Raw genomic sequence first — 450,678 nt, 5'->3', positions numbered from 1 at the left:
GGAGCGACCACGATGGCGTGCGTCACTCAGGTAAGGCTTACCTGACCTGCGGAAACGATCATTCGTGGGATGAATCGAGCCCCCGGGCCGACCTGCCCTCCGCCCCCTCTCCTAGACTTCCCGGCATGCGAAACGAGCCCGACGGCACCGCCGACACCGCCGTCCGCGTCCGCGGCCTGGTCAAGCGGTACGGCACGAAAACCGCCGTCGACGGCCTCGACCTCGACGTGCGCACCGGCACGGTCACCGCGGTCCTCGGCCCCAACGGAGCCGGCAAGACCACCACCATCGAGACCTGCGAGGGCTACCGGAGGCCGGACGCCGGCACCGTCCGCGTCCTCGGCCTCGACCCGGTCGCCGACGCCGCCGCCCTGCGCCCCCGCGTCGGCGTGATGCTCCAGTCGGGCGGCGTCTACTCCGGCGCGCGCGCCGACGAGATGCTCCGCCACATGGCGAAGCTCCACGCCCACCCGCTCGACGTCGACGCGCTCGTCGAACGGCTCGGCCTCGGCTCCTGCGGCCGTACGACCTACCGGCGGCTCTCCGGCGGCCAGCAGCAGCGGCTCGCCCTCGCCATGGCCGTCGTCGGCCGCCCCGAACTCGTCTTCCTCGACGAACCCACCGCCGGCCTCGACCCGCAGGCCCGCCGCGCCACCTGGGACCTCGTCCGCGAGCTGCGCGCCGACGGCGTCACGACCGTCCTCACCACCCACTTCATGCAGGAGGCCGAGGAGCTCGCCGACGACGTCGCCATCGTCGACTCGGGCCGGGTCGCCGCCCAGGGCAGCCCCGAGCAGCTCTGCCGCGGCGGCGCCGAGAACACCCTCCGCTTCACCGGCCGCCCCGGTCTCGACCTGGGCTCCCTGCTCAAGGCACTCCCGGACGGCACCGAGGCCGCGGAGCCGCTGCCCGGCGCGTACCGGATCACCGGCACCGTCGACCCCCAGCTGCTCGCCACGGTCACCACCTGGTGCGCCCAGAACGGCGTCATGCCCGACCGCATCTCGGTCGAGCGCCACACCCTCGAAGACGTATTCCTGGAACTGACGGGCAAGGAGCTCCGGTCGTGAGCGCAGGCATCTACTCCCCGAAGCCGGGGGCCGCCCCCGTCGGACGGATGATCGCGGCCCAGACGGCCCTGGAGACCCGGATGCTGCTCCGCAACGGCGAGCAGCTCCTCCTCACGGTGATCATCCCCTCCCTCCTGCTGGTGCTCTTCTCGACCGTGGACGTCGTCGACACGGGCGCCGGCGAGGCCGTCGACTTCCTCGCCCCGGGCGTCCTCGCCCTCGCCGTGATGTCCACCGCCTTCACCGGCCAGGCCATCGCCACCGGCTTCGAGCGCCGCTACGGAGTCCTCAAGCGGCTCGGCGCCTCCCCGCTGCCCCGCTGGGCCCTGATGACCGCCAAGACGCTCTCCGTGCTGGTCACCGAGGTCCTCCAGATCGTCCTGCTGACCGCCATCGCGCTCGGCCTGGGCTGGTCCCCCCGGGGCAACCCGCTCGCCGTGCTGCTCCTGCTGGTCCTCGGCACCGCCGCCTTCTCCGGGCTCGGCCTGCTGATGGCCGGCACCCTCCGCGCCGAGGCCACCCTCGCCGCCGCCAACCTGGTCTTCCTGCTGCTCCTGGTCGGCGGCGGGGTGATCGTCCCGCTGGAGAAGTTCGGCGCGGCCGGCGACGTGCTGGGGCTGCTGCCGATCGCCGCCCTCTCCGACGGCCTCAGGGACGTCCTCCAGGGCGGCGCGGGCATGCCGTGGGCCGACGCCGGGATCCTCGCCGCGTGGGCCGTCCTGGGGCTCGGCGCGGCGGCGCGGTTCTTCCGCTGGGAGTAGTCGCGGGGGTTCAGAGGGTGACGTTTCCCGACAAGGCACCCCTCGTGAAAGCGTGCACAAGCCCCCGCCTACGATAGGGCCCGTGCAGACCCCCCTCGCCTTCATCGCCCAGCGCTGGACGCCGTCCCCCCGGATCCTCCGGCGCGCCGCGCTCTCCGCCGTCGTGATGAGCGTGCTCATCATCGTCACGGGCGGCGCGGTCCGGCTGACCGGTTCCGGCCTCGGCTGCGACACGTGGCCCAAGTGCACCGACGACAGCCTCATCGTGACGCCCGAGCAGGGCTACCGCGGCCTGATCGAGTTCGGCAACCGGATGCTGACGTACGTCCTGTCGGCGGCCGTCGGCTGGGCGATCATCGCCGCCCGGTCGACCAAGCCGTGGCGGCGGAACCTCACCCGCTGGGGCTGGGCGCAGTTCTGGATCGTGATGAGCAACGCCGTCATCGGCGGCATCACCGTCTGGATGGGCCTCAACCCGTGGACGGTGGCCGGCCACTTCCTGGCGGCGAACGCGCTGCTGACGGTCGCCGTGATCACCTGGCACCGGACCGGCGAGGGCGACACGCCCGCCCGCCCGCGCGTGCCGGGGCCGGTACGGAAGCTGTCCTGGGCGATCACGATCGCCTCGGCGCTGCTCATCGTGCTCGGCACCACGGTGACCGGCGCGGGCAAGCACGCGGGCGACAGCAGCGACGTGCCCCGCATGCCCTGGGACTGGACGGCCGCCGCCCATCTGCACGCCATCGCCGCCTGGGTCGTCTGCGCCCTCGCCGTCGCGATGTGGCTGGTCCTGCGCGTGGTCGACGCCCCGGACGACATCCGCGCCCGCGCCCGCGACCTGCTGATCGTGCTGCTGGCGCAGGGCGCCATCGGGTACGTCCAGTACCTCACCGGCGTCCCGGAGCTCCTGGTGGCCGTCCACATGCTCGGCTCCTCGCTGATGTGGATCGCCGTCGTGCGCCTGGCCCTGAGCCTGCGCGAGCGTCCGCTGCCGACGGCGGACATCCCGGCCCAGGCCGAGCCGGAGCCGGCGAACGCCTGACCCACCCCCGAAGCGGGTCCACCGGCTCACCCGAGCCGGTAGACCCGCTTCGCGTTGTCCGCGGCCAGCATCGAGGCGACCCGCTGCGCGTCCGTACGGGACCAGGCGCCGTCCATGACCCAGGCGCCCAGCACCCGGCCGAGGGCGGCCCTGAAGGCGCTGGCGGCCACCACGTGCAGCTCGGGCAGGCCGCGGGCGCCGCTGGAGTAGAGCAGCTTGCCGAACGGGGCCAGTTCCAGGACCTCGGCGAGGACGTCCGCCGCGCGGGCCCCGGTGTGCGCGAGGGCGGCGCCGAGGTCGGCGTGGACGTGCGGGAAGACCCCCGCCATCCGGGCGGCCGTGCGGTGGTGCGGCGCGCCGTGCAGCAGGACGAGGTCGGCGCCGAGCCCGGCGGTGGCGGCGGCGAATCCGGCCAGGCCGCCCGGGTCGCGGTCCCCGGTGTGCAGCTGGAGCGGCCGGCCCGCGCCGACCGCGATCCACAGCAGGTGGCGCAGCAGCACCGGCGAGTCGAGGGGGCCGCCGGCGGGGCGGTCGGCGAGCCAGCGCCCGGCGGCCCGGCGGGCCTCGCCCCGCCCCGGGGGGTCCGCGACGGCGGCGAGGCCGCAGCGCGCGGCGGACGCGGAGGAGAAGGCCACCGAGTGCACGGCGGCGCTCTGGACGGCCTCGGTGAGGTTGGCGAGGAAGGCGTCGACGGTGCCCGAGGTGTCGGCGACCTGCTCGGCGAGGGGTTCCAGACGGACGATCTCGTGGGCCCGGGCCTCCCCGGCGGCGGCGAGCTCGGCGGGCCCGGTGAGGTCGCCGGGGAGGCCGGTGTCGACGAGGTACGTGGCGATGCCGGCGCCCCCGAGGAGCCTGCGGCCGGTCTCCGCGACGCCGAGCTCGCGGCGGCGGGCCAGGTAGCGGGCGGGCGGGCAGTGCGGCTCCAGGCCGAGGAGCGGCGGGCACCAGCGGCGTACGGCGAAGCCCGTCTGGGTGTCGAAGAAGGTGGTGCCGGAGGCGGGCAGGACGGCTGCCGGGCCGAGGTGGGCCTCGAAGGTGCCGAGGCCCAGCTCCGTCCGGAGCACCCCGTGGCAGTACTGGTCCACCAGGCGCGGCGTGTCGATCATCTCGGGGGGCTCCCTGCGTGGGCGTGTCTCCACACGTCCTAACGGGTGAGCCCCGCGCGAGGTTGTTGCCTCGCGCCGATGACGGCGTCCGGCCCGCGGTGACCGGTCACGCCGACCGGTGCCGTCGCGGGACGAGGTCCGGGCCCAGGTCCGGGCCCGGGTCCCGGTTCGGGTCCGGCCCCGGGGTCAGGCGTTGGCGGGGCCGCCGAGCTGGATACCGGCCATCCGGGTCCACTCGTACGGGCCGGTGACGACCTTGGCGGCGAACTCGCCGTCGAACTCGTCGTGCAGGGTCAGCCCGGCCTTCTCGGCGGCCTGCTGGGCGATCGCGTAGGTGGGGGCCACCAGGTCGCCCCAGCCGCCGTCCTCACCGACGAGGACGATCCGGGTGCCGGCCTGGCCGATGTGGGCGAGCTGGCCCTCGGCGCCGCCGTGCTCCTTGCCGAAGGCGCGGATCTCCTTGGCGAGCTTCGCCGCCTTGCGCTCGGCGCGCGGGGAGACGGCCGTGGTGTCTTCCGTGGTGTCTGCCATGACAGGGATGCTACCGAGCGGTAGATCGACTGACGACGGCCGGGCCGCGTGGGACAGCCCACACGACCCGGCCGCCGGAGCCGGACAGGACCTAGCGCAGGAAGGGGTCCACCGCGACCGCCACGAAGAGCAGCGACACATAGGTGATGGACCAGTGGAAGAGGCGCATCTCCTTGAGCTTCGCGCCGGTGACCTCCGACTTGGCGCGGTTCAGCAGGCCGTGCGCCTCCCAGAGCCACCAGCCGCCGGTGGCCAGCGCGACCGCCGTGTAGAACCAGCCCGTGTAGCCCAGCGGGGTGAGCAGCAGCGAGACCGCGACCATGACCCAGCTGTAGAGGACGATCTGCTTGGCGACGACCTTGTTGGACGCGACCACGGGGAGCATGGGGACGCCCACGCGCGCGTAGTCGTCCTTCACCTTCATCGACAGCGGCCAGTAGTGCGGCGGCGTCCAGAAGAAGATGACCATGAAGAGGATGACGGCGGCCCAGGACATCGAGTTGGTGACCGAGGACCAGCCGATGAGGACGGGCATGCAGCCGGCGATGCCGCCCCAGACGATGTTCTGCGCGGTGCGCCGCTTCAGGATCATCGTGTAGATCACGACGTAGAAGAGGAGCGCGCCGAGGGAGAGCCAGGCGGAGAGCCAGTTGACCAGCAGGCCGAACCAGAGGGTGGAGACGACCGCCAGGGTGATGCCGAAGACCAGGCCCTCGCGCGGCGAGACCATTCCGGTGACCAGCGGGCGCTGCGCGGTGCGGTCCATCAGCGCGTCGATGTCGCGGTCGATGTACATGTTGAGCGCGTTGGCGCCGCCGGCCGAGAGGTAGCCGCCGAAGCAGGTGGCGAGCACCAGCCACAGGTCGGGGACGCCCTGTTCGGCGAGGAACATCACCGGAACGGTGGTGATGAGCAGCAGCTCGATGATCCGCGGCTTGGTCAGCGCCACGAATGCCTTGACGCGGGCCCCGAACGGCCGATGGCCCCCCGGACCGGTAGCCACGACGACCCCTGCGGGTCGGGACTCGACGGCCGTCACGCACACCCCTGACAGAGAAATTCCCAGCAAGTTCCCCGGATAAAGGCGGGGTGAAACTTGCGCGTACCACGCCACTCTAGACGTTGCCCAGACAGCGATCTTCGCGGGGGTGGGGTCGTGTTGGCGGGCCTCACTCTTAGGCGTGCGTCCCTCCCCGTATCAAGGGGCGGACACCCTTCGGCGCGCCGTTCGGGAGGCGAACCGCCACGGGCACCGGCACTGTTGCTCCGTCCGCTCATTTGAGGGGCATGGACACGAAAAGAGGGGCCTTTTTCGGGGGTAGGCTCGACAACGCCGGTACACCCTCAGTCACCGGCTACAGACATGTGGAGAGGAGCCCTGACCCAGGGTGAGCACTAAGCCGACCACCACAGACCTCCAGTGGACCGAATTGGACCAGCGGGCCGTCGACACCGCCCGCATCCTGGCCGCGGACGCCGTACAGAAGGTCGGCAACGGCCATCCGGGTACGGCGATGAGCCTCGCGCCGGCCGCGTACACCCTCTTCCAGAAGGTGATGCGCCACGACCCGTCCGACCCCGAGTGGGTCGGCCGCGACCGGTTCGTGCTCTCCGCGGGCCACTCCTCCCTGACCCTGTACACCCAGCTGTACCTGGGTGGCTTCGGTCTGGAGCTGGACGACCTCAAGGCGTTCCGCACCTGGGGCTCGAAGACCCCGGGCCACCCCGAGTACGGCCACACGGCCGGCGTCGAGACGACCACGGGCCCGCTGGGCCAGGGCGTGGCGAACGCGGTGGGCATGGCGATGGCCGCCCGCTACGAGCGCGGTCTCTTCGACCCGGAGGCGGCCCCCGGCACCTCCCCCTTCGACCACCGCGTCTACGCGATCGCCGGCGACGGCTGCCTCCAGGAGGGCATCTCCGCCGAGGCGTCCTCGCTCGCGGGCCACCAGAAGCTCGGCAACCTGATCCTGCTGTGGGACGACAACCACATCTCGATCGAGGGCGACACCGAGACCGCCGTGTCCGAGGACACGATGAAGCGGTACGAGGCGTACGGCTGGCACGTGCAGCGCGTGGAGCCGCAGGCCAACGGCGACCTGGACCCTGCCGGCCTGTACGCGGCGATCCGCGCGGCCGAGGCCGAGACCGAGCGTCCGTCGTTCATCGCGATGCGCTCGATCATCGCCTGGCCCGCGCCGAACGCGCAGAACACCGAGGCCGCGCACGGCTCGGCGCTCGGCGACGACGAGGTCGCGGCCACCAAGCGCGTCCTGGGCTTCGACCCGGAGCAGAGCTTCGAGGTCTCCGACGAGGTCATCGGCCACACCCGCGGGCTCGGCGACCGGGGCCGCGAGGCCCGCGCCGCCTGGGAGAAGCAGCTCGCCGAGTGGCGTACGGCCAACCCGGAGCGGGCCGCCGAGTTCGACCGGATCCAGGCGAACGAGCTGCCGGCCGGCTGGGAGGGGAAGCTCCCGGTCTTCGAGGCGGGCAAGTCCGTCGCCACCCGCGCCGCCTCGGGCAAGGTGCTCCAGGCGCTGGGCGAGGTCGTCCCCGAGCTGTGGGGCGGCTCGGCCGACCTCGCGGGCTCCAACAACACGACGATCGACAAGTCGTCCTCCTTCCTCCCCGAGGGCAACCCGCTGCCCGAGGCGAACCCGTACGGCCGCACGATCCACTTCGGCATCCGCGAGCACGCCATGGCCGCGGAGATGAACGGCATCGCGCTGCACGGCAACACCCGCATCTACGGCGGCACCTTCCTGGTCTTCTCGGACTACATGCGCAATGCGGTGCGCCTGTCGGCCCTGATGCACCTGCCGGTGACCTACGTGTGGACGCACGACTCGATCGGCCTCGGCGAGGACGGCCCGACCCACCAGCCGGTGGAGCACCTGGCCGCGCTGCGCGCGATCCCGGGCCTGAACGTGGTCCGTCCGGCCGACGCCAACGAGACGGCGATCGCCTGGCGCGAGATCATGAAGCGGCACACCCGTGAGTACCTGAAGGGCGCGCCGCACGGTCTGGCGCTCACCCGTCAGGGCGTGCCGACCTACGCGCCGAACGAGGACGCGGCGAAGGGCGGCTACGTGCTGTTCGACGCCGAGGGCGGCGAGGCGCAGGTCGTGATCATCGCGACCGGCTCCGAGGTGCACCTGGCCGTCGAGGCCCGCGAGCAGCTCCAGGCCGAGGGCGTCCCGACCCGCGTGGTCTCGATGCCGTCCGTGGAGTGGTTCGAGGAGCAGGACCAGGCGTACAAGGACTCCGTCCTGCCGCCGTCGGTGAAGGCGCGTGTCGCGGTGGAGGCCGGTGTCGGCCTGACCTGGCACAAGTACGTCGGTGACGCCGGCCGGATCGTCTCGCTGGAGCACTTCGGCGCCTCGGCCGACGCCAAGGTCCTCTTCCGTGAGTTCGGTTTCACGCCGGAGGCCGTGGCCGCCGCCGCCCGGGAATCGATCGCAGCCGCCGCGCGCTGACGCGGATACGTACGACTTTTTGGAGATGCAACTCTCATGACAGACGCTCTCAAGCGCCTCTCCGACGAAGGCGTCGCGATCTGGCTGGACGACCTGTCGCGCCGGCGGATCACCTCCGGGAACCTGGCCGAGCTGATCGACCAGTCGCACGTGGTCGGTGTGACCACCAACCCGTCGATCTTCCAGAAGGCGATCACCTCGGGCGACGGTTACGAGCAGCAGCTCGCCGACCTGGCCGCCCGCAAGGTGACCGTGGACGAGGCCATCCGCATGATCACGACGGCGGACGTCCGTGACGCCGCCGACATCCTGCGCCCGGTCTTCGACTCGACGGACGGCCAGGACGGCCGGGTCTCCATCGAGGTCGACCCGCGGCTCGCCCACGAGACGGCCGCGACGATCGCCGAGGCGAAGCAGCTGGCGTGGCTGGTGGACCGGCCCAACACGCTCATCAAGATCCCGGCGACCCAGGCGGGTCTGCCGGCGATCACCGAGGTCATCGGCCTCGGCATCAGCGTGAACGTGACGCTGATCTTCTCGCTGGAGCGCTACCGCGCGGTGATGGACGCCTACCTGGCGGGCCTGGAGAAGGCCCGCGAGCGCGGCCTCGACCTGGCGAAGATCCACTCGGTGGCGTCCTTCTTCGTCTCCCGCGTGGACACCGAGATCGACAAGCGCCTGGACGGCATCGGCACCGACGAGGCCAAGGCTCTCAAGGGCAAGTCGGCGCTGGCCAACGCGCGCCTCGCCTACGAGGCGTACGAGGAGGTCTTCTCGGACTCCTCGGAGCGCTGGGCGGCCCTGGACAAGGCGCAGGCCAACAAGCAGCGTCCGCTGTGGGCCTCGACCGGCGTCAAGGACCCGGCGTACAAGGACACGCTGTACGTGGTGGACCTGGTCGCCCCGGGCACCGTCAACACCATGCCGGAGGCGACCCTGGAGGCCACCGCCGACCACGGCGAGGTCTCCGGCGACACCATCCGCGGCACGTACGACTCCTCCCGCGAGGTCCTGGCGGCCGTCGCCAAGCTGGGCATCAGCTACGACGACGTGGTCCAGCTCCTGGAGGACGAGGGCGTCGAGAAGTTCGAGGCGTCCTGGAACGACCTGCTCAGCTCGACCGAGGCGGAGCTCGCGCGCCGCGTCCCTTCGGAGGCCTGACCACTTTGAGCACCGTCGACGGAGCCAACCCGCTCCGTGACGCCGCAGACCGACGGCTCCCGCGCATCGCGGGGCCGTCGGGCCTGGTCATCTTCGGCGTCACGGGCGATTTGTCCCGTAAGAAGCTGATGCCCGCCGTCTACGACCTGGCCAACCGCGGCCTGCTGCCGCCGGGCTTCTCGCTCGTCGGCTTCGCCCGCCGGGAGTGGCAGGACGAGGACTTCGCGCAGGAGGTCCACGACGCCGTCAAGCAGCACGCCCGCACCCCCTTCCGCGAGGAGGTCTGGCAGCAGCTCATCCAGGGCATGCGGTTCGTCCAGGGCGACTTCGACAGCGACGAGGCGTTCGAGCAGCTGAAGGACACCATCCAGGAGCTGGACAAGGCGCAGGGCACCGGGGGCAACTTCGCCTTCTACCTGTCCGTGCCGCCGAAGTTCTTCCCGCTCGTCGTCCAGCAGCTGAAGAAGCACGGCCTGGCCGACCAGAAGAACGGTTCCTGGCGCCGCGCCGTCATCGAGAAGCCCTTCGGCCACGACCTGACCTCCGCCAAGGAGCTCAACGAGGTCGTCCACGAGGTCTTCCCGCCCGAGGCGGTCTTCCGCATCGACCACTACCTCGGCAAGGAGACCGTCCAGAACATCCTGGCGCTCCGCTTCGCCAACACCCTCTTCGAGCCGATCTGGAACCGGTCGTACGTCGACCACGTGCAGATCACCATGGCCGAGGACATCGGCATCGGCGGCCGCGCCGGCTACTACGACGGCATCGGCGCCGCCCGTGACGTCATCCAGAACCACCTGCTCCAGCTGCTCGCGCTGACCGCGATGGAGGAGCCCGCCTCCTTTGACGCCGACGCGCTCGCCGCGGAGAAGACCAAGGTCCTGGGCGCCGTCCGGCTCCCCAAGGACCTGGCGAAGTCCACCGTCCGCGGCCAGTACGGCGCGGGCTGGCAGGGCGGCGCGAAGGCCGTCGGGTACCTCCAGGAAGAGGGCATCGACCCCCAGTCGAAGACCGACACCTACGCGGCGATCAAGCTGGAGATCGACAACCGCCGCTGGGCGGGCGTCCCCTTCTACCTGCGCACCGGCAAGCGGCTCGGCCGCCGGGTCACCGAGATCGCGGTGGTCTTCCAGCGCGCCCCGCACTCCCCCTTCGACCACACGTCGACGGAGGAGCTGGGCCGCAACGCCATCGTCATCCGGGTCCAGCCCGACGAGGGCGTCACCGTCCGCTTCGGCTCCAAGGTGCCCGGCACCCAGATGGAGATCCGGGACGTGTCGATGGACTTCGCCTACGGCGAGTCCTTCACCGAGTCCAGCCCCGAGGCGTACGAGCGGCTCATCCTGGACGTCCTCCTCGGCGACTCCAACCTCTTCCCGCGCGTGGAGGAGGTCGAGCTGTCCTGGAAGATCCTCGACCCGATCGAGCAGTACTGGGACGCCCACGGCAAGCCCGCCCAGTACGAGTCCGGGACCTGGGGCCCGGTCGAGGCGGACGAGATGCTCGCACGAGACGGACGGAGCTGGCGCCGGCCATGAAGACCGACCTGACGGACACCACGTCCTCCAAGATCAACAAGGCGCTGGTGCTCGGGCGGCGGGCGATCGGCACCCCGGCCGTCGGCATGGTGCTCACCCTCGTCATCGTCACCGACGAGGAGAACGCCTACGACGCGCTGAAGGCGGCCAACGAGGCGTCCCGCGAGCACCCCTCGCGGACCCTCGTGGTCATCAAGCGGGTCTCGCGCTCGCCGCGGGACCGGGCCAACACCCGGCTCGACGCCGAGGTCCGCCTCGGCGCCGACGCCGGCTCCGGGGAGACGGTGATCCTCCGGCTCTACGGCGAGGTCGTCGACCACGCCCAGTCGGTGGTGCTGCCGCTGCTCCTCCCGGACGCCCCCGTCGTCGTCTGGTGGCCGGTGAACGCGCCGACCGACCCGGCGAACGACCCGCTGGGCGCCCTCGCCCAGCGGCGGGTGACCGACACGTACGCCGCCGAGCAGCCCATCGAGGAGCTGACCTCGCGCGCGGACACCTACACCCCCGGCGACACGGACCTCTCGTGGACCCGGATCACCCCGTGGCGCTCGATGCTGGCCGCCGCGCTCGACCAGGTCCACTGCAAGGTGACCTCGGCCGACGTGGAGGGCGAGGAGTTCAACCCGAGCGTCGAGCTGCTCGCGATGTGGCTGGCCGAGCGGCTGAAGGTGCCGGTGCGGCGCTCCCTCTCCCAGGGGCCCGGCCTCACCTCCGTACGCCTGGAGACCAGCGCGGGACCGATCGTGCTCGACCGGCCCGACGGCTCGCTCGCGACCCTCTCCATAGAGGGCCAGCCCGACCGCGCGGTGGCGCTCAAGCGCCGCGAGACGGCCGAGCTGATCGCGGAGGAGCTGCGCCGGCTCGACCCGGACGACACCTACGCGGCCTCGCTCAAGTTCGGTCTTGAGCGGCTCGACGAGGAGGCGGCCGTCACCGCCCCCGCGCCGGAGGAGCCCGCCCCGGACGTCACCGCCGCGCCGGAGTCCGCCGCCGAGCCGTCGAAGAAGGCGCCCGCCAAGAAGGCCCCGGCGAAGAAGGCGGCGGCCAAGTGAGCGCCCCTCAGCTGGTGGTCCACCGGGACAAGGAGCTCATGGCCGAGGCCGCGGCGGCCCGGCTGATCACCCGGATCGTGGACGCCCAGTCCTCGCGGGGCGCCGCCTCGGTCGTGCTGACCGGCGGCCGCAACGGCAACGGGCTGCTCGCCGCGCTCGGCAGCGCGCCCGCCCGGGACGCGATCGACTGGTCGCGGCTCGACCTGTGGTGGGGCGACGAGCGGTTCCTGCCCGAGGGCGACCCCGAGCGGAACGTCACCCAGGCCCGCGAGGCGCTGCTCGACCGGGTCCCGCTCGACCCGGCCCGGGTGCACGCCATGCCGGCCTCGGACGGCCCCTGGGGGAACGACGCCGACGCCGCCGCCGCGGGGTACGCCGCGGAGCTGGCCGCCGCGGCCGGCCCGACCGAGCGGGACGGGGTGCCGGCCTTCGACGTGCTGATGCTGGGCGTCGGCCCGGACACCCACGTGGCCTCGCTCTTCCCGGAGCTGCCCGCGGTCCGGGAGACCGAGCGGACGGTGGTCGGCGTGCACGGCGCGCCCAAGCCGCCGCCGACCCGGATCTCCCTGACCCTCCCGGCGATCCGGGCGGCGAAGGAGGTCTGGCTGCTCGCGGCCGGAGCGGACAAGGCGAAGGCCGCGGCGATCGCGCTCTCCGGCGCCGGCGAGGTGCAGGCCCCGGCGGCCGGCGCCCGCGGGCGCTCGCGCACGCTGTGGCTGATGGACGAGGCGGCGGCCTCGGAGCTGCCGCGGAGCCTGTACCCGCCGGCCTCGGCCTGACGGAGGCTCACCCGGCGACGGCGGAGGCCCGGTTCACCCCTCGGTGAACCGGGCCTCCGCCGTCTCCAGGAAGGGCGTGAGCAGCCCCGGTACGGCCTCGGCGGCGAAGGCCAGGCCCTCGCTCGCGTCCGCGTCCAGGACGTCGTAGGCGCGCTCGCCCGCGGCGGTGGTGGCGGTGAGGGTGAGGAGGCCGGCGCGCCGCTGGAAGTACGACTGCTTGACCGTCCAGCCGATGATGCCGGACCGCTGGAGGGCGACCGTGGCCCGGCGTACCGTGCCCGAGCGGGTGACCAGATACCCGCCGCCGAGGGCGTGGCCGAGCGAGCGGTACGCGTCCAGGGCGAGGGCGACCGCGAGCGGCGTGAGCACCGCGGTCCAGCCGGCCGCCACGTACAGCAGCACCGGGGTGAGGAGCGCCCCGAGCAGGACGAGGACGGCGGCGGGTCCGAGGACGGCGGCCAGGGCCCAGCGGAGCCTGCGGCCGCGGGCGGCGCGCGGGTGGGGCGTGAGGGGGAGGGAGAAGGGCGCGGCCGGTTCGCGCAGGACCTCGGCGGCGACCCGGGCGGCGACGGCCCGGGGCGCGGCCGGGAGCAGCGTCTTGAGGTCGGTGTGCTTCTCGTCGTCCTCGGCGAGGCCGCCGGCGACGGCGTCGACGCGCGCGGCGCCGGCGAGGCGGACGCCGAGCGGTTCGACGAGCTCGGCCCCGCGCAGGCGCTCCTCCTCCAGGGTGACCGAGCGGGTGCTGAGCAGGCCGCGGCGGACGCGGAGGGTGCCGCCGGGCTCGCGTTCGAGCCGGTGGTTCCACCACATCTCGACCCAGAGCCCCAGCGAGCCGAGCGCGCCGGCCAGGGTGACGAGGAGGACGAGGTCGACGATCATCCACGGCAGGGAGACGTCCTGGAAGCGGTCCCCCACCCAGTCGATGACCTCGGACTGGACGCCGAACCACTCGCTGACCTGCATGACCGCTCCGGCGGCGGCGCCGCCGAGCAGGCCGGTGACGAAGGAGACGGGGGCGTAGCGGATCCAGCGGGGGTCGAGGACGGCGAGGGTGCCGTCGTGGTCGGGGACGGTCTCGGGGGTGTCCGGGCGGGCGAGGAGTGCGCGGCGGAGCCGTTCGCCCTCGGTCCGGGTGACGAATTCGAGTTCCAGGGTGGACTCGCCGCCGCCGGTGGACTCCCCGGTGCCGATGCGGACCTTGACGAGGCCGAGGACCCGCTGGAGGGGGTTGGCGGTGAGGTCCACGCTGCGGATCCGCTCGCGGGCCAGGGAGCGCCGCTTGAGGAGCATGAGGCCGGAGTGGAGCTCGACCTGGTCGGGCCCGATCCGGTAGCGGGTGTGGCGCAGGCGGACGTGTTCGGCGGCGGTGCCGCCGCCGATGAGCAGGGCGGCGCCGGCGAGGACCCAGGCGAGGGCCTGCCAGAGGGGCCGGGAGCCGGCGAGACCGGCGGTGACCGGGACGCCGGCGCCGACCGCGACGCCGCAGAGGACGGCGGCGGTGACGAGGGAGGTACGCCGGTCGAGGCGCCGCCACTCCCCCTCGTCGCCGGGGGTCACGTGGCGTCCCCGGGGGTCGCCTGGGTGATCCGGGTCAGGCGCTCGGCGAGCTCCGCGGCGAGTTCGTGGTCGAGTCCCTCGACGCGGAGCGCGCCCTTGGAGGAGGCGGTGGTGACGGTGACGGTGGCGAGCCCGAAGAGCTGCTCCAGCGGGCCGCGTACGGTGTCGACGGTCTGGATCCGTGACATGGGGGCGATCCGCCACTCCTGCCACAGGGCGCCCGTGCGCGTGTACACGGCCTCGTCGGTCACCTCCCAGCGGTGCACCCGGTACCACCAGGCGGGGAAGAACGCGGTGCAGGCCAGGCCGATCGCGGCCAGGACGGCGGCCGGGAGGAGCAGCCAGAACCGGGCCGGTTCGATCAGGAGGCCGAGGACGCCGAGGACGACGACCGGGACGGCGGTGCCGATGAGGCACTGGGTCCGCCACCAGCCGACGGCCCTGCGGTCCACGGCGTTCCTGGGCGGCCTGAGCCGTATCACGTTCTCCCCCGCCATCGGTCAGCTCCGGTCGCGCAGGGCGCGGTAGGCGGAGACGAGGGCCGCGGTGGAGCTGTCGAGGCCGTCGGCGGACCCGTCGCCGGTCAGGACGGGTTCGATCCGCTTGGCGAGGACCTTGCCGAGCTCGACGCCCCACTGGTCGAAGGAGTCGATGTTCCAGACGGCGCCCTGGACGAAGACCTTGTGCTCGTAGAGCGCCACCAGCTGGCCGAGGACCGAGGGGGTGAGGGCGTCGGCGAGGAGGGTGGTGGTGGGGTGGTTGCCCTGGAAGGTCTTGTGCGGGACGAGCTCCTCCGGCACGCCCTCGGCGCGTACCTCCTCGGGCGTCTTGCCGAAGGCGAGGGCCTGGGTCTGGGCGAAGAAGTTGGCCATCAGCAGGTCGTGCTGGGCGACCAGGCCGGGCAGCAGGTCGGCGACCGGCTTCGCGAAGCCGATGAAGTCGGCGGGGATCAGCTTGGTGCCCTGGTGGATCAACTGGTAGTAGGCGTGCTGCCCGTTGGTGCCCGGGGTGCCCCAGACGACCGGTCCCGTCTGCCAGTCGACGGGCTCGCCCTGGCGGTCCACGGACTTGCCGTTGGACTCCATGTCGAGCTGCTGGAGGTAGGCGGTGAACTTGGACAGGTAGTGGGAGTACGGCAGGACGGCGTGCGACTGGGCGTCGAAGAAGGCGCCGTACCAGACGCCGAGGAGGCCGAGGAGCAGCGGCGCGTTCTCCTCCGCGGGGGCGGTGCGGAAGTGCTCGTCGACGAGGTGGAAGCCGTCGAGCATCTCGCGGAAGTGGTCCGGCCCGATGGCGATCATCAGGGAGAGGCCGATGGCGGAGTCGTAGGAGTAGCGGCCGCCGACCCAGTCCCAGAACTCGAACATGTTGGCCGTGTCGATGCCGAAGTCCTGGACCTTCTCGGCGTTGGTGGAGAGCGCCACGAAGTGCTTGGCGACGGCCTCCTGGCCGGCCCCGAGACCGGTGAGGAGCCAGTCGCGGGCGGAGGTCGCGTTGGTGACCGTCTCGATGGTGGTGAAGGTCTTCGAGGCGACGACGAAGAGCGTCTCGGCCGGGTCGAGGTCGCGGACGGCCTCGTGGAGGTCGGCGCCGTCGACGTTGGAGACGAAGCGGAGCGTCAGATCCCGCTGGGTGTAGGCGCGCAGGACCTCGTAGGCCATGGCGGGGCCGAGGTCGGAGCCGCCGATGCCGATGTTGACGATGTTCTTGACCGGCTTGCCGGTGTGGCCGGTCCAGGCGCCGGAGCGGACCTTCTCGGCGAAGCCGGCCATCTTGTCGAGGACGGCGTGGACCTTGGGGACGACGTTCTCGCCGTCGACCTCGATCACGGCTCCGCGGGGGGCGCGCAGCGCGGTGTGGAGGACGGCCCGGTCCTCGGTGGTGTTGATCTTCTCGCCGCGGAACATGGCGTCGCGCAGACCGGCGACGTCGGTGGCGGCCGCCAGTTCGCGCAGCAGCTCCAGGGTCTCGTCGGTGACGAGGTGCTTGGAGTAGTCCAGGTGGAGGTCGCCGACCCGCAGGGTGTAGCCGGTGCCGCGCTCCGGGTCGGCCGCGAACAGCTCGCGCAGATGGGTGTCGCCCAGCTGCTCCCGGTGCTTGCCGAGGGCCGCCCACTCGGGCAGCCGGTTGAGCCTGATGCGTCCTTCAGTGGTCATTTCGGACATCGCCCACTTCTTCTCGTACGTGTCTGCCCCGCTGCTCCTCCAACCTAGTTGATCGAACGGGGCGATCGGTGCCACCGGCCCCGGACACGGCGAAGGGCCCCGCCCGCGAACCGAGTTCGCCGGTGGAGCCCTTTCTTCCGGTGTTCAGTTGTCGTTCAGATCTCGCCCCGGAGCTTGGCGAGCGCCTCGGCGAGGATGGCCTCGCCGTCGGCGTCGCTGCGCCGCTCGCGGACGTAGGCGAGGTGGGTCTTGTACGGCTCGGTGCGCGGGGGGTCCGGCGGGTTGTCCCGGTCCTGGCCGGCCGGGAAGCCGCAGCGGGGGCAGTCCCAGGTGTCCGGGACCTGCGCGTCGCTCGCGAAACTCGGCTGGGTCTCGTGCCCGTTCGAGCACCAGAAGGAGATGCGGAGGCGCGGCGCCGACTCGCCCCGCTCGGCCTCACCCATCGGCCCCGCTCCGACCCGGCTTCCCCGGATCGCGTTGCCACTTGCCACGGTCGTAACTCCCTGCGTGATGGTGCTCGCTGATGCCCCAGTCTACGGAAGGCCCAACGCGCGTCCAGTGTGCGGAGTTACCCGTCCAGCTTCATGAGCAGACCAAGTACCACAATGCAGGCGAACCAGAGCAGCCCGACCACGACCGTGATCCGGTCGAGGTTGCGCTCGGCGACCGAGGAGCCGCCGACGGAGGACTGCATGCCGCCACCGAACATGTCGGAGAGGCCGCCGCCCTTCCCCTTGTGCATCAGCACCAGCAGCATCAGCAGGCCGCTGAAGACGATCAGGGCGATCGAGAACCCCATAACCACGGCTGGACCAACTTCCTCGGAGCTTGAAAAGGGACGGGGGCCAGGCGCACCGGCCCGACCCCCGCAAGGGTACGACGGATCGCCTCCGCCGCTCTACATCGTCACTGGTCGCGGAAGCGGACGATCTTGACGAACTCGTCCGCGTCCAGCGAGGCACCGCCGACCAGGGCGCCGTCGATGTCGGGCTGCGCCATGATCTCGGCGACGTTGCCGCTCTTGACGGAGCCGCCGTACTGGATGCGGATCTTGTCGGCGACGTCCTGCGTGTAGAGCTCGGCGAGCTTGCCGCGGATCGCCCCGCAGACCTCCTGGGCGTCGGCGGCGCCGCAGACCTTGCCGGTGCCGATGGCCCAGACCGGCTCGTACGCGATGACGACCGTCTCGGCCTGCTCGGCCGGGACGTCCTTCAGGCCGCCCTCGACCTGGGCGAGGGTGTGCGGGACGGCGTTGCCGGCCTCGCGCACGTCCAGCTCCTCGCCGACGCAGAGGATCGGGGTGATGCCGTGGGCGAAGGCGGCCTTCACCTTGGCGTTGCACAGCTCGTCCGACTCGGCGTGGTACTGGCGGCGCTCGGAGTGGCCGACGGCGACGAAGCCGGTGTTCAGCTTGGCGAGCATGGCGCCGGAGATCTCACCGGTGTAGGCGCCGGACTCGTGGGCCGACAGGTCCTGGGCGCCGTACTTGATCTTCAGCTTGTCGCCGTCGATCAGGGTCTGCACGGAGCGCAGGTCGGTGAAGGGGACGAGGACGGCGACCTCACAGGCGTCGTAGTCCTTGTCGGTGAGCGAGAAGGCGAGCTTCTGGACGTGGGCGATGGCCTCCAGGTGGTTGAGGTTCATCTTCCAGTTGCCCGCCATCAGCGGGGTGCGGGTGGTCTCACTCATGGTGGTGTTCACTTCTCCAGTGCGACGAGGCCGGGGAGCTGCTTGCCCTCAAGGTATTCGAGGGAGGCGCCGCCACCGGTCGAGATGTGTCCGAACGCGTTCTCGTCGAAGCCCAGGATGCGGACCGCGGCGGCGGAGTCGCCGCCGCCGACCACGGTGAAGGCCGGGGACTCGACGAGCGCCTGGGCGACGGCCTTGGTGCCCTCGGCGTAGTCGGGGTGCTCGAAGACGCCCATCGGACCGTTCCAGAAGACGGTGGCCGCGTCGGCGAGCTTCGAGGCGTACAGCTTGCGGGTCTCCGGACCGATGTCCAGGCCCTCCTGGTCGGCCGGGATGGCGTCCGCGGCGACGGTGGTGGGGTGGGCCGGGGCCTTGGTCTTGAGGTCCGGGAACTCGGTGGCGACCAGGACGTCGACGGGGAGGACGAACTCCACCCCGCGGTCCTGGGCGCGCTTCAGGTACTCCTGGACGGCCGGGATCTGGTCCTCCTGGAGGAGGGAGATGCCGACCTCGTGGCCCTGGGCCTTGAGGAAGGTGTAGGCCATGCCGCCGCCGACGAGGATGCGGTCGGCCTTCTCCAGGAGGTGGTCGATCACGCCGAGCTTGTCGGAGACCTTGGCGCCGCCGAGGACGACCACGTACGGCCGCTGGACGTCCTCGGTCAGCTTCTTCAGGACGCCGACCTCGGTGGCGATCAGGTAGCCGGCCGCGTGCGGCAGCTTGCCCGGGAGGTCGTACACCGAGGCGTGCTTGCGGTGGACGGCGCCGAAGCCGTCGCCGACGTAGAGGTCGGCGAGGGCGGCCAGCTCCCCGGCGAAGGCGTCGCGCTCGGCGTCGTCCTTCGAGGTCTCGCCGGCGTTGAAGCGCAGGTTCTCGATGACGGCCACCCGGCCGTCGGCCAGGCCCGCGACGGTGGCCCGCGCGGACTCGCCGACGGTGTCGGTGGCGAAGGCCACCTCGGCGCCGAGCAGCTCGCCGAGCCGCGCGGCGGCCGGGGCGAGGGAGAACGCCGGGTCCGGGGCGCCCTTGGGGCGGCCCAGGTGGGAGGCGACCACGACCCGGGCGCCCGCGTCGGCGAGCGCCTTCACCGTGGGGACGACGGCGCGGATGCGGCCGTCGTCGGTGATGGTCGTGCCGTCGAGCGGCACGTTGAGATCGGCGCGGACGAACACCCGCTTGCCCTCGACGCCCTCGCCGAGAAGCTCGTCGATCGTCTTCATCTGTTCACTGACTCCTTGGTACGCGGTGGAGCACACGAGACAGGGCCCGCGCAGCGCTTCGTCGCGCTGCGCGAGCCCTGCTCACATCGAAAGCCCTGCCCTGCTGAACCCTAGTACGTCAGAGCTGGTCGCCGACGAAGGTGGTCAGGTCGACGAGACGGTTGGAGTAGCCCCACTCGTTGTCGTACCAGCCGAGGATCTTGACGCTGTTGCCGTCCTGGACCATGGTCAGGGAGGAGTCGAAGGTGCACGACGCCGGGTCGCTGACGATGTCGGAGGAGACGATCGGGTCCTCGGTGTAGAAGAGGATGCCCTTGAGCGGGCCGTCCTCGGCCGCCTTCTTGAAGGCGGCGTTGACCTCGTCCTTGGTGACCTCGCGGTCGAGGGTGACCACCAGGTCGGTGGCGGAGCCGGTGGGGACCGGGACGCGCATGGCGATGCCGTCCAGCTTGCCCTTGAGCTGCGGGAGGACCAGGGCGGTGGCCTTCGCGGCACCGGTCGTGGTCGGGATGATGTTCTCCGCGGCGGCGCGGGCGCGGCGCAGGTCCTTGTGCGGGAAGTCCAGGATGCGCTGGTCGTTGGTGTACGCGTGGACCGTGGTCATGAGGCCGCGGACGATGCCGAAGTTCTCGTCGAGGACCTTGGCCATCGGGGCGACGCAGTTGGTGGTGCAGGACGCGTTGGAGATGACGTGGTGGTTCGCCGGGTCGTACTTCTCCTGGTTGACGCCCATCACGATGGTGATGTCCTCGTCCTTGGCCGGAGCCGAGATGAGGACCTTCTTGGCGCCGCCGGCGAGGTGCTTGGCGGCGTCCTCGCGCTTGGTGAAGATGCCCGTCGACTCGATGACGATGTCGACGCCCAGCTCGCCCCACGGGAGGGAGGCGGGGTCGCGCTCGGACAGCACCTTGATGGTGTGGCCGTCGACGGTGAGGGTGTCGGCGGTGTGGGACACCTCGGCCTTGAGGCGGCCCAGGATGGTGTCGTACTTCAGCAGGTGGGCCGTGGTCGCGGTGTCGCCCAGGTCGTTGACGGCCACGACCTCGATGTCGGCACCCTGCTCAAGGAGCGCGCGGAAGTAGTTGCGACCGATACGGCCAAAGCCGTTGATGCCTACGCGGATCGTCACGAACCGATCTCCTCGTTAGGAATGCCGGGTGATATGTCACACCGGCTAGCTCTTGATTTTTTTGGGATGTCCCCGACCGCTTCCGACCCTACCTCCACGCACGCCCCCGAGTGACATCGAGCGCAGCCGACCGCGCCCGGAAAGTCACCGGAAAATGGCCGACGGCCCGTACCTGTCAACGGGTACGGGCCGTCGGGGGGAGCTCGTGGGACCTTCGGCCCCACTACTCTCCGTCAGCGGCGGAGCGCGGTGAGGGCACGGCCGATGAGCCGCTGCCGTTCGGCCGCGGAGCCGACGTGCTCCAGGCCGAAGCCCAGGAGGACGGTGTCACGGGTGGTGACGGCGGCGACGGAGTGGAACAGGGCCGGCGAGCGGGTCCAGTCGGCGGTGTTGCCGGGGCTGCCGGGCGGGGCGCCGGGGACGGTCCAGGCGCCGAGCGAGCTCTCGAAGCCCTCCCGCTCGGTGCCGGCCGCGGTGACGAGCCGGACGTCGTCGACGAAGGCGCCGGTCTCGCCGGTGCCCGGGTCGGAGACGTAGGAGAGGGAGAGCTCGACCTGCTTGCCCGCGTAGGCGGAGAGGTCGACGGACGCCTGCCGCCAGCCGTTGGAGGGGCCGGTGAAGGCGTTCCAGGCGCCGGTGGTGCCGGTGGGCGCGCAGCCGTCCTCGCCGAGGGTGAGGTAGCGGCCGAGGGCGGGGTGGAGCTTCAGGTAGTAGCCCTCGCCGCAGTCGGCGGGCGGTTCCGCCGAGGTGCCGCCGTTGCGGTCGGGCAGGGTGGTCCAGTCGTCCTGGCCGGCGGTACGGGCCTCGACGATCAGGTTGTCGTAGCCGGGCTCGGTGTCGTGGCTGACCTGGAAGTCGAGCCGGGGCCCTTCGGCGGCGGTGGTGCCGGTGAGGTCGACGGTGCGGGTGAGCCGGGCCCAGGTGTCGTCGGCGTGCTTCACGGCGGCGAAGGTGCTGCCCTCGGCCGGTTCGAAGGGGGTCCGCATGCCCGGGTAGTCGCCGGCCGGGGCGCTGGAGGCGAACTGCGGGAAGCGCTCCGGGTCGAGGGTGTCGGAGGTGACGGTGTAGGCGCCGGCGTGGTCGAGCGGGTTGCCCTCGGCGGCGCCGAGCCCGGTCGGCGGTCCCGCGAGGCGCCCGGCGCCGGCGAAGGAGGCCGGGCCGTTCAGCCCGGCCCGGTGGTAAGCGCCGAGCCAGTACTGGGCGAAGTCGTTGGACTCGGCCCGGCCGATCCGGGTGAGCCCGCCGGTCTTCTCGCCGGCGTTGACCAGCTTGCCGCCCTCGTTGAGGTACGAGCGGACGGCGAGCTCGACGGCCCCGGTGGGCCGCTCGGCGCCGGTGTACCAGACGACGGTGCGGAAGTGCGCGAGCGCGCCGAGCGCGTGCGGGGCGCCCTGGGTGGCGACGTCCCAGACGGCCGCCCTGCGGCCGGTCGCGGCGAGCGCCTTCACATAGGTGGCGGCGTGCCGGGCGGCGCTGGTACCGCCCTCCTCGGCGAGGACGAGGACGTCGCCGCGGGCGCGGTCGGCCACCTCGTAGGTGAAGGGGGTGGTGGCGGTGGTCCTGCCGTCGCGGCCGCGGCCGGTGAACCAGACCTCGACGGAGTCGCCGGGCCGGGCGCCCCGCACCTCGCCCCGGTACTGGTCGTAGTAGAGGTTGTCCTCGCCGCCGTAGGTCTCGCCGCCGTCCCACGCCTCGACCCCGGCGCGGTGGGTGCGGCCGCCGTTGATCCGGTAGTGGAGGGTCTTGGCGCGCAGCGACTTCCGGGCGGTGACGGCGACCGGCTGCTCCTCGCCGGCGGCTGCGTAGGAGGTGGTGAACGGGTCGGGGGTGAGGGCCGGGGCCGGGGCGCCGACCGGGGAGACCGGGTCGTCGGGGCGGGCGGCGGACTCGGCGACGGCGAGCGCGAAGGGGATGTTCTTCGCGAACTCGGCCTGGATCAGCTTCTCGTCGTCGGGGAAGGTGAAGACGGAGGCGCAGTCGGCGGCCTCCCAGGCGTCGTCGGGGTCGACCCGGGAGGCGGTGGCGCAGGTGGACATCTCCGGGGTGAACATCTGCATGCCGTTGACGTTGGCGGCGTGTCCGTCGGCCTCGCCGTTGGTGGTGTACAGCTCGGAGGAGACCTGCGGCCGGTAGCCGGGGACGGCGGGCTTCTCCGGGGTCCCCGCGAGCGCCTTCAGCGGGGTGTCGTCGGGGGTGTCGGTGGCGACCTGCCAGCCCACGCCGTAGAGGATGAGCTGGGCGGCGGAGTGGTAGTTGATGCCGTACGAGAAGCCGATGCGCTTCTGGAAGGCGTCCAGGGCCCGGGTCTCCGGCTCGGACATGGGGCCCTTGCCGCGGAAGGTCTCGTCGGCCGGGTCGGGCGACGAACCCTCGTCGTCGTAGCCCCACTTGTAGGCGAAGTTCCGGTTGAGGTCGACGCCGTCGCCGCTGCCGACCGTGCCGTCGCCGTCGTTGTCGCGGAGGTTCTTGCGCCACTGGCGGTTGGCCGGGTCGGCGTGGGTGAAGTCGTAGCCGTCGGGGTTGGCGGAGAGCACGAACCACAGCTCGCTGGTGTCGACGATGCGGGTGATCCGCTCGTCGGTGCCGTAGTTGTCGAGGTAGTGGTGGAGCAGCCGCCTCGTCATCTCCGGGGTGATCCACTCGCGGGCGTGCTGGTTGGAGAGGTACAGCGTGGCCGGCCTGCTGCCGTCCTTCGCCGTGCGGGCGCCCTTGCTGACCTTGACGGCGAGGATGTCCTGGCCCTTGAGGGTCTTGCCGATCGAGACGACCTTGGTGAGGCCGGGGTGGGCGGCGGCGGTGGCGAGGAGTTCCGCCTTGAGGCCGCCGGGGCCGCCGTAGGGGCGGAAGACGCCGTCGCCCGCGGCGGCCGAGCGTTTCGCCGCGGCCGGGCCCGGGTCGTGCGCGGCGAGCGGGACGCCCTGGTCGCGCAGCGCCCCGGCCTGTGCCTCGGTGAGGTACAGCTCGACGGTGGCGGTGCCGCGTTCGGGTACCTGCTCGGTCAGTTCGTGCCCGTCGGTGCCGGCCTCCAGGAGGAGCGGTACCTGCTCCTTGGTGACCGTGGCGCGCCATACGGAGAGGGCGTCGCCGCCCTCCGGGTCCGCCGGCCGCGCTCCGGCGGCGGGTGCCGCCGCGAGCCCGGCGATCAGCAGTGAAGCGGCGGCGAGGATCGCGCGCGCCCTTCGTCTCATGTGAGCCCCCCTCGATGTGATCCGTCACGAAGAAGAACGGATGCCAGGCTCTTGGGCGCCCATGGGCCTGTCAAGGGCGCCTCGCGGTGGGGGGCTTGTGCCACACGAATGCCGATGGGGCGTCAGATGCGGTGTCCGGGAACGGAGTTCACGGTTCCACCGGTACGGGGACGGCCCCCGTCCCGGAAGGGGCGGGGGCCGTGCGGACCGGGTGCGGGGCTCAGCCGACCAGGCTCTCGTCCAGCTCCTCCGTCAGGTTCGACTCGGTGCCGGGGATGCCCAGGTCCTGCGCCCGCTTGTCGGCCATGGCGAGCAGCCGGCGGATCCGGCCGGCCACCGCGTCCTTGGTGAGCGGCGGGTCGGCGAGCGCGCCCAGCTCCTCCAGGGACGCCTGCTTGTGCTCCATGCGCAGCCGGCCCGCGGCGGCGAGGTGCTCCGGCACCTCCTCGCCCAGGATCTCCAGGGCGCGCTGCACCCGGGCGCCGGCCGCGACGGCGGCGCGGGCCGAGCGGCGCAGGTTGGCGTCGTCGAAGTTGGCCAGCCGGTTGGCGGTGGCGCGGACCTCGCGGCGCATCCGCCGCTCCTCCCAGGCGAGCACCGACTCGTGGGCGCCGAGCCGGGTGAGCAGGGCGCCGATGGCGTCGCCGTCCCGGACGACGACCCGGTCCACGCCGCGGACCTCGCGGGCCTTCGCGGCGATGGAGAGCCGGCGGGCGGCGCCGACCAGGGCGAGCGCGGCCTCCGGGCCGGGGCAGGTGACCTCCAGGGAGGAGGAGCGGCCCGGCTCGGTCAGCGAGCCGTGGGCGAGGAAGGCACCCCGCCAGGCCGCCTCCGCGTCACAGGTGGCACCGGAGACGACCTGCGGGGGGAGGCCCCGGATGGGCCGGCCCCGGCCGTCGACCAGGCCGGTCTGCCGGGCCAGCTGGTCGCCTCCGGCGACCACGCGCACCACGAAGCGGGAGCCGCGCCGCAGCCCGCCGGGGGCCATCACGATCAGTTCCGAGCTGTGCCCGAAGATCTCCAGGATGTCCCGCTTCAGCCGCCGGGCCGCCATCGCCGTGTCGAGCTCCGCCTCGATCACGATCCGGCCGCTGACCAGGTGCAGACCGCCCGCGAACCGCAGGATCGAGGAGACCTCCGACTTCCTGCAGCAGGTCCGGGTGACGGGAAGCCGGGAGATCTCGTCCTTCACCGCTGCCGTCATCGCCATGGGCCGATCCTTCCATGCATCCGAAAAATACGGTCGTACGCGGCGGCCAGTCGCTCCGGGTCGTGCTTCGGAGAACCGTCGGCCCGGGCCACCGGCGCCAGCTCCAGCGCGGCGCCGAGCCGCTTGGCGGCGTCGACGAGGGGTTCCCTGGCTGACACGTCGGGCACGGCGGCCTCGTCGGCCAGCACCACGTCCAGGGCGAGTTTAGGGGCGTGTCGTCCCAAAACCTCCAAATGACGCTGCGGGGAGAAGCCCTCTGTTTCTCCCGGCTGGGGCGCGAGGTTCAGCGAGAGCACCTTCCGGGCCTTCGTCTCGACCAGCGCGTCGAGCAGTTCGGGCACGAGCAGGTGCGGGATCACCGAGGAAAACCAGGAGCCCGGGCCGAGGACGACCCAGTCCGCGTCGAGGACCGCGGCGACGGCCTCCGGCACGGCCGGCGGGTCGTGCGGCACCAGGTGCACGGACTGCACCTCGCCCGGCGTGAGCGCCACCGTGGCCTGGCCCCGGACGGTGTCCACGTCCTCCGGGCGCTCCGGGTCGTGGCCCCTGACCAGGGCCTGGAGCTCCAGCGGCACGGCGGACATGGGCAGCACCCGGCCCTGGGCGCCGAGCAGCCTGCCGACCAGGTCGAGGGCCTGCACGGGGTCGCCGCCCAGCTGCTCCCAGAGGGCCACGATCAGCAGGTTGCCGACGGCGTGGCCGCCCATCTCGCCCTTCGACTGGAAGCGGTGCTGGATGACCCGGGCCCAGGTCTGCCCCCAGTCGTCGTCGCCGCAGAGCGCGGCGAGCGCCTTGCGCAGGTCGCCCGGGGGCAGCACGCCCAGCTCCTCCCGGAGCCGGCCGCTGGAGCCGCCGTCGTCGGCGACGGTGACGACGGCCGTCAGGTCGCCGGTGATCCGCCGCAGCGCGGCGAGGGAGGCGGAGAGGCCCATGCCGCCGCCGAGGGCGACGACCTTCGGCTGGGCGCCGCGCCTGCGGAGCGTCCGCCGCACCGTGAGGGTGGAGGAGGAGCGCCGTCGGTACGGCTTCACTCGCGCCCCATGTCGCGGTGGACGACCACGGTCTCGACGCCCTCGGCGGCGATGCGGGCGGCGAGCTTCTCGGCGGTGGCGACGGAGCGGTGCTTGCCGCCGGTGCAGCCGACGGCGATGGTGACGTACCGCTTGCCCTCGCGGCGGTAGCCGGCGGCGATCAGCTGGAGCAGCTCGGTGTAGCGGTCCAGGAACTCCTTGGCGCCGGGCTGGTTGTAGACGTAGTTCGCCACCTCCTCGTTGAGGCCGGTGTACGGGCGCAGCTCGGGGACCCAGTGCGGGTTGGGCAGGAAGCGCATGTCGACGACGAGGTCGGCGTCGACCGGCAGGCCGTACTTGAAGCCGAAGGACATGACGGTGGCCCGCAGCTCGGGCTCCTCGTCCCCGGCGAACTGGGCGTCCATCTTGGCGCGCAGCTCGTGGACGTTGAGGCTGGAGGTGTCGATGACCAGGTCGGCGTCGCCGCGCAGCTCGCGCAGCAGGTCGCGCTCGGCGGCGATGCCGTCGACGATGCGGCCGTCGCCCTGGAGGGGGTGGGGGCGGCGGACCGACTCGAAGCGGCGGACCAGGGCCTCGTCGGAGGACTCCAGGAAGACGATCCGGCGGGTGACCTGCTTGGCGTCGAGGTCGGCGAGGGACTCCCGGAGCGCGTCGAAGAACTGCCGGCCGCGGACGTCGACGACGACCGCGATCCGGGCGACGTTGCCCTGGGAGCGGGCGCCGAGCTCCACCATGGTGGGGATCAGCGCGGGCGGCAGGTTGTCCACGACGAACCAGCCCAGGTCCTCCAGGCACTTCGCCGCGGTGGACCGGCCGGCTCCGGACATGCCGGAGATGATCACCAGCTCGGGGATGGCCGCCTCGGCGCCGTTGTCGCCCGCGGTCTCCTTCGTGCCCGTACTCACGTGTCCTGCTCCGTCTTCTCGGTGGTGCGTGTGCTGCCCGTCGGTCATGCCGTGGTGCCCCCGTCGTCTTCCATGATCTCTCCTGTGGCCGTGTTCACGGCGGGTGCGGCGGGGGCCGCCTGGGCCAGGGCCACGGCGACCGCCTCCGCGGTCTTCCGGCCGAAGCCGGGGACCTCACAGATCTGCTCGATTGTCGCCTGCTTCAGCCGCTTCACCGAGCCGAAATGCTTGATCAGGGCCTGTTTGCGCGTGTCGCCGAGGCCGGGGACGGCGTCGAGGGGGCTGCTCCGGAGCCGTTTGGTCCGCTTGGAGCGCTGGTAGCGGATGGCGAAATCGTGAGCCGTGTCACGGACCCGCTGGAGGAGGTACAGGCCCTCGCTGGAGCGGGGCAGCACCACGGGGTCGTCCTCGCCGGGCAGCCAGACCTCCTCCAGGCGCTTGGCGAGGCCGCAGACGGCGACGTCGTCGATGCCGAGCTCGTCGAGGGCGCGGCGGGCGGCGGCGACCTGGGGCTGTCCGCCGTCGACCACGACGAGCTGCGGCGGGTAGGCGAAGCGCTTGGGCCGCCCGTCGTCGCCCGCCTCGTCGACGGTGACCTCGCCCTCCTCGCCCCACTCCCCCGTCCGCTCCTTCTCGGCGAGGTAGCGGCGGAAGCGGCGGCCGATGACCTCGTGCATGGAGCGGACGTCGTCCTGGCCCTCGAAGCCCTTGATCTGGAAGCGGCGGTACTCGCTCTTGCGGGGCAGCCCGTCCTCGAAGACGACCATGGAGGCGACGACGTCCTCGCCCTGGAGGTGGGAGATGTCGAAGCACTCGATGCGCAGCGGCGCCGACTCCAGGTCCAGGGCCTCGGCGATCTCCTCCAGGGCGCGGGAGCGGGTGGTGAGGTCGCTGGCGCGCTTGGTCTTGTGGAGGACCAGGGCCTGCTGGGCGTTGCGGGCGACGGTGGTCATCAGGTCCTTCTTGTCGCCGCGCTGCGGGACGCGCAGGGAGACCTGGGAGCCGCGGCGGCCGGAGAGCCACAGGGTGACGGCCTCGGCGTCCTCGGGCAGCGCCGGGACCAGGACCTCCTTGGGGACCGTGTCGCCGCTCTCCTCGCCGTACAGCTGCTGGAGGGCGTGCTCGACGAGGCCGGCGGTGGAGACGGCCTCGACCTTGTCGGTGACCCAGCCGCGCTGGCCGCGGACGCGTCCGCCGCGGACGTGGAAGATCTGGACGGCGGCCTCCAGCTCGTCCTCGGCGAGGGCGATGAGGTCGGCGTCGGTGGCGTCGGCGAGGACGACGGCGCTCTTCTCCATGGCGCGGCGCAGCGCCCCTATGTCGTCGCGGAGCCGGGCGGCCTTCTCGTACTCCATGTCCTCCGCGGCGGCCGTCATCCCCTTCTCCAGGCGGCGGATGTAGGTGCCGGTGCGGCCGGCCATGAAGTCGCAGAACTCGTCGGCCAGTTCCCGGTGCTCCTCGGGGGTGACCCGGCCGACGCAGGGGGCCGAGCACTTGCCGATGTAGCCGAGGAGGCAGGGCCGGCCGGCCGAGGCCGCGTTCCGGAACACGCCGGCCGAGCAGGTCCGGACGGGGAAGACCCGCAGCATCAGGTCGACGGTCTCGCGGATCGCCCACGCGTGCGCGTACGGCCCGAAGTACCGGACGCCCTTCTTCTTGTGGCCGCGCATGACCTGGACGCGCGGGAACTCCTCGTTCAGCGTGACGGCGAGGTAGGGGTAGCTCTTGTCGTCCCGGTACTTCACGTTGAACCGGGGGTCGTACTCCTTGATCCAGGTGTACTCCAGCTGGAGCGCCTCGACCTCGGTCGAGACCACCGTCCACTCCACGGAGGCGGCCGTGGTCACCATGGTGGCGGTCCGGGGGTGGAGGCTCACGAGCGGCTGGAAGTAGTTGGCCAGCCGCTGCTTCAGCGACTTCGCCTTCCCGACGTAGATCACCCGGCGGTGCTCGTCCCGGAACTTGTAGACACCCGGCGAGTCCGGGATCTGACCCGGCTTGGGGCGGTAGCTGGAGGGGTCGGCCATGGCCCCACCCTACTGGCGGGGACCGACACGGAGGGCGGGCCCACGGGGGTGCGGGGTGCCGCCCCCGGCGGCCCGGGGCGCCTCGTGGGCGTCCCGGGCCGCCGCCGCCTGCGGGCGGCCTCGTGGGCCGTGCGGGAGGGGGTCGGTGAGGGGGGTCAGGGGCGCCGGGTACGGCGGGCGTCCGCGCGGCGGCGGAGGGCCGCGGCGGCGGTCAGGGCGAGGGCGGTCACGGCGCCGAGGGCGGCGATCGTGGAGGCGGCGGTGGCCGCGGCGGGCTGATGGTGGCCGGCCGTCGCGGCGGCGGCGACCGGGCGGTGCTCGGGGGCCGGGGCGGGGGCGCCGGCCGCGGGGGCACCGGCTGCGGGGGCGGGGGCGGCGGCTGTGGGGGCGCCGGGGGCGGGGGCCTGTGCCTCGGGGCCGTAGCCGCCCGCCGCGCCCTTGCGCGCGTAGGCGGAGCCGGGGAGCTTGTCGGCGTACGCGCGCGTGACCCGGTCGCGGTAGGCGGTGAGGGTCGTCCCGTTCCGGCCGACGGCCGCCACCGCGTCCTCGTCCAGCGGCAGCACCTTCGCGCCCTTCTGGACGAACCAGGCGTCGATCTGCGGTTCGCGGAAGACCAGGCCCCCGGGGAGTTTCCGGGCCCCTTCGCGCGCGTACCGGATCTCGTCGTCGCCGGTGGCGATGTTCACCACCTGCCAGCCGCCGGAGCGTCTCACCGTCCACAGCGACGCCTTCCGCCCGTCGGCGGCGACGGCGAGGCTGGCCCGGTACTCCTCGCGGGCCACCGGCGCGCCCGCCGCTCCGGCGACGAAGTCGGCGGCGAGGATCCGCACCGGGACGGACGCGCCGGATATCCGGGGTGCCTCGGCGGTACGGGCGAGCGCCCCGTCGCGGGCGAAGAAGCGGCCCACGGTGGCCAGCGTCTCCGGCGCGGCGGCGGCCCGCTCGGCGGTCGGCGCGGCCGGCAGCGGGTCGGTGCCCGGGGCCGCCGCCGCGGCGGGGGCCGCGAGGCCGAGGGCGAGGAGCGCGGTGGCTCCGGTCACGAGTGCCGTGGTGGTCATGATCACGCCCCGATCCGGTAGAGGGAGTGGGTCCAGGAGAAGGAGGCGTTATCGACGTACCACGCGTGGGAGGCCCAGTTGTAGCGATTGCTGGAAGGCCACGGGTCTCCCCAGTACACCCAGCTGTTGGCGTCGTCGTAGCCGTACACCACGTGCATGTGGCCGCCGCCGCTCGACCACTGGATGCGGGTCTCGATCGGCCGGTCGGCGTTGATCTCGGTCTGGACGGTGGAGTAGCGCAGCCAGCCGTCGACGTACGAGCCGGGGCGGACGCCCGCCCAGGAGAGGCCGGTCTGGACGTTGCCGAGGGTGGCCTGCCAGTTGGGGCAGTCGTAGCCCTGCTGCCGCTGGAAGGCGGCGTTGCAGAACTGGTTCTGGCTGTAGCCGCGGCCGTACCAGGTGGCGATGGTGTTCCCGCCCGCCGCCCAGCACCAGTTGGTCTTCTGCTGGGCCTGCATGGTGATGTTCAGGCGCTTGGAGGCGAGGGCGGCGGTGGTCCCGGCGGGGGCCGCGGCGGTGGTGTCGGCGGGGGCCGGCGCGGCGGACGCCGAGGCCGCGGTGGGGACGAGGAGGAGCGCGGCGGTGGCGAACGCCACGAGGCCCCTCTTCCCGTTCTGGAGTCGTCTGCGCATGGGGTTCCTCCCAGTGCGGGGGTGGGGATGGGTGGGGGGTGCGTGGGGGGTGTGCGTGGGGGGTGGGGTGGCGTCCGGACACCGCTTGGAGCATCGGTCGTTGTCGGGAGCGGGTCAACACGCTTCAATGCGGGGTGACATCGGGCTGTGAACGGTGTGGCGCGGGTGTGAACGCGTGGCCGCCGTCCACCTGCCCGCCCGCCGCCCGGGCCGCGCCGCTCCGCACTCCGGGCGTGAAAGTTCACCGAGGAGCCCGTGTGAGCCACACCGAGGCCGATCTGGTGCAGCTGCTGCACACCGGCCCCTTCCACCTGGCCCTGCGCACCGCGCTGGCCGTGCGCGGGCTGCCGCTCCAGCGGGTCCAGCACCATCTCGCCCACCGGGGCGTGAAGGTGGGGGTGACCTCGCTGAGCTACTGGCAGCAGGGCGCCCGCCGGCCGCAGCGGCCGGAGTCGCTGAAGGCGGTCCGGGCCCTGGAGGAGGTGCTCCAGCTGCCGGGGAACTCGCTGCTGCGGCTGCTGACGGAGGACACGGCGGCCCGTGAGGCCGTGGAGCGGCCGGCGGCCCGCTCGTACCGCTCGCTGGTGGAGGCGTCGGGGGCCGTGGAGGAGCTGTTCGCGGAGCTGGAGTCGCCGGCGGACGGCGGACTGCACACCGTCGGCCACCACGAACGGGTACGGATCGGGCCGGTCCGGGAGCTGGTGGGGCGCGAGTCCCAGCACGTGGTGCGCGCGCACCGGGACGGCGTGGACCGCTACCTCGCGATCCACCACGGCGACCCGGGCTGCGACCCCGCACGCGTGCGCGTCCGAGCGGTGGAGAACTGCCGTACGGGACGGGTGCGGTGGCACGCGGAGACGGGGGTGCTCGTCGCCGAGCTGCTCTTCGACGCGCGGCTGCGGGCCGGCGACACGCATCTCTTCTCGTACGGCTTCGAGGACGGGACGGCCGGTCCGAGCGGCGAGTACGTGCGCGGCTTCAGCTTCGCGGGCGGGCAGTACGTGCTCCAGGTCGCCTTCGACGAGGCGGCGCTGCCGGTACGGTGCCGGCGCTTCGCCCAGGCGTCGGCGGGCGCGCCGCGCGGCGGCCGTACGGAGCTGACGCTCGGCGGCCGGCACCGCACGGTGCACCTCGTGGAGCAGGGGGTGCGCCCCGGGATCCTGGGGATCGACTGGGACTGGGAGTGACGCGGAACGGCCCGCGCCGGGCGGCGGTCCTCAGGCGGCTTCGGACGGCCGGCGCCGGACTGCCGGCTTCAGACGGCCGGCGTCGGGCGTCGGGCGTCGCGCGTCGGGCTTCAGGCGCTCGGCGCGGTCTTCGGGCCGGCCACCAGTTCGCCGCCCTCGACGCGGATCTCGACGGCGGGCAGCGGGACGGTGGCGGGGCCCTTGAGGGCCTTGCCGGTGGTGACGTCGAAGCGGCTGCCGTGGCAGGGGCAGTTGCCCTCGTTGTCCTCGATCTTGTCGAGGACGCAGCCGGCGTGGGTGCACTGGGCGCTGAACGCCTTGTACTCGCCCTCGGCCGGGCAGCTGACCAGGACCTTCTGCTCGCGGTAGAGCTTGGCGCCGCCGACCGGGACCTCGTCCGGCGAGCCGAGGGCGACCGGCGCGGTGGGCGTCGGCACCCCGGCGTGGCCGACCTTGGACTCGGTGGAGCAGGCGGCGACTCCCAGCCCGGCGGCACCGGCGAGAGCGGCACCCTTCAGGACGGTGCGGCGGGTGGACTGGCCGGGCATGAGCGCTCCACGGGACGGCGACGGGGTGGTCCCCCGACGATACCCGCGCCCTTTCGGCCGGTTTCGACCCGGGACCCGGATAGCGCCCCGAGCCCCCCGCGAGCCCGCCCGTCCGGGCCTCCGCGCCGTGCCCCCCGGAGCCGTGCGGCTCCGGGGACGACGCCCTCGGAGCCGTACAACGGGGTCCGTCCGACCCCACCCCGGATGCCGTGGACCGGACTCCTCCGGCCACCACCGGCTCGGAGCCGAAGCCGGCACCCGACGCCCTTCCGGGCACCGGCCCGCCCCGGTCCCGTGCGGACGGGGCCGGGGCGGGCCGGAGGGGTGTCACGCCTTGCGGGCGCGGGTGGTCGCCGCCTTCTTCGCGGTCTTGGCGGTCTTGGCGGTCTTGGCGGTCTTGGCCGCCTTCGCGGGCGCCGCCTCCGTGGCCTTGGCCGTCTTCTTCGCGGCGGTCGTCTTCCTGGCCGTGGTCTTCTTCGCCGCCGTCTTCTTCGCCGTCCCGCGCGGCGCGGGCACACCCGCGTCGCTGATCCGGTCGGCGCCGAGGATCTCCCGGAGGAACTTGCCGGTGTGGCTGGCCGGCTCCGAGGCGACCTCCTCGGGGGTGCCCTCGGCGACGACCATGCCGCCGCCGCTGCCGCCCTCGGGGCCCATGTCGATGATCCAGTCGGCGGTCTTGATGACGTCGAGGTTGTGCTCGATGACGATCACCGAGTTGCCCTTGTCGACCAGGCCCGACAGCACCTTGATCAGCTTCGAGATGTCCTCGAAGTGGAGGCCGGTGGTCGGCTCGTCGAGGACGTAGACCGTGCGGCCGGTCGAGCGCTTCTGGAGCTCCGAGGCGAGCTTGACGCGCTGCGCCTCGCCGCCGGAGAGCGTCGGCGCCGACTGCCCGAGCCGGACGTACCCGAGCCCGACCTCGTTGAGCGTCCGCAGGTGGCGGGCGATGGTGGGGACGGCCTCGAAGAAGCCCAGGGCCTCCTCGATCGGCATGTCCAGGACCTCGGCGATGGACTTGCCCTTGTAGTGGACCTCCAGGGTCTCCCGGTTGTACCGGGCCCCGTGGCAGACCTCGCACGGCACGTACACGTCCGGGAGGAAGTTCATCTCGATCTTGATCGTGCCGTCGCCGGAGCAGTTCTCGCAGCGGCCGCCCTTGACGTTGAAGGAGAAGCGGCCGGGCAGGTAGCCCCGGACCTTCGCCTCCATGGTCTCCGCGAAGAGCCTGCGGACGTGGTCGAAGACACCGGTGTACGTCGCCGGGTTGGAGCGCGGGGTGCGCCCGATCGGCGACTGGTCGACGTGCACGACCTTGTCGACGAGGTCGTCGCCCTCCACGCGCGTGTGCCGGCCGGGCACCGTCTTGGCGCCGTTCAGCTCGCGCGCGAGGTGGGTGTAGAGGATGTCGTTGACCAGCGTCGACTTGCCGGAGCCGGAGACACCGGTGACGGCGGTGAGGACGCCCAGCGGGAAGGAGACGTCGATGTCCCGCAGGTTGTTCTCGCGGGCGCCGTGCACGGTGAGCAGCCGGCCGGGGTCGAGGGGCCGGCGGATGTCCGGGGTGGTGATCGCCCGGCGGCCGGCGAGGTACTGGCCGGTCATCGACTCCTCGTTGGCGAGGAGCTCCTTCAAGGTGCCGGAGTGGACGACCTTGCCGCCGTGCTCGCCGGCGCCGGGGCCGATGTCCACGACCCAGTCGGCGACCTTGATGGTGTCCTCGTCGTGCTCGACGACGATGAGCGTGTTGCCCATGTCGCGGAGGCGGACCAGGGTCTCGATCAGGCGGTGGTTGTCGCGCTGGTGGAGGCCGATGGACGGCTCGTCGAGGACGTAGAGCACGCCGACCAGGCCCGAGCCGATCTGGGTGGCGAGCCGGATGCGCTGGGCCTCGCCGCCGGACAGGGTGCCGGCCGCTCGGTTGAGCGACAGGTAGTCGAGGCCGACGTCGACGAGGAAGCGCAGCCGCTCGTTGACCTCCTTGAGGACCCGCTCGGCGATCTTCTTGTCCCGGGCGTTGAGCGTGAGGCGGCCCAGGAACTCGGCGCAGTCGCTGATCGACATGGCGGAGACCTCGGCGATGGACCGGTCCATCACGGTGACCGCGAGCACGATCGGCTTGAGCCGGGTGCCGTGGCAGGTGGGGCAGGGCACCTCGCGCATGTAGCCCTCGAAGCGCTCCCGGCTGGAGTCGCTCTCCGCCTCGCCGTGCCGCCGCTTCACGAAGGAGACGGCGCCCTCGAAGGCGGGGCTGGTCCAGGCGCGCTCGCGCCCGTACCTGTTCCGGTAGCGGACCTCGATCTGGGTCTTGTGGCCGTGCATGAGGGCCTTCTTGGCCCGCTGCGGGAGGCCCGCGTAGGGGATGTCGGTGCGGAAGCCGAGGGCCTGCGAGAGCCCGTCGATCATCCGGCCGAAGTACTCCTTGGTGTGGCCGTGGGACCACGGGTGGATGGCGCCCTCGTCGAGGGACTTCTCCTCGTCGGGGACGACCAGCTCGGGGTCGACCTCCATCCGGGTGCCGATGCCGGTGCAGTCCGGGCAGGCGCCGAAGGGCGAGTTGAAGGAGAAGGAGCGGGGCTCCAGCTCCTCGAAGGAGAGGTCGTCGTAGGGGCAGTAGAGGTGCTCCGAGTACATCTTCTCGCGCTCGGGGTCGTCCTCGGGGAGGTCGACGAAGTCGAGCACGACCATGCCGCCGGAGAGCCCGAGGGCGGTCTCGACGGAGTCGGTGAGGCGGCGCTTGGCGCTGTCCTTCACGGTGAGGCGGTCGACGACCACCTCGATGGTGTGCTTCTCCTGCTTCTTGAGCGCGGGGGGCTCGCTGAGCTGGATCGTCGCCCCGTCCACCCGGGCCCTGCTGTAGCCCTTGGTCTGGAGGTCGGCGAACAGGTCGACGAACTCGCCCTTGCGCTCGCGCACCAGCGGCGACAGCACCTGGAAGCGGCTGCCCTCGGGGAGCTCCAGGACCTTGTCGACGATGGCCTGCGGCGACTGGCGGGAGATCGGCCGGCGGCACTCGGGACAGTGCGGCTTGCCGATGCGGGCGAAGAGGAGGCGGAGGTAGTCGTAGACCTCGGTGATGGTGCCGACCGTGGAGCGCGGGTTGCGCGAGGTCGACTTCTGGTCGATGGAGACCGCGGGCGAGAGACCCTCGATGAAGTCCACGTCCGGCTTGTCCATCTGGCCGAGGAACTGCCGGGCGTACGAGGAGAGCGACTCGACGTACCGGCGCTGCCCCTCGGCGAAGATCGTGTCGAACGCCAGGGAGGACTTGCCCGACCCCGAGAGTCCGGTGAAGACGATGAGGGAGTCACGGGGCAGGTCGAGCGAGACGTTCTTGAGGTTGTGCTCGCGCGCGCCACGGACGATGAGACGGTCGGCCACGCCGGTCCGCACCTTTCTTGAGAGAGCGGAGGGGGAGAGCGGATGAGCTGGAACACCCGAAGCACTCAACAACCAAGGATGCCGGATGCTTCCTCGGTCGCCGGTTGCCACCACCGAGCTTATAGCACGTACATTCGATTTCCGGGGTTCGCCTGCCTGCTTCACCCGAACGAGTGGCGGGCGCTAGGGTCGGCGCCATGATCGATCACGAGCGCGACCTCGCCGCCCTGCGGGAAGCGACCGAGCGGCTGCTGGCCGACGCCGCCTCCTGGGACAACGCCTCCGTCGCCGAGCCGTCACGGCTTCCCGGCTGGACTCGCGGGCACGTCCTCGCCCACCTGGCCCGGAACGGCGACGCCCTGGTGAACGTCCTGGAGGGCCGGCCCATGTACGCGAGCGCCGAGGCGCGCGACGCGGACATCGAGCGCGACGCCCCCCGCCCCCTCGACGCCCAGCTCGCCGACGTGCGCGCGACGGACGCCCGCTTCCGGGAGACCGCGGCGGCCGTCCCCGACTGGAGCCGCACCGTCGAGCTGCGCAACGGCGTCACCGACAGCGCCTCCCGGATCCCGTTCCGCCGCTGGGTGGAGGTCGCCCTCCACCACGTGGACCTCGGCTGCGGGTACGAGCTGGAGGACCTGCCCGGGGAGTTCGTCGGGCGCGAGATCGACTTCCTCGCGGAGCGGTTCGCCGGCCACCCCGGTGTCCCCTCCACCGCGCTCCGCGCCGACGACGGCCGGACCTGGACGACCGGCGGCGGCGCCGAGGGCGGCCCCGTGGGCGTCTCCGGATCCGCCCCCGAGCTCCTCGGCTGGCTCGCCGGCCGCCGCGACGGCTCCGCGCTCAAGACCGAGGGCGGCCCCCTGCCCCAGCTCCCGCCGCTCTAGCTCCAGGCCGGCCCTCCTGCCCCTTCCGGCCCGCGCCGGGCCCGTGGCGCGGGCCGGCTTCCCGGGACCGCCGTCGGGGGCGGAGCTAGGCTGATCCCATGACGTACAGCGGTGCGGTGAGGGTGGGCGGTCCGGCCGACGTCCACGAGCTGAAGGACCTGATGATCTCCAAGGTCGCGGTCGGCCCGATGAACAACAACGCGTACCTGCTGCGCTGCCGTGCCACCGGCGAGCAGCTGCTGATCGACGCCGCCTCCGAGGCGGCGACCCTGCTCACGCTGATCGGTGACGACGGCATCGCCTCCGTCGTCACCACCCACCGGCACGGCGACCACTGGCAGGCCCTGGGCGAGGTGGTCGCGGCCACCGGCGCCACGACGTACGCGGGCGCGTACGACGCGGAGGGCATCCCGGTCGCCACCGACGTCCTGGTGGAGGACGGCGACACGATCCGGGTGGGCGAGGTCGTGCTCACCGCCCGCCACATCGTCGGCCACACCCCCGGCTCGATCGCGCTGGTCTACGACGACCCGCACGGCCACCCGCACCTCTTCCCCGGCGACTGCCTCTTCCCCGGGGGTCCTGGCCGGACAACAAACCCGGAGGAGTTCGACTCCCTCATGGGCGATCTGGAAACCAAGGTGTTCGGAGTCCTCCCGGACGAGACCTGGGTCTACCCCGGCCACGGCAACGACACCACCCTCGGTGCGGAGCGTCCCCACCTGGCGGAATGGCACGCCCGCGGCTGGTAGTCGCGGCGCCCACTGCGCGGCCGACGACACACCCGCGCCGAGGTGGAGCCGAAAGCCCTCGGCTGTCTCTATGGATTCCGGACGTTTCTCCCTTTGATGGCCTGAACGTCGATTCAGGACTGTTCGGGCAGCAAACCGGCCATCCATAGAACTCCCCGTGACGCCACGATCACATTCCGCCTAGATTCAGCCGCGGACCGGGCCAAAGGCCCATTCACCGATTTGAGGGGGGACTCGCATGCCCGACATCGATCTCGGAGTGGCAACGGACTGGGACGAGGGGGACACTCACGGCCGGGTGAAGCTGCGGCAGAACCAGGTCTACCCGAACTCGCCCAAGAAGGACGTGCTCATCAGCTCTCCCGTGAGCATCGAGCTCTCGGTGAACTCGAACTACTCCACCTCCCAGGAGGCGGACAAGATCTACTTCACGACCCATCACGGCTCGACGAAGAAGATCATCGCGGTGCTCGACTCCGACGGCAACCTGCACATCGCCGGCCGCCTGATCACCGAGCAGAAGGACCTCCGCTACTAGCGGCTGTCCGCTCTGCGCCAGGCGAGGAGGCCGCGCTCCCCGACAAGCCGGCATCCGTCCGCCACCCGCACGGCAAAGGGCCCGCTCGACCCGACACGGTCGCGCGGGCCCCTCGCGTGTCCGCGACTCGACCGGGGTCCACGGATCCGTCCGGGCAGAAACGGCGGAGCCGGCCAGCCACCGCATCCCCCAGGTGACGGCTGACAGGGGAGCCCCCCTTCCCCGGCGGGGTCGGCAACACCTGGCACGACGCGGACGCCTTCGCGAGCCTCCTGCACGACGTCGAGACCAAGCTCTTCGCCCCGCTGCCGGACGAGACCTGGGTCTACCCCGGCCACGGCAAGGACACCACGCTCGGTGACGAGCGCCCGCACCTCCCGGAGTGGCGCGAGCGCGGCTGGTGAGCCGCCCGGCGCCGAAGCGCCCCCGGTGACGCCGGGGACGCTCCCGTACGCCCCCGTAACCCGGACAACGGCCGGGTAGTTGGCGGCACATGCACCCCAGTCACGCTCCGTCGCCGCCGACGGCCCGTCCCGCCCCCTCGATGCCCCGGCTCGCCGCCGCCTCCCTCGTCGGCACCGCCATCGAGTTCTTCGACTTCTTCGTCTACGGGACGGCCGCCGCCCTCGTCCTCGGGCCGCTCTTCTTCCCGACCTTCTCCCCGCTCGCCGGAACCCTCGCCGCCTTCGGCACCTTCGCCGTCGGCTTCCTCTCCCGCCCCATGGGCTCTGTCCTCTTCGGGCACATCGGGGACCGGCACGGGCGGCGGCCGGTGCTCTTCGCCTCCCTGCTGCTGACCGGCTGCGCCACCGTCGCCGTCGGCTGCGTCCCCACGTACGACGCGATCGGCGTCGCCGCTCCGCTGCTGCTGCTCGTGCTCCGCTTCCTCCAGGGGCTCGGGCTCGGCGGCGAGTGGGGCGGGGCCGTCCTGCTGACCGCCGAGCACGCCCCGCCGCACCGCCGGGCGCTGTGGGCGAGCTTCCCCCAGATCGGCCCGTCGGTCGGCTTCCTCCTCGCGAACGGCGTGATGCTGGCGCTCACCGCCGGGCTGAGCGACGCCGACTTCCGCTCCTGGGGCTGGCGGGTGCCGTTCTGGGCGGCGGGCCTGCTCGCCGCCGTCGGGCTGCTGCTGCGCTCCTCGCTCGCCGAGACCCCGCAGTTCGAGGAGCTGTCCGCGTCCGGGCGGCGGGCGAACGCGCCGCTCGCCGAGGTGGCGCGCGACCACTGGCGGCTCGTCCTGCTGACCGCCGGCGCCCTCGCCGTCGGGTACGCGATCTTCTACACGGTCTCCACCTGGGCGCTGGCCTACGGCACCGAGCGGCTCGGGGTGAGCAGCACGGTGATGCTGGTCTGCGTGATGGCGGCGGTGGCGGTGAAGGGCGCCGTGACGCCGCTGCTCGCCCTGCTGGGCGACCGCTGGGGCCGCCGGCCGCTGTGTCTGGCCGGCTGCGCGGCGGCCGCGCTGTGGATGTTCCCGATGGTGGCCCTGCTGCACACGGGGCAGCCGCTGCTGATGTTCCTGGGCATCCTGGGGGCGCTGCTGGCCTTCATCACGATGTTCGCGGTGGTGGCCGCGTACCTCCCGGAGCTGTACGAGCCCCGGGTGCGCTGCACGGGCGCCGCGGTGGGCTACAACCTGGCGGGGGTGCTCGGCGGGGCGCTGACCCCGATCGTGGCCACCGCGCTCTCCGAGGGCGGCGACGGCCCGCCGTGGGGCGTGGCCGCGTATCTGACGGTGGTGGCCCTGGTGAGCCTCGGCTGCTTCGCCCTCCTGCCGGAGACGCTCCCGGAGCGCCGCCCGGCACAGACGCCCGAGAAGGTGCCCGCCTAGGGCGTGTCCGACCATTGGCGTCGGATCAGGCCGGGTCGTCCGGTGCGTGCGATCGGCGTGCGGCCGGGGCGCCCTTGTAGCGGAGCTACTTGGGCGTTTCGGCCGTGCGGCGAGCGTGCGTGCCGGACGGGCCGGACCCGACGGGAATGGTCAGACACGCCCTAGGGGCCTGTGCGGTCGCACAGGGGTACGCGAACGGCGACGGCCGGCCCGGGCGGGATGCCCGGACCGGCCGTCGCCGTCATGCGGGGAGGAGACGCGTCACGCGTCGACGCCGGTCTTCCCCGCGTCGTCCTTCGTCGTGTCCGTCGCCGCGTCCTTCGTCGTGTCCGTCGCCGCGTCCTTCTCGGCCGCCTCCAGAGCGGCCTTCTCGGACTGCTTCTTGGAGGCGATCAGGCTGGTGATCGTGGTGATCACCAGGACGCCGCCGATGACGGCGAGGGAGACCGGGATGGAGATCTCCGGGACGTGCACACCGGACTCGTGCAGGGCGTGCAGGACCAGCTTCACGCCGATGAAGCCGAGGATCACCGACAGGCCGTAGCTGAGGTGGACCAGCTTCTTCAGCAGACCGCCGATGAGGAAGTACAGCTGGCGCAGACCCATCAGGGCGAACGCGTTGGCCGTGAAGACGATGTACGGGTCCTGGGTCAGGCCGAAGATCGCGGGGATCGAGTCCATCGCGAACAGCACGTCGGTCATGCCGATGGCCAGCATGACGACGAACAGCGGCGTCATGACCTTCTTGCCGTGCTGCACCACGAAGAGCTTGGTGCCGTGGTAGCGGTCCGCGACGCCGAACTTCTTCTCGATGGACTTCAGCAGGCGGTTCTCGTTCCAGTCGTCCTCGTCCTCGTCGGACATGGCTTCCTTGACGAGCTTCCAGGCGGTGTAGATGAGGAAGGCGCCGAAGATGTAGAAGACCCACGAGAAGCTCGCGATGATCGCGGCACCGGCCGCGATGAAGATCGCCCGCAGCACGAGTGCGATCAGTACGCCGAAGAGCAGGACCCGCTGCTGGAGATGGGACGGCACGGCGAACTTCGCCATGATCAGGATGAAGACGAACAGGTTGTCCACGCTGAGCGACTTCTCGGTGATGAAGCCCGCGAAGAACTCGCCGCCCGCCTGTCCGCCGCCCCAGATCGTGACGCCGATGCCGAAGAGCACCGCGAGCACGATCCAGACGATGGTCCAGATTCCGGCTTCCTTGACCGACACGTCATGGGGCTTGCGCCCGATGAAGAAGTCGACCGCGATCAGGGCACACAGACCGAGAATGGTCAGCACCCAGATGGTCATCGAAACGTCCACTGCGCCTCCGGCTTCGTACGGCTACTGATCAGCGTCGTCGCTGCCGGAGGTCTCTTCCACCCGGGGCCGCTCACGCGACCGCCGGGCCGACGCCCCGGGACCGGATGTCCTTGATCCGTCCGTATTGACGGGTACGCCGCGCATGGGGAGTACTCCCCTCCGCTCCACAGAGAGTACCCGAAGACCCAAGAGAAGGTAAAGAAAAAGGTAAAGCGGACTCCAAGAGCGCAGGTCAGCCCAGGTTTCTCCGCCGGGCCTCCGCGATCTGTCCGAGGACCTGCCAGAGCACCGCGCTGCCCGGCGGGACCGTCGGCGGCTCGTACGTCCAGGCGTGGCCGACCCAGGGGTCGGCGAGGTGGTCGTCGGGCACGGGCGTGAGCCGGAGCAGCGAGCGCCACAGCGGGTCGAGCACGGGCCCGTACGGGGCGGCGTCGGCCCGGTCCGCGACCATCAGCAGGTGGACGCCGACGGAAGGGCCCTCGTCGGCGAGGTAGCGGAGCCGGGTGACGGCCCGGTCGTCGAAGCCGTGCGGGAAGTCGTGGACGACGAGCAGCTGGCGGGACGGGTCGAAGCCGGGCGGCAGGTCCTCTGCGGCGTCGCCCCGGACCGCCATCTGGAGCAGGTCCACCCGCTCGGTGAGCTGGGCGAGGACGGCGGTGACCCCGGCCGCGCCGCGGGCCGGGGGGCCGGCCAGGACACCGGTCTCGGCCAGCGGCGCGAAGGCCGCGGCCCCGCTGCCCGCCGGGTCGAGGACGTGGACGGTGAGGCTGCCGGCGGGATGGGCCGCGAGCAGCCTGGCGGTGTGGGCGACGGCGCTGTCCAGGGCGAGCCGGCGCAGCTCGGCGTCGTCGAGGAGTCCGGCCGCCGAGGTGCGGCCGGGGCCCGCGTCCACCCAGAGCCCGCGCTCCAGCGGGAGGCGGACGAGGAAGGGGATCCTGAGGCCGGTCCGCTCGGGGAGGTGGAGGTCGCCGAGGCGGACCGCCATCGGCGGCTCCTCCGGGGTCCGGTAGGCGTGCCAGACGGGGTTGTCCCAGCGGGCGTAGGCGGCGGGCAGGGCGGGCTCGACGACCTCGGACTCGGCGGTGAGGTGCGCGAGGTCCCGGTCGAGGACCTCCTGGGCCCGGCCCATCAACTCCTCGTGCGTGGCGCGGGCCTCGGCCCTGGCGGCGTCGCCGGCGCCTCCGACGCGGGTGCCGGGGTCGGCGAGGACCTGGTCGATCGCGCGGTCGAGGCGGTGGTCGGCGAAGTCGCGGGCGCTGCGGTAGGCGGCCACGGTCCTGGCCAGGTCCTCGAACATGCCCCACACCTGGTTGTAGAGCCGTTCGTCCATGGTCCAGCCGGTGGCGTCCCCGGCGACGGGCTCCGGGCGGGACTGCGCCGGGGCGGGCTGCGGCGGGGACGGCGGCTCGGACGGCCGGGGCGGCGGTACGGCTCCGGAGTCGGGCGCGGGAGCCGCGGGGGCCGTCCGGCGGCTCGGGTGGCTGTAGCTGATGGCGGTGGTGGAGGAGGAGGGGTCGGGGGCGGCGGGGGTGGTCGCGGCGGTCTCGGGCACCGGCTGCGGCGCCGGAGCGGCGACGGGGGTGACGGCGCGCAGGACGGCGGCGGCGAGGTCGGCGGCGGCCGGGGCGCCCTGGTCGGCGAGGAGCTCGGCGAGCCCGCCCTCGTACCCCTGTCCGACGGCGCGGACCTTCCAGACGCCCTGCCGGCGGTACAGCTCCAGGGCGACGACGGCGGACTCCCGGTCGAGGCCGGTGATGGTGTACGTGGCGACGGCGGCGCCCGCCGGGTCGGCGACGGACACGAAGGGGGCGGCGGCGGTGCCGAAGCGGGACGGCCCGCCCGCGTCCGGCGGCAGGGCGAGGAGCAGCGAGATCCGGTGGACGGTGTCCGGGAGGGCCGCGAGGTCCACGGCGATGCGGTGCTCCGCGGCGGCCCCTTCGGGCACCTCGACCCCGGGCCGTACCGGGGCGCCGGGGTGGGCGATCCACTCGGCGCCGGCGACCTGTCCCCGCTCGTCGCCGAGGGTGGCCCCGGCGACGACCGGGTGTCCGGCGGAGACCCGGAGTTCGAGTCGGGTGTCGGGCAGGGGGTGGTTCTGCCCCCGGACCAGCTCGGCCGTCATCTCGACTCTGTATCCCCTCGGCGCTGTTCTCGGTCGGTGCGTGCTCGTTCGGCGCGTTCCCGGTCGGGTCGGCGCTCGTCCCGGTCGGGTCGGCGCGGCCCCGGTCGGGTCGGCGCTCGTCCCGGTCGGTCATGCGGGACAGCTCCCGGCGGGCCGGTGCCCGTCGGGAGCTGCGGTGCGGTGGTGCCGCGGCGGCGGGGCCCTGTGCCGGGCCCGCCGGTCCGTCCTACAGGTGCGGCAGGATCGACGGCATCAGGTCCTGGAAGGTGCGGCCGTTGGCCGGGTTGCCCAGGGCCGTCATCTGCCAGCCCGCGCCGGCCCGGTGCACCTTCGCCATGATCTGCGCGGTGTACTGGCCGCCGCCGTCCAGGGTGTAGCGCGCGAGCTCCTGGCCGGTCGTCTCGTCGACGAGCCGGCAGAAGGCGTTCTGCACCTCCTGGAAGGTCTGCCCGGTGAAGGAGTTCACCGTGAAGACGATCTGGTCGATGTGGACGGGGATCCGCTGGAGGTCGACGAGGATGGCCTCGTCGTCGCCGCCCTGGCCCACGCCGCCCACCAGGTTGTCACCGGTGTGCCGGACGGAGCCGTCGTCGCTGACCAGGTGACGGAAGAAGACCACGTCCACCGGCTGCTTCTCGGCGAAGAGCACCGCGGAGGCGTCCAGGTCGATCTCGCGGGTGCGCGAGCCGAAGAGCCCCCGGCGCGGCGCGGCCTGCCAGCCGAGCCCCATCCGTACCTGGGTGAGGCTGCCCCCGCCCTGCTTCTCCAGGCTGATGGCCTGCCCCTTGGTCATGTTGACCGTCACGCGCTGCCCCTCTCGTCGTTGTGGCAGCACCCTACGCAGGGCCACTGACAACGTGCCGGGCGCGGCCCGGTTTTGTGTCGGTCTTGCAACACACCGTGCCGTCTCCGTTCACGCCAGCCCCGCCTCCTTCATCTGGCGCAGCTCCTTCTTCAGTTCGGCGACCTCGTCGCGCAGCCGGGCGGCCACCTCGAACTGGAGCTCGGCGGCGGCGGCGCGCATCCGTTCCGTCATCTCCTCGATGACTCCGGCCAGTTCGGCGGCGGGCCGGTCGCCCAGCTCCAGCGTCGAGCCGCCCTTGGCGGCCTTGGCGGCCTTGCCGGCCTTCGGGGTGTGCGCGGCGAGCGAGGGGACCGGCGACTTGGCGCCCTTGCCGTCCTTGGCCTGCCGGTAGCCGCTGCCGAGCAGCTGCTCGGTGTCGACCTCCTCGCGGGCGATGGTGGCGACGATGTCGTTGATCTTCTTGCGGAGCGGCTGCGGGTCGATCCCGTGCTCCGTGTTGTAGGCGACCTGCTTCTCGCGGCGCCGGTTGGTCTCGTCGATGGCCTGGGCCATCGCGGGGGTGATCGTGTCGGCGTACATGTGGACCTGTCCGGACACGTTCCGCGCGGCGCGGCCGATCGTCTGGATGAGGGAGGTCCCGGAGCGCAGGAAGCCCTGCTTGTCGGCGTCGAGGATGGCGACGAGGGAGACCTCGGGCAGGTCGAGGCCCTCGCGGAGCAGGTTGATGCCGACGAGGACGTCGTACTCCCCGGAGCGCAGTTCGCGCAGCAGCTCGATGCGGCGCAGGGTGTCGACGTCGCTGTGGAGGTAGCGGACCTGGATGCCGAGCTCCAGGAAGTAGTCGGTGAGGTCCTCGGCCATCTTCTTGGTGAGGGTGGTGACGAGGACGCGCTCGTCCCGCTCGGTGCGGACCCGGATCTCGTGGACGAGGTCGTCGATCTGGCCCTCGGTGGGCTTGACGACGACCTCGGGGTCGACGAGGCCGGTGGGGCGGATGATCTGCTCGACGAAGCCGTCGGAGCGGGACAGCTCGTAGGTGCCGGGGGTGGCGGAGAGGTAGACGGTCTGGCCGATCCGCTGCTGGAACTCCTCCCACTTCAGCGGCCGGTTGTCGAGGGCGGAGGGGAGCCGGAAGCCGTGGTCGACGAGGGTCCGCTTGCGGGAGGCGTCGCCCTCGTACATGGCGCCGATCTGCGGCACGGTGACGTGCGACTCGTCGATGACGAGGAGGAAGTCCTCGGGGAAGTAGTCGAGGAGGGTGTTGGGCGGGGAGCCCGGCTCGCGGCCGTCGAAGTGCATCGAGTAGTTCTCGATGCCGGAGCAGGAGCCGATCTGGCGCATCATCTCGATGTCGTAGGTGGTGCGCATGCGGAGCCGCTGGGCCTCCAGCATCTTGCCCTGCTTCTCCAGCTCCTTCAGGCGCTGGTCGAGCTCGCGCTCGATGTCGTTGACGGCCCGCTCCATGCGCTCGGGGCCGGCGACGTAGTGGCTGGCGGGGAAGACGTACAGCTGCTGGTCGTCGCTGATGATCTCGCCGGTCAGCGGGTGGAGGGTGGAGAGCGCCTCGATCTCGTCGCCGAACATCTCGATGCGGACGGCGAGCTCCTCGTACACGGGGAAGATCTCGATGGTGTCGCCGCGGACCCGGAAGGTGCCCCGGGTGAAGGCGAGGTCGTTGCGCGTGTACTGGATGTCGACGAAGCGGCGGAGCAGCTGGTCCCGGTCGATCTCCTCGCCGACCTTGAGCGGGACCATGCGGTCCACGTACTCCTGCGGGGTGCCGAGGCCGTAGATGCAGGAGACGGAGGCGACCACGACCACGTCACGGCGGGTGAGCAGCGAGTTGGTGGCGGAGTGGCGCAGCCGCTCGACCTCCTCGTTGATCGAGGAGTCCTTCTCGATGTAGGTGTCCGACTGGGGGACGTACGCCTCGGGCTGGTAGTAGTCGTAGTACGAGACGAAGTACTCGACGGCGTTGTTCGGCAGGAGCTCGCGGAACTCGTTCGCCAGCTGGGCGGCCAGGGTCTTGTTCGGCGCCATCACCAGGGTGGGGCGCTGGAGCTTCTCGATCATCCAGGCCGTGGTGGCCGACTTGCCGGTGCCGGTGGCGCCGAGCAGGACGACGTCCTTCTCGCCGGCGCGGATGCGCCGGTCCAGCTCGGCGATGGCCGCCGGCTGGTCGCCGCTCGGCTGGTAGGGGGAGACGACCTCGAAGGGCGCCACCGAACGTTCGATCTTGGAAACGGGCCGCATGCCACCACCGTACGACTCGCCACCGACAGTCGGGGGGCGATCGCCTCGCGGCGGCCCTCCGTCACCAGTCCTGGGAGCGGTGTCCGCCCCTCGGGGCCGAGCGGCGGAGAGCGCGGCCGGCGGGGCGGGCGGTCCAGTTGGCGGGCTCGCCGTAGCCGGGGGCGGGGACGCCGGGGCGGTACGCGGAGCGGGCGGGGGCCCGCTGCCAGTCGGGGTCGCCCATGACGAGCAGCGGGTCGAACATGACCACGACGGCGGCGAGGATGAGGAAGACGGCGGGGCCGATCAGCATCGGCAGCAGCAGCGAGCCGGCGCCCGCGCCCGTGCCCGCGGCGGCCGGGGTGCCGTGCAGGTGCACGCTGACGGCCGCCATCGCCGTGTAGTGCATGCCGCTGACGGCGACGCCCATGACGAGACTGGCCCCGAGGCTGGCGAGGAAGCCGTGGACCGAGACCGCGGCCCAGAGGGCGGTGGTGGCGGCGACGACGGCGATGACCACGGAGAACGCGACGGTGAGGGGGTCGTACTCGATCCGTCCCGGCAGCCGCATCCCGGCCATGCCGAGGTAGTGCATGGTGGCGACGCCGAGACCGGTGATGGTGCCGCCGGTGACGAGGGTGAGCGCGGTGGCACCGCGGTAGCCGACGATGAAGATGCCGATGCCGACCATGACGACGGCGACGGCGAGGCTGGCGAAGGTGATCGGCCGGTCGTAGTCGATCGGTGCCTGCTGGACCGAGAAACCCATCATGGCGATGAAGTGCATGGTCCAGATGCCGGTGCCGATGGAGGTGGATCCGAGGGCGAGCCAGCCGGCCTTGAAGGAGTCCCGGTGGCGCAGCGAGCGGGTCGTGCATCTCAGCCCCAGGGCACCGCCGAGGCAGGCCATGAGAAAGGCCGCCACCGGCGTGACGATCCCGTAGCTGAATCCGTCGACCGTGCCCTGCATGAGCGTGTGCCCTCCCACCCCTGGCGCATGGACGTCCGAAAACAGTCGGTACCGCTGGGTAGTACTACCGGGGCGAGATTATGGCCCGTGAGGGGGGCCGGGGGCATCTGACCGGGGATTTTCCGGTGGTGAGACCGGAGCGAGACCGGTCCGTGACCTCTCGGTGCGGTCGCGCCGCCGGATCGCCGCCGATCGGACGTTCTGGCCGGAGGGCGTCGGTGGCGCGCTTGCGGCCCCGGGCGGGCCGCCCGCACGGGGGCGGGGCTGTCGGTGCCGGGACGTACGGTGAGGCCATGGACATCGAGGAGGGACCGCGGGGCGCGACCGTCGAGTGGGCGGTCGTGCCGAGCGGCGTCGGCCCGCTCTTCCTGGCGGCCACCGGGCGGGGGCTCGTGCGGGTCGAGTTCCACGCGGGCGAGGGGCGCCGGGAGCGGATGCCGGAGCGGCTGGCCGAGCAGCTGGGAGCCGAGGTCGTCGAGTGCGCCACGGGGCGGCTCGCGGAGCCGGTGCGGCAGCTGGACCGGTACTTCGCGGGCGCGCTGCGCGCGTTCGACCTGCCGCTGGACTGGTCGCTGGCGACCGGCTTCAACCGCCGGGTGCTGCGCGAGCTGGCCGAGGCCGTCCCGTTCGGGACGGTGGTCGGGTACGGGGATCTGGCCCGGCGCGTCGGGCAGCCGGAGGCCGCGCAGGCCGTGGGCGCGGCGATGGGTGCCAATCCGCTGCCGGTGGTGGTGCCGTGCCACCGCGTGGTGGAGAGCGACGGCGGCCTCGGAGGCTTCGGCGGCGGCCTGGAGACGAAGCGAAGACTCCTGGCGCTCGAAGGGGTGCTGCCGGAACCCCTGTTCTGAGGGAACGGGCCGGAGGGCCGTCCGGACGACGTCTTCGGGGGGGCCGATCGCCGCGTCTCCGGCCTTCGCCCGGGGGCCGGGGTGCCGTGCCCCGGACGTTCCCCTCGGATGCCTGGACTGGCACACTCCGGTAGTGACCAAAACGCCCGACGCCCCTGACACCACCGTGGCTGGAGGGACAGGCCCCGCCGTCTCCCCCGCCGCCCTGCCGCAGCTGCGCCGCCGCGTCCAGGCCGTGCTCGTCGCCACCCAGATCCTCGGGGGTCTCGGGATCGCGACCGGCGTCGCGCTCGCCGCCGTCCTCGCCACCGAGGTGAGCGGCACGGACGCGCTCGCGGGGCTCGCCTCGACGGCGACGGTCGCCGGGCCCGCACTGCTCGCGATGCCGCTGGCGGCGCTGATGGCGCGCCGGGGCCGGCGCGCCGGTCTGGTGCTCGCCTATCTGCTGGGCGCGCTCGGGGCCGGCGTGGCGGTGCTCGGCGCGGTCGTCGGCAGCTTCCCGGTGCTGCTCATCGGGCTCGTGGGCTTCGGCGCGGGCTCGTCGGCCAATCTCGCGGCCCGGTTCGCCGCCGCGGACCTGGCGGAGCCGGACCGGCGGGCGCGGGCCATTTCGACGGTGGTGTGGGCGACCACCATCGGCGCCGTCCTCGGCCCGAACATCGCGGCGCCGGCCGGGCGCAGCGTCGCGGGCCTCGGCATACCCGTGGCGGCGGGGCCGTTCCTGTGGGCCGCCGTGGTGTTCGTGGTGTCGGCGGTGGTGGTGGCGGTGCTGCTGCGGCCCGACCCGCTGCTGACGGCCCGGGCGCTGGCCGCCGCGGTCGCGGGCGCGGCGGGGGAACCGCCGGAGAGCCGGTCGCTGCGGGCCGGGCTGCGCGCCGTCCGGGAGTCGCCGCAGGCGCGGATCGCCCTGGTCACGGTGGCCGGCGCGCACGCCGTGATGGTGTCGATCATGTCGATGACTCCGGTCGCCCTCTCCCACCACGGCGCCGGCATCGAGCTGATCGGGCTCGTGATCAGCGTGCACATCGCGGGCATGTACGCGTTCTCGCCGGTGATGGGCTGGCTCGCGGACCGGCTCGGCCGGCTCGCGGTGATCGGTCTCGCGGTCGGACTGCTGGGGTTCGCGGCGCTGCTCGCGGGGACGGCGGGGGCGAGCCACACGCGGGTCGCGGCCGGTCTGTTCGTCCTGGGGCTCGGCTGGTCGGCCGGTCTGGTGTCGGGCTCGGCGCTGCTGACGGACTCGGTGCCGCAGGCGGCGCGCGCGGCCGTCCAGGGCCTCTCGGACACGGTGATGAACACGGCGGCCGGCCTCGGCGGCCTGGCGGCCGGTGTGATCGTCTCCCAGGTGGGCTACGGGCCGCTCAACGCCCTCGCGGCCGCCCTGCTGCTGCCGATGGCGGCCCTGGCCCTGCGGGGCGTGCTCCGCAGGGCCTGACCCACGCGCCCCCGGGTCAGGGCAGGGTGATGTGGTACGCCTTGCGCAGCGTCTCGTGGACGGTCCAGGTGGTCCGGTCACCCTCGCGCAGGACGCAGGCGTCACCGGGCCCGATCTCCATCGTGGCGCCGCCCTCGACGGCGACGGTGGCCCGGCCGCTGACGACGACGAAGAGCTCGTTGGCCTCGGTGTCGGTCACGACGCCGGGGGTGATCTGCCAGATGCCGCGCAACTGCTTGCCGTCGGCGGACTCCCACAGGACCTTGCCGGTCACCTCGGGGGTGCCGGCCACGATCTGGCCGGGGTCGAGCGGCTCGGCTTCGAGCTCGGCGTCGGGGATGTGGACGGCGAAGGAGGGGAGGTCGTGTGTCGTCATGGGCGGTGACTGTAGCCGGGCTCCGGGGCGTCAGGTGACAGCGGGACCGCGGAAGGAATCCCTCCGTTCACACCGCTGACCAGGCACGTTCCTCTCCGGCGCCGTCGGCGACGGATTCCGCAGCCGGGCCTTGCCCGCCGCTCCGGCGGGGTCCGGCACGGTTCGGCCCCGCCCGCCGGACGCCCGGAAACCGAATCCGTACCCCACTCGCACCCCCGTGCGAAAGGGGGGTGGCGGGAGATCGCCAGAGGTGTTTGCGGGGCGGACGGGCGCGCCAGAAATGGACCATGACCACGACCACACTGGTGTCCGAAGAGGTACGGGACGCGCTCCGCGAGGGCCGGCCCGTCGTCGCCCTCGAATCGACGATCATCGCCCACGGCCTCCCGCGCCCCCGGAACCTTCAGGTGGCGGTCGAGCTGGAGGAGTCGGTACGGGACCGGGGCGCCGTGCCCGCCACCATCGCCGTGCTCGACGGGGTCGCGCGGATCGGCCTCGACCGGGCGGGGCTGACCCGGATCGCCGAGGATCCGTCGGTGCGCAAGCTCGGCCACCGCGACCTGGCTCCGGCGATCGCCACCGGCGCCTCGGGGGCGACCACGGTCTCGGCGACGGCCCGGCTCGCCGAGGGCGCGGGCATACGCGTCTTCGCCACCGGCGGCCTCGGCGGGGTGCACCGCGAATGGCGCGAGACCCAGGACGAGTCCGCCGACCTGCGGCTGCTCGCCGAGGTGGGCGTCACCGTGGTCTGCGCGGGCGTGAAGTCGATCCTCGACGTGCCGGCGACCCTCCAGCGGCTGGAGACGCTGGGCGTGACCGTCGCCGGGTACGGCACGGAGACCTTCCCCGGCTTCTACCTCTCCTCCTCCGGGGAGCCGGTCGACTGGACGCTGCGCAGCCCGGCGGAGGTCGCCGCCGTCATACGGGCCCGGGAGGCACTGGGCCGGCCGTGGTCGGCGCTGGTCGTGGCCAACCCGGTGCCGGAGGCGGAGCAGCTGGACCCGGCGCTGCACGACCGGGTGCTCGCCCGGGGCCTCGCCGAGCTGAAGGAGAAGGGGATCACCGGGCAGGCGGTGACGCCCTTCCTCCTGGAGTACCTGACCACCCACACGGACGGCGCGTCCCTGGAGGCCAACCTGGCGGCGGTGCGGGGCAACGTCCGGCTCGCGGCGGAGATCGCGGGGGCGTACGCGACGGGCGGGCGGTGACGGGGTGGACCGGGCGGCGGGGGCGCGGGGAGCCGGGCCGGTGAACCGGACCGGAGCGCTGCTGGTCGTCGGGGACGTCGTCACGGACGTGGTGGCCCGGCACGGGACCCCGCTCGCGCCGGCGACGGACACGGCGGCGGCCATCCGCGTCCTGCCGGGCGGCGCGGGGGCCAACGCGGCCTGCTGGGCCGCCCGTTCGGGCCACCGGGACGTCCGGCTGCTCGGCCGGGTCGGCACCGACGCGGCGGGCTGGCACGAGCGGACGCTGGTCGAGGCGGGCGTCAGGCCGCTCCTCGTACCCGACCCGGAGGCCCCGACGGGCACGGTGATAGCCCTGGTGGACGCGGCGGCGGAGCGCACCTTCCTGACCGACGGCGGGGCCGTGCTGCGACTGAGCCCCGCCGACTGGTCGGCCGGGCTGCTGGACGGCGTGGCGGCGCTCCACCTCTCCGGCTACCTCTTCTTCGCCCCGTCGAGCCGGGCGGCGGCCCTCCTCGCCCTGCGGGACGCCCGGGCCGCCGGGACACCGGTGAGCGTGGACCCGGCCTCGGCCGGCTTCCTCGCCGGGCTGGGTCCCGAGCGGTTCCTCGCGGCCGTGGACGGCGTCTCCGTGCTGCTGCCCAACGCCGACGAGGCCCGGCTCCTCACCGGCGCGCCGGACCCGGAGACGGCGGCCCGGGAGCTGAGCCGCCGGGTGCCGCTGGTCGCGGTGACGCTGGGCGCGGCCGGCGCGCTGGTCGCCGAGGCGGGCGCGGTCACCGCCCGGGTGACGGCCCCACCGGTGGCACCCGAGCGGCGGATGGACTCGACGGGCGCGGGAGACGCGTTCACCGGGGCGTTCCTCGCCGCCCTGCTGGCGGGCGCGGACCCGGCCGAGGCGGCCGAGGCGGGGTGCGCGGCGGGCGCCGAGGCGGTGACGGTGATCGGCGGCCGGCCGCCGTCAGTCTGAGCCGAGCGCCCCGAGCCCGGTCCACGCCGGGTGCCGAGGGTCGTCGGCGCGGACGACGACGTCGGCGCTCCCGGCCGGATCGGCCTCCGCCTCGTACCGGGCGAAGGCGGGCAGCGTCCACGACTCCTCGGCGCGCCGGGCGAGGGCGCCGGGCGACAGCCGCAGATGGACGCTCAGATCGAAGGGGAACCAGTGCCCGAGGAGGAACGGCCCGTGCAGCACCAGGACACCGCCCGGCGGCAGCGTCACATAGGGGGTGCGCGTCGCCCGGTCCTTCACCGGGTCCCACAGGTCGGGCAGGATCCGCCCGTCGCCGCCGGGTTCCAGCGGGGTGAACACCTCCCGCCACAGCGCGCCCGTGTCGGTCCAGCCGTCGTAGTACGCGTCGGGGTCGCGCTTCCCGTGCTCGTACCGCAGCGACGCCGGCCGCAGGAATCCCCCGGTCCCGACGACCCGCACCGGGCGCCCCCGGTCCTGGAGCTGCTCCGCGAGCAGTCCGGCGAGCTCCTCGCCCCCGGCGGCCGGGGCCCCGTCGACGGCGACCCTCAGCCGATCGCCGCCGTCGCCGGGCACCAGCCGGTCCACGTGCCTCGCCAGCCGCCCGGCCATCCGGCCCCAGGTGATCGCCTCGTATCGCATCCCACCCATTCTGCCCCGCGCGCCCCCGGACTTGACCTTGTCACTGGCGTCACGGTTCCACCATCGGCTCCATGAACACCACCGCCACCACCGCCACCCCCAGGGTCGTCCTCGTCACCGGCGCGGGCACCGGCATCGGCCGGGCCACCGCACGGGCCTTCGCCCGGCAGGGCGCCACCGTCGTCGCCGTCGGCCGCAGGCCCGAGCCCCTAAGGGAGACCGCCGCCGACGCCCCGGCCGCGATCCACCCGCACCCCGCCGACATCACCGCCGAAGGCGCCCCCGAGGAGATCATCAGGGCCGTCCTCGCGGCCCACGGCCGCCTCGACGTCCTGGTCAACAACGCGGGGATCGCCGGCGGCGGCCCCCTCGGCACCCTCGACCGGAACGTGATCGCGCCCCTCCTGGAGACCAACCTCCTCGCGCCCGTGCTCCTCACCCAGGCAGCCGTGCCCGCGCTGCGCGCCTCCCGGGGCGTGGTCGTGAACGTGACCACGACGATCGGGCAGCGCGGCTGGCCGAACAGCTCGGTCTATCCGGCGACCAAGAGCGCCCTGGAGACGCTCACCCGCTGCTGGGCCGTCGAACTCGCGCCCGCCGGGATCCGGGTGGTGGCGGTCGCCCCCGGCGCCGTCGAGACGCCGATCGCCGACCACATGGGCCTGACGCCCGAGCAGCGGCGGGCGGTGCGCGAGTGGCAGGTCGCGCACACGCCGCTCGGCCGGGTCGGCCGGCCCGAGGAGGTCGCCTGGGCGGTCACCGCGCTCGCCGCGCCCGACGCCGCCTTCCTCACCGGGACGGTGCTCCCCGTGGACGGGGGTGCGCTGGTCGCGTGATACGACTGGGCGGATGCGCATCGGTGAACTGGCCCGCAGGACGGGCGTGTCGGCGCGGGCCCTGCGCCACTACGAGCAGGCCGGGCTGATCGCCTCGGAGCGCGCGGCCAACGGCTACCGCAGGTACGAGGAGGGCGCGGTCGTCCGCGTCGCCAACATCCGGTACCTCCTGGACGCCGGTCTCACCCTCGACGACGTGTCGGCCTTCCGCTCCTGCCTCGACGGCGACCTGCCGTCGGTGCGGCCGTCCGCCCGCGGCCTGGAGATCGCCCGCGAGCGGCTCGCGGTGCTCGACGCGCGGATCGCGGCGCAGACGGCGGCCCGCGACCGGCTCGCGGCGGCGCTCGCCGGCCGCTCGGGCAGTGACGCGACCGGCCCCGGAATGCCATGATCTGACGGTCCGAAGGATCTTCGGGCGGTCGCGACGACCACGGGAGGGAAACCGTTCATGGACCTCGTCGCCCCCGTCGTCGTCGAACCGCTGCGCCGCCCCCGCTGCTCGGAGTGCCGGCAGGGACCGCTGGAGCGGATGATCGTCGAGTACGACCGGCCGGTCTGCCTGGACTGCGCCGACCTCGGCCATCTGGTCTTCCTGCGCCGGGGCGACACCGCGCTCACCCGGCGCGCCCGCGAGCGCAGCGCCCTGTGGGCGGTGGTGGTGCGGCACAACCGGCGCCGCACCCGGTACGAGCGGCAGGGGCTGCTCGTCGAGGAGGCGGCCCTCGCCCTGGCGGAGACCGCCTGCCTCGCCGACGCCGAGGCCCGGGCCCGCCGCCGGGCCAGGGACGCGGAGCGGCGCGCGGTCCGGGACGCCGGGATCACCGAGGCGCTGCGGGCGGAGATCCTGCGGCTCTTCCCCGCGATCCCGCCGGAGCGGGCGGCCGAGATCGCCGGCCACGCCTCGGCGAAGGGCAGCGGCCGGGTGGGCAGGACCGCCGCCGGGCGCGCCCTCGACCGGGGCGCCGTGACGGCCGCGGTCCGCGCCTCGGTACGGCACCTGGACACCCCGTACGACACGCTGCTGATGAGCGGTGTCCCCCGCCACCGGGCCCGCACCGCGGTCGCCCCGGCGATCGAGACGGTGCTGCGGTCCTGGCGCCCTTCGGCGACCGACGCGCACGGACACACGGACACGCGGACGCGCCCGGCGTGACGGGCACGACGGGCGCGGAGGGGGCGCCGGGCCGGGCCGACCGCTGACGGCTCGGACGTCAGCGGAGCCGGCCCCGGCGGGGAAGGTCCGGGGTCAGACCTGGTCGGCCGCGCGGCGGGCGCGGCGGTACATCAGCGCGCCGCCGAGGAGGAGCGCGGCGCTGCCCGCGGCGGCGTAGCCGACGCTCTCGCTGCCGGTGGCGGCGAGGGCCACGGTGCGGGTCTCACCCTGCGGCGCGGGGGCCGGGGCAGGGGCGGGCGCGGGGGCGGGGGCCTCCGGCTTCTCCTGCTCCGCGACCGGCTTCGGCGGCACGTTGCGCACCGGCGTCTCCGGGCGCGGGGTCGGGATCTCGACCTGCGGCTCCTCGGGGGTGCTCGGGGTGTTGACCCCGGTGTTGCCGACGGCCGGGTTGCCGACGCCGACGACGTTGACCGAGTTGCCGACCACGTTGACCGGCAGGTCGATCGGGAGCTGGATGCCGTTCCCGGACAGCACGCCGGGCGAGCCCTCGGTGTGGCTCTCGGCGGTGGCGCCGCCGCCGTTCACCGCGCCGCCGTCGGAGGAGCCGCCGCCACGGGTGTCGGTCTGCTCGCCGCCGCGCGGGGTCACGGCCTCGTCCTTGTGGGTGCGGCCGGGGCCGCCGTCCCGGGACTCCCCGGCCGGGGCCGAGGTGTTGGCGCACGAGTTGCCCGCGGCCGGGTTGAGCAGCCCGACCACGTTGACCGTGTTCCCGCAGAGGTTGACCGGCACGTGGACCGGCAGCTGGATCGTGTTGCCGGAGATGACTCCCGGCGAGCCGACCGCGGCGCCCTCGGCACCGGAGTCCGCGTGGGCGGCGCCCGCCGACAGCGCGAGCGCACCACCCGTGACCATCAGTGTGGCCAGACCACTTCGGCGCATCTGCCTCATGGCTTCCTGCCTTCCGGAGTTGCACGGGCAAGTGCCCGTACCGGAATAAACGCGACGAACACGGATGCCGGATCCGGCCGTTGGCGTGATTCACTCCTTCGAGGGAGCGCCGTTCGAGTGGCCGCCCCGACTCGCCTCAGCGGCCCAGGAGTTCGGTGAGGGCTCCGACCGGGTCGGCGTCGGGGACACCGCGCGGCCACCAGTCCTCGCGCCCCCGGTCGGATTCGTACGGGTACCACAGGCCGTCCTGGCCCAGCCGGAGCTGGAGCGACGCGGTGGAGAGCCGGTTGCGCCAGGGGCGGAACGCCGGGAAGTCGGCGGCGATGAGCGCGGGTCTGGCCCGGTCGAACGGTCCGGCGGGCGGGTCCCAGGGCTCCTCCAGGACCGCGAGGCCCGCCGCCCCGCCCTGGCGCCAGGCGGCGACGGCGCGGGCGAGGTCGGTGGGGGTCCGGTCGAGCGCGTCGGCCAGGTCCCGGTAGAGGGCGCGGGTCGACACGGTGAGACCGGAGCCGGGGTGGGCGGCGGCGAGCCGGACCGCGTCCTGCCACGGGGTGAGCCCGGCGACCGGGTCGCGCCCGGTGGCGAGGAAGGCGTGGGCGCGGGCCGCGGCCTCCCCGGCCAGCAGGTCCAGCGCGAGGGGGTCGGGGGCGTGCGGGTCCGGCGGGAAGACCGCGGGGCGGCCGGGCCGGTCCGGGAGCGGCAGCGGCGGTGGCAGCGGCGGTACCGGCCCGGCGACGGCGAGCACGTCCCTGGCGGGCACGGCGGGCAGCACGGGCACGGTGGTACCGGACTCGACGGCGGACCGGGCCGCGTTCCGCCGGGAGAGCTCGGCGAGGAGCTCGCCCTCCCCTCGGCCGCGCATCAGGAACAGGACGAAGGGATCCTCGTCGAGGAGGCGGGCCGCCTGGTAACAGAGGGCCGCGGCGTGCTTGCACGGGAAGCCGTCGTCGGGGCACGAGCAGTCGGGCAGCAGGTCACCGGGGGCGGGCAGCAGCCCCTCGACCGCCTCCAGGGCGTGCGGGACCTCCTTGTCCAGGAGGGCGGCCATGTGCGCGGGCCGGGCCGCGGCCTCGTCGAGGAAGAGTTCCCAGCCGTCGTCCCCGAGGATCCGCATCCGGATCTCGGTGCGGTACGGGCGGATCCGGCTGCCGTGCACATAGGCGACGACCCGGCCGGGGGTGACGGTGATCGCGTCGACCTTGCCGCGCTCCGCGTAGGCCCGGCCGCGGGCGAGGCGGGCCGGGTCGAGGGCGGTGCGCTCCAGGGCGGCCACCCAGGCGTTGCCCCACCAGGTGGCGGCGAAGCTCCCGTCGGAGGTGCGACGGGGCGGGACGGCCGGGAAGGTACGGCGGCGGTCGTCGTGGCGGGGGCCGACCCCGCGCGCGGGGCGGGCGGCCCGGGCTCCGGGGCGGTTCACGCGGACCTCCTCAGGGAGACCAGGTCGGCCAGTTCGCGGTCGGTGAGTTCGGTGAAGGCGGCCTCGCCGGAGCCCAGGACCGCGTCGGCGAGCGCCTTCTTGGCGCGGAGCAGTTCGGCGATGCGGTCCTCGACGGTGCCCTCGGTGACGAGCCGGTGCACCTGGACGGGCTGGGTCTGGCCGATCCGGTAGGCGCGGTCGGTGGCCTGGTCCTCGACCGCCGGGTTCCACCAGCGGTCGTAGTGGACGACGTGCCCGGCCCGGGTGAGGTTGAGGCCGGTGCCCGCGGCCTTCAGGGAGAGCAGGAAGACGGGCACCTCGCCCGCCTGGAAGCGGTCGACCATCCGCTCCCGCTCGGCCACCGGCGTCCCGCCGTGGAGGAGTTGGCTGCCGATCCCGCGCGCGGTGAGGTGGTCGGCCAGGAGCCGGGCCATCGTCACGTACTGCGTGAAGACGAGGACGGAACCGTCTTCGGCGAGGATCGTGTCGAGGAGCTCGTCGAGGAGGGCGAGCTTGCCGGAGCGGCCGGCGAGACGGGCGGTGCCACGGCCCTGGACGTCCTCCTTGAGGTACTGCGCGGGATGGTTGCAGATCTGCTTGAGCGAGGTCAGCAGCTTCATCACCAGACCGCGCCGGGCCATCCCCTCGGCGGCCTCGATCAGGCCCAGCGTCTCGCGGACCACCGCCTCGTACAGCGACGCCTGTTCACGGGTGAGCGGCACCGGATGGTCCGACTCCGTCTTGGGCGGCAGCTCGGGGACGATGCCCGGGTCCGACTTGCGGCGGCGCAGCAGGAAGGGACGGACGAGGCGGGCGAGCCGCTCCACCGCCTCCTCGTTCTCCAGCTCCTCGTGGTTCTCCGCCGCGCGCGCGTGGCGGGAGCGGAACGCCTTCAGCGGGCCCAGGAGTCCGGGCGTGGTCCAGTCGAGGATGGCCCACAGTTCGGAGAGGTTGTTCTCCACGGGCGTGCCGGTGAGGGCGACCCGGGCGGGCGCGGGGATGGTCCGGAGCGCCTTCGCGGTCGCGGAGAACGGGTTCTTCACGTGCTGCGCCTCGTCCGCGACGATCATCCCCCAGGACCGCTCGGCGAGCCGCGCGGCACGGGTGCGCAAGGTGCCGTAGGTGGTGAGGACGATGCCGCCGTCCAGGTCGCCGAGGTCCCGCGCGGTGCCGTGGAAGCGGCGGACGGGCACACCGGGGGCGAATCTGGCCGCCTCCCGCTGCCAGTTGCCGAGGAGGGAGGCGGGGCAGACCACCAGGGTGGGCTCGCGGCGCGCCCGGCGCAGGTGGAGGGCGAGCACGGTGACGGTCTTCCCGAGACCCATGTCGTCGGCGAGGCAGCCGCCGAGGCCGAGCGAGGTCATCAGGTCGAGCCAGGCGAGGCCGCGGAGCTGGTAGTCCCGGAGGGTGGCGGTGAGACCGGGCGGGGGCACGGCGGCCTCGGGACCGGCGAGGAGCCGGTCGCGGAGGACGGCGAGCGCGCCGACGGGCACGGCGGGGACGGTCTCGCCGTCGACCTCGGCGCTGCCGGTGAGGGCGGCGGCGAGGGCGTCGACCGGTTCCAGCAGGCCCAGTTCGCGCTTGCGGGCCTTGCGGACGAGGTCGGGGTCGACGACGACCCAGCGGTCACGGAGCCGGACGACGGGCCGGTGCGCCTCGGCGAGCAGGTCCATCTCGCCCTGGGTGAGCGGATCGCCGTCGAGGGCGAGCTGCCAGTCGAAGCGGAGCAGTTCGGTGGAGTCGAAGAAGCTGGTGCCGTCGGTGGCGGAGCCGGGCGCGGAGCGGGCGGGGCGGACGACGGCGGAGGCGCTCAGCGAGCGTGCCAGGTCGCGCGGCCAGTGCAGGGCCACCCCGGCGTCGGCGAGCCGGGCGGCGGCGGGGCCCAGCAGCTCGTACAGCTCGGACTCGGTGACGGCGAGGACGTCGGGCGCGTCCCGCTCCAGGAGGCGGCCGAGCGGCGGCCAGATCCGGGCGGCGCGGCGCAGGGCGAGGAGGGCGTCGATGCGGGCCCGGGGGCCGAAGTGCTCCCCCTCCCCCGCCCACAGCGCGGCGGCGTCGATGACGAGGGTCGGGTCGGCGAGGCTGTGCACCTGGAGGACGGCGGCCGCGGCCCGCCGCTCGGCTCCGCCCTCGGCCTCGTCGGCGATGTCGAAGAGTTCGGCGGCGGAGAGGTCGAGCCGCAGCGAGATCCGCACCCCCGCGTCCATGCCGGCGGCGGCCTCGGCGGCCCACGCGCGGGCCCCGGGGAGGTGCTGGGGGGCGGCGGACGCGAAGGGCGCACCGACCGCGTGCACGGCGGCCGGCGTACGCGGCAGGGTGTCCGCCACCGCGTCCAGGAAGGCCCGCACGAGCGCCTCCGGATCGGGCAGCCCGAGCGGACCGGAACCGGCGACGGGCACCGCGTGCGCCTCGTACGGCATGGCGGCGGCGACGGCCCTCAGATGGGCGATGTCCTCGGCGTCGAGCGGCCCGGCGCGCCAGGCGTCCAGGTCGTCGGCGGTGAGGCCGGGCAGCAGCCGGCCCCGGGCGACCAGGTGCAGGGCGTGCAGCGCGGCGGCGCCCCAGCAGGCGGTGGCGGGGTGGGCGGCGGGGCTGTGCCGGGCGGCGACGAGCAGCGGCAGGGCCGTGGCCACCGGCAGGATGACGGCGGGGACCTCCCGGCCGCGGGCGCCAGTGCCGTGCCTGCGGGCGACGGTGATCCGGGTGCTCTCCGCCCCGGCGAGCCCGTCGGGCGCGGGCAGCGGCGCCCCGTCCGGGGACCAGAGGGCGATCCGGCCGTCCCGGGGCAGCGCGGCGGGCAGGAACACGGCGGCACGCGCCGCCCAGCGCTCCGTCATGGTGCCGCCCTCCCTTCCCCCGGGAATCCGTCCGGCCGGCGCGGAGCTTCCCCGCCGGTACCCCCGACCTTACGGGCGGGGTACGACAACGACCGCCCCCCGGCGTCCCCCGACCGGCCCAACAGCGGATGACAGCGGCCTCCGGGGGCGGGAGGGTGGCGACGACCAGGGCTTTTCACGCCTCCGGGGCTGCCGCCGACCGCCTCGCTCGCCCGACCGAAGGGGTTCCGCCATGTCCGCTCGCCGGCGTCTCACGACCGCCACCGGGGCCGTGCTGCTCACGCTCACGGTCGCCGGCTGCTCGGGCCTCGGCCGCACCGCCGTCGGCCCCGTGACGTACGAGACACGCGGGGAGAAGGTGGTGCGGGTGATGAGCCCGCCGGTCAGGGGCTGCCACCGGCTCCCGCTGGGTGCGACCCGGGTCGAGAACGGCACCCTGATCGACCTGATCCTGTACCGGACCCCGCACTGCCGGGGCGAGGAACCGATCTACCTGCCCACCAACAGCGCCGACTCCATCGTGCCGGGCACCCTGCCCTGGCGCAGCTACTCCCTCGTGCACTGAGCCGACGGCCGGCGCCGTTCCGTTCGCCCCCGGGCGGGTCCATGCTGGAAGTGCCCACAGGGATCCGACGGGAGAGGGCGCCGTCATGCGTACCGGGAGCGAACCGGCCACCGCGCGCAGCGCGCTGCGGCTGCGGTTCTGGCTGAGTGCCTGGGGGATGGTGTGGGCGGTCTTCGGCACGGTGGTCTTCGTGCTGGTCGGCCGCCCCGGCTGGGCGGTGGCCTGCGGGGTGCTGTTCCTGGTGGTCGCCGTGGACATGTCGATGGTGCTGCGCCATCTGCGGCAGGGCCCGCACTGGCAGCCGGGCCGGGACGTCCCGCCGTACGAGCCGGACCACGGCGACGGGCGGCCCCGCGGTCCGTTCGAGGCCGACCGCGGCGGATGGCCCCGGAAGCCGGAGGACGGCACCGGGTGGCCCCGGAAGCCCGGGGACGGCGGCCGGGGCGGCTGAGGCCCCGGTGGTCAGTCCTCGGTTTCGAAGCCGGCGGCGCGGACGTACTCGGGCCGGGGGTCGAGCGCGGCGGCCAGCCGGAAGTGCCGGGTGGCCCGCGCTTCCTGACCGGAGCGCTGGAGGGTGCGGGCGAGCGCGAAGTGGGCGAACGCGTTGTCGGGCTCGCGCTCCAGGACCAGCTCGAACTCCAGCTGCGCGGGGCGCAGCTGGGCCGCGGCGAAGAAGGCCCGGGCCCGCAGGAGGCGGGCGGCGGTGTTCTCCGGGTGCTCGGCGATGACCGAGTCCAGCAGTTTCACGGCACCACGCGGGTCCCGTGCTGCCAGCAGCTGCTCGGCGGCACGGAAGTCGATGACGTGCGTCTCCGGATTTCTCTCGGCCATGAACTGCATCCTTCCCACGTTCCGGGTCCGGAACACCGGACGGGGTGCCCCGGGGTCTAGACGGTCTCCGCGGCCCGTCGTGCCAGCTCGTCCCAGACCTTCCGCACCTGCGGTTCCAGCGCGTCGAGCGGGCCGTCGTTGTCGATCACGAGGTCGGCGATCTCCCGCCGGGCCGCGCGGCCGGCCTGGGCGGCCATACGGGCCCTGGCCTCCTCCTCGGTCATGCCCCGGAGCCGTACCAGCCGGTCGAGCTGGGTCTCGGGCGAGGCGTCCACGACGACCACGAGGTCGTAGAGGGGCGCGAGGCCGTTCTCGGTGAGCAGGGGTACGTCGTGGATCACCACGTCCCCGGGGCCCGCCGCGCTCTCCAGCTCGGCCGACCGGGCCCCGACGAGCGGGTGGACGATCGCGTTGAGGGCGGCCAGCCGCTCCGGGTCGGCGAAGACGATGGAGCCGAGCTTCGGCCGGTCCAGCGTCCCGTCGGCGGTGAGGACGTCCGCCCCGAAGGCGTCCACGACGGCCGCGAGTCCCGGCGTGTTCGGTTCGACGACCTCGCGGGCGATCCGGTCCGCGTCGATCAGGACGGCCCCGTACGAGACGAGCAGCCGCGACACCTCGCTCTTGCCGGCACCGATTCCGCCGGTCAATCCCACTTTCAGCATGGGCGGCAGCTTAGGGCGCGGCCCCGCCGGGCTAGGCGTCGCCCTCCCGTTCGGCGAGGAAGCGTTCGAACTCGCGGCCCAGTTCGTCGGCGGAGGGCAGGTCGACGGGTTCGGCGACCAGGCTGCCGCGGGTCTCGGCGCCGGCCATCGCGTCGTACTGGTGCTCAAGGCCCTGGACCAGGGCGACCAGCTCCTCGTCGCCCGCGCCGATCTGGCGGTCGATCTCGGTCTGGGTGCGGCGGGCCTCGGTGCGCAGCGCGTGGGCGACGCCCGGGAGGACGAGCCCGGTGGCGGCGGTGACGGCCTCCAGGGCGGTGAGCGCCGCGTCCGGGTAGGGGGAGCGGGCCACGTAGTGGGGGACGTGGGCGGCGACGCCGAGGGTGTCGAAGCCGGCCTCGGTGAGCCGGAACTCGATCAGGGACTCGGCGCTGCCGGGCACCTGGGCCTCGTCGAAGGGGCTGCGGTGGCCGGGCATGAGGTCGGTGCGGCTGCCGTGCGGGGTGAGGCCGACGGGCCGGGTGTGCGGGACGCCCATGGGGATGCCGTGGAAGTTGACCGCGAGCCGTACGCCGAGGCGTTCGACGATCTGGGCGACGGCGGCGGCGAACCGCTCCCACTCGACGTCCGGCTCGGGGCCGGAGAGGACGAGGAAGGGGGCGCCGGTGGCGTCCTGGACGAGGCGGACCTCGATGGTCGGCGTCTCGTAGGCGGCCCACTGGTCGCGCTTGAAGGTCAGCAGGGGGCGGCGGGCCCGGTAGTCCACCAGCCGGTCGTGGTCGAAGCGGGCGACGACCTGGTTCGGCAGGGTGTCCAGGACTCCTTCGACGATCTGATCACCGGCCTCCCCCGCGTCGATGTAGCCGTCGAAGTGGTACAGCATGACCAGTCCGGTCGACTCCTGTGCCAGGGCCAGATCGACCACGGCCAGGCCCTTGGCGTCCCACTCGTACAAATCCTGGGGATCAAGCACGGTTACCGCTCCTCCTCGCGTCTCCTGGAAGAACGTCCAGGGGCGCAAGGTCATTCCCGTCCGGGGGAGCTTGGGGGCGTTGTCCGGGCCCCGTGACCCGCTCCGGGCATACGACCGGGGCCCGCTCCCCCGGGAGGGAGCGGGCCCCGGTGTGCTGCTTCAGCGGCTAGCGCCGCTCAGCGGTGAGAGCCGTTCAGCTCTGGCCGCCGGCGAGCTTCTCGCGCAGGGCGGCGAGGGCCTCGTCCGACGCCAGGGCGCCGGCGCTGTCGTCCGACTCCGAGGAGTAGGAACCGCCCGAGATGCCCGCACCGGCGTTGCCGGCGGCCGGGGCGGCAGCGCCCTCGGCAGCGGCGGCCTCGTCGGCCTCGCGGGACTTGATGACCTGGGCCTGGTGCTGCTCGAAGCGCGCCTGCGCCTCGGCGTACTGGGCCTCCCACGCCTCGCGCTGGGTCTCGTAGCCCTCGAGCCAGTCGTTGGTCTCGGGGTCGAAGCCCTCGGGGTAGATGTAGTTGCCCTGGTCGTCGTAGGACGCGGCCATGCCGTACAGGGTCGGGTCGAACTCGACCGACGCCGGGTCGGCACCGAAGGACTCGTTGGCCTGCTTCAGGGACAGCGAGATCCGGCGACGCTCCAGGTCGATGTCGATGACCTTGACGAAGATCTCGTCGTTGACCTGGACGACCTGCTCCGGGATCTCCACGTGGCGCTCGGCCAGCTCGGAGATGTGGACCAGACCCTCGATGCCCTCGTCCACGCGGACGAACGCGCCGAACGGAACCAGCTTGGTGACCTTGCCGGGGACGACCTGGCCGATCTGGTGCGTACGGGCGAACTGCTGCCACGGGTCCTCCTGCGTCGCCTTCAGCGACAGGGAGACACGCTCGCGGTCCATGTCCACGTCGAGAACCTCGACGGTGACCTCCTGGCCGACCTCGACGACCTCGGACGGGTGGTCGATGTGCTTCCAGGACAGCTCGGAGACGTGGACGAGACCGTCGACGCCGCCCAGGTCCACGAAGGCACCGAAGTTGACGATCGAGGACACGACGCCGGAGCGGACCTGACCCTTCTGGAGGGTCGTGAGGAAGGTCTGGCGGACCTCGGACTGGGTCTGCTCCAGCCAGGCGCGGCGGGACAGGACCACGTTGTTGCGGTTCTTGTCCAGCTCGATGATCTTCGCCTCGAGCTCCTTGCCCACGTAGGGCTGGAGGTCGCGGACACGGCGCATCTCGACCAGGGAGGCCGGGAGGAAGCCGCGGAGGCCGATGTCGAGGATGAGACCACCCTTGACGACCTCGATGACGGTACCGGTGACGATGCCGTCCTCTTCCTTGATCTTCTCGATGGTGCCCCAGGCGCGCTCGTACTGGGCGCGCTTCTTCGAGAGGATCAGGCGGCCTTCCTTGTCCTCCTTCTGGAGAACCAGGGCCTCGATCTCGTCGCCGACCTTGACGACCTCGTTGGGGTCGACGTCGTGCTTGATCGAGAGCTCGCGGCTCGGGATGACACCTTCGGTCTTGTAACCGATGTCGAGCAGGACCTCGTCCCGGTCGACCTTCACGATGACGCCGTCGACGATGTCGCCGTCGTTGAAGTACTTGATCGTCTCGTCGATCGCGGCGAGGAAGGCTTCCTCGTTACCGATGTCGTTGACCGCAACCTGCGGGGTGGTGGCGGTGGTCTCGGTGCTGCTCGTCATGTGGGAAAGGGCTCCGGTTACGGACAGAAAGTCGTAGGTACTGCTACGCCGAGAGCCCGTATCGCACTGAAGAAGCCAGACAGCTGATGAAGCGCCTTCCGGGAACCGGGGGCGCCTCGAAAACCGAGGGGACTGCAACAGGTGCGAGCGCGGCCTGCTCCGTCTGAGGCGCGCAGGCCCGCAGCGCAACCTTTAGCATACGGGGGCGGCCGGACAGGGTCAATGCGCGAAGCGCGCACCCGGGACAGAACCACGCAAACCCGGCACAACTCGTGTCCACCCGCGCCTTCCCGGCGGGGGTCGCCGGGGCCGGCACCTGTGCGCAAACTACATCGGCGGGCGAGATGAACCAAGAGTACGAGCACGAAGATCCCCTCTCCTCGGGCGAGGAGGAGGCGGAGGCGACCCGGCGTGACGCCGGCGACGCGGAGAGCAGCCGGGCCAGCCGTGGGTGGTGGGACCGGAACGCCGACGAGTACCAGACGGAGCACGGCGCCTTCCTCGGCGACGACCGGTTCGTGTGGGGTCCTGAGGGCCTGGACGAGGCCGATGCCGGGCTGCTCGGGCCGGCCCGGGAGCTGAAGGGGCTCGACGTCCTGGAGATCGGCGCGGGCGCGGCGCAGTGCTCGCGGTGGCTCGCGGCGCAGGGCGCCCGGCCGGTGGCGCTCGACCTCTCGCACCGGCAGCTCCAGCACGCGCTGCGGATCGGCGGGGAGGTGCCGCTGGTGGAGGCGGACGCGGGGGCGCTGCCGTTCCGCGACGGCTCCTTCGACCTGGCGTGCTCCGCGTACGGGGCGGTGCCGTTCGTGGCCGATCCGGTGCGGGTCTTCCGCGAGGTGCGGCGGGTGCTGCGGCCGGGCGGGCGCTGGGTGTTCTCGGTGACGCACCCGATCCGCTGGGCCTTCCCTGACGAGCCGGGGCCCGAGGGCCTGTCGGTCGCCGCCTCCTATTTCGACCGCACGCCCTACGTCGAGCAGGACGAGGCGGGGTGGGCGGTGTACGTGGAGCACCACCGGACGCTGGGCGACCGGGTGCGGGACGTGGTGGCGGGCGGCTTCCGGCTGGTGGACCTGGTCGAGCCGGAGTGGCCGGCGTGGAACGGCCAGGAGTGGGGAGGCTGGTCGCCACTGCGGGGGAATCTGATCCCGGGCACGGCGATCTTCGTGTGTGTACGCGAGGACTGATCGCGTTCCTCATACATAATCCGGTCGTACTTATGGGCGGGCCTGTGGACAACGCGGCCCGCCCTTTTCGTTGCGCGTACGAGACTGAGTGCGTGATCCGACACGACGCACTCGATCTGCTTCCCGTCCGCCATGCCGTTCCCGAGCTGCTGGCCGCGCTCGCCGAGCGCGGCACGGCGGTGCTGCACGCGCCGCCCGGCACCGGCAAGACCACGCTGGTGCCGCTCGCGCTCGCGGGGCTCATAGGGGACGGGCCGGAGCGTCGGGTGCTGGTGGCGGAGCCGCGGCGGATGGCGGTGCGGGCGGCGGCGGCGCGGATGGCGTGGCTGCTGGGCGAGGAGGTCGGCGGGCCGGCCGGTGCGGTCGGCTTCGCGGTGCGCGGGGAGCGGCGGGCCGGGCCGGCGACCCGGGTCGAGGTGGTGACGACGGGCATCCTGCTCCAGCGGCTCCAGCGGGATCCGGAGCTCGCCGGGGTCGACGTGGTGCTGCTAGACGAATGTCACGAGCGGCATCTGGACGCCGACACGGCCCTCGCGTTCCTGGTGGACGTACGGGCCGCGCTGCGGCCGGAGCTGGGGCTGGTCGCCGCCTCGGCGACCAGCGACGCGGAGGCGTGGGCGCGGTTGCTGACCTCGCAGGAGGGCGGCGGGCCCGCGCCGGTGGTGCGGAGCGAGGGCGAGGGGCACGGGTTCGCGGTGTGCCACGCGCCGCCGCCCGCGGGGATCCGGCCGGCGCACGGCACCTGGGTGGATCCGGCGCTGCTGCGGCACGTGGCGGCGACGGTCCGGGAGGCGCTGGCGCGGCACGAGGGCGACGTCCTCTGCTTCCTGCCCGGCACCGGGGAGATCGCGCGGACGGCGGGGCTGCTCGACGGGGTGGACGCGGAGGTGCTCCAGCTGCACGGGCGGGCTCCGGCGGCGGTGCAGGACGCGGTGCTGCGGGGCGCCGGGCCGGGTGGGCGGCGGCGGGTGGTGCTGTCGACGTCGGTGGCGGAGTCGAGCCTGACCGTGCCCGGGGTGCGGGTGGTGGTGGACGCGGGTCTCGCCCGGGAGCCCCGGATGGACCACGCGCGCGGTCTGGGGTCGCTGGCGACGGTGCCGGTGTCGGCCGCGGCGGCGACCCAGCGGGCGGGGCGGTCGGGGCGGGAGGCGCCGGGCACGGTGTACCGGTGCTGGTCGGCGGCGGAGGAGAGTGGCCGGGCGCGGTTCCCCGCGCCGGAGATCCGGATCGCGGATCTGGCCGATTTCGCGCTGCGGGCCGCGTGCTGGGGCGATCCGGCGGCGGAGGGGCTGGCGCTGCTCGACCCTCCGCCGGCCGGGGCGCTGGCGGCGGCGCGCTCGGTGCTGGGGGCGATCGGGGCGGTGGACGAGGCCGGGAAGGCGACCGTGCGGGGGGTGCGGATGGCCCGGCTCGGTCTGCATCCGCGGCTCGGGCGGGCGCTCCTGGACGGGGCGGCCGAGGTGGGGGCGCGGCGGGCGGCGGAGGTGGTGGCGCTGCTGAGCGAGGAGCCGCCCCGGGAGTACGGGGACGATCTGGCGGCCGCCTGGCGCGAGGCCCGTCGGGGCGGAGACGCGTACGGGGCGCGCTGGCGGGCGGAGGTGCGGCGGCTGGAGCGGGCGGCGGCCTCGGCGGATGCCGGGCAGGGCGGCGGCACGGCCGGCGGGGGTGGGGACGACCGGGTGGCGGGGGTGGTGACGGCGCTGGCGTTCCCGGAGCGGGTGGCGCGGGCCCGGGAGCAGGGCGGGCATCTGATGGTGTCCGGGAGCGGGGCGCGGCTGGCGGAGGGCTCGGGGCTGGCGTCGGCGCCGTGGCTGGCGGTGGCGGTGGCGGACCGGACCGCGCGGGACGCGACGGCGCGGGTGCGGCTGGCGGCGGTGGTGGACGAGGCGGTGGCCCGGCGGGCGGCGGGGCATCTGCGGAGCGCGGGCGAGGAGGTCCGGTGGGAGGACGGCGACGTGGTCGCGCGGTCCGTGGAGCGGCTGGGTGCGGTGGAGCTGGCGGTGCGCCCGCTGGGGGCGGCGGCGGATCCGGTGCTGGTGCGGGAGGCGCTGCTCGACGGGCTGCGGCGGGAGGGGACGGGGCTGCTGCGGTGGGGGCGAGAGGCGGTGGAGCTGCGTGAGCGGCTGGCCTTCCTGCGCGGGGCCGTCGGCGGGGCATGGCCGGAGGTGACGGAGGAGGCGCTGGTGGAGCGGGCGGAGGAGTGGCTGGAGCCGGAGCTGTCGCGGGCGGCGCGGCGGGCGGATCTGGGGCGGATCGACGCGGGTGAGGCGCTGCGGCGGCTGCTGCCGTGGGCGTCGGGCGAGGCGGGGCGGCTCGACGAGCTGGCGCCGGAGCGGATCGAGGTGCCGAGCGGTTCGCGGATCCGGGTGGCGTACGGGGAGGGGCGGCCGGTGCTGGCGGTGAAGCTCCAGGAGATGTTCGGTCTCGCCGAGACGCCGAGGGTGGCGGGGGTTCCGGTGCTGGTGCACCTGCTCTCCCCCGCCGGGCGGCCGGCGGCCGTCACCGCCGATCTGGCCTCGTTCTGGCGGGACGGCTACCGGGCGGTGCGGGCGGAACTGCGGGGCCGGTATCCGAAGCATCCGTGGCCGGAGGATCCGGCGGTCGCGGTGCCGACCCGGCACACGAGCGCGCGGCTCAGACGGGAGGGGTGACGGCCGCGGGGGCGGCCGCGGGGGCGGGCCGGCGGGAGCGGTGCTCCAGCCAGAGCGCGAGGGCGAGCAGGAGGAGGGCGAGGGCGGCGAACGTCCACGGGAGCCGGGAGACGAGGAGGAGGACGGTGGTGCGGTTGGCGGAGACCAGCTCGACGGTGTCGGCGATGTAGTCCTCGCGCATCCTCACGTGGCCGGCGAAGACGGTGACGGTGTCGGAGCCTGTCAGGGCCTTGGCGCCGCGGAGCTCCTCCTTGTGGATCTCCTCGCCGTTGACCGGGGCTCCGGTGACGGGCTCGACCCAGAACATCCGCTTGGTGGTGTACCAGCGGGTGAGGCCCATCTGCGCGATGACCTCGGGGGTGATGCCCTCGACCGGCATGGTCTTGGGCATGGGCACCTGGGTCCAGGGGATGGTCTGCTCGTAGTAGTAGACCTCCAGGCCGCGGAAGGTGCGGGTCCCCGCGTAGTGGATGGGGGACGAGGTGCGGGTCTGGGCGTCGAAGTAGAGGTAGTCGCGCTTCTCGGTGAGGAAGGGCCACTTGTACTCGATGCCCTCGCGCTGGACCGGGTCGCCGTCGACCATCGCGCCGGGCACGTTCACGGGGTCCTGGGTGTGGGCGTCGAAGACGTACCGCTCGGGGATCTTGGACACCATCTTGCCGTCGGGGCCCATGACGTAGGAGAGGCCGTCCCAGACGACGACGTCGCGGTCGGTGCCGCGCTCGATCCGCTTCGACTCCTCCACGTTGCCCTTGAGCGTCTGCACGATCGTGATCTTCTCGACCTCGCGGGCCTTGAGGGTGCCGTAGTCGAGGAGGGTCGCGGGGCGGGCCTCCATGACGACCTCCTGGTACTGGTTCGGCGGGATCTTGGCCAGCCGGGGGAAGGCGTACCAGCGCAGGGTGGGGGCCATGGCGGCGAGGAAGACCGCGAGGGAGAGGAGGACGAGGCTGGCTCGGCGGCGCACGGTGGCGGCTCCCTACTTCTTCGGGCCGGGGTCGGCGGTGAGCAGGGGTCTGGGCGAGGTGGGGCCGTCGGGCGGCAGGTCGACCACGGAGAGGAGCAGAACGAAGAGCAGGACGGGTACGAGTCCGATGGCTGCGGCGACCAGGGCGCGCATGTCGGCCTCCCGGCAAGTGATCTGATGGGTCGTCAGGGCGGGGGCACCGTAGCAACGCGACCGTGAGATGAGAACAGCTCGCGGGGGCCGGACCGAAACGAGCGCCGCCCCCGGCGTCCCGGGAGGGACGCGGCGGGGGCGGCGCGGAGGAGCCGAGCGGCGGGGATCAGCCGGTGGGCGTCGGGCTCGTGGCGGGCGAGGCCGAGGCGGAGCCGGAGGCGGTCGGCGACGGGCCGGCGGTGGGTGCGGTCCCCGGGTCGGTGGTCGGGGGCGTGGTGACGGGCGGTTCGGTGGAGGCCGGGGCGGTGACGGTGAGCTTCAGCCTGACCGTGCCGTTGCCGGGCGACGTGAGCAGGAGGCTGTACTCGCCGGCCTTGGCGCCCGCCACCAGGTCCTTGATCGACAGCCGGCCCTGGGCGTCGGTCTTCAGGACCTTGGTGCGGATCGGGTTGCCCGCCGCGTCCTTGCCGAAGGAGGGCCCGTCGGTGCTCTGCGCCTGGGAGTCCGCCGAGTCGGTGACCACCGCGGTGACGGCGACGCCGGGGGCGAGCGCGCCGCCGAGGCGGGCCTCGACCGTGACGGGGGCGTAGCCCGCGCCGGTCTCGGCGGTCAGGGCGGTGTCGCCGACGCGGGCGAGGGCGTCGGCCTTGCGGACCTCGACGGTGGCCTTCAGTTCGGCGGGCGGCAGGGAGCGGCCGGGGACGGTGGCGCGGATGGTGAAGGGCTCGGCCTTCTCACCGGCGCGGAGGGCGGGGGCCTTCGCGACGCCCTTGGCGTCCGAGGTGACGGTGACCGTGGTGGCACCGGCGGGGAAGCGGGTGTCGGTGGTGCCGGGAAGCTCGAAGCGGACGCTGACGCCGGCGACCGGGCGGCCCGAGGCGTCCACGGCGGTGACCGAGGCGGCCTCGGCGAAGGTGCTCTCGGTGACCGCGGTCAGCACCGCCGGGCCGGCCTTGAGTCGCGCGACCCGGACGGTCGGCGGGACCTCGACGGGCTTGGCGGGCGGCCGGGTCTCCGGGTTCGTGGTGGGCGGCTTCGTCGGCTCGGTGGGCTTGGACGGCTTGGACGGCGTGGCCGGCTTCGAGGGCGTGGCCGGCTTCGACGGCGTGGCCGGCTTCGACGGCGTGGTCGGCTTCGTCGTGTCGTTGGGCCTCGGCGACGGCTTGTCCGGCGAGGGCGTGACGCCCGGGGAGGGCGAGCTCGGCGAGGTGGGATCCGTCGGGCGGGTCGTCCCGCCGGGACGGGTCCGGTCGCTGCGGTCGACCGGAAGCACCCCGGTGCCGTCCGGGACGGTGTGGGCGCCGCGCCCGTAGTACTCGAACCAGGAGAGGACGGTGGTCAGATACTCCGTCGAGCGGTTGTAGCTGAGGATCGCCCGGTCGAGGTCGGCCTTGATGGCGAGGTTCCGGCCGCCGGCGCACAGGTACATGCCCGCCGCCTGAGCGGCGTCGTAGATGTTGTTGGGGTCCTTCTTCCCGTCGCCGTTGGCGTCCTGGCCCCAGGAGGCCCAGGTGGACGGGATGAACTGCATGGGGCCGACGGCACGGTCGTGGGTGGTGTCGCCGTCGAAGGCGCCGTCGTCGGTGTCCGAGATATCGGCGAAGCCGACGCCGTTGAGCGCGGGGCCGAGGATCGGGGTGAGGGTCGTGCCGTTGCCGTCGACGCGGCCACCACTGGCCTGCCCGGACTCGACCTTGCCTATGCCGGCGAGGAGTTGCCACGGCAGGTTGCAGGCGGGGTCGGTGGCGCGGACCGACGCCTCGGCGCGGCGGTAGGCGGCGAGGACGGTCGCGGGTATGCCGGCCTCGGCGGGGCCGGTGACGACCGGCACCTGCGGGGCGGTGGGCATGCCGCGCACGTTCGGCGGCTTCAGCGGCGGCAGCTCGGTGTAGTACGGCGAGTCGCCGGTCGCCGAACCGCCGTCCATGCCTCCGGCCGGGGAGGTGGAGTCGCCGGCGCCGACGGCGTGGTCGCCGTTGAGGCTGTCGGCCGGCGGCGCGATGGCTCCCGGTCCCTGCGAAGCGGCCAGCGCCGCGACCGCGGCGGCCACGATCGCTCCGCTCGTGGCCCCCCTGCGCAGACGGCGGCCGAACTGCTCTGCCATACCGTGCTCCCCTCCCCAGTCGACTACGGCCGCACGCTCCCCGCGCGTGGCCTCAGGCGACCCTATGCGATGTCCGTATCACGGAACACCAGGGCCTGACCGAGTTTCACGCTTTCGTCACCCCTTGGCCTCCCGGCGGCCGGACACGGAGGTCCGCACTCCGGAGTCGACCCCCGGGTCCCGCCCCGATCCCGTCCCTGTCCCGTCCCTGTCCCGCCCCGGGTCCGCCCCCTGATCCGGGCCGTCGCGGGAACCGTCCCGGCGGCGCGCGCCCTCTAGCTCCATGCGGGCCGATCATCCGTACGACCAGGAGGTTCCTCCAGTGCCCTTCACCCTGAGCCACGCCGCCGCCGTCCTGCCGGTGCTCCGGCGGAACGGGACGGCGCGCGGCCCGCTGGTCGCCTCCGCCCTGGTCGCCGGCAGCTTCGCCCCGGACCTCACCTACTTCGCGGCGACGGTGGTGCCGGAGGCGATGGCGTTCGGGGACGTGACCCACTCCCCCGTGGGGCTCGTCACCGTCGACGTGGTCATCGCCGCCGTCCTGGTGGGGCTCTGGCTGACGGTCCGTGAGCCGCTGGCGGGGCTGCTGCCGGAGCGGTGGCGCGGGCGGGTGTACGCCGTCGTGCGCGGCCGGCCGTGGCGGGAGCGGCGGCCGGCCGGGCTCGCGGTCTGGTTCGCCGTGTCGGCGGCGCTCGGCGCGACCACGCACGTCGTCTGGGACACCTTCACCCACATCGACCGCTGGGGGACGCGGACGCTGCCCTTCCTGGCCGGGGTGGTGGCCGGGTTCCCGGTCTACACGTACGCGCAGTACGGGGGTTCGGCGCTGGCGCTGGCCCTGCTCGGCTGGTTCGCGGTCCGGGCGGTGCGGTCGGTGCCGGCCGGGACGGAAACGCCTCCGGAGGTACGGGTGCCGGGCCGGCGCGGGCGGCGGGCGGCGCTGCTGCTGATCGGGGGGTGCGTCCTGGCCGGGATCGCGCACCGGGTGCTGCGCTGGGCGGCGTACTGGGGCTGGGACCGGATCGAGAACCCGCTCGACATCATCCCGACCGCCTGCTTCGGGGCGGGCGCGGGGCTCGTCGCGGGGCTCCTGCTGTACGGGGCGGCGGCCCGGCTGCGAGGCCGGGGGCCGGTGCCCGCCCCCGGACCGGAAACGGCCGGGCCGGTCGAGGCAGCCGGGGCGACCGGGGCGACCGGGGCGGGGACTCCGGACGGCCGTACGGAGCACTCCCGCCCGGGTGTTCGCTGACCCCCCGATGCCCCCGCGCCCGGAAACCGATTAGCCTCGCGCCCGGAATCGGCGCCGCACACGCCGATGGCCCGCGCCCGGAATCGGCGCCGCACACGCCGGTGGCCGCGCCCCCGCGAGGGGGTGCGGCCACCGGTGGGGCGGGCGGGGTCAGTGCGCCGCCGAGTCCCAGTCCGGGCCGACGCCGACGGAGACGTCGAGCGGGGCGCGGAGGTCGGCGGCGGCCGACATCTGCTCGCGGACCAGCGCCTCCACCCGCTCGCGCTCGCCGGGGGCGATCTCCAGGACGATTTCGTCGTGGACCTGGAGGAGCATCCGGGAGGCGAGGCCCGCCTCGCCGAGCGCCTGGTCGACCTTGAGCATGGCGACCTTGACGATGTCGGCGGCGGTGCCCTGGATCGGGGCGTTGAGCGCCATCCGCTCGGCGGCCTCACGGCGCTGGCGGTTGTCGCTGTTGAGGTCCGGCAGGTACCGGCGGCGACCGAGCATGGTCTCGGTGTAACCGGTGGCGCGGGCCTCGTCGACGACCCGGCGCAGGTAGTCGCGGACGCCGCCGAAGCGCTCGAAGTAGGTGTCCATCAGGCCGCGGGCCTCGCCCGGATCGATGTTCAGCTGCTGCGAGAGACCGAAGGCGGAGAGGCCGTAGGCGAGGCCGTACGACATGGCCTTGATCTTGCGGCGCATCTCGGCGTCGACGGCGGACCGCTCGACGCCGAAGACCTGGGAGGCGACGGTGGTGTGCAGGTCCTCGCCGGAGGTGAACGCCTCGATCAGGCCCTCGTCCTCGGAGAGGTGGGCCATGACGCGCAGCTCGATCTGGCTGTAGTCGGCGGTCATCAGCGACTCGAAGCCCTCGCCGACGACGAAGCCGTGCCGGATGGCGCGGCCCTCGTCCGTCCGCACCGGCACGTTCTGCAGGTTGGGGTCGGTGGAGGAGAGGCGGCCGGTGGCGGCGACGGTCTGGCTGAAGGTGGTGTGGATCCGGCCGTCGGCGGCGATCGTCTTGATCAGGCCCTCGACGGTGGAGCGCAGCCGGGCCTGCTCGCGGTGGCGGAGCATGATGACCGGCAGCTCGTGCTCGGTCTGGCCGGCCAGCCAGGCGAGCGCGTCGGCGTCGGTGGTGTAGCCGGTCTTGGTCTTCTTGGTCTTCGGGAGGTTGAGCTCGCCGAAGAAGACCTCCTGGAGCTGCTTGGGCGAGCCGAGGTTGAACTCGTGCCCGACGGAGGCGTGGGCCTCCTTGACGGCCTGCTGGACGGCCCCGGCGAACTGCTGCTCCATCGCCTCCAGGTGGTCGCGGTCGGCGGCGATGCCGTGGCGCTCCAGCCGGGCGAGGAGGACCGAGGTGGGCAGCTCCACGTCGTGCAGGAGGCCGCGGGCGCCGACCTCGTCGAGCTTGGACTCGAAGGCGGTGCCCAGGTCGAGGACGGCCCGGGCCTGCGTCATCAGGGCCTCGGCCTCGGCGTGGTCCTCGGCGCCGAAGGCGAGCTGGCCCTCGGAGGCGGCGGCGGGGGCGAGCTCCCGGCCGAGGTACTCCAGGGAGAGCGCGTCCAGGGCGAAGGAGCGGCGGCCGGGCTTGACCAGGTAGGCGGCGAGCGCGGTGTCCATGGTGACGCCGGCGACGCTCCAGCCGTGCTCGGGGAAGACCCGCAGCGCGCCCTTGGCGTTGTGCAGGACCTTGGGGCGCTCCGGGTCGGAGATCCAGGCGGTCCAGGCCCGCTCGTCGGCCTCGTCCAGCTCGCTGGGGTCGAACCAGGCGGCCTCGCCGCCGGCGCCGGCCAGGGCGACCTCGGAGACGCTGCCGGTGCCCAGCGCCCAGCTGTCGACGGTGGCGACGCCGAGGGGCCGCTCGCCGTGGGCGGCCAGCCAGGGGGCGAGCTCGCCGGAGCCGAGGACGGTGAAGTCGAGCTCGACGCCGGGGGCGGGGGCCGGGGCGGTCTCCTCGGCGGCGCCGGGGTCGACGGCGAGGAGCCGCTCGCGCAGCGAGGGGTTGCGGATCTCCAGGGTGTCCAGGACGAGGGCGACGGCCTTGCGGTCGTACGGCTCGCGGGCGAGGTCGGCGACGGTCCTGGGCAGCTCGACGTCCCGGACCATCTCGGTGAGGACGCGGTTGAGCTTGACGGACTCCAGGTGGTCCCGGAAGTTCTGCCCGGCCTTGCCCTTGATCTCCTCGGCGCGCTCGACCAGCTCGGCGAAGGACCCGAACTGGTTGATCCACTTGGCGGCGGTCTTCTCGCCGACGCCGGGGATGCCCGGGAGGTTGTCGGACGGGTCGCCGCGCAGGGCGGCGAAGTCGGGGTACTGGGACGGGGTGAGGCCGTACTTCTCCTGGACCTTCTCCGGGGTGAAGCGGGTCAGCTCGGAGACGCCCTTGGTCGGGTAGAGCACGGTGGTGTGGTCGGAGACCAGCTGGAAGGAGTCGCGGTCGCCGGTGACGATGAGGACCTCGAAGCCGGCGGCCTCGGCCTGGGTGGCGAGGGTGGCGATGATGTCGTCGGCCTCGAAGCCGTCGACGGCGAACCGCGGCGCGTTCATCGCGTCGAGGAGTTCGCCGATCAGCTCGACCTGCCCCTTGAACTCGTCGGGGGTCTTCGAGCGGTTCGCCTTGTACTCGGGGAACTCCTGCGAGCGCCAGGTCTTGCGGGACACGTCGAAGGCGACGGCGAAGTGCGTGGGCGCCTCGTCGCGCAGGGTGTTCGCCAGCATCGACGCGAAGCCGTAGATCGCGTTCGTCGGCTGCCCGGTCGCGGTGGTGAAGTTCTCCGCGGGCAGCGCGAAGAACGCCCGGTACGCGAGCGAGTGCCCGTCCATGAGGAGCAGGCGGGGGCGGGTGTCTGCGGGGTTCTTCGATGCTGTCTCGGCCACACGACGATCCTGCCACGGACCACCGACAATCCCTTCCACACCGGTCGGGGTGCCGGGCTGTCGGTGCCGCGTGACAGGATCGGAGACGTACGCCACAGGTCGATCGCTCAAGGGAGAGCGCGATGGTCAGCAAGCCGCCGGCGGGCGACCCGGTCCAGGACGCGCCGCAGGTCACACCGCCGCAGCACGCCGCCGCGGGCCTGCCCGCCATCGGGCACACCCTGCGGATCGCCCAGGAGCAGATGGGTGCCGTGCGGACGGCCCGGACGCTGCTCAGGGTCAACCAGAAGGACGGCTTCGACTGTCCGGGCTGCGCCTGGCCGGAGGGCGACAAGCGGCACCTGGCCGAGTTCTGCGAGAACGGGGCGAAGGCGGTCGCCGAGGAGGCGACGCTGCGGCGGGTGACCCCGGAGTTCTTCGCCGCGCACCCGGTGGCGGCACTGGCGGAGAAGAGCGGGTACTGGCTGGGGCAGCAGGGCCGGATCACCGAGCCCGTGTACCTGCCGGAGGGCGGCGACCGCTACGAGCCGGTGAGCTGGGAGCGGGCCTTCGCGATCATCGCGGAGGAGCTGACCGCGCTCTCCTCCCCCGACGAGGCGCTCTTCTACACCTCGGGCCGGACCAGCAACGAGGCCGCGTTCCTGCTCCAGCTCTTCGCGCGCGAGTTCGGCACCAACAACCTGCCGGACTGCTCCAACATGTGTCACGAGTCCTCGGGCTCGGCGCTGACCGAGACGATCGGCATCGGCAAGGGCAGCGTGTCCCTGGAGGACCTGCACCGGGCGGACCTGATCATCGTGGCCGGGCAGAACCCGGGCACCAACCACCCGCGGATGCTGTCGGCGCTGGAGAAGGCGAAGGCGTCCGGGGCGCGGATCATCTCGGTGAACCCGCTGCCGGAGGCGGGCCTGGAGCGGTTCAAGAACCCGCAGACCCCGCGGGGCATGCTGCGCGGGGCGGCGCTCACCGATCTCTTCCTCCAGATCCGGATCGGCGGCGACCAGGCCCTCTTCCGGCTGCTGAACAAGCTGGTCCTCGACACGCCCGGGGCGGTCGACGAGGAGTTCGTACGGGAGCACACCCACGGGTTCGAGGAGTTCGCGGCGGCGGCCGGGGAGGCCGACTGGGCGGAGACCCTCGCGGCGACCGGGCTGTCCCGCGAGGAGATCGAGCGGGCCCTGGAGCTGGTGCTGGCCTCGGAGCGGACGATCGTCTGCTGGGCGATGGGCCTGACCCAGCACAAGCACTCCGTGCCGACCATCCGCGAGGTGGTCAACCTGCTGCTGCTCCGGGGGAACATCGGGCGGCCCGGGGCGGGCGTCTGCCCGGTGCGCGGGCATTCGAACGTGCAGGGCGACCGGACGATGGGCATCTTCGAGCGCCCGGCCCCGGCCTTCCTCGACGCGCTGGACAAGGAGTTCGGGATCGTCTCGCCGCGCCACCACGGCTTCGACGTGGTGCGGTCGATCCAGGCGCTGCGGGACGGCGAGGCGAAGGTCTTCTTCGCGATGGGCGGGAACTTCGTCGGCGCGACCCCCGACACCGAGGTCACGGAGGCGGCGATGCGCAACGCCCGGCTGACCGTGCACGTGTCGACGAAGCTGAACCGCTCGCACGCGGTGACCGGCCGGCGGGCGCTGATCCTGCCGACGCTGGGGCGCACCGACAAGGACGTGCAGAAGAGCGGGCGCCAGTTCGTGACGGTCGAGGACTCGATGGGCCTGGTGCACGCCTCGCGCGGCACTCTGCCGCCGGCGGGCCCGCACCTGCTCTCCGAGCCGGCGATCGTGGCACGGATGGCGCGGGCGGTGCTCGGCGCGGGGTCGGCGACGCCGTGGGAGGCGTTCGAGGCGGACTACGCGGCGGTGCGGGACCGGATCGCGCGCGTGGTGCCCGGTTTCCAGGACTTCAACGCGCGGCTCGCGGCGGACCCGGGCGGTTTCGCGCTGCCGCACGCGCCGCGGGACGAGCGGCGCTTCCCGACGAAGACCGGCAAGGCCAATTTCACGGCGGCGCCGGTGGAGTACCCGAGGGTGCCCGAGGGGCGGCTGCTGCTCCAGACGCTCCGCTCGCACGATCAGTACAACACCACGATCTACGGTCTGGACGACCGCTACCGGGGGATCCGGGGCGGGCGCCGGGTGGTGCTGGTGCATCCGTCGGACGCGGCGGCGCTGGGGTTCGCGGACGGGGCGTACGCGGATCTGGTGAGCGAGTGGTCGGACGGTGTCGAGCGGCGCGCGCCCGGTTTCCGGGTGGTGCACTACCCGACGGCCCGGGGCTGCGCGGCGGCGTACTACCCGGAGACGAACGTGCTGGTGCCGCTGGAGTCGACGGCCGACGTCAGCAACACCCCCGCGAGCAAGTCCGTCGTCGTGCGTCTGGAAGAATCACCGCGACCGTCCGCCTAAGCGCTTGCTCAGCTCTCGGCGGACGGGAAGGATCAGCCGTACGACGACGAACGGAGCCGGGCCATGGGTGAGCAGCAGCACGTGAAGTTCCCGCAGGAGGTCATCGACGAGTACGCCGCGCTCGGCGTGGATCTGCCGGCGCTGTTCTCGGCGGGGCATCTGGGGAACCGGATGGGCGTCCAGATCCTGGAGGCGTCGGCGGAGAAGGTCGTCGGCACCATGCCGGTCGAGGGGAACACCCAGCCGTACGGGCTGCTGCACGGCGGCGCCTCGGCGGTGCTCGCGGAGACCCTCGGCTCGATCGGCTCCATGCTGCACGGCGGCTCGTCGAAGATCGCGGTCGGCGTGGACCTGAACTGCACCCATCACCGTGGGGCGCGGAGCGGTCTGGTGACCGGCGTGGCGACCCCCGTGCACCGGGGCCGGTCCACGGCGACGTACGAGATCGTCATCAGCGACGAGCAGGGCCGCCGGGTCTGCTCGGCCCGCCTCACGTGCATGCTGCGGGAGGTCGGTCCGGGCGACGCGGGGAACCTGCCGGAGCAGGCGAAGCTCAACGGCGCCTGATCCGGGGCCGGTCGGCCGGTTTCACACAGGGGGCGGTACGCGGAGGCGTACCGCCCCCTGTGGCGTTCCCGGGCGCGGGTTCCGCGGCGGGGCCGGAGCGCCGCCCGCGCGGGCGGTCACCGTCCGCACTGCGAACTCCCGTCCCCGCATGTCGTTTTCACGCCAGCCTCTCCCAACCCGTGGGCCTCGGAGGTACGTTCGAAAGTGGTGGGTTCCGGCCGCCCCCGAAAGGTCCGGCAGGGGGTCCGCCCGCCCCGCCCCCGGGCCGTTTTCGTCACACTCCGTGATCACGGACGGAAGGGGGTCAGGAGGGGCCGAAGCTTGACATCCGTCCGCTCAGTTCGGGCGCCGCGTCCGATATTCGGAGAGTCGCCGAAGTTTCCCGTCAGTACCAAGATTCCCTCAAGCCCCTTAGCGGAACTGGGCGTTCTCACGATGTGAACACCGTGTTACAGACCGCTATGCCCGGATTTACCCGGACCTCTCAGCCCCCGTCGAGCCGTCGGCATAACAAGACAGTCACATCCTTCCCTCGCCGCTCCCCGACCCTCCCCACCTGCGCTTAGAGTCACCGCCAGTCACCGCGCCACTGGGCGCGACCTACTGCACGGCCACGTACCAGCACTCAGTACGGCCCGGCAATCACCAACGGCACCTCTTTGCTCCGCAGCTTCACGGCACCGCCTCGGCAGAGGGGGCCGCGCCAGGGAAAGGACCCTTCGTGCGAAACCGTTCGTTGCTCATACTCACCACCGCGGTCACCGCGGGAGCACTCACTCTCACCGCCTGCGGTTCGCGCGACGACAAGGGCGGCGACGGCGGCTCCGGCAACGGCGGCGTGACCGTCACCATCGGTCTCGACGCCCCGCTCACCGGCGAGCTCTCGGCCCTCGGCCTCGGCATCAAGAACTCCGCCGACCTCGCGGTGAACACGGCCAACAAGAAGGAGTACGTCAAGGGCGTCACCTTCAAGCTGGTCTCCCTGGACGACCAGGCCCAGCCCTCCGCCGGCCAGCAGAACGCCACCAAGCTGGTCGCCGACAAGACCGTCCTCGGCGTGGTCGGCCCGCTGAACTCCGGCGTCGCCGAGTCGATGCAGAAGGTCTTCGACGACGCCAAGCTGGTGCAGGTCTCCCCGGCCAACACCAACCCGGCGCTGTCCCAGGGCCCGAACTGGGCCTCCGGCGACAAGAAGCGCGGCTACAAGTCGTACTTCCGCACCGCCACCACCGACGCCATCCAGGGCCCGTTCGCGGCCCAGTACGTCTTCAAGGACGCCAAGAAGACCAAGGCGTTCATCATCGACGACAAGAAGACCTACGGCGCCGGCCTCGCGGGCACCTTCAAGGGCGAGTGGGAGAAGCTCGGCGGCAAGGTCGTCGGCACCCAGCACATCGACCCCGAGACCAAGGACTTCTCCGCGGTCGCCACCCAGGTCAAGAGCTCCGGCGCGGACGTCGTCTACTACGGTGGCGAGTACCCGGCCGCCGGCCCGCTGGCCAAGCAGATCAAGGAGGCCGGCGCCAAGGTCACCGTCGTCGGCGGTGACGCGCTCTTCTCCCCCGAGTACGTCAAGCTGGCGGGTGCCGCCGCGGCCGAGGGCGACATCGCCACCTCCGTCGGCGCGCCGATCGAGTCCCTCGCCTCCGCCAAGGAGTTCCTGGACAACTACAAGGCCGCGAACTACAAGGAAGCCTTCGAGGCATACGGCGGCTACTCCTACGACTCGACCTGGTCGATCATCGAGGCCGTCAAGAAGGTCGTCGACGGCAACGGCGGCAAGCTCCCCGAGGACGCCCGCTCCAAGGTCGTCGACGCCCTGCAGGGCGTCTCCTTCGAGGGCGTGACCGGCTCCGTCGCCTTCGACGAGTTCGGTGACACCACCAACAAGCAGCTGACCGCCTACCAGGTCAAGGGCGGCGCCTTCGCCCCGGTCAAGTCCGGCACCTTCGGCGAGTGACCGAGCACTCCGGCAGCTGAACCCTCAGCTCCACCCCACTCAGCACCACCTTTCACCGCGCGGGGGGCCGCACACAACCGGCACCCCGCGCGGTGTCATATCCGTCGAAAGTCTCGGAGGACAATGCGGTGAACGAACTGCCGCAGCAGCTGGTCAACGGCCTGCTACTGGGATCCATGTACGGGCTGGTCGCCGTCGGCTACACGATGGTCTACGGCATCGTCCAGCTCATCAACTTCGCCCATGGCGAGATCTTCATGACCGGCGGCTTCGGTGCCCTCACGGTCTGGCTCATCCTGCCCGGCGGCACCAGCATGTGGGTCGCGCTCCCCCTCATGATCATCGGTGCCGTGATCGTCGCGACGACGATAGCCGTCGGAGCGGAACGGTTCGCCTACCGCCCGCTCCGCGGAGGCCCGCGGCTCGCACCGCTCATCACGGCCATCGGCCTCTCGCTCGCCCTGCAGTACGCCGTCTGGGTCTGGTACCCGGAGGCCAAGTCCGCGCGCACCTTCCCGCAGATCCCCGGCGGCCCCATCGAGCTGGGCCCGGTCACCATCCAGACCGGTGACGTCTTCCTCGTCATCGCGGCCCCGATCTGCATGGCCTTCCTCGCCTTCTTCGTCATGCGCACCCGGACCGGGCGCGGCATGCAGGCCACGGCGCAGGACCCGGACACCGCGAAGCTCATGGGCGTCAACACCGACCGCATCATCGTGATCGCGTTCGCCCTCGGCGCCATCTTCGCCGCCGTCGGCGCCGTCGCCTACGGCCTCAAGTACGGCGTCGTCGACTACAAGATGGGCTTCCTCCTCGGACTCAAGGCGTTCACCGCGGCCGTCCTCGGTGGCATCGGCAACATCTACGGCGCCATGATCGGCGGCCTCGTCCTCGGCGTCGCCGAGACGATGGCGACCGCCTACGTCGACCAGATCCCCGGTATGGAGCAGCTCGGCGGCCAGTCCTGGGCCAACGTCTGGGCCTTCGTACTCCTCATCGTCGTCCTCCTCGCCAGGCCCCAGGGCCTGCTCGGCGAGCGCGTCGCGGACAGGGCGTGAGCACCATGACCACCATCTCCGAGAACCCCAAGGCACCCACCGCCGAGGAGACCGCGAAGACCGCCGACCGCGGCCTGATCGGCTTCCTCCCGGAGCGGATCGCCCGCGCCGTCGTCCTCGCCGGCGCCGTCCTGACCGTGGCCGGCTGCTTCCTCGCCTGGACCTGGGACCACACCTTCCCGGGCGACCTCACCGTCTACGGCTACCCGGCCGGTCTCCAGCTCCAGGTCCTCGTGACCGGCGTGCTGACCGCCGTCTTCGCCCTCTCCTCCTACGGGATCAAGGGCACCGGCTGGCTGACCCCGGCCGGCGCCGACGCGGCGGTCCGCTTCGGCGCGCTCGCCACCTTCGCCACCACGTGGTTCACGGTCGGCGCGATCGGCATCGAGCTCGGCGGGCTCGTCAACCTGGAGCCCGGCGGCGTGGTCGTCGCCGTCACCTCCCTCGTCACCCTGCTGGCCGCGCTCTGCCTGCCCTTCACCCGCCCGGCCGTGCTGCCGGTCGACCCGGAGGACACCGGCTGGGACCAGTTCAAGCACCGCGCCGGCAACGGCTGGACCTCCTTCAAGGCCGCCTTCGCCGCCCCGCGCCCGGCCCGGAAGCTCCCGCCGCTCCCGTCCGCCGTCGAGATCCTGATCATCGCGGTCGCCCTCGGCATCGCGCTCAGCGTCTTCACGTACGGCATCGGCACCGAGTACGACGAGCTGTTCCTCGGCTTCCTGATCACGGCCGGCCTCGGCTTCGCCGCGATCAGCGCCTCCGGCCTGCTCAAGCAGCTCACGCAGCTCACCGCCAAGCACCAGAACCTGTCGATCGCGGGCGCCTTCATCGCCGCGGCGCTGTTCCCCTTCACCCAGACCGACGACCAGTACGCGACGCTCGGCGTCTACATCCTGATCTTCGCCACGGTGGCCCTGGGCCTGAACATCGTCGTCGGCCTCGCCGGTCTGCTCGACCTCGGCTACGTCGCCTTCCTCGGCGTCGGCGCCTACGCGGCGGCCCTCGTCTCGGGCGCCCCGACCTCCCCCTTCGGCGTGCACTTCCCCTTCTGGGCGGCGATCCTCGTCGGCGCCGCGGCCTCGGTCGTCTTCGGCGTCCTGATCGGCGCCCCGACCCTGCGGCTGCGCGGCGACTACCTCGCCATCGTCACGCTCGGCTTCGGTGAGATCTTCCGCATCACGGTGATGAACACCGACGGCACCTCGGGCCCGGACATCACCAACGGCTCCAACGGCATCGCGTCCATCCCGAACCTGAACTTCTTCGGGTTCGACTTCGGCCAGGCGCACACCATCGCCGGCTTCACCATCGGCCGCTTCGCCAACTACTTCTTCCTGATGCTGCTGATCACCGCGGTCGTCGTGCTGGTCTTCAAGCGCTCCGGCAACTCCCGCATCGGCCGCGCCTGGGTCGCGATCCGCGAGGACGAGACCGCCGCGCTGGCGATGGGCATCAACGGCTTCCGCGTGAAGCTGATCGCCTTCGCCCTCGGCGCCGGCCTCGCCGGTCTCGCCGGCACGGTGCAGGCCCACGTCACCTACACGGTGACCCCGGAGCAGTACCTCTTCGCCGGTCCGATCCCGCCCAACTCCGCCTTCCTGCTCGCGGCCGTCGTCCTCGGCGGCATGGGCACGATGAGCGGCCCGCTGGTCGGCGCGGCCCTGCTCTTCCTCATCCCGAACAAGCTCCAGTTCATGGGCGAGTACCAGCTCTTCGCCTTCGGCGTCGCGCTCGTGCTGATCATGCGCTTCCGTCCGGAGGGCATCATCGCGGACAAGCGGCGTCAGCTGGAGTTCCACGAGCACGAAGAGAAGAACGAGCCGGCCGCTACGCCCGCCAAGGCAGGTGTCTGAACCATGACGACGACCACCACCAAGGCCGGCGCCGCCGCGGAGCCGGCCGCCCGCGAGACCGTGCTCGACGCACGCGGGGTCACCATGCGGTTCGGCGGACTGACCGCCGTCCGCGATGTGAACCTCACCGTCAACAGCGGCGAGATCGTCGGTCTGATCGGCCCCAACGGCGCCGGCAAGACCACCTTCTTCAACTGCCTGACGGGCCTGTACGTGCCCACCGAGGGCGAGGTCCGCTACAAGGGCCAGGTCCTGCCGCCGAAGTCCTTCAAGGTCACCGCCGCCGGCATCGCCCGTACCTTCCAGAACATCCGTCTCTTCAACAACATGACGGTCCTGGAGAACGTGCTCGTCGGCCGGCACACCCGCACCAAGGAGGGCCTCTGGTCCGCCCTGCTGCGCGGCCCCGGCTTCAAGAAGGCCGAAGCGGCCTCCGAGAAGCGGGCGATGGAGCTCCTGGAGTTCATCGGCCTCGCGCACAAGGCGCAGCACCTCGCCAAGAACCTGCCGTACGGCGAGCAGCGCAAGCTGGAGATCGCCCGCGCGCTGGCGAGCGACCCGGGCCTGATCCTGCTGGACGAGCCGACCGCCGGCATGAACCCGCAGGAGACCCGGGCGGCCGAGGAACTCATCTTCGCCATCCGGGACATGGGCATCGCCGTGCTCGTCATCGAGCACGACATGCGGTTCATCTTCAACCTGTGCGACCGGGTCGCCGTGCTCGTGCAGGGCCAGAAGCTGATCGAGGGCGACAGCCAGACCGTCCAGAGCGACGAGCGGGTCATCGCCGCGTACCTCGGCGAGCCGATCGACGAGACCCCGGCGGCGAAGACCCCGGCGGCCGAGGCCGAGACGGCCGACGCGGCGGCGGACGAGGCCGCGTCGGGTGACGACACCTCCGACGACGCACCGGCGGACGACGCACCGGCCGAGGACGCTCCGGCGGACGACGCCGGCGCCGACGACGCTCCGGCGGAGGAGACCCCGGCCGAGGACGACACCCCGGCGGACGCGGCCAAGACCGCGAAGGACGCCGCTCCGGGCAAGGAGAACGACGCATGACCGCACTGCTCGAAGTCGAGGACCTGCGCGTCGCCTACGGAAAGATCGAGGCCGTCAAGGGCATCTCCTTCTCCGTGGAGGCGGGCGAGGTCGTCACCCTCATCGGCACCAACGGCGCCGGGAAGACCACCACCCTGCGGACCCTCTCCGGGCTCCTCAAGCCGGTCGGCGGACAGATCAAGTTCGAGGGCAAGTCCCTCCGCAAGATCCCCGCGCACAAGATCGTCTCGCTGGGTCTGGCCCACTCCCCCGAGGGCCGGCACATCTTCCCGCGCATGACCATCGAGGAGAACCTGCTCCTCGGCGCCTTCCTCCGCAAGGACAGCGCCGGCATCGCCAAGGACGTGCAGCGCGCCTACGACCTCTTCCCCATCCTGGGCGAGCGTCGCAAGCAGGCGGCGGGCACGCTCTCCGGCGGTGAGCAGCAGATGCTCGCCATGGGCCGGGCCCTGATGTCCCAGCCGAAGCTGCTCATGCTCGACGAGCCCTCCATGGGCCTCTCGCCGATCATGATGCAGAAGATCATGGCGACGATCGCCGAGCTGAAGTCCCAGGGCACCACGATCCTGCTCGTCGAGCAGAACGCCCAGGCCGCGCTGGCGCTCGCGGACCACGGTCACGTGATGGAGATCGGCAAGATCGTGCTCTCGGGCACGGGCGGCGACCTCCTCCACGACGAGTCCGTCCGCAAGGCGTACCTCGGCGAGGACTGACCGCCCGTACGGCACGAGAAGGCCCGCCCCGCATCGCGCGGGGCGGGCCTTCCGCCGTGTACGGGGCCGGGGCTACTGCCCCTTGGCGGCCTTCTTCTCCTCGGCGTCCTCGATGACGGCCTCGGCGACCTGCTGCATGGACAGGCGGCGGTCCATGGAGGTCTTCTGGATCCAGCGGAAGGCGGCCGGCTCGGAGAGGCCGTACTGGGTCTGGAGGATCGACTTGGCGCGGTCGACCAGCTTGCGGGTCTCCAGACGCTGGGAGAGGTCGGCGACCTCCTTCTCCAGGGCGCGCAGCTCGGCGAAGCGGGAGACCGCCATCTCGATGGCGGGCACCACGTCGCTCTTGCTGAACGGCTTGACCAGGTAGGCCATGGCGCCGGCGTCGCGGGCGCGCTCGACGAGGTCGCGCTGGGAGAAGGCGGTGAGCATGAGGACCGGGGCGATGGACTCGCCGGCGATCTTCTCGGCGGCGGAGATGCCGTCGAGCTTGGGCATCTTCACGTCGAGGATGACGAGGTCGGGGCGGTGCTCGCGGGCCAGCTCGACGGCGGTCTCGCCGTCACCGGCCTCGCCGACGACGGTGTAGCCCTCCTCCTCCAGCATCTCCTTGAGGTCGAGGCGGATGAGGGCCTCGTCCTCGGCGATCACGACGCGGGTGGTCAGCGGCGGGACGTGGGACCCGTCGGCGTCGTCGGCGGGCTGGGGCGACTCGGGGGCGGTCACGGGAGCTCCTCGTTGCGGGGCAGAACTGCTGCTACATGAGCCTACCTAGGTCCTGTATGTTTGAGACACGGCAGGTTGCCAATGACCTTCGTTTCGAAGGACGCCCCGGTAGCCCAGCGGAAGAGGCGATGGTCTCAAACACCATTCAGCGTGGGTTCGAATCCCACCCGGGGCACTCCTCCTTCGATTCAAAGGGAGACCAGCCGTTGGGAATCCGTCACCCGCGCGCGTGAAGTCCGGTCATCCGCACCCGCAATCGGGAATGACGCGACCATTTTCGACCACATGTACGACGTCGATACGCGCCAGCAGGCGCTCGCTCTCGTCACCCAAGGCCGAAGCCTGAGCTCTGTCAGCAGGCAGACCGGGATATCCCGCGCCGCCATCCGCAGTTGGCAGGCGCGCCCCCCACCTCGCTGCCGCCACTTCCCGCCTTGCGCACGGTGCCGCCCCGCGCCCGGCGCGCCCGACCCGGCCAGGAGGCCGCCGCGTCCCTGCGCGCGGTGTTCCCGGAGCATGCGGTCGGCTGGGTACACCGACCCCTACAACGTCTCCGTCGCCCGCAAGGCGTCCGTCGCGCTGATGGACGCCCACGTGGGCCCCAAGCACTGATCAGCGTGTCAGTTCACGCCCGCGCCGGGGGCCAGTTGAGGATCGCCTTCGGTCGGGGCGGCGCGTAGGTCCGCACCTTCGAGGTGGTCAGGCCGAGGCGTACGAGGGATTCCGCGATGGTCACGGCCGCGCTGACGCCGTCCACGACGGGGACGCCCGTGCGGGCGACGACCCGTTCGGCGAGGCCGGCCATGCCGCCGCAGCCCAGGCAGATCACCTCGGCGCGGTCGTCCTCGACCGCGCGGACCGCCTGCTCGACGATGGCCTCCACCGTGTTCCCCTCGTCCTCTTCCAGGGCCAGGACGGGGAGGCCGCTGGCGCGGACCGAGGCGCAGCGGGCGGCGAGGCCGGCGATGTGGAGGCGTTCCTCGATCAGGGGGACCGTGCGGTCGAGGGTGGTGACGACGGAGTAGCTGCGGCCCAGGTAGAGGGCGGTGGTGGCGGCGGCCTCGGTGATGTCGACGACGGGGACGTCCAGGAGTTCCTGGAGGCCCTCGCGGCCGTGTTCGCCGTATCCGGCCTGGATGACGGCGTCGAAGGGTTCGGGGTGGGCGCGGACGGTCTCCATCACGGCGACGGCGGCGAGGTAGCTCTCGTAGTTGCCCTCGACGGACTCGGCTCCGAAGGCGGGGGTGAGCGGGACGATCTCGGTGCCGGGTGAGGCCGCGGCCGTCGCCTGCCTGCCGATGGCGTCGGTGATGGACCGTGTGGTGTTGACGTTGACGACGAGGATGCGCATCGGGCGGCTTTCGGTAGGAGGGCGGCTCATTCGGCGGCGACGGCGATGGCTTCGCCGTCCACGTCCCTGATGGGGGCGGTGCGGTCGGCGATCGCGGCGTAGACCCCGGCGCCGAGGAGGGCGCCGACGAACCAGGAGAAGCCGGCGACGGCGTGGAAGGTCGGGAGGAGGGCGACGGCGACGGCGACGGCGGCGCTGGGCACGAAGGCGGCGACGGCTCGGGGGTTGAAGCCGCGGCGGTAGTGGTACTCGCCGGCCGGGTCCTCGCTGTACAGGTCGGGCACGTTGATCCTGGCCTTCCTCAGCAGCCAGTAGTCGGCCATGATCACGCCGAAGAGCGGGCCGAGGAGGGCGCCGAGTCCGCCGAGGAAGTAGTTGACGACGACGGGGCTGTTGTAGAGGTTCCAGGGCAGGATCGCCAGGCCGAGGACCGCGCTGACCGCGCCGGCCTTGCGGAAGTCGAGCTTCCGGGGGAAGAGGTCGATGAGGGCGTAGATCGGCGCCACGAAGTTGGCCAGGAGGTTGACGGCGACGGTGAGGGCGATCAGGGCGAGGGAGGCGAGGGCGAGGAGCGCCATGTTGGGGATGGTGCGGACGATGTCGGTGGGGCTGGTGATGACCCGGCCGTCGAGCTTGAACTGGGCGCCGCTGAGGGCGATCACGATGACGGCGAAGAACAGCATGTTCACGGGGATGCCGACGACGTTGCCGCGGACGATCGAGGCGCGGCTGCGGGCGGAGCGGGTGAAGTCGCAGAAGTTGAGGACGAAGGTGCCGTAGATGACGACCCAGAGGGCGGCGGCCTGGAGGATCTGGAGCCACATCGCGCCGCCCGTGAGCGGGGCGTCGACGGAGAAGGAGATCGAGCCGTCGGCCCGGACGAACATCCAGACGGCGAGGGCGCTCATGGTGATCAGGGTGGTCGGTGCGGCGAAGGCCATGTAGCGGCGGATCATCTGCATGCCGTAGCTGACGATGGCGAGCTGGATCGCCCAGAGGGCGAGGAAGGTGATCCAGCCGAGGGCGGACTGGCCGAGGAAGGAGTTGTCGTCGAGCTCGCCCAGTCCGGGGAACATCGCGATCAGCAGGGCGCTGAGGACGGTGGAGGCGAGGTAGGTCTGGATGCCGAACCAGGCGATGGCGACGATGCCGCGGACGGCGGCCGGGATCTTGGCGCCGCGGATGCCGAAGGCGATGCGGCTCATGACCGGGAAGGGGACGCCGGTCTTGTGGCCCATGAAGCCGGAGAGGGTGAGGAGCAGGAAGAGCAGGACCGAGGCGAGGACGAAGGCGGCCAGGATGCCCCAGACGTTGAGGCCGAGGGCGAAGAGGCCGATGGCGAAGGCGTAGTTGCCGAGGCTGTGCACGTCGTTGGCCCAGAGGGTGAAGACGTTGTACGCGCCCCAGCGCCGGCCTTCCTTCTTGGTGGGGGCCAGGTCGTAGGTGTAGAGGACGGAGCTGGTGGTTCCGTCGGCCGGTGTCGCCGTCTCGGGCGGCCGGGTGGAGTCCAGGGCGGTCATCAGGGGCCCTCACAGGTGCTCTGGGTCGCCGTGTGGCAGGGGGGTCCGGCGACCGAGGGAGGTTGGGGGCGGGCATTCGGACGTTTCCACAAAGTGGAAGCCGATTTCCGCGCAACAGAACGTAGTTTTCGCCGAGAGGACCCGTCAAGGGTTCCCGGTCCGTAACTTCCGATTGGCATGCCAATCGGGCCGGGAACGCCAGAACCCCGCCACCGAGGCTGGTGGCGGGGTTCTTTTCGGTATACCGTCGCGCGCGGTCCCTGCGGAGGGGCGGTGCTCGCGCCTACGAGAGCGGGTCTCCGATGTGGTGGACGCGGACGAGGTTGGTGGACCCGGAGACGCCGGGCGGGGAGCCGGCGGTGATCACCACGATGTCGCCCTTCCTGCAGCGCCCGATCCGCAGCAGCTCCTCGTCGACCTGGGCGACCATGGCGTCGGTGGAGTCGACGTGCGGGCCGAGGAAGGTCTCGACGCCCCAGGTCAGGTTGAGCTGCGACCTCGTCGCCGGGTCCGGGGTGAAGGCGAGGAGCGGGATGGGCGAGCGGTAGCGGGAGAGCCGCCGCACGGTGTCGCCGGACTGGGTGAAGGCGACCAGGAACTTGGCGCCGAGGAAGTCGCCCATCTCGGCGGCGGCCCGGGCCACCGCCCCGCCCTGGGTACGGGGCTTGTTCCGCTCGGTCAGCGGCGGCAGCCCCTTGGCGAGGACGTCCTCCTCGGCGGCCTCCACGATCCGGCTCATGGTGCGGACGGTCTCGACCGGGTGCCGGCCGACGCTGGTCTCGCCGGAGAGCATCACGGCGTCGGTGCCGTCGATGACGGCGTTGGCGACGTCGGACGCCTCGGCGCGGGTGGGCCGGGAGTTCTCGATCATCGAGTCGAGCATCTGGGTGGCGACGATGACGGGCTTGGCGTTGCGCTTCGCCAGCTTCACCGCGCGCTTCTGGACGATCGGGACCTGCTCCAGCGGCATCTCGACGCCGAGGTCGCCGCGGGCGACCATGATGCCGTCGAAGGCGGCGACGATCTCCTCGATGTTCTCGACCGCCTGCGGCTTCTCGATCTTGGCGATGACCGGGAGGCGGCGGCCCTCCTCGTCCATGATCCGGTGGACGTCCTCGATGTCCCGGCCGGAGCGGACGAAGGAGAGGGCGATGACGTCGGCCCCGGTGCGCAGCGCCCAGCGGAGGTCCTCGACGTCCTTCTCGGAGAGCGCGGGGACCGAGACGGCGACGCCCGGCAGGTTGAGCCCCTTGTGGTCGGAGACCATGCCGCCCTCGACGACCCGGGTGTGCACCCGGGGGCCCTCGACGGAGGTGACCTCCAGGGTGACGCGGCCGTCGTCGACGAGGATCCGCTCACCGGCGGTGACGTCGGCGGCGAGGCCGGAGTAGGTGGTGCCGCAGCAGTGGCGGTCGCCCTCCATCGGCTCGACGGTGATGGTGAACTCGTCGCCGCGTTCAAGGAGTACCGGCCCCTCGCGGAAGCGGCCGAGCCGGATCTTCGGGCCTTGAAGGTCGGCGAGGACTCCGACGCTGCGGCCGGTCTCGTCGGCCGCCTTGCGGACCCGCTGGTAACGCTCCTCGTGCTCGGCGTAGGTGCCGTGGCTGAGGTTGAGGCGGGCCACGTCCATACCGGCTTCGACCAACGCCTTGATCTGGTCGTATGTTTCGGTGGCGGGCCCAAGGGTACAAACGATTTTCGCTCGGCGCATGAGGCGAGCCTAGGGCCTTACCCATCAGTAGCCGGGGGGATGGGCATGACTACTCAACAACCTTTCCGTGAAACGTTGTTGACAAGACTTGAATCTGTGCGCCGCACTGCTCCGATGAGCGTTTTTCACGCCCCCGGACCCTCCGTCTCAGAGTGCGGGCGGCAGCATCGTGAACCGCGCGACGACCTCGGCGGTCACCTCCTGCCGCTGCGGTTCGAGGTCGAGGGAGGGAGCCCCTCCGGCGTCCTCCTCCGCGAAGGAGGCGGCGGCCGGGTAGAAGCCGCCCCGCCGGAAGGCGCCCTGCTCCGCCGACCCGGCGTCCGACAGTTCGAGGAGTGAGCCCAGCGAGGTGCCCAGCGCCTCGGCGTAGGCGCGCGCCCGCCGCACGGCCTCCGTCACCGCGAGCCGGCGCGCCTCGGCGTGGGCCGGCGAGTCCGGCCGCAGCTCCCACCACGGCCCGTTGACCTCCGTCTGTTCCCGGTCGGCGAGTTCGGGCACCAGCTCGCCGAGGGCGGTGAAGTCGGTCAGTTCGACGGTGACCCGGACGTGGCCCCGGTGGACCCGCGCCTCGCCCTTCCCCCGGCGGGGCCGCTCGGGGGCGACCGAGAAGCCGCCCGTCTCCAGCTTGGACACGGCCGCCCCGCGTGCCTTGATCAGGTCGAGGACCTCGGTGTTGCGCCGCGTGAGGTCGGCGAGCACACCGGCCCGGTCCGCGCCTCGCGCGGTGACGGCCACCGCGATCCTGGCCAGCTCGGGCTCGACTTCGAGGCGGCCCTCGCCACGGACCGTCACCTGCGGGGTCTCGGGGGTGGGATGGGCGTGCGTCACGTCGTACTCCTCCTGGCCGGGGACCGACGGCACCGATGACCGGTGCCATACGAACACTTTCCCACTCCGTAACCCGAAAGGGCTGTTGCCGCAGAAAGGTCTGAGCCAGAATCTACGCGCGTTGTGCACCTGACAGCGCGCCACGAACCGAGGAGTACGCACATGCCGCTGAACCGCCGGACCTTCCTGGAGAGCTCCGCCGCCATCGGAGCCGGGGCCGCCCTCACGGCCGGGGCCGCCTCCCCCGCCGCGGCGCACGGACACCGCCCCAGGCCGGCCAAGCGGTACTCCTTCACCGTCATGGGCACCACCGACCTGCACGGCAACGTCCTCAACTGGGACTACTTCACGGACAAGGAGTTCGACGACAAGGCCCACAACGACGTCGGCCTCGCCAAGATCTCCACCCTGGTGAACCAGGTCCGCGCCGACAGGGGCCGCCGCAACACCCTCCTCATCGACGCCGGCGACACCATCCAGGGCACCCAGCTCTCGTACTACTACGCCAAGATCGACCCCATCACCCGCAAGGGCGGCCCGGTCCACCCGATGGCCCAGGCCATGAACGCCATCGGCTACGACGCCGCCGCGCTCGGCAACCACGAGTTCAACTACGGCATCCCGGTGCTCCGGAAGTTCGAGGAGCAGTGCGACTTCCCGCTGCTCGGCGCCAACGCGCTCGACGCGCGGACGCTGCGCCCGGCCTTCCCGCCGTACAGCCTCCACCGGATGCGCACCCCGCACGGCAGGGACGTCAGGGTCGCGGTCCTCGGTCTGACCAACCCCGGCATCGCGATCTGGGACAAGGCCAACGTCCACGGCAAGATGGTCTTCCCCGGCCTGGAGGAGCAGGCCGCGAAGTGGGTGCCGAAGCTGCGCTCCATGGGCGCCGACGTGGTGATCGTCTCCGCGCACTCCGGCTCCAGCGGCACCTCTTCCTACGGCGACCAGCTCCCCCACGTCGAGAACGCCGCGGGTCTCGTCGCCGAGCAGGTCCCCGGCATCGACGCGATCCTCGTCGGCCACGCCCACACCGAGATCCCCGAGTACCGGATCGCCAACAAGGAGACCGGCCGGGAGGTCGTCCTCTCCGAGCCGCTGAAGTGGGGCCAGCGCCTCACCCTCTTCGACTTCGACCTCATGTGGGCGAAGGGCCGCTGGACGGTGGAGAAGGTCGCCGCCCGGGTCCTCAACTCCAACACCGTCGAGGAGGACCCGAAGATCACCGGCCTCCTCGCCGACGAGCACAAGAAGGTCGTGGAGTACGTCAACACGGTCATCGGCACCTCCACCGCCGCCATGACCACGGCCGACGCGCCGTGGAAGGACGAGCCGATCATCGACCTGATCAACGTCGTGCAGGCCGAGACCGTGAAGGCGGCGCTGGCCGGCGGGGAGTACGCCGCCCTGCCCGTGCTCTCCCAGGCGTCCTGCTTCTCCCGGACCGCCCGCATCCCGGCCGGCGCGATCACCATCAAGGACGCCGCCGGGCTCTACCCCTTCGAGAACACTCTGGAGGCCCGCCTGATGACGGGCGCCCAGCTGAAGGAGTACCTGGAGTACTCGGCGAGGTACTACGTCCGGACCCCGGCGGGCGCCCCCGTCGACACCGCGAAGCTCACCAACGCGGACAACACCCCGGACTACAACTACGACGCCGTCTCCGGGCTCACCTACGAGATCGACATCGCCCGGCCCGCCGGGCAGCGGATCACCGGCCTCGCCTTCGCGGGCGAGCCGCTCGACCCGGCGGCCCGGTTCGTCCTCGCCGTCAACAACTACCGGGCCGCCGGCGGCGGCGCCTTCCCGCACGTCGCCGACGCCCCGCAGCTGTGGGCGAACTCGGACGAGATCCGCAACACGATCATCCAGTGGGTGCGGGCCAAGGGGACCGTCGACCCGGGGCAGTTCGCGTCGGTGGACTGGAAGCTGACCCGGGACGGCGTGCCGTTCTTCTAGTCCTCCCGCCGTACGTCGCTACTGCTGCACGAGAGGCGTCAGCTTCCGGCCCTGGGCCGGGATGCCGGGCGCCTCTCGCGTCTCCAGGCCGAAGCGGGTGAAGGCGGTGCGCTCCGGCAGGGGGTACGGCTCCTTCCCCGTCACCGCGTTGAGGATGACCGCGCTGCGCCAGGCGGCCAGACCCAGGTCCGGGGCGCCCACGCCGTGGGTGTGGCGCTCGGCGTTCTGCACGTACACGGAGCCGGTGACCGAGGGGTCGAGCACCAGCCGGTACCGCTCGTCGATCTTCGCCCGGCCCGCCGAGTCGTGCCGCAGATACGGGTCGAGGCCGGCCAGCATCCGGTCCACCGGGCGCTCCCGGTAGCCGGTGGCGAGGACGACGGCGTCGGTGGTGAGCCGGGAGCGGGAGCCCTGCTGGACGTGTTCCAGGTGCAGCTCGACCTGGGTGGTGGCGACCCGGCCCGCCGTGCGGACCCGGACGCCGGGGGTGAGGACGGCGTCCGGCCAGCCGCCGTGCAGGGTGCGGCGGTAGAGCTCGTCGTGGATCGCGGCGATGGTGTCCGCGTCGATGCCCTTGTGCAACTGCCACTGGCGGGGCATCAGTTCGCCCCGGACGGGTTCCGGGAGGGCGTGGAAGTAGCGGGTGTAGTCGGGCGTGAAGTGCTCCAGGCCCAGCTTCGAGTACTCCATGGGCGCGAACGCCTCGGTGCGGGCGAGCCAGCTGATCCGCTCGGCGCCGGCCGGGCGGGCCCGGAGCAGGTCGAGGAAGACCTCGGCGCCGGACTGGCCGGAGCCGATCACGGTGACGTGGCCGGCGGCGAGCAGCCGCTCCCGGTGGACGAGGTAGTCGGCGGAGTGGATCACCGGGACGCCCGGGGCGTCGGCGAGCGGGCGCAGCGGCTCGGGGACGTACGGCTCGGTGCCGACGCCGAGGACCACGTTGCGGGTGTAGGCGCGGCCGAGGGCGGCGGCCTCGCCGTCCTGGTCGAGCTGGGTGAAGTCGACCTCGAACAGCTTTCGTTCGGGGTTCCAGCGGACCGAGTCGACCTGGTGGCCGAAGTGGAGGCCGGGGAGCCGCTCGCTGGCCCAGCGGCAGTAGGCGTCGTACTCGGCGCGCTGGATGTGGAACTTCTCCGCGAAGTAGAAGGGAAAGAGGCGCTCGCGGGCGCGCAGGTAGCTGAGGAAGGACCAGGGGCTGGCGGGGTCGGCGAGGGTGACCAGGTCGGCGAGGAAGGGGACCTGGAGGGTGGCGCCCTCGATGAGGAGGCCGGGGTGCCAGTGGAAGGCGGGGCGCTGTTCGAAGAAGGTGGCGGCGATGCCGCCGGGGACGCCGTCGGCGAGGGCGGCGAGCGAGAGGTTGAACGGGCCGATGCCGACGCCGACCAGATCGTGCGGGCGGTCGAGGTCCTGCTGGGGGGTGCTGCCGGTCATCGGTCGGTGCCGCCTTCCGCGAGTTCCACGAGGGAGATGAGCTGGGCCAGGTCGTCGGGGGTGGTGTGGGGGTTGAGGAGGGTGGCCTTCAGCCAGAGCCGTCCGTCCGCCCGGGCGCGGCCGAGGACGGCCCTGCCCTCGGTGAGGAGGGTGCGCCGGATCGCGGCGACCCGGGTGTCCTCGGCGCCGGCGGGGCGGAAGAGGACGGTGGTGAGGGCGGGCCGGGCGCGCAGTTCCAGGCCGGGGGCCTTCTCCACCAGGTCGGCGAGGTCCTGGGCGCGCTCCATGCAGAGGTCGGTCAGGGCGCCGAGGCCGGTGCGGCCGAGGGCGCGCAGGGTGACGGCGGCCTTGAGGATGTCGGGGCGGCGGGTGGTGCGCAGGGAGCGGCCGAGGAGGTCGGGGAGTCCGGCTTCGGTGTCGTCGCCGGCGTTGAGGTAGGCGGCGGTGTGGGCGAGGGCGGCGAGGTCGGCGGGGTCGCGGACGGCGAGGAGTCCGGCGGCGGCCGGCTGCCAGCCGAGTTTGTGCAGGTCGAGGCTGACGGTGCGGGCCCGGTCCAGGCCGTCCAGGAGGTGGCGGTGGGTGCGGCTGAGGAGGAGCGGGCCGCCGTAGGCCGCGTCGACGTGCAGTTCGGCGCCGTGGGCGGCGCAGGCGTCGGCGAGTTCCGGCAGGGGGTCGATCAGGCCCTCGTCGGTGGTGCCGGCGGTGGCGGCGAGGAGGACGGGTCCGTCCAGGCCGGCGAGGGCGCGGGCGACGGCCTCGGGGTCGAGGACGCCCTGCGGGGCGGGGAGGGTGACGGGCTCGGGGAGGCCGAGGAGCCAGGCGGCGCGGCGGACGGAGTGGTGGGTGTGGGCGCCGGTGACGGTGGTGAGGGCGGGGCCGTGCCGTTCGCGGGCGAGGAGGAGGGCCAGCTGGTTGGCCTCGGTGCCGCCGGTGGTGACGAGGGCGTCGGGCCGGGCGGCGGAGGGGAAGACCTCGGCGGCGAGCGCGGCGGTGACCTCCGCTTCGAGGGCGGAGGCGGCCGGGGCCTGGTCCCAGGAGTCCATGGAGGGGTTGAGCGCGGTGGCGGCCAGGTCGGCGGCGGCGGCGACGGCGAGCGGCGGGGTGTGCAGGTGGGCGGCGCAGAGCGGGTGGGCGGGGTCGGCGGCGCCCGCGGCGACCAGGTGGACCAGGGTGCGCAGGGCTTCCTCGGGCCCGCCTCCGGTCTCGGGGAGTACGGCTCCGAGTGTGTCGCGGACCCGTGCCGTGACGGCGGCGGGCCCGCCGGCGGGGAGCGGCCCGCCGCGTTCCTCCGCGCCGGTGCGCAGGGCGTCCAGGGCGATGCCGAGGAAGCGGCTGAGCGGGGTGGTGTGGGCGGCGAGGGGTGGCGGGGGTGCGGCACGCATGGACGACAGGGTGCCGGGGCGCCACCCCGCCTGTCCGGCGACCCCGAGGACGTGACCCGAACGGGGGACGGACGCTTGCGGCTTCGCAGGTGGGGGGCTCGGGCCCGCCCCCGGCGCGGGCGGCACCGGGGGGCTCGGGCACAGCCGACGGTGCGCGCGGCGCCGGGGCGGGCGGGCGGCGCCGGGGCGAGCGGGCGCGGCCGGCGCGGGCGGCGCCCGGGGGGCTCGGGCACGCCCCGGTGTGCGTGGTGCCGGGGTGCGCCGGTGTCGCCCGGCCGGGCGCGGCGCCTGGGTGCGCCGCGCCCGGTGGGGTCAGCCCTCGCGGACGCGCAGCGCGCGGGCGAGGTCGTCGAGCTGGTCGGCGAGCTTGCGGTGGAGGGCGGGGATCATGGTGCCGTCGGCGAGCCGGTGTTCGCCGAGGGCGAGGGAGCCGGCGTCGATCGCGTACGCGGGGAAGGCGTGGCGGCCGGCGGCTTCGGCCATGGCGGGGCCGCGGCGGTCGCCGAGGGCGATGGCGGCGTCGTAGAAGCGCTCGACGTACTCCTCGGTCAGGCCGGCCTGTTCGGGCTGCCAGAAGCCGAGGGCGGTGGCGGTGAACAGGTAGTTCGACAGGTCGTCGGAGTCGAACATGGCGGCCCAGGCGGTCGCCTTGGCCGCCGGGTCGGGCAGGGAGGCGCGGCAGCGGGCGGCGCCCTCCTGGCCGGTGGCGCTGGGGTCGCGTGCCAGTTCGGCGGCGATGGCGGTCTCGTCGGTGGCGCCGAGGACGGCGAGGCGGGCGAGGATGCGCCAGCGGAGCTCGGGGTCGAGTTCGGGGCCGCCGTGGACGGTGCCCTCGTCGAGCCAGGTCGCGATCTGGTCGGGGGTGGTGGCGCTGTCGATGAGGGCGCGGACGGCGGTGAGGCGAAGGCCGGGGTTGTCGCCGTCCTCGGTGCGGCGGAGCAGGGCGCGGGCGATCTCGCGGAGGCCGGCGAGGGCGGCGGGGCGCTGCTCGGCGGTGACGTACCGGTCGGCGACCTGAGTGCGGGCGAAGGCGAGGACGCCCTGGACGATGCCGAGTTCGGTCTCCTCGGGGAGGTGGGCGAGGGCGGACTCCAGGTAGTCGGCGGGGAGCAGTTCGCCGTCGCGGACCATGTCGCGCATCGCGTTCCACACGACGGCCCGGGTGAGCGGGTCGGGGACGCGGGAGAGGCCGCGGAGGGCGGACTCCTCGGAGACGTCGTCGAAGCGGAGCTTGGCGTAGCTGAGGTCGCCGTCGTTGAGGACGACGAGGGCGGGGCGGGCGCCGGTGAGCCGGACGGGCTCGGGCTGGGGCACGTCGAGGGCGACGCGCTCGCGGAGGACGAGTTCGCCGTCGGGGCGGCGGTCGTAGAGGCCGGCTTCGATGCGGTGGGGGCGGCTGCCGGCGCGGTCGGCGGTGAGGTCCCAGCGGTTGCCCTCGCCGGTGAGGCGGGGGGTGAGGGTGTCGACGCCGGTGGTGCGGAGCCACTGTTCGGCCCAGGCGTGGACGTCGCGGTCGGTGGCGGCGGCGAGGTTGTCGATGAAGTCGGCGAGGGTGGCGTTGCCGAAGCGGTGGCGCTTGAAGTGGATGTTGATGCCGGCGAGGAAGTCCTCCTCGCCGAGCCAGGTGACGAGCTGGCGGAGCGCGGAGGCGCCCTTGGCGTAGGAGATGCCGTCGAAGTTGAGGAGGGCGGAGGCGGTGTCGGGGACGGCCTCGGGGTCGGGGGCGACGGGGTGGGTGGAGGGGCGCTGGTCGGCGTCGTACCCCCAGGACTTGCGGGCGACGCCGAAGTCGATCCAGGTGTCGGCGAAGAGGTCGGAGCACGCCTCGTTGATGGTCTGGTAGCCCATGTACTCGGCGAAGGACTCGTTCAGCCAGATGTCGTCCCACCAGCGGAGGGTGACGAGGTCGCCGAACCACATGTGGGCCATCTCGTGGGCGATGACCATGGCGCGGGTCATCCGCTCGGTGGCGGTGACGGCGGAGCGGAAGACGAATTCGTCGCGGAAGGTGACGAGGCCGGGGTTCTCCATGGCGCCGGCGTTGAACTCGGGGACGAACGCCTGGTCGTAGGAGTCGAAGGGGTAGGGCTCGTCGAACTTCTCGTGGTAGCGGTCGTAGCACGCCTTGGTGACGGCGATGATCTCGTCGGCGTCGGCGTCGAGGTGGGGGGCGAGGGAGCGGCGGCAGTGGATGCCGAAGGGCAGTCCGGCGTGCTCGGTGCGGATCGAGTGCCAGGGGCCGGCGGCGACGCAGACGAGGTAGGTGGAGAGCGGCGGGGTGGGGGCGGCGGTCCAGCGGCCGTCCTCCTGGCGTTCGGTGATGCCGTTGGAGAGGACGGTCCAGCCTTCGGGGGCGGTGACGGAGACCTCGAAGACGGCCTTGAGGTCGGGCTGGTCGAAGGCGGCGAAGACGCGCTGGACGTCCTCCATGAAGAGCTGGGTGTAGACGTAGGACTCGCCGTCGGTGGGGTCGAGGAAGCGGTGCATGCCCTCGCCGGTGTGCGAGTAGCGCATGGTGGCGGTGAGGGTCAGCTCGTGCTCGCCCTCGGTGAGGGTCAGGGGGAGCCGGTTCCCGTCGAGGGCGGCGGGGTCGAGGGGCTTGCCGTCGAGGGTGACGGCGTGGAGGGTGTCCGGCTTGATCTCGACGAAGGTGTCCCCGGCGGAGCGGGCGGTGAAGCGGACGCGGCTGGTGGACCCGAAGGTCTCGTCGCCGCCGGTGAGGTCGAGGTCCACCGTGTAGTGGTGGACGTCGAGCAGCTGGGCACGGGTCTGCGCTTCGTCGCGCGTCAGTACGGACATGGGCCCTATGCTGCCCGATCGTCCGGTCGGCGGGCAGGGGTGGTGCCGAAGGTGATCGCCGGGCCGGTCGCGGAGGCGTCAGGCGAGGCCGGTGCCGTCGAGGTGGGCGAAGGCGGCGGTGATGCGGGGCCGGTCGTAGCCGGAGGGTCCCGCGGCGCCGCTGGAGACGAGGGCGGCGAGCAGCAGCCGGGCCTTGGCGGGGTCGAGCGGGCCGGCCGGGACGAGGCCGTGGTGGAGGAGGTCGTGCTCGGAGCCGGGGCCGCGGTAGGTGTCGCTGAGGCCGGTGCCCGCCCCGGTGCGGGAGGCGAGGACGACGGGGATGCGGCGGGCGGTCTCCGCGAGGGGTTCGACGAGCCAGGCGGGGGCGTGGCCGGCGCCGAAGGCGGCGACGACGAGGCCCTGGAAGCGGTCGTCGACGGCGGAGAGGAGTTCGCCGCGGTCGCCGAGGCTCAGGGTGAGCAGGGCGATGCGGACGGTGGGGTCGTAGGAGAGCCGGCAGGGGGTGGTGGGGACGGCGGGGCGGAGCAGGATCCGCGGGGTGCCCTCGACGACGGTGCCGAGCGGGCCGGCGCCGGGCGAGGCGAAGGTGGCGAGGGAGGTGGTGTGGGTCTTGCGGACGTGCCGGGCGGCGTGGATCTCGTCGGCGAGGACGACGAGGACGCCGAGGCTCCGGCAGGCGGGGTCGGCGGCGACGGCGAGCGCGGCGGCGAGGTTGGCGGGGCCGTCGGCGCCGGGCAGGTCGGGGCGGCGCATGGCGCCGGTGACGGCGATGGGGGCCCGGTCGGTGGGGCAGAGCAGGTCGAGGAGGAAGGCGGTCTCCTCCAGCGTGTCAGTGCCCTGGACGACGACGACGCCGGAGCCCGCGGCGACGGTCTCGTTCACCTCCCCGGCGAGGGCGGCGAGGTCCTCGGGGGTGAGGGAGGAGGAGGGGAGCCGGCGGAAGTCGCGGAGCTCGACGTCCTCGGGGGCGCCGAGGGCAGCGAGCACCTCGGGGCCGGTCATGCGGGACGCGTCACCGCCTCGCGCGGAGATGGTTCCTCCGAGGGTGAAGACCGTGACGCGGGTCATCAGTGTGCTCCGTCCGCGATCGTCTCGTGGTGGCGGATGACCTCGGCGATGATGAAGTTCAGCAGTTTCTCCGCGAAGGCCGGGTCCAGTTTCGCGCTCTCGGCGAGTTCGCGCAGCCGGGCGATCTGGCGGGCCTCGCGGGCCGGGTCGGCGGGCGGCAGCTGGTGGCGCGCCTTGAGGACGCCGACCTGCTGGGTGCACTTGAAGCGTTCGGCGAGCATGTGGACGACGGCGGCGTCGATGTTGTCGATCGATTCGCGCAGCCGGGTCAGCTCGGCGCGGACGGACGGGTCGATGTCGTGGGCGTCGTTCCTGGTGTCGCTCATGGTCAGCGAGCTTAGACGGAGTCCGTGCCGAGGGTCGGAGGGTGTTCGGGATCCGGTACGCGGTCGCTCCAGCCGCCGTGCACGGCACGGCCCTGCTGCTCGCGGAAGCGGACGGGGGCGAGTCCGACCCTTCGGGTGAAGAGCCGGGAGAAGTAGGCGGGGTCGTCGTAGCCGACGCGGCGGGCGACGGAGGCGACGGGGAGTTCGGTGGCGGCGAGGAGTTCCTTGGCGCGGCCGAGCCGGACGGTGAGCAGGTAGTCCTTGGGGCTGCATCCGGCGGCGCGGCGGACGGCGGTGCGCAGCTCGGTGGCGGTCATGCCGTGCCGGGCGGCGTGTTCGGCGACGGAGAGGGGCTGGAAGGCGTCGCGGGCGAGGCCGGTGAGGACCGGGTCGGCGTCGGCGTCGGTGTCGGCGCGGGCGCGGCGCAGGGCGACGAGGAGTTCGTGGACGGCGGCGGCGGTCTCGACCTCCAGGAGGGGGTTGCCGGGGCGGGCGGCGCGGGCGATGCGGCCGATGGCGGCGCGGGCGGGGGTGGCGTCGGCGAGCGGGACGACGGGCCGGTCGGGCTCGATGTAGCCGAGCTCGGTGTAGGTGGTGGCGGCGGGTCCGGTGAAGTCGACGAAGGACTCGTCCCAGCCGGTGGCGGGGTCGGCGCCGTAGTGGTGGGGGACGCCGGGGGTGAGCCAGAGCAGGGCGGGGGCGGCGACGGGGGTGGTGCGGCCGTCGGCGGAGCGGTACCAGCCGCCGCCGGCGGAGACGAGGACGGCGACGTGGTGGTCGAGGGTGCGGGGGCCGACGACGGGGAGGCGGCCGTGCTGGAGTCCGACGCCGAGGCAGACGAGGCCGAGCCGGTGGTGGACCGGGCCGGGGGTGAAGTAGCGCATCCACGTGTGGTACATCCGCCGGCCTGCCCTTCCGCGCGCCTTCCAATGTCCAAACTGCGACGATCTTTGTCCATGGACCGGCCCGCCGCCAGGGGGTGAGGGTGAGGCCATGAGCACGTTCGCTGTGGGTGACGAGGACTTTCTGCTGGACGGGCGGCCGGTGCGGCTGCTGTCGGGGGCGCTGCACTACTTCCGGGTGCACGAGGGGCACTGGGGGCACCGGCTCGGGATGCTGCGGGCGATGGGCCTGGACTGTGTCGAGACGTACGTGCCGTGGAACCTGCACGAGCCGGAGCCGGGCCGGTACGCGGATCCGGAGGCGCTGGGCCGGTTCCTGGACGCGGTGGCGGCGGCCGGGATGCGGGCGATCGTGCGGCCGGGGCCGTACATCTGCGCCGAGTGGGAGAACGGCGGGCTGCCGCACTGGCTGACGGGGCCGCTGGGCCGCCGGGTGCGGACGCGGGACCCGGAGTACCTGCGGGCGGTGGAGTCGTGGTTCCGGCGGCTGCTGCCGCAGGTGGTGGCCCGGCAGGTGGACCGGGGCGGGCCGGTGGTGATGGTCCAGGTGGAGAACGAGTACGGGAGTTACGGGAGTGACGCCCGCTATCTGGAGTGGTTGGCGGGGCTGCTGCGGGAGTGCGGGGTGTCGGTGCCGCTGTTCACCTCGGACGGGCCCGAGGACCACATGCTGACGGGTGGTTCGGTGCCGGGGGTGCTGGCGACGGCGAACTTCGGCTCGGGTGCGCAGGAAGGCTTCGCGGTGCTGCGCCGGCACCGGCCGTCGGGGCCGCTGATGTGCATGGAGTTCTGGTGCGGCTGGTTCGACCACTGGGGCACGGAGCACGCGGTGCGGGACGCGGCGGACGCGGCGGAGGCGCTGCGGGAGGTGCTGGAGTGCGGGGCGTCGGTGAACGTCTACATGGCGCACGGGGGTTCGAACTTCGGCGGCTGGGCGGGCGCGAACCGCTCCGGCGGGCTGCACGACGGGCGGCTGCTGCCGACGGTGACCTCGTACGACTACGACGCGCCGGTGGACGAGTGGGGGCGGGCGACGGAGAAGTTCCACCGTTTCCGGGAGGTGCTGGGGCCGTACGCGGCGGGTCCGCTGCCGGAGGTGCCGGAGACGCCGGCCCGGCTGGCGGCTCCGGTGCGGGCGGAGGCGGCCGGCTGGGCGCCGCTCGGCGCGGTCATGGAGGCGCTGGGCGGGGAGGAGACCGAGTCGGGGGTGCCGCCGACCTTCGAGGAGCTGGGGGTGGACCGGGGGGTGGTGCGGTACCGCTTCTCCGTGCCGGGGCCCCGGCAGCCGTATCCGCTGGCGGTGACGGGGCTGCGGGACCGGGCGCAGGTGTGGGTGGACGGCGTCTTCGCCGGGGTGCTCACGGAGGAGGACGCGGTGCTGCCGGAGCCGGTGGCGGGGCCGGCCGTGGTGGAGCTGTGGGTGGAGTCGCTGGGCCGGGTGAACTACGGGCCGCGGCTCGCCGAGGCGAAGGGGATCACCGGCGGGCTGCTGCACGAGCGGCAGTACGTGCACGGGGTGCGGGCCCGGGGGCTGCGCCTCGACGCGGTCACGGCGGAGGGGGTGGGCCGGGTGCCGTTCCGGGAGCCGGCCGGGCGCCCCGGCGGGCGGGGTCTGTACCGGGCCTCGGTGGAGGTCGCGGGCGCGGGTGACGCGGAGCTGCGGCTGCCGGGGGCGGGCCGGGGCTTCGTCTGGGTGAACGGTTTCTGCCTGGGCCGGTACTGGCCGGCGGCGGGCCCGCAGGAGGGGCTGTTCGTGCCGGGTCCGGTGCTGCGGGAGGGCGCGAACGAGGTGTGGGTGCTGGAGCTGGAGCCCGCGGCGGGGGGCGGCGGGCCGGAAGCGGTGGAGCTGTCCTGAGGATCAGCGAATTAAATAAGCGGATCAAGCGCGGAGCGGGTGGAGCTGTCCTGAGGATCCGCGCATCGGACAGGGGGGTCACGCGGAGGGGCCCCGGGGCGCTGTGCCGCCCCGGGGCCCCCGTCCCGTGGGGGTTACAGCGTGGCCGCGGCGGACTTGATCGCGGCGGCGAAGGTCGAGACCTCGGTGTAGACGCCGGGGTAGTCGGGCCGCGCGCAGCCCTGGCCCCAGCTCACGATGCCGACCTGGACCCAGGCGCCGGCGTTGTCCTTGCGGAACATCGGGCCGCCGGAGTCGCCCTGGCAGGTGTCGACGCCGCCCTGCGGGTAGCCGGCGCAGATCTCCTCGGACGGGACGAGGTCGCTGCCGTAGGAAGCCTGGCAGGAGGCGTCGGAGACGAAGGGGACGTTCGCCTTGAGCAGGTAGCGCTGCTGGCCGCCGCCCTCGCGGGCCGCGCCCCAGCCGGCCACGGTGAAGGTGCCGCTGTTGTACGCGGTGGTCTCGGCGAGCTTCAGGGTGGGCAGCGAGGTGATGGGGCTGGCGAGCTTGATGAGCGCCCAGTCCTTGCCCTTGCCGTTGTAGCCGGGGGCTCGGTAGATCTTGGTGGAGCGGACCTTGATGGCGCTGCTCGACTGGAGGTCCACGACGCCGGCGGTGGCGGTGATGGACGTGTTGTTGCCGGTGGCGCCGACGCAGTGGGCGGCGGTGAGGACGACCTGAGGGCTGATCAGGGAGCCGCCGCAGCCCATGGAGAGCCGGACCATCCAGGGGAACTCGCCCTGGGCGGCGCGGGTGCCGCCGACGACCGGGTTGGGGGCCGCGGTGGCGCTGGAGACGGGCTGGAGGCTGAGGGCGGCGAGCGCGACGGCGCCGGCGGCGGCGAGTTTCTGCAGGGTGCGGACGAGTCGGTTCTTCTGCACGGTCTGCCTTCTCTCGTGGGGGGTTTCCTGCATGGGGGGTTGCGGCCCTGACGGCGGGTCGCCCATGGCACGCGGGACGGCACGCACCGACCGCGATGACATGAGCCCGTCAAGGCATGTCCGGATTATGGACAGCTCTCAACTGCCGCCACAAGGAAGCCTTTTCGGCCAGCCCCGGAGTCGGACCGTACAGTGGGAGCGGGGGTGGAGCGCGCATGACGGACCGCCGTGGGGCCGACCGGGTCGGCCAGGACACCCATGGGGTGGAGCACGGCTTCCCCCACCGGGAGGCCGTACGGGCCTCGCTCACCGCGCTCTACCGGCGCCTCGGACCCACCGGCGTCGGCCGGTACGCGACCAGCGTGACCGCCGCCGACGTGGCCCTCTCCCCCGGCGAGGACCCCCTCCTCGGCGCCACCCGGGTCGCCGGCGTCCTGGTGCGCCATCTGCGCCTCCCGGAGGCGCCGGCGGTCGTGACGTTCCGGCGGATGGAGCACGCCGCCACCGTGGAACCGGCCGCGGGACCCGAGTACGCCGTCGAGCTCAACGAGCGCTTCCGGGGCCGCCCCCGGGACATCGGCGCCGCCCTCGCCCACGAGCTCGCCCATGTGCTGCTGCACCGGCTCGGCCTGGGCTTTCCCGACACCGGGCGGAACGAGATCCTCACCGACGTGACGACCGCCTACCTCGGCGCCGGATGGCTGCTTCTCGACGCCTTCCGGCAGGACGGCGCCGAGAGCCAGAAGCTCGGCTACCTCACACCGGAGGAGTTCGGCTGGGTGCTCGCGCAGCGGGCCGAGCTCTTCGGCGAGGACCCCTCCCCCTGGTTCACCAGCGCGGTCGCGTACGAGGCGTGGCGGCGCGGCCGGGCCGAGGCCGCCCGGGAGCGGCGGCTGCCGCCGCTGGCCGGGGCGGGGTGGGCGGACCGGCGCCGCTACGCCCGCGAGCGGCGGCTCGGCCGGGCGGCGCCGGGCGCCCCGTACGCCTTCGACGGCGGCGCCCCGGCGACCGCGGTGGCCTTCCCCTGCCCCGTCTGCCGCCAGCGGCTCCGCGTCCCGGCCGGCCGCCCGCTGCGGGCCCGCTGCCGGCTCTGCGGGACGGTCCTCGACTGCGCCGGGTGAAAATCGCCGTGCGCCCGCCCGCCCCGGGACGGGACAATACGGTCATGGATCGGAGTTTCGAAGAACTGGTGGCCGAGGCCGAGGCCGCCCCGATGGAGGGCTGGGACTTCTCCTGGCTCGACGGGCGGGCCACCGAGGAGCGGCCCTCCTGGGGCTATCAGCGGCTGCTGGGCGAGCGGCTGGGCGCGGCCACGGCCGTGCTCGACATCCAGACCGGGGGCGGGGAGGTGCTGGCCGGGGCCGGGAAGCTGCCGCCGCTCGCGGCGGCCACCGAGTCCTGGCCGCCGAACGTGGCGAAGGCGACCCGGCTCCTTCACCCGCTCGGCGCGGTCGTCGTCCACGACGAGGACGAGCCGCCGCTGCCCTTCGGCGACGCCGCCTTCGACCTGGTCGTCAGCCGCCACCCGGTGACGGTGTGGTGGGCCGAGATCGCCCGGGTGCTGCGGCCGGGCGGCACGTACCTCTCCCAGCAGGTGGGCCCGGCCAGCGTCTTCGAGCTGGTCGAGTACTTCCTCGGGCCGCAGCCGGAGGAGGTCCGCCGGGCCCGGCACCCCGAGGACGCGCGGCGGGACGCCGAGGCGGCCGGCCTGGAGGTGGTGGACCTGCGGGCGGAGTCGCTGCGGACCGAGTTCCGGGACGTGGGCGCGGTCGTCTGGTTCCTGCGGAAGGTGATCTGGATGGTGCCGGGCTTCACGGTGGAGGCGTACCGGGACCGGCTGCGGGAACTGCACGAGCGGATCGGCCGGGAGGGACCGTTCGCGGCCACGACGACCCGGTTCCTCATCGAGGCGCGCCACCCCTGAGCCGGCCGGAACGGATTTGCGCCGGGACCCGACGGCGGGTCAGGGTCGTGCCATGAGCACGCTGTTCGACGCCATCGCGGGCGGGGACGAGGACGCGGTCGTCCGGGCCCTGCGCGCGGGGGCCGATCCCGAGGCCGACGACGACGGGGAGACCGCCCTCTACCTCGCGGCGGTCGCCGACGAACCGGGGATCGTACGGCTGCTGCTCGCCGCCGGCGCCGACCCCGGCCGGGCGAGCGGGCCGGACGGCGGCGACCTGCCGCTGTGCGGGGCGGCCTGCGGCGGACACGCGGGGACGGTACGCGCGCTGCTGGCGGCGGGCGCGGCGCCCGACCAGGAGGAGGAGTTCGGCTTCACCGCGCTCGCCTGGGCGGTCCGGCTCGGCCACGCCGAGACCGCGCGGGTCCTCCTAGAGCACGGCGCCGACCCCGACCGCCCCGGCCCCGACGGGCTCGCCCCGCTGGCCGCCGCCGCCCGGCGCGGCTCCACCGCCTGCGTACGGGCGCTGCTCGACCACGGCGCGCGGGGCGCGGCGCCGGCGCTGCGGGAGGCCCGGCGGTGGATCGGCGTGGACATGGCGGCCGAGCTGCGGCGCGGCCTGGTCGCGGGGAACGACAGCGGGGAGACGTACGAGGCGGTGGTCCGGCGGGTCCGGGAGGACGGCGGCGTGACCGTGGTCGTCGAGCTGCTGCGGGAGGACGGCCGGCCGGGGCGCGGTGACGAGCGGCAGACCGGGCACGCGGCCGTCGCGACCCTCCTGGAGGCGGCGCTCGGCCGGCGCACCCCGCACGAGGAACTGGCGGCGCGGGCGCTGCGCTGCGGGGACCCGGAGCTCGACGACTGGACGACCGCCGTGGCGGAGCTCGCCGGCCGGGCCGACGAGGAGACCTTCGTGGCGGCGGCCGCCTGGTGCGCCTACCGCGACCCGCTGCGGCGGGCGCTCGGCGCGCGCGTCCTGGGCGCCCTGCCCGGATTCGCCGCGAGCGCGCTGCCGGTGCTGCGGCGCCTGGCGGCGGAGGCGGCCGGCCCGGCCCGGGAACCGGTCCTGTCGGTGGTGACGGCGCTCGGGGCGTGCGCCGACCCGGCGGCGCTGCCGGAGCTGCTGGCCGCCGCCGGCCATCCGGACCCGGAGGTGCGTCGGGCGGTGGCGGGCGCGCTGGCGGGGCTCGTACCGGCCGGGGACATGGAGGCGCTGGGGGTGCTGCTCGGGCTGAGCAGGGACGGGGACGCGCGGGTGCGGGACTGGGCGGTGCTGGCCCTCGCCGAACTGCCGGACGACACCCCGCTCGTACGGGAGGCGCTGGCGGAGCGGCTCGCCGACCCCGATCCGGAGACGGCGGCGGAGGCGGCCCGCGGGCTCGCCATCCGCCAGGACCCGCGGGCGGTGGACGCGCTGGCGGCCGTCCTGGCGGACGGCGACGCGGACGGCGCGCCCCGCGAGACGGCCCTGGCCGCCCTGGAGTTCGTACGCGACCCCCGGGTCAGGACCCGCCTGGAGTGGATCCCCCCACGCACCCGCTGACTCCCTCGCGCACGGCGCTCCGTCTCCCTCCTGGCCCCTGGGTGACGCGGGCCTGGGCGACGCGGCCCTGACTGACGGCACCCTGGCTGACGCCGCCTTGGCCGGCACGGGCACTGGACGCCCCCCTCGCCGGCACCGGCCCTCGCTGACGCCACCTTGGCCGGCACGGGCACTGGACGCCCTCCCTCGCGGGCACCGGCCCTCGCTGACGCCACCTTGGCCGGCACGGGCACTGGACGCCCTCCCTCGCGGGCACCGGCCCTCGCTGACGCCACCTTGGCGGGCACGGGCGCCGGCTGACCTTGGCCGGCACCGGCCCTCGTTGACGCCCACGCCGACGGCCACGCTCGCTGAATCCCGCCCCCGCTGACGCCGCCCCCGCCTCCCTCCCCGCCCTCACCGGTGGCCGACCTCACCGTGGCCGTCCTCGCTGACGCCCACGCTCACCCCCGCCCCCGCCTGACGCCCCCTCCGCCGACGCCCGCCCCGCGGGACCTCGCGGTTCCGACCCGGTCGGGCGCGACCCTCCCCTCGCGGCGTCCCGGCTGCTACCTTCCTCCCCGGGAGCCCGCCTAACAAGCGTTTGATTGACGGCAGCCGGCGTGCTGCGGCGTGTCTCCGCCCGCACCCCTTTCCCCCTCAGTAAGGGAGTCAGCCATGTCTCTGTCGAGACGCGCACTGCTGAGCACAGCCGGCACCGCCGGCGCCGCCGCCGTCGTCGCGGCGGTCGCCCCGCCCGCCGGCGCCGCCCGCCACCGGGGACCCCGCACCCCCCGCTCGCTCCGGCAGATCCCGCTCCAGGGTGCCGTGAACGTCCGTGACCTGGGCGGCTACCGCACCCTCGACGGCGAGCGGGTCCGGCACGGCCTCGTCTACCGGGCCGACCACCTCGGCAAGCTGACCGACGCCGACCTGACCACCCTCGGCGGGCTCGGGCTCTCGCGGGCGATCGACTTCCGGATCCCGCTGGAGGTCGCCTCCGACGGTGCCGACCGGCTGCCCGCGGGGGTCACCGCCGTCTCCCGGCCGATCACCGACAACGGCCTCTTCGGACAGCTGCACGCCGTCATCGGCTCGCGCGACCCGGTCCGCCAGGAGGAGGCCCTCGGCGGCGGCCGGGCGGCGGCCTTCATGGCGGACGTGTACCGCACCTTCGTCACGGACGCCGCCAACCGGAACGCCTTCGGGCAGACCCTGCGCGAGCTCGCCGCGCGCGGCGCGGGTCCGGTGCTCTACCACTGCACCTCGGGCAAGGACCGTACCGGCTGGACGAGTTGGCTCGCCCTGCGGCTCGTCGGCGTGCCGGAGCACCTCGCCACCGAGGACTACCTGGCCTCCAACACGATCCGCGCCGCGCACGACGCCCGGGTCCGCGAGGGCCTGCGGCAGGCCGGACTGATGCGGAACCCCGAGCTGATCGTGCCGCTGCAGGAGGTCCGCCGGGAGTACCTGGACGCGGCGCTCTCGGAGGTGCGCGCCGGCTACGGCAGCCTGTACCGCTATGTGACGGCCGGCCTGGGCCTGGACCCGCGCGCCCTGGTGGGTCTGCGGGAGCGGCTGGTCGGCTGACGCGGGGGCGGGCGCGGCCCGTGCGGGGGCCGCGCCCGCCTCCGCGCTCCCCGCAAAAAAGGGCCCCGGTCCGCGTCGCTCAGCCGCGGACGGCGATGCCGTCCAGGACCATCGACAGGTACTGGCGGGCGATCTCCTCGGGGCTGTGGTGGCCACCCGGCCGGTACCAGGAGGCCGCGACCCAGACGGTGTCGCGGACGAAGCGGTAGGTGAGCCGGATGTCGAGGTCGGCGCGGAACACGCCGTCCGCCACCCCGCGCTCCAGCGTGCCGAGCCACGCCTTCTCGAACCTGCTCTGCGAGTCCGCGAGGTAGGCGAAGCGGGGCAGGTCGGTGAGGTGCCGCGACTCCTTCTGGTAGATGGCGACGGCCGCGCGGTGGCGGTCGATCTCGCGGAAGGACTCGGTGACGAGGGCCTCGATGGTCTCCCGGGGGCCGAGCCCGGCGGCGAGGACGGCGTCGTACCCCTGCCACAGCTCGTCGAGGAAGGTGGAGAGGATCTCGTCGAGCATCGACTCCTTGGAGTCGAAGTGGTAGTAGAGGCTGCCGGCGAGCATGCCGGCGGCGTCCGCGATCTTGCGGACCGTGGTGGCGTTGTACCCCTGGGCGGCGAACACCTCGGCGGCGGTGTCGAGGAGTTCGCGGCGCCGCTCGGGCGCGGCGGCGTTCACCGGGTTCTTCTTCTTGGTCGCTGACACCCGCCCATTGTCGTCGGTCCATGCCCGGAGGTCCGCGCGGGCGTCCGGGCGGACGGGCTCAGCCGTCCTCGCGCGGCGGGGCGTCGTCGTTCCCGCGCCGCAGCGTCCGGGGCGCCTGCCCGGGGCGCCAGGTGGTGAAGCAGATCTCCTCGCCGTCCACCCAGGTCCGTACGACCTCGGCGGGCTCCACCCGGAACAGGTGGAAGGGCAGCGGCGCGCCGGCCTCGGCGGCGTACCGGGCGACCTCCTCCCGGTCGGTGATCTCGACCGCCCGCCCGGAGATCCGCACGTCCCCGCCGCCCATGCCGGTGCCGGCGCCGGGGTTGGCGAGCAGCGCGAACCGCGGGTCGCGGCGGAGGTCGAGCGCCTTGCGCGAGTTCGGCATCATGCCGAGCCACAGCTCGCCGCCCCGGAAGTCGGCCTCGATGCCGCTGAGCCGCGGCGAGCCGTCCTTCCGGAGGGTGGCGAGGGCGTGGTGGGTGTACTGCCCGAAGCGCTCACGCACGGTGGCGGCGAGTGCGGGCTCGGCGGCCTCGAAGGCCGCCCAGGTCGTGGTTCCGGTGTCTCGCATGGTGCCAGTCAACACCGGATACCCGACATCCACTGTCCGGATTGTTTGGGACGCCGGAACGGAGTTCCGGGACGGAGTCGCCGGGAACGGAGTCGCCGGAACGGGGTTCAGGAACCGGTCCGCTCCGCCTTGCTGCGCTCGACGCAGAACTCGTTGCCCTCCGGGTCGGCCAGGGTCGCCCAGCCCGTCCCGTCCGGATTCCGGTGGTCGCCGACGAGGGTGGCGCCGAGCGCGAGCAGCCGCTCGACCTCCTCGTCACGGGTGCGGTCCTGCGGCTGGATGTCGAGGTGGACCCGGTTCTTGACCGACTTCGGCTCCGGCACCTGGATGAAGAGGAGGCCGGCCCCCTCCGACTCGACGAGGGCCTCGGGGTCACCGGGCGCGTCGTCGTCGGAGACCTTGCTGTCGAGCACCTTCGCCCAGAACTCCGCGAGGGCGTAGGCGTCGGCACAGTCGATGGTCACGTGGCGTACGAGAGAACTCATGCGCCCATGATCCCCCCGGGGCCGGTCGCGGTCATCCGATTTCGGCGCGGACGATGCCCTGGGCGCGGGCGGCGGCGAGCCAGCGGGGGAACTCGGCGACCAGCCGGTCGTACAGCTCCGCGTCCGCGACCCGGCCGGGCTCCCGGCCGACGTGGAAGAAGCCGGAGTTGTCGACGCACCGCCGCTGGGGGACGGCGAGCTCGTCGAGCCGGCGCAGGAAGTCGAACTGCTTGCTGCCGGGGTCGCCGAAGCCGACGAACTGCCAGAAGATCGGCAGCCGGGCCGCCTTGCAGACGTACCGCTCGGCGGCGAGCCGGTTGATGGGGCCGCCGTCGGTCTGGAAGACGACGAGGGCGGGCGCGGTGGCCCCGCTGTCGAGGTAGTGGTCGATGACCGCGTCCATGGCGAGGTGGTAGCTGGTCTTGCCCATGTGGCCGAGGCCGGCGACGATCCGCTCCACCCGGCCCTGGTGGTCGTCGAGCCGGATCTCGGTCTCGGCGTCGACGTCGGTGGAGAAGAAGACGACCGGCACCCGTCCGTCGTCGTCGAGCTGGGCGGAGAGTCCGAGGACCCGGTCGGCGAGGGCCTGGACGCTGCCGTCGTTGTAGTACGGCTTCATGGAGCCGGAGTAGTCCACGACCAGGTACACGGCGACGCGCTGCCCGTCGACGCCGTGCCGGCGCAGCGACTCCCCCGCCGTCTTGTACAGGCTGACCAGCGCGGGCGCGGTCTCCTCCACCTTGCGCAGGCTCAGTGCCATCTCAGCGCTCCCCCTCGACTCTCCCGGCCTGCTCGGCCCTCTCGGCCTGCTCGGCTCTCCCGGCCTGCTCGGCCCTCTCGGCGTGCTCGGCCCTCTCGGCCTGCTCGGCCTTCTCGATGTCCGCGAGCATGGCCTCGGCCAGGTCGCGCTCGGCGGCGTGGTACCGCTCCGCCCAGGTGAGGGCGAGTCGCGGGTACGCCCACGCCTCCTCCGCCCCCGCCTCGGCCGCGTCGGCCGCGGCGCGGCGGCGCATCGACTCGGCGTGGTCGCGGTGGCCGGCCAGGATCTCCCGCACCCGGTCGGGTTCGAGGAGATGGCCGAGCCAGAGCCGCAGCAGCGGCCCGTGCTTGAGGACGGGCGGATCGACGGGGGCGGTTCCCGCCCAGGCGCGGACGGCGGACAGGCCCTCGCCGGTGATCCGGTAGACCCGCTTGTCGCGGCTGCCGGAGTCGGGGGCGACCAGGCGGGAGGTGGCGTACCCGGCCGTCTCCAGGCGGCGCAGCTCGCTGTAGATCTGGCTGAAGGAAGGACTCCAGTAGAAGAGTCCGAGCGAGCGGTCGGCCCACTTCTTGCAGTCGTAGCCGGACAACTCCCGCCCGAAGGAGAGCAGTCCGAGCACGGCCCAGCTCGTCGCGGGAAGTCCGGGCACCGTCGCGTCGTCGTCCTCCACGGTCCGCAGTGTACGGCTCTTCCTCCTCCTCCCTATGCCTGCTAGAAGTATGTCGACCAGGCATACACACCCTCGACATGCCTGCCATCGAACGGGAGGAGCACCCGTGAAGTTCTCCATGATCTTCGAAGCACAGCTCGTCGACCCGACCCCCGCCCGCGAGCACCAGCTGCTCCGCGACTGCGTCGAACAGGCCGTCCTCGCCGAGGAGATGGGCTTCGACCGGATCTGGGCGGTGGAGCACCACTCCCTCACCCGGTACGCGCACATGAGCGCGTCCGAGATCTTCCTGGCCTGGGTGGCGGCCAGGACCGAGCGGATCCGCGTCGGGCACGGCGTGGTGACCATGCCGTTCGGCTACCAGCACCCGGTCCGGGTCGCCGAGCGGACCGCGATGCTCGACGTCCTCTCCGGCGGGCGGGTCGACATCGGCGCGGGGCGGGGCGCGACCCGCCAGGAGATGCGCATGTTCGGGGTGCGCCCCGAGGACACCCGGCCGCAGACCGAGGAGGCGCTGCGGATCCTCGCGGCAGCCTGGCGGGAGGAGGAGTTCGAGTGGCACGGCACGCTCGACATCGGCCCCGGCGCGGTGCTTCCCCGCCCGGTCCAGACCCCGCACCCGCCGCTCTTCCTGGCCTGCTCGCAGCACGAGTCGCTCCGGCAGGCGGCCGAACTCGGCGTGGGGGCCCTGGTGCTGGGCTTCGCGGGCGCCGACGACGTGCGGGCGATGCGGAAGGTGTACGACGAGGCGCTGGCCGCCCGGGACGGTTCGCGGTTCGTCTCCACCGAGGTCAACGACCACTTCTCGGCGCTCTGCCCGACGGTCGTCCTCGACGACGCGGCCCGCGCGCTCCGGCTCGGCACCCGCGGCCAGCGCTTCTTCGCCGAGTCGATCGCCCACTGGTACGGCGGCGGGCCGGCCCCCGCCGGCTACGCGGAGGACGAGGACCACACCGCGGCGCTCGCCGGCCGGCGGGACGCGCTGGTGGCCCGGCTGCACGCGGCGGACGTCCCGGCCCGCCCCGTCGACACCGGCACGTACCACACCGACCACGCCTACGGCGACGCGGCCACGGCGATCGCGTACGTCGACCGGCTCCGCCGGATCGGCGTCGACGAGGTGATGTGCCTGATCCAGATGGGCACGGTCCCGCAGGAGGTGTGCCTGGAGACGATCCGCCAGTGGGGCGAGCGGGTCATCCCGCACTTCGGGCCCCGGACGCGCGGCGACGCCCGCCCCTGAGTCCACGGTCGGGGACGGGGCGGGCGTCGATCGGTTCCGTACGTCGTTGTACGGGACATCCGGGGGCGTCCGGGGACGCGTCAGACCAGCAGCGAGCGGTCCGTCGGGCGGATCGGGGCCGGCAGGGAGCTGGCACCGGTCAGGTAGCGGTCCACACCGCGGGCGGCGGACCGGCCCTCGGCGATGGCCCAGACGATCAGCGACTGGCCGCGGCCGGCGTCACCGGCGACGTAGACGCCGTCGACGTTGGTGGCGAAGTCGGCGTCGCGGGCGATGTTGCCCCGCTCGTCGAGGTCGACACCGAACTGGGCGACCAGGCCGTTGGCGACGTCCGTGCCGGTGAAGCCCATGGCGAGGGTGACCAGCTGCGCGGGGATCTTCCGCTCGGTGCCCGGCTTCTGGGTCAGCTTGCCGTCGACGAACTCGACCTCGATGAGGTGGAGGTGCTGGACGTTGCCGTCCTCGTCGCCCTCGAAGTGGGTGGTGGAGACGGAGTAGACCCGCTCGCCGCCCTCCTCGTGGGCCGAGGTGACCTTGTACAGCATGGGGAAGGTCGGCCAGGGCTGGTTGGCGTTCCGGTCCTCGCCCGGCTTCGGCATGATCTCCAGCTGGGTGACGGAGGCCGCGCCCTGCCGGTGGGCGGTGCCGACGCAGTCGGCGCCGGTGTCGCCGCCGCCGATGACGACGACGTGCTTGCCCTCGGCGGTGATCGGCGCGGCCACGAAGTCGCCCTCGACCACCTTGTTGGCGAGCGGCAGGTACTCCATCGCCTGATGGATGCCCTTGAGCTCGCGGCCCGGGACGGGCAGGTCGCGGGCGGTGGTGGCGCCGGCGGCGACCACGACCGCGTCGAACCGCTTGCGCAGGTCGGTGGCGGTGACGTCGCGGCCGACCTCGACGCCGGTGCGGAACTTGGTGCCCTCCGCGCGCATCTGCTCGATGCGGCGGTTGATGTGCCGCTTCTCCATCTTGAACTCGGGGATGCCGTAGCGCAGCAGGCCGCCGATGCGGTCGGCGCGCTCGTACACGACCACGGTGTGGCCGGCCCGGGTCAGCTGCTGGGCGGCGGCGAGGCCCGCCGGGCCGGAGCCGATGACGGCGACGGTCTTGCCGGAGAGGCGCTCGGGCGCCTGCGGCTTGACGTCGTTGGCGTCCCACGCCTTGTCGATGATGGAGACTTCGACGTTCTTGATGGTGACGGCCGGCTGGTTGATGCCGAGCACGCACGCCGACTCGCACGGAGCCGGGCACAGGCGGCCGGTGAACTCCGGGAAGTTGTTGGTGGCGTGGAGGCGCTCGGACGCGGCCGACCAGTCCTCGCGGTAGGCGTAGTCGTTCCACTCGGGGATCAGGTTCCCGAGCGGGCAGCCGTTGTGGCAGAACGGGATGCCGCAGTCCATGCAGCGGCCGGCCTGCTTGCTGATGATCGGCAGCAGGGAGCCGGGGACGTAGACCTCGTTCCAGTCGCGGACGCGCTCCGCGACGGGGCGGGTCCGGGCGACCTCGCGGCCGGTGGTGAGAAAGCCCTTCGGGTCAGCCATGGGTCGCCGCCTCCATCATCTTCTCGGTGGTCTCCTGCTCGGAGAGACCGGCGAGCTCAGCGGCGTCCTTGGCGGCGAGCACTGCCTTGTACGTGGTCGGGATGATCTTGCTGAAGCGGCTCACCGCCGCGTCCCAGTCGGCCAGGAGCTTCTCGGCCACGGTGGAGCCGGTCTCCTCCTGGTGGCGGCGCACGACGTCGTGCAGCCACGCCTTGTCGGTGTCCGACGGCGCCTCGACCGCTCCGAGGTTGCCGGAGTTGACGTGGTTCAGGTCGAGGTCGATGACGTAGGCGACGCCGCCGGACATGCCCGCCGCGAAGTTGCGGCCGGTCTCGCCGAGGACGACCGCCGTGCCGCCGGTCATGTACTCGCAGCCGTGGTCGCCCACGCCCTCCGAGACGACCAGGGCACCGGAGTTGCGGACGCAGAAGCGCTCGCCGGTGCGGCCGCGCAGGAAGAGCTCGCCGCCGGTGGCACCGTACGCGATGGTGTTGCCCGCGATGGTGGAGTACTCGGCCAGGTGGTCGGCGCCGCGGTCCGGGCGGACGATCACCCGGCCGCCGGAGAGGCCCTTGCCGACGAAGTCGTTGGCGTCGCCCTCCAGGCGGAGGGTCACACCGGACGGCAGGAAGGCGCCGAAGGACTGGCCGGCGGAGCCGGTGAAGGTGAGGTCGATGGTGTCGGCCGGGAGGCCGGCGCCGCCGAACTTCTTCGTCACCTCGTGGCCGAGCATGGTGCCGACCGTGCGGTTGATGTTGCGGATCGCGACCTGGGCGCGGACCGGCTGGGCCTGCTCGGCCGAGGGGGCGTTCAGCGCCTCGGCGGCGAGCTGGATGAGCTGGTTGTCGAGCGCCTTCTCCAGTCCGTGGTCCTGCTCGACCAGGGCGTGGCGGACCGCGCCCTGGGGCAGCTCCGGCACGTAGAAGAGCGGCTCCAGGTCGAGGCCCTGCGCCTTCCAGTGGGTGACCGCGCGGCTGGTGTCGAGGAGCTCGGCGTGGCCGACGGCCTCCTCGATGGAGCGGAAGCCCAGCTCGGCGAGGAGCTCGCGGACCTCCTGCGCGATGAACTCGAAGAAGTTGACGACGTACTCGGCCTTGCCGGAGAAGCGGTCGCGCAGGACCGGGTTCTGGGTGGCGATGCCGACCGGGCAGGTGTCCAGGTGGCAGACGCGCATCATGACGCAGCCGGAGACGACGAGCGGCGCGGTCGCGAAACCGAACTCCTCGGCGCCGAGCAGCGCGGCGATGACGACGTCGCGGCCGGTCTTGAGCTGGCCGTCGGTCTGGACGACGATCCGGTCGCGCAGGCCGTTGAGCAGCAGCGTCTGCTGGGTCTCGGCGAGGCCGAGCTCCCAGGGGCCGCCCGCGTGCTTCAGCGAGGTCAGCGGGGAGGCGCCGGTGCCGCCGTCGTGGCCGGAGATGAGGACGACGTCCGCGTGGGCCTTGGACACGCCGGCCGCGACCGTGCCGACGCCGACCTCGGAGACCAGCTTCACGTGGATGCGGGCCCGCGGGTTGGCGTTCTTGAGGTCGTGGATCAGCTGGGCGAGATCCTCGATGGAGTAGATGTCGTGGTGCGGCGGCGGCGAGATGAGGCCGACGCCGGGCGTCGAGTGACGCGTCTTGGCGACCCACGGGTAGACCTTGTGGCCGGGCAGCTGGCCGCCCTCGCCGGGCTTGGCGCCCTGGGCCATCTTGATCTGGATGTCGTCGGCGTTGACCAGGTACTCGGAGGTGACGCCGAAGCGGCCGGAGGCGACCTGCTTGATCGAGGAGCGGCGCGCCGGGTCGTACAGGCGCTCCGGGTCCTCGCCGCCCTCACCGGTGTTCGACTTGCCGCCGAGCCGGTTCATGGCGATGGCGAGGGTCTCGTGCGCCTCCTGGGAGATGGAGCCGTACGACATGGCGCCGGTGGAGAAGCGCTTGACGATCTCGGAGACCGGCTCGACCTCGTCGACGGAGATCGGGGTGCGGCCCTCGGCGGCGAAGCCGAACAGGCCGCGGAGCGTCATGAGGCGCTCGGACTGCTCGTTCACCCGGTCCGTGTACTGCTTGAAGATGTCGTACCGCTTGTTCCGCGTGGCGTGCTGGAGGCGGAAGACGGTCTCCGGGTCGAAGAGGTGCGGCTCGCCCTCACGGCGCCACTGGTACTCGCCGCCGATCTCCAGCGCGCGGTGCGCGGAGGCGATGCCGGTGGCCGGGTACGCCTTGGCGTGGCGGGCGGCGACCTCCTTGGCGACGACGTCCAGGCCGGCGCCGCCGATCTTGGTGGCGGTGCCGTTGAAGTACCGGGAGACGAACTCGGCGTCGAGGCCGACGGCCTCGAAGACCTGGGCGCCGCGGTAGGAGGCGACCGTGGAGATGCCCATCTTCGACATGACCTTGAGGACGCCCTTGCCGAGGGCGTAGATCAGGTTGCGGATGGCCTGCTCGGGCTCGATGCCGTTGAGGAAGGTGCCGGCGCGGAGCAGGTCCTCGACGGACTCCATGGCGAGGTACGGGTTGACCGCCGCGGCGCCGTAGCCGATGAGCAGGGCGACGTGGTGGACCTCGCGGACGTCGCCGGCCTCGACCAGCAGGCCCACCATGGTGCGCTGCTTGGTGCGGATGAGGTGGTGGTGGACGGCGGCGGTGAGCAGCAGCGACGGGATCGGCGCGTGCTCGGCGTCGGAGTGCCGGTCGGAGAGGACGATCAGGCGGGCGCCGCCCTCGATCGCCGCGTCGGCCTCGGCGCAGATGGCGTCGATGCGGGCGGCGAGGGCCTCGCCGCCGCCGGAGACCCGGTAGAGGCCGGAGAGCGTGGCGGCCTTCATGCCCGGCATGTCGCCGTCGTGGTTGATGTGGATGAGCTTGGCGAGCTCGTCGTTGTCGATCACCGGGAAGGGCAGGGTGACCGAGCGGCAGGAGGCCGCGGTCGGGTCGAGCAGGTTGCCCTGGGGACCGAGGGAGGAGCGGAGGCTCGTCACGAGCTCTTCACGGATGGCGTCCAGCGGCGGGTTGGTGACCTGCGCGAACAGCTGGGTGAAGTAGTCGAAGAGGAGCCGGGGGCGCTCGGAGAGCGCGGCGATGGGCGAGTCGGTGCCCATGGAGCCGATCGGCTCGGCGCCGGCGCGGGCCATCGGGGCGAGGAGGACGCGGAGCTCTTCCTCGGTGTAGCCGAAGGTCTGCTGGCGGCGGGTGACCGAGGCGTGGGTGTGCACGATGTGCTCGCGCTCGGGGAGGTCGGAGAGCTCGATCTCGCCGGTCTCCAGCCACTCCGCGTACGGCTGCTCGGCGGCGAGGGCGGCCTTGATCTCGTCGTCCTCGATGATGCGGTGCTCGGCGGTGTCGACGAGGAACATCTTGCCGGGCTGGAGGCGGCCCTTGCGGACGACCTTGGCGGGGTCGATGTCGAGGACGCCGACCTCGGAGGAGAGGACGACGAGGCCCTCGTCGGTGACCCAGTAGCGGCCGGGGCGCAGACCGTTGCGGTCGAGGACCGCGCCGACCTGGACGCCGTCGGTGAAGGTGACGCAGGCGGGGCCGTCCCAGGGCTCCATCATCGTGGAGTGGTACTGGTAGAAGGCGTGCCGCGCGGGGTCCATGGAGTCGTGGTTCTCCCACGCCTCGGGGACCATCATCAGGACGGCGTGCGGCAGCGAGCGGCCGCCGAGGTGGAGCAGCTCCAGGACCTCGTCGAAGGAGGCGGTGTCGGAGGCGTCGGGGGTGCAGATCGGGAAGATCCGCTCCAGGCCCTTGCCGTCGCGGCTCTCGCCGAAGACGTCGCCGGCGAGCTGGGCCTCGCGGGCGGTCATCCAGTTGCGGTTGCCCTTGACCGTGTTGATCTCGCCGTTGTGGGCGACGAAGCGGTACGGGTGGGCGAGCGGCCAGCTCGGGAAGGTGTTGGTGGAGAACCGGGAGTGGACGAGGGCGACGGCGGAGGCCAGGCGCCGGTCCGACAGGTCCGGGAAGAAGGGCTCCAGCTGGCCGGTGGTGAGCATGCCCTTGTAGACGAGGGTGCGGGCGGAGAGCGACGGGAAGTACGCCGCCGCCTCGCGCTCGGCGCGCTTGCGGAGCACGAACGCCTTGCGGTCCAGCGCAATGCCGGTGGTCTCGCCGTCGGTCACGAAGACCTGGCGGAAGGCCGGCATGGTGGAGCGGGCGGTGGCGCCGAGCAAGCCGGGGGCGACGGGGACCTCGCGCCAGCCGAGGACGGTGAGGCCCTCTTCGGCGGCGATCGCCTCGACCGCGGCGGCGGTCTCGTCGGCGGAGTCGACGGGGAGGAAGGCGGTGCCCACCGCGTACGCGCCGGCCTCGGGCAGCTCGAAGTCGGTGACCTCGCGGAAGAAGGCGTCCGGGACCTGGAGCAGGATGCCGGCGCCGTCGCCGGAGTCCGGCTCGGAGCCGGTGGCGCCGCGGTGCTCGAGGTTGCGCAGTACGGTCAGCGCCTGCTCGACCAGCGCGTGGCTGGCCACACCGGTGAGGGTGGCCACGAACCCGACACCGCAGGCGTCGTGTTCGTTACGGGGGTCGTACATGCCCTGGGGGGCGGGGCGACCGTCCATGGGCGACCAGGCGTCGGAACGCATCGGCTCTCCCGTCGTCGTCGTGGCATATGAAGCTGCCGAGGGACGACGTTGGCCCTCCGCGAAATTTCGTGCAGGTTACATGATGGAGTGATTCTCGCCTAGTGGATAGCGCGTTCCAGCATGCGGACACCACCGATACGGAGCGGTGGTGCGCGTTCACCTGTTCTCTCTGTGTGCGGAGGCAGTGACTGCACCGTGACTGCTCCGCGGGGGACGGAACCGCAAGGGTCGTGCCGGTCCGTCTCGGGAGGGCTTCGTTGCCCAACGACGCTTCTGCCTCTTTCCCGTTGGTCACGGGTTCGAAACCGCCGGGTAACCGGCTACATATGTGGCGTCGTGCATAGTGTCTCACCGCCGCGAGGGTTCCGACCAGGGATATTCGTCACAGCGAGAATGCGCCTTTCACCCCGCAAAGTCACCCCGAAATGCCCGAGAAGCCCCTTGCGAGGGCCTCTCGGGCTTGTGTGCCGGTACGGATTCCGTTTCCGCGGGTACGGACTCCGCTGCCCGCCGGCACGGGCGGCGGCGCCCCTAGAGCGCGGCTAGAGCGCGGCGCCGAAGAGCATGCCGAGGCCGTACGTGACGGCCGCGGCGGCACCGCCGAGCACCAGCTGGCGCAGGCCGCTGAACCACCAGCCGCGCGCGGTGACCCGGGCGACCAGCGCGCCGCAGCCGAAGAGGCCGAGGAGCGCGAGCAGCACGGCGGGCCAGAGCGCGGTGGCGCCGAGCAGGTACGGCAGCAGCGGCAGCAGCGCGCCGAGCGCGAAGGAGGCGAAGGACGAGACGGCGGCGACGACCGGCGACGGCAGGTCGTCGGGGTCGATGCCCAGCTCCTCGCGGGCGTGGATCTCCAGCGCCTGCTCGGGGTCCCGGGAGAGCTGCATCGCGACCTCGCGGGCGAGGGCGGGCTCGACGCCCCGGGAGACGTAGAGGGCGGCCAGCTCCTCCATCTCGTCGACCGGGTGCTTGCGCAACTGCCGGCGCTCCACATCGAGTTCCGCCTGGACGAGCTCGCGCTGCGAGGCGACCGAGGTGTACTCGCCGGCCGCCATGGAGAAGGCTCCCGCGGCCAGTCCCGCGAGACCGGTGACGACGATGGTCTGCGAGGAGACCGCGCCGCCGGCGACACCGGTCATCAGGGCCAGGTTCGAGACCAGGCCGTCCATCGCGCCGAAGACCGCCGGCCGCAGCCAACCGCCGTTCACGTCACGGTGGGTGTGGTTGTCTCGGTGGGCCTCGTGCAGTGGTGCCTGGGCTTCGATGATGGACATGGCTCTCCCCTCGTTCCGGCGGGCCGGGTCGCACCCGCCGCCCCCAACACCCTCGAAAATACGCGCGATGTAAGGGGCTCGCCAGCAAGGCAGGCCGTACTTAGTAAGGCCCTCCTCAGTGTGGCGACCCTTCCCTGACGCCCCATCAGCACCACCTGTCCCACTGACAGACGGGTGACAGAAGCCGCGCACCGGCGAGTCGTCCGCCCGCCGTGGCACAGATCCAGGCGAAGGGGTACCGCCGAAGAGGTGCCCCCCACCGAGGAAGGGGCGCGGAGATGGTGACCACGACATGCGACACCCGGGAACGGGCGAGGGGGGCGCTGCTCGGCCTCGCCGTCGGCGACGCGCTCGGCGCCCCCGCGGAGAACATGAAGCCCTCCGAGATCCGCCGCAGGTGGGGGCGGATCGAGGGCTTCCTGACGGACCGTCCGGCGGGCACCGACGACACCGAGTACGCGATCTTCTCCGCGCTGCTGCTCGCCCGGCACGGCTCGGCGCTCACCGTGGCCCACGTCGAGCGGGCGTGGCACCGCTGGATCGCGGACCTCGACGAGGGCCCGTTCCGCGGCGCGGGCTTCTCCGAGCGCGGCACCCTGGAGAACCTCCGGCGGGGCCTCGCGGCCCCCATCTCCGCCCAGCACCGGCACGCGTGGTCGGACGGCCTGGCGATGCGGGCGGCGCCGTTCGGCGTCTTCGCGGCGGGCCGGCCCGCCGAGGCGGCCCGGCTCGTCGCCATCGACGGCACCGTCAGCCACGAGGGCGAGGGCATCTACGGCGGCCAGGCGGTGGCGGCGGGGGTCGCGGCGGCGATGTCCGGCGCGACCGTCACCTCGGTCATCGCGGCGGCCCTCTCCGTCATCCCCATGGACTCCTGGACGGCCCGCTCGCTGCGCCGCGCGGTGGTCGCCGCGCAGCGCGTCCAGCCGGACCCGCTCACCCGCGAACGCCAGGTCCGCTCGGCGGTCGTCATCGGCGGCTATCCCTGGACGGATCTGGCCCCGGAGGCGGTGGGGCTCGCCTTCGGCGCCTTCGCCGCGGCGCGCGGCGACTTCCGTACGGCCGTCCTCACCGCCGTCAACATGGGCCGCGACGCCGACACCACGGCGGCGGTGGCCGGCGCGCTTGCCGGCGCGGCGGGCGGGATCGCGTCCATCCCGGAGGACTGGGCCTCCGCCATCACCCCGGTGACCGGCAGCTGCCTCCCCACCATGCGCGGCTACCACGTCCTGGACATCGCCGACCTCCTGACCGAAGAGGAAACCCCCTGATGCCCCTCGACCCCACCACGGCCCCGACCGACCCCGCCGACCCTGCCGACCCCGCTGAGGGCAATCGTTCCGCAGGGCGATGGGGGTCCCCCCTGCTGGAGCGAAGCCGAGAGCTCGGGGGAGGGCGGGCACAGCCCCCGATGCCGGGCACCGCTCCGGCGACGGACGCCGTGCCGGACCCCACCCCGGTGCCGGGCACCGCTCCCGAGGGCCACGCCGCGCAGGAGGCCGCGGGCGCCACGGACCGCGACAAGATCGAGGGCCTCCTGCTCGGCCTCGCCGCGGGTGACGCCGCCGGCTGGCCCGCCGCACGGCACCGCGCCGCCCGGATGCCCGAGTGGACCCGCCGTCTCACCCGCGAGCTCGACACCTTCGCGGAGCAGAACGCGACGACCACCCTCCCCGTGCCGATCGCCCTCAACCAGCCCCCCGAGCCCCTCCGCCTCGGCCCCTCCGACGACGCCGAGTGGGCGGCCTTCACCGCGGAGGCGGTGCTGGCCGCCGCCGGCCCGCTCTTCGCCTCCCTCCCCCGCGAGCGCCGGCTCCGCGCCGCCGTGGACGTGGCCTGGAACCACCTCGCGGGCCAGATCGCCGCCGCCGCCGACCGCGCCCCCGAGATCGAGTCCGCCGTCCTCCCGCTCCGCGCCCGCATCTCCGTCCGCGCCGGCCTCGGCAATCTGGCCACCGGCCTGCGCCCTCCCGCCACCGGCCACGACAACCCGCACTACTTCGACGACGCCGCCTGCGTCCGGGCCGCCGTCCTCGCGGTCGTCCACCCCGGCGACCCGCGCGCCGCCGCCGAACTCGCCGAGTTCGACGCCCGGTACACCCAGGACGGCGACGGCGTGCACGGCGCCCGCGCCACCGCCGCGGCCGTCGCCTCGGCCCTCGGCGGCGCGGACGCCGACACCGCCGTGGCCGCCGCGCTCGCCGAGCTCCCGCCCGTCACCGAGATCGGCCGCAACGCCCGGCACGCCGTGAAGCTGGCCCGTACCACCGACTCCGCCTTCGCGCTCGTCCCGCTCCTGGAGCACCAGATCGTCGACCACGTCTACAGCTACGGGATCGCCGCCGCCGAGACCGTCCCCGTCGCGCTCGCGCTGACCGTCGCCGCGCGCGGCGCGATGACGGCCGCGGTCCCGGCGGCGGCCTGCCTCTCCCGGGTCGCCGACTCCGCCCCCGCCCTGGCCGGCGCGCTCACCGGCGCGCTCGGCGGCGGCCGTTCGGTCCCGGCGAGCTGGCGGGACGCCTGCCGGACGCTCTCCGGCTGCGCGCTCCCCCGCCTCGCCGGCACCGACCTGGTGGAACTCGCCGGGCTCCTGGGAACCACGGAACCGGCACCACCAGGTGGACAATTCCGACATGACACCCACACTGGATGAGCGGATCACCGGAAGCCTCCTCGGGGCCGCCGTGGGCGACGCCCTCGGCGGCCCCGTGGAGGGATACACCCCCGAGCAGATCACCGAACGCCACGGCGGCCGCGTCACCGGCGTCGTCGGCCCCTGGAACGGCGACTCCTGGCGCACCGCCCGCCCCATCGCGCCGTACCACAAGGGCGACGGGCACGTCACCGACGACACCCTGATGACCCACGCGCTGATCCGGGTGTACGAGAAGGTGCGCGACCACCTGGACGCGTACGCCGTCGCCGACCACCTCGTCCCCGAACTCATGGGCACGCCCGTGTGGATCCCCGAACTGGAGGCGGAGGCCCTCCCCCTCCAGCGGGTCTTCCTCGCCGAGAAGTGGATCGTCGCCCGCCTCCACTACGGCCACGCCGACCCGCGCGAGGCCGGCACCGGAAACATCGTCAACTGCGGTGCCGCGATGTACATGGCCCCGGTCGGCCTGGTCAACGCGGCCGACCCGCACGGGGCCTACGCCGAGGCCCTGGACGTCGCGGGCGCCCACCAGTCCTCGTACGGCCGCGAGGCGGCGGGGGTCCTCGCGGCGGCGGTCGCGGCGGCCTGCGTCCCCGGCGCCACCCCGCGCACGGTCGTCGACACCGTCCTGTCCCTCGCCAAGGACGGCACCCGCGCCGCGATCGAGGCGGTCGCCGAGGTCGCCGACCGCCACCACGACGTCGAGTCGGCCCTGGCCCCGCTGCGCCGCGCGGTCGCCCCGTACGACTCGGTCGGCCCCGACTACCGCAACCCGGGCCTCGGCGCCCGCCGCCCCTCCCGGCTCCACTCCATCGAGGAGCTGCCGATCGCGCTCGGCATGCTGCTGGTCGGCGAGGGCGACTACCGCCGGACGGTCCTGGGCGCGGTCAACTACGGGCGGGACTGCGACTCCATCGCCACCATGGCGGGCGCGATCGCCGGCGCCCTGCACGGCGAGGCGGCGGTCCCCGCCGACTGGGCGAAGCGCGTGGCGGACGCCAGCCGCCTCGACCTGCGCGCCCCCGCGACCGCCCTCGCCGCCGTGGCCCACGAGGTCTTCGCCCGCGACACCGCCCGCCGCCGCGCCGTCGACGCCGCCCGCACCACCCTGACGGGCCCCACCCGATGACGCCCTCCGCCCCGGCCCCCGGGCCCAGCACCGCGTCCGCCCCCGCCACCGGTGCGGCCGCCGCCCGCCACCCCCGCCCGGCGGCGGACGGCGCCCCGGCCGGCCCCGCCCGGACATCCCGTGCCGGACCACCCGCGACGCCGCCCGCCGGGGACGGCCCCGCGCCCGTCCGGCTCACCTGGGTGCAGCCCGAGGACCTGGTCGGGCACGAGCTGCGGCAGGCCGCCGAGGACGGGCGGGACGCCGGGGAGATCGCGGCGCGCTGGTACGCGGCCGGCGGGCACCCCGCGCCGCCCGCCGCCGGCGCCTCCCCCGTCCCCCGGCCGGAGCTCCGCCCGCTCGCCGAGGAGCTGCTCGACGCGCTCGCCGCCCTGCCCTCCCCCCTCGCCCCCGACGAACCCACCGCCCTCGACGCGATCGAGGCGGCCTGCCCCGACTGGCCCGTCCGCCCGTCCGCCCCGGACGCCCGCGCCGACCCGGCGCTCCGCGACCGTCTGCACGCCGCCTGGCTCGGGCGGGCCGCCGGGTGCCTGCTCGGGAAGCCCGTCGAGAAGCTCCCGCTCGACGCGATCCGCGCGCTCGCCCGGGCCGCCGGGAACTGGCCGCTCGACGACTGGTTCACCGCGCGCGGCGTCCCGCCCGCGCTCCTCGCGGCCCACCCCTGGAACCGCCGCTCCGCCGCCACCTCGCTCGCCGAGACCATCGACGGCATGCCGGCGGACGACGACCTCGACCACCCCCTCCTCGCCCTGCTCCTGCTCCGCCGCCACGGCCGCGGCTTCACCACCGCCGACCTGGCCCACCTCTGGCTCGACGAACTCCCCGCCGGCCGCACCTTCACCGCCGAGCGGATCGCCTACCGCAACCTCCTCGACGGCGTCGAGCCGCCGCTGACCGCCGTCCGCCGCAACCCCTTCCGGGAGTGGATCGGCGCCCAGATCCGCGCCGACGTCCACGGCTGGACCCACCCCGGCGACCCGGCCGCGGCCGCCGCCCAGGCCCACCGGGACGCCGTCCTCAGCCACACCGGCAGCGGCGTCCACGGCGCCCTGTTCGTCGCCGCGACCGTGGCCGCCGCCGCGGGCGGCACCACCGACGTCCACCGGGCGCTCGCCGCGGGACTCTCCGTCGTCCCGCCCCGCTCCCGGCTCGCCGAGGCCGTCCGCTACGGCATCCGCACCGCCCGCACCACCCCCGCCCTCGACACCGTCGTCGACCGGCTGCACGCCCGGTACGGCGGGTACCACTGGGTCCATGCCGTACCGAACAGCGCGCTGCTCGCCGCCGCCCTCACCCACGCCGACGGCGACTTCACCGCCTCGATCTGCGCGGCCGTCTCCGGCGGCTGGGACACCGACTCCAACGGCGCCACCGCCGGTTCGGTCGCCGGGCTCCTCGCCGGGCACCCCGACCGGATCCCGGACCGCTGGACCTCCCCCCTGAAGAACCGGCTCGCCACCACCGTGCCGACCTTCGACGGCGTCGGCTTCGACACCCTCGCCGACCTGACCCACCTGGAGGCAGTACGCCCATGACCAGCATCGTGGTGCTCGGGAGCACCAACATGGACCTCGTGGCCTACGTACGGCGGGCCCCGCAGCGCGGCGAGACCGTCACCGGCCGCTCGTTCCGCACGATCCCCGGCGGCAAGGGCGCCAACCAGGCGGTGGCCGCCGCCCGGGCGGGCGCCGAGGTCGCCATGATCGGCGCGGTCGGCTCCGACGAGTTCGGCTACCGGCTCCGGGACGTCCTGGAGCACTGCTCCGTCGACACCGACCTGCTCCGCACCGTCGAGGGAGCCTCCGGCACCGCCCACATCGTCGTCGACGACGAGGGCGGCAACGCGATCGTCGTCGTCCCCGGCGCCAACGCCACCGTCACCTCCCTCACCCACGGCGACGAGGCCCTGATCGCCACCGCCGACCTGCTCCTCCTCCAGCTCGAACTCCCCCTCTCCGTCGTCACCGAGGGCGCCGCCCACGCCCGCGACCGCGGCGTGCGCACCGTCCTCACCCCCGCCCCCGCCCAGCCGCTCCCGCCCGACCTCTTCGACGTCACCGACCTGTTGCTGCCCAACGAGCACGAGGCCGCCACCCTCACCGGCCGCTCCGACCCGCGCGCCGCCGCGCTCGCCCTCCTCGACGCCGTCCCCGAGGTGGTCGTCACCCTCGGCGCGGCCGGCTGCCTCTACGCGGCGCGCGGCCGGGAACCGCTCACCGTCCCCGCCCCGCGGGTGCGGGCCGTCGACACCACCGCGGCCGGCGACACCTTCGCCGGCGCCCTCGCCGTCGCCCTCGGCGAGGGCCGCCCGATGCCGGAGGCCCTCGCCTGGGCGGGCACGGCCGCCGCGCTCTCCGTCCGCCGCGAGGGCGCCTCGACCTCGATGCCGTACCGCACCGAGATCGACGCGGCCCTCGGCTCCCCCGAGTCCCTGGAGGCCGATCCCGTATGACCACCGCGACCCCCGCGCCCCCCGCCGCCCCGCCGCTCCAGGGGCTGCGCGTCCTCGATCTGGCGACGCTCTTCGCCGGACCGCTGGCCGCCATGATGCTCGGCGACTTCGGCGCCGACGTCGTCAAGGTCGAGCACCCCCGCAAGCCGGACCCGTCCCGGGGCCACGGACCCGCCAAGGACGGCGTGGGCCTGTGGTGGAAGGTCCTCGGCCGCAACAAGCGGACCATCACCCTCGACCTGTCCACCCCCGGCGGCCGGGACGCCCTGCTCCGGCTGGCCGCCGACGCCGACGTGATCGTGGAGAACTTCCGCCCCGGCACCCTGGAGCGCTGGGGTCTCGGCTGGGAGGAGCTGTCCACGGTCAACCCCCGGCTCGTGCTGGCCCGCGTCACCGGCTTCGGCCAGTTCGGCCCGTACGCCCACCGCCCCGGCTTCGGCACCCTCGCCGAGGCGATGAGCGGCTTCGCCGCCGTCACCGGCGAGCCGGACGGCCCGCCGACCCTGCCCCCCTTCGGCCTCGCCGACTCGATCGCCGCCCTCGCCACCGCGTACGCCGTGATGACCGCGCTCACCGCCAGGACCACCACGGGCCACGGCCAGGTCGTGGACATGGCCATCATCGAACCGATGCTCTCCGTCATCGGACCCCACCCCCTCTGGTACGACCAGCTCGGCTACGTCCAGCCGCGCACCGGCAACCGCTCCCGCAACAACGCCCCCCGCAACACCTACCGGACCGCCGACGGCTCCTGGGTGGCCGTCTCCACCTCGGCGCAGTCCATCGCCGAGCGCGTCCTGCGCCTGGTCGGCCGCCCCGAGCTGATCGACGAGCCGTGGTTCGCCGACGGCAGCGGCCGGGCCGCGCACGCCGACGTCCTCGACGAGGCCGTCGGCTCCTGGATCGCCCGCCGCACCCGCGACGAGGCCATGGACGCCTTCGAGAAGGCGGAGGCGGCGATCGCCCCGGTCTACGACGTCCGGGACGTCCTCGCCGACCCGCAGTTCCAGGCCCTCGGCACGGTCACCGAGGTCCCCGACCCGGAGCTGGGCCCGATCCGCATGCAGAACGTGCTCTTCCGGCTCTCCGAGACCCCGGGCGCCATCCGCTGGGCCGGCCGCCCGCACGGCGCCGACACCGACGAGGTCCTGACGGCGGCCGGCCTCACACCGGACGAGATCGACGGCCTGCGCGCGCGGGGGGCGGTATGAGCCCCCCGGGAGCGGCCACCGCCGCCGGCACCCTGGACGGCCGGCCCCGCACCACCCGCCGTCCGCCCCTCACCTGGCTGTACGCCCCCGGGGACCGCCCCGAGGTGGTCCGCAAGGCGCTCGGCTCCGGCGCCGACGTGGTCATCGTCGACCTGGAGGACGCGGTCGCCCCCGACCGCAAGGCGTACGCCCTCGACGCCACCGCCGATCTGCTCTCCGACGCCCACCCCGTCCCGGTGCACGTGCGCATCCACACCCCGCGCGACATCCCCGTCCTGGCCTCCCTCCCCGGCCTCGGCGGTCTCCGTGTACCCAAGGTGACACACGCCTCCGACATCCACCGGATCAGCGAGCTCGCCCCCGGCCTCCCGCTCTACCCGCTCCTGGAGAGCGCCCTGGCCGTGGAGCACGCGTACGCCATCGCCACCGCCCACCCGGCGGTCCGCGGCCTCTGCCTCGGCGAGGCCGACCTCCGCGCCGACCTGGGGGTACGGGACGACAGCGGGCTCGACTGGCCGCGCAGCCGGGTCGTGGTCGCCGCCCGCGCCGCCGCGCTGGCGCCGCCGGTCCAGTCGGTCCACCCGGACATCGGCGACCTGGAGGCGCTCGCGGCCGGCTGCGCCCGGGGCCGGGCGCTGGGCTTCCTCGGCCGGGCCGCCATCCACCCCCGGCAGCTCCCGGTCATCGAGCGGGCCTATCTGCCGACCCCGCAGGAGGTCGACGCGGCCCGCGCGGTGGTGGCGGCCGCCGCGGCCGACCGGGGCGCGCTGGCCCTGGCGGACGGCCGGTTCGTGGACGCGGCGGTGGTGGCGGGCGCCCGCCGGGTACTCGCCCTCGCGGACCACGCGGGCTGACCCGTACCGGGGCACGCGCGAGGGCCGCCGCGACCTCTTCGGTCGCGGCGGCCCTCGTGTGTGCGTACGGAGGGGGCGTCAGCTCTTGGCGGCCGACCCGGCGCCGTTCCCGGCGCCGTTCTCCACGTCCTCGTCGTCGGCGGCGGAGCCGGCCGGCTCCTCCGGCTCCGCGGCCGGCTCGTCCTGCTCCGTCCGCTCCGCCTTCTCGACGGACACCGGCTTGCGGGAGCGCGGCTCCACGATCTCCTCGCGGCCCGGCCGGAGCCGCGCCGAGACCACCATGTAGACCACGGCGAGGACGAAGACGATGATCGCGGTCCACACGTTCAGGCGCAGGCCCAGGATGTGGTGCGCCTCGTCGACGCGCATGTACTCGATCCAGCCGCGGCCGGCGCAGTAGGCGGCCACGTACAGGGCGAAGGCGCGGCCGTGGCCGAGCTTGAAGCGGCGGTCGGCCCAGATGACGAGGACGGCGACGCCGATGCACCAGAGCGACTCGTAGAGGAAGGTCGGGTGGTAGAGCCCGGCCTCGCGGTTGGCGCTCTCGGTGATCTTCAGCGCCCAGGGCAGGTCGGTGGGCTTGCCGTACAGCTCCTGGTTGAACCAGTTGCCCCAGCGGCCGATGGCCTGGGCGAGGGCGATGCCGGGGGCGATGGCGTCCGCGTACGCCGGGAGCGGGATGCCCCGGCGGCGGCAGCCGATCCAGGCGCCGACGGCGCCGAAGGCGATGGCGCCCCAGATGCCGAGGCCGCCCTCCCAGATCTTGAAGGCGTCGACCCAGTTCTCACCCTCGCTGAAGTACAGCTGGTAGTCGGTGATCACGTGGTACAGGCGTCCGCCGACGAGACCGAAGGGCACCGCCCAGACGGCGATGTCGGCCACGGTGCCGGCGGTGCCGCCCCGGGCGATCCAGCGCTTGTTGCCGAGCCAGACGGCGACGAAGACACCGAGGATGATGCAGAAGGCGTAGCCGCGCAGCGGAATCGGTCCGAGGTGGAGGACACCGGTCGACGGGCTGGGAATGTAGGCAAGGTCCATGGCAGGTCCGACGCTACCTTGCCGGGCGGGCGGACCGGCAGCCCACCCGGCAACGTCTGGATAACTAACCCCGTCGCTACCCCGCCGTCACCCCGCCGAGGGGGAGGCCGTGCCCGGCTTCTTGCCCTTGTTGGCCTCGGCGACCCACTTCTTCAGGTTCTCCGGCGAGATCTGTTCGCCGTCCTTGGTCGGGAAGATCGATTCTCCGTTGAGCAGGACGGACGGCGTGCCGCGGAAGCCGCCGGCCTGGAACGCCTCGTTGGACTTCTCGACCCAGCTGTCGTGGGTGCCGTCCTCGACGCAGGAGCGGAACGCCGGCGTGTCGAGCCCGGGGACCTTGGCCGCCAGCTCGATCAGCTTGGCGTTGTCGCCGAAGGCGTCGTCGGTCTCCTGCGGCTGGTTGATGTAGAGCGTGTCGTGGTACGCGGTGAACTTGCCGGCGTCCTGGGCGCAGGCCGCCGCGTTCGCCGCGCGCAGCGAGCCGCTGCCGCCCATGTTGCCGTCGATGAGGGTGGCGAGGTGGTACTCGGTCTTGAGCGCGCCGGCGGCCTCCAGTTCGTGGATGGAGTCCCGCATGACGTTCTCGAACTGGGCGCAGGCGGGGCAGCGGAAGTCCTCCCAGATCTGGAGGGTGGACGGGGCGTCCGCCTTGCCGGTGGGGATGGCCGGCTTGTCGCCCTCGATCGCGCCGGTGGGGACGACGACGGGCCCGGCCTTGGCGGAGTCGCCGTCCTTGCCGCTGTTGGCGGCGATCACGCCGACGACGGCGGCGAGGCCGAGGACGCCGACCACTCCCGCCGTCACGATCAGGACGCGCCGCTGCTTCTCGCGGGCCTTCTCTCGCTCGCGCTGCTGCTGGAGGCGCTCCCGCGCGCTCTTGTTACTACCGTCACGGTTCTTCTCGCTCACGCCCACAGCAACGAACCGGGGAGGCGCGTCCGCGCCGCCCCGGTCCGATATCCACCCGAATGGACTACATCCGGTCAGGAGGTGCGGCGCACACCCTCGGCGAGTTCGGCCGCCAGTTCCTTTACGGCGGCGAGTCCGGCGGCCTCGTCGCCGTCGGCGTCGAGGATCCGCTGGACGAAGGCCGAGCCGACGATGACGCCGTCGGCGAAGGCGGCGACCTCGCGGGCCTGGACGGCGTTGGAGACGCCGAGGCCGACGCAGACCGGGATCTTCGAGGTGACGCGGGTGCGCCGGACGAGGTCGGCGGCCTGCTCGCCGACGGACGCGCGGGTGCCGGTGACGCCCATGAGGGAGGCGGCGTAGACGAAGCCGGAGCCGGCCGCCGTGATGGTGGCGAGCCGCTCGTCCTTGCTGCTGGGGGCGACGACGAAGACGGTGGCGAGGCCGTGCGCGTCGGCGTGCTCGCGCCAGAGCGCGGACTCCTGGACCGGCAGGTCGGGCAGGATGCAGCCGGCGCCGCCGGCCTCGGCCAGCTCCCGGACGAAGCGCTCGACGCCGTACCGGTCGATCGGGTTCCAGTAGGTCATGACGAGGACCGGCTTGCCGGTGGCCTCGTGGGCCTCCTTCACCGTCCGCATGACGTCGGCGATCTTGACGCCGCCGCGCAGGGCGATGTCGTCGGCGGTCTGGATGACGGGGCCGTCCAGGACCGGGTCGCTGTGCGGGAGGCCGACCTCGACGATGTCGGCGCCGCCGTCGAAGACGGCCTTGATCGCCTTGATGCCGCCGTCCACGGTCGGGAAGCCGGCCGGGAGGTACGCGATGAGCGCGGCCCGGTCCTCGGCCTTCGCCCGCTCCAGGGTGTCGGCGAGCAGCTGGATGTTCCCGGTCACTTGGCGTCCCCCTCGATCTCGGCGGTGCCGGCCCGGTCGGCGGCCACCTCGGCGTCCGTCTCGTACAGGCCGAAGTAGCGCGCGGCCGTGTCCATGTCCTTGTCGCCGCGGCCGGAGAGGTTGACGAGCAGGAGCGCGTCCTCGCCGAGCTCCTTGCCGACCTCCAGGGCCCCGGCGAGGGCGTGGGCCGACTCGATGGCCGGGATGATGCCCTCGGTGCGGGAGAGCAGGCGCAGCGCCTGCATGGCGGCGTCGTCGGTGACGGCCCGGTACTCGCCGCGCCCGCTGTCCTTGAGGTAGGCGTGCTCGGGGCCGATGCCGGGGTAGTCGAGGCCGGCCGAGATCGAGTACGGCTCGGTGATCTGGCCCTCCTCGTCCTGGAGGACGTAGCTGCGGGAGCCGTGCAGGATGCCGGGCTCGCCGGCGGTGAGGGTGGCCGCGTGCTCGCCGGTCTCGACGCCGTGGCCGGCCGGCTCGCAGCCGATGAGCCGGACGCCGGTGTCGGGCAGGAAGGCGTGGAAGAGGCCGATGGCGTTGGAGCCGCCGCCGACGCAGGCGATCGCCGCGTCGGGGAGCCGGCCGGCCCGCTCCAGGAGCTGGCGGCGGGCCTCGACGCCGATGACCCGGTGGAAGTCGCGGACCATCGCGGGGAAGGGGTGCGGCCCGGCGACCGTGCCGAACAGGTAGTGCGTCCGGTCGACGTTGGCGACCCAGTCCCGGAACGCCTCGTTGATGGCGTCCTTGAGGGTGCGGCTGCCGGACTTCACGGCGACGACCTCGGCGCCGAGCATCCGCATCCGGGCCACGTTGAGGGCCTGGCGCTGGGTGTCGATCTCGCCCATGTAGATGGTGCAGTCGAGGCCGAAGAGGGCGCAGGCGGTGGCGGTGGCGACGCCGTGCTGGCCGGCACCGGTCTCGGCGATGACGCGGGTCTTGCCCATGCGCTTGGTGAGCAGGGCCTGGCCGAGCACGTTGTTGATCTTATGCGAGCCGGTGTGGTTGAGGTCCTCGCGCTTGAGGAAGATCCGGGCGCCGCCGGCGTGCCCGGCGAACCGGGGCACCTCGGTGAGGGCGCTGGGACGGCCGGTGTAGTTGGCCATGAGGTCGCCGAGCTCGCGGGCGAACTCGGGGTCGTTCTTGGCCTTCTCGTACTCGACGGCGACCTCGTCGACGGCGGCGACGAGGGCCTCGGGGATGAACTTGCCGCCGAAGGCGCCGAAGTAGCCCTCGGGCGACGGGACCTGACCCTCCGGGTCCGGGATGAAGAACTCGCTGGTCATGCGGATGCTGCTCCTCGCGGGGCGATGCGGTCGTGAAAGGACGTGACTCGCTTCGTACGCGCGCGGTGTGGTGCCGCCGTCCCTGTGGGCATACGTCCCGCAAGGGCGGGACGGGTGGGCACAGGGACGGCGCCCCTGCCGGGCCCAGGCTTTCCGGGCCTGAGCCCGCACCCGAAGCGCGATGCGCTCGTGGTGCGGGTTCAGGCGCAGGTGCGGAGGCACCCGCGAAGGTGCCGTTCCGTTGTGCCCACCCGTTCCGCCCTAGCGGAACGTATGCCCACAACGAAACGACGGGCGCGCGCGTGAGGTGCGGGCGCGCCATCGCATGCCCGGCACCGTGCCCGGCTCCGAGCCGATGCAGTGGCGGACCCGGCGGCCGTGGACACGGCGGGCGGGCGCCCGGCACCCCCGGGGCCGGCAGCCCCGGGCGAGCCGGGCGTGAGCGGCCACGGAGACCGCGCGCAGCCCGACCGGCCCGCGGGCTGCGGAGCCCGGGGCGGTCGGCGCGGCGACGCGGTCGGGGGTCATGGCGGGGCCGTCAGCTCCGGCCGTGCCGCAGGGCCGGGTGCGCGCCGGCGGCGACGAGGTCGGCGACGGCGGTCTTCGGGTCGCGGCCGGTGACCAGGGACTCGCCGACGAGCACCGCGTCGGCGCCGGCGTTGGCGTACGCGATGAGGTCGTGCGGGCCGCGGACGCCGGACTCGGCGATCTTGACGATGCCTGCCGGGATCTCGGGGGCGACGCGCTCGAAGGTGGAGCGGTCGACCTTGAGGGTCTTGAGGTCGCGGGCGTTGACGCCGATGATCCGGGCGCCGGCCTCGACCGCGCGCTCGACCTCCTCCTCGTCGTGGACCTCGACGAGCGGGGTGAGCCCGATGGACTCGGCGCGCTCGATGAGGGAGACGAGGGCCTCCTGCTCCAGGGCGGCGACGATGAGGAGCGCGAGATCCGCTCCGTACGCCCGGGCCTCCCAGAGCTGGTAGGCGGTGACGATGAAGTCCTTGCGCAGGACGGGGATGTCGACCCGGGAGCGCACGGCCTCCAGGTCGGCGAGCGAGCCGCCGAAGCGACGCTGCTCGGTGAGGACGGAGATGACGGCGGCGCCGCCCGCCTCGTAGTCGGCGGCGAGTCCCGCCGGGTCGGCGATGGCCGCGAGTGCTCCCTTGGACGGGCTGGAGCGCTTGACCTCGCAGATCACGGTGACGCCCTCGCCGCGCAGCGCGGCGACGCCGTCCTTGGCCTGCGGGGCCTTGGCGGCCCGCTCCTTCAGCTCGTCGAGGGAGACCCGCGCCTGCCGCTCTGCGAGGTCGGCGCGCACGCCTTCGATGATCTCGTCGAGCACACTCACGCGAGAGGCCCCCTTCCGGGACGGTGACGGTTCCACGGAACCTGATGAACAGGGTTCAGCCATGTCCGATGGTATCCGCAGGTGACCCTCTGTCCCGCATCGAGCGGCGCGGTGTCCCAACAGCTGGGACTTCAGGGGGCCAGCGCGGAGCCGAGGGGAAGGTTCCGGATCACCGCGAAAAGGGCGGTCAGCGCCCCGATCACCCACCACAGGGCGGGCTTGAGGTCGATCCGGGTCGGCGCGCCGCGGACGGCGCGAACCAGCCACACCGCCATGAGGACGGCGCAGACGGCGTAGCCGGCGACGGCGAGCGCGTTGGCACCGAGCGCGGTCGCGAGGTCGCCGTGGGCGACGGCGTGGGCGCTGCGCAGGCCGCCGCAGCCGGGGCAGTACAGGCCGGTGAAGCGGAGCAGCGGGCAGACCGGGTAGTGGCCGGGTTCGTTGGGGTCGACGGCGGCCACGTACGCGAAGGCGGCGCCGGTGCCGGCGAGGGTGGCGAGGGGGGCGAGCAGCCGCCGGCCGAGCGGGCGGCCGCGGAACTCCTCGGCCTCGGTCAGCGGTGCCGGCGGGACGGGAGGGGCGGGAGGGGCGGGTGGGACGGTCTGCGGGGGCGGCTCGGCGGTCACGCGGTGATTGTCGCCCGGGACGCCCCGGGACGCACGACGGCGCAGTCCGGACGTGCCGGACTGCGCCGTTCGGGTGAAGCGCGGGTCCTGTGGGCCCTGGGGGCTCGGGGTCAGGCGCGGGCCTTGGCCGCCGTGGTCGCGGCCTCGCGGGCCTCGGCGACGGCCGCCGACTCCTTCGGCATGCCGAGGCCGGCGATCTTCATCGCGCCGCCGACGACACCGCCGAGGACGATGACACCGACACCGGCCCAGAAGCCGGGGATGTTCGCCGCCACCATGAAGACTCCGGCGATGCAGAAGCCGATGAAGGAGATGATGACACCGGTCCAGGCGGCCGGGGTGTGTCCGTGGGCGCTGCCCGCCATGAGTTGCTCCTCGTAGATGTTGCTCGGTGGTGACGTCGAAGATGACGGCTGTCATGTGATGACGGCGTCATTCTTCCGCACATGACCCCGCGGAGGTGACTCGGGGGGTCCCGGACGATCACGCGTCGTGCGTCGGGTCCTCGCCGCGGTCGAGCGCCTTCCACAGGTCCTCGGGGCGGTCGGGGTCGCCGGCGGCGGGGCGGTGCGCCGGCCGGGGGGCGCCGGAGCGCTCGTAACGGCCGCCCATCGCGGGCCAGCTCTTGCCGTAGCGCAGCGCGCAGAGGCCGGCGACGAGGATGAGGAGGGCGCCGGCGGCCGCCACGTACGGCCAGGCCGTATGGGTGAGGCCGGCGACGGCGGCGGCGGTGTCGCCGCTGATCCGGGCGGCCTCGGCGTCGAGGGCGGCGCTGTCGGAGGCGCCGAGGAAGGCGGCGAGGGCCGCGCCGGCGCCGCTGAGCGCGAGGAGCCCGGCGACGAGGGTGCGGCCGGCGCGGCGGACGGCGAAGACGGCGACGAGGGCGGCGAGGCCGACGATCGCGAGGGCGGTCGGGACGCCGGTGACGGCGCCGCCGTCGGCCTCGACGGGGACGGAGCCCCCGGCGACCGACGCGGTGCCCTCGGCCCAGATCTGGCCGGCGGAGAGCAGTACGACGGTGGCCCCGAGGGCACCGAGGAGCAGGGCGACGGCGAGGCTCCGCCGGCCGCCGGAGGTGACGGCCGCGCGGGCGGCTCGGGGCTGGGGTACGGATACGGCGCTCACGTACCCCACTATCCCCTACGGCTGCGATGAACCTTTCATCCGGTTGGCGGTGTGTACGGCGCGGAGCACGGCGGCCGCCTTGTTGCGGCACTCGGTGTCCTCGGCGACCGGGTCGGAGTCGGCGACGACGCCGGCTCCGGCCTGCACGTACGCGGTGCCGTCGCGGAGCAGGGCGGTGCGGATGGCGATGGCGGTGTCGGAGTCGCCGGCGAAGTCGAGGTAGCCGACGCACCCGCCGTACAGGCCGCGGCGCGAGGGCTCCAGCTCCTCGATGATCTGCATCGCGCGGGGCTTGGGCGCGCCGGAGAGGGTGCCGGCGGGGAAGCAGGCGGTGAGGACGTCGAAGGCGGTCTTCCCCTCGGCGACGCGGCCGGTGACGGTGGAGACGATGTGCATGACGTGGGAGTACCGCTCGATCGACATGAAGTCGACGACCTCGACGGAGCCGGGGGCGCAGACCCGGCCGAGGTCGTTGCGGCCGAGGTCGACGAGCATGAGGTGCTCGGCGCGTTCCTTGGGGTCGGCGAGCAGCTCCTCTCCGAGGTCGTGGTCCTCCTGCGGGGTGGCGCCGCGGTGCCGGGTGCCGGCGATGGGGTGGAGCATCGCCTGCCCGTCCTCGACCTTGACCAGCGCCTCGGGCGAGGAGCCGACGACGTCGAAGCCGTTCTCGAAGCGGAAGAGGTACATGTACGGGGACGGGTTGGTGGCCCGCAGGACCCGGTAGACGTCGAGGGCGGAGGCGGTGCAGGCGGTCTCGAAGCGCTGGGAGGGGACGACCTGGAACGCCTCGCCGGCCCGGATCCGCTCCTTCACGTCCTCGACGGCGTCCTGGTAGGCCGCGCCGCCCCAGAGCGCGGAGTACTCGGGGAGCTCGGAGGCCGGGAGGGCGACGGGGGTGGTGGCGACGGGGCGGGCCAGGTCGGCCTCCATCGCGTCGAGGCGGGCGACGGCGTGCGCGTACGCCTCGTCGACTCCGGTCTCCAGGTCGTTGTGGTTGATCGCGTTGGCGATCAGGAGGACGGAGCCGTCCCAGTGGTCGAGGACCGCGAGGTCGCTGGTGAGCAGCATGGTGAGCTCGGGCAGCTTCAGGTCGTCGCGGCCGTGCTCGCCGATGCGCTCCAGGCGGCGGACGATGTCGTAGCCGAGGTAGCCGACCATGCCTCCGGTGAACGGGGGCAGCCCGCCCGCGAGGTCCCTGGGGGTGTGGAGGGTCTCGACGGTGGCGCGCAGGGCGGCGAGCGGGTCGCCGTCCGTGGGGACGCCGACCGGCGGGGTGCCGAGCCAGTGGGCCTCGCCGTCCTTCACGGTGAGCGTGGCGCCGCTGCGGACGCCGATGAAGGAGTAGCGGGACCAGCTGCGGCCGTTCTCCGCGGATTCGAGGAGGAAGGTGCCGGGGCGTTCGGCGGCGAGCTTGCGGTAGAGCCCGACCGGGGTGTCGCCGTCCGCGAGGAGCCTGCGGCTGACGGGGATGACGCGGCGGTCGGCCGCCAGCTTGCGGAAGGTCTCGAGATCCATGGCGCCAGACCCTACTCGGATGCCGGGAGCCCGGCGGCGGGCAGGAGGACGTCGGCGTCGAAGCAGGTCCGGGCGCCCGTGTGGCAGGCGGCGCCGACCTGGTCGACCGTGACGAGGACGGTGTCGGCGTCGCAGTCGAGGGCGACCGACTTGACGTGCTGGACGTGCCCGGAGGTGTCGCCCTTGACCCAGTACTCGTTCCGGCTGCGGGACCAGTAGGTGCAGCGGCCGGTGGTGAGGGTGCGGTGCAGGGCCTCGTCGTCCATCCAGCCGAGCATCAGCACCTCGCCGGTGTCGTACTGCTGGGCAATGGCGGGGAACAGGCCGTCGGCGCCGCGCTTGAGGCGGGCCGCGATGGCCGGGTCGAGGTCGCTGGGGGTCCGGGGCGTGCTGCTCATGCCGCCATTGTGCCGTGACCGGGGAGCGTGTCCGGCGCGGCGTCCACTGGGCGGACCGCGCGGCGCGGCCGTACGCTGGCGGACATGTCGACCCATGCCAAACGTGAACGGCTTCTGCTCGCTGATCTGTTGGAGGCCGCGGGACCTGACGCCCCGACGCTCTGCGAGGGCTGGCGGACGCGGGACCTCGCGGCGCACGTGGTGGTCCGGGAGCGGCGGCCGGACGCGGCGGCCGGGACGCTGGTGCCGGCGCTGAAGGAGCGGCTCCAGCGGGTCCAGGACGAGTTCGCCGCGAAGCCGTACGAGGAGCTGATCCAGCTCGTCCGCACGGGCCCGCCGCGCTTCTCCCCGTTCACGATCAAGCAGGTGGACGAGGGGGCGAACGTCATCGAGTTCTACGTCCACACGGAGGACGTCCGCAGGGCGCAGCCGGGCTGGTCGGCGCGGGAGCTGGACCCGGTCTTCTCGGACGCCCTGTGGTCGCGTCTGGAGAAGGGCGCGCGGCTGCTGGGCCGGAAGGCGCCGGTGGGTCTGGTGCTGCGCCGCCCGAACGGCCAGACGGTGGTCGCCCACCGCGGCACCCCGGTGGTGACGGTCTCCGGGGAGCCGGGCGAGCTCACGATGTACCTGTACGGGCGTACGGAGGTGGCGAAGGTGGGCCTGGAGGGCGAGCCGGACGCGATCGAGCTGCTGAACACGACGAAGCAGCTGGGGATCTAGGACTCCGGGGTCTTCGGGAGTTCGGCGCGGCGGACCGCGCGGACGGCGAGGCCGTACACGCCGGAGAGGGCGCAGACCGCCGCGCTGACGGCGAAGACCGGTCCGGGCCCCCAGGCGCCGAGGGCGGCGCCGGTGACCGGGTAGCCGAGCGGGGCGATACCGAGGCTGCCGAGGCTCGCGACGGCGCTCACCCGGCCGAGGTACGCGGGGTCGCACTCGGTCTGGACGAGGGCGTTGCACAGGGCTCCGGAGAGTCCGGCGAGCAGGCCGATGCAAAGGGCCACGAGGACGGCGGCGGCCGTATGGGGAACGTGGGCGAGCGCGCCGATGGCGACGGCTCCGAGCACCATGGTCCCGCCCATGACGACGCCGGTCCGGCCGATGCGGCCCCTGACGGTGAGGAAGAGGGAGGCGCCGCCCGCGCCGACGCCGAAGCCGGCGAGGACCCAGCCGATGCCGGCGGCTCCCCAGCCGCGCTGCTCGGCGAGGACGGCGAGGCCGACGTTGAGGGGGCCCACGAATCCCAGGTCGCTGAGGAGCACGACGATCATCAACGGGCCGAGTACCGGATGGCCGCGGAGGTACCGCAGGCCGTCGGCGAGGTCGCGCAGGGCGGTGCCGTCGCGGGCCCGGTCCTCCTGGGGCAGCGGGCGGAGGCGGAGCGCGGCGAGCAGGGGCAGCGAGAGGGCGAAGAGCACGCCGGCGACGCCGAAGGCGCTCGCGGTGCCGCCGAGGGCGACGGCGAGGCCGCCGAGCGGGGCGCCGAGGATGGCGCCCGTGCGGTAGGAGAGGCCGCGCATGCCCTGGACGCGGGCGAGCTGGTCGCGCTCGGCGATCCGGGGCGGCAGGGCGCCGACGGCCGGCAGGAAGACGGCGTCGACGGCGCCGAAGACGAGGGCGACGGCGGCGAGGGCCCCCAGCCCCGGCGCGGCGAGGAGCAGGGCCGCGGCGAGGCCGAAGGTGACGAGGCAGCGGACGGTGTCGGAGACGATGACGACCCGGCGCGGCCCGAGGCGGTCGGCGATCACTCCCCCGAAGAGCAGGAGCAGCGCGCGGGGCACGGCGGCGACGGCCATGACGAGCCCGGCCTGGGCCGGGGTGCCGCTGGTGACGGCGGTCCAGGAGAGGGCCAGGTAGAAGACGCTGTCGCCGAGGGTGGAGGCCGTGTAGGCACCGAGCCAGCGCAGGACCTGGGGGCTGCGGTGGGCGGGGCGGGCCTCGATGACGGCGGTCACGGGCGGTAGGGGAAGCCGTGGAGGTGGACGGCGACGTTCTCGCGGCCCTCGGTGTCGCCGGCGGCTTCGGCGGCGCGGGCGATGCGGTCGTACTTCTCGCAGACGGCGTCCAGCTCCTGGTTGAGCGCGGCGAGCTCGGCGGCGGTGAGGCGGGGCAGCCATTCGGAGCTGATCGAGGCGGAGCGCCAGGCGTCGGACCAGGTGAGGCGCTCGTCGAGGAAGCGGCGGTGGAGTGCGGAGCGCTGCTCGTTGATGGTGCGGCCGACGGCGTCGCTCGCGGCGGCCAGTTCGGGGCTGTCGCGGACGTCCTCGTCGCGGATGGTGACACCGTACGAGCTGGGCTGCCACCAGCGCTCGCGCCCGTCGGCGGACTGCGTCTCGGCCTCCTCGATGAGGCCGTGCTCGGCGAGCTTGCGCAGGTGGTAGCTGACGAGCGAGACGGCTTCGTCGACCTGCTCCGCGAGCTGGGAGGCGGTGGCGGCGCGGGCGACGAAGAGGTTCCGGTAGAGGCGCATGCGCAGCGGGTGCGCGAGGGCCTTGAGGGTGCCGAGGTCGGTGATCCGGCGGTTCTCCTGCGAGGTCATGAGCACGACCGTAGATACGAAGGAAAAGTTGCGCAATGAGAATTGCACAAATAATCCTGCGCGTCTGACCGGCGAAAAGGGCCCCCGTGGGGGCCCTTCCCGGAAACGGAACGACGCCTCAGCGGACCTCGTGCCCCGCCTCCCGCAGCGCTCCCTTGACCTGGCCGATCCGCAGGTCGCCGAAGTGGAAGACGGAGGCCGCGAGCACCGCGTCCGCGCCCGCCGCGACGGCCGGCGGGAAGTCGGCGAGCTTGCCGGCGCCTCCGGAGGCGATCACCGGGACGGTCACGTGCTTGCGTACCGCCGCGATCATCTCCGTGTCGTAGCCGTTCTTCGTGCCGTCCGCGTCCATCGAGTTGAGCAGGATCTCCCCCGCGCCCAGCTCGGCGGCCCGGTGCGCCCACTCGACGGCGTCGATGCCGGTGCCCTTGCGGCCGCCGTGCGTCGTCACCTCGAAGGAGCCGGAGGCGGTCCGGCGCGCGTCCACGGACAGGACCAGGACCTGCCGGCCGAAGCGCTCGGCGATCTCCTGGATCAGTTCGGGGCGGGCGATGGCGGCCGTGTTGACGCCGACCTTGTCCGCGCCGGCCCGCAGCAGCCGGTCGACGTCCTCCGCCGACCGCACGCCGCCGCCGACCGTGAGCGGGATGAAGACCTGCTCGGCGGTGCGGCGCACCACGTCGTAGGTGGTCTCCCGGTTGCCGGACGAGGCGGTGATGTCGAGGAAGGTCAGCTCGTCGGCGCCCTCGGCGTCGTACAGCTTGGCCATCTCGACCGGGTCGCCGGCGTCGCGCAGGTTCTGGAAGTTGACGCCCTTGACGACCCGGCCGTTGTCCACGTCCAGGCAGGGGATCACGCGTACGGCGAGGCTCATGCCGCATCACTCCTGTACGCCTCGACCTCGACCTCGACGACCAGGCGGGGGTCGACGAAGCCCGAGACGATGATCATCGAGGCGGCCGGGCGGACCGCGTCGAACAGTTCCTTGTGGGCGCGGCCCACCTCGTCCACGTCCCGCGCGTGGGTGAGGTACATGCGGGTGCGGACGACGTCCCCGGCGCCGAGGCCGAGCTGCTTCAGCGCGTCGAGGGCGACGTTGAAGGAGTTGACGGTCTGCTCGTACGGGCCGCCGTCGGCGATCTGGCCGTCGACCACCGAGGTGCAGCCGGCGACGAGGACGGTGCCGTTGGGCAGCTCGACCGCGCGGGAGTAGCCGAACTGCTCCTCCCAGGGAGCGCCGGTGACGACCTTGCGCACGGAGTCGGTCATGCGGACGCCACCGCCTGAAGGGCCTCCTCCAGGGTGAACGCCTTGGCGTAGAGCGCCTTGCCGACGATCGCGCCCTCGACGCCCAGCGGCACGAGGCCGGACAGGGCGCGCAGGTCGTCCAGGGAGGAGACGCCGCCGGAGGCGACGACGGGCTTGTCGGTGGCCGCGCAGACGTTCTTCAGCAGTTCGACGTTGGGGCCGGTGAGGGTGCCGTCGCGGCCGATGTCGGTGACGACGTACCGGGCGCAGCCCTCGGAGTCGAGGCGGGTGAGGGTCTCGTAGAGGTCGCCGCCCTCGCTGGTCCAGCCGCGGCCCTTGAGGGTGGTGCCGCGGACGTCGAGGCCGACGGCGATCTTGTCACCGTGCTCGGCGATGACCTTGGCGACCCACTCGGGGGTCTCCAGGGCGGCCGTGCCGAGGTTGACGCGGGTGCAGCCGGTGGCGAGGGCGGCGGCGAGCGAGGCGTCGTCGCGGATGCCGCCGGAGAGCTCGACCTTGATGTCCATGGCCTCGGTGATCTGCCGGACCAGGTCGCGGTTGTCGCCGGTGCCGAAGGCGGCGTCCAGGTCGACGAGGTGGAGCCACTCGGCGCCGGAGCGCTGCCAGGCCAGGGCGGCCTCCAGCGGGGAGCCGTAGGAGGTCTCGCTGCCGGACTCGCCGTGGACGAGCCGGACGGCCTGGCCGTCGCGGACGTCGACGGCGGGGAGGAGTTCGAGAGTGCTCACAGGGTTCCGATCCAGTTGGTGAGGAGCTGGGCTCCGGCGTCGCCGGACTTCTCGGGGTGGAACTGGGTGGCCCACAGGGCCCCGTTCTCCACGGCGGCGACGAAGGGCTCGCCGTGGGTGGCCCAGGTGACCTTGGGGGCGCGGATGTTGGGGTTGCCGACCTCCAGGGTCCACGCGCGCACCGCGTAGGAGTGCACGAAGTAGAACCGGGCGTCGGCGTCCAGTCCGGCGAAGAGCTCGGTGCCGTCGGGAGCGTCGACCGTGTTCCAGCCCATGTGGGGGACGACGGGGGCGTTCAGCGGCTCGACCGTGCCGGGCCACTCGTCGAGGCCCTCGGTCTCGACGCCGTGCTCGATGCCGCGCTCGAAGAGGATCTGCATGCCGACGCAGATGCCCATGACGGGGCGGCCGCCGGAGAGCCGGCGGCCGACGATCCAGTCGCCGCGGGCCTCCTTGAGCCCCTGCATGCAGGCGGAGAAGGCGCCGACACCGGGGACGAGGAGCCCGTCGGCGTTCATGGCCTTCTCGTAGTCGCGGGTGATCTCGACGTCCGCGCCGACCCGGGCGAGGGCGCGCTCGGCGGAGCGCACGTTGCCGAAGCCGTAGTCGAAGACGACGACCTTCTTCGGAGTCGTACCGCTCATGACCACACGTCCAGTCGCAGGACGCCGGCGGTGAGGCACATGGCGGCGCCGACGGACAGCAGCACGATGAGGCCCTTGGGCATCTGCTGCTTGACGAAGGAGTAGATGCCGCCGAGCAGGAAGAGCCCGACGACGATCAGGATGGTGGAGAGACCGGTCACGGTTACAGCGCGCCCTTCGTGGAGGGGAGGATGCCGGCGGCGCGCGGGTCACGCTCGGAGGCGTAGCGCAGGGCGCGGGCGAGCGCCTTGAACTGGCACTCCACGATGTGGTGGGCGTTGCGGCCGTACGGCACGTGGATGTGGAGCGCGATCTGCGCCTGGGCCACGAAGGACTCGAAGATGTGCCGGGTCATGGTGGTGTCGTACGAGCCGATCATCGGCGCCATGTTCTCGGGCTCGGTGTGCACGAGGTAGGGGCGGCCGGAGAGGTCGACGGTCACCTGGGCGAGGGACTCGTCCAGCGGGACGGTGCAGTTGCCGAAGCGGTAGATGCCGACCTTGTCGCCGAGGGCCTGCTTGAAGGCGGCGCCGAGGGCGAGGGCGGTGTCCTCGATGGTGTGGTGCGAGTCGATGTGGAGGTCGCCGTCGGTCTTCACGGTCAGGTCGAAGAGCCCGTGCCGGCCGAGCTGGTCGAGCATGTGGTCGTAGAAGCCGACCCCGGTCGACACGTCGACCTTCCCGGTGCCGTCGAGGTCGATCTCGACGACGACGGAGGTCTCCTTGGTGGTGCGCTCAACGCGGCCTACGCGGCTCATGCGCTCTGCTCCTTCTTCAGTTCACGGACCGCGTCGAGGAACGCGTCGTTCTCTTCGGGGGTGCCGGCGGTGACCCGAAGCCATCCCGGTACGCCGTTGTCCCGGACCAGGACGCCCCGGTCGAGGATGCTCTTCCATGCTTCGTGCGCGTCCGGGAAGCGGCCGAACTGGACGAAGTTGGCGTCGGACTCGGTGACCTCGCAGCCGATCGCGCGCAGCTCGGCGACGAGGCGGTCGCGCTCGGCCTTGAGCTGCTCGACGTACCCGAGGAGGGTGTCGGTGTGCTCCAGGGCGGCGAGCGCGGTGGCCTGGGTGACCGCGGAGAGGTGGTACGGGAGGCGGACCAGCTGGACGGCGTCGACCACGGCCGGGTGGGCGGCGAGGTAGCCGAGGCGCAGCCCGGCGGCGCCGAACGCCTTGGACATGGTCCGGGAGACCACCAGGTGCGGCCGGCCCTCCAGGAGGGGCAGCAGCGAGTCCCGGTGGCTGAACTCCACGTACGCCTCGTCCACCACGACCAGCGAGGGCTTGGCGGCCTGGGCGGCCTCGTACAGCCGCAGCACGACCTCCGCCTCGACCGCGGTGCCGGTGGGGTTGTTGGGCGAGGTGACGAAGACGACGTCGGGCGCGTGCTCGGCGATCGCGGCCTCGGCGGCCTCGACGTCGATGGTGAAGTCGCCGTTCCGCGGGCCGGAGATCCAGCCGGTGCCGGTGCCGCGGGCGATCAGGGAGTGCATCGAGTACGAGGGCTCGAAGCCGATCGCGGTGCGGCCCGGTCCGCCGAAGGTCTGGAGCAGCTGCTGGAGGACCTCGTTGGAGCCGTTGGCGGCCCACACGTTCTCCCGGGCCACCGGGTGCTTGCCGGTGCGGGTGAGGTAGCGGGCGAGCTCGGTGCGGAGCTCGACCGCGTCCCGGTCGGGGTAGCGGTTGAGGCCGCGGGCGGCCTCGGCGACCCGCTCCGCGATCCGGGCCACCAGGGGCTCGGGCAGCGGGTAGGGGTTCTCGTTGGTGTTGAGCTGGACGGGCACGTCGAGCTGCGGGGCGCCGTAGGGCGACTGGCCCTTCAGCTCCTCGCGGACCGGCAGGTCGTCGATGCGGATCTCGGTCACCGCTGGGGCACCTTCCAGCCGAACCTCGCCTTGACCGCGGCGCCGTGGGCGGGCAGGTCCTCGGCCTCGGCGAGGGTCACCACGTGATGGGCCACGTCGGCCAGCGCGTCGCGCGTGTAGTCCACGATGTGCACCCCGCGCAGGAAGGACTGCACGGAGAGACCCGAGGAGTGGCAGGCGCAGCCGCCGGTGGGCAGGACGTGGTTGGAGCCGGCGCAGTAGTCGCCGAGGGAGACCGGGGCCCAGGGGCCGACGAAGATCGCGCCCGCGTTGCGGACCCGGTCGGCGAGGGCGGCGGCGTCGGCGGTCTGGATCTCCAGGTGCTCGGCGCCGTAGGCGTTCACGACCCTGAGGCCGTCCTCCAGGTCGGTGACGAGGACGATCGCGGACTGCTTGCCGGCCAGGGCCGGGGCGATCCGGTCGTCGACGTGCTTGGCGACGGCGACCTGGGCCTTCAGCTCGGCCTCGACGGCCCCGGCCAGCTCCTCGGAGTCCGTGACGAGCACGGAGGCGGCCATCGGGTCGTGCTCGGCCTGGCTGATGAGGTCGGCGGCGACGTGCACGGCGTCGGCGGTGGAGTCCGCGAGGACCGCGATCTCGGTCGGGCCGGCCTCGGCGTCGATGCCGATGCGGCCCTTGAGGAGGCGCTTGGCGGCGGCGACGTAGATGTTGCCGGGGCCGGTGACCAGGTCGACGGGGGCGCAGCCGGGCTCGTCCCCGCCGGCGGTGTCGTCGGCGGTTCCGTACGCGAACATGGCGATCGCCTGGGCGCCGCCGGCGGCGTAGACCTCGTCGACGCCGAGGAGGGCGCAGGCGGCGAGGATCGTCGGGTGCGGCAGGCCGCCGAACTCCCGCTGCGGCGGGGAGGAGACGGCGATGCCCTCGACGCCGGCCTCCTGGGCCGGGACGACGTTCATCACGACGGAGGACGGGTAGACGGCGCGGCCGCCCGGCACGTACAGGCCGACGCGGTCGACGGGGATCCACTTCTCGGTCACCGTGCCGCCGGGCACGACCTGGGTGGTGTGGGTGGTGCGGCGCTGCTCGCGGTGGACGAGGCGGGCGCGCCGGATGGACTCCTCCAGGGCCGCGCGGACGGCCGGGTCGAGCTCGGCGAGGGCGCGGGCGAGCGCCTCGGCGGGGACGCGCAGGCGCTCCAGGCGGACGCCGTCGAACTTCTCCCCGTAGTCGATCACCGCGGCCGCGCCATGATGCCGGACGTCCTCGCAGATCGGCCGCACCTTCTCCAGGGCGGCTTCCACGTCGAACTCGGCACGGGGCAGCAGGTCGCGCAGGGCGGAACCCTCGGGGAGGGCCTCGCCGCGCAGATCGATTCGAGAGATCACGGGTCAATTCTCTCAGACGCCCCACGGGCCCGGACGCCCGTATCACTGGCTGATACGCGCCACGGTGGCGTCTCCTCGCCACTCCTGACCGTTAGCGTTCAGCCCGTCACACTGCGGGAAGAACGACTGTACGAATCCACGACTCCCGGCGAGCGGAGTGGTGGGAGCGCATCGGGGAGAGCGAGGGGGCGGCATTGACCGAGCCGCACGAGGACGGGATGCCGGACGGTCTCACGGGCCCGGAGCGGGCCGTGTGGCAGGCGTTCCGGATCGGCAGGACCTGCGATCTGACGGAGGGGGTGCCGGAGCGGGACGACCCGTTCGGGGAGCTGCCGTGGGGGCCGGAGCGGAGCGTGCGCGCCGACGTGGTGGCGGCGCTGCTGCTCGACGCCCCGCCGGCCCGGCCGGGCCGGGTGGCGGCGCTGAAGCTGCGCGGGGTGCGGATCACCGGCGTGCTGGACCTGGCGGGCGGGTCGATAGCGCCCTACGTGGAGCTGCACGGCTGCCGCTTCGACGGCGAGGTGCTGCTGCCCGAGGCCCGGTTCGGCACGCTGCGGATGGTCGGCTGCGCGCTCCCCCGCCTGGAGGCGGCACGGCTGCACACGGAGGGCGATCTGCACCTGCCCCGCTGCCGGGTGGGGCGGGGCATCCGGCTGACGGACGCCCAGATCGGCACGGACCTGCTGATCAACCAGATCCAGGTGTGGCCGGACGGACGCGGCCGGGCGATCACCGCGGACGGCCTGGTGGTGGCGCAGGACCTCCAGGCCGAGCTGATCGAGACGCACGGCGAGTTCAGCCTGCGCGGGGCGAAGGTGGGCGTCTCGCTGAGCCTGCGGGGCAGTGTGCTGCGCGCGGCCCAGCGCCGCCGCGCGCTGAACGCGCCACAGCTGACCGTCGAGCGCACCCTGTACCTCAACGCGGCCTGGGTGTACGAGGGCGGCGGCGGCTCGACGGCCACCCCGCCCTACGGCGTGGCGCCGGTCCGGGACGCCCGGCGCAAGCCGGCCGAGTTCCACGGCGGGGTGCGGCTCGACGACGGGCGGTTCGGGGACGCGGTGGACCTGAACCGCGCCCGCTTCCTGCTGAGGGGGGCGCACCGGGAGGAGCTGTCGCTGCGCCGGATCGTCACCCCGGAGCTGCGGTTCAGCGGCGAGCGCCCGGACGAGGGCCGGGTGGTGCTGAACGGCGCGAAGGTGGTGACGCTGATCGACCTCTCCACCAGCTGGCCGGGCCCCGGCGGCCTGGCGCTGAGCGGCTTCGTCTACGAGAACCTGGTGCCGTACGGCCACTTCCCGCTGGCCCGGCGGATCGAGTGGGTGGCGGCGGCGACCCCGGAGTACGCGCCGGAGCCGTACGAGCGGCTCGCGACCGTGCTGCGCAACAGCGGGGAGGACGCGGACGCCCGGGAGGTGCTGCTCGCCAAGCAGCGGCGCAGACGCGAGACCCTGCCGGTCGCGGGGAAGCTGTGGGGGTACGTCCAGGACTGGACGGTGGCGTACGGCTACCGGCCCGGCCGGGCGGCGCTGTGGATGGCGGTGCTGTGGGCGGCGGGCACGCTGGCCTTCTCCCGGTACGAGCCGGTGCCGATCAAGGAGGGCGAGGGCCCGGCGTGGAACGGCACGCTGTACGCCCTGGACCTGCTGCTGCCGGTGATCACGCTCGGCCAGGACGGCTACTGGCGGCTGGAGGGCGGCTGGCAGTGGACGGCGGCGGTGCTGATCCTGCTCGGCTGGATCCTGGCGACGACGGTGGCGGCGGGCGCGACCCGACTGCTGCGGCGGGGCTGACGGCCCGGACGCGGGGCGGGGGCTGACGGCCCGGACGCGTGGGCGGGGGGCTGGCGGGCCCGGTCGGGTGGTGGGCGGGTGCTCGTGCACGTGCGGCGCGGCGGGCGGGGGCTTGTACGCGTGCGGGCGGCGGCGGGACCGACGGCCGGGGGCTCGTACGCGTGCGGGCGGCGCCGGGCCCGGCGGCCGGTGCTCGTACGTGTGCGCCCGGGACCGGCGGTCGGGTGCTCGTACACGTACGGCGCGGCGCGGCGGTCGGGGGCTCGTACGCGTGGCCGAGTGGGCGTGACGGCCGGGGGGAGACCGGGTGAGATCCAGGTGAAGGCAGGCCGTCCCGGAGCGCCCGGAGGGTCCCCCGGTGGGAAGATACGTCCTGCCATGTCCTTCCTCCGCGCCCTGGTCGGCGCCGTCCGCTCGGCCCGGCACGCCCCGCGTCTCGCAGCCGGGCTGACGCCGGACGACGACGTGTTGCTGGACGCCCCCGACGGGCGGCTCGCCCCGGCCCTGGTGGCGGCCGCGCTCGGCGATCCCGAGCCCGCGGCCAAGCTCCTCGCGACCACCCGGGACGCCGCGGAGTGGGAGGACCGGGACCGGTACGTACGGCGGCTCGCGACCTTCGCGTACAGCCGCGGCGAGTGGCTGGACCGGTGGCAGGAGGCCGCGCCGCGGGACCCCGACGCCCTGCTGGTGGCGACGCAGCTCGCGGTGGGCCGGGCCTGGGAGTCGCCGGCCCGCGCCGAGCGGCTGCGCGAGCTGGACCCGCTGCTCCGGACCGTCACCGAGGAGGCCGGGCGCGACCCGGTGCCGTGGCGGCTCGCCCTGGACCACGCGCGCGGGGCGCACGCCGGGCACGCGGTCTTCGAGCGCCTCTGGGAGCAGGCCCTGCTCCGCTCCCCGCACCACTACGGCTGCCACGTCGCCGCGCTGAAGTACCTGTCGGCCCAGTGGTACGGCTCGCACCGGGCGGCCTTCGACTTCGCTGAACAGGCGGCCGACGACGCGGCACCGGACTCGCTGGTCCGGGCGCTGCCGGTGCGCGCCGCGTACGAGGGGCTGCGTCCGCTGCCGTGTTCCGGCCGGGAGGGCGCGGTTCCCGCGGCCGGACCGGCGGGCCCGGCGGCGGCGGTGGACGAGGAGCGGATCGACCGCGCCGCGGACCGGGGCCTCGCGCTGTCGGCGGCGTTCGCGGCGGGCGACCCGTGGCCGGCCGAGGTGCGCAACCTGCTGGCGTACGTGCTGGTGGAGCGGGGGCGGTGGGAGGAGGCGCTGGCCGAGTTCGGCCGGACGGGGCCGTACGCCACCTCCTTCCCGTGGGCCGTCGGCGGCCACGATCCGCTCCGTCGGTTCCTGGCCACCCGGGACCGTGTGCGGGCCGAGCTGGCCCGCCGGACGCCGCTCTGGGGACGGGCCGGAGGAATCCCCGGACGGAGCGGGCCGCGCGGCCATTAGGCTTGGCCGCTGTGACCACCGCTCGCCTGCCTCTCTTCCCGCTCAACGCGGTGCTGTTCCCGGGCCTCGTGCTGCCGCTCAACGTCTTCGAGGAGCGGTATCGCGCCATGATGCGCGCGCTGCTCGACATCGACGCGTCCGAGCCGCGGCGGTTCGCCGTGGTCGCGATCCGGGACGGACGCGAGGTCGCGCCGACGGCGCCCGGGATGCCGGACCCGACGGCGCTGCCGGAGAAGGGCCCGGCCGCCGGCTTCGGCCCGGACCCGCTCAGCAGCTTCCACCCGGTGGGGTGCGTCGCGGACGCGGCGAGCATCCGGCAGCGGGGGGACGGCTCGTACGAGGTGATGGTCACCGGCACCACCCGGGTGCGGCTGCGCTCGGTGGACGCGAGCGGCCCGTTCCTGACGGCCGAGACCGAGGAGATCCCGGAGGAGCCGGGCGAGGAGGCGGAGGCGCTGGCCGAGGGCGTGCTGCGGGCCTTCCGCGCGTACCAGAAGCGGCTGGCGGGGGCGCGCGAGCGGTCGCTGACGACGGCCGAGCTGCCCGACGACCCGTCCGTGGTGTCGTACCTGGTCGCGGCCGCCACCATGGTGGACGTGCCGACGAAGCAGCGGCTCCTGGAGGCGCCGGACACCACGCTCCGGCTGCGCGAGGAGCTCGCGCTGCTGCGCGCGGAGACGGCGGTGCTGCGGCACCTGCCGTCGCTGCCGGCGGTGGAGCTGACCCAGGCGCCCACGTACCCGAACTGACACGACCGAGGGAACCGAGGACGTCCCGGTGGCGAAGAAGAAGCAGAAGAACGGCGGCGGCACGCCCGCGACGGTGGCGCTGGCCGCGGCGGGCACGGCGTACACCCTGCACGCGTACGAGCACGACCCGGCCACTCCGTCGTACGGCGAGGAGGCGGCGGAGGCGCTCGGCGTCACGCCCGACCGGGTCTTCAAGACGCTGGTGGCGGAGGTCGACGGGGAGCTGACGGTGGCGGTGGTGCCGGTCGCCGGGCAGCTGGACCTGAAGGCGCTGGCGTCGGCGGTCGGCGGCAAGCGGGCGGTGATGGCGGACCCGGCGGCGGCCGAGCGGACCACCGGCTACGTCCGGGGCGGGATCTCCCCGCTGGGCCAGCGGAAGCGGCTGCGGACGGTGCTCGACGCCTCGGCCGCGGAGCACGGGACGATCTGCGTCTCGGCCGGCCGGCGGGGTCTGGAGGTCGAGCTCTCCCCCGCCGACCTGGCCGCGCTCACCTCGGCGGTCCTGGCCCCGATCGGCCGCGGCTGACCGGGGCGGTGTGACCGGGGGCCGTCAGCGCTTGTACGGGTCCCAGGGGCCGGGCTCCGGGTCGCGGGGGCCGAAGATCCCGGTCAGGACCAGGTGGACGATCATCGCGGCGAGCGGCCAGGCCAGCATCGCCGCGGCGCCCATCTGGAGCTTCAGCGGGGCGTCGAAGACGACCTCGGGGCCGACGGCCTTGGCGTGCGCGATCACGTCGGAGGTCGGGCCCAGCTTCGTCCCCAGCCACCAGGCGAGCAGCGAGCCGAGGACGCCGCCGACGGCCAGGCCCAGGACGAGCGGGACGCCGCCCTTGCGCCGGGCGAGGAAGACGACGAGTCCGGCGACCGCGCCGAAGGCGAGGGCCAGGAGGACGAAGGTGCCGTCGGCGCCGATCGCGGCCTCCCCCTCGGAGTTCCGCAGATAGACGCCCTCGCCGTCGGAGATCAGCTGGACCGAGGGCGCGAGCCACAGCCAGAGCACGCCGAGCACGGCTCCGGCGAGCGCGGAGGCGGCCGTCACCACCAGCCCCTGGACGACCTCGGCCCCGGTGATCGGGTCACCGCCCGGGCCCTGGTGGGGCGGGGGCGGCGGGGGCCACGCGGGGTCGTGCGGGGGCGGCTGGGAGGGTGTCAGGGGTGCGGTCACCCCGCCATCGTGCCAGGTGTGCCCGTGGCCCGCCTCAGCGGACCGCGGCCCTGCGGTAGGCCCAGGTGGCGACGGCCAGCGAGAGGACGCCGACGGCACCGCAGACGGCCAGGTCGAGGGCGACGGCCGCCCAGTCCGGGTGCCGGTCGAAGGCACGGGCGAACGCCTCGACCCCGTACGTGGACGGCAGCAGGTCCCGCGCCCAGCCGATCGGCGCCGGCATCCGCTCGGCCGGCAGCACCCCGAGGAGCAGCGCGGCGGACATGCCGAGCTGGCCGAGGAGGGTGGCCAGTTCCTGGCGGGGGGCGAGCAGGCCGAGGGCGGCGCCGAGTCCGGCGAGGGCGGCGCCGGAGAGCGGGACGACGGCGGCGAGCAGCCACAGGTGCCCGAGCGGCAGCCCGAAGAGGACGGCGCCGGTGACGGCGGTGACGAGCGTGCCGGGGACGGTGAAGGAGGCGTACGCGGCGGCGGCGCCGAGGACCACGGCGGCGGGCGGCACGGGCAGGGTGGCGTAGTGGTCGAGGCCGCCGGTGGCCCGGAGCTGGCCGAAGTACTGGGCGAGCAGGTTGAGGGCGACGAAGGCGACGACGAGGACGGTGGAGCCGGCCACGACGGCGCGGGCCTCGGAACCGCCGTCGACGACCCCGCGCATCAGGATCATGATCCCGATGGACTGGAAGGTGGCGACGAAGAGCAGCGGGATGCGGGCGACCCGGGCCCGGGAGAGCTGCGCCTTGTAGACAGCGGCGAGGGACGGCAGCAGCCGGGCGGGCGGGGCGAGGGGCGCGGCCTCCTCGGCGTCCCGGGCCGTCGTGGCCGGCACGCCGGCCGGCAGGGCCTCGGCGGGCAGGGTGCTCAACGCGGACAGCTCCTGGGGGTGACGTGCGGCACGTGGGGGATCACGCCGGTGGTGCGGGAGGCGGGGTGCATCGGGTGCGTACGGGCGGTGCGGGCGCGGTGCGTACGGGAGGGGGTCACGCGGGTACGGGAGGGGGTCACGCGCGTACGGGAGGGGGTCACGCCTTCACCAGCCCTTCGCGGGCGGCGCCGCCGAGGGCGAGGTAGACGTCCTCCAGGCTGGGCGTGGCGAGGGTGAAGTCGTCGAGGGCCGCGAAGGCGGCTCCGCCGGTGACGGCGGCGACGGCGGCGCGGGCCGCGTCGGGGGCGAGCCGGAGGACCCAGCGGCGGCCGGTCTCTTCGGCGGACGGGCGCAGGGCGGCGACCTCGGGGACGTGGAGCGGGGCGGTCTCGCGCCAGACCAGCTCGACGCGGACCTCGTCCGCGACGCGCTCCTTCAGCCCGGCGGGGGTGTCGCAGGCGATCACCCGGCCGCGGTCGAGGACGGCGACCCGGTCGAGGACGGTCTCGGCCTCGATGACGTTGTGGGTGACGAGCAGGACGGTGGTGCCGTGGTCGGCGCGGCGGCGGTCGACGGCGGCCCAGACGGCCCGGCGGGCGACCGGGTCCATGCCGGTGGTGGGCTCGTCGAGGACGAGGACGGGCCGGTGCCCGACGAGGGCGGTGGCGAAGCAGGCGAGCCGGCGCTGGCCGCCGGAGAGCTTCTTGAGGGGGCGTTCGGCGAGCTCGGCGAGGCCCAGTTCGCCGAGGACCGCGTCCCGCTCGGCGCGGGCCTCGGCGGCGGTGAGGCCGCGCAGCCGTCCGGTGGTCTCCGCGGCGAGGGCGACGGTCAGCTCGTCGAGGGCGGTCGACTCCTGGCCGAGGTAGGCGAGGAGGCGGGCGGCGCGCTCGGGGTGGCGGACGAGGTCGTGCCCGAGGAGGGTGACGGAGCCGGAGTCGGGGCGCATCAGGCCGGTCAGCTGGCGGACCAGGGTGGACTTGCCGGCGCCGTTGGGGCCGAGCAGGCCGAAGATCTCGCCGCCGCGCACGTCGAGGCTGATCCCGTCGGTGGCCCGCACCTCGGGGGTCGCCGGGGCTCGGCGCCCGCCGCGCGTGGCGGGGTACGTCTTGACCAGGTCCCGCACCACGCACACCGTACTCACGGGGGAAGAGCCTACGGGGTCGCCGGGCCGGGTCCGGGCGCGGGGGCGTGTTCGGTGGCGGCGCGGACGTCGATCTCGCGCCAGAATCCGGCGCGGATGGCGTAGCGGTCGTGCTCGTCGATCTGGTCGTCCTTGTGGGCGAGGAGGCCGAACCGGGCCGCGTAGCGGAGGAGTTCGCCGTCGATGCGGTGCGGGATGCGGGGGTAGAGGACGGAGAGCCGCTGGACGTGGCTCTGCTCGGGGAGCCGCTCCAGCCACCGCCGGGCGAACACCTGCCCGACCTCGAAGGGGTCGCCGCCGACGGTGGTGATGTCCTCCTCGCGGTCGGCCCAGCGCTGCTCGGCGCTGGTGAGCTGGGCGAGGGTGGGCAGCGAGGCGGTCTCGGGCGGTTCGCCGAGCGCGGTCGCGGGCCGCTCGACCCAGCCCCGGTCGGAGGACCAGCGCAGGGCGCTGGCCGACTGGGGGGCCGGGGGGTGCGAGGCGGCGGCGGGGCGTAGTCCCGCGAGGTCCTTGGGGGTGGGGACGGCCTTGCCGGGGGCGGGGGCCGGGACGGCGGGGCCGTGGCCGTCGGCGGTGGGTCCGGGGGCCCCGTCGCCGGCCTGCCGGGCGCCGCGCGCGCGGGCCTCCGCGGCTGCTTCGGCGGCCCGTTCGGCGGAGGCGAGGGCGGCCTCGGGCAGCGGGGCGGAGAGGATGGCGGCGATCTCGGGGCGGGGCACCGGGGGCGGGGCGCAGACGCCGGTGAGGTCCTTGGCGCGGACCGCGCGGGTGATCCAGGCGCGGTCGAGGACCCGGCGCTCGTCGGCCTCGGCGACCAGGTCCTCGGACTGGTTGTAGTCGCCGTCGGCGGCCTGGACGGCCCAGAGGTGGACGGCGACGCCGTGCTCCTTGGCGGACATGAGGCCGGGCAGCAGGTCGCCGTCGCCGGTGACGAGGACGATGTCGGTGCAGGCGCGGTTGCGGGCCAGCTCGGTGAGCTCGGTGTGCATGGCCGCGTCGACGCCCTTCTGGGCCCAGCGGCCGTCGCTGCGGGTCAGGGCGCCCAGCCGGACGGTGACCCGGGGCATCACGCGGAGCCGGCGGTGCTCGGGCTGGGGCACCCGGTCGGGCGCGCCGTCGAACCAGTAGATCCGCAGGAGCGGGAGGCCGGTCTCGGTCTCGGCCCGATCCCGCAACTGCTGGATGAGCCCGGCGTGGTCCACGCTGATGCGGGAGCGGGCCGGCTCTCCGGCGAGCAGGCTGGCGGCGGCCCCCAGCAGATAGCCGGCGTCCACCAGGACGACGCATCGGTCCACGTGCTCCACCTTCTTTCGGATCTCGGCCGTTCTCGGGATCTCAGGTGTTCCGGGTATTGGTCGAGTCTGCCCGACGGCCCGGGGGTTGACGGCCGGAACTGGATCATCGGCGTGGCGGAGCGCCGGGCCCTTGGCGCGAGGGGCGCCCTCACCGACCGTAATGATCCAACATGCGGCGGTTTCTCCCGTGTGTGAGTCTGACAGCGGCCCTGGCCCCTAGATCCCTTCGAGGAGGCATCATCCCCATGGCCAAGAACCGCAACCAGAACCGTCAGAAGCAGCAGTCGCCGGCCGAGCGCGGTGCCCAGCAGGCGCAGCAGTCGTCGATGGAGTCCCAGGCCGAGAACCGTGCCTCCCAGGTCACCCCCGGTGACATGGCACGGAAGGGCCGTCAGAAGCGCTTCGGCCACAACTGACGCCCGGACGTACGGCAAAGGGGCGCGCCCGTGACGACGGGCGCGCCCCTTGCGCGTGTGCGGGTCCGGTTCAGCCGGCCAGGCAGGAGGGGCCGAGCAGGACCTTGAGGTCGCCGAAGAGGGCGGGGTCGGCCGTCACCCGGTGCCGGTCGAGGCGGAGGACGGTGGTGGAGCGGGGGCCCTGGAGCTTGATCCGCACCTCGGTGTTGCCCTTGTGGTGGCGGAGGATCTCGTCCAGTCGGCTCACCATCGGCGGGGTGACCTTGACGGTGGGGATGGTGAGGATCACCGGCGCGTTGGTCCCGGCGTTCGACACGTCGGGGACCATCAGCTCCATGGCGACGAGCCGGGGCACGTCCTCGCGCTTGTCGAGGCGGCCCTTCACGAAGACGACCGTGTCCTCCACCAGCTGGGTGGAGACCAGCTGGTAGGTGGCGGGGAAGAACATGCACTCGATGGAGCCGGCCAGGTCCTCGACGGTGGCGATGGCCCAGGCGTTGCCCTGCTTGGTCATCTTCCGCTGGAGGCCGGAGATGATGCCGCCGATGGTGACGACCGCGCCGTCGGCGTGCTCGCCGCCGGTGAGCTGGGAGATCGCCGCGTCCGTCTTGTCGGACAGGATGTGCTCGATGCCGAAGAGCGGGTGGTCGGAGACGTACAGGCCGAGCATCTCCCGCTCCTGGGCGAGCAGGTAGGACTTCTCCCACTCGACGTCGGAGAACTCGACGTCGAGGCCGAAGCCGGGCTCGTCGCTCGCCTCCTCGCCCATGCCGCCGAAGAGGTCGAACTGTCCCTCGGCCTCCTTGCGCTTGACCGCGACCACGTTGTCGATCATCGGCTCGTGGTGGGCGACCATGCCCTTGCGGGTGTGGCCCATCTCGTCGAAGGCGCCGGCCTTGATCAGCGACTCGATGGTCCGCTTGTTGCAGACGACGGCCTCGACCTTGTCGAGGAAGTCGGGGAAGGAGGAGTACTTCCCCTTCGTCTTGCGCGACCTGATGATCGACTCGACGACGTTGGTGCCGACGTTCCGCACGGCGGAGAGGCCGAAGAGGATGACGTCGTCGCCCTGGGCGGCGAAGTTCGCCTCGGACTCGTTCACGTTCGGCGGGAGGACCTTGATGCCCATCCGGCGGCACTCGTTGAGGTAGACCGCGGACTTGTCCTTGTCGTCCTTGACCGAGGTCAGCAGGCCCGCCATGTACTCGGCGGGGTGGTTCGCCTTGAGGTAGGCGGTCCAGTAGGAGACCAGGCCGTACGCGGCGGAGTGCGCCTTGTTGAAGGCGTAGCCGGCGAAGGGGACCAGCACGTCCCAGAGGGCCTGGATGGCCTCGTCGCTGTAGCCGTTCTTCTTCGCGCCCTCCTGGAAGATGACGAAGTTCTTCGCCAGCTCCTCGGGCTTCTTCTTGCCCATGACGCGGCGGAGGATGTCGGCCTCGCCGAGCGAGTAGCCGGCGATGATCTGGGCGGCCTTCTGCACCTGCTCCTGGTACACGATGAGGCCGTAGGTGACGTCCAGGACCTCGCGGAGCGGCTCCTCCAGCTCCGGGTGGATCGGGGTGATGTCCTGCTGCTTGTTCTTGCGCAGGGCGTAGTTGGTGTGCGAGTTCATGCCCATCGGGCCCGGGCGGTAGAGCGCGGACACGGCGGAGATGTCTTCGAAGTTGTCCGGCTTCATCAGACGCAGCAGCGACCGCATGGGGCCGCCGTCGAACTGGAAGACGCCGAGGGTGTCGCCGCGGCAGAGCAGCTCGTACGTCTTGGGGTCGTCCAGCGGGAGGGCCAGCAGGTCGAGGTCGACGCCCTTGTTGGCCTTCACCATCTTGACGGCGTCGTCCATGATCGTGAGGTTCCTGAGGCCCAGGAAGTCCATCTTGATCAGGCCGAGCGACTCGCACTGGGGGTAGTCCCACTGCGTGATGGTCACGCCGTCGGTGTGGCGCACCCAGATCGGAGCGTGGTCGACGATGGGCTCGCTGGACATGATCACGCCGGCGGCGTGCACGCCCATCTGCCGGACCAGGCCCTCGACGCCGCGGGCGGTGTCGATGACCTTCTTGACGTCGGGCTCGTTCTCGTACATCGCGCGGATCTCGCCGGCCTCGCTGTACCGGGGGTGCGAGGGGTCGGTGATGCCGTTGAGGTCGATGCCCTTGCCGAGGACGTCGGCGGGCATGGCCTTGGTGAGCCGGTCGCCCATGGCGTAGGGGTAGCCGAGGACGCGCGCGGAGTCCTTGATGGCGTTCTTCGCCTTGATCTTGCCGTAGGTGCCGATCATGGCGACCTTGTCGGAGCCGTACTTCTCCGTGACGTACCGGATGACCTCGACGCGCCGGCGCTCGTCGAAGTCGATGTCGACGTCGGGCATGGAGATGCGCTCGGGGTTGAGGAAGCGCTCGAAGATCAGTCCGTGCGGGATCGGGTCGAGGTCGGTGATGCCCATGGCGTACGCGACGATCGAGCCGGCGGCCGAGCCTCGGCCGGGGCCCACGGCGATGCCCTGCTTCTTCGCCCACATGATGAAGTCGGCGACGACGAGGAAGTAGCCGGGGAAGCCCATCGAGATGATCGTGTCCATCTCGTACTCGACCTGCTTCAGGCGGTCCTCCGGGATGCCGCCGGGGAACCGGCGGTGCATGCCCCGCATGGTCTCCTCGCGGAACCAGGTGACCTCGGTGAACCCCTCCGGGATCTCGAACTTCGGCATGAGGTTCTTCTCGACGAACATGCCCTCGGTGGTGACCTGCTCCGCGACCAGGAGGGTGTTGCGGCAGCCCTCCTGCCAGGCGTCCGAGGAGTCGATGGCGTACATCTCGTCCGTGGACTTGAGGTAGTAGCCGGTCCCGTCGAAGCGGAACCGGTCCGGGTCGGAGAGGTTCTTGCCGGTCTGGATGCAGAGCAGGGCGTCGTGCGCGGTCGACTCGTGCGCGTACGTGTAGTGCGAGTCGTTGGTGACCAGCGGCGGGATGCCGAGCTTCTTGCCGATCTCCAGGAGCCCGTCGCGGACCCGGCGCTCGATCTCGATGCCGTGGTCCATCAGCTCCAGGAAGTAGCGGTCCTTGCCGAAGATGTCCTGGTACTCGGAGGCCGACTTCAGGGCCTCGTCGAACTGGCCGAGGCGGAGCCGGGTCTGGAGCTCGCCGGAGGGGCAGCCGGTGGAGGCGATGAGCCCCTCCGACCACTGGGAGATGGTCTCCTTGTCCATCCGGGGCCACTTCTGGAGCCAGCCCTCGGCGTAGGCGTCGGAGGAGAGCTTGAAGAGGTTGTGGAGTCCGGTGGCGTTCGCCGCCCAGATCGTCTTGTGGGTGTAGCCGCCGGAGCCGGAGACGTCGTCCCTCTTCTGGTGCGGCTGGCCCCACTGGATCTTGCGCTTGTTCCGCCGGGACTCGGGGGCGACGTACGCCTCGATGCCGATGATCGGCGTCACGCCCGCCTTCTTCGCGGAGTGGAAGAAGTCGTACGCGCCGTGCAGGTTGCCGTGGTCGGACATGGCGATGTGCGTCATGCCCATCTCGTTGCACGCGTTGAACATGTCCTTCAGCCGCGCGGCACCGTCCAGCAGGGAGTACTGGGTGTGGACGTGGAGGTGCGTGAAGGGCGGCTTGGTCACGGGGGTGCCTCCGGCGACGAACTTCTGGGGGGACAGCGGTGAAGTCTACGTCGGACGAGTGACAGGAGTCGGGCACTGACGGCTAGGGTCGCGCGTTGGGTGAGGTGGAACACCTGTCCCATTTGTCATGACCAGTCTCGCACTCAGGAGGCACGCTCGATGCCGGTCCCCCAGCCCGCCGCCGCGGAGCGCGGTGAGCAGATCCTCGCCGTCTTCGACACCGCCTTCGGCGAGCTGCTCGCCGCCGACCCCGCGGCCTTCAGGGTCAAGTTCCGGAAGATGGCCGGATCCGCCTTCGCGTTCTACCGGGGCACCGCCTGCCTCTTCTACCGGGACCTGGAGCGGGAGGCCCACGGCGGCCCGTTCCTGGACGAGCGGACCGCCCGGGTGTGGATCCACGGCGATCTGCACGCGGAGAACTTCGGCACCTACATGGATGCCAACGGGCGCCTGATCTTCAATGTGAACGATTTCGACGAGGCGTACGTGGGGCCCTACACCTGGGACCTCAAGCGGCTCGCCGCCTCCCTGGCCCTGATCGGCTACGGCAAGGCGCTGAGCGACGGGCAGATCACCGACCTGGTCCGGATCTACGCGGCCGCCTACCGGGAGCGGATCCACGCCCTGGCCGGCGGCGCCAAGGGCGACGAGGTGCCCGGCTTCACCCTGGAGACGGCCGACGGCGCGCTCCTCGGGGCGCTCCGCGCGGCCCGCGCGCGGACCCGCTTCGGGCTGCTGGACTCGATGACCGCGATACGGGAGTACGAGCGCCGCTTCGCGCCCGGCGGCGGCGCGATCGAGCTGGACGCGGCGACCCGCTACAAGGTGCTGACGGCCTTCGACGGCTATCTGGAGACCCTGCCGGAGTCGAGCCTGGTCCGCCCCGACTCGTACCGGGTGAAGGACGTGGTCGGGCGGCGCGGGATCGGCATCGGCTCGGCCGGCCTCCCCTCGTACAACATCCTCCTGGAGGGGCACAGCGACGCCCTGGAGAACGACGTCGTGATCTACATGAAGCAGGCGCAGACCCCCGCGGTCTCGCGGCACGTGACGGATCCGGCGGTGCGGGGCTACTTCCGGCACGAGGGGCACCGCACGGTGATCTCGCAGCGGGCGCTCCAGGCGCACGCCGACCCGTGGCTGGGCTGGACGGAGCTGGACGGCGCCGGGCAGCTGGTCGCCGAGGTGTCGCCGTACGCGGTGGACCTGGACTGGTCGGACATCGACGACCCGCAGGACATCGCGGCGACCGTGGCCGACCTGGGCCGGGCGACCGCGACCATGCACGCGGCGGCGGACGAGTCGAGCGGCCACTCGCTGGTGCCGTTCTCCACCGAGCGGGCCATCGACGAGGCGATCGCGGCCGACGAGGAGGGCTTCCCCGAGCTCCTGGTGGAGTTCGCCCACGCGTACGGGGCACGCGCGCGTGCCGACCACCAGATCTTCGTGGACCTCTTCCGCAACGGCCGGATACCGGGCCTGTAGCCGGAACCACAGCTTCTCCTTAGCGACCGCTTACGACGCTCCGTGGCAGACTCGTCCGACGATGGACATGGCAGGGACGCGGCTGAGGGCGCTGCGGGCGGCGGTCTTCACGGCACTGGCCGTGACGCTGTCCGTGGCGTCCCATGTGCTGCTCTCGCAGGCGCCGCTGCCGCTGGTCACGGTCCTGCCGGTCGCCGCCGGCGTCTTCGCCGCGGCGTACGCGCTGGCCGGCCGGGAGCGCGGCTTCGGCCCGATCGCGGGGCTGCTCGTCCCGCTGGAGCTGGCCGCCGACACGCTCTTCACCTCCGGGCAGACGGCCTGCTACGGCCCCGCCGGCGGGCCGGTCGCCGGCGCGCTGCGGTCCCTCGGGGTGGAGGTGCTGTGCGGCGGGGCCGTCGGCACGCCGCTGCCGGGGGTCGTCGCGCCGCGGGACGGTGCCGCGGCGGTGCTCGCCTCCTCCGATCCGGCGCTGCCGTGGCTGCTGCTGGGAGCCCATGTGCTGGTCGGCCTCTCGGCGGCCTGCTGGCTGCGCGGCGGGGAGCGGGCGCTGGCGCGGCTGCTCGGCGCGGTGGCGGCCTCGGCCTTCCGGCCGCTGGAGCTGCTCGCGGCCCTGGCGGGCGGGGACCGTCCGGCGGCGCCGGGTCCGGTCCGTCCGGCGCCCCGGCCGCGTGCCTCCCGCACCCGGCTGCTCGTGCACTCCGTGGGGCGGCGGGGACCGCCGCGGGGGTCGCTCGCTCTCGTCTGAGCGCGCGGCCCTCCCCAGTCCCCCTTTCCTCCCTTTCTTCCGGAGATTCACGATCATGAGTGCACGCAACAACCAGGCCAACAAGGCTGCCGCCCGCGAGCGTCTGCGCGCGGAGCGCGAGCGCCAGGCGAAGAAGGACCGGACCCGCCGGCAGCTGATCGTCGGTGTCTCGGCGGTGGCGGTGCTCGCCGTGGCCGGCGGCATCGGCTACGCGGTCGTCCAGGCCAACCAGCCCACCGCGTGGGAGACCGCCGCCGACGCCAAGTCGGTCACGGCCCCGAAGAACACCGAGGGCGAGAACGGCACCACCGTCGTCATCGGCAAGGAGTCGGCGAAGAAGACCCTGGAGCTGTACGAGGACTCGCGCTGCCCGGTCTGCGCGACCTTCGAGCAGGCCGTCGGCCCCACCGTCGAGAAGGACGTCGAGGCGGGCAAGTACAAGGTCCGGTACGTGGGCGCGACCTTCATCGACGACATGGCCCAGGGCGAGGGGTCGAAGAACGCGCTCTCCGCGCTGGGCGCGGCGCTCGACGTCAGCCCGGAGGCGTTCCTGAAGTACAAGGCGGCCCTGTACTCCCCGCAGTGGCACCCGGAGGAGACCGAGGACAAGTTCGGGAAGGACTCCTACCTGCTGGAGGTCGCGGACACCGTCCCCGCGCTGAAGGGGAACGCCGCCTTCAAGAAGAACGTGGAGGACGGCACCTTCGACGCCTGGGCGATGAAGATGTCGAAGTCCTTCGACGACAGCGGTGTGCGGGGCACGCCGACGCTGAAGATGGACGGCAAGACCCTGACCGCCGAGGGCTCGGAGAACCCGCCGATGACGGCCGAGGCGTTCGAAGCGGCGCTGAAGCCGGTGCTCGCCGGCTGAATCCCGGCTGAAGCCCGGCTGACTCCTGGCTGATTGCCGGCTGAATCCCGGCTGATTCGGGCTGATTACCGGCTGATTCGGGCTGAATCCCGGCTGATTCCAGGCCGATTCCCGGCCGATTCCAGGCCGATTCCCGGCCGATTCCCGGCCGATTCCCGGCCGATTCCCGGCCGATTCCCGGCCGTACGGCTCCTCGCCCGTACCGCTCCCCGGCCCTCCGTCCCCCCGTCCCCCGGCCCGCGCGGCCGGGGGACGGGGGGTGCGCCGGGACATCGTCGTGAGCTGCGGGCGAAACCCGGGAGAACTTTCCGGATTCCGCCTGTCAACCTTTCGTACCCGTCAGTAATCTGACTGGCCGTGACCAGTCACTCCATATCTCCTGCCCCCACGCGGCGCACGGTCGTCAAGGCCGCCGCCGTCACCGCCGTCACCGCGCCCGCTCTGCTCGGCGCGGCCTCGCCGGCCCTCGCGGACGCACCGGCGCCCGCCTTCCTGCACGGGGTCGCCTCGGGCGACCCGCTCCCCGACGGCGTCCTGCTCTGGACGCGCGTCACCCCCTCCCCCGAGGCCGTGCCCGGCTCCGGGCTCGGCGCGGACCTCCGCGTCGACTGGGAGGTGGCCGAGGACCGCGCCTTCACCCGGATCGCCGCCTCGGGTTCGGCCTCCACCGGCGCCGCCGCCGACCACACGGTCAAGGCCGACGTCCGCGGACTGCGCCCGGCCACCACCTACTTCTTCCGCTTCACCGCGGGCGCCGGCGTCTCCGCCACCGGCCGGACCCGCACCGCCCCGGCCACCGACGCCGCCACGCCGGGCGTCCGCTTCGGCGTGGTGTCCTGCGCCAACTACGAGGCCGGCCACTTCTCCGCCTACCGCCATCTCGCGGGCCGGGCCGACCTGGACGCCATCCTGCACCTGGGCGACTACATCTACGAGTACGCGAGCGGGGTCTACCCGAAGGCGGAGGACACCGTCCGGGCGCACGAGCCGCGCCACGAGATCGTCTCGCTGGCCGACTACCGCACCCGCCACGGCCGGTACAAGACGGACCCGGACCTCCAGGCGCTGCACGCGGCCCACCCCGTGGTGGCCATCTGGGACGACCACGAGTTCGCCAACGACGCCTGGACCGGCGGGGCCGAGAACCACACGCCCGGCGCCGAGGGCGAGTGGGCCGCCCGGGTCGCCGCCGCCAAGCGGGCCTACTTCGAGTGGATGCCGGTCCGCGCCTCCACCGAGGGCACGGTCTTCCGCCGGATCCGCTTCGGCAGGCTGGCCGATCTGCACCTCCTGGACCTGCGGTCGTTCCGCTCCGCCCAGGCCAAGACCGGCTCCGGCTCGGTCGACGACCCCGACCGTACGCTCACCGGCCGGGCGCAGCTCGACTGGCTGAAGTCCGGTCTGGCCGGTTCGGACGCCGCCTGGCAGCTGGTCGGCACCTCGGTGATGATCTCGCCGGTCGCCTTCGGCTCGCTCCCCGCGCACCTGCTGAAGCCGCTCGCGGAGCTGCTCGGGCTGCCGGCCGAGGGGATCGCGGTCAACGTCGACCAGTGGGACGGCTACACCGACGACCGCAAGGAACTGCTCGGTCACCTGAGCTCCCGGGCGATCAGGAACACCGTCTTCCTGACCGGCGACATCCACATGGCGTGGGCCAACGACGTGCCGGCCAAGGCCGCCACGTACCCCTTCTCCGCCTCGGTGGCCACCGAGTTCGTGGTGACGTCGGTGACCTCGGACAATCTGGACGACCTGCTGAACGTGGCCCCGGGCACGCTCTCGGTGGTGGCCTCGGGCGCGGTGAAGGCGGCCAACCGCCACGTGAAGTGGGTGGACATGGACCACCACGGCTACGGCGTCCTCGACGTGACCGCCGAGCGCTCGCAGATGGACTACTACACGGTCTCCGACAAGCGCGATCCGGCCGCGACGGCCTCGTGGACCCGCTCCTACCGGACGCTCAGCGGTACGCAGCGTGTCGAGCGGGTGTACCAGCCGGTCGGCTGACCGTCGATTTTCAGCCATGATCCTCCGTGTTAACGGAAGATCACATGACTGAGGGCGGGTGGTGGCTCCGGAGGCTCGAATCCGGACACACCACCCGCCACCGGTGCGCCATTCGTTACGTCGACGTCTCAAACTCCGGAAGCCACCGAAGAATTTCTTCCCGATGACCCGAATTGCCGTACGGATGATTGGGCCTGATCACTGCTCAACGAGACCTGACATGGACGCGTAATCTCCCCGCCGTGGCGAGGAAGTGCCTCTCCACACACCCCCCGCGAGGAGTCACCTGTGCGTGCTCTTGTCCGTATATCGCCGCGTACCTCACGTCGTGTACTCGGCACCGCCGTCCTGGCCGGAACCCTGGCCCTGGCGCCCTTCTCCGCCCCCGTCGTCGCCCAGGCGTCCCCCACCCTGGCCGGCGCCTCCGCCGAGGAGTGCGCCGACGACACGGCCGCCCTCTCCGGAGCCCGCAAGGAGCGCGGCGCCGAGAGCCACGCCCACGAGCCCAACGAGGTCACCGCCGCCAAGGCCAAGGCCATGGACGACGACCTGCGCAAGAAGCTGGCCGCCGCCCGGTCGAACGGCCGGGTGAGCGCCCAGGCCGACGCCGCCGCCGTGGTGACCATCCCGGTCTACTTCCACGTCGTCCACAGCGGTACGGCGGGCAAGCTGAGCGCCACCTCCATCAACAACCAGATGAACGTGCTCAACTCGGCCTTCGGCGGCCAGGGCACCGGCAACGTGGACACCAACTTCCGGTTCTCGCTGGCCGGCACCGACTACACGGACAAGGCGAGCTGGTACAACCTGGCCTCCGGCTCCACCGCCGAGAAGCAGATGAAGCAGACGCTCCGCAAGGGCGGCTCAAACGCGCTGAACATCTACACCGCCAACCTCAGCGGCGGCCTGCTCGGCTGGGCGACCTTCCCGTCCTCGTACGCCTCCAACCCGTCGATGGACGGCGTCGTCCTCCTCGACGGCTCGCTCCCGGGCGGCAACGCGACCAACTACAACCAGGGCGACACCGGCACGCACGAGGTCGGCCACTGGATGGGCCTCTACCACACCTTCCAGGGCGGCTGTAACGGCAGCGGCGACTACGTCGGCGACACCCCGGCCGAGAAGTCCCCGGCCTACGAGTGCCCGACCGGCCGCGACTCCTGCGCCAACAAGTCCGGCGCGGACCCGATCCACAACTTCATGGACTACACGTACGACTCCTGCATGTACCAGTTCACGTCGGGCCAGGTGACCCGGATGAACGACCACTGGACCGCGTACCGCGGCTGACGGCCCGTCCGCGCACGACGAACGGCCGCCGGGGGAACCCCTCCCCCGGGGGCCGTCCCCGTCTTAGCGCTCCTCGTCCAGTCCGTCGAGGAAGTCGAGGGCGATCGCCCAGGTCCGCTCCGCCGCCTCGGCGTCCCAGTCCGGCAGGTCCGGGTCCGTGTACACGTGTCCCGCGCCCCGGTAGCGGTAGACCTCCACGTCCGCGCCCGCCTTCCGCATCTGGAGGTACCAGGCGGAGAGCCAGTCGTCCGTCTCGAACGGGTCGGGCTCGGCCACGTGCAGCTGGACCGGGAGCTCGTCCACCGAGGCGTCCGGCGCGAGGTCCGAGGTGCCGTGGAGCAGCAGCAGCCCGCGGGCCTTGTCGTCGCCGAGCGCCAGGGTCTGCGCGACCGAGGCGCCGAAGGAGAAGCCCGCGTAGACGAGGCCGCGGTCCGAGTAGGGGGCGGCGGCGAGCACCGCGCGCTTCAGCAGCTCGTCGGAGCCGATCGCGTCCTTCTTCGCCATGCCCTCCTCGACCGATTCGGTCGTCCAGCCGTCGAAGAGGTCCGGCACCCAGACCTGGTGGCCGGCGGCCCGCAGCCGTTCGGCGGCGGCCTCGACGGCCGGGCGCACCCCGTGCACCGAGTGGAAGAGCATGATGTCCATGCCCGCCATCCTGCCACCCGCCGGCGGCGGTTCCCCGGAAGCGGCAGGTCAGCGCAGCGACCGGACGTCCAGCTGCCGCAGCACCCGGTCGACCACCTCGGGGTCCGCGCCGGGCTCGCTGCGCGCGGAGAGGACGGCGTGCCGGGCGGCCGACATCATCTCCCGCTGGATCGACTGCATCTTCCTCATCCGCTCGGCCCGCTCCGTGAAGGCGGCCCGCCGCTCCTCGTCCACCATGTCCGGGCTGATCCGCCCCCCGATGTCGTAGGCCCCGCGCTGGAGCCGCTCGGCGAGCTCCTCGGGCAGTTCCTCGAAGTCCTCGATCTCCTTCAGGCGCCGCTTCGCCGCCTTGGCGGCGCGGATGGCCAGCTCGCGCTCGAAGGCGCGCTCGGCCTCCGCGTCGGCCTTCACCCCGAGCTTGCGGACCAGCCAGGGCAGGGTCAGCCCCTGGGCGACGAGCGTGGCCATGATCACGCAGAAGGCGATGAAGATCAGCTCGTCGCGGCCGGGGAAGGGAGAGCCGTCCTCGGTGGTCCGCGGGATGGCGAGGGCCAGCGCCACGGACGCCACCCCGCGCATCCCGGACCACCACATGACGACGGTCTCGCGCCAGCTCATCGGGATCTCCTCGGCCACGTCCCTGCGGTCGTGCAGCCGCTTCGCCAGCCAGGTGGCGGGGAGCAGCCAGAGCAGCCGGACCCCGACGACCACGCCGACGATCACGGCGCCCCAGCCGAGCATCTCGCCGGTCCGGCCCTCCGCGACCCCGAAGACATGGATCAGTTCGAGGCCGATGAGGCCGAAGGCGATGCCGGTGACGAGGGTGTCGACGACTTCCCAGAAGGTCTGCCCGGCGAGCCGCCCCATCACGTCGTCGGCGTCGACCGCGTACTCGGCGAGGAAGAGCGCGGTGACGAGGACCGCGAGCACGCCGGAGCCGTGCAGCTCCTCGGCGAGGACGTAGGAGACGAAGGGGACGAGGAGGGTGAGCCCGGTCTGGAGGGTGGCGTCGCCGAGGAAGCCCATCAGCTTGTTGGTGACCCAGCCGAGCGCGAGGCCGACGGCGACCGCGACGACCGCCGAGAGGACCAGCTCCCCCAGCGCCTCCGGCCAGGAGAACTCGCCGCTCACCACGGCCGCGATGGCCACGTGGTAGAGCACGATCGCGGTCACGTCGTTGAAAAGACCCTCGCCCTCCAGGATCGACACCAGCCGCCGGGGCAGCCCGAGCGAGCCGGCCACGGCGGTCGCCGCGACCGGGTCGGGCGGCGCGACCAGGGCGCCGAGCGCGAGCGCGGCGGCCAGCGGGATGGCGGGCACCAGCACGTTCGCGACCGCGCCGACGGCGGCCGTGGTGACGAAGACCAGGGCGACCGCGAGCAGGAAGATCGGCCGCCGGTTCGCCGCGAACTGCCGCCAGGAGGTGCGCTGCACGGAGGCGTAGAGCAACGGCGGCAGCACCAGCGGCAGGATGAACTCGGGCGGGATGTCGACGTTCGGCACGAAGGGCAGGAAGGCCAGCACGATCCCGAGGAGCGTCATCAGGACGGGCGCGGGCAGCCCCAGCCGCTCCCCCAGGGGGACGGTGAGCACGGCGCCGAGGAGCAGCAGGAACAGGAGGGCCAATTGATCCACGGCCCCACCCTGTCACGTACGTCCGTTTTGGCGGCGTTTACCCCCCTGGTGGGAAGCGGACGCGTGCCGTCAGAGCGCGCGTCGCATCGCCCGGTGCGGGATGCCCGCGTCCGGGAACTCCCCGCCGTACGCCACGTAGCCCAGCCGCTCGTAGAAGCCGAGGGCCTGGGTCTGGGCGTGCAGGTCGACCGCGGTCAGACCGCGCTCACGGGCCGCGTCCTCGATGGCCCTGACCAGCGCCGCGCCGACCCCGAGGCCGCGCGCGGCCCCGGTGACCGCGAGCCGGCCGAGCGAGCCCACGGAGGCGTCCGCGCCGGTCTTGCCGGCCGCGTCGGCCCCGTGCAGCAGCCGGCCCGTGCCCAGCGGCACCCCGTCCGCGCGGACCGCGAGGACGTGCACGGCGGTGGAGTCGTACGTGTCGTACTCGAGCTCCCGCGGCACGCCCTGCTCCTCGACGAAGACCTCGCGGCGGACCGCGAAGCACGCCTCCAGGTCGCCCTCGCCCACGGCCTCGCGGACCGCGTACGCCTCGCGGACCGCGTACGCCTCGCTCACCGGCTCTCCGCCTCGATGCGGTCCAGGGCGATGCGCAGGTCGTCCGGGTAGGTGGACGCGAACTCGACCCACTGCCCGTCGCCGGGGTGCTCGAAGCCCAGCCGGACCGCGTGCAGCCACTGGCGGGTCAGCCCGAGGCGCTTGGCCATGGTCGGGTCGGCGCCGTAGGTGAGGTCGCCGACGCAGGGGTGGCGGTGGGCGGACATGTGCACCCGGATCTGGTGGGTGCGGCCGGTCTCCAGCTTGATGTCGAGCAGCGAGGCCGCCCGGTACGCCTCGATCAGGTCGTAGTGGGTGACGGACGGCTTGCCGTCGGCGGTCACGGCCCACTTGTAGTCGTGGTTCGGGTGCCGGCCGATCGGCGCGTCGATGGTGCCGCTCAGCGGGTCCGGATGGCCCTGGACCAGCGCGTGGTAGCGCTTGTCGACCGTGCGCTCCTTGAACTGGCGCTTGAGCGAGGTGTACGCGTACTCGGACTTGGCGACCACCATCAGGCCGGAGGTGCCGACGTCGAGCCGGTGGACGATGCCCTGGCGCTCGGCGGCGCCGGAGGTGGAGATCCGGTAGCCGGCGGCGGCCAGACCGCCGATCACGGTGGTGCCGGTCCAGCCGGGGCTCGGGTGGGCCGCGACCCCGACCGGCTTGGTGATCACCACGATGTCGTCGTCGTCGTGGACGATCTCCATGCCCTCCACGGGCTCGGCGACGATCTGCACGGGCGCGGGGGCGCCCGGCATCTCGACCTCCAGCCACGCGCCGCCGCTCACCCGCTCGGACTTGCCGACGACGGCGCCGTCGACCTGGACCTTCCCCGCGGCGGCGAGCTCGGCCGCCTTCGTACGGGAAAACCCGAACATACGGGCGATGGCGGCGTCGACGCGCTCGCCCTCCAGGCCATCGGGAACGGGCAGGGTGCGGATCTCGGGACTCGTGCTCACCCGTCGAGTATGCCTTGTGCCGGGAGTGCTCGGTCCTGCCCGCTCAGTCCTTGTGGACGGTGCCGTCCGGGTCCAGGCCCCGGAAGGACAGGATGACGATCAGGATGCCGCCGCAGACGATCGCCGAGTCGGCGAGGTTGAAGACGGCGAAGTGCGCCGGGGCGATGAAGTCCACGACCGCGCCCTCGAAGACGCCCGGCGAGCGGAACAGGCGGTCGGTGAGGTTGCCGAGCGCGCCGCCGAGCAGCAGGCCGAGCGCGATCGCCCAGGGCAGGCTGTAGAGCTTGCGGGCCAGCCGGATGATCACCACGATGACGGCCGCCGCGATCACGGTGAAGACGATCGTGAACGCCTCGCCCATGCCGAAGGCCGCGCCCGGGTTGCGGATCGCCTCGAAGCGGAGCAGGTCCCCGATGACCTTGATGGGCTCGCGGCCCTCCAGCTTCTCCACCACGACGATCTTGCTGCCGAGGTCGAGCAGGTACGCGAGGACCGCCACGACGAAGAGCGCGACGACCCGCCGCTTGCCCCTGGGCGCCTCCTCGGGCCGCCGCTCCTGGCCGGCCGAATCCTCGGCCCCTGCTGAATCCGGCGTACCGATGACGCTCTCCGCCTCTGCCACGTGAGTGAGTCCCTCGTACCTCGTTGCCTGACCGTGCCCCGAGGGTACGGCACAGACGTACGAGACCGGCAGCCCGTACCACCGGTCCCGCACGCCGGGACGGTCCCGCCGCGGGTCTAGCCGCGCCGCTCCTGCTTCTGCTTGTCCTCCACGCACAGGGTGGCGCGGGGGAACGCCTGCATGCGGGCCTTCCCGATGGGCTTTCCGCAGACCTCGCAGAGACCGTACGTGCCGGCGTCGAGCCGCTCCAGGGCGTGCTCGCTCTGCTCCAGCATCTCCCGCGCGTTCGCCGCCAGGGCCAGCTCGTGCTCGCGGGTGATGTTCTTGGTGCCGGTGTCGGCCTCGTCGTGGCCCGCCCCGTCCCCGGAGTCCCGCATGAGGCCGGTCAGCTCCTCCTGGGAGTGGACCAGCTCGCTGCGGAGCCGCAGCACCTCGGCCTGGAGCTCGCTGCGGGCCTCCGCGACCTCCTCCGGCGTCCACGGGTCCTCGCCGGGCCGTACCGCGAGCTCGCCGGTACGCGCCGGGGGCACGGCCGCCTCGTCGTCGGCGGTCGTGACGCCACCCGCGGTCTTCTTCGCTGCCACCGTCCTGGCTCCTGTCTGCTTCTTCGCGGCGGCCTTCCGGCCGCCGGTCTTCTTCACGGATCTGTTCCCACCCGGCTCACCGGCACCGGCCTCGGCCACCTCTCCGGCCTCGGCTCCGGCGTCCGGCTCGGCCCGGGCGGCGGTCTTCCCCACGGCGCGGTTCACCGAACCGCCCCCCGCCGACCCCTCCCCGACGGCCTTCTCCGCGGCCGTCTTCCCGGCCGTGGCCTTCTTGGCGGAGGCTTTCTTGGCCGGAGCTTTCTTGGCTGCGGCTTTCTTGGCCGGAGCTTTCTTGGCCGCGGCTTTCTTGGCGGGGCCTTTCTTGGATGCGGCCTTCTCGGCGGGGGCCTTCTCGGCGGATTCCTTCCCGGCGGGGGCCGCCGTTCCCGCCGCGCCCGTGTCCCCGGCGGACTCCTCCGGTACCGCGTCCGCGACCTTCCGCGCCGTCTTCTTCGCCACCGCCTTCTTCGCCACCGCCTTCTTCGCGGCGGCCTTCTTCGCCGGGGCCTTCCTGGCGGCGGACGTCGCGGTGCCCGGCCCGGCGGCCGGCCGGGACGCCGGGTGCTCCCCGGGCGCGCCCCCGGGGGGCGCGGGATCGCCCGGGGAACCGGCGGGTCCGGGGTCCCCGGCGCCGGCCGGGGACTGCTTCGCGGCGGTCTTCTTCGCCACCATGTCGCGGCCCCTTCACATTTTGTGATCTTGCTCGCGCATCGTGCTGGGACGATAAATCGGCCCAAGGCGCGCGGCAACGGGGCACGCCGCCCATTCCGCCCGCCCCGCGGCCCTCGGCGCGGACCCGTGAGGAGTGGTGCCCAACTCCCCGCCGGGTTATCCACCCGCCCGCTCCCCCACATGGCCCCCACCGACCCCGGACCACCCCATGTGCCCATTCGGGTCACCCGCAATCCGGTCGGCCCGGCACCCCCGCGCCCCGTACACTGGCCTCAGCGAGAGGCGTCGATGGGGACCAGTAGCGTCGTACGCAGCCATGAGCGACCCGGGGACGGTGAGAGCCCGGGGGCGAGCCCGATGCGAAGCATCACCCCGGAGCTGCCGGAAGAAAGCCGCGTGGACACGCACCACGAAGCGCGGTGACTAGACCCGGTGTCGCGACCCCAATGAGGGGGCTACGGACGGCCACGCCCGGAGCCAAGGAGGGTGGTACCGCGGGAGCACGGCTCTCGTCCCTCCGACGGAAGCAGGAAATGTCCGTCCGGAGGAGAGTCCGCCGCATGACCACGCCGCAGTACCGCCAGGTGCCCGCCCAGGTCGACCTGTCCGCGCTCGAGCACGCCGTGCTCGACTTCTGGCAGGAGAACAAGGTCTTCGCCAAGACCCTGGAGCAGTCCGAGGGCCGCCCCGAGTGGGTCTTCTACGAGGGCCCGCCCACCGCCAACGGCATGCCGGGCGCCCACCACATCGAGGCCCGCGTCTTCAAGGACGTCTTCCCCCGCTTCCGCACCATGCGCGGCTACCACGTGGCCCGCAAGGCCGGCTGGGACTGCCACGGCCTCCCCGTCGAGCTCGCCGTCGAGAAGGAACTCGGCTTCTCCGGCAAGAAGGACATCGAGGAGTACGGCATCGCGGAGTTCAACGCGAAGTGCCGCGAGTCGGTGACCCGCCACACCGACGCCTTCGCCGAGCTCACGACCCGCATGGGCTACTGGGTCGACCTCGACGACGCCTACCGGACCATGGACCCCTCGTACATCGAGTCGGTCTGGTGGTCGCTCAAGCAGATCTTCGACAAGGACCTGCTCGTCCAGGACCACCGCGTCGCCCCCTGGTGCCCCCGCTGCGGCACCGGCCTCTCCGACCACGAGCTGGCCCAGGGGTACGAGACCGTCGTCGACCCCTCCGTCTTCGTCCGCTTCCCGCTGACCTCCGGCCCGCTCGCCGGCAAGGCCGCCCTCCTGGTCTGGACGACGACCCCGTGGACCCTCGTGTCCAACACGGCCGTCGCCGCCCACCCCGAGGTCACCTACGTCGTCGCCACCGACGGCGACGAGCGCCTGGTCGTCGCCGAGCCGCTGCTCGACAAGGCCCTCGGCGAGGGCTGGGTCACCACCGGCGAGTCCTTCACCGGCAAGGAGATGGAGCGCTGGACCTACCAGCGCCCCTTCGAGCTGGTCCCCTTCGACGCCCCGGCCCACTACGTCGTCAACGCCGAGTACGTCACCACCGAGGACGGCACCGGTCTCGTCCACCAGTCCCCCGCCTTCGGCGAGGACGACCTCAAGGTCTGCAAGGCGTACGGCCTGCCGGTCGTCAACCCGGTCCGCCCCGACGGCACCTTCGAGGAGGAGGTGCCCCTGGTCGGCGGCGTCTTCTTCAAGAAGGCCGACGAGGCGCTCACCGCCGACCTCGACGCGCGCGGCCTGCTCTACCGGCACATCCCGTACGAGCACAGCTACCCGCACTGCTGGCGCTGCCACACGGCCCTGCTCTACTACGCGCAGCCGTCCTGGTACATCCGCACCACCGCCGTCAAGGACCGCCTGCTCCAGGAGAACGAGAACACCAACTGGTTTCCCGACTCCGTCAAGCACGGCCGCTTCGGCGACTGGCTGAACAACAACATCGACTGGGCGCTCTCCCGCAACCGCTACTGGGGCACCCCGCTGCCGATCTGGCGCTGCGAGGACGACCACCTGACGTGCGTCGGCTCGCGCGCCGAGCTGACCGAGCTGACCGGCACCGACCAGTCGGGCCTCGACCCGCACCGCCCGTACATCGACGACGTCACCTTCCCGTGCCCCAGCTGCGCGAAGACCGCCACGCGCGTCCCCGAGGTCATCGACGCCTGGTACGACTCGGGCTCCATGCCGTTCGCGCAGTACGGCTACCCGTACCAGAACAAGGAGCTGTTCGAGAGCCGCTACCCGGCCCAGTTCATCTCCGAGGCCATCGACCAGACCCGCGGCTGGTTCTACACGCTGATGGCCGTCGGCACGCTCGTCTTCGACAAGTCCTCGTACGAGAACGTGGTCTGCCTCGGCCACATCCTCGCCGAGGACGGCCGCAAGATGTCCAAGCACCTCGGCAACATCCTCCAGCCGATCCCGCTGATGGACCAGCACGGCGCCGACGCCGTCCGCTGGTTCATGGCGGCCGGCGGCTCCCCCTGGGCGGCCCGCCGCGTCGGCCACGGCACCATCCAGGAGGTCGTCCGCAAGACCCTCCTCACGTACTGGAACACGGTCGCCTTCCAGGCCCTGTACGCCCGTACGTCCGGCTGGGCGCCGTCCGCCGCCGACCCGGCCCCGGCCGACCGCTCCGTCCTCGACCGGTGGCTGCTCTCCGAGCTCAACACGCTCGTCGCCGAGGCCACCGAGGCGATGGAGGCGTACGACACCCAGCGCACCGGCAAGCTCCTCTCCGCCTTCGTCGACGACCTCTCCAACTGGTACGTGCGCCGCTCCCGCCGCCGCTTCTGGCAGGGCGACAAGGCGGCCCTGCGGACCCTGCACGAGGTCGTCGAGACGGTCACCCGGCTGATGGCCCCGCTGACCCCGTTCATCACCGAGCGGGTCTGGCAGGACCTGGTCGTCCCGGTCACCCCGGACGCCCCCGAGTCCGTCCACCTCGCCACCTGGCCGGAGGCCGACGCGGCGCTGATCGACGGCACCCTCTCCGAGCAGATGGCGCTCGTCCGCCGCCTGGTCGAGCTGGGCCGCGCGACCCGCGCCGAGTCCGGGGTGAAGACCCGCCAGCCGCTCTCCCGCGCGCTGGTGGCGGCGACCGGCTTCGCCGCCCTGTCGCCCGAACTCCAGGCCCAGATCACCGAGGAGCTGAACGTCACCTCCCTCGCCTCCCTCTCCGAGGTCGGCGGCTCGCTGGTCGACACCACCGCCAAGGCCAACTTCCGGGCGCTCGGCAAGCGCTTCGGCAAGGGCGTCCAGGACGTCGCCAAGGCCGTGGCCGCGACCGACGCGGCAGCACTGGCGCTGGCGCTGCGGGACGGCGAGGCGAGCCTGGAGGTGAACGGCGAGACGATCACCGTCACCCCCGAGGAGATCATCATCACGGAGACCCCGCGCGAGGGCTGGTCGGTCGCCTCCGACGCCGGCGCGACGGTCGCGCTGGACCTGGAGATCACCCCGGAGCTCCGCAAGGCCGGCCTCGCCCGGGACGCGATCCGCCTCATCCAGGAGGCCCGCAAGAACAGCGGCCTCGACGTCGCCGACCGCATCGCGCTGCGCTGGGTCTCGACGTCCCCGGAGACGGCGGAGGCGCTCCAGGTCCACGCGGGCCTGATCGCGGACGAGGTCCTGGCGAGCGACTACGCGGAGGGCGCTCCCTCCGAGGGCTACGGCCCCGCCTTCACGGACGAGCCCCTCGCCCTCACCTTCCACCTCCGCAAGTCCTGACCCCACGGCACGCGGAAGGGCCCCGCACCCCCTAGGGGGTGCGGGGCCCTTCCCGTTCCCGTTGTGGCGCGCCCCCGTTCCGTTGTGGGCAATCGTTCCGCTGGGGCGGAACGGGTGGGCACAACGGAACGGCACCTTTGCGGGTGCCTCCGCTTCCGAGCCTGGACCCGCACCCTGAGAGCGCCGCACCAGTGCGCCAGGTTCAGGCACGGAAGCCTGGGCGCGGCCGAGCGCGCCGTCCCGTGTGCCCACCCGTTCCGCCCTAGCGGAACGTATGCCCACACGGAGAGAACGGCGGCACGGCGAAGGGCCAGGTGCCTGGAGTGATCCAGGTCCTGGCCCTTCGGCTGCCGACGGCTACGTGCTCAGCGCACGCTCAGGCGCCGCCTCAGTTGTCGTCCTCGTCGATCAGGAAGCCACGCATCGGCGCCGGCGCCTGCTGCATCGGCTGCGGCGCCTGCGGGCGGACCGGAGCCATCGGCTGGGTCATCGCGGGCGACATCTGCTGCTGACCGCCGTAGGACGGGGCACCACCCATGGACGGGCCGCCGCCCATCGGGCCGTTGCCGCCGTAGGACGGCGCGCTCGCACCGGCGGACGCCATGGACGGGGCCGGCGGCAGCGAGGCCGTGGCCGGGGTCCGCGGCGGGGCCAGCGAGTCGTCCGCCTGGGTCTCCAGCTGACGCAGCTGCGACTCCAGGTAGGACTTCAGGCGGGTCCGGTACTCGCGCTCGAAGCCGCGCAGGTCCTCGACCTTGCGCTCCAGCGTGGCGCGGGCGGACTCCAGGGAGCCCATCGCGACGCGGTGCTTCTCCTGCGCGTCCCGCTCAAGAGCGTCCGCCTTGGCGCGGGCGTCCCGCTCCAGGCCCTCGGCGCGCGAGCGCGCCTCGCCGACGATCTTGTTGGCCTCGGAGCGGGCCTCGGCGATCGCCTGGTCGGCGGTCTGCTGGGCCAGCGAGAGGACACGGGCGGCGCTGTCGCCACCGGGCTGCTGCGGCGGCTGCGGCTGCATCTGCTGCTGCGGGTGACCCATGGGGCCGCCCTGCATCGGGCCGGGACCCATCGGACCGCCCTGCATCGGGCCCGGACCCATGGGTCCGCCCTGCATGGGGCCGGCGGGAAGCTGAGGAGCACCGGAAGGCAGCTGCGGCGGGCCCATCTGCGGCGGCTGCTGCTGGACCGGCGGACCGGATATGGCGGCGGGCACGGGGGCGCCGGGACCGACGGGACGGTTGTCCTGCGGCTCCGGCGGCTTGCGCATGGCCTGCTGCTGGTTCTGCGCGGCCGCGCGCGTGGCGGCGGCCAGCTTGGCGCGCAGGTCCTCGTTCTCGCGGAGCAGGCGGGTCAGCTCGGCCTCGACCTCGTCGAGAAAGGCATCGACCTCGTCCTCGTCATAGCCTTCTCGAAGGCGGACGGTCGTGAACTGCTTGTTCCGCACGTCCTCGGGGGTCAGCGGCATCTCTTCTTCACCTCTACGTAGTCGTCGGCAGTCGGCAGGACCGTATCGTCCACACTCACCTCGCGAGGTTGTTCACGACGGAGATGAGGATGTAGACGATGATCATCAGAACGAAGAAGGACAGGTCGAGTGCCACGCCCCCGAGACGAAGCGGCGGGATGAGCCGCCGCAGAAGCTTGAGCGGTGGATCGGTGACAGTGTAGGTGGCCTCCAGAACGACCACCATCGCCTTACCGGGTTGCCATGAACGGGCGAACTGGAAGACGTAGTCCATGACCAGCCGGAAGATCAGGAAGACGAGGAAGCACATCAGCGCGATGTAGACCACCTGTAGTGCGACGCCCATCCCGCGGTTCCCTCTCCCCTGGCCCTCTGGCTCTCAGCTTGCTCTCCGGCCGCCTTCGCGGCCGGTCCGTCCGGTTCGTTTCTCAGCTCTGGTTGAAGAATCCGCCCTCTGCGATCCGGGCCTTGTCCTCCGCCGTGACATCGACGTTAGCAGGCGACAACAGGAACACCTTCTGCGTCACGCGCTCAATGCTGCCATGGAGCCCGAAGACGAGTCCGGCGGCAAAGTCGACAAGTCGCTTCGCGTCGGTGTCGTCCATCTCAGTGAGGTTCATGATCACCGGGGTGCCCTCACGGAAGTGTTCCCCGATGGTACGGGCCTCGTTGTAGGTCCGGGGGTGCAGCGTGGTGATGCGGTACGGCTCCCGCTCGGACACGACCTTGGGCATGATCACCGGTGCGTTCTTCTCCAGGCTCGGGCGTTCGGGTGTGATGGATGCCACGGGGGCAATTCGGGCCGGACGACCGCTTTCGGCGAGTACCGGGACAGAGTGGGCGACCGGTTCCCGGGGCGCGGGGGGCTGCACCACGCGCACCGGCTCCTCGCGCTCGATCTGGCGCGGAGGGGTGTGACGCCGCTCCCGCTCGGGCTCCGGTTCCAGCTCGGGCTCGAAGTCGTCGTCGGGGTCGAAGCCCCGGCCGTCGTACCCATCGTCCTCCACGAGACCGAGGTAGACCGCCATCTTGCGCATCGCGCCGGCCATGCTCCGATTCCTCCGCTCTGTGGTGGATCGGCCTCGTCACCAAGTGCCCGCGATCCACGGGCCACCCCGCCGTTCGCGGAATGACCATATTTTCTGCTGTGGTCCGACCTGCTTCGCGACGTTACCCGAGCTTCGGTCGCACACCGAGTACCGCCGTACCGACGCGTACGTGTGTCGCCCCGGCAGCGATGGCGTCCTCGAGGTCCGCACTCATGCCCGCTGACACCATGTTCGCAGCCGGACGGGTCGCGCGCAGGGCAGTCGACAAATCCATCAGCCGGTCGAAGGCGGCGCGTTGCCGCCCCGCGTACGCGCCGACGAGCGGGGCCACCGTCATCAGGCCGTCGAGCCGCAGCCCCGGCGCCGCGTCGAGCGCCGCGGCCAACTCCTCCACCCCGTCCGGCGCCACGCCCCCGCGGTCACCGCGCCCGCCGGCCTCGGCGTCGAGGGCGACCTGGATCAGGCAGCCGAGTTCGCGCCCGCCCTTCTCCGCGGCCGCGGAGAGGGAGGAGACGAGCTTGAGCCGGTCGACGGACTGCACCACATCGGCATAACCCACCACGGATCTGACCTTGTTGGTCTGCAACTGACCGACGAAGTGCCAGGCGAGATCGAGGTCGGCGCAGGCGGCCGCCTTGGGCGCCGCGTCCTGGTCGCGGTTCTCCGCCACGTTCCGCACGCCGAGGCTGTGCAGGATCCGCACGTCGCTCGCCGGGTAGGTCTTGGTGACCACGATGAGGGTCACGTCCTCGCGGGGGCGGCCGGCGGCGGCGCAGGCGGCCGCGATCCGCTCCTCCACCCGCGCGAGGTTCTCCGCGAGTTCGGCCTTACGGTCCGTCATGCCTCTTACCTGCCCAACCAGACATATCCCGCGAGTCGCCCTGTGGTGCGGTCGCGTCGGTACGAGTAGTGGTCCGGGGACTCCAGGGTGCAGACCCCGGCGTCCTCGACGTCGGTCACCCCGAGCCGGGCCAGCTGGGCCCGGACCCCGGCGGCGACGTCGACGGCCGGGGTGCCCCAGGAGGTCTCGGCGCGGGCGTCGGGTTCGACGGCCGCGACCTCGGCGCGCATCGCCTCGGGGACCTCGTAACAGCGTCCGCAGACGGCGGGGCCGGTGCGGGCGGTGATCCGGCCGGGCTCGGCGCCCAGCTCCGTCATCGCCGCGACGGCGGCGGGGACGACCCCGGCGATCATGCCGGGCCGTCCGGCGTGGGCGGCGGCGACGACGCCGGCGACCGGGTCGGCGAGGAGGACGGGGACGCAGTCCGCGGTGAGGACCGCGAGGCCGAGCCCCCGGCGGGTGGTGACGATCGCGTCGACGGCGGGGACGGCGGCGCCGTCTTCCCAGGGGCCGTCGACCACGGCGACCCCGGCGCCGTGGACCTGGTTCATCCAGACGACGTGACCGGGGTCGAGCCCGAGTTCGGCGGCGGCGCGGGCCCGGTTGGCGCGTACGGCCTCCGGGTCGTCGCCGACGGCGCCGCCGAGGTTGAGCTCCTCGTACGGAACGGCGCTCACCCCGCCCCACCGGTCGGTGAAGGCGAAGTGCGCGCCGTTCGTGGTGAAGCGGTGCCCTATCACTTCAGGAAGTCCGGCACGTCCAGCTCCTCGGCGGGGCTGTCCGCGTACGGGCGGGCCGGCGGGACGACCGGCGGGGCGGGCGGCAGCGGGGTCTCGCTGACGGCCGGGGCGGGCTCGGCCGGGGCGGGGGCGGGCTCCTCGCGGGGCGTCACCGTGCCGAGGCCGCCGAGCGGGCGGGACGCCTCGGCGATGCGGGGGGCCGGGGCCGGCTCCTCGCGCTTGGCGGAGACCGAACCGATGATGTTGTCCCGGCGGGCGGGCGGCTGGCCGCCGTCGAAGCCGGCCGCGATGACGGTGACCCGGACCTCGTCGCCGAGGGCGTCGTCGATGACGGCGCCGAAGATGATGTTGGCCTCCGGGTGGGCGGCCTCGCTGACCAGCTGCGCGGCCTCGTTGATCTCGAAGAGACCGAGGTCGCTGCCGCCGGAGATGGAGAGGAGCACACCGCGGGCGCCGTCGATGGACGCCTCCAGGAGCGGCGAGGAGATCGCCATCTCGGCCGCGGCCACCGCGCGGTCGTCGCCGCGGGCGGAACCGATGCCCATGAGGGCGGAACCGGCCTCGGACATGACCGACTTGACGTCGGCGAAGTCGAGGTTGATCAGACCCGGGGTGGTGATGAGGTCGGTGATGCCCTGGACGCCGCTGAGCAGGACCTGGTCGGCCGACTTGAAGGCGTCGAGGACCGAGACCTGGCGGTCCGAGATGGACAGCAGGCGGTCGTTCGGGATGACGATGAGGGTGTCGACCTCTTCGCGGAGCTCGGCGATGCCGTCCTCCGCCTGGTTGGCGCGCCGCCGGCCCTCGAAGGTGAACGGGCGGGTGACCACGCCGATGGTCAGGGCGCCGAGCGAGCGCGCGATGTTGGCGACGACGGGCGCGCCGCCGGTGCCGGTGCCGCCGCCCTCGCCGGCGGTGACGAAGACCATGTCGGCCCCCTTGAGGACCTCCTCGATCTCCTCGCGGTGGTCCTCGGCCGCCTTGCGGCCGACGGCCGGGTTGGCCCCGGCCCCGAGGCCGCGGGTCAGTTCACGGCCGACGTCGAGCTTGACGTCGGCGTCGCTCATCAACAACGCCTGTGCGTCGGTGTTGATGGCGATGAACTCGACGCCCTTGAGACCGACCTCGATCATTCGGTTGATGGCATTGACACCACCGCCGCCGACACCGATGACCTTGATGACTGCGAGGTAGTTCTGCGGTGCTGCCACGTCGAAGGCCTCTCGCCTCGAGTTACGTGTCGTCGTAGCGCGGTGGTTGGCGCGCCGCGACGACGGATGCCGATGGGGTGGTCCGTGCGCCGACCCCAACCCTAACGTTGAAGTTTAGGGTTACCAGTGTCCGTGTTCGCTGGACTCTCCGAACAGGACACTAAGTCGACAAGCGGCGCGCGTTCAACGAACACGCCGAACCTCCCGTTTTTCTTTTCACCCTATGTGATCACCCGTAGCGCTGGCCAACCAGGGTGCTGGCCAGCGCCGATGCGCGTCAACTCCCCGACGAGGCGGGCGCGCTGGGGGCACTTACGTCGAAGTGCCCCGCTTTGGGGGTCGCCTTCATGAGGGCGGTGAGCACCCGGGCCTTCGCGGGCCCGTGTTCGGCACTGCCCCAGAAGACGGTGCGATCCCGGGTCAGCTCCAGAGTGACGGAGTCGTACGAGGAGAGGCGCACGACACGAGTGTCCTTCGCGATCGCGTCCGGGAGTTCACTCCGTACGCGCACCGCTTCGGCCAGCAGGCGGTCGGCGTCGAAGCGCCGCAGGCTGGGTGAAGCGGCCACGTCGAGGACGAGCCGGGGCACTCCGCGGGGCGGGGTGGTGACGGTCGCGAACGGGACGGCCGCGGAGTCCACTTCGGTGAAAGACCCGCGCTTGTCCAGAAGGAGCACGGGTTTCCTTTCCGTCACCTGGATACCGATTCCGTGCGGCCAGGTGCGGAATACGTCGACCGAGCCGATACGGGGCAGTTTCTCCCGGAGCCGCGCCTCGATGGCGTCGGTGTCGACGGTGACGAGCGGGGCGCCGACCGGGACGGCGGCGACGGCCTCGACCTCGGGCACGGTGAGCACCGCCGTGCCCGAAGTCTTCACACGTTCCACACGGAACCAGGTCGAGCCGTAGAGGGCCCAGACCGTGCCGCCGGCGAGCAGGAGCAGGCCGACGGCGATCAGGGCGAGCTTGAGCCCGGTCGGCCGGAAGCGACCGCCCGGCCCTTCCGGCCGGGGCTGCCGGTCCGACGATCCGTGCCGCTTCTCGGTGCCGCTCTGCTCCGCGGTCGTCGGTCCGGCTGCCACGCGCGCCTCTTCCCTCGGTTCCCCGCTACGCCTGTCGGCGGGCGGCGATCGCCTCGTACACCATGCCGACGAGCAGGTCGTCGGCGTCCCGGCGGCCGAACTCGGAGGCGGCGCGGGACATCTCGTAGAGCCGGTGCGGATCGGCCAGTACGGGCAGGACGTTGGCCTGCACCCACTGCGGCGACAGCTCCGCGTCGTCGACGAGGAGTCCGCCGCCGGCCTTGACCACCGGCTGCGCGTTGAGCCGCTGTTCGCCGTTGCCGATGGGCAGCGGGACGTAGGCGGCGGGCAGTCCGACGGCGGAGAGCTCGGCGACGGTCATGGCGCCGGCGCGGCAGAGCATCATGTCGGCCGCGGCGTACGCGAGATCCATCCGGTCCACGTACGGTACCGGCACGTACGGCGGCATTCCGGGCATGTTGTCGACGCGCGGCAGTTCGTTCTTCGGGCCGACCGCGTGCAGGATCTGGATGCCGGAGCGCTGGAGCACGGGGGCGACCTGCTGGACGACCTCGTTGAGCCGGCGCGCGCCCTGGGAGCCGCCGGAGACCAGCAGCGTGGGCAGGTTGGGGTCGAGGCCGAAGGCGGCGCGCGCCTCGGGCCGGACCCGGGCCCGGTCGAGGGTGGCGATGGTGTGCCGCAGCGGGATGCCGATGTAACGGGCGTTGCGGAGCTTGGAGTCCGGGGTGGCGACGGCGACCCCGGCCGCGTACCGGGAGCCGATCTTGTTGGCCAGGCCGGGCCGGGCGTTGGCCTCGTGGACCACGATCGGCACGCCGAGGCGCTTGGCGGCCAGATAGCCGGGGAGCGCCACGTAACCGCCGAAGCCGACCACGCAGTCCGCCTTGGTGCGCTCCAGGATCTGCTCGGCGGCCTTGATGGTGCCGCGCAGGCGTCCGGGGACGGTGATCAGCTCGGGGGTGGGCTTGCGGGGCAGCGGTACGGCGGGGATGAGCGCCAACTCGTAGCCTCGCTCGGGCACGAGCCGGGTCTCCAGGCCCTTCTCCGTGCCCAGCGCCGTGATGCCCACGCTGGGGTCCTGCCTGCGCAGGGCGTCCGCGAGGGCGAGCGCCGGCTCGATGTGACCGGCGGTCCCCCCGCCGGCGAGTACGACATGCACCGAAATTCACCGCTCTCCGGACGGGCGCTTCTTGACGCGCCGTCGCATCGACTTCCATCTCACACCGACCCGCTTGCCCCATCCGGGGCGGCGCATGGCCAGGGCCGCTTTCGCGGCGGGTTCCTGTCGCGCGAAGGCGATCAGGAGCCCGACGGCGAACATGGTCGGCAGCAGGGCCGACCCCCCGTACGAGAACAGCGGGAGCGGGACGCCGGCGATCGGCAGCAGACCGAGCACCGCACCGATGTTGACCACGGCCTGGGCCGTGATCCAGGTGGTCACGCCTCCCGCGGCGAATCGTACGAAGGGGTCCTCCGTGCGTCCGGCCACGCGGATACCCGCATAGCCTAGGGCCGCGAACAGGGCGAGTACCGACAGCGTCCCCGCGAGGCCCAGTTCCTCACCGGCGACCGCGAAGATGAAGTCGGTGTGCGCTTCGGGCAGTTGGCCCCATTTTTCCACACTCGCGCCGAGCCCGGAACCGAACCATCCGCCCGAGGCCAGAGCATAGATTCCGTGCGCGGCCTGGAGGCACGGGGCCCCCTCGCCCCCCGGATCGGTGGCGCCGATGCACTGGAAGCGGCGCATCCGGTTGCCGCTGGTCCTGATGAGCAGCACGCCGATCGCACCGGCCACCGTGAGCACGCCCACGAAGAGCCGGGTGGGGGCGCCCGCCGTCCAGAGCAGGCCGAAGAGGATCGCGGTGAGGATGATGGCGGTGCCCATGTCGCCGCCGAGCATGATGAGCCCGAGCAGCATGAACGCCCCCGGCACCAGCGGCACGAGCATGTGCTTCCACTGGGTGAGGAGTTTCATGTCCTGTTTGCGGGCGAGCAGGTCGGCGCCCCACAGGATCAGCGCCAGTTTGCCGAACTCGCTGGGCTGGAGCATGAACGGGCCGCCCAGCGAGATCCAGTTCTGGTTGCCGCCGACGGAGTGCCCTATCCCCGGGATCTGGACCAGCACCATGAGGAAGACGGCGCCGACCAGGATCGGGTAGGCGAGCGCCCGGTGCAGCTTCACCGGCATCCGCGAGGCGACCAGCAGCAGCCCGGTGCCCAGGAGAGCCGCGAAGAACTGCTTCCGGAAGAAGTACGACGGCACCAGCTCGTAGCGGAGCGCCGTGATCATCGAGGCCGAATAGACCATCACCAGGCCGAGCGTGGTGATGAGCAGCCCCGCGCCGATGATCACGTAATACGCCGTGAGCGGCCGGTCCCAGGCCCGCTGCGCCCGCGTGTAGAGCCCGCGCACGCCCCCGCCCCGCGCCCGCGGGGTCGCTGGGGCCCGCCCTCCGCCCGGTCGGGCGGAGGGCCGGCGTGTCCCGGCGATCTTGCTCGGCATGGTCGCTGCCCCCTCCGGTCAGGCCCGGTACGGCCGGACCCTTCGCAGTGGTCGGGTCAGGCGTCCCCGGTGGCGGCGAGGGCGCGGACCGCGTCCGCGAACGCCTCGCCCCGCTTGTTGTAGTTGGTGAACATGTCCATCGAGGCGCAGGCCGGGGCCAGGAGCACCGTGTCCCCCGGGCGGGCGAGCCGGGCCGCCTCGCGGACCGCCTCGGACATCGCCCCAGTGTCGGTCCGGTCGAGGTCCACCACCGGGACCTCCGGGGCGTGTCGCGCCAGGGCATCCCGGATCAGCGCGCGGTCCGCGCCGATCAGGACGGCCCCGCGCAGCCGCTTCGCCGACTTCTCCACCAGCTCGTCGAAGGTGGCGCCCTTGGCGAGGCCGCCGGCGATCCAGACGATCGGGTCGTAGGCGGCCAACGAGGCTTCGGCGGCGTGGGTGTTGGTGGCCTTGGAGTCGTCGACGTACGTCACGCCCTCGACCTCCTCGACCAGTTCGATCCGGTGCGGGTCGGGGCGGAAGGCCCGCAGCCCGTCCCGTACGGCCTTCGCGTCGACGCCGAAGGCGCGGGCGAGGGCGGCGGCGGCGAGCGCGTTGGCGATGTTGTGCGGGGCCGGCGGCTGTACGTCGGCGACCTCGGCGAGCCCCTGGGCGTTCTTCTGCCGGTTCTCGACGAAGGCCCGGTCGACGAGGATGCCCTCGACCACGCCGAGCTGGGAGGGGCCGGGGGTGCCGAGGGTGAAGCCGATGGCACGGCAGCCCTCCTCGACGTCGGCCTCGCGGACCAGGTCCTCGGTGGCCGGGTCGGCGACGTTGTACACGCAGGCGACCTGGTTGCCCTCGTAGATCCGGCCCTTGTCGGCGGCGTACGCCTCCATCGAGCCGTGCCAGTCGAGGTGGTCGGGCGCCAGGTTGAGCACGGCGGCCGAGTGGGCGCGCACGGAGGGCGCCCAGTGCAGCTGGTAGCTGGACAGCTCCACGGCGAGGACGTCGTACGGCTCGTCGCCGAGGACGGCGTCGAGGAGCGAGACGCCGATGTTGCCGACGGCGGCGGTCCGCAGCCCGGCCGCCTCCAGGATGGAGGCGAGCATCCGGGTCGTGGTGGTCTTGCCGTTGGTGCCGGTGATCGCCAGCCACGGGGCCGCGTCAGGGCCCCTCAGCCGCCAGGCGAGCTCGACGTCGCCCCAGATCTCCACGCCCGCCTCGGCGGCGGCCGTGAAGAGCGGCTTGTCCGGCTGCCAGCCGGGGGTGGTGACGACCAGTTCGGTGCCGGCCGGCAGGGTCGCGCCGTCGCCGAGGCGGACGGTGATCCCCTCCCCCTCCAGTGCGGCGGCCTGCGTCCGGGAGCGCTCGTCGTCGCCGTCGTTGACGACGGTCACCACGGCGCCGCGGGCGGCCAGGGCCCGGGCGGCCGGGATGCCGGAGACCCCGAGACCCGCGACCGTGACCCGCTTGCCCTGCCAGTCCAGCTCTTCGCTCACTTGTCGGCTGCCCATCCCGCGTAGAAGAGGCCCAGGCCCACGATGACGCACATGCCCTGGATGATCCAGAACCGGACGACGACCAGGACCTCGGACCACCCCTTGAGCTCGAAGTGGTGCTGGAGGGGGGCCATCCGGAAGACGCGCTTGCCGGTCATCTTGAACGAGCCGACCTGGATGACCACGGACATGGTGATCAGCACGAACAGGCCGCCGAGCAGCGCGAGCAGCAGCTCCGTACGGGAGCAGATGGCGAGACCGGCGAGCGCGCCGCCGAGGGCGAGGGAGCCGGTGTCACCCATGAAGATCTTGGCGGGCGAGGTGTTCCACCACAGGAAGCCGAAGCAGGCTCCCATCAGCGCGGAGGCCACGACCGCGAGGTCGAGCGGGTCGCGGACCTCGAAGCAGGCGCTCGGGTTGGTGAGGGTCAGCGCGTTGGCGCAGGACTCCTGGAACTGCCACAGCCCGATGAAGGTGTAGGCGCCGAAGACCATCACGGAGGCGCCGGTGGCCAGGCCGTCCAGACCGTCCGTCAGGTTCACGCCGTTGGACATGGCCAGGATCATGAAGAGCGCCCAGACCACGAAGAGGACCGGGCCGATCGACCAGCCGAAGTCGGTGATGAAGGAGAGCTTCTCGGAGGCGGGGGTGAGCCCGCGCTGGTCCGCGAACTGGAGCGAGAGCACGGCGAAGGCGATGCCGACGATGAGCTGGCCGGCCATCTTCGCCTTGGCCCGCAGGCCCAGCGAACGCTGCTTGACGATCTTGATGTAGTCGTCGAGGAAGCCGACCAGGCCCATTCCGGCCATCAGGAAGAGGACCAGCAGGCCGGAGTACGAGACGGGCTCGCCGGTGATGACCTTGGCCAGCGCGTACGCGATGAGCGTCGCCAGGATGAAGGAGATGCCGCCCATGGTGGGCGTGCCCTTCTTCCCGGCGTGCCCGCGCGGGCCGTCGTCCCGGATGAACTGCCCGTATCCCTTGCGGGCGAGCAGCTTGATGAGCAGCGGGGTGCCGATCAGGGTCAGGAAGAGGCCGATGGCCCCCGCGAAGAGGATCTGCCTCATCGGCCCGATACCTCGCCCTCAGCGTCGAGCAGCGCGAGTGCGACCTGCTCGAGACCGACCGACCGGGAGGCCTTCACCAGGACCACGTCCCCCGGGCGCAGTTCCCTGCGCAACAGGTCCACAGCCGCCTGCGCGTCGGACACGTGCACCGACTCCTCACCCCACGAACCCTCGTTATAGGCGCCCAGTTGCAGCCAGGACGCTTCCCTGTCCCCGACCGCGACGAGCTTGCTGACGTTGAGCCGGACGGCGAGCCGTCCGACCGCGTCGTGCTCGGCGAGCGACGCGTCACCGAGCTCGGCCATCTTGCCGAGCACCGCCCACGTACGGGCCCCGCGGGCCTGTCCGGCCCGGCCCATGGCCGCGAGCGCGCGCAGGGCGGCTCGCATGGACTCGGGGTTCGCGTTGTAGGCGTCGTTGACGATCGTCACGCCGTCCGGACGCTCGGTGACCTCCATGCGCCAGCGCGACAGGGAGCCGGCCTCGGAGAGCGCGGTGGCGATCTCCTGGACAGGCATGCCCAGCTCGTGCGCGACGGCGGCCGCTGCGAGCGCGTTCGACACGTGGTGCTCACCGTACAGGCGCAAGGTCACGTCGCTGCACCCGGTGGGTGTGTGAAGCGTGAAAGAGGGGCGGCCGGTCTCGGTGAGGTGGACGTTCTCGGCGCGTACGGCCGCTTCGTCCGCTTCGCCGAAGAGGGTCACGCGGGCCTTGGTGCGGCTCGCCATCGCGCGGACGAGCGGGTCGTCGGCGTTGAGGACCGCCACGCCGCCGTCCTCGGCGGAGGGCAGGGACTCGACCAGCTCGCCCTTGGCCTCGGCGATCTGCTCGCGTCCGCCGAACTCGCCGATGTGGGCGCTGCCCACGTTGAGGACGAGCCCGATCCGGGGCGGGGTGAGCCCGGTCAGGTAGCGGATGTGGCCGATGCCGCGGGCGCCCATCTCCAGGACGAGGTGCCGGGTCTCCTCGGTCGCCCTGAGCGCGGTGAGCGGCAGGCCGATCTCGTTGTTGAGGGAGCCGGGCGTCCAGACGGTGGGCGCGTGGCGGTCGAGGACCTGGGCGATCAGGTCCTTGGTGGAGGTCTTGCCGGCCGAGCCGGTGAGGGCGACGACATCGGTGCCGAGCCGCTCGACGACCGCGCGGGCGAGGGCGCCCAGCGCGGACTGCACGTCGTCCACGACGATCGCGGGGACGCCGAGGGGGCGGACGGCGAGCACGGCCGCCGCGCCCGCCGCGACGGCGCGCTCCGCGTAGTCGTGGCCGTCGACGCGCTCCCCGGCGAAGGCGGCGAAGAGGCTGCCGGGCTTCACCTCGCGGGAGTCGATGACGACGGGCCCGGTGATCCGGGCGCCCGGATCCGGTATGTCGTGCGCCTGCCCGCCGACGATTTCGGCGATCTCGGCGAGGGAGAGGGCGATCACTGCTTCATCCCTGACTGTTCTGGTGACGGTGTTCGATCGCTTCGCGGAGGACCAGGCGGTCGTCGAAGGGACGGACCTGCCCGGCGATCTCCTGGCCCTGCTCGTGGCCCTTGCCGGCGATCAGGACGGTGTCGCCCGGCCTGGCGCGGGCGACGGCCGCGGCGACGGCGGCGGCCCGGTCGGGTTCGACCAGGACGTCTCCGCGTTCGGCCGCGGGCACCTCGGCGGCGCCCGCGAGCATGGCGGTGAGGATCGCGAGGGGGTCCTCGGAGCGGGGGTTGTCGGAGGTGAGGACGGCGGTGTCGGCGAGCCGGGCCGCGGCGGCGCCCATCGGGCCGCGCTTGGTGGTGTCCCGATCGCCGCCGCAGCCGATGACGATGTGCAGCCGGCCCTCGGTGACCTCGCGGAGCGAGCGCAGGACCGATTCGACGGCGTCGGTCTTGTGCGCGTAGTCGACGACGGCGAGGTACGGCTGTCCGGCGTCGACGCGCTCCAGCCGGCCGGGGACGCCGGGGACGGCGGCGACGCCGTCGGCGGCGGTCTTCGGGTCGAGCCCCGCGGTGGCGAGGGTCGCGATGGCGGCGAGGGTGTTGGCGACGTTGAACGGGCCGGGCAGCGGGGCGGTGGCGGAGATCCGCTCGCCCTCGGGGCCGACGGCCGTGAAGGTCGAGACGGCGGCGCCGAGGACGACGTCCTCGGCCCGCCAGTCGGCGTCGGCGCGGCCCTCGGCGGAGAAGGTGACGACCGGGACGGTCGCCTCCTTCGCGAGCCGGCGGCCGTACTCGTCGTCGGCGTTCACCACGCCGGTCCGGCTGCGCTCGGGGGTGAAGAGCATGGCCTTGGCCCGGAAGTAGTCCTCCATGTCGGAGTGGAACTCCATGTGCTCCGGGCTGAGGTTGTTGAAGACGGCGACGTCGAAGACGCAGCCGTCGACCCGGCCGAGCACGAGGGCGTGGCTGGAGACCTCCATGGCGACCGCCTCGACGCCCCGCTCGCGCATGACGGCGAAGAGGGCCTGGAGGTCGGTGGCCTCGGGGGTGGTGCGCTCCGACTTGATGCGCTCGTCGCCGATGCGCATCTCGACGGTGCCGACGAGGCCGGTGTGCTTGCCGGCTCCGCGCAGGCCGCCCTCGACGAGGTAGGCGGTGGTCGTCTTGCCGGACGTGCCGGTGATGCCGATCTGGAGGAGGTCCGCGCCGGGGCTGCCGTAGATCTCGGCGGCGAGTTCGCCCATCCGGCGGCGCGGGTCCTCGACGACGAGGACGGGCAGGCCGGTGGCGGCGGCGCGGTCGGCTCCGGTCGGGTCGGTGAGGACCGCGACGGCGCCGAGCCCCGCGGCCTGGGCGACGAAGTCGGCGCCGTGCAGGCGGGCGCCGGGCAGGGCCGCGTACACGTCACCGGGGCGCGCCGCCCGGGAGTCGTGGGTGATGCCCGAGACGGGGACGCCCTGTGCGGCGTCGGGGATCTCGGTGCCCAGCCGTGCCGCGAGCTCGCCCAGGGGTGTGGGGCGGGCCCGCTCCGGGCGGGGCGGGGTGGTTCGGGACTGATCAGCGTGTGGCACGGCGGTGAGCGTACCGGGCGCACCCTGGGGGGGACCAAACGAGCCGGGGGCGTCGCCGGAGTTCGATTTCCGGTTCCCGGAGTGGGGGGTGATCGTCGTCACTGGTGGTGCTCCCGGGGGTCACGGGGTGGGTTCGAAGGTGACCGGCAGGCGGGGTGACGCGTTGCCGGTGGGGGCCACGTGGAGGGTCTTGAGGGCGAACTCCATGACCTTCTTGTAGATGGGCCCGCAGATCTGGCCGCCGAAGTAGCTGCCCTTGGTGGGGTTCTGGATGGCGCAGTAGACGGTGACGCGCGGCTGGTCGGCGGGGGCGAAACCGGCGAAGGAGGCGGTGTAGCCCTTGTAGCGGCCGAGTTCGGGGTCGACGCGGTTGGCGGTGCCGGTCTTGCCGGCGACGCGGTAGCCGGGGATGGCGGCCTTGGTGCCGGTGCCCTCCCGGTCCTCGACGACGGATTCGAGCATCTGGGCGAGGGTCTTGGCGGTCCGCTCGCTGACGACCCTGCTCTCGGCGGGCTTGCCGGCGGGGGTGAAGCGCCCGTCGGGGCCCTTGGTGCCGCGGACGAGGGTGGGCGCGATCCGTACGCCTCCGTTGGCGATGGTCGAGTAGACGGAGGCGGCCTGGAGGGCGTTGACGGAGAGGCCCTGGCCGAAGGGGATCGTGTACTGCTGGGAGGTGGACCAGTTCTCGGGCTTGGCGAGGATGCCGGGGGTCTCGCCGGGGAAGCCGAGGCCGGTGGGGCTGCCGATGCCGAAGCGGCGGAGGTAGCCGTCGAGGACGCGGTTGGACTCGGCCTGGTCCTTGCCGAGCTGTCCGGTGGCGAGGATGGTGCCGATGTTGCTGGACTTGGCGAGGACGCCGTTGAGCGTCAGGTACCAGGTCGGGTGGTCGATGTCGTCCTTGAAGAGCCGGTCGCCGCGGTGGAGCCGGTTGGGCACGGTGACGTGGGTGTCGGGGGCGGCCTTGCCCTCCTCCAGGACGGCGGCCATGGACATGACCTTGCTGGTGGAGCCGGGCTCGTAGGCGTCCTGGAGGGCGGCGTTGCCCATGCTGGCGGCGTTGGCGGCGGAGAGGTCGTTGGGGTCGAAGCCGGGGGCGTTGGCCATGGCCAGGATCTCGCCGGTGCGGGTGTCCTGGACGATGACGTAGCCGCGGTCGGCCTTGGACTTGCCGACCTGTTCGCTGATGGCCTGCTGGGCGGCCCACTGGATGTCCCGGTCGATGGTGAGCTCGATGTCGGAGCCGGGGACGGCGGGGGTGCCCTGGGAGCCGGCGGTGGGGACCTGCCGGCCGCCGGAGGCGGTGAAGCGGATCTTGCCGTCCCGGCCGGCGAGTTCGGGGTCGAGCATGGACTCGATGCCGCCGGCGCCGCGGCCCTCGGCGTTGACGTAGCCCAGTATCCCGGCGCCGAGGTCGCCGTTCGGGTAGACCCGCTTGGTGCTGGGCTCGCTGAGGACGCCGCCGAGCAGGTTGACCCGGGTGCCGCCGGGCTCCTGCGCCTTCTGCCCGTAGACCTTCTTGAGGTCCTTGATCTGGTTCCAGACCTGCGGGGTCTGCTTGCGGGCGAGCAGGGTGTAGCGGGAGTCGGGCGTACGGAGCTTCTTCGCGAGCTCCGCCGGCTCCTTGCCCAGGATCGGGGCGAGGAGGGCGGCGGCCTGCTCGGGCGCGTCCTTGCGCTTGGACTCCTCGGGGGTGAAGAGCTTGGGGTCCGCGGTGATGTCGTAGGCGTCGACGCTGGAGGCCAGGGCGATGCCGTTGCGGTCGGTGATCTCGCCGCGCTCGGCGGAGAGCGTGTACTCCTGGTAGCGGTACGTGGCGGCCTTGGCGGCGTACGCGCTGGCGTCGACGGCCTGGACCTGGAGCAGCCGCACCACGAAGGCGAGCATGACGAGGGTGAGGCCGACGGAGATCAGGCGCAGCCGGGGCCGGGGGCTGCCGAGCTTGATGGTGCGGGGCTTGCGGGCCGGCGGCCGGGGCGCCGGGCGGCGGGCGGCCGGGCGCGGGGCGGGGCGGGAGGCGGGCCGGGGGGCGCGGGCGCCGGCGCGGGGTGCCGTGCCGGGTTTGGATCCAGTACCCGATGCGGATCCGGTCCCCCGGTTGGATCCAGTACCCGGTTTCGATCCGGCACCCCGGTTGGATCCAGTATCCGGTTTCGACCCCGTACCGGCTCTTCCGGCGCGGTCTCCGGCTCCCGCTCCGGCTCCTCCTCCGGAGGAGGAGCGGGGGCGGACGGGCCGGGCGGGGCCGGGCACGCGGCGGCGCGGGGGCTCCTTGGAGGGCACTGCTCGGTCACCTGCCGGAGGTCGTCGGGGCGGTCGGGGTGGTTCCGGTGGGGGTGGGCGTCGGGGTGGTGCCCGCGCCGGGCGCGGCGCTCCGCTCCGTACGGGAGGCAGCGGGGTCGCCCGTACGGGAGGGGGCGGGGTCGCCGGTACGGCTCGGGGCGCGGGACGGCGTGCGGGAGGGCTTCGGGGAGGCGGCGACGGTGGGCTCGCCGAGCACCTTGCCGTCGGGGCCGAGGAAGGCCGGGCTGCCGCCGGGGACCATGCCGAGCTCGCGGGCGCGGCGCTCCAGGGCGTCGGGGGCGGCGTTGGCGTCGACGTCCCGCTGGAGGGCCTGCTCCTCGTCGGTGAGCTCGGTGGTGCGGTCCTTGAGCTCGCGCAGTTCGAAGGAGCCCTGGTTGAGGGCGGAGTTCAGCAGCAGCAGCGTGATGAGGCCGCCGCCGAGGAGGAGCACGACGAGCAGGACGAAGGGGGTGCGGGCGGCCGAGCTCGGTCCGGACGGCATCAGCCGTCCGAGCCGCGCGGCCCTGCCTTTGAGGGGCCCCCTCGCCCCGCTCACAGCACGTCCTCCCGGATGCGCTCGACGCCCCGGAGCCGGGCGGGGGCGGCCCTGCGGTTCTCGGCGACCTCCTCCTCGGTGGGGAGTTCGGCGCCGCGGGTGAGGAGCTTGAGGCGGGGCTGGTACTTCTCGGGGACGACCGGCAGGCCGGGCGGGGCCGTGGTGGCCGCGCCGGCCGCGAAGACCTGCTTGACGAGCCGGTCCTCCAGGGAGTGGTACGAGAGGACGGCGACGCGGCCGCCGACGGCGAGCGCCTTCACGGCGGCCGGGATGGCCCGCTCCAGGACGCTCAGCTCGCCGTTGACCTCGATGCGCAGGGCCTGGAAGGTGCGCTTGGCGGGGTTGCCGCCGGTGCGCTTGGCGGCCTGCGGAAGGGCGTCGCGGATGAGCTCGACGAGCCGGGCGCTGTTGGTGAACGGCTCCTTGTCGCGCTCGCGGACGATGGCGGAGACGATCCGCTTGGCCTGCTTCTCCTCGCCGTACGCGCGCAGGATCCGGACAAGTTCGCCGGCCGGGTAGGTGTTGAGGACCTCGGCGGCGCTCATGCCGGTCGTCTGGTCCATCCGCATGTCGAGCGGGGCGTCCTGGGCGTAGGCGAAGCCGCGGTCGGCCTCGTCCAGTTGCATGGAGGAGACGCCGAGGTCGAAGAGGACCCCGTCGACCTTGTCGATGCCGAGCCGGTCGAGGACCTCGGGCAGTTCGTCGTAGACCGCGTGGACGAGGGTGGCGCGTTCCCCGTAGGGGGCAAGCCGCTCGCCGGAGAGGCGCAGCGCCTCCTTGTCGCGGTCGAGGGCGACGAGCCGGGCCTCGGGGAAGGACCGGAGCAGGGCCTCGCTGTGTCCGCCGAGACCCAGGGTGCAGTCGACGACGACCGCACCCGGGTGCTGGAGGGCAGGGGCCAACATGTCCAGGCACCGCTGGAGCATCACCGGGACGTGTCGGTCGTTGCTCAACGCACCCTCTCAGAACGGACACGGGGGTACGGAGGGCCGGGCTCCCACCCGCTCTGGGGGGTCGGACGCGGTCGTCGGGCGCCGGAGGGGCGCGTCGGCCGACCGGCGAGCGGGAGGGGCGAGCCGTGGGTACCGCCGCGCACACGGGGGAGAAACCGTTTCAAATCGCTCGATTGTCTCCATGGACTCCGCGTCACTCTAGTCCACGGACGGGGCCGGTCAATCAACCGGCTGGCGCGCCGCGCGGCGCCGGAGGCGGGCGCGGACATTCCGGGCGCTTCACTCGAACGGCGGTGCCCCGCGGCCCGGGCGAGGAGGTGGCCGAGCCGGGCGGTCGTGGCGGCCCGACCCTGTGGAGAATGGTTCCGCCACCTGCCCCAGCACACCTTTCGTCGCCGCGTAAGACGACAAAAACAGGCAATTCCCCTGCGGTTGTCCACAGCCGAGTGACACGGCCCGGCAAACCCAACAAGAATGCTCGGGTGACACCCCCCGACCATCCCGCCGGGGGCAGGTGTCCGTTTTCCTGCAAGGCCGAGGAGGGCCGGGGTGACGACCTATGACGACCGAGCGAGCCTCACAGACTTGACCACCACCGCGGAGCGCGTCCGCGGATCGGTGGAGAGCGTGATCGAGGGCAAGCCCGAGGTCGTACGTCTCGCGCTGACGGTGCTGCTCGCGGAGGGACACCTCCTCATCGAGGACGTGCCCGGCGTCGGCAAGACCATGCTCGCCAAGACGCTGGCGAAGTCCATCGACTGCTCGGTGCGCCGCATCCAGTTCACCCCCGACCTGCTGCCGTCGGACGTCACCGGCGTGTCGATCTTCGACCAGCAGCGGCGGGAGTTCGAGTTCAAGCCGGGCGCGATCTTCGCCCAGATCGTCATCGGCGACGAGATCAACCGCGCCTCGCCCAAGACGCAGTCCGCGCTCCTGGAGTCCATGGAGGAGCGCCAGGTCACCATCGACGGGCAGACCTACGAGCTGCCCAGCCCGTTCATGGTCGTGGCCACCCAGAACCCGGTCGAGATGGAGGGCACCTACCCGCTGCCCGAGGCCCAGCGCGACCGCTTCATGGCCCGCGTCTCCATCGGCTACCCGAGCGCCGAGGCCGAGTTCCAGATGCTCGACGTGCACGGGGCGGTCAACCCGCTGGACGACCTCCAGCCGGTCGCCCACGCCCACGACATCCTCAAGCTGATCGAGGCGGTCCGCTCGGTGCACGTCGCCGACGCCGTCCGGCGGTACGCGGTCGACGTCGTCGCCGCCACCCGCAACCACCCGGACCTGCGGCTCGGCGCCTCCCCGCGCGCCACGCTCCACCTGCTGCGGGCCGCCCGCGCCTCCGCCGCCCTCGCCGGCCGCGAGTACGTGCTGCCGGACGACCTCCAGGCCCTGGCCGTGCCGGTGCTCGCGCACCGGCTGCTGCCGACCGCGCAGGCCCAGCTCAACCGGCGCAACGCCGAGCAGGTCGTCCTCGACATCCTCCAGCGGACCCCCGTCCCGTCCGCGGCTCCGCCCGCCGGCCCGCTCTACGGCCGGCAGACCGGCGGCCGGCAGCTGTGATGGCGACCCCCGCCGCACCCCGGGGGCAGCGGGCCGACGACCACGACGGCCCGCGGGCCGAGGACGGCAGGGGCGGCCTGCGGGCCGCCCTCGGCGGCCTCACCACCCGCGGCCGGTCCTTCCTGGCCGCCGGGGCGGCCGCCGCCGTCTGCGCCTACGTGCTGGGCCAGGCCGATCTGCTCCGGGTCGGCCTGCTGCTCGCCAGCCTGCCGCTGATCTGCGCCGTCGTCCTGCACCGCACCCGCTACCGGGTCGCCACCTCCCGCCTGCTCACCCCGCAGCGGGTGGAGGCGGGCACCGAGGCGCGCGTCCAGCTCCGCATGGAGAACGTCTCCAAGCTCCCCACCGGGCTGCTGATGCTCCAGGACCACGTGCCGTACATGCTGGGCCCCCGACCCCGCTTCGTGCTCGACCGGGTCGAGCCGGGAGGGCGGCGCGAGGTCTCCTACCGGGTCCGCTCCGACCTGCGCGGCCGGTTCCCGCTGGGCCCGCTCCAGCTCCGGCTGAGCGACCCCTTCGGCATGTGCGAGCTCACCCGCTCCTTCAGCGCGTACGACACCCTGACCGTCGTCCCGCGGACCACGGCGCTGCCGGCCGTCCGGCTGGGCGGCGAGGCGTCCGGGTACGGCGACGGGCAGCAGCGCACGCTGGCCCTGGCCGGCGACGACGACGTCATCCCGCGCGCGTACCGGCACGGCGACGACCTGCGCCGGGTCCACTGGCGCTCCACCGCCCGGTACGGCGAGCTGATGGTCCGCCGCGAGGAGCAGCCCCAGCGCTCCCACTGCACGGTCCTCCTCGACACCCGCCGTTCCGGCTACCAGGGCTCGGGCCCCGACTCGGCCTTCGAGTGGGCCGTCTCCGGCGCCGCCTCGGTCCTCACCCACATGCTGGAGCGCGGTTACGCGGTCCGGCTGCTCACCGACACCGGCTCCTCGGTCCCCGGCGAGGGCTCCGACGGCTACGCGGGCACGTCCGGCGGCGACTCCGTGGAGACGGCCGGGCTGATGATGGACACCCTCGCGATCGTGGACCACTCCGACGGCGCCGGACTCTCCCGCGCCTCCGACGTGCTGCGCGCCGGGAGCGACGGGCTGCTCGTCGCCTTCCTCGGCGACCTCGACGAGGAGCAGGCCGCCCTGGCCGGACGGATGCGCGGCCGGGCCGGCGCGGCCGTCGCCTTCGTCCTGGACTCCGGCACGTGGCTCACCGGCGGCGCCGTGGCGGGGGCCGTCGCGGCCCGGGTCCGTCAGCTGCGCGAGGCGGGCTGGACCGTCGTCCCGGTGCCGCCCGGGGCCCGGATGGCCGATCTCTGGCAGCAGGCCGCCGGAACGCTGCGGGAGACCGCCGCCGCGGACAGCTACGGAGGATGGGCATGAGCGGGCGCACCCGTCTGACACTGGCCGCGTGGGCGGCCTCCCTGATGGCCGCCGGGGCGCTGCTGCCGCTGGTCAAGCCGGCCACCTGGATCTTCACCGCCGCCTTCCTGCTGGCCCTGCAGAGCGCCGCGGGCCTGCTGTGCCGGCGGGTTCCGCTGGCCCGGCCGCTGACGATCGCCGCCCAGCTGCTGGTCGGCGTGGTCGCCCTGACCGTGGTCTTCGCGCGGGAGCAGGCGATCCTCGGCTTCCTGCCCGGGCCGCGCGCGGTCCAGCGGGTGGCCGAGCTGTTCCGCCTCGGCGCCGACGACGTCAGCACCTACGCGATCCCCGCCCCGGACACCGAGGGCATCCGCCTCATGCTGGTCGCCGGCGTGCTGGCGATCGGGCTGCTCGTGGACGTCCTGGCGGTCACCTTCCGGCGCGCCGCCCCGGCCGGTCTGCCGCTGCTCGCGCTGTACTCGGTGGCCGCGGGGCTCTCCGGGGGCGGCGCCGGCGGGCTCTGGTTCCTGCTCGCCGCCACCGGCTATCTGCTGCTGCTCCTCGCGGAGGGCCGCGACCGGCTCACCGCCTGGGGCCGGGTCTTCGGCGGAGCCCAGCGCTCCGGCCGGGCCGGGGCGCCGGTGGGCACCGGCGGCTCGTCCTCCGCGCCGGTCCGCACCGGGCGCCGGATCGGCGCCGTCGCCATGGGCACCGCCCTGGTGGTGCCGCTCGTCCTGCCCGGCTTCTCCGGCGGGCTGCTGGGCAACACCGGTGGGGGCGCGGGCGAGGGCAGCGGGAGCGGCGGCACCATCGCGGCCGTGAACCCGCTGGTATCCCTCCAGGACAACCTGCGGCAGCCGGAGGACTTCGAGGTCCTCCGCTACCGGACCAACGCCCTGGACAACAGCGGCCTGTATCTGCGGCTCGTCGCCCTCGACCAGTTCGACGGCACGTCGTGGAAGTCCTCGGTCCGTCCGATCGAGGCGGTGCCGAAGTCGCTGCCGTGGCCCGACGGTCTCTCCCAGTCCGTCCGCACCTCCGAGGTGACCAGCAACTTCGTCGCCTCCGAGGGGTACGACCAGAAGTGGCTGCCGATGCCGTTCCCGGCCGCCCGGGTGGACGTCGAGGGCCGCTGGCGGTTCGAGCCGTCCGGCCGGATGCTCGTCGGCGACGACAAGCAGACCACCAAGGGCGTCCGCTACCAGGTGACCAGCCTCGACGTGCGGCCCACGAGCGAGCAGCTCGCCTCGGCGGGCCCGGCTCCGGAGCGGCTGCGCGAGGAGTACACCAAGGTGCCCGGCAGCCTCCCCGCCGACGTGAAGTCGACGGCGCTCGAGGTCACCAAGGACGCGCGGAACGACTACGAGCGGGCGGTCCTGCTCCAGAACTGGTTCGCCGAGGACGGCGGCTTCCGCTACGACGTGAACGTGACGTCCGGGACGGGTACGGAGGCGATCTCCCGCTTCCTGAAGGACAAGGAGGGCTTCTGCATCCACTTCTCCTTCTCGATGGCGGCGATGGCCCGCACGCTGGGCATTCCGGCGCGGGTCGCGGTCGGCTTCATGCCCGGCACCAACCAGTCCGACGGTTCGGTCTCGGTCGGCATCCGGGACGCCCACGCCTGGCCCGAGCTGTACTTCGAGGGCGCGGGCTGGACCCGTTTCGAGCCGACGCCGTCCCGGGGCTCCACGCCGTCCTACACCCGGGAGGCCACGCCCACGGCGGGACCGACCGGTCCCGCGCAGCCCTCCCGGTCGGCGTCGGCGCAGCCCTCGGCGGCGCCGAGCGCCTCGGAGAGCTGCCCGCCGGAGATGCGCCGCCTGGGCGAGTGCGGTCAGCCCGCGGCGGCCGCCGAGGACTCGTCCTCCGGTGGTGGTACGGATCTGCTGAAGGTGGCCGGCTGGACGCTGGCCGCGCTGCTCGTCCTGGCGCTGCCGTGCGTCCCGCTGCTGTGGCGGACCCGGACGCGTGCCCGCCGGCTCGCCCCCTCGGCGGGACCGCTGGCGGTGTGGCGCGAGATCGGCGACACGGCCTGGGACTACGGGGTGGAGCCGGACGAGGCGCAGACGCCGCGCAGGACGGCGGAGCGGATCGTCCGGGTGGGTGAGCTGGACGGTGAGGCCGCGGAGGCGGTGCACCGGGTGGCGGGGGCCGTGGAGGAGGCGCTCTACGCGCCGTCGCCGCGGCCGGTGGCGGGCCTGGCGCGAGAGGCCGCTCTCGTACGGGCCGGGTTCCACGCGCGCGCCTCGCGCGGCGCCCGCCTCCGGGCCCTCTTCGCCCCCCGCTCGGCGGCCCGCCTCCACTGGGCGGCCTCGGCCCGCTGGACGGGGTGGCGCCCCCTGCTGGCCCTCCGTACGCGCGGGGCGCGGCACTGAGGGACGGCACGCCTGGCCTGCCCCCCTGGGCTCACCCCTTCCGACAAGAGCGGAACGGGTGAGCCCACGGGACGGGCCGCCCCCCGGCCGCCTCGTCGGTCTGACCTTCGGCGGACCGACACGACATCGCCGGCCTGCTGGAGCAGGCCGGCGATGTCGTGTGGCCGCGAGGCTGGACCAGCCGCCCGGGGGCTGTCCGGCGCCCCGGCCCCGTGGGGATACACGGCGCCCCGGCCCCTCGGGGAAACACGGCGCCCCGCCGAGGCTCGGGGCCGGCGGGGCGCGGGGTCAGAGGGGGCGGGGTCTCCGCCAGGGGGGCGTCAGTGGCCGCCACCCTGCTGTTCGTCGCGGCGGCGCTGCCACCGCGCTTCGATCCGGTCCATCATGGAGCGTCGCGCCTGTCCGCCACCCTGGCGGCCCTTGGCCGCCCGCTGCGGCTGCTCGCCCGGCTTCGGCGCCTTGCGCCAGCCGGTGACCGCCAGGACCGCGCAGCCCAGCATGACGAGGAATCCCACCACGCTGATCCAGATCTGCTGTGCGACCATTCCGGCCATGAGGAGCGCGATACCCACCAGGAAGCCGGCGACTGCCTGGTAGACCCGTCGCCGGGTGTACGTGCGCAGCCCGCTTCCCTCGAGCGCTGTCGCGAACTTGGGGTCTTCGGCGTACAGCGCTCGCTCCATCTGCTCGAGCATTCGCTGCTCGTGCTCCGAGAGCGGCACGGAGTCCTCCTAGTCGTCGGTCGCGGGGGCGACCGGTTTGCGGCCCTTTCAGGATAGGCAGGGAATCGCCCCCGTGAAACCCGCCCTCACTACCGATCAGCCAATCCGGGCCGCCACGCGGTTCGGTTGGTGAGGCGTTGATTCCCCAGCCGTCCGCCCGTCATGCCGGATGGTTTCCCTCGATCATACGGCGCGAAGCCGCATATGGGGCGGCCTGTGGCAGAGCCGGGCCCGCACCACCGAACGGGTGGCGCGGCCCCGGAGTTCCGCCGGGTCAGGCCGGCTTCTCGGCGAGCACGTGGAGCTGGGTGGCGACGGCGTGGAAGGCGGGCAGCTCGGCGGCGGCCGCCTCCAGCTTCAGCAGGGCCTCGGCGGCGCCGGGCTCGGTGTCGACGAGGACGCCGGGCACCAGGTCGGCGAAGATCCGCACGCCGTGGACGGCGCCCACGGAGAGGCCGGCCTCCTCGGCCAGTCCGGTGAGCTGCTCGGCGGTGAAGCGCCGGGGCACGGGGTCTCCGGCGCCCCAGCGGCCGTCGGGGTCGTCGAGGGCGGTCCGGGCCTCGGTGAAGTGTCCGGCGAGGGCGCGGGCGAGGACCGCGCCGCCGAGGCCGGCACCGAGGAGGCTGAGCGCGCCGCCGGGGCGGAGCGCGGCCACCGTGTTCCGTACGCCTTCGGCCGGGTCGTCCACGTACTCCAGGACGCCGTGGCAGAGCACGGTGTCGTAGGCGCCGCGCTCGACCACGTCGAAGAGGCCGCGGACATCGCCCTGGACGCCGGTCACCAGGTCGGCGACGCCGGCTTCGGCGGCGCGCCGCTCCAGGGCGAAGAGCGCGTTGGGGCTGGGGTCGACGACGGTGACCCGGTGGCCGAGGCGGGCCACCGGTACGGCGAAGTTGCCGGAGCCGCCGCCGGTGTCGAGGACGTCGAGGGCGGCCTTGCCGGTGGTCCCGACCCGGCGGTCGAGGGCGTCTTTGAGGACGTCCCAGACGACGGCGGTTCGCAGGGAGGCGCGCGACGGGCGCGACGACGCCTCGCGGCCGAAGGCGGGAGAAGGGTCCGGCACGGCTCTTGACTCCTCGGTGACGGGTACGGACGACCCCACCCTATGGCCTCCGCGGCGCCGCGCGGATCAACCGGCCGCCCCGTCGGCCGGGGGCTGCCGGGGCAGCACGGGCTGGAGCACGAGGAGCCGCTCGACCAGGCGCAGGAAGTGGCCGGCGTCCCTGACGAGGTCGTCGGCCTCGCGCGGGGTCGCCGCGTCGGCGACACCCGCCTCGGCGAGGGCGCGGCGCGGGGCGCCGGAGGCGAAGAGGGCGCTCCACTCGGTGAGCTCGGGCGCGAGCTGCGGCAGCAGCTCCCAGGCGCTCCTTATGGCCTGGCGGCGGCGGGCGCGGGGCACGGGGCGGGCGCGGGCGGCGAGGACGGCGGCCGCGGCGCGCAGGGCGGCGAGGTGCGCGGTGGCGTACCTCTCGTGGGGCCGGTCGAGGGCGGCGGCCTCGTCGAGCCCGGCGCGGGCCTTGGCGAGCAGGTCGAGGGCGGCGGGCGGGGCGGCCGTCCGGCGGGACACGGGGTGGACGTCGGCTGCTGCGAAAGGACTGGCCATGACGAGCCTCCTGTCGTCGGGTGACGGCGTTGTCGCCATCTGTGTCCATCGTGCAGGCCCCCACTGACAATTGCTCTGACCTGGGGTTTTGTCAGAGGGCGACGGGCTGGTAACTTTTGGACTGACCAGTCAGTTCAAAAGTGGGGAAGCGGGGGGTGGATCCGTGGGATCCGAGGACCTGACCACACGGCCGGCTCCGGAGCGGGCGGGCGAGGGGGCCGGCACCGGCCGGGAGCCGGACGCGCACGGGGCCGAGCTCGTGGTCGAGGGGCTGGGGCTCAAGGGCCCGCGCGGCTGGGCCTTCCGTGACGTCTCCTTCCGTGCCGGGGCCGGGTCCCTGGTCGCGCTCGAAGGGCCGTCCGGGACCGGCCGCACCTGCCTGCTGCTCGCCCTCACCGGCCGGATGAAGACCGCCGAGGGCAGTGCCGCGGTCGGTGGCCTGCCGCTGCCGCGCCGGATGTCCGCCGTGCGCCGGATCGCCGCGCTCGGCCAGGTCCCCGGCGTCAGCGAGCTCGACCCGTCGCTCACGGTCGCCGAGCACCTGCGCGAGCGCGCGCTGCTCCAGCGCCGCTTCGACGGCTCGGTCCGCGCGCTGTTCCGTCGTCCCGGCACCCGGGCGGCCGAGACCAGGTCGCTGATCGACGAGGCCCTGAAGGCGGCCGGCCTCGACCTCGCCGCCCTCCCGAAGGGCGAGCGGACGTCCGTACGGGATCTGGAGCGCCTGGAGGCCCTGCGGCTCTCCCTCGCGCTCGCCCTGATGGGCCGGCCCCGGCTGGTGGGCGTGGACGACACGGACCTGAAGCTGTCGGACGCCGACCGGGCCGAGGCGTGGGCGCTGCTGCGCGCGGTGGCCGCCTCCGGCACCACCGTCCTCGCCGTCTGCGCCGAGGCCCCGGCCGACGCCCGGCGGATCACCACGGTCGGCACCCCCGGCACCCCCGACACCCCCGACACCGCCGACTCCAGCGACATCACCGACACCACCGACGCCGTCGCCCCGGCCGGGGACACCGGGGACGACGCCGAGGACGACACCGCGGACGCCGTCGCGCCGGCCGCGGACACCGAGGACGACACCATCGAGGAGGGGGCGGACGATGCGCTCGCCGAAACTGGCCGCTCTTGAGCTGAGGCGCTTCGGCAGGGGGAAGCTGCCGCGCGCCGCGCTCGTCGCGGTCCTGCTGCTGCCGCTGCTGTACGGCGCCCTGTACCTGTACTCGTTCTGGGACCCGTACAGCAGGCTCGACCGGCTGCCCGTGGCCCTGGTGAACGAGGACCGCGGCGCCACCGCCGACGGCAAGCGGATCACCGCGGGCGAGGACATCACCGAGGGGCTGCTGGACAGCAAGACCTTCGCGTGGCACGAGGTCAGCGACGCCGAGGCCCGCAAGGGCGTCGAGGACGGCACGTACTACCTGTCCCTGACCGTGCCCGGCGACTTCAGCGAGCGGATCGCGTCCAGCTCCGGGGACTCCCCCGAGACCGGCGCCCTGAAGGTCCGTACGAACGACTCCAACAATTACATCGTCGGCCAGATCTCGCGGACGGTCTTCTCCGAGGTGCGCACCGCCGCCTCCACGAAGTCCTCCCGGACCTTCCTCGACAAGATCTTCATCTCCTTCTCCGACATCCACGAGGCCACCGCCGAGGCGGCCAAGGGCGCGGCCGACCTGAAGAAGGGCGTCGACAAGGCCAAGAAGGGATCGAAGGACCTGTCCGACGGCCTGACCGACGCCAAGACCGGCAGCAGCGACCTGGCCTCGGGCCTGAAGAAACTGGACAAGGGATCCAAGGACCTCCAGACCGGCGCGCGCAAGGTCGCGAACGGCACCCAGGCGCTCGCCGACAAGGTGAACGGCACCGCCGACAAGGTCCGCCCCTACCTGGCGAACAACGGCACGTCGATCCGCGACACCGCGAAGCTCGTCTCCGACTCGGCCACCGCCGCCCGCAACGACCTGGAGGACCTGGTCCGCCGCGCCCCGGCGCTGCGCACCGCCGCCCACAAGGCCGATGACACGCTCGGCCGCCTGCACCGCGAGTCCTGCGAGAAGCCCCGCGCCACCCCCTCCGTCCCGCCTGCCGAGCTCCCGGAGGGCGTCACGCTCCCCGAAGGCGTCACCCTCCCCGACTCCAAGGAGGTCTGCGCGGCCCTGAAGGAGGCGTCGACCACCGCCGGCGACGTGGCCACCATCGCGGACGACGTGCACGCGCTGACCAAGGACAGCAAGGGCGACCTGAAGACGCTCGACACCCGGCTGAAGAAGCTGAAGAAGGAGGCCGACGAACTGGCCGCCCGCGCCCCCCACCTGGACGAGGACGTCGCGGGCGCCATCCGGAAGATCAACGAGCTCAACAAGGGCGCGAAGAAGGTCGCCGACGGTGCCGAGGAGCTGCACACCGGCATCACCGGTGCCCGCGCGGGCTCGGTCAGCCTGGACAGCGGGGTCGGGAAGCTGAAGAAGGGCGCCGGCGACCTCGACGGCGGTCTGTTCAAGCTCGCCGACGGCTCCGGCTCCCTCGCCACCGGCCTCAAGGACGGCGTCGACAAGATCCCGGACTACGACAAGGACGAGCGCGACCGGCGCACCGAGGTCATGGCCGACCCCGTGCAGCTGGCCGCCCAGTCGCTCCACAAGGCGCCGAACTACGGCACGGGCTTCGCCCCGTACTTCATCCCGCTCTCCCTCTGGGTCGGCGCCATGGTCGCCTACATGATCATCCAGCCGATGAACCGGCGGGCCCTCGCCGCGGGCGCCTCCGCCTGGCGGATCGCGCTGGCCGGCTGGTTCCCGGTGGCGGCGATCGGCGTCCTCCAGGTCGGCGCGCTCCTCTCCGTGCTGCACTGGGGGCTCGGCCTGGAGATGGCCAGGGCGGCCGGCACGGTGGGCTTCCTCGCGCTGGTGACCTGCTGCTTCGCCGCGATCATCCAGTGGCTGAACGCCCGCTTCGGCGCGGCCGGCCGGATCCTGGTCCTCGCGCTGCTCATGGTCCAGCTGACCTCGGCGGGCGGCACCTACCCGGTGCAGACCAGCCCCGGCTTCTTCAACGCCGTCCACCCGTTCCTGCCGATGACCCACGTGGTCGAGGCGCTGCGCCGGCTCATCACCGGCGGCGGGCTCGGTCCCGTCTGGCAGGCCGTCGCCGTCCTGACCGCCTTCACCCTGGGCGCGCTCGCCCTCACGGCGGTCACCGCGCGGCGCAAGCAGGTGTGGACCCTGGACCGGCTCCACCCCGAGCTGTCCCTGTGACCCCTTCCCGCTCTGTGAGAATCGACCCCATGGACAGCAGCAGCACCCGCCGACAGGCGACCCGGGCCAAGCTCTACGAGGCGGCCGTCACCCTCATCGCCGAGCAGGGCTTCTCGGCCACGACGGTCGACGAGATCGCCGAGCGGGCCGGGGTCGCCAAGGGCACGGTCTACTACAACTTCAAGAGCAAGACCGAGCTCTTCGAGGAGCTGCTGCGCCACGGCGTCGCCCTGCTCACCGCCTCGCTGCGGACGGCCGCGGAGGAGACGGCGGCGCGGGGCGGCAGCCGGGTCGCCGCGCTGGACGCGATGATCCGCGCGGGCCTCGTCTTCATCGACCGCTACCCGGCCTTCACCCAGCTGTACGTGGCCGAGCTCTGGCGCACCAACCGGGCCTGGAACTCCACGCTCCTCGTCGTCCGCCAGGAGGCCGTCGCCGTCGTCGAGGGCGTGCTCCGCGAGGGCGTCGAGGCCGGCGAGCTGAGCGAGGAGATCGACGTCCAGCTGACGGCGGCGGCCCTCGTCGGCATGGTCCTGGTGGCCGCCCTCGACTGGAAGGCGTTCCAGAGCGAGCGCTCCCTCGACGACGTCCACGCGGCGCTGTCGCTGCTGCTGCACGGGCGGGTGGGCGGAGGCCGCTGACCCGGATCCGGGATCCGGGATGTTGGATCCGGGATGTTGGATCCGGGATGTTGGATCCGGGATCCGGGATCCGGGATTTTGGATGTTGGATCCGGGATCCGGGATTTTGGATCCACATAACGAGAAGCGCCGGTCCCGCGAGGCTCGATCCCCCCGAGCCACGCCGGACCGGCGCTTCCTTCGTACACCCCCGTGCACGTCCCCCGTGCCGGCAGGCGCGCGACCCCGTTCCGCCGCCCCGTGCCGGCGGTTCCGGAGCCGCGCCCCTTCCGTGGCTCCACTCTCTCCTCCCGGGGCCCCCTCCCCCATCCGCGCGGATACTCATCTCGGCGTCTAGGTACGGATACTCAGTCTCCTGGTGACGGGCGGGCGCGGCCTCGTTACGATCGCGAGCGTGTCCGTACTCCCCCTGGTCTTCACCAGCGGCTGGGCGAGCGGGATCAACGCCTACGCGGTGGTCCTGCTCCTCGGCTTCTTCGGCGCGACCGGGCTCACCGACGAGGTGCCCGAGTCGCTCCAGCGCACGGACGTCCTGATCGCGGCCGGCGTCCTGTTCCTCTGCGAGGCGGTCGCGGACAAGATCCCGTACGTGGACAACGTGTGGGACTCCGTCCACACGGTGATCAGACCGGTCGCCGGGGCCGTGGTGGCGGCGCTGCTGGCCGGCGAGAGCGGTTCGCTGCCGGAGCTGGCGGCGGGCGCGGTCGGCGGCTCGACGGCGCTCATGAGCCATCTGGTCAAGGCGGGGACGCGGATGGCGGTGAACACCTCGCCGGAGCCGTTCTCCAACATCGCGCTGAGCACGGCCGAGGACCTCGGTGTCGCCGGGATCATCACCTTCGCCATGTTCCATCCGGTGGCGGCGGCGGTGATCGCCGCCGTGCTGCTGGCCCTCGGTGTGTGGCTGCTGATCTTCCTGGCCTCCCGGATCCGGCGCTTCCGGCGCCGCCGGGCGCAGCGCCGCGAGGAGCGCCGACTCGCGGCGGCCGAGGGCGGCCCACCTGCGGACCGCTCTGTCGGTGGAGGCCGATAAAGTCCCTGGCATGGGACGGATTGTGGTGGTCGGCGCGGGTCTCGGCGCCATGGCGGCGGCGGCACGGCTGGCGATCGCCGGGCACACGGTGACGGTGTACGAGCGGACGTCGACGTACGGCGGCGCGGTGGGCCGCTTCGAGCGGGACGGCTTCGCCTTCGACACAGGACCCGGGCTGCTGCACCTGCCGGCGGTCTACCGCGATCTGTTCGTGAAGACGGGGAAGAAGCCGCTGGAGGAGTGCGTCGGGCTGAGCCAGGTCGATCCGGCCGCCCGGCACCTCTTCGCGGACGGCACGCGCGTGGACCTGCCGAACGCCTCCCGGGCCGGCACGCTCGCCGCTCTGGACGCGGCGCTCGGCGCGGGCGCGGGCGAGCGCTGGGGGGAGTTCCTGGTGCGGGCCCGCGAGGCGTGGGACCGGACCCGCCGGCCGCTCCTGGAGGAGCCGCAGCCCGCCGATCCGGAGGCCCTGGCCCGTGAGCCGTACCCGGCGCTCAAGGCGGGGCTGCTCCAGCGTCGGACGCGGACGCTCGCGCAGGTCGGCGAGCGGGAGCTGCGGGACCCGCGCCTGATCGCCCTCCTGGACTCGTACGCGGAGGCGTACGGCTTCCCGGCGGCGAGCGCCCCGGCGTCCGCCGTCGTCCTGCCGTACATGGAGCAGACCTTCGGCAGCTGGTACGTGGCCGGCGGCATCCGGGCGCTGGCGGAGGCCGTGTACGAGCGCTGCCGGGAGCGGCGGGTGGAGTTCGTCTTCGACGCCCCCGTCGACGAGGTGCTGACCGAGGGGGAAGGCGCGGGCGAGCGGGCGCTCGGGGTGCGCCTCGAGTCCGGGGAGACGGTGGAGGCGGACCACGTGGTCGTCGGCGCGCCGGTCCCCGAGCTCTACCGCGAGCAGGTCCTGCCGTGGCGGTACAGCGACGAGTGGACGCACTTCCAGCGGCACGGCACCAGCCGGATGACCGTCCTGCTGGCCCTGCGCGGGGCCCGCGAGGAGGGGGCCGCGCACCGCACGGTGGTGCACGGCGCGGACGGGGGGCCGACGGTGACGGTGCTGCGGCCCGACGATCCGGCGCTGCGGCCCGACGCCGGGCACGAGGCCGTGACGGTGTCCGCCCTCGTCCACGGGCTGCCGGCGGAGGAGCGTCAGGAGCTGGCCGCGCGGATGGTCGAGGCCGCCGCGCGCGCCGTGCCGGGGCTGGCCGAGCGGCTGCTCTGGCAGGAGGTCCGCACCCCGGAGGACGTACGGGCGGCTACCGGGACGGCCGAGGTGCCGGGCCCCGCGCTCGCGGACGCCCGGGGCGAGTGGCTCCCGGCCCCCAACCTCTCCCCCATGACCGGCCTGTACTACGCGGGCGGCTGGTCGCATCCGGGCGGCGGGCTCGCCCACGCGGGCATGTCGGGCGCGCTGGTCGCCGGGCTGATCGTGGAGGGTGCTGAGTTCCGCGGCTCCCAGTGAGCGGGACCCGGCCGGACAGGACCTGAGGCGAACGTCCGGCCGGACAGGGCCTCAGTAGCGGTACTGGGACTGCTCGTCGGGGTGCTGCTCGTAGCCGTACTGCCCCGGGGCGTGCGCCTGGGGCGGCTGCTCGTCGGTGTCGCGCTGCTGCGGGACCCAGACGCCGCCGGGCGGGGTGTCGTAGCTGTACGAGGGGGCGGCGTAGGAGTCGCCGTAGTACGAGGTGTACCGCTGGCCGTCGGTGCCGGGGCCGATGTACGGGTCGGAGTAGGCGGCGTACTGCTGCGGGGCGCCGGTGGCGCCGTAGTCGTAGCCGGGCTGCTGCTGCTCGTACCCGGCGGCGTAGGTGTCGTACGCCGGCGCGGGGGTGTCGTACGCGGGCGCGGGGGCGTCGTACGCGGGTGCGGGGGCGTCGGTGTGCGGGTAGCCGGAGCCGTCGTAGCCGCCGGGCGTGCCGTAGGCGCCGGTGTCGTAGGCGTCGTACGCGGGCGTCTGCTGGGTCTGGTCGTGCTGTCCGCCGCCGTAGACGCCGTACTGGCCGGTGTCCTCGGGCAGCGGCTGCGGCTCGTAGACGGACGGCTGCTCGGCGCCGGCGCGCAGCTGCTCGGCGTCCGGGCCGGGGCCGTGGGCGGCGGCGGGGTCCTCGTAGGAGAGGCCGGAGACCTCCAGCGTGGGGCCCGCCTCGGCGGGCGGGCCCGCCTTGCGGCGGCGGCTGGCGCCGGGGTTGCCGCCGATCGCCCAGCCGGTGGAGAAGCCGCGGCGGAAGGAGAGGGTCACGAAGGTCTGGCCGACGGCGAAGGCGACCGCGCCGGCGATGATCACCGCCACCGAGGGCAGCAGCACGCCGACGACCACGCCGAGGAAGCCGCAGAAGGCGAGGATCCGCCAGCGCAGCCGCGCCTTGTACTGGAGGAGCACCTCGCCCAGCAGCCAGAGCGCCACCAGGCCGAACGCGATGTAGAGGACCGTCCACCCCATGCCCCGCCGCCCCTCTCTACGGCCACCGCCGCGGGTAGGGGCGGGTACGACCGGTCAGGACTGCTGGTGCAGTCCGAGATTCTCGTAGATCTCGAGCGTCGCGGTGGAGCTGTTGAGCGTGATGAAGTGCAGTCCCGGAACACCCTCGTCCAGCAGGCGCGCGCAGAACTCCGTCGCGAACTCGATACCGATGGAGCGTACAGCGGCGGGATCGTCCTTGACCGCGAGGATGCGTTCTTTCACGTCCGCGGGGAAGGCGGCGTTGCTGAGCTGGGGCAGCCGGTCGAGCGTCTTCACGTTCACGACGGGCATGACCTCGGGGATGATCGGGGTGTCGCAGCCCGCCTTCTCGACGCTGTCGCGCAGCCGCAGGTAGTTCTCCGGGTCGAAGAACATCTGGGTGATCGCGTAGTCGGCGCCGGCCCGGCACTTGTCGACGAAGTGCCGGATGTCGGTGTCCCAGTCGGCGGAGCGCGGGTGCATCTCGGGGAAGGCCGCGACGCCGACGCAGAAGTCCCCGGACTCCTTGATGAGCCGGACCAGGTCGGCGGCGTACCGGACGCCCTCGGGGTGCTCGACCCAGTCGCCCAGCGGGTCGCCGGGCGGGTCGCCGCGCAGCGCGAGCATGTTGCGGATGCCGGCGTCGGCGTACTGCCCGAGGACGTTCCGCAGCTCGGCGACCGAGTGGTCGACGGCGGTGAGGTGGGCCACCGGGGTGAGGGTGGTGTCCGAGGCGATCTTCTGGGTGGCCTTGACGGTGCCGCCGCGGGTGGAGCCGCCGGCGCCGTAGGTCACGGAGACGAAGCTGGGGCCGACGGCCTCGACGCGGCGCATGGCGTTCCAGAGGCCCTGCTCGCCCTTGGCGGTCCGGGGGGCGTAGAACTCGAAGGAGTACGACGTCCCGGAGGCGAGGATCTCGCGGACCGTGCGTGCGCGGTCCGTACGGACGGAAGCGGTTCCAAGGGCCATACCGGCAGGTTAGACGCGGTCCAGTGACCGCGGAAACCGCGTCCGAGTCGTGGACACCGTTTCGGACACCGGTACGACATCTTCCGGGCGGCCGGGGCGCGGGCCCGGTCGCCGCCCGGCGTGGGTCGCCGGGGGGGGGACCGGCTCGGGTCGCCGGGGGCAACGGGATGGGTCGCAGCCCGGCACGGGTTGCCGGGGGTCAGGCGCCCGCCCGCTCCCGGACCCGCTTGGCGAGGGAGGCGGCGGCCGCGGCCGGGTCGTCGGCCTCGGTGAGCGCGCGGACGACGACGATCCGGCGGGCTCCGGCGTCCAGCACCTGGTCGAGGTTGGACTCGTCGATGCCGCCGATGGCGAACCAGGGGCGGTCCTGGGCGAGCCCGGCCGCGTACCGCACCAGGTCGAGGCCGGGGGCGTACCGGCCGGGCTTGGTGGGGGTGGGCCAGCAGGGGCCGGTGCAGAAGTAGTCGACGCCGGGCTCGGCGGCGGCCGCGGCCACCTCCGACTCGGCGTGGCAGGAGCGCCCGATCAGCACCTCGTCGCCGAGGATCGCGCGGGCCGCGGGAACCGGCAGGTCGCCCTGGCCGAGGTGGAGCACGTCGGAGCCGATGGCGTGGGCGACGTCGGCACGGTCGTTCACGGCGAGGAGCTTGCCGTGGCGGCGGGCGGCGTCGGCGAAAACGGCCAGGTGCTCCAGCTCCTCGCCGGCCTCCATGCCCTTGTCGCGGAGCTGGACGATGTCGACGCCGGAGGAGAGCACGGCGTCGAGGAAGGCGGGCAGGTCGCCCTGGCGCTTCCGGGCGTCGGTGCACAGGTAGAGCCGGGCGTCGGCGAGCCGCTCACGAGGCGTGGGCATGGTGGTTCCCCCCGTCGGGTGGAGCCGGTGCCGCGGCGCGGGGCCGCGGCACCGGCGGTGGTGGTCCGTGGTGTCAGACGGCGAGCGCCTGGGCGCGGCGCTTCACCTCCGTACCGCGATTCTCGCCGAGGGCCTGCGCGGGGGTGCCGGGCAGGGTCGGGTCGGGGGTGAAGAGCCACTCCAGCATCTCCTCGTCGGAGAAGCCGTCGTCCTTGAGGAGCGTCAGGGTGCCGGCGAGGCCCTTGACGACCTTGTCGCCCTGGATGAAGGCGGCGGGCACCTGGAGGGCGTTGTTCTCCCCGCGGCGGACGGCGATCAGCTGGCCCTCCTTCACCAGCTGCCGCACCCGCGTCACCTCGACGCCGAGCATCTCCGCGATGTCGGGGAGGTAGAGCCAGGCGGGGACGAGAGCATCGATGTTTGCGTCAATCTCGGTCACGGGACAAGCCTGCCACCCGGGACCGACAGCCGGTAGTCGGGCCGCCCCGGCCGCATCCGTCCGGGGGTCAGGAGCCACCCTGGCGGACGGCCGACTTCAGCGGGACGGCGGGGTCGGCGGCGCGTTCGGGGTCGACGGGGGTGCCGGCCTCGATGAGCCTGCGCCCCTGGGCGAGGTCGCGGGGGCGGCCGACGGCGAGCAGCGCGACCGGCACCTCGTCGCGCAGCCAGAGCACCGACCAGGAGGGCCCGGAGGAGTCGCCGCGGCGTACCAGGGTGTCGGCGCCGGCGTGGTGGCCGGCGTACTGGACGAAGCGGCCGAACTGCTCGGACCAGAAGTACGGGACGGGGTCGTACGGCTCCGGCTCGACGCCCTGGGAGCCGGTGACGCAGGCGGCGACCGTGCGGGGGCCCTGGAGGGCGTTGTCCCAGTGGTGGACGAGGAGCCGTTCGCCGTAGCGGGCGGAGGGGAAGGAGGCGCAGTCGCCGACCGCGTACACGTCGGGCAGCGAGGTGCGGAGCCGGTCGTCGGCGGTGACGGCGCCGCTCGGGTCGAGGGCGATGCCGGAGCCGGCCAGCCAGTCGGTCGCGGGGCGGGCGCCGATGCCGACGACGACGGCCTGGGCGGGCAGTTCGCGGCCGTCGGCGAGGACGACGGCGCCGGGCCGGACGCCGGCCACGCGCGCGTGGGTGAGGAGTTCGGCGCCGCTCTCGGCGTACCAGCCGGCCATGGCGGTGGTGACCTCGGCGGGCAGGGCGCCGGCGAGCGGCAGGGCGGCGGCCTCGACGACGGTGACGGCGCAGCCGGCCTCGCGGGCGGCGGTGGCGAACTCGGCGCCGATCCAGCCGGCGCCGACCACGACGACGGGGCCGCCGCCCGCGAGGACGGGGCCGAGGCGGACGGCGTCGTCCAGGGTGCGCAGCAGGTGGACGCCGGGGACGCCCTCGGAGCCGGGGAGCGTGAGCGGGTGGGCGCCGGTGGCGAGGACGAGGGTGTCGTACGGGAAGCGTCCCGCCTCGGTGACGAGCTCGCGCTCCGCGGGGCGCACTCCGGTGACGTCGAGGCCGAGCCGGAGGTCGACGCCGAGGGACTCGAAGTCGATGTCAAAGGCGGAGTGCTCGGCCTTGCCGAGGAGGACGGCCTTGGAGAGCGGGGGCCGGTCGTAGGGCTGGTGGGGTTCGGCGCCGATGAGGGTGACGGGGCCCTCGAAGCCCTGCTCGCGCAGGGCGACGGCGGTCTGCACGCCCGCCATGCCCGCGCCGACGATCACGACGTGCCGCTGGGTCTGCTTCTGCTCGCTCACCCGTCCACCTTACGCAGCTGACGGCACGTCAGAAAGAGAGGTGCCCTGTGGCACTCCGGCGGCGGGGGCTAGGGTGGCGGGCACACACCACTCGCGGGAGCCCGGACGCACCGGGCTGAGAGGGAGGCTGGCCGGCCTCCGACCGTACGAACCTGATCCGGGTCATGCCGGCGAAGGGAGGGGCGGAACCGCCCATGCGTTCTTCCGAACCACACCAGAACGAACGGACCGCGGCACACCGGAACGAGCCGGCCGCAGCTCAACGAAACGGGCCGGCCTCGGCACACCGGAACGAGCCGGCGCCATCTCAACGAAACGAGCCGGCCTCGGCACACCGGAACGGGCCGGCCACCGACGTCCTCGTCGTCGGAGGCGGCGTCATCGGCCTGGTCACGGCCTGGCGGGCGGCCCTGCGCGGGCTGAGCGTCGCCCTGGTCGACCCCGAGCCGGGCGGCGGCGCCGCGCGGGTCGCGGCCGGGATGCTCGCCGCCGTCACCGAACTGCACTACGGCGAGGAGACCCTGCTCGGGCTCAACCTCGCCTCCGCCGCGCGCTACCCCGCGTTCGTCGCCGAACTGGAGGAGGCCACCGGCCTCGACGTCGGCTACCGCGCCTGCGGCACCCTCGCCGTCGCGCTCGACGCCGACGACCGGGCCCACCTGCGCGAACTCCACGCCCTCCAGACCCGCTGCGGACTGGCCTCCGAGTGGCTGAGCGGCCGCGAGTGCCGCCGCCTTGAACCCATGCTGGCGCCCGGCGTGCGCGGCGGACTCCGGGTGGACGGCGACCACCAGGTGGACCCGCGCCGGCTGGCCGCCGCGCTGCTGACGGCCTGCGAGCGGGCCGGGGTGGTCTTCCACCGGGCGCTCGCGGAGCGGCTCGTCGTCGTCCGGGACCGGGCGCGCGGGGTCGCCCTCGCCGACGGCACCGAGCTCGCGGCCGGCGAGACCGTGCTCGCCGCGGGCAGCCTCAGCGGGAGGCTCGCGGGCGTGCCCGAGGCGGTGCTGCCGCCGGTCCGTCCGGTGAAGGGCCAGGTCCTGCGGCTGCGGATCCCCGCCCCGTACGCCCCCTTCCTGTCCCGCACCGTCCGGGCCGTGGTGCGCGGCAGCCACGTCTACCTGGTGCCGCGCGAGAACGGCGAGCTGGTCGTCGGCGCCACCAGCGAGGAGCTGGGCTGGGACACCACGGTGACCGCGGGCGGGGTGTACGAGCTGCTGCGCGACGCCCACGAGCTGGTTCCCGGTCTCACCGAGCTGCCGCTCACCGAGACCCTGGCCGGGCTGCGCCCCGGCTCCCCCGACAACGCGCCGATGCTCGGGCCGAGCGCCCTGCCGGGCCTCCACCTGGCCACCGGCCACTACCGCAACGGGATCCTCCTCACCCCCGTGACCGGCGACGCCATGGCGGAGGCGCTCGCCACCGGCGCCCTCCCCGAGGAGGCGCGCCCCTTCTCCCCCCGCCGTTTCCCCACCGCTCGCCCCGTACGTCAGGAGCAGCCCGCATGAACGTGACCGTGTCCGTGAACGGCGAGCCGCGCGCGCTCGCCGCCCCCGTCTCCCTGGCGTCCCTGGTCGCCGGCCTCACCACCGCGCCCTCCGGGGTCGCCGCCGCCGTCAACGAGGCGGTGGTGCCGCGCGGCGAGTGGGCGACGACGCTGCTCGCCGACGGCGACCGGGTCGAGGTCCTGACCGCGGTGCAGGGGGGCTGAGCGCGATGTCCGACGACGTGTTCGTCCTCGGCGGTACGGAGTTCTCCTCCCGGCTCGTCATGGGCACCGGCGGCGCCCCCAGCCTGGACGTCCTGGAGCGCTCCCTCGTGGCCAGCGGCACCGAGCTGACCACGGTCGCCATGCGCCGCCTCGACCCGACCGTGCAGGGCTCGGTCCTCTCCGTCCTGGACCGGCTCGGCATCCGCGTCCTGCCGAACACGGCGGGCTGCTACACGGCGGGCGAGGCCGTCCTGACCGCCCGGCTGGCCCGGGAGGCGCTGGGCACCGACTGGATCAAGCTGGAGGTGGTCGCGGACGAGCGGACCCTCCTCCCCGACGGGGTGGAGCTCCTCGACGCCGCCGAGACCCTGGTGGACGACGGCTTCACCGTCCTGCCGTACACCAACGACGACCCGGTCCTGGCCCGGAAGCTGGAGGACGTGGGCTGCGCGGCGATCATGCCGCTCGGCTCCCCCATCGGCTCCGGCCTCGGCATCCGCAACCCGCACAACTTCGAGCTGATCGTGGAGCGGGCCGGCGTGCCGGTGATCCTGGACGCCGGCGCGGGCACCGCCTCGGACGCGGCGCTCGCGATGGAGCTGGGCTGCGCGGCGGTGATGCTCGCCTCGGCGGTCACGCGCGCGCAGGAGCCGGTCCTGATGGCCTCGGCGATGCGGCACGCGGTCGAGGCGGGCCGCCTCGCGCGCCGCGCGGGCCGCATCCCGCGCCGGCACTTCGCGGAGGCGTCCTCCCCCACGGAGGGCCGCGCCCGGCTGGACCCGGAACGCCCCGCGTTCTGACACCGGCGCGGCGTCGGACCGCCCCGCGCTCCGACGCCGGCTCGCGGTCGTACCGCCCCGCGTCCTGCCCCGGCACGGAGTCGTACCGCCCCGCTTCCCGCCCCGGCACGGAGTCGTACCGCCCGTCGTCCTGCCCCGGCACGGAGCGGGGTACGTCACAAGCGTGCTGCGGACGGGGCACGCGGGGCGGGTCGTGTCCGCACCGGCTCGTAGACTCGACGCCGTGGACACGACCCTTCAGGACCCCCTCGTCGGGCGGCTGCTCGACGGCCGCTACCGCGTCGACGCGCGCATCGCCGTCGGCGGGATGGCCACGGTCTACCGGGCCGTCGACACCCGTCTGGACCGCGTCCTCGCGCTCAAGGTGATGCACCCGGCCCTGGCGGCCGACGCGGTCTTCGTGGAGCGGTTCATCCGCGAGGCGAAGTCCGTCGCCCGCCTCGCCCACCCGAACGTGGTCGCCGTCTTCGACCAGGGCGCCGAGGGCGCGTACGTCTACCTGGCGATGGAGTACGTCTCCGGCTGCACCCTGCGCGACGTGCTCCGCGAGCGCGGCGCCCTCCAGCCCCGCGCCGCCCTCGACGTCCTGGAGCCGGTCCTGGCCGCGCTGGGCGCCGCGCACCGGGCCGGGTTCGTCCACCGGGACATGAAGCCGGAGAACGTGCTGATAGGGGACGACGGCCGGGTCAAGGTCGCCGACTTCGGGCTGGTCCGGTCCGTCGGCTCGGCGACCGCCACCACCGGCGCGGTCCTCGGCACCGTCTCGTACCTCGCCCCCGAGCAGATCGAGCACGGCACCGCGGACACCCGCGCCGACGTGTACGCCTGCGGGGTGGTCCTGTACGAGATGCTGACGGGCGCCAAGCCGCACTCCGGCGACACCCCCGCGCAGGTCCTCTACCGGCACCTGAACACCGACGTGCCGGCCCCGTCGGCCGCCGTCCCCGGCCTCCCGCTGGAGCTGGACGAGCTGGTGGCCGCGGCCACGGCCCGCAACCCCGAGGTCCGGCCGCACGACGCCGTGGCGCTCCTCGCCCTGGCCCGGGAGGCGCGCGCGGCGCTCACCGACGCGCAGCTGGACGCGGCGCCGCCGGGGGCGCGGGACGAGCAGCGGGACACCGGCGAGGACCGCACCAGCGTGATCGCCCGCCCGGTGCCCGCGCCGGAGGCCGACGACCCGCACGCGGTGCAGCACACCAGCCGCCTCGCGGCCCCCGAGCCCCCGCCGCGGGACCGCCGCCGGCCCACCCGCCCGCGGCTGTCGCGGGGCCCGCTCCTGATCGTCGCCGGCGTCCTGCTCGCCCTGGGTCTCGGCGCCGGCGTCTGGTACATCAACGCCGGCCAGTTCACCCGCGTCCCCGCGGTCCTCGGCCAGACCGAGAAGGTGGCCGCCGAGCGGCTCGCCGACGCCGGCCTGGAGCTGGGCGCGACCGAGCGCGCCTTCAGCGACGCGTACGAGCGCGGCACCGTCATGGGCGTCGACCCGGCGCCCGGCGAGCGGGTCCGCAGCCACGCCACCGTCACCCTCACCCTTTCCCGGGGCCCGGAGATCGTGAAGGTGCCCAACCTGAAGAACAAGCCGCTCGACGAGGCCAAGCGGATCCTCACGGAACAGGGCCTCGCCCCCGGCGTGGTCACCACCGCCTTCAGCACCACCGTCGCCCAGGGCTCGGTGATCGGCTCCGACCCGGAGCCGGGCACCGAGCGGGCCCCGGACTCGGCCGTCGCGCTGCTGGTCAGCAAGGGCGCCCCGGTCGACGTCCCGGACGTGACCGGCGAGACCGTCGCCGACGCCACCGCCACCCTCCAGGAGGCCGGCCTCAAGGTCTCGGTCGCACCGGAGCGGATCCACTCCACGGAGGACGCCGGCGCGGTCGCCGCCCAGTCCCTCGCCGAGGGCAGCCGGGCCGCGAAGGGCGACGCGATCACCCTGACCGTGTCCAAGGGGCCCCGCCAGGTCGAGGTCCCGGACGTCGTCGGCATGGGGACCGACGAGGCCCGCGAGGAGCTGGAGGCCGCCGGCTTCGACGTGAAGGTGGAGAAGAAGTTCCCCTTCCTCGGGGACGAGGTCACGGGCCAGTCCGTCGAGGGCGGCGGGACCGCCCCCGAGGGCTCCACGGTCACCATCACGATCAAGGGAATCTGAGACACCCATGCGCAACCCCGTCGGCGGCCACGTCCCCGTGGCCGGCGGACTCGCCACGACCGGCCTCGGCTACGCCCGCGAGCTGGGCGCCGAGACCGTCCAGGTCTTCGTCGCCAACCCGCGCGGCTGGGCCACCCCGGCCGGCAACCCCGCCCAGGACGAGCTCTTCCGGGAGGAGTGCGCCGCCCGGTCGCTCTCGGCCTGGGTGCACGCCCCGTACCTGATCAACTTCGGCTCCCACACCGAGGCCACCGTCGACAGGTCGGTCGAGTCGCTGCGCCACTCGCTGCGGCGCGGCCGGGAGATCGGCGCGAAGGGCGTGGTCGTCCACACCGGCTCGGCGACCGGCGGCCGCCCCCGCGAGGAGGCGCTGGCGCAGGTACGGGAGCGGATGCTCCCCCTCCTCGACGAGCTGACCCACGAGGACGACCCGTACCTCCTCCTGGAGTCCACGGCCGGCCAGGGCTTCTCGCTCTGCTCCAAGGCGGAGGACTTCGGCCCGTACTTCGACGCGCTCGACCACCACCCCAAGCTGGGGATCTGCCTCGACACCTGCCACATCTACGCGGCGGGCCACGACCTGGCGGAGCCGGGCGGAGCGGTACGGACCCTGGACGAGCTGGTCGCCACGGTCGGCGAGGGCCGGCTGCGGCTGATCCACGCCAACGACTCCAAGGACGTCGCCGGCGCGCGCAAGGACCGGCACGCCAACATCGGCGTCGGCCACATCGGCCAGGAGGCGTTCCGGGAGCTCTTGCGCCATCCGGCCACCGAGGGCGTCCCGTTGGTCATCGAGACGCCGGGCGGCACGGCGGGCCATGTCGCCGACATCGAGCTGCTCAAGAAGCTCCGGGGTTGATCCACTTCCGGTCATTTCCGATTGAGAGATACCCCGAGGGGGTATACGGTTCCTGAGGAAGCAGGAACCGCTACCCGAGGTTGGGGGCACCCTCATGGAGCACGAAGCACACCGGGGCCACGCAGGACACACGGACCACTCCGGCCACACGGATCACACGGGCCACGAAGGCCACCACGCGGGCCACACGGGTCACACGGGTCACGGAGACCACACGGACCACTCCGACCACGCGGGCGGCGGCGCGTCCTGGGGCATGGCGGCGAAGGCCACGCTCCACTGCCTCACCGGCTGCGCCATCGGCGAGGTCCTGGGCATGATCATCGGCACCGCGCTCGGCTGGGGCAACGCGCCGACCATGGTCCTCGCGATCATCCTCGCGTTCTTCTTCGGCTACGCGCTCACGCTGCGCGGCGTCCTCGCCGCCGGCCTGGACTTCAGGGCCGCCTTCAAGGTCGCGCTCGCCGCCGACACCCTCTCGATCGCCGTCATGGAGATCGTCGACAACGGCGTCCTGCTGCTCGTCCCGGGCGCCATGGACGCCCACCTGGACGCACCGCTGTTCTGGGGCGCGCTCGCCTTCGCCTTCCTCGTCGCCTTCGTGGTCACCACGCCGGTGAACAAGTGGCTGATCGGGCGCGGCAAGGGCCACGCGGTGGTGCACCAGTACCACCACTGAGGGAGGCGCGGACGGCGGCCCGGGGCTACAGCTCCGGGCCGTCGCCCGGTTCCTCCTGGTACGAGTAGCGCTGCTCGCGCCACGGGTCGCCGAGGTTGTGGTAGCCGCGCTCCTCCCAGAAGCCCCGGCGGTCGGCCGTCATGTACTCCACGCCACGGACCCACTTCGGGCCCTTCCAGGCGTACAGGTGCGGCACGACGAGCCGCAGCGGGAAGCCGTGCTCGGCGGTGAGCAGTTCGCCGTCCTTGTGGGTGGCGAAGATCGTGCGCTCGTCCGCGAAGTCGGCGAGCCGCATGTTGGCGCTGTAGCCGTACTCGGCCCAGACCATCACGTGCGTGACGTGCGGCGCCGGCGGGGCGAGCTCCAGGACCGTGCGGGCGGCGACCCCGCCCCACTCCGCGCCGAGCATGCTGAATTTGGTCACGCAGTGGAGGTCGGCCACGACCGTGGAGAACGGCAGGGCCGAGAAGTCCTCGTGGTTCCAGCAGCGCTTCTCGCCGTCGGCGGTGGCCCCGAAGACGCGGAACTCCCAGCGCTCGGGCTTGAACTTGGGCACGGGCCCGTAATGGGTGACCGGCCAGCCGCGCTGGAGCCGCTGCCCCGGCGGTAGCTCGGGCGAAATGTCCGGCATCTCCGCTTCCCGGTGTACTCCGCTCTCCGGCTGACCCATGCCCTCCATGGTGACAGACGGCAAGGTGTGGTCATGACCAGCCACCCACCCGGACGCAGCCATTCGGGCAAGTCCTACTAAGCCTGCACTTACTGGACGCCCCCCATTCGGAGTGCGAGGATGCGGCCATCTTGCCCCGTGAGAGGGCGGATACACCCCGTGATGGAAGGAACCTGGAGCGATGCAGGGCGACCCCGAGGTCCTGGAGTTTCTGAACGAGCAGCTGACCGGCGAGCTGACGGCCATCAACCAGTACTGGCTGCACTACCGCATCCAGGACAACAAGGGCTGGACGAAGCTCGCGAAGTACACCCGCGAAGAGTCCATCGACGAGATGAAGCACGCGGACAAGCTGACCGAGCGCATTCTCATGCTCGACGGCCTGCCCAACTACCAGCGGCTCTTCCACGTGCGCGTCGGCCAGACCATCACCGAGATGTTCCAGGCCGACCGCCAGGTCGAGGTGGAGGCGATCGACCGCCTCAAGCGGGGCATCGAGGTCATGCGCGCCAAGGGCGACATCACCTCGGCCAACCTCTTCGAGGAGATCCTCGCCGACGAGGAGCACCACATCGACTACCTGGACACGCAGCTGGAGCTGATCGAGTCGCTGGGCGAGGCGCTCTACATCTCGACCCTCATCGAGCAGCCGAGCTAGCGGGCCGCCCGAACGGGCTAGGCGGCCTCGGAGAGGTCGTCGAGTTCGCCGTCGAGCTCGGTGACGTCCGCCGCGAGGGCCGGCACACCCTTGTCCAGGAGCTCACGGCGCGGGCAGTTCCCCCGCCCGAGGAGGGCCTGGATGCGTCGTACGCACGAACCGCAGTCCGTGCCCGCCTTGCAGGCGGAGGCGATCTGGCGGGGCGTGCAGGCGCCGGCGTCCGCGTGCTCCTTGACCTGCTTCTCCGTGACACCGAAGCATGAGCAGACGTACACGCGGATCACCTCCCGTCGAGATCGATTAGGCTAACCTAACCTTACCCGGCGGCACGGGCGCGTAAAAGCCTTCGATACGACGATGGGGCGCGGATCACAAGGATCCGCGCCCCATCTCCGTAGCTTCCTACTTACTGATCGCGGTACATCTCGGCCACGAGGAACGCGAGGTCGAGCGACTGGCTCCGGTTGAGGCGCGGGTCGCAGGCCGTCTCGTAGCGCTGGTGCAGGTCGTCGACGAAGATCTCGTCGCCGCCGCCCACGCACTCGGTGACGTCGTCACCGGTGAGCTCGACGTGGATGCCGCCCGGGTGGGTGCCCAGCGCCTTGTGGACCTCGAAGAAGCCCTTGACCTCGTCGAGCACGTCGTCGAAGCGGCGGGTCTTGTGGCCCGAGGCCGCCTCGAAGGTGTTGCCGTGCATCGGGTCGGTCACCCAGGCGACGGTCGCGCCCGAGGCGGTGACCTTCTCGACCAGCTCCGGGAGCCTGTCCCGGACCTTGTCGGCGCCCATGCGGACGATGAAGGTCAGCCGGCCCGGCTCGCGGTCCGGGTCGAGGCGCTCGATGTACGTCAGCGCCTCCTCCGGGGTGGTCGTCGGGCCCAGCTTGATGCCGATCGGGTTCGCGATCCGCGCGGCGAACTCGATGTGGGCGTGGTCCAGCTGGCGGGTGCGCTCACCGATCCAGACCATGTGGCCGGAGGTGTCGTACAGCTTGCCCGTGCGGGAGTCGGTACGGGTGAGGGCGCCCTCGTAGTCGAGCAGCAGCGCCTCGTGGGAGGCGTAGAACTCGACGGCCTTGAACTCGGCCGGGTCGGTGCCGCACGCCTTCATGAAGTTCAGCGCGTTGTCGATCTCACGGGCGAGCGCCTCGTAGCGCTGGCCGGACGGGGACGACTTCACGAAGTCCTGGTTCCAGGCGTGCACCTGGCGCAGGTCGGCGTAGCCACCGGTGGTGAAGGCGCGGACCAGGTTGAGCGTGGAGGCGGAGGCGTTGTACATCCGCTTCAGGCGCTCGGGGTCCGGGACGCGGGCCTTCTCGTTGAAGTCGAAACCGTTGACGGAGTCGCCCCGGTAGGTGGGGAGCGTCACCCCGTCACGGGTCTCGGTGCCCTTGGAGCGGGGCTTGGAGTACTGCCCGGCGATGCGGCCCACCTTGACGACGGGCACGGAGGCCGCGTACGTCAGGACGGCGCTCATCTGGAGCAGGGTCTTCAGCTTGGCCCGGATGTGGTCGGCCGACACCGCGTCGAACGCCTCCGCGCAGTCGCCGCCCTGGAGCAGGAACGCCTCGCCACGGGCGACGGCTCCCATCCGGGCACGCAGCTGGTCGCACTCGCCGGCGAAGACGAGCGGAGGATACGACTCGAGGTCCGCGATCACATCGCGCAGAGCCTCGGCATCGGGGTACTCGGGCTGCTGCGCCGCGGGCAGGTCTCGCCAGGTCGCCTTGGCGACGGCGTGGGATTCAGCGTTCACGGTCACACGGACCACAGTACGGGGTTATTCGTCCTGTCCATCCCTGTGCCCAGTGACTGAGACGCGCGCCCGGGATGTCCGGGCGCGATCTTCACGCCATCGAGTGGTGTTACTGTCAGGCCCGTTTCAGCAAACGAGCAAACCCGCTCGGGCTGAGCCACACATACATAGCTGACATCACAGGGGTGGGCGTGAGCCAGAGGCACCGCAGGGATCGCAAGAAGAAACGACTCTTGTACGGAGCGGCGGCCGCGGTCGTCGCCACGGCCACGATCGGCACCATCGCGGTCGCCTCCCCGGGCCTCCTCGGCACGGCCGGCGACGCGAAGCCCGCCGGCGCCGACACCCTCCAGGAGCAGTTCGCGGCGGCGGCGGAGGAGTTCGACGTACCGCAGAGCGTGCTGATGGCGGTGTCGTACCAGCAGACCCGCTGGGAGTCGCACGACGGCGAGCCGAGCACGACCGGCGCGTACAACGTCATGGGTCTGACCAAGGTCGACCCGGACGACGTCGAGCAGCAGGTCACCGACGAGCAGATCGACCACTTCAACGGCTCCGGCCGGCCGGAGATCGAGAAGACCTTCGACCGCGCGAAGGTCCGCAGCATCCTGGAGAAGGCGCTCGTCGACACCGACGACCCCCGCCTCCACACGCTGGACAAGGCCGCCGACCTCATCGACAGCTCCACCGAGACCGTCCAGAACGACACCGCCGCGTCCATCCGCGCCGGTGCGGCCCTCCTCGCCGACTACCAGAAGCAGGCGGGCGCCGAGCTGTCGGACGAGCCCGGCGCCTGGTACCCGGCGGTGGCCCGGTACAGCCAGTCCCCGGAGAAGAAGGGCGCCGACCTCTTCGCGAAGCGCGTCTTCGATTCGATCAAGAAGGGCGAGCAGGAGCTCACCCTCGACGGCGAGCAGGTGGCGCTGCCGGCCGACCCCGGTGTCGAGCCCGTCAAGCCGTCGAACGTGCCGCTGGCGGCCACGTTCGCGAGCACGACGGCCGCCTCCCTCCCGGACTGCCCCGCCGGCCTGAACTGCAACGTCAAGCTGAGCGTGCCCTCGTCCACCGGCAAGAAGAACTACACCGCCGGTGTCCGCCCCAACCAGGGCGTCGACATCCGTCAGATCGTCATCCACGACACCGAGGGCGGCTACGACGGCTCGCTCAAGGTGCTCACCGACCCGTCGGGCGGGGGCAGTGCCCACTACCTGATCCGGGCGTCCGACGGTCTGGTCACCCAGATGCTCGAGAACAAGAACCTGGCGTGGCACGCGGGCAACTGGACCCACAACATGCACGCCATCGGCGTGGAGCACGAGGGCTACGCCATCAAGGAGGGCAGCTGGTACACCGAGCCCCAGTACCGCTCCTCCGCGGCCCTGGTGAAGCACCTCGCCACCACGTACGGCGTGCCGATCGACCGTGAGCACATCATCGGCCACGACGAGGTCGCGCTCCAGACGGACGACAAGGTCGCCAACCTGCACTGGGACGGCGGCCCGTACTGGGACTGGAACCACTACATGTCCCTCCTGGGCGCTCCGCAGGGCGACCAGGGCGCGGGCGGCCTGCTCCGGGCCGGCCAGACGGTCCGGGTGGTCCCGCCGTTCACCACGGCGAACCAGCCGAAGCTGAGCGTCGGCGGCACGGCCGTCCCGGCGCGGCCGTCCAACTTCGGCTACCTGTACACGTCGCCTTCGACGAGCGCGACGACGCTGAAGGACCCGTACTTCACCTCCCTCTGGTCCGAGGGCTCCAACTACGGCAACAAGGTCCGCGCCGGCGGTCTGTACGTCGTCGCCGAGGTCCGGTCGAACTGGACGGCGATCTGGTACGCGGGCGAGAAGGCGTGGTTCTACAACCCCGGCGGCCAGTACACCGTGCCGGTGACCGCCACCACGGTGAAGGTCAAGTCCGGCCTGGCCTCGATCAAGGTCTTCGGCCGTTCCTTCCCGGAGACCGCCGCGTACACCGCGGCCGGCCTCTCGGCACCGGGCAACGAGAACGACCCGCTGTCGAAGTTCACCTTCGAGGCCGGGGAGGCGTACGTGAAGGCCGGTCCCGCCGTGAAGGGTGACGACTGGTTCGGCTCCGCCCAGAAGAACGTCATCGGCTCCACGACGTTCGTGCCGATCCGCTTCCACCACAAGATCGTCTGGGTGAAGCAGAGCGACATCACCGAGGCGCCCGGCGCGACCCCGGTCGCCACGAACGACCGCAACAACGTCATCGCCCGCGACGCCGCCGGCGTGCTCTGGCAGTACCAGGGCAGCGGCAGCGCCACCGCGCCGTTCCTGACGCGGTACCGGGTCGGGCCGGGGTGGCAGGAGTACGACACCATCACGCCCATGACGACCCTCAAGGCCGACGGGACCGGGGACGTCGTCGCGCGGGGCAAGGACGGGGTGCTCTGGTACTACAAGGGCACCGGGAACCCCTCCGCGCCGTTCAAGACGCGGCTCAAGGTCGGCGGCGGCTGGAACATCTACGACAAGCTCCTCGGCGTCGGCGACATGAACGCCGACGGACGGGCGGACCTCATCGCCCGGGACAAGACCGGCGTGCTCTGGCTGTACAAGAACACCGGCGCCTCCCCGAACCCCTTCGCCACCCGGGTCCGCGTCGGCGGCGGCTGGAACATCTACAACGAGCTGATCAGCACCGGTGACATGACCGGCGACGGCAAGCCCGACCTGATCGCCCGGGACAAGACCGGCGTGCTCTGGCTGTACAAGAACACCGGCGGTTCCCCGAACCCGTACGCCACCCGCGGCAAGGTCGGCGGCGGCTGGTCCGTCTACAACCTCATGGTCGGCGCCGGTGACCTCGACAAGGACGGCAAGCCCGACCTGATCGCCCGCAACGCCTCCGGCGAGCTGTGGTTCTACAAGAACAAGGGCGGCTACCCGAACCCGTACGCCCCCATGCAGCGGGTCGGCGGCGGCTGGGAGATCTACAACCTGATCGTCTGATCCAGGGGGGCAGCCGCCTCGCACGGGGTCCGTTCCGCGCCGTCCACGGCGTGGGACGGGCCCCGTTCCCGTCCCCCGCTGGGTTACAGTGCTCGCATGTACGCGCTGCCGACCCAGAACTGGTGGTGGACCGTCCCTCCGGCGGCCCACTGACTGCGCGTATCCAGAACCACGCGAAGGCCGCCCGAGGGGCGGCCTTTTCTCGTTCCCGCGAGGCCGTTCCTCTCCGTACTCGACGTACTCCGACCGGAAGGAACCCGCACGCCATGACCTTCGAGCTCGCCCGTCTCCTCGACGACTCCGCCCCGCCCTTCGCCCTGCTGCGCCGCCGCACCCCCGGCCGTGACCACGACACCGTCGAGGTGCTGATCGGGGCCGTCCACGAGGCCGACCGGCTGGCCGACCTGCCGGTGGGCGAGCGGCCGGCCCTCGCCCTGGTGCCGTTCCGGCAGATCCGGGAGCGCGGCTTCGACGTCCGGGACGACGGGACGCCGCTCTCGGTGCTCGTCGCCGAGGAGACGTACGAGCTGCCGCTCGGCGAGGCGCTCGACGCCCTGCCCGCGCACCCGGTGGCCGTGACCGGCGGCGCCTTCGACGTCTCCGACGAGGAGTACGCCGGGATCGTGCGGCGGGTCGTCGAGGAGGAGATCGGCGGCGGCGAGGGCGCCAACTTCGTCATCCGGCGGACGTACACCGGGGAGATCCCCGGCTTCGGGCGGGCCGACGCGCTGGCCCTCTTCCGGCGGCTGCTCGTGGGCGAGCGGGGCGCGTACTGGACCTTCGTGGTGCACACCGGGGAGCGGGTCCTGGTCGGGGCCAGCCCGGAGGTGCACGTGCGGATGACGGGAGGCACCGTCGTCATGAACCCGATCAGCGGCACGTACCGCTACCCGGACGGCGGCGCGCCGACCGCCGAGGGGCTGCTCGGCTTCCTCGCCGACCGCAAGGAGACCGAGGAGCTCTCCATGGTGGTGGACGAGGAGCTGAAGATGATGTGCACGGTCGGGGACATGGGCGGGGTGGTGATCGGCCCCCGGCTGAAGGAGATGGCACACCTCGCGCACACCGAGTACGAGCTGCGCGGGCGGTCCTCGCTGGACGTGCGGGAGGTGCTGCGGGAGACCATGTTCGCGGCGACCGTGACGGGGTCCCCGGTGCAGAACGCCTGCCGGGTGATCGAGCGTCACGAGGCCGGCGGGCGCGGCTACTACGCGGGGGCTCTCGCCCTGCTCGGCACGGACGAGAACGGGGCGCAGACGCTGGACTCCCCCATCCTGATCCGGACCGCCGACATCTCCGCCGGCGGAGGGCTGCGGGTGCCGGTGGGGGCCACCCTGGTCCGGCACTCGGACCCGGCGGGCGAGGTCGCGGAGACCCATGCGAAGGCGGCGGCGGTCCTCGCGGCGCTCGGGGTGCGGGAGGGGCGCCCGGCGGCGGAGGACGCGCCGGCCCGGCCGCGGCTCGCGGACGATCCGCGGGTGCGGGCCGCGCTGGACGCCCGGCGGGCGGACCTGGCGCCGTTCTGGCTGCGGATGCAGGTCAGGGCGGCGGAGCTGAGCGGGCACGCCCTGGTGGTCGACGCCGAGGACACCTTCACCGCGATGCTGGCGCATCTGCTGCGCTCCTCGGGGCTCGACGTGTCGGTCGTCCGCTACGACGAGCCGGGGCTGCGGGAGCTGGCGCTCGCCCATGAGGGTCCGGTGGTGCTGGGACCCGGCCCCGGCGACCCGATGGACGCGGCCGACCCGAAGATGCGGTTCCTGCGCGGGCTCACCGCCGAGCTGCTGCGCGACCACCGGCACGGTCTGCTCGGGGTGTGCCTGGGGCACGAGCTGATCGCGGCGGAGCTGGGCCTTGAGATCGTGCGCAAGCGCGTCCCGTTCCAGGGCGCGCAGGTGGCGATCGACCTGTTCGGCCAGGAGCGGACGGTCGGCTTCTACAACAGCTTCACCGCGCGCTGCGACGAGCGGGAGGCGACCGAGCTGGCGCTGCACCGGATCGAGGTGAGCCGGGACGCGGGGACGGGTGAGGTGCACGCGCTGCGGGGGGTCGGTTTCGCGGGCGTCCAGTTCCACCCGGAGTCCGTGCTGACGCTGGAGGGGGCCGCGGTGACGGCCTCGCTCCTCGCCGGCGTGCTGGTCTAGGGCGTGTCTGACAATTGGCGTCGGATCAGGCCGGGCGGGCCGGACCCGACGGGAATGGTCAGACACGCCCTAGGAGCCGGCCCTCGGGACCAGGACGTTCTCGCCGCGTACGCCGCGCGTGTAGTCGAGGACGTTCCGGACCGTGGTGTCGATGATCTGGCCGACCGCGTCGGTCGTGTAGTACGCCTGGTGGCTGGTCACCACCACGTTCGGGAAGGTCACCAGGCGGGCCAGGGTGTCGTCCTCGACGCCCGCGAGGGACTTGTCGAGGAAGAAGAGGCCGGCCTCGGCCTCGTAGACGTCGAGGCCGACGCCGGCGAAGCGGCCGGCGCGCAGCTCGGTGACGAGGGCCTCGGTGTCGATCAGCCCGCCGCGGCTGGAGTTGACCAGCAGGGCGTCGTCCTTCATGGCCTTGAGGGCGGCGGCGTCGAGGAGGTGGTGGGTGGCGGGGAGCAGCGGCACGTGGAGGCTGACGAGGTCGGCCTCGGCGAGGAGCCGGTCCTTGTCGACGTACTGCATGCCGAGTTCGACGCAGGCGGGGTTCTCGGCGACGTCCCAGCCGAGCAGCCGCATGCCGAAGCCGTGGGCGATCCGGGCGAACGCCTCGCCGATCTTGCCGGTGCCCAGGACGCCCGCGGTACGGCCCCGCATGTCGCGGCCCATCAGTCCGTCGAGGCGGAAGTCGAAGTCGCGGGTGCGGTTGGAGGCGCGGACGATCCGCCGGTTGACGGCCATGGCGAGCGTCCAGGCGAACTCGGCGACGGAGTACGGCGAGTAGGACGACACGCGGGCGACGGTGAGGCCCAGACGCTCCGCGACCTCCAGGTCGATGTTGTTGAAGCCGGTGGAGCGCTGGGCGATCATCTGGGTGCCGCCGGCGGCGAGGGTCTGGAGGACCCGGTGGTCGAGGATGGCGTTCACGCTGGTGGAGATGATCTCGTAGCCGGCCGCGATGGGGGCGGTGTCCTCGGTGAGGAAGACGTCGAGACAGCGGACGTCGCGGTGGCCCTCGAACGCCTTCTCGATCATCGGCTTCTCGTCCGCCTGCACGCCGAATGCCAGGATCTCCACGCCAGTCCTCCCGCCGAAAGGCCGCATATGCGCCCGAATATACGGCCGGTGTCGGCGCCCCGCTCGGCCACGCGGCCGGTCAGCCCTCGTCGAGCCCGCGCTCGATCGCGTACCGGACCAGCTCGACGCGGTTGTGCAGCTGGAGCTTGCCCAGGGTGTTCTGGACGTGGTTCTGCACGGTGCGGTGCGAGATGACGAGCCGTTCGGCGATCTGCTTGTAGCTGAGGCCCTTGGCGACGAGCCGCAGGACCTCGGTCTCGCGGTCGGTCAGGCGCGGCGCCTCGGGCTCTCCCGCGCCCGTGGCGGGGGCGGGTTCGGAGGCGAGGCGGCGGTACTCGCCGAGGACCAGGCCGGCGAGGCCCGGGGTGAAGACGGGGTCGCCGGCGGCGGTGCGGCGGACGGCGTCGGTCAGCTCCTCGGTGCTGGCCGACTTCAGCAGGTAGCCGGTGGCGCCGGACTTCACCGCCTCCAGGACGTCGGCGTGCTCGCCGCTCGCCGAGAGGACCAGGACCCGCAGTCCGGGCAGCGTGCCGACGAGTTCCTTGCAGACCTGGACGCCCGGCTTGGCGGGCAGGTTCAGGTCCAGGACGAGGACGTCGGGTGCGGCGGCCGGGGCCCGGCGGACGGCCTGCTCGCCGTCGCCGGCGGTGGCGACCACGTCGAAGCCGGCCTCGGCCAGGTCGCGGGCGACGGCGTCGCGCCACATGGGGTGGTCGTCGACGACCATCACCTTGATGGGCCGCGCCTGCTCCGCCTCGCGGTGTGCCTCGTTCACTTCTCTCCTGCCTTCCCCCGTGCGTCCCGCGCCGGTCGCGGGACCTTCAGTTCGACTTCGGTGCCCTGGCCCGGGACCGAGATCAGCTCGGCCGTGCCGCCCAGGTCGCGCAGGCGCCCCCGGATGGAGAGCGCCACGCCCATCCGGCCCTCGCCCTCCGCCTCGGCGAGCCGGCCCTCCGGGATGCCGGGCCCGTCGTCCCGGACGGTGACGATGACCTCGTCGTCCCAGTCCTCGACCAGGATCCACGCGCGCGCGTCCGCGCCCGCGTGGACCCGGACGTTGTCCAGGGCGGCGCCGACGGCGGCGGCCAGCTCCCGGGCGGCGCCGGAGGGCAGCGGGACGGGCACCCCGGGGTCGGCGAGGGTGACCCGGGCGCCGGCCCGCGGGGCGAGCAGGGTGCGCAGGTCGACGGGGGTGTCGTCGTGGGGATCGTCGTCGACCTCGACGACCCGGACGACCGCTCCCTCGGACTCGTCCTCGGAGACGTGGCTGGTACGGGTGAGTCCGCCGGCGACCAGGGTGCGCAGGGCGACCTCCTGCTCGCCGGCCATCCGGCCCAGCTCGGCGGCCTCCCCGCCGAGCGCGGTGCCGCGCCGCTGCACCATGGCGAGGACCTGGAGGACGCTGTCGTGGATGTCGCGGGCGAGCCGCTCGCGCTCGCGGGTGGCGGCCTCGATCTCCAGGGCGCGGGCGAGGGTGCGCTCGGAGGCGCGGGCGACCTCGACGACGTAGCCGATGGCGATGGAGGCGACCCAGACGAGGACGACGTTGTGGACGGTGTCCCGGGTGGGGTGGGCCCGCTCGACGATGTTGGCGACGGCCACCAGGGAGGAGGCGAGACCGGCCCAGCGCCAGCCGCCCTTGATGGCGTAGGCGAGGACGGATCCGGCGGTCCATATCGTCGGCAGCGTCGGCCCGTCCACGGTCTGGGCGTGGGCGTCGGCGAGCGGGGTGAGGAGGATGCCGGTGAGGGCGAGGGTGAGGTCGGCGACGAGGAAGCGCTTGGTGCAGCTGGCCGCGTTCGCCACCTTGGGGAGGGTGGCGAGGGTCCAGACGCAGAGCACCGCCAGGTAGACGACGGCGATCCAGGGCCGCTCGTAGCGGTCCCGGCCGGTGGCGAAGATCAGCACCGCGTAGACCATCGTCAGGACGCGGTATCCGGTCAGCGCGCGCCACAGCGGCTGCTCGACCGACATGCGCACGACACGCTCGCGCTTGGCCATCTCCCCCACCCCCACCGGCGCTCCCCTGGGGGAAGCGTCAGGCGCCGGACTCTTCCCGTGCGGCGATCTCCGCCTTCACGGCCTCCTTGGCGGCCTTCTCGGCCTCGGCGATCTGCCGCTTGGCGGCGGTCGCGTAGATGTCGACGTACTCCTGGCCGGAGAGCTTCATGATCTCGTACATGACCTCGTCGGTCACCGAGCGCAGGATGAAGCGGTCGCCGTCCATGCCGTGGTAGCGGGAGAAGTCCAGCGGCTTGCCGATCCGGATCCCGGGGCGCATCAGCTTCGGGACGACCTTGCCGGGCGGCTGGATCTTCTCGGTGTCGATCATGGCGACGGGGATGACCGGGGCGCCGGTGGCCAGCGCCACCCGGGCGAGCCCGCCGGGCTTGCCGCGGTAGAGGCGGCCGTCGGGCGAGCGGGTGCCCTCGGGGTAGATGCCGAAGAGGCCGCCGCCCTCGATGACCTCGATGCCGGCCTTGATGGCCGCCTCGCCGGCGCCGCGGGCGCCCGAGCGGTCCACCGGGAGCTGGCCGACGCCCTTGAAGAAGGCGGCGGTCAGCCGGCCCTTCACACCGGGCGTCGTGAAGTACTCCGCCTTGGCGATGAAGGTGACCTTGCGGTCGAGGACGGCGGGCAGGAAGAAGGAGTCGGAGAAGGACAGGTGGTTGCTGGCGAGGATCGCGGGGCCCTCGGCGGGCACGTTCTCCAAGCCCTCCACCCAGGGCCGGAAGGCGAGCTTCAGGGACCCTCCGAGGGAGAACTTCATTGCGCCGTAGATCAACTCGCCATGCCTTCCGTGTGCCGTCGTCACGACTTTATCCCGTACCGGCGTGCCGCCCCCGCTGCGGCCCTGGTCGGGTGTCGGTCCGGTCGCGTACCGTGAAGGTCCTTCCCCCATCGCCGTACGACTCCGGCGCCCCCGACGCGCCGGAGCCGCAACCGAACAGGAGACCCCGGTGCCGGTCCTTCCCGGAGCCGAGCCGTACCGCCATGAGGGCGGAGAGGTCGGCGTCCTTCTCTGTCACGGATTCACCGGTTCCCCGCAGTCGATGCGCCCGTGGGCCGAGTACCTCGCGGACCGCGGCCTGACGGTGTCGGTGCCCCTGCTGCCGGGGCACGGCACCCGCTGGCAGGACATGCAGCTCACCACCTGGCACGACTGGTACGCGGAGGTGGACCGGGCGCTGCGCGAGCTGACCGCGCGCTGCTCGGCCGTCTTCGTCTTCGGCCTCTCCATGGGCGGGGCGCTGTCCCTGCGGCTCGCGGCGAAGCACGGCGACGCGGTGCGGGGCCTCGTGCTCGTCAACCCCGGGAACAAGGTGCACGGCCTCGCCGCGCACGCCCTCCCCCTGGTGCGGCACCTCGTGCCGACGACGAAGGGCGTCGCGAACGACATAGCGAAGGAGGGCGTGACCGAGCTCGGCTACACCCGGGTGCCGCTGCACGCGGCGCACTCGCTGCGCCGCTTCTTCCAGGTGGTCGACGGCGAGCTGCCGCAGGTCACCCAGCCGCTCCTGCTGCTGCACAGCCCGCAGGACCACGTGGTGCCGCCGGCCGACTCGGCGCGGGTGCTCGGCCGGGTCTCCTCCACGGACGTCAGGGAGGTCCTGCTGGAACAGAGTTACCACGTGGCGACGTTGGACCATGACGCGGAGAGGATCTTCGAGGAGAGTCTGGCGTTCGTCGAGCGTCTCGCCCCGGGACTCGTGGGCGGGAAGGGGAGCAGGAGCGGTGGCTGACCAGCAGGACGGCGGCGAGCGGGAGCCGCAGCCCATCGACGAGGAGGCGGCATGGGCCGCGATCGTCGCGGGGTACGGCGAGGAGCCGGCGGACCCTCCGGGGACGCGGCCGTTCCGGCCGATCGAGACCCTGAGGCTGCCGGAGCCGGAGGAGCTGGAGGCCCGTGAGGCCCGGGCGGCCTCGGGCAGCGACGTGCCGAAGCCGGACAAGCCGAAGCCGGATCCGAAGCGGGATCCGGAGCGGGATCCGGAGCCGAAGCGGGAGGCGCCGACGCCGCTGTCGCCGGAGCCGGAGCCGGGCCCCGACTCGGGCGACGAGGGGGACGAGAAGCCGGCGCTCGGCAGCTCGATCGTCTTCGCGCCCGGGGTGCGGCCGAGCGGCGGCCCGCGCGACTACAGCCTGGCGGAGCCGGAGGAGGGACCCGGCGGTTCGGACGAGGGGCACTTCGTGCCGCCGGAGCCGCCGCCGCTGCCGGAGGCGGACACCACCACCAAGTTCGCCTGGCTCGGGGTGGTCGGCGGGCCGGTGCTGATGCTGCTCGCCGTCCTCCTCCAGTGGGACATGACCTGGTGGCTCACCACGGTGTGCATCGGCGGTTTCCTGGGCGGTTTCGTGACCCTGGTGGCCCGGATGAAGGGCGACGACGAGGACGACGACGGGTACGACGACCCGGGCCGCGGCGCCGTGGTGTGACGCCGTCGCGGGCCCGGCTCAGGCCGGGCCCGAGGCCGGGCTAGCGGCCTGGAGTCTGACCGCCGCCAGGACCGGGAGGTGGTCGGTGGCGGCGGTCAGGTCGGCGGGGTCGAGGCCGGTGGGGACGCCGCAGCCCAGGAACTCGACGCCGTCCGTCGCCAGGACGGCGTCGATCCGCTGCCGCGGGGCGGTGGGCGGGTGGGTGTGCTCGGTGCCGAGGGGGCGGACCTCCCAGCCGTCGCGGAGGGTGCGGGTGAGCCGGGTGAAGGCCGGGCCGCCGGGCGGTTCGTTGAGGTCTCCGGCGACGATCGTGTAGGGGGTGCCGAGGGCGGCGACCTGGTCGAGGACCAGTCCGGCCTGGGCGTACCGCTCGTCCGCGCGCAGGCTCAGATGGCAGCTGATCAGCCCGAGCCGGACCGCGCCGAAGCGGACGACGGCGGTGGCGAGGCCGCGCCGGTGCAGTCCCGGGGTGAGCGGCAGCAGCACGTCCTCGGTCCGCTCGACGGTGGCGCGCAGCGAGCAGAGCAGCAGCGGCCCCGCGGCGGTGGCCCCGCCGGAGAGGACGAGGAGCTCGCTCTTGGCGGCGAGCCGGGCCGCGTGCTTGCGCCAGCGGAAGAAGCGCGGGGCTTCCTGGGCGAGGACGATGTCGGGGTCGCAGGCGCGGATCACCCGGGCGAGGGCGTCCTCGTCGTCGCGCATCGAGCGCAGGTTGTAGCTGAGGATCCGGACCACGGCCGAGCCGTCCGGCTCGGTACGGGAGGCGGGCAGCGCGCCGGTCGCGTCGAGGGCCATGGGCCCAAACATAAGGCGGATGCCCGCCCCGCCCCAGGGGGCGCGGCGGGCATCGACCGGATGGGGCGTGCCGGGGGCCGGGTCAGCCCTGGCGGGCCAGGTCCGCGGCGCCGACCAGGCCGGCCTTGTTGCCGAGCTGGGCGGCGAGGACCTGGGCGTGCGGGCGCCACTGGCCGCCGATCAGCCAGCGGCGGAAGGACTTGCGGATCGGGTCGAGGACGAGGTCGCCCTCGTCCGAGACGCCGCCGCCGACGATGAACGCCGACGGGTCGAAGAGCGAGGCGAGGTCGGCGAGGCCGGCGCCGGCCCAGCGGGCCAGCTCGCGGAAGGAGTCGACGGCGACCGGGTCGCCCGCGCGGGCGGCCTCGCTGACGTGCTTGCCCTGGACACCCTCCGGGGTGCCGTCGCCGAGGCCGAGCAGGACCTCGGCCCGCTCGGGGGTGGCGTGGGCGCGCTGGCGGGCGTAGCGGACGAGGGCGCGGCCCGAGGCGTACTGCTCCCAGCAGCCCTGGCTGCCGCAGCCGCACAGCAGGCCGTCGGGGACGACCCGGATGTGGCCGAACTCGGCGGCGACGCCGAAGCGTCCGCGGCGCAGCTTGTTGCCGATGATGATGCCGCCGCCGAGGCCGGTGCCGAGGGTGATGCAGATGACGTCCTCGTGGCCCTGGCCGGCGCCGAAGCGGTACTCGCCCCAGGCGGCCGCGTTGGCGTCGTTCTCGACGACGACGGGGAGGCCGACGCGCTGCTCGACCTTGTCCTTCAGCGGCTCGTGCCGCCAGTCGATGTTCGGCGCGAAGAGGACGGTGGCCCGCTTGTCGTCGACGTAGCCGGCCGCGCCGATGCCGACGGCCTCGATCCGGTGGCCCTTGCCGGCCTCGGAGACGGCGGCGCAGATGGCGTCGACGATGCCGTCGGGGGTCGGCGGGGTGGGCACCGTGTGCGTGTCGAGGATGTTGCCCTCCTCGTCGACCACGCCGGCCGCGATCTTCGTGCCGCCGATGTCGACGCCGATGGTGAGTCCCATGTGTCCCTCAGTTTTCGGTCGAGCCCCGCTAGGGCCCACCGTACCCGAGGGGAGGGGCGCTACTGATCAGTCCAGGTCGATGGGGCGGCCGGTGGTGGGGCCTTCCCCGCCCTCCTTGGGGTCCTCGGGGTCGCCGGAGTCGTGGCTCTCGGGCTCGCGGGGGGTATCGGCGGCGCGGCGGGGGTCGTCCTCGGCGAGGCCGGAGCCTCGGGTCCAGCGGGTCTCGTGGCCCTCGACGGCCGAGCGGTAGGCGGCGAGGAGTTCGCTGCCGGCGGCGGCGAGGTGGTCGAAGACCTGCGGGTTGCGCTCGATGACCGGCTCGACGGCGGCCTTCGCCTGGTTGACGAGTCCCTTGACGGTCTCGGCGGCCTGGGCGGCCGCGCCGGCGGCGTTCTGCCCGCCGAACAGCGGGGCCGCGGCGCCGAGTCCGCCGGTGAGCTTGTCGGCGACGGCCTCGAAGAGCTTGCGGAACTCCTCGGCGGGCGAGCCGGGCTCGGCGCCGTGCTCCGCGCGGCGGCGGGCCTTCTCCGCCTCCAGGTCCTCGGCACACGCCTTGGCCCAGGCGTCCGGATCGCTGTTCATGGCGTACTCCTCCGTCGCTTCCCTTCCTTCGACGGTACACGCCGGGGGAAGCGGTCAGGAGTCCTTGGGCCAGAGTCCCGGGTCGGGGGCGAAGCGGACGGCGAGGTCGCCGTCGACGAGGCCGGCGCCGGTGACGGTGCAGCGGCGCAGGGCGGGCGGGAGGGGCAGGGTGCGGCGGAAGGGTCCGGCGCCGAGGAGCAGTTCGTCGCCCCTGCGGACGAGGGAGAGGTCCTGTTTGACGGCGCCGGGCAGCGGGAGGTGCCAGACGAGGACGCCGTCCCGCTCGCGGCGGTCCTCGACGGCCGGCGCGGGCGCGGGGACGGGCGGGAGGCCGGGGCGTACGGCGAGCAGGGCGAGGTCCTCGGGGCCGCGGGGGGCGCGGCCGAGGTGCGGCAGCTCGTGCAGGACGTCGCCGGCGTCGGCGCGGAGGGTCTCCAGGTGGCGGTGCTGTTCGGTGGTGAGGGCGGCGAGCCAGGGGTCGTCGGAGGCGGCGGGGAGCAGCCGGTTGGCGACGACGGCGTCGAGGGCGAGGCCCTGGAGGGCGAGGCCGAGGCGGGCCTCGCGGAGGGTGGCGGCGGCGGTCGGGCCGGGTTCGAGGACGAGCCGGACGGTGGTGCCGGGGGCTTCGACGACGGTCTGGACGGCGGCGAGCTCGTGCTCCCAGCGGGCGGTGGTCTCGTACAGCCACTGGGCGGGCATGGGGACGCCGGCGAGCTGGGCGAGCATCGGGCGCAGCGCGCGGGCGGCCTGCCGCTCGGGGGGCAGCAGCCGGCGCAGGTAGCGGCGGAGCTGCTCGGGGAGGGCGAGGACGGTCAGGGCCTCGCGGAGCGGGGGGAGGTCGACGACGGCGACGTCGTGGTCGCCGGCGGCGGCCTCGCGCAGGGCCCGGAGGAGGGCGAACTGGCGGCTGCCGGGCAGCTCGGTGAGTTCGGCGTCCTCGAAGGGCGCGGCGCCGAGGAGGTCGAGGACGGTGCCGGAGCGGGCCTGGAGGGCGAGGAACTCGCGCCGGAAGTCGCCGGCGGGGTCGGGCCGCAGGACGGTGAGGGTCCCGGGGCCGGCGCCGGCCGCGTCCTCGGCGGGTGCGGTCCCCGCCGGGTCCGTGTCGCCGGGGACGAGCAGCACGCGCCGGCCGGCGTGGGCCTCGGCGAGGGCGGTCGCGGTGGCGACCGTGGTCCGCCCGGCGCCGCCGGCTCCGGTGACGAGGATGATCCGCATGCGCCCGACGCTATCGCGCGGCGCGCGGGGCTCCCGGCCCGGTGGTCACGCCGTGGACTCCACGCGCTGCTTCAGGCCGGCGAGGGCGCGGTCGATGATGACCTTCTCGGCCTTGCGCTTGATCATGCCGAGCATGGGGATCTTGACGTCGACGGTGAGCTGGTAGGTGACCTCGGTGCGGTCGCCGGCGAGCGGCTTGAGCAGGTAGGAGCCGTCGAGGGAGCGCAGCATCTGGGACTTGACCAGGGTCCAGCTGACCTCGTTGTCGCCGGTCCAGGTGTAGGCGAGGGTGTGGTCGTCCTTGATGGCGCCGGCGTCGAGGACGAGCCGGACCTTCTCGGCGCGGCCGGCGTCGTCGGTCGACAGGACCTCGGCCTGGGTGACCTCGCCGGTCCAGTCGGGGTAGCGGGCGAAGTCGGCGATCACACCCATGACGTCGGCCGGCGCCGCCTCGATGGTGATGCTGGAGCTGGTGTGTTCGGCCATCGCGGTGGCTCCTCCACTGTGCGGTCCGGCGGACGTACGAAGGGCACACACGTGCCGACGGAAGGCTATCGCGCCCCGCTCGGGCGCCCGTCACCACTCCAGGGCGAAGGGGCGGCCGGTGGCGGCGAAGTGTCCGACGTTCACGCATTCGGTGGCGCCGATCCGCATCCGGCGGGCGAGCGGCTGGTGGACGTGGCCGAAGAGGGACCAGCGGGGGCGGGTGCGGCGGATGGCGTCGAGGAGGGCGCGGCTGCCGCGCTCGAAGCGGCGGGCGACGGTGTCGTAGGTCAGGTCGGGGACCTCGGGCGGGATGTGGGAGCAGAGGACGTCGACCTCGCCGAGCGCCTCGACCTTGGCGGCGTACTCCTCGTCCCCGATCTCGTACGGGGTCCTCATGGGGGTGCGCAGGCCGCCGCCGACGAAGCCGAAGGTCAGGCCGCCGATCTCGATCCGCTGCCCGTCGAGGACGGTGGTGCCGGGGCCGGCGTACTCGGGCCAGAGGGTGGGGATGTCGACGTTGCCGTAGGTGGCGTAGGTGGGCGCGGGGAAGGCGGCGAAGAGTTCGGCGTACTGGCGGCGGACGGCGGCCTCGATGGCGGTCTCGCGGTCGACGGCGAGTCCGGCCCAGAGGCTGCGGCCCAGGTCACGGGCCTCGTCGAAGCGGCGGGCGGTGCGCAGCTCGACGATCCGGTCGGCGTTGGCCACGCCGAAGAGGTCGGGGAAGATGCCCCGGCTGTGGTCGGCGTAGTCGAGGAACAGGACCAGGTCGCCGAGGCATATGAGGGCGTCGGCGCCGTCCCCCGCCCGGGCGAGGGCGCCGGTGTTGCCGTGCACGTCGCTGACCACGTGGACTCGCATGTGCCCACCTTAGGGCGTCGGACCTGCGGTTACTTGGGAGTCGGGAAAGCTGTGGATTACTGTGCGCGGAGGGCCGTCACGCTGGTGTGACGCACGGAACATCTCGCCGGGACCCCCTATCGGGAACCACGTACTGATGGGTAACGTCCGGGCAGTCCACAGTCGTGCTCACCCCCACGAGCACCTGCCCGATCATGGACCGCACCGGTGCGTCACACAGAGCCGTGGCACCGGAGCCCGATGAGGAGCAGCAGTCTTGCGCGAGTTCAGCCTTCCGGCCCTGTACGAGGTCCCTTCGGACGGCAACCTGACGGATCTCATCCGCCGCAACGCCTCCCAGCACCCAGACGTCGCCGTGATGGGCCGCAAGGCCGACGGCGTGTGGACGGACGTCACCGCCAAGGAGTTCCTCGCCGAGGTCCGCGGGGCCGCCAAGGGCCTGATCGCGGCCGGGGTCGGGGTGGGCGACCGGGTCGCGCTGCTCTCCCGCACGCGCTACGAGTGGGTGCTCCTCGACTTCGCCATCTGGAGCGCGGGCGCGGTGACCGTGCCGGTGTACGAGACCAGCTCGCCGGAGCAGATCCAGTGGATCCTCGGCGACTCGGGCGCCTCGCTGGCGGTGGTGGAGTCCGCGGCGCACCAGGCGTCCGTGGAGTCCGTGCGCGAGGGGCTGCCGGCACTGAAGGGCGTCTGGCAGATCGAGGACGGCGCGGTCGAGCGGCTGACGGCCTCCGGCGCGGAGGTCTCGGACGAGACCCTGGACGCCCGGATGTCGGCGGCGAACGCGGACGACCCGGCGACCATCGTCTACACCTCGGGCACGACGGGCCGCCCCAAGGGCTGCGTCCTGACCCACCGGGCGTTCTTCGCCGAGTGCGGCAACGTGGTGGAGCGCCTGAAGCCGCTCTTCCGCACCGGGGAGTCCTCGGTGCTGCTCTTCCTCCCGGCGGCGCACGTCTTCGGCCGGCTGATCGAGGTGGCCTCGGTGATGGCCCCGATCCGGCTGGGCTGCCTCCCGGACATCAAGACCCTCACGGACGAGCTGGCCTCCTTCCGGCCGACGCTGATCCTGGGCGTGCCGCGCGTCTTCGAGAAGGTCTACAACTCGGCGCGCGCCAAGGCCCAGGCCGACGGCAAGGGCAAGATCTTCGACAAGGCCGCGCACACGGCGATCGCCTACAGCCGCGCCCTCGCGACCCCGCAGGGCCCGTCGCTCGGGCTGCGGCTGAAGCACAAGGTCTTCGACAAGCTGGTCTTCTCGAAGCTGCGGGCGGTGCTCGGCGGGCGGGGCGAGTACGCGATCTCCGGCGGCGCGCCGCTGGGCGAGCGCCTCGGCCACTTCTTCCGCGGCATCGGCTTCACCGTCCTGGAGGGCTACGGCCTGACGGAGTCGTGCGCGGCGACCGCCTTCAACCCGTGGGACCGCCCGAAGATCGGCACGGTCGGCCAGCCGCTGCCGGGCTCGGTGGTGCGGATCGCGGACGACGGCGAGGTGCTGCTGCACGGCGAGCACATCTTCACGGGGTACTGGAACAACGAGGCGGCCACGGCCGAGGCGCTGGCGGACGGCTGGTTCCACACCGGTGACATCGGCACCCTCGACGAGGACGGCTACCTCGCGATCACCGGCCGGAAGAAGGAGATCCTGGTGACGGCCGGCGGCAAGAACGTCGCCCCGGCGGTCATCGAGGACCGGATCCGCGCCCACGCCCTGGTGGCGGAGTGCATGGTGGTCGGCGACGGGCGCCCGTTCGTCGGCGCGCTCGTCACCCTCGACGAGGAGTTCCTGGGCCGCTGGGCGGCCGAGCACGGCAAGCCGGCCGGTACGACCGCCGCCGCGCTCCGCGACGACCCCGAGCTGCTGGCCGAGGTGCAGCGCGCGGTCGACGACGGCAACGCGGCGGTGTCCAAGGCGGAGTCGGTCCGCAAGTTCCGCGTCCTGGCCTCGCAGTTCACCGAGGAGGCGGGCCACATCACCCCGTCGCTGAAGCTGAAGAGGAACGTGGTGGCGAAGGACTTCGCCGACGAGATCGAGGCGATCTACAGCAAGTGAGCGGTCACGGCGGAGGGGCCCGGCGCGTGCGCCGGGCCCCTCCGCCGTGCCTCCAGCAGGTCCCTGCCCGCCTACAGCAGTTCCCTGAGCCGTTCCGCCAGCAGGTCCCAGCGCCACTTCTCCTCCACCCAGGCCCGGCCCCGCTCGCCCATGCGGGCGCGGAGCTCCGGGTCGAGCAGGAGGGTGGTGACGCGGTCGGCGGTGTCCTCGGCGGACTCGCCGCGGACGACCCAGCCGGTCTCGCCGTCGAGGACGGCGTCGGGGGCGCCGCCGGAGTCGCCGGCGACGACCGGGAGGCCGGTCGCGGACGCCTCCAGGTAGACGATGCCGAGCCCCTCGACGTCCAGGCCGCCGCGGCGGGTGCGGCAGGGCATGGCGAAGACGTCGCCGGCGCCGTAGTGGGCGGGCAGCTCGGACCAGGGGACGGCGCCGGTGAAGCGTACGGAGGCGGCGACGCCGGTCTCCGCGGCGAGCCGGCGCAGGTCCTTCTCGTACGGACCGCCGCCGACGATCAGCAGGACGGCGTCGGGCACCTGCCGGAGGATCCGGGGCAGGGCGCGGATCAGGGTGTCCTGGCCCTTGCGCGGGACGAGCCGGGAGACGCAGACCACGACCGGCCGGTCGGTGAGGCCGAGGCGGGCGCGGACCTCGTCGCCGCCGGAGCCGGGGTGGAAGGTCTTCTCGTCGACGCCGGGCGGCAGCTGGACCATGCGGCCCGCGGCGGCCGGGGTGAGGGCGGACGCGATGCGGGAGCGGGTGTACTCGCCGAGGTACGTGATCGTGTCCGTGCCCTCGCCGATCCGCCGCAGCAGCTGCCGGGCGGCGGGCAGCTGCGCCCAGCCCGCCTCGTGCCCGTGGGTGGTCGCCACCAGCCGCTTCGCACCGGCCCTGCGCAGCGCGGGGGCCATCAGACCGAGCGGCGCGGCGGCGCCGAACCAGACCGACTCGCAGCCGTGCTCGCGCAGCAGCGCGGTGGCCCGGGCGGTCACACGTGGCGTAGGCAACAGCATGGTGGTGCGGTCTCGGACAACCGTGAAAGGCTGTTCCGCGTCGAACAGAGCGGTGGCCTCCGCCCCTTCGCGGCCTCGCTTCCAGGTGGAGGCGTAGACCACGAGCCGGTCGGGGTCCAGTCGCAACGCCATGTTGTGCAGGAATGCCTGGATTCCGCCGGGACGCGGCGGGAAATCGTTCGTTACGATCAGGGTCTTGTGCATCGTGATTGACAGTACGTGATGGCTGTACGTCATGGCGCGCGATCGCACCCTACGCCCGGCACCACCCCTCTCCGCGCGAGCGGACCGACAGGACAGGAACAGGACAGGTAATGACGGGCGCAGTGGGGATCGGCTCGCGCACGGCTACGCGGCTGCGGGAGTTGCGTCTTCCGCTCGGCCTCTGGGCACTGACCAGGATCATCCTCCTGGTGTGCGTCTTCAAGATCGTGGTGGTTCCGGGCCCGGACGTCACCAGTGACGTCGAGCAGATCTACCAGAGCTGGTACGAGGTCCTGAAGACCGGCACGTACCCGCAGGACGACGTCACCTGGCAGTACCCGCCGGCCGCGGCCCTCGCGATCCTCTCGCCCGTCCTGCTGCCCTTCCTGAACTACTCGGCCGCGTTCTTCGTGCTGGCCTTCCTCTGCGACGCCGCGGTCTTCGGGCTGCTCGTCTACACGGGCCGCCGTCCGGGCCGGTCGATGCGGGGCGCGTGGCTGTGGCTGGCGGCGGTGCCGCTGATGGGCCCGACCGCGTACGCCCGCTACGACATCATGGTCACCGCGGTCGCCGTGGCGGGTCTGCTCGCCGCGATCCGCAGCCCGCGGGTGCTGGGCGCGCTGGCCGGTTTCGGCGCGGTCCTGAAGGTGTGGCCGGCGCTGATCCTGGCGGGCACCCCGAAGGGCCGGGCGACCTGGCGTTCCTGGCCGGTGGCGGCCGGTACGGCGGTGGGCGTGCTGGCGCTGTGCATGGCCTGGATGCCGGGCGGCCTCGCGTTCCTCTCCTTCCAGAGCGAGCGGGGCACCGAGGTCGAGTCGCTGGGCGCGATGGTCTTCCACGTGGCCCGGCACTTCGGCTGGGACGGCGAGGCGCGGATGAACTACGGCTCGATCGAGTTCCTCGGCCCGTACGTCTCCTGGGTGTCGAAGGGCGCGATGGCGCTGACCGTGGCCGCCTTCGCCTGGCTGCTGCTGTGGCGGTTCAAGGCGCGCCGCTTCACCTCCTCGACGGTGGCCGACGCGGCCTTCGTCGCGGTGCTGCTCTTCACCGCGACGAGCCGGGTGATCTCCCCCCAGTACATGATCTGGCTGGTCGGTCTCGCCGCCGTCTGCCTGGTCTACCGGTCGAGCCGGATGCGGACGCCCGCGTACCTGATCCTCTGGGCGACGGCGGTGACGCAGTTCGAGTTCCCGGTCTGGTTCTCGCACGTGACGCAGAGCGACTGGCTGGGCATCGGCGTGCTGTTCCTGCGCAACGGCCTGCTGATCGCGGCGACCCTGATGGCCTGCCGGATCCTGTGGAAGCACACGGTCACCGACGCGGGCACGGTCATCCCCGTCCCGGAGGGCCGGCCGGAGCGCGAGAAGGTGCTGACGGGCTCGTCCTGACCCGCGCGGCGGCGGTGCGGCGGTGCAGCACCGCCAGCGCGCCGCCCTGCGCGGCCATGGCGAGCGTCATGGCCAGGCAGACGCCGGGCAGCCCGAGCCCCGACAGGGCGAGGGCGAGCGGCAGCTGGAGCAGGACGCCGGCCACGGTGATCCTGGCCAGGTGAGGGCTCGCCCCCGCGCCCTCGAAGACGCCGGCGGCGGCGATGCAGGCGCCCATGAGGGGCAGGTAGCCGCCGAGGCAGCGCAGGAAGAGCGCGCCCGCGTCGGCGACCTCGGGCCCGGCCCCGAAGAGCCGCATCACGCCGTCCGCGCCGGCCCACAGCACCGCGCCGAAGCCCGCGCCGAGCGCCGCCCCGAGCAGGGTCGCGGCGCGGGCGACGGCCCCGCGTCCGTCCGTGCCGGCGCCGAGCAGGTGGGCGGTGTGGATGGCGGCGGCCTGGCGCACGGCGTAGAGCGCCATGGTGGCGACGTACATGCCCTTGGTGGCGATCCCGTAGGCGGCGGTCTCGGTGACGCCGAGCCGGGCGACGACGGCGACCAGGGCGAGCGCCCCGGCCATCCGCACGGTGAAGTCGGCGGCCATGGGCAGTCCGGTGGCGGCGGTCCGGCGCACGGCCGCGCCGGTGCTCCCGGCCGGCGCGGTGGTCCGGGCGGCCCTGAGCAGCGGCCGGCGGCGGAGGGCGGCCAGCCCGGCGGCGAGGGCGGCGGTGCGGCCGATGACGGTGGCGAGGGCGGCGCCCGGCACCCCGTACGCGTGGATGAGCAGCGGGTCGAGGACCAGGATCAGGCCGTTGGCGAGGAAGGCGAGCCGCATGGGGGTGCGGGTGTCACCGGCGCCCTTGAGGATCGAGTCGACGACGTTCCCGGCGAAGAAGACGGCGGTGCCGGGGAGCGAGACGGCGAGGTAGGCGACGGTGAGGTCGTGCGCGCCGCCCGTGGCGCCGCCCAGGAGCAGCGTGGCCAGCGGGTCGCGCAGCAGGAAGCCGCCGAGGGCGACCGGCGGGATCAGCAGGGCGCAGAGGGCGGCGCCGCCCCGGACGGCGGTGCGGACGGCGCCGGGGTCCCCGGCGCCGCGGGCCCGGGCGACGAGCACGGTGGTGCCTGATCCGGCCATGAGGATCACGCCGAGGAGCAGGTTCTCGACGTTGGTGGCGACGGCGACGGCGGCGACGGCGTCCCCGCCGAGCCGGGCGACCCAGACCATGTTGATGATGCCGGCGGCGACTCCGGCGAGCAGTTCCAGGTAGACCGGCCCGCCGAGCCGGACGAGCGTACGCCGATGGCTCCGCTGCGACTCCACACGTCCCCCTCTTTTCGATGTACCTCGATTCGAGGCACCTCGAAAAGAGGTAGCATGCGGCGAGGAGCGAGGACAAGCGGAAGGGGAGCACGACCGGTGCTGGAACTGTCGATCCTGGGTTTCCTGTACGAGCGCCCGCTGCACGGCTACGAGCTCAAGGAGCGCATCCAGGCGCTCAGTGGCCACGTCCGCCCGGTCAGCGACGGCGCCCTCTACCCGGCGATCAACCGCCTGGTCGACAAGGGCCTGGTGGAGAGCCACGCCGAGCCCGGCGCCTCCGCCGCCCCCCGCCGCACCCTCTCGCTCACCCCCGAGGGCCGGGCCGCGCTGCTCGCTCGCCTCCGCTCCCCCAAGGACGCCGAGATCACCGACGGCCGGCGCTTCTTCACCGTGCTGACCTTCCTCGGCCTGCTCGCGGACCCCGCCGCGCAGGCCGCCGTGCTCCGCCGCCGCCAGAGCTTCCTGCTGACCCCGGCCAGCTTCTTCTACGAGGACGGCGCCCCGGCCACCGTCGAGCGGGAGCCCGACCTCTTCCGCCGCGGCATGCTCCGCGTGGCCCGCGCGACCGGCACCGAGGAGAAGGCATGGCTCGCCGAGACCCTCGCCGAACTCGACGCCCGCGCGGCGGACGCCTCTCCCTGATCCGCCGGACAGGCCCTAGGCCAGCCGCTCCCGCAGAGAGGCCCGCCAGTCCTCCGTGAACTCCTCCGGCGTCGTGTCCAGCACCTTCCGCAGGGCGCTCTCCACCGCCCCGTCCCGGCCCGGGTGGGCGCCCACCTCCCGGTAGAAGGCGGTCAGCCGCTCCTCGCCCCAGCGGTCGGCGATCATCGCGCAGGCCAGCCAGCCGGACTCGTAGGCCCGGGCCAGCGCCTCGGAGTCACCGGTGAAGGCGAAGTCCCCGTCCTCGGGCAGGGCGGCGGGCACCTCCCCGGCCAGCACCGCCCGGCGCAGTTCGGGCGCGGCCTGGGCGGGGGTCCGGTCGCCGCCCCGGTAGGCGGCCCAGTCGGCGAAGCCCTCGGAGAGCCAGACCGGGGTGGACGGCGAGGTGTGGGCGCGGGTGGCGACGTGGACGGTCTCGTGGGTGAGGATCACCTCCCGGCCGAAGGCGCCGAGCACCCCGTACGCCTCGGGGTTGACGATCACCCGGTCCGCGGGGGACGCGGCCGAGCGCTCGGTCTCCCCGGTGGTGACCGCCGCTATCCCCCGGTACCGGGAGCCGTCCGTCGCGAGCAGCCCGCCCATGGCGTCGAGGGAGGCGGGGACGAGGACGAGCACCCGGCGGGCCCACTCCGGCCCCCACACCGCGTCGACGGCGGGCACCGCCCGGTCGGCGAGGCGGGCGATCTCGGCGAGCCGGTCCCGGTCCTGCCCGACCCCGAGGACCAGCGAGCGGGCGCCGCGCACCGCCGCCACCTCGCCCTGCTCCCAGAGCCGCCGCGGGGCCCCGTCGGCGGGCCGCTCGGCGGTGACGTACCAGCGTCCGTCCCGCTCGGCGAACTCCATGACCCGGCCCGCGTCGAGGGGGCCGCGGTCGAAGCCCTCGATCCGGTGGCCGCGCTCGACGCGGGCGGTGAGCCGGCCCTCGCCGGTCCGGTCCACGCCGGTGACGCGATAGCTCCAGCCGGCCAGCGGGACCTCGGCGAGCCGGCGGAACTCGGTCCGCGCGGCCGCCCGGTGCGCGGGGTCGGCGGCGGCCAGCCAGGCCGTCTCGTCGCGGTCGAGCAGCGCACGGGCCTGCCGGTCGAGCACGGCCTGGACCTCACGGAGGGCCGGGTCGGCGGGCCGGACGCCGGCGGAGCAGCCGAAAAGGGCGGCCAGGGCGGCGAGGGCGAGCAGCAGGGCGAGCAGCGCTCCGCCCGGCCGTCGCGCGCCGCACACCCGTTCCACCACGCCTCAGATGGTACGGAAGAGTGAAGGGAACACGCCTCCCGGAGCCGCCCGGGGCCGGGATCAGAGCCGGGGCACGCCCTCCGGAGCCGCCCGAGGTCGGGCTCAGGGCCGGGGCACGCCTTCAGGAGCCGCCCGGGGCGGGCTCAGAGCCGGGTCACCGTCACGTGGGACATCATGTTCACCGGGTCGTAGCGGACCCGGGCGCCCGGGTAGGGGGCGTGGATGACCTGCCCGTTCCCGGCGTAGATGCCGACGTGGCTGGCATCGCCGCGGTACGTGACGATGTCGCCGGGCTGCGCCTGGGAGAGCGGCACCTGCCGGCCGGCGTACCGCTGCGCGGACGATGTGCGCGGCAGGCTGATCCCGGCCTGCCGGTACGACCAGACCATCAGCCCCGAGCAGTCGAAGGCGGTGGGGCCGGTCGCGCCCCAGACGTACGGCTTGCCGACGGCGCTGCGGGCGGCGAGGACCGCGGCGGCGCCCCGCGAGTCGGCGGGACCGAGGTCGGCGGGCGGCGGCAGCTCCTCGCCCGGCCCGTCGGCCCGCCCGCCGGAGCGGGAGGCCCGCTCGTAGTCGGCGCGCTCGGCGGCGGTGAGGGAGGCGAGGACCCGGCGGGCCTCGGCGAGCTTCCGCTCCACCGACCGCTTGTGGCGGGCCACCTCGGCGCGGCTGCGCTCCAGTTCGCCGAGGGCGGTGCGGGCCTCGGCGCGCTCCTGGTCGAGCCGGCGGCGCTCCCGCCGGAGTTCGGTGAGGGCGGCGGTCTGCCGGGCGGTGACCCGGTCGAGGGCGGAGGCCCGGGAGAGGTAGCTGTCCGGGTCGGAGGAGAGCAGCAGGACGAGGGTCGGGTCGAGGCCGCCGGAGCGGTACTGGGCACCGGCCAGCGCGCCGAGCGCGCCGCGCATCCGGTTGATCCGCTCCTGGCCGCGGGCGAGGCTGTCCTGTGCCTGGCCGACCTTGCGGCGCAGGGCGTCGGCCTTCTCGTCCGCCTGGTTGTACCCCTCGGCGGCGCGCTCGGCCTCCTCGTAGAGGCGGTCGACCTTGGCGCGGGTGGCCTCGGTGCCGGCGCCCGGGTCGGCGCTCGCGGGGACGGCGCCGAGGGAGGCCGCCGCGGTGGCCGCGGCGGCTGCGGTCAGGACGGTGACCCGGGCGGGTCGGCGGTGGGAGGCCACGGCTCGCGCTCTTTCCGTTCGGCTCGTGTGCGGACTGGCGCCGCAGACAGTAGCCGCTCCCCCGGTCGCGTCCAACGAGGACGCCGGGCACACAAAATGACGCCCCGCCGGAGATCACGAGGTCACCGGCGGGGCGTCAGGTCAGCACGGAGTGCGGCGAACCACCCGTTCGGGCGGCATGCCGGGCGGGTCAGCCGCCGATGCGGACACCGAACTGGAACGTGCCCATGTAGTTCATCGACTCGTAGCGGACCGAGGCGCCCGGCTTCGGGGCGTGCAGGATCGTGTTGTTGCCCGCGTAGAGGCCGACGTGCGACAGGCCGTTGAAGAAGACCAGGTCGCCCGGCCGGAGCTGGCTGCGGCCGATCTTGGTGCCGTCGTTCTGCTGGGTGTAGGTGACCCGGGAGAGCCTGGCGCCGGCCTTGCCGTAGGCCCACTGCGTGAGGCCGGAGCAGTCGTAGGCGTACGGGCCCTCGGCGCCGGACTGGTACGGCTTGCCGACCTGGGTGGCGGCGTTGGCGAGGGCGGCGGCGCCCAGGCCGCTGGCCGGGACCTCGTTGCCGAGCTCGACGCGGTCGCCGGCGGCACGGCTGGCGCGCTCGGCCTTCTCCGCCTTCTCCCGCTCCTCCTGCTGGATGCGGGCGCGCTCCTCGGCGGTGAGGGTGCCGAGCAGCTTGCGGGCGTCGGCGAGCTTGCTCTGGACCTTGCGCTTCTTCTCGCCGAGCGTCTTGCGGACCTCTTCGAGGTCGGCGAGCTTGGCGGTGGCCTCGGCACGCTGCTGGGCGAGGGTGCGCTGCTTGTCCTGGATGGTGGCGAGGACGTCGGCCTGCTGGTCGGTGACCCGGCCGATGGCGGACGCCTTCTCCAGGTAGTCGTCCGGGTTCGAGGAGAGGAAGAGCTGGAGCGCCGGGTCGATGCCGCCGGAGCGGTACTGGGCGCTGGCGACCGAACCGATCTGGTCCCGGAGGGTGTTCAGCTCCTGCTGACCACGGGCCACCCGGTCCTGGATCTGGCCGATCTCCTTCTGCAGCTTGCCGCGGCGCTCCTCGGCCAGGCTGTGCTGCTCGGTGGCCTCCTCGGCCTCGTGGTACAGGTCGTCGACCTTCGCCTTGACCTCGTCGATCTTCGGCTTGGGGGCCGCCTGGGCTCCGGTCTGGGCGGAGAACGCGACGGCGGCGGCCGCGGTCGCGGTGAGCACGGTCACACGGGTGCGGCTCGGCTGCTTGGGTCGACGGTGGGACGCCACGAAGGCGAGCTCCTTCTTCCTCAGAGCCGCCGGCCGGTCAGGGGCAGGCGGTTCCTCCACGGACCGCCCTGATGGGTGATCAACCGCGCGAAGGTTCGAGCCATGACCCTAGTGACCAAGTTGTGATCAGTTCAAATCCCGATGGCAAAAATCTCGCTCACGCACCACTTTATTTACCAGCATCACACGGCCCGTGACCGGCACTTGACCCTACGCCTTCCAGAAATCGGGCATAGAACCCAAGAGTTGCGAGCCGGGCGAGTCGCTACGAGAGCCGCGAAAGGCGCTTGAGGAGCAGAGCGGACGCCACCGGACGCGCGCCGGCCTTGGCGACGCCGTCCGCGACCTCGCGGTCGGTGGAGACCACGACGACCGGCCGGCCCGGCGGCTCCGCCCGTACCAGCTGGCGGATCAACTCGTCGGCCGTCACACCGGGCTTGGAGAAGAGCACCCGCACCCCGCGCGGCGGCGCCAGGAGCACCGGCGCGGCCAGCTCCGCCCCGTCGAAGACACAGGTGACCTCGGCCCCCGAGCGGGCCGCGAGGGCGGAGAGCCCGCCGAGCAGCCGCAGCCGCTGCTTCTCCAGCGGCATCGTCGGATAGCCGGTCTTGGTGACGTTGTAGCCGTCGACGACGAGATGGGCCTGCGGCAGCTCCAACAGCTGGTCGAGCAGGGCCGGATCGGTCTCCGACAGGGCGCGGGCCGCGATGTCCTTCGGGGACATCCGCCCCGGCTCCACGGCGTCCACGGTGTCCGCGGGGTGCATCGACGCCGGGGGCAGGGCGAGTTCGCGCCGCAGCCCCTGCGCCGCGTCGAGGACGGTGTCGAGCAGCAGCCGCAGCCGCATGTCCTCCACCGAGCGCCCCTCGCGGGCGGCCCGGCGGCTCGCCTCCAGGGCCGCCTCGACCTCGCCGAGCCGGGCCTTGAGCCGCCGCGACTCGCTCTCGGCGGCGGACACCTGCGCCGCCGCCTCGGAGCGGGCGGTCTCGAACTCGGCCTGGGCGCGGCGCAGCGCCGCCTCGCCCCGCTTCACGTCGCTCTGGGCGCCGCGCAGCTTGCGGTGAAGCGATTCGGCTTCCTTGCGGGTGGCCTCCAGGTCGTGCCGGAGCTGTTCGGTCTCGCCCCGGGTCCGCTCGCGGGCGGCGGCGAGCTCCTCGCGGAGCCGCTCGACCTCGCGCCGGCCCGCCTCGTCGGCGCGTTCGGCGTCGGCCCGCTGGACCTCCTCGCCGGCGGCGGCCACCAGCTTGACCCAGCCCGGCGGGCGGAGCACGTACGCCGCCGCGGCCACGTCGACGGGGTCGGCGGCGGCGGGCGGGGTGCCGGTCTCGACGGCCGCGGCCAGCTCCGGCTGGGCCTGCCGGAAGCGTTCGCCGATCCGCTGCCGGAAGAGCGGGTCGCCCTCCAGGGCGGCGGCCATCGCGTTGCCGGCGAACTTGGCGCGCCGGCTGGCGGTGAAGCGGGCGTACTGGCGCAGGGGGGCGGGCAGCTCGGCGACGGTGAGGCCGCCGAAGGCGTCGGCGACCAGCGCGATCACCCGCCGCCGTACCCCCTCCGGCAGGGGATGGTCGAGCGTCTCGGCAGCGTCACCTGCCGCGCCGGCCGGTTCGTCACCGTGCGCGGGCTGCTCCACGATCCGTCACCCCTACTGTCTTCGGCGCCGTCCGTCAGGACTCGGCGCCCGGCTTGTCCACGAGTTCGATCTGGTCCACCGCGTTGCACCAGCGGCAGCGGACCGACTCGATGGTCTCACTGAGCACCTCGCGCTCCTCGACCTTGGGCTCACCGGCCAGGTCCAGATGGACGTACTCCACGACCTTGGAGGAGCGCGTCACGTCGAAACGGGTCAGGTTGCCGCAGAGGGTGCAGCGCCAGCGGGTCTCGGCGGTCGGCAGGGGAACCGTCGTCATCGTTGCCGTCCTTCTTCCTGTCGTGGTGGAACCAGGTGCGGAGCCGCGGTGCGCCGTCGGACTGCGGTGCTCGATCCCGTAACCCTACGGCCTCACCGGAGGGCCCCCGGCCCGGCGAGGCACTCTGTCCACTTCGTCCCTTCTGGGCCATGATCTGTCCATGATCGACTGGCGAGCCACGGCCCTGGGCGCGTACCAGGGCGTCCGTACCGGACCCGCGGTAACCTACGGGCTGATCGCCGCCTGCTGTCTCCTCTTCATTGTCAGCCCGGTCTCCGGACTCAACCCGGCGTACGGGACGGGCGACGAGGTGCTCGCGGCGCAGGGCGCGTACTTCCGCCGGTGGGGCGTGGTGCCGGCCGAGCTGACGCGGGGCGATCCGGGCGCGCTGCTCACCCCCTTCACCGCCCTCTTCGTGCACGGCGGCTGGCTCCACCTGCTCGGCAACATGCTCTTCCTCTGGGTCTTCGGGGCGATGGCCGAGGAGCGGATGGGGCACGTCGAGTTCGCCCTCTTCTACCTGGGCACCGGCTACATCGCCCTGACGGGCTACGCGGTGGCGCACGCCGACAGCGCGCAGACCCTGGTCGGGGCGTCGGGGGCGATCTCCGCGGTGCTCGGCGCGTTCCTCTTCCTCTTCCCCCGCTCCCGGGTGACCAGCCTCTTCCCCTTCCTCTTCTTCCTGCCGCTGCGCTTCCCTGCCTGGGCGGTGCTCGTCTTCTGGTTCACGCTCCAGTGGCTGGCCGCGCGGGCGGCGGGCGCGGGCCCGGGGGTCGCCTACCTGGCCCACGTCGTGGGCTTCGCGGCCGGCTTCCTCTACGCCTGGGTGCGGTTCCGGGGTGGGGATAGAGTGAAAACCCCAGCAGCGGCGACCGAGGGAGACAGCCAGCCGTGATCACCGCGATCGTCCTCATCAAGACCAGCGTGGACCGCATCCCCGAGATCGCGGAGTCGATCGCCGCGCTCGACAACGTCAGCGAGGTCTTCTCGGTGACCGGTACGTACGACCTCATCGCGATGGTCCGGGTGCCGCGCCACGACGACCTGGCCGAGGTCATCCCCGGCCGGATCAGCAAGATCCCGGGTGTCGAGGGCACCGACACGCACGTGGCCTTCCGCACCTACTCGCAGCACGACCTGGAGGCGGCCTTCGCCATCGGCCTGGAGTCCTGACCCGGGATCCCGTGCCGCCGTGACGCCCGGATGAAGGAATCCTCATCCGGGCTTCATCCTGGGCCCCGGCTTCCCGCCCGACCCTGGGCGGCATGTCCTTCACCCACCGCATGGCCGGACTCGTCGCCGTGGTCGCCGTCCCGCTCGGCATCGCCGCGACCAGCTACGCGCTGACCGACGAGCCGGAGGCGCCGCGGGTCCCGCCCGCCGTGCACCTCTCCACCACGCCGACGCCCACCGCGCCGGTGCCCCCCACGCCGACGCCCACCGCGCCGACGCCCGCCGAGAGCGCGCCGACCGCCCCCACGGCCCCCTCGACGACCCCCTCCGACTCCGTCGTGCCCGGCCCCTCCACCACGGGCGACGACGACGATGACGATCACGAGTGAAGCGCACCGAACACCGTCTCTCCGCCCGCGTCCGCATCCTGCTGTGGCTGCTGCTCGTCATGGCGGTCGCGCTCGCCGCGGTCGCCGTGGTCACCCGCACCCTGCTGCTGCGGGACGCCGACCACCGCATCAACCAGCTGCTCACCCAGGAGACCGGGGAGTTCGCCACCTTCGTGACCCAGGGCGTCGACCCGGCGACCGGCCGGCGCTTCACCGACCCCGAGACGCTGCTGCGGGTCTTCCTCCAGCGCCAGTACTCCGACCCCGACGAGGAACTCCTCGGCCTGGTCGGCACCGGCGGGCCCGGCCCGAGGGTCGTCCGGCAGTCCCGTGACATACCGAGCGCCCTGCCGCTCCACCTCGACCGGCCCGCGCTCGACGCCATCGCCGCCGCCCCGGAGCCCTCGGGCCGGATCGACCGGAAGCAGGGCGAGGTGCGGTGGGCGAAGGTGCCGATCGAGACCGGCGGGCCGCCGTCGGCGTTCGTCGTCGCCTTCCACGCCGACCGGCAGCAGGCCATCGCCGACGAGGCGTTCCGCATCCTGCTCGCCATCTCCGGCGTGGCCCTGCTGCTGACCACCGGCATCGGCTGGGTGGTCGCGGGCCGCATCCTCGCCCCCGTACGGGTGGTGCGGACGACCGCCGCCGAGCTGACCGAGCGGGACCTCACCCAGCGGATCCCGGTGCAGGGCAAGGACGACATCGCCGCGCTCGCCGAGACCTTCAACGCGATGCTCGACCGGCTGGAGCGGGCCTTCGCGGGCCAGCGGCAGTTCGTGGACGACGCCGGGCACGAGCTGCGGACCCCCATCACCATCGTCCGCGGACATCTGGAGCTGATGGGCGACGACCCCGCCGAGCGGGCGGAGACCGTGCGCCTCGTCACCGACGAACTCGACCGGATGAGCCGGATCGTGGAGGACCTGCTGCTGCTCGCCAAGGCCGAGCGGCCCGACTTCGTGCGGACCGAACCGGTGCAGCTGGCCGAGCTGACCGCCGACGTCTTCGTGAAGGCCCGGGCACTGGGCGACCGCGACTGGGTGCTCGACGGCGTCGCCGACCGGGAGGCGTCCCTCGACGCCCAGCGCATCACCCAGGCGATGGTGCAGCTCGCGCAGAACGCGGTCCAGCACACGGTGCCGGGCGCGCGGATCGCGATCGGCTCGCGGACCGGGGCCGGACGGATCGAGCTGTACGTGGCGGACCGGGGCCCCGGTGTGCAGGAGGCGGACGCCGCCGTGATCTTCGAGCGATTCCGGCGGGGCACCGCCCGGCGCGGAGCGCGCACCAGCGGTGCCGGGCTCGGGCTGGCCATCGTCCGGGCGATCGCCGAGGGGCACCGGGGCGGCTCCGTCGAGCTCCGCCCGACCGAAGGCGGCGGAGCCACCTTCGTACTTGTCTTCGAGGAGTGAATCCTCGGTGCTGTCAGAGGAGACACCATGAACCGCGTCCTGATCGCCGAGGACGAGGAGCGCATCGCCTCCTTCGTGGAGAAGGGCCTCCGCGCCAACGGCTTCACCACCTCCGTCGCCGCCGACGGCGACACCGCGCTCGCCTGGGCGCTCACCGGAGGCTTCGACCTGATGGTCCTGGACATCGGGCTGCCCGGCCGGGACGGCTTCACCGTCCTGCGGGAGCTGCGCGAGGCCCGGGTGACCCTGCCCGTCCTCGTCCTGACGGCCCGTGACTCGGTCCGCGACACGGTGGCCGGCCTGGAGGGCGGCGCCGACGACTGGATGACCAAGCCCTTCCGCTTCGAGGAGCTGCTCGCCCGGATCCGGCTGCGGCTGCGCACCGCCGCCCGCGCCCCCGAGGTGACCGTGCTCCGCAGCGGCGACCTCGGTCTCGACCTGCGCACCCGGCGGGCCCGCTCCGGAGACCGGACGGTGGACCTGACCGCCCGTGAGTTCGTGCTCCTCGAACTCTTCCTGCGCCACCCCGGGCAGGTGCTCTCGCGCGAGCAGATCCTCTCCCACGTGTGGGGGTACGACTTCGACCCCGGCTCCAACATCGTGGACGTCTACGTCCGCGCGCTGCGGAAGAAGCTGGGCGCGGAGCGGCTCGAAACGGTGCGGGGCATGGGGTACCGGATGCCCTGACGCACCGGGCCGGTGGACGCGTGAACCTTCCTTCATGGAGGGCTCATCGACGGCTCACCGGCCGCCCGGAGGGTGGTTCCTGTGAACCTCTCCCTCCGACAGACGGTGTGGCTCTGCCTCGCGCTCAGCGCCTGCGCGGTGCTCGCCGTCCCCGGCACCGCCCCCGGCCTGGGCGGCGAGGCGCGGCTGACCCTGGCCGTCTTCGCCCTCGCCACCTGCGCCTGGATCGCCGCCCCGGTCGACGACACCTACATCGCCCTGGGCGCCGGTCTCGCCCTCACCGTCACCGGGGTGCTCAGCGCCGACACCCTCTTCGCCACCCTGGGCGACGCCACCGTCTGGCTGCTGATCTGCGCCTTCGTCCTCGCGGCGGCGGTCACCCGGACCGGCCTCGCGGGCCGCGCGGCCGCCTTCCTCGTCACCGGGGCCCGGTCCGTACGCCAGCTGGTCCACCTCACCACCGCCGCGCTCGTCGTCACCGCCTTCGCCGTCCCGGCCACCTCGGGTCGGGCCGCCCTGGCCCTGCCGGTCTTCCTCGCCCTCGCCCGCTCGCTCGCCGACCGGCGCCGGCTCGTGGTGATGCTGGCCCTGCTCTTCCCCACCGTCATCCTGCTGTCGGCCGTCGCCACCCTGATCGGCGCCGGCGCCCACCTCATCACCGTCGGGGTGCTCCTGGAGCAGACCGGCGAGTCCATCGGCTTCGCCCGCTGGCTGGTCCTCGGCCTGCCGCTCGCGGTCGTCTCCTCCCATCTGGCGGCGGAGGCGGTGCTGCTCACCACCACCCGGCGCGAGGACCGGCGCGGACCCGTGAAGATCACCCTCGACGCGCTCCAGGAGCACTCCGCCACCCCGGTGTCGGGCCCGCTCTCCCCTCCCGAACAGCGCTGTCTGCTGCTGCTCTGCACGGTGGTGGTGCTGTGGTGCGCCGAACCGCTGCACGGGGTCTCCCCCGCCGTGGTCGCGCTGATCGGCGCGGTGGTGGCCTCCTCCCCCGCGCTCGGCACCGTCCGGATGAAGGACGGGCTGCGGTCGGTGCCCTGGCCGATGCTGCTCTTCATGGCGGCGACCACCGCGATGGGCGTGGCCCTGGTCGACTCCGGCGCCGCCGGCTGGCTCGTCGGCGGCATGCCGGGCGGGGTGCCCCCGTGGGCCTTCCTCGCCGTGGTCGTCGCCGTGAGCACCGCCGCCCACCTGGTGCTCCAGTCCCGCTCGGCCCGCTCCTCCGTCCTGGTGCCGCTGGTCGTGGCCGCGGCGGCCGGCGCCGGGGTGAACCCGGTGGCCGCCGCGCTCGCCTCCACGGCCGCCGCCGGCTTCTGCCACACGCTGCCGGCCTCCGCGAAGCCGGTCGCCCTCTTCGCCGAACCACCGGACGGCGTCCCCACCTTCGCCCCCCGCGACCTGCTGCGGCTCTCCGCCGTCCTCGCCCCGCTCAGCGCCGCCCTGGTGCTGCTCTTCGCCCTCGTCGTCTGGCCGCTGCTCGGCGTGCCCGTCCTCCTGGAGTCCCAGCCGTGAGCCTTCACATCGCCGTCGCCCCCAGCGGTTTCAAGGAGTCCCTCTCCGCCCCCGAGGCCGCCGAGGCCATCGCCGAGGGGCTGCGCCGGGTCCGCCCGGACGCCGTCGTCGACCTGATACCCCTGGTCGACGGCGGTGAGGGCACCGCCCAGGCACTGGCCGCCGCGACCGGCGGCAGGCTGCTGCCCCGGATCGCGACGGGCCCCCTCGGCATCCCGGTGCGCACCCACTTCGCGCTGCTCGACCACTCCTCCGCGGTGGTCGAGATGGCGGCCGTCGCGGGCCTCTCCCTGGTGCCGGCCGGCCGCCGAGACCCGGGTTCCACGACCACGTACGGGGTGGGCGAACTGATCCGGGCCGCGCTGGACGCCGGAGCCCGCCGCGTCCTCGTCGGCTGCGGCGACTCCGGAACCTCGGACGGCGGAGCGGGGGCGCTCCAGGCCCTCGGCGCCCGGCTCCTGGACGCCGAGGGAGCCGAACTCCCGCCTGGGGGTGCCGCGTTGAACCGGCTGGACCGGATCGACCCGGCCGGGCTCGATCCCCGGCTCGCGACCGCCGAGCTGCTCGTCGCCTGCAATCCGTACAACGTGCTCGGCGGCGAGCGGGGCGTGGCCCGGGTCTTCGGCCCCCAGAAGGGCGCGGGTCCGGAGAGCGTCGAGGAGCTGGCGGCGGCCCTGGACCGCTGGGCCGCGCTGCTCGTACGGGACCTGGGCGCGCCCGCCGGACTCGGTACGGCCCCGGGGTCCGGGGCCTCGGGCGGGCTCGGCGCCGGACTCGCCGCGCTCGGGGCCCGGCTGCTCCCCCGCTTCGAGGTGCTGCTCGACCACGTCGACCTGGACGCCCGGCTGGCCCGCGCCGATCTGGTGATCACCGCGGAGGGCGCGCTGGACGGGCAGACCGTGCGGGGCAAGGTGCCGGCGGAGGTGGCCCGCCGGGCCAAGGCCCACGGGGTGCCGGTCCTGGCGCTGGCCGGGACGCTCGGGCAGGGCGCCCACGAGGTGCGGGCGGTCGGGGTCGACGCCTACGGCTCGATCCTGCCCGCGCCGGTGGCGCTGCCCGAAGCGCTCGACCGGGGCGCCGAGTTCCTGGCGGACGCCGCCGAGCGGGCCCTGCGGATGGTGCTGGTCGGCACCCGGCTCGCGGCCTGAACCCCGGCGCTCAGCCGCGGTCGGGCACGCAGCGGCCGTCCTCGGTGCGGTACTTCCACTGGGCGCCGTCGCGGACGAGTTCCTTCACGGCGCCGACGAACCGCTCGACGTGCTCGTCCGGCGTACCGGCGCCGAAGCTGACGCGGATGGCGTTGAGGGACCGCTCGCCGGGAGCGGCCGGCTCGGGGGCGCCGCACTCGCCCGGGTCCTGGGCGTCGGAGCCGAGCAGGGTGCGGACGAGCGGGTGGGCGCAGAAGAGGCCGTCGCGGACGCCGATGCCGTACTCGGCGGAGAGGGCGGCGGCGAAGTGGGAGCTGTTCCAGCCGTCGACGACGAAGGAGATGACGCCGACCCGGGGGGCGTCGTCGCCGAAGAGGGAGAGGACGCGGACCTGGGGCACCTCGGCGAGGCCGGCGCGGACGGTGTCGATGAGGTGGCGCTCGCGGGCGACGAGGGTGTCGAAGCCGGCCTCGGTCAGCGCCTTGCAGGCGGAGGCGATGGAGTAGACGCCGATGACGTTCGGGGAGCCGGCCTCGTGGCGGGCCGCGGTGGTGTGCCACTGGACGTCGACGCCGCCGTCGGCCCGGCGGGCCACGGTGCGGGAGGCGCCGCCGCCGGCCAGGTACGGCTCGGCGGCCTGGAGCCAGTCGGCGCGGCCGGCCAGGACGCCGGAGCCGAAGGGCGCGTAGAGCTTGTGCCCGGAGAAGGCGACCCAGTCCACGTCGAGTTCGCGCACGGAGACCGGGTGGTGCGGGGCGAGCTGGGCGGCGTCGAGGACGATCCGGGCGCCGTGCGCGTGGGCGGCGGCGGCCAGTTCGCGGACCGGCCACAGCTCGCCGGTCACGTTGGAGGCGCCGGTGACGCAGACGAGGGCGGGGCCGTGAGGGTCGCGGTCGGCGAGGGCGCGCTCCAGGGTCTCGACGGCCTGGGCGGGGGTGCGGGGGGCGTTGAGGTAGGTGACCTGGGCGTCGCGCCAGGGCAGCAGGGAGGCGTGGTGCTCGGTCTCGAAGACGAAGACCTGGCAGTCGGCGGGCACGACCTGGGCGAGGAGGTTGAGCGAGTCGGTGGTGGAGCGGGTGAAGACGACCTGGTCGTCCTCGCGGCAGTCGAGGAACTCGGCGACGGTGGCGCGGCTCTGCTCGAAGAGGTCGGTGGAGAGCTGGGAGAGGTAGCCGGCGCCGCGGTGGACGCTGCCGTAGTACGGGGCGTAGGCGGCGACGTCGTCCCAGACCCGCTGGAGGGCGGGGGCGCTGGCGGCGTAGTCGAGGGCCGCGTAGGTCACCTCGCCGCCGGTGACGAGCGGGACGGTGACGTCGCGGCCGAGGACGGGCAGCGGGCCGGTGCAGCAGGCGTCGGCGTCGGAGGCGGCGGTCTCGGCGGTGGTGGCGGCGGCGTTCGGGCGTGCGGACATGGCGGTATCTCCCGGCAGGACAGGCGAGTGGCGTGAAGGACCCGCGGGGCGACGCGCGACGGCGTGCCGTGTACGGGTGGTGACCTCGACGCGCGGCGAGAAGGGGGCCGTGCGGAGGTGGGAAGAAGGGGCCGGAGGCCCTAACGCATTCGCTTGCTCACGAGACCGCTCCCTCGAGGACCAGGACCCCAGGGATGGCGCAGGGGTCCGCGCTTGCCGAGGACCTTGCTGTCCACGGCCTGGTCTTCACCCGGGGCACCCCGCCACGGACGGAGGGTTGCCGGACAGCCAGCCGGGGCTTGAGGGCTGTCACTCATGACCTGTTGCCGAACGTATGCCACCGCTCGCGGTCCGCGCAACCCCGTCCGCATTCCGGAACGGGTGTCGCGGCGGGTGTCACGCGGACCGCGCGGCGGTCGTCACGCGTTGCTGGCGGTGATCCAGCGGTCCAGGGCCGCGCGGGCGGCGCCGGAGTCGATGGACTCGGCGGCCCGCGCCATGCCGGCGCGCAGCCGCTCCGCGAGGGTGCCCTCGCCGGGGTCGAGCGCGGTGAGCGCCGCCGCCGCGTTGAGCAGCACCGCGTCCCGTACCGGTCCGGTCTCGCCGGCGAGGAGACGGCGGGCGACGTCGGCGTTGTACGAGGCGTCGGCGCCGCGCAGCGCCTCCAGGGGCGCGAGGTCGAGGCCCGCGTCCCGGGGGTCGAAGACCTCTTCGCGCACCGCGCCGTCCCGGACCACCCACACGCGGGAGGTGCCGGTGATGGTCAGCTCGTCCAGGCCGTCGTCGCCGCGGAAGACCAGCGCGGAGTTGCCGCGCTCGGCGAGGACTCCGGCGACGATCGGCGCCATCCGGGGGTCGGCGACGCCGACGGCCTGGGCCTTCACCCGGGCCGGGTTGGTGAGCGGGCCGAGCACGTTGAAGGTGGTGCGGATGCCGAGCTGGCCGCGGGCGGCGGCCACGTGCCGCAGCGAGGGGTGGAACTTCACCGCGAAGCAGATGGTGATCCCGGCCTCCTCGGCGACCTCGGCGACCCGCTGCGGGGTGAGCCCGAGGTTGATGCCGAGCTTCTCCAGGACGTCGGAGGAGCCGGAGGCGGAGGACGCGGCCCGGTTGCCGTGCTTGACGACCTTGGTGCCGGTGCCGGCGACGACGATCGAGGCCATCGTGGAGATGTTGACGGTCTTGGCGCCGTCGCCCCCGGTGCCGACGATGTCGACGGCCGGGCCGGGCACCTCGATCGTGTTGGCGTGCGCGTACATCGTCCGGACGAGCCCGCTGATCTCCTCGACGGTCTCGCCCTTGGCGCGGAGCGCCACCATGAAGCCGGCGATCTGGGCGTCCGTCGCCTCGCCGCTCATGATGAGGTCCATCGCCCAGGCGGTGTCGTCGGCGGAGAGGTCCTTCCCCTCCAGGAGGCCGTTCAGGAGGACGGGCCAGGAGCGGCCCGCCGTGGTCGGTCCTCCAGCGGGGGTCACAGCGCTCATGGCAGCTCCTGATGATCGTGTGTCGGATACGGGTCCAGCCTATCGAGCCGCCGGTACGGCAAAGAGCCCCGTCCATCGAATGGACGGGGCTCTCGCCGTGGCGACCTACGTCAGGAGGTCAGGAGGGATCAGTGGTGGCCGTGGCCGCTCTGGATCTCCTTGTACTCCTCCAGGGTGGGCTTGGCGACCTGGTTGTCGTCGCCGTAGTAGCCCTTGTTGAGCTTGACCCGGAGCTTCTCCACCGCGCCGACCTTCCGCTCGACGCCGTTCTCGTCGACGGCCGGCGGCAGCTCGGCGGGCTGGTACTGCTCGTGCGCGGTGAGCTTGTACAGCTCGCCCTGGCTGAGCGGCTCGTGGATCTCGACGAACTCACCGTGCGGCAGGCGCTTGATGATGCCGGACTCGCGCCCGTGCAGCACCTTGTCCTTGTCCCGGCGCTGGAGGCCGAGGCAGATCCGCTTGGTGACGATGAACGCGATGACCGGGCCGACGAAGAAGAAGATCCGCACGAACCAGGTGATCGAGTTGATCGACAGGTGGAAGTGGGTCGCCCAGAGGTCGTTTCCACCACCCACGAGCATGATCATGTACGCGGTGATCCAGGCGACACCGAAGGCGGTGCGCGTCGGAGCGTTGCGCGGGCGCTGCGCGATGTGGTGCTCGCGCTTGTCGCCGGTGATCCAGGACTCGATGAACGGGTAGACCGCGATCGCCGCGAGGACCAGCGGGAAGATCACCAGCGGGATGAACACGCCCAGGACGAGCGTGTGGCCCCAGAGGTTGATCTCCCAGCCCGGCATGACGCGGATCAGACCCTCGGCGAAGCCCATGTACCAGTCGGGCTGGGCGCCGGTGGACACCTGGTCCGGGCGGTACGGGCCGAGGGCCCAGATCGGGTTGATCGAGGCGATCGCCGCGATGACCGTGATGACGCCGAAGACCAGGAAGAAGAAGCCTCCGGCCTTCGCCATGTACACGGGGAGCAGCGGCATGCCGACGACGTTCTTGTTCGTCCGGCCGGGGCCCTCGAAGTGCGTGTGCTTGTGGACGAACACCAGGATGAGGTGCGCGACCACCAGGCCCAGCATGATGCCGGGGAGCAGCAGCACGTGCGCCGAGTAGAACCGGGCCACGAAGTCGCCGCCGGGGAACTCGCCGCCGAAGAGGAACATCGACAGGTAGGTGCCGACGATCGGCACCGACAGGATCGCGCCCTGCATGAAGCGGACACCGGTGCCGGAGAGCAGGTCGTCCGGGAGCGAGTAGCCGGTGAAGCCGGTGAACATGCCCAGGAAGAACAGCAGGAAGCCGAACAGCCAGTTGATCTCACGCGGCTTGCGGAACGCACCGGTGAAGAAGACGCGCATCATGTGCACGAACATGCCGGCGAGGAAGATCAGCGCCGCCCAGTGGTGGATCTGCCGGATGAGCAGACCACCGCGCACCTCGAAGGAGATGTGCATGGTCGAGTTGAACGCCTCGGACATCAGCTGTCCCTGGAGCGGGACGTACGGTCCGGCGTACTCCACCTCGTTCATCGACGGGTGGAAGAACATCGTCAGGTAGACGCCCGTCAGGATGATGATGAGGAAGCTGTAGAGGCAGATCTCGCCCAGCATGAAGGACCAGTGGTCCGGGAAGATCTTCCGCATGTTGGCCTTGGCCAGCGTGTAGATCCCCAGGCGGCCGTCGGCCCAGTCGGCGATCCGCTCACCGGCGGGCGCCTTCTTGTCCGTGTGGGTCACAGTGCTCATCCGCGCTCCCAGAAAGAGGGACCGACGGGCTCGTCGAAGTCGCCGTGCGCTTCGAGGAAGCCCTCGTCGTTCACGCCGATCCGCAGCTGCGGGAGGGCGTGACCGGCCGGGCCGAAGATGACTCGGGCGCCGTCGGACAGGTCGAAGGTGGACTGGTGGCACGGGCAGAGCACGTGGTGGGTCTGCTGCTCGTACAGCGAGATCGGGCAGCCGACGTGGGTGCAGATCTTCGAGAAGGCGACGATGCCGTCGTGCGACCACTCGAGCTCGCGCTTGTCCTTGATGTCCTCCGGCTGGATCCGGACGATCATCAGGGCGGCCTTGGCGATCTCGACCTGGAAGTGGTGGTCGTGCTCCGAGAGGCCCTCGGGCATCGCGAAGGTCAGCGAGCCGACGGCGACGTCCTCGGGACGCAGCGGCTCGTGCGTGTTCATGTTGATGAGCAGCTTGCCCTTGGCCCACAGCGTGGTGCGGAGCTTCTTCTCGGGCAGCGGGCCCATGTCACGCAGCAGCACGACGCCGGAGAGCGGCACCAGGGCCAGCGCGCCGAACATGGTGTTGCGGATGAGCTTGCGGCGGCCGAAGCCGGACTCGGCGGCGCCGGCCGCGAAGTCCGCCATGACCTTCGCCTTGACCTCGGGCGTCGCGGCCATCGGGTGGCGCTCGTCCGCGATCTCGACGTCGGACATCAGGGTGCGGGCCCAGTGGACCGCGCCCGCGCCGATGAAGAAGAGGGCGAGGCCGAGCGTCCAGCCGAGCGCGAAGTTGAGCGCGGACACGTGACCGAAGGGCCAGATGTACACGTTCTTGTCGACCGGGAAGATCACGTACGAGGCGATGAAGCCGACGGTGGCCAGCATCGACAGCACGAACATGAAGGCGACCGCGCGCTCGGACCGACGGGCGGCCCGCTCGTCGATGTCCTGGATGCGCGGCTTGTGGGGCGGAAGGCCCGGGTCGACGAACGGGTTGTCCGCGACCTTCACCGCGCCGTGCGCGGTGTCCTGCCCTGCCGGCAGGTTCTCTTCTGGAATCTCTTGGGTACTCATGACTTCTTGGCCTTAGCGGTGTGGGCCGCGACCCAGATGGCAACTGCGATCAGGGCGCCCAGACCGAAGATCCAGGCGAACAGGCCCTCGGAGACGGGGCCGAGGCCACCGAGCGAGAGGCCGCCCGGGCTGGCGGTCTTCTCGCCGTTGACGGCCTGGACGTACGCGATGATGTCCTTCTTCTCCTTCTCCGGCATGGTGCTGTCCGGGAAGGAAGGCATGTTCTGCGGGCCGGTCTGCATGGCCTCGTAGAGGTGCTTCGTGCTGACGCCCTCAAGGGTCGGGGCGTACTTGCCGTGGGTCAGCGCGCCGCCCTCGCCGGTGAAATTGTGGCACTGCGCGCAGTTGGTGCGGAACAGCTCGCCACCCTTGGCGACGTCGGCACCCGCGGGGTCGTGCTGGCTTTCCTTCGGCGTGATCGGGCCGGCGCCGAGGGAGGCCACGTACGCCGCGAGCTGGTCGATCTCGGCCTGCGTGTAGATGACCTTCTTCTTCGGCACCTGGGCGCCGGGCTGCTGCGCCGGCATGCGGCCGGTGCCGACCTGGAAGTCCACGGAGGCGGAGCCCACGCCGACGAGGGACGGGCCGTCAGTGGTGCCCTGACCGCCGGTTCCGTGGCAGCTGGCGCAGCCGACGGAGTAGAGCTTCTTGCCCTCCTCGATGGCGAGGGACTGGGCGGTTTCATCGGCCTTCGCCGTGCCCGCGGGCGCGAACGCGGCGTACAGCCCCCCCGTGGCCGCCAGCGCGAGAAGTAGGACGACGACCGCCGCCAGCGGATGGCGTCGTCGTGCGGAGAGCTTTTTCACGGATTACCCCGGTGTCAGGATCTTCTGCGTCGATGCTTGCTGGATGTCGGTCCGCCGCGACGGGCGGTGGCCGACTACTTGATCATGTAGATCGTGGCGAAGAGGCCGATCCAGACGACATCGACGAAGTGCCAGTAGTAGGACACGACGATGGCGGCGGTTGCCTGCTCGTGAGTGAACCTCTTGGCGGCGTACGTCCGGCCGAGGACCAGCAGGAAGGCGATGAGACCGCCCGTCACGTGCAGGCCGTGGAAGCCGGTGGTCAGGTAGAACACCGTGCCGTACGGGTCGGACGAGAGCGAGAGGCCCTCGTGCTTGACCAGCTCGGTGTACTCCAGGACCTGGCCGCCGACGAAGATCGCACCCATCACGAACGTGATGATGAACCACGTCCGGAGCTTCTTCACGTCACCGCGCTCGGCGGCGAAGACGCCGAGCTGGCAGGTGAGGGAGGAGAGCACCAGGATCGTGGTGTTGGTCGCCGAGAACGGGAAGTTCAAGGCGTCGGCCTTTTCCGTCCAGAACTCGGGACCGGTCACCGATCGCAGGGTGAAGTACATCGCGAAGAGGGCCGCGAAGAACATCAGCTCGGAACTCAGCCAGATGATGGTTCCGACGCTGGTGAGGTTCGGTCGATTGACCGACGGGTGCGCGTGCCCGGTATCTACTGTCGTTACTGTCGCCACGACCGACATTATGTCGGTCGCTTATCCCGCCCTCACTCCGGGGGGTGCCGTTCGGAGTGTCAGGGGGGTGTGTCCAGCCCGAACGGCCCATCGCGCGGGCCCCCCGGCACCCTTCGAACAGGTGTTGAACGGGTGTTGACGGGGTGTGGAGCGGAGTAGCATCCCGCGCACCGGTCGAGGACGACCGGCCCGCCTTCCGGACGGAGGAACGATGCAGTCGAGTGCCACGGTCCTGGTCTACAGCGACGACGCGAACACCCGGGAGCAGGTCCGGCTCGCCGCCGGGCGGCGGCCCGCGGCGGACGTGCCCCCGGTGGAGTTCGTGGAGTGCGCGACGCTCCCGGCCGTGCTGAAGCGGCTCGACGAGGGCGGGATCGACGTCTGTGTCCTGGACGGCGAGGCCGTCCCCGCGGGCGGCATGGGCGTCTGCCGGCAGATCAAGGACGAGGTCTTCCGCTGCCCGCCGGTGCTGCTGCTCATCGGCCGCCCGCAGGACGCCTGGCTGGCCACCTGGAGCCGCGCGGACGCCGCGGTCACCCTTCCGGTGGAACCGGTCGAGTTCGCGGCGTCCCTGGCCGCCCTGCTCCGCTCCCGCCTGTCGCTGGACGCGTGACGGCGCGGGTCCGGCGGGCCGGCCCCGCTCTCAGAGGGAGGGCCGGAGGCGGGCCCTGGTGACCTCGGTGGCCGAGGGGTCGCCCTTCTCGGCCACCAGGGCGCTGCCCCGGCGCCACTTGTCCCACTCCATGTTCCAGTCGCCGAAGCCGTTGCCGAAGGTGTCCATCAGTTCGCCGTAGCTGTTGACGGTCCTGACGATGTCGCCGGGGCGGACGGTCTCGTAGAACCAGGCGGCGTTGCCGGTGGACATGCCCACGCAGCCGTGGCTGACGTTGGCGACGCCGTGGGAGCCGGCGGACCAGGGGGCGGCGTGCACGTACTCGCCGCTCCAGGTGACCCGGGTGGCGTAGTACACCGGCAGGTCGTACGACTCCGAACTGCCTTCGGCGATGCCGATGCTGGTCCCGCGCATCCGGACGTAGTACTCCTTGCCGAGCACCACTTTGATCCCGTTACGGGTGGAGAAGCCCGGTTTCCCGGTGGTCACCGGAATGGTGTTGATCACTTCTCCGTTGCGCCGGACGGTCATGTAGTGGGTCGAGGCGTCGGCGACGGCCTCGACGCGGTCGCCGATCTTCAGCCGCAGCGGGGCGGACGGGCCGCCGTAGAGCTTGTCGCCGACCCGGAGCCCGTCGAGGTTGGCGGTGACGGAGACGAGCGTGCCGGCCGGCCAGTACTCCTTGGGCCGGAAGTGCAGCTTCTTGTCGTCCACCCAGTACCAGGAGCCCTCGACGGCGGGCGTGGAGCGGACCTTGAGCGCCCGTTCGACGACGGCGCGCGCGGCCCGGTCCTTGACGGCGAGGCTGAGGTCGGCGGTGATCGGCTGCCCGACGCCGTACGTGCCCGCCTCCGGCCCGAAGGTGGCGGTCAGGGCCCTTTTCGCCGGAGCCGTCTCGAACGTGTACGTACGGGCGCCTGGGGCCCCGTCCTCGTCCTCCGTGGCCACTCTGACGGTGTAACGGGTCCCGGCGGCCAGCGAGCCCGTGGAGCGCCAGGTGCGGCCGTCCGCGGTGAGCTCGCCCGCGAGGTGCCGGCCGGCCGCGTCGACGGCGGTGACGTCGGTGAGGCGTCCCTCGTCGCCCTTGGCGGTGATCTCCAGCGGCTTCTCGGGGTCGAGACGGGTCCCGTCGGCCGCCGCGAACGTGATCTGGTCGGCCGCGTCGTACGGGGTCTCCGACAGCGGGTGCCCGTCCGGGCCGCCCGCGCACGCCACGACGCCCGCGGTGACGGTGAGGGCCAGAAGAGTGCAGCTCAGAACAGTCCGAATGCGCGGCGTGTCGTTCATGACCTCACGCTAAGGACAGTTCCGCGCCGTGGCGCGCCGAGCGGCGCAAACGAGGGGCCCGGCCGCTTCGCGTACGAAGTGACCGGGCCCCTCGGGGGTGTTGCGGGTGCCACTACTGGTTCTGGTTCTCACCGCGGTAGAACTCGAAGACCCAGCCCCAGATGCCGACGAGGATCAGCGGGGCGGAGAAGTACATGATCCACCACCCCATCGCGACCGAGAGGAACGCGAGCGCTCCACCGAGGGCCAGCGACAGCGGCTGCCAGCTGTGGGGGGCGAAGAAGCCCACCTCGCCGGCCTCGTCCGCGACGTCGGCCTCCTTGTCGTCCTGGGCCATCGCGTCGACACGCTTGGCCGTGAAGGCCAGGTAGTAGCCGATCATGATGGAGAGGCCGAAGGCCAGGAAGAGCGCCGTCGTACCGACCGGCTCCTTGCTCCAGACGCCGTAGAGGACCGCCATGGCAAGGATGAAGACGCTCAGCCAGATGAACATCTTGCCCTGGATCTTCACTTGCCGGCCTCCTTGCTGCCCGTGAGGGCCGCGGCCTCGTGCGGCTTGTTCTCCAGCTGGTCGACAGCCGCGATCTCAGGGTGGTGCAGGTCGAACGCGGGCGATTCCGAACGGATCCGCGGCAGCGTGAGGAAGTTGTGCCGCGGCGGCGGGCAGGACGTCGCCCATTCGAGCGAACGGCCGTAGCCCCACGGGTCGTCGACCTCGACCTTCTTGCCGTACTTGGCGGTCTTCCACACGTTGTAGAAGAACGGCAGCATCGACAGGCCGAGGAGGAACGACGAGATCGTCGAGATCGTGTTCAGCGCGGTGAAGCCGTCGGCGTCCAGGTAGTCCGCGTAACGACGCGGCATGCCCTCGGCACCGAGCCAGTGCTGCACCAGGAAGGTGCCGTGGAAGCCGATGAACAGCGTCCAGAAGGTCATCTTGCCCAGGCGCTCGTCCAGCATCTTGCCGGTGAACTTCGGCCACCAGAAGTGGAAGCCGGCGAACATCGCGAAGACGACGGTGCCGAACACCACGTAGTGGAAGTGCGCCACGACGAAGTACGAGTCGGAGACGTGGAAGTCCATCGGGGGCGAGGCCAGGATGACGCCGGTCAGACCACCGAAGGTGAAGGTGATCAGGAAGCCGATCGTCCAGAGCATCGGGGTCTCGAAGGACAGCGAGCCCTTCCACATCGTTCCGATCCAGTTGAAGAACTTCACGCCGGTCGGTACGGCGATGAGGAACGTCATGAAGGAGAAGAACGGGAGGAGCACGCCTCCGGTGACGTACATGTGGTGCGCCCACACCGTCACGGAGAGACCGGCGATCGCGATGGTCGCGGCCACCAGACCGATGTAGCCGAACATCGGCTTGCGGCTGAAGACCGGGATGACCTCGGAGACGATGCCGAAGAACGGCAGCGCGATGATGTACACCTCTGGGTGTCCGAAGAACCAGAAGAGGTGCTGCCAGAGCAGGGCTCCGCCGTTGGCCGCGTCGAAGACGTGGGCACCGAACTTGCGGTCCGCCTCGAGGGCGAAGAGCGCCGCCGCCAGGACCGGGAAGGCGAGCAGGACCAGGACACCGGTCAGCAGCACGTTCCAGGTGAAGATCGGCATGCGGAACATCGTCATGCCCGGGGCGCGCATGCAGATGATCGTGGTGATGAAGTTGACCGAGCCGAGGATCGTGCCGAAGCCGGAGAAGGCCAGACCCATGATCCACATGTCGGCGCCGACGCCCGGCGAGCGGACCGCGTCCGACAGCGGGGAGTAGGCGAACCAGCCGAAGTCGGCCGCACCCTGCGGGGTGAGGAAGCCGGCCACCGCCATGATCGAGCCGAAGAGGTACAGCCAGTAGGCGAACATGTTCAGCCGCGGGAACGCCACGTCGGGCGCGCCGATCTGCAGCGGCATGATCCAGTTCGCGAATCCGGCGAACAGCGGCGTCGCGAACATCAGCAGCATGATCGTGCCGTGCATCGTGAACGCCTGGTTGAACTGCTCGTTCGACATGATCTGCGTGCCCGGACGGGCCAGCTCGGCGCGCATGAAGAGCGCCATCAGGCCGCCGATGATGAAGAACACGAACGAGGTGACCAGGTACATCGTACCGATGGTCTTGTGGTCGGTGGTGGTCAGCCACTTCACCACCACATTGCCGGGCTGCTTGCGGCGGACGGGCAGCTCGTTCTCGTACGAGTCCTCAGCCGCGGCACCCTTGGTTTCGTTGGGGATGCTCACAGTTGGTTCTTCTCCGCGTTCCTGGCCGGGTCCGTCTGCTCGATGCCGGACGGGATGTAGCCGGTCTGGCCCTTCTCGGCCAGCTCCTTCAGGTGCGCCTGGTAGCGCTCCGGGGAGACGACCTTGACGTTGAAGAGCATCCGGGAGTGGTCGACACCGCACAGCTCGGCGCACTTGCCGAGGAAGGTGCCCTCCTGGGTCGGGGTGACCTCGAAGACGTTGGTGTGGCCCGGGATGACGTCCTGCTTGAAGAGGAACGGCACCACCCAGAAGGAGTGGATGACGTCACGCGAGGTGAGGACGAAGCGGACCTTCTCGCCCTTCGGCAGCCACAGGGTCGGGCCCGGGTTGCCGGTCTGCGGGTTGCGGTCGCCGGGGATGCCGGCGGCGTAGACGCCACCCGCGTTCTCCGGGAACTGCTTGATGTACTTGTCCGGAATGGACGCGAGGTTCTTGTCCGTCTTCGCGTCGCCCTCGACGCCGGGCACGTCCTCGATGTAGTTGAAGCCCCAGCTCCACTGGTAGCCGACCACGTTGATCGTGTGGGCCGGCTTGTCCGAGAGGGCAAGGAGCTTCGACTCGTCGCGCGCGGTGAAGTAGAAGAGCACCGAGACGATGATGAGGGGGGTGACCGTGTACAGCGCCTCGATGGGCATGTTGTAGCGGGTCTGCGGAGGTACCTCGACCTTGGTCCGGCTGCGCCGGTGGAAGATGACCGACCACAGGATGAGGCCCCACACCAGGATGCCGGTGAGGAGCGCGGCGGCCCACGAGCCCTGCCACAGGGAGAGGATCCGAGGCGCCTCTTCCGTGACGGGGGTGGGCATGCCAAGGCGGGGGAAGTCTTCCCAGTTGTACGAGCAGCCGGTGGCTGTCGCCAGGATCAGGCCCGCAGTCAGCACCTGCGGCAGCTTCCGCCGCATCGGGCGCCGCGACGAGCGGTCGGAGCCGTTGGGACTCACGTAGCGCCTTCCCGAGAGTCTCGGCCCGCGTTGGTCGGCCACGGCCGTCCGTCTCGCTGGTCGGTCGCCGCCCCGGCCGCGGGCAGGGGTTTGGATGTTTATGCGGACCAAACCCTACTGGACGCTATTTGGGGTCGCGCGGGGAGGGTGCCCAACGCGCCGTCCGAGTCCCCGAAGGGGTGGACGCGATCGTTCCGGAGACCCACCGGAAGCCCCCGTTCGAGGGTCTGGGGGTGGCTGGGGGCGGCGATCTGACGTGGCCTCATCCGTGGGGGGGGGCGGGGGGGCGGGGGCGGGGTGGGGGCGCGGCCTGGGCCGGGGTGGGGGTTGCCTTCCCCGGACGGCGGGCGGGGGGCGGAGGGGTGGAGGGGTGCAGGCTCTACCGTGGGCGGATGCCGTACTTCGACGCCGCGTCCGCCGCTCCTCTCCATCCCGTCGCCCGTCAGGCGCTGCTCGCCGCCCTCGACGAGGGGTGGGCCGACCCGGCCCGGCTCTACCGGGAGGGCCGGCGGGCCCGGCTGCTGCTCGACGCGGCACGGGAGGCGGCCGCGGAGGCGGTCGGCTGCCGCCCCGACGAACTCGTCTTCACCCCTTCGGGGACACGCGCGGTCCACTCGGGCGTGTCGGGGGCCCTCGCCGGGCGCCGGCGGGTCGGCGGACGGCTCGTCGTCTCGGCCGTCGAGCACTCCTCGGTGCTGCACGCGGGCGAGGCGCACGCGGCGGCCGGCGGGACGCTGACGGAGGTTCCGGTCGGCCGGAACGGCGCGGTGGACCCGGCGGCCTTCGCGGCGGAGCTCGGCGAGGGCGTCGCGCTCGCCTGCCTCCAGTCGGCCAACCACGAGGTGGGTACGGAGCAGCCGGTGGCCGAGGTCGGTGAGGCGTGCCGGGCGGCCGGGGTGCCGCTGCTCGTGGACGCGGCCCAGTCGCTGGGCTGGGGGCCGGTGCCGGAGGGCTGGTCGCTGCTCGCGGCGAGCGCGCACAAGTGGGGCGGGCCCGCGGGTGTGGGGCTGCTCGCGGTGCGGAAGGGCGTGCGGTTCGCTCCGCAAGGCCCGTCCGACGAGCGGGAGTCGGGCCGCGCGCCCGGCTTCGAGAACCTTCCGGCGATCGTCGCGGCGGCGGCCTCGCTGCGGGCGGTACGGGCCGAGGCGGCGGCGGAGGGCGCCCGGCTGCGGGCCCTCGTCGACCGGATCAGGGCGCGGGTGCCGGAGCTGGTGCCGGACGTGGAGGTGGTGGGCGACCCGGTGCGGCGCCTCCCCCACCTCGTCACCTTCTCCTGTCTGTACGTCGACGGGGAGACGCTGCTGTCCGAGCTGGACCGGGAGGGTTTCTCCGTTTCGTCCGGTTCGTCGTGCACCAGCTCGACGCTGACGCCCAGCCATGTGCTGCGCGCGATGGGGGTGCTGAGCGAGGGGAACGTCCGGGTCTCCCTGCCCGGCGGGACCTCGGAGGAGGACGTGGACCGCTTCCTCGCGGTGCTGCCGGGGGTGGTCGCGACGGTACGGGAGCGGCTGGGCGTGCCGTCGTCCGGCGCCGCGGTGCCGGACGGGGGCGGGGAGCTGGTGGTGGACGCGCGGGGGAAGCGGTGCCCGATCCCGGTCATCGAGCTGGCGAAGGTCATCGGGACGGTGCGGGTGGGGGGGACGGTGACGGTGCTCTCGGACGACGAGGCTGCGCGGCTGGACATTCCGGCGTGGTGCGAGATGCGGGGGCAGCGGTACGAGGGGGTGTCGCCGGAGCCGTCGGGGGGGCACGCGTACGTCGTCCGCCGCGAGTCGTAACCCGCCGCACCGTTGCGCGCCGCGCCGCCGCTTCGTCGCGTGCTGCGCCCGCCGCGCCCGCCGTTTCGTTGTGGGCAATCGTTCCGCTGGGGCGATGGGGGTCCCCCCTGCTCGAGCGAAGCCGAGAGCTTGGGGGAGGGTGGGCACAACGGAACGGCACCGTTCGCGGGTGCCTCCGCTTCCGAGCCTGGACCCGCACCGGTACGGCGGCGTCGCACGGGGTGCGGGTTCAGGCGCGGAAAGCCTGGGCGCGGCCGAGCGCGCCGTCCCGTGTGCCCACCCGTCCCGCCCTGCGGGACGCCTGCCCACACGGGGGGCCGGGAGAGCGCGCCGTCCCGCAGGCCGCGCCCGGTGCGTAGGCCGGACCTGGGGGTGGGCTCCGCCCTGCGGGACGCCTGCCCACACGGGGGGGTGTGGCGGCAGCACAGCGCGCCGTCCCGCAGGCCGCGCCCGGGCGTAGGCCGGACCTGGGGGTGGGGCTCCGCCCTGCGGGACGCCTGCCCGCACGGGGGCGCGGGGGCGGGGCCGTCAGGAGAGGTGGGTGTGGACTTCTGTGGCGGCTTCCTCGCCGTACGCCTTCGTGAAGCGGTCCATGAAGTTGGCGCGGCGCAGCGTGTACTCCTGCGTGCCGAGCGTCTCGATGACCAGCGTCGCCAGCATGCACCCGACCTGCGCCGCCCGCTCCAGGGAAACGCCCCACTGGAGGCCCGTGAGGAAGCCCGCGCGGAAGGCGTCGCCGACGCCGGTGGGGTCGACCTTGGCCTCCTCCTCCGGGCAGCCGACCTCGATCGCGGGCTCGCCCACGCGCTCGATGCGGACGCCGCGCGAGCCGAGCGTGGTGACGCGGTGGCCGACGCGGGACAGGATCTCCTCGTCGGTCCAGCCGGTCTTCGACTCGATGAGGCCCTTCTCGTACTCGTTGGAGAAGAGGTAGGTGGCGCCGTCGAGGAGGACGCGGATCTCCTCGCCGTCCATGCGGGCGATCTGCTGCGAGAAGTCGGCCGCGAAGGGGATCTCGCGGGCCTTGCACTCCTCGGTGTGGCGCAGCATCGCCTCGGGGTCGTCGGCTCCGATGAGGACGAGGTCGAGGCCGCCGACGCGGTCGGCGACGGCCTTGAGCTCGATGAGGCGGGCCTCGCTCATGGCGCCGGTGTAGAAGGAGCCGATCTGGTTGTGGTCCTTGTCCGTGGTGCAGACGAACCGCGCGGTGTGCAGGACCTCGGAGATGCGGACGGAGCCGGTGTCGACGCCGTGCCGGTCGAGCCAGGCGCGGTACTCGTCGAAGTCGTAGCCGGCCGCGCCGACCAGGATCGGGTTGCCGCCGAGCTGGCCCATGCCGAAGCAGATGTTGGGGCCGACGCCGCCGCGGCGGACGTCCAGGTTGTCCACGAGGAAGGACAGGGAGACCGTGTGGAGCTGGTCGGCCACCAGCTGGTCGGCGAACCGGCCGGGGAAGGTCATGAGGTGGTCGGTGGCGATGGAGCCGGTGACTGCGATACGCACGGCTGGGCGCTCCTGCGGAATCAAGAGGGGGCTGACGTTCCACGGTATCCGCTGCGGGGCCCGCTGCCGAACAGTGGAAACTACCCCAGAGTAGGGCTTTTCTCCGGAGGCGGGTGGTGCATACGGTGCGCCCATGACCACGTACCCCGCTCCTCGCGAGCGACACGAGTCCGATCTGAGCCTCGCCGAGCTGCGCGGGGCCAGTGCCCGGATGGTCCCGCACTGGGTGACGCCGGCCGATCCGGCGCCCGCCCCGGTCTCGCCCGCCTCGATCCACGGGGTGGTCGTCCCGGACGCCTCGGCGCGGCTGATCGCGGCCACCGCCGAGTACGGCGGCTGACGGACGGAACCGTCCGCGCCCCCGCCCCGTCCCACCGGTGTCCGATCGACACGAGGGAGCGTTGCGGTGAGCGGTACGGAGAGCGGACGCGGACGCGGACGGCGGACCGCGCTCGTCGCCACGGTGGCGGCGGGTGTGGTGCTGGCCGGCGGCGGCGGGTTGTATCTGACCGCCTCGGGTGACGAGGGGGCCGGTACCGCGTCGCGGGCCGCGGGCGCGCCCGTGCCGCCGCCCCTGCGGCTCGGGGGCGGGAGCGGTGGCACGGGCCCGGACGCGGGGATCGCGCCGGGCGAACCGGACCCGGGCGGCGGCCCGAGCGGGACGGTCTACAGAGCCGAGGGCCCACTCCCCCAGGGGCCCTCGTCGGCCGCGGTCCACCGGCCGGAGGGCCTGGTCACCTCGGAAGAGGTGACCAGGCTGGCCGCGGTGCTCGGGGTCGAGGGGCGCCCGGCGCTGGTCGGGGACGTGTGGACGATCCGGCCCGAGAAGGACGGCCAGGGGCCGCGCCTCGACGTGTCGCGGCAGGCGCCGGGGAGCTGGACGTACTCCTGGTACGACGGCGGTCCGGCCGGCGACAGCTGTCTGAAGGGCAGGGCGTGCCCGCCGCCGGGCGAGGCGAAGCCGCCGGCCAAGGGCAGCCCGGTGAGCGAGGCCGCGGCGCGGGCGGCCGCCGCGCCGGTGCTGAAGGTGCTGGGGCAGGACGACGCCAAGGTGTCGGCGACGCAGGTCATGAACGGTTCGGTGCGGGTGGTGAACGCCGAGCCGGTGGTCGGCGGGCTGCCCACCTACGGCTGGTCGACGGGGCTGCACATCGGTCCGGACGGGCGGCCGGTCGCGGGCAGCGGGACGCTGAAGGAGCCGGTGAAGACGGAGACGTACCCGGTGGTATCGGCGGAGCGGGCGCTGGCGAAGCTGAACGAGGAGTCGAAGGGGACCGGCCCGATCGGGATCGGCGGCTGTGCGACGGCGCCGCCCGCCGGGGAGCCGCAGGCGCCGGGCGAGCCCGGGAAGGACGCGCCCTGTCAGACGGTCGTGGACCTGGCCGCGCCGCGCGAGGTGCCGGTGACGAGTGCGGTGCTCGGCCTGGCGGCGACGGACACGGCGGACGGCCGGGCGCTCGTGCCGGCGTGGCTGTTCACCGCCGACCCGGCGGACTCCGCGCCGTACACGGTGACGTCGACGGCGGTGGCGCCGGAGTACGTGGTGCCGCCGGCGACGCCGTCCCCGGTGCCCACGCCCAGCGTGGAGGAGCCGGCCGAGGGGACGGAGCCGGTGCGGCGGATCGAGTCGTTCACGGTGCGGCCCGACGGGCGGACGCTGGCGCTGACCTTCTGGGGCGGGGTGTGCAGCACCTATACGGCGCACGCGGCCGAGGACGCGCGCCAGGTGCGGGTGCGGATCGACGACAAGCCGATCGATCCGGACCGGGTGTGCATCCTGGTCGCGAAGGAGGTCACCGTGGAGGTGGAGCTGGAGGCTCCGCTGGGTGACCGGCCGGTGGTGGACGCGGTGAGCGACGAGGCGCTGCCGCGCCGGTAGGGCTCAGGGGTACGGAAAAGGGCGATGGCCCGGGAGGTCGGTCTCCCGGGCCATCGCCCTCCGGTCGCCGCTGGCGCGACGGCCTAGCTGAACGAGTCGCCGCAGGCGCAGGAGCCGGTGGCGTTCGGGTTGTCGATCGTGAAGCCCTGCTTCTCGATGGTGTCGACGAAGTCGATGGAGGCGCCGCCCAGGTACGGGGCGCTCATGCGGTCGGTGACGACCTTGACGCCGTCGAAGTCCTTGACGACGTCACCGTCGAGCGAGCGCTCGTCGAAGAACAGCTGGTAGCGCAGGCCGGAGCAGCCGCCGGGCTGGACGGCGACGCGCAGGGCCAGGTCGTCGCGGCCTTCCTGGTCGAGCAGAGCCTTGACCTTGGCCGCGGCGGCGTCGCTCAGAAGGATGCCGTCGGTGACGGTGCTGGTCTCGTCCGATACGGACATCTACATCTCTCCCGGGTTGGTACGGAGACTGCTTGCCGACGGTTGAAACCGGCGGTGCCCCGGATTCATTCCGGGTCGAGTGGGATTTCCCGCGGGATTCCCTCCTTCATGCTCGCACACCCTGTCCAGAGACGCGGAAGGCGAATTCGTCACATCGACACTATGGCCATCGTCAGGATGACGTGAAGGGGTTATGATAGATAGCGTCATTTAGACGAAAAGGTTCCCCGAAGAAAGGGTGCGTGACGTGACCACCGCCCAGACCCCCCTGGACGTCCAGCCGACGCCGCTCGCCCTCCTGCTGCTCGGCCGCGAGGCCGACCCCAAGAGCGAGCGCGGCGTGGAGTGTCCCGGCGATCTGCCCTCTCCCTCCGACCCCGACCTGGTGGAGCGTGCCCGCGCGGCCAAGGAGAAGCTCGGGGACAAGGTCTTCGTCCTCGGCCACCACTACCAGCGCGACGAGGTCATCCAGTTCGCCGACGTCACCGGTGACTCCTTCAAGCTCGCGCGTGACGCCGCGGCCAAGCCGGAGGCGGAGTACATCGTCTTCTGCGGCGTGCACTTCATGGCCGAGTCGGCCGACATCCTCACCGGCGACGACCAGAAGGTCGTGCTGCCGGACCTGGCGGCCGGCTGCTCGATGGCCGACATGGCCACCGCCGAGCAGGTCGCCGAGTGCTGGGACGTGCTGACCGAGGCCGGGATCGCGGACATCACCGTGCCCGTCTCGTACATGAACTCCTCGGCCGACATCAAGGCGTTCACCGGCAAGCACGGGGGCACGATCTGCACCTCGTCCAACGCCGAGCGGGCGCTGAACTGGGCCTTCGAGCAGGGCGAGAAGGTCCTCTTCCTGCCGGACCAGCACCTGGGCCGCAACACCGCCGTCCGCGACATGGGCATGTCCCTGGACGACTGCGTGGTCTACAACCCGCACAAGCCGAACGGCGGGCTCACCGCCGAGCAGCTGCGGGCCGCCAAGATGATCCTGTGGCGGGGTCACTGCTCGGTGCACGGCCGCTTCTCGCTGGATTCGGTCGAGGACGTGCGCGCCCGCATCCCCGGCGTGAACGTGCTGGTCCACCCCGAGTGCAAGCACGAGGTCGTGGCCGCCGCGGACCACGTGGGCTCGACCGAGTACATCATCAACACCCTGGAGGCGGCCCCGGCCGGCTCCAAGTGGGCCATCGGTACGGAGCTGAACCTGGTCCGGCGTCTGGCGAACCGTTACGCCGACCAGGACAAGGAGATCGTCTTCCTCGACAAGACGGTCTGCTTCTGCTCGACCATGAACCGGATCGACCTCCCGCACCTGGTGTGGACGCTGGAGTCGCTGGCCGAGGGCAACCTGGTCAACCGGATCGAGGTCGACAAGGAGACGGAGTCGTTCGCCAAGCTCGCGCTGGAGCGGATGCTGGCTCTGCCGTAACGGTTCCCCGGAGCGGTACGCCGCGCTGCCGCGTACGCCCAACCGGTCCGTACGCCGAAGGGGCGCCCCCACCACCGTGGGGGCGCCCCTGCGCGCGTGCTAGGCGTTCACCGGTTCCTTCTGCGGCGGGACCTCGGCGCTCCCCGCCCTCTTCGCCGCCTTCTTCGCCGCGCGGCGCTCCTTGCGGAGTTCGACCATCGCGTAGAGCGTCGGGACGAGGAGAAGGGTCAGCACGGTCGAGGTGATCAGACCGCCGATCACGACCACGGCGAGCGGCTGGGCGATGAAGCCGCCCTCACCGGTGATGCCGAGGGCCATCGGGAGCAGGGCGAAGACGGTCGCGAGCGCGGTCATCAGGATCGGGCGGAGCCGGTGCCGGCCGCCCTCGATCACCGCCTCGACGACGCCGTACCCCTGGGCCCGGTACTGGTTGATCAGGTCGATCAGCACGATCGCGTTGGTCACCACGATGCCGATGAGCATCAGCATGCCGATCATCGCCGGCACGCCCATCGCGGTCCCGGTGGCGACCAGGAGACCGATGGCGCCCGTGGCGGCGAACGGGATGGAGACCAGCAGGATCAGCGGCTGGATCAGCGACCGGAAGGTCGCGACGAGCAGCATGAAGACGATCGCGACGGCCGCGAGCATCGCCAGGCCGAGGTTGACGAACGCCTCGTCCTGGTCCTCGGAGACACCGCCGATGGAGGCGGAGGCGCCCTCCGGGAGGTCGAGCTTGTCGATCTTCGCCTGGAGCGCGGTGCCGACGGCGCCGGTGTTGTCCGTGGTCGGCTTGGCCGTGATCGTCGCCGCGCGCGCCCCGTCGATCCGGGTCATGGAGACCGGGCCGGGGACGAGCTCCACGGTGGCGATGTCGCCCAGCTTCACCGGGCCCAGCGGCAGCGCCTTCAGCTCGGCGAGGGTGGTGGCCGGGGCGGCCGAGGTGATGAGGACGTCCCGCTCGGCGTCGTCGAGGGTCGCCTTGCCGGCCGGGGTGCCGCGGACGGCCTGGGCGACGATCATGCCGAGGGAGGCGCTGTCGAAGCCGGCGTCGGCCGCCTTCGCGTTGGCCTTCACGGAGATCCTCGGCACCGACTGGGAGAGGTCGCTCTGGACGTCGCTGACGTCCTTCAGCTCCGCGACCGCCTTCTGGACCTGGTCGGACGCCTTCTGGAGCAGCTCCCGGTCACCGGCCTTCACGACCACGCTCAGGTCCTGGCTCGCGAAGCCGTCGCCGGCCGCGATCGAGGTGTCGCCGATGCCGTCGAGCTTCCCGAGGCCCGCCTCGATGGCGTCCCGGGTCTTCTCGTACGAGGCGGACTCGTCCAGGGTGACCTGGAAGGACGCCTGGTTGGCGCCGGTGCCGCCGCCGAAGGCCGCCATGAAGCCGGAGGAGCCGACGGTGACCTGGTAGTCCTTGACGCCCTCGGTGTCCGCGAGGACCTTCTCGACCTTCTTCGCGGCCTCGTCGGAGGCGTCCAGGCTGGTGCCGGGGGCCAGCTTCTGCTTGACGGTCAGGACCGGCTGGTCGCCCTGGTCGAAGAAGTTGGTCTTCATCAGCGGCGCCATGGCGAAGGTGACGACCAGGACGACGAGGGCGATGGCCACGCTGGTGAGGCGGCGGCGGGTGGCGAACCGCAGCACCGGCACGTACGCGCGCTGGAGCCGGCTCTTCGCCTCCTTCTCCTCGGCGAGCCTGCGGGCCTCTTCCGGGTCGCCCGAGGTGCCCTTGGGGGCGCGGAGGAACCAGTACGAGAGCACCGGGACGACCGTCAGCGACACCAGCAGCGAGGCCAGCAGGGCGGCCGTGACGGTGAGGCTGAAGGAGCCGAACAGCTCGCCGACCATGCCGCCGACCAGACCGATCGGCAGGAAGACGGCGACGGTGGTGAGGGTGGAGGAGGTGACCGCGCCGGCCACCTCCTTCACGGCGGTGACGATCGCGGACTGGCGGTCCTCGCCGTAGCCGAGGTGGCGCTTGATGTTCTCCAGGACCACGATCGAGTCGTCGACGACCCGGCCGATGGCGATGGTGAGCGCGCCCAGCGTCAGCACGTTGAGGGAGAGGTCGCGGGTCCACAGCACGATCAGGGCGAGGACGACCGAGAGCGGGATGGAGACCGCGGTGACCAGGGTCGAGCGGATCGAGGCGAGGAAGACCAGGATCACCAGGACGGCCATGACGAGGCCGAGGGCGCCCTCGGTGGTGAGGCCGGAGATCGACTTGGCGACGGCCGGGCCCTGGTCGGAGACGACGGTCAGCTCGGCGCCCGCGCCCAGCTGCTTCCGCAGCTCGGGGAGCTTCTTCTCGACGGCCTCGGAGATGGCGACGGCGCTGCCGTCCTTGTCCATGGTGGCCATGACGGCGAGGCTGGGCTTGCCGTTGGTGCGGGTCAGGGAGACCCGGGCGGACTCCTCCTGGGTGACGGTGGCGACGTCGCCCAGCCGGACCGCCTTGCCCTGGGCGGGCTTGATCCGCAGGTCCTGGATCTGCTGGAGCGAGGTGTAGCCGCCGCCGACCTGGACGGTGCGGCTCTTGCCGGCCTCGGAGAAGGATCCGGCGGGCATGACGGCGCCGCCGGACTGGAGGGCCTGGGCGAGGTTCACCGTGGTCAGCCCGGCCGCGGCGAGCTTCGCCTGGTCGGGGGTGACGGAGACCTGGAGGTCCTGGACGCCGTCGACGCTGACCTGGCCGACGCCGTCGATGTCCTCCAGGGCGGGGACGACGGTCCGCTCCAGCTGGTCGGCGAGCGCCTGCTGGTCCTTGTCGGAGGTGGCGGCGAGGACGACGGTCGGGATGTCGTCGGTCGAGCCGGCCACGACCTGCGGGTCGACCGTCTCGGGCAGCATGGCCCGGGCGCGGTTGACGGCCTGCTGGACGTCGGCGACGAGCTGCTTGGTGGACTCGTCCCCGAAGTCGAAGGAGGCCATGATGACGGCGCTGCCCTCGGAGGCGGTGGACGTGATGCCCTTGATGCCGTCGACGGCCTTGAGGTTGTTCTCCAGCGGCTCGACGACCTGCTTCTCGACCACATCGGGAGAGGCGCCCTGGTAGGGGGCGATGACCGAGACCATCGGGAGCTCGATCGAGGGGAACAGCTGCTGCTTCAGCTGGGGTATCGCGATCAGTCCGAAGACGATGGCGACGATGGACATCAGCCCGATCAGGGCCCGTTGCGCGAGGCTGAATCTGGACAGCCAGGACATGGGGTCTCTCTTCTGTGGCGTACTCGTCGGCAGGCGGCGGGCAGCCAGGAGCGCCCCCCAGCCCACAGCATCGGCCACCGGCGGGCGGATCGCGTCGGCCCCGGGGCGGGTCTGCGCCGGGGCGCGTACCGCGTCCGCAGTACGCCGCCGGGCGGGGTCACTCCCCCCTCGGGCGGACCAGGCCGGTCTCGTAGGCGGTCACCACCAGCTGGGCGCGGTCGCGGGCGCCGAGCTTGGCCATCGTGCGGTTGACGTGGGTCTTCACGGTGAGCGGGCTGACGTCGAGCCGTTCGGCGATCTCGTCGTTGGAGAGTCCGCCGCCGACCAGGACGAGGACCTCGCGCTCGCGGGCGGTGAGCGCGGCGAGCCGTCCGGCGTCCGTCGGGCCGCCCCCGGCGACGGGCGGCGGGGCGGCGCTCTGGGCGAGGAAGGTCGCGATCAGGCCCTTGGTCGCGGCCGGGGAGAGCAGTGCCTCGCCCGCGTGCGCGATCCGGATCGCGCCGAGCAGTTCGTCCGGTTCGGCGCCCTTGCCGAGGAAGCCGGAGGCGCCGGCGCGCAGCGACTCGACGACGTACTCGTCGATCTCGAAGGTGGTGAGCATGACGATCCGGACCTGGGCGAGCTCGGGGTCGGCGGTGATCATGCGGGTGGCGGCGAGGCCGTCGGTGCCGGGCATCCGGATGTCCATGAGGACGACGTCGGGCCGCTCCGCGCGCGCGAGGGCGGCGGCCTGGGCGCCGTCGGCGGCCTCGCCGACCACCTCCATGTCGGGCTCGGAGTCGACGAGCACCCGGAAGGCGCTGCGCAGCAGGGCCTGGTCGTCGGCGAGCAGTACCCGGATCGTCATCTGTCGTCCTCCCGTGCCTCCCAGACCGTCCCGAAGGGCAACGGCAGTATCGCCTGGACCCGGAAGCCGCCGCCGTAGCGGGGTGCGGCGGTGAGCCCGCCGCCGAGGGCGGTGACCCGCTCGCGCATGCCGAGCAGGCCGTGGCCGCCGGAGGGCTCGGAGACCGGCCCCGCGGACGGGGCGCCGTCGTCCAGGACGGTGATCTCGACCGTACGGCCCACGAGGACGACGCTCACCTCGGCGCGGGCGTCCGGTCCCGCGTGCTTGCGGACGTTGGTCAGGGCCTCCTGGACGATCCGGTACGCGGCGAGGTCGACGGCCGCCGGGAGCTGCCGCCCGCCGTCGGAGCGGGCCAGCGAGACGGGCAGGCCGGCCTTGCGGAAGCTGTCGAGGAGCCCGTCGAGGACGGCGAGGCCGGGGGCGGGCTCGGTGGGCGCCTCGGGGTCGCCGGACTGGCGGAGCAGGCCGACGGTGGCGCGCAGCTCGTCGAGGGCGGAGCGGCTGGCCTCGCGGACGTGGGCGAGGGCCTCCTTGGCCTGGTCGGGGCGCTTGTCCATGACGTGGGCGGCGACCCCGGCCTGCACGTTGACGAGGGCGATGTGGTGGGCGACGACGTCGTGGAGGTCGCGGGCGATCCGGAGCCGTTCCTCCGCGACCCGGCGGCGGGCCTCCTCCTCGCGGGTCCGTTCGGCGCGCTCGGCGCGCTCCCGGATGGCGTCGACGAAGGCGCGGCGGCTGCGGACGGCGTCGCCCGCGGCGGCGGCCATGCCGGTCCAGGCGAAGACCCCGAGGTTCTCCTGGGAGTACCAGGGGGTGGGGCCGAAGGCCATGGCGGCGAAGGCGAGGGCGGTCATGGTGGCGAGGCCGACCCGCCAGGTGGTGGGGCGGTCGGTGCGGGCGGCGACCGTGTAGAGGGCGACGACGGCGCTGATGGTGACCGGGGCGGGCCGGGTCTCGCCGAGCAGCTCGACGAGGGTGAGCCCGGCGGTGAAGGCGAGGACGACGAAGGGCCGGCGGCGGCGGAGCACCAGGGCGACGGCGGCGGCGGTCATCATCACGACGCCGAGCGGGGTGGGGGCGCGGTCGCCGAAGGTCGGCCCCGTGGCGCTGCCGTGGGGGTCGGTGAAGGAGGCCGCGATCATCGCGAGGAGTACGCCGAGGGCCAGGACGGCGTCGAAGGCGAGGGGGTGGTCGCGGAAACGTTCGCACAAGGGTGCTGCGAAGCCTGGTCCGGTGCGGGTCACCCCGAAACGGTACGGCGTGGTGCCGGGTGATCGGGCGGCGGGCGCCGTCCGGGCGGCCCCTCCGTCCCGTGGGGCGGAGGGGCCGGATCCGTGTCAGCCCGGGATGAGGCCGTCGTCCGAGAGCATCTCGCGGACTTCCGCGAGGGAGGCGTCGGGGGACGGGAGGATGAGCTCCGAGGGTTCGAGGGCGTCGTCCGGGAGGGGGGTGCCCAGACGGCGGACGGCGTCGAGGAGGGCGCCCAGCGTGCGCCGGAAGCCTTCCTCGTCGCCCGACTGCATCTCGTTCAGCAGCTCGTCGTCGAGCTTGTTCAGCTCGACGAAGTGGCTGTCGGCCAGCTCGAGCTGGCCCTCCCCCATGATCCGTACGATCATGACGCCGTCCTTGCCTACTGCTTGTCGAAGCGGGGGTGGGGCTGCTGCTGGTCCTGCTGCGCGGTGCCCGTGGCGCCGCCCTCCAGGGCCTGCTGCTGCGCCGAGGGGCCCCCGGCCAGCTCCGCCTTCATGCGCTGGAGCTCCAGCTCGACGTCGGTGCCGCCGGAGAGGCGGTCCAGCTCGGCCTGGATGTCGTCCTTGGCGAGGCCCGACTGGTCGTCGAGCGCGCCGGAGGCGAGGAGCTCGTCGATGGCGCCGGCGCGGGCCTGGAGCTGGGCGGTCTTGTCCTCGGCCCGCTGGATGGCGAGGCCGACGTCGCTCATCTCCTCGGAGATGCCGGAGAAGGACTCGGCGATCCGGGTCTGGGCCTGGGCGGCCGTGTAGGTGGCCTTGATGGTCTCCTTCTTGGTGCGGAAGGCGTCGACCTTGGCCTGGAGGCGCTGCGCCGCGAGGGTCAGCTTCTCCTCCTCCCCCTGGAGGGTCTGGTGCTGCACTTCGAGGTCGCTGACCTGCTGCTGGAGCGCGGCCCTGCGGGACAGCGCCTCGCGGGCGAGGTCCTCGCGGCCGAGCGCCAGCGCCTTGCGGCCCTGGTCCTCCAGCTTGGAGGACTGGCCCTGCAGCTGGTTCAGCTGGAGTTCCAGCCGCTTGCGGGAGGTGGCGACGTCGGCGACGCCCCGCCGCACCTTCTGCAGCAGCTCCAGCTGCTTCTGGTAGGAGTAATCGAGGGTCTCGCGCGGGTCCTCGGCCCGGTCAAGGGCTTTGTTCGCCTTCGCGCGGAAGATCATCCCCATACGCTTCATGACACCGCTCATGGGCTTCGCGCGCCCCCTTCTGACGGACTTGGCACCAGCTCTTCGTCAGGATCCACAGTACGGTCCCTGCCTCCATTACCGCACTGTTCGGAGCGGGATGCGCTCCTCCCCAAGGACGACTTGGGGGTCCTCCCGTCTCCGGCGGGAGGAGTAGACGGATCTCCGGGAGACCCTGGCGGCGGCCGTCCCCGTCTGCTCGATTCCCCCCGGATCCGGTACCGGATCCCGTGTGTCCCCGTGTGCGTACCGGTTACGACGCCGGCTGTGAGCGGATCGTTCCCTCCCGGACTGGGGTTCCATGCCCGCCACCCCGTACCCTTGGGTTTTGTGTTCCGTAGCCGTTCGAAGGATGAGAAGGCCCCCACCGAGAAGGTGACGGCGGACCTCTCCAAGCAGCCCCGCGACCCCGAGGCCCCCAAGGGCCGCCCGACCCCGAAGCGGAGTGAGGCCCAGACGCAGCGTCGTCGTGCGCAGTCCGTCCCGCTCGACCGCAAGGAGGCCGCCAAGCGCCAGCGTGAGGCGCGGCGAGCCGACCTGACGCGACAGCGCGAGGCGCTGAACAGCGGTGACGAGCGTTATCTGCCGGCCCGTGACAAGGGACCGGTGCGCCGATTCGTGCGCGACTTCGTCGACTCGCGTTTCGCGATCGCCGAGTTCTTCCTGCCGATGGCCGTGGTCATCCTGGTGCTGTCGCTCTTCGGCAACGCCAACCGCGCCCTCCAGAACATCTCGCTGCTGCTCTGGCTCGGTGTGATCGTCCTGATCATCATCGACTCGATCGGCATCTGGATCCGGCTGAAGAAGCAGCTCAACCAGCGCTTCCCGAACGAGTCGAAGCGCGGCGCGATCGCGTACGGCCTGATGCGCACGCTCCAGATGCGCCGTCTGCGGCTGCCGAAGCCGCAGGTCAAGCGCGGAGAGCGGCCCTGAGCGCGGACGGCTCGGCCTCCGGCGGCCATGCCTTCGGCACGGACGCCACCGGGACGGGTGGTCCTGTGCTGCCCGCCGTCGTCCACTGGCCCGCCGGTCACGGCGGGCTGCGCGACACCATCCGGCAGGAGATCGTCGCCCGGCAGGTCGACGAGCAGATAACCGGCCGCTACCCCGTGGGGCAGCGGCTGAGGATCCTCGACGCGGGGATGGGGGCCGGTACGCAGGCCCTGCGGCTGGCCCGGGCCGGGCACACCGTCACGGGCCTGGAGTCCGATCCCGAGCTGCTGAAGGCGGCCCGGGAGTCGCTGGCGACCGAGCCGGCCGGGATCCGGGAGCGGGTCCGGCTGATCGAGGGCGACGGGCGCGAGACCGGCGTCCACTTCCTGCCGGGCAGCTTCGACGTGGTCCTGTGCCACGGGGTGCTGATGTACGCCGACGAGCCGGACGCGCTGCTCGCGGGTCTGGCCCGGATGCTGGCCCCCGGCGGCCTGCTCTCCCTGGTGGTACGGAACGCGGACGCCCTCGCCATGCGGCCGGGGCTCGCCGGGGACTGGACGGGCGCGCTGGCGGGCTTCGACACGGACGTCTACCAGGACGACGAGGGCGTGAAGGTGCGGGCCGACCGGCTGGACTCCCTGATGGCGACGCTCGCGGGGATCGCGGCGCCGCTGCACGCCTGGTACGGGGTGCGGGTCTTCACCGACGGCGTCCCCGCGGAGGCGGGCCTGCCGGCGGCGGAGGAGCTGGAGCGACTGCTCGCCGCCGAGGAGCGGGCGGGCCGGACCGATCCGTACCGGCGGGTGGCGGCGCTGCTGCACCTGTGCGGGGTGCGGGGCTGAGCCCGGAGCGCGACGCGTGCGCTTCGCGCACGTACGACACTTCCCCTACGGCCGGGGGCCGGGGCGCCGACGCGGCGCGCTGGCCCCCGCGTTTCTTTCCCCGGCCCCTCCCCTGCCCCGTCCGGTGCGGGGTACGCCTGATCGGCGGCGCCCGCCGGGACGGATGAAAGGTGCGGAACGGATACTCCGGACATGGATGTCTCCCGCGCCCCTCGGGGTCGTGCCCGCCGTCTCGCCCTTCCCCTCGCCGCGGGCGTCTGCGCCGCCGCCGTACTGACCGCCGGCTGCTCCGCGGACTCCGGGCCGTCCGCCGCGGCCGGGCGGACCACCGCGCAGGCGGCGCCGCGCGCCGCCAACGAGCTCCAGGACGACTACCAGGCCGTGATCAAGGACGTGCTGCCGTCCGTGGTGCAGATCGACGCCTCGGAGGGGCTGGGTTCCGGGGTGGTCTACGACGACCGGGGGCACATCGTCACCAACGCGCACGTGGTCGGCGAGGAGCGGGCCTTCCGGGTCACCGCCGCCACCGGCGGGCAGCCGGTGGCGGCCCGGCTGGTCGCCACCTATCCGGAGCAGGACCTCGCGGTGATCCGGCTCGAGTCGGTGCCCGACGGGCTGAAGCCGGCCCGCTTCGGCGACTCGGCGGCGGTCGAGATGGGGCACATCGTGCTGGCGATGGGGTCGCCGCTCGGCCTGTCCGGCAGCGTCACCCAGGGCATCGTCTCCGCGACCGGCCGCACGGTCAGCGAGGGCCGGAACGGCGGCGGCACCGGCGCCACGATCGCCAACATGGTGCAGACCTCGGCGGCGATCAACCCCGGCAACAGCGGGGGCGCCCTGGTGGACCTGGACGGGCAGGTCATCGGCATCCCGACGCTCGCGGCGACCGACCCGGCGATGGGCGGCGGTTCCGCGCCCGGCATCGGCTTCGCGATCCCGGCGTCGATGGTGAAGACCGTCGCCGACCAGATCATCAAGGACGGCAAGGTGACCGACTCGGGCCGGGCGGCCCTCGACATCACCGGCCGGACGGTCCTGAACGACGACTACGAGCCGGCCGGCGTGGCGGTGGTGGAGGCCGAGGCGGGCGGCGCGGCGGCGGAGGCGGGGCTGCGGGCGGGCGATGTGATCACCCGGCTCGCCGACGACGACATCACGACGATCACCTCCCTCGCGGAGTCCCTGGCGGCCCGCCGCCCGGGCGACGTCGTCTCCGTCTCGTACGTCCGGGGCACCGAGACCCGCAAGGCGGAGGTGACGCTCGGGGAGATGTGACGGGGCGGAGGGAGGGGGCGGGGTACGGGGAAGGGGCGGCGCGCGGGCGGGGGCGAGACCCGGTGGGTCCCGCCCCCGCCCGCCGGCGGCCGATGCCATCGGGCGACCGACGCCGTCAGGCAACCACTGCCCTTGGACGGCCGATGCCGTCAGACAACCGACGCAGTCGGGCGCAGCCATGCCGTCGGGCGGCGCCCTCGACGACCGCCCCTCAGACGACCACGCCGTCAGGCACGCGCGCTGCCTCGGACGAGCGTGCCGTCAGGCGGGACCGCCGCCCGCGGGCGAACGCGCCGGCGGGCGCGGGCGGCGGCCTCGGGTGCCACGTTTCCTCAGGCGGCCTTCGCCGTCGGGCGCCCGGTCCCGTCGAGCGCCGAGCGTCAGGCGCCCTCGGCGTTCAGGGGCATCGGGCCGTAGATCTTCGTGGTGTCCTCGGAGAGGGTCACCTGGTCCGCGCCGCCGGCGAGGAGGTCGCGCCAGTGCTCGCCGAGCCAGCTCTCGGCGTCGCCCTGGGTGGTGAACTCCTCCGGCGTCACCACCGGGGCGACCTCCGTGCCGTCGGACTTCTCGAAACGCCACGTCCATGCCATGTCCGCCTCCTGGGCTTCACCGGATGATCGGTTTCCTGCCCGCAGAGTAGCCGGGCGCGCACCGCGCGCGGGGGCGCGGGAGGATCAGTGCGTGGAACTGACTCTGCTCGGCACCGGCTCCCCGCTCGGCCTGCCCCGCCCCGACTGCCCCTGCGCGGTGTGCGCGCGCTCCCGCGGCACGCGCGCGCGTGCGGCGACCGCGCTGCTCGTGGACGGCGCTCTGCTGCTCGACCTCACCCCGGGGGCGGCGCTCGCCGCGGCCCGCGCGGGGCGTTCGCTGGTGGGGGTGCGGCAGGTGCTGCTGACCCATCCGCACGACGGTCCCGCGGTGGAGGTGCCGGCCGGGCTGCCGACGGCCGGGCGGGTGCCCGACGGACGGGAGTTGACGCTGATCAGCGGGCACCGGGTGCGGGCGGTGGCGATGGACTCGCCCGGCACCGGGTACGAGGTGGTGTCGGCGGACGGCGAGCGGCTGCTGTACCTGCCGCCGGGCGGGGCGCCCGCCGGGCTGCCGGAGAACCACCAGGAGCCGTACGACCTGGTGGCGGCGGACGTGACGGGGCGGCCGGACGCGCTGGCGCGGCTGCGGGCGACCGGCGCCGTGGGGCCGGGCACGGAGGTGATCGCCGTCCATCTGGACCACGACGCGCCGACCGGGGCCGAGCTGGACCGGCGGCTCGCGGCGGCCGGGGCGCGGGCGGTGCCGGACGGGACGGTGCTGTACCTGGGCGAGTACCACGAGCTGCCGGAGGTGCCGCGGCGGACGCTGGTGACCGGCGGGGCGCGGTCGGGGAAGTCGGTGGAGGCCGAGCGGCGCCTGGAGACCTTCCCCGAGGTGGTGTACGTGGCGACCGGCGGGACCCGGGAGGGCGACCCGGAGTGGGCGGAGCGGGTGGGCCTGCACCGGGAGCGGCGGCCGGGCTCGTGGCGTACCGAGGAGACCACCGACCTGGTGCCGCTGCTCGCCGGGGAGGGTCCGGCGCTGCTGATCGACTGCCTGTCGCTGTGGCTGACCGACGTCATGGACCGGGTGGGTGCCTGGGACGACGGCGTCTGGGAGGAGAGCGGGCGGGCGGCGCTGCGGGAGCGGACGGCGGAGCTGGTGGCGGCGCTGCGGGCGACCCGCAGGACGGTGGTGGCGGTGACGAACGAGGTCGGTTCGGGAGTGGTGCCGGCGACGGCGGCCGGGCGGCGGTTCCGGGACGAGCTGGGGCGGCTGAACGCGTCCTTCGCGGAGGAGTGCGAGCAGGTGGTCCTCGTGGTCGCCGGTCAGGCGCTGGTGCTGCGCGGGTAGGGTGCTGATCCCGATGGCCCCTGCCCGATCTCGCTGATGTCACAAGGCGGAACCCCGATGGACGACCAGCTGCACTCCCTGAATCTCGACGACTTCTCCGATCTGATCGAGCGCCCCGACGGCGGGATCCGGCGTGACGCCGAGGAGCGCCGGGAGCGGCTCGCCGTCCGCCCGGGCGCGCTCGGGCGCCTCGACGAACTGGGCGAGTGGCTGTCCGCGGCCCAGTCGGCGGTGCGGGTGCGGGCGATCGAGCAGCCGAAGGTGGTCGTCTTCGCCGGGGACCACGGCATCGCCGCCTCGGACGTGTCGGGCCGTCCGGCCGGCACCGCCCACGTCCTGGTGCGGGAGCTGCTCGACGGGGCGAGCCCGCTCGCGGTGCTGGCCCGCTCGATGGACGTGCCGGTACGGGTCGTGGACGCGGGGCTCGACTGCGACCCGGGGCTGCTTCCGGAGGCGGTGACCCGGCACCGGGTGCGGCGCGGCAGCGGCCGGATCGACGTCGAGGACGCGCTGACGCCGGAGGAGACCGAGGCGGCGGTGCGGCTCGGCATCGCGATCGCCGACGAGGAGGCCGACTCGGGCACCGATCTGGTGGTGCTCGGCGATCTGAGCGTGGGCGGCACGACCCCGGCGTCGACGCTGATCGCGGCGCTGTGCGGGACGGACGCCTCAGTGGTGACCGGGCGCGGCGGCGCGGGGATCGACGACCTGGCGTGGATGCGCAAGTGCGCGGCGATCCGCGACTCGCTGCGGCGGGCGCGGCCGGTCCTCGGCGACCAGCTGGCGCTGCTCGGCGCGGTCGGCGGGGCGGACCTGGCGGCGGCGACCGGTTTCCTGCTCCAGGCGGCGGTGCGGCGGATGCCGGTGATCCTGGACGGGGTGGTGGGCGCGGCCTGTGCGCTGGTGGCGCAGCGGGCGGCGTTCCGGGCGCCGGACTGGTGGCTGGCGGGCCAGGTGTCCGGGGAGCCGGCGCAGGCGAAGGCGCTGGACCGGATGGCGCTCAACCCCCTGCTGGATCAGGGCGTCCTGGTGGGTGAGGGAACCGGGGCACTGCTCGCGCTTCCCCTCGTCCGGGCCGCGGCGGCACTCGCCGCCGAGCTGCCCGAGCGTCCGGAGCCGACCACTCCGGACGAGTCCGTCCCGGCCGGGGCGGTCTGAGGGGACGGCGCGACTCCATCGGTGAGGCCCGGAGGCGGCCGCCCGCGACGCGCGGGTGGCCGCCTCCGGCGTCGCCGCACGGGAAGCGATGCCCCATATGATCGCTTTTCATGGGAGAGGTCCGCTTGTCCGCCGAAGGAACGCCCCAGGGCACCGACCGCTCGCGGCGGAGTGCCGCGTTCGCCGTCTGGTACCTCCGCGTCGTCACGTTCATCAACCTCCTGAGCGCCGTCTGGGTCTCCTTGGGGCAGGACCTGCGACGGCACAACGAGGACGACTACTTCACGCCGTACATGCTCACGGCGGGCTTCGCCTCCGGCGTCTTCACCCTCTTCCTGGCGGTCACCATGCGCCGCCGCAAGCGGGCCGCCTGGATCCTCAACACCGTGCTGTGCGGCGTCTTCCTGCTGCTCTTCGCGCTGGTGATGTTCTTCCCCGAGGTTCGGCAGCACGCCCAGAACTGGATCTCGCTGGTCCTGACCGCCGCCTTCTTCGTCTCCCTGATGCTGGGCCGCAAGGAGTTCTACGCGAAGGGCGACCGCTCCAACCCGCTGCTCGCCGCGGTGGTCGCGGTCGGCGGTCTGCTCGTCACCTCGCTGCTCGCCGCCCTGCTCGTCACCGTCACCAACACCGCCGCCGGGCACGCCACCTTCCTGGAGCGGTGGCGGTACGGCGTGATGCGGCTGATCACGCTGGCCGCCGACGACTCGCGGTTCCCGACGATCACCACCCCGGGCTGGGTCGACGTGGTCATCAACGTGATGTCCACGCTGCTGCTCTTCGCGGTGCTGTTCGCCGCCTTCCGGTCCCGCCGGGCGGTGGACCCGCTGACCGAGGGGGACGAGGAGCGGCTGCGGGCGCTGCTCGACAAGCACGGGGACCGGGACTCGCTCGGCTACTTCGCGCTGCGCCGCGAGAAGAGCGTGGTCTGGTCGCCGAGCGAGAAGGCGGCCGTCGCCTACCGGGTAGTCGGCGGGGTCTCGCTGGCCTCCGGCGATCCGATCGGCGACCCGGAGGCGTGGCCGGGGGCGATCGAGCCCTGGCTGGCCGAGGCCCGCGAGCACGGCTGGATCCCGGCGGTGATGGGCGCGAGCGAGGAGGCCGGGGTGATCTACGCCCGGCACGGCCTGGACGCCCTGGAGCTGGGCGACGAGGCGATCGTGGAGACCGACGAGTTCACCCTGGACGGGCGGGCGATGCGGACGGTCCGACAGGCGTTCAACCGGGTGAAGCGGGCCGGGTACGAGGTGCGGATCCGGCGTCACGAGGACATTCCCGCCGAGGAGATGGCGGAACTGCTGCGGAAGGCGGACGACTGGCGGGACGGGGCCACCGAGCGCGGCTTCTCGATGGCGCTCGGCCGGCTCGGGGACCCGCGCGACGGGCGGTGCGTGATGCTGGAGTGCACCGACGGCACCGGAGAGCTGCGGGCGCTGCTCTCCTTCGTGCCGTGGGGGCCTAAGGGGCTCTCGCTGGACCTGATGCGGCGGGACCGCGACTCCGAGAACGGGCTGATGGAGTTCATGGTGATCGAGCTCCTCCAGCGCGCGAAGGAGATCGGGATCACTCAGGTCTCGCTGAACTTCGCGATGTTCCGGTCCGTCTTCGAACGCGGCTCGAAGCTCGGCGCCGGCCCGGTGCTGAGGATGTGGCGCTCGCTGCTCAGCTTCTTCTCCCGCTGGTGGCAGATCGAGTCGCTGTACCGCGCCAACGCCAAGTACCGACCGATCTGGGAGCCCCGCTTCATGCTCTTCGAGAAGAGCGCCGACCTGCCGCGCATCGGCATCGCCGCCGGCCGCGCCGAGGGCTTCCTGGAGGCCCCGGGGCTTCCCAAGTGGATGCACCGCAAGCACCTGGAGAGCGGGAGGTGAGCGGCGCGGTCCGCCGGTTCGCCCACCGCGAGTGGGGGCCTCTGTTCGGCACCCTGCGGCGGGAGCTGACGGCCCGCCGGTGGGCGGCGGTCCCGCTGACGCTGACCGCGGTCTGCCTCACCGCGCTCTTCCAGTTCGTACAGAACCAGGACTGGGGGTACGGGCCGGTGCAGGCGATCGGCGCGGTGCGGGCCGAGGACCCGCTCTGGCTCGCCCTGCTGCGTACCCCGCTCTCGCTCTTCGTCCCCGCGCTCGACCTGCCCGTCTGGGGCGCGCTCGCCCAGGTGCTTCTGGTCTTCGGGATCGCGGAGCTCTGTCTGGGCCGGTGGCGGACGCTCGGGATCGCCTACCTGGCGACCCTGTGCGGCACGCTGTACGCGCGCGTGGGCATCGCGCTGGGCCCCGGCACCCCGCTCGGCCTCCCCGCCTCCGACGCGCACGTGGTGGACACCGGCCCGTCGGCGGCCGTGGTGGGCCTCGCCGTCTACGTCTGCTGGCGGCAGCGGGCGTACTGGACGGGGGGCGCGGTCGTCCTGGCGATGGTGATCGAGGTGATCGTCAAGCCGAACCTCGCGGGCAAGGAGCATCTGGCGGCCATCGCCGGCGTCCTGGTGCTGATGGCGGTGCTGAAGTGGCGGGAGCGCGGTCAGGACCGGGTGGAGCCCCGGCCGGGGACGCGCTCCTGGAAGCCGCCGATCAGGTCCTGAGCCTTCCGCCGCACCCGGGTCCAGCGCTTGTCGTGCCGGTAGGCGCGGACGGTGCCGCGGGCCCGGGAGCGGTGGCGGCGCCGGTAGAAGTGCCGCCACCACCAGGAGCCGGGGCGGGCCAGCCGGACGGCGCCGACGATCGCCACGAAGGGCACGAAGACGCCGATCAGCGCCATCCGCAGCTTGCCCTTGACCAGGGTGACCAGGATGAGGAGGAAGTTCAGGACCAGGGTGAGGATGAAGCTCACCCGGTCCTGCCGCTCCTCCTCGGTGACGTCGTTGACGCCGAGCGGGGAGAAGCCGCTGAGCGGCAGCAGCATGAGGGCGGCGGTGAGGACGACGACCTCGACGCTCTGCCGCCCCTCCTCCGACCAGTACACGTCGTCCAGATGGAGGATGAGCGCGAACTCGTCCAGGACGAGTCCGGCGCCGATCCCGAAGACGACGGCGAAGGCCGCCGCGCCGAAGCCGTGCCGGCCGCTGGCGACCGCGCCGAAGCCCCCGAGCACGGTGAGGACCACGCCGGGCACCACGTGGTGGATGTGCAGCCCGCCGGCGGAGGAGACGTTCCGGAAGGGGCCCTTGCCCGCGCGGATGAGCCGGGTGACCGTCCGGGTGATGAGGAAGGTGAGGACGAAGGAGGTCAGCGCGAGCAGCATCGGGAGCTTCCCCGGCTCCAGGATGTTGCGGGAGAACCAGTGACCCATGCCACCCCGTTCCGATATGACCCATACGCACCCATACGTATCGACATGCGCAATCTACCGTCCGCGACCGGCGATTACCCTGCCCGGATGGACGGCCTGCGTTTCGCCTTCGGGACCCTCACCGTGTTCCCCACCCGCATCACCCGCTGGGACCGGGACGCGGCACGCGCCGGCATGCTCTGCGCCCCGCTCGCCGGACTCGCCGTCGGTCTCGTCGCCGCGGCGGCCGGCGGAGTGCTCCTGCCGCTCGGCTCCGGGCCGCTGACCGCCGCCGTCGTCACCGTCGCCGTCCCCGCGCTGCTCACCCGCGGGCTCCACCTCGACGGCCTCGCCGACACCGCCGACGGGCTCGGCAGCGCCAGGCCCGCCGACGAGGCGCTGCGCATCATGAAGCAGTCCGACATCGGCCCGTTCGGCGTCATCGCCCTGGTCCTCGTCCTGCTCGCGCAGGTCGCGGCCGTGTACGAGCTGTACGGGGAGGGCTGGGCGCACGGCGCGTTCGCCGTGGTCCTCGCGGCCACGGTCGCCCGGCTCGCCCTCACCCACGCCTCCCGGCAGGGGGTGCCGGCGGCCCGCCCCGAGGGGCTCGGCGCGATCGTCGCCTCCACGGTGCCGGTCCGGTCCGCGACCCTCTGCACCGCCGCCGTCCTCCTCCTCGCCGCCGGCGCGGGCCTGCTGCTCTCCTCGTACGACGCCGTCCACGCGGTCCTCGCCGCGGGCGCCGGACTCGCCGCCGCCGCCCTCCTGCTGCGCCGCTGCGTCCGCCGCCTCGGCGGTGTGACCGGCGACGTCTTCGGGGCGGTGGAGGAGACGGCGGCCACGGCGACGCTGGTGGCGCTGACGCTGGGCTAGCAGGCCCGGCGCCAGGCCCCCAGCTCGTACTTCTTCTCGATCGAGCTCAGGCCCAGCTCGCGGCTGCGGGCGCAGAAGGCGGCGGCGGACAGCTCGTACTCGGCGTGGAAGACCGGCTTGTCCGCCGCGACGAAGGGGGCGAGGCGGTGGCACTCGTCGTACTGGGCGCACTGCTCGTTGACCGCGAAGTCGAAGTCGCCGAGCAGCTCCGGGATCTGGTCGAGGTCGTTCTTGAGGCCGACGGCGAGACCGCGGTCGTGGGCGAGGCGGGCGATCAGCCGGTTGTAGCGGAGCTGGTCGGCGGCGGTCAGCGGGAAGCCGGTGCGGTTGGCGTAGCCGTCCATGTTGTCGGGTTCGACGGCGTCGAAGCCCTTGGCCCGGCACATCTCGATCCGTTCGGCCATCAGGGGTTCGAGGACGTCGGTGCGGCGGATGTCGAGCCAGCGCTCGCCCTCCCAGCCGTTGCCCTCGCCGAGGACGGCGGCGGGGAAGCGTCCCGCGTCGGGGCGGAACTCCTCCCAGGCGCCGGTGGAGAGGTAGCAGATCACCTTCCGGCCGCGCCGGTGCAGGTCGGCGACGGTGTCGGCGGAGTGGTCGAAGCCGTCGATGTCGTAGACGGGGACGTCGACGGTCGGGTCCAGCTTCCCGCTCAGCTGCCACTGCCAGGCAAGCCCCGCCTTCGGGCGCCAGCGCTCGCCGTCCGGCTTGGGGTCGGGGGCGGAGCCCGTGGTGCAGGCCGTGGCGAGGAGGAGCAGGGCCGCGAGGAGCGGGAGGAGGCGTCTCATCGGGCGGGCTCCGGGAGTCCGTGCGGCAGGGTGCCCCAGGGGTGGGCGCCGGCGCCGGGGACCGCGCAGTGCACCTCGGTCGCGGGGCGGAAGCCGGGCGGGGCCGCGTAGACGAGGTGGCAGTGGTGCGGGGCGGCCGGCGGGTCGGGGGCGCGGTAGCTGTCCCAGGGGCCCTCGAAGGTGACCAGCAGGTCGGCCAGTTCGGCGTATCCCTCGTCGGGCCGGGTGCCGTGGTTGAGCACCAGGGTCTTGGCGCCGGCGGCGCGGGCGGCGACGGCGAGCCGCCGGTAGTGCGGCAGGGCGTCGGGCGCGGTGGCCACCTGGTCGAGGAAGGCCCCGTCGGCGCCGTACCAGTCGCGGTGGCGGAGCAGGTCGGTGACGACCTCGGCGTGCGGGCGGCGGCCGTAGGCGGTGTCCGCGTAGCCGAGGATCCGGACGCCCGCGGCCCGCAGCCGTCCTGCCACCTCCGCGAAGGCCGGGTCGGCGGCCTCCCCCGCGCCGTTCGCCGGGTTGAGGACGACGCCGTGGAGGGCGGGTGCGGCGGCGACCAGGGCCGCCCACTCCTCGGGCCGGTCGGTGGGGTGCTCGTAGAAGGGCACCAGGAGGGAACGTTTCACTCGCCGTGTCTCCTAAGCGCGGTGGGCGGTGGGTCGTACCAGCAGAACATGGCTGAGGACGGCCAGCACGGCCGCCGCTCCCCCGGCGGCGAGGGGGCCCGCCGCCGGCTGGAGGGTCTGCGCGGCGGCGGCCAGCAGACAGACGGTCGCCGCGCCGAGGACGGCGCCGAACGCCTGGAGGAGCAGTCCCAGCCAGAGCACCGTGCCGATGAGGAGCAGGGCGAGCAGCCGGTCCGGGGTGGGCCAGGGGGTGCCGGGCCACAGCAGGGTGGCGGCGGCGGTGAGGGCGAGCAGCGCGGTCAGATAGCCGCCGAGGCAGCCGAGCAGGGTGCCGGTGACGGCGCGGCGGAAGGCGCGGGCGGTGGTGAGGGTCCGCAGCCGGGCGAGGCTGCCGCCCCGGAAGCGGTGCAGCAGCCATTCGGCGGGCCCCATGGAGAGGGTGAGCGCGATGACCGCGCCGGTGCCGGTGGCCAGGGAGTCGCCGAGCCCGGCGTGGAGCACGAGGACCCCGCTGCCGAGGCCGAACAGGCCGTACGGGACGGAGGCCGCGAGCGGCGGTCCGCCGCGTCCGGCGGCGCCCCGCGCGGCGCCGGGGCGCAGCGTCCGGGCGGCGACCAGGCAGGCGGCGGTGAGCGAGACGGCGGGCAGCGCGACGCGGAGCGGGTCGGGCAGGTCCCAGCGGAGGGCGGGGAGGGCGCCGAGCAGCGGCAGCAGGGCGGCGAGCAGGGCCCGTTCGCGGCCGAGGACGAGGAGGACGGTGGCGGCGGCGAGGTAGAGGGACTGGCCGGCGGCGAAGAGGGCGGCGGGCAGTTCGCCGTCGCGGGCGGCGGCGACGGCGACGGCGGTGCCGGCGAGCGCGCCGGCGGGGGCGCCGGTGAGCAGGGCGCGGGCGGCGGCGGCCCGGTCGCCGAGGCCCAGCCAGGTGTGGGCGCGGTGGGAGAGGGCCTGGTTCCAGACCCAGCCGGTGACGGCTCCGGCGAGGAGCGGGAGGGTGCCGGAGGGCAGCCCGTACGGTCCGGGGGCGCCGGCGAGCAGGGGGCCGGCCAGGAGGTAGGCGAGGCCGGGGAGGGCGAAGACGAGACCGCGCAGCAGACAGCCGCCGAGCCCGGCGAGCCCGGCGAGGCGGCCGGGGCCGCGCGGCTCCGGGCGGGGCGGTTCGGGGTGGCGCCGCTCTCCGCGCGCGTACAGGTCCTCGGCGAGGGCGAAGGAATCGTTCCGCCCGTAGGCGAGGCGGATGTGGTCGTCGGTCATGCCGTCGGCTTCGAGGAGCGCGGCGATCTCGTCGGGATGGACGGCCGCCGCCACGAACGCGTCGAGCCGGAGGGCGAGTTCGTCGAGGGGGTCGGCGGCGGTGGCGGGTGGCGCGGCGGGCGTCGTACTGGGCGCGGACGCTGTGCCGGGCGACGCGGGTGCGGGGGCGGACGCCGTGCCGGGCGACGCGGACGCCGTGCCGGGCGGCGGGGGGTCGGCGGGGGACGGTGGTGGGGCCTGGTGTCGGGGGCGGGGCGGGGACGGCAGGGGTGGGGAGGTGGTCGGGGGTTTCAGCCAGAGGGAGCCGCTCATGCCGGGGTGCCTTCCGGGACTCGGGGCGCGCCGCGGCGCGGGGACGGGATGGAGACGCGCAGCGGCGGGGCGGCGACGGCGGGCCCGGGGACGCGGGGGGCGGCGAGTTCGCGGTAGATGCGGCGGAAGCCGTCGACCGAGCGGTGCAGGGTGAACTCGTCGATGACCCGCTGCCGGGCGCGCCGGCCGAGGTCGGCGCGGCGGGCGTCGTCGCGAAGGAGGGCGGAGACGGCGGCGGCCATGACGGCCGGTTCCCGGGGCGGGACGACGACGCCGGTGTCGCCGACCGCCTCCCGTACCCCTCCGACGTCGGTGGAGACGGTGGCCCGGCCGCAGGACATGGCCTCGATGAGGGAGAAGGGGAAGCCCTCGCTGATGGAGGAGAGCATCACGACGCTGCCGGCGGCGTAGGCGGAGGGCACGTCGGTGACGCGGCCCTCGAAGGAGACGCCGTCGGCGACGCCGAGTTCGGCGGCGAGCTTCTCCAGACGGGTGCGGTAGTCCTCGTTGCCGGCGGGGACGGGGCCGAAGAGCCGGAGCCTCAGTTCGGGGAGTTCGGCGCGGGAGATCGCGTACGCCCGGATCAGGGTCTCCAGGTCCTTGATCGGGTCGACCCGGCCGCACCAGCTGAGGGTGGGCGTCTCCGGTTCGGGTCCCGCCTCGGGGAAGAGGGCGGGGTCGACGCCGTTGTAGACGGTGCGGATGCGGTCGGCGGGGGCGCCGCCGCGCTCCTCCCAGCGCCGGTTGTACTGGTTGCAGGGGGTGATGAGGTCGGCCTGCCGGTAGCCGAGGGAGTTCAGCTCGCGGTAGAAGCCGAGCAGGAGGGCCTTGACGGGCCAGCGCTGGGCCTCGGTGCGGTAGCCGAGGTAGCGCTCGCGGAGGTAGATGCCGTGTTCGGTGAGCAGGAAGGGCACCCCTTCGAAGTGCTGCGCGGCGAGCGCGGGCAGGGTGGCGAGGCCGCTGGAGACGGCGTGCGCCACGCTGCCGTCGGCTATCCGGGCGCCGAGCGGCCGCAGGGCGTGTTCGAGCAGGTCGGTGGCGGTGAGGGCGTCGTGGACGGTGGGCCCGGCGGCACGCGTCGGCAGGTGCGGCATGGTCCAGATCCACATGAGGGAGCGGAGGGCCGCCTCGGAGCGGAGGGCCGGGGTGAGCCGGCCCTCGCGGGCGAGGGCGGCCAGCTCGTAGAGGCTGCCGGCGAGGTCGTGGCCGGCGTCCGGGTCGAGCAGGGCGAGCAGGAAGTGCTCGTAGACGGCGAGGAAGCGGCGGCGTTCGCGCCCCCGCGGGGGCCGGGGCGCGCGGCGGGGCGCGGCCGGTCCCCGCGGGTGCCCCCACAGGGGGAACGCGGTGTGCCGGGTGATGTTGGGCGGCAGCTCCCAGGTGACGGGTTCGCGGCCGCTGCCGGTGAGGGCGAGGATCTCGAAGGTGACCTCGGGCATGCCTCGGACGAGCTGGTCGCACCAGGTGCTGACGCCGCCGTGGACGTGCGGGTAGGTGCCTTCGGTGAGCATGGTGACGTGACGGCCACTGCTCGGCATGGTGTGTGTTCCCCCCAGGACGTGCTGGTCAGGCGGTCGGGAGCTGGAGTGTGACGGAGGTCTGGAGCAGTTCCGGCGCGGTCCAGGCGGAGCGGCTGCCGGCGTAGGCGGTGCCGAAGGCGGTGGTGCCGAGCAGGAGTCGCTTGCGGGTGCCCTCGGGGGCGGTGACGGGGATCTGGACGCCGGCGGGGGCCTTGACCGTGACGGTGTCTCCGACGCGGTACGCGGTGACCTTGCCGGCGGCGAGGGCCGCGTCCCAGGCGTCGCGGCGGGTCAGCTCGGTGCCGACGTCCTTCTGGCGGGGGTTCACGATCGGGGTGTTCGCGGCGAAGAGGCCCCGGTAGTCGGCGAGGATCCGGTCGAGGACCGGGTAGAGGAGGCGCTCCTCGGCCAGGTTGGACTGGTGGACGTAGTGCGGGCGCGGGTCGTTGGCGACGACGTGGCCGAGGGCGATGCGGGCCTCCTGCGGGGCGATGTACTCCGCGTATCCGGTGGCCGGGTCGAGCGGGGCGGGCAGGCAGGTGGAGGCGGGGTTGGTCTCGCAGGCGCCGCTGCCGCCCTGGGCGCGGGAGGTGTAGATCCAGTTGTACTCGTCGGTCATCTCGGCGGCGGTGCCGACGTTGTAGTACACGTTCATGGGGTGCCGGGGCACGGTCTTCGCGGCGCCGACCGCCCGCTGGCGGGGTTCGCGGGAGTTGTCGCTCGCGATCGCCTTGACGCCGTTGTCGGCGAGGGCTCCGGCGAGGTTCGGATTGTCCGCGGGCTGCTGGGGCAGGGTCTTGAGGCCGGAGTGCTCGCCGGTGACGAGTTCGGAGCGGTCGACGGAGATGCCCTTGCGGGCCGCCCAGTCGAGGTTGTCGCGGATCTGTGCGGACAGCTCGGCGCGGCTGACCCAGAGGGTGGCGCCGGAGGCGTTCTTCGCGCACTGCCAGGGGACGGTGGTGTTGTCCTGGACGCAGCCGAGGTAGGGGTGGGTGTAGGTGTGGTTGATCCAGCGGTACTGGGCGCGGTCGGCGATCAGCCGGGCGGCGAGCGGGTCGCTGCCGCCGTGCTCGACCTTCCACTGCTCGCCCTGGCCGCCGTTGTAGACCATGTCGAGGGTGAAGCCGGAGGACTTCTGCCAGGCGGCGGCGTACACGGCGTCCGCGGCGGTCATCCGGATGGGGTTCTCGGCCTCGCCGTCGCCGCCCACGCAGTCGAAGTCGCCGGGGGTGCAGTCGCGGACGGTGTCCCAGCGGGCGTCGGGCGCGAAGACGTCGTCGACGTGGACGGAGAGGTAGTTGCGGGACTGTCCGAGGTGGACGCCCTGGGTGAGCCAGTCGACGATGCCCCGGGCGAGGGCGCGGAACTGCCGCTGGTGCTGGTTGTAGGCGAAGGTGACGACGAGTTCGCGGCGCCCGTCGGCCGCGTACTCGCCGACCAGGCTGGCCCGGCCGCCGGAGCCGGCGCTGTCGACGGGGATGTCGACGTAGCTGGTGAAGCCGGCCCGGGGGCGGCCCGCGTAGCCGTAGCTCTCGGAGATCGCCGGGTCGTTGTCCTCGAAGGCCAGGCTGCCGGCGAGGTAGCCGAAGGGGCCGGCCTTCCCGGCGGCGGTGACACCCGCGGTGACGCCGTCGAGGACGCCGGACCAGCCGCCCTCGCTGGTGTAGTCGAGGCCGACGCCGGGGTGGGACCAGGTGTACGCGTCGACCTGCGGGATCCCGAAGGCGCGCTCGTACGCCTGGAGGGCGGTGTGCTCGGCGGAGTCGGGGCCGAAGGCGGTCTCGTGGGGCAGGACGACGCCCTGGTACTTGGCGCGGGGCCGGCCGTCGACCGTGTCGCTGAGGAAGCCGGCGGTGAGGACGGGCCGGTTCGGGTCGTTCAGGTCGAGGGTGCGGTACGGGACGCCGGAGCCCTTCAGCTCGGCGGTGATCGCCTCGACCGCGCTGCCGCCGTCGTCGACGACCAGGACGGTGAGGTCGATCCGGGGCGCGGGGGCGGCGGCGGCCTGCGCGGACGGCACGACGGTGGCGAGGAGCGCGGCGGCGGCGAGCGCCCCGGCGGTGCGGCCGGCCCGGCGCGGCACCCCCTTGTTTCCGGACTTCCTCGGCGCGGTCGCGGGCATGCGGGATCTGTTCGCGGGCATGGTGTGGTGTCCCCCCTCGGCAGGTCTCCGGACGGGGGAGGACCTGTGGAGATGAAGCGCGGGCGCGAGTGCCGCCCTTGCGTGAACGAGGCGAGTGTGGCGGCGGCGCGGGAGCCGGAAGGACAAACATGAAAGAGACACCACGGATGAGTGAATCGAAGCCGCGGTGAGCGAACCGGGTGAGCGAGCGTAGGCTCGTTCTCGGCGCTCATCGGGCCGAAATACGATGCGGCGGGCTCGGTCGGCCCACCCCTCGACCGCCACAGAACTCAATGGAAGCGAGAATTCACCACCGTGACTGCTCTCACTCTCAGCACTGCCGGAGCGGCGACGCTGCGTGCCGACGCCCTCGTCGTCGGCGTCGCGAAGTCCGGGAAGACGCTCGTCGTCGCCCCGGGCGCGGAGGCCGTCGACAAGGCGTTCGACGGCCGGCTCGCCGCCGTCCTGGAGACCCTGGGCGCCTCGGGTGGAGAGGGTGAGGCGACCAAGCTGCCCGCGCCCGCCGGCCTGAAGGCCCCCGTCGTGCTCGCCGTCGGCCTCGGCTCCGCCCCCGAGGACGGCGAGTCGTACGACTCCGAGACCCTGCGGCGCGCCGCCGGCACCGCCGCCCGCGTCCTCTTCGGCTCGAAGAAGGCCGCGTTCGCGCTGCCGATCGCCTCGGCCGAGGACGCCGGCGCGATCGCCGAGGGCGCGCTGCTCGGCGCCTACTCCTTCGACGCCTGGAAGGAGGACGTCAAGGACGCCAAGAAGCCGCTGGCCGAGGTGGCGCTGCTCGGCGCCAAGCCGCGCGACAAGGCCCACAAGGCCGCCGCGGACCGCGCCCTGGCCGTGGCCGAGGAGATCAACCGCGCCCGCGACCTCGTCAACACCCCGCCGAACGGCCTCAACCCGGCCGGCTTCGCCGCGATCGCCCAGGCCGCCGGCAAGGACCACGGCCTGAAGGTCCAGGTCCTCGACGAGAAGGCGCTCGCCAAGGGCGGCTACGGCGGCATCCTCGGCGTCGGCGCCGGCTCCGAGAACCCGCCGCGCCTGGTCAAGGTCGCCTACACCCACCCGAAGGCGGAGAAGTCCCTGGCCCTGGTCGGCAAGGGCATCACCTACGACTCGGGCGGCATCTCCCTGAAGCCGGCCGGCCACAACGAGACGATGAAGTGCGACATGGCCGGCGCCGCCGCCGTCCTCGCCGCCGTCGTCTCCGCGGCCCGCCTCGGCCTGGAGGTCAACGTCACGGCGTGGCTGGCCCTCGCCGAGAACATGCCGTCCGGCTCCGCCACCCGCCCGGGTGACGTGCTGCGCATGTACAGCGGCAAGACCGTCGAGGTCCTCAACACCGACGCCGAGGGCCGGCTCGTCCTCGCCGACGCGATCACCAGGGCGTCGGAGGAGCACCCGGACGCGATCGTCGACGTGGCGACCCTGACCGGCGCGATGATGCTGGCGCTCGGCAACCGCACCTTCGGCATCATGGCCAACGACGAGGACTTCCGTACCTCGCTGCACGAGGTCGCGGAGGAGGTCGGCGAGCAGTCCTGGCCGATGCCGCTCCCCGCCGACCTGCGCAAGGGCATGGACTCCCCCACCGCCGACATCGCCAACATGGGCGAGCGGATGGGCGGCGGCCTGGTCGCCGGCCTGTTCCTCCAGGAGTTCGTGGGCGAGGGCATCACCTGGGCCCACCTGGACATCGCGGGCCCGGCCTTCCACGAGGGCGCCCCGTACGGCTACACCCCCAAGGGCGGCACCGGCTCCTCGGTCCGCACCCTGGTGCGCCTCGCCGAGCTGACGGCGGCCGGCGAGCTCTGAGCCCGCCCGCACCCCAGGAAGGCCCCGGACGCCTCGGCTCCGGGGCCTTCCCCGTGCCCGCGCCGCTGTTCGCTGCCGACGAAATCCGTAGGTTCGTACGCCCTGGTGGGCGCCCGGACGGACGATCGCCCGGTCTCATCCACCGGCCCCGCGTCCCGCCATCCGTCAACAAGTGCGAAGATGGGTTCTCGGCAGGACAGGGCCCCCACCACAGGGCCGAAATAATGCGGCCGGACACCGGAGCCGCCGCCCGGTCATCGACGACCGGCGACGAGCGCACATGCATGGAGGACGTGACGTGGCGAACGACGCCAGCACCGTTTTCGACCTAGTGATCCTCGGCGGCGGTAGCGGCGGTTACGCCGCGGCGCTGCGCGGAGCGCAGCTGGGCCTGGACGTCGCACTCATCGAGAAGAACAAGCTCGGCGGCACCTGCCTGCACAACGGCTGCATCCCGACGAAGGCCCTGCTCCACGCCGGCGAGGTCGCCGACCAGGCGCGCGAGGCGGAGCAGTTCGGTGTCAGGGCCTCCTTCGAGGGCATCGACATCAAGGCCGTGCACAAGTACAAGGACGACGTGATCTCGGGCCTCTACAAGGGTCTCCAGGGTCTCGTCGCCTCCCGCAAGGTCACCTACATCGAGGGCACCGGCCGCCTGTCCTCCCCGACCTCCGTCGACGTCGACGGACGCCGGGTCGAGGGCCGCCACGTCCTGCTCGCCACCGGTTCCGTGCCGAAGTCCCTGCCCGGCCTGGAGATCGACGGCAACCGGATCATCTCCTCCGACCACGCCCTGACCCTGGACCGCGTCCCGGAGTCGGCGATCATCCTCGGCGGCGGTGTCATCGGCGTCGAGTTCGCCTCCGCGTGGAAGTCCTTCGGCACCGACGTCACGGTCATCGAGGGCCTGAAGCACCTCGTCCCGGTCGAGGACGAGAACAGCTCGAAGCTCCTGGAGCGCGCCTTCCGCAAGCGGGGCATCAAGTTCAACCTCGGCACCTTCTTCCAGAGCGCCGAGTACACCGAGAACGGCGTGAAGGTCACCCTCGCCGACGGCAAGACCTTCGAGGCCGAGGTGCTGCTCGTCGCCATCGGCCGCGGCCCGGTCTCGGCCGGCCTCGGCTACGAGGAGCAGGGCATCGCGATGGACCGCGGCTACGTCCTGGTGGACGAGTACATGCGGACCAACGTGCCCACGGTCTCCGCCGTCGGCGACCTGGTCCCGACGCTCCAGCTGGCGCACGTCGGCTTCGCCGAGGGCATCCTGGTGGCGGAGCGCCTGGCCGGTCTGAAGACCGTCCCGATCGACTACGACGGCGTGCCCCGGGTGACGTACTGCCACCCCGAGGTCGCCTCCGTCGGCATCACCGAGGCCAAGGCCAAGGAGATCTACGGCGCGGACAAGGTCGTCGCCCTCAAGTACAACCTCGCGGGCAACGGCAAGAGCAAGATCCTCAAGACCGCGGGCGAGATCAAGCTCGTCCAGGTCAAGGACGGTGCCGTGGTCGGCGTCCACATGGTCGGTGACCGCATGGGCGAGCAGGTCGGCGAAGCGCAGCTGATCTACAACTGGGAGGCGCTGCCGGCCGAGGTCGCGCAGCTCATCCACGCCCACCCGACGCAGAACGAGGCGCTGGGCGAGGCCCACCTGGCCCTGGCCGGCAAGCCTCTGCACTCCCACGACTGACGCTCACGTCACTCACAGGGCGCGACGACCAACTTCCGCAATTCGTTAGGAGCAACTGAAACCATGTCGGTTTCCGTAACCCTGCCGGCGCTCGGCGAGAGCGTCACCGAGGGCACCGTCACCCGCTGGCTCAAGGCCGAGGGCGAGCGCGTCGAGGCGGACGAGCCGCTGCTCGAGGTCTCGACCGACAAGGTCGACACCGAGATCCCCGCCCCCGCCTCCGGCATCCTGGCCTCCATCAAGGTGGCCGAGGACGAGACCGTCGAGGTCGGCGCCGAGCTCGCCATCATCGACGACGGTTCCGGCGCCCCCGCCGCCGCCCCGGCGCCCGCCGCCGAGGCCGCTCCGGCTCCGGCCGCCGCCGAGGCCCCCGCCGCCGCTCCGGCCCAGGAGGCCCCGGCCGCCCCGGCCGCCGAGGCCCCTGCCGCCGCCCCCGCCGGTGCCGCCCAGGGCACCGACGTCGTGCTGCCCGCGCTCGGCGAGTCCGTCACCGAGGGCACCGTCACCCGCTGGCTGAAGTCGGTCGGCGAGACGGTCGAGGCCGACGAGCCTCTCCTGGAGGTGTCCACCGACAAGGTCGACACCGAGATCCCCGCCCCCGCCTCCGGCGTTCTCCTGGAGATCGTCGTCGGCGAGGACGAGACCGCCGAGGTCGGCGCCAAGCTGGCCGTCATCGGCGCCGCGGGTGCGGCTCCGGCCGCCCCGGCCCAGGAGGCCCCGGCCGCCCCCGCCGCCGCTCCGGCTCCGGCCGCCGCTCCGGCTCCGGCCGCGCCCGCCGCTCCGGCCCCGGCCCCCGCGCCGGCCGCCCCGGCCGCGCCCGCCGCCGCTCCGGCTCCGGTGGCTCCGGCCGCCCCGTCGATCGCCCCGGCGGTCGTCACCCCGGTCCCGGCCACCCCGGCTCCGGCCGCCGCCCCGGCCCCGGCCGAGGACGGCGCCTACGTGACCCCGCTGGTCCGCAAGCTCGCCACCGAGAACGGTGTCGACCTGGCGACCGTGAAGGGCTCCGGCGTCGGCGGCCGCATCCGCAAGCAGGACGTCATCGCCGCCGCCGAGGCCAAGAAGGCCGCCCCGGCCCCCGCCGCCGCCGCTCCGGCCGCCGCCGCGAAGGCCCCGGCCCTCGAGGTCTCCCCGCTGCGCGGTCAGACCGTCAAGATGACCCGCATGCGCAAGGTCATCGGCGACAACATGATGAAGGCGCTGCACAGCCAGGCCCAGCTGACCTCGGTCGTCGAGGTCGACATCACCAAGCTGATGAAGCTGCGCGGCCGTGCCAAGGACGCCTTCGCCGCCCGTGAGGGCGTCAAGCTCTCCCCGATGCCGTTCTTCGTGAAGGCGGCGGCCCAGGCGCTGAAGGCCCACCCGGTCATCAACGCCCGGATCAACGAGGACGAGGGCACGATCACCTACTTCGACTCCGAGAACATCGGGATCGCGGTGGACTCCGAGAAGGGTCTGATGACCCCGGTCATCAAGGGCGCGGGCGACCTCAACATCGCCGGCATCTCCAAGAAGACCGCGGAGCTGGCGGCCGCCGTGCGCGCCTCCAAGATCACCCCGGACGACCTGGCCGGCGCCACCTTCACCATCTCCAACACCGGCTCGCGCGGTGCGCTGTTCGACACCGTCATCGTCCCGCCGAACCAGGTCGCCATCCTGGGCATCGGTGCCACGGTGAAGCGTCCGGCCGTCATCGAGACCGCCGAGGGCCAGGTCATCGGCATCCGCGACATGACCTACCTGTCGCTCTCGTACGACCACCGTCTGGTGGACGGCGCCGACGCCGCCCGCTACCTGACGGCCGTCAAGGCGATCCTGGAGGCCGGCGAGTTCGAGGTGGACCTCGGCCTGTAAGGCGCGATGAGGCTTTCCGCCTCGGAGGCAACGTAACGAGCCTCACCAGCGGTGTCCCCGTCCGGATGTGTGTCCGGGCGGGGGCACCGCCGTATTGTCTAAGGGTCACGAAACTCCCGGAGGAGCCGTTCCATGACCGTCCCCGTCGTCCACTCGCTGCGCGAGCAGATCCGCGAGCACATCGTGGAGGGGATCGTCAGCGGCCGCTGGAAGCCGGGAGAGCGGATCGTCGAGCGCCGGATCGCGACCGAGCTGGAGGTCTCCCAGACGCCCGTCCGCGAGGCGCTGCGCGAGCTGGAGTCGCTGCGGCTGATCGAGTCGGCGCCGAACAAGGGCGTCCGGGTCCGCAATCTGACCGCGGCCGACCTGGAGGAGAGCTACCCGGTCCGGGCCGGTCTGGAGCAGATCGCCGCCGAGCTGGCCGCGCCCCGGCTCTCGGCCGACTGCTCGACCCTCGAACCGCACGTGGCGGCGCTGTACGAGGCGGACGCGACCTCCGACGGCACCGCGCAGGTCCGGCACACGGTGGCCTTCCACCGCGAGCTGGTGAAGGCGGCCGGCAACAGCGTGCTCCTGCACACCTGGGAGGGCCTGGGCATCGAGGTGTTCACCGCCCTGTCGATCCGGTGGCTGGGCACGGTGCAGAAGTCGTACGCGGAGGAGCACCAGGAGCTGGTGGAGGCGTTCCGCCGGAGCGATCCGAACATCGGGGCTCTGGTGAAGGCCCACGTGCTGGGCTGCGCGCCCCGCGCCTAGTCGTTCTCGCAGGTCAGAGCCCCGCTGCGGCGGGGCTTCGGTCGTTTTCGCACCGTTCGAAAAGTCGGCACCCGGTGCCCTCTTTCGCGGCACCCTGTGCCGACTTTCTCGATCTGAAGAGGTTTCCGGCTTCAACCCTTTGATCGATCATCGATCGGCGGTTTACAGTCTTCGACGGGCCGCCACCCGGCCCTCCGCCCTGTCCTGCCAGACAAGGCACTCGTTTTTATCTCCACCCCCATCTGTCCGGAAGGCGGCGATCATGACCGATCCCGTAGGCAAGATTCCGAGCGAGCTCGACCAGCTCCCGGACCGTGACACCGAGGAGACCGCCGAATGGGCGGCCTCCCTGGACGCCGTCACCAAGGCCGCCGGCCCTCACCGGGCCGCCTACCTGATGCGCCGGACGCTCCAGCACGCCGAGGGCGCGGGCCTGGCCCTGCCCAAGCTGCTGGAGACGGACTACCTCAACACCATCCCCACCTCCTCCGAGCCCGTCATCGACGGCGACGAGGAGCTGGAGCGGAAGATCACCGCCTGGAACCGCTGGAACGCGGCCGCGATGGTCACCCGCGGCTCCAAGCACGGCGTCGGCGGCCACATCGCCACCTTCGCCTCCGCGGCCTGGCTCTACGAGACCGGCTTCAACCACTTCTTCCGCGGCAAGGAGGGGGACGGCTCCGGCGACCAGCTCTACATCCAGGGCCACGCCTCCCCCGGCATCTACGCCCGCGCCTTCCTCGACGGCCGCCTGGACGAGTCGCACCTCGACAACTTCCGGCAGGAGTCCGGCGGCAACGGCCTGCCCTCCTACCCGCACCCGCGCCGCCTGCCCTGGCTGTGGGAGTTCCCCACCGTCTCCATGGGCCTCGGCCCGCTCTCCGCGATCTACCAGGCGCGCTTCAACCGCTACCTGACCAACCGCGGCATCAAGGACGTCTCCGCCTCGCACGTGTGGGCGTTCCTCGGCGACGGCGAGATGGACGAGCCCGAGTCGACCGCGGCACTCGCGCTCGCGGCCCGCGAGGGTCTGGACAACCTGACCTTCGTCATCAACTGCAACCTGCAGCGCCTCGACGGCCCGGTCCGCGCCAACTTCAAGATCGTGCAGGAGCTGGAGGCCCAGTTCCGCGGCGCCGGCTGGAACGTCGTCAAGAGCCTCTGGGGCAACGCCTGGGACGAGCTCTTCGCGCTCGACACCACCGGCGCCCTGGTCCGCCGCCTCCGCGAGGTGCCGGACGCGCAGGTCCAGACGTACCAGACCCGCGACGCCGCCTACATCCGCCAGGACTTCTTCGGCAAGGACCCGGAGCTCGCCGCGATGGCGCAGCTGCTCTCCGACGACAAGATCCTGGAGTGCTTCCACCTCTCGCGCGGTGGCCACGAGCCGCGCAAGGTGTACGCCGCGTACAAGGCCGCCCTGGAGTTCAAGGGCGCCCCGACCGTGATCCTGGCGCAGACCGTCAAGGGCTTCACCCTGGGTGAGGGCTTCGCGTCGAAGAACGCGAACCACCAGATGAAGAAGCTGACGACGGACGAGTTCAAGAACATGCGTGACCTTCTTGAGCTGCCGATCTCGGACGCGCAGTTCGTCGACGGCGTGGTGCCGTACGGCCACCCGGGCGCCGACTCCCCCGAGGTCCGCTACCTCCAGGAGCGCCGCGCGGCCCTCGGCGGCCCCGCCCCGGCCCGCCGCGTCCACCCGGTGGCCCCGCTCCCGGCGGCGCCGGAGAAGGCGTTCGCCTCCTTCGACAAGGGCTCCGGCTCGCAGTCGGTCGCCACCACGATGGCCTTCGTCCGGCTCGTGAAGGACCTGGTCCGCGACAAGGAGACCGGCAAGCGCTGGGTCCCGATCGTCCCGGACGAGGCCCGCACCTTCGGCATGGAGTCCCTCTTCCCCTCGCTCGGCATCTACTCGCCGAAGGGCCAGACGTACGAGCCGGTCGACCGCGACCAGCTGATGTACTACAAGGAGGCCGTCAACGGCCAGATCCTGAACGAGGGCATCACCGAGGCCGGCTCGATGGCCGACTTCATCGCCGCGTCGACCGCGTACTCCACGCACGGCGAGACGATGATCCCGTTCTACATCTTCTACTCGATGTTCGGCTGGCAGCGGACCGCCGACCAGATGTGGCAGCTCGGCGACCAGCTCGGCCGCGGCTTCCTCGTCGGCGCCACCGCCGGCCGCACCACCCTGACCGGTGAGGGCCTCCAGCACGCCGACGGCCACTCCCCCGTCATCGCGGCCACCAACCCGGCGGCGCTGACCTACGACCCGGCGTTCGCCTACGAGGTCGCGGCCATCGTCAAGGAGGGTCTGCGCCGGATGTACGGCGAGGCCGCGCCGGGCGAGGACCAGGACGTCTTCTACTACCTGACGGTCTACAACGAGCCGATGCCGCAGCCGGCCAAGCCGGGCCACGCGGGCGTCGACGAGGGCATCGTCAAGGGCCTCTACCGCTTCAACACCGCCGAGTCGGCCGGGGTGACCGTGCCGGCCAATGCCCCCCGGATCCAGCTGCTCGGCTCGGGCACCGCGATCCACTGGGCCCTGGAGGCGCAGAAGCTGCTCGCCGAGGAGTGGGGCGTGGCCGCCGACGTGTGGTCCGCCACCTCCTGGACCGAGCTGCGCCGCGACGCGCTGGAGGCGGACGCCGCCCTGCTGCGCGGCGAAGAGCGCGTCCCGTACGTGCGCCAGGCCCTCGCGGGCGTCGAGTCGCCGGTCCTGGCGGTCTCCGACTACATGCGCCAGGTCCCGGACCAGATCGCGCAGTGGGTCGAGCAGGACTACTCGTCGCTGGGCGCCGACGGCTTCGGCCTCTCGGACACCCGCGCCGCCGCCCGCCGCCACTTCGGTGTCGACGCGCAGTCGATCGTGGCCGCGTCCCTGGCCCAGCTCGCCCGCCGCGGCGAGGTCCCGGCCACCGCGGTGAAGGAGGCGCGCGAGCGCTACGGCCTGTAAGGGCCGACTGTCGGTACCGGCGCGCATGATTGCCTCATGCGCGCCGCCCGACTCATCAAGATGGTCCTGCTCCTCCAGAACCGCCCGTCCATGACGGCGGCCGAGCTCGCCGCCGAGCTGGAGGTGTCGGAGCGGACCGTCACCCGTGATGCCCTCGCCCTCTCGGAGGCGGGGGTTCCGGTGTTTTCGGAGCGGGGCAGGGCCGGTGGGTACCGGCTGGTCGGCGGGTACCGGACGCGGCTGACCGGGCTCGCGAAGGACGAGGCGGAGGCGCTGTTCCTGTCCGGGCTGCCCGGGGCGCTGCGGGACATGGGGCTCCAGGACGCGGCCTCGGCGGCCCGGCTGAAGGTGTCGGCGGCGCTGCTGCCCTCGCTGGCGGACGCGCCGGTTTCGGCGGCCCGCCGCTTCCATCTGGACGCGCCGGGCTGGTACCAGGAGCCGGTGACGCCGGAGCTGCTGCCGGCGGTGGCGGAGGCCGTGTGGGACGACCGGCTGCTGTCCGTGCGCTACCGGCGGCGGGACGGCGAGGAGGTCGAGCGGGAGCTGGCGCCGTACGGGCTCGTCCTGAAGGCGGGGGTCTGGTACGTGTGCGCCCGCGCGGGGAGCGCGTACCGCACCTACCGGGTGGACCGGTTCACGGCGGTCGCGGTCGGCGGGGAGCGCTTCGAGCGGGACCCCGGCTTCGATCTGGCGGCCTTCTGGGCGGAGCGCGCGGCGGAGTTCGCGCGCTCGCTGCTGCGGGCCGAGGTGGTGGTGCGGCTGACGGAGGCGGGGGCACGCCGGCTGCCGTACGTGACGGACCGTGCGGCGGCGGAGGAGGCGCTCGCGGGTGCCGTGCCGGACGGGGAGGGCCGGGTGACGGCGACGCTCCGGGTGGAGAGCGAGGAGGTCGCCTTCGGCCAGCTGTTCGGGCTCGGTCCGGAGGCGGAGGTGGTGTCCCCCGCCTCCCTGCGCGCCCGCTTCGCCGAGGCGGCGCGGGCGGCGGCGGAGCGCTACCGGTAGTCCTCCACCCGGGTGCCGGGGTCGCTCTCCTTGGCCAGGATGAAGCCCCAGGAATCGGGCCGGGAGCCGTCCTCGTCGGTGAAGCCGTACTCCTTCGCGAGCTGTCCGCTGTCGAGCGACCGCCCGTTCCAGCGGGCCCGGTCGGGGTCGGCGGCGAGAGCGGCGACGCCGCGGCCGACGTAGACGGGGGACTCGGAGACGGCGAAGTCGGGGAGCTGGGCGGTGGCGTCCCGCCAGTTCTCCTCGGTGACGCCGAAGTGGGCGAGCATCTGCTCGGAGCGGAGCCATCCGGGGCTGACGGAGACGGCGGTGCCGCCGCTGTCGGCGAGTTCCTTCGCGAGGCCGAAGGCCATCCGGATGGGGGCGTTCTTGGCGAGGTCGTAGAAGAGGTTCTCGCGGTAGTGCGTGCCGTTGTACGCGGTGGTGCCGTCGGTGACCTCGACGACGAGGCCGCCGGGGTGGCGGTTGAGCAGCGGCAGGGCGGTGTGGGAGGTGACGAGGTGGGTCCGCACGCCGAGTTCGAGCATCCTGAGGCCGGCGGCGAGGTCGATGTCCCAGGTCCGCTTGCCGAAGGTGTCGACGAGGAGGTGTTCGCCGCCCCAGACGTCGTTGACGAGGACGTCGAGCCGGCCGTGGTCGCGGTCGATCCGTGCGACGAGGGCGCGGACCTGCTCGGGTTCCAGGTGGTCGGTGGGGACGGCGGTGCCCTCGCCGCCGGCGGCGGTCACCAGTTCGGCGGTCTCCTCGATGGTCTCGGTGGCGCGGCCGACTTCGCTGATCTTCTCGCGGGTGGTGCGGCCGGTGACGTAGACGGTGGCTCCGGCGGCGCCGAGCTGGACGGCGATGGCCCGTCCGGCGCCCCGGGTGGCTCCGGCGACCAGGCAGATCCGTCCGTGCAGCGGCTTCGTTTTGGTGGTCATGTCCCTCAGGCTGACAGCAATACCCGACATCTTCTGTCCGGATGGAATCCGGACTTTCCGGGTGCGTCGCGGACGCGGAGACAGGATGCTGGTGCCGTGATGGACGAGACCGAGTTCTGGGAGCTCATCGACGCCGCCCGCGAGGACGCCGAGGGCGACCCCGAGGAGCAGGCGGATCTGCTCGTGGAACGGCTGACCAGGCTGGATCCGGACACGGTGCTCGACTACGCGCGCCATTTCGAGGCCCGTTTCAACCGCGCGTACCACTGGGACGTGTGGGGCGCGGCGGCGGTGCTGCTCGACGGGGCGGGGGCGGCCGAGGAGGGTTTCGACGCGTTCCGCTGCTGGCTGATCGGCCAGGGCCGGGAGGTGTACGAGGGCGGTGTGCACGATCCGGACGGTCTCGCGGAGCTCCTGGAGGAGTTCGATCCGGAGCTGGACGGGGACGGCGAGGAGATCGGTTTCGCGGCGGACGAGGCGTACGAGACGCTGACCGGCACGGAGACCCCGGACCTGGGGCTCGCGATGCCGGACGGGGCTCCGGAGGGCTCGCCGCTGGACGTGTCGGACGAGGCGGCGCTCGCGGCCCGGCTGCCCCGGCTGTGGGAGCGGTTCGGGCCTGCCTAGACCCGAACCGCCCCGGGAGGGCTCCCGGATCAGAAGTGGGTTCCGCCGTCGATGCGGATCTCGGTGCCGGTGATGAACGTGCCGTCCTCGGAGGCGAGCATCGCGACGACGCCGGCGACGGTCTCGGGGCCCGCGAAGCCCTGGCCGAGGGCGGGGGCGAGCTTCATGAAGAGCGACATGTCGGCGTCGGCGGGGAGGCCGGGGCCCATGGACTGCCTGCTGGCGCCGGAGCCGTCGGTCATGCCGGAGGAGATGGAGCCGGGCTGGACGGCGGTGAAGCGGATGCCCTGCTTGGCGTACTCGGCGGCGAGCGCGTGGGTCATGGACTGGATGCCGCCCTTGCTGGCCGCGTAGGCCGCCATGTAGGGGTGGGCGAACTGCGCGGAGGTGGAGGAGAAGTTGACGACGGCGGAGCCGTCGCCCTCCAGGAGCGCCGGGATCGCCTCGCGGATCATGAGGAAGGTGCCGGTCAGGTTGATCCGGAGCACCTGCTCGAAGGAGTCGAGGCTGGTCTCGTGGGTGTGCGAGGAGCGGAGCACGCCGGCCGCGTTGACCAGGACGTCGAGGCCGCCGAGGGCGGTGACGGCGGCGGCGACCCCGGCCCGTACGGACTCCTCGTCGGCGACGTTCACGACCACGGTGGTGAGGCGCTCGGCGGCCTCGCCGGCCTTGGCGGCGGTGTCCTTCAGGCCGTCCTCGCTGATGTCCGCGGCGACGACCCGGCCGCCCTCGGCGAGCATGCGCAGGACGGTGGCCTGGCCGATGCCGGAGCCGCCGCCGGTGACGAGCGCGCGGCGTCCTTCGTAGCGGGTGAGCTGGTTCATGGCGGCAACCTCTCGATGTCAAGCTTCCTTGTTCGCGTGCCACCGTACGCCTAGATGGCACGTTTTGCCACCGCTGCATCTCGTGCACTCAGGGAGGCGGGAGGCGTACCCTCGTACGGTGACCAAGCCACCCGAGCCGGCGCCCGCGACGCCCTCCCTGACCCAGCGCCGCAAGGCCGCCACCCAGCTGGACATCGCCCGCGCGGCGGCCGAGCTGTTCACCGAGCACGGGCCCGACGGCACCACGGCCGAGACCGTCGCCCTGCGGGCCGGGGTCGCGCTGCGCACCTTCTACCGCTACTTCCGCTCCAAGCAGGACGCGGTCGCCCCGCTGCTCGCGGGCGGCGCCGACCGCTGGCGGGCATCGCTCGCCGCCACCGCTCCCGGCACACCGCTGCCGGCCGCGCTGGAGGGCTCGATCACGGCCTCGCTCACCCCGGAGGACGAGGCGGCGGCGGAGGGGCTGCGCTGGACCCGCGGGCTGCTGCGCGCCTCGGCCGAGGACCCCGCCCTGCGGGCCGTCTGGTACCGGGTCAACCAGGAGTCGGAGGAACGCCTCCGCGAGGTCCTCGCCGGGCTGGCGGGCCCGGCGGCCGACCCGCTGGAGGTACGGCTCGCCGCGGCGGCGGCCACCGACGCCATCCGCATCGCGCTGGAGAGCTGGGCGGAGTCCGACGCGCCCGTCGACGGCCCCGGCTCCCCCGCCGCCCTCGCCCTGCGCTGCCTGCGCGAGCTGATGGGCGGGGTGGCGCTGTGGAGTACCGGCGCCCGGACAGGCCCTAGCTGAGCGGCCGGCCCATCAGGACGTCGTCGACCGGCTCGCCGTCGAAGAGGAACTCGCCGGGAAGCACGCCCTCGACCGTGAAGCCCTCGGCCTCGTAGAGCGCGCGGGCGGGCGCGTTGTGCCCGAGGACCCGCAGCGTGACGCGGCGCGCCCCGTCGGCGCGGGCCTTCGCCAGGGCGGCCCGCAGCAGGGCGCGGCCCACCCCCTGGCCCCGGGCCTCTCCGGCGACGGCGAGGCCCTGGATCTGCCGGACGTGGGCGTTGGACGCGAGCGGCGTCGGCGGGACCACCCGGACGTACCCGAGGAGCACCCCGGCCCGCTCGGCGACGAGGAAGTCCTCGGGCCGGTGGCGGTCGTCGAAGAACGGCTCGTACGGCTCCGAGGGCGGCGGCAGCACCGCGTGCAGCGGGGACCAGGTCGCCCGGTCCAGCACGCCCAGCGGCTCGGCGTCGCCCCGCAGGGCGCCTCGGATCACGAAGGTCTCCGGCACGGTCATGCCGCCACTCTGCCATGCCCCGGAGTCGGATGGGCGGGGCGTCCGCGGGCAGGATGGGCGCATGCAGCCTTCCGCCCTCCGCAAGCGGGTCGCCGTCACCGGAGCCTCCGGGCTCATCGGCGCCGCCCTCGTCCGTTCCCTGCGCGCCGACGGGCACGACGTCCTGCGACTCGTCCGCCGCCCGGCCAGGACCGCCGACGAGGTCGAGTGGGACCCGAAGCGGCTGTACGTGGACGGCGCCGGGCTCGTCGGCGTCGACGCCGTCGTGCACCTGGCGGGCGCCGGGGTCGGCGAGCGGCGGTGGACCGAGGCGTACAAGAAGGAGATCCGGGACAGCCGGGTGCTCGGCACCACCGCGATCGCCCGGACCCTCGCCGGACTCGCCGAGCCTCCGGAGGCGCTCGTCTGCGGCACGGCGCTCGGCTGGTACGGGGACACCGGCAGCCGCGCGGTGGACGAGAGCGCCCCGGCCGGCACCGGCTTCCTGCCCTCGGTGTGCGTCGAGTGGGAGGCCGCGGCGGCCCCCGCAGAGGAGGCCGGGATCCGGGTGACGTACGCCCGCACCGGCCTGGTGGTGGCCCGTCAGGGCGGCGCCTGGGGACGGCTCTTCCCGGTCTTCAGGGCCGGGCTCGGCGGGCGGATGGGCGACGGCGGCCAGTACTGGTCCTTCATCTCGCTCCACGACGAGGTGGCCGCGCTGCGGCATCTGATGGACACTCCGTCGCTGTCGGGCCCGGTGAACCTGACCGCCCCCGAACCGGTCACCAACCGCGAGGTCACCGCGGCGATGGGCCGGGTGCTGCGGCGGCCGACGCCCTTCCCCGTCCCCGCGCCCGCGCTGAGGCTGGTCCTCGGCGACTTCGCGGCGGACGTCCTCGGCTCCCAGCGGGTGCTGCCGGGCCGGCTGCTCTCCTCCGGCTTCACCTTCGCCTTCCCCACCATCGACGCCTCCATCCGCGCCGCGGCGACCCGCTGAGCGGCCGCCCGCGCCCCCTGCGCTCCCCCGTGCTCCGGGGAGCCCGCCGCGCGCGGGCCCGCCACCGTGGGAGCGCTGCCTAACCTCGGTGCCCACCAGTCGACACGGATCGCGAACTCGGGCATTCCGGGGGCCCGTTGGGGGCATAGGCCACCAACAGGCGGCGCAGACCTGGGGAGGGGCACGTGCTCAGTACCGTACGCAGCGCACAGCAGGCACAGCACGACGACGCCATCGAGGACGTCGACGTCGTCGTCGTGGGCGCGGGAATCGCCGGGCTCACGGCGGCCCGGCGGCTGACCGGGGCGGGGCTCTCGGTCGCCGTCCTGGAGGCCGAGCCGTTCCTCGGCGGCCGGCACGCCACCGGGGAGACCGACGGCTTCCGGCTCGACCGGGTGGGCCGGCTGCTCACCCTCGCGCCGGAGGAGCTGCGGGCCCTCCCGGGCCTCGACGGCGTCGTGCCGCGGCCCTTCGCGCCCGGGGTGCTGATCCACTCCGACGGGCGGTACGCGCGCTGGGGCGCCCCGCACCCGCGCACCCGGCGGGGCGCGTTCACCGTGGCACGCGCCCTGGCGAGCGCCCCCCGGCATCCGGCGGCCTCGCTGGACCAGGCGCGGCTCGGCGCCTCGCTGGTGCGGCTCGCCGCGACGCCGACGCAGCGGCTGCTCGCCCGGCCGGAGCGGACCGCGCGGGAGGCGCTGTCCGGCCGGCTGCCGGCCAGGACCGTGCAGGCGGTGCTGCGGCCGCTGCTCGCGGCGCTCCTCGCCGATCCGGACCTGGCGGTGTCGAGCCGGCGCGCCGACCTGGCGCTGCGGGCCTTCGCGCGGGGCCGGGTGGCGGTGCCGGAGGGCGGTTCGGCGGCGGTTCCGGAGCGGCTCGCGGCGGCGCTGCCGGAGGGCACGGTGCGGACCGGGGTCCGGGTGACGGAGGTGTCGGCGGCGCGGGTCGCCACGGCGGAGCACGGCACGGTCGGCTGCCGGGCGGTGGTCCTCGCGACGGGGGCGCGGACGGCGGCCGGACTGCTGCCGGGGCTGCGGGTCCCGGCGTACCACCCGGTGACGGTGCTCCACCACACGGCGCCGGTGGCGCCCGCGGCGGATCCGACGCTGCTCCTGGAGGCGGACCCCGGCGGGCCGGTCGCGCACACCGCCGTGATGAGCGCGGTGGACCCGACGCGGGCGCCGGCGGGCCGGCCGCTGATCACCTCGACGGTGCTCGGGACGCCGCCGGACGACACCGAGCGGCGGGTCCGCAAGCACCTGGCGGCGCTGTACGGCACCTCCACGGACGAGTGGGAGCTGCTGGCGCTGCACCACACCCGGGACGCCGTCCTGGCGACGCCCCCGGCGCACGACCCGTGCCGCTCGGTGCGGCTGCTCGCGGGCCTGTACGTGTGCGGCGACCACCGCGGGGCGGGCACCCTGCGCTCCACGCTGGCCACCGGGGAGCGTGCGGCCGGCGCCGTCCTGGCGGACCTGGGCCTGTGCGCGCCGGTCCTGGAGGAGGCGGAGGAGGAGGCGGCGGCCTGAGACCCCCGGCGGGTCAGAGGCGGCGGCCTGAGACCCCCCCGGCGGGCCAGAGGCGGCGGCCTGAGACCCCCGGGTCAGCCGAAGGCGGCCACCCGGTCGCGGTAGGTGCGGACGGGCGGGGCGTCGCGGTAGGGCTCCAGGCGGCGCTCGAAGTCGCGGACGTACTCGATCGCGCGGGCCGAGCGCATCTCGGCGGCCTGCTGGGCCGCCTCGGCGCCGAGCGCGCACGCCTGGTCCAGCTCGCCGAGGGCGAGCCGGGCGGTGGCGAGGACGACCCGGCAGAAGAGGCGGCTGCGGGCGTAGCCGGGGGCGCGGAGCTGGAGGGCCCGCTCGGCGTGCTGGGCGGCGGGGCGGTACTGCTGGAGGTCGCGGTGGCAGTGGCCCAGCTCGTCGGCGAGCTGGGCCTCGTCGAAGGCGCGGGCCCAGGAGGGCACCTCGTCGCCGGGCCGGGCGGCCTCCAGGGCGCGCTCGGCGCGGACGAGGGAGGCGCTGCACGCGCGGGCCTCGGAGAGCACGGCGTGACCGCGGGCCTCGACGGCGTGCAGCATCGCCTGGACGACGGGCGGGGCGGCGGAGCCGACGCCCTGCTGGGCGACCCGGGCGAGCTGCACGGCCTCGCGGCCGTGGCCGAGGTAGACGGCCTGGCAGCTCATGGTGAGCAGCACGTAGGAGCCGTACGCCCGGTCGCCCGCGGCCTGCGCGAGGCGCAGCGCCTGGACGAAGTAGCGCTGGGCCAGGCCGTGGGCGGCGATGTCGTACGAGGTCCAGCCGGCGAGCCGGGTGAGGTCGGCGGCGGCGGCGAAGAGCCGCCGGCCGGTGGTCTCGCCGTAGGTGCCGCGGAGCATGGGCTCGGTCTCGTGCTCCAGGTAGCGGACGAGGGCCTGCCGGGCGTGGCCGCCGCCGTAGGCGTGGTCGAGGGTGCGGAAGAGGTCGCCGACGGAGCGGAGGGCGGCGATGTCGCCGCCGGTGACGCGCTGGCCGGGGCCGCGTTCGGTACCGCGCTGGCGGGGGACGGAGAAGCGGCCCTGCGGGGGCACGCGGGGGTCCGTGCCGATGGCGCGGACCGGCCCGCCGCTCCCGGGGCGGACCACCGGCACGGGGGCGGCCGGCTCGCCGCGGGCGACCCGGTCGTCGGCGCGGCCGATGAGCCAGTCACGGCTGGGCACGACGAGGCCGGCCGGGGTGAAGGCGATCTTGCGGAGTTCGGCGTGGCTGCCGGAGTCCTTGCGCCAGAGTCCGCTGACGATGTCGACGGCCTCCTCTGGGGTGGCGGCGAACTCCAGGCCCGCGTAGACGGGGGCGCAGGCGTCGAGGCCGAGGTCCTGGGCGGAGAGCCGGCGGCCGAGCCTGCGGGTGAAGACCTCGGCGATGAGGGCGGGCGTGGTGCCGCGCGGCTGCTGCCCGCGCAGCCACCGGGTCACGGAGGTCTTGTCGTACCGCAGGTCGAGCCCGTGCTCCAGGCCCAGCTGGTCCACCCTTCTGGCGAGCCCCGCGTTGGAGAACCCGGCTTCGGCGATGAGCGCGGCGAGCTGGCGGTTCGGGACGCGCTGCGGTGGTCGTTCCGTCATCGGCTGTGCGGTCTCCTGCCTTCGGGCGCAGGTGGCAGCCCGTTTCGACCCTCATGGAACGGCGTGAATGTAGCGGTCATCCCGGCCCGTACCGCCAGCTTCGCCCCACATTCATCCGATCGTGTGAGGAACCGGAACCCCCGTTGCCACTCCACGCTGACCGGAGCCCACCCTTCCGGGGCGGCGCCGGGCCCCCCGAAGGGTTCCCGGCGTGTCGCCGTACAGTGGCAGGGGCGCGTATGACGCAGGGTGCCGGGCCGGCTCCCGCCCCGGGACGATCCCCGGAACCCGGCCGCGGGCACCCAGGAGGAGGCATGGCCGTGAGTGAGCTGCAATTCGTCCGCCTGGGCTTCGGCGAGGACGCCGTGGAGTACCAGGCGGCCTGGGACAAGCAGCGCGAGGTGCACGCCGCGCGGTTCGCCGACGAGACCGGCGACACCTGTCTGCTCCTGGAGCACCCCCCGGTCTACACGGCGGGCCGGCGCACGGCCGAGAACGAGCGGCCGCTCGACGGGACCCCGGTCGTCGACGTCGACCGCGGCGGCAAGATCACCTGGCACGGCCCCGGTCAGCTCGTCGGCTACCCGATCCTCAAGCTGCCCCGCCCGGTGGACGTGGTCGCGCACGTGCGCCGCCTGGAGGAGGCCCTGATCCGCACCGCCGCCGAGTTCGGCGTGGCGACCAGCCGCGTCGAGGGGCGCAGCGGCGTCTGGGTCCTGGGCGACCCGGTCGAGCAGCGGCCGTCGCTGGGCGGGCTGTCGCTGGACTTCGACCCGCGGCTGACGGACGAGGAGTTCGACCCGCGCCTGAACGGTCCCGAGTACGCCCCCTCCAACGCCGGCCAGCGGCGCGAGGACCGGAAGCTCGCCGCCATCGGCATCCGGGTCGCCAAGGGCGTCACCATGCACGGCTTCGCGCTCAACGTGAACCCGGACAACGCCTGGTTCGACCGGATCATCCCGTGCGGCATCCGGGACGCGGGCGTGACCTCGCTCGCCAACGAGCTGGGGCGGGACGTGACCCTCGACGAGGTGCTGCCGGTGGCCGAGCGCCACCTGCGGGACGTCCTGGAGAACGCGGAGCTCAGGCCGCGCGAGATCGCGCGCGAGACGGAACGGGCCTCGGCCTAGGAATGCCTGGCTCTGGCCACGGGTTGGCCAGACGTAGCAAGGCATGGAAGCAACGGGCGTACCCTGGTGTGCGCCGAAGAATCGAAGCTACAGGAGCCGATGTGTCCGCAGTCGCACCCGACGGACGCAAGATGCTGCGCCTGGAGGTCCGGAACGCCCAGACCCCCATCGAGCGCAAGCCCGAGTGGATCAAGACCCGCGCCAAGATGGGGCCCGAGTACACCAAGATGCAGAGCCTCGTGAAGAGCGAGGGCCTGCACACGGTGTGCCAGGAGGCCGGCTGTCCCAACATCTTCGAGTGCTGGGAGGACCGTGAGGCGACCTTCCTCATCGGCGGCGACCAGTGCACCCGGCGCTGCGACTTCTGCCAGATCGACACCGGCAAGCCGGAGGCGCTCGACCGCGACGAGCCGCGGCGCGTGGGCGAGTCGGTCGTCACGATGGACCTGAACTACGCCACCATCACCGGCGTCGCCCGCGACGACCTGGAGGACGGCGGCGCCTGGCTGTACGCCGAGACCGTGCGCCAGATCCACCAGCAGACCGCCGAGCGCGCCGCCGGCCGCACCAAGGTCGAACTGCTCGCCCCCGACTTCAACGCGGTGCCCGAGCTCCTGGCGGAGGTCTTCGCCTCCCGCCCCGAGGTCTTCGCGCACAACGTCGAGACGGTGCCGCGGATCTTCAAGCGGATCCGTCCGGGCTTCCGCTACGAGCGCTCGCTGGACGTCATCACCCGGGCCCGTGACTACGGTCTGGTCACGAAGTCCAACCTGATCCTCGGCATGGGCGAGACCCGCGAGGAGATCAGCGAGGCGCTCCAGCAGCTGCACGACGCCGGCTGCGAGCTCATCACGATCACCCAGTACCTGCGCCCCTCGCTCCGCCACCACCCGGTGGAGCGCTGGGTGAAGCCGCAGGAGTTCGTGGAGCTGAAGGAGGAGGCCGACGAGATCGGCTTCTCCGGCGTCATGTCGGGCCCGCTGGTCCGCTCCTCGTACCGGGCCGGCCGCCTGTACCAGCAGGCGATCGAGAAGCGCGGGACGACGGTGGAGGCCGTTCAGGCGGTGTGAGTCGCCGCACAAGTGATTACCCGCAGGTAGGTCGGGTGGGAGAGCGGCCCGTACCACCCCGCAGTTCAGCGGGGCCGTACGGGCCGCTCCGCCGTTCGGAGGGGCGGCGTCAGCGTTTCATCAGTGTTTGACCGCCGGGTCATGCCCTGGTAACACCGTTCTGTGAGCATGGATCCACACAACGCCACCATCCGCTCACTCCCCCACCTCGTCTCATCCGCTTCCGAGAGAGGACCCCTCATGCCGGCCGCATCGACCCACGTCCGGGCCGCCGCCCTCCCGTCCGTCACGGACGCCCTCCGCGTCGTCGAGGGACTCCTCCTGGGCGCCGGACAGCGCACCGCCCGGCGCAACGCCTGGACCTCCGTCCTGGAGGACCGCCGCCGCGCCAAGGACCGCGTCGAGGCCCAGCACGTCCTGGAGGCCGCGTCTGGCCGGACGTCGCGGGCCACGTAGACTTCAAGGCATGGCGAGGAAGGCAAACACGGGCGGCGCTGACGCCGCGAACCCCGGGCGACTGAAGCAGATCGCCCTCACGTACAAGATGACCCGGAAGGCCGACCCCAAGGTCGGGCTCGTCGTGGCCGGCGTGGGCATCGTCGTACTCGGTGTCCTCCTCGGTATCGGCTTCCTGATCGGACACCCGGTCTACCTGGGCATCCTGGGCTTCGTCCTGGCGTTCCTGGCGATGGCGATCGTCTTCGGGCGGCGCGCCGAGCGGGCGGCCTTCGGGCAGATGGAGGGGCAGCCGGGTGCCGCCGCGGCGGTGCTGCAGAACATCGGGCGCGGCTGGACCGTGACCCCCGCGGTCGCGATGAACCGCAGCCAGGACGTCGTGCACCGGGCGGTCGGCCGCCAGGGCATCGTCCTGGTCGGCGAGGGCAACCCGAACCGGCTGAAGCCCCTCCTCGCGGCCGAGAAGAAGAAGATGGCCCGCGTCCTGGTCGACGTGCCGGTGACGGACCTCGTCGTCGGCAACGACGAGGAGCAGGGCCAGGTCCCGCTCAAGAAGGTCCGCACCAAGATGCTGAAGCTGCCCCGGCTGCTCAGCGGCCCCCAGGTGACGGCCGCCAACGACCGGCTCCGGGCGATGGGCGACCTCATGTCCAACATGCCCCTCCCGAAGGGCCCGATGCCCAAGGGCATGAAGATGCCTCGCGGCGGGAAGATGCGCTGACGCGCACGAGAACGGAAGAACGGCGGTGCCCCGGACCTCGCGAGGTCCGGGGCACCGCCGTTTCGGCGTCCGGTGGGCGGCGCGCCATTCGGCGTCCGGTGGGCGGCGCGCCGATTCGCGTCCGGTGGGCGGCGCGGGTCAGACGCGCACCTGGACGGCGCCCGAGAGGCGGTCGTGCAGGCCGCGGCCGTCCCGGTCCCAGATCAGGGCGGGGATTGCCAGGCAGGTGAGGGCCGCGCGGAGCACCGCGCGCGGCAGGGTGAGCCGCCCGCCGCGGACCGAGACGGCCCGCAGACGGAAGAGGAGCTTGCCCGGGGTGGCGCCGACGGTGCCGACGGTCAGGGCGTTCAGGACGAACAGGATGAGCAGGGCCCAGTTGGCGGTCGCCTGGTTGTAGCCGTCGGTGAGGAGACCGTATGCGATCAGCAGGCACAGGCCCCAGTCCACAGCGAGCGCCCCGAGCCGCGCCCCGGGACGGGCGATCGAGCCCGGCCCCTCCTCGGGCAGGCCCAGCTGCTTGCCCCGGTGGCCGAAGTCCACGCCTGCTTGCTCCGCCGCGGCGCGGGGGCCGGAGAGCCACGATCCGAGTGCTTGCCTGTTGTCCACCCGACCACCGTACTGCGCCCGTTTTCGATCACTTCGGTCCGGGTGCGCATGGGGCGCGACACGGAGGGCCGCCACCCGCCCCGGTTAACTTCCACGAAACAAATGGGTCATGCTTGAGAAATCCCGACTGCCTAGGGTCGGGTCCGAGCGTGCGCCACCGCACTGGCCGCATCACCGAGCTGCAACCCCGCCCCTCCCCGGGCCGGGAGTAGGAGGAGTTGGATGTCCAAGCAGGGGTTCCAGAACGCCGAAGAGGTCGCGAAGTTCATCAAGGACGAGGACGTCAAGATGGTCGACGTCCGCTTCTGCGACCTTCCCGGCGTGATGCAGCACTTCTCGATCCCGGCGACGGCCTTCGACCCGTCCGAGGAGCTGGCCTTCGACGGCTCGTCGATCCGCGGCTTCCAGGCCATCCACGAGTCCGACATGTCGCTGCGCGCCGACCTCTCGACGGCCCGCCTGGACCCGTTCCGCCGCGACAAGACGCTCAACATCAACTTCTTCATCCACGACCCGATCACGGGCGAGCAGTACAGCCGTGACCCGCGGAACATCGCGAAGAAGGCCGAGGCGTACCTGGCCTCCACCGGCATCGCGGACACCGCGTACTTCGGCCCCGAGGCCGAGTTCTACGTCTTCGACTCGGTCCGCTTCGAGACCTCGGCGAACCAGGGCTTCTACCACATCGACTCCGAGGCCGGCGCCTGGAACACCGGTGCGGAGGAGAACAACCGCGGTTACAAGGTCCGCTACAAGGGCGGCTACTTCCCGGCCCCGCCGGTCGACCACTTCGCCGACCTGCGCGCCGAGATGTCCCTGGAGCTGGAGAAGGTCGGCCTCCAGGTCGAGCGCCAGCACCACGAGGTGGGCACCGCCGGCCAGGCCGAGATCAACTACAAGTTCAACACGCTGCTCGCCGCGGCCGACGACCTGATGCTGTTCAAGTACATCATCAAGAACGTCGCATGGCGGAACGGCAAGACCGCGACCTTCATGCCGAAGCCGATCTTCGGCGACAACGGCTCGGGCATGCACGTCCACCAGTCGCTGTGGGCCAACGGCGACCCGCTGTTCTACGACGAGGCCGGCTACGCGGGCCTCTCGGACACCGCCCGCTACTACATCGGCGGCATCCTCAAGCACGCCCCGTCGCTGCTCGCCTTCACCAACCCGACGGTGAACTCCTACCACCGTCTGGTGCCGGGCTTCGAGGCGCCGGTCAACATGGTCTACTCGCAGCGCAACCGCTCCGCCGCCATGCGCATCCCGATCACGGGCTCGAACCCGAAGGCCAAGCGCGTCGAGTTCCGCGCGCCGGACCCGTCCTCGAACCCGTACCTCGCCTTCTCCGCCCTGCTCCTCGCGGGCCTCGACGGCGTCAAGAACAAGATCGAGCCCATGGAGCCGATCGACAAGGACCTGTACGAGCTCGCCCCCGAGGAGCACGCGAGCGTCCCGCAGGTCCCGACCAACCTGGAGGCCGTGCTCAAGGCCCTGGAGGAGGACAACGAGTACCTCCAGGCCGGCGGCGTCTTCACCTCCGACCTGATCGAGACCTGGATCGACTACAAGCGCACCAACGAGATCGCCCCGATCCAGCTCCGCCCGCACCCGCACGAGTTCGAGCTCTACTACGACCTCTAAGCCGTACCCACCCTGTGAGCTGGGGGTTCGTCACTCCGATGCACCCCCAGTCCGCACAGAGTCCGCAAGATTTTCGATCTTGCCGCTCATGACGCGCTCGACAGCGGTCCGCGTCGACTCGTCAGAGTCGGGCCACAGGTGCCCATAGGTGTCCAGCGTCGTCTTCGCCGAAGCGTGGCGGAGACGGTGCTGGACCACTTTCACGTCCGCGCCCGACGCGATCAGCAGCGACGCGTAGAAGTGCCTCAGGTCGTGGAACCGGAACCCGGCCGGCAGGCCCTCGACCTTGCCGCGGATACGCCGCATCTCCCGGTCAATCTGCCACGGGCCGATCTGCACGCCGTTCTCGTCGACGAGCAGGTGCGAGCGGTCCGCGCACAGCGGCTTCAACGCCGAGACGAGACTGTCCGGGATCGGCACCGTCTCGCCGCTCATCTCCGTCTTCAACGGCACCGCCGGGTACTGCACCGCCGGCGTGATCGTTCGGCCGTCGAGGTCGACATCCTCCGGCCGTAGTCCGCACGCCTCGGCGACACGCAGCCCGACGAACGCGCCGAGCAGCAGAGCGGGCCGGTACTTCTCCTCAGCCTGCCCGTACAGGGCCCACAGTTGCGCCTCGGTCGCCACGTACGCCCGCTGCTTCCCCGCCCCCGGCGACGTACGGCGCGAGCACGGGTTCGCCGGCACCTTCTTGTCGAGGACGGCATCGCGCATGACCTGGGAGAGACGCGAGTGCAGCGCGAACAGGTACGACGCCGACAGCCCTTCCTTCCGCAGCCGCGCAAGCCAGTTCCGGACCGCGCTCGGCTGCACCGCAACCAACGGCAGCGGGCCGAACTCCTGCCGGATCCGCGCAAGGTGCACCTTTGCCTGGCGGACGCTCGACTCCCGGCGTGAGCCGTAGCCCTCGATCCATGTGTCGCACCACTCGTCGACGGTGACCTTCCGGTCCTTCGGGTCGACGTACTGACCGGTGACGATGCTCGCGGTCTCCTCGTCGAGCCAGCGCTGAGCGTCGACCTTCCGGTCGAAGTGCCGCGCGTGCTCACGGCCGGCGGCGTCCCGGTACCGGGCCCGCCATTTACCGTTGGGGCGCTTCTTGATGCTCGCCACGCCTCTATTCCCCCTCGGCTACCGTTCCGAGACCGGACTGCTTCGCCCACTCGATGGCTGCGCGTTGCCCTTCAGGCGAGGTTGTATCGAAGCTCACCCACTCACGTTCCGGCGCCTGTGCCGTGAAGTCCCGATGCGGCCCGTTGCCGAGAGAGGCCGTACCCCGGACCCACGAACGAGCATCGGCCACCTTGGCCACCTTTGGCTTACTTCCTGCGGTGATCTGGTACTCCGCCTCATCGTCATCGATAGGGAGTAGCAGATGCACCGGGGCGACGTTGAGCACGGTTCCGAGGGCTAGCAACTCGTCCACCGTGACGTTCTGGCGCTTACCACTCTCAAGGCTGGACACCGTGAAGCGGTCCCAGCGGATCCCCCTTTCAGACAACAGCTCCCCCAACCGCGCAGCGGTATAGCCGCGGCTGCGCCTGATCTCCCTCACGCGCTTCGCGATGACGGCGACGGGGGCCAGTGGAGCCCCTGCTTCAGTAGGTGACATGAATCCACCTTAGCGAGCGGTTGCACTAACAGGCAACCGCCGGGCATACTCGGCCGCAGTAGCGAATTCACCCAACTAGAGGTGAATTCAATTCACCTGGAGGGTTCATGGTTCCCCGCCCCCTCGCCGGCCTCTCCGAGATCTCCGAGTACACCGGCCTGCCCGAGAAGTCCATCTACCACCAGGTCCACGCCGGGACCGGTGTCGGTGCCCTCGCGTTCAAGGTCGGTCGCTACCTGAAGTGGGACTGGGATGACGTCGAGAAGTGGGTCACGGCCCAGAAGTCACACGCGACCGCTGCATGAAACAGCCCCCAGCTGGACGGCAATCCGGCTGAGGGCCACAACGTCCGCCACATGACGAGAGCCCGGGTCGCCTACCAAGCAAGTCCCGGGCCCCTCGTCTCCTTCGAAGGAGAACGTCTTGAACCAGCGTAAGGCCATAGTCAGCTCGGCCGCCAGCCCGGCTTCCGGCCAGCGTTGCGGGTACTGCAAGCAGCCGGCGCTCAACCGCCAGACCACCACCACCGGCCACACCTACTGGCTCTGCGACGACTGCGCCAAGGCATCGGTGCTCACCCGGAGCCGGCACACCGCCCGAATCGAGCAGACCCCCCTCGACGAGGGCGTGAAGTTCGTCTACCGCAAGGACGGCGACACCCTTCACGTCGGGTACGACCCGGCGAAGATCGGCGCGCTCGACGTCCGCCTGGCGCTCGGCATGGTCGCCGACTACACCGAGGGCGAGAAGGTCGACAAGCTCCGCGAGCTCGGCCGCAACGCCGAGGACAACTTCGTCCGCGAGATCTTCACCATCCTCCTCGACCAGATCGACGTGCACGGCGACGTGACGGCCGTCCTCACCTGCGCGGAGAAGTTGTTCCGCCAGGTCATGACCGAGGCGGGCGAGTGACCACCCGCCCGCAGGATCGCCTCCGCCTGGTCGACACCGGGCGGGGGCGCCCCCTGCGAGCCGTACCCGAGGGCATCACCCCCGGCGACGTCACGGCGCTCCGCGCGGAGACGCAGGTGGCCGCCCTCGGCGTCGACACGTGGCCGGCCTACGGCAGTGCCGAGTGGTTGCAGCTCAACCCCAAGGACCCGCGGTGCTACGCGGCCACCCTGGAGGCCGCCGAACTGCACCGTCGCGCGAAGGCCGAACAGCACCGGCTCGACTGGCTCATGGACAACGACCCCGAGGCTTGGTGGCGGGAGATCACCGCAGACGCCAACGCGCACGCCGCCACCCTCGGCCGCTCCCTCGCAGCCCGCCGGACCGCCGAAGAGCGACGGGTCGCCGCCGACCGGGCCAGCAACCGCCAGCCCCATCAGCTCCGCGCAACCCGGGGATGGCCGCCCATCCGCATCCCCGGGCAGCCCGGCCGCTACCTCGTCTTCGGCCAGGAGGCCACCGCGTGACCACCTCGTACAACCCCGAGACCCTGCCGCCCGCCAGCATCCTGGCGGCAGGGCTCTCGGGCCTCCCCGAAACAGGTTCACAGGGTTCAGAGGGCGTGGACTGGTCCGACCTCGACACCCCCGCGGCACCCCGCCGCACGCTCCGCCTCACCCGCGCATCAGACATCGAGCCCGAACCCGTCGTGTGGGCGTGGCTCGACGACGGCGAGGGCCGCGTACCCGCCGGCGCTCTGTCCGTCGCCGCCGGCCGCGAGGGCACCGGCAAGTCGTCGTTCGGCATGTGGATGGCCGCACACATCACCCGCGGCACCCTGCCCGGCAACTTCCACGGCAAGCCCCGGGCCGTCTTCTACGTGGCCGTCGAGGACTCGTGGAAGCAGACGATCGTTCCCCGCCTCATCGGCGCCGGCGCCGACCTCGATCTCGTCTACCGGGTCGAGGCCGTCGAGGCCGAGTACGGCGAGACCACGCTCAGCCTTCCGCAGGACAACTCCCTGATGGAGGCCGCCATCAAGGAACACGGCGTGGCGCTGGTCGTCCTCGACCCGCTCATGTCGTGCATCGGCAAGGGCATCGACACCCACCGCGAACGCGACGTGCGCACCGCCCTCGACCCGCTCGCCCGCATGGCCGACCGAACCGGCGCCGTCCTTCTCGGCATCGCCCACTTCGGCAAGGGCGCGGGCACCGACCCCGCCTCGCTCATCACCGGATCCGGCGCGTTCAAGAACGTGCCCCGGGCCGTGTTCGGGTTCGCCCGCGATGACGACAACGACTGCCGCGTCATGACGCAGGCGAAGAACAGCCTGGGCCGCTCCGACCTCCCGTCGCTCGCCTACAACATCGAGTCCGCCGAGGTCCCCACGAAGAAGGGCCCGGCGCACGTCGGCCGGTTCGTCTTCCTCGGCCAGTCCACCCGCAGCGTGCAGGACATCCTCGCCCAGGGCAGCGAACCCGACCGCGGCGAGCGCGACGAGGCCGTCGCCTGGCTCGTCGACTACATGCGGGACAACGGCGGCGAGGCGTCCGCGGGGGACGTCATCAAGGCCGCCGAGAAGGACGGCTTCGCCAAGCACACCATCCAGCGCGCCCGCACCAAGGCCGGCGTCACCTCCCAGAAATCCGGCTTCGGCAAGGGATGGGTCTGGGCACTCAACGTGACTGACGGCACCGAAGACGACCCGAAGATGACGAAGATGACGCCCGTACCGAGCTCGGTTTCTTCGTCTCCTTCGTCATCTTCGCCGTCACCTTCCCCCAGTCAGTCACTGCCCGTGACACCCGGACCGTCCCTCTGCACGGTCTGTCGGACGCCCCTCGACCCCGTACACGCCGCTACCGGCGAGACGACACACCCCAACTGCTGACACACGAAGGAGCCCACCATGTCCACCGCCCCCCGATTCCGCCGAGAGCGCCCCGTCCAGCAGTACGGCACCGCCGACCTCAAGCACATGACCCCCGAGGAGATCGCGGCCGCCGCCGACGCCGGCCACCTCGACGCCCTCACCGACGGCCGCGACCCCGACGCCACCGTCGACCACCGCAACGGCTGCGCCAAGCCCGACGTCCAGCGCGAAGCCACCAGCAGCATCCGCCTCGGCGACGCCGTCGCCTACCACTGCCTCACCTGCGGCGCCCGTAAGGAGATCTGACATGGCAACCCGAGTCCCCTGGCCCGTCAAGTCCGACCACACCCACGCAACCTTCCCGGCCATGCAGTACATCCCCGAAGAAGCACGGCCCGCGCTCGACGCCTTCCTCGACATGCGCGTCAAACTGTCCGACGCCGAGGAGGCCATGCACACCGCAGCCCGCGCCCTGGCCACGGCCAACGACGCCGAGCAGAAGGGACTCCTCACCCACCTGCGCGCCGGCGGCACCGCCGAGACCTACGAACGTCCCGACACCCAGGCCAAGCAGGAAGCCCTCACCCATGCCAGGCAGGAGGCCCACGCCTACAAGCAGCTGATCGGCGAGGAGTACCTGACCGCCATGCGCGCCCTGAGCAAGGCCGCCCCCCAGGGTGCCGCCCAGGCCAGCGAGGAACTGGAGACCACACACAAGGCATACGTCGACGCCATCGAGGAGGCCGCGACGGCACGACGCAACTACCTGCGAGCCGTCGGCCTGCGCTTCTTCTGGTCCCACCTCAGCGCCGAAGGGAACGCCATAGCGGGCGTTGGCGAGCTCGACGCCATCGTGCTCAAGACCGGCCCCATCACTCGCATCGACGACGGCACGTTCAGCGCCATGCGCAACGACGCCAAGGCTCACACCCGCATGGACGACACCGGCACCAACAGCTGGTGAACCGACCGGGCCCGCCGCGCACCTCCTGGCGCGGCGGGCCCTCGCATGTTCACACACAGTCGCGACCGCCCAGGGGGGCACCCCCACCCGCCTAGGGGACGGACGACGCGGGGGAGGGCGCGAGGGGGTCAGGCGGGTTCAAAGGGTTCCCGGCTGTCACGGATCGTGACGAAGCACCCTGATGTGCTGTCGATGCCATCCCAGCAATCCCGCGCAATTTGCTCTCACGGCGCCGCACGACCGCGCATCCTGGTGCCTCAACCACCAGATACGGGAGGCCCGGACATGCCGCTCAGGTTCCTCGGCACCACCAGCGATGATGGCGACTGCCCCACCCTGTACGAGGTCGAGGCCACGGGCGACATCCTCGTACAGGGCGACCGCGTCACCGATCCCGCCCAGCTCGCTCGGCTCCGTGACGTCAAGGAGTCCGAGACGTTCGTGACCGTCCCGCGCGAGCTCCTGACCCGCTTCGCTCCGCGCGCCGAGGCCCGCGAGATGGTGCCGTTCTCCGAGATCCGTGACCTGTTCGCCGATTTCAAGCACACCGCCTGGCGCCTGGAGACCCGCCGCGGCTACGCCACCGACCGCAACAGTCCGAAGTGGGAGCGGTGGAAGGCCGGCGCCGACATCGCCGCCGAGCCGGTCGACGCCTGGCGGGAGAACGTCCAGCGGCAGACCGCCGCCGGGAAGCGGTTCGGGCGGGTCCGCCTGGTCGACGAGCCCCTGGCTGAGGGCCAGGCGTACCTCCTCGCGTCCGGCCTCGGCAACGTCGCGGCGGGCGAGGACATCCGCAACCTCACCCGCGGCCAGGCCCATCGGCTCGGGCTGCCGGACTACGACTTCTGGCTGTTCGACTCCCGGCTCGTGGCCCGCTTCGTCTTCGACGAGGACGACACCACCCTCGGCGTCATCCTGTCCGAGGACCCGGCCGAGGTTGCCGCCGCCTGCCAGGCCCGCGACGCCGCATGGCACCACGCCATCCCGACCGCCCAGTACGCGGAACGGGTACGTTCCTCGGCGTGAGCACGGACTTTCAGGCCGGCCGCGAGGCGCTCGGAGCCCGCCTGCGCGAGCTGCGCGCCGACACCGGCCTGAACGGCAAGGACTTCGCCGCGCTCCTGTCTTGGCCCGCGTCGAAGGTGTCCCGCCTCCAGAACGGCAAGCAGACCCCGAGCGTCGCCGACCTGGAGGCGTGGGCCGCCGCCGCAGGGCGCCCCGAGGCCCTGGCCGAGCTGAAGGGCCGCCTTTCGGGTCTGGAGACCACCTACCGGTCCTGGCGCCGCCAGCTGGCCGCCGGCCACCGCCCCCGCCAGGAACAGGGCATCGCCGAGACCGCCGCCACCAGCCGCATCCGGGGCGTCGAGGTCGTCCGGATCCCCGGCCTGTTCCAGACTCCGGAGTACGCCCGGTACGTCTTCGAGCAGAACGCCGAGTTCCGGCAGACGCCCCGGGACGTCGAGGCCGCCGTACGGGCCCGGATCCGGCGTCAGGAAGCGCTCTACGACCCCGACAAGCGGTTCGAGTTCCTGATCTACGAGCCCGCCCTGCACGCCCGCACGAGCCCTGCCCCCGTGCACGCCGCCCAACTCGACCGGCTCGTGGGCGTGATCGGCCTCGATACCGTAAAGCTCGGCATCATCCCTCTCGGCGCCCGTCTGCGCCGCGCTCCCTCGCACGGGTTCTGGATCTACGATCGGCGGCTCGTCATCGTCGAGACCATCAACACCGAGATGTGGCTGGAGGACGAGACGTCCGTCGAGCTCTACGAACGGTCGTGGGAGTGGCTGACCGAGTCCGCTGTCTACGGCGAGCAGGCACAGCGCCTCATCGGCCGCGTACGGGCCGCCCTCACCGCCTCCTGAACAATCCCGCGCACCCGCCTCCGCGCCGTGCGCAATCCGGCGCAATCGCCCCCTCGCCCTGCAATTGCAGGTCCTACCGTCCCTCCCATGGCGACGCGAACCCGCAGGCCACGGGCCTGCAACTACTGTCTGGACCCCGGCGCCGACGCGTGCGTACGGGTGCAGCCTCTCGCTCACGGCGGAGCCCACGTCTTCGCCCACCGCGGCTGTGCCGCAGCCAGGGGCGTGCGGACGCTGTACGTGTTCGTTGACCAGGACGCCCGAGTGGGTGAGGTCGCATGACGACGATCCTGCGGCACGTCCTGTGGCGGGTTCTGCCGGACCCCGCGCGCCGGCCTCCCGCCCGGTACGTGCAGTGCCGGGAGTGCGAGGAGAAGTCGCCCGTGACCCCGGTGCAGGCGGAGAGCGACCTGTGGGCAATGACGCACAGCGGGCGCACCGGACACACCCTCTACCGCGAGTTCGCGGCAACCGACCTGATCACCAAGCGCGTTCGAGGAGGCTCGTCATGAGCTACGCGTACGGCCCGACCTACTGCGACCGCTGCGCCCAGCCGATCGTCGGCCGCGTGAAGACGATCCCTCGGTTCTCCGACTCCGGCGCCCGGCCGGACGCCACGGTGCACGCCGACCCACTCGCCTGCGGTCGGCCGGCCACGCGTATCCCCGAGGCCGCGCGCCGCTGAACCCCTGTCCGCGGGTGTCGCCGATCGGCCGCGGGCAGCAGACGGCCCCCGAGAGCGTTCATGCGTCCGCTCTCGGGGGCCTTTCCCTGTCCGACGTCAGTCAGTCGGCGTCGGACGGGTGTCGTACGGCGGCGAGGTGAGCCGCATTCGGGAGGGGGCGACCCCCTCGGGGTAGACGCCCTGGGTCCACAGGTCGCGGTAGCCGTGGGCGAGGAACCCGACCGCGAGCCGGACGGCGTCGGACGCCGTCATACCGGTCCGCATCAGGGCGGCGAGGTCGTCGGACAGGGCCGTGTCGACGCGGACGGACATGCGCTTGCCGGCCTTCGGCGGGGTGCTCACTGGCCGGCCTCCTCGTCGGCGATGCGGGCGAGCTGGTCGGCGAGCTGCCGCAGGTGCATGGCGTGCACGGTGAGCGTGGCCGCCAGGCGCCGGACGCCGTCCGCGTCGAGGGTGGCGGCCCAGCCGGTCTGCTCGACGTACAGGCCCGTGCGGCGCCGCTCGGGGTCCGTGGCGTGCGGGTCCCAGGCGAGCATGGCGACGAGGAGGTCGTCGCTGCCGAACGCGAGCCGGTGCTCGGCCCCGGTGTGGGTGAGGTCGACACGGTGGCACGGGGTGTGGTCGGCGTGTCCGGTGCACCACTCCGGCTCGACGAGACGAACCGTCTCGTGGTCGATGGTGGTGAGGTCGATGTGGCGAGTCACAGGGTCACCCCCTGCGCGGCGAGGCGGAGCTGTACGGCGTACTCGCCGCGGGTCTGTCCGGTGACGGCCGGCAGCAGGGGGAGGATGGCGTGCTCGGCGTCCTCGGCGTCCTCGGTCGGGCCGTGGACCTCCTCGGCGACGACGAGGGCCTGAGCCAGGACGAGGGCCTGCGTGACGGGCTTGGTGGGGTGCTTGGCGTCGAGCCTGTCGGCGATGCCGAGCAGCAACTCGGCCGCGCCGGGCTGTGCGGTCCAGGTCTGACCGAAGGCGTTGGCGTGGTCGTCGGCATGGCCGGCGGGCTGGACGCAGGGGATGCGGTTGATGCCGATCGCGGGCCCGCGCTCCCATCCAGGGCGGCGGGCGCCGCACAGCGCGGCGGACGGTACGGTCTTGCTCATGGTCTGGACTCCTTGATCAGGAAGGGTTCGGATCAAGGCGCCGTTCGGTGGTAGGACACCGGGCGGCGCCGCTGCGTCGGCACCATGAGGGGGTGCCCGGGCAGCGGTCCGCAGACAGTCCGCAGGACAGTGAAAAACGCTGGGAAACAGTCGGCACTGACGGGTAGGGAAACCGCAGGTCAACGGGGGTGTGGCAGACGTTTCCGCAGGTCGCCGCGATGGCTGATTAGTTCGAGCTCTACTACGACCTCTAAACCGCGAGGGCGCACCAGACGCACCGCTGAGGGCCGCCGGCCCCGGAACCTTCCGGGACGGCGGCCCTCGCCGTCGTCAGGCCGTCACCGCGCCGGCCGTCAGCGGTTCTGGCGGATGAAGGTGCGGACCAGGCGGCAGGTCGTGTCCGAGGGCGGGTGGATGCCGACGCGCTCGGCCGCCGTGCGTATCGTCGCGTTCGTGGCCTTCGACGGGACGTAGACGCCGGCGTCGAGGAGGGCGATCGCGAGGCGCATGGCCTTGAGGCGGCGGTTGTGGGAGATGTACCACTCGCGCGGGCGGCCGGCCGGGAGCGGCTTCTTCAGGAGCGGCGTGAAGGGTTCGATGGACGGCCTGCGGATCACGGCTGTTGCCATGGGCTACCTCCTGGCGAACGGTGGCGGGGGCCCTCCCCGGGGCCCTTGCCTTCAGCTCTCATTTTAGTGGCTGCCACTGACAATCGGCCCTGGTAGGACGGGGTTCGGGGGTAGTTTGGGGGCATGGAGATCTGGATCAATCCCGCCTGTTCCAAGTGCCGCGGCGCCCTCACCCTGCTCGACGCGGAGGGGGCCGACTACACCGTCCGCAAGTACCTGGAGGACGTGCCCTCCGCGGAGGAGATCCGGGGCGTTCTGGAGCGGCTGGGTCTGGAGCCGTGGGACATCACACGGACCGGCGAGGCCGTCGCCAAGGAGCTCGGGGTGAAGGAGTGGGGGCGGACGCCGGAGGACCGGGAGCGGTGGATCGAGGCCCTGTCCGCGCACCCGAAGCTGATCCAGCGCCCGATCATCACCGCCGACGACGGCACGGCCGTCGTCGGGCGCTCGGAGGAGGCCGTGCGGGACGCGCTCGGGCGGGGCTAGCGGAGCCCTAGGGGCCGGGGCATGAGGTGTTCGGGCGGGGCTAGCGGAGCCCGAGGGGCCGGGTCATGAGGTGTTCGCCGGGGCGGTCGCCCGTGCGGCGGTAGCCGAGCCGCCGGTAGAGGGCGAGGGCCGGGGTGTTCTCCGTGCGGACGGCCGGCCGGATCTCGGGGGCGCCGGTCCGCCGGGCCCACTCCTCGACGGCCGCGATCAGCCGCGTCGCGAGACCGTGCCCCCTCGCCGCGGGCGCGACCCAGAGCGAGCGGAGCTCGGGGACGCCGTCGGGAGCGAGGAGACCGCCCGCGAGGCCGGCCGGACGGTCCGCGAGGAGGGCGACGAGGGCGAGCGCCGTCGGGTCGTCCAGGCGGGCGCGCCAGCGGGTCTCGCCGCCGGCGTGCCAGTCCGCCAGGTCCGTCCGGAACGCCTCGGGCGAGCCGGTGAGCGCGGCGAGCCGGGTTTCGCGCCAGAGCGGCCAGTCGCGCGGCGTCAGCGTCCGCAGGACGGGGGCGTCAGTGGGCCGCGGCACGGGCTTCCGCCTCGGTGAGGAGTTCGGTGAGGCGGAGGGCGAAGCGGGCGTCGCAGGGGTGGGGCGTGCCGGTGCGGGCCGCCGCGAGGAGGGCGTCGACGGCGTGGCCGTACGCCTCCGTCGCCCCGTTCCACGCGGGCAGGGCGGCGCGGCCCTCCGTGCCGTACAGCGTGATGGCCGCCCCGGCCGCCGCCGGCGGGGCGCTCAGGGTGAGGGTGGCGGTGCTGCTCGCGCCGGAGGCGTGGCGGAGGGTCAGGTGGTGGGTGTCCTCGGGGCCCTTCACGGCCGACAGGGAGGTCACGTCGCCGAGGACCGGGATCAGGACGGAGAGGACGTGCGGGCCGACGTCCCAGAGCCCGCCCTTCTCGCGGCGCCAGGGGGAGGCCGCGTACGGGCTCTCGGAGCCGGCGGCGTAGAGGGAGCCGAGCCAGCGGGCCTCGGCGACGTACCAGCCGCCCGCCGTCCGCCGCTCCTCGATCCAGCGGGCGGTCTCGGGGGCGAAGCGCAGGGTGCAGAAGACGACCGAGGCGACGCCGGCCTTCTCCGCCTCCTCGGCGACCTCGCGGGCGCCGGTGACCGTGGTCGCCAGCGGCTTGTCGAGGAGGAGGTGGCAGCCGGCCCGGGCCGCCCGGACGGCGACGGGCGCCTGGACGTCCGGCGGCAGCGCGACCGCCACGGCGTCGCACTCCGCCAGGAGCAGGTCCAGGTCCTCGTACGCGCGCGTGCCGGAGGCGGCGGCCAGCTCGGCGGCTGCCTCGGGGCGCCTGCCCCACACCCCGGCGAACTCGACCCCCTCGTGCGCGGCGAGCGCGGGGGCGTGGGTGCGGGCGGCCCACGGGCCGGTGCCGAGGAGTCCGATACGGGGGCGCTGGTGTGCGGGGAGGAGAGCCATGGGACCAGTCTGCCCGCCCGGGCGCGCGGGGTCCCGGCCGGATATCCGGTGGCCGCGCTCCCCGGGGCCGGTGTTAGCGTGCACGGGTGCCGGCCGCGGGACTTCGGCGCGACTTCCGGAACCTGCCTCGTAAAGCAACGTCTTCGCTGTTCGCGCTCCCCTTCCCCGGCCGGCACGCCGACACGCGAGAAGGGGGCCGCCGTGTCCGATCTCGTCGCCGCCGAGGACGTGCTGCTGTTCGTCAACGCGGCCGTGACCGCCACCGGGCAGCGGGAGTTCCGCTCGTCCGCCGCGGAGCAGCGGCTGTCGCTCGCCTTCGTCCACGAGTACGTACGGGTCAACTACCGCCCCTTGTACGCGGCTTCCCTCGCGCTCGACATCAACGACCACAACGCCGCCCTCGTCGTCGAGCAGCTGCTGCGGACGCCCGGCGAGGCCGCGGGCGACGAGGGGCGGCTGATCGCGGCCCGGCTCGCGCGGATGGCGCCGCAGCGGGTGTACCGGCTGTTCCGCGGGCTGCGGGCGGCCGGCGTGAACAACCGGCGCACGCGCGCGATCGTGCGGGAGTGGCTGGCGGCCCGGCCGGATCCGGCGCTCGACGCCGTGAAATACCGGGCCGGGGTGAAGGCCGCCCTCAAGCACGCGCACGTGCAGGCCGCGGACGCCGAAACCGGGGACTTCCTCTTCGCGCCCGCGCGCCGGGTCCGGTACGAGCACCCGACGCTGGAGGCGTACCGGCGGGCGCACTACGACGAGAGCGCGCTCTACGGCCTTCCGTACACCGTCGCCGAGGGGTTCGCGGCGCGGCACGGGGTGGACCGGAAGGTGTTCCTGGAGCGGATCGCGCCCCGGATGACCCGCCTGGAGCGGCTGCGGAGCGAGCGGGCGGCGGGGCGCGGCGCCGGGGCCTCGGACCTGTCCGTGATGCCGCTGACGCGGCTGGCGCTGCACGTGCTGGCGCTGCCGTTCGCCGAGCGGGCGGCGCGGCGGAGCGAGCTGACGGGGGCGCTGCGGGCCTCGGCTCGGCGGGCGGCGGGGCCGTACGCGGGGAGCTGGGGGCGGGTCGCGGCGGTGCTCGACGACAGCTTCTCCTCGTCGGGTTCGGCGGTGAAGCGGCGCCGGCCGCTGGCGGTGGCGCTCGGCTGCCACTTCCTCCTGGAGGCGCTGGCGGCGCCGGGCGCGTACACCGGTCGGTGGACCTCGGGCGGTACGGATCCGCTGCTGGTCCGGCCGTACGGGCCGACGCCGCTGGGGCTGCGGATCCTGGACGCGCTCGACGGCGGGCCGGAGCGGCTGGTGATCGTCTCGGACGGCTGGGACAACGCCCCGCCGGGGCTCGCGGGCGAGGTGCTGCGGGTCTGGCGGTCGCGGCTCGACCCGGAGCGGCGGACGGCGGCGGTCCATGTGAACCCCGTATACGACGCGGGGGTGTTCGACGTGCGCCGGCTCGGGCCCTCGGTGCCGGCGGTCGGGATCCGGGACGCGGAGGACCTGCCGGCGCTGGTGGAGATCGCCGGTTTCGCCGAGGGGCGGACCGGTCTGACGGAGCTGCGCGCCTATCTGGACCGGCGGGTGGCGGACTTCCTGGCGGCGCACGCGAAGGGGGCGGGGTCGTGACGCGGATCGATCTGACCGGGCTCGTCGTGCGCCCGTCGCAGGTGTGGGGCGGGGTCCGGCTGGTGCCGCTGGTGCGGGCCGAGCCGGTCGAGGGGCTGCGGCTGCACCGGGAGGTGTACGCGCGGGCGGAGGGGTACGGGTACGACCCCCGGTCCTCCGTCGACGTCGGCGACGGCACCGTCTACACCTCGTACATCCCGCACGGCTTCGTCGCGGACTGGTCGGGTGCGGAGCGCGAGGAGGCGGCGTACGGGACGCGGCTCGGGGACGCGCCGGGGGCCGGGGTGCCGCTGCGGGCCCCCCACCACCGGCTGGCGAAGCGGCGGCACGGCGAGCGCCGGCTGCGGTTCCTGCCGCTCCACCTCGCGCTGGACGGCTATCTCGCGCTGCACTTCGGCGGGCCGCCGGTGCTGTGGGAGGAGTGGTCGCGGGAGGCGCTGCGGCGGGGTCTGTCCCCCCGGGCGGAGGCGGCGTACGCGGGCGTCGACGTGCCGGGGCTCGCGGAGGCGCTGCGGATCTTCGAGCTGCACCCGGGGCAGTGCGGGGTGCTCGTGTACGTGGCGGACGCGCTGGCCGCGGCCTTCGTGGTGCCGCACCCGGAGGACTACCGGCTGCTGCACCCGACGCTGGTGGAGGACCTGTACGGCGAGCTGGTGCACCAGTACGCGTACTACGGCGGCCCGGTGCCCGCGTTCGGGGCCCGGATCCGGGACGGCGCCGGCGGCATCCGGGACCTCGCGGACCTGCGGGCGGCGGCGCTCGATCAGGAGCGGCGCTGGGCGGTGGCGCACGACGGGCTGATGGCGCGGGACCTCCTGGAGACCCCGTACGCCTTCGAGCGGGTGTACCGGATGGGGTCGTTCGCGCTGTACCGGTTCCTGCCGCCGTTCCTGCGGGACGGGCGGGAGCAGCACATCGGCGAGCTGATCACCGACCACAAGGGGCGGACGGCCTATCTGAAGACCTTCCGCCTCTCGGACGCGCAGGTCAGACGGGGGTACCTGCTCCGCCGGCTCGCGGCCTGCGACTGGCACCCGGGCCGGACGGCACAGGAGCTGGGGGTCTCGCCGAACGAGCTGGTGCGGCGGATCCGGGCGGCGGGTTTCGGCGCGCTCCTCGACGCGCACGGGCTCGCACAGGCGGCCCGGAATGCGCAGGAAGGCTGAGTAACACGGGGTTCACAAACGGGCAACCGAAGGGAAATCCCGTGTTGCGAAGCTGCGGTCACACGAAAGGCGCTCAGACCGCGGGCCCGCCCGGCCCGGCGTCCGGCGCCGACCCCGCAGCTTCTCGCAGCGCCGCGAGCCGCCGCGGACACCCGCAGCAGTTCGCCACGCCCTAAGGATGACCCCGTGACCTTCAAGGCTGAGTACATCTGGATCGACGGCACCGAGCCGACCGCGAAGCTTCGCTCGAAGACGAAGATCATCGCGGGTGAGGGTCTGCCGCTGGCGGAGCTGCCGATCTGGGGCTTCGACGGTTCCAGCACCAACCAGGCCAAGGGCCACGCCTCGGACCGCGTGCTCAAGCCGGTCTTCTCCTGCCCGGACCCGATCCGCGGCGGCAACGACGTCCTGGTGCTGTGCGAGGTCCTCAACACGGACATGACGCCGCACGAGTCCAACACCCGTGCCGCGCTGGCCGAGGTCGCCGCGACGTACGCCTCCCAGGAGCCGATCTTCGGCATCGAGCAGGAGTACACCTTCTTCGAGGGCACCCGCCCGCTCGGCTTCCCGGTCAACGGCTTCCCGGCCCCGCAGGGCGGCTACTACTGCGGCGTCGGCGTGGACGAGATCCACGGCCGTCCGATCGTCGAGGCGCACCTGGAGAACTGCCTCAAGGCGGGTCTGGGCATCTCCGGCATCAACGCCGAGGTCATGCCGGGCCAGTGGGAGTTCCAGGTCGGCCCGCTGGCGCCGCTGGAGGTCTCGGACCAGCTGTGGATCGCCCGCTGGCTGCTCTACCGCACGGCCGAGGACTTCAACGTCTCCGCGACGCTCGACCCGAAGCCGGTGAAGGGCGACTGGAACGGCGCCGGCGCGCACACCAACTTCTCCACCAAGGCGATGCGCGAGGGCTACGACGCGATCATCACCGCCTGCGAGTCGCTGGGCGAGGGCTCGAAGCCGCTCGACCACGTCAAGAACTACGGCGCCGGCATCGACGACCGTCTGACCGGTCTGCACGAGACCGCCCCGTGGGACCAGTACTCCTACGGCGTCTCGGACCGCGGCGCCTCGGTCCGCATCCCGTGGCAGGTCGAGCAGGACCAGAAGGGCTACATCGAGGACCGCCGTCCGAACGCGAACGTCGACCCGTACGTGGTGACCCGCCTCCTCGTGGACACCTGCTGCGAGGCGCTCGCCAAGGCCGGTCAGGTCTGACCGTCCGCCAGACACGGGGAAGTGCCCGCCGGTTGAACCGGCGGGCACTTCCGCGTTCCGCGTCCCTCGGGCACGTCCGGTGTTCCGCGGTCTCCCTGATTTCCGCGGGCATCCCGCTTCGCTCCCTGGTTCCCTGCTGCTTTAATAGGGATATGGCCAGCATCCGGAACGACAGCGCGCGGGGTCGCCACGACCTCGAACCGTTCTGGCCTTCCCGTCAGCACCACGACTACGACCGGTGCTGTCGGCGCGTGAGGAACGCGTCGGCCCTCTAAAACCCCGACCGGAGACCTGTCCGGTCCGCGGCCTTCGGCCGACGCGCAGTGACGTACGACGCCTGTCCGTCCGTTCCTTCGCGCGAAGAGAGCCGAGTCCTCCCATGGCCCACACCCAGACCGCCGCCGCCCCGCTCACCGCCCCCCGCCCCCGGCTGCGCGCCGTCGCCCCCGACGAGGCCGCCGGCCTCGCCCGCGTCGCCGACTTCCTGCCGCCGGGCGCCACGCTGCTCCCCGCCCCGCCGCACGCCCTGCCCACGCTGCCGGGCCGGCCGCCGATGGTCGGCTATCTGGTGCTGCTCCCCGCCGAGGAGGAACCGCTCGCGCCCGCGCCGCCGGGTCCCGAGGCCGAGGGGCCGGTCGGGATCGACGGGGAGCGGCGGATCGCCACCGTCGACGGGCGGGCGCTCGACCTGACGTATCTGGAGTTCGAGCTGCTCGCCCATCTCGTGGCCCACCCGCACCGGGTGCACACCCGCGACCGGCTGGTGCAGACGGTGTGGGGGTACGGGCACGTCGGCGACGGGCGGACGGTCGACGTCCACGTCGCCCGGCTGCGGCGCAAGCTGGGCGCCGAACACCGCCGCACGATCCAGACCGTGCGGCGGGTCGGCTACAAGTACGTGCCCTGACCGGCTCCTAGGAGGCGGCGGTCCGCTTCGTCCTCGCCCTGGACACCAGGGCGAGGACGACCTCGGCGGCGAGCAGCACCAGCAGGCTGACGCCGAGCAGCGGGACGAACCAGCCGACGAGCGCGGTCGCCGCGGCGAGCGGCAGCAGCAGCGTCACCGGCACCTTCCGCCAGGCGCCCCGGCCCACCGGCCGGCGCGGCCGCCGCAGCCACCACATGCGGTAGCCCCAGAGGATCATCAGGGCGAGCGCCAGGGCGAGGACGGCGAGGGCCAGCTGGTTGAACAGGCCCAGGAAGACGCCCATGTGGGCGTCGATGCCGATCCGGGTCAGCTGCGCGAGGAGCGGGTAGTCGGCGAAGGCGAGCCGGTCGACGACGGTGCCGTCGGCCGGGTTCAGCGCGACCGAGTCGAGCTGGACCGGGAACTGCTTGTCGGTCTCCTTGACGACGTAGCCGTTGCCCTCGGCGGGCAGGGTGACGGCTATCGAGGCGCTGTCGAGACCGGCGGCGCGGGCGGCGTCGACGGCCCGGTCGACGCCGATGTCGGCGGTCGCGGGGGCCGGGTCGGCCGGCTGGTGTCCGGCGCCGTGGCCCGCGTGTTCGCCGCCCGCGCCGCCGGCGGCACCCGCCGAGAGGGTCGGGGTGGCGCCGCCGAGCCGGTCCTGGAGGGTGCCGATGTTCTCCCCGGCGTACTGCGACCAGGTCAGACCGGTCGCGGAGAGCAGCAGCAGGCCGAGCGCGGCCCAGAGGCCGACGGAGCCGTGCCAGGAGAGGGTGCGGCGGCGGGACTTCGGGCCGCCCTCCGGCAGCAGGAGCGCCCGCCGCTTGGTGCGGCGCCGGGCGAACCAGAGCGCCAGGCCGCCGAGGACCAGCACGAAGAGCCAGCTGGCGGCGAGCTCGCTGTAGATCCGTCCGGGCTCGCCCAGGTGCAGGTCGCGGTGGAGCCCGTCGATCCAGGTGCGCAGCGGCAGGGCGCCGCTGCTGCCGTAGCTGGGCAGCTGCCCGCGGACCTCGCCGGTGTACGGGTCCACGAAGACGGCCATCGAGGTGCCCTCGGGGGCCTCGGGGTCGGCCATCAGGACGCGGGTGGTCGCGCCGGGCTCGGCGGCGGGCCAGACGGCGGTGACGGTGCCGTCCGGGTTCGCCCCGCGGGCGATCTCGGTCTGGCGGTCGAGCGGGAGGACGGTGTCGCCGACCGGGACCTCCAGTTCGTGCGCGTACACGACCTTCTCGGCCTGGTAGGAGAGCGCGTACAGCAGTCCGCTGAGCGCGGCGACCAGGAGGAAGGGGGCGGTGAGGAGGCCGGCGGTGAAGTGCAGCCGGAGGAGGAGCGGGCGGAGCGCGCTCCAGGCGCCGGGGCGGCGGGGGGTGGTGGCGGTCGAGGGGGCGGTCGTGGGGGCGGTGGCGGTGGCCGGTGCCGCCGGTGCCGCCGGGGGTGCTTCGGGCGTGTCTGGGCGTGCGGGATCGTCGATGGTCATGACGGTGCGTCCTCGGTGTCTCGTGAGGTGTCTCGTGACGTGTCTGCCGTCGGGCAGGGGGAAGCGGCCCCCGGCGTCAGACGAGCGGACCGAGGACCATGGCGCGGGGGACGGACGGCCGGGGCGGACCGCGCCGGGAGAGGACGTGCGCGAGGACGACGACGTGCGGGCGCCGGGCGTTCCGGCGGGGCCGCCGGACCGGGCGGCGCGGGTCGGCGGGGACGGCGGCGGGGCCGAGCGGGATCGCGAGCAGGTGCCGGAGCGGGGTGAGCGCGGCCTCCGCGAGCGCGAAGAACGCGGCCTCGCCGCGGGCCAGCCACACCCCGCAGACCAGGGCGGCCAGGAGGTGGACGGCGAGCATGCCGGGGCCGCCGTCGGCGACGGGGGCGAGGAGGGCGGCGAGGCCGTCCGTGGTGGTCGCGGTGGTGGCGGTGACGGCGGCTTCGCCGGCGCCGTGGGACATGTGGGTGGAGTGTCCGGCGTGCCCCTGGTGCGGTGCGACGGGGGCGGGCGGGGCGGCGGCGTGGGCGCCGGTGAGCGAGAAGGCCAGGTGGAGGACGCCCTGGGCGGCGAGGATGCCGCCCGCGCAGCCGACGGGCCCGCGCCGGCGGCCGGCCGCGCACCAGGCGACGGCGGCGGTGGCGGCGAAGGCGGTGAGGAGGGTGAGGGGGTCGAGCTGGTGCGCAGATATGGACGAATGCCCCACCGCTGTCAGTACGACGCACACAACCGCGAAAAGGGCGGCTCGCAGGGCGCGCAGCGGCGACAGGGGATGCGTCATCGGGGGACATGCTGTCACCCGCCCCGGGACGCCCCTGGGGCGGCTCCCGTTGGTACGGAACGGACTACTTTCTGGGCCCACTGGGGCAGGTGGGACCGGCGATTCCGGAGGGGGCGGGGTGGGGTCGACGTCTTCGCGGGGCGGGGTGGACCGGCGTTTCCGGCGGGGTGGCCGGGCGGCGGGCGGGCACGGGATGCCGGGGTGGGGCCGGCGATTCCGGCGGGCGGCGGGGCGGGCACGGGATGCCAGGGTGGGGCCGGCGATTCCGGTGGGTGGTCCGGCGGCCGGGCGGGCACGTGGTGCCGGGGTGGGGTGGGGCCGTTACGGTCGGAGGGGGCCTTGTCACGGGAGGAGACCCAGTCCATGGCCGCGATCGCCGCCACCTCCGTCGCCAATCTGCGGGACCTCGGCGGTCTGCCGCTCGGCGGCGGGCGTTCCGTACGGGCCGGGCTGGTGCTGCGCTCGGCGCAGCTCGACCGGCTGGAGCCGGAGGAGGAGGCCGTGAGCGGGCTGAAGATCCGCACGGTCGTGGACCTGAGGACCGCCGCCGAGCGGGCCGACCGGCCGGACCGGCTCCCGGACGGGGCGCGGACGGTCGTCGCGGACGTGCTCGCCGACCATCTGGCGGCGAGCGGGCTGCCGCCGGCCGCGCGGCTCAAGGACCTGCTCTCCGACCCGGCGCTCGCGGAGCGGCACCTCGGCGGCGGGCGGATCCTGGACGCGATGCGGAGCACGTACCGCGCCTTCGTGACCAGTGAGTCGGCCCGCGCCTCCTACCGGACCCTCCTCACCGAGCTGGGAACCCCCGGCGCGGGGCCGCTGCTCTTCCACTGCACCGCCGGCAAGGACCGCACGGGCTGGGCCGCGACGGTGGTCCTCGCGCTGCTCGGGGCGGACGAGGCGACGGTGCGGGCGGAGTACCTGGCGGTCAATCCGGCGGTGCGGCAGGCGTTCGCCCCGATGATCGAGGGGTTCATCACCCAGGGCGGCGACCCCGACCTCGTCCTCGCGATGATCGGCGTCCTGCCGGAGTACCTGGACGCGGCGCTGGAGGAGGTCGCGGAGCGGCACGGCTCGATGGAGGCGTACGCGCGGGACGGCCTCGGCGTCCCCGGCGAGGTCGTCGCGCTGATGCGGGAGCGGTTGACGGTGTACGCGGTGTGAGACGCGAGCTCGGAGCGCGGGGCTCCCCGCGCGACGGGGCTCCGGGCTCCGGGCTCCGGGCTCCGGGCTCCGGGCTCCGGGCTCCGGGGTGACCATCGGAAGAATCGCTCGTTCTGCTGAACGTGACCACCCAGGATCTCGTTCCGTCGCCCGTGGGCCCCGTCGACGTCGAGCAGGCCGAGGCCGCCCTCGTCGAGCGCTATCCGCGCCTCGTGCGCATCGCCTATCTGGTCCTGCCGCCGACGATGGGCCGCAACCGGCGGGTGCTGACCGCGCACGCGCTCGTCCAGCGCGCCCTGCCGCGCCGGCGGGTACCGGGGCCCCGCGTGCCGGAGGCCCGGCGGCCGGAGGACGCGGTGGATCCCGGGTACGCGTACGTACGGGGCGAGGTGCTGCGGCAGGCGCTGGTGGCCGCGCTGCCGCTGCGGCGGCTCGCGGTGCCGCGCCGGGCCCAGCTGCCGCCGCTGCTGCCGCAGGTGTGGGGGCTGCGGCTGTTCCCCCGCGCGGGCGGGGCGGACGAGCTCGCCCTGGACCAGCTGCTGGCCGGCCTCTCCGCGCCGGCCCGCGCCGCGTACGTGCTGCGCGGCCTGGAGCGCCAGGGCGACGCGGAGGTCCTCCGCGTGCTGGCCACGGCCGGGGCCGAGGACCCGGAGGCGGCCCTCGCCGAACTGGCCGCCCTGGAGGACGAGCCGCAGGCCGGACCCGGCGACGGCCCGGAGCACGGCGCCCGGCACCGGCCGCGCCCCGCGCCGGAGGCCCCGGAGGCCCCGCGCCCCGGCGAGCGCCCGGGACGGGTGGCCGAACAGGCCGGGCCCGGCCGGACCCGGACCGGCGGGCCGGCCCCCGACGGCACGCCACGCTCCCCCGGCGACCCGGCGGAGCCCGAAGCCCCGGCCGGGCCGGCGCGTTCCTCCGGGCGCCGGATCAGCGGGGCCGCCTTGCTGGAGTCGGCGGAGTTCGATCCCTGCACGCTCCAGGCACGGCCCGGGGACCTGCTGCGGCGCCGGCAGCACGGGCGGGCCGCTCTGGTCGGGGTCGTGGCGCTGCTGGTGTGCGGGGCCCTGCTCGGGCTGCCGGGGGACGGCTGGGGCAGAAACGGTGCTGCTGCGCCGAGTTACGCCCGCAACCCCGCCGCCGAGGCCGCGCTCGACCCGGCGAAGGTGAAGCGGGTGACCGCGGCGGTGTGGCCCGGGGCCGTACGGCGGGACTTCTCGGTGTGGCCGGCGCGCGGGGAACTCGCCGGGGACACGGAGCTGCTGCGGCGGGCGCTGGCCGTGTGGGCGCGCCCCGGCGGGGCCGTGGAGTCCTCGGCGACGCCGGGGACCCCGGTCGGGCCGCCGATGGGGCCGCCCCAACTGCTCTTCGCGGGGCGGGTGGACGCGGCCCGGGTGGTGCTGTTCCACGACGGGCTGCGGATCGTGCGGTACGCCGAGCCGGTGGAGGGGACGGCCGGCGCCGGGCTCGACTTCGCCCGGACCGACGCCGCCGAGGGCCCCGGCGCCGCCGCGGTCGTGCTGACGCGCGCGGCCGGGAACGTGCGCTATCTGACCGCGCCCTGGGTGACCGGCGCCTCCGTACGGGACCTGCTGATGCCCGGCAAGGAGCCGTGGCCGCTCGGACGGGACGCGCGCGGAGTGACCGACGCCCTGCCCAGCCCCGCGCAGGCGAAGGAGTGCGCGCGGTGGAACACCCTTCAGCTGAGGGACGATTCCGGCAGCCGGCTCCTCGGCGACCTCGGCGAGCTGGTCCCCGCCCGGCTGCTCTGGGGCGCCCCCGACGCGCCCGTGGACGCCACCGGCCGCGAGGCGCGGGCGGCGTGGGCGCGGACCGCCTGCCAGCTGACCACGCTCCTCGGGCAGGGCGTGCGGTCGGCGCAGGCGTGGCAGTTCGCCCGGCAGACGCTGCCCGAGGGCGCGGGCCGGGCGACCTGGGTGTGCACCCGGGCGGAGACCTGGCGGGGCACCGGCAGCCGGGTCCTCGCGCAGTTCCTGCCGCCGGACCGGAAGGTGCCCGCCTCGCTCGCCGCCCGCGCGCAGGACGCCCCGGCGTGCGGGGCGCGGGAGCCGAGGGTGCTGGCCGGGGCGCTGTGGCAGGCGCCGGGCGGCGGCTGGTACGTGCTGGCGGCGGGCGGCCCCGACGTGGCCTCGGTGGAGGTGAGGGGCGGGGTGAGGGCCCGCGCCGAGGGCCCGGTCCTCGCCGCGCCGGCCCAGGCGGGCGCCCGCGCCGAACTGAGCGCCACCCTGGACGACGGCCGCCGGATGCCCGCGCTGAGGCAGTGACGGGACAGGTGCGCCGGCCGCGCGCGGCCGCGGCGGATCCACGGGGCGAAAAAGGCGGCGCACGGCTCTGTCGCCTGTGCTTACTCCTCAGTACATTGACGGCATGTCTAATACGCAGCCTGCCCCGGTGGCGTCGGAACACGTCGAGCTCAAGGCCCGCAAGGTGGCCTTCGACTGGCAGGAGACCCCGCTCCACTGGGTACCCGGCGATCCCTTCACCACGCACACGATCAACGTGCTGCACCTCCTGCTGCCGGCCGGCGAGCGCTGGTTCGTCCACGTCTACCAGCAGGCCCTGCCGTACATCACCGACGACCGGCTGCGCGAGGACGTCATCGGCTTCATCGGGCAGGAGGCCGTGCACTCGCAGGCGCACGACGACGTCCTGCCGCACCTGCGCCGGCAGGGCCTCGACCCGACGCCGTACACCGCCCAGGTCGACTGGTTCTTCGAGAAGCTGCTCGGCGACCGGACGCTGCCGCCCGGCCGGGCGCGCCGCTGGTGGCTGATGGAACGGGTCGCGCTGATCGCCGCGATCGAGCACTACACCGCCTTCCTCGGCGACTGGGTGCTCAACGCCGAGGAGCTCGACCGGCGCGGGGCCGACCCGATGATGATGGACCTGCTCCGCTGGCACGGCGCCGAGGAGGTCGAGCACCGGGCGGTCGCCTTCGAGCTCTTCACGCACCTGGACGGCGGCTACCGGCGGCGCGCCCGCACCTGGGCGCTCGCCTTCTCCGCACTGGTCTTCCTCTGGCAGCGCGGGGTCCGCTTCTTCCTGGAGAACGACCCCACCCTGCTCGACCCCAAGGCGTCCTGGGCGGACTTCTACCGCAGGGGCCGCGAGGGCGTGCTGCCGTCCACCCCGGCCATGCTGCGCTCGATACCCCGCTACCTGAGCCGCGCCTACCACCCCTCCCAGGAGGGCGACACCGCGCAGGCCGTGGCCTACCTCGCCTCCTCCCCCGGCGCCAACGGAGGCCGCTGATGCCCCGGTTCACCACCCTCGCCCTCGCCGCCGGCGCCGCGCTCCTGGTGCGCCGCGCGGTCCGCTCCCGGATGACGAGCGCGCCGCTGTGGCCGATGCCCTCCCTGGAGGAGCCCGTCTCCGGGTACGGGCGCGGGGCGACCGTCCCGCGCCGGGTGCTCGTCACCGGGCGGGCCGTCCCCGCCGAGGGGGTCGTCGAACTGCGCCTGGAGGGCGAGCGGCTGCCGTCCTGGGAGCCCGGCGCCCACCTCGACCTCGTCCTGCCCTCCGGGCAGGTCCGGCAGTACTCGCTCTGCGGCGATCCCGCCCAGAAGGACGTGTACCGGATCGCGGCCCGGATCATCGAGGAGGAGCACGGTGGCCGGGGCGGCTCCCGCGAGGTGCACGAACGGCTCCACGAGGGCGTCGAGGTCGAGATCCGGGGCCCCCGCAACCGCTTCCCGCTGGTCCCCTCCCCCGCGTACGTCTTCGTCGCCGGCGGCATCGGGATCACCCCGGTCCTGCCGATGGTGCGGGCCGCCGAGGCGGCGGGCGCGGACTGGCGGCTCGTCCACTGCGGACGGTCCCGCGCCACCATGCCGTACCTGGCGGATCTGCTCCGGCTCGGAGCGGACCGGGTGACGGTGGTCGCGGAGGACGAGGTCGGGTATCCGGACCTGTCGTTCCTGGCGCAGGTGCCGGCCGAGACGCTGGTCTACTGCTGCGGCCCCGACGGGCTGATGGACGCCGTCGCCGCCGCGATGCCGGCCGGCCGGACCCCGCGCCTGGAGCGCTTCTCGGCGGTCGCCCCGGCCGGCGGCACCCCCTTCGAGGTCGAACTCCGGCGCTCCGGGCGGACGGTGACCGTCGCCGCCGGGCAGTCGGTGCTCGCGGCGGTGCGGGAGGAGGTGCCGGGCCTGATGTACTCCTGTACGCAGGGCTTCTGCGGCACCTGCCGGCAGACCGTCCTGGACGGCGAGGTCGACCACCGGGACGAACTCCTCACCGACGCGGAGCGGGCGGACTCGATGCTGATCTGCGTCTCGCGCTGCGCCGGGAAGAAGCTCGTCCTGGACCTCTGAACGTCAGGGAAGGATCAGCCAGTCGAAGGCGAGGGCGGCCCCGAGGCCGCCCACCAGGAGCCAGGTGGCGAGGCGGGTGCGGCCGTTGCGGGCGAGCTCGATGACGATCCCGCAGAGGATCATCGCCAGGCCGTAGACGCCGACGACGAGCACGGAGGTCCGGCTCGCCAGGCGGATCACCAGGACCACGCCCATCACGACGAGCAGGACCGAGGCGGCCGCCACGCGCAGCCGTCTCGCCTGCCTGGGGGTCATGCCGTCGCCGGGCTCCCCCGCGGCCTCGTCGACGTCCTCTCCGGACTCCTCGCCGGCCTCTTCGTGCGCCTCTTCGCCGGGCTCCTCGCCGGGCTCCTCGCCGGTCTCTTCGCCGGCGTCTTCGTCGGGCTCTTGGCCGGCCTCTTCATCAGCCTCTTCGCCGGTCTCATCGGACTCCGCGCCGGCTTCGGCCTCCTCGGCCTCCTCGGACTCCGCGCCCGCTTCGGCCTCTTCGGCCTCGGTGGCCTCGGGTCCGGGCTCGTCCGTCTCTTGTTTCTCGGCGGCCGGGGTGGACCGGTCGGAAGCGCTCATGAACGAGGAGCGTAACGGACCCCGATAGGCTGTTCGTATGACGACCGGTGTACGGCGCAGGATGGGCGTCGAGGAGCGCAAGCAACAGCTGATCGGGGTGGCCCTCGAACTCTTCAGCAGCCGCTCCCCCGACGAGGTCTCCATCGACGAGATCGCCGCCGCCGCGGGGATCTCCCGGCCGCTGGTCTACCACTACTTCCCCGGCAAGCAGAGCCTGTACGAGGCCGCGCTGCGGCGCGCGGCGGACGAGCTCGCGGCCCGTTTCCTGGAGCCGCCGCAGGGCCCGCTGGGGGCGCGGCTGCTGCGGGTCATGGGCCGGTTCTTCGACTTCGTCGACGACCACGGCCCCGGGTTCGCGGCGCTGATGCGGGGCGGCCCTGCGGTGGGTTCGTCGACGACCAACGCGATGATCGACGAGGTGCGGCAGGCCGCGTACGAGCAGATCGTCGCGCACCTCGGGGTGGCGGAGCCCTCGCCGAGGCTCGAACTGGTCGTGCGGTCCTGGGTGTCGCTCGCCGAGTCGACGGCGCTGCTGTGGCTGGACGGGCGGCGGGTGCCGCGCGCGGAGCTGGAGCAGAAGCTGGTGCACGACTTCGCCGCCCTGACGGCGGTGAGCGCGGTCTACGACGAGCAGGCGGCGAAGGTGCTGGCGGCGATCCTGGCGGAGGAGCCGGCGGACGGGCCGTTCGCGGAGCTGGTCGGCCGGCTGCTCGAACTGGCACCGCCACCCGCCCCGGCACCGGGCCCCGCGCCCGCCCCCGCGTCCGCCCCCGCCGTACCGGATCAGCGCTTGCGGTAGGAGTTCTCCAGGTCGCGCACCTCGACCGAGAGGCGTACCCCGTCCGTCGTCTTCAGATGGCGGGGCAGCAGGTCGAGCACGGCCGTGGAGAGCCGGGCCTGGGTCGCGTCGGTGCGGCCGAAAAGCAGCCCGGTCCAGGGGCGCGGAGTAGTCGACGGTGATCTGCGGCATGACGGTGTCTCCTGCTGGTACGGGATGTCGGGCCACAGCTTTACGGCGCGGGCCCCGGCCGCACAAGGGGCGGCCGGGGCCCGCGCCCCTGAGGAGGAGCGTCAGCCGGTGGCCTCGAAGACGGCGACCGTGCGGGCCGGGACCGTGAAGGTGCCCGAACCGGTGTCGTACGAGGCCGTCCTGGTGACGGCGTCGGAGCCGTTCGCCTGGACCGGGTGGAGGGCGTGGGCCGTGCCGGCCAGGCCCGTGACCGTCTGCTTCGCCTCGCCCGGGGTCGCGTTGAACACGACCACGAGGTCACCGAGGCGCATGGTGATCACGCCCGGGGTCTCGTCCTTGCCGGAGAGCGGGAAGGAGAGGGCGGACTGCACCTGGCCCGCGGTCGCCAGGGAGAAGACCGGCTCGGTGGTGCGGATCTTCTGGAGGTCCCGGTAGGCGGCGGAGGCTCCGTCGATCTCGGCGCAGCCGGCCGTCAGGTTCGGGTTGGTCAGGAGCGGCTTGCCGTGGCCCCACTTGGCCTTGTTGTCGGCGGCCGGCGGGAGGCCGATGCCGAAGCCGTTGCCGGCCCGGCAGTCCCAGTGGATCGCGTTGAACCAGTCGCCGCTGTCGTAGGAGTTGCGGTCGAGGGACTTGGAGCGGAGCAGGTCGGAGCCGGCCTGGGAGAGCGCCGGGCCCTGCGAGAGGGTGGCGGTGGCCATGGCGAGGACCTGCATGCGGGCCCGGTCGGCGGCGGAGGTGCCGGCGGGCAGCTTGAACGCCAGGGCGTCGTAGAGGGTCTCGTTGTCGTGGGCGTCGGCGTAGGCGAGGGCGTCGCCGGGGGCGGCGGCGTAGCCGGCCGGGGCGCCGTTGTAGTCGACCTCGGAGCCCTTGACGGTGCGGCCGGAGGTGTCGGTGAAAGTGTAACCGGCGAGGTTGCCGCTGAGGCCGACCTTGACGAGGTCCTGGTAGTGCAGGAGGCGGGCCTTCTGCTCGGCCGGGGTGCCGTTGGCGGCCGAGGGGTTGGGGTCGGTGTAGAGGCCGGAGGCGAAGCCCTGGACGCCGGGGTCCTCGTCGAAGGGGCCGCCGCCGCGGACGGCGTCGCGGGCCCGGTCGGAGAAGGTGGCGACACCGGTGCCGGCCATGTTCTTCTGGGTGGCCTGGACGAAGCGGGCGTCGTCGGCGATCTCGCCGAAGTTCCAGCCCTCGCCGTAGAGGACGATGGCCTTGCCGTCGACGCCGTCCTTCGCGACGGTCAGGGCGTCGAGCGCCCTGCGGACGGCGAGGATGTTCTCCTTCGGGTGGTGGCCCATGAGGTCGAAGCGGAAGCCGTCGACCTTGTACTCCTTGGCCCAGGTGACGACCGAGTCCACGACGAGCTTGCCCATCATGGCGTTCTCGGGCGCGGTGTTGGCGCAGCAGGTGGAGGTGGCGACGGAGCCGTCGGCCTGGAGGCGCTGGTAGTAGCCGGGGACGATCCGGTCGAGCACCGACTTGTCGGACTGTCCGGCGGCGACGGTGTGGTTGTAGACGACGTCCATGACGGTGCGCAGGCCCTGCCCGTTGAGGGCCTGGACCATCTGCCGGAACTCGACCGTGCGGCGGGTGCCGTTCGGGTCGGTGGAGTAGGAGCCCTCGGGGACGGTGTAGTGCAGCGGGTCGTAGCCCCAGTTGTACGCGTCCTTCGCGGCGGCCTCGGCGACGCAGCGCTGCTGCTCCTCCGAGTCGGGGGCGTAGACCTTCAGGTCGCAGGCCGGGACGGCCTGGTCGGACTTCTTCTCGGGGATCGTGCCGATGTCGAAGGCCGGGAGGAGGTGGACGTAGGAGGTGCCGGAGTCGGCGAGGGCCTTGAGGTGCTTCGAGCCCTTGCTGTCCTTGTCGGTGAAGGCGAGGAAGGTGCCCTGGTGGGCGGCCTTCGCGGTGGGGTCGGCGATCGAGAAGTCGCGGACGTGGAGTTCCTGGATCTGGGCGTCGCGCAGCGGCACGGCGGCCGGCTTCCGGAGGGTCTTCCAGCCGGCCGGGGCGAGCTTCGGGTCGGTGAGGTCGACGACGAGGCTGCGGGCGGAGTCGGCGGTGAGGGCGGTCGAGTAGGGGTCGGTGACGCGGTTCTCGACGAGCTTCTGGACGGTGGGCGCCCAGACCTTCACGACGTACCGGTACGGCTTGCCGGTCCAGGACCTGGAGCCGGTGGCCGTCCAGACGCCGGAGGCGTCGTCGCGGCGCATGGGCACGGTGCGGCCGTCGATCTCCAGGGCGACGGTCCGCGCGGTGGGCGCCCACAGGGAGAGGGTGGGGCGGCCCTTGCGGTCGAAGACCGGGCCGAGGTCGGCCTTGACGGCCTTCTCGGCGTACAGGTCGTCGAGGACGCCGGCGGTCTGGACGCCGGTGGCGGCGAGCAGGGCGCCGTTGGCGGCGCGCTGGGTGGCGAGGAGCTGGCCGCGCAGGGAGGAGCGGACGCGGTCGGCGTCGCGCGGGTCGACGGTGAAGGCCGGATAGTCCTTCAGGTGGGGGAACTTCGCCTTCTGGGCCTCGGTGAGCGCGGCCTGGTTCAGCCGGAGCCACCGGCCCTCGTCGCTGAGGGCGCCGTCGGTGACGGTGATGCCGCCGTCGGGGGCGTACACCAGCTGCTGGCTGGTGGAGTCGTTCGTCTTCACCTTCCAGACGACGGTGTCGCGGTCGATCCACTGTGCCTCGGCCTTGCCGAGGTCGAGGGAGGGGGCGCCGCCGGAGGTCGGCAGGAGGTACTTCGGCTGCCCGGCGAGGAGCCAGACCTCGTGGCCGGTGGCGGCCAGGTCGAGGGACTGGTCGGTGGGGAGGTCCTTCTGGTCGCCCTTGTGGAGGATGTACGAGAGGGAGGTGGCGCCCTCGGCCAGCGGCACCTCGTAGACGGCGCCGTAGGCGTCGACGCGGGTGGGCATCAGGGGCTTGGACCAGTCGGTGGGCTGGGCGGCGCCGGTCCACAGGTGGAGGCCCCAGCCGTCGTAGTTCCCGTCCTCGCGCTGGTAGTGGAGGACGGCCTTGGTCTTGTCCTGCGGGGCGGGGGCCGGGTTCGTGTCGGACTGGCCGTCCTGGCCCTGGGTGATCCAGACCTCGCCGGTGCGGCCGAGGCTGATGGTGCGCTGCGGGCCGTCGGCGGTGCCGGCCTTCTCGACGGTGTACGGGACGGTGGAGGCGCCCTCGGGGAGCTTGACCCAGGCGAAGGCGCCGTGGGCGTCGCGGCCGGTGAAGGCGGCCTCCTGGCCGGCGGCCTTGAGGGTCCAGCCGTCGTAGTCGCCGTCCTCGCGCTGGTAGTGGACGATCGCGTAGGGGCGTTCGACGGCGACCGGCTTCTCGGGGGCCGGGGGCGCGCCCGCGGTGGTGGCGGCGGTGGCGCTCGCGGTGCGTCCGGCGGAGTCGACGACGACGGCCTTGTAGCGCAGCGGGGTGCCGGCGGGGGCGGTGACGTGCTGGGTGACCTTGTAGGGGGCGTGGTCGGCGGTGCCGAGGGTCTGCCAGCGTCCGTTGCCGACCTGGGCGGCGAAGACGACCCGGTTCAGCCCGTCGCCGTCGACGTCGGCGCTGATCTCGACGGTGCCGGTGGAGCCGGCGGCCGGGGCGTCGAGGGTGACGGCGGGCTTCGCGGTGACCGGCGGGAGGGGCCGGTCGGCCTTGAGGACCAGGGTGGAGAGGGCGGGGACGGTGACGGTGACCGCGCCGTTCCGGGCGGTGACGGCGCCCTGGCCTCCGTACAGGGTGTGGAAGGAGGCGGAGTCGACGGGGACGGTGACGGTCTTCGCCTCGGTGGCGCTGTTGGCGGCGACGAGGTACTCGACGCGCTGCTTCGCGTCGGTGCGGGAGGCGGCGTGGACGGAGCCCTCGGCGTACCGCTGGCGCTGGACGCCGTCGCGGAGGGCGGGGTGCTCGCGGGTGAGCTTCGACAGGGCGGCGATCGACCGGTAGACGGGGTGGCCGGTGTCGTACGCGTCGGTGGCGTGGGTGCGGTCGGTGCCGAGCTGGTCGTCGTCGAGGTAGTCGGCGACCTGGGAGGCGAAGAGGGTCTGGCGGGCGTCCTTGTCGCCGCCCGCGCCGGTGAAGCCCTGCTCGTCGCCGGAGTAGATCACCGGGTTGCCGCGGGAGAGGAACATCAGCTCGTTGGCGAGCGTGGCGCGGCGGAGGAGTTCGGCGTCGGAGGCGTTCGGGTTGTCCTGCTTCAGGAAGGTGCCGAAGCGGCCCATGTCGTGGTTGCCGAGGAAGGTGACCTGCTCGTAGGCGTTGGCGTGCCGAGCGGCGTACTTGTAGTCGTCGGCGAAGACCTTGGCGAGGCGGTCGGCGCCGGCGCCCTGGGAGGCGAAGGCGCGGGCGGCGTCCTGGAAGGGGAAGTCGAGGGTGGCGTCGAGCCGGCCGCGGGTGACGTAGGGGGAGGTGACGGCGGTGTCGGCGGAGTACACCTCGCCGAACATGAAGAAGTCCTCGCGGCCCCGCTTCTTCGCGTAGGCGTCGAGGGCGGTGGCCCACTGGGTCCAGAAGTCGAGGTCGACGTGCTTGACGGTGTCGATGCGGAAGCCGTCGATGTCGAAGTCGCGGACCCACGTCTCGTAGATCTTCCGCATGCCCTCGACGACCTCGGGGCGCTCGGTCCACAGGTCGTCGAGGCCGACGAAGTCGCCGTACTCGGCGGATTCGCCCTGCCAGGTGGAGTCGCCGCGGTTGTGGTACATCTCCGGGTCGTTGAGCCAGGCCGGGACCTTGGTGCCGGCCTTCTCGACGGGGGTGTACGGGAAGGAGTCCGCGTCCACCTTGCCGATCGCCGTGCGGTCGTCGAAGGGGCGCCCGTCCTTGTCGAGGTACGGGTAGGCGCCCTTGGGGCGGTAGCCGTACTTCTTCTCGGCGTAGTCGACGGTGTCGGCGGTGTGGTTGGTGATGACGTCGAAGAAGACCTTCATGCCCTTGGCGTGGGCGGCCCTGATGAGCTTCCTCAGGTCGTCGTTGGTGCCGAAGTGCGGGTCGACCTGGGTGAAGTCGGTGATCCAGTAGCCGTGGTAGCCGGCCGATGCGTCCTTGCCCTCGCCCTGCACGGGCCGGTTCTTGAAGATCGGCGCCATCCAGATGGCGGTGGTGCCGAGGCCCTTGATGTAGTCGAGGCGCTGGGTGAGGCCCTTGAGGTCGCCGCCCTGGTAGAAGCCCTTGTCGGTGGGGTCGAAGCCGGTGGCGGTACGGCTGCCGGTGAGGCCGCCCCGGTCGTTGGAGGTGTCGCCGTTGGCGAAGCGGTCCGGGAGCACGAAGTAGAACTGCTCGCGGGTGAGGTCCTGGCGGGCCGGCTCGGCGGCGAGCGCCCGGTCCGACGGGGGCGCGGGCGGGCGGGGCGCGGCGGTGGCGGGGAGGGCGGGCACGAGGGCCGCGCACAGGGCGGCGGCGAGCGCCACCGCCGTTCTCTTGGGTGTCACGGGGGCTCCCTGGAGGTACGGGAAGAGGGGGCCGCCCCGGTCGGGGCGGCCCTGCGGAGCGAGGGGGCTCAGCTGCGGAAGGTGTCGTTCAGGACGATCTGGCCGGAGGCGGGGACGGTCGCGGTGCGGTTGGCTCCGGACTCCCAGGTGACGTTCCCGGCGGCGTCCTTGCGGACGTACTTGTACTCGAAGACGGTCCCGGCGGGCAGGGCGACCGTCAGTTTCCAGACGGGGTAGGCGGCCGGGTCGAGCTTGGGGGCGGCGGCGGGGGCCCAGTTGCCGAGTTCGGGGCGGTTGCCGACGACGTGGATGTTCTGGCCCATCACCGTGGTGGCGGTGGCGTGGAAGGCGGCGCCCGCGGTGGCGGGGGGCGTGGTGGGAGGGGTGGTGGGCGGCGTGGTGGGGGTGGTGCCGCCGCCGCAGCTCGTGGCGCCGGTGTGCAGGGCGAGCGCGGTGTTGGCGCCGAGGGTGGCGGTGAACTGGCCGTTCGCGCCGACGGTGACCGGGGTGTTCGACTGGACGTCGCAGTAGGTGCCGGCCGGCAGGGAGGTCTGGAAGGCGCGGGTGAGCGCGGAGGACTCGTGGTTGATCGCCACGTACGCCTTGGAGCCGCGGCCGAACGCGATCGCGTTGCCGCCGTTGTCCCACCAGTTCGTGACGGCCTCGCCGCGGGCGGTGTTGCGGAAGGCGACCATGGAGGAGATCTCGCGCCAGGCGTGCTGGCACTTCCAGCCGTCGGTGTAACAGGCGTTCACCTGACCGCCGCCCGGCGGTCCGGCGTCCTTGTCGGTCCACTCGTAGCCGGAGTGGACGTCCGGGGAGCCGTAGGGCCAGGCGAGCATGAAGACGGAGGCGAGGGTGTAGTTCGCGCCGTCCTTGTAGCTCAGGGTGTCGCCGCCGCGCTCGGTGTCGTGGTTGTCGACGAAGACGCCGGACCGGCCGGAGGGCATGTAGCCCCAGGACTCGCCGAAGTTCTTGAGGTAGGCGAGCTTCTCGTTCTGGAGGACCCGCTTGAGGTCGCGGGCGTAGCGGAACTCCTGGACGTCGCCGCTGCCGAGGTACTCGCTCGGGGAGACGGCCTCGCCCGCCCCGAAGATGGCCTCGTGCTTCCAGTAGACGTCCGGGTCGGTCAGCCGGGTCTTGATGTTCGCGAGGTCGGCGGCCGGCATGTGCTTGGCGGCGTCGATGCGGAACCCGTCGACGCCCAGCGAGAGGAGGTCGTTGAGGTAGCCGGCGATCTTCCCTCGGACGTGCTCCTCGCCGGTGTCGAGGTCGGGGAGGCCCACCAGTTCGCAGTTCTGGACGTTCCCGCGGTCCTGGTAGTTCGAGATGGTGGCCCGGCAGTCGTCCATGTCGGAGCCGGAGTAGAGGCCGGGGTAGTCGTACTTGGAGAACGGGGTCCCGCCCGTTCCGGTGCCGGAACCGTTGGCCATGTGGTTGATGACCGAGTCGGCTATGACCTTCACGCCGGCCGCGTGGCAGGTGTCCACCATGCTCTTGAAGGCGGCGCGGTCCCCGAGCCGGCCGCCGATCCTGTAGCTGACGGGCTGGTACGAGGTCCACCACTGCGAGCCCTGGAGGTGCTCCTGGGGCGGGGAGACCTGGACGTAGCCGTAGCCGGCCGGTCCGAGGCGGTCGGTGCACTCCCGGGCCACCGAGGCGAACTTCCACTCGAACATCACCGCGGTGACGTCCTTGGTCCCCGGCGGCGTGGCCTGGGCCGGGGCGTTCACCGTGACGGCCGCAGCGGCTCCCGCCACGAGGGCGAGTGCAGCGGCCACGGTCCTTCTTGCCATGCTTCCTCCTGTACGACGTCCCTGTCGCGTGCGAGAGCTGTTCGCAAGAAGTTGCCGAAATTCTCAGCAACTGTTTTCAGCCGCGACCGTAGGGGCGTACAGGCGTGCGGTCAATACTTCCGGCACCGCGATCGCAAGGGATTACGCAAGGAGTTGCGGCGGCTGCGCGGTGGATCCGCGCACGACCAGCTCCGGCTGGAAGACGAACTCGGTGCGCTGCACCGGGCTGCCCTCGATCTCCTCCAGGAGCGCGCCGACGGCCGCCGTCGCCATGGCCTGCACGGGCTGGCGCACGGTGGTCAGCGGCGGGTCGGTGAAGGCGATCAGCGGGGAGTCGTCGAAGCCGACGACGGAGACGTCCCGGGGCACGTCGAGGCCCCGGGCGCGGGCCGCCCGGACGACGCCGAGCGCCATCAGGTCGGAGCCGCAGACGATGCCGGTGCACCCCTCGTCGAGGAGGATCTCGGCGGCGGCGTGCCCGCCCTCGACGCCGAACAGGGTGGGCCGCACGAAGCGTTCGGCCTCCGCCCGCTCCACGCCGAGCACCTCGTAGAGCTCGGCGGCGAAGCCCTCCGCCTTGCGGCGCGAGGGCACGTACCGGGTGGGGCCGATGGCCAGGCCGATGCGTTCGTGCCCGAGCTCGGCCAGGTGCCGCACGGCCATCCGGGCGGCGGCGCGGTCGTCCGGGGAGACGAAGGTGGCGTCGATCCGCTCGTGGTAGCCGTTGATGAGGACGTACGGCACGCCCCGCTCGGTCAGCCGGGCGTACCGCGCCGGGTCGGCGGAGGCGTCCGCGTGCAGCCCGGAGAGGAAGACGATGCCGGCCACCCCGCGCTCGACGAGCTGGTCGACCAGCTCGTCCTCGGTGGCGCCGCCGGGCATCTGGGTGCAGAGCACGGGCGTGTATCCGTGCCCGGCGAGGACCTGCTCGACCACCTGCGCGAAGGCGGGGAAGATCGGGTTGGTCAGCTCGGGCACGACGAGCCCGACGAGGCCCGCGCTCCGGCGTTTCAGCCGGACGGGACGCTCGTAGCCGAGCACGTCGAGCGCCGCGAGGACCTTGTGCCGGGTCGCGCCGGCCACCCCCGCCTTGCCGTTGAGGACACGGCTGACGGTGGCCTCGCTGACCCCGGACTGGGCCGCGATGTCCGCGAGCCGCGGGGCGCCGTTGCCGGTGCCCCGCGGCGGGGGGATCGTCACACCGCCCACCAGACGGTGGTGTCGGCGGGGATCTCCACCTCGTCGTCCACCGTGCGGACTTCCTCGTTGGAGAGGAGATACCGGCCGGGCAGCGGGACGGAGATGGCCCGGCCGGTGGTGTTGGCGGTGCAGACGAAGCCGTCGCGGCGGAAGGAGAGCACACCCTCGGGTGCCTCCAGCCACTCCACGGCCTCGCCCGCACCGAGTTCGGGGCGCTCGCGGCGGACGGCGAGCGCGCTGCGGTACAGCTCCAGGGTGGAGCCGGGGTCGCCGGTCTGGGCCTCGACGCTCAGCCCGCCCCATGCGGCCGGCTGCGGCAGCCAGGAGCCGCCGTCGCCGAAGCCGTACGAGGAGCCCTCGGCGGTCCACGGGATCGGCACCCGGCAGCCGTCGCGGAAGCCGTCCTGGCCGGTGGCGCGGAAGAAGGACGGGTCCTGGCGGACCTCGTCGGGCAGGTCGGTGACGTCCGGCAGGCCCAGCTCCTCGCCCTGGTAGATGTAGGCCGAGCCGGGCAGCGCCAGCATCAGCAGCGTCGCGGCGCGGGCCCGGCGCAGGCCGAGCGCGCGGTCGCCGGGGGTGCGCAGCTGGGTGCCGAGGCCCGCCGGGTTGGCGAAGCGGGTGGCGTGCCGGGTGACGTCGTGGTTGGAGAGCACCCAGGTGGTGGGGGCGCCGACCGGGCGCATCGCCTCCAGCGAGGCGTCGATGACGGTACGCAGCTCGGTGGCGTCCCAGTGGGTGCCCAGGTACTGGAAGTTGAACGCCTGGTGCATCTCGTCGGGGCGCACGTAGTTGGCGGTGCGCTCGACGGTGGGGGTCCACGCCTCGGCGACGAGGACGCGCTCGCCGTCGTACTCGGCGAGGATCTGCCGCCAGGAGCGGTAGATCTCGTGGACGCCGTCCTGGTCGAAGAAGGGCATGACGTCGTTGCCGAGCAGCTTCAGCTGGTCGTGGGCGCCGATGTCGGGCAGGCCGGGGGCCTTGACCAGGCCGTGGGCGACGTCGACGCGGAAGCCGTCGACGCCCATGTCCAGCCAGAAGCGCAGGATCGAGCGGAACTCGTCGCGCACGGCCGGGTGGTCCCAGTCGAAGTCCGGCTGCTCGGGGGCGAAGAGGTGGAGGTACCACTCCCCGTCCTCGACCCGGGTCCAGGCGGGGCCGCCGAAGATGGACTCCCAGTCGTTGGGCGGGAGTTCGCCGTTCTCGCCCTTGCCGGGGCGGAAGTGGTAGCGGTCGCGCAGCGGGGAGCCGGGGCCCTCGCGCAGGGCGCGCTGGAACCACTCGTGCTGGTCGGAGGAGTGGTTCGGGACCAGGTCCACGATGACGCGCAGGCCCAGCCCATGGGCCTCGCGGATCAGGGCGTCGGCGTCGAGCAGCGAGCCGAACATCGGGTCGATGGCCCGGTAGTCGGCGACGTCGTACCCGGCGTCGGCCTGCGGGGAGGCGTAGAAGGGGGAGAGCCAGACGGCGTCGACGCCGAGCTCCTTGAGGTACGGCAGCCGGCTGCGGATGCCCACCAGGTCGCCCATGCCGTCGCCGTTGCCGTCGGCGAAGCTGCGCGGGTAGACCTGGTAGATCACCGCGTCTCTCCACCAGCCCGTGTCGGTGCCGGTGGTCGGGGCGGCGGCGGGGGTGGCGAGGTGCTGGGTCATGTCTTCCCTGGGAGGTAAGGAGGGGCGTACGGGATCGGCGTCCAGCGCCGTCAGCCCTTGACGGCGCCGGCGGACATGCCGGTGACGAGGTGGCGCTGGGCGAAGAGGAACACCAGGGCGGCGGGGATGGCGATGAGGACGGAGGCCGCCGTCATCGGACCCCACTGGGCCCCGTACTGGTTGACGAACTTCTGCAGACCGCCGGCGAGCGTCAGGTTCTCGTCGCCGACCATGAAGGCGGAGGCGTAGGCGACCTCGCCCCAGGCGGTGATGAAGGAGTAGAAGGCGGTGACCGCGATGCCCGGCTTGGCGAGCGGCAGGATGAGCCGCCAGAAGGTGCCGAAGGGGGTGAGCCCGTCGACGTACCCGGACTCGTCGATCTCGCGCGGGATGCCGTCGAAGAAGCCCTTCATCATCCAGGCGCAGAACGGGACGGCGATGGTCAGGTAGGTGATGACCAGGCCGGCCGACTGGTTGAGCAGCCCCAGCGACGCCATGATGTTGTAGATCGGCACGATGAGGACGGCGACCGGGAACATCTGCGTGATGAGCAGGGTCCACATCAGGCCGCGCTTGCCGGCGAAGCGGAAGCGGCTGACCGCGTAGCCGGTGGTGGCGGAGATGAAGACGCCGACGACGGTGGTGAGTCCGGCGACGAGGAGCGAGTTCCCGAACCAGGTGAGGAACGGGGTGTCCCTCAGCAGGTTCGTGTAGTTCTCGAACGTCGTCTCCTTGAAGAAGTCCGTGGTGGTCGCGTACTTCGCCGGCTTGAGCGAGGTCAGCAGGACCCACAGCACCGGGAAGACGGCGATGACGGAGGCGACGATCAGGGTGAGGTGCAGCGCGACCGAGGCGAGCGGCGAGCGGCGGCCCCGGATCGGGGCGTTCATCGCCTGGGGGGCGGGGTTCGTGGTGGTCACCAGACTTCTCCCTGCTTGCGGAGGACGCGCTGGTAGATCGCGGCGAAGATCATCAGGAGCACCAGGATGAGGACGCCCCACGTGGACGACTGGGCGAAGTCGCGCGGGCTGATCTCGAAGGAGAACTTGTACGCCTGGGTGACGAGGATCTGGGTGGCCTCGCCGGGTCCGCCCCGGGTGAGCAGGAAGATCACCGGGAACATGTTGAAGGTCCAGATGGTGGAGAGGAGGACCACCGTCGTGGAGACGGACCGGAGCCCCGGCATGGTGATGTTCCGGAAGCGCTGCCAGGCGTTGGCGCCGTCCATCTCGGCCGCCTCGTAGAGCTCGCCGGGGATGGACTGGAGACCGCCGAGGAGGGCGACCATCATGAAGGGGATGCCGAGCCAGACGTTGACGGCGATGACGGAGAACTTGGCCCAGGTGGGGTCGTTCAGCCAGGGCAGGCCGTCCATGCCGACGCCGGAGAGGATCTGGTTGAGCATGCCGCGGCGCTCGTCGTAGAGGAAGCGCCAGGCGAAGACCGAGACGAAGCCGGGGACCGCCCAGGGGAGGATGAGCATCATCCGGTAGGCGGAGCGGCCGGCGATCTTGCGGTTGAGGATGTTGGCGAGGGCCAGGCCGAGGGCGAAGGTGATCGACACGCAGGCGACGGTCCACAGGACCGTCCAGCCGAGCGTGGCCCAGAACTGGCTGCCGTTGATGGCCGTGACGTAGTTGTCCAGGCCGACGAACTCGTAGGTGGCCGGGATCTCGTTGACGCCGATGCTGCGCGCGACGTTGCGCTCGTTGGCGTCGGTGAGCGACAGGTAGATGCCGCGGATCAGCGGGTAGCCGATGATCACGGCGATCACGATCACCACGGGGGCGACCATGGCCCACGCGTACCAGTGGGTGGCGAGGGAGCGCTTCGGCGCCCGTCGCTTCGGACCAGTCCCGCGGCTCCGGCCGCGGGCGACGCTGTCGCCCGCGGCCTTCGCCACCGACTGGCTGGGGGTGTCCACAGCCATCAGCCGGTCAGCCTTCCTCTTACTTCCAGTCCTTGAGGAGCTTGCGGTAGCCCTCGCCGACCGTCTTCGCTCCCTGCTCCGGGGTGGTCTGGCCGGTGAGGACCTTGGTGTACTCGGTGACGAGCGGCGCGAACAGGCTGCCGCCCTCCGGGATCCAGGGGCGCTCGACGGCCTTCTCGACGACCGGCTTGAAGAAGCCGACCTTCTCGTTGCCCGCGACCTCGGACTCCAGGTAGACGGACTGGCGGGTCGGGAGCAGGCTCAGCTCCTTGGTGACCTGGGTCTGGACCTCGGCCGAGGACATGTACTCGGCGAAGGCGTAGGAGGCGTCCAGGTTCTTGGAGCCGGCGTAGACGGCGAGGTTGTGGCCGCCCTGCGGGGCGCCCTGGCCGCCCGACCCGGCCGGGACCGGGGCGATGCCGAGGTTGGCCTTGTCCGCGAACTCCTTGCCGGCGTACGTGTCGGCGAGCGCCCACGGGCCGTTGATCATCATCGCGACCTTGCCGTCCTTGAAGGCGGCCTGCATGTTGTCCCAGCCGTTGGTCGCGTCCGTGATCGCGGCCTTGGAGTCGACGAGGTCCTTGACCGTCTTGAACGCCTTGACGCCGGCCTCGTTGTCGATGGTGATCGTCTTGTTCTCGGCGTCGACCATGTCGCCGCCCTCGCCGTACAGGAAGGAGAGGAACCAGTAGGCGTCGTCGCCGCGGAGGTACAGGCCGGACTTGCCGGTCTTCTCCTTGATCTTGGCGGCGGCGGCCTTCAGCTGGGTGATGTCCTTCGGGGCCTCGACACCGGCCTCCTTGAGCAGCTTCTTGTTGTAGAAGAGGCCCATGGAGTCGATGACCTGCGGGACCGCGTAGGTCTTGTCCTTGTACTTGGTGGAGGCGGCGGCCTGCGCCAGGAAGTCGTCCTGGTTCTTGAGCGCCGGGGTGCCGTCCAGCGGGGCGAGGTAGCCGAGGTCGGCGAACTCGGGGGTCCAGGCGACCTCGGAGCGGATCACGTCGGGGGCGCCGGAGCCGGACTGCGCGGCGTTCTTGAACTTGTTCTGGGCCTCACCGAACGGCACGTTCACGTACTTGACGGTGACCTTGGGGTGCTTCTTGGTGAAGCCCTCGGCGAGCTTCTTGAAGACCTTGTCCTCGGAGCCGACCGTGGAGGTGTCCCACCACGTCACGGTGCCGGAGAGCTCGCCCGAGCTCTTCGAGGCGCCGTTGGAACCGCTGTCGCTCCCGCCGCACGCCGCCAGGGTGACGCCCAGGGCCGCGACCAGCGCGGTGGCCGCTATGCCACGCCGCATGTGAACTCCTTCAACATGATCCCGGGGAGACGAGGGGCTGGAACCTTCCTCATTGCGACCGCTCCCTCGCGGCGCTCCGGGTTGCCAGGAACGTAACAGGGATGAAAACGAGCCGAAAGACCTTGCTGGAAATTTCTGCAAGGGCCGGGGATCGTTACATCGGCGTGTCCCGAAGGTTGCCGTAGGGCCGCTTGACAGCGGCGCGGAAGCGATCCTTCCTCCCTTTCGCCCGGATTCTCCGGCCCGCGGCGGCCCGGATCGGCCCGGCAAGCACCCTCACCACCGCGCGGAACGGCCCCTTCCGCAGCAACCGTCACCCCCGTCCCACCGCAAGACCTGCAAGACCTTGCGGAGTCCTGACGGCCGGCCTTGCGGCGAGCGAGGGCCTCCCCCACTGGTGGGCAATACGCGCTGTGACCGGTACAGTCCACTCTCATGACCGCGCGGCTTGCCGACATCGCAGCCCAGGCGGGGGTCAGTGAAGCCACAGTCAGCCGCGTGCTCAACGGCAAGCCCGGTGTGGCCACCGCCACCCGCGAATCCGTCCTTGCCGCGCTCGACGTGCTCGGCTACGAGCGACCGGTACGGCTGCGCCAGCGCAGCGCCGGCCTCGTCGGGCTGATCACCCCCGAACTGGACAACCCCATCTTCCCGGCCCTCGCGCAGGTCATCGGGCAGGCCCTGACCCGCCAGGGCTACACCCCGGTGCTCGCCACCCAGACCCCCGGCGGGTCCACCGAGGACGAGCTCACCGACATGCTGGTGGAGCGCGGGGTGGCCGGCATCATCTTCGTCTCCGGGCTGCACGCCGACACCACGGCGGACACCTCCCGCTACGACCAGCTGCGCGGCAAGGGCGTCCCGTACGTCCTCATCAACGGCTTCTCCCCCAAGGTGCAGGCGCCCTTCGTCTCGCCCGACGACCGGGCCGCGATGCAGCTGGCCGTCACGCACCTCGCCGCCCTCGGCCACACCCGGATCGGGCTCGCCGTCGGGCCGAAGCGGTTCGTGCCGGTGCTCCGCAAGATCGAGGGCTTCCAGAAGGGGATGCGGGACCGGCTCGGTCTCACCCCGGAGGAGTCCGAGGAGCTGATCCAGCACTCCCTCTACACCCTGGAGGGCGGCCAGGCGGCGGCCGCCGCCCTGATCGCCAAGGGGTGCACGGCGGTGGTCTGCGCCTCCGACATGATGGCGCTCGGCGCGATCCGCGCGGCCCGGCAGCAGGGGCTCGACGTGCCGAGGGACGTCTCCGTCGTCGGCTTCGACGACTCCCCTCTCATAGCCTTCACCGATCCGCCGCTCACCACCATCCGGCAGCCCGTGCAGGCCATGGGGCAGGCGGCGGTCCGCGCCCTCCTGGAGGAGGTCGGCGGCACTCCGGCCCCGCACTCGGAGTTCGTCTTCATGCCGGAGCTGGTGGTCCGCGGTTCCACGGCCTCCGCCCCGGCGCCCGCCCGCGCGTAGTCCCCGGGTACCTCGTCCCTGAGTCGGAGAGGGTGCGCCGCACACCCGACCGGGGGATGATCGGTCGGGGGGCGTGGATCTGGCAAACTCTCTGCCTATGGGTGAAGCGACCGTGAAGAGTTTGGACGACCGGACGACCCCGTCGTCACCCATCGTGGCCGACGGCCGGTGGGCGTGGCTGCGTGCGCGCAGCCCCCGGCGTCCCCGCATCTGGTTCGAACTGCTGCTGATCGCGGTCAGTTACTGGGTGTACTCGCTGATCCGCAACGCGGTGCCGGAGCAGAAGGCCGAGGCGCTGAGGAACGCGGACTGGATCTGGCGGACCGAGGAATCCCTCGGCCTCGCCTTCGAGCACGCCGTGAACCACGCCGTGAACTCGGTGACATGGCTCATCGTGGCGATGAACTACTACTACGCGACGCTGCACTTCATCGTCACCATCGGTGTGCTCGTCTGGCTGTACCGATGGCAGCCGGGCCGTTACGCCGCGTTCCGTACGGTCCTCTTCGCCACCACCGCCGTGGCCCTGGTCGGCTACTACCTGTATCCGCTCGCGCCGCCGCGGCTCATGGAGAGCATGGACTTCGTCGACACGGTCCTGGTGCACAACACCTGGGGCTCGATGGCCTCGGGCGACCTCAAGCACATGTCGAACCAGTACGCGGCGATGCCGTCGATGCACATCGGCTGGTCGACCTGGTGCGGCCTGACGATCTTCTTCCTGGCGAAGGCGCCCTGGGCCCGCATCCTGGGCCTGCTCTACCCGGCGGCGACCCTGGTCGTGATCGTCGCGACCGCCAACCACTTCTGGATGGACGCGGTCGGCGGCTGGATCTGCCTCGGCTTCGGCTTCGCCGTCGCCTACTTCTGGTACGGCACCTGGCCGCACCGCCTGTCGAAGCGGGTGGAGCCGATGACCGCCGTCGCGCCGGCGGCGTCCGCCCCCGCGCGGGGGACGGACGCGCCCGAGCCCGCGGACCGCGAGGAGCCCGTCAGCTCCGGAAGGTGATCCGGCCGCCGCTGACCGTGAGCTGGACCGGGGCCCCCGCCGTTTCGTCGGCGGGGGCCTCCGTCGGATCCAGGGCGAGGGCGGTCAGATCGGCGCGCAGTCCCGGGGCGATCCGCCCGGTCAGCGTCTCCTCCCCCGCCGCGCGGGCCGCGTGGGTCGTCATGCCCTCCAGGGCCATCAGGCCGGTGAGGCCGTGGCGGGCCGAGGCGGCGCCGCGCGGGGCGCGGGCCGTGGCGAGGACCTGCCGGGCGTCGTAGTGGGCGATCGGCCAGTCCGAGCCGAGCGCGAGCACGGCGCCCGCCTCGCGCAGGTCGCGGCAGCGCCAGGCGCGCGCCGCCCGCTCCTCGCCGAGCCGCACGGACCACTGGTCGGTGTGGTCGGCGCGGGTGTACGCGGTGTGCGGGGGCTGCATCGAGGCGGCGACGCCGAGGGCGGCGAAGCGGCCGAGCTGGTCGTCGGGGACGGTCTCGATGTGCTCGATCCGGTGGCGGGGGCCGCCGGCGCCGAGGGTCGCGACCGTGTCCAGGACGTGCCGGACGGCGGCGTCGCCGATGGCGTGGGTGGCGGTGCCGACGCCGGCCCGGTGGAGCCGGCGGACGGCGGCGGAGTACGCCTCCGGGTCGGGCCAGAAGGCGTCGGTGCCCTGGCCGTGGCAGTCGGCGTGTTCCAGCCAGGCGGTGCCGCCCTCGACCGTGCCGTCCATGAAGAACTTCACGCCGCCGACGCGCCAGTTCCGGCCGGCCCGCTCCTGGAGCCCGATCAGGGCGGCCAGGTCCTCCTCCGTGGCGCCCGGCATGCACCAGGGCGCGAGCCGGAGCCGTACCGGCAGGTCGCCGTCCTCCTCGATCGCGGCGAGCAGGCCGGGCACGTCGTGGCCGCCGAGGTCCATCACGTGGGCGGTGGTGAGGCCGGTGGCGGCCATGGCGGAGAGCAGCGCGACGAGCCGGTCGCGGCGCTCGGCGTAGGGGGTGACGGGCAGGACCGGGGTCAGCAGGTCCATGGCGGCGTGCTCGATCAGGTGCCCGGTGGGGCGGCCCTGCGCGTCGCAGACGATCTCGGAGCGCTGGTCGAAGGCCCGGGGGCCCTCGATGCCGGCGGCCGTGAGGGCGGCGGCGCTGACGAGGGCGGAGTGTCCGTCGTAGAGGCGGAGGTAGGCGGGGGCGCCGCCGAGGACGTCCTCCACGAGGTCGCGGTGGATCGGGCGGCCCCCGAACACGTTGTGGTCGAGCCCGAAGCCGAGGATCCAGCCCTCGCGGCGCCCGGCGTCCCGCAGCGCGGCGCGGAGCCCGTCGAGGTCGGTGACGGCGGAGAGGTCGGTGCCGGTGGCCATCTCCAGGCCCCAGACGGGGTGGCTGTGGGAGTCGGTGAGGCCGGGGACGAGGGTGGCGCCGGCCAGGTCGACGGTCTCGGTGCCGGGTCCGGTCCAGTCGCGGGCGTCGGCGGTGGAGCCGACGGCGGCGATCAGTCCGTCACGGACGGCGACAGCGGTGTGGCCGGTGAGCTCGGGATCGCGGACGCGGGCGTGGAGGAGGACGAGGTCGGCGGACATGCGGGGGTCTCTCCCTGGGGGGTGGGTTCGGCGGCGAAGCGGGCGTAGACCTCGGGGCGGGTGCGGCGCAGCCGGCGCGCCAGCAGCAGGCCGAGGACGAAGACGGCGGGGACGAGGGCGACGAGCACGGTGTTGACGGTGGTGGAGGCCGCCGTGAAGAGCTCGATGTTGGCGGTGACCAGGAGGATCGCGCCGGCGAGCAGGACGAAGGCGGCGACCGGGGCGACCAGGGTGCGCCAGACGCCCTCCTGGTGCGGGGTCTTCCGGAAGAAGCAGGGCACGGCGAGCGCGGCGAGCAGCTGGAGGACCATCAGGCCGAGCATGCCGGGGGTGTTCACCCAGAGCAGCAGCTGCTGGTACGGGTCGGCGCCGGCGAGCGCGAAGGCGAGGACGACGACGGCGCCGAGCACGGTCTGCGCGGCCCCCGCGAGGTACGGGGAGCGGTGGCGGGGGTGGATCCGGCCGAGGGCCTTCGGGAGGACGCCTTCCTCGGCGAGGGCGAGGGTGTAGCGGTTGATGGCGTTGTGGAAGGCGAGGAGGGAGGCGAGGACGCTGGTGACGATGAGGACGTGCATCAGGTCGGCGGCCCAGGCTCCGACGTAGGTGGTGATGGCGGCGAAGAAGAGGCCGCCGGGGTCGTCGGCGGCTGCCTGGACGACCTTGTCCTCGCCGAACGCCTGGATGACGGTCCAGACGACGAAGGCGTAGAAGAGGCCGAGGAAGGCGACCGCGAGGTAGGTGGCGCGGGGGACGGTGCGGTCCGGGTCGCGGGCCTCGCGGCGGTAGATGACTGTGGACTCGAAGCCGGTGAAGGCGGCGAAGGCGCAGGCCAGGACGGCGGCGGTGCCGCCGGTGAGGACGTGGGCGGGGGCCAGTCCGGCGATCGAGAGGCCGTCGGCGCCGCCGTCGAGGAGGACGCCGCCGGCGAGCAGGACGAGGATGCCGGTCTCGGCGACGAGGAGGACGCCGAGGACCTTGGCGCCGAAGTCGATCGAGCGGTAGCCGCCGTACCAGATGACCAGCAGGCCGGCGAGGGAGACCGGGAGCCAGGGGATGTCGAGGCCGAAGGCGGCGGCGGTGTCGGAGGTGGCGGAGCCGAGGAGGCCGTAGACGCCGATCTCCATGCCGTTGTAGCCGAGCATGGCGACGAGGGCGGCGGCGATGCCGAGGGGGACGCCGAGGCCGCGGGTGATGTACGCGTAGAAGGCGCCGCCGGAGCGGACGTGCCGGCTCATGGTGGTGAAGCCGACGGCGAAGACGGTGAGGGTGACGCCGGCGAGGAGGTAGCCGACGGGGGCGCCGATGCCGCCGAGCAGGATGGCGACGGGGGCGACGCCAGCCATGACGGTGAGCGGGGCGGCGGCGGAGACGACGAAGAAGGTGATGTCGCTGGTGGTGAGCGTGCCGGTGCGGAGTCCTGGCGGCTGGTCGGGGGTGGTTCCGGGCATGCGGGGGGAAGCCCTTCCGTGGCAGGGGGTTCCGCGGGAAGCGAAACCTAAAGGCTTTCGGTTGCCGCAATGTAACCTCGGCCTCGTCCGCGGGGGAAGACCCGACGGGAACCTGAACAGGGAGTGACCTCGCATGGGCCGGCCGCGCAGACCCCTCCTCGACCGGGAGCGGATCACCACCACGGCGCTCGCGGTCGTCGACGAGCTGGGCGATCTCAGCGTGCCGCAGATCGCGAAGCGGCTCGGGGTCCAGACCGCCTCCGTCTACCACCACGTGGACGGGCGGGACGGCATCATCGAGCTGATGCGCGAGCGGGTGGCCTCGGCCATCGACGCGGAGGCGCTGACCCGGGGCCCGTGGGAGTCCGGCATGGCGGCCTGGGCCCGCTCCTACCGGGCCGCGTTCGCCGCGCACCCCCGGGCGATCCCGCTGCTCATGACCTCGCCGGTGCGGGCCCCGATGGTCCTCGGCCAGTACGAGCGGGCGGTGACGCTGCTGCTCGACGCGGGCTTCGCGCTGCCGGACGTCATGCCGGTCATCATCGGCCTGGAGAACCTGGTGCTGGGTTCGGCGCTGGACCTCGCCGCGCCGGAGGCGATGTGGGAGGTGGCCGACGAGACGGTCACCCCACGCCTGGCCGCGGCCCTCGGCGCGGCCCCGGAGGGCCACGCCGACCACGCCTTCGAGCTGGCGCTCGCGGGTTATCTGGCGCACGTCCGGGGGCTGGTGGCCCCGTAGCGGACGGTTCGCGCCGGGCGGGCCCGGAGCCGGACGGTTCGCGCCGGGCAGGCCCGTAGGGGACGGTTCGTGCCGGACGGGCCCGTTACGCCTCGCCGCCGTCAGGCGGTCGCCTCCGCCGGGACGGCCTCCCCGAGCGCCCGCCGGGCCGGTCGCCGGCGGCGGGAGGGCAGGCCCATGGTCGGGTGGGCGACGCCCCAGACGGCGCTCTTGCAGATCAGCTCCTTGTAGCGGGCGGCGGTGCGGCCGGTCAGGGCCTTCTCCTTGGCCCGGTCGCCGGCCGTCACGAACTGGATCAGGCCCTCCTTGCGGCCCAGCGAGACGCACTGCTGGAAGTAGCGGATCGCGACCCGGGGCACCTTGACGCCCGCCAGCCGGGCGGCGAGGGCGTCGGCGGCCTGCCAGGCCATGGGGACGCCGGAGGCGCAGGACATGCGCAGCGGCCTGCCCTCGGGCCCGGCGGCCAGGGCCGCGTCGCCGACGGCGTAGACGTCGGGGTGGGAGACCGAGCGCATGGTGGCGTCGACCGCGATCCGGCCGTCGGCGGCGAGCTCGAGGCCGGTGGCCGCGGCGATGGGGTGGACGGCGAAGCCGGTGGTCCAGACGGTGACGTCGGCCGGGACGGCGGTGCCGTCGGCGGTGGTGACCCGGTCCGCGGCCACGGCGGCGACCGTCCGGTGCTCGTGGACGGTGATGCCGAGCCCGGCGACGACCTTCCGCAGGTGGGCGCGGCCCTTCTCGCCGAGCCAGTCGCCGAGGGCGCCGCGGACGACCAGGGACACGTCGAGGTCGGGGCGGCTCTCGGCGATCTCGGTCGCGGCCTCCAGACCGGTCAGGCCGCCGCCGACCACCACCACGGTCCGGCCGGCCTCCAGGGCGGCGAGCCGGGCGCGGAGCCGGAGGGCGCCGGGGCGGCTCGCGAGCTCGTGGGCGTGGTCGGCGGCGCCGGGGACGCCGCCGTCGTCCCAGCCGCTGCCGAGGGCGTAGACCAGGGAGTCGTACGCCAGCTCCTCGCGTCCGGCGGCGCCGTCCACGGTGACCGCCTTGCGGTCGACGTCGACGGCGGCGACCCGGGCGAGCTTCAGCTCGACGCCGGTCCCGGCGAACATCTCGGCGAAGGGGCGGGGGGTGAGGTCCTGGCCGGCCGCGAGCTGGTGCAGGCGGACCCGCTCGACGAAGTCGGGCTCGGGGTTCACCAGCGCGATGCTCACCCCGTCGCGCCGCAGGCGGCGGGCGAGGCGGCCGGCGGCGACGGCTCCGGTGTAGCCGGCTCCGAGGACGACGATGCGGTGCTGCATGACCGAACTCCTGTCTGCGCGGGGTCCGCGCCGTTTCTCCGGCGTGGTCTCGCCCCTTGAACCAGGCGGCCCCGCGTTCCCTGACAGGAATCCGATGTGACCTGCGTCACACCCCTCGGTGGGGGGTCAGTAGACGAACAGCGGGGCCTCGTGCTCCTCCGCGGCCCAGCGCTCGGTGGCGCGGTCCAGCTTGTCGGGGTTGACCTGGCTGCGGACGGCGGCGATGCCGCCCGGGGTGACCTCCAGGCAGGTGATGGCGACGACCCGGCCGTCCACGACGGCGACGAGCGCGGGGCCGCCGTTCGCGGTGGAGGCGTAGAAGGCGGGCGAGCCGCCGACCAGCGCCCGCTTGGCGTCGCTCGGCTTGAAGAGGCCGCGCAGGAAGGTCGCGACCGCGACCGCGCCCTCGAAGGCCCTCGCGCGGGCGGGGACCTTGCCGCCGCCGTCGCCGACGGCCGCCGCGTCCTGGGTGAGCAGCTCGATGAGGGGTTCGGTACGACCGCTGGTCGCGGCGGCCAGGAACTCCTCGACGATCCTGCGGGCGGCGGCCCCGTCGATCTCGGTACGGGCCCTGCCCTCCGCGACGTGCTTCCTGGCGCGGTGCAGGATCTGCTGGCTGGACGCGGTGCTGATGTCGAGGATCTCGGCGATCTCCCGGTGCGGGTAGCCGAACGCCTCGCGGAGCACGTAGACCGCGCGCTCGGCCGGCGTCAGGCGCTCCAGGAGGACGAGCACGGCGTACGAGACGGACTCGCGCTGTTCGGCGGTGTCGGCGGGGCCGAGCATCGGGTCGCCGGCGAGCAGGGGTTCCGGGAGCCACTGCCCCACATAGGTCTCGCGGCGGGCGCGGGCCGAAGTGAGCTGGTTGAGGCAGTAGTTGGTGAGCACCTTGGTGAGCCACGCCTCGGGCACCTCGATGCGCCCGGTGTCGGCGGCCTGCCAGCGCAGGAAGGTCTCCTGCACGGCGTCCTCCGCCTCGGCCGAGGAACCGAGCATCCGGTAGGCGATGGCCTCCAGCCGGGGCCGGGCCACCTCGAACGTGTGCACGTCGCTCATGATCAGGGCCATGCCGCGATCGTATCCGGCCGGGCCGGGCCGGGCCCGGACGGATACGGGTCCGGGCCCCGTCGGCTCAGGCGCCGTAGGGCCCGGGCGGATACGGTCCGGCCCCGTCGGCTCAGGCGCCGTAGAAGAGGTCGTCGACGACCGCGCGGGCCCGGCGGGTGATGCGGCGGTAGTCGTCCACCATCTCGCCGACATGGCCGGGGCCATAGCCCAGGTAGCGGCCCACGGCGGCCAGTTCGCGCGGGTCGGAGGGGAAAGTGTCGCCGGGGCGGCCGCGCACCAGCATGACCGCGTTGCGCACCCGGGTGGCGAGGACCCACGCCTCGTCGAGGGTCTGCGCCTCCTCGGTCGGGATCAGGCCGGCGGCGTGCGCGGCGGAGAGCGCGGTCCGGGTACGTGTGGTGCGCAGCCCCGGCTCGGACCAGCCGTGCCGCATCTGGAGCAGCTGGACGGTCCACTCGACGTCGCTGAGGCCGCCGCGGCCCAGCTTGGCGTGGAGGGTGGGGTCGGCGCCGCGCGGCAGCCGCTCGGACTCCATGCGGGCCTTGAGGCGGCGGATCTCGCGGGCCGCGTCCTCGCCGAGGCCCTCGGCGGGGTAGCGGAGCGGGTCGACCAGCTCGATGAACCGCTGCCCGAGGTCGGCGTCGCCGGCCATCGGGGCGGCGCGGAGCAGCGCCTGGGACTCCCAGACGAGCGACCAGCGGCGGTAGTACGCCGCGTAGGAGGCGAGGGTGCGGACCATGGGGCCGCTCCTGCCCTCCGGGCGGAGATCGGCGTCGATGAGCAACGGCGGGTCGGTGGTGGGGAGCTGGAGGAGCCTGCGCATCTCGGTGACGACCCGGTTGGCGACCCTGGCGGCCTCCTGCTCGTCGACGCCCTCGCGCGGTTCGTGCACGAAGAGGACGTCGGCGTCGGAGCCGTAGCCGAGTTCGTGGCCGCCGAAGCGGCCCATGCCGATGACCGTGAAACGGGTGGGGAGTTCGTCGCCCCACTCGGCGCGGACGGCCGCCCGCAGCGCGCCGGCGATCGTGGCGGCGTTGAGGTCGGTGACGGCCTCGCCGACCCGGTCGACCAGCGCGCCGGGGTCGGAGGTGCGGGGGCTGTCCTCGGTGCCGTACGAGTCGATGAGGTCGGCGGCGGCGGTACGGAACAGCTCGCGGCGGCGCACCCCCCGGGCGGCGGCCACGGCCTGCTCGGCGTCGTCCGCGCGGCCCACGGCGGCGAGGACCTCCTGCTCCAGGTGGTCCCGGCCGCGCGGCCGCAGCCCCCCGGGGTCGCCGAGTATGGCGACCGCCTCGGGGGCGCGCAGCAGCAGGTCGGGGGCGAGCCGGCCGGCCGAGAGGACCCGGGCGAGGTTCTCGGCGGCGGCGCCCTCGTCGCGGAGCAGCCGCAGGTACCAGGGGGTCTTGCCGAGGGCGTCGGAGACCCGGCGGAAGCCGAGGAGGCCGGCGTCCGGGTCGGCGGAGTCGGCGAACCAGCCGAGCAGCACCGGCAGCAGATGGCGCTGGATGGCGGCCTTGCGGCTGACCCCGGAGGCCAGCGCCTCCAGGTGGCGCAGGGCGGCGGCGGGGTCGGCGTACCCGAGGGCTTCGAGGCGCTGTCCCGCCGCCTTCGGGCTGAGCCGGATCTCGCCGGGGGCGAGCTGGGCGACGGCGTCGAGCAGCGGCCGGTAGAAGATCTTCTCGTGGAGGCGGCGGACGACGGAGGCGTGCCGCTTCCACTCCTTGTTCAGCGCGGCGACCGGGTCGGTGCGCAGGCCGAGCGAGCGGCCGAGGCGGCGCAGGTCGTCCTCGCCCTCGGGGACGAGGTGGGTGCGGCGCAGCCGGTACAGCTGGATGCGGTGCTCCATGGCGCGCAGGAAGCGGTACGCCTCGTCGAGCTGGGCCGCGTCGGCGCGGCCGACGTAGCCGCCGGCGGCGAGGGCGGCGAGCGCGTCCAGGGTGGAGCCGCTGTGCAGGGTGGCGTCGCTGCGGCCGTGCACCAGCTGGAGGAGCTGGACGGCGAACTCGACGTCCCTGAGGCCGCCGGGGCCGAGCTTCAGCTCGCGGTCGACCTGGGCGACCGGGATGTTGTCGACGACCCGGCGGCGCATGGCCTGCACGTCGGTGACGAAGTTCTCGCGCTCGGCGGCCTGCCAGACCAGCGGGGAGACCGCGTCCACGTACGCGACGCCGAGCTCGGGGTCGCCGGCCACCGGCCGGGCCTTGAGGAGGGCCTGGAACTCCCAGGTCTTCGCCCAGCGCTGGTAGTAGGCGAGGTGGGAGGAGAGGGTGCGGACGAGCGGGCCGTTGCGGCCCTCGGGGCGGAGGTTGGCGTCGACCGGCCAGATGGTGCCCTCGACGGTGGTCTCGGAGCAGATCCGCATGAGGTGGGAGGCGAGCCGGGTGGCGGCCTGGATCGCCTTGGCCTCGTCGGCTCCCTCCACGGGCTCGCCGACGAAGATGACGTCGACGTCGGAGACGTAGTTCAGCTCGTGGCCGCCGCACTTGCCCATGGCGATCACGGCGAGCCGGCACTGGGCCGCGTCGGCGGGTGCCGCCGCCCGGGCGAGGGCGAGCGCGGCCCGCAGGGTGGCGGTGGCCAGGTCGGCCAGCTCGGCGGCGGTCTGGGCGACGTCGGTGGTGCCGCACACGTCCCTGGCCGCTATCCCGAGGAGGCAGCGGCGGTAGGCGACCCGCAGGGACACCGGGTCGGTCGCCTCGGCGAGCCCCCGCTCGAACTCGGTGATCCCCGGGTGCAGATCGGCCGCCTCGTAGGTGACCAGGGTCGCCCAGTCCCCCGGGTGCCGGGCCAGGTGGTCGGCGAGCGCCTCCGAGGCGCCGAGGACCCCGAGCAGCCGGTCCCGGAAGGGCTTGGCGGAGAGCAGCGTGGTGGTGAGCGTCTGCCGCTCGGTCTCGGGCTGCGCCTCGACCAGCCGGACCAGGCCGCGCAGGGCGAGGTCGGGATCGGCGGTGGCGCCCAGCGCGTCGAGCAGGACCGGGTCGCCGCGCAGGGCGGCGAGCTCGGGGAGGTCGAGCAGCCGCTCGGCCCCGGACGGATCGGTGAACCCGTGCCGCAGCAGCCGTGAGAACGTACTGCTCCTGCGCCCCGGCACCGTCATCTCCGCCGCTCCCTCCAGCCCCGCACGCCCGACGGATCGAGCCTATCCGCAGCGAGCGGACCGGGCGTGCGCGACGGGCAGGGAGCGGCAAGGAGGGGCGGGGCCGGCGTACGGGGGGAGCCGGGAGGTCCGTACGGGGGGGAGCCGGGAGGTCCGTACGGGGAGGAGCCGGGAGGTCCGTACGGGGAGGAGCCGGGAGGTCCGTACGGGGAGGAGCCGGCGGGCCCGTACGGGGAGGAATCGGCGGGCCCGTACGGGAGGAGCCCGCAGGCCCGTACGGGCGGAATCGGCAGGCCCGTACGGGAGGAGCCCGCAGGCCCGTACGGGCGGAATCGGCAGGCCCGTACGGGAGGGGTCGGCGGGCCCGTACGGGAGGGGTCGGCGGGCCCGTACGGGAGGGGTCGGCGGGGTGGCCGGAAACCGTTCTCACCTGCCCGGATCCGGTACGGATCACACGTGACGTCGGGCACATCGGGCCCTTTTCGGAACCCTTCGGCGGCTCCGGCCCTGTACCCATGTGAGTCGTTCGTCCCGTCGCCGTCGCGGTCGCGAACCGCCGTCGCTCTCCGACGCTCCCCCGTCGCCCAGGTAGAGAAAGCCCTCCCCCGCCATGTCCGTCCGCCGTCCCTCCCGCCTCATACGCCCCTTCCGTCACCGCCGGTCCGTCATGACCGCGGCGACGGTCGCCGTGCTGACCGGCGGGACCCTCGCGGGCGTGCTCACGGCGACGTCCGCCACGGAGGAGGCGCACGGCGCGGCCGTCGCCCCGTCGTCCACCACCGCCGCCGGGGAGCCCGCCCCCGACCCGCGGCCGAGCCGCCAGGCCGTCCAGGGCGTGGCCCAGGAGCCGGCCCGGGGCGGCCGCGGGCAGGCGGGGAAGGACGACCGCGCCGCCGCCCCGCTCGCCGTCGTCCAGTTCGTCTCCCACCCCGACGACGACCTGTACTTCATGAACCCGGACACCGCGCAGTCGCTGGCCGACCGGGTCCCGCTGACCACCGTGTACATGACCGCGGGCGAGTCGAACGGCGTCAACGCCCGCTCGGGCAAGGCCGCCGCCGCCACCCTGCCGGACAAGCCCGCCTTCGCCGAGGCCCGGCAGAACGGCATACGCGCCGCGTACGCCGAGATGGCCACCGGCGACCGCACCAGCCCGTGGGTGCGGAGCGTGATCCCCACGGCCGGCGGCGGCGCGGCCGAGCTGGACACCCTGCGGGCCCGGCCCGAGGTGCGGCTGGTCTGGCTCCAGCTGCGCGAGGCCGGCTCGACCTCCGCCGACCGCCCGGTGAGCCTGCGCGGCCTGTGGCACGGGCGGATCACCGCGCTCCCCTCGCAGCTCTCCTCCGGCACACCGGTCGGCGCGGACTTCGCGTACTCCAAGGAGCAGGTCGTCGCCACGCTGACGGGGCTGCTCGACCGCTTCCGGCCGACCTTCGTGCGCACCCTGGACCCGACGCCCGGCACCCACGAGAAGACCGGGCGGCTGCGGGACCACCAGGACCACGCCTACGGGGCGCGGTTCGTGCAGGCGGCGCTGGCCCGGTACGCGGAGCGGCCGGGGAACCCGCGCTTCGGGGTGCAGAGCTACATGGGCTACCCGAACACGGATCTGCCCCGCGCCCTGGACAGCCGTACCGCCGAGGAGAAGCTGCGCAGCCTGGAGACGTACGCCTGGCTGGACGGGGCCGACTGCGGCAGCCCGGCGGGCTGCGGCGACCTGAAGGCGTCGGGGCGGCCGAGCGGGCGCGGCTGGACGGGGACCGTGCGGTACGCGCGCGGCTCGTCGACCGGCTGGCTCCAGCCGGCCGCGGACGGCGGGCTGCTGGCCTTCGGCGTCCAGGACGGGCGCCTCGCGACCTGGCACCGGGCGCCCGGCGGCGCCTGGCAGGGTCCGGAGCTGCTGGCCGGCGGCGGTCTGGACGGCGGGGTCAACACCGTACGGCTGCCCGACGGGCGGATCGCGGTCTTCGGCACCCGGACCTCCTTCGAGGGTCCGGCCGGCTACCGGCGCGAGGTCGTCGCGGTCGAACAGACCGCGCCGGGCGGCCGGTTCGGGGCGTGGCGCTCGCTGGGCACCCCCGGGCAGCGGGACGAGGCCGACCGGACGCCGGACATCAGCGCGCCCGCCGTGACCGTGGACGGCACCGGCCGGGTCTCGCTCTTCCTGCGCGACGGCGACCACCGGCTCGCCGGGCGCGAGCGGACGCCGGGCGGCGCCTGGGGTCCGTGGCGGAGCCTCGGCGGGGCCGATCTGCACGGCGACCCGGTGGCGGCGACGGACACCCGGGGGCGGACGTACGTCTTCGCGGGCACCCCGCACTCGGTCCTGATGTGGACCGGCGCGTCGGACGGCGGCCCGGTGGCCGGTCCGCTGCCGACCGGGCTGCCGGCGACGACGCTGGCGCTGAGCGCGGGCCCGGCGCCGACCGGCGACGGCATCCGGCTCTGGTCGCGCGTGCCCGCCACCGGCGAGCCTCAGGCTGCCGACTTCACGGGCACCGCCCGGCTGGCCCCGGTCGTCCCGCCGGCCGGCGGCATCGCGGGCTTCGGCCCGGTGAGCGCGGCGGACGGCCTGGTCGCGGCCCGCTCCAGGACCGGGCGGCTCGCCGTGGCCCCGCTCCCGGGCGGCGGCACCTGGCGGCTGTCCGGCTTCCCGCTGGCGGGCGCCCCGGCGGCGGGACCGGGCGGGGTGGCCGCCCTCGGTCAGGACGGCCGCCTCCACTGGACCCCGGGCCCGGCGCCGAGCCCGCGGACCTGACGGGGGTTCTACGCGTCGAGCAGGACCGGGAAGGACTCCAGGTCGTTCTGGGTCATCACCGGGAGGTTGCGCAGCTCCTCGTCGGGGACGGCGAGCCGCAGGCGCGGGAAGCGGGCGAAGAGCGCGGGGAGCGCGATGCCCGCCTCGACGCGGGAGAGGGCCGCGCCGGGGCAGATGTGCGGGCCGTGGCCGAAGGTCATGTGCCGGATGGGCGCCGGGCGGGTGATGTCGAAGGCGTCGGCGTCCGGGCCGTGCTGCTCGGGATCGCGGCCGATGACCCGGTACGAGATCACCACGCCCTCGCCCTTCGGGACGACGGCGTCGCCGACCTGGATGTCCTCGGTGGCGAAGCGCATCAGCAGGTGGGTGGTGGGGGTGTCCCAGCGCAGGGTCTCCTCGATCACGGCGTCCCAGGAGACCTCGCCGGCCAGCACCATGCGGAGCTGGTCGGGATGGGCGAGGAGGGCGCGCACGGCGTTGAGGACGAGGCCGATGGTGGTCTCGTGGCCGGCGGCGACCATCGCCTTCAGGTTGCCGACGACCTCCTCCTCGGTCAGCGGCTCGCCGCCCTCCTCGGCGAGGATGAGCGCCGAGGTCAGGTCGTCGGTGGGCAGGGCGGTCTTGGCGCGGACGAGGCCGGTGTAGAAGACGTCGAGGTCGGCGAGGAGGGCGAGCCGCTCGTCCTGCGGGGTGAGCATCGAGAAGAACTTCTTGTACTGCCGGGTGAGCATCGTGTTCGCCTCGGGGTCGACGCCCATCAGCATGCCGACGACCCGCATGGGCAGCGGCTGCGCGAAGACGGACTTGAGGTCGACGACGGCGCCGTCCCGGCCGGCCTCCTCCAGGGCGTCGAGGAGTTCCGCGGTGAACTTCTCGATGTCGGGGCGGATCGCCTCCAGGCGGCGCGGGGTCAGCGCCTGCGAGGTCTTGGCGCGCAGCCGGCGGTGCTCGTCGCCGTCGACGGTGAACATGGACCGTCCGGCGTCGACCATGCCGATGAGCGGCCAGGCGTGGGTGACGGTCCCGTTGGTCCACAGGGACCAGGCGTTCAGGTCCTTGACCAGCCGGGGGTCGACCAGGAGGCGCCGGGCGTCGGCGTGCCGGGTGACGGCCCAGGCGGGCACGCCGAGGAGGTCGATGCGGGCCAGCGGGCCGGCCGCGGCGATCCGGGCGGTCTCCCCGTCGAGGTCCTGGACCATCGGGTCGACGACGACGGGCGGGCCGCCCTGGGCGGCAGCCGCGTGCGGGCAGGTCACGAGGGGTCTCCTGTCGGGGGTACGGGGGTGAACCGGACGGGCAGGGCGGTGGTGCCGCGCAGGAAGGCGGACGGGCGGCGGACCAACGTGTCCGCCGGCACGCCGAGTTGGAGGTCGGGCAGCCGGTCGAGGAGGACTTCGATGCCGGTCCTCGCGATGATCTCGGCGATCTCCTGGGCGGGGAAGGGGCAGCGGTACTCGCCGTGGCTGAAGGCCAGGTGGGCGCCGCTGCCGCCGCGTTCGGCCGGGGTGGCGCCGGGGGCGCCCTGCCGGATCACGGGGTCGGTGTTGGCGGCGCCGAGGCCGAGCAGCAGCATGTCGCCGGCCTTGATCCGGCGCTCGCCGAGGCGGGTGTCGCGGACGGGCCAGCGGCCGGCGAGGATCTGGGTGGGTCCGTCCTCCCACAGCACCTCGGTCATGGCGTCGGCGACGCTGCGGCGGCCGCGGGCCATCGAGTCGGCGAAGTCGTCCTCGGTGAGCATCAGCCGGACGGAGTTGCCGATCCAGTCGGCGGTGGTGAGGTGCCCGGCGGCCGTGACGGCCATCAGGTCGAGCATGTACTCCTCGTCGGTGAACTCCTCGGGGAAGGCGAGCATCCGGCTCGTGATGTCGTCGCCGGGCTCGGCGCGCTTCGCGGCGACCAGCCGGGCCATGTGTCCGGCGAACCGCTGGTGGGCGCTCTGCGCCTCGGGCCCGCCGTCGGCGAGGTCCTTCAGCACCCGGGCGATGTCGGCGCCCTCGTCGTCGGGGAAGCCGACGAGCCGGGCGAGGACGAGGACCGGGAGGGGTTCGCAGAAGGCGGCGACGAGGTCGGTGGTGCCGCGGGCGCAGAAGCCGTCGATCAGCCGGTCGGCCAGCTGCTCGCAGTGGCCGCGGATCTCGAAGGGGTCGACGGCCTCCAGGGCGGGCACGACCATCCGGACGTGCCGCCGGTGCTCCTCTCCGGCGCTGAAGTAGATGGAGGGGAGGGGGCGTCCGACCATGGGGAGGAGCGGCCAGTCGTCCGGGACGTGCGGCCACTGGTTCCACAGGGCGACGTCCCGGGGGAAGAGTTCGGGGTCGCTGGTGACCTGGTGGACCTCGCGGTAGCCGATGACCAGCCAGGCGGGGAACCCGCCGGGGAGTTCCACCGGGACGACGGGGCCGTGTTCGCGGCGCATGGACCGGTAGAGGGCCTGCGGGTCGGTGTGGAAGCCGGGTCCGGAGAGCGGGACGGCCGCGGGGCACCCGGACGGGGGCGCCGGAGCGGGTCCGGGCCCGGCGGAGGGGGAGCTCGTCATCGGTCCTGTCTCCTGTGGCGAACCTGCCGTCGGCGCGCCTCATGCGGCCAACGGGTGGTCACTATAGGGAGGTTGTGTGACGCCGGAACGGTCATCGGCGATCCGTCTCACACTCCGACCGAAAAGATCAGGTCACCCGGCCGGAGGGAATCCGCATGTCCGTCAGGTCGGCGAGGTGCGGCGGTCGCGGGGATGCGGGACGGTGGTCCCATGAACTGGACACTGGAAGTCGTGCCCGTCCCCGTCACCGACCTGGACCGGGCCAAGGAGTTCTACGCCGAGCGGTGCGGCTTCGCCGTCGACCTGGACGACGAGGTCGCGCCCGGGACGCGGATCATCCAGCTGACCCCGCCGGGCTCGCGCTGTTCCCTCGCGCTGCTCTCCGGCATGCCGCCGATGCCCGGCACCACGACGATGACCCCGGGCTCCCTGCACGGCCTCCAGCTGTGCGTCACCGACATCGAGGCGGCGCGGATCGCGCTCGTCGAGACCGGCGTGGACGTCTCCCCCGTGATGCGCCTCGGCGCGAACGGCTGGGAGGAGGGCAAGGGCGAGACCTGGAACTCCTTCCTCTCCTTCCAGGACCCGGACGGCAACGGCTGGATCGTCCAGGAGGCCCCCTCGGAGCTCACCGAACGCTGACCGGCTACCGCCCCAGCTCCACCAGGAACCGCACCAGGCCGTCCCCTTCCCCCGCTGCTTCCGCGCGCCGCATCCCGGCCCGCTCCATCACCCGGTGGGAGGGGACGTTGGCGGGGTCGGCGTCGCCCCGCAGGACGGCGGCCCCGGCCGCGCGGGCGATCCCGATCACCGCCGCGAGCGCCTCGGAGGCGTACCCCTTCCCCCGCTCCCCGGGCACGATCCCGTACCCCACGGTCACGCCCCCGTCCGCCCCGGGCGGCCCGTGGAACCCGATCCCGCCGACGACGACCCCGCCGTCCCGCAGCCGTATCTGATACGTCCGGTACGCCCCCGGGTCCCCGTCCTCGGCGCACCGCCGCAGAAACGCGCCCACGGAGGCGAGGTCCCCCACCCCCGGATACCCCTCCGCCCACCGCTCCCCGGGCAGGGGCTCCCGGGCGACGACACGCTCGCCCTCGGCGACGGACAGGGCGTGGAGGAGCAGCCGCTCGGTGGCGACGGATTCGATCTTCACGGCCGCCATTGTGGGCACCCGCCGCCCGGCGGACAAGCGAGTTCCCGTCGCGCCGACCGCCCCGCGGCAGCCCTACAGCACCGGCAGGTTCTTGCGCAGTTCGAAGGCCGTGACCTCGGAGCGGTATTCCTCCCACTCCTGCTTCTTGTTCCTCAGGAAGAAGTCGAAGACGTGCTCGCCGAGGGTCTCGGCGACCAGTTCGCTCTTCTCCATGAGGGAGATCGCCTCGCCGAGGTTCTGCGGGAGGGGCTCGATGCCCATCGCGCGGCGCTCGGAGTCGGAGAGGGCCCAGACGTCGTCGTCGGCGCCGGCGGGGAGTTCGTAGCCCTCCTCGATGCCCTTGAGGCCGGCGGCGAGGAGGACCGCGTAGGTGAGGTAGGGGTTGGCGCCCGAGTCGATGGAGCGGACCTCGACGCGGGAGGAGCCGGTCTTGCCGGGCTTGTACATGGGGACGCGGATGAGGGCGGAGCGGTTGTTGTGGCCCCAGCAGATGTACGAGGGGGCCTCGCCGCCGGAGCCGGCCGTGCGGGAGGAGCCGCCCCAGATGCGCTTGTACGAGTTGACCCACTGGTTGGTGACGGCGGAGATCTCGCCCGCGTGCTTGAGGAGGCCCGCGATGAAGGAGCGGCCGACCTTGGAGAGCTGGTACTCGGCGCCCGACTCGTAGAAGGCGTTCCGGTCGCCCTCGAAGAGGGAGAGGTGGGTGTGCATGCCGGAGCCCGGGTACTCCGAGAACGGCTTCGGCATGAAGGTCGCCTGGACGCCCTGCTCCAGCGCCACCTGCTTCATGACCAGGCGGAAGGTCATGATGTTGTCGGCGGTGGAGAGCGCGTCGGCGTACCGGAGGTCGATCTCCTGCTGGCCCGGAGCGCCCTCGTGGTGGGAGAACTCGACCGAGATGCCCATCGATTCGAGCATCGTGATGGCCTGCCGGCGGAAGTCCATGCCCACGTTCTGCGGGGTGTGGTCGAAGTAGCCGGAGTTGTCGGCCGGGGTGGGCCGGGAGCCGTCGAGCGGCTTGTCCTTCAGCAGGAAGAACTCGATCTCGGGGTGGGTGTAGAAGGTGAAGCCGAGGTCCGACGCCTTGGCGAGGGCCCGCTTGAGGACGAAGCGCGGGTCGGCGAAGGAGGGGGAGCCGTCCGGCATGAGGATGTCGCAGAACATCCGGGCGGTGCCGGGCGCCTCGGCCCGCCAGGGCAGGATCTGGAAGGTGCCCGGGTCCGGCTTGGCGATCATGTCCGACTCGTAGACCCGGGCGAAGCCCTCGATCGCGGAGCCGTCGAAGCCGATCCCCTCGTCGAACGCCTGCTCCAGCTCGGCGGGGGCGACGGCGACCGACTTGAGGAAGCCGAGCACGTCGGTGAACCACAGGCGCACGAAGCGGATGTCGCGCTCTTCGAGCGTACGGAGCACAAATTCCTGCTGCTTGTCCATTTCCACACCCATCCTCGCTGGTCAGGCCGCCTGCTCCCACCGCCTCGGGCACATCGGGGGGCACCTGAGCATCCCACCACATGGTTTCGCGCACGTTGCACACCCATACTGCCTGTTCGGGTGTGACACAGGTAACCGAGGACCACCGGAATCCCTACCCCGTTCGGCCCACGGAGCCCCCTCGCCCACTACGATCTGCGCCCATGGGAGCCCTGCGGCTCGAACGCCCGTACCGGCACGCGCGTCCCCTGGCACTGGTGAGTGCCGTGGCGACGCTCCTCGGCGCGCTCTTCGTCTGTCTGGGGAGCGGACCGGCCGGTCCCGTCGGCCATCCGGGGCATCAGCGGGCCGCCGCCGCGGCCCCCACCGCGGCCCCGGGCCCCGCCGCCACCCCGGTCCCCGGGAGCGGCCGGAGCGCGTACGTCTGTCCGTACGACCGGGGCGACTGCTCCCTCTTCCCGTCCCTCTCCCCCGCGGTGCTCAGCGCCCCGCCCCTCGATCCGCCGCTGCACACGGAGGACCGGCTGCCGCGCGTCGACGCGCTCGCCGGCGACGGTGCGGCGGGCGGCCCGGGGATCCGGCCGCGCGCCCCGGACCTGCACGTCCTTCAGGTCCTCCGGACCTAGGGCCACCGGCCCTCCCCCGCCCGACGACCCCCATATCTTTTCTTTCCCAGAAGGACGACACCACCATGGCCGCCAACCGCTCCACCACCGCCGACCGCCGCGCGCGAATAGAGGAGATGCGCCGCGCCGAGCAGGCCAGGGAGCGCCGCAACCGCTTCCTCACGATCGGCGTGTCCGCCGTCGTCGTGCTGAGCCTCGTCGGCTTCGGCACCTTCGTGCTGATGAAGAAGGCCGACGAGGAGGACGCCAAGGAGGCCGCCGCCAAGGCCCCCATCGCCGGCGAGAAGTCCTGGGACGCGGCGAAGCTCGGCCGCAACCACGTCGAGACCGCGGTGAAGTACGACGCCAAGCCCCCGGTCGGCGGCGACCACCACCCGGTCTGGCTGAACTGCGACGGCGACGTCTACGACAAAGCCGTCCCCGAGGTGCACGCCGTGCACTCGCTGGAGCACGGCGCCGTCTGGGTGACGTACAACAAGAAGGCCGCCGAGGCCGACGTGAAGAAGCTGAAGGACAAGGTCTCCGACACCCCCTACACGCTGATGAGCCCGGTCGACGACCAGTCCGGCGCGATCATGCTCTCCGCGTGGGGCAAGCAGGTCACTGTGGACAGCGCGAGCGACCCGCGGGTCGACGCGTTCTTCACCAAGTACGTGCAGGGCAAGCAGACGCCCGAGCCGGGCGCCGCCTGCACCGGCGGTGTCGGCGCCGACGGCATGGGCGGCGCCGGGATGGGCCAGTGACCCCCCGCCGCACCCGGTACGCGGCGATCACCGCGGTCGCCCTGTCGGTGCTCTTCGCCGCGGGCGCGGTCACGGTCGCCTCGGCCGAGCGCGAGGAGGCGCCCCGTACCCCCGGCACCGCCTCCGCCGACGCCGGCTTCGCCCGGGACATGTCGGTCCATCACCAGCAGGCCGTCGAGATGTCCTTCATCGTCCGGGACCGGACGGAGGACGAGTCGGTGCGCCGGCTCGCGTACGACATCGCCAACACGCAGGCCAACCAGCGCGGGATGATGCTCGGCTGGCTCGACGTGTGGGGCCTGCCGAAGGTCGAGTCCGGCACCGCGCCGATGACCTGGATGGGCATGCCGGTCACCGGCGACGCCTCCGAGAGGGACGGCGCGCTGATGCCCGGCATGGCGACCCGCACCCAGCTGGACGCGCTGCGCAAGGCGTCCGGCAAGGAGGCCGAGATCCTGTACCTGAGGCTGATGACCGCCCACCACAAGGGCGGGGTGCACATGGCCCAGGGCTGTGTGCAGAAGTGCTCGGTGGACATCCAGCGGGACCTCGCCCAGGGCATGGTCGACGGACAGGAGTCGGAGATCGCGCTGATGGCGGACATGCTCCGCAAGCGCGGCGCGACCGCCTGAGCCAGGAGTGCCCGGCCCCCGCGACCGCTGCGGTCGCGGGGGCCGACGCGTGCCCGCAGAATGAAGGCGCTCGGGGAGTTCGTACGACGACGTTCGACGAAAGGTACGCACCCCATGACCACGGCGAAGGACATCATGCACCCGGGAGCCCGCTGGATCCCGGAACACGAGACGCTCGACCGCGCCGCGCAGATGATGCGCGAGCTGAACGTGGGGGCGCTTCCCGTCGCCGACGAGAACGAACGGCTCTGCGGCATCGTGACCGACCGCGACATCGTGGTCCGCTGTGTGGCGATGGGCCACGACCCGGCGAAGGTGACCTGTGGCTCGATCGTCCAGGGCACCCCGCGCTGGATCGACGCGGGCGCGGACGTGGGCGCGGTGCTGGAGGAGATGCAGAGCCACCAGATCCGGCGGCTGCCGGTGATCGAGAACAAGCGCCTTGTCGGCATGATCAGCGAGGCCGACCTGGCCCAGCAGCTTTCGGACGAGCAGCTGAAGGCGTTCTGCGCGAGCGTCTACGCCGCTTCCTGACCCGTCCGACCCGTCTCCAGGACGACCCGGGCGACCGTGTCCGGGGCGTCCCGCATGACCAGATGGCCCGATGGCACGGCCGCCTCGTAGCGGGCGCCGAGCCGTCGGGCCAGCGCGCGCTGGCGGTGCTCCCAGCGGGCGGAGCCGTCGGGGGCGGCGAGGACGGTGACGGGCACGGCGGGCGGGAGGGGGTGGGTGCGGCGGAGGGCGTCGAGCTCGGCGGCGACGGAGCCGTAGCGGGCGTTCTCGCGCAGGGCGCCGCGCCAGACGCGTGAGCTGCGGTAGACCCGGCGGACCTCGGCGGGCGGGGCCGGGTCGGGGCGGACGGCGAGGCGGCGCAGCGTGGGGCCGAGGGCGGCGGGCAGGCCGAGGGCGGTGAGGGCGGTCCCGGCGGGGACGGTCCAGTCGAGCAGGCCGGGGCGGGGGTGCTCCTCGACGGAGGAGTCGACGAGGACGAGTCCGGCCGTGCGGTGCGGGTGGAGGCGGGCGAAGCCCTCGGCGTGGAAGCCGGCGATCGAGTGGCCGACGACGGTGGCGGGCCCGGGGAGCCGGAGGGCGTCGAGGAGGGCGGCGATCCGGTCGGCCTCGCCGGCGAGGGTCGGGGGCGCGGTGGTGCCCTGGGTGAGGCCGTGGCCGGGGCGGTCGAAGCGGACGACGGTGCGGTGCGGGGCGAGCAGCGGGACGACCGGGTCCCAGTCGAACCAGCCGAGACCGAGTCCGGCGGAGAGCACGCAGACCGGCCCTTCGCCGTCGACGGCGACGTGGTGGGCGAGGCCCTTGAGGCGTACGAAGCTCACGGTCCCGCGCTCCTTCCCGTGTCGCTGTGGGCGAGGCCCCTGAGGCGTACGAAGTTCACAGTCCCGCGCTCCTTCCCGTGTCGCTGTGGGCGAGCCCCCCGAGGCCCCCGAGGCGTACGAAGCTCACGGTCCCTCGCTCCTTCCGGTGTCTCTCCCGGTGATCCTGCGGCGGGCGGTCCCCTCGCGCGCGAGGGACACGGCGAGGAGGCCGGTCCAGACGGCGACGAGCAGGACCTGGAGGCGCTGGCCGGCGCCGAGGGCCCACAGGCCCTTGCCGGCCTCGAAGGCGGCGACCTCGGCGAGGGTCCAGGCGGTGGCGGCGGGTTCGAGGCCGACCAGGACGGGTCCGATACGGGCCAGCGGCCGCCACAGGCCGTACCGGCGGGCGGCGACGGTGAGGAGGACCATGGCGAGGATCGCGCCGGTCATGGCGAGGCCGGAGCTGACGGCGTGGGCGGTGTGGGTGGCGGGGACGAGCCCGGCGGTCTCCCGGGCGGCGCACTCCGGGTCGGCGGTGGGGGCGCAGCTGAGCGGGAGGCGGGAGTCGACGGCGGTGGCGGCGCCGAAGAGGGCGAGGGCGGCCCAGCCGGCGAGGAGCCAGGGGCGGCGGCCGGGGGGCGGGAGCTCGGTGCGGGCCCAGCTGGGGACGCCGGGTTCGGCGTGGGGTCCGGCGGGGGCGCGGGCGGCGAGGAGGCCGAGGACGGCGCCGGCGAGGACGAGGAGCCCGGCGGCCAGGTCGGTGGCGCGGAAGAGGCCGCCGAGGGGCTGGTCGGCGGCGGCGAGCTCGGAGACGTAGGTGCGGACCGGGTCGAGACCGGTCCGCACGACGACTTCGAGGACCCAGGCGGTGTACGCGAGCGCCCCCAGGAGCAGCAGGACGGCGGAAGCGCGCGTGACCTTTCCGGGCATACGGGGTCTGACGTCAGGGAGTGCCGGAAGGTTCCCGGTGTTCGGGTGGACCCGTCCGGGCTCGCGGAACGTGCGGAGAGGCGGGGGCGGGGACGGACCCTGATCGCGGGGTGGATGTTCTTCGCATGTCGGGAGGGAACGGTCGGACGGCGGGCTCCGGGTACCGCTTCCCAGGACATAGCGTCGGATTGACGATTAGAGTGGGGAGCGTGCATCGACTACGCCTCGCGCTGAATCAGATCGACTCGACCGTCGGGGACCTCGCCGGGAACTCCGAGGCGATCGTCCACTGGACCCGGCACGCCGTCGGGCAGGGCGCGCACCTCGTCGCGTTCCCCGAGATGGCGCTGACCGGCTACCCCGTCGAGGACCTGGCCCTGCGGCCGTCCTTCGTCGACGCCTCCCGGGCGGCGCTGCTCGCGCTCGCGGAGCGGCTGGCCGACGAGGGCTTCGGCGAGGTGCCGGTGGTCGTCGGCTACCTCGACCGCACCGAGCGGGCGGTGCCCCGGCTCGGCCGCCCGGCCGGTTCGCCGGAGAACGCGGCGGCGGTGCTGCACCGGGGCGGGGCCGTGCTCCGCTTCGCCAAGCACCATCTGCCGAACTACGGCGTCTTCGACGAGTTCCGCTACTTCGTTCAGGGCGACACCCTGCCGGTGCTGCGGGTGCGCGGGGTGGACGTGGCCCTCGCGATCTGCGAGGACCTGTGGCAGGAGGGCGGCCGGGTCCCGGCGGCGCGCAGCGCCCGGGCCGGGCTGCTGCTGTCGGTGAACGCCTCGCCGTACGAGCGGAACAAGGACGACACCCGTCTCGAACTGGTCCGCAAGCGGGCCCAGGAGGCCGGCTGCGTGACCGCCTACCTGGCGTCGACCGGCGGTCAGGACGAGCTCGTCTTCGACGGGGACTCGATCGTGGTGGACGCGGCGGGCGAGGTGATCGCGCGGGCCCCGCAGTTCACCGAGGGCAGCGTCATCCTCGACCTGGACCTGCCGGCCGCCGACCCGGACGCGCCCGCGCCGGGGACGGTGGTCGACGACGGGCTGCGGATCGACCGGGCGGTGCTCGGCGGGGAGGCCGGGGAGGCCGTCCCCGCGTACGAGGCGGAACTGACGGGCGGTTACGCGCCCCGGCTCGACGACGACGAGGAGGTCTACTCGGCGCTCGTCATCGGGCTGCGCGCGTATGTCGCGAAGAACGGTTTCGGCTCGGTGGTGATCGGCCTCTCCGGCGGGATCGACTCGGCGCTGGTCGCCGCGATCGCCTGCGACGCGCTCGGCGCGGACCGGGTGCACGGGGTGTCGATGCCGTCGAAGTACTCCTCCGAGCACTCGAAGGGCGACGCGGCCGAACTGGCCGACAGGACCGGGCTGCACTTCCGCACCGTCTCGATCGAGCCGATGTTCGACGCGTACATGGGGGCGGTGGAGCTCACCGGGCTCGCCGAGGAGAACCTCCAGTCCCGGCTGCGCGGCACCACCCTGATGGCGATCTCCAACCAGGAGGGCCACCTCGTCCTCGCCCCCGGCAACAAGTCCGAGCTGGCGGTGGGCTACTCGACCCTCTACGGCGACTCCGTCGGCGCCTACGGCCCCATCAAGGACGTCTACAAGTCGGACGTCTTCCGGCTGGCCCGCTGGCGCAACCGGGCGGCCGAGGAGCGGGGCCAGACCCCGCCGATCCCGGAGAGCTCGATCACGAAGCCGCCCAGTGCCGAGCTGCGCCCGGGCCAGGTGGACACGGACTCGCTGCCGGACTACGACGTACTGGACCGGATCCTCGCCCTGTACGTGGACGGGGACGAGGGCACGGACGCGATCGTGGCCGCCGGTTTCGACACGGAGCTGGTGGCCCGGACGCTGCGGATGGTGGACGCGGCGGAGTACAAGCGGCGCCAGTACCCGCCGGGCACCAAGATCTCGGCGAAGGGCTTCGGCAAGGACCGGCGGCTGCCGGTCACGAACCGCTGGCGCGAGACGCCGGCGCCCTGACCGGCGCCTCGGCGGCGAGGGGGCCCCGCGCGACCACGTGCGAGGCCCCTTCCGCGTTCCTCCCCGTACGGTCGAGGAGCCCGGCGACGGCGGCGATCGCGAGGCCGGCGGCGGCGAGGCCCGCGCCGACCAGGGCCGGGGAGGTCCAGCCCCAGCCGGCGGCGATGGCGGCGCCGCCGGCCCAGGCGCCGCCCGCGTTGGCGAGGTTGAAGGCGGAGTGGTTGGAGGCGGAGGCCAGGGTGGGGGCGTCCTTCGCCTTCTCCATGACGAGCATCTGGAGCGGGGTGGTCGTCATGAAGCCGACGGCGCCGAGCACCACCACGGTGACCAGGGCGAGCCAGGGCACGTGGACGGTGAAGCGGAAGGCCACCAGGGTCAGCGCGAGGGCGGCGAGCGAGCCGTACAGGGTGGGGCGCGGGGCGCGGTCGGTGAGCGGCCCGGCGGCGAGCGCGCCGGCCGTCATGCCGATCCCGAAGAGGGCGAGGACGATCGTGACGGTGGACTCGCCGAAGCCCATCACCTCGGTGGTCATGGAGGCCAGGTAGGAGTAGACGGCGAAGACGCCCGCGAAGCCGAAGACGGCGGTGAGCAGGCCGAGCAGCACCTGCGGGCGGCCCAGCGCGCGCAGTTCGCGGCCGAGGCCCTGGCGCTCGTCGACGGGCAGGTCCGGGACCATCCGGGCGAGGGCGGCGAGCGAGACCAGGCCGATGACGGCGACGACGAGGAAGGTCGCGCGCCAGCCGAGGTGCTGGCCGAGCAGGGTGGCCGCGGGGACGCCGAGGATGTTGGCGACGGTGAGGCCGAGGAACATGGTGGCGACCGCGCGGGCCTGCCGGTCGGGGCGGACCAGCCGGGCGGCGACGACGGCGCCGACGCCGAAGAAGGCGCCGTGCGGGAGGCCGGCGAGGACCCGCCCCGCGAGCAGCCAGCCGTAGTCGGGGGCGAGGGCGGAGGCGAGGTTGCCGACGGTGAAGAGGGCCATCAGCAGGAGCAGCATCCGCTTGCGCGGGATCCGGGAGCCGAGGGCGGTGAGCAGCGGGGCGCCGATGACGACGCCGAGGGCGTAGGCGGAGACGAGGTGGCCCGCTGTGGGGACGGTGGTGCCGAGGTCGCCGGCGACGTTGGGCAGCAGGCCCATCATCACGAACTCGGTGGTGCCGATGCCGAAAGCGGAGATGGCCAGGGCGAGCAGGGCCACGGGCATGGGTGGGAGACCCTTTCCGGATCCAGGGGTTTGTTTTCTTCCAAAACAAATTGTGACAGATCCCGGAGGGTCCCCCGGTCACCGGAGGATGAAGAAGAGGTTTCAGAGGGTGATGCGGGCGGCGAGCGGCAGGTGGTCGCTCTTCGTCTCCGGAAGCGCCCAGGACGAGACCGGCTCGACGCCTCGGACCAGGATCTGGTCGATCCGGGCCATCGGGAAGGAGGCCGGCCAGGAGAAGCCGAAGCCGTCGCCCGCCGCGCCCTGGGTGGACCGCAGCTGGGCGGAGACGGCGTTGAGGGCGCGGTCGTTCATCGTGCCGTTGAGGTCGCCGAGGAGGACGATCCGCTCGGCCCGGTCGCCCGCGATGGCCTCGCCGAGGGCGTTGGCGCTGGTGTCGCGCTGGTTGGCGGTGAAGCCGGCGTCGAGGTTGACCCGCACGGACGGGAGATGGGCGACGTACACCCGCAGCTCGCCCTGGGGGGCGACGACGGTGGCGCGCATGGCGCGGGTCCAGCCCATGTGGATGTCGACCGGCCGCGGGTCGCGCAGCGGCAGCCGGCTCCACAGGCCGACGGTGCCCTGGACCGAGTGGTACGGGTACTTCTCGGCCAGCGCCCGCTCGTAGACCGGCACCATGTCGGCCTTCAGCTCCTCCAGGGCGAGCACGTCGGCGCCGGAGGCGGCGAGCTGGCGGGCGGTGCCCTCGGGGTCGGGGTTGTCGGCGTTGACGTTGTGGGTGGCGACGGTGAGGTCGCCGCCGGAGGTCGACTTGTCGGCGACGAGCCCGCCGAAGAGGTTGAGCCAGACGACCGCCGGGAGCAGCAGCGCGATCAGCGCGGTGGCGGAGCGGCGCAGCAGCGCGAGGAGGAGCAGGACCGGGACGAAGAGGCCGAACCAGGGGAGGAAGGTCTCGGTCAGGCTGCCGAGGTTGCCGACCCGGTTGGGGATCTGCGCGTGGAGGGCCATCAGGAGCGCGAGGACGAGGGCGAAGGCGGCCAGCAGGATGCCGCGCCGCCAGATGCCGGGGTCGCGGCGCAGACGGCCGAGAGCGGAGCCGAACCGGCCACGCGCCCCGGAAGGGGCACCTCCCGTTCCGCCGTGCTCCGTCCCCGTCGTGTCCACCCGCGCCATCGCTGCCCTCGCTCGTCGTGCCGTGCCGTGCGTCGTACCGTCCGTGCTCCGGGATCCGGTCCCGACCCTAGGCGATGCCGGGCCCCGCGCACTCCCCCAAGGACGGACACGGCGTGTGACGGGGTTCCCGCGGGCACGGCGGTTCGGGCGGGCTGTGACAGAACGCGCACATTCGTACGGGTCCCGGAACCGGGTTCCGCGGCGTCAGTCCCTCGGCCGGACGCCGTCGAGGATGGTGTCGGCGACGCGGGCCGGGAAGTCCGGCGAGAGGTCGGCGTCGGGCTGGAGGACGGTACGGAGCAGGAGCGGCCCCACGAACAGGTCGTTGACCAGCTCCAGGTCGAGGTCGGCCCGGACCTCTCCGGTGGCGACGCCGCGCTCCAGGACCTCGATGCCGCGGCGGCGGCGGGGCTCGATGGCGGTGCGGTGGTACTGGTCCCAGAGCCGGGGGTGGGCCTGCATCTGGGCGAACATGTTCCGCAGCAGCGCGGAGGTCCGCTTGGCGAGGCCGCGCCGCCGCATGAATTCGAGCAGCATCACGAGGTCGTCGCGGACCGAGGTGCCCGGCAGCTCCGGGTCGGGCGGCTCGACGGAGCGGATCAGCTCGACGAGCAGGTCCTCCTTGCCGGACCAGCGGCGGTAGATCGTGGCCTTGCCGACGCCGGCGGTCCGGGCGATGCGCTCGATGGAGACGTCCCCGAGCGGCATCCCGCCCTCCAGGAGCCCGATGACGGCGTCAAAGACCGCCCGCTCGACCCCCTCGCTGCGGGGCCGCCCCCGCCGGGGCCCGCCCTCGCCACCGGGACCGCTCTCCGTGCCACCGAGGCCGCTCTCCGTGCCGCCGGGCCCGTCCGCCACCCCGGCGGTCGGGCCGCCCTGGGCACCGGGACCGCCCGGGTCACCGGGACCGCCCGGGTCACCGGGGTCGCCGGGGTTCTCGCCGTCCGCCAAGGACACGCGCGTCGCCTCTCGTCGTGGGGAAACCGGATCCCCCCATTCTCACCCTCGGCGGGTCGGGGCCCCGGAGGGCACCCGGGGGGCGGGGGCCCCGGAGACCGCCCGGGCGGGCCGGGCCCCGGAGACCGCCCGGGTGGCGGTCAGCGGCGGGCCGGTTCCGGGTGGTCCGGCCGGGACGCCGGCCGGGTGGGGGCGCCGGGGGCGGGGGCGCGGCCGGGGAGGAAGACGGCGACGACCACCGCGCCGACCGCGGCGATGCCCGCGGAGGCCCAGGCGGTGACGTGCATGGCGTCGAGGAACGCCTGGTGGGCGGGGGCGACGAGAGAGTCGGCGCCGAGCTTCTCGGCGACCGCGAGGGTCGCCTCCAGGGACTCGCCGGCCGTGGTGCGCACGGCGGGCGGGAGCCCGTCGAGGTGGCTCTCGATCTCGCCCCGGTACACGGAGGAGAGGACGGAGCCGAGGACGGCCACCCCGAGCGCGCCGCCGACCTGGCGGAAGGTGTTGTTGATCGCGGAGCCGGAGCCCGCCTTCTCCCGGGGCAGCGTCTGCATGATCGCGACGGTGACCGGCGGCATGATGTGCGCCATGCCCGCGCCCTGCACCAGGAAGACCAGGGCCAGCACCCAGACCGGCGTGTCCGCGTCGAAGAAGGCGAAGGCGCCGAGGCCGAGGGCGACCGCGGCCAGACCGGTGGCGCAGACCCACCGGGCGCCGAAGCGCTCGACGGCGAGCCGGGCCCGGGGCGCGAAGACCATCTGGGCCAGGGCGAGCGGCAGCAGGAGCAGGCCGGAGTCGAGGGCGCTGTAGCCGCGGACGCTCTGGAGGTAGAAGGCGGAGAAGAAGGTCACGCCCATGAGGGCGAAGAAGACCAGGGCGATGGCGGCGACGGCGGCGGAGAAGACCGGTTCGCGGAAGTACGAGACGTCCAGGGCCGGGTGGTCGCTGCGCTTCTCGTACAGGACGAAGGCGGTGAGGACGGCGAGTCCGGCCAGGACCGGCACGAGGACCCCCGCCTCGGTGAAGGACGCCTGCTCGCCGCCGCGGATGATCCCGTACACGAGGAGGACGAGGCCGAGGACGGAGAGGAGCACGCCGACCAGGTCGATCCGGCCGGGTGCCGGGTCCCGGGACTCGGGGACCAGCCAGACCATCAGGCCGAGGGCCAGGAGCACCACGGGCACGTTGACGAGGAAGATCGAGCCCCACCAGAAGTGCTCCAGGAGGACGCCGCCGGTGATCGGGCCGATCGCGATGGCGAGGCCGACGCCGCCGGCCCAGATACCGATGGCCTTGGGCTGCTCGTCCCGCTCGAAGACGTTCATGAGGACGGCGAGGGTGGCGGGCATGACGAAGGCGCCGCCGAGCCCCATCACGGCCCGGAACGTGATGAGCTCGCCCGGCGAGCCGGAGAAGGCGGCGAGCGCGGAGCCGGTCCCGAAGACCACGAGGCCGAAGAGGAGGGACTTCTTGCGGCCGAGGCGGTCGCCGAGGAGGCCGGAGGCGAAGAGGAGCCCGGCGAAGACGAGCGTGTAGGAGTTGATGGCCCACTCCAGCTCGCTCTGGGTGGCGCCGAGGCCGGTGGGGGCCGGGGTCGAGATCGTCTTGACCGCCACGTTCAGGATCGAGTTGTCGAGGACGACGATCAGCAGGCTGAGCATCAGCACGCCGAGGACGGCCCAGCGGCGGCGGTGGACGGCCTCGGGGACGGAACGGGCGGGCGCGGACGGGGAGGACACGGGCATGGACACCACTGTAGACCGATTTCGATACGGCTCCGTCTCGTATTGAAATCCATGACCGAGCCTTTACGCGCATCCCGGCAGATTCGAACCCTCGTTCGTCTGTGAACAGCGCCACTCCGGCCCACTTCCCCGCCCGCCCGGCGAAGTGCCACCATGGATGTGGTCCGGGGACGCCGTCAGGGCGCCTCGAGATGACACAAGGAGCCGTGCACCATGACGCTTCAGGCTGCCCAGAAACCGCCGGCCGACAGCACGAAGACGCTGTACGGGGGCAAGGGCTCGCGCCGCCTCACCGTCCACGACATCGCCGCCGCCAAGACCCGCGGCGAGAAGTGGCCCATGCTCACCGCCTACGACGCCATGACCGCGTCCGTCTTCGACGAGGCCGGGATCCCGGTGATCCTCGTCGGCGACTCCATGGGCAACTGCCACCTCGGCTACGACACCACCGTGCCCGTCACGATGGACGAGATGGCCCTGCTCTCCGCCGCCGTCGTCCGGGGCACCCGGCGCGCCCTCGTCGTCGGCGACCTCCCCTTCGGCTCGTACCAGGAAGGGCCCGTCCAGGCCCTGCGCAGCGCGACCCGGCTGGTCAAGGACGCGGGCGTCCAGGCGGTCAAGCTGGAGGGCGGCGAGCGCTCGCTGCCGCAGACCGAGATGCTGGTCCAGGCCGGCATCCCCGTCATGTCCCACCTCGGCCTCACCCCGCAGTCCGTGAACACCATGGGCTACCGGGTGCAGGGCCGCTCCGACGAGGCCGCGCACCGGCTGCTCAGCGACGCCAAGGCCGCCCAGGACGCGGGCGCCTTCTCGCTCGTCCTGGAGCTGGTCCCGGCCGAGCTGGCCGCCGAGGTCACCCGCTCGCTGCACATCCCGGTCATCGGCATCGGCGCGGGACCCGACACCGACGCCCAGGTCCTCGTCTGGACCGACATGGCCGGTCTCACCGGCGGCAAGGTGCCGCGCTTCAGCAAGCAGTACGCCAACCTCCGCGAGACGCTCGGCGACGCCGCCCGCGCCTTCGCCGAGGACGTGGCCGGCGGGGCCTTCCCCGCCGAGGAGCACACCTTCCACTAGTCCGCTCCCGGCACCACCGACAGCCCGCCGACATCCCCCATCGGCGGGCTGTCGGCCGTCTGTAGGAGGACTGTCAGTGGCGGCGTGTCCAATGGTGGCCATGACGCGATCACAGACCAACGCCGTCGAGGTCCGGGGCCTCGTGAAGCACTTCGGCGAGACCAAGGCCCTCGACGGGGTCGACCTGGACGTCCGCCAGGGCACCGTCCTCGGCGTCCTCGGCCCCAACGGCGCCGGGAAGACCACCCTCGTCCGCTGCCTGTCCACCCTCCTCGTCCCGGACGCCGGGACCGCCACCGTCGCCGGCTACGACGTGGTGCGCCAGCCCCGCCAGCTGCGCCGCACCATCGGCCTCACCGGCCAGTACGCCTCCGTCGACGAGAAGCTCTCCGGCTTCGAGAACCTGTACATGATCGGCCGGCTGCTCGACCTGTCCCGCGCCGACGCCCGCCGCCGCGCCGACGAGATGCTGGAGCGCTTCTCCCTCACCGAGGCCGCCAAGCGCCCGGCGATGGACTACTCCGGCGGCATGCGGCGCCGCCTCGACCTGGCCGCCTCGATGATCGGGCAGCCCGCCGTGCTCTACCTGGACGAGCCGACCACCGGCCTCGACCCCCGCACCCGCAACGAGGTGTGGGACGAGGTGAAGCGGATGGTCGCCGAGGGCGTCACCGTCCTCCTCACCACCCAGTACATGGAGGAGGCGGAGCAGCTGGCGAGCGAGCTGACCGTCATCGACCGGGGCAAGGTCATCGCCAAGGGCGAGGTCGACGAGCTCAAGGCGAAGGTCGGCGGCCGCACCCTCAAGATCCGCCCCGTCGACCCGGACCAGCTGCCCGCGATGGCGGCCGCGCTCCGCGAGACCGGTCTCGACGGCGTCGCCGGCGCGACCGTGGTGCCCGACGAGGGCGCGCTGTACGTGCCGATCCTCACCGACCAGCAGCTGACCGCCGTGGTCGCGCTGCTCGGCGCGCGCGGCTTCGGCATCGCCCACATCGGCACCCACCTGCCCAGCCTGGACGAGGTGTTCCTGGCCATCACCGGCCAGAAGACCGCCGTCTCCGACGAGATCCCCGAGGAGGTCGCCGCGTGAGCACGACCACGGTCACCAAGTCCCCCGCCGCCGCCTCCGGCCCCGCCCAGGACCGGCGTCCGGTCCGCTCCGAGAAGGACGGCCGGATCGGCCTGCGGGCCAACCTGCGCCACATCGGCGCCCTGGCCCGGCGCAACGCGCTCCAGATCAAGCAGGACCCGGAGTCGATGTTCGACGCCGTGTTCATGCCGATCATCTTCATCCTGCTCTTCGTGTACGTCTTCGGCGGCGCCATCTCCGGCAAGGGCAACAACGACCTCTACGTGAACTACGTGACCCCCGGCCTGATGGCGATGATGGGCATGAACATCGCCATGGGTGTCGGCGTCGGCATCAACGACGACTTCAAGAAGGGGGTGATGGACCGGTTCCGGACGATGCCGATCGCCCGCTCCTCGGTCCTCATCGCCAAGATCGTCGTCGAGCTCGGCCGCATGATGGTCGCCACCGCGATCCTCCTCGGCATGGGCTTCCTGCTCGGTCTGACGATCCACACCTCGGTGCTCCACCTCCTCGCCGCCATCGGCCTGTCGGTGGTCTTCGGCGCCTCCCTGATGTGGATCTTCATCCTGCTCGGCCTGAGCCTGAAGTCCGCGCAGGCGGTCCAGGGCATGGCCATGCTGGTCCTGATGCCGCTCCAGTTCGGCTCGTCGATCTTCGCCCCGACGACGACCATGCCCGGCTGGCTGGAGACCTTCACGGACTACAACCCGCTCTCCAACCTCGCCGACGCGGCCCGCTCCCTCGTCAACGGCGGCGCGGTCGCCCACTCGGTGTGGATGACGCTGGGCTGGTCCCTGGTCATCACGCTCGTCACGGCGCCGCTCGCGGTCTCCAAGTTCCGCAAGAAGACCTGACGGGACCGGCCCCCTCCGGCGGGGGATCAGAGCTCGGCGCGTCCGGTGATCGCGTCGGCGGCGCGACCGAGCAGGGCGGCGGCCTCCTCAGCGGAGAGGCCGCCGCCCTCGGCGTGCGCCGCGCCGAAGGCGGCGTCGCCCAGCGCCGCGCGGGCCAGCTCCGTCGCCCGCGCCAGGTTCCGCCGCTCCATGCCGGGCTCCAGGTGCCCCTCCGGCACGAGCGCGTCCCGAGCGCCGAGGAGCACGGCCGCCGTCCGCGCGCCCTCGCCCCCGAGCCCGGCGAGCGCCCAGGCCGCCACCACCAGATGGACCCCGGGCATCTGCGGCATCACCATCATCGACAGCGGTCCGAGGGAGCGCGCGTACGCCTCGACGGCGCGCCTCAGCCCGGCCGCGTACTCCTCCTCCAGGACGTCGAGCCAGGCCAGGACGCCGAGCGTGAACCCCTCGAAGACGGAGAGGGTCTCGCTGCTGAACTCCTCCAGGAGGGCCGAGAGGTACTCCCGGGCCTCGCCGGTCCGGCCCGTCCGCCCCAGCGCGATGGCGAGGAACAGCCGCGCGCCGAGCTGGGGTTCGTGCCCGGTGGAGTGGTCGCCGATGATCTCCCGCAGGATCGCCTCCCCCTCCTCGACCCGGCCGGACTCGACCAGGGTGTCGGCGTAGCGGGCGCGCAGCAGCGCCCGCTGCGAGGGGGCCCCGACCTTCTCCGCGTAGCCGATGGCGGCGGCGAAGTCCCGCGCGGCCAGGTCGTAGGCGAGCCGCCGCTCATGGGCCTCGGCGCGGGCGGAGAGCGCCTCGGCGGCGCCCCAGGCGTCCCCGAGCCGCTCGAAGAGGGCCAGGCTCTCGTCGGCGTCCGCGATGGCCCGCTCGGCCCACTGCCCCCGGTTGGCCCGCATGTTGGCGCGCATGTGCAGGATGTGGGCGAGCTCCCACGCGTAGCCGTTGCTGCGGCAGGCGTCCACGGTGACGTCGAGCAGTTCGTGCAGCCGCTCGGGCTCCCCCATGATGAGGACCGCGAAGACGGCGAAGGAGCCGGGGAGCCGGCAGGTCTGCGGCAGTCCCGGCCGGTAGACGGCGGTGATCTCGCGGAGCCGGTCCTGGCCCTCGGGGCTCAGCCAGCGCGCGGTCTCGTGGTCCATGTTGATCAGCTCGACCAGCCGCACCCCGCGCCTGGCCTCCCAGCGCTGCTCCTCGGAGAGCGGCGGCGGGGTGGCCGTGCAGGGCTCGGCGAGCGGGACGAGGGGCGCGGCGGGCGGCGCGAAGGGGTCCGGGCCCAGGGCGGCGACGCTGCGGACGGCGTGGAGGGCGTCGGAGCGGTGGTCGCGCAACTGCCAGTACCAGAGCAGCGCGTGGACGAGCACCAGGGCCTCGTCCTCGTCGCGGGCGGCGACGGCCCGGCCGAGCGCGGTCCGGACGTTGCCGTACTCGGCGTCGAGCCGGACCATCGCGGCGCGCTGCCCCGCCCCGCGCAGCTCCGGGTCGGTGCGGCGGGCGAGTTCGCGGTAGTACGTGAGGTGGGACCGCTCGACGGCCGCCCGCTCCCCCGCCTCCTCCAGCCGTTCCCCGGCGTACTCGGCCACGGTCTCCAGGAGCCGGAAGCGCATCCCGGACTCCTCCGGCGCCGACACCACCAGCGACTTGTCCACGAGGGCGCCCAGCACGTCGAGGACGTCCGCCTCCTCCGGTCCCGCGCAGACCGCCTCGGCGGCCTCCAGGTCGCAGCCGCCGGTGAAGACCGCGAGCCGCCGCAGCACCGCCCGCTCCGGCCCGTCGAGGAGGTCCCACGACCAGTCGACCACCGCCCGCAGCGTCTGCTGGCGCGGCAGCACCGTGCGCGCGCCCGAGGTCAGCAGCCGGAAGCGGTCGTCGAGACGGTCCGCGATCTGCCGCGCCGACAGCACCCGCAGCCGGGCCGCCGCCAGTTCGATCGCCAGCGGCAGCCCGTCGAGGCGCCGCACGATCTCCCGTACCGCCGCCGGGTCCTCCGCCGCGTCGAAGCCGGGCCGCGCCGCCGCGCCCCGCTCGGCGAGGAGCCGCAGAGCCGTCTGCTCCGGCAGCGGGCCCAGGAGGCGCAGCCGCTCCCCCGGCACGCCCAGCGGCTCCCGGCTCGTGGCCAGGATCCGTACGCCCGGACACCGTGCGAGGACGGTCTCCGCCAGCCGGGCCGCCGCCTCCACCAGGTGCTCGCAGTTGTCCAGGAGCAGGAGCATCCGGCGCCCCGCGCAGTGCTCCACGAGGCGGGAGACGGGGTCGGTGGCGGTGCGCAGTTCCTCGGCGCCGGCGCCGCGCAGCACGGTCTCGCGGGCGCCGAGGGCGGCGAGGACGGCCTCGGGGACGGTCTCCGGGTCGCGGACGGGGGCGAGTTCGGCGGCCCAGACGCCGTCGGGCCAGGCGCCGGCGACCCGCTCGGCCGCCTCCTGGGAGAGCCGGGTCTTGCCGGCGCCGCCGGGCCCGAGGAGGGTCACCAGGCGGGCGGCGTCGAGGTCCTGGCGCAGGGCGGCGATCTCCTCGTCGCGCCCGACGAAGGAGGTGAGCCGGGCCCGCAGGTTGCCCAGGGCGGGCGCGGGAGCGGGGGCGGGGGGACGCGTGGGGGCGGGGGGTACGGGCTCCGCCGCCGGGGCGAGCAGCCGCTCGTGGAGGGCCCGCAGCTCGGGGCCCGGGTCGGTGCCGAGGCGGTGGGCGAGGGTCCGGCGGACCTCCTCGTACGCGGCCAGGGCCTCGGCGCCGCGGCCGGTGTCCCGGAGGGCACGGATCCGCAGGATCTGGAGGGGCTCGTCGAGCGGCCGGCCGGCGCAGAGCGCGGTGAGTTCGGGCAGCGCGTCGGCGGCCCGGCCGAGGGCGAGCGCCGCGTCGAGGCGGGTGCGGCGGGCGTCGAGGCGGCGGGCCTCCCAGCGGCCGGCCTCGGCGTGCCGGTCGGGCAGGTCGGCGAGGACGGGCCCGTGCCAGAGGCCCAGGGCCTCGTCGAGGAGCGCGGCGGCCCGCCCGGGGTCCCCGGCGGCGAGCGCGGCGGAGCCGTCGGCGGCGAGCCGTTCGAAGCGGAACAGGTCGACGTCCTCGCGGGCGGCGCCGAGCCGGTAGCCGCCGCCCTCCCCGGACTGCACCCGCTCCCGCCCGAGCGCCTTCCGCAGCCGCCCGACCAGGGCCTGGAGGGCGGCGACGGCGTCGGCGGGCGGTTCGTCGCCGTACCAGACCTCGTCGACGAGCACGGAGACGGGCAGCGTCCGCCCGGGCCGCAGGGCGAGCGCGGTGAGCAGGGCGCGGACGCGCGGCCCGCCGACGGACAGCTCGTCGCCGTCGGCGGTCAGCACACGGGTCGGTCCCAGGAGGCAGTAACGCACGCCCCCATTCTCCGCGAGGTCCACGACCACGCACGGAGGCGGGGGAGGACGGCGGGGGAACGCCGGGCCGGTATCGGTACGCGGCGGGCGCGCGAGGCCCCGGGGGGACCCCGGGCGGCACCCGTACGCCGCGAGTGCGGAGGCCGGGGGAACCCCGGGCGGGACCGGTACGTTCTCCCGCACACAGCCCACGTCCCCGGGGAGTTCGTGATGAGTTCGGCCGTCGTCCGTCGCCACGAGCGGCGGATCAGTCCCGTCTTCCTGGCGGTCCTCGCCGTCATGGCGGTCACCGGATGGGCGGTGTGGACGGACTTCGCGGCCCTGCCCGGGGTGGCGGTCTTCCTCTTCGTCGTCTCGGCGTGGATCGTCTCGCTCTGTCTGCACGAGTACGCGCACGCCCGCACCGCCCTGCACAGCGGGGACACGTCGGTGGGCGCCCGTGGCTACCTCACCCTGAACCCCTTCGCCTACACCCACGCCGTCCTGAGCGTGATCCTGCCCGTGCTCTTCGTGATCATGGGCGGGATCGGTCTGCCGGGCGGTGCCGTCTTCATCGAGCAGGGCCGGATCCGGAGCCGCTGGAAGCAGAGTCTGGTCTCGGCGGCGGGCCCGCTGGCGAACGTGCTGTTCGCGGTCGTGTGCACCGCCCCGTTCTGGCTGGACGCGCTCGACGGGGTGCCGCCCGCGTTCCGGTACGCGCTGGCCTTCCTGGCGTTCCTCCAGGTCACGGCCGCGCTGCTGAACCTGCTGCCGGTGCCGGGCCTCGACGGGTACGGGATCGCCGAGCCCTGGCTGTCGTACGAGCTGAAGCGGAAGATCGCGCCGTACGCGCCGTACGGCTTCTTCGTCGTGATCGGCCTGCTCTTCGTGCCGGCCGTCAACGGCGCCTTCTTCGACGCGGTCGACGCCCTGATGCGCTCGCTCGGCGTCGACGGCCTGAACCGTCTCTGCGGCTCGGAGCTGTTCCGCTTCTGGCAGGGCACCCCGCCCGAGGCGTACTGCCCGCTCTAGCCGGCGACGGCCGCCGTCTCCGCCTCCGCGGCCTTCTCCGCCTTCGCGCGGCGGACGTAGTACCAGGCCATGTTGGAGGAGAGGCCGGCGAGGAGGACCCAGACGATGCCGATGAAGCTGCCGTTGACGAAGGAGATCACGGCGGCGGCGACGGCCAGCGCGCAGACCGCGAGGGCGTAGAGGGCGAGACGGGGCATGGGGGTCGGCTCCTGTCGGGTACGGCTGACGGTGCCCGACCAGTGTCCCCCATGCCCCGAAGCGTCCGTTCTCCGGCTCCGCCCCGGGCGCGGCGGGCGGCTCAGACGTCGGTGACGCGCAGCCCGGCGTGGGCCTTGTAGCGGCGGTTCACCGAGATCAGGTTGGCGACGAGCGACTCGACCTGGTGGGCGTTGCGCAGCCGGCCGGCGAAGACGCCGCGCATGCCGGGGATGCGGCCGGCCAGCGCCTGGACGATCTCGACGTCGGCGCGCTCCTCGCCGAGGACCATCACGTCGGTGTCGATCTCGGCGATCGAGGTGTCCTTGAGGAGGACGGCGGAGAGGTGGTGGAAGGCGGCGGCGACCCGCGAGTCCGGGAGGAGCGCGGCGGCCTGCTCGGCGGCGGAGCCCTCCTCGGGCTTGAGCGCGTAGGCGCCCTTCTTGTCGAAGCCGAGCGGGTTGACGCAGTCGACGACGAGCTTGCCCGCCAGCTCCTCGCGCAGCGACTCCAGCGTCTTGGCGTGCCCGTCCCAGGGCACGGCGACGATGACGACGTCGCTGCGGCGGGCGCACTCGGCGTTGTCGGCGCCCTCGACGCCGTGGCCGATCTCGGCGGCGACGGCCTCGGCCCGGTCGGCGGCGCGGGAGCCGATGATCACCTGCTGGCCGGCGGCGGCGAGACGGTAGGCGAGGCCGCGGCCCTGGTCGCCGGTGCCGCCGAGGACGCCGACGACGAGCCCGGAGACGTCGGGGAGGTCCCAGGGGTCCTTGGGGGTACGGGGAGGAGTCGAGGAAGTCATGGGGCGACCCTACCCACCGGTTCGGGCCCCGTTCGGGTGGATCGGGGACAAGCGGCGGCGCGCGGGGCGTCCGCCGGGGCAGGATGCGGCGCCATGGATGCCGTACGGGTCGCGCTGCTGCGGGAAGTGCTCGCCGGGACGGAGTGGCCGGCGGCCACCCGCCGCTTCGCCGGGGCGCTGCGGGCGTCGGTGGTGCCGCGGCGGGGCGGGCTGCTGCTCGTCGGCACGGAGGAGTACGAGCCCTGGCACCTGGCCGCGCACCTGGTGGACGAGGCGGCCTGGTCGGGGCTGCCCGAGCTGGCGCCGACGCTGGTGCGGCACCGGGCGCGGCCGGGCGACCCGGCGCACCTGGCGGTCGGCCTGGGCCGGCTCGAAGCGGCGGGGCGGGGCGCGACCCTGCTGGTCGTGGCCCCGAAGCGGCCCGGGGCGGGCCTCCTCCAGCGGGTCCACGACGCGCGGCGGGCGGGGGCGACGGTGCTGTCGCTGGAGGGCGGGGACGCGGAGGTGCGGGGGCTCGCGCACGAGGCGCTCACGGTCGGGGAGGAGACGGGTCTCGACCTCGACACCGTCCAGCACCTGGTGAGCGCGGCGGCGGGGGAGAACGCGCTGCCGTCCCCGCGCGGGCGCCGCTTCCGCGACCGCCTCTCCGTGCTGGCCGACCGGCTCACCTCGCCGCCCCCCACCCGGTGGTGACATCACCGCCCCCCGGTGGTGACCTCACCGCCCCCACCCGGTGGTGACACGGAATTCGGTTGCCCCGGGCGATCGTCGGAGCGGAACATGGCTCCTCGTGTCCTCCCCCACTCCCTCCCCCACTCCCCGCACGCTCCGCGCCCGGCTCACCGCGCTGCTCCCCGACACCGCTCCCTGGCGGTCCTCACGGGACTTCCGGCTGCTGTGGGGGCAGGGGCTCGTCACCTTCTTCGCCAGCGCGATGGCGATGGTCGCGCTGCCGCTCCAGATCAAGGAGCTGACGGACTCGCCGCTCGCCGTGGGCGCGATGGGCGCGGTGGAGCTGGTGCCGCTGGTGGTCTTCGGGCTGTACGGCGGGGCGCTGGCGGACGCGGTGGACCGGCGGCGGGTGATCATCGCCACCGAGGCCGGCCTCGGGCTGCTCGCGCTGCTGCTGTTCCTGAACTCGCTGCTCGACGAGCCGCTGCTGTGGCCGCTGTACGTGGTCGCGGCCGGGGTGTCGGCGCTGGCCGGGCTCCAGCGGCCCGCGCTCGACTCGCTGATGGCGCGGATCGTGCCGCACGCGCAGCAGACCGCCGCCGCCGCGCTGAACTCGCTGCGCTGGCAGCTGGGCGCGATCGCGGGCCCCTCGCTGGCGGGCCTGGTGGTGGCCTACGCGGGGCACGCCCCGGCGTACGCGGTGACGCTGGCCGGCTTCGCGGTGTCGGTGCTGATGTGCCGGCGCCTGTCCCCCGCGCCGCCGGCGCGCGACGCGGAGAAGCCGTCGCTGCGGTCGATCGCGGAGGGCGCCCGGTACGCCTGGTCGCGGCCGGTGCTGCTGGGCACGTACGCGATCGACCTGGCGGCGATGTTCTTCGCCTTCCCGAACGCGATCTTCCCCTTCCTGGCGGACGACCTGGACGCGCCCTGGGCGCTGGGCCTGATGTACGCGGCCGGTTCGGTCGGCTCGCTGGTGCTCGGGCTGACCAGCGGCTGGACGTCGAAGGTGCGGCGGCACGGGCTCCTCGTGGCCGGCGGCGCGGCGGGCTGGGGCCTGGCGATCGCGGGCGCGGGCTGGTTCGGGAACGTGTGGCTGGTGCTGCTGTGCCTGGCGATCGCGGGCGCGGGCGACATGCTGAGCGGGCTCGGCCGGTCGACGATCTGGAACCAGACGATCCCGGAGGAGCTGCGCGGCCGGCTCGCGGGCATCGAGGTGCTGTCGTACAGCGTGGGCCCGCAGCTCGGCCAGGTGCGGGCGGGCGTGATGGCGGGCTGGACCGGCACGCGTACCGCCGTGTGGGCGGGCGGTGTGGCCTGTGTGGCCTCCGTGGGCCTGCTGTGCGTGGCGCTGCCGAAGCTGCTCCGGTACGACTCGGCCACCGACGAGGACGCGCTGCGCCGCAAGGCCCAGCAGGAGGCGACGGCGGGGGCCGGGGCCGGGTAGCGGGCCCCGGCCCCGGCCGCGCGCCGTCAGTCCCGGCCCTCGTCGGGGCGGGGCGCGTCGTGCCAGCGCGGGTCGGTCTCCCACTCCAGGTTCCGCTCGCGGGCGGTCTCCATGGCGTGGGACGCCTCCTCACGGGTGGCGTAGGGGCCGAATCGGTTCTTCGCCGGGCAATCGGGCCCTTCCTCGACCTTCTTGTGCTCCAGGCAGTAGTACCACTCGCCCGCCTTCGGGGCGGTGCGCTTCTTGAACAGGGCCATCGTCGTCGGCTCCTTCCCTCGGGACCATGCTGCCCCAGACGCGGTCGTTAGACTCGCTGGTATGTCTGGCCAGTCGCTTCTCGTTCCGGGGGAGCTCTCCCCCACCCGCTCCGTCCCGGGCTCGATCCGCCGCCCCGAGTACGTCGGGAAGCCCGCCCCCACCCCGTACACGGGGCCCGAGGTGCAGGATTCCGACACCATCGAGCGGATGCGGACCGCCGGCCGCATCGCCGCGCAGGCGATGGAGGAGGCCGCCAAGCACATCGCCCCGGGCGTCACCACCGACGAGCTCGACCGGGTCGCGCACGAGTTCCTGTGCGACCACGGCGCCTATCCGTCGACCCTCGGCTACCGGGGCTTCCCCAAGTCGCTCTGCTCCTCGGTGAACGAGGTCATCTGTCACGGCATCCCCGACTCCACGGTGCTGCGTGACGGCGACATCGTGAACCTGGACGTCACCGCGTACATCGGCGGTGTCCACGGCGACAACAACGCCACCTATCTGTGCGGCGACGTCGACGAGGAGTCCCGGCTCCTCGTCGAGCGGACCCGGGAGTCGCTGAACCGCGCGATCAAGGCGGTGAAGCCGGGACGGCAGATCAACATCATCGGCCGGGTCATCGAGTCGTACGCCAAGCGGTTCGGCTACGGCGTCGTGCGGGACTTCACCGGGCACGGCATCAACTCGTCCTTCCACTCCGGCCTGATCGTCCCGCACTACGACTCGCCCCACCACACCACCGTCATCCAGCCCGGCATGACCTTCACGATCGAGCCGATGCTGACCCTCGGCACCCACGAGTACGACATGTGGGAGGACGGCTGGACCGTGGTGACCAAGGACCGCAAGCGGACCGCGCAGTTCGAGCACACGCTGGTGGTCACCGAGACGGGAGCGGAGATTCTTACGTTGCCCTGACCGCCCACGCGGGTACATCCTTTACCGACAGGTCGTCGGGAACCAGTTGACTTAGGTAAGCCTAACCTTGCAAAATCGGGTCAACTGGTTCTCGCCCCATCGGTCCCGGAGGCACGCCTTGGACACGCCCTTCTCCACCCTGATCCGCACGGCCTCGCACGAGCAGCACACGGAGGCGGAGACCTCGTCCTTCATGGGCGACCTCCTCGGCGGACGGCTGGGCGTGGACGCCTACGCCCGCTACACCGAACAGCTCTGGTTCGTGTACCGGGCCCTGGAGGAGGGCGCGGAGGTCCTGCGCGAGGACCCGGTCGCCGGGCCGTTCATACAGCCCGAGCTCTTCCGCACGACCGCCCTGGAGGCGGACCTCGCCCATCTGCGCGGCCCGGAGTGGCGCTCCGGCGTCTCGGCGCTGCCGGCCACCGTGGCGTACGCGGAGCGGGTCGCCGAGTGCGCCCGCAGCTGGCCCGCCGGGTACGTCGCCCACCACTACACGCGCTACCTGGGCGACCTGTCGGGCGGCCAGATCATCCGCGACAAGGCCGAGCGGACCTGGGGCTTCGACCGCAAGGGCGACGGCGTGCGGTTCTACGTCTTCGACGCGATCGGCAACCCGGCGGCGTTCAAGCGGGCCTACCGCGAGCTCCTCGACGGGGTGAACGCGGACGACCTGGAGAAGCAGCGGATCGTCGACGAGTGCAAGCGCGCCTTCGCCTTCAACACCGCCGTCTTCCGCGAGCTGGGCGGCGAGTTCCCGCTGAGCGCGTGAGACCGGCGGGGCACGCTCAGCGCATGCGCCCCGGGGACACGCTCAGCGCGTGAGACCGGCGGGGCACGCTCAGCGCGTGAGCGTGCCCTCCAGGCGGACCCGTCCGCCCAACTCCACGATGCCGTCAGGGCCGGGGGCAGTGAGCAGCTGCGAACCCCGGCCCTGCGTGATGTTCAGGGCCCGGCCCAGCTCGGCGGTGAGCAGCAGCGCCGCCGCGCCGGTGGCCTCGTCCTCCTCGATGCCGTCGCCCCGCCCGGGGAAGGCCCGCGCCCGGATCCGCCCGGCCGCCTCCTCCTCCCACGCCCAGGCGTAGATCCATTCGCCCGGCGGCGGCACCTCCAGGGCCTCCACCTCGGCGGCGGAGCCGTACCGGCGCAGGGTGCGCGGCGGCGCCCACTCGGCGCGGGCCTCGATCCAGGTGAACTCGCCGTCGCCGCGCACCCAGACCTCGCCCGCCGGCGGGTGGACGACCTCCAGGTCGAGCAGCCAGGCGGCGCCGACGAGCGGGTGTCCGGCGAAGGGGAGCCGCAGTCCCGGGGTGTAGATGTCGACGACACCGCGCTCGGGGTCGTCGACGAACACGGTCTCGCTGAAGCCGAGTTCCTTGGCGAGCGCCTGCCGGGACGCCTCGTCGGGGTGGGTGCGCCCGTCCCGTACGACGCCGAGGGCGTTGCCGTGGCGGCCGTCGCCCGCGCAGAAGACCCGCAGGACGTCGATCTCCGTGACGTCGGTGGCAGTCGTGTTCATGGCGGAATTGAACCATCCAGGGGCATGCGGCAGGGCCGCACTTCCGTTTCCGGGGTGCGGCCCTGCCTGGTGGGGGGTGGCGGTCTTCGGGTTCTTCTGGTTCTTCTGGCTTCTTCGGGTTCTTCGGTTCTTCGGTTGGCGCGGGCCCGTCAGCCCTCGGCGCCGCCGGTGCGGCGGCGGGCGGCGACGACGACGGCACCGCCGGCCGCGACGATGAGCGCGGCGGCGCCGGCCAGCAGGCCGGTGGGGGTCGAGGAGCCGGTGGCGGCGAGGGCGCCGGAGCCGCCGGCGGTGCCTCCGCCGCCGACCGTGCCCGCGCCGGTGGTGCCGCCGCCGGTGGTGGAGCCCGCCGTGCCCGCGCCGGTGGTGCCGGTCGAGCCCCCGGAGCCGCCCGCGGAGCCCGCGGTGCCGGTGGAGCCGGTGGAGCCCGTCGAGCCCGCGGGCGGCAGGGTGGCGTCCTTGTCCAGGGCGAGGGAGACGGTCACCGGCTCCAGGGCGAGGCCCGCGTCGTAGAAGGACGCGCCGCCGGGGGCGGCGAAGAGGGCGGCGCCGTCGGCGGTCAGCTTCGCCGGGAGCGCGGCGAGGGTGACGACGCCGTCCTTCGGGGTCCAGTCGGCCTTGGCCAGGTCGAGCTCGGCGAAGCGCACGCCCTTCTCGGTGCCGTCGGCGGTGGTGACGTCGGCGGTGATGCTGCCCTTGGTGCCGTCGGCGGCGATCTTCACGCCGCCGATCCGCCAGTCGATGCCGTGCGCGGCGCAGACGAAGTCGACGCGGCCGGTGAAGGAGGCGGCGAGGGTGCGGGCGTCCGCGTCGAGCTCGGCCTCGTCGACCTGGAAGGCGTACGCGGAACCGGACTTGGTCGCCCCGGCGGCCGGGGTGACGGTGCCGCCGCAGCGCTCGTCGACGTACACCCGCCAGCGCTCCAGGACGCCCCAGGTGAGCCGGCCCGCGACGACGCCGGGCTCCTCGGCGGGCGCGGTCGTGGTGGAGGTCGGGCTCGGCGCGGAGGTGGTCGGGGCGGTGGTGGTGGGCGCGGTGGTGGGCGCGGTGGTGGTGGGGGCCGTCGTGGGGGTGGTCGGCGCGGTGGTGGGCGGGGTGGTCGGGGGCGTGGTCGGCGGGGTCGTCGTCGGCGTGGCGGTGGGCGGGGTGGTCGGCGGCGTGGTGGGCGGGGTCGGGCGGGCGCCGGCCTTCACCGTGAAGGTGGCGGCGTCGAGGGCGTCGCCCTCCTTGTAGAACCCGGCGAACGCGGCGGCGCCCTTCTCGGTGAGCTTGGCCGGTATGTCCTTGAAGACCATCGTGCCGCCGGCGCCCTGGCCGGGACGGATGCCGGTCATGTCGAGCGCGGCGAAGGAGACGTCGTTGCGGGTGGTGAAGGTGCCGTCCTTCTCCTTGGTGACGACGTCGGCGGTGATCTCGCCGGTCGGGGCGGCGGAGCCGGTGGTCTTGAGCCTGACGTCCGAGATGCGGATGTCGAGGACGCCCTCGTGCGCCTCGAAGTGGACGCCGCCCTTGAACGCGGTGGCGGTGGCGTGGCTCGTCATGTCGTAGGTGCCGGTGCCGTCGACGAAGGTGAAGACGCCGTTGCCCGGTGCCTGGGTCGCGCCGCCCTCCATCGTCGTCCTGCCCTTGGAGAAGGGCTGCGCGAGGTAGTTGCGGAAGGACTGCTTGATGCCCCAGTCCAGGGTGCCCTCCACGAGGGGCAGCGGTGGGGCCGGGGTGTCGGCGGCGGCCGCGGGGAGCGCGAGGGTCAGGGCCCCGGCGCTCAGGGCGGCGGCCGTGGTGACGGCGGCGGCCAGGGTGACGGGGCGGCGCATACGGGTGGCCATGTCGGGTGGTCTCCTAGGCGGGAACGGGGGGGTTCGGGGGGTGTGCGGGGGCGCACGAGGGTGTGGGGGGCCACCGCACGGGCGTCTCGCGCGGCCGGTGCGGGGGGGCTCTGGGGAGGGGGGAGGTCAGTCGGTGGGCTCGGGCGCCTCGGTCGTGCCGGCCGGGCCGGCCGGGCCGGGGTCGGTCTGTCCGGTCGCGCCGGCCTGTCCGGTCGTGTCGGCCGGGACCGTGGTGCCGCGCCGGCGGAGGAGGAGGTACGCGGCGGCGGCGACGGCCAGGAGGCCCGCGCCGATCCCCGCGTAGACGCCGACCGGGGTGCCGGAGTCCGAGGAGGCGGCGGCGGTCACCGGCGCGGCGGAGGCCGAGGGGCTCGTGGTGGCCGGTGAGGTGGCGGCGGACGGGGTGGCCGTGGGCTCGCTGCCGAGGTCGGGCAGGGCCGGGAGTGCGGCGCCCGCGTCGACGGCGACGGCGAGGGAGACCGGGTCCATCACGGTGCCCGCCTTGTACATCCCGCCGAAGGCGCGGGCGCCGCCCTCGGTGAGGGTGGCGGGCGCCTCGGTGACGACGGCGAGGCCGTTCTTCGGCGCGAGACCGCGGGCGGGGAAGGTGACGAGGGGCACCTTCTTCTCGGTCTTCCCGGCGCTGGTGACATCGGCGGCGAGGGTGCCGGTGCCGCCGGTCACCTTGACGGTGACCCGGGCGAGGGTGAGGTCGAGGTGGGTGCCGGTGAAGCGGACGCTGCCGGCGAAGGCGGCGTCGAGGGTGCCCGCCTCGGGGTCGAAGCGGCCGGTGCCGGAGGGGAAGCGGAAGAGGGCTCCGCCGTCCTGGGCTCCGTCGGCGAGGGTCCACTCGCCCTGCGCGATGGCGCCGGTGACGTACTCGCGGAAGGTGCGGCGGACGCCCCAGTCGACGGCGGCGGTCTTCAGCGCCGGGCCGGCGCTCGCCGTGGCCTTCGGGGTGGCCGTGGCGGGCGCGGTCGTCGGCGGGGCGGTCGTGGCGGGGGCGGTGGACGGGGCCTTGGTGGGCTGTGCGGCCCGGACGTCCACGGTGAGGCTGATCGGGTCGAGCGCGGTGCCGGCCGGGTAGTAGCCGGCGAAGGCGGTGGCGCCCTGGGCGGTGAGCGTGGCGGGGACGTTGGCGAGCGAGACGGGGCCGGTGGCGCCGCGCATGTCGATCCCGCCGAGGTTCAGGGTGGCGAGCGGGACCTGGGACCTGACGGTCATGGCCCCGCTGCCCTTGGCCTTGCTCGCCATGTCGGCGTAGAGGGTGCCGGCGCCGGCCTGGACGCGGACCCGGGGCCGGCTGATGGTGAGGTCGAGCTCGTTCGTGCCGTCGGCCTTGCGGTGTCCCGTGAAGTGGACGCCACCGCCGAAGGCGGCTTCGAAGGCGCCCGTGGCGGGGTCGTACGCACCCTGCGCGGAGTGGAAGCGGAACTGGGAGCCGACCGTGGCGGCGCCGCCGGTGAGGTTCCAACTGCCCTGCGCGATGGGCCCGGTGACGTAACCCTGGAACGAGGACTTGATGCCCCAGTCGAGTCGGCCGCCCTGTACGGGGCGGCTCTCCGCGTGGGCGCCGGCGGCCGGCACGAGGGCGGCGAGCAGGGCCGCGAACAGGGTCACGGCGAGCGCGCGGCAGGGTCTGGACAGCAGCATGGGGCACCCCTCCGAGGGCTAGCGGGTGAGGTAAGGCTAACCTAAGCTATCCCTGATCCCGGCGGGAACCCCTTCACGGAAAGCCGGGCCACGGCCTCGAAGACGAACTCCGAAGCGGAACGACAGGACGGTGTCCGGTGCGCAGAACTCGCCTCGCGGGAGCGCTGACAGCAGTAATCGCCCTCGCCCTCACGGCGACCGGGTGCGGCGGCGGGAACACCCCGAAGGCGGCCCCCGCCGCGAAGGCGTCGGCCGCCCCCGACCGGGTCGAACCGCTCTCCTCCCCCGCCTCCCCCCGACTCCCCGTCACCGTCGGCTCCGCCGACGGGCGGCGGGTGACCGTCGGCTCCGCGGAGCGGATCGTGCCGCTCAGCGGCTCGCTCAGCGAGATCGTCTTCACCCTCGGCCTCGGCGACCGCGTCGTGGCCCGGGACGTCACCGCCACCTTCGAACAGGCCGCGGACCTCCCCGTGGTGACCCGCGCCCACGACGTCTCCGCCGAGAGCGTCCTCTCCCTGAAGCCGACCCTCGTCCTCGCCGAGTCCACGACGGGACCGGCCGAGGCGATCGCCCAGATCCGCGACGCCGGCGTCCCGCTCGTCGTCGTCCCGGCCGCGAAGGACCTCGACGACGTCGGCAGCCGCATCGACGACGTGGCCGCCGCCCTCGGCGTGCCCGCCGCCGGCGAGGAGCTGCGCGAGCGCACCACCGAACGCCTCGACGCCGTACGGGAGAAGATCCCCGCCCACGCCGACCGGCCGCGCGTCGCCTTCCTCTACGTGCGCGGCTCGGCCGCCGTCTACCTCCTCGGCGGCGCCGAGTCCGGGGCGAGCTCGCTCCTGGAGGCGGCCGGCGCGGTCGACGCGGGCAAGGAGTCGGGGCTGAGGAAGGACTTCACCCCCATCACCACCGAGGCGCTCGCCCAGGCCGCGCCCGACGCGATCCTCGTCATGACCAAGGGGCTCCAGTCCGTCGGCGGCGTCGACGGACTGGTGAAGATCCCCGGCGTCGCCGAGACCCCCGCCGGCGCCGACCGCCGGGTCGTCTCCGTCGACGACGGCGTCCTCCTCAACTACGGCCCGCGCACCGACCAGGTGCTCGCCTCCCTCGTGGACCAGCTGTACGGGGAGAAGAAGTGACGGCGCTCCAGGAACGGGCCGCCTCCCCCGCGGACCCGACGGCCGCCGAGGCCCCCGGGAAGCCCCCCGGCCCCGCGCCCCGCCGGGGCCGCACCGCGCTGCTCACCGGCGGGCTGCTCGCCGCGCTGCTGCTGCTCGCCCTGCTGTCGGCCGGCATCGGCGCGTACGAGATCCCGCTCGGTGACGTCCTCGCCTCGGCCCGGCACCGGATCGGCCTCGGCGGGCATCCGCTCGACCGGACCGCCGAGAGCGTGCTGTGGAACATCCGGCTGCCCCGGGTGGTGCTCGCCCTCCTCGTCGGCGCCTCCCTCGGCTGCGCGGGCGCCCTGATGCAGGGCGTCTTCGGCAATCCGCTCGCCGAACCCGGCGTCATCGGCATCTCGTCCGGCGCCGCCGTCGGCGCGGTCGGCGCGATCGTGCTCGGCGCCGGCTTCCTCGGCACCTGGACGGTGACCGCCTTCGCCTTCGCCGGCGGGCTCGTCACCGTGGTGCTGGTGTACGCGATGTCCCGCTCGGGCGGCCGGACGGAGGTCGTCACGCTGATCCTCACCGGCATCGCCGTGACCGCCTTCGCGGGCGCCCTCATCGGGCTCTTCATCTTCTTCGCGGACAACGCGCAGATCAGCCAGATCACCTTCTGGCAGCTGGGTTCGCTGGCGCAGGCGACCTGGCCGAAGGTGCTCGCGGTGCTGCCGTGCGCGCTGCTCGGCCTCGCCGTCGCCCCGCTCTACGCCCGCCGCCTCGACCTGCTCGCGCTCGGCGAGCGGCCCGCCCGGCACCTGGGCGTGGAGGTGGAGCGGCTGCGGATCGCGCTGATCCTGGTGGTGGCGCTGCTGACGGCGGCGGCGGTCGCGGTCTCCGGCATCGTGACCTTCGTCGGCCTGGTGATCCCGCATGTGCTGCGGATGGCGAACGGCCCCGGCCACCGCTTCCTGATCCCCGGCAGCGCGCTCGGCGGCGCGGTCGCGCTCACCGCCGGCGATCTGGCGGCCCGCACCCTCGCGGCCCCCGCCGAACTCCCCCTGGGCGTCCTCACCGCCCTCATCGGCAGCCCGTTCTTCTTCTGGCTGCTCCGCAGGACCCGCAGGAAGCAGGGTGGTTGGGCGTGATCGACGTGTTCAGGAGACGTACGAAGGCGCTGCCGGCGCCCGTGGAGCCCGGCGGACCCGTCGCCGAGGCGGACGGGATCCGGGTGGTGCGGGGGCGGCGGGCCGTCCTCGACGGGGCCCGGATCGAGGTGCGCGCCGGCGAGGTGCTGGCCCTGGTGGGGCCCAACGGGGCCGGGAAGTCCACGCTGCTGTCCGTGCTCGCCGGAGACCTGACCCCCGAGGCGGGGACGGTACGGATCGGGGGCCGGGCCGCCGGCGGGTGGAGCGCGCCCGAACTGGCGCTGCGCCGGGCGGTGCTGCCGCAGACCGCCGAACTGTCCTTCCCCTTCCCGGTGGCCGACGTGGTCCGGATGGGCCGCGCCCCGTGGGCCGGGACCGCGCGGGAGGCGGACGACGAGGCGGCGGTGGCGGAGGCGATGGCCGCGACCGAGGTGACGGAGTTCGCCGCCCGCCCGTTCTCCGCGCTGTCCGGCGGCGAGCGGGCCCGGGTGGCCCTGGCCAGGGTGCTGGCCCAGCGGACCGGGCTGCTGCTGCTCGACGAGCCGACGGCCGCGCTCGACCTGCGCCACCAGGAGCTGGTGCTGCGGATCTGCCGGGAGCGGGCGGCGGCCGGGGACGCGGTGGTGGTCGTCCTGCACGACCTGGGGCTCGCGGCGGCGCACGCGGACCGGGTGGGCATCGTGCACGGCGGCGGGGTCGCCGCCGACGGGCCGCCCGCCGAGGTGTTCGGCGAGGAGCTGCTGAGCAGGGTCTACCGGCAGCCGGTGGAGGTCTTCCCGCACCCGCGCACCGGCGTCCCCCAGGTCGTCCCGCGACGCCCCTCTCCGGACGGGTCCTGAGCGCCGACGGCCCCTCAGGTCACGGTGTGGGCGCTGTATCCGGTCCCGGCGCTCGCGCCCTTCCCCGCCCCGATAGGGTCGGGTCCGTCCGTGCGCGTGGAGAAGCAGAAGGCGACCGATGAGAAGGCTGAGGCTGGAGCGGCAGACCGGGCGGTCCGGGGAGCCGCGGGGACGGCGTCCCGCGAGGGCCCTGGCGTCCGTCGCCGCGGTGACCGCGGTGGCGCTGACGGCGAGCGGCTGTGTGACCGTCCACGGCGAGACCGCGGTCGTGCCGGGTGCGACGGCGGACGAGGCGACGGCGGCGCTGGCCGGTTTCGTCACCGCGTTCAACCGGGCCGACAAGGCGAACGACCCGGCGCTCGACGCGAGCCGGGTGACCGGGCCGCTGGGGGCGATCAACCAGGCCGGCCTGAAGTCGAAGTCGGTGACCCAGCCGGGCGGCAACCCGGACCACAAGCCGCTGGAGCTGCGCGACGCCCGCTTCCTGGTGCCGAGGAAGGCGGGCTGGCCGCGCTGGTTCGTCGCGGACACCGACGCCAACCGGGACGACGGCACGGCCGCGGCGGGGAACCGCTGGCTGGTGGCCTTCGTCCGCAACGGCCCGGACGAGGAGTGGAAGGCCGCGCACCTGGTGATCCTCGGCCCGGACGAGGTGCCCGAGTTCGCCGAGGCGGAGGGGGACGAGGTGCCGGTCGAGGCCGGATCGGACGCGGTCGCGGTCGCCCCCGGCGAGCTGAGCGAGCGGTACGCCGCGTATCTGAAGGACGGCGGGGCGAGTCCGTTCGCCGCCGGTCCGCACACCACCGAGTGGCGCGACAAGCGGGCCCGTACCGCCCAGCGCCCCGGCCTGGCCACGCAGTTCATCGACCGGGAGGCCGACACGGGCGACTTCGCGCCGCTGGCGCTGGGGACGAAGGACGGCGGGGCGCTGGTCTTCTTCGCGAGCCGCCACTTCGAGCGGCAGACGACGGCGAAGGGCTACCGGCCGAAGGTGGGCCCCGAGCTGCGGGCGCTGATGAAGGGCGAGGTCGTCAACACGGTCACCAAGGAGTGGGTGTCGAGCCAGGTCGTCCTGGTGAAGCCGGCGGGCACGGAGAAGGACGCGGTCACGTTCGCGGGCCGGCTCCAGGGCGTGGTGGCGGTCGAGGGCTCGTAACCCGGTCCAAACCCCCGCCCTCGCTCTGTCGGGGGGCGGGTTCAGCGGGTGAGGGGCCAGGCGACGCCGTGGGCGGCGTGCTCGTCGTCGCCGTCGGCCCCTCGCTCGGCGGCGTGCCGGGCGCAGGCGTCGGTGAGCGTCTCCAGGAGGTTCAGCGGGTCGGGCAGGGCGTGCTCGGGGCCGCGCGTCCAGCCGACGACCGGGTGGTCCTCCTCGTCACCGGGGAGCCGGGCGGGCGGGACCAGGACGTAGCTGCCGCGGCAGTGCCAGCGCAGACCGGGATGCTCGTCCATGGTCTCGGGATGGCAGTCCAGCTCGCAGGGCCACCACTCGTCCTCGTCCTCGGGGGTGCCTCGGGTGGCGGTGAAGAAGAGCATCCGGCCGCCGTCTCCGGCGCTGTCCCGGAACTCGGCGACGGGCCCGACGTCGACGCCCTCGGCGAGGAGGCGGTCCAGGGCGGCGCGGCCGGCGGCCAGCGGCACGTCGAGGACGTCGTGGACCATGCCGGTGGCGGTGATGAAGTTCGCCTCGGGCTGGTTCCGTACCCAGCGCTCGATCTGCGCGCGGTCGGTGGTCGACTGGGTCTGCCACGCGAAGGAGAGCGGGTGGCGGCCGGGGGTGGGACAGCCGATCCGCTCACAGGAGCAGCTGTAGCCGACCGGGTGCGCGGCGGGGGCCAGGGGCAGGCCGGCGGCGGCGATGGCCAGGAGCAGCGTCTCGCGGGTGTTCCCGTCGTCGGCCGCGGTGCGTTTCGGGCGCCTGCGCAGCCACTGTGCGAGTTTGCTCTCCGTGCCGCGGTAGCGGCCGATGCCGTCGCCCATCTATCCCCTCACACCTCATGCTCGCCCGTTCGGCTCTGCCCATGGTCCCACCATCCTGCTCCCCGGGTGACCGGAGTGGGGAACCGGGGGCCGGTGACGACGCTCACGCCCGTCACGCGCGGGGCGTGAGGCCGCGCAGGGCGAGGTCGACGAGGGCGTCGGCGTAGGCGTGGGTGAGCGGGCCGGTGCGGTGCAGCCAGCGGTGGTGGAGGGGGCCGACGAGGAGTTCGGTGGCGAGCCGGGGGTCGACGTCGGGGTCGGCCTGGCCGGCGGCCTGGGCGGCCTCGATGCGGCGGGCGAAGACGTTCAGCTGCGGTTCGAGCAACGCACTTGTGAAACGGGCGCCGAGCTCGGGGTCGGTGGAGCCCTCGGCGGCGAGCGCGCGGGTGGGGGCGTCGTAGCGCGGGTTGTTCAGCTCGTCGACGGTGGCGCGCAGGACGAGCCGGAGGTCGGCGGCGAGGTCGCCGGTGTCGGGGAGCTCGGTGTCGCCGGGGGCGGCGCCGGCCTCCTCGGCTGCGCGGGCGGCGAGGTCGAGGAAGGCGTCGAGGAGGACGGCCGCCTTCGAGGGCCACCAGCGGTAGATGGTCTGCTTGCCGACGCCGGCGCGGGCGGCGATGCCCTCGATGGTGGTCTTGGCGTAGCCGGTCTCGGAGACGAGGGCGAGGGCGGCGTCGAAGATGGCCCGGCGGGACCGCTCGCTGCGACGCGAGGCGTCGGGGGTCTTGGGGGTGGGGGCCTTGGCGGCGGGGGTCTTGGCGGCGGACGGCCTGGAAGTCCGGGCCTCGGCGGCCTGCGGCTCGGGATTGTCGGACACGGGGCTCTCGGACACGGGGTTCTCGGGTGTGGGCATGGCGCCCAACCTACCACCCGGCGAGACGGCACGTCTCGTTCCCCGTCACCCCGGATCGCCCATGTGTGCGGGGAGCGAACCACCCGAACGGTCCACTGCGCGCGGGGCTCCGAAAGCGGACCATGGCTCCACCGATCCACGGCCCGCCCCGCGGGCCGCCCGTCCGTGAGGAGGCCCGATTGCGCCCCACTCCGCGCGAGTCCTCGCCCCGCCGCTACCTGATGTGCCCACCCACGCACTTCTCGGTGACGTACTCCATCAACCCGTGGATGGACCCGGCGAAACCCGTCGACCTGCCGCTCGCCCTCGCCCAGTGGGAGGACCTGCGCGACCGCTACCGGGCCCTCGGACACACCGTCGAACTCCTCGACCCCGACCCGGCGCTGCCCGACATGGTCTTCGCGGCGAACGGCGCGACCGTCGTCGGCGGGCGGGTCCTCGGCGCCCGCTTCGCGTACCCCGAACGGACGGCCGAGGCCGAGGCGCACCTCGCCTGGTTCCGCCGGAGCGGCTGGGCGGAGGAGGACCTGGGGATCCCCCAGCACGTCAACGAGGGCGAGGGCGACTTCGCCGTCACCGCCTCCTGGATCCTGGCCGGCACCGGCTTCCGCTCCAGCCCGCTCTCCCACGGCGAGGCCCAGGAGTTCTTCGGCCGGCCGGTGATCGGCCTGGAGCTGGTGGACCCGCGCTACTACCACCTGGACACGGCGCTGTGCGTCCTCGACGAGGCGGCGGACGAGGTCATGTACTTCCCCGACGCCTTCTCCCCCGGCAGCCGCGCCGTCCTCGCCCGGCTCTTCCCCGACGCCCTCCTGGCCACCGACGAGGACGCGGCGGCACTCGGCCTCAACGCGGTCAGCGACGGCCGCCACGTACTGCTCCCGCAGACGGCGACCGGCCTCTTCGCCCCGCTCAGGGCCCGGGGCTTCGAGCCCATCGGCATGGACCTGGGCGAACTCCTCAAGGGCGGCGGCAGCGTGAAGTGCTGCACGCAGGAGCTGCGGCCCTAGTCCTCGTCGGACGCGGGCGGCCAGGAGTCGCCCCACTCGGCGTCACGGGCCCGCTTGTAGCGGGTTCCGTGGCGCTTGGTGACGGTCTCGCGGCCCAGCCCGTCGGGACCGCACAGGTCGAGGAGCACGAGCCCCTTGCGGATCTGCGGCCTGCGGATGACGCGGCCGGGGGCCGGGGTCACGGGGAACCGGGCCGCCGCCACGTACGCGTACTTCTCGTCCTCGTACGGCAGCGAGCCGCCCTTCACCTGGCGGTGCAGCGAGGAGCGGCTGACCCTGGCCGAGAAGTGGCACCAGTCGGTGCCCGGCACGATCGGGCAGGCGCCGCTGTGCGGGCAGGGCGCGGCGACGGTGAGGCCGGCGTCGATCAGGACGGAGCGGGCGGCGATGATCCGCTCGTAGCCGTCGGGGGTGCCGGGCTCGACGATCACGACGGCGCCGCGCGCGGCCCGCGCCGCCTCGGCGACGAGCGCGGTCCGGTCGGCCTCGGTCAGCTCCTTGAGCACGTACGAGACGGTGACCAGGTCCGTGTCGTCGAGGCGCAGCGCGGTGCCGATGCGCTCGCGGCGCCACTCGGCGTCCAGCACGCCGCCGGCCAGCTCCCGTCCGAGGGCGAGCGCGGGCTCGGCCCAGTCGAGCACGGTGGTACGCGGCGGGGCCTCGCCCCACGCCTCGGCGACCGCCCAGCTCGCGGCGCCCGTCCCGCCGCCGACGTCCGTGTGACTGCCGGGCACCCACTCGGGGGCGGCGTCCCGCAGCGCGCCGACCGCGCCGCGGGCCGCCTCGAAGGTGGCGGGCATCCGGTAGGCGGCGTACGCGGCCACGTCCGAGCGGTCGCGGAGGACGGGCGCGTCGGTGGGGGTCGCCCCCCGGTAGTGCGCGATCAGCCGCTCCACGGCCTTGGCGGCCTGCGACGGCGGCAGACCGTCCAGCAGCCCGGCCAGGGCGGCACGCAGGGACTCGGCGGAGGGAGCGGAGACGTTCACCGACCCAGTCTAGGCGGCACCGCCGGCCGTCCGGGCCGCCCGCCGCCACGCCCCGGAGCGGCGGCCGGAGGGCGCGGGCCGGGGCTCAGACCAGGACCTCCACCGTCCAGTGGGGTTCGCGGTCGTCGGTGCGGATCACGACCGGCTTGGGGGTGGGGGTGGGTTCCTCGAAGAGGTCGCGGCCGAGGGCGAGGCCGTTCTGGGTGATGACGTAGGTGCCGGTGCCGAGGGCGGCGAGGTCGGTGACGGTGGTGACGCCGTCGGGGGTGATCCGCTGGAGGCGCCAGACCGAGGCGGGCCCCGAGTCGGGGCGGACCAGGGCCTGGGCGCGGTCGGTGCCGGGGGCGGTGACGCTGTCCTCGGTGCCCTTGACGGTGAGGCGGAAACCGCCGCCGCCGGCCGCGCCGACCGCCCACTCGGCGGTGCGGTTCCGGTCGGCGGGGAAGCCGACCAGCCTGCCCTCGTGGACCCCGACCGGGGCCCCCTTCGCGTACAGCTTGACGATCCGGTCGTGCTCCGACATCGCTCCTCCAGCGGGGACGGGGGCCTGGTGCTCCCGATAGTGCCCGGGGCGCCCGCCCGGTCGCCGGAGGCTGTCACGCGGGCTCGCCCGACTGGCCCATCCCCGGCGCCGGAGCGGGGCGCGGGGCCGCCCGGCGGGTACGGCTGGGGCATGACCCTTCCTGTGGAACGGCTCCGAGAGCCCGCCGTGCGCGCCTTCGTCACCGCGCTCAACGCCAACGACCGGACGGCCTTCGCCGACGCGCTCGCGCCCGGCGCGACCATGTCCGACGACGGGTCCGAGCGTGATCTCGGGCAGTGGACCGAGCGGGAGGTGTTCTCCTCGCACGGGCGGATGACGGTGGAGAGCGAGGAGGAGGACGGGCTCGCCCTCGTCGCCACCTACACCAACGACACCTGGGGCTCGATGCGGACCGCCTGGCGGTTCACCGTCGAGGACGGGAAGGTGGCCCGCTTCGAGACCGGGCAGGCGCCCGTGGCGTGACGGCCGCGGAGGGGGACGTCCGTGGAGTGGCGGCCGTGGCGTGAGCGTCGGGCCGCCGCGGCCCTCAGCCTCGGCCGACCCGGAGCGCGGGCGTCAGCCCCGCCCGATGTAGGGCATGGCCGTGGCCATCACGGTGGCGAACTGCACGTTCGCCTCCAGGGGCAGGGCCGCCATGTGCACCACGGTCGCGGCGACGTCCGCCGCGTCCATCACCGGTTCGGCGGCGAGCTCGCCGCCGGCCTGGAGGATGCCGGTCTGCATGCGGGCCGTCATCTCCGTGGCCGCGTTGCCGATGTCGATCTGGCCGCAGGCGATCCGGTACGGGCGCCCGTCCAGCGACAGCGACTTGGTGAGGCCCGTCATGGCGTGCTTGGTGGCCGTGTACGCGATCGAGTGCGGGCGCGGCACGTGGGCGGAGATGGAGCCGTTGTTGATGATGCGGCCGCCCTGCGGGGACTGCTCCTTCATGGCCCGGAAGGCCGCCTGGGCGCAGAGGAAGGCGCCCGTCAGGTTGACGTCGACGACCGCGCGCCAGGTGTCGTAGGAGAGTTCCTCGACCGGGGTGCCGCCGCCCGCGAACGTCCCCGCGTTGTTGAAGAGCAGGTCGACGCGGCCGAAGCGGTCCCGTACCGCGTCGAAGAGGGCCGCCACCGCCTCCGGTGAGGTCACGTCCGTGGGGACGCGGAGGACGCGGTCCTCCGCCAGGCCCTCGGCGGTCTCCGCCAGGGGCTCGGCCCGCCGGCCCGCGAGCGCCACCGACCAGCCCGCCTCCGCGAGGGCCCGCGCCACGCTCCGGCCGATGCCCGACCCCGCTCCCGTCACCACTGCGACGCCCATGCCTGACCCGCCTTCCAGCCTCGTGTCGCCCCCGGCCGGGAGCGTACGGCAGACGCGTGCCCTATGAACTCACCCGTCCGACACGTGGATGACCTGTCCCCGACAAGGGGATGTCGCCCTGGGCCCCTCGAATACCTGCGGACAGCAACCGTCAGGGGAGGGGCACATGACACCCGCACCGCAGCACACCTCGGGCCACAGCGAGGAACTCCGCGCCGCCGCACGCCACTTCGGCCGCCGCCGGTTCCTCACCGCGACCGGCGCGGCCGCCGCGCTCGCCTTCGCCGTCCAGCTGCCCGCCGCCGGCACGGCCGCCGCCGCGGAGCTGGACGGGCGCCGGATCGCCGAGGACCCGTTCACCCTGGGCGTCGCCTCCGGCGACCCCCATCCCGGCTCCGTCCTGCTGTGGACCCGGCTCGCCCCGCGCCCCTTCGAGCCCGGCGGCGGGCTGCCCGCCGAGCGGGTCTCCGTCGGCTGGGAGCTCGCCCGCGACGAGCGGTTCACCCGGGTCGTGCGGCGCGGACGCGCCACCGCCCACCCGGAGTTCAGCCACACCCTGCACGTCGAGGTCGAACACCTGGAGCCGGGGCGGGAGTTCTTCTACCGCTTCCGCGCGGGGCAGTGGACCAGCCCGGTCGGCCGCACCCGCACCGCGCCCGCGCCGTGGGCCCGGCCGAGGGAGCTGAGGCTCGGCGCGGTCTCCTGCCAGGCGTACCACGACGGCTACTTCACGGCCTACCGGCACCTGGCGGAGGAGGACCTCGACGTCGTCTTCCACCTGGGCGACTACCTCTACGAGTACGCCGTCAACGCCACCGGCGGCGCCCGCGCCTACACCGACCGCGTCCTCCCGGCCGTCTTCAACCGGGAGACGATCACCCTGGAGGACTACCGGCTCCGCTACGGCCTCTACAAGTCGGACCCCGACCTGCGGGCCGCGCACGCCGCCCACCCCTTCGTCGTCACCTGGGACGACCACGAGACCGAGAACAACTACGCGGGCGGCACACCCGAGAACTCCGTCCCGCCGGAGGAGTTCCTGCTCCGCCGGGCCGCCGCCTACCGCGCCTACTGGGAGCACCAGCCCCTGCGCCGCCCCCAGCTCCCCGAGGGCCCGGACATGCGGCTCTACCGGCGGCTGGGCTTCGGCCGGCTCGCCCAGTTCGACATCCTCGACACCCGCCAGTACCGCTCCGACCAGGCGTACGGCGACGGCTGGCAGGTCCCGGGCCCGCTCTCCGAGGACCCGGCCCGCACGATGACCGGCGCCACTCAGGAGCGCTGGCTCCTCGACGGGTGGCGGCGCTCGGGCGCCCGCTGGAACGTCCTGCCCCAGCAGGTCGTCTTTGCCGAGCGCCGGGACCGGCCGACCGACGACTTCAAGGTCTCCATGGACTCCTGGGACGGCTACCCGGCCTCCCGCGCCCGGATCCTGGCGGGCGCCGAGGCGGCCGGCGTGGAGAACCTGATGGTCCTCACCGGTGACGTGCACGTCGGGTACGGCTTCGACCTCAAGGCCGACCACCGCGACCCGGCCTCGCGGACGGTCGGCACCGAGATCGTCGCCACCTCGATCGCCAGCGGCAAGGACGGCGCCGACCGCCCGTCGAACTACGACAAGCTCATGGAGTCCAACCCGCACCTGAAGTTCTTCAACGGGCGGCGCGGCTACGTCACGGTGGCCCTCGGCGAGGAGAGCGCCCGCGCCGACTTCCGTACCGTGCCGTACGTGACGACGCCGGGCGCCCCGGTCACCACCGCGGGCTCCTTCGTGACGGCGGCGGGCGACCCCGGCCTGATGCCCGCCTGACCAGCCCTCATGCCCGCATGGCGAGCCTCACGCCCGCGTGAGCTCCGCCTCCCGCGGGTAGCGGACGCCGACGCGCTCGCGTACCGCGTCGAGCGTCCGCATCACGGCGAGGGTGCCGTCCAGCGGCACCAGCGGCGACTCCGTCTCGCCGGCCCGCAGGCAGCGCATCACCTCGGCCGCCTCGTGGCGCAGCGAGTGCGGGTCGTCGCCGTTGACGAACTCCTCCGGCTCGGCGCCGTTCCGGTGCAGGGTGAACCGCTCGGGGAAGAAGAAGCCGCGCGGCACCTCGATCCGTCCCTCCGTCCCCGTCACGGCGGCGGTCAGCGGGGTGTCCGCCTCCAGGGAGCAGGACAGCAGCGCCGACGCGCCCGAGTCCGACCAGCCCAGCAGCATGCCCGTGTTCAGGTCGACGCCCTCGGGGGAGATCCGCGCGTGCGCCTGGACGGTGTCCGGCTCGCCGAGCAGCAGGTGGGCGAAGGACACCGGGTACACGCCGAGGTCGAGCAGGGCCCCGCCGCCGACGGCGGGGTCCCGCAGCCGGTGGTCGGGGCCGAAGGGGCCGGCGAGCCCGAAGTCGGCCTGCACGGTCCGCACCTCGCCGACGGCCCCGTCCCGGACCAGTTCGGCGAGCCGCCGGATCAGCGGGTTGCAGTACATCCACATGGCCTCCATGAGGAAGAGGCCGCGGTCCCGGGCGAGCGCGACCAGCTCCTCCGCCTCCCGCGCGTTCAGCGTGAACGCCTTCTCGCACAGGACCGCCTTTCCGGCCTCCAGGGCGCGGCCCGCCGCCTCCCGGTGGGCGTGGTGCGGGGTCGCCACGTACACCACGTCGACCTCGGGGTCGGCGAAGAGGCCGTCCCAGCCGCCGTACGCCCGCGCGATCCCGAAGCGGTCCGCGAAGGCGCGCGCCGACGCCTCCGTACGGGACGCCACCGCCACCACCTCGGCGCCGTCCAGCTCCGCGAGATCCGTCGCGAACCGCTCGGCGATCCCGCCGGTCGCGAGAACGCCCCACCGTATGCCGTCGCTCATGCCGTTCCACCCCACAGCTTTCGTCCTGTCCGATCGAGCTGAGAGCATAGGCAAGGTTTCAACGAAATGGAGCAGTCGATGCCGGAAAGCGGCCAGAAAACAACACAAGGAAACATAGCCGGACCCGGACCCTCCCCGGCCGCCTCCGTCCCCGCCGCCCGGCGGGCCGGACTGCTCGTCACCCTCGTCCTCGGCGGACTGACCGCCCTCCCGCCCCTCTCCATGGACATGTACCTGCCGGCCCTGCCGGAGGTCACCCGCTCGCTCGCCGCCCCCGCCGCGACCGTCCAGCTCACCCTCACCGCCTGCCTCGCCGGCATGGCCCTCGGCCAGCTCGTCGTCGGCCCCATGAGCGACAAGTGGGGCCGCCGCCGGCCGCTCCTCGCCGGCATGGTCGTCTACGTCCTCGCCACCGCCGTCTGCGCCTTCGCGCCCACCGCGGAGCTGCTCATCGCCTTCCGGCTCCTCCAGGGCCTCGCCGGCGCCGCCGGCATCGTCATCGCCCGCGCCGTCGTCCGCGACCTGTACGACGGCGTCGAGATGGCCCGCTTCTTCTCCACCCTCATGCTGATCTCCGGCGTGGCACCGATCATCGCGCCGCTCATCGGCGGCCAGATCATGCGGATCACCGACTGGCGGGGCGTCTTCCACGTCCTCGCCGCCATCGGCGTCCTCCTCACCGTCGTCGTCTGGCGCTTCCTCCACGAGACGCTGCCCCCGGAGCGGCGCCAGCAAGGCGGCGTCGGGCAGGCGCTGCGCACCATGCGCGGTCTGCTCGCCGACCGCGTCTTCACCGGCTACATGCTGGCCGGCGGGCTCGCCTTCGCCGCCCTCTTCGCCTACATCTCCGCCTCCCCCTTCGTCGTCCAGGAGATCTACGGCGCCTCCCCGCAGACCTTCAGCCTCCTCTTCGGGCTCAACTCCATCGGCCTCGTCGCCGTCGGCCAGATCAACGGCAAGCTCCTCGTCGGCCGGGTCAGCCTCGACAAGGCCCTCGGCCTCGGCCTCTCCGTCATCCTGCTCGCCTCGACGGCGCTGCTCCTGATGACCGCCGGCGTCTTCGGCGAGGTCGGCCTCGTTCCGATCGCCGCCGGACTCTTCGTCCTCATGTCCGCGATGGGCCTGGCCATGCCGAACACCAACGCGCAGGCGCTGATGCGGACCCCGCACGCGGCCGGCTCGGCCTCCGCGCTCCTCGGCACCTCGTCCTTCCTCATCGGCGCGGTCGCCTCGCCGCTCGTCGGCATCGCGGGCGAGCGGACCGCCGTCCCCATGGCCGTCGTCCAGCTCGCCTGCGCGGCCGCGGCCCTGGCCTGCTTCCTGCTGATGTGCCGGCCCTGGCGCGCCGCCCGGGAGCCGGGCGCGCTCTGATGTGACGATCCGGGGATGTGCCACTACTGCGGTTGCCGCGACATCCCCCTGATCAAGGAGTTCATCGCCGAGCACGAGACCGTCACCGACCTCGGCGGCGACGCGGTCCGCGCCCTCGACGCGGACGACCGGGCGCGGGCGTCCCTCCTCGCCGCCGAGATGACGGCGCTGCTGCGGCGCCACTGGGCGGGCGAGGAGGCGGGCCTCTTCCGGGTCATGGCCGAGAACGAGGAGTACGCGGCGTACGTGGCCGCCCTCGTCGCCGAACACCGCGAGCTCGACGCCTTCCTCACCACGCTCGACCTGGACGAGCCCGCGCAGCGGGACGCGTTCGCGCGGGCGGTCGGCGAACTCCGCGAGCACATCGCGAAGGAGGAGGACGGCCTCTTCCCCGCGTCCCTCACGGAACTCACGGGGGAGCAGTGGAACGAGGCGATGACGGCCTGGAGCAGCCTGGCGGACGGAACGGAACATCCGCCCAAGCGCTGACGCGCGATGCCGCGCATCAGGGGGGCCTGCATGGGTGTGTGACAGGACGTCCCCGCCCGGATCGACCCGGACGGGGACGTCATCGCTCCTGAGATCAGACGGTCCCCTCGATGCGTTCGAAGATGTCCGCGTCCGTCTCACGCTGCCACACCGGCAGGTCGGACCAGTCGGCGACGTATCCGGGCTTCGGGTCCTCGAAGTGCCTGAACATCTGGGCGGTCCAGCAGATCGCGACGAATCGGCCCTTCTGCTCGCGGGTGAGCCGAGCCGCATGGCCGCCGCTGACCTCGATGAAGTCGCGCACCTGCCCGCACACGGCGGTGGCGGCCTCGCGCTCCCACGCGGGCGTCTCTTCCCACGGCGTCACGTAGCCGGGCTTGGGGTCGCCGGGATAGTGCTTGTTCACACCATCGATCCACGCCTCGCGGAAGATCCGGCCGTCGTTCATGTGCGTGCCCCTCTCATCATGCGGTGCGCGGAAGCGCCGCGATTCGGTGATCGAGAGTCGAGACTCGGTCATCGGACATGAGCGGGGCAAAACGCCCCCTGAGCCCGTCCAGCTTCTTGCCGATGAATCCCGAATTCGACCGGTCGGCCAGTCCGAGTGCTTGCTCCGCGTAGTGCACGACCTGGTCGATGTCCCGCCTGTGCACCCCGAGCACGGCGAGATCGCTCAAGACAGCAGCGCGGCGACGCAGGGACAGCGGCTGGGCAAGGGCTGCGGTGAGCGCGGCCTCAGCGAGGTCAGGGCGGCCCAGTTGGAGATAGCAGGCCCCTCTCTCCTCTGCCAGGCGGGAGCCGTCGAAGCGGAGCCAGCCGCCGTTGTGGGAGTGAGCACCGTCGAGGGCGTGCACTTTCTCGGCTTCGTCAAGAGCCCGGCTGCACGCGGGGAGATCGCCCACGGCGGCGTACGCCTGCGCTTGGACGGCCGCGACCCAGTGGCGGGTGGAGAGAGCGTCGTCACCCCTCCGCGCGATGCGGAAAGCTGCCGCGAGCAGGGGCTGGGCTGCGTGCGCGCGTCGCGCGTACAGCTCGACGTATGCGTGGCGGGTCATGGCACAGGCCCACAGATCGTGGTCGCCGCCGGCGTAGGCGGCGTTGGCGGCCAGTGTGTAGCACTGCGCGGCGTCGGTGTACCGGTTGGCGTCGAAGAACAACTCGCCGACGAGCTGGTAGAGGTCGGCCGTCATCCGACACAATCGGGATCGATCTACAGCAGTACGGGTCTCGGTCAGCCCCTTCGCCATCACATCGAGCTGTGCGCGCACCGCAGGGAAGACGACCTGCTTGGAGTCCGAGAGCGCGTAGACCTGCCAGAGGCTGCGGTGCAGGGCGTCCCCTGTCTCCAAGAGCGTCGATACCGCCCGCTCTCTGGCCGCGTCACCGGGATCTGGAAGAGCCACCAGCGCACCCGTCACGGCGAGCAGGCCCAGGACTTCGCGGCGCTTCATGTCGTCATCATCACCATGGAGAAGAGGTGGAGCGGCGTCGAACCCGGCTGTCTCGGCCAGCTGCTCGTGGGAGAGAAGGACTTCCAGCTCGGAGAGGGTTACTCCCAACAGCTCAGCGATCGTCGGGCGTTGATGGGGACGCGGGGTGGCCCGACCACTTTCCCAACGGACCACGGTGGACGCGGCCACCGAGAGTGCTTCCGCGAATTCCTCTTGAGAGTAACCCCGGGCCGCGCGCCGTTCCGCGAAGTGCTTACGTCTCGACGTCATAGCTCTCCCCTCACGAGAACCCTTTCACGCACTCATGCCCCCGCGCGCCAACGCCTGGAAAACGCCTGGCAATTGCGCGAGGTCCGCTCTGGGAGAAAGTAACGGATTGTCGTCCACTGGTCACATGCTGCTCGAAGGTCGCATGACCCTCCGGGCGGCTCCGCCACTGAGAGGAGCGACCGAGTGACAACCTCCGGACTGGCCCGCAGGAGCCCTGGCGCCAGCGGTCGTACGTTCACGCCGCCGGAGCCCCGGCCGGGTGCGCCGAGCCGTGCTCTGCGGGTGCGAGCGGCCGGCGGCTGGGAGAGGTTCATGCGCCGCGTCGAGGCCCGGCAGGAGCCGGAGGAGTGAACCCGGTCGGTTCCGACGGCTACGAGCACCACCCGCTGCTGGACACGCTTGTCCGTGACATCGCCTCGCGCGGGGAGGGTGTGCTGGTCGCCGTCACACACGAGCTCCACAGCCACGGCACGGTCCGCATCGCGCACGTCCGGCCCGCGTCCGGAGTCGAGTGGACGACAGCGGCCGACAACATCCAGGCCGCTTGCCCCTGAGCTGTTGTCCGCAGATCGCCGCCGGGCGCCCTGACGCCGGCGGCTTCCCGTACCACCTCCTTCAACCCGAGGACTCTCATGACCACCTCCGCCGCACTCCCCTCCCCCACGCTGCCGTGGGGTGCGGGCCGACTCGCGCCCTACCCGACGGTCACCCGCCGACCCCACGCCACGGTCGCCATCGACCCCACGACGCAGCTCGGGGTGTTCCGCGACCGCGTCGGGCAGGTGGTCGAGATGGGCAAGCACGGCACCAGCTCCGGTACCGAGACCTCCACGACGACGAACTCGGACTCCCGGAACGACCAGGGTCACGACCAGGACAACAGTCAGGACTGATGGCCATGACCGAGGAGAACCCGGTTCTGGTGGCCACCGAGGCGGACGACATCACCGCCGACATGGTGATCACTGAACTCAACCGGCGTGACGTGCCGGTGGTCCGTTTCAACCCCGCCGACATCGGCGAGAACCTCACGGTCTCGGCTCGGTTCGGCACCTGCCCGGCCCCGGTGGTCGGGCAGGTGCGCACCCCGTCGAGAACCGCTGATGTGACCCAGGTCCGGTCGGTGTACTGGCGCCGCCCGGAATGGCCCACGTTTCCCCACCTGTCCGCTGATGACTCCCGGTTCGCGGCGGCGCAGGTCCGCTACGGATTGGGTGGCACCCTCTACGCCCTGGGCGGCCCGCTCTGGGTCAACCACCCCCTGCGCGTTGCCGCAGCCGACTACAAGCCCGCGCAGCTCGTTCTCGCCCAGCAGCTCGGTTTCACCATCCCGCCCACACTCGTCACCAATGATCCGGACGAGGCTCGCGCGTTCGTCCACGATCAGGGTCAGGCGATCTTCAAGACCTTGCGATGGACCCCCTACACGCGTGACGGCGTGCCGGTGACGGGATGGGCCGCCCCCGTAGTCCCCAACGAGATCGACGACAGCGTTCGGGTCGCGCCGCACCTGTTCCAGGCCCGCGTGGACAAGGTCGCCGACGTTCGCGTACTTCTCGCAGGCTGGCACACGTTCGCCGTACGCATCGACTCCGGCCTCCTGGACTGGCGCACGGACTACAGCGCCCTGACCTACACCGTGGTGCACCTACCCGACCAGGTGGACAAGGCACTGCACGCCTACCTGGACCGACTGGATCTGGTGTCGGGAAGCTTCGACCTCGCGCTCGACCGGGCTGGGGAGTACTGGTGGCTCGAACTGAATCCCAACGGGCAATGGGGGTGGCTGGAGACCGAAACCGGCCTCCCGATGTCCGCCGCGTTCGCCGACCTACTCGCACAGGGAGATCACCGATGACCGACCCGGCATCCGAGCGACACCGCATGGCGAAAGCGCTCGTGGACGAAGGCGTCCTGAAATCCCCCTGGTTGCGCGCGGCCGTCGAGACCGTCTCCCGCGAACGCTTCCTCCACCCCGGAGTGTTCCTGGACGAGGGTCGGACCTGGCGGCCCGTCACCGCCGCAGGCGTGGACCCGGACGAGTGGCTGAAGATCGCATACAGCGTCGACACGCTCACCACCCAGCTCGACGGCCACCTCACCGCCGACCAGGTCGGCGGACCCGTCGCGGGCGTGCCCACGTGCTCGTCGACCGACCCGGTCACCGTCGTCGGCATGATCGAGACCCTGGACCTCGCGACGGGCCACCGAGTCCTGGAGATCGGCACGGGCACCGGCTACTCCACGGCCCTGATGTGCCACTACCTCGGCGAGGACAACGTCGCCACGGTCGAGGTGGACGCACAGGTGGCCGCACGCGCCGATGCCGCTCTCGAAGCCACCGGCTTCTCGACGTGGACGGTGACGGGCGACGGGCTTCTCGGACACCCGTACCGGGCGCCCTACGACCGGGTCATCGCCACCTGCGCGGTCCGCCGCATCCCGTACGCGTGGATCAGGCAGACGAGGCCCGGAGGCGTTGTCCTCGGCACGGTCGGCTCCTGGCCGTGGGGAACCGGCCTCGCGAAACTGGCGGTCGGCGATGACGGCACCGCCGAGGGCTCGGTCATCGGACGCTCTTCCTTCATGCAGGCGCGGGCCCAGACAGTGGCCCCCGTGGCCGGCGATCTCGCCGCCCGGACCGCGTACGCGGACAGTGAACGGCGCGCTCAGGTGTCTCCTCTCGCCCTGGAGGAGTGGATGCCCGCCTTCCTCGCGCAGTTGGCGGCGCCCGGCGCTCAGTTCGTCCGGGCGACGGGCGGTGACGGCTCACCCTTGCGGTACCTGTTCGATCCGGAGAAGGAGTCGTTCGCCGAGTTCCTCGCCGACGGTGACAGCTGGACTGTCCGCCAAGGCGGCCCGGTCGGCCTGTGGGATGCCGTGGAACGTGCGCTCGTCGCCTGGCAGGACGCCGGCGCCCCGGATATCGACTCCGTACGGCTCCACGTGACGCCCGTGTCTCACCGGTACTGGATCGGCCAGGCGCCTTCCCTGCGCTGGGAGCACCCGATCACCTGACCCCCGACGCGCCCCGCGCGATCCAGCGGTGGAAGGGACACCTGTGGGAGCCGCACGGCCTCGCGGCGCACCACGCGGAAGCGCGGCGCATCCTGTTTCCTCAAGCCGAGGCCGCCCCACTCCTGAGACGACAACACCGAAGCTCGACCCTGGGAGCGGCAGACATGGAAAACGGTCCGCCACGGAAAAGAGCCTCTGACCTGCGATTTCACTGGTCAGAGGCCCTGAGGGGCAGACGAGTCGGGCTGTACGCCGGGTTCTGTGCCCCGGGACCTCGCGGTCGTCGGGGTGACGGCCATCCATCTAGGGCCGGCGTCGCCGCCGGCCTCGTGCGGTCTACCCGCGAACTCGGGCGAGCAGCCCTCGATCGTTCACGCAGGGACACCGGGGTGTCCCCTCTTGACCTTGCTCCGGGTGGGGTTTACCTAGCCGCCTGAGTCACCTCAGGCGCTGGTGGTCTCTTACACCACCGTTTCACCCTTACCGTGGGCCGAGGCCCCCGGCGGTCTGTTCTCTGTGGCACTGTCCCGCGGGTCACCCCGGGTGGCCGTTAGCCACCACCCTGCTCTGTGGAGCCCGGACGTTCCTCGGGGAGATCCGGGGATCTCCACGCGGCCGCCCGCCCGGCTCGTCTGCCGTGCCGACCATGCTACCCGCCGGGCGGGGCGGCGCTTGACCTTGTCGCGGCGTCAGGGTTTCTACTGAGGGCATGCGTATCGGCGAGATCGCCGCGCTCGTCGGGGTCACCCCCCGCGCGGTGCGGCACTACCACCATCTGGGGCTGCTGCCCGAGCCCGCGCGGCTGCCCAACGGCTACCGCGCGTACGGCATCCGGGACGCGGTGCTGCTCGCGCGGGTGCGGCGGCTGACCGAGCTGGGGCTCGGGCTCGACGAGGTGCGCGACGTGCTCGCGGACGACGAGGGGCGGGAGCTGGTGGACGTGCTGGAGGAGCTGGACGCGGACCTCGCCCGGCAGGAGGCGGTGATCCACGAGCGGCGGGCGCGGCTCGCCGGGCTGCTCGCCGAGGCCCGGGCGGGGCGGCTCACGGCCGAGGGGCCGGTCTCGCCGGAGCTGGCCGCGCTGCTCGCCGGGGTCGGTGAGCTGCCGGACTCGCCGATGGCGGTGAAGGACCGGGAGATCCTCGCCCTGCTCGACACCGTCGTGCCCGCGGAGGAGCGGGAGCGGCTGATGCGGCTGATGCACGAGGTGTCCGGGAGCGCCGGGGAGGTGTACGGGCTCCTCGACGCGCTCGCCGACGCCGACGCGGACGATCCGCGGGTCGAGGAGGCCGCGCGGGCGCTCGCTTCGGCGCTGCCGGACGGGATCGGCGGCTTCGAGCTGCCCGCGGAGGGTTCCGGCGGGCTCGCCGACGTGTTCTTCGCCGATCTCGCGCCCGCGCAGTCCGCCGCCGTGCGCCGGGGGCTTGAGCTGGTGGCGGAGCGTTTCGAGACGCTTGAGGGAAGTGCGGGGTTCGAGGGAGGTGAGGGGAGTGGCCGGGAGTGAGCGGGGGCCCGTGCTGCGGGTGCTGCGCGCGGTGGCGTACGCCGCGCTCCCCGCCGAGCTGGTGGTCTTCGTGCTGCTGCTCGGCGGGGTGCGGATACCCGGGGCGGCGCTGGTCGTCGCGGAGCTGGTGATGGTCGTGCTGCTCGCCGCCGAGGCGGTCGTGTGGGTGCGGCTGCGGCGGCGGGGGCTCTCGCGGCGGGAGGCGCTGGCGGAGCTCGTACCGGAGCGGGTGCTGCGGCTGATCGGGCACGAGCTGACGCTGATGGCGAGTCTGTGGCGGTGGGCGGCGCGCCGGCCGCACGGGACGGCGGGGGCCGAGGGCGTGTTCCCGCACGCGCGGGACCAGGCCGCCCTCATGTACGGCTTCGCCTTCGTCTGTCTCGTGGAGACCGTCGGGATGTCGTGGCTCCTCGCCGACCTGCCCGTGGTGCACGCGATCGTGCTCGTCCTCGACGTGTACACGGTGCTGTTCGTGCTGGGGCTGCACGGGGCATCGGTGACCCGGCCGCACGTGCTCGGCGGCGGGCGGCTCCGGGCCCGGCAGGCCGCCCACGTGGACGTGTCCGTCCCGCTGGACCGGATCGCCGCCGTCCGCCGCGAGAACCGTTTCACCCACGAGAAGAAGGACGGCGAGCTGAACCTGGCCGTCGGCGCGCAGACCTCCGTCACCCTGGAGCTGAGCGAGCCGGTCGAGGTGGTCGGGCTGCTCGGCGGGGTCCGGCCGGTGACGCTCGTCCGGCTGCACGCCGACGACCCCAAGGCGCTGTACGAGGCGGTGCGCGACGCCGTCGCCGTCACGCGGGCGCGAACAGCGCCTTCGCCCGGCCAGGATCCGCTTCCGACAGCCTGACCCGCAGCCACTCCCCCAGCGGCAGCGGGGCGCCGCCGCCCTCGACCCGGGCGACGACCGCCGGGTCGTCGAGGTGGACGGTGCCGACGGACGGCTCCTTCTCCTTCACGTCGATCACGTACGCGTCGAAGAGCTCCCCGACCCGGCCGCTGAGCAGCGCGGCCTCGACGATGTCGACGCTCTCCCGCTCCACCGCGTTGGCGCGGCGCGAGCCGGCGGCCATGGTGTCCGGCAGGCCGGGCAGGGCGGCCCGCACCCACTCGGGCGGTTCGTTCCCGGCGACCGCCGCCACGCACAGTTCGGAGGCGTACCGGTCGGCGAGCCGGCGCAGCGGGGCGGTGCAGTGGGTGTACTCGTCGGCGACGGCCGCGTGCACGGCCGGGTCGGGGAGCCGGCCGTCGGTGAAGACGGTGTAGCCGGCGCCGCGCAGCAGGGTGGTGCACTCCTGGAGGAAGGCGGCCTGGCGCGGGTCGGTGGGGTCGGCGTTGCGGACCACCTCGGCGTACGGCACGTGGTGCGGCCAGGCGACGCCGAGCGCCTCGGCGGAGCGGCGCAGCCGGGCGACGGCGCCGTCGGGGGCGACCGGCAGGGTGCGCAGGATGCCGGTGCCGGCGGCGGTCATCAGGTCGGCGGCGGCCATGCCGGTGAGCAGGGAGATCTGGGCGTTCCAGCCCTCGGCGGGGACCGGCGCCCGGTAGGCGAGGGTGTAGGTGTGGTCGCCGGGGACCTCGACGATCTCCTGCTCGGGCACGTCGAGGGAGATCCCGCCGCGTTCGATCTCGCGTTCCTCGCGGAGCCGGCCGATGTCGCGGAGGAGGGCGAGGGGTTCCTCGGCGGTGCCGGAGTCGATGAGCCGCTGGACGCCCGCGTAGTCGAGTTTGGCGCGGCTGCGGACGAGGGCGCGGCGCACGTCGGTGGCGACGCGGCGGCCGTCGGCGTCGAGGTCGATCCGCCAGAGGAGGGCGGGCCGGGGTTCGCCGGGGAGCAGGCTGGCGGCGCCTTCGGAGAGGACCGGCGGGTGGAGCGGGGCCTTGCCGTCGGGGAAGTACAGGGTGAGGACCCGCCGGTGGGCCTCGGCGTCGACCGCCCCGCCGGGGGTGACGAAGGCGGCGACGTCGGCGATGGCGTAGTGGACGCGGTAGCCGCCGTCGGCCCGCCGGGCCAGGTGCATGGCCTGGTCGAGGTCGGTGGAGGTGGGCGGGTCGATGGTGAGGAAGGGCAGGTCGGTGGCGTCGTACGCGGGGAGGCGCGGGTTCTTCGCGGCGGCTTCGGCCTCGGCGAGGACGGCGGGCGGGAAGCCCTCGGGGACCGCGAGCTCGGTACGGAGTGCGCGCAGCGCGGCCCGTAGCGGAGCCTCGGCTGCGCCGGTCACGTGGATGTGGCGGCGGGGCATGGAACCGAGCGTAGGGCGGGGGGCGGGGGGCGGCATGTCGTGGGAGGGGGTCCGGCACCTCGTACGCTGGCATGCCGGGGCCGCATCCCCGTTCGCGTCCGTATGTGAGGAGAACCACCGTGCTCGTGCTGCTGCCGCCCTCCGAAGGCAAGGCGCCCTCCGGGTCCGGGGCGCCGCTCAAGCCGGAGTCGCTGTCGCTGCCGGGTCTCGCCGAGGCGCGGGCGGCGGTCCTCGACGAGCTGGTCGAGCTGTGCGCCGCCGACGAGGAGAAGGCGCGCGAGGTGCTGGGCCTGAGCGAGGGGCTGCGCGGCGAGGTAGCGAAGAACGTCGGGCTGCGCACGGCGGGCGCCCGCCCGGCCGGGGAGATCTACACCGGCGTCCTGTACGACGCGCTGGGCCTGGCCACGCTGGACGCGGCCGCCCGGAAGCGCGCCGGGGCGTCGCTGCTCGTCTTCTCGGGGCTGTGGGGCGCGGTGCGGGTGACGGACCGGATTCCGTCGTACCGCTGCTCGATGGGGGTGAAGCTGCCGGGGCTCGGGGCGCTGGGCGCGCACTGGCGCGGGGCGATGGCGTCGGTGCTGCCGGAGGCGGCCGGGGGCGGGCTCGTGCTCGACCTGCGCTCGTCGGCGTACGCGGCGGCGTGGAAGCCGAAGGGCGAGGTGGCGGCGCGGACGGCGACGGTCCGGGTGCTGCACGCGCCGACCCGGAAGGTGGTCAGCCACTTCAACAAGGCGACGAAGGGCCGGATCGTGCGGAGCCTGCTGGAGGCGGGCGCGGTCCCGGGGACGCCGGCGGAGCTGGTGGAGGCGCTGGGCGACCTGGGATACGTGGTGGAGACGGGCGCGAAGGCGGGGGCGCTCGACGTGCTGGTGGACGAGATCCACTGACCCCGCCGTTGCGCGGTGCGCAACGGTCGTTGCGTGGACTGGTGGTGCCGGTCAGGATGAGGTCATGCCCCGCACCCCCGGTCTCTTCGCGCTCGCCCCGCACGCCCCCGTCGTCCCCGTCGTGGTGGTCGAGGACGCCGCCGACGCCGTGCCGCTGGCCCGGGCCCTGGTGGCCGGCGGGCTGCCGCTGATCGAGATCACCCTGCGCACGCCGGCCGCGCTCGACGCGGTGCGGGCGGTCGCGGCGGAGGTGCCGGAGGCGGTCGTCGGCGCGGGGACGGTGGTGTCGGCGGCCGGCGCGGCGGACGCGGTACGGGCCGGGGCACGGTTCCTGGTGAGCCCGGGGTGCTCCGGGCGGCTGCTCGGGGCGCTGCGGGAGTCGGGCGTGCCGTTCCTGCCGGGCGTCTCGACCGCGTCGGAGGTGCTGGCGCTGGTCGAGGAGGGCGTCACGGAGCTGAAGTTCTTCCCGGCGGAGGCGGCGGGCGGGGTCCCGTATCTGAGGTCCCTGGCGGGTCCGCTGCCGCAGGCCCGTTTCTGCCCGACCGGCGGCGTCTCGGCCTCCTCCGCCCCCGGCTACCTCGCCCTGCCGAACGTCGCCTGTGTCGGCGGCACCTGGATGCTGCCGCCGGACGCGCTCGCGGCCCGTGACTGGGGCCGGGTGGAGGCGCTGGCGCGGGAGGCGGCGGCGCTGCGGACGCCTACGTCCCGGCCGTGAAGCGCACCCCGAGGTGGTCGGCCACCGGGCGGTAGCCGAGGCGCCGGTAGAGGGCGTTGCTGGTGGGGTTGGCGAGGTCGGTGAAGAGCAGGACCTGCGTGGCGCCGGAGCCGAGGGCGGCGCGGGTGGCGGTGGTCGTGATGCCGGCGGCGTAGCCTCGGCCGCGCTCGGCGGGCGCGGTGTAGACGAGGTGGACGCGGGCCTGGCCCTCGATGGTGCGGGAGACGGCGGCCATGGCGGCGGGGTCTCCTTCCGGGGTCTCCCAGACGTGGAGGCGGCCCTCGGTCATCCGCTCGGTGAGGAAGTCCGTGTAGTCGTCCCGCGGCTCGTAGCGGTGGACGGCGGCGAAGTCGGCCGCCCAGTCGCCGAGCAGCGGGAGGTCGGCCGCGGTCGCGGGCCGGGCGCGCCCGGCCGGGGCCGGGTCCCTCGGCGTGAGCTCGCCGAGGCGGAAGAGCCGGATGCCCATGACGGTCTCCCAGGAGCGGCCGTCGGCGCGGACGTACGCCTCCACCGCCGCCGTCTCCCCGCGCAGCGTGGCCGGCTCCGTGCCGTCGGGCAGGGCGAGTGCGGCGGCCGCCTCGACGGGCATCGCGCCGAAGGTGACGACGGTCGGCGGGGACGCGGCGAGGACTCCGGTGACGGTGCCGTCCGGGCCGGTCCACCAGCCGAGGAGCTCCGCCGTGTCCATCATGGTCAGCACGGCGGTGTTGCGGGCCGGTTCGGCGGAGAGGAGCGCGCGGGCGGCGGTGCGGAAGGTGTCCGGGTCGGTGGTGAAGTGCCAGCTCATACGGGGATGGTGGTACGGGACTCCCCGCCGGCGCCACCGGTTTCGGCGGCTTCAGCGCCGGAGGTGCGAGGTGTCGTTGAGGAGGCGTACGGAGGCGTTGCCGTCGGCGTAGTAGGCGACGGCGGAGAGCGAGGCGGCGGACAGCTCCATCTTGAACAGGGACTCCGGCGGGGCGCCGAGCGCCAGTCGGACCAGGGTCTTGATGGGCGTGACGTGGCTGACGAGGAGGACCGTGCGGCCCGCGTGCGCGGCGGCGAGGCGGTCGCGGGCGGCGGAGACGCGGCGGGTGACGGCGGTGAAGCTCTCGCCGCCGCCGGTGGGCGCGGCCTTCGGGGAGGCGAGCCAGGCGTCCATGTCCTCCGGGTACCGGGCGCGGACCTCGGCGAAGGTGAGGCCCTCCCAGGCGCCGAAATCGGTCTCGCGGAGCCCGGGTTCGACGACGACGTCGAGCCCGAGGCGGGCGGCGACGGCCTCGGCGGTCTGGCGGCAGCGGGTGAGCGGGGAGCTGACGATGTGCTGGATCGTGCCGCGCGCGGCGAGGGCGTCGGCGACGGCGGCGGCCTGGCGGTGTCCCGCCTCGGACAGCCCGGGGTCCGAACCCCCGCTCCCCGAGAACCGCTTCTCGGGCGTGAGCGCGGTCTCCCCGTGCCGGAGCAGCACGAAGGTGGCGGGGGCGGCGAGGTCCGGCGGGGCGGGGGCGCGGCGCGGGCTCGCGGGCGCGGGGCCTGCGGGTGCGGGGCCTGCGGCTGCGGGCTCGGCGGGCTCGGCGGGTGCGGGGCCTGCGGGTGCGGCTGCGGGCTCGGCAGGTGCGGGCTCCGTGGCAGACGGGTCCGGAGCAGCGGTACCCGGCACCGTGGGCTGTGCCCACCCGTTCCGCCCTGCGGAACGTTTGCCCACAGCAGGTGCCAGGGCCGCTCGGGCGAGGGCCGCGCCCGCGGCGGCGTCGCCGGGCGGGCCCGACGGCGGCGGGGTGGCGGCGGCGCGGGCCGCCGAGACGTCGCGGGGGGTCCACTGCTCGCCGCGCTTGCCCGCGTCCATCGCCTCGTTGGCCAGGCGGTCGGCGTGCTTGTTGCGCTCGCGGGGGATCCACTCGTAGCGGACGCGGTCGGACGGGAAGGCGCGGGCCGCCTCCGCCGCGAGGGGCTTCATGTCGGGGTGCTTGATCTTCCAGCGGCCCGACATCTGCTCGACGACGAGCTTGGAGTCCATCCTGACCCGGACCGTGGCGTCGGGCGCCAGGTCCAGGGCGGCGCGGAGGCCCGCGATGAGGCCCTTGTACTCGGCGACGTTGTTGGTGGCGACGCCGATGTACGCGGCGGCCTCCGCGAGGGTCTCGCCCGTGGCCGGGTCGAGGACGACGGCGCCGTAGCCGGCGGGCCCGGGGTTGCCCCGGGAGCCGCCGTCCGCCTCGACCACGAGCTCGCGCATTACAGGCCGGACTCCGCCGTGCGGACGAGGATCCGGCGGCAGTTCTCGCACCGTACGACCGTGTCCTTCGCGGCGGCCCGCACCTCGTTCAGCTCGGTGATGTTGAGCTCGATGTGGCAGCCCTCGCACTTGCGCTGGTAGAGGCGGGCCGCGCCGACGCCGCCCTGCTGCTCGCGGAGCTTCTCGTACAGCTTGATCAGGTCGGCGGGGACGGAGCCGGCGACGACCTCGCGCTCCTTGGTGACGGTGGCGGCCTCCTCGTCCAGGCCGGCCTGGGCGACGTCCCGGCGGCCGGTGGCGTCGTCCACCTTGGCCTGGACGGCGGCGACGCGCTCGGTGAGCTCGGCGACGCGCTCCTGGGCGGACTCGCGGCGCTCCATCACCTCCAGGACGATCTCCTCCAGGTCGCCCTGGCGCTTGGCGAGCGACGTGATCTCGCGCTGGAGGCTCTCCAGGTCCTTCGGGGAGGACACGGCGCCGGAGTCGAGCCGCTGCTGGTCGCGGGCGGCGCGCTGACGGACCTGGTCGACGTCCTGCTCGGCCTTGGTCTGCTCGCGGGCGCAGTCGCTGTCCTCGGTCTGCGCGGCGACGAGCAGGTCGCGCAGCTGGGTGAGGTCCTTGGTCAGCGCCTCGATCTCCGCGTGCTCGGGCAGCGCCTTGCGCTTGTGGGCGAGCTGCTGGAGGCGGACGTCCAGGGCCTGGACGTCGAGGAGGCGGATCTGGTCGGCGGGCGCGGCGTTCAGTTGGGGGCTCCAGGGGAAGTGTGGTGGGAGGACCAGGGGTCGGTGACCGTCTTCGAGACGTGGACGCGGAGGTCCCAGCCGTGACGGTCGGAGATCTCGTCGAGCTGGGCGGCGGCCAGCTCGCACCAGGGCCATTCGGTGGCCCAGTGGGCGGCGTCGACGAGGCCGAGCGGTGAGTGCTGGGTGGCCTCGGAGACGGGGTGGTGGCGCAGGTCCGCGGTGAGGAAGGCGTCCACCCCGGCGGCCCGCACGGCGTCGAAGAGGCTGTCGCCGGAGCCGCCGCTGACGGCGACGCGACGGACGGTCATGTCCGGGTCGCCGGCGACCCGGACGCCCTGCGCGGTGGCGGGCAGCCGCTTCGCGGCGCGCGCGGCGAACTGGGCGAGGGTCTCCGGCTGGTCGAGCTCGCAGATCCGGCCGAGGTTGTTCTCGGGGACGAGCGGGCCGGTGACGCGCAGGTCGAGGGCGCCGGCGAGGGCGTCGGAGACGCCGGGGTCGGCGGTGTCGGCGTTGGTGTGCGCGACGTGCAGGGCGATGTCGTGCTTGATCAGGGTGTGCACGACGCGGCCCTTGAAGTGGCCGGCCGCGACCGTCGTCGTGCCGCGCAGGTAGAGCGGGTGGTGGGTGACGATCAGGTCGGCGCCGAGGGCGACGGCCTCGTCGGCGATCTCCTGGACGGGGTCGACGGCGAAGAGGACACGGGTGACCTCGGCGTCGGGGTCGCCGCAGACGGTGCCGACGGCGTCCCACTGCTCGGCCCGCTGGGGCGGCCAGAGGGCGTCGAGCTCGGCGATGACTTCAGACAGACGGGGCACGGAGGAAAGGCTACCTGTCCCGCGTGCCCCACCGTCCTGACCTGTGGACAACCCCGGCCCCCGCCACCGGAACCCTGTGGACAACCCGGGGCGAGGGATGGCCCCGGGGGCGGCCGGGACGGGCCGACAGCGGAGTCACAGGGTCCGCTCGGGCCCGCCTCACCCCCCGTACCCCTGGCCCCGCCAGCACAACCGGCCCCCTCCCCTCAATGGAACGGGAGGACCGCCACCCTTATGTGTGAAGTGCGGGGGCTCGTGTTGTTCGGCTGGAAGTGCGAAAACTAGCTTCGTGGCCGGAGGTGACGAGTCGATGACAGCGTGTGCCATCGAGACCGCGGCCGAGGACGGCGACCACGACGGGACGGCCGTCCACCCCCCGGCGGGGTTCGCGATCACGGCGAACGGCGCGTACGGTGCCAGGCTCGCGGGTTCCGGGGACGCCCTGTACGCGGAGCGGTGGACGCTCGACGGCCCGGAGCCGTACGCCGTCCCGCTCCCGCTGGACCAGCCCGAGGAGCCGGACACCCGGCTGCTGCCGCTGGCCGACGGGCGGGTCCTGGTGTGCCGCCGGGTGGACGGGCGGCGCCACACCTTCTCGCTGCTCTACCCGACCGGCCCCGGCACCGGCGAGCTGCGGCTCGGCTCGGTGGAGGCCCCGGGCCCCGGGCGCGTGGAGCTGCTGCCGCCGTCCCCGGACGGCATCTGCGCGTACGCGATGCAGGCGGGACCCGACTCCACCACGCTCTGGCTGGTGGCGGGCGGGGCCTTCGGTCCCGAGCGGGTCGCGGAGATCCCCGGCCACTGCGCGGGCGGGGTCTGGCTGGACCGTACGGGGCGGATACTCGCCCTCGACCGGCGGCTCGGCGACGGGCCGGTGAAGGCGGTGGCGGTGGACCTGGAGCGGGGCGGCGAGGTGTCGCCGCTGCTCCAGATCACCGAGGCCAGCAACGACCGGCTGCTGCTCGCGGACCCGGACAGCGGGCTGCTCCTGATCCGTTCGGACGCGCCCTCGCCGGGCCACGAGCGGCTGGGCTGGGGGGTGCTGGGCAGCCTGCTGCCGGTGCGGTTCCCGGAGTGCCTGCGGCTGGACGACGCGGCGGTGACGCCCTTCGCGATCCAGCCGGGGCAGGTGCTGATGCCGGAGAGCTGCGGGGTGGCGCTGCGCATCGACGCGGCGGCCGGTGCCTGGGTCGGCCTGTGGCGGCCGTCGGGACGGCGGATGCACCAGGTGGCGGCGCCGCCCGGGTGGGTGGCGGGGGCCGGGACGTGGTCGCCGGAGGGCGTCCTGCGACTGCCGTGCTCGACGGAGGAGCTGCCGTGCGCGCTGGCCGGCCTGTCGGTGCCGGAGGAGCCGGAGCCGGTCGCGGTGGCCTCCGCGGAGCCGGAAGCGGGGGACGGCGGAGAGCACGCGCGCCCGCGCGCGTGCCGGCCGGTTCCGCTCCAGCAGGCGCCCCTGACGGACCGTAAACCCGCTGGCTAGACTCACCGCCGCACCACAGCACAGCACAGCGGAAGCACGTTTCAACGGGGTGAGTACGTCCATGACCGAGAACAGCACGGAGGCGACGCAGGAGGCGCAAGGCACGGGTGCCGGACGGCACCGGGGTCCGGCCGCTTCGGAGGAGTCCTCCTCCGCGCCGCACGGCCGGCACCGCCGCGAGGCGGACGAACGGTAGAGCCCGGCACGCGCGCGTGGCGAAGGGCCCCGGGGGATCCGCTCCCCCGGGGCCCTTCGGCTCCCCCCGCCACCCGCAGCCCCGTGGCCCGGTCAGCCCTTCTTCAGCCCCAGGACCTCGGAGGCCGCGAAGGTCTCGCCGGGCGGGCGCTCGGCGAAGTACGGGGTGAGCAGCCCGTCCAGCTCCTCGAAGCCGAAGGCTTCCTTGGCGGTGTCGAACTTGGCCGCGACCCGGGGCCGTTCGACGACCGCGACCATCCCGCCGTGGACGACCAGCAGCTGTCCGTTGACCCGCGCCGCGGCCGGGGAGGCGAGGTAGCCGACGAGCGGCGCCACGTGCTCGGGCGACAGCGGGTCGAGCTCGTCCTCGGCGGCCGGCTCGGCGAAGCCGGCGAAGACGTCCTCCGTCATGCGGGTGCGCGCGCGGGGGCAGATCGCGTTGGCGGTCACCCCGTAGCGGGCGAGGGCGAGCGCGGTCGAGGTGGTGAGGCCGACGATGCCGCCCTTGGCCGCCGCGTAGTTGGGCTGTCCGGCCGAGCCGGCGAGGAACGCCTCGGAGGAGGTGTTGACGATCCGGCCGTAGACGCCGGTCTCCCCCGCCTTGGACCGGCCGCGCCAGTGCACCGCCGCGAAGTGGGTGGTGTTGAAGTGGCCCTTGAGGTGGACGCGGATCACCGAGTCCCACTCGTCCTCGCCCATCGAGAAGACCATCCGGTCGCGCAGGATGCCCGCGTTGTTGACGAGGACGTCCAGCTTGCCGAACTCGGCCACGGCCAGGTCGACCAGGCCGCGCGCGGTCTCGAAGTCGGAGATGTCGCCGAGGTGGGCGACGGCCCGGCCGCCGGCCGCGGTGATCTCGGCGGCCACCTCCTCGGCGGGGGTGGCCGACGCCTCCCCGGAGCCGTCCCGGCCGGGCTGTCCGTAGTCGTTGACGACGACGGCGGCGCCGAGCCGGGCCAGTTCGAGCGCCTCCGCGCGGCCGAGCCCGCGCCCGGCGCCGGTGACGATCGCGCTGAGCCCCTCAAGAGGCAGTGACATGGCTGGGGTCCTCTCAGATCTCGATGCAGGTACGGAGGGAGGCGCCGGTCCGCATCTGCTCCAGGGCGTCGTTGATGCCCGCCAGCGGCACCCGGTGGGTGATCAGCGACTCCAGGTCGATGCGGCCGGCCCGCCAGAGCGCGATGGCCCGCTCGTACGACCGGAGCACGTCGCCGCCGCCGTACATGGAGGGCAGGATCCGCTTCTCGTCGAAGAACAGCTCGAACATGTTGAGCTGGAGGTTGTCGTCCATGGCGCCGGCGCCGACCACGCAGAGGGTGCCGCCGCGCCGGGTGGTTTCGTAGGCGGTGCGGGCGGTGGCGGACTTGCCGACGACCTCGAAGACGTAGTCGAAGCCCTCGCCCGCGGTGATCCGCTGCTTGGCGTCGCCGAGCGCGTCGGGGGCGACGGCCTCGGTGGCGCCGAAGCGGAGCGCGGCCTCGCGGCGGGACTCGACGGGGTCCACGGCGACGATCTGGGCGGCGCCCTGGAGCCGGGCGCCCTGGATGGCGGAGATGCCGACGCCGCCGCAGCCGATCACGGCGACCGACGAACCCGCCTCCACCTTCGCGGTGTTGATGGCGGCGCCGAGCCCTGTGGTCACGCCGCAGCCGATGAGGGCGGCGATGTCGAAGGGCACGTCGTCGGGGATCGGGACGGCGCAGCCGGCGTCGACGACGACCTCCTCGGTGAAGGTACCGGTGCCGGCGAAGCCGAAGACGCCCCCGCCGGGGCGCTTGAAGTTGGGGGTGCCGGCGTTCATGAAGCCGGCGAGGCAGAGCTGGGTCTGGCCGCGCTTGCAGGCGGCGCAGCTTCCGCAGGCGGGCAGCCAGCAGAGCAGGACGCGCTGGCCCTCGGAGAGCCCGGTGACGCCGTCGCCGACGTCGATGATCTCGCCGGCGCCCTCGTGGCCGGGGATGAACGGCGCCGGCTGGGGCAGCACGCCGCTCATGGCGGAGACGTCGGAGTGGCACAGGCCGGTGGCCCGCACCCGGATCCGCACCCTGCCCGGGCCGAAGCCCACCGCCTCGACGTCGTCGAGGACTTCCAGTTTGTCCTGGCCGATCTCGTGCAGTACGGCTGCGCGCATGGTGCGGCTCCCTCCGGAAGCGGTTCTACGAGTGTTCGACGAGCGTGTCGGCGAGGACGGGGGCGTCGTCGCGCTCCACGGCCGTCACCGTCACCTGGACGCGGCCGTCCCCGGCCCACATCCGGATGCGCAGGGTCTCGCCGGGGAAGACGATCCCGGCGAAGCGGGTGCGGTAGGCGCGGACGCGGGTGACGTCACCGCCCAGCACCGTGTCCACGACGGCCTTGAGCGTCATGCCGTACGAGCAGAGGCCGTGCAGGATCGGTCGGTCGAATCCGGCCAGGGCGGCGAACTCCGGGTCGGCGTGGAGCGGGTTCCAGTCCCCGGAGAGCCGGTAGAGGAGGGCCTGGTCCTCGCGGATCGGGCGCTCGACGGTCTTGTCCGGCTCGCGGTCGGGGACGTCGAGGCGCTCGGAGGGGCCGCGGTCGCCGCCCCAGCCACCCTCGCCGCGGACGAAGATCTGGGCGTCGGAGGTCCACAGCGGCCCGTCGTCGTCGGCGGCCTCGGAGCGCAGCACCAGGATGGCGGCCTTGCCCTTGTCGTACACGGCGGCGACGCGGGAGGTGGAGACGGCCCGGCCGGCGGTGGGCAGCGGGCGGTGGAGGGTGATCGACTGGCCGCCGTGGAGGACGGCGGCGAGGTCGACGTCGATGCCGGGGGCGGAGAGCCCGCCGACGACCCCCATGCCGGCGCCGGCGACGGTGGCGAAGCTGGGCAGCACGTGGAGCCGGGATTCGAGGGTGTAGCGCAGCTCGGCGGGGTCGGTGGCGGGGCGGCCGGCCCCGAGACCGAGGTGGTAGAGCTGGACGTCCTTGTGGTCCCAGGCGATCTCGGCGCTGCGGGGTTCGGCGGCGAGGGCCTTGGCGGGGTCAATGGGCATCGACTTGCTGCTCCTTGGAGGTCCTTGGAGTGGAAGACCTCGGCGCGACCGTCCGCACCGTCGGTCACGCCGAGGCCGTGCGGGAACCGTTCGGAGCGCGTCGACTAGAACGCGTTCCAGTTCGGTGTCCCCCATGTATAGCGGAGCCCGTATGCGTTGGGAACCCTCGCATCGCGCCTTCCTGACGGTACGTCAGACACCGGGTGCGGGGTACCCGCCGGGCGCGGCCGCCTCGCCGCCCCAGGACATTTGTCACCGCCGGATGCGTACCCGGCCGCCTGCCGCGCCGGAGCCCCGCTCCGTACCGTCGGGAGCATGACGAACGAACCCGCGGCCGTCTTCGAGGCGGTCACCAAGGCGTACGGGCGCGTCCGCGCGGCGGACGGCCTGGACCTCGCCGTCCCGCGCGGCGAGACGGTGGCCCTGCTGGGGCGGAACGGCGCCGGGAAGTCCACCGCGATCGGCCTGCTCCTCGGCCTCGACACCCCCGACAGCGGGCGGGTCGCCCTCTTCGGCGGGGCCCCCGGCCGGGCCGTCGCCGCGGGCCGGGTCGGGGCGATGCTCCAGGAGGGCCGGCCGGTCCCCCGCGTCACCGTCCGCGAACTGGTCCGCTTCGTCGCGAGCACCTACCCGGAGCCGCTGCCGGTCGCCGACGCCCTCGCCCTCGCCGGGCTCACCGCCCTGGCCGACCGCCGCGTGGACCGGCTCTCCGGAGGCCAGGCCCAGCGCGTCCGGTTCGCCGTGGCACTGGCCGGCAACCCGGAGCTGATCGTCCTGGACGAGCCGACCTCCGCGCTCGACGTCGAGGCGCGCGGCGAGTTCTGGGCCGCGATGCGCGGCTACGCGCGGCGCGGCAACACGGTCCTGTTCTCCACCCACTACCTGGACGAGGCCGACGCCTTCGCCGACCGTATCGTCGTCCTCGACGGCGGCCGGATCATCGCCGACGGCACGCCGGAGCGGCTGAAGCGCGCGGCCGGCGGGGCGCTCGTCGCCGTGGACCTGGGCGGCGGCTCCGGCGCCTTCCTCTCCGGACTGCCCGGGGTGACGGAGGTGGAGATCCGCGGCGACCGCGCCCGGCTCCGTACCGACGACCCGGACGCGACCGTGCGGGCCCTCGCGGCACGGGACGCGATCCGCGGCCTGGAGGTGGCCCCGCCCTCCCTCGACGACGTCTTCCTCGACCTCACCCGGGCCCGGGAGACCCATGAGACCCACGAGGCCCACCAGGCCCACCAGGCAGACGACACCCGCCAGGCCCTGGGCTCCCACCAGGTCCACGACTCCCACCAGGCCCAGGACTCCCACCAGGCACACCACTCCCCCCTGACCCGTGACGCCCACCGCACCCCGCCCGCGTCGCACGACACGGAGGCGACCCGATGAGCACCGCCCTGTCCACCACCGCCGCGTACGCGAGGCTGGAGGTCCGCCGGACCCTGCGCGACCAGGGTTTCGTCATCTCCACCCTCGGCGTCCCCGTCCTGATGTACCTGCTCTTCACCAACCTCGGCGGGCAGGCCGACCCGGCCTTCAGGACCGCCGCCATGGTGGGCATGGCCGCCTACGGGGCGCTGGGCGCGGCCCTCTCGCTCGGCACCGGGGTCGCCGAGGACAAGGCGACCGGCTGGCTGCGGCAGCTGCGCGTCACGCCGATGACCCCGCGCCGGGTGGTCGTGGGGCGGGCCCTGACCGGCGCGGTCGTCGTCCTGCCGGCGATCTCGGCGGTGCTGCTGGCCGGCGCGCTCGTCAACGGCGTGCGGATGGAGCCGCTCCGGTGGGCGGCGGTGGCCCTCGCGCTCTGGCTGGGCTCGCTGCCCTTCGCCCTGCTCGGCCTCGGCAACGGCTACCGGCTGACTCCCCAGGCGACCGGCGCGGTCAACGTGGCGTGCAACCTCGGCCTGGCCGTCGTCGGCGGCCTCTGGTTCCCCGTCTCGCTCTTCCCCGGCTGGCTGGCCGGGCTCTCCGCCTGGACCCCGACCCACCGCTTCGCGGAGGCGGGAACCGCGCTCGCCGGAGGGCACGCGCCGACGGCTGCCGCGCTGCTGCTGCTCGCCGGGTGGACGGCGGTCTTCGGGGCGTACGCGGCGGTCTCGTACCGTCGTTCCGCGCGGGCTGTCTGACGAGGGGGCGCGACGATGCGGTGGTGGCGGAAGCGGTGCGAGAGCCGGGAGGAGCGGGGGCCGAGCGGGATGAGCCTGCTGCCGTGGCTGCTGCTGGGGCTGGGGGCGCTCTCCCATCTGATCAGCGGTGACGCGGTCAGGCCCTGGCTGGGCCTGCTCGGCCTGCTGGTCTTCAACACGCTGTACATCGCGATCGTCTTCCGCGCCTTCGACGCCCGGCGGCGGAACTCCCGCACCACCTGGGCGCTGATGGGGACGGCGACCGCCGTCGGCTTCGCCCTCGCGATCGGCTACGGCCGCGAGTGGCTGCTGCTGCTCCCGCTGCTCGGGCTGGCGCTCGGCGCGGTGGTGCGGGGCGGGCGGATGCTGCGGATCACGGCGTTCCCGCTGGTCGCGGCGGTCGGGGTGGTCACCTTCTGGCGGGACGGCGTGGGCTCGATCGGGGTCGTCTACGGGACCTTCATCTCGGTCATGGTGACGGCGGCGATCCTCGCGCTGAACGAGACGGTGCGGGAGCTGCGGGGGACCCGGGAGGAGCTGGCGCGGGCGGCGGTGGAGAAGGAGCGGCTGCGGTTCTCGCGCGATCTGCACGACCTGCTGGGCCACACCCTCTCGGTGATCGTGGTGAAGGCGGAGGCGGCCCGGCGGCTCGCGCCGGGCGATCTCGACGCGGCGCTCGGGCAGATCAGCGACATCGAGACGGTGGGCCGGCAGGCGCTCACCGAGATCCGGGAGGCGGTCACCGGCTACCGCGAGGGCAGCCTCGGCACCGAGCTGGACCGGGCGCGGGACGCGCTCGCCTCGGCGGACGTGGAGCCGGTGGTCCGGCGTTCGGGCCCGCCGCTGGAGCCGGCGACGGAGGCACTGCTTGGCTGGGTGGTGCGGGAGGCGGCGACCAACGTGGTCCGGCACGCGCGGGCGACCCGTTGCGAGATCGCGGTGACGAGCGGCCCGGAGCGGGCCCGCCTCACCGTCACCGACAACGGCCGCGGCCCCTCCCCCGGGGCCTCCGGCAGCGGCCTGCGCGGTCTGGCCGAGCGGCTCGCGGCGGCCGGCGGCACGCTCACCACCGCGGCGGCCCCGAGCGGCGGCTTCCTGCTGACGGCCCAGCTCCCGACCTCACCGCCCGAGCCGGGAGAGCCCGGCCAGCCCGACCAGCCCGACCAGCCCGACCAGCCCGACCAGCCCGACCAGCTCATCGATCCGGGGACGCCCGTTCCGCCCGGCGAGGTGGAACCGTCCCGCCTAGGCTTCCGGTTGTGAACGAGATGCCGCGGGACCATCGGCCGGTGAAGTCCATCCGGGTGCTCCTCGCCGAGGACCAGGGGATGATGCGCGGGGCGCTCGCGCTGCTACTCGGGATGGAGGCGGACATCGAGGTCGTCGCCCAGGTGGGGCGAGGCGACGAGATCGTGGAGCGGGCCCTCCTGGCCCGGCCCGACGTGGCGCTCCTCGACATCGAGCTTCCGGGGCGTTCGGGGCTCGACGCGGCGGCGGAGCTGCGGGACGAGGTGCCGGACTGCCGGGTGCTGATCCTGACCACCTTCGGCCGGCCCGGCTACCTGCGGCGGGCGATGGAGGCGGGGGCGGCCGGATTCCTGGTGAAGGACGGACCGGTGGAGGAGCTGGCGGAGGCGGTACGGAAGGTGCTGCGCGGCGAGACGGTGATCGACCCGGCCCTCGCGGCGGCGGCCCTCGGCGCGGGCCCGAACCCGCTGACGGCCCGTGAGCGGGACGCCCTGTCCGCGGCGGTGGACGGGGCGACGATCGCGGACATCGCCGCGCGGCTCCACCTCTCGGAGTCGACCGTACGCAACTACCTGTCGTCCGCGATCGGCAAGACGGGCACCCGCAACCGCATGGAGGCGGCGAGGGCGGCCCGCCGGCAGGGCTGGCTCTAGGGAGAGGCCCTAGGGCTTCCGCGCCGTTCGGTGTACGGCGCGGGGGAGCCAGATCGCCATCAGGGCGGCCGCGGTGAGGAGGAGGCCGGCCGAGACGCGGAAGGCCATCGCGTAGCCGGGGACCAGGTGGGAGCCGTCCGGGGCGCCGGTGAGGCCGAAGTCGGGGCCGGGGACGGGGGTGGAGGCCGCCACGGTGGTGAGGACGGCGAGGCCGAGGGCGCCGCCCATCGTGCGGGAGGTGTTGACCAGGCCGGAGACGAGTCCGGCGTCGCCGGGGGCGGCGCCGGAGGTGGCGAGGGTCGCGAGCGGGGTGGTCGCGAGGCCGATGCCGCCCATCATGAGGATGCCGGGGCCGAGGATGGTGGTGAGGAAGGTGCCGTCGGCGGTCATCGTGGACTGCCAGGCGAAGCCCGCGGCGGCGACGAGTATGCCCGCGACGGCGAGCGGCTTGGCTCCGGTGGCGGCCATGATGCGGGGCGCGGTCTTGGAGCCGACGAGCACGGCGAGGGAGCTGGGGACGAGGGCGAGGCCGGCCTCCAGCGGCGTGTAGCCGAGGACGTTCTGCGCGTACACCGTCATGAAGAACCACATGGCGAAGGAGGAGGCGCCGCAGAGCATGATCCCGGCGTTGGCGGCGGACACGGCCCGGTTGCGGAAGATGCCGAGCGGGACGAGGGGTTCCCGGGTGCGCCGTTCGACGGCGACGAAGACCGCGATGAGGGCGAGGCCGCCGAGGAGCGGCAGGAGGGTGGCGGCGGAGGTCCAGCCGGCCGTCTCGGTCTGCACGATGCCGTACGCGAGGGTGGCGAGGCCGGCGGTGACGAGGACGGCGCCGGGCAGGTCGAGCCGGCGGCCGGTGGCGGCGCGGCCCTCGCGGAGCCAGAGCGCGGCGGCGGCCAGGACGACGATGCCGATGGGCACGTTGACGAGGAGGACCCAGCGCCAGTCGAGCAGGTCGACGAGGAGGCCGCCGACGAAGCCGCCCGCGGCGCCGCCCGCCGCGCCGACCGCGGTCCAGGTGGCGATGGCCCGGGTGCGGGCGGCGCCGGCCGGGACGGCGGAGGTGACGAGGGTGAGGGTGGCCGGGGAGAGCGCGGCGGCGCCGAGGCCCTGGGCGGCCCGGGCGGCGATGAGGTAGGAGCCCTCGGGGGCGATGCCGCCGACGACCGAGGCCGCGGTGAAGAGCCCGAGGCCCGCCAGGAACATGGTCTTCCGCCCGTACAGGTCGGCCGCCCTGCCGCCGAGGAGCATGAAGCCGGCGAAGGCGATCGAGTAGGCGTTGAGCACCCACTGGAGGCCGACGGTGCCGAGACCGAGGTCGGCCTTGAGGGAGGGCAGGGCGACGTTCATGACCGACACGTCGAGGACGACGAGGAACTGCCCGGCGCAGGCGACGAGGACGACGAGCCAGGGGCGCGGGGCGCGGAGGGGGGACAGGGCGGGGGTGGATCCGGTGGCGGAGTCGGTCTGCGGCATGGATGTCATGGTCGCAGACCGAGTTGGCCCCGTACATGCGCGAAAAGTCCTCGGTCGTGGAGGCGCTGGTCCTACGCCTTGCGGAGGAGGGTCACCACCGCCGCGCCGCCGAGGCCGATGTTGTGGGCGAGGCCGACGCGGGCGCCGGGGACCTGGCGGGCGGCGGCCTCGCCGCGGAGCTGCCGGACGAGTTCGGTGGCCTGGGCGAGGCCGGTGGCGCCGAGCGGGTGACCCTTGGAGATGAGGCCGCCGGAGGGGTTCACCACCCACCGGCCGCCGTAGGTGGTGGCGCCGGACTCCATGAGTTTGCCGGAGGCGCCGTCCTCGCACATGCCGAGGGCTTCGTAGGTGAGGAGTTCGTTGATGGAGAAGCAGTCGTGGAGTTCGATGACGTCGACGTCCTCGATGCCGAGCCCGGAAGCTTCGTACGCCTGCCGCGCGGCCTCCCGCGACATGGGACGGCCGACGGCATCGACGCAGGAGCCGGAGGCGAAGGACGCGCCGGTGTCGGTGGTCATGGCCTGGCCGGCGATCTCCACGGCCCGCCCCTCCAGGCCGTGGGCGGCGGCGAAGCGCTCGGAGACGACGAGGACGGCGGCGGCGCCGTCGGAGGTGGGCGAGCACTGGAGCTTGGTGAGGGGCCGGTGGACGGTCTTCGCGGCGAGGACCTCGTCGACGGTGTACACGTCCTGGAACTGGGCGTCGGGGTTGCGGGAGGAGTGCAGGTGGTTCTTGGCGGCGACGGCGGCGAGCTGCGCCTCGGTGGTGCCGTACCGCTCCATGTGCTCGCGGGCGGCGTTGCCGAAGATCTGCGCGGTGGGCGGGGACGCCTCGAAGCCGTGGGCGGCGGCCATGATGCCGTAGTGGCGGGCGACGGGTGAGGTCGCGAAGTCTCCGGAACCGGCTCCGCCGCCGAGGGAGCCCTTGCTCATCTTCTCGAAGCCGAGGGCGAGGACGCAGTCGGCGATGCCGCCCTCGACGAACTGGCGGGCGGTCATGAGGGCGGTGGACCCGGTGGCGCAGTTGTTGTTCAGGTTGTAGACGGGGATGCCGGTGAGGCCGAGCTCGTAGACGGCCCGCTGGCCGGCGGTGGAGGGCTGGAAGCAGTAGCCGACGACGGCCTGCCCGACCTCCTCGTACGGGATCCCGGCGTCGGCGAGGGCGGCGGTGCCGGCCTCGCGGGCCATGTCCCAGTACTGCCAGTCGCGGGTCTCCGGCTTCTCGAACTTCGTCATGCCGACCCCGGCGATGTACGACTTCATGGCGTGCCCTCTCAGTCCCTGGGGAGGCCGAGCAGCCGCTCGGCGACGACGTTGAGCTGGACCTGCGTGGTGCCCCCGGCGATGGTGAGGCAGCGGGACATGAGGAACCCGTGGACGGCCGCCGCGCCGGGCCCCTCGCACACGGCGCCGTCGGGGCCGAGGAGTTCGAGGGCGAGTTCGGCGGTCTTCTGCTGGTGGAGGGTCTGGACGAGCTTGCGGACGCTGGCACCGGCGCCGGGGTCGAGCCCGGAGACCTGGAGGAGCGTGGTGCGCAGGCCGATGCAGGCGAGGGCGTGGGCCTCGGCGAGGAGGGCGCCGGTGCGGGCCCGGACGGTGCCGTCGGCGTCGGCGGACGCCTTGATGAGCGCTTCGAGGCCGGTGTCGAAGACGACCTGGTCGGCCATGTGGACGCGTTCGTTGCCGAGGGTGTTGCGGGCGACCCGCCAGCCGTCGTTCACCTCGCCGACGACGGCGTCGGCGGGGAGGACGGCGCCGTCGAACCAGACCTCGTTGAAGAGGGAGTCCCCGGTGATCTCCTTGAGCGGGCGGATGTCGATGCCGGGGGTGTTCCTCATGTCGACGAGGAAGTAGGTGAGCCCCTGGTGCTTGGGGGCGGCGGGGTCGGTGCGGGCGAGGAGGATGCCGTGGTCGGCCCACTGGGCGGCGCTCGTCCACACCTTCTGGCCGGTGATCCGCCAGTTCCCGTCCTCGGTGCGTTCGGCGTGGGTGCGCAGGGAGGCGAGGTCGGATCCCGCGCCCGGCTCGGAGAAGAGCTGGCACCAGCGCCGCTCGCCGCGCAGGGTGGGCCCGAGGTGACGTTCCTGCTGCTCGGGGCTGCCGTGGGCGAGGAGGGAGGGGACGACCCAGGTGGCGATGCCGAGTCCGGCGACGGTGATGCCCGCCTCGTCGAGTTCGCGCTGGACGGCGAGCTGCTGGAGCGGGCCTGCGCCGAGGCCGTACGGCTCCGGCAGGTGCGGGGCGGCGTAGCCGGTGGGGGCGAGGACGCGGCGGGCGGCGGCGGGGTCGAGTCCGGCGGCCGGGGCGAGCGCCTCGCGGGCGGCGGCGCGGTACGGCTCGGCGGCGGGCGGCAGGTCGAGGCGGAGGGCGCGGCGCAGCCCGGTGGCGGCGTGCCGGAGGGCGTCGAGCCGGAACCGGTCGCCGGTGCCGAGGAGCTGGCGGGCGACGAGGGCGCGGCGCAGCAGGAGGTGGGCGTCGTGCTCCCAGGTGAAGCCGATGCCGCCGAGGATCTGGACGCAGTCCTTGGCGCAGCTGTGGGCGGCGTCGAGGGCGGTGGCGGCGGCGAGCGCGGCGACGAGGGGCCGGGCGGGGTCGTGGACGGCGCGGGCCGCGTCCCAGGTGAGGGCGCGGGCCTGTTCGAGCCGGACGAGCATGTCGGCGCAGAGGTGTTTGACGCCCTGGAACTGTCCGATGGGCCGGCCGAACTGCTCGCGGGTGCGGGCGTGTTCGGCGGCGGTCTCGACGGCGCGGGCGGCGGTGCCGCAGGCGTCGGCGGCGAGGAGGACGGCCGCGAGGTCGTGGACGAGCGCGCTGTCGAGGGCGAGGACACGGCCGGCGGGCACGTGATGGGCGACGGCGGTGACCTCGGCGGTGGGGCGGGTGGGGTCGGCGGAGGGGTGGGGTCGGACGGTGAGCCCGGACGGGCTGGGGGCGGGGGCACCGGCGGTGGGCCGGCCGGCGACGGGGTCACTGGCCGTGGGCGTGGGCCTACCGGCGACGGGGTCGCTGGCCGTGGGCGTACCGGAGGCGGGGGCACCGGCGGTGGGCGTACCGGCGACGGGGCCGCTGGCCGTGGCCGTACCGGAGGCGGGGACACCGGCGGTGGGCCGGCCGGCGGCGGGCGCTCCTGAGGCCGGGGCTGCTGCCGCGCCCGGTGGTGCGTCGACGGCGAGCCAGACGGTGCCGTCGGCGGTGGCGGCCTGGAGGAGGAGCAGGTCGGCCTGGCCGGCGCCGAGGACGGGGGGCGCGGTGCCGTCGAGGACGTACCCGGTGTCGGTACGGACGGCGGTGAGGGTTCCGGCGCCGCCGAGGGCGACGGCTCCGGCCCTGCGGCCCTCGGCGAGGTCGGCGAGGAGCGGGCCGGTGGCGCCCGCGCGGTGGAGGAACTCGGCGGCGAGGACGGAGGGCAGGTACGGCCCGGGGAGGAGGGCCCGCGCGGTCTCCTCCACGACGACGGCGAGGTCGTCGAGGCCGCCGCCCCCGCCCCCGTGCTCCTCGGGTACGTGGATCCCCAGGAGGCCCTGCGCGGCGGCGGCGTCCCAGTACGCGGGCCGGCCGGCGGGCGGCTCGGGCGCGTCGAGCCACCGGCGGACTTCCTCGGGGGGTGCGGCGCGGGTGAGCCAGGCGCGGACGGACCGGGCGAGGTCCCGCTGTTCGTGCGTGATGGCGATGCCCATGGCGCGCAGACTAGAACACGTTCCATTCTGACGGAAGGTCAGATACGGGACGGATCGCGTACCGGATCGAGTACCGGATCACGTACCGGATCGCGACGCGGGGCCTCGGGGCGAGCCGACGCCGTCAGCCGCGCCCCTCGACACCCTCCGGGGCCGGCGGGTCCTCCGACCCCTCCCCCTCGCCCCCGGCGGGCTTCGACAGCAGGATCTCCCGGGCCTGTTCGGCCGCGCGCACGATCTCCTCGCCCACGAAGTCCATGAAGCGGGCGACGTTCTCCAGCCGGGCGGCGGCCGGGGTGCCGGCGCCGAGGACGGCGACGCCCTGCCGGGCGATCTCGACCATCTGCTCGTTGGCCTTGGCGGAGGCGATCATCGACTGGTACCAGAGCTCGTCGTCGACGATGTAGCGCTCGCGCCGGCGGTCGTCGCGCTCGCGCCGGATGAGGCTCTGGCTCTCCAGGAAGGCGACGGCCTTGGAGATGGAGCCCGCGCTGACCTGGAGCCGCTCGCCGAGCTCCCCCGCGGAGAGGCTGCCCGCGTCGGTGGCGTAGAGGGCGGCGAGGACGCGGGCCGTCATACGGGGCAGACCGCCCTGCATGAAGACGGTGGCGAACGCCTCCTCGTAGTCGCGCACGGCGGCCGCGTCGCGCCCGTCGCCCCGCGCGGCAGGCTGGGAGTCGCCGCCGGGCCGGCGGCGGCGGGCCCGGCCCTCGGTGGCGCGGTGGGCGAGGTCGGGGCGGTAGGCGGTGGGCCCGCCGTTGCGCATGACCTCGCGCGTGACGGTGGAGGTGGGACGGTCGAGACGCCTGGCGATCTCCGCGTAGGCGAGCCCGTCGCCCAGTCCCAGCGCGATCTGCTGACGTTCCTGCTGGGTGAGTCTGCCTCCCGGCATCACCGATCTCCCTCCGTACGGACCCGATACGGCGCCAGCATAGCGTTCATCGCTCCATCATTGCAACGTCACGGCATATGCCGTTGCATCAAAACAGGCTTCATTGCAACGATTTCCACTCATTGACCTGCACTGATGCACTCCTTACGCAACGAAGCAGTTGCCACACCATGGAAAGCAACGTAGCTTTTCCCTTGTCGGAAACGCCGACGGAGCAAGAACGACAACGACCTCCCAGGAGCAGTCATCATGCAGACCTTCGCCACCACCGCCCCGATCACCGCCCTCGTCTCCGTCCCCGCCGGGAACCTCCGCTTCATCGCCGCCGACCGCGCCGACGTCACCGTCGAGGTCCGCCCCGCG

Annotated in this window: 398 protein-coding genes, 1 tRNA gene, 1 other RNA gene, 5 pseudogenes and 2 riboswitches; of the genes and pseudogenes, 181 read left to right on the top strand and 224 right to left on the bottom strand. The window is 73.2% G+C overall.

What is annotated here, in order from left to right:
• Window positions 1-125 precede the first annotated feature (125 nt).
• The 3 genes from ACIGHB_RS15835 to ACIGHB_RS15825 all read left to right on the top strand — a co-directional run bounded on the left by ACIGHB_RS15835 (window position 126) and on the right by ACIGHB_RS15825 (window position 2,873).
• Window positions 126-1,070, top strand: a complete 945-nt coding sequence (locus ACIGHB_RS15835; RefSeq protein ID WP_399913438.1) for an ABC transporter ATP-binding protein — start codon at window positions 126-128, stop codon at window positions 1,068-1,070.
• Complete coding sequence (locus ACIGHB_RS15830; protein WP_399913435.1) at window positions 1,067-1,831, top strand: ABC transporter permease; 765 nt, start codon at window positions 1,067-1,069, stop codon at window positions 1,829-1,831. The genes ACIGHB_RS15835 and ACIGHB_RS15830 overlap by 4 nt, the downstream gene beginning before the upstream one ends.
• A gap of 82 nt (window positions 1,832-1,913) precedes the next feature.
• Complete coding sequence (locus ACIGHB_RS15825) at window positions 1,914-2,873, top strand: COX15/CtaA family protein (protein ID WP_360312833.1); 960 nt, start codon at window positions 1,914-1,916, stop codon at window positions 2,871-2,873.
• A 26-nt stretch (window positions 2,874-2,899) separates the two neighbouring features.
• On the opposite strand, the gene ACIGHB_RS15820 is transcribed toward ACIGHB_RS15825, so the two are convergent.
• The 3 genes from ACIGHB_RS15820 to ACIGHB_RS15810 form a co-directional block, all read right to left on the bottom strand.
• Window positions 2,900-3,979, bottom strand: coding sequence for an amidohydrolase family protein (locus ACIGHB_RS15820; RefSeq protein WP_360312831.1), 1,080 nt, complete (start codon window positions 3,977-3,979; stop codon window positions 2,900-2,902).
• Between the two features lie 186 nt (window positions 3,980-4,165).
• Window positions 4,166-4,510, bottom strand: coding sequence for a hypothetical protein (locus ACIGHB_RS15815; RefSeq protein ID WP_388869653.1), 345 nt, complete (start codon window positions 4,508-4,510; stop codon window positions 4,166-4,168).
• A 91-nt stretch (window positions 4,511-4,601) separates the two neighbouring features.
• Window positions 4,602-5,555, bottom strand: a complete 954-nt coding sequence (locus tag ACIGHB_RS15810; protein ID WP_399913430.1) for a heme o synthase — start codon at window positions 5,553-5,555, stop codon at window positions 4,602-4,604.
• 343 nt (window positions 5,556-5,898) lie between these two features.
• On the opposite strand from ACIGHB_RS15810, the gene tkt reads away from it, so the two are divergent.
• From tkt to pgl, 5 genes are read left to right on the top strand one after another with little or no spacing between them, the layout of a single operon-like run.
• Window positions 5,899-7,986 (top strand): transketolase, encoded by a 2,088-nt coding sequence (tkt, locus tag ACIGHB_RS15805; protein ID WP_360312825.1) that lies wholly within the window; start codon window positions 5,899-5,901, stop codon window positions 7,984-7,986.
• Window positions 7,987-8,022: 36 nt separating this feature from the next.
• Window positions 8,023-9,147, top strand: coding sequence for a transaldolase (gene tal / locus ACIGHB_RS15800; protein ID WP_360312823.1), 1,125 nt, complete (start codon window positions 8,023-8,025; stop codon window positions 9,145-9,147).
• A 5-nt stretch (window positions 9,148-9,152) separates the two neighbouring features.
• On the top strand, window positions 9,153-10,685 hold the full coding sequence (zwf, locus tag ACIGHB_RS15795) for a glucose-6-phosphate dehydrogenase (RefSeq protein WP_360312821.1): 1,533 nt from the start codon (window positions 9,153-9,155) through the stop codon (window positions 10,683-10,685).
• Complete coding sequence (opcA, locus tag ACIGHB_RS15790) at window positions 10,682-11,737, top strand: glucose-6-phosphate dehydrogenase assembly protein OpcA (RefSeq protein WP_399913425.1); 1,056 nt, start codon at window positions 10,682-10,684, stop codon at window positions 11,735-11,737. Before zwf ends, opcA begins: the two co-directional genes overlap by 4 nt.
• Window positions 11,734-12,516 (top strand): 6-phosphogluconolactonase, encoded by a 783-nt coding sequence (pgl, locus tag ACIGHB_RS15785; protein WP_360312817.1) that lies wholly within the window; start codon window positions 11,734-11,736, stop codon window positions 12,514-12,516. The genes opcA and pgl overlap by 4 nt, the downstream gene beginning before the upstream one ends.
• 33 nt (window positions 12,517-12,549) lie before the next feature.
• Here pgl and ACIGHB_RS15780 read toward each other — a convergent pair whose 3' ends face one another.
• The 15 genes from ACIGHB_RS15780 to ACIGHB_RS15710 form a co-directional block, all read right to left on the bottom strand.
• Window positions 12,550-14,073: a PH domain-containing protein gene (locus tag ACIGHB_RS15780; RefSeq protein WP_399913421.1), complete on the bottom strand. Its 1,524-nt coding sequence runs from the start codon at window positions 14,071-14,073 to the stop codon at window positions 12,550-12,552.
• A complete protein-coding gene (locus ACIGHB_RS15775) occupies window positions 14,070-14,570 on the bottom strand; it encodes a PH domain-containing protein (RefSeq protein WP_360312813.1) in 501 nt (166 codons plus the stop codon). The genes ACIGHB_RS15780 and ACIGHB_RS15775 overlap by 4 nt, the downstream gene beginning before the upstream one ends.
• A 3-nt stretch (window positions 14,571-14,573) precedes the next feature.
• Window positions 14,574-16,238 (bottom strand): glucose-6-phosphate isomerase, encoded by a 1,665-nt coding sequence (pgi, locus tag ACIGHB_RS15770; RefSeq protein ID WP_399913418.1) that lies wholly within the window; start codon window positions 16,236-16,238, stop codon window positions 14,574-14,576.
• Between the two features lie 155 nt (window positions 16,239-16,393).
• A complete protein-coding gene (locus ACIGHB_RS15765) occupies window positions 16,394-16,729 on the bottom strand; it encodes an RNA polymerase-binding protein RbpA (protein ID WP_003957010.1) in 336 nt (111 codons plus the stop codon).
• A gap of 77 nt (window positions 16,730-16,806) precedes the next feature.
• Window positions 16,807-17,037, bottom strand: coding sequence for a preprotein translocase subunit SecG (secG, locus tag ACIGHB_RS15760; RefSeq protein WP_017238647.1), 231 nt, complete (start codon window positions 17,035-17,037; stop codon window positions 16,807-16,809).
• A 107-nt stretch (window positions 17,038-17,144) separates the two neighbouring features.
• Window positions 17,145-17,900: a triose-phosphate isomerase gene (tpiA, locus tag ACIGHB_RS15755; protein ID WP_360312934.1), complete on the bottom strand. Its 756-nt coding sequence runs from the start codon at window positions 17,898-17,900 to the stop codon at window positions 17,145-17,147.
• Between the two features lie 35 nt (window positions 17,901-17,935).
• Window positions 17,936-19,147: a phosphoglycerate kinase gene (locus ACIGHB_RS15750; RefSeq protein WP_360312811.1), complete on the bottom strand. Its 1,212-nt coding sequence runs from the start codon at window positions 19,145-19,147 to the stop codon at window positions 17,936-17,938.
• Window positions 19,148-19,265: 118 nt separating this feature from the next.
• The gene (gap, locus tag ACIGHB_RS15745; RefSeq protein ID WP_399913414.1) at window positions 19,266-20,276 is read right to left on the bottom strand and encodes a type I glyceraldehyde-3-phosphate dehydrogenase; all 1,011 of its coding nucleotides are present in this window, start codon (window positions 20,274-20,276) and stop codon (window positions 19,266-19,268) included.
• A gap of 233 nt (window positions 20,277-20,509) precedes the next feature.
• Window positions 20,510-23,464 (bottom strand): M14 family zinc carboxypeptidase, encoded by a 2,955-nt coding sequence (locus ACIGHB_RS15740; protein WP_360312807.1) that lies wholly within the window; start codon window positions 23,462-23,464, stop codon window positions 20,510-20,512.
• Window positions 23,465-23,684: 220 nt separating this feature from the next.
• Window positions 23,685-24,674, bottom strand: coding sequence for a DNA-binding protein WhiA (gene whiA, locus ACIGHB_RS15735; protein ID WP_030746080.1), 990 nt, complete (start codon window positions 24,672-24,674; stop codon window positions 23,685-23,687).
• The gene (gene yvcK / locus ACIGHB_RS15730) at window positions 24,665-25,705 is read right to left on the bottom strand and encodes a uridine diphosphate-N-acetylglucosamine-binding protein YvcK (RefSeq protein ID WP_360312805.1); all 1,041 of its coding nucleotides are present in this window, start codon (window positions 25,703-25,705) and stop codon (window positions 24,665-24,667) included. The genes whiA and yvcK overlap by 10 nt, the downstream gene beginning before the upstream one ends.
• Window positions 25,702-26,658: an RNase adapter RapZ gene (rapZ, locus tag ACIGHB_RS15725; RefSeq protein WP_360312803.1), complete on the bottom strand. Its 957-nt coding sequence runs from the start codon at window positions 26,656-26,658 to the stop codon at window positions 25,702-25,704. The genes yvcK and rapZ overlap by 4 nt, the downstream gene beginning before the upstream one ends.
• Window positions 26,655-28,637, bottom strand: coding sequence for an excinuclease ABC subunit UvrC (uvrC, locus tag ACIGHB_RS15720; protein ID WP_399913408.1), 1,983 nt, complete (start codon window positions 28,635-28,637; stop codon window positions 26,655-26,657). Before uvrC ends, rapZ begins: the two co-directional genes overlap by 4 nt.
• 155 nt (window positions 28,638-28,792) lie before the next feature.
• The gene (locus ACIGHB_RS15715) at window positions 28,793-29,695 is read right to left on the bottom strand and encodes a hypothetical protein (RefSeq protein WP_399913406.1); all 903 of its coding nucleotides are present in this window, start codon (window positions 29,693-29,695) and stop codon (window positions 28,793-28,795) included.
• A gap of 2 nt (window positions 29,696-29,697) precedes the next feature.
• On the bottom strand, window positions 29,698-30,327 hold the full coding sequence (locus tag ACIGHB_RS15710) for a papain-like cysteine protease family protein (protein ID WP_399913404.1): 630 nt from the start codon (window positions 30,325-30,327) through the stop codon (window positions 29,698-29,700).
• A gap of 257 nt (window positions 30,328-30,584) precedes the next feature.
• Between ACIGHB_RS15710 and ACIGHB_RS15705 the strand changes: the two genes are divergently transcribed.
• Window positions 30,585-31,514, top strand: a complete 930-nt coding sequence (locus tag ACIGHB_RS15705) for a hypothetical protein (protein ID WP_360314774.1) — start codon at window positions 30,585-30,587, stop codon at window positions 31,512-31,514.
• Between the two features lie 110 nt (window positions 31,515-31,624).
• Here the strand turns inward: ACIGHB_RS15705 and ACIGHB_RS15700 are convergent, their stop codons facing one another.
• Both ACIGHB_RS15700 and uvrA read right to left on the bottom strand, forming a co-directional pair.
• Complete coding sequence (locus tag ACIGHB_RS15700; protein WP_399913400.1) at window positions 31,625-32,062, bottom strand: Rieske (2Fe-2S) protein; 438 nt, start codon at window positions 32,060-32,062, stop codon at window positions 31,625-31,627.
• Window positions 32,063-32,389: 327 nt separating this feature from the next.
• A complete protein-coding gene (gene uvrA / locus ACIGHB_RS15695; RefSeq protein WP_399913397.1) occupies window positions 32,390-35,440 on the bottom strand; it encodes an excinuclease ABC subunit UvrA in 3,051 nt (1,016 codons plus the stop codon).
• A gap of 197 nt (window positions 35,441-35,637) precedes the next feature.
• Here uvrA and ACIGHB_RS15690 point away from each other — a divergent pair, with 197 nt between their 5' ends.
• From ACIGHB_RS15690 to ACIGHB_RS15670, 5 genes and pseudogenes are all read left to right on the top strand, one after another.
• A complete protein-coding gene (locus ACIGHB_RS15690; RefSeq protein ID WP_399913394.1) occupies window positions 35,638-36,327 on the top strand; it encodes a maleylpyruvate isomerase family mycothiol-dependent enzyme in 690 nt (229 codons plus the stop codon).
• A gap of 98 nt (window positions 36,328-36,425) precedes the next feature.
• Window positions 36,426-37,079 (top strand): MBL fold metallo-hydrolase, encoded by a 654-nt coding sequence (locus ACIGHB_RS15685; RefSeq protein ID WP_399913391.1) that lies wholly within the window; start codon window positions 36,426-36,428, stop codon window positions 37,077-37,079.
• A 238-nt stretch (window positions 37,080-37,317) separates the two neighbouring features.
• Complete coding sequence (locus ACIGHB_RS15680) at window positions 37,318-37,617, top strand: DUF6342 family protein (RefSeq protein WP_381438877.1); 300 nt, start codon at window positions 37,318-37,320, stop codon at window positions 37,615-37,617.
• A gap of 203 nt (window positions 37,618-37,820) precedes the next feature.
• A pseudogene (locus ACIGHB_RS15675) lies at window positions 37,821-38,021 on the top strand (MBL fold metallo-hydrolase); the annotation flags it as partial.
• Between the two features lie 140 nt (window positions 38,022-38,161).
• Window positions 38,162-39,448, top strand: a complete 1,287-nt coding sequence (locus ACIGHB_RS15670) for an MFS transporter (protein ID WP_360314867.1) — start codon at window positions 38,162-38,164, stop codon at window positions 39,446-39,448.
• Between the two features lie 261 nt (window positions 39,449-39,709).
• On the opposite strand, the gene ACIGHB_RS15665 is transcribed toward ACIGHB_RS15670, so the two are convergent.
• The 5 genes from ACIGHB_RS15665 to ACIGHB_RS15645 all read right to left on the bottom strand — a co-directional run bounded on the left by ACIGHB_RS15665 (window position 39,710) and on the right by ACIGHB_RS15645 (window position 46,891).
• Complete coding sequence (locus ACIGHB_RS15665; RefSeq protein ID WP_360314784.1) at window positions 39,710-40,762, bottom strand: TerC family protein; 1,053 nt, start codon at window positions 40,760-40,762, stop codon at window positions 39,710-39,712.
• A 232-nt stretch (window positions 40,763-40,994) separates the two neighbouring features.
• Window positions 40,995-42,884, bottom strand: a complete 1,890-nt coding sequence (locus ACIGHB_RS15660; RefSeq protein WP_399913386.1) for a TerD family protein — start codon at window positions 42,882-42,884, stop codon at window positions 40,995-40,997.
• Window positions 42,885-43,110: 226 nt separating this feature from the next.
• Entirely contained in the window at window positions 43,111-43,689 is a 579-nt protein-coding gene (locus ACIGHB_RS15655; protein WP_360314788.1) for a TerD family protein, read from the bottom strand.
• 108 nt (window positions 43,690-43,797) lie between these two features.
• Window positions 43,798-45,942, bottom strand: coding sequence for an excinuclease ABC subunit UvrB (gene uvrB, locus ACIGHB_RS15650; RefSeq protein WP_360314790.1), 2,145 nt, complete (start codon window positions 45,940-45,942; stop codon window positions 43,798-43,800).
• Window positions 45,943-46,003: 61 nt separating this feature from the next.
• Window positions 46,004-46,891: an MHYT domain-containing protein gene (locus tag ACIGHB_RS15645; RefSeq protein ID WP_360314792.1), complete on the bottom strand. Its 888-nt coding sequence runs from the start codon at window positions 46,889-46,891 to the stop codon at window positions 46,004-46,006.
• Between the two features lie 293 nt (window positions 46,892-47,184).
• On the opposite strand from ACIGHB_RS15645, the gene ACIGHB_RS15640 reads away from it, so the two are divergent.
• Together ACIGHB_RS15640 and ACIGHB_RS15635 are read left to right on the top strand one after the other, a co-directional pair.
• Window positions 47,185-47,739 carry a methylated-DNA--[protein]-cysteine S-methyltransferase gene (locus ACIGHB_RS15640; protein ID WP_360314794.1) on the top strand — a complete coding sequence of 185 codons (555 nt, stop codon included), beginning with the start codon at window positions 47,185-47,187 and terminating at the stop codon, window positions 47,737-47,739.
• Window positions 47,740-47,872: 133 nt separating this feature from the next.
• Window positions 47,873-49,174: an MFS transporter gene (locus ACIGHB_RS15635; protein ID WP_399913381.1), complete on the top strand. Its 1,302-nt coding sequence runs from the start codon at window positions 47,873-47,875 to the stop codon at window positions 49,172-49,174.
• A 16-nt stretch (window positions 49,175-49,190) separates the two neighbouring features.
• On the opposite strand, the gene ACIGHB_RS15630 is transcribed toward ACIGHB_RS15635, so the two are convergent.
• On the bottom strand, window positions 49,191-49,550 hold the full coding sequence (locus tag ACIGHB_RS15630) for a cupin domain-containing protein (RefSeq protein WP_399913378.1): 360 nt from the start codon (window positions 49,548-49,550) through the stop codon (window positions 49,191-49,193).
• 287 nt (window positions 49,551-49,837) lie between these two features.
• Here ACIGHB_RS15630 and ACIGHB_RS15625 point away from each other — a divergent pair, with 287 nt between their 5' ends.
• Entirely contained in the window at window positions 49,838-50,758 is a 921-nt protein-coding gene (locus ACIGHB_RS15625) for a pseudouridine-5'-phosphate glycosidase (RefSeq protein ID WP_360314798.1), read from the top strand.
• Window positions 50,759-50,798: 40 nt separating this feature from the next.
• Window positions 50,799-51,707, top strand: coding sequence for a carbohydrate kinase family protein (locus ACIGHB_RS15620; protein WP_399913375.1), 909 nt, complete (start codon window positions 50,799-50,801; stop codon window positions 51,705-51,707).
• On the opposite strand, the gene ACIGHB_RS15615 is transcribed toward ACIGHB_RS15620, so the two are convergent.
• Complete coding sequence (locus tag ACIGHB_RS15615; RefSeq protein WP_399913372.1) at window positions 51,699-52,346, bottom strand: uridine kinase; 648 nt, start codon at window positions 52,344-52,346, stop codon at window positions 51,699-51,701. The genes ACIGHB_RS15620 and ACIGHB_RS15615 overlap by 9 nt on opposite strands.
• A 71-nt stretch (window positions 52,347-52,417) precedes the next feature.
• Between ACIGHB_RS15615 and ACIGHB_RS15610 the strand changes: the two genes are divergently transcribed.
• From ACIGHB_RS15610 to ACIGHB_RS15600, 3 genes are read left to right on the top strand one after another with little or no spacing between them, the layout of a single operon-like run.
• Window positions 52,418-53,182: an SDR family NAD(P)-dependent oxidoreductase gene (locus tag ACIGHB_RS15610; RefSeq protein WP_399913369.1), complete on the top strand. Its 765-nt coding sequence runs from the start codon at window positions 52,418-52,420 to the stop codon at window positions 53,180-53,182.
• Between the two features lie 13 nt (window positions 53,183-53,195).
• The gene (locus ACIGHB_RS15605; protein WP_360314806.1) at window positions 53,196-53,573 is read left to right on the top strand and encodes a MerR family transcriptional regulator; all 378 of its coding nucleotides are present in this window, start codon (window positions 53,196-53,198) and stop codon (window positions 53,571-53,573) included.
• A gap of 57 nt (window positions 53,574-53,630) precedes the next feature.
• The gene (locus ACIGHB_RS15600; RefSeq protein WP_399913364.1) at window positions 53,631-54,335 is read left to right on the top strand and encodes a DUF2293 domain-containing protein; all 705 of its coding nucleotides are present in this window, start codon (window positions 53,631-53,633) and stop codon (window positions 54,333-54,335) included.
• Window positions 54,336-54,428: 93 nt separating this feature from the next.
• On the opposite strand, the gene ACIGHB_RS15595 is transcribed toward ACIGHB_RS15600, so the two are convergent.
• The 3 genes from ACIGHB_RS15595 to ACIGHB_RS15585 form a co-directional block, all read right to left on the bottom strand.
• Window positions 54,429-55,244, bottom strand: coding sequence for a chaplin (locus tag ACIGHB_RS15595; protein WP_360314810.1), 816 nt, complete (start codon window positions 55,242-55,244; stop codon window positions 54,429-54,431).
• Window positions 55,245-55,380: 136 nt separating this feature from the next.
• Window positions 55,381-56,661: an SWIM zinc finger family protein gene (locus ACIGHB_RS15590; RefSeq protein ID WP_399913361.1), complete on the bottom strand. Its 1,281-nt coding sequence runs from the start codon at window positions 56,659-56,661 to the stop codon at window positions 55,381-55,383.
• Window positions 56,658-59,498: an SNF2-related protein gene (locus ACIGHB_RS15585; protein WP_399913358.1), complete on the bottom strand. Its 2,841-nt coding sequence runs from the start codon at window positions 59,496-59,498 to the stop codon at window positions 56,658-56,660. The genes ACIGHB_RS15590 and ACIGHB_RS15585 overlap by 4 nt, the downstream gene beginning before the upstream one ends.
• Before the next feature lie 232 nt (window positions 59,499-59,730).
• Between ACIGHB_RS15585 and ACIGHB_RS15580 the strand changes: the two genes are divergently transcribed.
• Complete coding sequence (locus tag ACIGHB_RS15580; protein ID WP_360314816.1) at window positions 59,731-60,063, top strand: hypothetical protein; 333 nt, start codon at window positions 59,731-59,733, stop codon at window positions 60,061-60,063.
• An 85-nt stretch (window positions 60,064-60,148) separates the two neighbouring features.
• Window positions 60,149-60,514, top strand: coding sequence for a DUF6343 family protein (locus ACIGHB_RS15575; RefSeq protein WP_360314818.1), 366 nt, complete (start codon window positions 60,149-60,151; stop codon window positions 60,512-60,514).
• Between the two features lie 11 nt (window positions 60,515-60,525).
• Here the strand turns inward: ACIGHB_RS15575 and ACIGHB_RS15570 are convergent, their stop codons facing one another.
• From ACIGHB_RS15570 to rpsA, 4 genes are all read right to left on the bottom strand, one after another.
• Complete coding sequence (locus ACIGHB_RS15570) at window positions 60,526-60,894, bottom strand: tetratricopeptide repeat protein (protein WP_360314820.1); 369 nt, start codon at window positions 60,892-60,894, stop codon at window positions 60,526-60,528.
• A gap of 56 nt (window positions 60,895-60,950) precedes the next feature.
• The gene (gene coaE, locus ACIGHB_RS15565; protein ID WP_399913353.1) at window positions 60,951-61,556 is read right to left on the bottom strand and encodes a dephospho-CoA kinase; all 606 of its coding nucleotides are present in this window, start codon (window positions 61,554-61,556) and stop codon (window positions 60,951-60,953) included.
• Window positions 61,557-61,587: 31 nt separating this feature from the next.
• Complete coding sequence (locus ACIGHB_RS15560; RefSeq protein ID WP_360314824.1) at window positions 61,588-62,526, bottom strand: PAC2 family protein; 939 nt, start codon at window positions 62,524-62,526, stop codon at window positions 61,588-61,590.
• Between the two features lie 193 nt (window positions 62,527-62,719).
• Complete coding sequence (gene rpsA, locus ACIGHB_RS15555; protein ID WP_031002689.1) at window positions 62,720-64,225, bottom strand: 30S ribosomal protein S1; 1,506 nt, start codon at window positions 64,223-64,225, stop codon at window positions 62,720-62,722.
• 344 nt (window positions 64,226-64,569) lie between these two features.
• On the opposite strand from rpsA, the gene ACIGHB_RS15550 reads away from it, so the two are divergent.
• Both ACIGHB_RS15550 and hrpB read left to right on the top strand, forming a co-directional pair.
• Window positions 64,570-65,409: a class I SAM-dependent methyltransferase gene (locus tag ACIGHB_RS15550; RefSeq protein ID WP_399913348.1), complete on the top strand. Its 840-nt coding sequence runs from the start codon at window positions 64,570-64,572 to the stop codon at window positions 65,407-65,409.
• Between the two features lie 92 nt (window positions 65,410-65,501).
• Window positions 65,502-68,060 carry an ATP-dependent helicase HrpB gene (gene hrpB / locus ACIGHB_RS15545; RefSeq protein ID WP_399913345.1) on the top strand — a complete coding sequence of 853 codons (2,559 nt, stop codon included), beginning with the start codon at window positions 65,502-65,504 and terminating at the stop codon, window positions 68,058-68,060.
• On the opposite strand, the gene ACIGHB_RS15540 is transcribed toward hrpB, so the two are convergent.
• From ACIGHB_RS15540 to ACIGHB_RS15530, 3 genes are all read right to left on the bottom strand, one after another.
• The gene (locus tag ACIGHB_RS15540) at window positions 68,044-69,027 is read right to left on the bottom strand and encodes a DUF3068 domain-containing protein (RefSeq protein WP_399913342.1); all 984 of its coding nucleotides are present in this window, start codon (window positions 69,025-69,027) and stop codon (window positions 68,044-68,046) included. The two genes, hrpB and ACIGHB_RS15540, sit on opposite strands and share 17 nt — an antisense overlap.
• Before the next feature lie 12 nt (window positions 69,028-69,039).
• The gene (locus ACIGHB_RS15535; protein ID WP_360314832.1) at window positions 69,040-69,180 is read right to left on the bottom strand and encodes an SPW_0924 family protein; all 141 of its coding nucleotides are present in this window, start codon (window positions 69,178-69,180) and stop codon (window positions 69,040-69,042) included.
• A gap of 166 nt (window positions 69,181-69,346) precedes the next feature.
• Window positions 69,347-71,284 (bottom strand): lytic murein transglycosylase, encoded by a 1,938-nt coding sequence (locus ACIGHB_RS15530; protein WP_399913339.1) that lies wholly within the window; start codon window positions 71,282-71,284, stop codon window positions 69,347-69,349.
• Between the two features lie 322 nt (window positions 71,285-71,606).
• On the opposite strand from ACIGHB_RS15530, the gene ACIGHB_RS15525 reads away from it, so the two are divergent.
• On the top strand, window positions 71,607-72,533 hold the full coding sequence (locus tag ACIGHB_RS15525) for a DUF4184 family protein (RefSeq protein ID WP_399913336.1): 927 nt from the start codon (window positions 71,607-71,609) through the stop codon (window positions 72,531-72,533).
• A 150-nt stretch (window positions 72,534-72,683) separates the two neighbouring features.
• Here the strand turns inward: ACIGHB_RS15525 and polA are convergent, their stop codons facing one another.
• A complete protein-coding gene (gene polA / locus ACIGHB_RS15520; protein ID WP_399913333.1) occupies window positions 72,684-75,395 on the bottom strand; it encodes a DNA polymerase I in 2,712 nt (903 codons plus the stop codon).
• A 122-nt stretch (window positions 75,396-75,517) separates the two neighbouring features.
• Here polA and ACIGHB_RS15515 point away from each other — a divergent pair, with 122 nt between their 5' ends.
• The 7 genes from ACIGHB_RS15515 to ACIGHB_RS15485 all read left to right on the top strand — a co-directional run bounded on the left by ACIGHB_RS15515 (window position 75,518) and on the right by ACIGHB_RS15485 (window position 85,019).
• Window positions 75,518-77,806, top strand: coding sequence for an FdhF/YdeP family oxidoreductase (locus tag ACIGHB_RS15515; RefSeq protein ID WP_399913330.1), 2,289 nt, complete (start codon window positions 75,518-75,520; stop codon window positions 77,804-77,806).
• Between the two features lie 63 nt (window positions 77,807-77,869).
• Window positions 77,870-78,373: a hotdog fold thioesterase gene (locus ACIGHB_RS15510; RefSeq protein ID WP_360314842.1), complete on the top strand. Its 504-nt coding sequence runs from the start codon at window positions 77,870-77,872 to the stop codon at window positions 78,371-78,373.
• Between the two features lie 721 nt (window positions 78,374-79,094).
• The gene (locus ACIGHB_RS15505; protein ID WP_360314844.1) at window positions 79,095-80,333 is read left to right on the top strand and encodes a branched-chain amino acid ABC transporter substrate-binding protein; all 1,239 of its coding nucleotides are present in this window, start codon (window positions 79,095-79,097) and stop codon (window positions 80,331-80,333) included.
• A gap of 128 nt (window positions 80,334-80,461) precedes the next feature.
• The gene (locus tag ACIGHB_RS15500; RefSeq protein WP_189850607.1) at window positions 80,462-81,391 is read left to right on the top strand and encodes a branched-chain amino acid ABC transporter permease; all 930 of its coding nucleotides are present in this window, start codon (window positions 80,462-80,464) and stop codon (window positions 81,389-81,391) included.
• Window positions 81,388-83,244: a branched-chain amino acid ABC transporter permease gene (locus tag ACIGHB_RS15495; RefSeq protein WP_399913325.1), complete on the top strand. Its 1,857-nt coding sequence runs from the start codon at window positions 81,388-81,390 to the stop codon at window positions 83,242-83,244. The genes ACIGHB_RS15500 and ACIGHB_RS15495 overlap by 4 nt, the downstream gene beginning before the upstream one ends.
• 3 nt (window positions 83,245-83,247) lie before the next feature.
• Window positions 83,248-84,306 carry an ABC transporter ATP-binding protein gene (locus tag ACIGHB_RS15490; protein WP_399913322.1) on the top strand — a complete coding sequence of 353 codons (1,059 nt, stop codon included), beginning with the start codon at window positions 83,248-83,250 and terminating at the stop codon, window positions 84,304-84,306.
• The gene (locus ACIGHB_RS15485) at window positions 84,303-85,019 is read left to right on the top strand and encodes an ABC transporter ATP-binding protein (protein ID WP_351100020.1); all 717 of its coding nucleotides are present in this window, start codon (window positions 84,303-84,305) and stop codon (window positions 85,017-85,019) included. Before ACIGHB_RS15490 ends, ACIGHB_RS15485 begins: the two co-directional genes overlap by 4 nt.
• A 72-nt stretch (window positions 85,020-85,091) precedes the next feature.
• Here ACIGHB_RS15485 and ACIGHB_RS15480 read toward each other — a convergent pair whose 3' ends face one another.
• Complete coding sequence (locus tag ACIGHB_RS15480) at window positions 85,092-85,745, bottom strand: response regulator (RefSeq protein WP_360314851.1); 654 nt, start codon at window positions 85,743-85,745, stop codon at window positions 85,092-85,094.
• 102 nt (window positions 85,746-85,847) lie between these two features.
• On the opposite strand from ACIGHB_RS15480, the gene ACIGHB_RS15475 reads away from it, so the two are divergent.
• Both ACIGHB_RS15475 and ACIGHB_RS15470 read left to right on the top strand, forming a co-directional pair.
• Window positions 85,848-85,920: transfer RNA gene (locus tag ACIGHB_RS15475), tRNA-Leu, on the top strand.
• A 110-nt stretch (window positions 85,921-86,030) separates the two neighbouring features.
• Window positions 86,031-86,213: pseudogene (locus ACIGHB_RS15470) on the top strand (helix-turn-helix domain-containing protein); the annotation flags it as partial.
• Window positions 86,214-86,370: 157 nt separating this feature from the next.
• Here ACIGHB_RS15470 and ACIGHB_RS15465 read toward each other — a convergent pair.
• The 4 genes from ACIGHB_RS15465 to ACIGHB_RS15450 all read right to left on the bottom strand — a co-directional run bounded on the left by ACIGHB_RS15465 (window position 86,371) and on the right by ACIGHB_RS15450 (window position 91,155).
• Window positions 86,371-87,096 (bottom strand): aspartate/glutamate racemase family protein, encoded by a 726-nt coding sequence (locus tag ACIGHB_RS15465; protein WP_399913318.1) that lies wholly within the window; start codon window positions 87,094-87,096, stop codon window positions 86,371-86,373.
• Between the two features lie 26 nt (window positions 87,097-87,122).
• Window positions 87,123-88,616, bottom strand: a complete 1,494-nt coding sequence (locus ACIGHB_RS15460; protein ID WP_399913315.1) for an NCS1 family nucleobase:cation symporter-1 — start codon at window positions 88,614-88,616, stop codon at window positions 87,123-87,125.
• Between the two features lie 283 nt (window positions 88,617-88,899).
• A complete protein-coding gene (gene pyk, locus ACIGHB_RS15455) occupies window positions 88,900-90,327 on the bottom strand; it encodes a pyruvate kinase (RefSeq protein ID WP_360314857.1) in 1,428 nt (475 codons plus the stop codon).
• A gap of 147 nt (window positions 90,328-90,474) precedes the next feature.
• Complete coding sequence (locus tag ACIGHB_RS15450; protein ID WP_360314859.1) at window positions 90,475-91,155, bottom strand: SIMPL domain-containing protein; 681 nt, start codon at window positions 91,153-91,155, stop codon at window positions 90,475-90,477.
• A gap of 162 nt (window positions 91,156-91,317) precedes the next feature.
• On the opposite strand from ACIGHB_RS15450, the gene ACIGHB_RS15445 reads away from it, so the two are divergent.
• Window positions 91,318-93,114 (top strand): bifunctional metallophosphatase/5'-nucleotidase, encoded by a 1,797-nt coding sequence (locus ACIGHB_RS15445; protein ID WP_399913312.1) that lies wholly within the window; start codon window positions 91,318-91,320, stop codon window positions 93,112-93,114.
• Between the two features lie 18 nt (window positions 93,115-93,132).
• Here the strand turns inward: ACIGHB_RS15445 and ACIGHB_RS15440 are convergent, their stop codons facing one another.
• From ACIGHB_RS15440 to ACIGHB_RS15415, 6 genes are all read right to left on the bottom strand, one after another.
• The gene (locus tag ACIGHB_RS15440; protein ID WP_399913309.1) at window positions 93,133-94,545 is read right to left on the bottom strand and encodes a lysine N(6)-hydroxylase/L-ornithine N(5)-oxygenase family protein; all 1,413 of its coding nucleotides are present in this window, start codon (window positions 94,543-94,545) and stop codon (window positions 93,133-93,135) included.
• Complete coding sequence (locus ACIGHB_RS15435; protein ID WP_399913306.1) at window positions 94,542-95,927, bottom strand: pyridoxal phosphate-dependent decarboxylase family protein; 1,386 nt, start codon at window positions 95,925-95,927, stop codon at window positions 94,542-94,544. Before ACIGHB_RS15435 ends, ACIGHB_RS15440 begins: the two co-directional genes overlap by 4 nt.
• Window positions 95,928-96,239: 312 nt before the next feature.
• A complete protein-coding gene (gene pepN, locus ACIGHB_RS15430) occupies window positions 96,240-98,726 on the bottom strand; it encodes an aminopeptidase N (protein ID WP_399913303.1) in 2,487 nt (828 codons plus the stop codon).
• A 78-nt stretch (window positions 98,727-98,804) separates the two neighbouring features.
• Window positions 98,805-99,794, bottom strand: a complete 990-nt coding sequence (locus ACIGHB_RS15425) for an asparaginase domain-containing protein (RefSeq protein ID WP_399913300.1) — start codon at window positions 99,792-99,794, stop codon at window positions 98,805-98,807.
• Complete coding sequence (locus ACIGHB_RS15420; protein WP_360322043.1) at window positions 99,794-100,120, bottom strand: chorismate mutase; 327 nt, start codon at window positions 100,118-100,120, stop codon at window positions 99,794-99,796. The genes ACIGHB_RS15425 and ACIGHB_RS15420 overlap by 1 nt, the downstream gene beginning before the upstream one ends.
• 11 nt (window positions 100,121-100,131) lie before the next feature.
• Window positions 100,132-101,019 carry an AraC family transcriptional regulator gene (locus ACIGHB_RS15415; protein WP_360322046.1) on the bottom strand — a complete coding sequence of 296 codons (888 nt, stop codon included), beginning with the start codon at window positions 101,017-101,019 and terminating at the stop codon, window positions 100,132-100,134.
• Between the two features lie 94 nt (window positions 101,020-101,113).
• Between ACIGHB_RS15415 and ACIGHB_RS15410 the strand changes: the two genes are divergently transcribed.
• Window positions 101,114-102,877: a beta-galactosidase family protein gene (locus tag ACIGHB_RS15410; RefSeq protein ID WP_399913295.1), complete on the top strand. Its 1,764-nt coding sequence runs from the start codon at window positions 101,114-101,116 to the stop codon at window positions 102,875-102,877.
• 134 nt (window positions 102,878-103,011) lie between these two features.
• On the opposite strand, the gene ACIGHB_RS15405 is transcribed toward ACIGHB_RS15410, so the two are convergent.
• Window positions 103,012-103,830 (bottom strand): S1 family peptidase, encoded by an 819-nt coding sequence (locus ACIGHB_RS15405; protein WP_399913292.1) that lies wholly within the window; start codon window positions 103,828-103,830, stop codon window positions 103,012-103,014.
• A 182-nt stretch (window positions 103,831-104,012) separates the two neighbouring features.
• On the opposite strand from ACIGHB_RS15405, the gene ACIGHB_RS15400 reads away from it, so the two are divergent.
• The 4 genes from ACIGHB_RS15400 to ACIGHB_RS15385 all read left to right on the top strand — a co-directional run bounded on the left by ACIGHB_RS15400 (window position 104,013) and on the right by ACIGHB_RS15385 (window position 108,812).
• Window positions 104,013-104,918, top strand: coding sequence for a hypothetical protein (locus ACIGHB_RS15400; protein ID WP_388869823.1), 906 nt, complete (start codon window positions 104,013-104,015; stop codon window positions 104,916-104,918).
• Window positions 104,919-104,962: 44 nt separating this feature from the next.
• Window positions 104,963-105,721, top strand: a complete 759-nt coding sequence (locus ACIGHB_RS15395) for a class I SAM-dependent methyltransferase (protein WP_399913289.1) — start codon at window positions 104,963-104,965, stop codon at window positions 105,719-105,721.
• 52 nt (window positions 105,722-105,773) lie between these two features.
• On the top strand, window positions 105,774-107,243 hold the full coding sequence (locus tag ACIGHB_RS15390) for an ankyrin repeat domain-containing protein (RefSeq protein ID WP_399913286.1): 1,470 nt from the start codon (window positions 105,774-105,776) through the stop codon (window positions 107,241-107,243).
• Between the two features lie 657 nt (window positions 107,244-107,900).
• Window positions 107,901-108,812, top strand: a complete 912-nt coding sequence (locus tag ACIGHB_RS15385; RefSeq protein ID WP_399913283.1) for a tyrosine-protein phosphatase — start codon at window positions 107,901-107,903, stop codon at window positions 108,810-108,812.
• A gap of 79 nt (window positions 108,813-108,891) precedes the next feature.
• Here the strand turns inward: ACIGHB_RS15385 and ACIGHB_RS15380 are convergent, their stop codons facing one another.
• From ACIGHB_RS15380 to ACIGHB_RS15360, 5 genes are all read right to left on the bottom strand, one after another.
• A complete protein-coding gene (locus ACIGHB_RS15380; RefSeq protein ID WP_360320956.1) occupies window positions 108,892-109,509 on the bottom strand; it encodes a TetR/AcrR family transcriptional regulator in 618 nt (205 codons plus the stop codon).
• Window positions 109,510-109,567: 58 nt separating this feature from the next.
• Window positions 109,568-110,080 (bottom strand): pyridoxamine 5'-phosphate oxidase family protein, encoded by a 513-nt coding sequence (locus ACIGHB_RS15375; RefSeq protein ID WP_388869837.1) that lies wholly within the window; start codon window positions 110,078-110,080, stop codon window positions 109,568-109,570.
• A 107-nt stretch (window positions 110,081-110,187) separates the two neighbouring features.
• The gene (locus ACIGHB_RS15370) at window positions 110,188-110,565 is read right to left on the bottom strand and encodes a VOC family protein (protein ID WP_360320962.1); all 378 of its coding nucleotides are present in this window, start codon (window positions 110,563-110,565) and stop codon (window positions 110,188-110,190) included.
• A 31-nt stretch (window positions 110,566-110,596) separates the two neighbouring features.
• On the bottom strand, window positions 110,597-111,325 hold the full coding sequence (locus tag ACIGHB_RS15365) for a VWA domain-containing protein (protein WP_360320965.1): 729 nt from the start codon (window positions 111,323-111,325) through the stop codon (window positions 110,597-110,599).
• 1 nt (window position 111,326) lies between these two features.
• Window positions 111,327-111,995 (bottom strand): helix-turn-helix transcriptional regulator, encoded by a 669-nt coding sequence (locus ACIGHB_RS15360; protein WP_399913279.1) that lies wholly within the window; start codon window positions 111,993-111,995, stop codon window positions 111,327-111,329.
• Window positions 111,996-112,101: 106 nt separating this feature from the next.
• Between ACIGHB_RS15360 and ACIGHB_RS15355 the strand changes: the two genes are divergently transcribed.
• On the top strand, window positions 112,102-113,238 hold the full coding sequence (locus ACIGHB_RS15355; protein WP_399913277.1) for an LLM class flavin-dependent oxidoreductase: 1,137 nt from the start codon (window positions 112,102-112,104) through the stop codon (window positions 113,236-113,238).
• An 80-nt stretch (window positions 113,239-113,318) separates the two neighbouring features.
• On the opposite strand, the gene ACIGHB_RS15350 is transcribed toward ACIGHB_RS15355, so the two are convergent.
• The 3 genes from ACIGHB_RS15350 to ACIGHB_RS15340 all read right to left on the bottom strand — a co-directional run bounded on the left by ACIGHB_RS15350 (window position 113,319) and on the right by ACIGHB_RS15340 (window position 120,617).
• The gene (locus ACIGHB_RS15350; RefSeq protein ID WP_399913274.1) at window positions 113,319-114,779 is read right to left on the bottom strand and encodes a glutamate synthase subunit beta; all 1,461 of its coding nucleotides are present in this window, start codon (window positions 114,777-114,779) and stop codon (window positions 113,319-113,321) included.
• Window positions 114,772-119,346 carry a glutamate synthase large subunit gene (gene gltB, locus ACIGHB_RS15345; protein ID WP_360320977.1) on the bottom strand — a complete coding sequence of 1,525 codons (4,575 nt, stop codon included), beginning with the start codon at window positions 119,344-119,346 and terminating at the stop codon, window positions 114,772-114,774. The genes ACIGHB_RS15350 and gltB overlap by 8 nt, the downstream gene beginning before the upstream one ends.
• A 542-nt stretch (window positions 119,347-119,888) precedes the next feature.
• The gene (locus ACIGHB_RS15340) at window positions 119,889-120,617 is read right to left on the bottom strand and encodes a VIT1/CCC1 transporter family protein (protein WP_399913270.1); all 729 of its coding nucleotides are present in this window, start codon (window positions 120,615-120,617) and stop codon (window positions 119,889-119,891) included.
• A gap of 278 nt (window positions 120,618-120,895) precedes the next feature.
• Between ACIGHB_RS15340 and ACIGHB_RS15335 the strand changes: the two genes are divergently transcribed.
• The 7 genes from ACIGHB_RS15335 to ACIGHB_RS15305 all read left to right on the top strand — a co-directional run bounded on the left by ACIGHB_RS15335 (window position 120,896) and on the right by ACIGHB_RS15305 (window position 128,919).
• A complete protein-coding gene (locus ACIGHB_RS15335; protein ID WP_399913267.1) occupies window positions 120,896-121,888 on the top strand; it encodes an ADP-ribosylglycohydrolase family protein in 993 nt (330 codons plus the stop codon).
• A gap of 140 nt (window positions 121,889-122,028) precedes the next feature.
• Entirely contained in the window at window positions 122,029-123,270 is a 1,242-nt protein-coding gene (locus tag ACIGHB_RS15330; RefSeq protein ID WP_399913264.1) for an ADP-ribosylglycohydrolase family protein, read from the top strand.
• Complete coding sequence (locus ACIGHB_RS15325; RefSeq protein WP_360320989.1) at window positions 123,251-124,402, top strand: ADP-ribosylglycohydrolase family protein; 1,152 nt, start codon at window positions 123,251-123,253, stop codon at window positions 124,400-124,402. The genes ACIGHB_RS15330 and ACIGHB_RS15325 overlap by 20 nt, the downstream gene beginning before the upstream one ends.
• A complete protein-coding gene (locus tag ACIGHB_RS15320; protein WP_399913261.1) occupies window positions 124,399-125,937 on the top strand; it encodes an ADP-ribosylglycohydrolase family protein in 1,539 nt (512 codons plus the stop codon). Before ACIGHB_RS15325 ends, ACIGHB_RS15320 begins: the two co-directional genes overlap by 4 nt.
• The gene (gene rbsK / locus ACIGHB_RS15315; protein WP_360319377.1) at window positions 125,934-126,854 is read left to right on the top strand and encodes a ribokinase; all 921 of its coding nucleotides are present in this window, start codon (window positions 125,934-125,936) and stop codon (window positions 126,852-126,854) included. Before ACIGHB_RS15320 ends, rbsK begins: the two co-directional genes overlap by 4 nt.
• Window positions 126,851-128,065 (top strand): CoA transferase, encoded by a 1,215-nt coding sequence (locus tag ACIGHB_RS15310; RefSeq protein ID WP_360319379.1) that lies wholly within the window; start codon window positions 126,851-126,853, stop codon window positions 128,063-128,065. Before rbsK ends, ACIGHB_RS15310 begins: the two co-directional genes overlap by 4 nt.
• Window positions 128,062-128,919, top strand: coding sequence for an aldolase/citrate lyase family protein (locus tag ACIGHB_RS15305; protein WP_360319381.1), 858 nt, complete (start codon window positions 128,062-128,064; stop codon window positions 128,917-128,919). The genes ACIGHB_RS15310 and ACIGHB_RS15305 overlap by 4 nt, the downstream gene beginning before the upstream one ends.
• 78 nt (window positions 128,920-128,997) lie before the next feature.
• Here the strand turns inward: ACIGHB_RS15305 and lgt are convergent, their stop codons facing one another.
• The 11 genes from lgt to hisI form a co-directional block, all read right to left on the bottom strand.
• The gene (gene lgt, locus ACIGHB_RS15300; RefSeq protein ID WP_360319383.1) at window positions 128,998-129,957 is read right to left on the bottom strand and encodes a prolipoprotein diacylglyceryl transferase; all 960 of its coding nucleotides are present in this window, start codon (window positions 129,955-129,957) and stop codon (window positions 128,998-129,000) included.
• An 87-nt stretch (window positions 129,958-130,044) separates the two neighbouring features.
• The gene (locus tag ACIGHB_RS15295; RefSeq protein ID WP_388869870.1) at window positions 130,045-130,866 is read right to left on the bottom strand and encodes a DsbA family protein; all 822 of its coding nucleotides are present in this window, start codon (window positions 130,864-130,866) and stop codon (window positions 130,045-130,047) included.
• A 74-nt stretch (window positions 130,867-130,940) separates the two neighbouring features.
• Window positions 130,941-131,759 (bottom strand): tryptophan synthase subunit alpha, encoded by an 819-nt coding sequence (gene trpA / locus ACIGHB_RS15290; RefSeq protein ID WP_399913256.1) that lies wholly within the window; start codon window positions 131,757-131,759, stop codon window positions 130,941-130,943.
• The gene (gene trpB / locus ACIGHB_RS15285; protein WP_360319389.1) at window positions 131,756-133,039 is read right to left on the bottom strand and encodes a tryptophan synthase subunit beta; all 1,284 of its coding nucleotides are present in this window, start codon (window positions 133,037-133,039) and stop codon (window positions 131,756-131,758) included. The genes trpA and trpB overlap by 4 nt, the downstream gene beginning before the upstream one ends.
• 261 nt (window positions 133,040-133,300) lie before the next feature.
• Window positions 133,301-133,567, bottom strand: coding sequence for a tryptophan biosynthesis modulator TrpM (gene trpM / locus ACIGHB_RS15280; RefSeq protein WP_360319391.1), 267 nt, complete (start codon window positions 133,565-133,567; stop codon window positions 133,301-133,303).
• A 10-nt stretch (window positions 133,568-133,577) separates the two neighbouring features.
• Window positions 133,578-134,387 (bottom strand): indole-3-glycerol phosphate synthase TrpC, encoded by an 810-nt coding sequence (gene trpC, locus ACIGHB_RS15275; RefSeq protein WP_360319393.1) that lies wholly within the window; start codon window positions 134,385-134,387, stop codon window positions 133,578-133,580.
• Window positions 134,388-134,518: 131 nt separating this feature from the next.
• The gene (locus tag ACIGHB_RS15270; protein WP_360319395.1) at window positions 134,519-135,013 is read right to left on the bottom strand and encodes a DUF2752 domain-containing protein; all 495 of its coding nucleotides are present in this window, start codon (window positions 135,011-135,013) and stop codon (window positions 134,519-134,521) included.
• Between the two features lie 110 nt (window positions 135,014-135,123).
• Window positions 135,124-135,378: an HGxxPAAW family protein gene (locus ACIGHB_RS15265; RefSeq protein ID WP_360319397.1), complete on the bottom strand. Its 255-nt coding sequence runs from the start codon at window positions 135,376-135,378 to the stop codon at window positions 135,124-135,126.
• A 118-nt stretch (window positions 135,379-135,496) separates the two neighbouring features.
• The gene (locus ACIGHB_RS15260) at window positions 135,497-136,147 is read right to left on the bottom strand and encodes a TIGR02234 family membrane protein (RefSeq protein WP_360319399.1); all 651 of its coding nucleotides are present in this window, start codon (window positions 136,145-136,147) and stop codon (window positions 135,497-135,499) included.
• Window positions 136,148-136,153: 6 nt separating this feature from the next.
• On the bottom strand, window positions 136,154-137,653 hold the full coding sequence (locus ACIGHB_RS15255; RefSeq protein WP_360319401.1) for an anthranilate synthase component I: 1,500 nt from the start codon (window positions 137,651-137,653) through the stop codon (window positions 136,154-136,156).
• Between the two features lie 11 nt (window positions 137,654-137,664).
• Complete coding sequence (gene hisI, locus ACIGHB_RS15250; RefSeq protein WP_399913247.1) at window positions 137,665-138,051, bottom strand: phosphoribosyl-AMP cyclohydrolase; 387 nt, start codon at window positions 138,049-138,051, stop codon at window positions 137,665-137,667.
• Between the two features lie 84 nt (window positions 138,052-138,135).
• Here hisI and ACIGHB_RS15245 point away from each other — a divergent pair, with 84 nt between their 5' ends.
• Window positions 138,136-138,771, top strand: a complete 636-nt coding sequence (locus ACIGHB_RS15245; protein WP_360319405.1) for a TIGR03085 family metal-binding protein — start codon at window positions 138,136-138,138, stop codon at window positions 138,769-138,771.
• Here the strand turns inward: ACIGHB_RS15245 and ACIGHB_RS15240 are convergent.
• The 10 genes from ACIGHB_RS15240 to hisD form a co-directional block, all read right to left on the bottom strand.
• Window positions 138,768-140,006 (bottom strand): MFS transporter, encoded by a 1,239-nt coding sequence (locus ACIGHB_RS15240; RefSeq protein ID WP_399913244.1) that lies wholly within the window; start codon window positions 140,004-140,006, stop codon window positions 138,768-138,770. The two genes, ACIGHB_RS15245 and ACIGHB_RS15240, sit on opposite strands and share 4 nt — an antisense overlap.
• Entirely contained in the window at window positions 140,003-140,590 is a 588-nt protein-coding gene (locus ACIGHB_RS15235) for an ArsR/SmtB family transcription factor (RefSeq protein WP_399913241.1), read from the bottom strand. The genes ACIGHB_RS15240 and ACIGHB_RS15235 overlap by 4 nt, the downstream gene beginning before the upstream one ends.
• Before the next feature lie 118 nt (window positions 140,591-140,708).
• Window positions 140,709-141,464, bottom strand: coding sequence for an imidazole glycerol phosphate synthase subunit HisF (gene hisF / locus ACIGHB_RS15230; protein ID WP_399913238.1), 756 nt, complete (start codon window positions 141,462-141,464; stop codon window positions 140,709-140,711).
• Window positions 141,461-141,859 (bottom strand): RidA family protein, encoded by a 399-nt coding sequence (locus ACIGHB_RS15225; protein ID WP_399913235.1) that lies wholly within the window; start codon window positions 141,857-141,859, stop codon window positions 141,461-141,463. The genes hisF and ACIGHB_RS15225 overlap by 4 nt, the downstream gene beginning before the upstream one ends.
• Window positions 141,856-142,584 carry a bifunctional 1-(5-phosphoribosyl)-5-((5-phosphoribosylamino)methylideneamino)imidazole-4-carboxamide isomerase/phosphoribosylanthranilate isomerase PriA gene (priA, locus tag ACIGHB_RS15220; protein WP_399913232.1) on the bottom strand — a complete coding sequence of 243 codons (729 nt, stop codon included), beginning with the start codon at window positions 142,582-142,584 and terminating at the stop codon, window positions 141,856-141,858. Before priA ends, ACIGHB_RS15225 begins: the two co-directional genes overlap by 4 nt.
• Entirely contained in the window at window positions 142,581-143,228 is a 648-nt protein-coding gene (hisH, locus tag ACIGHB_RS15215) for an imidazole glycerol phosphate synthase subunit HisH (RefSeq protein ID WP_399913228.1), read from the bottom strand. The genes priA and hisH overlap by 4 nt, the downstream gene beginning before the upstream one ends.
• Window positions 143,225-143,389, bottom strand: a complete 165-nt coding sequence (locus tag ACIGHB_RS15210) for a hypothetical protein (protein WP_360319419.1) — start codon at window positions 143,387-143,389, stop codon at window positions 143,225-143,227. Before ACIGHB_RS15210 ends, hisH begins: the two co-directional genes overlap by 4 nt.
• Before the next feature lie 2 nt (window positions 143,390-143,391).
• Complete coding sequence (gene hisB / locus ACIGHB_RS15205) at window positions 143,392-143,985, bottom strand: imidazoleglycerol-phosphate dehydratase HisB (RefSeq protein ID WP_030205445.1); 594 nt, start codon at window positions 143,983-143,985, stop codon at window positions 143,392-143,394.
• Entirely contained in the window at window positions 143,982-145,094 is a 1,113-nt protein-coding gene (locus ACIGHB_RS15200) for a histidinol-phosphate transaminase (RefSeq protein ID WP_399913225.1), read from the bottom strand. Before ACIGHB_RS15200 ends, hisB begins: the two co-directional genes overlap by 4 nt.
• Entirely contained in the window at window positions 145,091-146,440 is a 1,350-nt protein-coding gene (gene hisD, locus ACIGHB_RS15195) for a histidinol dehydrogenase (RefSeq protein WP_399913222.1), read from the bottom strand. Before hisD ends, ACIGHB_RS15200 begins: the two co-directional genes overlap by 4 nt.
• Window positions 146,441-146,634: 194 nt before the next feature.
• Here hisD and ACIGHB_RS15190 point away from each other — a divergent pair, with 194 nt between their 5' ends.
• The 4 genes from ACIGHB_RS15190 (at window position 146,635) to ybaK (ending at window position 150,954) form a co-directional block, all read left to right on the top strand.
• Window positions 146,635-148,230: an oxidoreductase gene (locus tag ACIGHB_RS15190; protein WP_360319425.1), complete on the top strand. Its 1,596-nt coding sequence runs from the start codon at window positions 146,635-146,637 to the stop codon at window positions 148,228-148,230.
• Window positions 148,231-148,608: 378 nt separating this feature from the next.
• Window positions 148,609-149,679 carry a hypothetical protein gene (locus ACIGHB_RS15185; protein WP_399913219.1) on the top strand — a complete coding sequence of 357 codons (1,071 nt, stop codon included), beginning with the start codon at window positions 148,609-148,611 and terminating at the stop codon, window positions 149,677-149,679.
• Between the two features lie 11 nt (window positions 149,680-149,690).
• The gene (locus tag ACIGHB_RS15180; protein ID WP_360319429.1) at window positions 149,691-150,428 is read left to right on the top strand and encodes an LON peptidase substrate-binding domain-containing protein; all 738 of its coding nucleotides are present in this window, start codon (window positions 149,691-149,693) and stop codon (window positions 150,426-150,428) included.
• A 28-nt stretch (window positions 150,429-150,456) separates the two neighbouring features.
• A complete protein-coding gene (gene ybaK, locus ACIGHB_RS15175; protein WP_360319431.1) occupies window positions 150,457-150,954 on the top strand; it encodes a Cys-tRNA(Pro) deacylase in 498 nt (165 codons plus the stop codon).
• A gap of 24 nt (window positions 150,955-150,978) precedes the next feature.
• On the opposite strand, the gene ACIGHB_RS15170 is transcribed toward ybaK, so the two are convergent.
• The 4 genes from ACIGHB_RS15170 to ACIGHB_RS15155 form a co-directional block, all read right to left on the bottom strand.
• Complete coding sequence (locus ACIGHB_RS15170) at window positions 150,979-151,593, bottom strand: DUF2567 domain-containing protein (protein ID WP_360319433.1); 615 nt, start codon at window positions 151,591-151,593, stop codon at window positions 150,979-150,981.
• A 34-nt stretch (window positions 151,594-151,627) separates the two neighbouring features.
• A complete protein-coding gene (locus tag ACIGHB_RS15165; protein WP_399913213.1) occupies window positions 151,628-152,452 on the bottom strand; it encodes an ABC transporter permease in 825 nt (274 codons plus the stop codon).
• Between the two features lie 157 nt (window positions 152,453-152,609).
• Window positions 152,610-153,584 carry an ABC transporter ATP-binding protein gene (locus ACIGHB_RS15160; RefSeq protein ID WP_360319437.1) on the bottom strand — a complete coding sequence of 325 codons (975 nt, stop codon included), beginning with the start codon at window positions 153,582-153,584 and terminating at the stop codon, window positions 152,610-152,612.
• A 20-nt stretch (window positions 153,585-153,604) separates the two neighbouring features.
• Window positions 153,605-154,894 (bottom strand): NYN domain-containing protein, encoded by a 1,290-nt coding sequence (locus tag ACIGHB_RS15155; RefSeq protein WP_399913210.1) that lies wholly within the window; start codon window positions 154,892-154,894, stop codon window positions 153,605-153,607.
• A gap of 236 nt (window positions 154,895-155,130) precedes the next feature.
• Between ACIGHB_RS15155 and ACIGHB_RS15150 the strand changes: the two genes are divergently transcribed.
• Window positions 155,131-155,301: a hypothetical protein gene (locus ACIGHB_RS15150; RefSeq protein WP_351100189.1), complete on the top strand. Its 171-nt coding sequence runs from the start codon at window positions 155,131-155,133 to the stop codon at window positions 155,299-155,301.
• A 70-nt stretch (window positions 155,302-155,371) separates the two neighbouring features.
• Here ACIGHB_RS15150 and dnaE read toward each other — a convergent pair whose 3' ends face one another.
• Window positions 155,372-158,911 carry a DNA polymerase III subunit alpha gene (dnaE, locus tag ACIGHB_RS15145; protein ID WP_360318825.1) on the bottom strand — a complete coding sequence of 1,180 codons (3,540 nt, stop codon included), beginning with the start codon at window positions 158,909-158,911 and terminating at the stop codon, window positions 155,372-155,374.
• Between the two features lie 159 nt (window positions 158,912-159,070).
• Here dnaE and ACIGHB_RS15140 point away from each other — a divergent pair, with 159 nt between their 5' ends.
• From ACIGHB_RS15140 to ACIGHB_RS15120, 5 genes are all read left to right on the top strand, one after another.
• Window positions 159,071-160,396, top strand: coding sequence for a DUF2252 domain-containing protein (locus tag ACIGHB_RS15140; RefSeq protein WP_399913206.1), 1,326 nt, complete (start codon window positions 159,071-159,073; stop codon window positions 160,394-160,396).
• 61 nt (window positions 160,397-160,457) lie between these two features.
• Window positions 160,458-161,141: a hypothetical protein gene (locus ACIGHB_RS15135; protein WP_399913203.1), complete on the top strand. Its 684-nt coding sequence runs from the start codon at window positions 160,458-160,460 to the stop codon at window positions 161,139-161,141.
• Window positions 161,142-161,196: 55 nt separating this feature from the next.
• On the top strand, window positions 161,197-162,012 hold the full coding sequence (locus ACIGHB_RS15130) for a DsbA family protein (protein ID WP_399913201.1): 816 nt from the start codon (window positions 161,197-161,199) through the stop codon (window positions 162,010-162,012).
• 357 nt (window positions 162,013-162,369) lie between these two features.
• Entirely contained in the window at window positions 162,370-164,019 is a 1,650-nt protein-coding gene (locus ACIGHB_RS15125) for an alkaline phosphatase D family protein (protein WP_399913198.1), read from the top strand.
• A 288-nt stretch (window positions 164,020-164,307) separates the two neighbouring features.
• On the top strand, window positions 164,308-165,309 hold the full coding sequence (locus ACIGHB_RS15120; RefSeq protein WP_360318812.1) for a zinc metalloprotease: 1,002 nt from the start codon (window positions 164,308-164,310) through the stop codon (window positions 165,307-165,309).
• Window positions 165,310-165,372: 63 nt separating this feature from the next.
• Here ACIGHB_RS15120 and ACIGHB_RS15115 read toward each other — a convergent pair whose 3' ends face one another.
• The 6 genes from ACIGHB_RS15115 to ACIGHB_RS15090 form a co-directional block, all read right to left on the bottom strand.
• The gene (locus ACIGHB_RS15115; protein WP_399913195.1) at window positions 165,373-165,954 is read right to left on the bottom strand and encodes a dienelactone hydrolase family protein; all 582 of its coding nucleotides are present in this window, start codon (window positions 165,952-165,954) and stop codon (window positions 165,373-165,375) included.
• A gap of 48 nt (window positions 165,955-166,002) precedes the next feature.
• Window positions 166,003-167,589, bottom strand: a complete 1,587-nt coding sequence (locus ACIGHB_RS15110; RefSeq protein ID WP_360318806.1) for a Na+/H+ antiporter — start codon at window positions 167,587-167,589, stop codon at window positions 166,003-166,005.
• 69 nt (window positions 167,590-167,658) lie between these two features.
• Entirely contained in the window at window positions 167,659-168,144 is a 486-nt protein-coding gene (locus ACIGHB_RS15105) for a GNAT family N-acetyltransferase (RefSeq protein ID WP_399913192.1), read from the bottom strand.
• Window positions 168,141-169,082, bottom strand: coding sequence for an RluA family pseudouridine synthase (locus ACIGHB_RS15100; RefSeq protein ID WP_360318800.1), 942 nt, complete (start codon window positions 169,080-169,082; stop codon window positions 168,141-168,143). The genes ACIGHB_RS15105 and ACIGHB_RS15100 overlap by 4 nt, the downstream gene beginning before the upstream one ends.
• A gap of 43 nt (window positions 169,083-169,125) precedes the next feature.
• A complete protein-coding gene (lspA, locus tag ACIGHB_RS15095; RefSeq protein ID WP_360318797.1) occupies window positions 169,126-169,704 on the bottom strand; it encodes a signal peptidase II in 579 nt (192 codons plus the stop codon).
• 116 nt (window positions 169,705-169,820) lie between these two features.
• Window positions 169,821-170,960: a TraR/DksA C4-type zinc finger protein gene (locus tag ACIGHB_RS15090; RefSeq protein WP_399913188.1), complete on the bottom strand. Its 1,140-nt coding sequence runs from the start codon at window positions 170,958-170,960 to the stop codon at window positions 169,821-169,823.
• Window positions 170,961-171,520: 560 nt separating this feature from the next.
• Here ACIGHB_RS15090 and ileS point away from each other — a divergent pair.
• The gene (gene ileS, locus ACIGHB_RS15085) at window positions 171,521-174,658 is read left to right on the top strand and encodes an isoleucine--tRNA ligase (RefSeq protein WP_399913185.1); all 3,138 of its coding nucleotides are present in this window, start codon (window positions 171,521-171,523) and stop codon (window positions 174,656-174,658) included.
• A 388-nt stretch (window positions 174,659-175,046) separates the two neighbouring features.
• On the opposite strand, the gene ACIGHB_RS15080 is transcribed toward ileS, so the two are convergent.
• From ACIGHB_RS15080 to rsmH, 16 genes are all read right to left on the bottom strand, one after another.
• Window positions 175,047-176,117, bottom strand: coding sequence for a DivIVA domain-containing protein (locus ACIGHB_RS15080; protein WP_360318784.1), 1,071 nt, complete (start codon window positions 176,115-176,117; stop codon window positions 175,047-175,049).
• 55 nt (window positions 176,118-176,172) lie between these two features.
• Window positions 176,173-176,463 carry a YggT family protein gene (locus ACIGHB_RS15075; RefSeq protein ID WP_360318781.1) on the bottom strand — a complete coding sequence of 97 codons (291 nt, stop codon included), beginning with the start codon at window positions 176,461-176,463 and terminating at the stop codon, window positions 176,173-176,175.
• Window positions 176,464-176,545: 82 nt separating this feature from the next.
• Complete coding sequence (locus tag ACIGHB_RS15070; RefSeq protein WP_360318778.1) at window positions 176,546-177,166, bottom strand: cell division protein SepF; 621 nt, start codon at window positions 177,164-177,166, stop codon at window positions 176,546-176,548.
• Window positions 177,167-177,287: 121 nt separating this feature from the next.
• On the bottom strand, window positions 177,288-178,007 hold the full coding sequence (locus tag ACIGHB_RS15065) for a YggS family pyridoxal phosphate-dependent enzyme (RefSeq protein WP_360318775.1): 720 nt from the start codon (window positions 178,005-178,007) through the stop codon (window positions 177,288-177,290).
• Between the two features lie 5 nt (window positions 178,008-178,012).
• Complete coding sequence (pgeF, locus tag ACIGHB_RS15060; RefSeq protein WP_360318773.1) at window positions 178,013-178,747, bottom strand: peptidoglycan editing factor PgeF; 735 nt, start codon at window positions 178,745-178,747, stop codon at window positions 178,013-178,015.
• A complete protein-coding gene (gene ftsZ, locus ACIGHB_RS15055; RefSeq protein ID WP_360318770.1) occupies window positions 178,744-179,958 on the bottom strand; it encodes a cell division protein FtsZ in 1,215 nt (404 codons plus the stop codon). Before ftsZ ends, pgeF begins: the two co-directional genes overlap by 4 nt.
• A gap of 277 nt (window positions 179,959-180,235) precedes the next feature.
• Entirely contained in the window at window positions 180,236-181,039 is an 804-nt protein-coding gene (locus ACIGHB_RS15050) for a cell division protein FtsQ/DivIB (protein WP_399913179.1), read from the bottom strand.
• 25 nt (window positions 181,040-181,064) lie between these two features.
• The gene (gene murG / locus ACIGHB_RS15045) at window positions 181,065-182,159 is read right to left on the bottom strand and encodes an undecaprenyldiphospho-muramoylpentapeptide beta-N-acetylglucosaminyltransferase (RefSeq protein WP_189850178.1); all 1,095 of its coding nucleotides are present in this window, start codon (window positions 182,157-182,159) and stop codon (window positions 181,065-181,067) included.
• Between the two features lie 6 nt (window positions 182,160-182,165).
• Entirely contained in the window at window positions 182,166-183,503 is a 1,338-nt protein-coding gene (ftsW, locus tag ACIGHB_RS15040) for a putative lipid II flippase FtsW (RefSeq protein ID WP_399913175.1), read from the bottom strand.
• 56 nt (window positions 183,504-183,559) lie between these two features.
• The gene (murD, locus tag ACIGHB_RS15035) at window positions 183,560-184,999 is read right to left on the bottom strand and encodes a UDP-N-acetylmuramoyl-L-alanine--D-glutamate ligase (RefSeq protein WP_399913172.1); all 1,440 of its coding nucleotides are present in this window, start codon (window positions 184,997-184,999) and stop codon (window positions 183,560-183,562) included.
• Window positions 184,981-186,051: a phospho-N-acetylmuramoyl-pentapeptide-transferase gene (mraY, locus tag ACIGHB_RS15030; RefSeq protein WP_360318761.1), complete on the bottom strand. Its 1,071-nt coding sequence runs from the start codon at window positions 186,049-186,051 to the stop codon at window positions 184,981-184,983. The genes murD and mraY overlap by 19 nt, the downstream gene beginning before the upstream one ends.
• Window positions 186,048-187,472 carry a UDP-N-acetylmuramoyl-tripeptide--D-alanyl-D-alanine ligase gene (gene murF / locus ACIGHB_RS15025; protein WP_360318759.1) on the bottom strand — a complete coding sequence of 475 codons (1,425 nt, stop codon included), beginning with the start codon at window positions 187,470-187,472 and terminating at the stop codon, window positions 186,048-186,050. Before murF ends, mraY begins: the two co-directional genes overlap by 4 nt.
• Before the next feature lie 4 nt (window positions 187,473-187,476).
• Entirely contained in the window at window positions 187,477-189,135 is a 1,659-nt protein-coding gene (locus ACIGHB_RS15020) for a UDP-N-acetylmuramoyl-L-alanyl-D-glutamate--2,6-diaminopimelate ligase (protein ID WP_399913166.1), read from the bottom strand.
• Between the two features lie 18 nt (window positions 189,136-189,153).
• Complete coding sequence (locus tag ACIGHB_RS15015) at window positions 189,154-191,313, bottom strand: peptidoglycan D,D-transpeptidase FtsI family protein (protein WP_399913163.1); 2,160 nt, start codon at window positions 191,311-191,313, stop codon at window positions 189,154-189,156.
• A 7-nt stretch (window positions 191,314-191,320) separates the two neighbouring features.
• Window positions 191,321-191,815, bottom strand: coding sequence for a cell division protein FtsL (locus ACIGHB_RS15010; RefSeq protein ID WP_360313527.1), 495 nt, complete (start codon window positions 191,813-191,815; stop codon window positions 191,321-191,323).
• Between the two features lie 50 nt (window positions 191,816-191,865).
• The gene (rsmH, locus tag ACIGHB_RS15005; protein ID WP_388870007.1) at window positions 191,866-192,822 is read right to left on the bottom strand and encodes a 16S rRNA (cytosine(1402)-N(4))-methyltransferase RsmH; all 957 of its coding nucleotides are present in this window, start codon (window positions 192,820-192,822) and stop codon (window positions 191,866-191,868) included.
• A gap of 549 nt (window positions 192,823-193,371) precedes the next feature.
• Between rsmH and ACIGHB_RS15000 the strand changes: the two genes are divergently transcribed.
• From ACIGHB_RS15000 to ACIGHB_RS14990, 3 genes are read left to right on the top strand one after another with little or no spacing between them, the layout of a single operon-like run.
• The gene (locus ACIGHB_RS15000; RefSeq protein ID WP_360313531.1) at window positions 193,372-194,388 is read left to right on the top strand and encodes a MoxR family ATPase; all 1,017 of its coding nucleotides are present in this window, start codon (window positions 193,372-193,374) and stop codon (window positions 194,386-194,388) included.
• Window positions 194,388-195,767 (top strand): DUF58 domain-containing protein, encoded by a 1,380-nt coding sequence (locus tag ACIGHB_RS14995; RefSeq protein WP_388870010.1) that lies wholly within the window; start codon window positions 194,388-194,390, stop codon window positions 195,765-195,767. The genes ACIGHB_RS15000 and ACIGHB_RS14995 overlap by 1 nt, the downstream gene beginning before the upstream one ends.
• Window positions 195,764-198,121, top strand: coding sequence for a DUF3488 and DUF4129 domain-containing transglutaminase family protein (locus tag ACIGHB_RS14990; RefSeq protein ID WP_399913157.1), 2,358 nt, complete (start codon window positions 195,764-195,766; stop codon window positions 198,119-198,121). Before ACIGHB_RS14995 ends, ACIGHB_RS14990 begins: the two co-directional genes overlap by 4 nt.
• 320 nt (window positions 198,122-198,441) lie before the next feature.
• On the opposite strand, the gene ACIGHB_RS14985 is transcribed toward ACIGHB_RS14990, so the two are convergent.
• The 3 genes from ACIGHB_RS14985 to ACIGHB_RS14975 all read right to left on the bottom strand — a co-directional run bounded on the left by ACIGHB_RS14985 (window position 198,442) and on the right by ACIGHB_RS14975 (window position 200,446).
• Entirely contained in the window at window positions 198,442-198,843 is a 402-nt protein-coding gene (locus ACIGHB_RS14985) for a DUF3040 domain-containing protein (protein ID WP_360313537.1), read from the bottom strand.
• A gap of 274 nt (window positions 198,844-199,117) precedes the next feature.
• The gene (locus ACIGHB_RS14980) at window positions 199,118-199,906 is read right to left on the bottom strand and encodes a methyltransferase (RefSeq protein WP_360313539.1); all 789 of its coding nucleotides are present in this window, start codon (window positions 199,904-199,906) and stop codon (window positions 199,118-199,120) included.
• 66 nt (window positions 199,907-199,972) lie between these two features.
• Entirely contained in the window at window positions 199,973-200,446 is a 474-nt protein-coding gene (locus ACIGHB_RS14975) for an SAV_6107 family HEPN domain-containing protein (RefSeq protein WP_360313541.1), read from the bottom strand.
• A 259-nt stretch (window positions 200,447-200,705) separates the two neighbouring features.
• On the opposite strand from ACIGHB_RS14975, the gene ACIGHB_RS14970 reads away from it, so the two are divergent.
• From ACIGHB_RS14970 to ACIGHB_RS14950, 5 genes are all read left to right on the top strand, one after another.
• Window positions 200,706-201,572: an ATP-binding cassette domain-containing protein gene (locus ACIGHB_RS14970; protein ID WP_399913634.1), complete on the top strand. Its 867-nt coding sequence runs from the start codon at window positions 200,706-200,708 to the stop codon at window positions 201,570-201,572.
• A complete protein-coding gene (locus ACIGHB_RS14965) occupies window positions 201,544-203,697 on the top strand; it encodes a YhgE/Pip domain-containing protein (protein WP_360313543.1) in 2,154 nt (717 codons plus the stop codon). The genes ACIGHB_RS14970 and ACIGHB_RS14965 overlap by 29 nt, the downstream gene beginning before the upstream one ends.
• A 29-nt stretch (window positions 203,698-203,726) precedes the next feature.
• Entirely contained in the window at window positions 203,727-204,338 is a 612-nt protein-coding gene (locus tag ACIGHB_RS14960) for a TetR/AcrR family transcriptional regulator (RefSeq protein ID WP_360313545.1), read from the top strand.
• Window positions 204,339-204,732: 394 nt separating this feature from the next.
• Window positions 204,733-205,371, top strand: a complete 639-nt coding sequence (locus ACIGHB_RS14955) for a DUF4126 domain-containing protein (protein ID WP_360313547.1) — start codon at window positions 204,733-204,735, stop codon at window positions 205,369-205,371.
• A 10-nt stretch (window positions 205,372-205,381) separates the two neighbouring features.
• Window positions 205,382-206,827 carry a phytoene desaturase family protein gene (locus ACIGHB_RS14950; RefSeq protein WP_399913150.1) on the top strand — a complete coding sequence of 482 codons (1,446 nt, stop codon included), beginning with the start codon at window positions 205,382-205,384 and terminating at the stop codon, window positions 206,825-206,827.
• A 51-nt stretch (window positions 206,828-206,878) separates the two neighbouring features.
• Here ACIGHB_RS14950 and ACIGHB_RS14945 read toward each other — a convergent pair whose 3' ends face one another.
• From ACIGHB_RS14945 to ACIGHB_RS14925, 5 genes are all read right to left on the bottom strand, one after another.
• Window positions 206,879-207,805 carry a hypothetical protein gene (locus ACIGHB_RS14945; RefSeq protein WP_399913147.1) on the bottom strand — a complete coding sequence of 309 codons (927 nt, stop codon included), beginning with the start codon at window positions 207,803-207,805 and terminating at the stop codon, window positions 206,879-206,881.
• Window positions 207,806-207,859: 54 nt separating this feature from the next.
• A complete protein-coding gene (gene metF / locus ACIGHB_RS14940; protein ID WP_360313553.1) occupies window positions 207,860-208,774 on the bottom strand; it encodes a methylenetetrahydrofolate reductase [NAD(P)H] in 915 nt (304 codons plus the stop codon).
• Window positions 208,775-208,973: 199 nt separating this feature from the next.
• Window positions 208,974-209,627 (bottom strand): thiamine phosphate synthase, encoded by a 654-nt coding sequence (gene thiE / locus ACIGHB_RS14935; protein WP_360313555.1) that lies wholly within the window; start codon window positions 209,625-209,627, stop codon window positions 208,974-208,976.
• Between the two features lie 73 nt (window positions 209,628-209,700).
• Complete coding sequence (locus tag ACIGHB_RS14930) at window positions 209,701-210,066, bottom strand: Rv2175c family DNA-binding protein (protein ID WP_360313557.1); 366 nt, start codon at window positions 210,064-210,066, stop codon at window positions 209,701-209,703.
• A gap of 67 nt (window positions 210,067-210,133) precedes the next feature.
• On the bottom strand, window positions 210,134-211,369 hold the full coding sequence (locus tag ACIGHB_RS14925) for an NAD(P)/FAD-dependent oxidoreductase (RefSeq protein ID WP_399913142.1): 1,236 nt from the start codon (window positions 211,367-211,369) through the stop codon (window positions 210,134-210,136).
• Window positions 211,370-211,452: 83 nt separating this feature from the next.
• Window positions 211,453-211,566, top strand: a riboswitch (TPP riboswitch).
• Between ACIGHB_RS14925 and thiO the strand changes: the two genes are divergently transcribed.
• The 6 genes from thiO to ACIGHB_RS14895 all read left to right on the top strand — a co-directional run bounded on the left by thiO (window position 211,564) and on the right by ACIGHB_RS14895 (window position 217,561).
• Window positions 211,564-212,874 (top strand): glycine oxidase ThiO, encoded by a 1,311-nt coding sequence (gene thiO, locus ACIGHB_RS14920; protein ID WP_399913139.1) that lies wholly within the window; start codon window positions 211,564-211,566, stop codon window positions 212,872-212,874. (Overlaps the previous riboswitch by 3 nt.)
• Window positions 212,871-213,077 (top strand): sulfur carrier protein ThiS, encoded by a 207-nt coding sequence (gene thiS, locus ACIGHB_RS14915; RefSeq protein ID WP_388870042.1) that lies wholly within the window; start codon window positions 212,871-212,873, stop codon window positions 213,075-213,077. Before thiO ends, thiS begins: the two co-directional genes overlap by 4 nt.
• Window positions 213,078-213,082: 5 nt before the next feature.
• The gene (locus tag ACIGHB_RS14910; protein WP_360313565.1) at window positions 213,083-213,877 is read left to right on the top strand and encodes a thiazole synthase; all 795 of its coding nucleotides are present in this window, start codon (window positions 213,083-213,085) and stop codon (window positions 213,875-213,877) included.
• A 223-nt stretch (window positions 213,878-214,100) separates the two neighbouring features.
• On the top strand, window positions 214,101-216,023 hold the full coding sequence (gene pknB / locus ACIGHB_RS14905) for a Stk1 family PASTA domain-containing Ser/Thr kinase (RefSeq protein WP_399913134.1): 1,923 nt from the start codon (window positions 214,101-214,103) through the stop codon (window positions 216,021-216,023).
• 7 nt (window positions 216,024-216,030) lie between these two features.
• Window positions 216,031-216,882, top strand: coding sequence for a deoxyribonuclease IV (locus ACIGHB_RS14900; RefSeq protein WP_399913131.1), 852 nt, complete (start codon window positions 216,031-216,033; stop codon window positions 216,880-216,882).
• Window positions 216,883-216,976: 94 nt separating this feature from the next.
• Window positions 216,977-217,561: a DUF4396 domain-containing protein gene (locus ACIGHB_RS14895; RefSeq protein WP_399913129.1), complete on the top strand. Its 585-nt coding sequence runs from the start codon at window positions 216,977-216,979 to the stop codon at window positions 217,559-217,561.
• Between the two features lie 25 nt (window positions 217,562-217,586).
• Here ACIGHB_RS14895 and ACIGHB_RS14890 read toward each other — a convergent pair whose 3' ends face one another.
• Complete coding sequence (locus tag ACIGHB_RS14890; RefSeq protein WP_360313575.1) at window positions 217,587-218,231, bottom strand: sulfite oxidase-like oxidoreductase; 645 nt, start codon at window positions 218,229-218,231, stop codon at window positions 217,587-217,589.
• Between the two features lie 181 nt (window positions 218,232-218,412).
• On the opposite strand from ACIGHB_RS14890, the gene bfr reads away from it, so the two are divergent.
• Window positions 218,413-218,889: a bacterioferritin gene (bfr, locus tag ACIGHB_RS14885; RefSeq protein WP_015032978.1), complete on the top strand. Its 477-nt coding sequence runs from the start codon at window positions 218,413-218,415 to the stop codon at window positions 218,887-218,889.
• Between the two features lie 17 nt (window positions 218,890-218,906).
• On the opposite strand, the gene ACIGHB_RS14880 is transcribed toward bfr, so the two are convergent.
• Both ACIGHB_RS14880 and ACIGHB_RS14875 read right to left on the bottom strand, forming a co-directional pair.
• Entirely contained in the window at window positions 218,907-219,173 is a 267-nt protein-coding gene (locus ACIGHB_RS14880; RefSeq protein ID WP_360313577.1) for a (2Fe-2S)-binding protein, read from the bottom strand.
• A gap of 122 nt (window positions 219,174-219,295) precedes the next feature.
• Window positions 219,296-220,648, bottom strand: coding sequence for a class II 3-deoxy-7-phosphoheptulonate synthase (locus ACIGHB_RS14875; protein ID WP_388870062.1), 1,353 nt, complete (start codon window positions 220,646-220,648; stop codon window positions 219,296-219,298).
• 185 nt (window positions 220,649-220,833) lie between these two features.
• On the opposite strand from ACIGHB_RS14875, the gene ACIGHB_RS14870 reads away from it, so the two are divergent.
• The 3 genes from ACIGHB_RS14870 to ACIGHB_RS14860 all read left to right on the top strand — a co-directional run bounded on the left by ACIGHB_RS14870 (window position 220,834) and on the right by ACIGHB_RS14860 (window position 225,758).
• Complete coding sequence (locus ACIGHB_RS14870; protein WP_399913123.1) at window positions 220,834-223,614, top strand: N-acetylmuramoyl-L-alanine amidase; 2,781 nt, start codon at window positions 220,834-220,836, stop codon at window positions 223,612-223,614.
• Window positions 223,615-223,710: 96 nt separating this feature from the next.
• Window positions 223,711-223,767, top strand: coding sequence for a trp operon leader peptide (locus ACIGHB_RS14865; protein WP_107049246.1), 57 nt, complete (start codon window positions 223,711-223,713; stop codon window positions 223,765-223,767).
• 113 nt (window positions 223,768-223,880) lie between these two features.
• A complete protein-coding gene (locus ACIGHB_RS14860) occupies window positions 223,881-225,758 on the top strand; it encodes an anthranilate synthase family protein (protein ID WP_399913120.1) in 1,878 nt (625 codons plus the stop codon).
• A 69-nt stretch (window positions 225,759-225,827) separates the two neighbouring features.
• Here ACIGHB_RS14860 and ACIGHB_RS14855 read toward each other — a convergent pair whose 3' ends face one another.
• From ACIGHB_RS14855 to ACIGHB_RS14840, 4 genes are all read right to left on the bottom strand, one after another.
• On the bottom strand, window positions 225,828-226,829 hold the full coding sequence (locus ACIGHB_RS14855; RefSeq protein ID WP_399913117.1) for a 2-hydroxyacid dehydrogenase: 1,002 nt from the start codon (window positions 226,827-226,829) through the stop codon (window positions 225,828-225,830).
• A 79-nt stretch (window positions 226,830-226,908) separates the two neighbouring features.
• A complete protein-coding gene (locus ACIGHB_RS14850; RefSeq protein WP_360313665.1) occupies window positions 226,909-227,556 on the bottom strand; it encodes a response regulator transcription factor in 648 nt (215 codons plus the stop codon).
• Window positions 227,557-227,600: 44 nt separating this feature from the next.
• Entirely contained in the window at window positions 227,601-228,830 is a 1,230-nt protein-coding gene (gene macS, locus ACIGHB_RS14845) for a MacS family sensor histidine kinase (protein WP_360313585.1), read from the bottom strand.
• Window positions 228,831-228,867: 37 nt separating this feature from the next.
• Window positions 228,868-229,599, bottom strand: coding sequence for a lysophospholipid acyltransferase family protein (locus ACIGHB_RS14840; protein WP_360313587.1), 732 nt, complete (start codon window positions 229,597-229,599; stop codon window positions 228,868-228,870).
• A gap of 190 nt (window positions 229,600-229,789) precedes the next feature.
• Here ACIGHB_RS14840 and ACIGHB_RS14835 point away from each other — a divergent pair, with 190 nt between their 5' ends.
• On the top strand, window positions 229,790-230,572 hold the full coding sequence (locus ACIGHB_RS14835; RefSeq protein ID WP_388870080.1) for an alpha/beta hydrolase: 783 nt from the start codon (window positions 229,790-229,792) through the stop codon (window positions 230,570-230,572).
• Window positions 230,565-231,266 carry a hypothetical protein gene (locus ACIGHB_RS14830; protein ID WP_399913113.1) on the top strand — a complete coding sequence of 234 codons (702 nt, stop codon included), beginning with the start codon at window positions 230,565-230,567 and terminating at the stop codon, window positions 231,264-231,266. Before ACIGHB_RS14835 ends, ACIGHB_RS14830 begins: the two co-directional genes overlap by 8 nt.
• Window positions 231,267-231,284: 18 nt before the next feature.
• Here ACIGHB_RS14830 and ACIGHB_RS14825 read toward each other — a convergent pair whose 3' ends face one another.
• From ACIGHB_RS14825 to ACIGHB_RS14800, 6 genes are all read right to left on the bottom strand, one after another.
• Window positions 231,285-232,058: an endonuclease/exonuclease/phosphatase family protein gene (locus ACIGHB_RS14825; protein ID WP_399913110.1), complete on the bottom strand. Its 774-nt coding sequence runs from the start codon at window positions 232,056-232,058 to the stop codon at window positions 231,285-231,287.
• An 82-nt stretch (window positions 232,059-232,140) separates the two neighbouring features.
• Window positions 232,141-233,082 carry an ROK family glucokinase gene (locus ACIGHB_RS14820; protein ID WP_360313595.1) on the bottom strand — a complete coding sequence of 314 codons (942 nt, stop codon included), beginning with the start codon at window positions 233,080-233,082 and terminating at the stop codon, window positions 232,141-232,143.
• Between the two features lie 66 nt (window positions 233,083-233,148).
• A complete protein-coding gene (locus ACIGHB_RS14815; RefSeq protein WP_399913106.1) occupies window positions 233,149-233,664 on the bottom strand; it encodes a DUF5304 domain-containing protein in 516 nt (171 codons plus the stop codon).
• 54 nt (window positions 233,665-233,718) lie between these two features.
• Window positions 233,719-234,879, bottom strand: a complete 1,161-nt coding sequence (locus ACIGHB_RS14810; RefSeq protein WP_360313599.1) for an ArsA-related P-loop ATPase — start codon at window positions 234,877-234,879, stop codon at window positions 233,719-233,721.
• Between the two features lie 45 nt (window positions 234,880-234,924).
• The gene (locus tag ACIGHB_RS14805; protein ID WP_360313601.1) at window positions 234,925-235,365 is read right to left on the bottom strand and encodes an SRPBCC family protein; all 441 of its coding nucleotides are present in this window, start codon (window positions 235,363-235,365) and stop codon (window positions 234,925-234,927) included.
• Between the two features lie 90 nt (window positions 235,366-235,455).
• Window positions 235,456-236,223, bottom strand: a complete 768-nt coding sequence (locus ACIGHB_RS14800; protein WP_399913102.1) for a metallophosphoesterase — start codon at window positions 236,221-236,223, stop codon at window positions 235,456-235,458.
• 256 nt (window positions 236,224-236,479) lie between these two features.
• Between ACIGHB_RS14800 and ACIGHB_RS14795 the strand changes: the two genes are divergently transcribed.
• On the top strand, window positions 236,480-238,276 hold the full coding sequence (locus ACIGHB_RS14795) for an AMP-dependent synthetase/ligase (protein WP_399913099.1): 1,797 nt from the start codon (window positions 236,480-236,482) through the stop codon (window positions 238,274-238,276).
• Window positions 238,277-238,347: 71 nt separating this feature from the next.
• Here the strand turns inward: ACIGHB_RS14795 and ACIGHB_RS14790 are convergent, their stop codons facing one another.
• On the bottom strand, window positions 238,348-239,490 hold the full coding sequence (locus ACIGHB_RS14790; protein WP_399913096.1) for a glycosyltransferase family 4 protein: 1,143 nt from the start codon (window positions 239,488-239,490) through the stop codon (window positions 238,348-238,350).
• A 110-nt stretch (window positions 239,491-239,600) separates the two neighbouring features.
• Between ACIGHB_RS14790 and ACIGHB_RS14785 the strand changes: the two genes are divergently transcribed.
• Window positions 239,601-240,878: a glycosyltransferase family 87 protein gene (locus ACIGHB_RS14785; RefSeq protein ID WP_360313609.1), complete on the top strand. Its 1,278-nt coding sequence runs from the start codon at window positions 239,601-239,603 to the stop codon at window positions 240,876-240,878.
• Here ACIGHB_RS14785 and ACIGHB_RS14780 read toward each other — a convergent pair.
• Window positions 240,820-242,178 carry an MATE family efflux transporter gene (locus tag ACIGHB_RS14780; protein ID WP_399913092.1) on the bottom strand — a complete coding sequence of 453 codons (1,359 nt, stop codon included), beginning with the start codon at window positions 242,176-242,178 and terminating at the stop codon, window positions 240,820-240,822. The two genes, ACIGHB_RS14785 and ACIGHB_RS14780, sit on opposite strands and share 59 nt — an antisense overlap.
• A 96-nt stretch (window positions 242,179-242,274) precedes the next feature.
• Between ACIGHB_RS14780 and ACIGHB_RS14775 the strand changes: the two genes are divergently transcribed.
• The gene (locus tag ACIGHB_RS14775; protein ID WP_360313613.1) at window positions 242,275-242,820 is read left to right on the top strand and encodes a PadR family transcriptional regulator; all 546 of its coding nucleotides are present in this window, start codon (window positions 242,275-242,277) and stop codon (window positions 242,818-242,820) included.
• 15 nt (window positions 242,821-242,835) lie between these two features.
• On the opposite strand, the gene ACIGHB_RS14770 is transcribed toward ACIGHB_RS14775, so the two are convergent.
• The 5 genes from ACIGHB_RS14770 to ACIGHB_RS14750 all read right to left on the bottom strand — a co-directional run bounded on the left by ACIGHB_RS14770 (window position 242,836) and on the right by ACIGHB_RS14750 (window position 248,390).
• A complete protein-coding gene (locus ACIGHB_RS14770) occupies window positions 242,836-244,068 on the bottom strand; it encodes a hypothetical protein (protein WP_399913089.1) in 1,233 nt (410 codons plus the stop codon).
• Between the two features lie 143 nt (window positions 244,069-244,211).
• A complete protein-coding gene (locus ACIGHB_RS14765; protein WP_360313617.1) occupies window positions 244,212-245,237 on the bottom strand; it encodes an NlpC/P60 family protein in 1,026 nt (341 codons plus the stop codon).
• A 190-nt stretch (window positions 245,238-245,427) separates the two neighbouring features.
• Entirely contained in the window at window positions 245,428-246,483 is a 1,056-nt protein-coding gene (locus tag ACIGHB_RS14760; protein ID WP_399913085.1) for an NlpC/P60 family protein, read from the bottom strand.
• Window positions 246,484-246,748: 265 nt separating this feature from the next.
• Complete coding sequence (locus ACIGHB_RS14755) at window positions 246,749-248,113, bottom strand: NYN domain-containing protein (RefSeq protein ID WP_360313621.1); 1,365 nt, start codon at window positions 248,111-248,113, stop codon at window positions 246,749-246,751.
• A gap of 34 nt (window positions 248,114-248,147) precedes the next feature.
• Entirely contained in the window at window positions 248,148-248,390 is a 243-nt protein-coding gene (locus ACIGHB_RS14750; protein ID WP_360313623.1) for a hypothetical protein, read from the bottom strand.
• A 160-nt stretch (window positions 248,391-248,550) separates the two neighbouring features.
• On the opposite strand from ACIGHB_RS14750, the gene ACIGHB_RS14745 reads away from it, so the two are divergent.
• The 7 genes and pseudogenes from ACIGHB_RS14745 to ACIGHB_RS14715 all read left to right on the top strand — a co-directional run.
• Complete coding sequence (locus ACIGHB_RS14745; protein WP_391073407.1) at window positions 248,551-249,285, top strand: rhomboid family intramembrane serine protease; 735 nt, start codon at window positions 248,551-248,553, stop codon at window positions 249,283-249,285.
• Window positions 249,282-249,563: an Lrp/AsnC family transcriptional regulator gene (locus tag ACIGHB_RS14740; protein ID WP_030758121.1), complete on the top strand. Its 282-nt coding sequence runs from the start codon at window positions 249,282-249,284 to the stop codon at window positions 249,561-249,563. Before ACIGHB_RS14745 ends, ACIGHB_RS14740 begins: the two co-directional genes overlap by 4 nt.
• 92 nt (window positions 249,564-249,655) lie before the next feature.
• Window positions 249,656-249,952 (top strand): small hydrophilic protein, encoded by a 297-nt coding sequence (locus ACIGHB_RS14735; RefSeq protein WP_399913079.1) that lies wholly within the window; start codon window positions 249,656-249,658, stop codon window positions 249,950-249,952.
• A 59-nt stretch (window positions 249,953-250,011) separates the two neighbouring features.
• Window positions 250,012-251,364 carry a sensor histidine kinase gene (locus tag ACIGHB_RS14730; protein ID WP_388870838.1) on the top strand — a complete coding sequence of 451 codons (1,353 nt, stop codon included), beginning with the start codon at window positions 250,012-250,014 and terminating at the stop codon, window positions 251,362-251,364.
• 27 nt (window positions 251,365-251,391) lie between these two features.
• Complete coding sequence (locus ACIGHB_RS14725) at window positions 251,392-252,051, top strand: response regulator transcription factor (RefSeq protein ID WP_360313629.1); 660 nt, start codon at window positions 251,392-251,394, stop codon at window positions 252,049-252,051.
• 81 nt (window positions 252,052-252,132) lie between these two features.
• On the top strand, window positions 252,133-253,563 hold the full coding sequence (locus tag ACIGHB_RS14720; protein ID WP_399913075.1) for an SLC13 family permease: 1,431 nt from the start codon (window positions 252,133-252,135) through the stop codon (window positions 253,561-253,563).
• Window positions 253,560-254,761, top strand: a pseudogene (locus ACIGHB_RS14715) (glycerate kinase); the annotation flags it as partial. The gene ACIGHB_RS14720 and the pseudogene ACIGHB_RS14715, both read left to right, overlap by 4 nt.
• On the opposite strand, the gene ACIGHB_RS14710 reads toward ACIGHB_RS14715, so the two are convergent.
• The 6 genes from ACIGHB_RS14710 to ACIGHB_RS14685 all read right to left on the bottom strand — a co-directional run bounded on the left by ACIGHB_RS14710 (window position 254,722) and on the right by ACIGHB_RS14685 (window position 261,910).
• Entirely contained in the window at window positions 254,722-256,122 is a 1,401-nt protein-coding gene (locus ACIGHB_RS14710) for an aminotransferase class V-fold PLP-dependent enzyme (RefSeq protein WP_360313635.1), read from the bottom strand. The pseudogene ACIGHB_RS14715 and the gene ACIGHB_RS14710 overlap by 40 nt on opposite strands.
• 204 nt (window positions 256,123-256,326) lie before the next feature.
• Window positions 256,327-256,443, bottom strand: a riboswitch (SAM riboswitch).
• A gap of 98 nt (window positions 256,444-256,541) precedes the next feature.
• Window positions 256,542-257,606: an anthranilate phosphoribosyltransferase gene (gene trpD / locus ACIGHB_RS14705; RefSeq protein ID WP_360313637.1), complete on the bottom strand. Its 1,065-nt coding sequence runs from the start codon at window positions 257,604-257,606 to the stop codon at window positions 256,542-256,544.
• Window positions 257,607-257,734: 128 nt separating this feature from the next.
• A complete protein-coding gene (locus ACIGHB_RS14700) occupies window positions 257,735-259,360 on the bottom strand; it encodes a cytochrome bc complex cytochrome b subunit (RefSeq protein WP_360313639.1) in 1,626 nt (541 codons plus the stop codon).
• Window positions 259,357-260,409 carry a Rieske 2Fe-2S domain-containing protein gene (locus tag ACIGHB_RS14695; protein ID WP_360313641.1) on the bottom strand — a complete coding sequence of 351 codons (1,053 nt, stop codon included), beginning with the start codon at window positions 260,407-260,409 and terminating at the stop codon, window positions 259,357-259,359. Before ACIGHB_RS14695 ends, ACIGHB_RS14700 begins: the two co-directional genes overlap by 4 nt.
• Window positions 260,406-261,215: a c-type cytochrome gene (locus ACIGHB_RS14690; protein ID WP_360313643.1), complete on the bottom strand. Its 810-nt coding sequence runs from the start codon at window positions 261,213-261,215 to the stop codon at window positions 260,406-260,408. Before ACIGHB_RS14690 ends, ACIGHB_RS14695 begins: the two co-directional genes overlap by 4 nt.
• A 74-nt stretch (window positions 261,216-261,289) precedes the next feature.
• On the bottom strand, window positions 261,290-261,910 hold the full coding sequence (locus tag ACIGHB_RS14685; RefSeq protein ID WP_189850239.1) for a heme-copper oxidase subunit III: 621 nt from the start codon (window positions 261,908-261,910) through the stop codon (window positions 261,290-261,292).
• A 202-nt stretch (window positions 261,911-262,112) separates the two neighbouring features.
• On the opposite strand from ACIGHB_RS14685, the gene ACIGHB_RS14680 reads away from it, so the two are divergent.
• Entirely contained in the window at window positions 262,113-262,514 is a 402-nt protein-coding gene (locus ACIGHB_RS14680; protein WP_360313645.1) for a hypothetical protein, read from the top strand.
• A 30-nt stretch (window positions 262,515-262,544) separates the two neighbouring features.
• On the opposite strand, the gene ACIGHB_RS14675 is transcribed toward ACIGHB_RS14680, so the two are convergent.
• The 4 genes from ACIGHB_RS14675 to coxB all read right to left on the bottom strand — a co-directional run bounded on the left by ACIGHB_RS14675 (window position 262,545) and on the right by coxB (window position 267,004).
• Complete coding sequence (locus ACIGHB_RS14675) at window positions 262,545-263,801, bottom strand: Ig-like domain-containing protein (RefSeq protein WP_399913067.1); 1,257 nt, start codon at window positions 263,799-263,801, stop codon at window positions 262,545-262,547.
• 112 nt (window positions 263,802-263,913) lie between these two features.
• Window positions 263,914-264,312 (bottom strand): cytochrome c oxidase subunit 4, encoded by a 399-nt coding sequence (locus ACIGHB_RS14670; protein WP_360313649.1) that lies wholly within the window; start codon window positions 264,310-264,312, stop codon window positions 263,914-263,916.
• Window positions 264,309-266,042 carry a cytochrome c oxidase subunit I gene (gene ctaD, locus ACIGHB_RS14665; protein WP_360313651.1) on the bottom strand — a complete coding sequence of 578 codons (1,734 nt, stop codon included), beginning with the start codon at window positions 266,040-266,042 and terminating at the stop codon, window positions 264,309-264,311. Before ctaD ends, ACIGHB_RS14670 begins: the two co-directional genes overlap by 4 nt.
• The gene (gene coxB / locus ACIGHB_RS14660; protein ID WP_388870155.1) at window positions 266,039-267,004 is read right to left on the bottom strand and encodes a cytochrome c oxidase subunit II; all 966 of its coding nucleotides are present in this window, start codon (window positions 267,002-267,004) and stop codon (window positions 266,039-266,041) included. The genes ctaD and coxB overlap by 4 nt, the downstream gene beginning before the upstream one ends.
• A 392-nt stretch (window positions 267,005-267,396) precedes the next feature.
• Between coxB and ACIGHB_RS14655 the strand changes: the two genes are divergently transcribed.
• Window positions 267,397-268,782: a cysteine desulfurase/sulfurtransferase TusA family protein gene (locus ACIGHB_RS14655; RefSeq protein WP_399913063.1), complete on the top strand. Its 1,386-nt coding sequence runs from the start codon at window positions 267,397-267,399 to the stop codon at window positions 268,780-268,782.
• Between the two features lie 528 nt (window positions 268,783-269,310).
• On the opposite strand, the gene ACIGHB_RS14650 is transcribed toward ACIGHB_RS14655, so the two are convergent.
• Window positions 269,311-270,285 carry a carbohydrate kinase family protein gene (locus ACIGHB_RS14650; protein WP_360313657.1) on the bottom strand — a complete coding sequence of 325 codons (975 nt, stop codon included), beginning with the start codon at window positions 270,283-270,285 and terminating at the stop codon, window positions 269,311-269,313.
• A gap of 133 nt (window positions 270,286-270,418) precedes the next feature.
• Between ACIGHB_RS14650 and ACIGHB_RS14645 the strand changes: the two genes are divergently transcribed.
• Window positions 270,419-270,625: a hypothetical protein gene (locus ACIGHB_RS14645; protein ID WP_360313659.1), complete on the top strand. Its 207-nt coding sequence runs from the start codon at window positions 270,419-270,421 to the stop codon at window positions 270,623-270,625.
• Window positions 270,626-270,691: 66 nt separating this feature from the next.
• On the top strand, window positions 270,692-272,164 hold the full coding sequence (locus tag ACIGHB_RS14640) for a hypothetical protein (protein WP_399913058.1): 1,473 nt from the start codon (window positions 270,692-270,694) through the stop codon (window positions 272,162-272,164).
• Between the two features lie 83 nt (window positions 272,165-272,247).
• Here ACIGHB_RS14640 and ACIGHB_RS14635 read toward each other — a convergent pair whose 3' ends face one another.
• On the bottom strand, window positions 272,248-272,604 hold the full coding sequence (locus ACIGHB_RS14635) for an iron-sulfur cluster assembly accessory protein (RefSeq protein ID WP_030758092.1): 357 nt from the start codon (window positions 272,602-272,604) through the stop codon (window positions 272,248-272,250).
• Between the two features lie 247 nt (window positions 272,605-272,851).
• On the opposite strand from ACIGHB_RS14635, the gene nadA reads away from it, so the two are divergent.
• The gene (gene nadA / locus ACIGHB_RS14630) at window positions 272,852-274,033 is read left to right on the top strand and encodes a quinolinate synthase NadA (protein ID WP_399913055.1); all 1,182 of its coding nucleotides are present in this window, start codon (window positions 272,852-272,854) and stop codon (window positions 274,031-274,033) included.
• Between the two features lie 99 nt (window positions 274,034-274,132).
• Here the strand turns inward: nadA and ACIGHB_RS14625 are convergent, their stop codons facing one another.
• The 5 genes from ACIGHB_RS14625 to ACIGHB_RS14605 all read right to left on the bottom strand — a co-directional run bounded on the left by ACIGHB_RS14625 (window position 274,133) and on the right by ACIGHB_RS14605 (window position 280,515).
• On the bottom strand, window positions 274,133-277,240 hold the full coding sequence (locus ACIGHB_RS14625; RefSeq protein ID WP_360319198.1) for an efflux RND transporter permease subunit: 3,108 nt from the start codon (window positions 277,238-277,240) through the stop codon (window positions 274,133-274,135).
• A gap of 157 nt (window positions 277,241-277,397) precedes the next feature.
• Window positions 277,398-278,087, bottom strand: coding sequence for a response regulator transcription factor (locus ACIGHB_RS14620; protein WP_360319200.1), 690 nt, complete (start codon window positions 278,085-278,087; stop codon window positions 277,398-277,400).
• Complete coding sequence (locus ACIGHB_RS14615; protein WP_360319202.1) at window positions 278,084-279,298, bottom strand: sensor histidine kinase; 1,215 nt, start codon at window positions 279,296-279,298, stop codon at window positions 278,084-278,086. Before ACIGHB_RS14615 ends, ACIGHB_RS14620 begins: the two co-directional genes overlap by 4 nt.
• Before the next feature lie 126 nt (window positions 279,299-279,424).
• Entirely contained in the window at window positions 279,425-279,703 is a 279-nt protein-coding gene (locus ACIGHB_RS14610; protein WP_360319204.1) for a hypothetical protein, read from the bottom strand.
• A gap of 14 nt (window positions 279,704-279,717) precedes the next feature.
• Entirely contained in the window at window positions 279,718-280,515 is a 798-nt protein-coding gene (locus ACIGHB_RS14605; protein ID WP_360319206.1) for a PspA/IM30 family protein, read from the bottom strand.
• Between the two features lie 327 nt (window positions 280,516-280,842).
• Between ACIGHB_RS14605 and ACIGHB_RS14600 the strand changes: the two genes are divergently transcribed.
• The 3 genes from ACIGHB_RS14600 (at window position 280,843) to ACIGHB_RS14590 (ending at window position 283,562) form a co-directional block, all read left to right on the top strand.
• Window positions 280,843-281,445, top strand: a complete 603-nt coding sequence (locus tag ACIGHB_RS14600; RefSeq protein ID WP_360319208.1) for a DUF3043 domain-containing protein — start codon at window positions 280,843-280,845, stop codon at window positions 281,443-281,445.
• A gap of 65 nt (window positions 281,446-281,510) precedes the next feature.
• Window positions 281,511-282,287 carry a methyltransferase domain-containing protein gene (locus ACIGHB_RS14595; protein WP_360319210.1) on the top strand — a complete coding sequence of 259 codons (777 nt, stop codon included), beginning with the start codon at window positions 281,511-281,513 and terminating at the stop codon, window positions 282,285-282,287.
• Window positions 282,288-282,479: 192 nt separating this feature from the next.
• The gene (locus ACIGHB_RS14590; RefSeq protein ID WP_399913047.1) at window positions 282,480-283,562 is read left to right on the top strand and encodes a S1C family serine protease; all 1,083 of its coding nucleotides are present in this window, start codon (window positions 282,480-282,482) and stop codon (window positions 283,560-283,562) included.
• Between the two features lie 380 nt (window positions 283,563-283,942).
• Here ACIGHB_RS14590 and ACIGHB_RS14585 read toward each other — a convergent pair whose 3' ends face one another.
• Window positions 283,943-284,152 carry a hypothetical protein gene (locus tag ACIGHB_RS14585; protein WP_360319214.1) on the bottom strand — a complete coding sequence of 70 codons (210 nt, stop codon included), beginning with the start codon at window positions 284,150-284,152 and terminating at the stop codon, window positions 283,943-283,945.
• 91 nt (window positions 284,153-284,243) lie between these two features.
• On the opposite strand from ACIGHB_RS14585, the gene ACIGHB_RS14580 reads away from it, so the two are divergent.
• The 4 genes from ACIGHB_RS14580 to ACIGHB_RS14565 all read left to right on the top strand — a co-directional run bounded on the left by ACIGHB_RS14580 (window position 284,244) and on the right by ACIGHB_RS14565 (window position 289,182).
• The gene (locus tag ACIGHB_RS14580; RefSeq protein ID WP_360319216.1) at window positions 284,244-285,446 is read left to right on the top strand and encodes a bifunctional adenosylcobinamide kinase/adenosylcobinamide-phosphate guanylyltransferase; all 1,203 of its coding nucleotides are present in this window, start codon (window positions 284,244-284,246) and stop codon (window positions 285,444-285,446) included.
• A gap of 78 nt (window positions 285,447-285,524) precedes the next feature.
• On the top strand, window positions 285,525-286,604 hold the full coding sequence (gene cobT / locus ACIGHB_RS14575) for a nicotinate-nucleotide--dimethylbenzimidazole phosphoribosyltransferase (protein WP_399913629.1): 1,080 nt from the start codon (window positions 285,525-285,527) through the stop codon (window positions 286,602-286,604).
• A 110-nt stretch (window positions 286,605-286,714) separates the two neighbouring features.
• Window positions 286,715-288,475 (top strand): phosphatidylglycerol lysyltransferase domain-containing protein, encoded by a 1,761-nt coding sequence (locus ACIGHB_RS14570; protein WP_399913042.1) that lies wholly within the window; start codon window positions 286,715-286,717, stop codon window positions 288,473-288,475.
• On the top strand, window positions 288,472-289,182 hold the full coding sequence (locus tag ACIGHB_RS14565; protein ID WP_399913039.1) for a hypothetical protein: 711 nt from the start codon (window positions 288,472-288,474) through the stop codon (window positions 289,180-289,182). The genes ACIGHB_RS14570 and ACIGHB_RS14565 overlap by 4 nt, the downstream gene beginning before the upstream one ends.
• Here the strand turns inward: ACIGHB_RS14565 and ACIGHB_RS14560 are convergent.
• On the bottom strand, window positions 289,122-289,889 hold the full coding sequence (locus ACIGHB_RS14560) for a hypothetical protein (RefSeq protein WP_360319222.1): 768 nt from the start codon (window positions 289,887-289,889) through the stop codon (window positions 289,122-289,124). The two genes, ACIGHB_RS14565 and ACIGHB_RS14560, sit on opposite strands and share 61 nt — an antisense overlap.
• Before the next feature lie 87 nt (window positions 289,890-289,976).
• Between ACIGHB_RS14560 and ACIGHB_RS14555 the strand changes: the two genes are divergently transcribed.
• Window positions 289,977-290,741: an adenosylcobinamide-GDP ribazoletransferase gene (locus ACIGHB_RS14555; RefSeq protein WP_360319224.1), complete on the top strand. Its 765-nt coding sequence runs from the start codon at window positions 289,977-289,979 to the stop codon at window positions 290,739-290,741.
• Here the strand turns inward: ACIGHB_RS14555 and ACIGHB_RS14550 are convergent.
• The 5 genes from ACIGHB_RS14550 to ACIGHB_RS14530 are packed head-to-tail and all read right to left on the bottom strand — an operon-like array spanning window position 290,738 to window position 297,366.
• Window positions 290,738-291,526 (bottom strand): endo alpha-1,4 polygalactosaminidase, encoded by a 789-nt coding sequence (locus ACIGHB_RS14550; protein WP_360319226.1) that lies wholly within the window; start codon window positions 291,524-291,526, stop codon window positions 290,738-290,740. The two genes, ACIGHB_RS14555 and ACIGHB_RS14550, sit on opposite strands and share 4 nt — an antisense overlap.
• Window positions 291,523-292,143 (bottom strand): spherulation-specific family 4 protein, encoded by a 621-nt coding sequence (locus tag ACIGHB_RS14545; protein ID WP_360319228.1) that lies wholly within the window; start codon window positions 292,141-292,143, stop codon window positions 291,523-291,525. The genes ACIGHB_RS14550 and ACIGHB_RS14545 overlap by 4 nt, the downstream gene beginning before the upstream one ends.
• Before the next feature lie 12 nt (window positions 292,144-292,155).
• Window positions 292,156-293,706 (bottom strand): hypothetical protein, encoded by a 1,551-nt coding sequence (locus ACIGHB_RS14540; RefSeq protein ID WP_399913033.1) that lies wholly within the window; start codon window positions 293,704-293,706, stop codon window positions 292,156-292,158.
• Window positions 293,703-295,241 (bottom strand): GT4 family glycosyltransferase PelF, encoded by a 1,539-nt coding sequence (gene pelF / locus ACIGHB_RS14535; protein WP_360319232.1) that lies wholly within the window; start codon window positions 295,239-295,241, stop codon window positions 293,703-293,705. Before pelF ends, ACIGHB_RS14540 begins: the two co-directional genes overlap by 4 nt.
• Window positions 295,242-295,269: 28 nt before the next feature.
• Window positions 295,270-297,366: a hypothetical protein gene (locus ACIGHB_RS14530; RefSeq protein ID WP_399913029.1), complete on the bottom strand. Its 2,097-nt coding sequence runs from the start codon at window positions 297,364-297,366 to the stop codon at window positions 295,270-295,272.
• A 294-nt stretch (window positions 297,367-297,660) separates the two neighbouring features.
• On the opposite strand from ACIGHB_RS14530, the gene ACIGHB_RS14525 reads away from it, so the two are divergent.
• From ACIGHB_RS14525 to ACIGHB_RS14500, 6 genes are all read left to right on the top strand, one after another.
• Entirely contained in the window at window positions 297,661-299,169 is a 1,509-nt protein-coding gene (locus tag ACIGHB_RS14525) for a leucyl aminopeptidase (protein ID WP_360319236.1), read from the top strand.
• A 298-nt stretch (window positions 299,170-299,467) separates the two neighbouring features.
• Entirely contained in the window at window positions 299,468-300,856 is a 1,389-nt protein-coding gene (gene lpdA, locus ACIGHB_RS14520; RefSeq protein ID WP_388870222.1) for a dihydrolipoyl dehydrogenase, read from the top strand.
• Window positions 300,857-300,919: 63 nt separating this feature from the next.
• A complete protein-coding gene (gene sucB, locus ACIGHB_RS14515; RefSeq protein WP_399913025.1) occupies window positions 300,920-302,707 on the top strand; it encodes a 2-oxoglutarate dehydrogenase, E2 component, dihydrolipoamide succinyltransferase in 1,788 nt (595 codons plus the stop codon).
• Window positions 302,708-302,839: 132 nt separating this feature from the next.
• Window positions 302,840-303,463, top strand: a complete 624-nt coding sequence (locus tag ACIGHB_RS14510) for a GntR family transcriptional regulator (RefSeq protein WP_360321671.1) — start codon at window positions 302,840-302,842, stop codon at window positions 303,461-303,463.
• A 262-nt stretch (window positions 303,464-303,725) separates the two neighbouring features.
• A complete protein-coding gene (gene aceE / locus ACIGHB_RS14505) occupies window positions 303,726-306,428 on the top strand; it encodes a pyruvate dehydrogenase (acetyl-transferring), homodimeric type (RefSeq protein ID WP_360321669.1) in 2,703 nt (900 codons plus the stop codon).
• A gap of 36 nt (window positions 306,429-306,464) precedes the next feature.
• Window positions 306,465-307,430: a WYL domain-containing protein gene (locus ACIGHB_RS14500; RefSeq protein WP_360321667.1), complete on the top strand. Its 966-nt coding sequence runs from the start codon at window positions 306,465-306,467 to the stop codon at window positions 307,428-307,430.
• Here ACIGHB_RS14500 and ACIGHB_RS14495 read toward each other — a convergent pair.
• Complete coding sequence (locus ACIGHB_RS14495) at window positions 307,421-308,350, bottom strand: SDR family oxidoreductase (protein ID WP_399913020.1); 930 nt, start codon at window positions 308,348-308,350, stop codon at window positions 307,421-307,423. The two genes, ACIGHB_RS14500 and ACIGHB_RS14495, sit on opposite strands and share 10 nt — an antisense overlap.
• 99 nt (window positions 308,351-308,449) lie before the next feature.
• On the opposite strand from ACIGHB_RS14495, the gene ACIGHB_RS14490 reads away from it, so the two are divergent.
• The gene (locus tag ACIGHB_RS14490; protein ID WP_360321677.1) at window positions 308,450-308,977 is read left to right on the top strand and encodes a DUF4240 domain-containing protein; all 528 of its coding nucleotides are present in this window, start codon (window positions 308,450-308,452) and stop codon (window positions 308,975-308,977) included.
• Window positions 308,978-309,006: 29 nt separating this feature from the next.
• Here the strand turns inward: ACIGHB_RS14490 and ACIGHB_RS14485 are convergent, their stop codons facing one another.
• Entirely contained in the window at window positions 309,007-309,801 is a 795-nt protein-coding gene (locus ACIGHB_RS14485) for an SDR family NAD(P)-dependent oxidoreductase (RefSeq protein ID WP_399913017.1), read from the bottom strand.
• A 118-nt stretch (window positions 309,802-309,919) separates the two neighbouring features.
• Here ACIGHB_RS14485 and ACIGHB_RS14480 point away from each other — a divergent pair, with 118 nt between their 5' ends.
• Window positions 309,920-310,588 (top strand): TetR family transcriptional regulator, encoded by a 669-nt coding sequence (locus ACIGHB_RS14480; RefSeq protein ID WP_360321658.1) that lies wholly within the window; start codon window positions 309,920-309,922, stop codon window positions 310,586-310,588.
• Here the strand turns inward: ACIGHB_RS14480 and ACIGHB_RS14475 are convergent.
• Window positions 310,581-311,081: a GNAT family N-acetyltransferase gene (locus ACIGHB_RS14475; protein ID WP_399913012.1), complete on the bottom strand. Its 501-nt coding sequence runs from the start codon at window positions 311,079-311,081 to the stop codon at window positions 310,581-310,583. The two genes, ACIGHB_RS14480 and ACIGHB_RS14475, sit on opposite strands and share 8 nt — an antisense overlap.
• Window positions 311,082-311,142: 61 nt before the next feature.
• On the opposite strand from ACIGHB_RS14475, the gene ACIGHB_RS14470 reads away from it, so the two are divergent.
• Together ACIGHB_RS14470 and ACIGHB_RS14465 are read left to right on the top strand one after the other, a co-directional pair.
• Complete coding sequence (locus ACIGHB_RS14470; RefSeq protein ID WP_388870245.1) at window positions 311,143-312,057, top strand: TIGR01777 family oxidoreductase; 915 nt, start codon at window positions 311,143-311,145, stop codon at window positions 312,055-312,057.
• A 185-nt stretch (window positions 312,058-312,242) separates the two neighbouring features.
• Window positions 312,243-313,586, top strand: a complete 1,344-nt coding sequence (locus ACIGHB_RS14465) for an NAD(P)/FAD-dependent oxidoreductase (protein WP_399913008.1) — start codon at window positions 312,243-312,245, stop codon at window positions 313,584-313,586.
• A 74-nt stretch (window positions 313,587-313,660) separates the two neighbouring features.
• On the opposite strand, the gene ACIGHB_RS14460 is transcribed toward ACIGHB_RS14465, so the two are convergent.
• Window positions 313,661-315,154, bottom strand: coding sequence for a regulator (locus ACIGHB_RS14460; RefSeq protein ID WP_360322327.1), 1,494 nt, complete (start codon window positions 315,152-315,154; stop codon window positions 313,661-313,663).
• A 320-nt stretch (window positions 315,155-315,474) separates the two neighbouring features.
• On the opposite strand from ACIGHB_RS14460, the gene lipB reads away from it, so the two are divergent.
• The 4 genes from lipB to ACIGHB_RS14440 all read left to right on the top strand — a co-directional run bounded on the left by lipB (window position 315,475) and on the right by ACIGHB_RS14440 (window position 318,531).
• The gene (gene lipB, locus ACIGHB_RS14455) at window positions 315,475-316,284 is read left to right on the top strand and encodes a lipoyl(octanoyl) transferase LipB (protein WP_360322330.1); all 810 of its coding nucleotides are present in this window, start codon (window positions 315,475-315,477) and stop codon (window positions 316,282-316,284) included.
• Window positions 316,285-316,385: 101 nt separating this feature from the next.
• Window positions 316,386-317,354, top strand: a complete 969-nt coding sequence (gene lipA, locus ACIGHB_RS14450; protein WP_360322333.1) for a lipoyl synthase — start codon at window positions 316,386-316,388, stop codon at window positions 317,352-317,354.
• A 240-nt stretch (window positions 317,355-317,594) separates the two neighbouring features.
• Window positions 317,595-317,810, top strand: coding sequence for a hypothetical protein (locus tag ACIGHB_RS14445; protein WP_360322336.1), 216 nt, complete (start codon window positions 317,595-317,597; stop codon window positions 317,808-317,810).
• Window positions 317,811-317,820: 10 nt separating this feature from the next.
• Window positions 317,821-318,531: a DUF4191 domain-containing protein gene (locus ACIGHB_RS14440; RefSeq protein ID WP_360322339.1), complete on the top strand. Its 711-nt coding sequence runs from the start codon at window positions 317,821-317,823 to the stop codon at window positions 318,529-318,531.
• A gap of 138 nt (window positions 318,532-318,669) precedes the next feature.
• On the opposite strand, the gene ACIGHB_RS14435 is transcribed toward ACIGHB_RS14440, so the two are convergent.
• Window positions 318,670-319,137: an RDD family protein gene (locus ACIGHB_RS14435; RefSeq protein ID WP_360321262.1), complete on the bottom strand. Its 468-nt coding sequence runs from the start codon at window positions 319,135-319,137 to the stop codon at window positions 318,670-318,672.
• Between the two features lie 222 nt (window positions 319,138-319,359).
• Between ACIGHB_RS14435 and glnA the strand changes: the two genes are divergently transcribed.
• Window positions 319,360-320,781: a type I glutamate--ammonia ligase gene (glnA, locus tag ACIGHB_RS14430; protein ID WP_360321259.1), complete on the top strand. Its 1,422-nt coding sequence runs from the start codon at window positions 319,360-319,362 to the stop codon at window positions 320,779-320,781.
• Window positions 320,782-320,811: 30 nt separating this feature from the next.
• Here glnA and xerC read toward each other — a convergent pair whose 3' ends face one another.
• The gene (gene xerC, locus ACIGHB_RS14425; protein WP_399913000.1) at window positions 320,812-321,894 is read right to left on the bottom strand and encodes a tyrosine recombinase XerC; all 1,083 of its coding nucleotides are present in this window, start codon (window positions 321,892-321,894) and stop codon (window positions 320,812-320,814) included.
• A gap of 4 nt (window positions 321,895-321,898) precedes the next feature.
• Entirely contained in the window at window positions 321,899-322,393 is a 495-nt protein-coding gene (locus ACIGHB_RS14420; RefSeq protein WP_399912997.1) for a helix-turn-helix domain-containing protein, read from the bottom strand.
• 107 nt (window positions 322,394-322,500) lie between these two features.
• Between ACIGHB_RS14420 and ACIGHB_RS14415 the strand changes: the two genes are divergently transcribed.
• The 10 genes from ACIGHB_RS14415 to ACIGHB_RS14370 all read left to right on the top strand — a co-directional run bounded on the left by ACIGHB_RS14415 (window position 322,501) and on the right by ACIGHB_RS14370 (window position 328,674).
• A complete protein-coding gene (locus ACIGHB_RS14415) occupies window positions 322,501-322,698 on the top strand; it encodes a helix-turn-helix transcriptional regulator (RefSeq protein ID WP_399912995.1) in 198 nt (65 codons plus the stop codon).
• A gap of 118 nt (window positions 322,699-322,816) precedes the next feature.
• Window positions 322,817-323,305, top strand: coding sequence for a hypothetical protein (locus ACIGHB_RS14410; RefSeq protein ID WP_399912993.1), 489 nt, complete (start codon window positions 322,817-322,819; stop codon window positions 323,303-323,305).
• Window positions 323,302-323,811 (top strand): hypothetical protein, encoded by a 510-nt coding sequence (locus ACIGHB_RS14405; protein ID WP_399912990.1) that lies wholly within the window; start codon window positions 323,302-323,304, stop codon window positions 323,809-323,811. Before ACIGHB_RS14410 ends, ACIGHB_RS14405 begins: the two co-directional genes overlap by 4 nt.
• Window positions 323,808-325,178, top strand: a complete 1,371-nt coding sequence (locus tag ACIGHB_RS14400) for an AAA family ATPase (protein WP_399912987.1) — start codon at window positions 323,808-323,810, stop codon at window positions 325,176-325,178. The genes ACIGHB_RS14405 and ACIGHB_RS14400 overlap by 4 nt, the downstream gene beginning before the upstream one ends.
• Before the next feature lie 18 nt (window positions 325,179-325,196).
• Window positions 325,197-325,466 (top strand): hypothetical protein, encoded by a 270-nt coding sequence (locus ACIGHB_RS14395; protein ID WP_399912984.1) that lies wholly within the window; start codon window positions 325,197-325,199, stop codon window positions 325,464-325,466.
• Window position 325,467: 1 nt separating this feature from the next.
• Window positions 325,468-326,124, top strand: coding sequence for a hypothetical protein (locus ACIGHB_RS14390; RefSeq protein WP_399912981.1), 657 nt, complete (start codon window positions 325,468-325,470; stop codon window positions 326,122-326,124).
• Window positions 326,125-326,409: 285 nt separating this feature from the next.
• On the top strand, window positions 326,410-327,150 hold the full coding sequence (locus ACIGHB_RS14385) for a DUF6879 family protein (protein WP_399912978.1): 741 nt from the start codon (window positions 326,410-326,412) through the stop codon (window positions 327,148-327,150).
• The gene (locus ACIGHB_RS14380) at window positions 327,147-327,989 is read left to right on the top strand and encodes a helix-turn-helix domain-containing protein (RefSeq protein WP_399912976.1); all 843 of its coding nucleotides are present in this window, start codon (window positions 327,147-327,149) and stop codon (window positions 327,987-327,989) included. The genes ACIGHB_RS14385 and ACIGHB_RS14380 overlap by 4 nt, the downstream gene beginning before the upstream one ends.
• A gap of 278 nt (window positions 327,990-328,267) precedes the next feature.
• Entirely contained in the window at window positions 328,268-328,501 is a 234-nt protein-coding gene (locus ACIGHB_RS14375) for a hypothetical protein (protein ID WP_399912973.1), read from the top strand.
• A complete protein-coding gene (locus ACIGHB_RS14370) occupies window positions 328,498-328,674 on the top strand; it encodes a hypothetical protein (RefSeq protein WP_399912970.1) in 177 nt (58 codons plus the stop codon). The genes ACIGHB_RS14375 and ACIGHB_RS14370 overlap by 4 nt, the downstream gene beginning before the upstream one ends.
• 96 nt (window positions 328,675-328,770) lie before the next feature.
• Here the strand turns inward: ACIGHB_RS14370 and ACIGHB_RS14365 are convergent, their stop codons facing one another.
• The 4 genes from ACIGHB_RS14365 to ACIGHB_RS14350 all read right to left on the bottom strand — a co-directional run bounded on the left by ACIGHB_RS14365 (window position 328,771) and on the right by ACIGHB_RS14350 (window position 330,405).
• Window positions 328,771-329,016, bottom strand: coding sequence for a hypothetical protein (locus ACIGHB_RS14365; RefSeq protein ID WP_399912967.1), 246 nt, complete (start codon window positions 329,014-329,016; stop codon window positions 328,771-328,773).
• Window positions 329,013-329,378, bottom strand: a complete 366-nt coding sequence (locus tag ACIGHB_RS14360; RefSeq protein ID WP_399912964.1) for a DUF6907 domain-containing protein — start codon at window positions 329,376-329,378, stop codon at window positions 329,013-329,015. Before ACIGHB_RS14360 ends, ACIGHB_RS14365 begins: the two co-directional genes overlap by 4 nt.
• Window positions 329,375-329,776, bottom strand: a complete 402-nt coding sequence (locus tag ACIGHB_RS14355; RefSeq protein WP_399912961.1) for a hypothetical protein — start codon at window positions 329,774-329,776, stop codon at window positions 329,375-329,377. The genes ACIGHB_RS14360 and ACIGHB_RS14355 overlap by 4 nt, the downstream gene beginning before the upstream one ends.
• Window positions 329,777-330,129: 353 nt before the next feature.
• Complete coding sequence (locus ACIGHB_RS14350; RefSeq protein WP_360321256.1) at window positions 330,130-330,405, bottom strand: hypothetical protein; 276 nt, start codon at window positions 330,403-330,405, stop codon at window positions 330,130-330,132.
• Between the two features lie 123 nt (window positions 330,406-330,528).
• Here ACIGHB_RS14350 and ACIGHB_RS14345 point away from each other — a divergent pair, with 123 nt between their 5' ends.
• Window positions 330,529-330,891, top strand: a complete 363-nt coding sequence (locus ACIGHB_RS14345; RefSeq protein WP_360321253.1) for an arsenate reductase family protein — start codon at window positions 330,529-330,531, stop codon at window positions 330,889-330,891.
• 40 nt (window positions 330,892-330,931) lie between these two features.
• On the opposite strand, the gene ACIGHB_RS14340 is transcribed toward ACIGHB_RS14345, so the two are convergent.
• Together ACIGHB_RS14340 and ACIGHB_RS14335 are read right to left on the bottom strand one after the other, a co-directional pair.
• Entirely contained in the window at window positions 330,932-331,414 is a 483-nt protein-coding gene (locus ACIGHB_RS14340; protein ID WP_399912956.1) for a GNAT family N-acetyltransferase, read from the bottom strand.
• On the bottom strand, window positions 331,398-332,306 hold the full coding sequence (locus ACIGHB_RS14335) for a Gfo/Idh/MocA family protein (protein WP_399912953.1): 909 nt from the start codon (window positions 332,304-332,306) through the stop codon (window positions 331,398-331,400). Before ACIGHB_RS14335 ends, ACIGHB_RS14340 begins: the two co-directional genes overlap by 17 nt.
• Before the next feature lie 201 nt (window positions 332,307-332,507).
• Here ACIGHB_RS14335 and ACIGHB_RS14330 point away from each other — a divergent pair, with 201 nt between their 5' ends.
• The 4 genes from ACIGHB_RS14330 (at window position 332,508) to ACIGHB_RS14315 (ending at window position 337,214) form a co-directional block, all read left to right on the top strand.
• Entirely contained in the window at window positions 332,508-333,923 is a 1,416-nt protein-coding gene (locus tag ACIGHB_RS14330) for a hypothetical protein (protein ID WP_399912950.1), read from the top strand.
• The gene (locus ACIGHB_RS14325; RefSeq protein WP_399912946.1) at window positions 333,920-335,089 is read left to right on the top strand and encodes an ARPP-2 domain-containing protein; all 1,170 of its coding nucleotides are present in this window, start codon (window positions 333,920-333,922) and stop codon (window positions 335,087-335,089) included. Before ACIGHB_RS14330 ends, ACIGHB_RS14325 begins: the two co-directional genes overlap by 4 nt.
• 186 nt (window positions 335,090-335,275) lie before the next feature.
• Window positions 335,276-336,307, top strand: a complete 1,032-nt coding sequence (glnII, locus tag ACIGHB_RS14320; protein ID WP_360321238.1) for a glutamine synthetase — start codon at window positions 335,276-335,278, stop codon at window positions 336,305-336,307.
• 379 nt (window positions 336,308-336,686) lie between these two features.
• Window positions 336,687-337,214, top strand: coding sequence for a winged helix-turn-helix domain-containing protein (locus ACIGHB_RS14315; RefSeq protein ID WP_360321235.1), 528 nt, complete (start codon window positions 336,687-336,689; stop codon window positions 337,212-337,214).
• A gap of 7 nt (window positions 337,215-337,221) precedes the next feature.
• Here the strand turns inward: ACIGHB_RS14315 and ACIGHB_RS14310 are convergent, their stop codons facing one another.
• A complete protein-coding gene (locus tag ACIGHB_RS14310; RefSeq protein ID WP_399912942.1) occupies window positions 337,222-338,691 on the bottom strand; it encodes a PepSY-associated TM helix domain-containing protein in 1,470 nt (489 codons plus the stop codon).
• Between the two features lie 76 nt (window positions 338,692-338,767).
• Window positions 338,768-339,472, bottom strand: coding sequence for a hypothetical protein (locus ACIGHB_RS14305; protein ID WP_399912939.1), 705 nt, complete (start codon window positions 339,470-339,472; stop codon window positions 338,768-338,770).
• Window positions 339,473-339,835: 363 nt separating this feature from the next.
• Here ACIGHB_RS14305 and ACIGHB_RS14300 point away from each other — a divergent pair, with 363 nt between their 5' ends.
• The 4 genes from ACIGHB_RS14300 (at window position 339,836) to ACIGHB_RS14285 (ending at window position 344,964) form a co-directional block, all read left to right on the top strand.
• Window positions 339,836-340,636, top strand: a complete 801-nt coding sequence (locus ACIGHB_RS14300; RefSeq protein WP_360321226.1) for a tyrosine-protein phosphatase — start codon at window positions 339,836-339,838, stop codon at window positions 340,634-340,636.
• A gap of 113 nt (window positions 340,637-340,749) precedes the next feature.
• Window positions 340,750-342,915: a hypothetical protein gene (locus ACIGHB_RS14295; RefSeq protein ID WP_399913626.1), complete on the top strand. Its 2,166-nt coding sequence runs from the start codon at window positions 340,750-340,752 to the stop codon at window positions 342,913-342,915.
• 103 nt (window positions 342,916-343,018) lie between these two features.
• On the top strand, window positions 343,019-343,903 hold the full coding sequence (locus tag ACIGHB_RS14290; RefSeq protein ID WP_399912934.1) for a metal-dependent hydrolase: 885 nt from the start codon (window positions 343,019-343,021) through the stop codon (window positions 343,901-343,903).
• Complete coding sequence (locus ACIGHB_RS14285) at window positions 343,903-344,964, top strand: PDR/VanB family oxidoreductase (RefSeq protein ID WP_399912931.1); 1,062 nt, start codon at window positions 343,903-343,905, stop codon at window positions 344,962-344,964. The genes ACIGHB_RS14290 and ACIGHB_RS14285 overlap by 1 nt, the downstream gene beginning before the upstream one ends.
• Before the next feature lie 3 nt (window positions 344,965-344,967).
• Here ACIGHB_RS14285 and ACIGHB_RS14280 read toward each other — a convergent pair whose 3' ends face one another.
• A complete protein-coding gene (locus ACIGHB_RS14280; RefSeq protein WP_399912928.1) occupies window positions 344,968-345,531 on the bottom strand; it encodes a hypothetical protein in 564 nt (187 codons plus the stop codon).
• Window positions 345,532-345,568: 37 nt separating this feature from the next.
• On the opposite strand from ACIGHB_RS14280, the gene ACIGHB_RS14275 reads away from it, so the two are divergent.
• Window positions 345,569-346,330, top strand: coding sequence for a TetR/AcrR family transcriptional regulator (locus ACIGHB_RS14275; protein ID WP_360311964.1), 762 nt, complete (start codon window positions 345,569-345,571; stop codon window positions 346,328-346,330).
• Between the two features lie 272 nt (window positions 346,331-346,602).
• Here the strand turns inward: ACIGHB_RS14275 and pulA are convergent, their stop codons facing one another.
• The 7 genes from pulA to ACIGHB_RS14240 all read right to left on the bottom strand — a co-directional run bounded on the left by pulA (window position 346,603) and on the right by ACIGHB_RS14240 (window position 359,772).
• Entirely contained in the window at window positions 346,603-351,900 is a 5,298-nt protein-coding gene (gene pulA / locus ACIGHB_RS14270) for a pullulanase-type alpha-1,6-glucosidase (protein WP_399912924.1), read from the bottom strand.
• Window positions 351,901-351,968: 68 nt separating this feature from the next.
• On the bottom strand, window positions 351,969-353,696 hold the full coding sequence (locus ACIGHB_RS14265) for a carbohydrate-binding module family 20 domain-containing protein (RefSeq protein WP_399912922.1): 1,728 nt from the start codon (window positions 353,694-353,696) through the stop codon (window positions 351,969-351,971).
• Between the two features lie 141 nt (window positions 353,697-353,837).
• Entirely contained in the window at window positions 353,838-354,905 is a 1,068-nt protein-coding gene (locus ACIGHB_RS14260; RefSeq protein WP_360311956.1) for a LacI family DNA-binding transcriptional regulator, read from the bottom strand.
• Window positions 354,893-356,545 carry an alpha-amylase family glycosyl hydrolase gene (locus tag ACIGHB_RS14255; protein ID WP_399912918.1) on the bottom strand — a complete coding sequence of 551 codons (1,653 nt, stop codon included), beginning with the start codon at window positions 356,543-356,545 and terminating at the stop codon, window positions 354,893-354,895. Before ACIGHB_RS14255 ends, ACIGHB_RS14260 begins: the two co-directional genes overlap by 13 nt.
• A 50-nt stretch (window positions 356,546-356,595) precedes the next feature.
• A complete protein-coding gene (locus ACIGHB_RS14250; RefSeq protein ID WP_360311988.1) occupies window positions 356,596-357,435 on the bottom strand; it encodes a carbohydrate ABC transporter permease in 840 nt (279 codons plus the stop codon).
• A gap of 26 nt (window positions 357,436-357,461) precedes the next feature.
• Complete coding sequence (locus tag ACIGHB_RS14245; protein WP_360311952.1) at window positions 357,462-358,475, bottom strand: sugar ABC transporter permease; 1,014 nt, start codon at window positions 358,473-358,475, stop codon at window positions 357,462-357,464.
• A 19-nt stretch (window positions 358,476-358,494) separates the two neighbouring features.
• Window positions 358,495-359,772 carry an extracellular solute-binding protein gene (locus tag ACIGHB_RS14240; RefSeq protein ID WP_399912916.1) on the bottom strand — a complete coding sequence of 426 codons (1,278 nt, stop codon included), beginning with the start codon at window positions 359,770-359,772 and terminating at the stop codon, window positions 358,495-358,497.
• A gap of 435 nt (window positions 359,773-360,207) precedes the next feature.
• Between ACIGHB_RS14240 and ACIGHB_RS14235 the strand changes: the two genes are divergently transcribed.
• Both ACIGHB_RS14235 and ACIGHB_RS14230 read left to right on the top strand, forming a co-directional pair.
• Window positions 360,208-361,236, top strand: a complete 1,029-nt coding sequence (locus ACIGHB_RS14235) for a LacI family DNA-binding transcriptional regulator (RefSeq protein ID WP_360311948.1) — start codon at window positions 360,208-360,210, stop codon at window positions 361,234-361,236.
• Window positions 361,237-361,333: 97 nt separating this feature from the next.
• The gene (locus tag ACIGHB_RS14230) at window positions 361,334-362,245 is read left to right on the top strand and encodes a phosphatase PAP2 family protein (RefSeq protein WP_360311946.1); all 912 of its coding nucleotides are present in this window, start codon (window positions 361,334-361,336) and stop codon (window positions 362,243-362,245) included.
• Here the strand turns inward: ACIGHB_RS14230 and ACIGHB_RS14225 are convergent.
• Window positions 362,229-363,794, bottom strand: a complete 1,566-nt coding sequence (locus ACIGHB_RS14225) for an amidohydrolase (RefSeq protein ID WP_399912912.1) — start codon at window positions 363,792-363,794, stop codon at window positions 362,229-362,231. The genes ACIGHB_RS14230 and ACIGHB_RS14225 overlap by 17 nt on opposite strands.
• Window positions 363,707-365,242 (bottom strand): APC family permease, encoded by a 1,536-nt coding sequence (locus ACIGHB_RS14220; RefSeq protein ID WP_360311942.1) that lies wholly within the window; start codon window positions 365,240-365,242, stop codon window positions 363,707-363,709. Before ACIGHB_RS14220 ends, ACIGHB_RS14225 begins: the two co-directional genes overlap by 88 nt.
• Before the next feature lie 133 nt (window positions 365,243-365,375).
• Here ACIGHB_RS14220 and ACIGHB_RS14215 point away from each other — a divergent pair, with 133 nt between their 5' ends.
• Window positions 365,376-365,981, top strand: a complete 606-nt coding sequence (locus ACIGHB_RS14215; RefSeq protein WP_360311940.1) for a TetR/AcrR family transcriptional regulator C-terminal domain-containing protein — start codon at window positions 365,376-365,378, stop codon at window positions 365,979-365,981.
• A gap of 101 nt (window positions 365,982-366,082) precedes the next feature.
• On the opposite strand, the gene ACIGHB_RS14210 is transcribed toward ACIGHB_RS14215, so the two are convergent.
• The 3 genes from ACIGHB_RS14210 to ACIGHB_RS14200 all read right to left on the bottom strand — a co-directional run bounded on the left by ACIGHB_RS14210 (window position 366,083) and on the right by ACIGHB_RS14200 (window position 371,444).
• Window positions 366,083-367,279, bottom strand: a complete 1,197-nt coding sequence (locus ACIGHB_RS14210) for an FAD-dependent oxidoreductase (protein ID WP_360311938.1) — start codon at window positions 367,277-367,279, stop codon at window positions 366,083-366,085.
• Between the two features lie 126 nt (window positions 367,280-367,405).
• Window positions 367,406-368,347, bottom strand: coding sequence for an RNA polymerase sigma factor SigJ (gene sigJ / locus ACIGHB_RS14205; protein ID WP_399912907.1), 942 nt, complete (start codon window positions 368,345-368,347; stop codon window positions 367,406-367,408).
• A 109-nt stretch (window positions 368,348-368,456) separates the two neighbouring features.
• A complete protein-coding gene (locus tag ACIGHB_RS14200; protein ID WP_399912904.1) occupies window positions 368,457-371,444 on the bottom strand; it encodes a bifunctional [glutamine synthetase] adenylyltransferase/[glutamine synthetase]-adenylyl-L-tyrosine phosphorylase in 2,988 nt (995 codons plus the stop codon).
• A gap of 667 nt (window positions 371,445-372,111) precedes the next feature.
• On the opposite strand from ACIGHB_RS14200, the gene ACIGHB_RS14195 reads away from it, so the two are divergent.
• Window positions 372,112-374,202 (top strand): PIG-L family deacetylase, encoded by a 2,091-nt coding sequence (locus ACIGHB_RS14195; RefSeq protein ID WP_399912901.1) that lies wholly within the window; start codon window positions 372,112-372,114, stop codon window positions 374,200-374,202.
• A gap of 8 nt (window positions 374,203-374,210) precedes the next feature.
• On the opposite strand, the gene ACIGHB_RS14190 is transcribed toward ACIGHB_RS14195, so the two are convergent.
• Together ACIGHB_RS14190 and ACIGHB_RS14185 are read right to left on the bottom strand one after the other, a co-directional pair.
• Window positions 374,211-375,458, bottom strand: a complete 1,248-nt coding sequence (locus tag ACIGHB_RS14190; protein WP_399912898.1) for a cytochrome P450 — start codon at window positions 375,456-375,458, stop codon at window positions 374,211-374,213.
• Window positions 375,455-376,738, bottom strand: coding sequence for a cytochrome P450 (locus ACIGHB_RS14185; protein WP_399912895.1), 1,284 nt, complete (start codon window positions 376,736-376,738; stop codon window positions 375,455-375,457). The genes ACIGHB_RS14190 and ACIGHB_RS14185 overlap by 4 nt, the downstream gene beginning before the upstream one ends.
• Window positions 376,739-376,948: 210 nt before the next feature.
• Here ACIGHB_RS14185 and ACIGHB_RS14180 point away from each other — a divergent pair, with 210 nt between their 5' ends.
• Window positions 376,949-377,380: a VOC family protein gene (locus tag ACIGHB_RS14180; RefSeq protein WP_360311931.1), complete on the top strand. Its 432-nt coding sequence runs from the start codon at window positions 376,949-376,951 to the stop codon at window positions 377,378-377,380.
• A 4-nt stretch (window positions 377,381-377,384) separates the two neighbouring features.
• Here the strand turns inward: ACIGHB_RS14180 and ACIGHB_RS14175 are convergent, their stop codons facing one another.
• Window positions 377,385-377,894, bottom strand: coding sequence for a GNAT family N-acetyltransferase (locus ACIGHB_RS14175; protein WP_399912891.1), 510 nt, complete (start codon window positions 377,892-377,894; stop codon window positions 377,385-377,387).
• Between the two features lie 72 nt (window positions 377,895-377,966).
• Entirely contained in the window at window positions 377,967-379,328 is a 1,362-nt protein-coding gene (locus ACIGHB_RS14170) for a glutamine synthetase family protein (protein WP_360311921.1), read from the bottom strand.
• Between the two features lie 203 nt (window positions 379,329-379,531).
• Between ACIGHB_RS14170 and ACIGHB_RS14165 the strand changes: the two genes are divergently transcribed.
• From ACIGHB_RS14165 to ACIGHB_RS14150, 4 genes are all read left to right on the top strand, one after another.
• Window positions 379,532-379,954, top strand: a complete 423-nt coding sequence (locus ACIGHB_RS14165; RefSeq protein ID WP_399912888.1) for a hypothetical protein — start codon at window positions 379,532-379,534, stop codon at window positions 379,952-379,954.
• Window positions 379,955-380,019: 65 nt separating this feature from the next.
• The gene (locus ACIGHB_RS14160; protein WP_360311917.1) at window positions 380,020-380,697 is read left to right on the top strand and encodes a DUF3105 domain-containing protein; all 678 of its coding nucleotides are present in this window, start codon (window positions 380,020-380,022) and stop codon (window positions 380,695-380,697) included.
• Window positions 380,694-381,329, top strand: coding sequence for a DUF305 domain-containing protein (locus ACIGHB_RS14155; protein WP_360311915.1), 636 nt, complete (start codon window positions 380,694-380,696; stop codon window positions 381,327-381,329). Before ACIGHB_RS14160 ends, ACIGHB_RS14155 begins: the two co-directional genes overlap by 4 nt.
• A gap of 114 nt (window positions 381,330-381,443) precedes the next feature.
• Window positions 381,444-381,863 (top strand): CBS domain-containing protein, encoded by a 420-nt coding sequence (locus tag ACIGHB_RS14150; RefSeq protein WP_360311913.1) that lies wholly within the window; start codon window positions 381,444-381,446, stop codon window positions 381,861-381,863.
• Here the strand turns inward: ACIGHB_RS14150 and ACIGHB_RS14145 are convergent.
• Window positions 381,848-382,660: an alpha/beta fold hydrolase gene (locus ACIGHB_RS14145; protein WP_399912884.1), complete on the bottom strand. Its 813-nt coding sequence runs from the start codon at window positions 382,658-382,660 to the stop codon at window positions 381,848-381,850. The two genes, ACIGHB_RS14150 and ACIGHB_RS14145, sit on opposite strands and share 16 nt — an antisense overlap.
• Window positions 382,661-382,783: 123 nt before the next feature.
• Window positions 382,784-383,569: a DUF998 domain-containing protein gene (locus ACIGHB_RS14140; RefSeq protein WP_399912881.1), complete on the bottom strand. Its 786-nt coding sequence runs from the start codon at window positions 383,567-383,569 to the stop codon at window positions 382,784-382,786.
• 200 nt (window positions 383,570-383,769) lie between these two features.
• Here ACIGHB_RS14140 and ACIGHB_RS14135 point away from each other — a divergent pair, with 200 nt between their 5' ends.
• On the top strand, window positions 383,770-385,554 hold the full coding sequence (locus ACIGHB_RS14135) for an NAD+ synthase (protein ID WP_399912878.1): 1,785 nt from the start codon (window positions 383,770-383,772) through the stop codon (window positions 385,552-385,554).
• Here the strand turns inward: ACIGHB_RS14135 and ACIGHB_RS14130 are convergent.
• The 4 genes from ACIGHB_RS14130 to ACIGHB_RS14115 form a co-directional block, all read right to left on the bottom strand.
• Window positions 385,520-386,758: an MFS transporter gene (locus ACIGHB_RS14130; protein ID WP_388870372.1), complete on the bottom strand. Its 1,239-nt coding sequence runs from the start codon at window positions 386,756-386,758 to the stop codon at window positions 385,520-385,522. The two genes, ACIGHB_RS14135 and ACIGHB_RS14130, sit on opposite strands and share 35 nt — an antisense overlap.
• A 102-nt stretch (window positions 386,759-386,860) precedes the next feature.
• A complete protein-coding gene (locus ACIGHB_RS14125) occupies window positions 386,861-387,889 on the bottom strand; it encodes an endonuclease/exonuclease/phosphatase family protein (protein WP_360311904.1) in 1,029 nt (342 codons plus the stop codon).
• A gap of 204 nt (window positions 387,890-388,093) precedes the next feature.
• Window positions 388,094-388,846 carry a TetR/AcrR family transcriptional regulator gene (locus tag ACIGHB_RS14120; protein ID WP_399912874.1) on the bottom strand — a complete coding sequence of 251 codons (753 nt, stop codon included), beginning with the start codon at window positions 388,844-388,846 and terminating at the stop codon, window positions 388,094-388,096.
• A gap of 140 nt (window positions 388,847-388,986) precedes the next feature.
• Complete coding sequence (locus tag ACIGHB_RS14115) at window positions 388,987-390,588, bottom strand: MFS transporter (protein ID WP_399912871.1); 1,602 nt, start codon at window positions 390,586-390,588, stop codon at window positions 388,987-388,989.
• A gap of 213 nt (window positions 390,589-390,801) precedes the next feature.
• Here ACIGHB_RS14115 and panB point away from each other — a divergent pair, with 213 nt between their 5' ends.
• From panB to ACIGHB_RS14100, 3 genes are all read left to right on the top strand, one after another.
• Window positions 390,802-391,665 (top strand): 3-methyl-2-oxobutanoate hydroxymethyltransferase, encoded by an 864-nt coding sequence (gene panB, locus ACIGHB_RS14110; protein WP_360311900.1) that lies wholly within the window; start codon window positions 390,802-390,804, stop codon window positions 391,663-391,665.
• A 91-nt stretch (window positions 391,666-391,756) separates the two neighbouring features.
• Window positions 391,757-392,758 (top strand): ATP-binding cassette domain-containing protein, encoded by a 1,002-nt coding sequence (locus ACIGHB_RS14105; protein ID WP_360311980.1) that lies wholly within the window; start codon window positions 391,757-391,759, stop codon window positions 392,756-392,758.
• The gene (locus ACIGHB_RS14100) at window positions 392,755-393,615 is read left to right on the top strand and encodes an ABC transporter permease (RefSeq protein WP_360311898.1); all 861 of its coding nucleotides are present in this window, start codon (window positions 392,755-392,757) and stop codon (window positions 393,613-393,615) included. The genes ACIGHB_RS14105 and ACIGHB_RS14100 overlap by 4 nt, the downstream gene beginning before the upstream one ends.
• Window positions 393,616-393,641: 26 nt before the next feature.
• On the opposite strand, the gene ACIGHB_RS14095 is transcribed toward ACIGHB_RS14100, so the two are convergent.
• Window positions 393,642-396,953, bottom strand: coding sequence for a BTAD domain-containing putative transcriptional regulator (locus ACIGHB_RS14095; protein WP_399912867.1), 3,312 nt, complete (start codon window positions 396,951-396,953; stop codon window positions 393,642-393,644).
• A gap of 210 nt (window positions 396,954-397,163) precedes the next feature.
• Between ACIGHB_RS14095 and ACIGHB_RS14090 the strand changes: the two genes are divergently transcribed.
• Window positions 397,164-397,964, top strand: a complete 801-nt coding sequence (locus ACIGHB_RS14090) for a site-2 protease family protein (protein WP_391073234.1) — start codon at window positions 397,164-397,166, stop codon at window positions 397,962-397,964.
• On the opposite strand, the gene ACIGHB_RS14085 is transcribed toward ACIGHB_RS14090, so the two are convergent.
• On the bottom strand, window positions 397,961-398,161 hold the full coding sequence (locus ACIGHB_RS14085) for a hypothetical protein (RefSeq protein WP_399912864.1): 201 nt from the start codon (window positions 398,159-398,161) through the stop codon (window positions 397,961-397,963). The genes ACIGHB_RS14090 and ACIGHB_RS14085 overlap by 4 nt on opposite strands.
• 101 nt (window positions 398,162-398,262) lie before the next feature.
• Window positions 398,263-398,961 carry an NADPH-dependent F420 reductase gene (gene npdG / locus ACIGHB_RS14080; RefSeq protein WP_399912862.1) on the bottom strand — a complete coding sequence of 233 codons (699 nt, stop codon included), beginning with the start codon at window positions 398,959-398,961 and terminating at the stop codon, window positions 398,263-398,265.
• A 93-nt stretch (window positions 398,962-399,054) separates the two neighbouring features.
• On the opposite strand from npdG, the gene ACIGHB_RS14075 reads away from it, so the two are divergent.
• Window positions 399,055-399,654, top strand: a complete 600-nt coding sequence (locus tag ACIGHB_RS14075) for a hypothetical protein (protein WP_399912859.1) — start codon at window positions 399,055-399,057, stop codon at window positions 399,652-399,654.
• Between the two features lie 97 nt (window positions 399,655-399,751).
• Window positions 399,752-401,077, top strand: a complete 1,326-nt coding sequence (locus tag ACIGHB_RS14070) for an MFS transporter (RefSeq protein WP_399912856.1) — start codon at window positions 399,752-399,754, stop codon at window positions 401,075-401,077.
• Between the two features lie 26 nt (window positions 401,078-401,103).
• Here ACIGHB_RS14070 and ACIGHB_RS14065 read toward each other — a convergent pair whose 3' ends face one another.
• Complete coding sequence (locus ACIGHB_RS14065) at window positions 401,104-401,334, bottom strand: hypothetical protein (RefSeq protein ID WP_360311884.1); 231 nt, start codon at window positions 401,332-401,334, stop codon at window positions 401,104-401,106.
• Between the two features lie 61 nt (window positions 401,335-401,395).
• On the opposite strand from ACIGHB_RS14065, the gene map reads away from it, so the two are divergent.
• Complete coding sequence (gene map, locus ACIGHB_RS14060) at window positions 401,396-402,253, top strand: type I methionyl aminopeptidase (protein WP_360311882.1); 858 nt, start codon at window positions 401,396-401,398, stop codon at window positions 402,251-402,253.
• 118 nt (window positions 402,254-402,371) lie between these two features.
• Window positions 402,372-403,022: a biliverdin-producing heme oxygenase gene (locus tag ACIGHB_RS14055; protein WP_360311880.1), complete on the top strand. Its 651-nt coding sequence runs from the start codon at window positions 402,372-402,374 to the stop codon at window positions 403,020-403,022.
• Between the two features lie 69 nt (window positions 403,023-403,091).
• On the opposite strand, the gene ACIGHB_RS14050 is transcribed toward ACIGHB_RS14055, so the two are convergent.
• The 3 genes from ACIGHB_RS14050 to ACIGHB_RS14040 form a co-directional block, all read right to left on the bottom strand.
• Window positions 403,092-403,769 (bottom strand): PhzF family phenazine biosynthesis protein, encoded by a 678-nt coding sequence (locus ACIGHB_RS14050; protein WP_360311878.1) that lies wholly within the window; start codon window positions 403,767-403,769, stop codon window positions 403,092-403,094.
• Between the two features lie 149 nt (window positions 403,770-403,918).
• Window positions 403,919-405,595 (bottom strand): HtaA domain-containing protein, encoded by a 1,677-nt coding sequence (locus tag ACIGHB_RS14045; RefSeq protein WP_399912852.1) that lies wholly within the window; start codon window positions 405,593-405,595, stop codon window positions 403,919-403,921.
• A gap of 126 nt (window positions 405,596-405,721) precedes the next feature.
• Window positions 405,722-407,248, bottom strand: a complete 1,527-nt coding sequence (locus ACIGHB_RS14040; protein ID WP_399912849.1) for an HtaA domain-containing protein — start codon at window positions 407,246-407,248, stop codon at window positions 405,722-405,724.
• A gap of 137 nt (window positions 407,249-407,385) precedes the next feature.
• Here ACIGHB_RS14040 and ACIGHB_RS14035 point away from each other — a divergent pair, with 137 nt between their 5' ends.
• The 4 genes from ACIGHB_RS14035 to ACIGHB_RS14020 all read left to right on the top strand — a co-directional run bounded on the left by ACIGHB_RS14035 (window position 407,386) and on the right by ACIGHB_RS14020 (window position 411,491).
• Complete coding sequence (locus tag ACIGHB_RS14035) at window positions 407,386-408,387, top strand: hemin ABC transporter substrate-binding protein (RefSeq protein ID WP_399912846.1); 1,002 nt, start codon at window positions 407,386-407,388, stop codon at window positions 408,385-408,387.
• Window positions 408,384-409,496, top strand: coding sequence for a FecCD family ABC transporter permease (locus ACIGHB_RS14030; protein ID WP_399912843.1), 1,113 nt, complete (start codon window positions 408,384-408,386; stop codon window positions 409,494-409,496). The genes ACIGHB_RS14035 and ACIGHB_RS14030 overlap by 4 nt, the downstream gene beginning before the upstream one ends.
• Window positions 409,493-410,335 (top strand): heme ABC transporter ATP-binding protein, encoded by an 843-nt coding sequence (locus tag ACIGHB_RS14025; protein ID WP_399912840.1) that lies wholly within the window; start codon window positions 409,493-409,495, stop codon window positions 410,333-410,335. The genes ACIGHB_RS14030 and ACIGHB_RS14025 overlap by 4 nt, the downstream gene beginning before the upstream one ends.
• Before the next feature lie 118 nt (window positions 410,336-410,453).
• Entirely contained in the window at window positions 410,454-411,491 is a 1,038-nt protein-coding gene (locus ACIGHB_RS14020; protein WP_399912837.1) for a hypothetical protein, read from the top strand.
• A 41-nt stretch (window positions 411,492-411,532) separates the two neighbouring features.
• On the opposite strand, the gene ACIGHB_RS14015 is transcribed toward ACIGHB_RS14020, so the two are convergent.
• Together ACIGHB_RS14015 and ACIGHB_RS14010 are read right to left on the bottom strand one after the other, a co-directional pair.
• The gene (locus ACIGHB_RS14015; RefSeq protein WP_360311866.1) at window positions 411,533-412,312 is read right to left on the bottom strand and encodes a bifunctional DNA primase/polymerase; all 780 of its coding nucleotides are present in this window, start codon (window positions 412,310-412,312) and stop codon (window positions 411,533-411,535) included.
• A 112-nt stretch (window positions 412,313-412,424) separates the two neighbouring features.
• Complete coding sequence (locus ACIGHB_RS14010; RefSeq protein ID WP_399912834.1) at window positions 412,425-413,162, bottom strand: TetR/AcrR family transcriptional regulator; 738 nt, start codon at window positions 413,160-413,162, stop codon at window positions 412,425-412,427.
• A 179-nt stretch (window positions 413,163-413,341) separates the two neighbouring features.
• Between ACIGHB_RS14010 and ddaH the strand changes: the two genes are divergently transcribed.
• A complete protein-coding gene (gene ddaH, locus ACIGHB_RS14005; RefSeq protein ID WP_360311862.1) occupies window positions 413,342-414,172 on the top strand; it encodes a dimethylargininase in 831 nt (276 codons plus the stop codon).
• Here the strand turns inward: ddaH and ACIGHB_RS14000 are convergent.
• Together ACIGHB_RS14000 and ACIGHB_RS13995 are read right to left on the bottom strand one after the other, a co-directional pair.
• Window positions 414,169-415,158: a small ribosomal subunit Rsm22 family protein gene (locus ACIGHB_RS14000; RefSeq protein ID WP_399912831.1), complete on the bottom strand. Its 990-nt coding sequence runs from the start codon at window positions 415,156-415,158 to the stop codon at window positions 414,169-414,171. The genes ddaH and ACIGHB_RS14000 overlap by 4 nt on opposite strands.
• Before the next feature lie 85 nt (window positions 415,159-415,243).
• Window positions 415,244-415,681 (bottom strand): hypothetical protein, encoded by a 438-nt coding sequence (locus ACIGHB_RS13995; RefSeq protein WP_399912828.1) that lies wholly within the window; start codon window positions 415,679-415,681, stop codon window positions 415,244-415,246.
• A gap of 150 nt (window positions 415,682-415,831) precedes the next feature.
• Here ACIGHB_RS13995 and ACIGHB_RS13990 point away from each other — a divergent pair, with 150 nt between their 5' ends.
• Window positions 415,832-416,164, top strand: a complete 333-nt coding sequence (locus ACIGHB_RS13990; RefSeq protein WP_360311848.1) for a nuclear transport factor 2 family protein — start codon at window positions 415,832-415,834, stop codon at window positions 416,162-416,164.
• A 93-nt stretch (window positions 416,165-416,257) separates the two neighbouring features.
• Here the strand turns inward: ACIGHB_RS13990 and ACIGHB_RS13985 are convergent, their stop codons facing one another.
• A complete protein-coding gene (locus ACIGHB_RS13985; protein ID WP_360311850.1) occupies window positions 416,258-417,001 on the bottom strand; it encodes an SDR family oxidoreductase in 744 nt (247 codons plus the stop codon).
• Window positions 417,002-417,167: 166 nt separating this feature from the next.
• Between ACIGHB_RS13985 and ACIGHB_RS13980 the strand changes: the two genes are divergently transcribed.
• Complete coding sequence (locus ACIGHB_RS13980) at window positions 417,168-418,811, top strand: alkaline phosphatase D family protein (protein WP_399912825.1); 1,644 nt, start codon at window positions 417,168-417,170, stop codon at window positions 418,809-418,811.
• Between the two features lie 27 nt (window positions 418,812-418,838).
• On the opposite strand, the gene ACIGHB_RS13975 is transcribed toward ACIGHB_RS13980, so the two are convergent.
• Window positions 418,839-419,843: a Gfo/Idh/MocA family oxidoreductase gene (locus ACIGHB_RS13975; RefSeq protein ID WP_360311854.1), complete on the bottom strand. Its 1,005-nt coding sequence runs from the start codon at window positions 419,841-419,843 to the stop codon at window positions 418,839-418,841.
• A gap of 78 nt (window positions 419,844-419,921) precedes the next feature.
• On the opposite strand from ACIGHB_RS13975, the gene ACIGHB_RS13970 reads away from it, so the two are divergent.
• Both ACIGHB_RS13970 and ACIGHB_RS13965 read left to right on the top strand, forming a co-directional pair.
• Window positions 419,922-421,214: a Bcr/CflA family multidrug efflux MFS transporter gene (locus ACIGHB_RS13970; protein WP_399913621.1), complete on the top strand. Its 1,293-nt coding sequence runs from the start codon at window positions 419,922-419,924 to the stop codon at window positions 421,212-421,214.
• Window positions 421,215-421,229: 15 nt separating this feature from the next.
• Window positions 421,230-421,703, top strand: coding sequence for a hemerythrin domain-containing protein (locus ACIGHB_RS13965; RefSeq protein ID WP_399912820.1), 474 nt, complete (start codon window positions 421,230-421,232; stop codon window positions 421,701-421,703).
• Window positions 421,704-421,797: 94 nt separating this feature from the next.
• Here the strand turns inward: ACIGHB_RS13965 and ACIGHB_RS13960 are convergent, their stop codons facing one another.
• Window positions 421,798-422,151, bottom strand: coding sequence for a hypothetical protein (locus ACIGHB_RS13960; protein WP_399912817.1), 354 nt, complete (start codon window positions 422,149-422,151; stop codon window positions 421,798-421,800).
• Between the two features lie 16 nt (window positions 422,152-422,167).
• On the bottom strand, window positions 422,168-423,424 hold the full coding sequence (locus ACIGHB_RS13955; protein ID WP_399912814.1) for a helix-turn-helix domain-containing protein: 1,257 nt from the start codon (window positions 423,422-423,424) through the stop codon (window positions 422,168-422,170).
• A gap of 347 nt (window positions 423,425-423,771) precedes the next feature.
• Between ACIGHB_RS13955 and ACIGHB_RS13950 the strand changes: the two genes are divergently transcribed.
• The 5 genes and pseudogenes from ACIGHB_RS13950 to ACIGHB_RS13930 form a co-directional block, all read left to right on the top strand.
• Entirely contained in the window at window positions 423,772-423,978 is a 207-nt protein-coding gene (locus tag ACIGHB_RS13950) for a hypothetical protein (protein WP_399912811.1), read from the top strand.
• Between the two features lie 78 nt (window positions 423,979-424,056).
• The gene (gene tgmA, locus ACIGHB_RS13945) at window positions 424,057-424,317 is read left to right on the top strand and encodes a putative ATP-grasp-modified RiPP (RefSeq protein WP_399912808.1); all 261 of its coding nucleotides are present in this window, start codon (window positions 424,057-424,059) and stop codon (window positions 424,315-424,317) included.
• Between the two features lie 5 nt (window positions 424,318-424,322).
• On the top strand, window positions 424,323-425,282 hold the full coding sequence (tgmB, locus tag ACIGHB_RS13940) for an ATP-grasp ribosomal peptide maturase (RefSeq protein WP_399912805.1): 960 nt from the start codon (window positions 424,323-424,325) through the stop codon (window positions 425,280-425,282).
• Window positions 425,279-426,442, top strand: coding sequence for an ATP-grasp peptide maturase system methyltransferase (gene tgmC / locus ACIGHB_RS13935; protein WP_399912802.1), 1,164 nt, complete (start codon window positions 425,279-425,281; stop codon window positions 426,440-426,442). Before tgmB ends, tgmC begins: the two co-directional genes overlap by 4 nt.
• Window positions 426,394-426,528: pseudogene (locus ACIGHB_RS13930) on the top strand (DUF6087 family protein); the annotation flags it as partial. The gene tgmC and the pseudogene ACIGHB_RS13930, both read left to right, overlap by 49 nt.
• Before the next feature lie 146 nt (window positions 426,529-426,674).
• Here ACIGHB_RS13930 and rnpB read toward each other — a convergent pair.
• Window positions 426,675-427,073: RNase P RNA component class A (gene rnpB, locus ACIGHB_RS13925), an RNA gene on the bottom strand.
• A gap of 78 nt (window positions 427,074-427,151) precedes the next feature.
• Here rnpB and ACIGHB_RS13920 point away from each other — a divergent pair.
• Together ACIGHB_RS13920 and ACIGHB_RS13915 are read left to right on the top strand one after the other, a co-directional pair.
• A complete protein-coding gene (locus tag ACIGHB_RS13920; RefSeq protein ID WP_399912800.1) occupies window positions 427,152-427,946 on the top strand; it encodes a MerR family transcriptional regulator in 795 nt (264 codons plus the stop codon).
• Entirely contained in the window at window positions 427,933-428,796 is an 864-nt protein-coding gene (locus ACIGHB_RS13915; protein ID WP_399912798.1) for a hypothetical protein, read from the top strand. Before ACIGHB_RS13920 ends, ACIGHB_RS13915 begins: the two co-directional genes overlap by 14 nt.
• Here the strand turns inward: ACIGHB_RS13915 and ACIGHB_RS13910 are convergent.
• A complete protein-coding gene (locus ACIGHB_RS13910; RefSeq protein WP_360311840.1) occupies window positions 428,741-430,189 on the bottom strand; it encodes an RNB domain-containing ribonuclease in 1,449 nt (482 codons plus the stop codon). The two genes, ACIGHB_RS13915 and ACIGHB_RS13910, sit on opposite strands and share 56 nt — an antisense overlap.
• Window positions 430,190-430,308: 119 nt before the next feature.
• Between ACIGHB_RS13910 and yaaA the strand changes: the two genes are divergently transcribed.
• Both yaaA and eda read left to right on the top strand, forming a co-directional pair.
• Entirely contained in the window at window positions 430,309-431,076 is a 768-nt protein-coding gene (gene yaaA / locus ACIGHB_RS13905) for a peroxide stress protein YaaA (RefSeq protein WP_360311838.1), read from the top strand.
• Between the two features lie 64 nt (window positions 431,077-431,140).
• Window positions 431,141-431,791, top strand: coding sequence for a bifunctional 4-hydroxy-2-oxoglutarate aldolase/2-dehydro-3-deoxy-phosphogluconate aldolase (gene eda / locus ACIGHB_RS13900; protein WP_399912793.1), 651 nt, complete (start codon window positions 431,141-431,143; stop codon window positions 431,789-431,791).
• Here eda and ACIGHB_RS13895 read toward each other — a convergent pair.
• From ACIGHB_RS13895 to ACIGHB_RS13880, 4 genes are read right to left on the bottom strand one after another with little or no spacing between them, the layout of a single operon-like run.
• Window positions 431,775-432,578 (bottom strand): GNAT family N-acetyltransferase, encoded by an 804-nt coding sequence (locus ACIGHB_RS13895; RefSeq protein ID WP_399912791.1) that lies wholly within the window; start codon window positions 432,576-432,578, stop codon window positions 431,775-431,777. The genes eda and ACIGHB_RS13895 overlap by 17 nt on opposite strands.
• A gap of 51 nt (window positions 432,579-432,629) precedes the next feature.
• The gene (locus ACIGHB_RS13890; protein WP_399912788.1) at window positions 432,630-434,006 is read right to left on the bottom strand and encodes a bifunctional RNase H/acid phosphatase; all 1,377 of its coding nucleotides are present in this window, start codon (window positions 434,004-434,006) and stop codon (window positions 432,630-432,632) included.
• Window positions 434,006-434,749, bottom strand: coding sequence for a C4-type zinc ribbon domain-containing protein (locus ACIGHB_RS13885; RefSeq protein ID WP_391073935.1), 744 nt, complete (start codon window positions 434,747-434,749; stop codon window positions 434,006-434,008). The genes ACIGHB_RS13890 and ACIGHB_RS13885 overlap by 1 nt, the downstream gene beginning before the upstream one ends.
• The gene (locus ACIGHB_RS13880; RefSeq protein WP_360311830.1) at window positions 434,746-435,564 is read right to left on the bottom strand and encodes a Nif3-like dinuclear metal center hexameric protein; all 819 of its coding nucleotides are present in this window, start codon (window positions 435,562-435,564) and stop codon (window positions 434,746-434,748) included. Before ACIGHB_RS13880 ends, ACIGHB_RS13885 begins: the two co-directional genes overlap by 4 nt.
• A gap of 310 nt (window positions 435,565-435,874) precedes the next feature.
• Here ACIGHB_RS13880 and ACIGHB_RS13875 point away from each other — a divergent pair, with 310 nt between their 5' ends.
• Both ACIGHB_RS13875 and ACIGHB_RS13870 read left to right on the top strand, forming a co-directional pair.
• Window positions 435,875-437,044 (top strand): hypothetical protein, encoded by a 1,170-nt coding sequence (locus ACIGHB_RS13875; RefSeq protein WP_399912785.1) that lies wholly within the window; start codon window positions 435,875-435,877, stop codon window positions 437,042-437,044.
• Window positions 437,045-437,105: 61 nt separating this feature from the next.
• Window positions 437,106-437,240, top strand: a complete 135-nt coding sequence (locus ACIGHB_RS13870) for a hypothetical protein (protein ID WP_360311826.1) — start codon at window positions 437,106-437,108, stop codon at window positions 437,238-437,240.
• Window positions 437,241-437,332: 92 nt separating this feature from the next.
• On the opposite strand, the gene ACIGHB_RS13865 is transcribed toward ACIGHB_RS13870, so the two are convergent.
• Genes ACIGHB_RS13865 through ACIGHB_RS13855 form a run of 3 tightly spaced genes read right to left on the bottom strand, consistent with a single transcriptional unit; the run spans window position 437,333 to window position 440,247 of the window.
• On the bottom strand, window positions 437,333-438,277 hold the full coding sequence (locus ACIGHB_RS13865; RefSeq protein WP_399912782.1) for a 3-oxoacyl-ACP reductase: 945 nt from the start codon (window positions 438,275-438,277) through the stop codon (window positions 437,333-437,335).
• Window positions 438,278-438,290: 13 nt separating this feature from the next.
• The gene (locus ACIGHB_RS13860) at window positions 438,291-439,367 is read right to left on the bottom strand and encodes a Zn-dependent alcohol dehydrogenase (RefSeq protein ID WP_399912779.1); all 1,077 of its coding nucleotides are present in this window, start codon (window positions 439,365-439,367) and stop codon (window positions 438,291-438,293) included.
• 25 nt (window positions 439,368-439,392) lie between these two features.
• Window positions 439,393-440,247: a MaoC/PaaZ C-terminal domain-containing protein gene (locus ACIGHB_RS13855; protein WP_399912776.1), complete on the bottom strand. Its 855-nt coding sequence runs from the start codon at window positions 440,245-440,247 to the stop codon at window positions 439,393-439,395.
• A 315-nt stretch (window positions 440,248-440,562) separates the two neighbouring features.
• Between ACIGHB_RS13855 and ACIGHB_RS13850 the strand changes: the two are divergent.
• The 4 genes and pseudogenes from ACIGHB_RS13850 to ACIGHB_RS13835 form a co-directional block, all read left to right on the top strand.
• Window positions 440,563-441,441: pseudogene (locus ACIGHB_RS13850) on the top strand (ATP-binding cassette domain-containing protein); the annotation flags it as partial.
• 188 nt (window positions 441,442-441,629) lie between these two features.
• Complete coding sequence (locus ACIGHB_RS13845) at window positions 441,630-442,370, top strand: ABC transporter permease (RefSeq protein ID WP_399912773.1); 741 nt, start codon at window positions 441,630-441,632, stop codon at window positions 442,368-442,370.
• Between the two features lie 15 nt (window positions 442,371-442,385).
• Window positions 442,386-443,633 carry a sensor histidine kinase gene (locus ACIGHB_RS13840; protein ID WP_399912770.1) on the top strand — a complete coding sequence of 416 codons (1,248 nt, stop codon included), beginning with the start codon at window positions 442,386-442,388 and terminating at the stop codon, window positions 443,631-443,633.
• 5 nt (window positions 443,634-443,638) lie between these two features.
• On the top strand, window positions 443,639-444,271 hold the full coding sequence (locus ACIGHB_RS13835; RefSeq protein WP_399913618.1) for a response regulator transcription factor: 633 nt from the start codon (window positions 443,639-443,641) through the stop codon (window positions 444,269-444,271).
• Window positions 444,272-444,280: 9 nt separating this feature from the next.
• Here the strand turns inward: ACIGHB_RS13835 and ACIGHB_RS13830 are convergent, their stop codons facing one another.
• The 4 genes from ACIGHB_RS13830 to ACIGHB_RS13815 form a co-directional block, all read right to left on the bottom strand.
• The gene (locus ACIGHB_RS13830; protein WP_360311812.1) at window positions 444,281-445,756 is read right to left on the bottom strand and encodes a DHA2 family efflux MFS transporter permease subunit; all 1,476 of its coding nucleotides are present in this window, start codon (window positions 445,754-445,756) and stop codon (window positions 444,281-444,283) included.
• A 62-nt stretch (window positions 445,757-445,818) separates the two neighbouring features.
• Window positions 445,819-447,009 (bottom strand): lipid-transfer protein, encoded by a 1,191-nt coding sequence (locus tag ACIGHB_RS13825; RefSeq protein WP_360311810.1) that lies wholly within the window; start codon window positions 447,007-447,009, stop codon window positions 445,819-445,821.
• A gap of 11 nt (window positions 447,010-447,020) precedes the next feature.
• Window positions 447,021-449,423: an acyl-CoA dehydrogenase family protein gene (locus ACIGHB_RS13820; RefSeq protein WP_399912766.1), complete on the bottom strand. Its 2,403-nt coding sequence runs from the start codon at window positions 449,421-449,423 to the stop codon at window positions 447,021-447,023.
• Between the two features lie 124 nt (window positions 449,424-449,547).
• Window positions 449,548-450,315 (bottom strand): helix-turn-helix domain-containing protein, encoded by a 768-nt coding sequence (locus ACIGHB_RS13815; protein WP_399912763.1) that lies wholly within the window; start codon window positions 450,313-450,315, stop codon window positions 449,548-449,550.
• Window positions 450,316-450,678: the final 363 nt, after the last annotated feature.

Source organism: Streptomyces sp. NPDC085460 (genome assembly GCF_044541975.1).
Classification (GTDB): domain Bacteria; phylum Actinomycetota; class Actinomycetes; order Streptomycetales; family Streptomycetaceae; genus Streptomyces.
The sequence above is the reverse complement of the archived record's forward strand: the minus strand, read 5'-3'. Positions and strand labels throughout refer to the sequence as shown.

What these genes read in the sequence shown, in the direction of transcription:
- ACIGHB_RS15835 (WP_399913438.1), top strand. Translation starts at nt 126, where the DNA reads ATGCGAAACGAGCCCGACGGCACCGCCGACACCGCCGTCCGCGTCCGC.
- ACIGHB_RS15820 (WP_360312831.1), bottom strand. Translation starts at nt 3,979, where the DNA reads ATGATCGACACGCCGCGCCTGGTGGACCAGTACTGCCACGGGGTGCTC.
- ACIGHB_RS15815 (WP_388869653.1), bottom strand. Translation starts at nt 4,510, where the DNA reads ATGGCAGACACCACGGAAGACACCACGGCCGTCTCCCCGCGCGCCGAG.
- tal (WP_360312823.1), top strand. Translation starts at nt 8,023, where the DNA reads ATGACAGACGCTCTCAAGCGCCTCTCCGACGAAGGCGTCGCGATCTGG.
- opcA (WP_399913425.1), top strand. Translation starts at nt 10,682, where the DNA reads ATGAAGACCGACCTGACGGACACCACGTCCTCCAAGATCAACAAGGCG.
- ACIGHB_RS15775 (WP_360312813.1), bottom strand. Translation starts at nt 14,570, where the DNA reads ATGGCGGGGGAGAACGTGATACGGCTCAGGCCGCCCAGGAACGCCGTG.
- pgi (WP_399913418.1), bottom strand. Translation starts at nt 16,238, where the DNA reads ATGTCCGAAATGACCACTGAAGGACGCATCAGGCTCAACCGGCTGCCC.
- secG (WP_017238647.1), bottom strand. Translation starts at nt 17,037, where the DNA reads ATGGGGTTCTCGATCGCCCTGATCGTCTTCAGCGGCCTGCTGATGCTG.
- tpiA (WP_360312934.1), bottom strand. Translation starts at nt 17,900, where the DNA reads ATGGCGGGCAACTGGAAGATGAACCTCAACCACCTGGAGGCCATCGCC.
- ACIGHB_RS15750 (WP_360312811.1), bottom strand. Translation starts at nt 19,147, where the DNA reads ATGAAGACGATCGACGAGCTTCTCGGCGAGGGCGTCGAGGGCAAGCGG.
- ACIGHB_RS15740 (WP_360312807.1), bottom strand. Translation starts at nt 23,464, where the DNA reads ATGAGACGAAGGGCGCGCGCGATCCTCGCCGCCGCTTCACTGCTGATC.
- whiA (WP_030746080.1), bottom strand. Translation starts at nt 24,674, where the DNA reads ATGGCGATGACGGCAGCGGTGAAGGACGAGATCTCCCGGCTTCCCGTC.
- rapZ (WP_360312803.1), bottom strand. Translation starts at nt 26,658, where the DNA reads ATGACCGACGGGCAGCACACGCACCACCGAGAAGACGGAGCAGGACAC.
- uvrC (WP_399913408.1), bottom strand. Translation starts at nt 28,637, where the DNA reads ATGGCCGACCCCTCCAGCTACCGCCCCAAGCCGGGTCAGATCCCGGAC.
- ACIGHB_RS15715 (WP_399913406.1), bottom strand. Translation starts at nt 29,695, where the DNA reads ATGACCACCACGGCACTCGTGACCGGAGCCACCGCGCTCCTCGCCCTC.
- ACIGHB_RS15710 (WP_399913404.1), bottom strand. Translation starts at nt 30,327, where the DNA reads ATGCGCAGACGACTCCAGAACGGGAAGAGGGGCCTCGTGGCGTTCGCC.
- ACIGHB_RS15700 (WP_399913400.1), bottom strand. Translation starts at nt 32,062, where the DNA reads ATGCCCGGCCAGTCCACCCGCCGCACCGTCCTGAAGGGTGCCGCTCTC.
- ACIGHB_RS15690 (WP_399913394.1), top strand. Translation starts at nt 35,638, where the DNA reads ATGATCGATCACGAGCGCGACCTCGCCGCCCTGCGGGAAGCGACCGAG.
- ACIGHB_RS15685 (WP_399913391.1), top strand. Translation starts at nt 36,426, where the DNA reads ATGACGTACAGCGGTGCGGTGAGGGTGGGCGGTCCGGCCGACGTCCAC.
- ACIGHB_RS15680 (WP_381438877.1), top strand. Translation starts at nt 37,318, where the DNA reads ATGCCCGACATCGATCTCGGAGTGGCAACGGACTGGGACGAGGGGGAC.
- ACIGHB_RS15670 (WP_360314867.1), top strand. Translation starts at nt 38,162, where the DNA reads ATGCCCCGGCTCGCCGCCGCCTCCCTCGTCGGCACCGCCATCGAGTTC.
- ACIGHB_RS15660 (WP_399913386.1), bottom strand. Translation starts at nt 42,884, where the DNA reads ATGACGGCCGAGCTGGTCCGGGGGCAGAACCACCCCCTGCCCGACACC.
- uvrB (WP_360314790.1), bottom strand. Translation starts at nt 45,942, where the DNA reads ATGCGGCCCGTTTCCAAGATCGAACGTTCGGTGGCGCCCTTCGAGGTC.
- ACIGHB_RS15645 (WP_360314792.1), bottom strand. Translation starts at nt 46,891, where the DNA reads ATGCAGGGCACGGTCGACGGATTCAGCTACGGGATCGTCACGCCGGTG.
- ACIGHB_RS15640 (WP_360314794.1), top strand. Translation starts at nt 47,185, where the DNA reads ATGGACATCGAGGAGGGACCGCGGGGCGCGACCGTCGAGTGGGCGGTC.
- ACIGHB_RS15630 (WP_399913378.1), bottom strand. Translation starts at nt 49,550, where the DNA reads ATGACGACACACGACCTCCCCTCCTTCGCCGTCCACATCCCCGACGCC.
- ACIGHB_RS15625 (WP_360314798.1), top strand. Translation starts at nt 49,838, where the DNA reads ATGACCACGACCACACTGGTGTCCGAAGAGGTACGGGACGCGCTCCGC.
- ACIGHB_RS15615 (WP_399913372.1), bottom strand. Translation starts at nt 52,346, where the DNA reads ATGCGATACGAGGCGATCACCTGGGGCCGGATGGCCGGGCGGCTGGCG.
- ACIGHB_RS15610 (WP_399913369.1), top strand. Translation starts at nt 52,418, where the DNA reads ATGAACACCACCGCCACCACCGCCACCCCCAGGGTCGTCCTCGTCACC.
- ACIGHB_RS15605 (WP_360314806.1), top strand. Translation starts at nt 53,196, where the DNA reads ATGCGCATCGGTGAACTGGCCCGCAGGACGGGCGTGTCGGCGCGGGCC.
- ACIGHB_RS15600 (WP_399913364.1), top strand. Translation starts at nt 53,631, where the DNA reads ATGGACCTCGTCGCCCCCGTCGTCGTCGAACCGCTGCGCCGCCCCCGC.
- ACIGHB_RS15595 (WP_360314810.1), bottom strand. Translation starts at nt 55,244, where the DNA reads ATGAGGCAGATGCGCCGAAGTGGTCTGGCCACACTGATGGTCACGGGT.
- ACIGHB_RS15585 (WP_399913358.1), bottom strand. Translation starts at nt 59,498, where the DNA reads ATGACGGAGCGCTGGGCGGCGCGTGCCGCCGTGTTCCTGCCCGCCGCG.
- ACIGHB_RS15580 (WP_360314816.1), top strand. Translation starts at nt 59,731, where the DNA reads ATGTCCGCTCGCCGGCGTCTCACGACCGCCACCGGGGCCGTGCTGCTC.
- ACIGHB_RS15575 (WP_360314818.1), top strand. Translation starts at nt 60,149, where the DNA reads ATGCGTACCGGGAGCGAACCGGCCACCGCGCGCAGCGCGCTGCGGCTG.
- ACIGHB_RS15570 (WP_360314820.1), bottom strand. Translation starts at nt 60,894, where the DNA reads ATGGCCGAGAGAAATCCGGAGACGCACGTCATCGACTTCCGTGCCGCC.
- coaE (WP_399913353.1), bottom strand. Translation starts at nt 61,556, where the DNA reads ATGCTGAAAGTGGGATTGACCGGCGGAATCGGTGCCGGCAAGAGCGAG.
- rpsA (WP_031002689.1), bottom strand. Translation starts at nt 64,225, where the DNA reads ATGACGAGCAGCACCGAGACCACCGCCACCACCCCGCAGGTTGCGGTC.
- ACIGHB_RS15550 (WP_399913348.1), top strand. Translation starts at nt 64,570, where the DNA reads ATGAACCAAGAGTACGAGCACGAAGATCCCCTCTCCTCGGGCGAGGAG.
- ACIGHB_RS15535 (WP_360314832.1), bottom strand. Translation starts at nt 69,180, where the DNA reads ATGCGCGCCCTGGTCGCCGCAGCCATCGGACTCGTACCCGTCCTGCTC.
- ACIGHB_RS15530 (WP_399913339.1), bottom strand. Translation starts at nt 71,284, where the DNA reads ATGGCAGAGCAGTTCGGCCGCCGTCTGCGCAGGGGGGCCACGAGCGGA.
- ACIGHB_RS15515 (WP_399913330.1), top strand. Translation starts at nt 75,518, where the DNA reads ATGGTCAGCAAGCCGCCGGCGGGCGACCCGGTCCAGGACGCGCCGCAG.
- ACIGHB_RS15510 (WP_360314842.1), top strand. Translation starts at nt 77,870, where the DNA reads ATGGGTGAGCAGCAGCACGTGAAGTTCCCGCAGGAGGTCATCGACGAG.
- ACIGHB_RS15490 (WP_399913322.1), top strand. Translation starts at nt 83,248, where the DNA reads ATGACGACGACCACCACCAAGGCCGGCGCCGCCGCGGAGCCGGCCGCC.
- ACIGHB_RS15485 (WP_351100020.1), top strand. Translation starts at nt 84,303, where the DNA reads ATGACCGCACTGCTCGAAGTCGAGGACCTGCGCGTCGCCTACGGAAAG.
- ACIGHB_RS15465 (WP_399913318.1), bottom strand. Translation starts at nt 87,096, where the DNA reads ATGCGCATCCTCGTCGTCAACGTCAACACCACACGGTCCATCACCGAC.
- ACIGHB_RS15460 (WP_399913315.1), bottom strand. Translation starts at nt 88,616, where the DNA reads ATGACCGCCCTGGACTCCACCCGGCCGCCCGAGACGGCGACACCGGCC.
- pyk (WP_360314857.1), bottom strand. Translation starts at nt 90,327, where the DNA reads ATGCGCCGAGCGAAAATCGTTTGTACCCTTGGGCCCGCCACCGAAACA.
- ACIGHB_RS15445 (WP_399913312.1), top strand. Translation starts at nt 91,318, where the DNA reads ATGCCGCTGAACCGCCGGACCTTCCTGGAGAGCTCCGCCGCCATCGGA.
- ACIGHB_RS15440 (WP_399913309.1), bottom strand. Translation starts at nt 94,545, where the DNA reads ATGACCGGCAGCACCCCCCAGCAGGACCTCGACCGCCCGCACGATCTG.
- ACIGHB_RS15435 (WP_399913306.1), bottom strand. Translation starts at nt 95,927, where the DNA reads ATGCGTGCCGCACCCCCGCCACCCCTCGCCGCCCACACCACCCCGCTC.
- pepN (WP_399913303.1), bottom strand. Translation starts at nt 98,726, where the DNA reads ATGTCCGTACTGACGCGCGACGAAGCGCAGACCCGTGCCCAGCTGCTC.
- ACIGHB_RS15425 (WP_399913300.1), bottom strand. Translation starts at nt 99,794, where the DNA reads ATGACCCGCGTCACGGTCTTCACCCTCGGAGGAACCATCTCCGCGCGA.
- ACIGHB_RS15420 (WP_360322043.1), bottom strand. Translation starts at nt 100,120, where the DNA reads ATGAGCGACACCAGGAACGACGCCCACGACATCGACCCGTCCGTCCGC.
- ACIGHB_RS15415 (WP_360322046.1), bottom strand. Translation starts at nt 101,019, where the DNA reads ATGTACCACACGTGGATGCGCTACTTCACCCCCGGCCCGGTCCACCAC.
- ACIGHB_RS15410 (WP_399913295.1), top strand. Translation starts at nt 101,114, where the DNA reads ATGAGCACGTTCGCTGTGGGTGACGAGGACTTTCTGCTGGACGGGCGG.
- ACIGHB_RS15405 (WP_399913292.1), bottom strand. Translation starts at nt 103,830, where the DNA reads ATGCAGGAAACCCCCCACGAGAGAAGGCAGACCGTGCAGAAGAACCGA.
- ACIGHB_RS15400 (WP_388869823.1), top strand. Translation starts at nt 104,013, where the DNA reads ATGACGGACCGCCGTGGGGCCGACCGGGTCGGCCAGGACACCCATGGG.
- ACIGHB_RS15395 (WP_399913289.1), top strand. Translation starts at nt 104,963, where the DNA reads ATGGATCGGAGTTTCGAAGAACTGGTGGCCGAGGCCGAGGCCGCCCCG.
- ACIGHB_RS15390 (WP_399913286.1), top strand. Translation starts at nt 105,774, where the DNA reads ATGAGCACGCTGTTCGACGCCATCGCGGGCGGGGACGAGGACGCGGTC.
- ACIGHB_RS15385 (WP_399913283.1), top strand. Translation starts at nt 107,901, where the DNA reads ATGTCTCTGTCGAGACGCGCACTGCTGAGCACAGCCGGCACCGCCGGC.
- ACIGHB_RS15375 (WP_388869837.1), bottom strand. Translation starts at nt 110,080, where the DNA reads ATGCGAGACACCGGAACCACGACCTGGGCGGCCTTCGAGGCCGCCGAG.
- ACIGHB_RS15370 (WP_360320962.1), bottom strand. Translation starts at nt 110,565, where the DNA reads ATGAGTTCTCTCGTACGCCACGTGACCATCGACTGTGCCGACGCCTAC.
- ACIGHB_RS15365 (WP_360320965.1), bottom strand. Translation starts at nt 111,325, where the DNA reads ATGGCACTGAGCCTGCGCAAGGTGGAGGAGACCGCGCCCGCGCTGGTC.
- ACIGHB_RS15350 (WP_399913274.1), bottom strand. Translation starts at nt 114,779, where the DNA reads ATGGCTGACCCGAAGGGCTTTCTCACCACCGGCCGCGAGGTCGCCCGG.
- gltB (WP_360320977.1), bottom strand. Translation starts at nt 119,346, where the DNA reads ATGCGTTCCGACGCCTGGTCGCCCATGGACGGTCGCCCCGCCCCCCAG.
- ACIGHB_RS15340 (WP_399913270.1), bottom strand. Translation starts at nt 120,617, where the DNA reads ATGTCCATCATCGAAGCCCAGGCACCACTGCACGAGGCCCACCGAGAC.
- ACIGHB_RS15335 (WP_399913267.1), top strand. Translation starts at nt 120,896, where the DNA reads ATGGTGACCACGACATGCGACACCCGGGAACGGGCGAGGGGGGCGCTG.
- ACIGHB_RS15330 (WP_399913264.1), top strand. Translation starts at nt 122,029, where the DNA reads ATGCCGGGCACCGCTCCGGCGACGGACGCCGTGCCGGACCCCACCCCG.
- ACIGHB_RS15325 (WP_360320989.1), top strand. Translation starts at nt 123,251, where the DNA reads ATGACACCCACACTGGATGAGCGGATCACCGGAAGCCTCCTCGGGGCC.
- ACIGHB_RS15320 (WP_399913261.1), top strand. Translation starts at nt 124,399, where the DNA reads ATGACGCCCTCCGCCCCGGCCCCCGGGCCCAGCACCGCGTCCGCCCCC.
- rbsK (WP_360319377.1), top strand. Translation starts at nt 125,934, where the DNA reads ATGACCAGCATCGTGGTGCTCGGGAGCACCAACATGGACCTCGTGGCC.
- ACIGHB_RS15310 (WP_360319379.1), top strand. Translation starts at nt 126,851, where the DNA reads ATGACCACCGCGACCCCCGCGCCCCCCGCCGCCCCGCCGCTCCAGGGG.
- ACIGHB_RS15305 (WP_360319381.1), top strand. Translation starts at nt 128,062, where the DNA reads ATGAGCCCCCCGGGAGCGGCCACCGCCGCCGGCACCCTGGACGGCCGG.
- lgt (WP_360319383.1), bottom strand. Translation starts at nt 129,957, where the DNA reads ATGGACCTTGCCTACATTCCCAGCCCGTCGACCGGTGTCCTCCACCTC.
- trpB (WP_360319389.1), bottom strand. Translation starts at nt 133,039, where the DNA reads ATGACCAGCGAGTTCTTCATCCCGGACCCGGAGGGTCAGGTCCCGTCG.
- trpM (WP_360319391.1), bottom strand. Translation starts at nt 133,567, where the DNA reads ATGACCCCCGACCGCGTCGCCGCGCCGACCGCCCCGGGCTCCGCAGCC.
- ACIGHB_RS15265 (WP_360319397.1), bottom strand. Translation starts at nt 135,378, where the DNA reads ATGGCGGGCAGCGCCCACGGACACACCCCGGCCGCCTGGACCGGTGTC.
- ACIGHB_RS15255 (WP_360319401.1), bottom strand. Translation starts at nt 137,653, where the DNA reads ATGGATCTCGAGACCTTCCGCAAGCTGGCGGCCGACCGCCGCGTCATC.
- hisI (WP_399913247.1), bottom strand. Translation starts at nt 138,051, where the DNA reads ATGAGCAGCACGCCCCGGACCCCCAGCGACCTCGACCCGGCCATCGCG.
- ACIGHB_RS15245 (WP_360319405.1), top strand. Translation starts at nt 138,136, where the DNA reads ATGTCGACCCATGCCAAACGTGAACGGCTTCTGCTCGCTGATCTGTTG.
- ACIGHB_RS15235 (WP_399913241.1), bottom strand. Translation starts at nt 140,590, where the DNA reads ATGACCTCGCAGGAGAACCGCCGGATCACCGACCTCGGCACCCTCAAG.
- hisF (WP_399913238.1), bottom strand. Translation starts at nt 141,464, where the DNA reads ATGAGCCTCGCCGTACGCGTGATCCCCTGCCTGGACGTGGACAACGGC.
- ACIGHB_RS15225 (WP_399913235.1), bottom strand. Translation starts at nt 141,859, where the DNA reads ATGACCGACTCCGTGCGCAAGGTCGTCACCGGCGCTCCCTGGGAGGAG.
- hisH (WP_399913228.1), bottom strand. Translation starts at nt 143,228, where the DNA reads ATGAGCGGTACGACTCCGAAGAAGGTCGTCGTCTTCGACTACGGCTTC.
- hisB (WP_030205445.1), bottom strand. Translation starts at nt 143,985, where the DNA reads ATGAGCCGCGTAGGCCGCGTTGAGCGCACCACCAAGGAGACCTCCGTC.
- ACIGHB_RS15185 (WP_399913219.1), top strand. Translation starts at nt 148,609, where the DNA reads ATGTCCTTCCTCCGCGCCCTGGTCGGCGCCGTCCGCTCGGCCCGGCAC.
- ACIGHB_RS15150 (WP_351100189.1), top strand. Translation starts at nt 155,131, where the DNA reads ATGGCCAAGAACCGCAACCAGAACCGTCAGAAGCAGCAGTCGCCGGCC.
- ACIGHB_RS15140 (WP_399913206.1), top strand. Translation starts at nt 159,071, where the DNA reads ATGCCGGTCCCCCAGCCCGCCGCCGCGGAGCGCGGTGAGCAGATCCTC.
- ACIGHB_RS15135 (WP_399913203.1), top strand. Translation starts at nt 160,458, where the DNA reads ATGGACATGGCAGGGACGCGGCTGAGGGCGCTGCGGGCGGCGGTCTTC.
- ACIGHB_RS15130 (WP_399913201.1), top strand. Translation starts at nt 161,197, where the DNA reads ATGAGTGCACGCAACAACCAGGCCAACAAGGCTGCCGCCCGCGAGCGT.
- ACIGHB_RS15115 (WP_399913195.1), bottom strand. Translation starts at nt 165,954, where the DNA reads ATGGACATCATGCTCTTCCACTCGGTGCACGGGGTGCGCCCGGCCGTC.
- ACIGHB_RS15090 (WP_399913188.1), bottom strand. Translation starts at nt 170,960, where the DNA reads ATGGTGGCGAAGAAGACCGCCGCGAAGCAGTCCCCGGCCGGCGCCGGG.
- ileS (WP_399913185.1), top strand. Translation starts at nt 171,521, where the DNA reads ATGACCACGCCGCAGTACCGCCAGGTGCCCGCCCAGGTCGACCTGTCC.
- ACIGHB_RS15080 (WP_360318784.1), bottom strand. Translation starts at nt 176,117, where the DNA reads ATGCCGCTGACCCCCGAGGACGTGCGGAACAAGCAGTTCACGACCGTC.
- ACIGHB_RS15075 (WP_360318781.1), bottom strand. Translation starts at nt 176,463, where the DNA reads ATGGGCGTCGCACTACAGGTGGTCTACATCGCGCTGATGTGCTTCCTC.
- ACIGHB_RS15070 (WP_360318778.1), bottom strand. Translation starts at nt 177,166, where the DNA reads ATGGCCGGCGCGATGCGCAAGATGGCGGTCTACCTCGGTCTCGTGGAG.
- ACIGHB_RS15065 (WP_360318775.1), bottom strand. Translation starts at nt 178,007, where the DNA reads ATGACGGACCGTAAGGCCGAACTCGCGGAGAACCTCGCGCGGGTGGAG.
- ftsW (WP_399913175.1), bottom strand. Translation starts at nt 183,503, where the DNA reads ATGCCGAGCAAGATCGCCGGGACACGCCGGCCCTCCGCCCGACCGGGC.
- murD (WP_399913172.1), bottom strand. Translation starts at nt 184,999, where the DNA reads ATGGGCAGCCGACAAGTGAGCGAAGAGCTGGACTGGCAGGGCAAGCGG.
- mraY (WP_360318761.1), bottom strand. Translation starts at nt 186,051, where the DNA reads ATGAGGCAGATCCTCTTCGCGGGGGCCATCGGCCTCTTCCTGACCCTG.
- ACIGHB_RS15010 (WP_360313527.1), bottom strand. Translation starts at nt 191,815, where the DNA reads ATGCCGTCCGGACCGAGCTCGGCCGCCCGCACCCCCTTCGTCCTGCTC.
- ACIGHB_RS14995 (WP_388870010.1), top strand. Translation starts at nt 194,388, where the DNA reads ATGGCGACCCCCGCCGCACCCCGGGGGCAGCGGGCCGACGACCACGAC.
- ACIGHB_RS14990 (WP_399913157.1), top strand. Translation starts at nt 195,764, where the DNA reads ATGAGCGGGCGCACCCGTCTGACACTGGCCGCGTGGGCGGCCTCCCTG.
- ACIGHB_RS14975 (WP_360313541.1), bottom strand. Translation starts at nt 200,446, where the DNA reads ATGGCCAGTCCTTTCGCAGCAGCCGACGTCCACCCCGTGTCCCGCCGG.
- ACIGHB_RS14965 (WP_360313543.1), top strand. Translation starts at nt 201,544, where the DNA reads ATGCGCTCGCCGAAACTGGCCGCTCTTGAGCTGAGGCGCTTCGGCAGG.
- ACIGHB_RS14960 (WP_360313545.1), top strand. Translation starts at nt 203,727, where the DNA reads ATGGACAGCAGCAGCACCCGCCGACAGGCGACCCGGGCCAAGCTCTAC.
- ACIGHB_RS14950 (WP_399913150.1), top strand. Translation starts at nt 205,382, where the DNA reads ATGGGACGGATTGTGGTGGTCGGCGCGGGTCTCGGCGCCATGGCGGCG.
- ACIGHB_RS14945 (WP_399913147.1), bottom strand. Translation starts at nt 207,805, where the DNA reads ATGGGGTGGACGGTCCTCTACATCGCGTTCGGCCTGGTGGCGCTCTGG.
- metF (WP_360313553.1), bottom strand. Translation starts at nt 208,774, where the DNA reads ATGGCCCTTGGAACCGCTTCCGTCCGTACGGACCGCGCACGCACGGTC.
- thiE (WP_360313555.1), bottom strand. Translation starts at nt 209,627, where the DNA reads ATGCCCACGCCTCGTGAGCGGCTCGCCGACGCCCGGCTCTACCTGTGC.
- thiO (WP_399913139.1), top strand. Translation starts at nt 211,564, where the DNA reads ATGCGTTCTTCCGAACCACACCAGAACGAACGGACCGCGGCACACCGG.
- thiS (WP_388870042.1), top strand. Translation starts at nt 212,871, where the DNA reads ATGAACGTGACCGTGTCCGTGAACGGCGAGCCGCGCGCGCTCGCCGCC.
- ACIGHB_RS14910 (WP_360313565.1), top strand. Translation starts at nt 213,083, where the DNA reads ATGTCCGACGACGTGTTCGTCCTCGGCGGTACGGAGTTCTCCTCCCGG.
- ACIGHB_RS14900 (WP_399913131.1), top strand. Translation starts at nt 216,031, where the DNA reads ATGCGCAACCCCGTCGGCGGCCACGTCCCCGTGGCCGGCGGACTCGCC.
- ACIGHB_RS14895 (WP_399913129.1), top strand. Translation starts at nt 216,977, where the DNA reads ATGGAGCACGAAGCACACCGGGGCCACGCAGGACACACGGACCACTCC.
- ACIGHB_RS14890 (WP_360313575.1), bottom strand. Translation starts at nt 218,231, where the DNA reads ATGGGTCAGCCGGAGAGCGGAGTACACCGGGAAGCGGAGATGCCGGAC.
- bfr (WP_015032978.1), top strand. Translation starts at nt 218,413, where the DNA reads ATGCAGGGCGACCCCGAGGTCCTGGAGTTTCTGAACGAGCAGCTGACC.
- ACIGHB_RS14860 (WP_399913120.1), top strand. Translation starts at nt 223,881, where the DNA reads ATGACCTTCGAGCTCGCCCGTCTCCTCGACGACTCCGCCCCGCCCTTC.
- ACIGHB_RS14850 (WP_360313665.1), bottom strand. Translation starts at nt 227,556, where the DNA reads ATGGTCGTCGACGACCACCCCATGTGGCGCGACGCCGTCGCCCGCGAC.
- macS (WP_360313585.1), bottom strand. Translation starts at nt 228,830, where the DNA reads ATGGCCAAGCGCGAGCGTGTCGTGCGCATGTCGGTCGAGCAGCCGCTG.
- ACIGHB_RS14840 (WP_360313587.1), bottom strand. Translation starts at nt 229,599, where the DNA reads ATGAAGTTCTCCCTCGGAGGGTCCCTGAAGCTCGCCTTCCGGCCCTGG.
- ACIGHB_RS14825 (WP_399913110.1), bottom strand. Translation starts at nt 232,058, where the DNA reads ATGGCCCTCGACGCGACCGGCGCGCTGCCCGCCTCCCGTACCGAGCCG.
- ACIGHB_RS14820 (WP_360313595.1), bottom strand. Translation starts at nt 233,082, where the DNA reads ATGGGACTCACCATCGGCGTCGACATCGGCGGCACGAAGATCGCGGCC.
- ACIGHB_RS14815 (WP_399913106.1), bottom strand. Translation starts at nt 233,664, where the DNA reads ATGAACAGCGATCCGGACGCCTGGGCCAAGGCGTGTGCCGAGGACCTG.
- ACIGHB_RS14810 (WP_360313599.1), bottom strand. Translation starts at nt 234,879, where the DNA reads ATGCGGATCATCCTCGTCACCGGAGCCGGCGGCGCCGGGCGGACCACG.
- ACIGHB_RS14805 (WP_360313601.1), bottom strand. Translation starts at nt 235,365, where the DNA reads ATGGCCGAACACACCAGCTCCAGCATCACCATCGAGGCGGCGCCGGCC.
- ACIGHB_RS14800 (WP_399913102.1), bottom strand. Translation starts at nt 236,223, where the DNA reads ATGCGAGTCCACGTGGTCAGCGACGTGCACGGCAACACCGGCGCCCTC.
- ACIGHB_RS14790 (WP_399913096.1), bottom strand. Translation starts at nt 239,490, where the DNA reads ATGCACAAGACCCTGATCGTAACGAACGATTTCCCGCCGCGTCCCGGC.
- ACIGHB_RS14785 (WP_360313609.1), top strand. Translation starts at nt 239,601, where the DNA reads ATGACGGGCGCAGTGGGGATCGGCTCGCGCACGGCTACGCGGCTGCGG.
- ACIGHB_RS14750 (WP_360313623.1), bottom strand. Translation starts at nt 248,390, where the DNA reads ATGACGACGGTTCCCCTGCCGACCGCCGAGACCCGCTGGCGCTGCACC.
- ACIGHB_RS14745 (WP_391073407.1), top strand. Translation starts at nt 248,551, where the DNA reads ATGATCGACTGGCGAGCCACGGCCCTGGGCGCGTACCAGGGCGTCCGT.
- ACIGHB_RS14735 (WP_399913079.1), top strand. Translation starts at nt 249,656, where the DNA reads ATGTCCTTCACCCACCGCATGGCCGGACTCGTCGCCGTGGTCGCCGTC.
- ACIGHB_RS14730 (WP_388870838.1), top strand. Translation starts at nt 250,012, where the DNA reads ATGGCGGTCGCGCTCGCCGCGGTCGCCGTGGTCACCCGCACCCTGCTG.
- ACIGHB_RS14725 (WP_360313629.1), top strand. Translation starts at nt 251,392, where the DNA reads ATGAACCGCGTCCTGATCGCCGAGGACGAGGAGCGCATCGCCTCCTTC.
- ACIGHB_RS14710 (WP_360313635.1), bottom strand. Translation starts at nt 256,122, where the DNA reads ATGTCCGCACGCCCGAACGCCGCCGCCACCACCGCCGAGACCGCCGCC.
- trpD (WP_360313637.1), bottom strand. Translation starts at nt 257,606, where the DNA reads ATGAGCGCTGTGACCCCCGCTGGAGGACCGACCACGGCGGGCCGCTCC.
- ACIGHB_RS14700 (WP_360313639.1), bottom strand. Translation starts at nt 259,360, where the DNA reads ATGAGCACTGTGACCCACACGGACAAGAAGGCGCCCGCCGGTGAGCGG.
- ACIGHB_RS14695 (WP_360313641.1), bottom strand. Translation starts at nt 260,409, where the DNA reads ATGAGTACCCAAGAGATTCCAGAAGAGAACCTGCCGGCAGGGCAGGAC.
- ACIGHB_RS14685 (WP_189850239.1), bottom strand. Translation starts at nt 261,910, where the DNA reads ATGTCGGTCGTGGCGACAGTAACGACAGTAGATACCGGGCACGCGCAC.
- ACIGHB_RS14680 (WP_360313645.1), top strand. Translation starts at nt 262,113, where the DNA reads ATGCAGTCGAGTGCCACGGTCCTGGTCTACAGCGACGACGCGAACACC.
- ACIGHB_RS14675 (WP_399913067.1), bottom strand. Translation starts at nt 263,801, where the DNA reads ATGAACGACACGCCGCGCATTCGGACTGTTCTGAGCTGCACTCTTCTG.
- ACIGHB_RS14655 (WP_399913063.1), top strand. Translation starts at nt 267,397, where the DNA reads ATGCCGTACTTCGACGCCGCGTCCGCCGCTCCTCTCCATCCCGTCGCC.
- ACIGHB_RS14645 (WP_360313659.1), top strand. Translation starts at nt 270,419, where the DNA reads ATGACCACGTACCCCGCTCCTCGCGAGCGACACGAGTCCGATCTGAGC.
- ACIGHB_RS14635 (WP_030758092.1), bottom strand. Translation starts at nt 272,604, where the DNA reads ATGTCCGTATCGGACGAGACCAGCACCGTCACCGACGGCATCCTTCTG.
- ACIGHB_RS14625 (WP_360319198.1), bottom strand. Translation starts at nt 277,240, where the DNA reads ATGTCCTGGCTGTCCAGATTCAGCCTCGCGCAACGGGCCCTGATCGGG.
- ACIGHB_RS14620 (WP_360319200.1), bottom strand. Translation starts at nt 278,087, where the DNA reads ATGACGATCCGGGTACTGCTCGCCGACGACCAGGCCCTGCTGCGCAGC.
- ACIGHB_RS14610 (WP_360319204.1), bottom strand. Translation starts at nt 279,703, where the DNA reads ATGATCGTACGGATCATGGGGGAGGGCCAGCTCGAGCTGGCCGACAGC.
- ACIGHB_RS14605 (WP_360319206.1), bottom strand. Translation starts at nt 280,515, where the DNA reads ATGAGCGGTGTCATGAAGCGTATGGGGATGATCTTCCGCGCGAAGGCG.
- ACIGHB_RS14590 (WP_399913047.1), top strand. Translation starts at nt 282,480, where the DNA reads ATGGATGTCTCCCGCGCCCCTCGGGGTCGTGCCCGCCGTCTCGCCCTT.
- ACIGHB_RS14585 (WP_360319214.1), bottom strand. Translation starts at nt 284,152, where the DNA reads ATGGCATGGACGTGGCGTTTCGAGAAGTCCGACGGCACGGAGGTCGCC.
- ACIGHB_RS14570 (WP_399913042.1), top strand. Translation starts at nt 286,715, where the DNA reads ATGGGAGAGGTCCGCTTGTCCGCCGAAGGAACGCCCCAGGGCACCGAC.
- ACIGHB_RS14560 (WP_360319222.1), bottom strand. Translation starts at nt 289,889, where the DNA reads ATGGGTCACTGGTTCTCCCGCAACATCCTGGAGCCGGGGAAGCTCCCG.
- ACIGHB_RS14555 (WP_360319224.1), top strand. Translation starts at nt 289,977, where the DNA reads ATGGACGGCCTGCGTTTCGCCTTCGGGACCCTCACCGTGTTCCCCACC.
- ACIGHB_RS14550 (WP_360319226.1), bottom strand. Translation starts at nt 291,526, where the DNA reads ATGAGACGCCTCCTCCCGCTCCTCGCGGCCCTGCTCCTCCTCGCCACG.
- ACIGHB_RS14540 (WP_399913033.1), bottom strand. Translation starts at nt 293,706, where the DNA reads ATGAGCGGCTCCCTCTGGCTGAAACCCCCGACCACCTCCCCACCCCTG.
- pelF (WP_360319232.1), bottom strand. Translation starts at nt 295,241, where the DNA reads ATGCCGAGCAGTGGCCGTCACGTCACCATGCTCACCGAAGGCACCTAC.
- ACIGHB_RS14530 (WP_399913029.1), bottom strand. Translation starts at nt 297,366, where the DNA reads ATGCCCGCGAACAGATCCCGCATGCCCGCGACCGCGCCGAGGAAGTCC.
- sucB (WP_399913025.1), top strand. Translation starts at nt 300,920, where the DNA reads ATGTCGGTTTCCGTAACCCTGCCGGCGCTCGGCGAGAGCGTCACCGAG.
- ACIGHB_RS14510 (WP_360321671.1), top strand. Translation starts at nt 302,840, where the DNA reads ATGACCGTCCCCGTCGTCCACTCGCTGCGCGAGCAGATCCGCGAGCAC.
- aceE (WP_360321669.1), top strand. Translation starts at nt 303,726, where the DNA reads ATGACCGATCCCGTAGGCAAGATTCCGAGCGAGCTCGACCAGCTCCCG.
- ACIGHB_RS14500 (WP_360321667.1), top strand. Translation starts at nt 306,465, where the DNA reads ATGCGCGCCGCCCGACTCATCAAGATGGTCCTGCTCCTCCAGAACCGC.
- ACIGHB_RS14495 (WP_399913020.1), bottom strand. Translation starts at nt 308,350, where the DNA reads ATGACCACCAAAACGAAGCCGCTGCACGGACGGATCTGCCTGGTCGCC.
- ACIGHB_RS14490 (WP_360321677.1), top strand. Translation starts at nt 308,450, where the DNA reads ATGGACGAGACCGAGTTCTGGGAGCTCATCGACGCCGCCCGCGAGGAC.
- ACIGHB_RS14485 (WP_399913017.1), bottom strand. Translation starts at nt 309,801, where the DNA reads ATGAACCAGCTCACCCGCTACGAAGGACGCCGCGCGCTCGTCACCGGC.
- ACIGHB_RS14475 (WP_399913012.1), bottom strand. Translation starts at nt 311,081, where the DNA reads ATGACCGTGCCGGAGACCTTCGTGATCCGAGGCGCCCTGCGGGGCGAC.
- ACIGHB_RS14470 (WP_388870245.1), top strand. Translation starts at nt 311,143, where the DNA reads ATGCAGCCTTCCGCCCTCCGCAAGCGGGTCGCCGTCACCGGAGCCTCC.
- ACIGHB_RS14460 (WP_360322327.1), bottom strand. Translation starts at nt 315,154, where the DNA reads ATGACGGAACGACCACCGCAGCGCGTCCCGAACCGCCAGCTCGCCGCG.
- ACIGHB_RS14445 (WP_360322336.1), top strand. Translation starts at nt 317,595, where the DNA reads ATGCCGGCCGCATCGACCCACGTCCGGGCCGCCGCCCTCCCGTCCGTC.
- ACIGHB_RS14440 (WP_360322339.1), top strand. Translation starts at nt 317,821, where the DNA reads ATGGCGAGGAAGGCAAACACGGGCGGCGCTGACGCCGCGAACCCCGGG.
- glnA (WP_360321259.1), top strand. Translation starts at nt 319,360, where the DNA reads ATGTCCAAGCAGGGGTTCCAGAACGCCGAAGAGGTCGCGAAGTTCATC.
- ACIGHB_RS14420 (WP_399912997.1), bottom strand. Translation starts at nt 322,393, where the DNA reads ATGTCACCTACTGAAGCAGGGGCTCCACTGGCCCCCGTCGCCGTCATC.
- ACIGHB_RS14415 (WP_399912995.1), top strand. Translation starts at nt 322,501, where the DNA reads ATGGTTCCCCGCCCCCTCGCCGGCCTCTCCGAGATCTCCGAGTACACC.
- ACIGHB_RS14395 (WP_399912984.1), top strand. Translation starts at nt 325,197, where the DNA reads ATGTCCACCGCCCCCCGATTCCGCCGAGAGCGCCCCGTCCAGCAGTAC.
- ACIGHB_RS14390 (WP_399912981.1), top strand. Translation starts at nt 325,468, where the DNA reads ATGGCAACCCGAGTCCCCTGGCCCGTCAAGTCCGACCACACCCACGCA.
- ACIGHB_RS14385 (WP_399912978.1), top strand. Translation starts at nt 326,410, where the DNA reads ATGCCGCTCAGGTTCCTCGGCACCACCAGCGATGATGGCGACTGCCCC.
- ACIGHB_RS14375 (WP_399912973.1), top strand. Translation starts at nt 328,268, where the DNA reads ATGACGACGATCCTGCGGCACGTCCTGTGGCGGGTTCTGCCGGACCCC.
- ACIGHB_RS14370 (WP_399912970.1), top strand. Translation starts at nt 328,498, where the DNA reads ATGAGCTACGCGTACGGCCCGACCTACTGCGACCGCTGCGCCCAGCCG.
- ACIGHB_RS14355 (WP_399912961.1), bottom strand. Translation starts at nt 329,776, where the DNA reads ATGAGCAAGACCGTACCGTCCGCCGCGCTGTGCGGCGCCCGCCGCCCT.
- ACIGHB_RS14350 (WP_360321256.1), bottom strand. Translation starts at nt 330,405, where the DNA reads ATGGCAACAGCCGTGATCCGCAGGCCGTCCATCGAACCCTTCACGCCG.
- ACIGHB_RS14345 (WP_360321253.1), top strand. Translation starts at nt 330,529, where the DNA reads ATGGAGATCTGGATCAATCCCGCCTGTTCCAAGTGCCGCGGCGCCCTC.
- ACIGHB_RS14335 (WP_399912953.1), bottom strand. Translation starts at nt 332,306, where the DNA reads ATGGCTCTCCTCCCCGCACACCAGCGCCCCCGTATCGGACTCCTCGGC.
- ACIGHB_RS14315 (WP_360321235.1), top strand. Translation starts at nt 336,687, where the DNA reads ATGGCCCACACCCAGACCGCCGCCGCCCCGCTCACCGCCCCCCGCCCC.
- ACIGHB_RS14310 (WP_399912942.1), bottom strand. Translation starts at nt 338,691, where the DNA reads ATGACCATCGACGATCCCGCACGCCCAGACACGCCCGAAGCACCCCCG.
- ACIGHB_RS14305 (WP_399912939.1), bottom strand. Translation starts at nt 339,472, where the DNA reads ATGACGCATCCCCTGTCGCCGCTGCGCGCCCTGCGAGCCGCCCTTTTC.
- ACIGHB_RS14300 (WP_360321226.1), top strand. Translation starts at nt 339,836, where the DNA reads ATGGCCGCGATCGCCGCCACCTCCGTCGCCAATCTGCGGGACCTCGGC.
- ACIGHB_RS14290 (WP_399912934.1), top strand. Translation starts at nt 343,019, where the DNA reads ATGTCTAATACGCAGCCTGCCCCGGTGGCGTCGGAACACGTCGAGCTC.
- ACIGHB_RS14285 (WP_399912931.1), top strand. Translation starts at nt 343,903, where the DNA reads ATGCCCCGGTTCACCACCCTCGCCCTCGCCGCCGGCGCCGCGCTCCTG.
- ACIGHB_RS14280 (WP_399912928.1), bottom strand. Translation starts at nt 345,531, where the DNA reads ATGAGCGCTTCCGACCGGTCCACCCCGGCCGCCGAGAAACAAGAGACG.
- ACIGHB_RS14275 (WP_360311964.1), top strand. Translation starts at nt 345,569, where the DNA reads ATGACGACCGGTGTACGGCGCAGGATGGGCGTCGAGGAGCGCAAGCAA.
- ACIGHB_RS14265 (WP_399912922.1), bottom strand. Translation starts at nt 353,696, where the DNA reads ATGGCAAGAAGGACCGTGGCCGCTGCACTCGCCCTCGTGGCGGGAGCC.
- ACIGHB_RS14255 (WP_399912918.1), bottom strand. Translation starts at nt 356,545, where the DNA reads ATGACCCAGCACCTCGCCACCCCCGCCGCCGCCCCGACCACCGGCACC.
- ACIGHB_RS14250 (WP_360311988.1), bottom strand. Translation starts at nt 357,435, where the DNA reads ATGAACGCCCCGATCCGGGGCCGCCGCTCGCCGCTCGCCTCGGTCGCG.
- ACIGHB_RS14245 (WP_360311952.1), bottom strand. Translation starts at nt 358,475, where the DNA reads ATGGCTGTGGACACCCCCAGCCAGTCGGTGGCGAAGGCCGCGGGCGAC.
- ACIGHB_RS14240 (WP_399912916.1), bottom strand. Translation starts at nt 359,772, where the DNA reads ATGCGGCGTGGCATAGCGGCCACCGCGCTGGTCGCGGCCCTGGGCGTC.
- ACIGHB_RS14235 (WP_360311948.1), top strand. Translation starts at nt 360,208, where the DNA reads ATGACCGCGCGGCTTGCCGACATCGCAGCCCAGGCGGGGGTCAGTGAA.
- ACIGHB_RS14230 (WP_360311946.1), top strand. Translation starts at nt 361,334, where the DNA reads ATGGGTGAAGCGACCGTGAAGAGTTTGGACGACCGGACGACCCCGTCG.
- ACIGHB_RS14225 (WP_399912912.1), bottom strand. Translation starts at nt 363,794, where the DNA reads ATGTCCGCCGACCTCGTCCTCCTCCACGCCCGCGTCCGCGATCCCGAG.
- ACIGHB_RS14220 (WP_360311942.1), bottom strand. Translation starts at nt 365,242, where the DNA reads ATGCCCGGAACCACCCCCGACCAGCCGCCAGGACTCCGCACCGGCACG.
- ACIGHB_RS14215 (WP_360311940.1), top strand. Translation starts at nt 365,376, where the DNA reads ATGGGCCGGCCGCGCAGACCCCTCCTCGACCGGGAGCGGATCACCACC.
- ACIGHB_RS14210 (WP_360311938.1), bottom strand. Translation starts at nt 367,279, where the DNA reads ATGCAGCACCGCATCGTCGTCCTCGGAGCCGGCTACACCGGAGCCGTC.
- sigJ (WP_399912907.1), bottom strand. Translation starts at nt 368,347, where the DNA reads ATGGCCCTGATCATGAGCGACGTGCACACGTTCGAGGTGGCCCGGCCC.
- ACIGHB_RS14200 (WP_399912904.1), bottom strand. Translation starts at nt 371,444, where the DNA reads ATGACGGTGCCGGGGCGCAGGAGCAGTACGTTCTCACGGCTGCTGCGG.
- ACIGHB_RS14195 (WP_399912901.1), top strand. Translation starts at nt 372,112, where the DNA reads ATGACCGCGGCGACGGTCGCCGTGCTGACCGGCGGGACCCTCGCGGGC.
- ACIGHB_RS14185 (WP_399912895.1), bottom strand. Translation starts at nt 376,738, where the DNA reads ATGACGAGCTCCCCCTCCGCCGGGCCCGGACCCGCTCCGGCGCCCCCG.
- ACIGHB_RS14180 (WP_360311931.1), top strand. Translation starts at nt 376,949, where the DNA reads ATGAACTGGACACTGGAAGTCGTGCCCGTCCCCGTCACCGACCTGGAC.
- ACIGHB_RS14170 (WP_360311921.1), bottom strand. Translation starts at nt 379,328, where the DNA reads ATGGACAAGCAGCAGGAATTTGTGCTCCGTACGCTCGAAGAGCGCGAC.
- ACIGHB_RS14165 (WP_399912888.1), top strand. Translation starts at nt 379,532, where the DNA reads ATGGGAGCCCTGCGGCTCGAACGCCCGTACCGGCACGCGCGTCCCCTG.
- ACIGHB_RS14160 (WP_360311917.1), top strand. Translation starts at nt 380,020, where the DNA reads ATGGCCGCCAACCGCTCCACCACCGCCGACCGCCGCGCGCGAATAGAG.
- ACIGHB_RS14150 (WP_360311913.1), top strand. Translation starts at nt 381,444, where the DNA reads ATGACCACGGCGAAGGACATCATGCACCCGGGAGCCCGCTGGATCCCG.
- ACIGHB_RS14140 (WP_399912881.1), bottom strand. Translation starts at nt 383,569, where the DNA reads ATGCCCGGAAAGGTCACGCGCGCTTCCGCCGTCCTGCTGCTCCTGGGG.
- ACIGHB_RS14130 (WP_388870372.1), bottom strand. Translation starts at nt 386,758, where the DNA reads ATGCCCGTGGCCCTGCTCGCCCTGGCCATCTCCGCTTTCGGCATCGGC.
- ACIGHB_RS14125 (WP_360311904.1), bottom strand. Translation starts at nt 387,889, where the DNA reads ATGGCGCGGGTGGACACGACGGGGACGGAGCACGGCGGAACGGGAGGT.
- ACIGHB_RS14115 (WP_399912871.1), bottom strand. Translation starts at nt 390,588, where the DNA reads ATGCCCGTGTCCTCCCCGTCCGCGCCCGCCCGTTCCGTCCCCGAGGCC.
- panB (WP_360311900.1), top strand. Translation starts at nt 390,802, where the DNA reads ATGACGCTTCAGGCTGCCCAGAAACCGCCGGCCGACAGCACGAAGACG.
- ACIGHB_RS14105 (WP_360311980.1), top strand. Translation starts at nt 391,757, where the DNA reads ATGGTGGCCATGACGCGATCACAGACCAACGCCGTCGAGGTCCGGGGC.
- ACIGHB_RS14090 (WP_391073234.1), top strand. Translation starts at nt 397,164, where the DNA reads ATGAGTTCGGCCGTCGTCCGTCGCCACGAGCGGCGGATCAGTCCCGTC.
- ACIGHB_RS14085 (WP_399912864.1), bottom strand. Translation starts at nt 398,161, where the DNA reads ATGCCCCGTCTCGCCCTCTACGCCCTCGCGGTCTGCGCGCTGGCCGTC.
- npdG (WP_399912862.1), bottom strand. Translation starts at nt 398,961, where the DNA reads ATGACTTCCTCGACTCCTCCCCGTACCCCCAAGGACCCCTGGGACCTC.
- ACIGHB_RS14075 (WP_399912859.1), top strand. Translation starts at nt 399,055, where the DNA reads ATGGATGCCGTACGGGTCGCGCTGCTGCGGGAAGTGCTCGCCGGGACG.
- ACIGHB_RS14065 (WP_360311884.1), bottom strand. Translation starts at nt 401,334, where the DNA reads ATGGCCCTGTTCAAGAAGCGCACCGCCCCGAAGGCGGGCGAGTGGTAC.
- map (WP_360311882.1), top strand. Translation starts at nt 401,396, where the DNA reads ATGTCTGGCCAGTCGCTTCTCGTTCCGGGGGAGCTCTCCCCCACCCGC.
- ACIGHB_RS14050 (WP_360311878.1), bottom strand. Translation starts at nt 403,769, where the DNA reads ATGAACACGACTGCCACCGACGTCACGGAGATCGACGTCCTGCGGGTC.
- ACIGHB_RS14045 (WP_399912852.1), bottom strand. Translation starts at nt 405,595, where the DNA reads ATGGCCACCCGTATGCGCCGCCCCGTCACCCTGGCCGCCGCCGTCACC.
- ACIGHB_RS14040 (WP_399912849.1), bottom strand. Translation starts at nt 407,248, where the DNA reads ATGCTGCTGTCCAGACCCTGCCGCGCGCTCGCCGTGACCCTGTTCGCG.
- ACIGHB_RS14020 (WP_399912837.1), top strand. Translation starts at nt 410,454, where the DNA reads ATGAGAAGGCTGAGGCTGGAGCGGCAGACCGGGCGGTCCGGGGAGCCG.
- ACIGHB_RS14015 (WP_360311866.1), bottom strand. Translation starts at nt 412,312, where the DNA reads ATGGGCGACGGCATCGGCCGCTACCGCGGCACGGAGAGCAAACTCGCA.
- ACIGHB_RS14010 (WP_399912834.1), bottom strand. Translation starts at nt 413,162, where the DNA reads ATGCCCACACCCGAGAACCCCGTGTCCGAGAGCCCCGTGTCCGACAAT.
- ACIGHB_RS13995 (WP_399912828.1), bottom strand. Translation starts at nt 415,681, where the DNA reads ATGTCGGAGCACGACCGGATCGTCAAGCTGTACGCGAAGGGGGCCCCG.
- ACIGHB_RS13990 (WP_360311848.1), top strand. Translation starts at nt 415,832, where the DNA reads ATGACCCTTCCTGTGGAACGGCTCCGAGAGCCCGCCGTGCGCGCCTTC.
- ACIGHB_RS13985 (WP_360311850.1), bottom strand. Translation starts at nt 417,001, where the DNA reads ATGGGCGTCGCAGTGGTGACGGGAGCGGGGTCGGGCATCGGCCGGAGC.
- ACIGHB_RS13980 (WP_399912825.1), top strand. Translation starts at nt 417,168, where the DNA reads ATGACACCCGCACCGCAGCACACCTCGGGCCACAGCGAGGAACTCCGC.
- ACIGHB_RS13975 (WP_360311854.1), bottom strand. Translation starts at nt 419,843, where the DNA reads ATGAGCGACGGCATACGGTGGGGCGTTCTCGCGACCGGCGGGATCGCC.
- ACIGHB_RS13970 (WP_399913621.1), top strand. Translation starts at nt 419,922, where the DNA reads ATGCCGGAAAGCGGCCAGAAAACAACACAAGGAAACATAGCCGGACCC.
- ACIGHB_RS13965 (WP_399912820.1), top strand. Translation starts at nt 421,230, where the DNA reads ATGTGCCACTACTGCGGTTGCCGCGACATCCCCCTGATCAAGGAGTTC.
- ACIGHB_RS13960 (WP_399912817.1), bottom strand. Translation starts at nt 422,151, where the DNA reads ATGAACGACGGCCGGATCTTCCGCGAGGCGTGGATCGATGGTGTGAAC.
- ACIGHB_RS13955 (WP_399912814.1), bottom strand. Translation starts at nt 423,424, where the DNA reads ATGACGTCGAGACGTAAGCACTTCGCGGAACGGCGCGCGGCCCGGGGT.
- tgmA (WP_399912808.1), top strand. Translation starts at nt 424,057, where the DNA reads ATGACCACCTCCGCCGCACTCCCCTCCCCCACGCTGCCGTGGGGTGCG.
- tgmB (WP_399912805.1), top strand. Translation starts at nt 424,323, where the DNA reads ATGACCGAGGAGAACCCGGTTCTGGTGGCCACCGAGGCGGACGACATC.
- tgmC (WP_399912802.1), top strand. Translation starts at nt 425,279, where the DNA reads ATGACCGACCCGGCATCCGAGCGACACCGCATGGCGAAAGCGCTCGTG.
- ACIGHB_RS13920 (WP_399912800.1), top strand. Translation starts at nt 427,152, where the DNA reads ATGCGTATCGGCGAGATCGCCGCGCTCGTCGGGGTCACCCCCCGCGCG.
- ACIGHB_RS13910 (WP_360311840.1), bottom strand. Translation starts at nt 430,189, where the DNA reads ATGCCCCGCCGCCACATCCACGTGACCGGCGCAGCCGAGGCTCCGCTA.
- eda (WP_399912793.1), top strand. Translation starts at nt 431,141, where the DNA reads ATGCCCCGCACCCCCGGTCTCTTCGCGCTCGCCCCGCACGCCCCCGTC.
- ACIGHB_RS13895 (WP_399912791.1), bottom strand. Translation starts at nt 432,578, where the DNA reads ATGAGCTGGCACTTCACCACCGACCCGGACACCTTCCGCACCGCCGCC.
- ACIGHB_RS13890 (WP_399912788.1), bottom strand. Translation starts at nt 434,006, where the DNA reads ATGCGCGAGCTCGTGGTCGAGGCGGACGGCGGCTCCCGGGGCAACCCC.
- ACIGHB_RS13875 (WP_399912785.1), top strand. Translation starts at nt 435,875, where the DNA reads ATGACAGCGTGTGCCATCGAGACCGCGGCCGAGGACGGCGACCACGAC.
- ACIGHB_RS13870 (WP_360311826.1), top strand. Translation starts at nt 437,106, where the DNA reads ATGACCGAGAACAGCACGGAGGCGACGCAGGAGGCGCAAGGCACGGGT.
- ACIGHB_RS13865 (WP_399912782.1), bottom strand. Translation starts at nt 438,277, where the DNA reads ATGTCACTGCCTCTTGAGGGGCTCAGCGCGATCGTCACCGGCGCCGGG.
- ACIGHB_RS13860 (WP_399912779.1), bottom strand. Translation starts at nt 439,367, where the DNA reads ATGCGCGCAGCCGTACTGCACGAGATCGGCCAGGACAAACTGGAAGTC.
- ACIGHB_RS13855 (WP_399912776.1), bottom strand. Translation starts at nt 440,247, where the DNA reads ATGCCCATTGACCCCGCCAAGGCCCTCGCCGCCGAACCCCGCAGCGCC.
- ACIGHB_RS13845 (WP_399912773.1), top strand. Translation starts at nt 441,630, where the DNA reads ATGAGCACCGCCCTGTCCACCACCGCCGCGTACGCGAGGCTGGAGGTC.
- ACIGHB_RS13840 (WP_399912770.1), top strand. Translation starts at nt 442,386, where the DNA reads ATGCGGTGGTGGCGGAAGCGGTGCGAGAGCCGGGAGGAGCGGGGGCCG.
- ACIGHB_RS13835 (WP_399913618.1), top strand. Translation starts at nt 443,639, where the DNA reads ATGCCGCGGGACCATCGGCCGGTGAAGTCCATCCGGGTGCTCCTCGCC.
- ACIGHB_RS13830 (WP_360311812.1), bottom strand. Translation starts at nt 445,756, where the DNA reads ATGACATCCATGCCGCAGACCGACTCCGCCACCGGATCCACCCCCGCC.
- ACIGHB_RS13825 (WP_360311810.1), bottom strand. Translation starts at nt 447,009, where the DNA reads ATGAAGTCGTACATCGCCGGGGTCGGCATGACGAAGTTCGAGAAGCCG.
- ACIGHB_RS13820 (WP_399912766.1), bottom strand. Translation starts at nt 449,423, where the DNA reads ATGGGCATCGCCATCACGCACGAACAGCGGGACCTCGCCCGGTCCGTC.
- ACIGHB_RS13815 (WP_399912763.1), bottom strand. Translation starts at nt 450,315, where the DNA reads ATGCCGGGAGGCAGACTCACCCAGCAGGAACGTCAGCAGATCGCGCTG.